Source organism: Cellulophaga sp. HaHaR_3_176, from assembly GCF_019021925.1.
Taxonomy (GTDB): Bacteria; Bacteroidota; Bacteroidia; order Flavobacteriales; family Flavobacteriaceae; genus Cellulophaga.
Map to the genome: position 1 here is coordinate 607,672 of NZ_CP058990.1, position 461,373 is coordinate 1,069,044.

Annotated in this window: 366 protein-coding genes, 5 tRNA genes, 1 other RNA gene, 2 pseudogenes and 1 riboswitch (2 of these 375 cut by a window edge); of the genes and pseudogenes, 167 read left to right on the top strand and 207 right to left on the bottom strand. The window is 31.1% G+C overall.

Features of this window, described 5'->3' with window-relative positions; translation table 11 throughout:
- The 3 genes from H0I23_RS02700 to H0I23_RS02710 form a co-directional block, all read right to left on the bottom strand.
- Nucleotides 1–266: the 5' portion of a hypothetical protein gene (locus H0I23_RS02700; protein ID WP_216784935.1), read on the bottom strand. The gene continues 79 nt to the left of window position 1, outside the view; 266 of the gene's 345 nt are visible here — the first part of the coding sequence; its start codon is at nucleotides 264–266; its stop codon lies beyond the left edge, outside the window.
- Between the two features lie 155 nt (nucleotides 267–421).
- Nucleotides 422–2,311, bottom strand: a complete 1,890-nt coding sequence (locus tag H0I23_RS02705) for an ABC-F family ATP-binding cassette domain-containing protein (RefSeq protein ID WP_216784936.1) — start codon at nucleotides 2,309–2,311, stop codon at nucleotides 422–424.
- Nucleotides 2,312–2,347: 36 nt separating this feature from the next.
- Nucleotides 2,348–3,493 (bottom strand): DUF4105 domain-containing protein, encoded by a 1,146-nt coding sequence (locus H0I23_RS02710; protein WP_254073639.1) that lies wholly within the window; start codon nucleotides 3,491–3,493, stop codon nucleotides 2,348–2,350.
- 125 nt (nucleotides 3,494–3,618) lie between these two features.
- Between H0I23_RS02710 and H0I23_RS02715 the strand changes: the two genes are divergently transcribed.
- The 5 genes from H0I23_RS02715 (at nucleotide 3,619) to H0I23_RS02735 (ending at nucleotide 9,008) form a co-directional block, all read left to right on the top strand.
- Nucleotides 3,619–4,380: a phosphatidylcholine/phosphatidylserine synthase gene (locus H0I23_RS02715; RefSeq protein ID WP_216784938.1), complete on the top strand. Its 762-nt coding sequence runs from the start codon at nucleotides 3,619–3,621 to the stop codon at nucleotides 4,378–4,380.
- A 144-nt stretch (nucleotides 4,381–4,524) separates the two neighbouring features.
- Complete coding sequence (locus tag H0I23_RS02720) at nucleotides 4,525–6,813, top strand: hypothetical protein (protein ID WP_216784939.1); 2,289 nt, start codon at nucleotides 4,525–4,527, stop codon at nucleotides 6,811–6,813.
- A 131-nt stretch (nucleotides 6,814–6,944) separates the two neighbouring features.
- Complete coding sequence (locus H0I23_RS02725; protein ID WP_216784940.1) at nucleotides 6,945–7,289, top strand: YciI family protein; 345 nt, start codon at nucleotides 6,945–6,947, stop codon at nucleotides 7,287–7,289.
- Nucleotides 7,290–7,308: 19 nt separating this feature from the next.
- On the top strand, nucleotides 7,309–7,767 hold the full coding sequence (locus H0I23_RS02730) for a DUF1569 domain-containing protein (RefSeq protein WP_216784941.1): 459 nt from the start codon (nucleotides 7,309–7,311) through the stop codon (nucleotides 7,765–7,767).
- Between the two features lie 8 nt (nucleotides 7,768–7,775).
- Nucleotides 7,776–9,008 carry an RNA polymerase sigma factor gene (locus tag H0I23_RS02735; protein WP_216784942.1) on the top strand — a complete coding sequence of 411 codons (1,233 nt, stop codon included), beginning with the start codon at nucleotides 7,776–7,778 and terminating at the stop codon, nucleotides 9,006–9,008.
- 1 nt (nucleotide 9,009) lies between these two features.
- On the opposite strand, the gene lptB is transcribed toward H0I23_RS02735, so the two are convergent.
- The 4 genes from lptB to H0I23_RS02755 all read right to left on the bottom strand — a co-directional run bounded on the left by lptB (nucleotide 9,010) and on the right by H0I23_RS02755 (nucleotide 12,039).
- Nucleotides 9,010–9,750 carry an LPS export ABC transporter ATP-binding protein gene (lptB, locus tag H0I23_RS02740; RefSeq protein ID WP_216784943.1) on the bottom strand — a complete coding sequence of 247 codons (741 nt, stop codon included), beginning with the start codon at nucleotides 9,748–9,750 and terminating at the stop codon, nucleotides 9,010–9,012.
- A 147-nt stretch (nucleotides 9,751–9,897) separates the two neighbouring features.
- Complete coding sequence (locus H0I23_RS02745; RefSeq protein ID WP_216784944.1) at nucleotides 9,898–10,248, bottom strand: carboxymuconolactone decarboxylase family protein; 351 nt, start codon at nucleotides 10,246–10,248, stop codon at nucleotides 9,898–9,900.
- Nucleotides 10,241–11,071 (bottom strand): twin-arginine translocase subunit TatC, encoded by an 831-nt coding sequence (gene tatC, locus H0I23_RS02750; protein ID WP_254073640.1) that lies wholly within the window; start codon nucleotides 11,069–11,071, stop codon nucleotides 10,241–10,243. The genes H0I23_RS02745 and tatC overlap by 8 nt, the downstream gene beginning before the upstream one ends.
- A 2-nt stretch (nucleotides 11,072–11,073) precedes the next feature.
- Nucleotides 11,074–12,039: an SIS domain-containing protein gene (locus H0I23_RS02755; RefSeq protein WP_216784945.1), complete on the bottom strand. Its 966-nt coding sequence runs from the start codon at nucleotides 12,037–12,039 to the stop codon at nucleotides 11,074–11,076.
- 203 nt (nucleotides 12,040–12,242) lie between these two features.
- Here H0I23_RS02755 and recQ point away from each other — a divergent pair, with 203 nt between their 5' ends.
- The 7 genes from recQ (at nucleotide 12,243) to thiH (ending at nucleotide 20,264) form a co-directional block, all read left to right on the top strand.
- The gene (recQ, locus tag H0I23_RS02760) at nucleotides 12,243–14,444 is read left to right on the top strand and encodes a DNA helicase RecQ (protein ID WP_216784946.1); all 2,202 of its coding nucleotides are present in this window, start codon (nucleotides 12,243–12,245) and stop codon (nucleotides 14,442–14,444) included.
- Between the two features lie 155 nt (nucleotides 14,445–14,599).
- Nucleotides 14,600–14,694, top strand: a riboswitch (TPP riboswitch).
- 115 nt (nucleotides 14,695–14,809) lie between these two features.
- Nucleotides 14,810–15,013 (top strand): sulfur carrier protein ThiS, encoded by a 204-nt coding sequence (gene thiS / locus H0I23_RS02765; protein ID WP_216784947.1) that lies wholly within the window; start codon nucleotides 14,810–14,812, stop codon nucleotides 15,011–15,013.
- Between the two features lie 59 nt (nucleotides 15,014–15,072).
- Nucleotides 15,073–16,932, top strand: a complete 1,860-nt coding sequence (thiC, locus tag H0I23_RS02770) for a phosphomethylpyrimidine synthase ThiC (RefSeq protein WP_216784948.1) — start codon at nucleotides 15,073–15,075, stop codon at nucleotides 16,930–16,932.
- Between the two features lie 152 nt (nucleotides 16,933–17,084).
- Nucleotides 17,085–17,675 (top strand): thiamine phosphate synthase, encoded by a 591-nt coding sequence (locus H0I23_RS02775; RefSeq protein WP_216784949.1) that lies wholly within the window; start codon nucleotides 17,085–17,087, stop codon nucleotides 17,673–17,675.
- Between the two features lie 37 nt (nucleotides 17,676–17,712).
- Nucleotides 17,713–18,366: a thiamine phosphate synthase gene (gene thiE / locus H0I23_RS02780; RefSeq protein WP_216784950.1), complete on the top strand. Its 654-nt coding sequence runs from the start codon at nucleotides 17,713–17,715 to the stop codon at nucleotides 18,364–18,366.
- Between the two features lie 2 nt (nucleotides 18,367–18,368).
- The gene (locus H0I23_RS02785) at nucleotides 18,369–19,145 is read left to right on the top strand and encodes a thiazole synthase (protein WP_305853794.1); all 777 of its coding nucleotides are present in this window, start codon (nucleotides 18,369–18,371) and stop codon (nucleotides 19,143–19,145) included.
- A 9-nt stretch (nucleotides 19,146–19,154) separates the two neighbouring features.
- Nucleotides 19,155–20,264 carry a 2-iminoacetate synthase ThiH gene (gene thiH / locus H0I23_RS02790; RefSeq protein WP_216784951.1) on the top strand — a complete coding sequence of 370 codons (1,110 nt, stop codon included), beginning with the start codon at nucleotides 19,155–19,157 and terminating at the stop codon, nucleotides 20,262–20,264.
- Between the two features lie 2 nt (nucleotides 20,265–20,266).
- Here thiH and H0I23_RS02795 read toward each other — a convergent pair whose 3' ends face one another.
- The 10 genes from H0I23_RS02795 to H0I23_RS02840 form a co-directional block, all read right to left on the bottom strand.
- Entirely contained in the window at nucleotides 20,267–21,322 is a 1,056-nt protein-coding gene (locus H0I23_RS02795) for an LD-carboxypeptidase (protein ID WP_216784952.1), read from the bottom strand.
- A 48-nt stretch (nucleotides 21,323–21,370) separates the two neighbouring features.
- Nucleotides 21,371–22,213, bottom strand: coding sequence for an aldo/keto reductase (locus H0I23_RS02800; protein ID WP_216784953.1), 843 nt, complete (start codon nucleotides 22,211–22,213; stop codon nucleotides 21,371–21,373).
- A gap of 150 nt (nucleotides 22,214–22,363) precedes the next feature.
- Nucleotides 22,364–23,833 (bottom strand): potassium/proton antiporter, encoded by a 1,470-nt coding sequence (locus tag H0I23_RS02805; protein ID WP_216784954.1) that lies wholly within the window; start codon nucleotides 23,831–23,833, stop codon nucleotides 22,364–22,366.
- Nucleotides 23,834–24,046: 213 nt separating this feature from the next.
- On the bottom strand, nucleotides 24,047–24,871 hold the full coding sequence (locus H0I23_RS02810; RefSeq protein ID WP_216784955.1) for a cupin domain-containing protein: 825 nt from the start codon (nucleotides 24,869–24,871) through the stop codon (nucleotides 24,047–24,049).
- Between the two features lie 37 nt (nucleotides 24,872–24,908).
- A complete protein-coding gene (locus H0I23_RS02815) occupies nucleotides 24,909–25,979 on the bottom strand; it encodes a polysaccharide lyase family 7 protein (RefSeq protein ID WP_216784956.1) in 1,071 nt (356 codons plus the stop codon).
- Between the two features lie 74 nt (nucleotides 25,980–26,053).
- Nucleotides 26,054–28,384: a chondroitinase-B domain-containing protein gene (locus H0I23_RS02820; protein ID WP_216784957.1), complete on the bottom strand. Its 2,331-nt coding sequence runs from the start codon at nucleotides 28,382–28,384 to the stop codon at nucleotides 26,054–26,056.
- Between the two features lie 346 nt (nucleotides 28,385–28,730).
- Nucleotides 28,731–29,168 carry a hypothetical protein gene (locus tag H0I23_RS02825; protein ID WP_216784958.1) on the bottom strand — a complete coding sequence of 146 codons (438 nt, stop codon included), beginning with the start codon at nucleotides 29,166–29,168 and terminating at the stop codon, nucleotides 28,731–28,733.
- A 210-nt stretch (nucleotides 29,169–29,378) separates the two neighbouring features.
- Nucleotides 29,379–30,308 carry a hypothetical protein gene (locus tag H0I23_RS02830; RefSeq protein WP_216784959.1) on the bottom strand — a complete coding sequence of 310 codons (930 nt, stop codon included), beginning with the start codon at nucleotides 30,306–30,308 and terminating at the stop codon, nucleotides 29,379–29,381.
- Nucleotides 30,309–30,369: 61 nt separating this feature from the next.
- Nucleotides 30,370–31,068, bottom strand: a complete 699-nt coding sequence (locus H0I23_RS02835) for a hypothetical protein (protein ID WP_216784960.1) — start codon at nucleotides 31,066–31,068, stop codon at nucleotides 30,370–30,372.
- A 244-nt stretch (nucleotides 31,069–31,312) separates the two neighbouring features.
- A complete protein-coding gene (locus tag H0I23_RS02840) occupies nucleotides 31,313–31,849 on the bottom strand; it encodes a DUF4377 domain-containing protein (RefSeq protein WP_216784961.1) in 537 nt (178 codons plus the stop codon).
- A 446-nt stretch (nucleotides 31,850–32,295) separates the two neighbouring features.
- On the opposite strand from H0I23_RS02840, the gene H0I23_RS02845 reads away from it, so the two are divergent.
- Nucleotides 32,296–32,526, top strand: a complete 231-nt coding sequence (locus tag H0I23_RS02845; protein WP_216784962.1) for an immunity 17 family protein — start codon at nucleotides 32,296–32,298, stop codon at nucleotides 32,524–32,526.
- Between the two features lie 195 nt (nucleotides 32,527–32,721).
- Here H0I23_RS02845 and H0I23_RS02850 read toward each other — a convergent pair whose 3' ends face one another.
- The 11 genes from H0I23_RS02850 to H0I23_RS02900 all read right to left on the bottom strand — a co-directional run bounded on the left by H0I23_RS02850 (nucleotide 32,722) and on the right by H0I23_RS02900 (nucleotide 40,136).
- Nucleotides 32,722–33,171 (bottom strand): hypothetical protein, encoded by a 450-nt coding sequence (locus tag H0I23_RS02850; RefSeq protein ID WP_216784963.1) that lies wholly within the window; start codon nucleotides 33,169–33,171, stop codon nucleotides 32,722–32,724.
- Between the two features lie 70 nt (nucleotides 33,172–33,241).
- Nucleotides 33,242–34,255, bottom strand: coding sequence for a hypothetical protein (locus tag H0I23_RS02855; RefSeq protein ID WP_216784964.1), 1,014 nt, complete (start codon nucleotides 34,253–34,255; stop codon nucleotides 33,242–33,244).
- A gap of 145 nt (nucleotides 34,256–34,400) precedes the next feature.
- On the bottom strand, nucleotides 34,401–34,853 hold the full coding sequence (locus H0I23_RS02860; protein WP_216784965.1) for a GNAT family N-acetyltransferase: 453 nt from the start codon (nucleotides 34,851–34,853) through the stop codon (nucleotides 34,401–34,403).
- A gap of 173 nt (nucleotides 34,854–35,026) precedes the next feature.
- A complete protein-coding gene (locus tag H0I23_RS02865) occupies nucleotides 35,027–35,407 on the bottom strand; it encodes a hypothetical protein (protein ID WP_216784966.1) in 381 nt (126 codons plus the stop codon).
- 65 nt (nucleotides 35,408–35,472) lie between these two features.
- Entirely contained in the window at nucleotides 35,473–36,036 is a 564-nt protein-coding gene (locus H0I23_RS02870; RefSeq protein ID WP_216784967.1) for a Crp/Fnr family transcriptional regulator, read from the bottom strand.
- A 298-nt stretch (nucleotides 36,037–36,334) separates the two neighbouring features.
- Nucleotides 36,335–37,030, bottom strand: coding sequence for a DUF1963 domain-containing protein (locus H0I23_RS02875; RefSeq protein WP_216784968.1), 696 nt, complete (start codon nucleotides 37,028–37,030; stop codon nucleotides 36,335–36,337).
- A 44-nt stretch (nucleotides 37,031–37,074) separates the two neighbouring features.
- Nucleotides 37,075–37,359: a hypothetical protein gene (locus H0I23_RS02880; protein ID WP_216784969.1), complete on the bottom strand. Its 285-nt coding sequence runs from the start codon at nucleotides 37,357–37,359 to the stop codon at nucleotides 37,075–37,077.
- A 33-nt stretch (nucleotides 37,360–37,392) separates the two neighbouring features.
- Nucleotides 37,393–38,250, bottom strand: a complete 858-nt coding sequence (locus tag H0I23_RS02885; RefSeq protein ID WP_216783348.1) for an IS3 family transposase — start codon at nucleotides 38,248–38,250, stop codon at nucleotides 37,393–37,395.
- A complete protein-coding gene (locus H0I23_RS02890) occupies nucleotides 38,250–38,645 on the bottom strand; it encodes a transposase (RefSeq protein ID WP_254073593.1) in 396 nt (131 codons plus the stop codon). Before H0I23_RS02890 ends, H0I23_RS02885 begins: the two co-directional genes overlap by 1 nt.
- Nucleotides 38,646–38,872: 227 nt before the next feature.
- Nucleotides 38,873–39,283 (bottom strand): immunity 70 family protein, encoded by a 411-nt coding sequence (locus H0I23_RS02895; protein WP_216784970.1) that lies wholly within the window; start codon nucleotides 39,281–39,283, stop codon nucleotides 38,873–38,875.
- Between the two features lie 202 nt (nucleotides 39,284–39,485).
- Complete coding sequence (locus H0I23_RS02900) at nucleotides 39,486–40,136, bottom strand: DUF4304 domain-containing protein (RefSeq protein ID WP_216784971.1); 651 nt, start codon at nucleotides 40,134–40,136, stop codon at nucleotides 39,486–39,488.
- 414 nt (nucleotides 40,137–40,550) lie between these two features.
- On the opposite strand from H0I23_RS02900, the pseudogene H0I23_RS02905 reads away from it, so the two are divergent.
- Nucleotides 40,551–41,518: pseudogene (locus H0I23_RS02905) on the top strand (IS110 family transposase).
- Nucleotides 41,519–41,645: 127 nt separating this feature from the next.
- Here H0I23_RS02905 and H0I23_RS02910 read toward each other — a convergent pair.
- The 8 genes from H0I23_RS02910 to H0I23_RS02945 all read right to left on the bottom strand — a co-directional run bounded on the left by H0I23_RS02910 (nucleotide 41,646) and on the right by H0I23_RS02945 (nucleotide 50,885).
- On the bottom strand, nucleotides 41,646–42,197 hold the full coding sequence (locus tag H0I23_RS02910; RefSeq protein ID WP_216784972.1) for a toxin-antitoxin system YwqK family antitoxin: 552 nt from the start codon (nucleotides 42,195–42,197) through the stop codon (nucleotides 41,646–41,648).
- Nucleotides 42,198–42,370: 173 nt separating this feature from the next.
- Nucleotides 42,371–42,850 carry a hypothetical protein gene (locus H0I23_RS02915; RefSeq protein ID WP_216784973.1) on the bottom strand — a complete coding sequence of 160 codons (480 nt, stop codon included), beginning with the start codon at nucleotides 42,848–42,850 and terminating at the stop codon, nucleotides 42,371–42,373.
- A gap of 81 nt (nucleotides 42,851–42,931) precedes the next feature.
- Nucleotides 42,932–44,839: an acetate--CoA ligase gene (gene acs, locus H0I23_RS02920; protein ID WP_216784974.1), complete on the bottom strand. Its 1,908-nt coding sequence runs from the start codon at nucleotides 44,837–44,839 to the stop codon at nucleotides 42,932–42,934.
- A gap of 20 nt (nucleotides 44,840–44,859) precedes the next feature.
- Nucleotides 44,860–46,569 carry a sodium:solute symporter family protein gene (locus H0I23_RS02925; RefSeq protein WP_216784975.1) on the bottom strand — a complete coding sequence of 570 codons (1,710 nt, stop codon included), beginning with the start codon at nucleotides 46,567–46,569 and terminating at the stop codon, nucleotides 44,860–44,862.
- A gap of 24 nt (nucleotides 46,570–46,593) precedes the next feature.
- Nucleotides 46,594–46,854 carry a DUF4212 domain-containing protein gene (locus H0I23_RS02930; protein ID WP_216784976.1) on the bottom strand — a complete coding sequence of 87 codons (261 nt, stop codon included), beginning with the start codon at nucleotides 46,852–46,854 and terminating at the stop codon, nucleotides 46,594–46,596.
- A gap of 73 nt (nucleotides 46,855–46,927) precedes the next feature.
- Entirely contained in the window at nucleotides 46,928–48,004 is a 1,077-nt protein-coding gene (locus H0I23_RS02935; protein ID WP_216784977.1) for an anhydro-N-acetylmuramic acid kinase, read from the bottom strand.
- Nucleotides 48,005–48,025: 21 nt separating this feature from the next.
- Nucleotides 48,026–49,618, bottom strand: coding sequence for a glycoside hydrolase family 3 protein (locus tag H0I23_RS02940; RefSeq protein WP_216784978.1), 1,593 nt, complete (start codon nucleotides 49,616–49,618; stop codon nucleotides 48,026–48,028).
- The gene (locus H0I23_RS02945; RefSeq protein WP_216784979.1) at nucleotides 49,611–50,885 is read right to left on the bottom strand and encodes an MFS transporter; all 1,275 of its coding nucleotides are present in this window, start codon (nucleotides 50,883–50,885) and stop codon (nucleotides 49,611–49,613) included. The genes H0I23_RS02940 and H0I23_RS02945 overlap by 8 nt, the downstream gene beginning before the upstream one ends.
- Nucleotides 50,886–51,012: 127 nt before the next feature.
- Here H0I23_RS02945 and murQ point away from each other — a divergent pair, with 127 nt between their 5' ends.
- Complete coding sequence (gene murQ, locus H0I23_RS02950; protein WP_216784980.1) at nucleotides 51,013–51,837, top strand: N-acetylmuramic acid 6-phosphate etherase; 825 nt, start codon at nucleotides 51,013–51,015, stop codon at nucleotides 51,835–51,837.
- 35 nt (nucleotides 51,838–51,872) lie between these two features.
- Here the strand turns inward: murQ and H0I23_RS02955 are convergent, their stop codons facing one another.
- Nucleotides 51,873–52,991, bottom strand: coding sequence for a PQQ-dependent sugar dehydrogenase (locus H0I23_RS02955; RefSeq protein WP_216784981.1), 1,119 nt, complete (start codon nucleotides 52,989–52,991; stop codon nucleotides 51,873–51,875).
- A 135-nt stretch (nucleotides 52,992–53,126) separates the two neighbouring features.
- Between H0I23_RS02955 and H0I23_RS02960 the strand changes: the two genes are divergently transcribed.
- Both H0I23_RS02960 and H0I23_RS02965 read left to right on the top strand, forming a co-directional pair.
- A complete protein-coding gene (locus H0I23_RS02960; protein WP_216784982.1) occupies nucleotides 53,127–61,718 on the top strand; it encodes a T9SS type B sorting domain-containing protein in 8,592 nt (2,863 codons plus the stop codon).
- A 147-nt stretch (nucleotides 61,719–61,865) separates the two neighbouring features.
- A tRNA-Pro gene (locus tag H0I23_RS02965) sits at nucleotides 61,866–61,943 on the top strand.
- Between the two features lie 162 nt (nucleotides 61,944–62,105).
- Here H0I23_RS02965 and H0I23_RS02970 read toward each other — a convergent pair.
- A complete protein-coding gene (locus H0I23_RS02970; RefSeq protein ID WP_216784983.1) occupies nucleotides 62,106–62,708 on the bottom strand; it encodes an RNA polymerase sigma factor in 603 nt (200 codons plus the stop codon).
- Between the two features lie 148 nt (nucleotides 62,709–62,856).
- On the opposite strand from H0I23_RS02970, the gene H0I23_RS02975 reads away from it, so the two are divergent.
- The 15 genes from H0I23_RS02975 (at nucleotide 62,857) to H0I23_RS03045 (ending at nucleotide 106,267) form a co-directional block, all read left to right on the top strand.
- Entirely contained in the window at nucleotides 62,857–64,020 is a 1,164-nt protein-coding gene (locus H0I23_RS02975) for a FecR family protein (RefSeq protein WP_216784984.1), read from the top strand.
- A gap of 170 nt (nucleotides 64,021–64,190) precedes the next feature.
- Nucleotides 64,191–67,535 carry a TonB-dependent receptor gene (locus tag H0I23_RS02980; RefSeq protein WP_254073641.1) on the top strand — a complete coding sequence of 1,115 codons (3,345 nt, stop codon included), beginning with the start codon at nucleotides 64,191–64,193 and terminating at the stop codon, nucleotides 67,533–67,535.
- 17 nt (nucleotides 67,536–67,552) lie between these two features.
- Entirely contained in the window at nucleotides 67,553–69,310 is a 1,758-nt protein-coding gene (locus H0I23_RS02985; protein ID WP_216784985.1) for a RagB/SusD family nutrient uptake outer membrane protein, read from the top strand.
- A gap of 213 nt (nucleotides 69,311–69,523) precedes the next feature.
- On the top strand, nucleotides 69,524–71,152 hold the full coding sequence (pafA, locus tag H0I23_RS02990) for an alkaline phosphatase PafA (protein WP_216784986.1): 1,629 nt from the start codon (nucleotides 69,524–69,526) through the stop codon (nucleotides 71,150–71,152).
- A 392-nt stretch (nucleotides 71,153–71,544) separates the two neighbouring features.
- A complete protein-coding gene (locus H0I23_RS02995; protein WP_216784987.1) occupies nucleotides 71,545–74,319 on the top strand; it encodes a triple tyrosine motif-containing protein in 2,775 nt (924 codons plus the stop codon).
- 295 nt (nucleotides 74,320–74,614) lie between these two features.
- A complete protein-coding gene (locus H0I23_RS03000) occupies nucleotides 74,615–77,692 on the top strand; it encodes a TonB-dependent receptor (RefSeq protein ID WP_216784988.1) in 3,078 nt (1,025 codons plus the stop codon).
- 19 nt (nucleotides 77,693–77,711) lie between these two features.
- Nucleotides 77,712–79,346 carry a RagB/SusD family nutrient uptake outer membrane protein gene (locus H0I23_RS03005; RefSeq protein ID WP_216784989.1) on the top strand — a complete coding sequence of 545 codons (1,635 nt, stop codon included), beginning with the start codon at nucleotides 77,712–77,714 and terminating at the stop codon, nucleotides 79,344–79,346.
- 119 nt (nucleotides 79,347–79,465) lie between these two features.
- The gene (locus tag H0I23_RS03010; RefSeq protein WP_216784990.1) at nucleotides 79,466–81,046 is read left to right on the top strand and encodes a family 16 glycosylhydrolase; all 1,581 of its coding nucleotides are present in this window, start codon (nucleotides 79,466–79,468) and stop codon (nucleotides 81,044–81,046) included.
- 83 nt (nucleotides 81,047–81,129) lie between these two features.
- Nucleotides 81,130–81,891 (top strand): endonuclease/exonuclease/phosphatase family protein, encoded by a 762-nt coding sequence (locus H0I23_RS03015; protein WP_254073642.1) that lies wholly within the window; start codon nucleotides 81,130–81,132, stop codon nucleotides 81,889–81,891.
- 80 nt (nucleotides 81,892–81,971) lie between these two features.
- Nucleotides 81,972–84,281: a beta-glucosidase BglX gene (gene bglX, locus H0I23_RS03020; RefSeq protein WP_216784992.1), complete on the top strand. Its 2,310-nt coding sequence runs from the start codon at nucleotides 81,972–81,974 to the stop codon at nucleotides 84,279–84,281.
- Between the two features lie 236 nt (nucleotides 84,282–84,517).
- Complete coding sequence (locus tag H0I23_RS03025; RefSeq protein ID WP_216784993.1) at nucleotides 84,518–85,234, top strand: hypothetical protein; 717 nt, start codon at nucleotides 84,518–84,520, stop codon at nucleotides 85,232–85,234.
- Nucleotides 85,235–85,283: 49 nt separating this feature from the next.
- Nucleotides 85,284–104,075 (top strand): Ig-like domain-containing protein, encoded by an 18,792-nt coding sequence (locus tag H0I23_RS03030; RefSeq protein ID WP_216784994.1) that lies wholly within the window; start codon nucleotides 85,284–85,286, stop codon nucleotides 104,073–104,075.
- A 236-nt stretch (nucleotides 104,076–104,311) separates the two neighbouring features.
- Nucleotides 104,312–104,473, top strand: a complete 162-nt coding sequence (locus H0I23_RS03035) for a lmo0937 family membrane protein (protein WP_216784995.1) — start codon at nucleotides 104,312–104,314, stop codon at nucleotides 104,471–104,473.
- A 32-nt stretch (nucleotides 104,474–104,505) separates the two neighbouring features.
- Nucleotides 104,506–105,384 (top strand): DUF808 domain-containing protein, encoded by an 879-nt coding sequence (locus tag H0I23_RS03040; RefSeq protein WP_216784996.1) that lies wholly within the window; start codon nucleotides 104,506–104,508, stop codon nucleotides 105,382–105,384.
- A gap of 295 nt (nucleotides 105,385–105,679) precedes the next feature.
- Nucleotides 105,680–106,267 (top strand): porin family protein, encoded by a 588-nt coding sequence (locus H0I23_RS03045; protein ID WP_216784997.1) that lies wholly within the window; start codon nucleotides 105,680–105,682, stop codon nucleotides 106,265–106,267.
- Nucleotides 106,268–106,342: 75 nt separating this feature from the next.
- Here the strand turns inward: H0I23_RS03045 and H0I23_RS03050 are convergent, their stop codons facing one another.
- Nucleotides 106,343–107,329 carry a helix-turn-helix transcriptional regulator gene (locus H0I23_RS03050; RefSeq protein ID WP_216784998.1) on the bottom strand — a complete coding sequence of 329 codons (987 nt, stop codon included), beginning with the start codon at nucleotides 107,327–107,329 and terminating at the stop codon, nucleotides 106,343–106,345.
- Nucleotides 107,330–107,407: 78 nt separating this feature from the next.
- Here H0I23_RS03050 and H0I23_RS03055 point away from each other — a divergent pair, with 78 nt between their 5' ends.
- The 8 genes from H0I23_RS03055 (at nucleotide 107,408) to upp (ending at nucleotide 127,913) form a co-directional block, all read left to right on the top strand.
- Nucleotides 107,408–109,804: a TonB-dependent receptor gene (locus H0I23_RS03055; protein WP_216784999.1), complete on the top strand. Its 2,397-nt coding sequence runs from the start codon at nucleotides 107,408–107,410 to the stop codon at nucleotides 109,802–109,804.
- A gap of 11 nt (nucleotides 109,805–109,815) precedes the next feature.
- Nucleotides 109,816–110,532 carry a DUF4198 domain-containing protein gene (locus H0I23_RS03060; protein ID WP_216785000.1) on the top strand — a complete coding sequence of 239 codons (717 nt, stop codon included), beginning with the start codon at nucleotides 109,816–109,818 and terminating at the stop codon, nucleotides 110,530–110,532.
- A 422-nt stretch (nucleotides 110,533–110,954) separates the two neighbouring features.
- Nucleotides 110,955–111,254 (top strand): hypothetical protein, encoded by a 300-nt coding sequence (locus H0I23_RS03065; RefSeq protein ID WP_216785001.1) that lies wholly within the window; start codon nucleotides 110,955–110,957, stop codon nucleotides 111,252–111,254.
- 3 nt (nucleotides 111,255–111,257) lie between these two features.
- Nucleotides 111,258–112,814 (top strand): PepSY domain-containing protein, encoded by a 1,557-nt coding sequence (locus H0I23_RS03070; protein WP_216785002.1) that lies wholly within the window; start codon nucleotides 111,258–111,260, stop codon nucleotides 112,812–112,814.
- A 256-nt stretch (nucleotides 112,815–113,070) separates the two neighbouring features.
- A complete protein-coding gene (locus H0I23_RS03075) occupies nucleotides 113,071–124,242 on the top strand; it encodes an Ig-like domain-containing protein (RefSeq protein WP_216785003.1) in 11,172 nt (3,723 codons plus the stop codon).
- Nucleotides 124,243–124,255: 13 nt separating this feature from the next.
- Nucleotides 124,256–125,203 (top strand): type IX secretion system membrane protein PorP/SprF, encoded by a 948-nt coding sequence (locus tag H0I23_RS03080; RefSeq protein ID WP_216785004.1) that lies wholly within the window; start codon nucleotides 124,256–124,258, stop codon nucleotides 125,201–125,203.
- Nucleotides 125,204–125,206: 3 nt separating this feature from the next.
- Nucleotides 125,207–127,186: an OmpA family protein gene (locus H0I23_RS03085; protein ID WP_216785005.1), complete on the top strand. Its 1,980-nt coding sequence runs from the start codon at nucleotides 125,207–125,209 to the stop codon at nucleotides 127,184–127,186.
- 73 nt (nucleotides 127,187–127,259) lie between these two features.
- On the top strand, nucleotides 127,260–127,913 hold the full coding sequence (gene upp / locus H0I23_RS03090) for a uracil phosphoribosyltransferase (RefSeq protein WP_216785006.1): 654 nt from the start codon (nucleotides 127,260–127,262) through the stop codon (nucleotides 127,911–127,913).
- A gap of 30 nt (nucleotides 127,914–127,943) precedes the next feature.
- On the opposite strand, the gene H0I23_RS03095 is transcribed toward upp, so the two are convergent.
- The 8 genes from H0I23_RS03095 to sbcD form a co-directional block, all read right to left on the bottom strand.
- Nucleotides 127,944–128,594 carry a hypothetical protein gene (locus H0I23_RS03095; protein WP_216785007.1) on the bottom strand — a complete coding sequence of 217 codons (651 nt, stop codon included), beginning with the start codon at nucleotides 128,592–128,594 and terminating at the stop codon, nucleotides 127,944–127,946.
- 240 nt (nucleotides 128,595–128,834) lie between these two features.
- Nucleotides 128,835–129,095 carry a hypothetical protein gene (locus tag H0I23_RS03100; protein WP_216785008.1) on the bottom strand — a complete coding sequence of 87 codons (261 nt, stop codon included), beginning with the start codon at nucleotides 129,093–129,095 and terminating at the stop codon, nucleotides 128,835–128,837.
- Between the two features lie 93 nt (nucleotides 129,096–129,188).
- Nucleotides 129,189–130,274: a DUF6688 family protein gene (locus tag H0I23_RS03105; RefSeq protein ID WP_216785009.1), complete on the bottom strand. Its 1,086-nt coding sequence runs from the start codon at nucleotides 130,272–130,274 to the stop codon at nucleotides 129,189–129,191.
- 16 nt (nucleotides 130,275–130,290) lie between these two features.
- The gene (locus H0I23_RS03110; RefSeq protein WP_216785010.1) at nucleotides 130,291–131,535 is read right to left on the bottom strand and encodes a hypothetical protein; all 1,245 of its coding nucleotides are present in this window, start codon (nucleotides 131,533–131,535) and stop codon (nucleotides 130,291–130,293) included.
- Nucleotides 131,536–131,553: 18 nt separating this feature from the next.
- A complete protein-coding gene (locus H0I23_RS03115; RefSeq protein WP_216785011.1) occupies nucleotides 131,554–132,141 on the bottom strand; it encodes a M23 family metallopeptidase in 588 nt (195 codons plus the stop codon).
- A gap of 41 nt (nucleotides 132,142–132,182) precedes the next feature.
- Nucleotides 132,183–133,058 (bottom strand): YegJ family protein, encoded by an 876-nt coding sequence (locus H0I23_RS03120; RefSeq protein WP_216785012.1) that lies wholly within the window; start codon nucleotides 133,056–133,058, stop codon nucleotides 132,183–132,185.
- Nucleotides 133,059–133,104: 46 nt separating this feature from the next.
- Nucleotides 133,105–136,758 carry an AAA family ATPase gene (locus H0I23_RS03125; RefSeq protein ID WP_216785013.1) on the bottom strand — a complete coding sequence of 1,218 codons (3,654 nt, stop codon included), beginning with the start codon at nucleotides 136,756–136,758 and terminating at the stop codon, nucleotides 133,105–133,107.
- A gap of 12 nt (nucleotides 136,759–136,770) precedes the next feature.
- Nucleotides 136,771–137,973 carry an exonuclease subunit SbcD gene (sbcD, locus tag H0I23_RS03130; protein ID WP_216785014.1) on the bottom strand — a complete coding sequence of 401 codons (1,203 nt, stop codon included), beginning with the start codon at nucleotides 137,971–137,973 and terminating at the stop codon, nucleotides 136,771–136,773.
- Nucleotides 137,974–138,248: 275 nt separating this feature from the next.
- Between sbcD and H0I23_RS03135 the strand changes: the two genes are divergently transcribed.
- The gene (locus H0I23_RS03135; protein WP_216785015.1) at nucleotides 138,249–138,467 is read left to right on the top strand and encodes a hypothetical protein; all 219 of its coding nucleotides are present in this window, start codon (nucleotides 138,249–138,251) and stop codon (nucleotides 138,465–138,467) included.
- Here H0I23_RS03135 and H0I23_RS03140 read toward each other — a convergent pair whose 3' ends face one another.
- Nucleotides 138,468–139,268 carry a toxin-antitoxin system YwqK family antitoxin gene (locus H0I23_RS03140; protein ID WP_216785016.1) on the bottom strand — a complete coding sequence of 267 codons (801 nt, stop codon included), beginning with the start codon at nucleotides 139,266–139,268 and terminating at the stop codon, nucleotides 138,468–138,470.
- A 271-nt stretch (nucleotides 139,269–139,539) separates the two neighbouring features.
- Here H0I23_RS03140 and H0I23_RS03145 point away from each other — a divergent pair, with 271 nt between their 5' ends.
- Nucleotides 139,540–139,758: a hypothetical protein gene (locus H0I23_RS03145; protein ID WP_216785015.1), complete on the top strand. Its 219-nt coding sequence runs from the start codon at nucleotides 139,540–139,542 to the stop codon at nucleotides 139,756–139,758.
- A gap of 11 nt (nucleotides 139,759–139,769) precedes the next feature.
- Here the strand turns inward: H0I23_RS03145 and H0I23_RS03150 are convergent, their stop codons facing one another.
- Both H0I23_RS03150 and H0I23_RS03155 read right to left on the bottom strand, forming a co-directional pair.
- Entirely contained in the window at nucleotides 139,770–141,023 is a 1,254-nt protein-coding gene (locus H0I23_RS03150; protein ID WP_216785017.1) for an NRAMP family divalent metal transporter, read from the bottom strand.
- 27 nt (nucleotides 141,024–141,050) lie between these two features.
- Nucleotides 141,051–143,051 carry a DUF4962 domain-containing protein gene (locus tag H0I23_RS03155; RefSeq protein WP_216785018.1) on the bottom strand — a complete coding sequence of 667 codons (2,001 nt, stop codon included), beginning with the start codon at nucleotides 143,049–143,051 and terminating at the stop codon, nucleotides 141,051–141,053.
- 422 nt (nucleotides 143,052–143,473) lie between these two features.
- Between H0I23_RS03155 and H0I23_RS03160 the strand changes: the two genes are divergently transcribed.
- Nucleotides 143,474–143,692, top strand: coding sequence for a hypothetical protein (locus H0I23_RS03160; RefSeq protein ID WP_216785019.1), 219 nt, complete (start codon nucleotides 143,474–143,476; stop codon nucleotides 143,690–143,692).
- 248 nt (nucleotides 143,693–143,940) lie between these two features.
- Here the strand turns inward: H0I23_RS03160 and H0I23_RS03165 are convergent, their stop codons facing one another.
- The 15 genes from H0I23_RS03165 to H0I23_RS03235 all read right to left on the bottom strand — a co-directional run bounded on the left by H0I23_RS03165 (nucleotide 143,941) and on the right by H0I23_RS03235 (nucleotide 157,982).
- Nucleotides 143,941–144,732 (bottom strand): aspartate dehydrogenase domain-containing protein, encoded by a 792-nt coding sequence (locus H0I23_RS03165; RefSeq protein WP_216785020.1) that lies wholly within the window; start codon nucleotides 144,730–144,732, stop codon nucleotides 143,941–143,943.
- A gap of 149 nt (nucleotides 144,733–144,881) precedes the next feature.
- Nucleotides 144,882–145,307, bottom strand: a complete 426-nt coding sequence (locus tag H0I23_RS03170; protein WP_216785021.1) for a hypothetical protein — start codon at nucleotides 145,305–145,307, stop codon at nucleotides 144,882–144,884.
- A 3-nt stretch (nucleotides 145,308–145,310) separates the two neighbouring features.
- Nucleotides 145,311–145,622 carry a DUF2185 domain-containing protein gene (locus H0I23_RS03175; protein ID WP_216785022.1) on the bottom strand — a complete coding sequence of 104 codons (312 nt, stop codon included), beginning with the start codon at nucleotides 145,620–145,622 and terminating at the stop codon, nucleotides 145,311–145,313.
- 87 nt (nucleotides 145,623–145,709) lie between these two features.
- Nucleotides 145,710–146,168, bottom strand: a complete 459-nt coding sequence (locus tag H0I23_RS03180; RefSeq protein ID WP_216785023.1) for a tol-pal system YbgF family protein — start codon at nucleotides 146,166–146,168, stop codon at nucleotides 145,710–145,712.
- A 79-nt stretch (nucleotides 146,169–146,247) separates the two neighbouring features.
- Nucleotides 146,248–147,579 carry a hypothetical protein gene (locus H0I23_RS03185; RefSeq protein WP_216785024.1) on the bottom strand — a complete coding sequence of 444 codons (1,332 nt, stop codon included), beginning with the start codon at nucleotides 147,577–147,579 and terminating at the stop codon, nucleotides 146,248–146,250.
- Between the two features lie 112 nt (nucleotides 147,580–147,691).
- Entirely contained in the window at nucleotides 147,692–149,536 is a 1,845-nt protein-coding gene (locus H0I23_RS03190; protein WP_216785025.1) for a hypothetical protein, read from the bottom strand.
- 98 nt (nucleotides 149,537–149,634) lie between these two features.
- Nucleotides 149,635–150,333 carry a hypothetical protein gene (locus H0I23_RS03195; protein ID WP_216785026.1) on the bottom strand — a complete coding sequence of 233 codons (699 nt, stop codon included), beginning with the start codon at nucleotides 150,331–150,333 and terminating at the stop codon, nucleotides 149,635–149,637.
- Between the two features lie 47 nt (nucleotides 150,334–150,380).
- The gene (locus H0I23_RS03200; protein ID WP_216785027.1) at nucleotides 150,381–151,013 is read right to left on the bottom strand and encodes a hypothetical protein; all 633 of its coding nucleotides are present in this window, start codon (nucleotides 151,011–151,013) and stop codon (nucleotides 150,381–150,383) included.
- A gap of 211 nt (nucleotides 151,014–151,224) precedes the next feature.
- Nucleotides 151,225–151,458 carry a GTP-binding protein LepA gene (locus tag H0I23_RS03205; RefSeq protein WP_216785028.1) on the bottom strand — a complete coding sequence of 78 codons (234 nt, stop codon included), beginning with the start codon at nucleotides 151,456–151,458 and terminating at the stop codon, nucleotides 151,225–151,227.
- A gap of 293 nt (nucleotides 151,459–151,751) precedes the next feature.
- Complete coding sequence (locus H0I23_RS03210) at nucleotides 151,752–153,083, bottom strand: DUF58 domain-containing protein (RefSeq protein ID WP_216785029.1); 1,332 nt, start codon at nucleotides 153,081–153,083, stop codon at nucleotides 151,752–151,754.
- Between the two features lie 91 nt (nucleotides 153,084–153,174).
- Nucleotides 153,175–154,173 (bottom strand): MoxR family ATPase, encoded by a 999-nt coding sequence (locus tag H0I23_RS03215; RefSeq protein ID WP_216785030.1) that lies wholly within the window; start codon nucleotides 154,171–154,173, stop codon nucleotides 153,175–153,177.
- Nucleotides 154,163–155,377, bottom strand: coding sequence for a DUF4350 domain-containing protein (locus H0I23_RS03220; RefSeq protein ID WP_216785031.1), 1,215 nt, complete (start codon nucleotides 155,375–155,377; stop codon nucleotides 154,163–154,165). Before H0I23_RS03220 ends, H0I23_RS03215 begins: the two co-directional genes overlap by 11 nt.
- Nucleotides 155,370–156,122, bottom strand: coding sequence for a DUF4129 domain-containing protein (locus H0I23_RS03225; RefSeq protein WP_216785032.1), 753 nt, complete (start codon nucleotides 156,120–156,122; stop codon nucleotides 155,370–155,372). Before H0I23_RS03225 ends, H0I23_RS03220 begins: the two co-directional genes overlap by 8 nt.
- A gap of 2 nt (nucleotides 156,123–156,124) precedes the next feature.
- Nucleotides 156,125–157,024: a hypothetical protein gene (locus H0I23_RS03230; RefSeq protein ID WP_216785033.1), complete on the bottom strand. Its 900-nt coding sequence runs from the start codon at nucleotides 157,022–157,024 to the stop codon at nucleotides 156,125–156,127.
- Nucleotides 157,017–157,982 carry a stage II sporulation protein M gene (locus H0I23_RS03235; protein ID WP_216785034.1) on the bottom strand — a complete coding sequence of 322 codons (966 nt, stop codon included), beginning with the start codon at nucleotides 157,980–157,982 and terminating at the stop codon, nucleotides 157,017–157,019. Before H0I23_RS03235 ends, H0I23_RS03230 begins: the two co-directional genes overlap by 8 nt.
- Before the next feature lie 33 nt (nucleotides 157,983–158,015).
- Here H0I23_RS03235 and H0I23_RS03240 point away from each other — a divergent pair, with 33 nt between their 5' ends.
- Complete coding sequence (locus tag H0I23_RS03240; protein WP_216785035.1) at nucleotides 158,016–158,735, top strand: RDD family protein; 720 nt, start codon at nucleotides 158,016–158,018, stop codon at nucleotides 158,733–158,735.
- Nucleotides 158,736–158,739: 4 nt separating this feature from the next.
- A complete protein-coding gene (locus tag H0I23_RS03245) occupies nucleotides 158,740–159,348 on the top strand; it encodes a trimeric intracellular cation channel family protein (RefSeq protein ID WP_216785036.1) in 609 nt (202 codons plus the stop codon).
- On the opposite strand, the gene H0I23_RS03250 is transcribed toward H0I23_RS03245, so the two are convergent.
- Nucleotides 159,341–160,000, bottom strand: coding sequence for a peptidylprolyl isomerase (locus tag H0I23_RS03250; protein WP_254073643.1), 660 nt, complete (start codon nucleotides 159,998–160,000; stop codon nucleotides 159,341–159,343). The two genes, H0I23_RS03245 and H0I23_RS03250, sit on opposite strands and share 8 nt — an antisense overlap.
- A 46-nt stretch (nucleotides 160,001–160,046) precedes the next feature.
- Between H0I23_RS03250 and H0I23_RS03255 the strand changes: the two genes are divergently transcribed.
- Together H0I23_RS03255 and H0I23_RS03260 are read left to right on the top strand one after the other, a co-directional pair.
- On the top strand, nucleotides 160,047–160,688 hold the full coding sequence (locus H0I23_RS03255; protein WP_216785038.1) for a CoA pyrophosphatase: 642 nt from the start codon (nucleotides 160,047–160,049) through the stop codon (nucleotides 160,686–160,688).
- A gap of 47 nt (nucleotides 160,689–160,735) precedes the next feature.
- Nucleotides 160,736–161,545, top strand: coding sequence for a 1-acyl-sn-glycerol-3-phosphate acyltransferase (locus H0I23_RS03260; RefSeq protein WP_216785039.1), 810 nt, complete (start codon nucleotides 160,736–160,738; stop codon nucleotides 161,543–161,545).
- Here the strand turns inward: H0I23_RS03260 and H0I23_RS03265 are convergent.
- Together H0I23_RS03265 and H0I23_RS03270 are read right to left on the bottom strand one after the other, a co-directional pair.
- Nucleotides 161,542–162,204 carry a hypothetical protein gene (locus H0I23_RS03265; protein WP_254073644.1) on the bottom strand — a complete coding sequence of 221 codons (663 nt, stop codon included), beginning with the start codon at nucleotides 162,202–162,204 and terminating at the stop codon, nucleotides 161,542–161,544. The two genes, H0I23_RS03260 and H0I23_RS03265, sit on opposite strands and share 4 nt — an antisense overlap.
- Nucleotides 162,205–162,211: 7 nt before the next feature.
- Nucleotides 162,212–162,706, bottom strand: a complete 495-nt coding sequence (locus tag H0I23_RS03270) for an RNA polymerase sigma factor (protein WP_216785040.1) — start codon at nucleotides 162,704–162,706, stop codon at nucleotides 162,212–162,214.
- A gap of 151 nt (nucleotides 162,707–162,857) precedes the next feature.
- Here H0I23_RS03270 and H0I23_RS03275 point away from each other — a divergent pair, with 151 nt between their 5' ends.
- Complete coding sequence (locus H0I23_RS03275; protein WP_216786014.1) at nucleotides 162,858–164,150, top strand: NAD(P)/FAD-dependent oxidoreductase; 1,293 nt, start codon at nucleotides 162,858–162,860, stop codon at nucleotides 164,148–164,150.
- A gap of 60 nt (nucleotides 164,151–164,210) precedes the next feature.
- Nucleotides 164,211–164,753, top strand: coding sequence for a hypothetical protein (locus H0I23_RS03280; RefSeq protein WP_216785041.1), 543 nt, complete (start codon nucleotides 164,211–164,213; stop codon nucleotides 164,751–164,753).
- A gap of 1 nt (nucleotide 164,754) precedes the next feature.
- Here H0I23_RS03280 and xerD read toward each other — a convergent pair whose 3' ends face one another.
- On the bottom strand, nucleotides 164,755–165,651 hold the full coding sequence (gene xerD / locus H0I23_RS03285) for a site-specific tyrosine recombinase XerD (RefSeq protein WP_216785042.1): 897 nt from the start codon (nucleotides 165,649–165,651) through the stop codon (nucleotides 164,755–164,757).
- Between the two features lie 190 nt (nucleotides 165,652–165,841).
- On the opposite strand from xerD, the gene H0I23_RS03290 reads away from it, so the two are divergent.
- The 3 genes from H0I23_RS03290 to aroQ all read left to right on the top strand — a co-directional run bounded on the left by H0I23_RS03290 (nucleotide 165,842) and on the right by aroQ (nucleotide 167,455).
- Nucleotides 165,842–166,336 carry an outer membrane beta-barrel protein gene (locus H0I23_RS03290; RefSeq protein WP_216785043.1) on the top strand — a complete coding sequence of 165 codons (495 nt, stop codon included), beginning with the start codon at nucleotides 165,842–165,844 and terminating at the stop codon, nucleotides 166,334–166,336.
- Nucleotides 166,337–166,490: 154 nt separating this feature from the next.
- Nucleotides 166,491–166,958, top strand: coding sequence for a hypothetical protein (locus H0I23_RS03295; protein ID WP_216785044.1), 468 nt, complete (start codon nucleotides 166,491–166,493; stop codon nucleotides 166,956–166,958).
- An 83-nt stretch (nucleotides 166,959–167,041) separates the two neighbouring features.
- A complete protein-coding gene (gene aroQ / locus H0I23_RS03300; protein WP_216785045.1) occupies nucleotides 167,042–167,455 on the top strand; it encodes a type II 3-dehydroquinate dehydratase in 414 nt (137 codons plus the stop codon).
- A gap of 27 nt (nucleotides 167,456–167,482) precedes the next feature.
- On the opposite strand, the gene H0I23_RS03305 is transcribed toward aroQ, so the two are convergent.
- From H0I23_RS03305 to H0I23_RS03330, 6 genes are all read right to left on the bottom strand, one after another.
- Nucleotides 167,483–168,166 (bottom strand): hypothetical protein, encoded by a 684-nt coding sequence (locus tag H0I23_RS03305; RefSeq protein WP_216785046.1) that lies wholly within the window; start codon nucleotides 168,164–168,166, stop codon nucleotides 167,483–167,485.
- Between the two features lie 98 nt (nucleotides 168,167–168,264).
- Entirely contained in the window at nucleotides 168,265–168,549 is a 285-nt protein-coding gene (locus tag H0I23_RS03310; RefSeq protein ID WP_216785047.1) for a DUF3817 domain-containing protein, read from the bottom strand.
- An 82-nt stretch (nucleotides 168,550–168,631) separates the two neighbouring features.
- Entirely contained in the window at nucleotides 168,632–170,023 is a 1,392-nt protein-coding gene (lpdA, locus tag H0I23_RS03315) for a dihydrolipoyl dehydrogenase (RefSeq protein WP_216785048.1), read from the bottom strand.
- 249 nt (nucleotides 170,024–170,272) lie between these two features.
- On the bottom strand, nucleotides 170,273–170,677 hold the full coding sequence (gene msrB, locus H0I23_RS03320) for a peptide-methionine (R)-S-oxide reductase MsrB (RefSeq protein ID WP_216785049.1): 405 nt from the start codon (nucleotides 170,675–170,677) through the stop codon (nucleotides 170,273–170,275).
- Nucleotides 170,678–170,684: 7 nt separating this feature from the next.
- Nucleotides 170,685–171,185: a peptide-methionine (R)-S-oxide reductase MsrB gene (msrB, locus tag H0I23_RS03325; RefSeq protein ID WP_216785050.1), complete on the bottom strand. Its 501-nt coding sequence runs from the start codon at nucleotides 171,183–171,185 to the stop codon at nucleotides 170,685–170,687.
- A 154-nt stretch (nucleotides 171,186–171,339) separates the two neighbouring features.
- Nucleotides 171,340–171,849, bottom strand: a complete 510-nt coding sequence (locus H0I23_RS03330; protein WP_216785051.1) for a hypothetical protein — start codon at nucleotides 171,847–171,849, stop codon at nucleotides 171,340–171,342.
- 157 nt (nucleotides 171,850–172,006) lie between these two features.
- Here H0I23_RS03330 and glgB point away from each other — a divergent pair, with 157 nt between their 5' ends.
- The 4 genes from glgB to H0I23_RS03350 all read left to right on the top strand — a co-directional run bounded on the left by glgB (nucleotide 172,007) and on the right by H0I23_RS03350 (nucleotide 178,742).
- The gene (glgB, locus tag H0I23_RS03335) at nucleotides 172,007–173,902 is read left to right on the top strand and encodes a 1,4-alpha-glucan branching protein GlgB (RefSeq protein WP_216785052.1); all 1,896 of its coding nucleotides are present in this window, start codon (nucleotides 172,007–172,009) and stop codon (nucleotides 173,900–173,902) included.
- Between the two features lie 103 nt (nucleotides 173,903–174,005).
- On the top strand, nucleotides 174,006–176,405 hold the full coding sequence (locus H0I23_RS03340; RefSeq protein ID WP_216785053.1) for a glycoside hydrolase family 31 protein: 2,400 nt from the start codon (nucleotides 174,006–174,008) through the stop codon (nucleotides 176,403–176,405).
- A 103-nt stretch (nucleotides 176,406–176,508) separates the two neighbouring features.
- Nucleotides 176,509–177,318 carry a M48 family metallopeptidase gene (locus H0I23_RS03345; protein ID WP_216785054.1) on the top strand — a complete coding sequence of 270 codons (810 nt, stop codon included), beginning with the start codon at nucleotides 176,509–176,511 and terminating at the stop codon, nucleotides 177,316–177,318.
- Between the two features lie 86 nt (nucleotides 177,319–177,404).
- On the top strand, nucleotides 177,405–178,742 hold the full coding sequence (locus H0I23_RS03350; protein ID WP_216785055.1) for an MFS transporter: 1,338 nt from the start codon (nucleotides 177,405–177,407) through the stop codon (nucleotides 178,740–178,742).
- Nucleotides 178,743–178,786: 44 nt separating this feature from the next.
- On the opposite strand, the gene H0I23_RS03355 is transcribed toward H0I23_RS03350, so the two are convergent.
- From H0I23_RS03355 to H0I23_RS03370, 4 genes are read right to left on the bottom strand one after another with little or no spacing between them, the layout of a single operon-like run.
- Entirely contained in the window at nucleotides 178,787–179,512 is a 726-nt protein-coding gene (locus H0I23_RS03355) for a head GIN domain-containing protein (protein WP_216785056.1), read from the bottom strand.
- A gap of 25 nt (nucleotides 179,513–179,537) precedes the next feature.
- Complete coding sequence (locus H0I23_RS03360; protein ID WP_216785057.1) at nucleotides 179,538–180,632, bottom strand: hypothetical protein; 1,095 nt, start codon at nucleotides 180,630–180,632, stop codon at nucleotides 179,538–179,540.
- Nucleotides 180,613–181,173, bottom strand: a complete 561-nt coding sequence (locus tag H0I23_RS03365; protein WP_216785058.1) for a hypothetical protein — start codon at nucleotides 181,171–181,173, stop codon at nucleotides 180,613–180,615. The genes H0I23_RS03360 and H0I23_RS03365 overlap by 20 nt, the downstream gene beginning before the upstream one ends.
- A 2-nt stretch (nucleotides 181,174–181,175) precedes the next feature.
- Nucleotides 181,176–181,727 (bottom strand): RNA polymerase sigma factor, encoded by a 552-nt coding sequence (locus tag H0I23_RS03370; RefSeq protein WP_216785059.1) that lies wholly within the window; start codon nucleotides 181,725–181,727, stop codon nucleotides 181,176–181,178.
- A gap of 217 nt (nucleotides 181,728–181,944) precedes the next feature.
- On the opposite strand from H0I23_RS03370, the gene lon reads away from it, so the two are divergent.
- The gene (gene lon / locus H0I23_RS03375; RefSeq protein WP_216785060.1) at nucleotides 181,945–184,395 is read left to right on the top strand and encodes an endopeptidase La; all 2,451 of its coding nucleotides are present in this window, start codon (nucleotides 181,945–181,947) and stop codon (nucleotides 184,393–184,395) included.
- Nucleotides 184,396–184,511: 116 nt separating this feature from the next.
- Nucleotides 184,512–185,213 carry a (d)CMP kinase gene (gene cmk, locus H0I23_RS03380; RefSeq protein WP_216785061.1) on the top strand — a complete coding sequence of 234 codons (702 nt, stop codon included), beginning with the start codon at nucleotides 184,512–184,514 and terminating at the stop codon, nucleotides 185,211–185,213.
- Between the two features lie 33 nt (nucleotides 185,214–185,246).
- Here the strand turns inward: cmk and H0I23_RS03385 are convergent, their stop codons facing one another.
- Entirely contained in the window at nucleotides 185,247–185,627 is a 381-nt protein-coding gene (locus H0I23_RS03385; protein WP_216785062.1) for a LysM peptidoglycan-binding domain-containing protein, read from the bottom strand.
- 281 nt (nucleotides 185,628–185,908) lie between these two features.
- Here H0I23_RS03385 and rpsA point away from each other — a divergent pair, with 281 nt between their 5' ends.
- The 10 genes from rpsA to H0I23_RS03435 all read left to right on the top strand — a co-directional run bounded on the left by rpsA (nucleotide 185,909) and on the right by H0I23_RS03435 (nucleotide 195,401).
- Nucleotides 185,909–187,729, top strand: coding sequence for a 30S ribosomal protein S1 (gene rpsA / locus H0I23_RS03390; protein WP_216785063.1), 1,821 nt, complete (start codon nucleotides 185,909–185,911; stop codon nucleotides 187,727–187,729).
- Between the two features lie 218 nt (nucleotides 187,730–187,947).
- Entirely contained in the window at nucleotides 187,948–188,493 is a 546-nt protein-coding gene (gene pyrR / locus H0I23_RS03395) for a bifunctional pyr operon transcriptional regulator/uracil phosphoribosyltransferase PyrR (RefSeq protein WP_216785064.1), read from the top strand.
- A gap of 26 nt (nucleotides 188,494–188,519) precedes the next feature.
- Complete coding sequence (locus H0I23_RS03400) at nucleotides 188,520–189,446, top strand: aspartate carbamoyltransferase catalytic subunit (RefSeq protein ID WP_216785065.1); 927 nt, start codon at nucleotides 188,520–188,522, stop codon at nucleotides 189,444–189,446.
- 7 nt (nucleotides 189,447–189,453) lie between these two features.
- Complete coding sequence (locus H0I23_RS03405) at nucleotides 189,454–189,786, top strand: ribonuclease Z (RefSeq protein ID WP_216785066.1); 333 nt, start codon at nucleotides 189,454–189,456, stop codon at nucleotides 189,784–189,786.
- Complete coding sequence (locus H0I23_RS03410) at nucleotides 189,783–190,250, top strand: DUF3291 domain-containing protein (RefSeq protein WP_216785067.1); 468 nt, start codon at nucleotides 189,783–189,785, stop codon at nucleotides 190,248–190,250. The genes H0I23_RS03405 and H0I23_RS03410 overlap by 4 nt, the downstream gene beginning before the upstream one ends.
- 10 nt (nucleotides 190,251–190,260) lie before the next feature.
- Nucleotides 190,261–191,166: a ribonuclease Z gene (locus H0I23_RS03415; RefSeq protein WP_216785068.1), complete on the top strand. Its 906-nt coding sequence runs from the start codon at nucleotides 190,261–190,263 to the stop codon at nucleotides 191,164–191,166.
- Between the two features lie 97 nt (nucleotides 191,167–191,263).
- Nucleotides 191,264–191,908, top strand: a complete 645-nt coding sequence (pdxH, locus tag H0I23_RS03420; protein WP_216785069.1) for a pyridoxamine 5'-phosphate oxidase — start codon at nucleotides 191,264–191,266, stop codon at nucleotides 191,906–191,908.
- A 31-nt stretch (nucleotides 191,909–191,939) separates the two neighbouring features.
- Complete coding sequence (locus H0I23_RS03425) at nucleotides 191,940–192,425, top strand: histidine phosphatase family protein (protein WP_216785070.1); 486 nt, start codon at nucleotides 191,940–191,942, stop codon at nucleotides 192,423–192,425.
- Nucleotides 192,425–194,497 carry a polyphosphate kinase 1 gene (ppk1, locus tag H0I23_RS03430; protein WP_216785071.1) on the top strand — a complete coding sequence of 691 codons (2,073 nt, stop codon included), beginning with the start codon at nucleotides 192,425–192,427 and terminating at the stop codon, nucleotides 194,495–194,497. Before H0I23_RS03425 ends, ppk1 begins: the two co-directional genes overlap by 1 nt.
- A 10-nt stretch (nucleotides 194,498–194,507) precedes the next feature.
- Nucleotides 194,508–195,401 carry a Ppx/GppA phosphatase family protein gene (locus H0I23_RS03435; RefSeq protein ID WP_216785072.1) on the top strand — a complete coding sequence of 298 codons (894 nt, stop codon included), beginning with the start codon at nucleotides 194,508–194,510 and terminating at the stop codon, nucleotides 195,399–195,401.
- Between the two features lies 1 nt (nucleotide 195,402).
- On the opposite strand, the gene H0I23_RS03440 is transcribed toward H0I23_RS03435, so the two are convergent.
- Both H0I23_RS03440 and H0I23_RS03445 read right to left on the bottom strand, forming a co-directional pair.
- Nucleotides 195,403–195,984 (bottom strand): tRNA-(ms[2]io[6]A)-hydroxylase, encoded by a 582-nt coding sequence (locus H0I23_RS03440; protein ID WP_216785073.1) that lies wholly within the window; start codon nucleotides 195,982–195,984, stop codon nucleotides 195,403–195,405.
- Nucleotides 195,985–196,027: 43 nt separating this feature from the next.
- Nucleotides 196,028–197,853: pseudogene (locus H0I23_RS03445) on the bottom strand (DNA polymerase III subunit gamma/tau).
- Nucleotides 197,854–197,985: 132 nt separating this feature from the next.
- Between H0I23_RS03445 and rnpB the strand changes: the two are divergent.
- Nucleotides 197,986–198,300: RNase P RNA component class A (rnpB, locus tag H0I23_RS03450), an RNA gene on the top strand.
- Between the two features lie 9 nt (nucleotides 198,301–198,309).
- Here the strand turns inward: rnpB and H0I23_RS03455 are convergent.
- The 4 genes from H0I23_RS03455 to H0I23_RS03470 all read right to left on the bottom strand — a co-directional run bounded on the left by H0I23_RS03455 (nucleotide 198,310) and on the right by H0I23_RS03470 (nucleotide 200,985).
- A complete protein-coding gene (locus H0I23_RS03455) occupies nucleotides 198,310–198,906 on the bottom strand; it encodes a hypothetical protein (RefSeq protein WP_216785074.1) in 597 nt (198 codons plus the stop codon).
- A gap of 84 nt (nucleotides 198,907–198,990) precedes the next feature.
- A complete protein-coding gene (locus H0I23_RS03460; protein ID WP_216785075.1) occupies nucleotides 198,991–199,527 on the bottom strand; it encodes an RsmD family RNA methyltransferase in 537 nt (178 codons plus the stop codon).
- Complete coding sequence (locus tag H0I23_RS03465; RefSeq protein WP_254073645.1) at nucleotides 199,527–200,315, bottom strand: DUF3822 family protein; 789 nt, start codon at nucleotides 200,313–200,315, stop codon at nucleotides 199,527–199,529. The genes H0I23_RS03460 and H0I23_RS03465 overlap by 1 nt, the downstream gene beginning before the upstream one ends.
- A 19-nt stretch (nucleotides 200,316–200,334) precedes the next feature.
- Nucleotides 200,335–200,985: a hypothetical protein gene (locus tag H0I23_RS03470; RefSeq protein ID WP_216785077.1), complete on the bottom strand. Its 651-nt coding sequence runs from the start codon at nucleotides 200,983–200,985 to the stop codon at nucleotides 200,335–200,337.
- 102 nt (nucleotides 200,986–201,087) lie between these two features.
- Here H0I23_RS03470 and H0I23_RS03475 point away from each other — a divergent pair, with 102 nt between their 5' ends.
- From H0I23_RS03475 to H0I23_RS03505, 7 genes are all read left to right on the top strand, one after another.
- Nucleotides 201,088–202,527, top strand: coding sequence for an ATP-dependent RecD-like DNA helicase (locus tag H0I23_RS03475; RefSeq protein WP_216785078.1), 1,440 nt, complete (start codon nucleotides 201,088–201,090; stop codon nucleotides 202,525–202,527).
- A 27-nt stretch (nucleotides 202,528–202,554) separates the two neighbouring features.
- A complete protein-coding gene (locus H0I23_RS03480; protein ID WP_216785079.1) occupies nucleotides 202,555–203,127 on the top strand; it encodes a DUF4126 domain-containing protein in 573 nt (190 codons plus the stop codon).
- Between the two features lie 17 nt (nucleotides 203,128–203,144).
- Entirely contained in the window at nucleotides 203,145–203,873 is a 729-nt protein-coding gene (gene kdsB, locus H0I23_RS03485) for a 3-deoxy-manno-octulosonate cytidylyltransferase (RefSeq protein WP_254073646.1), read from the top strand.
- Entirely contained in the window at nucleotides 203,864–204,565 is a 702-nt protein-coding gene (locus H0I23_RS03490; protein ID WP_216785080.1) for an HAD family hydrolase, read from the top strand. Before kdsB ends, H0I23_RS03490 begins: the two co-directional genes overlap by 10 nt.
- A 3-nt stretch (nucleotides 204,566–204,568) precedes the next feature.
- On the top strand, nucleotides 204,569–205,189 hold the full coding sequence (locus H0I23_RS03495; protein WP_216785081.1) for a CatA-like O-acetyltransferase: 621 nt from the start codon (nucleotides 204,569–204,571) through the stop codon (nucleotides 205,187–205,189).
- Between the two features lie 68 nt (nucleotides 205,190–205,257).
- Nucleotides 205,258–205,770, top strand: coding sequence for a 1-acyl-sn-glycerol-3-phosphate acyltransferase (locus H0I23_RS03500; protein ID WP_254073647.1), 513 nt, complete (start codon nucleotides 205,258–205,260; stop codon nucleotides 205,768–205,770).
- Between the two features lie 92 nt (nucleotides 205,771–205,862).
- Nucleotides 205,863–206,885 (top strand): hypothetical protein, encoded by a 1,023-nt coding sequence (locus tag H0I23_RS03505; protein ID WP_216785083.1) that lies wholly within the window; start codon nucleotides 205,863–205,865, stop codon nucleotides 206,883–206,885.
- Nucleotides 206,886–206,948: 63 nt separating this feature from the next.
- On the opposite strand, the gene H0I23_RS03510 is transcribed toward H0I23_RS03505, so the two are convergent.
- The 5 genes from H0I23_RS03510 to gcvT form a co-directional block, all read right to left on the bottom strand.
- Nucleotides 206,949–207,659: a YebC/PmpR family DNA-binding transcriptional regulator gene (locus H0I23_RS03510; RefSeq protein WP_216785084.1), complete on the bottom strand. Its 711-nt coding sequence runs from the start codon at nucleotides 207,657–207,659 to the stop codon at nucleotides 206,949–206,951.
- A 77-nt stretch (nucleotides 207,660–207,736) separates the two neighbouring features.
- The gene (locus H0I23_RS03515; RefSeq protein WP_216786016.1) at nucleotides 207,737–208,024 is read right to left on the bottom strand and encodes a 4a-hydroxytetrahydrobiopterin dehydratase; all 288 of its coding nucleotides are present in this window, start codon (nucleotides 208,022–208,024) and stop codon (nucleotides 207,737–207,739) included.
- Nucleotides 208,025–208,082: 58 nt separating this feature from the next.
- On the bottom strand, nucleotides 208,083–208,904 hold the full coding sequence (locus H0I23_RS03520; protein ID WP_216785085.1) for a sugar nucleotide-binding protein: 822 nt from the start codon (nucleotides 208,902–208,904) through the stop codon (nucleotides 208,083–208,085).
- Between the two features lie 3 nt (nucleotides 208,905–208,907).
- On the bottom strand, nucleotides 208,908–209,822 hold the full coding sequence (locus H0I23_RS03525) for a glutaminase (protein WP_216785086.1): 915 nt from the start codon (nucleotides 209,820–209,822) through the stop codon (nucleotides 208,908–208,910).
- Nucleotides 209,822–210,907, bottom strand: coding sequence for a glycine cleavage system aminomethyltransferase GcvT (gene gcvT, locus H0I23_RS03530; protein WP_216785087.1), 1,086 nt, complete (start codon nucleotides 210,905–210,907; stop codon nucleotides 209,822–209,824). The genes H0I23_RS03525 and gcvT overlap by 1 nt, the downstream gene beginning before the upstream one ends.
- A 243-nt stretch (nucleotides 210,908–211,150) precedes the next feature.
- On the opposite strand from gcvT, the gene H0I23_RS16835 reads away from it, so the two are divergent.
- Together H0I23_RS16835 and H0I23_RS03540 are read left to right on the top strand one after the other, a co-directional pair.
- Nucleotides 211,151–212,899, top strand: a complete 1,749-nt coding sequence (locus H0I23_RS16835; protein ID WP_216785088.1) for a polysaccharide lyase family 7 protein — start codon at nucleotides 211,151–211,153, stop codon at nucleotides 212,897–212,899.
- Between the two features lie 248 nt (nucleotides 212,900–213,147).
- The gene (locus H0I23_RS03540) at nucleotides 213,148–214,050 is read left to right on the top strand and encodes a polysaccharide lyase family 7 protein (protein ID WP_305853843.1); all 903 of its coding nucleotides are present in this window, start codon (nucleotides 213,148–213,150) and stop codon (nucleotides 214,048–214,050) included.
- Between the two features lie 73 nt (nucleotides 214,051–214,123).
- Here H0I23_RS03540 and thrC read toward each other — a convergent pair whose 3' ends face one another.
- From thrC to thrA, 3 genes are read right to left on the bottom strand one after another with little or no spacing between them, the layout of a single operon-like run.
- On the bottom strand, nucleotides 214,124–215,419 hold the full coding sequence (thrC, locus tag H0I23_RS03545) for a threonine synthase (protein ID WP_216785090.1): 1,296 nt from the start codon (nucleotides 215,417–215,419) through the stop codon (nucleotides 214,124–214,126).
- 13 nt (nucleotides 215,420–215,432) lie between these two features.
- Entirely contained in the window at nucleotides 215,433–216,359 is a 927-nt protein-coding gene (locus tag H0I23_RS03550) for a homoserine kinase (RefSeq protein WP_216785091.1), read from the bottom strand.
- A gap of 10 nt (nucleotides 216,360–216,369) precedes the next feature.
- Nucleotides 216,370–218,814: a bifunctional aspartate kinase/homoserine dehydrogenase I gene (thrA, locus tag H0I23_RS03555; protein ID WP_216785092.1), complete on the bottom strand. Its 2,445-nt coding sequence runs from the start codon at nucleotides 218,812–218,814 to the stop codon at nucleotides 216,370–216,372.
- Between the two features lie 281 nt (nucleotides 218,815–219,095).
- Between thrA and H0I23_RS03560 the strand changes: the two genes are divergently transcribed.
- Nucleotides 219,096–220,640, top strand: a complete 1,545-nt coding sequence (locus tag H0I23_RS03560) for an NAD(P)H-hydrate dehydratase (protein WP_216785093.1) — start codon at nucleotides 219,096–219,098, stop codon at nucleotides 220,638–220,640.
- A gap of 47 nt (nucleotides 220,641–220,687) precedes the next feature.
- Here the strand turns inward: H0I23_RS03560 and H0I23_RS03565 are convergent, their stop codons facing one another.
- Nucleotides 220,688–221,089 (bottom strand): STAS/SEC14 domain-containing protein, encoded by a 402-nt coding sequence (locus tag H0I23_RS03565; protein WP_216785094.1) that lies wholly within the window; start codon nucleotides 221,087–221,089, stop codon nucleotides 220,688–220,690.
- Between the two features lie 272 nt (nucleotides 221,090–221,361).
- Nucleotides 221,362–223,911 (bottom strand): ATP-dependent Clp protease ATP-binding subunit, encoded by a 2,550-nt coding sequence (locus H0I23_RS03570; RefSeq protein WP_216786017.1) that lies wholly within the window; start codon nucleotides 223,909–223,911, stop codon nucleotides 221,362–221,364.
- Nucleotides 223,912–224,166: 255 nt separating this feature from the next.
- On the opposite strand from H0I23_RS03570, the gene gyrA reads away from it, so the two are divergent.
- Complete coding sequence (gyrA, locus tag H0I23_RS03575; RefSeq protein WP_216785095.1) at nucleotides 224,167–226,698, top strand: DNA gyrase subunit A; 2,532 nt, start codon at nucleotides 224,167–224,169, stop codon at nucleotides 226,696–226,698.
- 24 nt (nucleotides 226,699–226,722) lie between these two features.
- A complete protein-coding gene (locus tag H0I23_RS03580; RefSeq protein ID WP_216785096.1) occupies nucleotides 226,723–227,985 on the top strand; it encodes a tetratricopeptide repeat protein in 1,263 nt (420 codons plus the stop codon).
- Between the two features lie 50 nt (nucleotides 227,986–228,035).
- On the opposite strand, the gene H0I23_RS03585 is transcribed toward H0I23_RS03580, so the two are convergent.
- Together H0I23_RS03585 and H0I23_RS03590 are read right to left on the bottom strand one after the other, a co-directional pair.
- Nucleotides 228,036–228,785 carry a C40 family peptidase gene (locus H0I23_RS03585; RefSeq protein ID WP_216785097.1) on the bottom strand — a complete coding sequence of 250 codons (750 nt, stop codon included), beginning with the start codon at nucleotides 228,783–228,785 and terminating at the stop codon, nucleotides 228,036–228,038.
- A 33-nt stretch (nucleotides 228,786–228,818) separates the two neighbouring features.
- Nucleotides 228,819–229,994, bottom strand: coding sequence for an acetyl-CoA C-acyltransferase (locus H0I23_RS03590; RefSeq protein WP_216785098.1), 1,176 nt, complete (start codon nucleotides 229,992–229,994; stop codon nucleotides 228,819–228,821).
- A gap of 207 nt (nucleotides 229,995–230,201) precedes the next feature.
- Between H0I23_RS03590 and H0I23_RS03595 the strand changes: the two genes are divergently transcribed.
- From H0I23_RS03595 to H0I23_RS03620, 6 genes are all read left to right on the top strand, one after another.
- Nucleotides 230,202–232,253, top strand: coding sequence for an HD family phosphohydrolase (locus tag H0I23_RS03595; RefSeq protein ID WP_216785099.1), 2,052 nt, complete (start codon nucleotides 230,202–230,204; stop codon nucleotides 232,251–232,253).
- A 100-nt stretch (nucleotides 232,254–232,353) separates the two neighbouring features.
- Nucleotides 232,354–232,441: transfer RNA gene (locus H0I23_RS03600), tRNA-Ser, on the top strand.
- Between the two features lie 31 nt (nucleotides 232,442–232,472).
- A tRNA-Pro gene (locus H0I23_RS03605) sits at nucleotides 232,473–232,547 on the top strand.
- A gap of 393 nt (nucleotides 232,548–232,940) precedes the next feature.
- Entirely contained in the window at nucleotides 232,941–234,830 is a 1,890-nt protein-coding gene (locus tag H0I23_RS03610) for a hypothetical protein (protein WP_216785100.1), read from the top strand.
- A gap of 188 nt (nucleotides 234,831–235,018) precedes the next feature.
- Nucleotides 235,019–236,128, top strand: coding sequence for a formylglycine-generating enzyme family protein (locus H0I23_RS03615; protein ID WP_216785101.1), 1,110 nt, complete (start codon nucleotides 235,019–235,021; stop codon nucleotides 236,126–236,128).
- Nucleotides 236,129–236,273: 145 nt separating this feature from the next.
- Nucleotides 236,274–237,251, top strand: coding sequence for a bile acid:sodium symporter family protein (locus H0I23_RS03620; RefSeq protein WP_216785102.1), 978 nt, complete (start codon nucleotides 236,274–236,276; stop codon nucleotides 237,249–237,251).
- A gap of 80 nt (nucleotides 237,252–237,331) precedes the next feature.
- Here the strand turns inward: H0I23_RS03620 and H0I23_RS03625 are convergent, their stop codons facing one another.
- Entirely contained in the window at nucleotides 237,332–238,468 is a 1,137-nt protein-coding gene (locus tag H0I23_RS03625; protein ID WP_216785103.1) for a response regulator, read from the bottom strand.
- 279 nt (nucleotides 238,469–238,747) lie between these two features.
- Here H0I23_RS03625 and H0I23_RS03630 point away from each other — a divergent pair, with 279 nt between their 5' ends.
- Genes H0I23_RS03630 through H0I23_RS03640 form a run of 3 tightly spaced genes read left to right on the top strand, consistent with a single transcriptional unit; the run spans nucleotide 238,748 to nucleotide 244,614 of the window.
- Nucleotides 238,748–241,837: a hypothetical protein gene (locus tag H0I23_RS03630; RefSeq protein ID WP_216785104.1), complete on the top strand. Its 3,090-nt coding sequence runs from the start codon at nucleotides 238,748–238,750 to the stop codon at nucleotides 241,835–241,837.
- Between the two features lies 1 nt (nucleotide 241,838).
- Nucleotides 241,839–243,071 carry a hypothetical protein gene (locus tag H0I23_RS03635; protein WP_216785105.1) on the top strand — a complete coding sequence of 411 codons (1,233 nt, stop codon included), beginning with the start codon at nucleotides 241,839–241,841 and terminating at the stop codon, nucleotides 243,069–243,071.
- A complete protein-coding gene (locus H0I23_RS03640; protein WP_216785106.1) occupies nucleotides 243,061–244,614 on the top strand; it encodes a glycoside hydrolase family 2 TIM barrel-domain containing protein in 1,554 nt (517 codons plus the stop codon). The genes H0I23_RS03635 and H0I23_RS03640 overlap by 11 nt, the downstream gene beginning before the upstream one ends.
- A gap of 224 nt (nucleotides 244,615–244,838) precedes the next feature.
- Here the strand turns inward: H0I23_RS03640 and H0I23_RS03645 are convergent, their stop codons facing one another.
- Together H0I23_RS03645 and H0I23_RS03650 are read right to left on the bottom strand one after the other, a co-directional pair.
- Complete coding sequence (locus tag H0I23_RS03645) at nucleotides 244,839–246,050, bottom strand: glycosyltransferase (protein WP_216785107.1); 1,212 nt, start codon at nucleotides 246,048–246,050, stop codon at nucleotides 244,839–244,841.
- A 125-nt stretch (nucleotides 246,051–246,175) separates the two neighbouring features.
- Nucleotides 246,176–247,414, bottom strand: a complete 1,239-nt coding sequence (locus tag H0I23_RS03650; RefSeq protein WP_216785108.1) for a sugar isomerase — start codon at nucleotides 247,412–247,414, stop codon at nucleotides 246,176–246,178.
- 327 nt (nucleotides 247,415–247,741) lie between these two features.
- Here H0I23_RS03650 and H0I23_RS03655 point away from each other — a divergent pair, with 327 nt between their 5' ends.
- The gene (locus H0I23_RS03655; protein ID WP_216785109.1) at nucleotides 247,742–249,799 is read left to right on the top strand and encodes a tetratricopeptide repeat protein; all 2,058 of its coding nucleotides are present in this window, start codon (nucleotides 247,742–247,744) and stop codon (nucleotides 249,797–249,799) included.
- 2 nt (nucleotides 249,800–249,801) lie between these two features.
- On the opposite strand, the gene H0I23_RS03660 is transcribed toward H0I23_RS03655, so the two are convergent.
- From H0I23_RS03660 to H0I23_RS03690, 7 genes are all read right to left on the bottom strand, one after another.
- Nucleotides 249,802–250,515, bottom strand: a complete 714-nt coding sequence (locus H0I23_RS03660; RefSeq protein ID WP_216785110.1) for a LytTR family DNA-binding domain-containing protein — start codon at nucleotides 250,513–250,515, stop codon at nucleotides 249,802–249,804.
- Between the two features lie 4 nt (nucleotides 250,516–250,519).
- Nucleotides 250,520–250,840 (bottom strand): Hpt domain-containing protein, encoded by a 321-nt coding sequence (locus H0I23_RS03665; protein WP_216785111.1) that lies wholly within the window; start codon nucleotides 250,838–250,840, stop codon nucleotides 250,520–250,522.
- The gene (locus tag H0I23_RS03670) at nucleotides 250,837–251,904 is read right to left on the bottom strand and encodes an ATP-binding protein (protein ID WP_216785112.1); all 1,068 of its coding nucleotides are present in this window, start codon (nucleotides 251,902–251,904) and stop codon (nucleotides 250,837–250,839) included. The genes H0I23_RS03665 and H0I23_RS03670 overlap by 4 nt, the downstream gene beginning before the upstream one ends.
- Nucleotides 251,904–253,037, bottom strand: coding sequence for an FIST signal transduction protein (locus tag H0I23_RS03675; RefSeq protein ID WP_216785113.1), 1,134 nt, complete (start codon nucleotides 253,035–253,037; stop codon nucleotides 251,904–251,906). Before H0I23_RS03675 ends, H0I23_RS03670 begins: the two co-directional genes overlap by 1 nt.
- Nucleotides 253,038–253,041: 4 nt before the next feature.
- Nucleotides 253,042–255,396: a PAS domain S-box protein gene (locus tag H0I23_RS03680; RefSeq protein ID WP_216785114.1), complete on the bottom strand. Its 2,355-nt coding sequence runs from the start codon at nucleotides 255,394–255,396 to the stop codon at nucleotides 253,042–253,044.
- Nucleotides 255,389–255,931: a heme NO-binding domain-containing protein gene (locus tag H0I23_RS03685; protein WP_216785115.1), complete on the bottom strand. Its 543-nt coding sequence runs from the start codon at nucleotides 255,929–255,931 to the stop codon at nucleotides 255,389–255,391. The genes H0I23_RS03680 and H0I23_RS03685 overlap by 8 nt, the downstream gene beginning before the upstream one ends.
- A gap of 79 nt (nucleotides 255,932–256,010) precedes the next feature.
- Entirely contained in the window at nucleotides 256,011–256,412 is a 402-nt protein-coding gene (locus H0I23_RS03690) for a response regulator (RefSeq protein WP_216785116.1), read from the bottom strand.
- Between the two features lie 190 nt (nucleotides 256,413–256,602).
- Between H0I23_RS03690 and H0I23_RS03695 the strand changes: the two genes are divergently transcribed.
- The 7 genes from H0I23_RS03695 to H0I23_RS03725 all read left to right on the top strand — a co-directional run bounded on the left by H0I23_RS03695 (nucleotide 256,603) and on the right by H0I23_RS03725 (nucleotide 267,015).
- A complete protein-coding gene (locus tag H0I23_RS03695) occupies nucleotides 256,603–258,054 on the top strand; it encodes a sodium:solute symporter (protein WP_371736658.1) in 1,452 nt (483 codons plus the stop codon).
- Nucleotides 258,055–258,276: 222 nt separating this feature from the next.
- A tRNA-Arg gene (locus H0I23_RS03700) sits at nucleotides 258,277–258,350 on the top strand.
- A 249-nt stretch (nucleotides 258,351–258,599) separates the two neighbouring features.
- Entirely contained in the window at nucleotides 258,600–258,917 is a 318-nt protein-coding gene (locus H0I23_RS03705) for a DUF6660 family protein (protein WP_216785117.1), read from the top strand.
- 118 nt (nucleotides 258,918–259,035) lie between these two features.
- Nucleotides 259,036–263,397, top strand: coding sequence for a CusA/CzcA family heavy metal efflux RND transporter (locus tag H0I23_RS03710; RefSeq protein WP_216785118.1), 4,362 nt, complete (start codon nucleotides 259,036–259,038; stop codon nucleotides 263,395–263,397).
- Nucleotides 263,387–264,586 (top strand): efflux RND transporter periplasmic adaptor subunit, encoded by a 1,200-nt coding sequence (locus H0I23_RS03715; RefSeq protein WP_216785119.1) that lies wholly within the window; start codon nucleotides 263,387–263,389, stop codon nucleotides 264,584–264,586. Before H0I23_RS03710 ends, H0I23_RS03715 begins: the two co-directional genes overlap by 11 nt.
- A gap of 5 nt (nucleotides 264,587–264,591) precedes the next feature.
- Entirely contained in the window at nucleotides 264,592–265,005 is a 414-nt protein-coding gene (locus H0I23_RS03720; protein WP_216785120.1) for a Fur family transcriptional regulator, read from the top strand.
- A 60-nt stretch (nucleotides 265,006–265,065) separates the two neighbouring features.
- Nucleotides 265,066–267,015, top strand: a complete 1,950-nt coding sequence (locus H0I23_RS03725) for a heavy metal translocating P-type ATPase (protein ID WP_216785121.1) — start codon at nucleotides 265,066–265,068, stop codon at nucleotides 267,013–267,015.
- A gap of 65 nt (nucleotides 267,016–267,080) precedes the next feature.
- On the opposite strand, the gene msrA is transcribed toward H0I23_RS03725, so the two are convergent.
- Both msrA and msrB (H0I23_RS03735) read right to left on the bottom strand, forming a co-directional pair.
- Entirely contained in the window at nucleotides 267,081–267,614 is a 534-nt protein-coding gene (gene msrA, locus H0I23_RS03730) for a peptide-methionine (S)-S-oxide reductase MsrA (protein WP_216785122.1), read from the bottom strand.
- A 4-nt stretch (nucleotides 267,615–267,618) separates the two neighbouring features.
- Complete coding sequence (gene msrB, locus H0I23_RS03735) at nucleotides 267,619–268,062, bottom strand: peptide-methionine (R)-S-oxide reductase MsrB (protein WP_216785123.1); 444 nt, start codon at nucleotides 268,060–268,062, stop codon at nucleotides 267,619–267,621.
- Between the two features lie 327 nt (nucleotides 268,063–268,389).
- On the opposite strand from msrB (H0I23_RS03735), the gene H0I23_RS03740 reads away from it, so the two are divergent.
- From H0I23_RS03740 to H0I23_RS03760, 5 genes are all read left to right on the top strand, one after another.
- Entirely contained in the window at nucleotides 268,390–269,058 is a 669-nt protein-coding gene (locus H0I23_RS03740) for a bifunctional 4-hydroxy-2-oxoglutarate aldolase/2-dehydro-3-deoxy-phosphogluconate aldolase (RefSeq protein WP_216785124.1), read from the top strand.
- A 110-nt stretch (nucleotides 269,059–269,168) separates the two neighbouring features.
- Nucleotides 269,169–269,882 carry an alpha/beta fold hydrolase gene (locus H0I23_RS03745; RefSeq protein WP_216785125.1) on the top strand — a complete coding sequence of 238 codons (714 nt, stop codon included), beginning with the start codon at nucleotides 269,169–269,171 and terminating at the stop codon, nucleotides 269,880–269,882.
- 38 nt (nucleotides 269,883–269,920) lie between these two features.
- Complete coding sequence (locus H0I23_RS03750; RefSeq protein WP_216785126.1) at nucleotides 269,921–271,639, top strand: GMC family oxidoreductase; 1,719 nt, start codon at nucleotides 269,921–269,923, stop codon at nucleotides 271,637–271,639.
- Between the two features lie 4 nt (nucleotides 271,640–271,643).
- Nucleotides 271,644–272,360: a gluconate 2-dehydrogenase subunit 3 family protein gene (locus tag H0I23_RS03755; protein WP_216785127.1), complete on the top strand. Its 717-nt coding sequence runs from the start codon at nucleotides 271,644–271,646 to the stop codon at nucleotides 272,358–272,360.
- A gap of 184 nt (nucleotides 272,361–272,544) precedes the next feature.
- On the top strand, nucleotides 272,545–273,276 hold the full coding sequence (locus H0I23_RS03760) for a M15 family metallopeptidase (protein WP_216785128.1): 732 nt from the start codon (nucleotides 272,545–272,547) through the stop codon (nucleotides 273,274–273,276).
- Here the strand turns inward: H0I23_RS03760 and H0I23_RS03765 are convergent, their stop codons facing one another.
- The 3 genes from H0I23_RS03765 to H0I23_RS03775 are packed head-to-tail and all read right to left on the bottom strand — an operon-like array spanning nucleotide 273,277 to nucleotide 276,210.
- A complete protein-coding gene (locus H0I23_RS03765; RefSeq protein WP_254073648.1) occupies nucleotides 273,277–274,455 on the bottom strand; it encodes a class I SAM-dependent methyltransferase in 1,179 nt (392 codons plus the stop codon).
- 7 nt (nucleotides 274,456–274,462) lie between these two features.
- Nucleotides 274,463–275,563 (bottom strand): AI-2E family transporter, encoded by a 1,101-nt coding sequence (locus H0I23_RS03770; protein WP_216785129.1) that lies wholly within the window; start codon nucleotides 275,561–275,563, stop codon nucleotides 274,463–274,465.
- A 5-nt stretch (nucleotides 275,564–275,568) separates the two neighbouring features.
- Nucleotides 275,569–276,210 (bottom strand): DUF4159 domain-containing protein, encoded by a 642-nt coding sequence (locus tag H0I23_RS03775; protein WP_216785130.1) that lies wholly within the window; start codon nucleotides 276,208–276,210, stop codon nucleotides 275,569–275,571.
- Between the two features lie 40 nt (nucleotides 276,211–276,250).
- Here H0I23_RS03775 and H0I23_RS03780 point away from each other — a divergent pair, with 40 nt between their 5' ends.
- On the top strand, nucleotides 276,251–277,030 hold the full coding sequence (locus H0I23_RS03780) for a thioredoxin family protein (protein ID WP_216785131.1): 780 nt from the start codon (nucleotides 276,251–276,253) through the stop codon (nucleotides 277,028–277,030).
- Nucleotides 277,031–277,041: 11 nt separating this feature from the next.
- Here H0I23_RS03780 and H0I23_RS03785 read toward each other — a convergent pair whose 3' ends face one another.
- The 3 genes from H0I23_RS03785 to tsaD are packed head-to-tail and all read right to left on the bottom strand — an operon-like array spanning nucleotide 277,042 to nucleotide 279,137.
- Complete coding sequence (locus H0I23_RS03785) at nucleotides 277,042–277,758, bottom strand: 16S rRNA (uracil(1498)-N(3))-methyltransferase (protein ID WP_216785132.1); 717 nt, start codon at nucleotides 277,756–277,758, stop codon at nucleotides 277,042–277,044.
- A gap of 1 nt (nucleotide 277,759) precedes the next feature.
- Complete coding sequence (locus H0I23_RS03790) at nucleotides 277,760–278,101, bottom strand: TfoX/Sxy family protein (RefSeq protein ID WP_216785133.1); 342 nt, start codon at nucleotides 278,099–278,101, stop codon at nucleotides 277,760–277,762.
- Between the two features lie 7 nt (nucleotides 278,102–278,108).
- Nucleotides 278,109–279,137 (bottom strand): tRNA (adenosine(37)-N6)-threonylcarbamoyltransferase complex transferase subunit TsaD, encoded by a 1,029-nt coding sequence (gene tsaD / locus H0I23_RS03795; RefSeq protein WP_216786020.1) that lies wholly within the window; start codon nucleotides 279,135–279,137, stop codon nucleotides 278,109–278,111.
- Between the two features lie 70 nt (nucleotides 279,138–279,207).
- On the opposite strand from tsaD, the gene H0I23_RS03800 reads away from it, so the two are divergent.
- From H0I23_RS03800 to H0I23_RS03815, 4 genes are all read left to right on the top strand, one after another.
- Entirely contained in the window at nucleotides 279,208–283,656 is a 4,449-nt protein-coding gene (locus tag H0I23_RS03800) for a translocation/assembly module TamB (protein ID WP_254073649.1), read from the top strand.
- Nucleotides 283,657–283,809: 153 nt separating this feature from the next.
- Nucleotides 283,810–284,796: a 6-phosphofructokinase gene (gene pfkA / locus H0I23_RS03805; RefSeq protein WP_216785134.1), complete on the top strand. Its 987-nt coding sequence runs from the start codon at nucleotides 283,810–283,812 to the stop codon at nucleotides 284,794–284,796.
- Nucleotides 284,797–284,822: 26 nt separating this feature from the next.
- Nucleotides 284,823–285,824 (top strand): type I glyceraldehyde-3-phosphate dehydrogenase, encoded by a 1,002-nt coding sequence (gene gap, locus H0I23_RS03810; protein WP_216785135.1) that lies wholly within the window; start codon nucleotides 284,823–284,825, stop codon nucleotides 285,822–285,824.
- A gap of 75 nt (nucleotides 285,825–285,899) precedes the next feature.
- The gene (locus H0I23_RS03815; RefSeq protein WP_216785136.1) at nucleotides 285,900–286,763 is read left to right on the top strand and encodes an N-acetylglucosamine kinase; all 864 of its coding nucleotides are present in this window, start codon (nucleotides 285,900–285,902) and stop codon (nucleotides 286,761–286,763) included.
- Here H0I23_RS03815 and H0I23_RS03820 read toward each other — a convergent pair.
- Nucleotides 286,756–287,136 (bottom strand): RidA family protein, encoded by a 381-nt coding sequence (locus H0I23_RS03820; RefSeq protein ID WP_216785137.1) that lies wholly within the window; start codon nucleotides 287,134–287,136, stop codon nucleotides 286,756–286,758. The two genes, H0I23_RS03815 and H0I23_RS03820, sit on opposite strands and share 8 nt — an antisense overlap.
- A gap of 22 nt (nucleotides 287,137–287,158) precedes the next feature.
- The gene (locus tag H0I23_RS03825) at nucleotides 287,159–289,921 is read right to left on the bottom strand and encodes a putative LPS assembly protein LptD (protein ID WP_216785138.1); all 2,763 of its coding nucleotides are present in this window, start codon (nucleotides 289,919–289,921) and stop codon (nucleotides 287,159–287,161) included.
- Nucleotides 289,922–290,060: 139 nt separating this feature from the next.
- Here H0I23_RS03825 and H0I23_RS03830 point away from each other — a divergent pair, with 139 nt between their 5' ends.
- The 9 genes from H0I23_RS03830 to H0I23_RS03870 all read left to right on the top strand — a co-directional run bounded on the left by H0I23_RS03830 (nucleotide 290,061) and on the right by H0I23_RS03870 (nucleotide 301,782).
- A complete protein-coding gene (locus H0I23_RS03830) occupies nucleotides 290,061–291,275 on the top strand; it encodes an N-acetylmuramoyl-L-alanine amidase (protein ID WP_216785139.1) in 1,215 nt (404 codons plus the stop codon).
- 56 nt (nucleotides 291,276–291,331) lie between these two features.
- Entirely contained in the window at nucleotides 291,332–292,297 is a 966-nt protein-coding gene (locus H0I23_RS03835; protein ID WP_216785140.1) for an MlaD family protein, read from the top strand.
- 6 nt (nucleotides 292,298–292,303) lie between these two features.
- Nucleotides 292,304–293,614, top strand: a complete 1,311-nt coding sequence (locus tag H0I23_RS03840) for a (Fe-S)-binding protein (RefSeq protein WP_216785141.1) — start codon at nucleotides 292,304–292,306, stop codon at nucleotides 293,612–293,614.
- A gap of 12 nt (nucleotides 293,615–293,626) precedes the next feature.
- Nucleotides 293,627–294,418 carry a (Fe-S)-binding protein gene (locus tag H0I23_RS03845; protein ID WP_216785142.1) on the top strand — a complete coding sequence of 264 codons (792 nt, stop codon included), beginning with the start codon at nucleotides 293,627–293,629 and terminating at the stop codon, nucleotides 294,416–294,418.
- A gap of 41 nt (nucleotides 294,419–294,459) precedes the next feature.
- Nucleotides 294,460–294,942, top strand: a complete 483-nt coding sequence (locus tag H0I23_RS03850; RefSeq protein ID WP_216785143.1) for an ABC transporter ATPase — start codon at nucleotides 294,460–294,462, stop codon at nucleotides 294,940–294,942.
- Nucleotides 294,943–295,048: 106 nt separating this feature from the next.
- Entirely contained in the window at nucleotides 295,049–297,961 is a 2,913-nt protein-coding gene (locus H0I23_RS03855) for a glycoside hydrolase family 3 N-terminal domain-containing protein (RefSeq protein WP_216785144.1), read from the top strand.
- A 67-nt stretch (nucleotides 297,962–298,028) separates the two neighbouring features.
- A complete protein-coding gene (bshA, locus tag H0I23_RS03860; RefSeq protein ID WP_216785145.1) occupies nucleotides 298,029–299,171 on the top strand; it encodes an N-acetyl-alpha-D-glucosaminyl L-malate synthase BshA in 1,143 nt (380 codons plus the stop codon).
- Nucleotides 299,172–299,364: 193 nt separating this feature from the next.
- Entirely contained in the window at nucleotides 299,365–300,813 is a 1,449-nt protein-coding gene (locus tag H0I23_RS03865) for an MBOAT family protein (protein WP_216785146.1), read from the top strand.
- Between the two features lie 3 nt (nucleotides 300,814–300,816).
- Nucleotides 300,817–301,782, top strand: a complete 966-nt coding sequence (locus H0I23_RS03870) for a hypothetical protein (RefSeq protein WP_216785147.1) — start codon at nucleotides 300,817–300,819, stop codon at nucleotides 301,780–301,782.
- Between the two features lie 43 nt (nucleotides 301,783–301,825).
- On the opposite strand, the gene H0I23_RS03875 is transcribed toward H0I23_RS03870, so the two are convergent.
- The 18 genes from H0I23_RS03875 to H0I23_RS03960 all read right to left on the bottom strand — a co-directional run bounded on the left by H0I23_RS03875 (nucleotide 301,826) and on the right by H0I23_RS03960 (nucleotide 323,058).
- A complete protein-coding gene (locus H0I23_RS03875) occupies nucleotides 301,826–302,485 on the bottom strand; it encodes an HAD family hydrolase (protein WP_216785148.1) in 660 nt (219 codons plus the stop codon).
- Nucleotides 302,469–303,437 (bottom strand): ATP-grasp domain-containing protein, encoded by a 969-nt coding sequence (locus H0I23_RS03880; protein WP_216785149.1) that lies wholly within the window; start codon nucleotides 303,435–303,437, stop codon nucleotides 302,469–302,471. The genes H0I23_RS03875 and H0I23_RS03880 overlap by 17 nt, the downstream gene beginning before the upstream one ends.
- A 73-nt stretch (nucleotides 303,438–303,510) precedes the next feature.
- A complete protein-coding gene (locus H0I23_RS03885; protein ID WP_216785150.1) occupies nucleotides 303,511–305,361 on the bottom strand; it encodes a NeuD/PglB/VioB family sugar acetyltransferase in 1,851 nt (616 codons plus the stop codon).
- A 36-nt stretch (nucleotides 305,362–305,397) separates the two neighbouring features.
- Nucleotides 305,398–306,018 (bottom strand): sugar transferase, encoded by a 621-nt coding sequence (locus tag H0I23_RS03890; RefSeq protein WP_216785151.1) that lies wholly within the window; start codon nucleotides 306,016–306,018, stop codon nucleotides 305,398–305,400.
- 54 nt (nucleotides 306,019–306,072) lie between these two features.
- Nucleotides 306,073–307,269 carry a glycosyltransferase family 4 protein gene (locus tag H0I23_RS03895; protein WP_216785152.1) on the bottom strand — a complete coding sequence of 399 codons (1,197 nt, stop codon included), beginning with the start codon at nucleotides 307,267–307,269 and terminating at the stop codon, nucleotides 306,073–306,075.
- Between the two features lie 6 nt (nucleotides 307,270–307,275).
- Nucleotides 307,276–307,821 carry a CatB-related O-acetyltransferase gene (locus tag H0I23_RS03900; protein WP_216785153.1) on the bottom strand — a complete coding sequence of 182 codons (546 nt, stop codon included), beginning with the start codon at nucleotides 307,819–307,821 and terminating at the stop codon, nucleotides 307,276–307,278.
- Complete coding sequence (locus H0I23_RS03905) at nucleotides 307,818–308,969, bottom strand: glycosyltransferase family 4 protein (RefSeq protein WP_216785154.1); 1,152 nt, start codon at nucleotides 308,967–308,969, stop codon at nucleotides 307,818–307,820. Before H0I23_RS03905 ends, H0I23_RS03900 begins: the two co-directional genes overlap by 4 nt.
- Complete coding sequence (locus H0I23_RS03910) at nucleotides 308,956–309,831, bottom strand: glycosyltransferase family 2 protein (protein WP_216785155.1); 876 nt, start codon at nucleotides 309,829–309,831, stop codon at nucleotides 308,956–308,958. The genes H0I23_RS03905 and H0I23_RS03910 overlap by 14 nt, the downstream gene beginning before the upstream one ends.
- Nucleotides 309,832–309,858: 27 nt before the next feature.
- Nucleotides 309,859–311,040, bottom strand: a complete 1,182-nt coding sequence (locus H0I23_RS03915) for an O-antigen ligase (RefSeq protein ID WP_216785156.1) — start codon at nucleotides 311,038–311,040, stop codon at nucleotides 309,859–309,861.
- 15 nt (nucleotides 311,041–311,055) lie between these two features.
- Entirely contained in the window at nucleotides 311,056–311,640 is a 585-nt protein-coding gene (locus H0I23_RS03920; RefSeq protein ID WP_216785157.1) for a DapH/DapD/GlmU-related protein, read from the bottom strand.
- Nucleotides 311,633–312,907, bottom strand: coding sequence for a glycosyltransferase family 4 protein (locus H0I23_RS03925; RefSeq protein WP_216785158.1), 1,275 nt, complete (start codon nucleotides 312,905–312,907; stop codon nucleotides 311,633–311,635). The genes H0I23_RS03920 and H0I23_RS03925 overlap by 8 nt, the downstream gene beginning before the upstream one ends.
- Nucleotides 312,904–314,016 (bottom strand): glycosyltransferase, encoded by a 1,113-nt coding sequence (locus tag H0I23_RS03930; RefSeq protein ID WP_216785159.1) that lies wholly within the window; start codon nucleotides 314,014–314,016, stop codon nucleotides 312,904–312,906. Before H0I23_RS03930 ends, H0I23_RS03925 begins: the two co-directional genes overlap by 4 nt.
- Nucleotides 314,017–314,024: 8 nt before the next feature.
- Nucleotides 314,025–315,467: a lipopolysaccharide biosynthesis protein gene (locus tag H0I23_RS03935; RefSeq protein ID WP_216785160.1), complete on the bottom strand. Its 1,443-nt coding sequence runs from the start codon at nucleotides 315,465–315,467 to the stop codon at nucleotides 314,025–314,027.
- 17 nt (nucleotides 315,468–315,484) lie between these two features.
- Complete coding sequence (locus H0I23_RS03940; RefSeq protein WP_216785161.1) at nucleotides 315,485–316,570, bottom strand: GDP-L-fucose synthase; 1,086 nt, start codon at nucleotides 316,568–316,570, stop codon at nucleotides 315,485–315,487.
- Nucleotides 316,571–316,579: 9 nt separating this feature from the next.
- Nucleotides 316,580–317,692, bottom strand: a complete 1,113-nt coding sequence (gmd, locus tag H0I23_RS03945) for a GDP-mannose 4,6-dehydratase (protein WP_216785162.1) — start codon at nucleotides 317,690–317,692, stop codon at nucleotides 316,580–316,582.
- Between the two features lie 257 nt (nucleotides 317,693–317,949).
- Nucleotides 317,950–319,752, bottom strand: a complete 1,803-nt coding sequence (locus H0I23_RS03950; RefSeq protein WP_216785163.1) for an Ig-like domain-containing protein — start codon at nucleotides 319,750–319,752, stop codon at nucleotides 317,950–317,952.
- A gap of 423 nt (nucleotides 319,753–320,175) precedes the next feature.
- Nucleotides 320,176–321,456 carry a nucleotide sugar dehydrogenase gene (locus H0I23_RS03955; RefSeq protein WP_216785164.1) on the bottom strand — a complete coding sequence of 427 codons (1,281 nt, stop codon included), beginning with the start codon at nucleotides 321,454–321,456 and terminating at the stop codon, nucleotides 320,176–320,178.
- 204 nt (nucleotides 321,457–321,660) lie between these two features.
- Complete coding sequence (locus tag H0I23_RS03960) at nucleotides 321,661–323,058, bottom strand: nucleotide sugar dehydrogenase (RefSeq protein ID WP_216785165.1); 1,398 nt, start codon at nucleotides 323,056–323,058, stop codon at nucleotides 321,661–321,663.
- A gap of 287 nt (nucleotides 323,059–323,345) precedes the next feature.
- Here H0I23_RS03960 and H0I23_RS03965 point away from each other — a divergent pair, with 287 nt between their 5' ends.
- Genes H0I23_RS03965 through H0I23_RS03980 form a run of 4 tightly spaced genes read left to right on the top strand, consistent with a single transcriptional unit; the run spans nucleotide 323,346 to nucleotide 329,623 of the window.
- A complete protein-coding gene (locus H0I23_RS03965) occupies nucleotides 323,346–324,431 on the top strand; it encodes a DegT/DnrJ/EryC1/StrS aminotransferase family protein (protein ID WP_216786022.1) in 1,086 nt (361 codons plus the stop codon).
- Nucleotides 324,428–326,377: a nucleoside-diphosphate sugar epimerase/dehydratase gene (locus H0I23_RS03970; protein ID WP_216785166.1), complete on the top strand. Its 1,950-nt coding sequence runs from the start codon at nucleotides 324,428–324,430 to the stop codon at nucleotides 326,375–326,377. The genes H0I23_RS03965 and H0I23_RS03970 overlap by 4 nt, the downstream gene beginning before the upstream one ends.
- Before the next feature lie 49 nt (nucleotides 326,378–326,426).
- Nucleotides 326,427–327,221 carry a polysaccharide biosynthesis/export family protein gene (locus H0I23_RS03975; RefSeq protein ID WP_216786023.1) on the top strand — a complete coding sequence of 265 codons (795 nt, stop codon included), beginning with the start codon at nucleotides 326,427–326,429 and terminating at the stop codon, nucleotides 327,219–327,221.
- Between the two features lie 44 nt (nucleotides 327,222–327,265).
- Nucleotides 327,266–329,623 carry a tyrosine-protein kinase gene (locus H0I23_RS03980; RefSeq protein WP_216785167.1) on the top strand — a complete coding sequence of 786 codons (2,358 nt, stop codon included), beginning with the start codon at nucleotides 327,266–327,268 and terminating at the stop codon, nucleotides 329,621–329,623.
- A gap of 6 nt (nucleotides 329,624–329,629) precedes the next feature.
- Here H0I23_RS03980 and H0I23_RS03985 read toward each other — a convergent pair whose 3' ends face one another.
- A complete protein-coding gene (locus H0I23_RS03985) occupies nucleotides 329,630–330,367 on the bottom strand; it encodes a tyrosine-protein phosphatase (protein WP_216785168.1) in 738 nt (245 codons plus the stop codon).
- Between the two features lie 158 nt (nucleotides 330,368–330,525).
- Between H0I23_RS03985 and H0I23_RS03990 the strand changes: the two genes are divergently transcribed.
- The 9 genes from H0I23_RS03990 (at nucleotide 330,526) to H0I23_RS16840 (ending at nucleotide 341,886) form a co-directional block, all read left to right on the top strand.
- Nucleotides 330,526–330,963, top strand: a complete 438-nt coding sequence (locus H0I23_RS03990; protein ID WP_371736666.1) for a COG2426 family protein — start codon at nucleotides 330,526–330,528, stop codon at nucleotides 330,961–330,963.
- Nucleotides 330,964–331,162: 199 nt separating this feature from the next.
- Nucleotides 331,163–331,375, top strand: coding sequence for a hypothetical protein (locus tag H0I23_RS03995; RefSeq protein WP_216785170.1), 213 nt, complete (start codon nucleotides 331,163–331,165; stop codon nucleotides 331,373–331,375).
- A gap of 159 nt (nucleotides 331,376–331,534) precedes the next feature.
- Nucleotides 331,535–332,329, top strand: coding sequence for an MbnP family protein (locus H0I23_RS04000; RefSeq protein ID WP_216785171.1), 795 nt, complete (start codon nucleotides 331,535–331,537; stop codon nucleotides 332,327–332,329).
- 83 nt (nucleotides 332,330–332,412) lie between these two features.
- Nucleotides 332,413–333,453: a cytochrome-c peroxidase gene (locus H0I23_RS04005; protein WP_216785172.1), complete on the top strand. Its 1,041-nt coding sequence runs from the start codon at nucleotides 332,413–332,415 to the stop codon at nucleotides 333,451–333,453.
- Nucleotides 333,428–334,438: a transporter gene (locus tag H0I23_RS04010; protein ID WP_216785173.1), complete on the top strand. Its 1,011-nt coding sequence runs from the start codon at nucleotides 333,428–333,430 to the stop codon at nucleotides 334,436–334,438. The genes H0I23_RS04005 and H0I23_RS04010 overlap by 26 nt, the downstream gene beginning before the upstream one ends.
- 339 nt (nucleotides 334,439–334,777) lie before the next feature.
- Complete coding sequence (locus tag H0I23_RS04015) at nucleotides 334,778–335,260, top strand: CAP domain-containing protein (protein ID WP_216785174.1); 483 nt, start codon at nucleotides 334,778–334,780, stop codon at nucleotides 335,258–335,260.
- 467 nt (nucleotides 335,261–335,727) lie between these two features.
- The gene (locus tag H0I23_RS04020; RefSeq protein ID WP_216785175.1) at nucleotides 335,728–338,982 is read left to right on the top strand and encodes a gliding motility-associated C-terminal domain-containing protein; all 3,255 of its coding nucleotides are present in this window, start codon (nucleotides 335,728–335,730) and stop codon (nucleotides 338,980–338,982) included.
- A 56-nt stretch (nucleotides 338,983–339,038) separates the two neighbouring features.
- A complete protein-coding gene (locus tag H0I23_RS04025; RefSeq protein ID WP_216785176.1) occupies nucleotides 339,039–339,959 on the top strand; it encodes a type IX secretion system membrane protein PorP/SprF in 921 nt (306 codons plus the stop codon).
- Nucleotides 339,960–339,969: 10 nt separating this feature from the next.
- Nucleotides 339,970–341,886, top strand: a complete 1,917-nt coding sequence (locus H0I23_RS16840) for an OmpA family protein (RefSeq protein WP_216785177.1) — start codon at nucleotides 339,970–339,972, stop codon at nucleotides 341,884–341,886.
- Nucleotides 341,887–341,976: 90 nt separating this feature from the next.
- Here H0I23_RS16840 and H0I23_RS04035 read toward each other — a convergent pair whose 3' ends face one another.
- The 6 genes from H0I23_RS04035 to H0I23_RS04060 all read right to left on the bottom strand — a co-directional run bounded on the left by H0I23_RS04035 (nucleotide 341,977) and on the right by H0I23_RS04060 (nucleotide 347,161).
- A complete protein-coding gene (locus tag H0I23_RS04035) occupies nucleotides 341,977–342,693 on the bottom strand; it encodes a DUF6882 domain-containing protein (RefSeq protein ID WP_216785178.1) in 717 nt (238 codons plus the stop codon).
- Between the two features lie 6 nt (nucleotides 342,694–342,699).
- Entirely contained in the window at nucleotides 342,700–343,467 is a 768-nt protein-coding gene (locus H0I23_RS04040; RefSeq protein ID WP_216785179.1) for a DUF2314 domain-containing protein, read from the bottom strand.
- Nucleotides 343,468–343,581: 114 nt separating this feature from the next.
- On the bottom strand, nucleotides 343,582–344,043 hold the full coding sequence (locus H0I23_RS04045) for a DUF3806 domain-containing protein (protein ID WP_216785180.1): 462 nt from the start codon (nucleotides 344,041–344,043) through the stop codon (nucleotides 343,582–343,584).
- A 13-nt stretch (nucleotides 344,044–344,056) separates the two neighbouring features.
- Nucleotides 344,057–344,467: a hypothetical protein gene (locus tag H0I23_RS04050; RefSeq protein ID WP_216785181.1), complete on the bottom strand. Its 411-nt coding sequence runs from the start codon at nucleotides 344,465–344,467 to the stop codon at nucleotides 344,057–344,059.
- 115 nt (nucleotides 344,468–344,582) lie between these two features.
- Entirely contained in the window at nucleotides 344,583–345,317 is a 735-nt protein-coding gene (locus H0I23_RS04055; protein ID WP_216785182.1) for a LytTR family DNA-binding domain-containing protein, read from the bottom strand.
- Complete coding sequence (locus H0I23_RS04060) at nucleotides 345,314–347,161, bottom strand: histidine kinase (RefSeq protein ID WP_216785183.1); 1,848 nt, start codon at nucleotides 347,159–347,161, stop codon at nucleotides 345,314–345,316. The genes H0I23_RS04055 and H0I23_RS04060 overlap by 4 nt, the downstream gene beginning before the upstream one ends.
- A gap of 163 nt (nucleotides 347,162–347,324) precedes the next feature.
- Here H0I23_RS04060 and H0I23_RS04065 point away from each other — a divergent pair, with 163 nt between their 5' ends.
- On the top strand, nucleotides 347,325–347,780 hold the full coding sequence (locus H0I23_RS04065) for a hypothetical protein (protein ID WP_216785184.1): 456 nt from the start codon (nucleotides 347,325–347,327) through the stop codon (nucleotides 347,778–347,780).
- A gap of 53 nt (nucleotides 347,781–347,833) precedes the next feature.
- Nucleotides 347,834–348,637, top strand: a complete 804-nt coding sequence (locus H0I23_RS04070) for a hypothetical protein (protein ID WP_216785185.1) — start codon at nucleotides 347,834–347,836, stop codon at nucleotides 348,635–348,637.
- A 76-nt stretch (nucleotides 348,638–348,713) separates the two neighbouring features.
- Here H0I23_RS04070 and H0I23_RS04075 read toward each other — a convergent pair whose 3' ends face one another.
- The 10 genes from H0I23_RS04075 to H0I23_RS04120 all read right to left on the bottom strand — a co-directional run bounded on the left by H0I23_RS04075 (nucleotide 348,714) and on the right by H0I23_RS04120 (nucleotide 363,852).
- Complete coding sequence (locus H0I23_RS04075) at nucleotides 348,714–353,015, bottom strand: T9SS type B sorting domain-containing protein (RefSeq protein WP_216785186.1); 4,302 nt, start codon at nucleotides 353,013–353,015, stop codon at nucleotides 348,714–348,716.
- A gap of 605 nt (nucleotides 353,016–353,620) precedes the next feature.
- Complete coding sequence (locus tag H0I23_RS04080) at nucleotides 353,621–354,256, bottom strand: DUF1444 family protein (RefSeq protein ID WP_216785187.1); 636 nt, start codon at nucleotides 354,254–354,256, stop codon at nucleotides 353,621–353,623.
- Between the two features lie 121 nt (nucleotides 354,257–354,377).
- Nucleotides 354,378–354,992, bottom strand: a complete 615-nt coding sequence (locus H0I23_RS04085; protein WP_216785188.1) for a DUF1444 family protein — start codon at nucleotides 354,990–354,992, stop codon at nucleotides 354,378–354,380.
- Nucleotides 354,993–355,167: 175 nt separating this feature from the next.
- On the bottom strand, nucleotides 355,168–355,869 hold the full coding sequence (locus H0I23_RS04090; protein ID WP_216785189.1) for a hypothetical protein: 702 nt from the start codon (nucleotides 355,867–355,869) through the stop codon (nucleotides 355,168–355,170).
- A gap of 90 nt (nucleotides 355,870–355,959) precedes the next feature.
- Complete coding sequence (locus H0I23_RS04095) at nucleotides 355,960–356,580, bottom strand: hypothetical protein (protein ID WP_216785190.1); 621 nt, start codon at nucleotides 356,578–356,580, stop codon at nucleotides 355,960–355,962.
- 144 nt (nucleotides 356,581–356,724) lie between these two features.
- Nucleotides 356,725–357,210 carry a phosphoribosylaminoimidazolesuccinocarboxamide synthase gene (locus H0I23_RS04100; RefSeq protein ID WP_216785191.1) on the bottom strand — a complete coding sequence of 162 codons (486 nt, stop codon included), beginning with the start codon at nucleotides 357,208–357,210 and terminating at the stop codon, nucleotides 356,725–356,727.
- A 24-nt stretch (nucleotides 357,211–357,234) separates the two neighbouring features.
- On the bottom strand, nucleotides 357,235–357,558 hold the full coding sequence (locus H0I23_RS04105; protein WP_216785192.1) for a hypothetical protein: 324 nt from the start codon (nucleotides 357,556–357,558) through the stop codon (nucleotides 357,235–357,237).
- A 17-nt stretch (nucleotides 357,559–357,575) separates the two neighbouring features.
- A complete protein-coding gene (locus tag H0I23_RS04110; RefSeq protein WP_216785193.1) occupies nucleotides 357,576–357,992 on the bottom strand; it encodes a hypothetical protein in 417 nt (138 codons plus the stop codon).
- 85 nt (nucleotides 357,993–358,077) lie between these two features.
- A complete protein-coding gene (locus H0I23_RS04115) occupies nucleotides 358,078–363,069 on the bottom strand; it encodes a DUF4132 domain-containing protein (RefSeq protein ID WP_216785194.1) in 4,992 nt (1,663 codons plus the stop codon).
- Nucleotides 363,070–363,096: 27 nt separating this feature from the next.
- A complete protein-coding gene (locus tag H0I23_RS04120) occupies nucleotides 363,097–363,852 on the bottom strand; it encodes a hypothetical protein (protein WP_216785195.1) in 756 nt (251 codons plus the stop codon).
- 178 nt (nucleotides 363,853–364,030) lie between these two features.
- On the opposite strand from H0I23_RS04120, the gene H0I23_RS04125 reads away from it, so the two are divergent.
- The 4 genes from H0I23_RS04125 (at nucleotide 364,031) to H0I23_RS04140 (ending at nucleotide 372,026) form a co-directional block, all read left to right on the top strand.
- Nucleotides 364,031–366,544: a hypothetical protein gene (locus H0I23_RS04125; protein ID WP_216785196.1), complete on the top strand. Its 2,514-nt coding sequence runs from the start codon at nucleotides 364,031–364,033 to the stop codon at nucleotides 366,542–366,544.
- A 78-nt stretch (nucleotides 366,545–366,622) separates the two neighbouring features.
- On the top strand, nucleotides 366,623–369,157 hold the full coding sequence (locus tag H0I23_RS04130; RefSeq protein WP_216785197.1) for a leucine-rich repeat domain-containing protein: 2,535 nt from the start codon (nucleotides 366,623–366,625) through the stop codon (nucleotides 369,155–369,157).
- A gap of 276 nt (nucleotides 369,158–369,433) precedes the next feature.
- Complete coding sequence (locus H0I23_RS04135) at nucleotides 369,434–370,852, top strand: carbon starvation protein A (protein ID WP_216785198.1); 1,419 nt, start codon at nucleotides 369,434–369,436, stop codon at nucleotides 370,850–370,852.
- Between the two features lie 178 nt (nucleotides 370,853–371,030).
- Nucleotides 371,031–372,026 carry a hypothetical protein gene (locus H0I23_RS04140; RefSeq protein ID WP_216785199.1) on the top strand — a complete coding sequence of 332 codons (996 nt, stop codon included), beginning with the start codon at nucleotides 371,031–371,033 and terminating at the stop codon, nucleotides 372,024–372,026.
- Nucleotides 372,027–372,094: 68 nt separating this feature from the next.
- On the opposite strand, the gene H0I23_RS04145 is transcribed toward H0I23_RS04140, so the two are convergent.
- From H0I23_RS04145 to H0I23_RS04235, 19 genes are all read right to left on the bottom strand, one after another.
- A complete protein-coding gene (locus H0I23_RS04145) occupies nucleotides 372,095–372,871 on the bottom strand; it encodes a hypothetical protein (protein WP_216785200.1) in 777 nt (258 codons plus the stop codon).
- 216 nt (nucleotides 372,872–373,087) lie between these two features.
- On the bottom strand, nucleotides 373,088–374,203 hold the full coding sequence (locus H0I23_RS04150; protein WP_216785201.1) for a serine hydrolase: 1,116 nt from the start codon (nucleotides 374,201–374,203) through the stop codon (nucleotides 373,088–373,090).
- 235 nt (nucleotides 374,204–374,438) lie between these two features.
- Nucleotides 374,439–374,714: a YcxB family protein gene (locus H0I23_RS04155; protein WP_216785202.1), complete on the bottom strand. Its 276-nt coding sequence runs from the start codon at nucleotides 374,712–374,714 to the stop codon at nucleotides 374,439–374,441.
- Nucleotides 374,715–375,102: 388 nt separating this feature from the next.
- Nucleotides 375,103–377,085 (bottom strand): DEAD/DEAH box helicase, encoded by a 1,983-nt coding sequence (locus tag H0I23_RS04160; RefSeq protein ID WP_254073650.1) that lies wholly within the window; start codon nucleotides 377,083–377,085, stop codon nucleotides 375,103–375,105.
- A gap of 134 nt (nucleotides 377,086–377,219) precedes the next feature.
- Nucleotides 377,220–378,140, bottom strand: coding sequence for a DUF1837 domain-containing protein (locus tag H0I23_RS04165; protein ID WP_216785204.1), 921 nt, complete (start codon nucleotides 378,138–378,140; stop codon nucleotides 377,220–377,222).
- 375 nt (nucleotides 378,141–378,515) lie between these two features.
- Nucleotides 378,516–378,740, bottom strand: coding sequence for a hypothetical protein (locus tag H0I23_RS04170; protein WP_216785205.1), 225 nt, complete (start codon nucleotides 378,738–378,740; stop codon nucleotides 378,516–378,518).
- Nucleotides 378,741–379,198: 458 nt separating this feature from the next.
- Entirely contained in the window at nucleotides 379,199–380,362 is a 1,164-nt protein-coding gene (locus H0I23_RS04175; RefSeq protein ID WP_216785206.1) for a DUF3095 family protein, read from the bottom strand.
- A gap of 366 nt (nucleotides 380,363–380,728) precedes the next feature.
- Nucleotides 380,729–381,547, bottom strand: a complete 819-nt coding sequence (locus H0I23_RS04180; RefSeq protein WP_216785207.1) for a hypothetical protein — start codon at nucleotides 381,545–381,547, stop codon at nucleotides 380,729–380,731.
- A gap of 223 nt (nucleotides 381,548–381,770) precedes the next feature.
- Nucleotides 381,771–382,742: a hypothetical protein gene (locus tag H0I23_RS04185; RefSeq protein WP_216785208.1), complete on the bottom strand. Its 972-nt coding sequence runs from the start codon at nucleotides 382,740–382,742 to the stop codon at nucleotides 381,771–381,773.
- A gap of 509 nt (nucleotides 382,743–383,251) precedes the next feature.
- Nucleotides 383,252–383,803, bottom strand: a complete 552-nt coding sequence (locus H0I23_RS04190; protein WP_216785209.1) for a hypothetical protein — start codon at nucleotides 383,801–383,803, stop codon at nucleotides 383,252–383,254.
- Nucleotides 383,804–383,834: 31 nt separating this feature from the next.
- Entirely contained in the window at nucleotides 383,835–384,476 is a 642-nt protein-coding gene (locus H0I23_RS04195; protein WP_216785210.1) for a DUF4375 domain-containing protein, read from the bottom strand.
- A gap of 109 nt (nucleotides 384,477–384,585) precedes the next feature.
- Nucleotides 384,586–385,551 (bottom strand): hypothetical protein, encoded by a 966-nt coding sequence (locus tag H0I23_RS04200; protein ID WP_216785211.1) that lies wholly within the window; start codon nucleotides 385,549–385,551, stop codon nucleotides 384,586–384,588.
- Between the two features lie 189 nt (nucleotides 385,552–385,740).
- Entirely contained in the window at nucleotides 385,741–386,370 is a 630-nt protein-coding gene (locus H0I23_RS04205) for a hypothetical protein (RefSeq protein ID WP_216785212.1), read from the bottom strand.
- 295 nt (nucleotides 386,371–386,665) lie between these two features.
- Nucleotides 386,666–387,844, bottom strand: coding sequence for an aspartyl protease family protein (locus H0I23_RS04210; RefSeq protein WP_216785213.1), 1,179 nt, complete (start codon nucleotides 387,842–387,844; stop codon nucleotides 386,666–386,668).
- Between the two features lie 228 nt (nucleotides 387,845–388,072).
- Nucleotides 388,073–388,597 (bottom strand): RusA family crossover junction endodeoxyribonuclease, encoded by a 525-nt coding sequence (locus tag H0I23_RS04215; protein ID WP_216785214.1) that lies wholly within the window; start codon nucleotides 388,595–388,597, stop codon nucleotides 388,073–388,075.
- Nucleotides 388,598–388,620: 23 nt separating this feature from the next.
- The gene (locus H0I23_RS04220) at nucleotides 388,621–389,430 is read right to left on the bottom strand and encodes a GIY-YIG nuclease family protein (RefSeq protein ID WP_216785215.1); all 810 of its coding nucleotides are present in this window, start codon (nucleotides 389,428–389,430) and stop codon (nucleotides 388,621–388,623) included.
- A 259-nt stretch (nucleotides 389,431–389,689) separates the two neighbouring features.
- A complete protein-coding gene (locus tag H0I23_RS04225; RefSeq protein ID WP_216785216.1) occupies nucleotides 389,690–390,610 on the bottom strand; it encodes a hypothetical protein in 921 nt (306 codons plus the stop codon).
- Nucleotides 390,611–390,809: 199 nt separating this feature from the next.
- Nucleotides 390,810–392,714: a DUF262 domain-containing protein gene (locus tag H0I23_RS04230; protein ID WP_216785217.1), complete on the bottom strand. Its 1,905-nt coding sequence runs from the start codon at nucleotides 392,712–392,714 to the stop codon at nucleotides 390,810–390,812.
- Nucleotides 392,715–392,907: 193 nt separating this feature from the next.
- Nucleotides 392,908–393,939: an ATP-binding protein gene (locus H0I23_RS04235; RefSeq protein WP_216785218.1), complete on the bottom strand. Its 1,032-nt coding sequence runs from the start codon at nucleotides 393,937–393,939 to the stop codon at nucleotides 392,908–392,910.
- A 339-nt stretch (nucleotides 393,940–394,278) separates the two neighbouring features.
- On the opposite strand from H0I23_RS04235, the gene H0I23_RS04240 reads away from it, so the two are divergent.
- Nucleotides 394,279–396,579, top strand: a complete 2,301-nt coding sequence (locus tag H0I23_RS04240; protein WP_216786024.1) for a DNA topoisomerase 3 — start codon at nucleotides 394,279–394,281, stop codon at nucleotides 396,577–396,579.
- Nucleotides 396,580–396,969: 390 nt separating this feature from the next.
- On the opposite strand, the gene mnmE is transcribed toward H0I23_RS04240, so the two are convergent.
- The gene (mnmE, locus tag H0I23_RS04245; RefSeq protein ID WP_216785219.1) at nucleotides 396,970–398,382 is read right to left on the bottom strand and encodes a tRNA uridine-5-carboxymethylaminomethyl(34) synthesis GTPase MnmE; all 1,413 of its coding nucleotides are present in this window, start codon (nucleotides 398,380–398,382) and stop codon (nucleotides 396,970–396,972) included.
- 129 nt (nucleotides 398,383–398,511) lie between these two features.
- Here mnmE and H0I23_RS04250 point away from each other — a divergent pair, with 129 nt between their 5' ends.
- Complete coding sequence (locus H0I23_RS04250) at nucleotides 398,512–398,931, top strand: hypothetical protein (RefSeq protein ID WP_216785220.1); 420 nt, start codon at nucleotides 398,512–398,514, stop codon at nucleotides 398,929–398,931.
- 70 nt (nucleotides 398,932–399,001) lie between these two features.
- On the top strand, nucleotides 399,002–399,340 hold the full coding sequence (locus tag H0I23_RS04255) for a DUF4870 domain-containing protein (RefSeq protein WP_216785221.1): 339 nt from the start codon (nucleotides 399,002–399,004) through the stop codon (nucleotides 399,338–399,340).
- A gap of 78 nt (nucleotides 399,341–399,418) precedes the next feature.
- On the opposite strand, the gene dnaN is transcribed toward H0I23_RS04255, so the two are convergent.
- Both dnaN and H0I23_RS04265 read right to left on the bottom strand, forming a co-directional pair.
- On the bottom strand, nucleotides 399,419–400,537 hold the full coding sequence (gene dnaN / locus H0I23_RS04260; RefSeq protein ID WP_216785222.1) for a DNA polymerase III subunit beta: 1,119 nt from the start codon (nucleotides 400,535–400,537) through the stop codon (nucleotides 399,419–399,421).
- Nucleotides 400,538–400,841: 304 nt separating this feature from the next.
- Nucleotides 400,842–401,672 carry an S-adenosyl-l-methionine hydroxide adenosyltransferase family protein gene (locus H0I23_RS04265; protein ID WP_216785223.1) on the bottom strand — a complete coding sequence of 277 codons (831 nt, stop codon included), beginning with the start codon at nucleotides 401,670–401,672 and terminating at the stop codon, nucleotides 400,842–400,844.
- Between the two features lie 127 nt (nucleotides 401,673–401,799).
- Between H0I23_RS04265 and H0I23_RS04270 the strand changes: the two genes are divergently transcribed.
- Nucleotides 401,800–402,753, top strand: coding sequence for a PhoH family protein (locus H0I23_RS04270; RefSeq protein ID WP_216785224.1), 954 nt, complete (start codon nucleotides 401,800–401,802; stop codon nucleotides 402,751–402,753).
- Nucleotides 402,754–402,769: 16 nt separating this feature from the next.
- Nucleotides 402,770–403,720 carry a phosphoribosylaminoimidazolesuccinocarboxamide synthase gene (locus H0I23_RS04275; RefSeq protein ID WP_216785225.1) on the top strand — a complete coding sequence of 317 codons (951 nt, stop codon included), beginning with the start codon at nucleotides 402,770–402,772 and terminating at the stop codon, nucleotides 403,718–403,720.
- Between the two features lie 15 nt (nucleotides 403,721–403,735).
- On the opposite strand, the gene H0I23_RS04280 is transcribed toward H0I23_RS04275, so the two are convergent.
- From H0I23_RS04280 to H0I23_RS04305, 6 genes are all read right to left on the bottom strand, one after another.
- Nucleotides 403,736–403,894 carry a hypothetical protein gene (locus H0I23_RS04280; protein ID WP_216785226.1) on the bottom strand — a complete coding sequence of 53 codons (159 nt, stop codon included), beginning with the start codon at nucleotides 403,892–403,894 and terminating at the stop codon, nucleotides 403,736–403,738.
- Between the two features lie 169 nt (nucleotides 403,895–404,063).
- Complete coding sequence (locus H0I23_RS04285) at nucleotides 404,064–404,723, bottom strand: PolC-type DNA polymerase III (protein WP_216785227.1); 660 nt, start codon at nucleotides 404,721–404,723, stop codon at nucleotides 404,064–404,066.
- Nucleotides 404,723–406,642 (bottom strand): DUF294 nucleotidyltransferase-like domain-containing protein, encoded by a 1,920-nt coding sequence (locus H0I23_RS04290; protein WP_216785228.1) that lies wholly within the window; start codon nucleotides 406,640–406,642, stop codon nucleotides 404,723–404,725. The genes H0I23_RS04285 and H0I23_RS04290 overlap by 1 nt, the downstream gene beginning before the upstream one ends.
- Nucleotides 406,643–406,804: 162 nt before the next feature.
- Nucleotides 406,805–407,473 (bottom strand): DNA-binding response regulator, encoded by a 669-nt coding sequence (locus H0I23_RS04295; protein WP_216785229.1) that lies wholly within the window; start codon nucleotides 407,471–407,473, stop codon nucleotides 406,805–406,807.
- Nucleotides 407,474–407,482: 9 nt separating this feature from the next.
- Complete coding sequence (locus H0I23_RS04300; protein WP_216785230.1) at nucleotides 407,483–409,351, bottom strand: ATP-binding protein; 1,869 nt, start codon at nucleotides 409,349–409,351, stop codon at nucleotides 407,483–407,485.
- 69 nt (nucleotides 409,352–409,420) lie between these two features.
- The gene (locus H0I23_RS04305) at nucleotides 409,421–409,576 is read right to left on the bottom strand and encodes a hypothetical protein (RefSeq protein ID WP_216785231.1); all 156 of its coding nucleotides are present in this window, start codon (nucleotides 409,574–409,576) and stop codon (nucleotides 409,421–409,423) included.
- Between the two features lie 354 nt (nucleotides 409,577–409,930).
- Between H0I23_RS04305 and H0I23_RS04310 the strand changes: the two genes are divergently transcribed.
- Nucleotides 409,931–410,674 carry a hypothetical protein gene (locus H0I23_RS04310; RefSeq protein WP_216785232.1) on the top strand — a complete coding sequence of 248 codons (744 nt, stop codon included), beginning with the start codon at nucleotides 409,931–409,933 and terminating at the stop codon, nucleotides 410,672–410,674.
- A gap of 27 nt (nucleotides 410,675–410,701) precedes the next feature.
- Here the strand turns inward: H0I23_RS04310 and H0I23_RS04315 are convergent, their stop codons facing one another.
- From H0I23_RS04315 to H0I23_RS04325, 3 genes are all read right to left on the bottom strand, one after another.
- Nucleotides 410,702–411,097 (bottom strand): DUF3761 domain-containing protein, encoded by a 396-nt coding sequence (locus tag H0I23_RS04315; RefSeq protein WP_216785233.1) that lies wholly within the window; start codon nucleotides 411,095–411,097, stop codon nucleotides 410,702–410,704.
- Nucleotides 411,098–411,172: 75 nt separating this feature from the next.
- Nucleotides 411,173–411,898, bottom strand: a complete 726-nt coding sequence (locus H0I23_RS04320; RefSeq protein ID WP_216785234.1) for a hypothetical protein — start codon at nucleotides 411,896–411,898, stop codon at nucleotides 411,173–411,175.
- Nucleotides 411,899–411,990: 92 nt separating this feature from the next.
- Entirely contained in the window at nucleotides 411,991–412,494 is a 504-nt protein-coding gene (locus H0I23_RS04325; RefSeq protein WP_216785235.1) for a PD-(D/E)XK nuclease family protein, read from the bottom strand.
- A gap of 314 nt (nucleotides 412,495–412,808) precedes the next feature.
- Between H0I23_RS04325 and H0I23_RS04330 the strand changes: the two genes are divergently transcribed.
- From H0I23_RS04330 to H0I23_RS04400, 15 genes are all read left to right on the top strand, one after another.
- Nucleotides 412,809–413,522: a FadR/GntR family transcriptional regulator gene (locus H0I23_RS04330; RefSeq protein WP_216785236.1), complete on the top strand. Its 714-nt coding sequence runs from the start codon at nucleotides 412,809–412,811 to the stop codon at nucleotides 413,520–413,522.
- A gap of 310 nt (nucleotides 413,523–413,832) precedes the next feature.
- Entirely contained in the window at nucleotides 413,833–415,050 is a 1,218-nt protein-coding gene (gene manD / locus H0I23_RS04335; RefSeq protein ID WP_216785237.1) for a D-mannonate dehydratase ManD, read from the top strand.
- A 117-nt stretch (nucleotides 415,051–415,167) separates the two neighbouring features.
- Complete coding sequence (locus tag H0I23_RS04340; protein WP_216785238.1) at nucleotides 415,168–415,881, top strand: FadR/GntR family transcriptional regulator; 714 nt, start codon at nucleotides 415,168–415,170, stop codon at nucleotides 415,879–415,881.
- 67 nt (nucleotides 415,882–415,948) lie between these two features.
- Nucleotides 415,949–417,091, top strand: coding sequence for a Gfo/Idh/MocA family protein (locus H0I23_RS04345; RefSeq protein ID WP_216785239.1), 1,143 nt, complete (start codon nucleotides 415,949–415,951; stop codon nucleotides 417,089–417,091).
- Nucleotides 417,092–417,102: 11 nt separating this feature from the next.
- Nucleotides 417,103–418,842, top strand: coding sequence for a hypothetical protein (locus tag H0I23_RS04350; RefSeq protein WP_216785240.1), 1,740 nt, complete (start codon nucleotides 417,103–417,105; stop codon nucleotides 418,840–418,842).
- Nucleotides 418,843–418,859: 17 nt separating this feature from the next.
- A complete protein-coding gene (locus tag H0I23_RS04355; RefSeq protein WP_216785241.1) occupies nucleotides 418,860–419,687 on the top strand; it encodes a hypothetical protein in 828 nt (275 codons plus the stop codon).
- Nucleotides 419,688–420,254: 567 nt separating this feature from the next.
- A complete protein-coding gene (locus H0I23_RS04360) occupies nucleotides 420,255–420,884 on the top strand; it encodes an MCP four helix bundle domain-containing protein (RefSeq protein ID WP_216785242.1) in 630 nt (209 codons plus the stop codon).
- An 89-nt stretch (nucleotides 420,885–420,973) separates the two neighbouring features.
- Nucleotides 420,974–422,284 carry a Na+/H+ antiporter NhaA gene (gene nhaA, locus H0I23_RS04365; RefSeq protein WP_216785243.1) on the top strand — a complete coding sequence of 437 codons (1,311 nt, stop codon included), beginning with the start codon at nucleotides 420,974–420,976 and terminating at the stop codon, nucleotides 422,282–422,284.
- 69 nt (nucleotides 422,285–422,353) lie between these two features.
- On the top strand, nucleotides 422,354–423,445 hold the full coding sequence (locus H0I23_RS04370) for a sensor histidine kinase (RefSeq protein ID WP_216785244.1): 1,092 nt from the start codon (nucleotides 422,354–422,356) through the stop codon (nucleotides 423,443–423,445).
- An 8-nt stretch (nucleotides 423,446–423,453) separates the two neighbouring features.
- Complete coding sequence (locus H0I23_RS04375; protein ID WP_216785245.1) at nucleotides 423,454–424,782, top strand: sigma-54 dependent transcriptional regulator; 1,329 nt, start codon at nucleotides 423,454–423,456, stop codon at nucleotides 424,780–424,782.
- A gap of 400 nt (nucleotides 424,783–425,182) precedes the next feature.
- Entirely contained in the window at nucleotides 425,183–426,487 is a 1,305-nt protein-coding gene (locus H0I23_RS04380; RefSeq protein ID WP_216785246.1) for a Glu/Leu/Phe/Val dehydrogenase, read from the top strand.
- Between the two features lie 18 nt (nucleotides 426,488–426,505).
- Nucleotides 426,506–426,925 (top strand): GreA/GreB family elongation factor, encoded by a 420-nt coding sequence (locus tag H0I23_RS04385; protein ID WP_216785247.1) that lies wholly within the window; start codon nucleotides 426,506–426,508, stop codon nucleotides 426,923–426,925.
- Between the two features lie 11 nt (nucleotides 426,926–426,936).
- Nucleotides 426,937–427,356, top strand: coding sequence for a hypothetical protein (locus tag H0I23_RS04390; protein ID WP_216785248.1), 420 nt, complete (start codon nucleotides 426,937–426,939; stop codon nucleotides 427,354–427,356).
- 19 nt (nucleotides 427,357–427,375) lie between these two features.
- Nucleotides 427,376–427,765 (top strand): hypothetical protein, encoded by a 390-nt coding sequence (locus H0I23_RS04395; RefSeq protein WP_254073651.1) that lies wholly within the window; start codon nucleotides 427,376–427,378, stop codon nucleotides 427,763–427,765.
- Between the two features lie 183 nt (nucleotides 427,766–427,948).
- Nucleotides 427,949–428,779 carry a universal stress protein gene (locus H0I23_RS04400; protein WP_216785249.1) on the top strand — a complete coding sequence of 277 codons (831 nt, stop codon included), beginning with the start codon at nucleotides 427,949–427,951 and terminating at the stop codon, nucleotides 428,777–428,779.
- A gap of 370 nt (nucleotides 428,780–429,149) precedes the next feature.
- Here H0I23_RS04400 and H0I23_RS04405 read toward each other — a convergent pair.
- Nucleotides 429,150–429,223: transfer RNA gene (locus tag H0I23_RS04405), tRNA-Met, on the bottom strand.
- 133 nt (nucleotides 429,224–429,356) lie between these two features.
- Between H0I23_RS04405 and H0I23_RS04410 the strand changes: the two genes are divergently transcribed.
- Both H0I23_RS04410 and H0I23_RS04415 read left to right on the top strand, forming a co-directional pair.
- Nucleotides 429,357–429,740 carry an START-like domain-containing protein gene (locus H0I23_RS04410; RefSeq protein ID WP_216785250.1) on the top strand — a complete coding sequence of 128 codons (384 nt, stop codon included), beginning with the start codon at nucleotides 429,357–429,359 and terminating at the stop codon, nucleotides 429,738–429,740.
- A 56-nt stretch (nucleotides 429,741–429,796) separates the two neighbouring features.
- On the top strand, nucleotides 429,797–430,642 hold the full coding sequence (locus tag H0I23_RS04415) for an aminotransferase class IV (protein WP_216785251.1): 846 nt from the start codon (nucleotides 429,797–429,799) through the stop codon (nucleotides 430,640–430,642).
- Here the strand turns inward: H0I23_RS04415 and H0I23_RS04420 are convergent.
- From H0I23_RS04420 to H0I23_RS04440, 5 genes are all read right to left on the bottom strand, one after another.
- Entirely contained in the window at nucleotides 430,639–431,199 is a 561-nt protein-coding gene (locus H0I23_RS04420) for a YqgE/AlgH family protein (RefSeq protein ID WP_216785252.1), read from the bottom strand. The genes H0I23_RS04415 and H0I23_RS04420 overlap by 4 nt on opposite strands.
- A 112-nt stretch (nucleotides 431,200–431,311) precedes the next feature.
- On the bottom strand, nucleotides 431,312–431,584 hold the full coding sequence (locus H0I23_RS04425; RefSeq protein ID WP_216785253.1) for an HU family DNA-binding protein: 273 nt from the start codon (nucleotides 431,582–431,584) through the stop codon (nucleotides 431,312–431,314).
- A 173-nt stretch (nucleotides 431,585–431,757) separates the two neighbouring features.
- Nucleotides 431,758–432,705 carry a methionyl-tRNA formyltransferase gene (gene fmt, locus H0I23_RS04430; protein ID WP_216785254.1) on the bottom strand — a complete coding sequence of 316 codons (948 nt, stop codon included), beginning with the start codon at nucleotides 432,703–432,705 and terminating at the stop codon, nucleotides 431,758–431,760.
- A 2-nt stretch (nucleotides 432,706–432,707) separates the two neighbouring features.
- Nucleotides 432,708–434,603, bottom strand: coding sequence for an ATP-dependent DNA helicase RecQ (locus H0I23_RS04435; RefSeq protein WP_216785255.1), 1,896 nt, complete (start codon nucleotides 434,601–434,603; stop codon nucleotides 432,708–432,710).
- The gene (locus tag H0I23_RS04440; protein ID WP_216785256.1) at nucleotides 434,603–435,145 is read right to left on the bottom strand and encodes an AAA family ATPase; all 543 of its coding nucleotides are present in this window, start codon (nucleotides 435,143–435,145) and stop codon (nucleotides 434,603–434,605) included. The genes H0I23_RS04435 and H0I23_RS04440 overlap by 1 nt, the downstream gene beginning before the upstream one ends.
- Before the next feature lie 88 nt (nucleotides 435,146–435,233).
- On the opposite strand from H0I23_RS04440, the gene H0I23_RS04445 reads away from it, so the two are divergent.
- From H0I23_RS04445 to murA, 3 genes are all read left to right on the top strand, one after another.
- Nucleotides 435,234–435,521: a DUF493 family protein gene (locus H0I23_RS04445; protein WP_216785257.1), complete on the top strand. Its 288-nt coding sequence runs from the start codon at nucleotides 435,234–435,236 to the stop codon at nucleotides 435,519–435,521.
- A 149-nt stretch (nucleotides 435,522–435,670) separates the two neighbouring features.
- On the top strand, nucleotides 435,671–436,351 hold the full coding sequence (locus tag H0I23_RS04450; RefSeq protein ID WP_216785258.1) for a DUF4290 domain-containing protein: 681 nt from the start codon (nucleotides 435,671–435,673) through the stop codon (nucleotides 436,349–436,351).
- Between the two features lie 16 nt (nucleotides 436,352–436,367).
- The gene (gene murA, locus H0I23_RS04455) at nucleotides 436,368–437,675 is read left to right on the top strand and encodes a UDP-N-acetylglucosamine 1-carboxyvinyltransferase (RefSeq protein WP_216785259.1); all 1,308 of its coding nucleotides are present in this window, start codon (nucleotides 436,368–436,370) and stop codon (nucleotides 437,673–437,675) included.
- An 81-nt stretch (nucleotides 437,676–437,756) separates the two neighbouring features.
- On the opposite strand, the gene H0I23_RS04460 is transcribed toward murA, so the two are convergent.
- Entirely contained in the window at nucleotides 437,757–438,356 is a 600-nt protein-coding gene (locus H0I23_RS04460) for an HPP family protein (protein ID WP_216785260.1), read from the bottom strand.
- 144 nt (nucleotides 438,357–438,500) lie between these two features.
- Here H0I23_RS04460 and H0I23_RS04465 point away from each other — a divergent pair, with 144 nt between their 5' ends.
- Nucleotides 438,501–439,463 carry a lipid A deacylase LpxR family protein gene (locus H0I23_RS04465; RefSeq protein WP_216785261.1) on the top strand — a complete coding sequence of 321 codons (963 nt, stop codon included), beginning with the start codon at nucleotides 438,501–438,503 and terminating at the stop codon, nucleotides 439,461–439,463.
- A gap of 19 nt (nucleotides 439,464–439,482) precedes the next feature.
- On the opposite strand, the gene H0I23_RS04470 is transcribed toward H0I23_RS04465, so the two are convergent.
- The 7 genes from H0I23_RS04470 to H0I23_RS04500 form a co-directional block, all read right to left on the bottom strand.
- Nucleotides 439,483–440,049, bottom strand: coding sequence for a PAS domain-containing protein (locus tag H0I23_RS04470; protein WP_216785262.1), 567 nt, complete (start codon nucleotides 440,047–440,049; stop codon nucleotides 439,483–439,485).
- 62 nt (nucleotides 440,050–440,111) lie between these two features.
- On the bottom strand, nucleotides 440,112–440,558 hold the full coding sequence (locus H0I23_RS04475) for a VOC family protein (RefSeq protein WP_216785263.1): 447 nt from the start codon (nucleotides 440,556–440,558) through the stop codon (nucleotides 440,112–440,114).
- 67 nt (nucleotides 440,559–440,625) lie between these two features.
- Nucleotides 440,626–441,033: a GNAT family N-acetyltransferase gene (locus H0I23_RS04480; RefSeq protein WP_216785264.1), complete on the bottom strand. Its 408-nt coding sequence runs from the start codon at nucleotides 441,031–441,033 to the stop codon at nucleotides 440,626–440,628.
- A 2-nt stretch (nucleotides 441,034–441,035) separates the two neighbouring features.
- Nucleotides 441,036–441,695, bottom strand: a complete 660-nt coding sequence (locus tag H0I23_RS04485; RefSeq protein ID WP_216785265.1) for a hydrolase — start codon at nucleotides 441,693–441,695, stop codon at nucleotides 441,036–441,038.
- An 84-nt stretch (nucleotides 441,696–441,779) separates the two neighbouring features.
- Nucleotides 441,780–443,087, bottom strand: a complete 1,308-nt coding sequence (locus tag H0I23_RS04490; protein ID WP_216785266.1) for a deoxyribodipyrimidine photo-lyase — start codon at nucleotides 443,085–443,087, stop codon at nucleotides 441,780–441,782.
- Nucleotides 443,088–443,099: 12 nt separating this feature from the next.
- Nucleotides 443,100–443,792 carry an SDR family NAD(P)-dependent oxidoreductase gene (locus tag H0I23_RS04495; protein WP_216785267.1) on the bottom strand — a complete coding sequence of 231 codons (693 nt, stop codon included), beginning with the start codon at nucleotides 443,790–443,792 and terminating at the stop codon, nucleotides 443,100–443,102.
- 1 nt (nucleotide 443,793) lies between these two features.
- Complete coding sequence (locus H0I23_RS04500; protein ID WP_216785268.1) at nucleotides 443,794–444,291, bottom strand: SRPBCC family protein; 498 nt, start codon at nucleotides 444,289–444,291, stop codon at nucleotides 443,794–443,796.
- Nucleotides 444,292–444,515: 224 nt separating this feature from the next.
- On the opposite strand from H0I23_RS04500, the gene H0I23_RS04505 reads away from it, so the two are divergent.
- Nucleotides 444,516–445,361: a DUF2911 domain-containing protein gene (locus tag H0I23_RS04505; protein ID WP_216785269.1), complete on the top strand. Its 846-nt coding sequence runs from the start codon at nucleotides 444,516–444,518 to the stop codon at nucleotides 445,359–445,361.
- Between the two features lie 75 nt (nucleotides 445,362–445,436).
- Here H0I23_RS04505 and H0I23_RS04510 read toward each other — a convergent pair whose 3' ends face one another.
- From H0I23_RS04510 to H0I23_RS04540, 7 genes are all read right to left on the bottom strand, one after another.
- Complete coding sequence (locus H0I23_RS04510) at nucleotides 445,437–447,179, bottom strand: sodium:solute symporter (RefSeq protein ID WP_216785270.1); 1,743 nt, start codon at nucleotides 447,177–447,179, stop codon at nucleotides 445,437–445,439.
- A 107-nt stretch (nucleotides 447,180–447,286) separates the two neighbouring features.
- Nucleotides 447,287–449,818 carry a PIG-L family deacetylase gene (locus H0I23_RS04515; RefSeq protein ID WP_216785271.1) on the bottom strand — a complete coding sequence of 844 codons (2,532 nt, stop codon included), beginning with the start codon at nucleotides 449,816–449,818 and terminating at the stop codon, nucleotides 447,287–447,289.
- 95 nt (nucleotides 449,819–449,913) lie between these two features.
- On the bottom strand, nucleotides 449,914–450,483 hold the full coding sequence (locus tag H0I23_RS04520; protein ID WP_216785272.1) for a mechanosensitive ion channel domain-containing protein: 570 nt from the start codon (nucleotides 450,481–450,483) through the stop codon (nucleotides 449,914–449,916).
- Nucleotides 450,484–450,486: 3 nt separating this feature from the next.
- Complete coding sequence (locus H0I23_RS04525) at nucleotides 450,487–451,437, bottom strand: septum formation inhibitor Maf (RefSeq protein WP_216785273.1); 951 nt, start codon at nucleotides 451,435–451,437, stop codon at nucleotides 450,487–450,489.
- A gap of 37 nt (nucleotides 451,438–451,474) precedes the next feature.
- Complete coding sequence (locus H0I23_RS04530; RefSeq protein ID WP_216785274.1) at nucleotides 451,475–452,062, bottom strand: Maf family nucleotide pyrophosphatase; 588 nt, start codon at nucleotides 452,060–452,062, stop codon at nucleotides 451,475–451,477.
- A 3-nt stretch (nucleotides 452,063–452,065) separates the two neighbouring features.
- Nucleotides 452,066–452,593 carry an HAD family hydrolase gene (locus H0I23_RS04535; RefSeq protein ID WP_216785275.1) on the bottom strand — a complete coding sequence of 176 codons (528 nt, stop codon included), beginning with the start codon at nucleotides 452,591–452,593 and terminating at the stop codon, nucleotides 452,066–452,068.
- On the bottom strand, nucleotides 452,577–453,413 hold the full coding sequence (locus H0I23_RS04540) for a Rossmann-like and DUF2520 domain-containing protein (RefSeq protein WP_371736659.1): 837 nt from the start codon (nucleotides 453,411–453,413) through the stop codon (nucleotides 452,577–452,579). The genes H0I23_RS04535 and H0I23_RS04540 overlap by 17 nt, the downstream gene beginning before the upstream one ends.
- A gap of 127 nt (nucleotides 453,414–453,540) precedes the next feature.
- Between H0I23_RS04540 and ccsA the strand changes: the two genes are divergently transcribed.
- The 3 genes from ccsA to bshB1 are packed head-to-tail and all read left to right on the top strand — an operon-like array spanning nucleotide 453,541 to nucleotide 458,707.
- A complete protein-coding gene (gene ccsA, locus H0I23_RS04545; protein WP_216785276.1) occupies nucleotides 453,541–456,729 on the top strand; it encodes a cytochrome c biogenesis protein CcsA in 3,189 nt (1,062 codons plus the stop codon).
- A 60-nt stretch (nucleotides 456,730–456,789) separates the two neighbouring features.
- Complete coding sequence (locus tag H0I23_RS04550) at nucleotides 456,790–457,941, top strand: PLP-dependent aspartate aminotransferase family protein (RefSeq protein ID WP_216785277.1); 1,152 nt, start codon at nucleotides 456,790–456,792, stop codon at nucleotides 457,939–457,941.
- Nucleotides 457,942–457,987: 46 nt separating this feature from the next.
- A complete protein-coding gene (gene bshB1, locus H0I23_RS04555; protein ID WP_216785278.1) occupies nucleotides 457,988–458,707 on the top strand; it encodes a bacillithiol biosynthesis deacetylase BshB1 in 720 nt (239 codons plus the stop codon).
- On the opposite strand, the gene H0I23_RS04560 is transcribed toward bshB1, so the two are convergent.
- Entirely contained in the window at nucleotides 458,704–459,534 is an 831-nt protein-coding gene (locus H0I23_RS04560) for a sensor histidine kinase KdpD (protein ID WP_216785279.1), read from the bottom strand. The two genes, bshB1 and H0I23_RS04560, sit on opposite strands and share 4 nt — an antisense overlap.
- 204 nt (nucleotides 459,535–459,738) lie before the next feature.
- A protein-coding gene (locus H0I23_RS04565) for a tetratricopeptide repeat-containing sensor histidine kinase (protein ID WP_216785280.1) crosses the window boundary here: on the bottom strand, nucleotides 459,739–461,373 show its 3' portion. The gene runs 462 nt beyond the window's last position; 1,635 of the gene's 2,097 nt are visible here — the last part of the coding sequence; its start codon lies off the right edge, out of view; it ends in the stop codon at nucleotides 459,739–459,741.

Sequence of the window (461,373 nt, forward strand, 5' to 3'; positions counted from 1 at the left end):
ACTGTGAATTTTTCATTTTTAATTAATGTATTCCAAAGTTCTCTGTCTTCAATAATACAATCTATAAAAATAATACTTTCGTTATGTATAGCTTTGTTTTTTAGTAATACACTGTAAATATCAACATTTTTTAAAGTATTGATATAAATGAAGTCAGCAGAAGAGTTGTCAAACTCAATAGTATCAAATTGTTCATTTATAGTTTTTGATAACGTAGCGTTTTCATTTACTAAATGTATTTTTTGAATGTTGAAATAGTCCAACATTTTTAATAACACATTTACTGTTTTTGAAACGTTGAACTTTGTTTTGCTATATAAACATTTAGTCACAAAAGCATAAACAAAAGGGGAGTGTACCCCATGCTCGTTTGTGGCTTTTGATAAAAATTTTAAATGACTAAAAAAGCGATACATTTTTACTACTCCAATAATGCTGATAATTCAAACCAACGTTCTGTTTTAGTTTCGATAGCATCATCTATTTTCTTTAATTCAATAGATAATTTGTCAATTTCATCACCAGAAAGCGAACCATCTGCAAATTTCAATTGTGTTTCTTCCTTTTTAATTTCGAGCTTTTTTAAATCTTTCTCGATATTGGTATATTCTTTCTGATCTTGAAAAGATAACTTTTTCTTTTCTTCTTTTTTCCAAGAACCTTTATCGTTTGTTGATGCTACTGTATCGGCTTGATTATTATCTTTTTTAGCAGCTCTGTTTTCTATAACAACACTATCTTCATAGCTTCTAAAATCTGAATAGTTACCTGGGAAATCTTCAACAACAGTATCACCTCTAAATACAAATAAGTGATCTACAATTTTATCCATAAAGTATCTATCATGTGATACCACTAATAAACAACCTGGGAAATCTGTTAAGAAGCTTTCTAAAACATTTAATGTTACAATATCTAAATCGTTAGTAGGCTCATCAAGTATTAAAAAGTTAGGGTTCTGAATAAGTATGGTACATAAGTACAGTCTTTTTCGTTCACCACCACTTAGTTTACTTACAAAATCATATTGTTTTTTACGGTCAAATAAAAAGCGTTCCAATAATTGTTGTGCAGATATTTGACGCCCTTTCATTAAGGGTATGTAATCACCAAATTCTCTAATTACATCAATAACTTTCTGGCCTTCTTTTATATCGATACCTTTTTGTGTGTAGTACCCGAATTTAATAGTTTCACCAACAATTACTTTACCACTGTCTGGCTCTTCTTTGCCACTTAAGATATTTAAAAATGTAGATTTTCCAGCGCCATTTTTTCCAATAATACCAATACGCTCACCACGTAAAAAGTTATATTCGAACTTATCTAAAATAGGTTTGCCAGGATATGATTTTGATATTTTATGTAGCTCAAGAATTTTACTTCCCATACGCTGCATATTAATCTCTAATTCTACTTCATTTTCGTTTCTACGCTTACCTGCCTTTTCTTTGATTTCGTAAAAATCATCAATTCTAGATTTAGATTTTGTAGTACGCGCTTTTGGCTGCTTACGCATCCAATCTAATTCTTTTTTAAATAGAAGTTTTGATTTGTGTTGCTCAGTAGCTTCTTGCTCTATTCGGTTTTCTTTTTTCTCTAAATAATACGAGTAATTACCTTTGTATGGGTATATTACACCTTCATCTAATTCAATAATTTCATTGCAAACACGTTCTAGAAAGTAACGGTCGTGAGTAACCATAAAAAGAGTCATGTTTTCTTTAGCAAAGTATTGCTCTAACCACTCAATCATTTCTAAATCTAAATGGTTGGTAGGCTCATCAAGGACTAATAAATCAGGCTTGTTGATCAATGCATTTGCTAATGCTAAGCGCTTTTTTTGTCCACCAGAAAGTATACTTACTTTTAAGCTAACATCATCTAAATTTAATTTAGAAAGTATTTGCTTGTATTGTGTTTCAAAATCCCATGCTTGAAAACGCTCCATACCTTCAAAAGCAGCTTGATAAGCATCTGCTTCTTCTGGGTTTTCTAATGCAACTTCGTAAGCTCTAATTACCTTTAAAACTTCATTATCAGAAGCGAAAATCGTTTCTTCAATTGTTAAATCAGGATTTAGATTTGGTTCTTGATCTAAAAAAGATACTCTAATATCTTTTCTATAGTTTACTTGGCCAGAATCTGGCGTGTCTAAACCTGAAAGTATATTTAAGATAGATGTTTTACCACTACCATTTTTAGCAATTAATGCTATTTTCTGATCTTTGTTGATTCCGAATGATATATCAGAAAATAATACGTGCTCACCGTATGATTTAGCAATATTTTCTACTGAGAGAAGGTTCATGTAATATTTATATTAGAATTGACAAAGTTAGTGAACTCAAGCAGACCTTTGCATATAAAATAAAAATGAATATCTAATAATAAGAGCTAATAGTATAGGAATGATTAAGATATTGAATACCTGTACTTTAAAAACCCATAAAACGATAGCGATTAAAAGAAGAACTCCCAGACCAATTAAATAAAAATATAGCCAATTTGGTAGTTTTTCTTTTTTTAAGAGAGTAAATGCAACTATTAGATTTAGAGGGAAAGTCCAAAGAAAATTATAATTGCCACCTGTTGCTTTATGATCTGTTCCAAACCAAAGAAAAAGTATTAATAAACCTGCTATACCTGTGATGAAGAATAAAAGAAAATCTAAACTTCTATTTCTGCTTTGCTTGTTATAATCTCTGTAAGTAATAAGAGCTACAATAAGTAATATCGTTAAAACCCAGAAAAGTGGCGATAATAAAAAAATAGAAGAATCTTCTCTTGGTTTTTCATTTAACAATAAAACGTCTTTAGTTACAACTGGGGTGTTATTTATTGTTGTGTAAGGCAATTGTTTAAAAACATAAATTGGTAAAAACATTTGCTCATAAAATGTCGCTTCTCTATCTATAACAGAGCCTAATGCTAAATCTATACCAAAGGTAGCCCATGAGTTTGTGTTTAAATTTTGATGCAACAATTCTCTAAATGTGTATTGGTTTTCAATTTGAGAATAATCGAAATTCAATTCATCTCCAAGTACAGTTTTTAAAGCATCTGGAATACGAGTTGAACAATTATCAAATAAAAAATCGTATTTGTAGTATCTATTTTCAGGAAGATAGTTTTTTTCTAAAAACTTAAAAAAATCGTTTTTTTGCTTTTGTGTAAAATTGAAAACTTGTTCTTTAACCCATCTATTTTCAATTTCATAACCATACATGAAATTCGAATATGAATTTCGAGAAAGTTCATACAAAAGTTTGCCTTGTGTGAATTTTACATAAAAGTTAGGTGTGTTAAAATCAAAGTGACCATAATTATAAATTACATCTATACCTAAGCCAGAATCTTTAATTCGGATAGCACTATGCCCAAATTTAGAATGTAACTCATCAGCTGTGCCAACGGTAAGAAGACTTATTGTAGCATTTTCCGATAATTCTGGTTGAGAAAAACCTAACGTAGTACACAATAGTACAAACAAGAAAATAATTTTTTTAGATTGCATAGTCGATCAAAAAGGCTTTCTGTTAACAAATATGCGAAGAATTTTTTGTACTAAATTATTTCAAAGAAAATTATCCTATTTTTACCAAAAGCTTAACAATCATGAAAAAACTCATACCTAATTTTATTACACTTTTAAATTTATTTTGCGGATGTATTGCTGCTGTTTTTGCAGTACATGGTGTATTTGAAATGGTAGCCTTATTTGTTTTTTTAGGTATTGTTTTTGATTATTTCGATGGCTTTGCAGCACGACTTTTAAATGTCAAAAGTGAATTAGGTTTACAGCTAGATTCTTTAGCAGATATGGTAACAAGTGGTGTGGTGCCAGGTTTGGTTATGTATAAGTTGCTAGACATGTCTTTTTCGGGCAGTTGGGGCGTTTCTTTATTTGGAGAAGCATCAGACAATTTTCTTTTAAGTGGTTTACATATATCTTCTTTTGTGCCTCTTCTAGGTTTTGTAGTAACACTTGCATCAGGGTATCGTTTGGCAAAGTTTAATATTGATGAAAACCAAACAGATTCTTTTATAGGTTTGCCAACACCAGCAAATACACTTTTAATTATATCATTCCCATTAATCTTAATGTATCATAATAATGATATACTAAATGCAATTATATTAAACCATTGGTTTTTAATCGGTTTATCTTTTTTAAGTGCTTTTCTACTAAATTGTAGTTTGCCTCTTTTTGCTCTGAAATTTAAAAATTGGGGCTTTAAAGACAATTCTATTCGCTACATATTTTTAATCCTTTGTATTATTTTATTAGCAACATTAAAATATATAGCAGTACCAACAATTATTATTTTATATATTTTAATTTCTGTTGCGAGTAAATTAGGAGACAAGAAATCGTAATTTTTAAATAACATAATTTTTGCAAATATGAATGAGTTTAATACAGTTAAGCCTTCTAAGTTAATTTTGTTAATTGTAATTTTTGGGAGTTTTTTTAATTCCTATTCACAAGAAATAATAGACAAAACTAAAACTCAGGAAACTTTGCAAAAGTATTTTGAATTACCAAGGGAGTCAATTTTTCTGCATGTAAACAAGAGTACTTTTATTGTAGGAGAATCAGTTTGGTTCAAAGGTTATATATATAATAGAAAACAGAATAAGCCCTTTATTGAAACATCGAATGTGTATGTAGGTATATATGATGAAAAAGGTGTACAAGTTAAAAAAAGTCTATACTTAGCTAAAAATGGATATTTGAAAGGGGCGATACCTATTGATTCAACTTATACATCTGGTAAATACTATGTAAAGGCACAGACAAATTGGATGAAAAACTTTAAAGAAGAGGATTCATTTGTTCAAAAAATAGAAATTATAAATAAGCCTCTAGCTTCAGTTTCAGAAAAAGTAGAAAAAGAATATGATATTCAATTTTTACCAGAGGGAGGTAATTTTGTGTCTGATATTGAAAATAATGTAGGAATTAAAGCAATAGATAGTAATGGCTATGGCGTTCAAATAGAGAATGTAGTTGTTTATGATGAATATGAAAATGAAGTGACAAAATTTTCAACATCTCACCTTGGGCATGCCACAATATCATTAATTCCGAGGTTTGGTGCTAAATATCATGCTAAAATACAGTCAAGTAATGGTGATGAAAGTATTTTTAACTTACCAATAGCAAAAGAAAAGGGAATAAATATTATTTTAAAAAATAATAGTAGACAAAAACAAATACTGGTATCATTAACAGCTAATGAAAAGATAATTGATGATATTTTTCAAGAAAAATTTTATGTATTGATTCATAAAAATGGGTACTCTAAAAAAATTGATATTACATTTAGTAAAGAGAAAACTAATCGTTCTTTCGTGTTAGATGGTGCCGATTTACCAATAGGAGTGAATACAGTTACTTTTTTTAATTCTAATGATCAACCTGTTTTAGAGCGTCTTTTTTTTAATGCGAGTGGGCTTTTGTTGGAAGATGTAAAAGTTGAGAAAGTGAATATTATAAGTGATTCTATTGAAGTGATATTAAAGAATAATTTAATTAAAAAAAATACGAACATAAGTGTTTCTGTTTTGCCAACAGGGACTATTTCGCATAACTTTAATGATAATATTTTTAGCACATTTTATTTAAAACCTTATTTGAGTGGTTTTATCGAAAAACCATCATATTATTTCGAGAAAATGGATTCTAAGAAAGAATATGAATTAGATATGTTGTTACTTATTCAGGGTTGGAGTAGATATAGTTGGAAAAATATTTTTAGTGAACAATTAAAGCCGAAATACTTATTTGAGAGGGGGGTTACTTTAAATGGAGTATTAAATAGAGAAGATCAAACTAGCCCTAAAATTTTTATTTTTCCTACATTAAATCATACTTCAATGACAATTGATGTTGTTGATAATAAATTTTCAGTAGCTAATTATTTTTTAAACAATAATGAAAAAATGTATGTGGTTCAATCCGATGATAAAGGAAAACAGTTGAAACCTAATATTTATCTTTCTTTAGAAAATAATAATGTAGAAGATAGGTTATTTAATTTTTATCCTGATAATACTGTTAAAAGCAAATTAATAGTTAATAACAATCAATTATCAAATCTAAAAATAGAAAAAAATACTATTGAATTAAATGAGGTTGTAATAACAGAAAATATTACAGAAAAAAAGATTAGGAAGAATTCAAATGTATTACCATACATTAAAAGGTTCATAAAATTAGTAGATGAAGATTTAATTTTTAGTTTTCCTGATGTTGTAGATTTAATTAGGTCAAAAGGGTATGATGTACGAGGAGGGTTAAATTTTGGTAGTACCGAAACTTTAATCATAAAATCATATAGAGATGCATCCTTATTATTAATTTTAGATGGTGTTAGGCAACCAAGTTTGAATATACTTGATGGTTTAAAAACATCCGATTTAGAAAGTTATTATTTCGATAAATTAAATCGTTATAATGGGGTTACTGATGGCTTTCAAGAAGTTTTATATTTATTTACTCGATCTGGTGGAGATTTTTTGTCTTCTATTGAAAATAACAAAAGAAAAGCAGGAATTGAGTTTATTGTGGATAAAGGATTTGAACAAAATAAAGTTTTTTATTTACCTAAATACAAAACGTTTAATGATGAAGCTTTTAATAATTTAGGGGTAATACATTGGGAACCTGAAATTTTCTTTGATCAAAATGGAATTGCTAAATTTTATATGTTGAACACTTTATTGAAAGACGTTACCTTTTATATTGAAGGAATGTCTGATGATGGTACATTGTTATCTAATTATGAAAGTATAATTGTGGAGTAAATCGGTTTTATTTTAAATTTAAAGCCTGTGGTGTACAGGTTAGGAAAGAATAGGTTGTAATAAAAAATATTACGTGTCCAATTAAGTAGTTTTCATTCGTCATAAGAGTATAATATATAAAACATAGTAGTATGAAAGAATTTATGATGATTTTCAGAAATGAAAGAAAACAAGATGAAACACCTTCTCCTAAACAAATGCAAGCAATGGTTGCAGAGTGGCAAGATTGGATTGGGACAATTGCAGCTCAAGGAAGATTTGTAGCTACCAATGCTTTAGGTTTTGAAGGCCAAACAGTTTCCGCTAAAGGAATTGTAAGTGATGGTCCATATGTAGAATTGAAAGAAATTATAGGAGGTTATATAATTGTAAAAGCAAATAACCTTCAAGATGCTGTTAAATTAAGTGAAGGTTGCCCGACATTGCGTATGGGAGGTAAGGTAGAAGTTAGAGATGTAATGGTTTTTGATGTATAATTTTTTAAATTGATAAGCTATGGCGTTACCAAATATTTTTACTTCTAAAATTTCAAACCAAGTAATTTCACGAATTAATACTTTGACTCCAACAACTCAGCCTGTTTGGGGTAAAATGAATGTTGCTCAAATGTTAGCTCATTCAAGTGTTATGTATGAAATGGTTTATGATAATAAACATCCGAAACCTAATTTTGTAATGAGGTTTGTTTTAAAAACTTTTATTAAAAATGTTGTTGTTTCTGAAAAGCCATATAAACGCAACTCTCAAACAGCGCCTGCTTTTATTATAAATGATACACGTGTATTTGAAGATGAAAAGCAACGTTTAATAGATTTTGTTTCTAAAACTAAAGAATTAGGAGAATCTGATTTTAAAGGTAAAGAATCACATTCTTTTGGAATTTTAAGTATAACTGAGTGGAATAATATGTTCTATAAACATTTAGATCATCATTTAACACAATTTGGAGTTTAAAGTATGTAATGAAAGAACATGAACTTATTCCTAAATTATTTAAAACAGAGTACAGTAAAATTATTGCTGTACTCTGTAAATCGTTTGGGATAATTCATATTGAAGTTGCTGAAGATATCGTAAATGATACTTTTCTTTTAGCTTCAGAAACTTGGGGTTTAAAAGGGATACCGGATAACCCTAGCGCTTGGCTTTACAGTGTTGCAAAAAATCGAACAATAGATTTTTTAAGAAGGAATAAAAATTTCATTCAAAATATTGCAACAGAAATAAGAGCAACAAATGAGGTTGTCGAAGAATTTGATATTGATTTATCAGATGAGAATATAAAAGATAGCGAACTTCAGATGATTTTTGCCGTATGTAACCCTGTAATTTCCTCAGAAGCCCAAATTGGTTTGGCCTTGCGGGTACTTTGTGGTTTTGGAATTGACGAAATAGCAGAGGCTTTTTTGACAACTAAAGAAACTATTAATAAGCGATTATTTAGGGCAAAGAATACATTGAGATCTAAAAATATTTCAATTGCGATTCCTAAGGAAAGTGAGCTTGATGATAGGTTAGAAAGTGTTCTTTTGACTATCTATTTATTATTTAATGAAGGGTATTATTCTTCAACTAAAAATCAAATTCTACGAAAAGATTTATGTTTTGAAGCCATGAGGCTATGTTATGTTCTCTCCCAAAATAAACAAACAAATTTACCTATTGTAAATGCTTTGATGGCATTAATGTGCTTTCATTCTTCAAGGTTTGATTCTCGAATAAATGAGAGTGGAGGATATGTATTGTATGAAAATCAAAAAAGAGAGACTTGGGACGCCGACCTAATTGAAAAAGGGAATTATTACTTGAGGTTATCGGCAAAAGGAAAATACCTATCTAAGTTTCATATTGAAGCAGGTATCGCATCTTTACATGCTGTAAAAAGTGAATCGGAAAATAAGTGGTTACAAATATTACAGCTTTATAATCGTTTATTGCAAATAGAGTATTCACCAATAGTAGCTTTAAATAGAACGTACGCTTTAGCAAAGGTTAAAGGCGAGAAAACAGCAATAAAAGAAGCTTTAAAAATTAATTTAAAGGACCATCCTTTATACTATTCTTTGTTAGCAGAGCTATACAAGGGTATTGATAAGGAGAAAGAAGTAGAAAGCTTGAACAAAGCTTTAGAGTTAGTTAAGACAGATGTTGAGGCAAAAAACCTTAAGGCTAGACTTAAAAAAGCTCTTTCTTAAATTAAAAATCTAATTTTTTCTTACGTAGTTCAAAGTTTTGACCTAGATATACTTTACGTACCATTTCATCAGCTGCTAAATCTTCAGGTATACCAGATTTTAAAATTTTACCTTGAAACATTAAGTATGATCGCTCTGTAATTGCTAAAGTTTCTTGTACGTTATGATCCGTAATTAAAATACCAATATTTTTATCTTTTAATTGTGCTACAATACGTTGTATGTCTTCAACAGCAACAGGGTCAACACCTGCAAAAGGCTCATCCAGTAAAATAAATTTAGGGTCTGTAGCTAATGCACGAGCTATTTCTGTACGTCTACGTTCTCCACCAGATAATAAATCACCACGACTTTTACGAATATGGCCTAAGCTAAATTCTTCAATTAAAGATTCCATTTTCATTTCCTGTTCTTTCTTACTTAATTTAGTAAGTTGTAAAACACTCATGATATTTTTTTCAATACTTAATTTACGAAACACAGAAGCTTCTTGAGCTAAATACCCAATACCGTTTTGGGCTCTTTTGTACATCGGGAAGTTTGTAATATTCATATCGTCTAAATAAATATTACCTCCATTAGGCTTTATAAGACCGACAATCATATAAAATGAAGTAGTTTTACCAGCACCATTTGGCCCTAAAAGTCCAACAATTTCTCCTTGGTTAACTTCTAAAGAGATTCCTTCAACTACTCGTCGCCCTCCGTAGGACTTCATTATATTATCTGCTCGTAACTTCATGTGCTGAAACTGTTTTTCTTAACTATTTATGTTTGTAAATAAACTAAAATAGCATGATGAATACACCTTAAGTTCATTTTAAGATATATTTATTTCTCTATCAAAACTAACTTAAAATGTTTTCTCACTCAAGTTATTAATCAATTTTTAACCTTCTTGCTGTTCTAGCTCTTCCCAATACTCATATGCTCTACGTAAATGAGGTACTACAATTGTACCACCAACTAACGTTGCAATACTTAATGTTTCCATCACCTCTTCTTTGGTAACTCCTTCTTTGTGAGAACTCTCTAAATGGTATTTTACGCAATCATCGCAACGTAAAACGGTAGAGGCTACTAAGCCTAATAACTCTTTAGTCTTAACATCTAAAGCTCCTGCAGTAAATGCGTTTGTATCTAGATTAAATATTCTTTTAATTATTTTATTGTTGTCTGATAATAACTTATCATTCATCTTAGAACGATATGCGTTGAATTCTTCTATTTGATTAGGCATTTTTTCTTCTTTTTTCTTTTTTAGCTTCTTTTCTTAAAACAGAGCCAGATATGTAAATACTTATTTGGTATAAAAACAATACAGGTATAGCTACTACAACTTGGCTAGCAACATCTGGCGGAGTTATTACTGCTGATAAAATTAATACAACAACAAGTGATATTTTTCTATATTTTTTAAGAATTTCAGGCGTTACTAGTCCAATTTTAGTTAAAAAATAGATGATGATTGGTAACTCAAAAATAATTCCACATGCAATTACAGATGCTCTTAAAGTAGATATGTATGAGCTTAAATCGAACTCATTTTTTACAACATCACTTACCGAATAAGTACCTAAAAAGTTGATAGAAAACGGAGCTACTACATAGTATCCAAATAACACTCCTAAAAAGAATAAAAAAGATGCTATTACAATAAAACCTTTAGAACTTTTACGTTCTTTTTCATATAAACCAGGACTAATAAATTTCCATGCTTCATATAAAACATAAGGGAAAGATAAAATAAAACCAGCCCAAATAGAGGTCCAAATATCAGCAGAAAACTGCCCAGCCATAGTTCTACTTTGTATCGTAAAAGGTAGTTCTTCTGCACAAAAATCAGAAGTCATTCCAAAATAAGTAGCAATCCTACAGAAAAATTCATAGGTAGGGAAATTCATTCGGCTAGGAGCAAAAATTATAGAATCAAATATAAAACCACTCATGGCAAATGCCACACAACCAATTATTAAAACCGCTAACGTAGCGCGTATTAGATGCCAACGTAACTCTTCTAGATGATCTAAAAAAGACATCTCATTTTTTACTTCATTCTCCATTACTATATAATTCCTTCGTTGATTAGGTTGTGTAAATGTACAACACCCAAATAAGTGCCGTCTTTTATGGCTAATAGTTGTGATATACCTTTAGACTGCATTAGGTCGAGAGCTTTTACAGCTAGCATATCGTTATCTATAGTTTTTGGGTTACTCGTCATAATATCCTTTGCGGTAAGCCCTTTAATATTATCATGTTTATTCAGCATTCTTCGTATATCACCATCAGTAACAATACCCACCACTTTATTATTTTCAATAACAGCAGTAACGCCTAACATTTTTTCTGAAATTTCTACAATTACAGTTTTAACATCGGCATCTATTGCTACTTGAGGTTTGAGATTGTTTTCTGCAATATCTGAAACACGAAGATATAATCGTTTGCCTAATGAACCGCCTGGGTGGTATTTGGCAAAATCTTTACTACTAAAACCACGCAATTCTAATAAGCATATTGCAAGAGCATCACCTAAAACCAATTGAGCTGTAGTACTTGTTGTTGGAGCAAGGTTATTAGGGCAAGCTTCCTTTTCAACAAAACTATTCAAAATAAAATCAGATTGTTTTGCTAGAGTAGATTCTAAATTACCCGTCATACCAACAAGAATATTACCTCCTTTTTTGATTAAAGGAACTAACATTTTAATTTCTGGAGTATTACCACTTCTTGAAATACAAATTACAGTATCGTTTTCTTGAATTGTTCCCAGATCGCCGTGTATAGCATCTGCAGCATGCATAAATATAGAAGGAGTACCTGTAGAATTTAAAGTAGCTACAATTTTAGAAGCTATTAGAGCACTTTTACCAATACCCGTAATAACTACTCTGCCTTTAGAATTAAGGATGTGATTCACAGTATCAGAAAACTTATAATCTAGTAAAGTAGATAAGTTTTGAATAGCATTAGCTTCATTCTCAATGGTTCTTCTTGCTATATCGAGTATTGCTGTGTTTTCTTTCAATTTAAATAATTCAATTATCTGGTTGTATTCCTAAAAGAATGTCTTATATTTAAATACAAAATTACATAATCTATATGTTATAGTATATTTTAAACACTTTAAAGTGGAATTTTGTTTTTGTTCGAAAATTATAGGTTCTAAATAGTATTGTGCTTTAATATTGTCAATACTAAAAATGTAGAAAACTAATAGTAAACTAAATTATGAGTTTGAGTGATATTGATTTGCATTCCTCACTAAAAAAATATTTTGGATTTTCTAAGTTCAAAGGTCTTCAAGAGAAGGTAATAACAAGTATTCTTAAAGGAAAAAATTGTTTTGTAATTATGCCCACTGGTGGTGGTAAGTCGCTATGCTATCAACTTCCTGCTTTAATGCAAGAAGGTACAGCTATAGTAGTTTCGCCATTAATAGCATTAATGAAAAATCAAGTAGATGCTATTAGAGGTGTATCTTCAGAAAATGGTATTGCTCATGTTTTAAATTCGTCTTTAACTAAGACGGAGATAAAGCAAGTGAAAAGCGATATTACAAATGGAATAACGAAACTGTTATATGTAGCTCCTGAATCGTTAACAAAAGATGAGTATGTTGAATTTTTACAATCTGTAAAAATATCATTTGTTGCTGTTGATGAGGCGCATTGTATATCAGAATGGGGACACGATTTTAGACCAGAGTACCGAAATTTAAAAAATATTATTAGTCGATTAGATGATAATATTCCAATAATAGGTTTAACAGCAACAGCAACTCCAAAAGTACAGGAAGATATTATTAAAAATTTAGGTATTACTGATGCAGATCTTTTTAAGGCATCATTTAATAGACCTAATTTATTTTATGAAATACGCCCTAAAACCCAGAATATTGAAGCTGATATTATTCGTTTTGTAAAACAAAACTCAGGTAAGTCAGGTATTATATATTGTTTGAGTAGAAAAAAAGTAGAAGAATTTGCTCAAATATTACAAGTAAACGGAGTTAGTGCTGTACCGTATCATGCAGGTTTTGATACTAAAACACGATCTAAATATCAAGATATGTTTTTGATGGAAGAGGTTGATGTTGTAGTAGCAACAATTGCATTTGGTATGGGTATTGACAAACCTGATGTTCGCTTTGTTATTCATCATGATATTCCTAAAAGTATTGAAAGTTATTATCAAGAAACTGGTAGGGCAGGTAGAGATGGTGGAGAAGGACATTGTTTAGCATTTTATTCTTATAAAGACATAGAGAAGTTAGAAAAGTTTATGTCTGGTAAACCTGTTGCTGAGCAAGAAATTGGTAATGCATTGTTACAAGAAATGGTAGCCTATGCAGAAACTTCGATGTCTCGTAGAAAATTTATCCTTCATTATTTTGGAGAGTATTTTGATGAGGTGAATGGAGATGGAGCCCTTATGGATGATAATACAAAAAATCCAAAAGACAAAGAAGAAGCAAAAGATGATTTGGTAAAAGTTATTAAGGTGGTGAAAGGCACTATGGAGAAGTTTAAATCCAAAGAAATAGTCAAAGTACTTACCGGAAAAACGAATGCAATTATAGCATCACATAAAACAGACGAAAAACCTTTTTTTGGTATAGGTAAAGATAAAGGTGTTGAACATTGGATGGCTTTAGTGCGCCAAGGCTTAGTAGCTGGTTACATGAAAAAAGAAATAGAACAATACGGCATTCTTCATGTAACAGAAAAAGGAGCAGCTTATTTAGAGAATCCTGTTTCTTTTATGATGACTAAAGATCACGTATACAATCAAGCTACTGACGATGCTATTGTAAGCGCAGCTAAAACTAGTGGAGGAGTAGCAGATGAAAAATTGCTGAAAATCTTAAAGGATTTAAGGAAAAAAGAAGGTCAAAAACTGGGAGTACCACCATTTGTTATTTTTCAAGATCCATCTTTACAAGATATGGCTCTTAAATACCCGATTAGCATTGAAGAGTTAGTAAATATTCATGGTGTAGGAGAGGGGAAAGCTAAAAAATATGGAAAACCATTTATTAGTTTTATCAAACAATATGTTGAAGATAATGATATTATCAGACCAGATGATCTAGTTGTTAAAAGTACTGGTGCAAATTCAGCTTTAAAGTTATATGTGATTCAAAATGTAGATCGTAAGCTTCCATTAGATGATATTGCTTCAGCAAAAGGGTTAGCCATTCCTGATTTAATAAAGGAAATGGAACAGATTGTGTATAGCGGAACGAAATTAAATATAAGCTATTGGATCGATGAAATTTTAGACGAAGATCAGCAAGAAGAATTGCATGATTACTTTTTAGAAGCAGATTCAGATGGAATAGAAGATGCTATTACAGAGTTTGATGGTGATTATGAAGATGAAGAATTACGCCTTTTTAGAATTAAATTTATTAGTGAAGTTGCCAATTAAAAACTTCTTTTAGTAAAAAAATAGACTATAACACTCCTAAATTTTAGGGGTGTTATTTTTTTATAGGCATGTTACTAAATTGTTAATTCTTAGAAATTATCATTTAAATATCCTCATTCCGGTTTTAGTATCATAGTTTTTTTATAGTTTTACAGAGTAAACTTTAGGGGTGTTCCTTTTACGGAACTGAGAAATACCCTTTGAACCTGATGCGGTTAGTACCGCCGAAGGGAAAAGTTGAAAAATACCTTGAAATGGGTATTTGCAACCTTTTCATATGTGTGTGCTTTGTTCTTAAAGCACCTCATTTTTCAAAGAATATTCTCTGCTTTTAAAATTTACAGCATATTTAAAATATACTGTACATGATTTCTATTTTAGTTAACGAAAAACCAATACGTATTCAAAAAAATACAAACGTATTGCAACTTCTCGAAAAATTGCGAACTCCTCAAAACGGAATTGCAGTCGCTTTAAACAATACTATTATCACCAAAGATTTCTGGAAATATGAAATCTTGGATGATAATGATTCACTTCTGATTATTCAAGCCACTCAAGGCGGTTAATTGCACTTTAGAAACTCCAAGCACAGTATTTATTTCTTAAAGATCAAATCTCACAATATATGAAAAGCAAAGACACCGCACCAAAAAACGAAAAGCTTAGCACGCAACCTTTTCCTAATTCTAAAAAAATTTATGTAGCAGGAAAACTACATCCACAATTAAAAGTGGCCATGCGAGAAATTGCGTTGAGTGATACTAAAGATTCCTTGACTGGCAAACTTACGCCAAACGAGCCAGTTACGGTCTATGACACTTCAGGACCTTATACAGACCCTACAAAAGAAATAAATGTTCACAAAGGAATAGATAGAATCCGTGAGCAGTGGGTTTTAGATCGTGGAGATGTAGAACAATTAGAAGAGTTTAGCTCAGAATATTGTAATGAACGTCTAAACAATAAGAATTTAGATCATATGCGTTTTTCACTTCTAAAAAAGCCAATGCGTGCTAAAGAGGGCAAAAATGTAACGCAGCTGCATTATGCTAAAAAGGGAATAATCACTCCAGAAATGGAATACATTGCCATTCGTGAGAATCAGCGTATGGAGGAAATGACCGAAATTGCCAAACAGCACAAAGGAGAACATTTTGGCGCGGCAATCCCCGATAAAATTACGGCAGAATTTGTACGAGAAGAAGTGGCTAGAGGTAGAGCTGTAATTCCTAGTAATATAAATCACCCAGAAGCAGAACCCATGATTTTGGGTCGTAACTTTTTGGTGAAGATAAATGCCAATATTGGAAACTCTGCCGTAACCTCTTCCATAGAAGAAGAAGTAGAAAAAGCGGTTTGGGCATGCCGTTGGGGGGCAGATAATATTATGGATTTGTCTACAGGGCAAAACATCCATGAAACTAGAGAGTGGATTATTCGAAACTCTCCAGTACCTGTAGGGACTGTGCCTATTTACCAAGCTTTAGAAAAAGTGAATGGCGTCGCAGAAGACCTTACTTGGGAAATTTTTAGAGATACACTTATTGAGCAAGCAGAACAGGGAGTAGATTACTTTACAATTCATGCAGGTGTTTTATTGCGTTATGTACCTATGACCGCTAAACGAGTTACAGGTATTGTTTCTCGTGGAGGTTCTATTATGGCCAAATGGTGTTTAGCACATCATAAAGAGAGTTTCTTGTACACACATTTCGAAGATATTTGTGAGATTTTAAAACAATACGACGTAGCGTTTTCTTTAGGAGATGGTTTACGTCCTGGATCTGTTGCAGATGCTAATGATGAGGCACAATTTGCAGAGTTAGAAACATTGGGGGAACTAACAAAAATAGCCCGTAAGCATGAAGTGCAATGTTTTATAGAGGGCCCTGGTCACGTACCAATGCATATGATCAAAGAAAATATGGAGAAGCAAATAGAACTTTGTGATGAAGCTCCTTTTTATACGTTAGGACCTTTAACTACAGATATTGCGCCAGGTTATGACCATATTACCTCCGGTATTGGAGCCGCTATGATTGGTTGGTTTGGTTGTGCTATGCTATGTTATGTAACACCAAAAGAACACTTAGGATTGCCTAATAAACAAGATGTGAGAACAGGAGTAATTACGTACAAGCTTGCAGCCCATGCGGCCGATTTAGCAAAGGGGCACCCAGGGGCGCAACATAGAGATAATGCACTCTCAAAAGCGCGATTTGAATTTAGATGGGAAGATCAGTTTAATCTAGGACTAGATCCGGAATTAGCTCGAGAGTATCATGATGAAACCTTGCCTGCCGATGGGGCAAAAGTGGCACATTTTTGTTCTATGTGCGGACCTAAATTTTGTTCTATGAAAATATCACAAGAAGTAAGAGATTTTGCCGCGGAGCATGATATTGTTGATAATGAAGTCATTCAAAAAGGAATGGAGGAGAAGTCTAAAGAATTTAAAGATAAAGGGTCAGAAGTATATTTGTAGTATACACAGGAGGTTCCTACGCCTTGGAAAAAGGCGTAGTCGGGCTTTCCGTTATATCTTTTGCCTATTCGTATAAGTTTATGTCGTTTTACGCCATAAATTTACACCAACAGCAAAAGGATGCCACTGCAATCCCTAACCCAAAAAAAAGTATGATAGTTCTTATAGCGCCAGAGGAAGATATTGCCAATGAAATTGAAATTTTACACCAACTTTTTGAAGCCGGTTTAGTCTATTTTCATTTAAGAAAGCCTTCTAAAAATTATCAAGAGCATTGTGATTATTTAGATTTGATAGATGAGAAGTATCATAACCGTATCGTTGTGCATTATTTTCATGAATTAGTGAATGTATATAATTTAAAAGGTATTCATTTTCAGGAGCAAAAAAGAATAGATCATATAGATAATCCAGGGCAATATTTTAAACCGCTCAATATGTATGGTAAAACCATCAGTTCTTCATTTCATGATCCAGACGTTTTAAAGGCTTGTGGGTTTGAATTTGATTATCATTTATTAAGTCCCGTTTTTTCTTCAATTTCTAAAAAAGGATATGAAGGTAAAGGTTTTAAGGTAACCCATATTCAAAAACGGATTATTGGTATGGGCGGAGTTACAGAGAACAATATTGAAGAAATTCATCAATTAGGGTATCAAGGTATAGGAGTTTTAGGCGGAGTCTGGAATAATAGTGCTCCTGTAACAGCGTTTAAAGCCATGCAAAACTATTACAACAAATAACAAAACTACAGACTAATATATTTTAAATAGAATATCAATGCAATTACCAAATTTACACTACATATCACAAGGAGAAACACCTCAAGAGCATTTAAATAATATCAAAAGTGCCTGTACGGCAGGTGCAGCATTGGTGCAGCTACGATTAAAAAATTTGAGTCCTAAAAAGGTTTTGAAATTTGCTACAGAAGCCCGAGAAATTACAGATCATTATCAAACTAGATTGATAATAAATGATCACTATAGAATAGCCAAGGAGGTAAAAGCAGATGGTGTTCATTTAGGAAGAACAGATACTTGCCCGACTATTGCTAAAAAGTATTTAGAAAGCTGGCAAATTATTGGCGGTACCGCAAATACAGTCAGTGATTGTAATATACTTATTACTAAAAAAGTAGATTATATAGGTTTAGGGCCTTATCATTTTACGAAAACGAAAGAGAGTTTAAGTCCTATTTTGGGTATTGATGGTTATGCGGATATAATGAAGTATATACAAACAGATATTCCTGTTATTGCAGTAGGTGGTATTGTAATAAATGATGTTTCTGAAATTCTAGAAACAGGAATTTACGGGGTAGCAGTAGCCTCAGAAATTACTAAAAATTTTAATAGCATTAATCTTTTTAAGAAAGCGTTAGAAAAAACAAGCATTGAAGAACAGGTGTGGAGACCCAACCTAAATCAATAAATATGGTAGATATATTGAACATAGCAGATAAAACATTTAAATCACGTTTATTTACGGGGACGGGTAAGTTTTCTAGTGCTCAAGTAATGGAAGAGGCCATTCTTGCTTCAGAGAGCGAGTTGGTTACCGTAGCTTTGAAACGGGTAGATTTAGAAGATGAAGCAGACGATATCTTAAGCCATTTAAAGAGTAGTAGGATTGATTTATTACCTAATACTTCAGGGGTTCGTACTGCAAAAGAGGCTGTTTTTGCAGCACAATTATCAAGAGAGGCTCTTGATACCAATTGGATAAAATTAGAAATTCATCCAGACCCTCGGTATTTATTACCAGACCCAATAGAAACCTTAAAAGCAGCTGAAGAATTAGTGAAACTAGGATTTGTAGTTATGCCATATATACATGCAGACCCCGTTTTATGCAAGCGTTTAGAAGATGTAGGAGTGCAATGTGTGATGCCATTAGGCGCTCCTATTGGTAGTAATAAAGGCATAAAAACAGAAGATTTTTTAAAAATCATTATAGAACAAAGTAATGTGCCTGTAATTGTAGATGCAGGTATTGGTGCCCCATCTCATGCCGCTTATGCTATGGAGCTCGGGGCAGATGCTGTTTTGGTAAATACAGCAATAGCCGTTTCTCAGAACCCAATAGCCATGGGGCAAGCCTTTAAAATGGCCGTAGAAGCAGGGAGAATGGCTTATCTGGCTAAACTAGCACCTGTTAAAGAACAAGCGGAAGCCAGTAGCCCTTTAACTTCTTTTTTAAACGAAATTTAAAAGTACACTATGTCATTTAAAACCACATTTGAGCAGTATGATTGGAATACCTTAGAAAAAGAAATCTATGCCGTAACCACTGCTGAGGTTGCTCAAATACTTCAAAAAGAAAAAATAGAATTAGAAGATTTTAAAGCCTTAATTTCTCCAGCCGCAAAACCTTTTTTGGAGCAAATGGCACAGCGCAGCAATCAGCTTACTAAAAAAAGATTTGGGAATACTATGCAAATGTATATTCCCATGTACCTGTCTAATGAATGTCAGAATATTTGCACCTATTGTGGCTTTAGTATGACTAACAAAATTCCTAGGAAAACCTTAACCGATGCTGAGATTTTAAAAGAAGTAACTAAGATAAAAAGTTTAGGGTACGATCATATTTTATTAGTTACTGGTGAGGCTAATAAAACGGTAGGAGTGTCGTATATAAAGCATGCTATCGAACTAATAAAAAACAATTTCTCCAATATAAGCATGGAGGTACAACCACTAGACCAAGAGGAATACGAAACCTTAGTTGCCGCAGGCTTATATGCTGTTTTGGTGTATCAAGAGACGTATCACGAAGCTACCTATAAAGTGCATCACCCTAAAGGGAAAAAATCAAATTTTCATTACCGTTTAGATACTCCAGATAGATTGGGAAAAGCGGGAATCCACAAAATAGGTATTGGTGCTTTATTTGGCTTAGAAGATTGGCGCGTAGATAGTTTTTATACGGCTTTGCATTTACGGTATTTGCAAAAGACCTATTGGAAAACAAAGTATTCTATTTCTTTTCCAAGATTACGCCCTTTTGAAGGTGATGTTGCTCCTAAAGTAGAAATGACAGATTCAGATTTGGTACAATTAATTTGTGCGTATCGCTTGCTAGATGAAGATGTGGAGTTATCTATGTCTACCCGAGAAAGTGAAAAATTCAGGGATCACATTATTCATTTAGGTATTACCTCTATCAGTGCCGAATCAAAAACCAATCCTGGAGGGTATAGCGTAGAACCGCAATCCTTAGAGCAGTTTGAAATTTCTGACGAGCGTTCTACAGCCGAAATAAAAGCGATGATTCAATCTCAAGGATATGAGGTTGTATTCAAAGATTGGGATAAAGCCTATTCTTAAACTTATATAACGGCTTTTTCCTGTAGTTTTAGCGTCATTTTATCCGCATCAAAAGTGGCATTGATTCCAATAGGAAGTGTCATGTTGTTTTTTACATGACCAAAACTCATACCGTAGGCTGTAGGAATGTTTAAAGGTTTGAGTCGGTCTAAAATCACATCTCTAAGGGTAAAGCTTCCTGAAGCCGCCGGTTTATCACAGCCATTACAAACACCCACCATAATACCTGCAGCATGTTTGAAAGTACCACCTTCTATTAATTGGGTAAGCATCCGATCTATGCGGTAAGGAGCTTCTTCTACATCTTCTATAAAAACAATGGCATCGGTAAAATCTATTTCATGTGGAGTACCAATTAAAGCATTGATGAGGGTTAAACTTCCGCCCAACAATTTACCCGTAGCTTTCCCAGGAGTAACCGTGTACCTATCAAATTCTGGATTGTTTAATAGCGTTTCATCTTCAAGAATAACATTTTTTATTAGCAGCTGATGTTCAGGATGAATGATAACATTTTCCAGTTGTTGTATAGAATATTTATCATCTAGAGTGCTCCCAACCGGACCATGAAAAGTTATAAGTCCTGTCTCGGAATATATGCCATTGGCTAAGGCCGTAATATCACTAAATCCAACAAGTACTTTTGGGTTATTTTTAATTAGCTCATAATCTAGAAGATGCATGATTCTTGTACAACCATATCCGCCTCGAGCGCATAAGATACCGTCTACATTAGGGTTGGCAAACATTTCATTAACATCAGCAGCGCGTTCTGTATCGGTATTGCTAAAATAACCGTAGTTCCAGAGTAGGCGCTCCGTATGATATGGAATGAACCCCATTTTAACCAAAGTGTCTTTTGCCTTCTCTAATACTTCAGGTTTTACCGCATAACCTGGGGCAATTAAACCTATAGTATCACCTTTTTTAAGACGCTTAGGTTTGATAGTTTCTATAGTTTTTTCATTCTGTTTTACGTTGGCGAAAATAGAAAAGGGTAGGAGTGATGCTGCTGAAACACCTATAATATTGGTAAAAAAGTTTCTGCGAGATCTCATTTTAGTTAATTAAGGTTGGTAAGGTTATGTTTTAAAAATAGTAATTAATTACTCTCTATCGGGCCATAAATTAGGATGCTCTCCGCTATAGCCTAATTTAGGAATATTATTAATCTGCTGAATTTCTTCATGCGTTAAATCAAAATCAAAAATATCAATATTTTCTTTGATTCGTTCTTTTGTGGTAGATTTTGGAATTACAATAACATCATGTTGTGTTACCCAACGTAAACAAATCTTAGCAACAGTAGTATTATGGTTCAAAGCAATAGATTTTAGTGTGCTATTGTTTAGAATTTCACCTCTGCCAAGGGGTGACCAAGATTGCACTGTGATATTTTTAGCTTTACAAAACGCAGTAACCTCAGGTTGCCAATATCCAGGATGAAATTCTATCTGATTAATGGCAGGTAAAACTCGTGCTGTTTTAAAAAGCGCTTTTAAATGTTCTGGCCAAAAATTACTAACTCCAATAGATTTTATCTTCCCTTCAGTCTGTAAATCTTCCATGGCGCGCCATGCTTCCGCATTTGCATGCTGCCAATTATCATAATTCTTAGCATTTGCAGGCCAATGAATCAAGTATAGGTCTATATATTCTAATTGTAGTTTTTTTAGAGAGGTTTCAAATTCAGATTTAGCCTCTTCATAGGAAAGATTTTCTCTCCATAATTTTGTAGTAACTTTTATTTCTTCTCTAGGAACACCACTTAGTTTGATGCCTTTACCCACAGCTTCTTCATTATTATATTTAGAGGCAGTATCTAATAAACGATACCCGTTTTTCAGTGCAAATTTTACAGCGTCAATACCTTCTTGTTCTGTTGCCTTATACGTTCCAAAACCTACAATAGGTATTTTATTTCCGTCATTTAAAACAATCTCTTTCATGTAGTCTATCTATTTTATAATATACTATGCTACCAATTTTTGATACACTAAATATATTGATAAACTAAATAATGAAAGTAATACTTAGGGGTATTTAACTTTTTATTGACAGCTATAGTTTCGAAATAGAATAGTTTATTATTTTACCTATTATGCTTTACGAATTTTTAGAGTTTCATAAACTTCATCAAAAATATTAGGTCTATCAGCAAGAACAATAAGGGTGTCTTGTGGTTCAATTTTGGTTAATCCGTTAGGTATTATATAGCTTGCATCTCTTTTAATCATTGCAATTATTGCATTTTTAGGAAAACCAAGTTCTACAATTTTTTTATCTACAGCAAAACAACCTGAAGTAATCAATATCTCTTTCATTTCAGCTTTTGGGTTTTCTGCCATAAGCATATCAGTTGCACTTAGTTTTTTTGCTTTTTCTGGTAATCCTACTTTAAGCCATTTGGCAACTATAGAAAGAGTAGTACCTTGAATTAATATAGATGTTACAGAAATGAAAAATACAATATTGAAAATCATATTTGCTTTTTCGATTCCAGCTAAAAGAGGGTAAGTAGAAAATACAATTGGTACTGCACCTCGCAAACCAACCCAAGAAATATAAAATCGCCTTCTCATTTTCATCTTAAAAAATATCAGACTAAGAAATACGCCAACAGGTCTTGCTACAATTATTAAAAATATAGATATCAATAAACCAATACCCATGTATGGAATAATTTCAGAAGGAAAAACAAGTAAACCAAGGGTGAGGAAAAGAACGATTTGCATTAACCATGCTAAACCATCAAACATTTTTAAAATGGTTTTTTTATGAATTAAATCTTGATTTCCTAAATAAACGGCACAAATATAAATAGCAAGAAACCCATTACCGCCTACAAAATCAGTTGCAGAGAAAGTAATAAACATTAAAGCGATAACTAAAACAGGGTATAAGCCTTCAAAATCAAGTTTAATTTTATTGATGATATATTTACTAAGAAACCCAAATGAGATACCTAATAAACCACCTAATATCATTTGCTGTAAAAATAGGGGTATTATTGATAAGAAGCTTTTATCTTGATTGATAACTAATGTTAAAAAGGCAAGTGTAAGTACATAGGCCATAGGGTCGTTACTACCACTTTCTAGCTCTAGAGTTGGTCTTAAATTGTTTTTTAAAGCCAAGCTCTTTGAACGTAGAATAGAGAATACTGCAGCAGCATCTGTTGATGATACTATCGAGCCTAATAAAAGACTTTCATAAATCGTGAAATCAGTTATAAACCAAACAAATACACCTAATGAAACGGCAGTAAATAAAACACCTAAAGTAGATAGTGCTATACCTTGCCAAAGAATAGGTTTTACAGCTTTCCAATTGGTATCAAGTCCACCAGAAAACAAAATAAAATTAAGAGACACAATACCTATGAATTGAGCAAGTTTTGGATCATCAAATCTAATGCCTCCTATGCCATCAGAACCTGCAAGCATACCAATAGCTAAGAATAGTAATAGAGTAGGTACTCCAAACTTATAAGATGTTTTACCTGCAAAAATACTTACAAGAAGTAATAAAGAGCCTACTAATAATATATTTTCAATCGTTAAATTCATTCTTTTCCTCTCTTACTTTATATGGTAAAGGTACTAATTTTCGTAAAGGAAATTTACAAAGCTTTATAGCTCATTTGCTAATTAATTTAAGAGTATTTTATTTGTAATTATCAAACGAAATCATTTATTTATTTTATTTAAAAGAAAAAAAATACGTTGTGCTTTCCATTAAAGAAAAACACAACGTATATAATAATTAATAAGTGAAAAAGGTTAGTTATCGTCGCTTACATTATGAGTTTTTAACCACTCTTCACCTTTTTTATCTAAAAAGAAATCCATCCAAACGTAGTAAAGAACTTCATCTTTATCTACAGTAACAGAATGACTTGAACCTAAAGGAATATGAAGCATAGAATGTTGAGGGAAATTTACTTTAGCATCATCAGCAAAAACAACACAGTTGTTTTCAGATAAGCCTAAAAATAATTGCTCTAACATTGGGTGTTTATGTGCACCAACTTCATCAGGGCCTTTTGTTTGAACTGTACCCATTGCTATTCTAGGGATGATTTTATTAGGAAGTATTGTACGACTAACTGTATTTGGACTTTTTATAGGTTCTGTATATGGTACACAATCTGTAAATTTCGCATAATATACATTTTGAGTACTCTCAGCAGGAAACTCCTTAAGATCTAATAAATCTTGAGCAGTTAATTTACTCGTTATTTTTACGTAATGTAGTGTGTCTTTTTCTGCCGTTTTAATTGTAATATCTTTAATATTCGGTAAAAATATAGTTTCAGGAACAATATCATAAATGCTATCTTGAACAATAACGCTACCATTACCTTTTACAAATAGGTATATTGTTTTGTAGCCATCTTTATTGTAATCTAATATTGGATTTTTACTTGTCAGTGCTATATGTTCAACATCTATATCTTTAATTTCATTTACCAGAATAGATTTAGAATATTGTTGAGTATTATCTGATAATTGTGTTTCTAAATTTTCAATCGGAATTTCTTGACTATATAATGTCGTGAATAATGATAATACTAGTAACGTAATAGTTGTGATTCTTTTCTTCATTTTATATAATATTTATTTTGAGTTTATTTTAAATTTATTATTCATTTGGTTGCGTGCCAGAACCTACAGTAGCTTCTTTAAACCAAACTTCAGTATAACATCCGTTTGCATATTGTTTTGCTATATCTCCGTCGTAAGTTTCAGAACCAGTACTCCATACAATATTGTCTTCAGGTTTTTTGCCATTTGTTTGGTTGTATGCACCTTGCTTAAAATATTGTATTTCACCTGCATAAGCATTTTCACGCTCTACACCATCACGCCCTATTGATGCGTATAATGACCAAATTTGTTCAGGAACATCTGATTTTTTGGAGAAATCTGATTTCAATAAGTTTTTTGTGAACTTCACAGTTTCATGTCCTTCACTTTCAAAAGTAAGATACATAATGCCTTTATAAACATTTATTTCATAACTAAACTCTTCATCAAGTTCTATACCATTTTCTGGCTCTTCAGGGTAGGTTGTAGGACTAGAACCAACAACAGACATATCATTACCCCAAATTGCGGTTGAATAATCCCATCTTTTTGAGTTATCACCTTCTGTATTAATCTCATAATTCCAAAAAACAGATCCTTTAGTGTGACCTGGGAATTTTTTATAAAATATTTTTATAGGTTCATTTTCATGACCTTCATCACTATGTATTTGGCCTACGACTACAGAGTACGAAGCGGCAACTCTAGCATCACCTGAGGTAGAAACATGCATTACTTTTAGTTTGCCAGTCAATTTACCTCCTGTTTCAGGTATCCAGTGTTTTTTTTGGCCTAATTCCGTTCTTGTATTACTAGATGTTCGAGATGTAACACCAGAATTTGGTGTTTTATAGACTACCCAATCCGTTTTACCATCATTTTCAACATAAAAGAAATCTTTCTTTTTATAATTTACTAATTCATCAGAATATGTACCATCCCCTAAAAGAATTTTCCATTCATCCATAAACGGAATAATATCACTTGGGTATTTTTCTTTTTTTATGTCTGTCTTTGTTTCTTCGGCAGCAGTTTTTTTAGGAGTATCAAAACAACTACTAAAAGATAATACTACGGCTAGCATTAAAAAATATTGTAATACTAATTTGGTGTTTATTTTTGTCATTATAATAGTTTTGTTTAGGTCTGTATTAGTTTAATATGATTAATTTTTGATTGTAATAAAACCAAAGTTAAATTTTATTTATTAGCTATTATTCCTAAATCAGAACGATCTATGCCTTTACCTTTTAAAGCTGATTTATCTGATAATTGGTAAGTGCCTTTTATAAATTCAGGATTAATTTCCCACGCATTTTCTAGATTATATTTTTGATCACCTGTGATAATAATTTTATCTGATTTATAAAAATTATTATTTAAAATATTAACGATAGGTTCACCAACAACTAAATGCATTTCCATTGCTTTAGAGTTATTAAAAATATTATTTTCAATATCATTTACTTGCACACCATATAATGATACAGCTCTTTCATACTTATTCTTTTTCCCGTAACCAACATTATCAAAAACATTATGATCTAATTCTAAAAATGGACCGAAAGTACTTTCATCTTTACCACCTCTATACAAACGTAATGCTGCGCCTTGTATATCTGAGATTGTGTTATTTTTCATTAATAAATACTCTACATTATAAGCACCAATATCATCCGTTTCTTTATCTAAAGCAGCTATATGACCTGTAATATTTTTAAATTTTGAATTCTGAATGCTAATTGTATCAGCAAAAGTTCCTTTTGAGACTCTAAGTACATCAAAAGAATGATTTACAATTAAATCTTTAAACTCACAGTTATCTATAAATAATTTATAGTTTTCTGTCATTGAGTTTTTAGCGGTACTTATTACTGAATTACCAGCATAATCTGGAGATTTTGCTCCATCAAATATTATGTTTTCTAAAGACAAACTTCCTCCGTTTTGTATTTCAAAAGCCATCATTCTTTCAAACAATATTGTAGCTTTATTTTTACCTGAGGTTTTAAAGGTTAATGGGTGTTTTATTTCAACTGCTTTGGTTAATAAATAAGAGCCACCTTCTTCTAAAACAATAACATCTCCAGCTTCTGATTTTTTTACGATTTCAAATAGAGTGTTAATTCCAGCTTTTACATTAATTGTTTTACCAGAGTTTAATGCTATATTTTGTTCCTTTTTAGAATACCAAGTAGTACCTGTAGTCTCTTTAGTTGCAATATTATCGCTAATTACAATCTCATTTTTTATTTTATCAGATTTAGGAATCAAGAAACCTTTTTTATTTTCTACTAATGTAATTTCAGCATTTTCAAAACCACTTGAAATTGTAGTTTCTAAATTGTTTCCTAGAATATTATCTTTAAATGTTACGCCACTGATATCATCATAAATAGTAAACAAATCTTTTTTATGTTGATGATAAAATAAGTTTCCTGAAATTTCAGAACTTGCAGGGGCTTGGCTTCTTTCATTATCTGCTCCTGCACATAGCTGAATGTTATCACAATCTATAAATGTATTATTATTTACTTTAGATTCTATAACGGGTACATATCTATTTGGTGGTGAGTTTGGTACGCCATTCATCATTACAAATGCACCTCTAAAACGGTAACCAGTTAAACCAATATGGTAATTATTGATAACAGTTTGCTTTTCATTAATAACTCTTACACCACCAGTGCTTGGTTTTCCGTTTCCTATAAAAACATTACCATCAACTAAGGTTTCATTACCGTGACGCATAGTTAGAGTACCGGTACACTCAAAAAAAGTATTATACTTAAAAATGTTTTGACAAGATTTGTTAGAGATAATTTCATGTTCTCCGTTACATCTATCAAAATAATTAGATTCTACTAATGTATTAGAATTTTCTAATGCATTATGGCTTGTTCCAATTCGTAATGTTTCTCCACCATTATTTCCGAATGTAGGGCGAGGGCCAAAATAATTATGGTCTATTTTATGGTTGTTTTCTATACTTTCTTTAGTATCTAAACCAACGATCATAGTAACACCTAAATTCTTTTTTCCTGTTATATGGTTATGGTCAATTCTGTTGTTTTTACCATAAATAGTAACCCAGTAATCTTGAACATGACGTTCAGGATTATTGAAATTATCAATAACACATTCTGTTAAGCGAGAGTTGGTTGCCATTTCATCTCTATTCTTGCGAAATGAAATAACCGAATTCGTTGGCGTATATCCGTTTTTGAAAACAAGACCTTCTACAATTAAAAAATCACCTGCAAGTTGTAAATTAGACTGACCTTCTAGAGTAACTTTGCCTTTTTCTTCTACAGTAAGTTTTATAGGTTTTTCTTTAGTTCCTTTTCCTTCGAAAACTAGTTCTGAATCTTTCCAAATACCATTAGCTAAAGTAATTGTTGAGCCAGGTTTTGCGTTTGCAACAGCATCATTAAATTCATCAATATTAGTAACAACATTTGATTTGACTTCTTTTCTACAAGAAACTATTAAAGTACAAAAGCTTATAAAAAAGATAGATAGATTTTTCATTCAAATAAAGGCTTAATTGGTTAACCAAGTTGGTTTACCAAAGTTACGTTCATTTGTTGAGTATTGCAAATAGTTAAAATTATCTATTGAAAAATAACTTTAACACAATTTTTCTTATAATTTTTTATCAAATTAACTATAAAGTGATTTGTAGTTGTTCTTGTTATTAGTGATAAAACGTATTTTGAAGAATTACTTTTTTAAGTTTAGAGACGCATTTTCTGAAATAAATCAATAGTATTGATTCTTATAATGTTTCAGATATAAAATTATTTTATTTTTAAAAAAAACAGCATCAGATTTAATAGAATATTTCAGATAAATCTGATGCGTAAATGTATAGTTCTTAATTCGAATCTAATTCAATACTTTGAGTTGCAAATCCTCGTCCGCTATCATTGTCCGCATCAACCTTTACAACACCGTTTCCTGAGTAGTCAGAATTAAATTTAATAGTAGCTACAGATTTGGCAATTTGACCGTCTACAGAGTTTTCAATACTTAAAACTTCTAAACTTCCAGATTCTATCGTCCACACAAAAGTTGAATTAGAAGCAGTGTCGCCTCTCGAATAAAATGTAGATGCAAATGTTAAAATTTCATCAGGAAGTGCAAAATCAGCGCCATCTACACAAATAGCAACTGCAGTTTCTGGTTTAATTGTTAGGTCACAATTAGTTACACTATTTTCATTTGTAGCTTCAATTTCAGGTGAATCATCATTAGAGCAAGAGAAATTTAATAAAACGAGCAGTAGAGCTGAGTAGATAAATTTATTTTTCATAACGGTTTAAGTTTGGTGGTTTCTGCGTATTAATACATCATTAAAGTTAGGCTTAAATAGAAATATTTAGCTAATCATATAACGATTTTTAATATTTACCAGTATAACGTAAATTTTATGATTTTATTGCTGTTAATACAATGTGTTTTAGATTAATATTTTTTTTATTATTACACATGACTTTATTTAGGTTGAATCTGTAGAATTTTTTTATTTCATTTTTAATTCACTCGTTAATTTTTCAAACTCTTCAAGTGTTGATTCAAAATCATTTTTCATAACAGCATTAATTTGAACTACATGTGAGCCTTTAACAATACTTATCATTTTAATTTGCGTTTCTTCATCGTTTAATGAACCGGTTATAAGTTCTTCATAACAGTCAGATCCGTTTAATTTTTTTCTATTAGAAACTTTTCTGTTATAAACAATTAGCCCGTTATTTTTTAAAGAATTTAAATTATTTTCATGAATTAATTCAGGGTTCATATTAGGTCTGTCGGTTGGTATTTGAGAAACTAGATATGCCGATTCTCCAACATAATCATCTTTTTTAATACCACCTTTAGTGTAAAGAAACATATTAGAAATTGTTTTAGAATATTTAAAAGAGCTTTTAGAATCATCTAATTCAAAAAATGCAATTTCAAAAGGGTCAACAACTCGTTCCTTATCGTATTCTATTGTTAATAATGCATTTTCTATTTTTTTAATATTCTCTTCTTCAAAATTTGGAATAAATGCCATTACCATTGCGGAAAACTCACCATCACCAAATACTAATTGTAAACTTTTTTGATTCGGGGTCCCTTGCAATAATGCTAGTTTAGCATCGTAATTATTTATTTTTAACTCTTTAAATTTCAGTACGTTTATTCCTTTGCTTTCGAAGTTTTTTTTAGTGAAATTTTTAGCATTAGAACCGTAATCTCCTCCATAAAGATCAACGAACTGAATAACAGTTTGCTCGCTTTCTAAGCCAATAAAATCTTGTGAAGGTTTAAAATTATCGGGGTTTTCTAAATAAATTCGAGTACCTAGTATACGTGTTTTGTTATTGTTTTGTTTTTCACTTGGGGTAACTTGCGCACAAGCATTTAGCGATAGTATAAATGCAATAATCAAAAATTTAATTTTCATGATATAGCTTAAGGTAATAACAAGTATAGAGTGTTCTGTTTAAAATAATCTTTAATAGTAATTAATTAAACCAAATAGAAATGTTATCAAATTTAGCGGTTTTAGGAATTTTAGATTGATCAATTCCTTTTCCATCCCACCAATCATCTTTAAGTTCAGTCTTTTTTATGCTAAATGTGGCATTAAGGTGTTCAACATTTAAAAAGATATGTTCTTTTACTGGTGAAATGTCTTCGGTTGAATAAAAGTTACCAAAGTCATCAAAAGTTGAATTCAAACCAATTTTTTCAGTTGTCATGAACCGATTGTCTAAAATTGAAATATAGTTTATTTTTGAGTTTGTATTTCCACTTTCTTCAGCTTGTAAAATCAATATCTTTTTTCCGTATGAATCATAAATTTCATAAGCATCAAATGAGTCATCTGCAAATTCTCCGTAACTTACTATTTTCTTAATTTGTTCTTTTGGTAGTGTATTATAGAGATCAGAAATAGTCATTCCTTTAGAAAAAATTCCCACTCTGTTTTGTGAAATATGAAAATCATTAAAAATATAACCATTTATTTTTTTAATTGATTCTATTTTTACAAGCTCTTGAATTTTTTGTTCCTTTTTAGTTAGCTCTAATTCTCTATCTATAAATTCATTTTCTTTTTCGTATAATTCAGCTTCTTTTTTAAGTAATTTATTTTCTTTTTTTTGAGTAGAATTACAACTTATTAAAAGTGAAATTAATATAGCTCCTAAAATTTTTTTCATATAATTTTTATTACCGTTATTGGTTTCTGCTTATTTATTCTTAAATATTATAGATAGATATTTTTTTTATTTAAATAACTCAATAACTTTCAAATCCATATTTTGGTCTTCAATTTTGTAGAAAGCATAACTCTTAAAAATCATACAAAAAGCTTAAATATACACAAACCTTTCAATTAAATAATACTGACCATGTTTTTAAATTAGAACTTAGCTATGGTAATTTTTTATAGATAATATCTTATTATTTAAGGTTAATTAATTGTATTTCTTCACGTTGCAATCTTTTAAAAGTTCCGATTATAAAATCTTGATTTTCTAGTTTTATATCGAGTTCATTACACAGAGTATTACAATCAATTTTAATTTGATCTAGAATTTTATAGCTTGGTGTTGAGGTAATGAAGCTTTCACCGTTTATTTTTAAATCAATATCAAATGTAGTTTCACTGTTCACTTCTTTTGTCGACTTTATTTCTTGTAACGTACATTTTAATGAACTAACATCAACATGTGGGTTGTCAATTAGTTCAACTACTACTCTAATATCATAAATAAAGCCTGGCTGGTAATTAAATCCCTCAATTGAATCATAAAATTTATTCCAATTACCAGAACCAATATTGTTATTTTCTTGTACTAATAAAGTCAGAAATAACCCTTCTCCGATACCCGTACTTTGGTAATGATTAATTCGCATATCAATAGTTTGATTTGCATCATCGCTTGAACAAGAGAATAATATTCCAGCAATTATTAAAAGTAATACTTTAGTTTTCATATTTTACTTAGTTTTTAATATCTAGATGTGTAGGTTGTGTAAATGGTTGCGTTAAAGTGTAATACAATTGTTTTTATATAATTAGCTAATTACCTAGTTTAATAAATAAATTCAGAATAGAAAGCCTATCAAGTATTGAAAATAGAAAGCGCCTATTGTTTAATTAAATTTATATGAATAGATGTAAAGATATTCAACGATGGCAGAAATAAGAATTTGTTTTTAGTTCAATTACTTATAGCCGCTATTTTTTTTTATTATATAAAGTATTAGTAATGAATATACCTTGTTTTAGGTTTTGTGTATACTAAATGATATGCAGCTTTAGAAACATAATTTAATCAGTTACTAAAAAAGTAAAATTTTTTGAATTAATATGTAGAAAATAAACATCAATATGAAAGAAAATTATTTCATATTTATTTACTTTTAACAAAAAAATAAATATGAGTAATGATTGGATTTTCGGGCTTGTTTTTATAGCATCAGGACTTTTTTCATTGATAGCAAGTATCAAAGATTGGAATTTCTTTTTTGGAAGTATAAAAGCTAGATTGTTAGTAAGTATAGTTGGGAGAAATGGGGCTAGAATTCTTTTCGGAGTTTTAGGATTTGTAATTATAATTGTTGGAATATTATCAATTTTAGGGAAAGTAGATTTAGCTTCTGATTTTTAAAAATCTTCGATGTATATTTTTTGCTAAAACTTATAATTACATAACTATTTAATTATTGATTTTATACATCCATTTAATAATGAGTATAAAATTACAGATAGTAGTAAAGGTCTAGTTTTAATAAATAAGCGATAAAAACTTAGAGGCTTTAAAAGCATTCAGGAAAAGTACTTGATGGTTATATTTTGTAAGTAGTTAAAATTTATTCTTGGTTTTCATTTTTTTTAATTTATCGTTTTTAGTGTATTTCCAAAACCATTCTGAATAAATGATATTATCATTGGGAATCATCAATTTTCCATCTTTTCCAAAATGACCTTGATAAATTTTATTATTGTTTTTATCGTATTTAAACCTATAAATTGACACACCTATATTGTCAACTGCTGGGTTTCTTTGTGAATCTAAATGTTTTTGTTCTATAATATTCCCATTCTTATCATATTTATACTTAAAAACGGCAAAACCTAAGTCATTATTAATAAGTTCTCCGTTATGGTTTACTGTCCAGCTTTCCATTAACTTTTCATCTGAATTATAATATTGAACAGTAGATCCGAAAACTTTTTTCTTCCAGTTTGAATCTTGAGCATTTGTTATTTGTAAGAATACAAATGTTGTTATAATTATAAGTATTTGTTTCATAGTATCTTTTAAAATCAACTGTTGCTGTTTTTCAATTTTCACCTCTCAACTAAATTTTAGTGTAACAACATTATTTATATTCTAAATACGATGTTTCTTCACTCCAGCCATTGAAAAAATAAATTAGTCTTCCGTTAGAATTATATTTATACGTACTTATTATTTTTCCATTTTTTAAAACATTAACCAAATTTCCTTTTTCGTCATATTTATAGTTAAGGCTTTTGTTAGGGTGAATGTATGAGTATTCCATTTTAGAATCTTTAGTGTATTTATATTCTAATAAAATACGCTTATTATCTTCAGAACCTTTTCTCACCTCCTGAATGCTTAGGATTAAATTTTCGGAATTATAATCAAACAAAAAACTAGATTGAAGACGTTCCTTTTTATTATAGACACTAAAGTTTTTAATTACTTTCAACCTATCTTTATTGTCGTACTCATATCTTGATATATTTTTTAAAATAGAATCTTCATATTCGGTATCAAAATCTTCTTTTTTAATAAGTTTATTTTCAGAATAATGATATTTGTAAATGTTATATGTTTTTCCTGAAGAATAATTTCTTCTAAAAAAAGATTTCATATTTCCATTTATATCATATTCTCTTATCGTATCTCCTTTTATAGTGGTTAATTGTCCGAAATTATTGTATTGATATAAATTCTCTTCTCCAAATCGATAATCTTTACTACCAGTATCATCAGGGCATTTTTCTATATATCCTATATTCAATCCCCAATCATTATAATACATCTGCTTACTACATAGTACGACACCTGCATTTTCTTTTATGTGACTATATAAAAACACAGGAAAAGTATGAGTATCTCCTCTTTTTTGATCTGAAGTGCCAAAAAAGATAATATTTTGAGCTTCAATCGGAAAGCCATAAGAAATAGATTTTTTTACTTTCAAATCAATTAATCGAGTTAGATTTCCTAAATTATTATAAAAGAAAACAGAATCTTTATTTTTTTGAACAGCAATATTTCCGTTACCATAATAACTTATAATTTCTTTATTTTGTGCAGTTGCACTTATGCTATAGGTTAAAAAAAGTAATAGTATAATTTTCATTTTTTATTTGTTGCTAACGATGTTGTATATAAAAGCTACAAGTTTAGGCATGCGAGTTTTTCCACAAGAAAACTAGATGTGGTAAATACATAATAACCTTTGGTTAAACCCTAAATTGAGGGTTCATTTTTATACATTGCTGTCGTTAGGTTTTTCTATTATATACATCTGGGTTATGTTTTTCCATATAAAATTCAGGATAGGATAATTCCGTAAAACCAAATTTCTTATAAAGCCATTCGGCTGTGTTAGTTAATAAAATCCATCGTCTTAATCCTTGAAGATCTGGATGGTTCATTATTTCATTTATCAACCATTTACTTAATCCTTTTCCTCTATATTCTTTCAAAACAAATACATCCCCTAAATATGCAATAGTTGAATAGTCTGAAATTATTCTAGCATAACCTATTTGTTTGTTTTTGTAATAAAGCCCAAAATTTAAAGAATTATCTATAGATTTTTTCAGCGTGTTTATTGGAATTCTGTTACTCCAGTCAGTTTCATTTGCAAGAAATTTATGAATACATAAAATATCTAATTTATCTTTGTCAGTTGAAATCGTATATTCATTTTTATGGGTTTCTCTTATTTCCAATTTAGTTTTTTTAATTAATGACAACGTCCAGTATTGATGAAATTAGGACAGGTGATAAGCATTGTCGTTTCAGTTTAATACTGAATATAAATATAAATAGTTTGGTTTTATCTTAATATACGTCGTATTTTATTTAACTAGCTTTGGTAATAAACACAAATGTCATATATTTTTTATACCTCGTTGGTCATAAATTTTTTCAATCCAATCATTTGATTTATTGCCATACATAAAACAATTAAAGCTATAGTCCCAAGTATTAAATTTCCTATTAACGTAATTTTAAATGGTGTAAATATTATTAAAATTAAGCTTCCTATTACCCAAGTATAGTCTTGAATAATAATCCAAATTACAGCTAATTTTCTTTGTTTCTTTATTTCATACCAGATAGTAAATGCAAAGTAAATTAGGATTAATCCAAGAATCCAAAAAACGGTATTATTGCTAGTACCAAATAGTTTTGCGATTTGTTGGTTTAATAAAATCATTATTGTGCCTGATGTACTAGAGAATAAAGCATTGATTTTTAAAGCTTTTTGTAGCTTATTCATTTGTCTGAAATTTTATTTAAGCAAATTTCTGTAAACAAGCTTTAATTTCTCTTGACAAATGATAGTTAATTCATTTTTCGTAACCTACTTAATGATTCTGGTGTAATTCCTAACATAGAAGCTATAAATTGTAGCGGAACATTTTTAAAAAGTTCAGGTTCTTCGTCTAATAAACTAAGAAACCTTTGTTTAGCTGTAGTATGTAGTTGAGAGAACATACTTTTTTCTAATAAAGCAAAAGAATTTGCTAGTAATATGTTATCAAATTCTAACCATTTAGGTTCTGCTTTGCTAAGTTTAAAATGATTTTCTCGATTGATGATGTAAAGTTTACAGTCAGTAATTGCCTGTATATTCCAACTGTTGTATGTTTCGAAAATAAAACTTGAAAGTGAAGTTATAAATTTACTATTGCTACCAATCCATAAGGTTATTTCTTTTCCATCTACAATGTCATACATTCTCATATAACCAGATTCAATAAATGCCATTTGCCGACAGATTTTTCCTGATTTGAGAAAGAATTCACCTTTAGTTATTTCTAATGGTTCAAAAACTGAAAGAATATTATCCATTGATTTTTCTTCAATGACTATTTGATTAAGAATACAGTTTTTTAATTTTTCCATTTTATTTAATGTCACGTTCTAAAATATGGCTACAAATTAATACTTGTTTTAAACGGTATTTAAGCACACATAATTAGGTGTTTTATACTTTAAAGATAAATGTATTTTTTTACAGTTTTATAATTTAATAGCGTTTGGTTTTCGCCACGCATATAACAGAATATTTTTTGTTTACCTTTTTTAATATTAAAGTCAAATAAAAAGATTAGGGGGGAACCTTACTAGAAATGATTAGATTTTATTTTAAGCACAAAACCCTTATCAATTATAGCCATTGTTGCCCGTAGGTTTTATTTTTTTAGTAAAAATCATAATATAAACTCCATTCATTTGTTTGGTCATTTTTAGCAAACATCAAACTTCCATTGTCAATTATATTTAGATTTATTTTTTCGTCAGACGTAATTTGAAATACAAATTCAAATCCGTCTCCAAAATCAATTCCAGATTGACAAAATGAAGGAAATCCACCAATTTTATGTTCATATTGATGAAAATCCGCAATATCATAGTAGCTTTCAATTTCCCCACTATTTTCAAGTTTAAGTATCTCGTCTTCCATTTCAGATGATAAACCACCACCATCCCAAATTGGGCAATCTTGTTTTTTTTCTGCTTTTAAAGGAAATTGTTTTATAAAGGATTTTGGATTTGATAAATCTTTAATCGTAATATCTTCCAAATTTTCATACTCTCTTATTATCCAATTTTCTCCCATTTTCTCAAAACATTCTGGATATTCATTTGAGATAAAAACTGTCAATAATTTTGTGTTCGATAACTTAGGATGAATAAAAGGTAAATTCGGAATATAAATTTGAGCTAATGGAAGCATTAATTCTCCATTTTTATCTGTCGGAATAGTTTCATCAGCTTTATATGCAGAAACCTTTCCGATCCAACTTTCTTGAATTGTATTTTCAGGTCTAAACCCACCAACGGTAAAAAGGGTAATGTCTTTAGAGATTTTTTCTTTTACTTCTTTAATTGTCAATTTTTTTCTTTTTTTAAATTACAGCTAACATTGTTAGCATTTCATTATTTTATTTTTAATGTCAATTTCTTAGTTATATCCATATAAATTTCTCTATCAGCAATTGAGAAAAGTAGCATTTCGGTATAGTAAAGCATTTTTTTAGCGTTTTGATCATCCCAAAGTTTTGCGCTAATTTCTTTTATCAACTTATTTAATTCTAAGTAAGCTTCATTTTCAGGAATATATTGGGATTTGTCTTTTTGACTAACGTATTTTTTTTTGTCCATTTCACTAATATCATTAGGTGAGTAATGGTCTATGTTTTTTAAACGAATTAGTACTGTCACGTCCTAAAATACGGCTACAGATTAATATTAGTTTTAAGCGGCATATTGATGCACGTAATTAGGTGTTTTATAATCTAAAGATAAATGCAATCTTTTAGAGTTGTATAATTTGATTGCATTTTTTGCTGCTTTTTTAGCATGTATCACGCTGGTAAAGGTTTGGTCAAGATAGAATTCATCTTTTAGAATACCGTTTACCCTTTCTGCTAGGGCGTTTTCATAGCAATGGTTTTCTTCAGTCATACTGATTTTAATTTTCTTTCTTTTTAGTATTTGGGTATAGACGTTACTGCAATATTGAATACCTCTGTCCGAGTGATGAATAAGTTGGTCAATGTTTTTAGCATTGTAAATAGCCTTATTTAAAGCTCTGACACACCCTTTTAGTTCTAGGCTATCACTTAGGTCATATCCAACGATTTTACGTGAGTACATGTCCGTGATCAATGCTAGGTAACAGAATCCTTTAATGGTTCTGATGTAGGTTATATCGGAAGCCCAGACTTGATTAGGTCTATTGATTTTCAAGTCTTTTATAATATTGCCATACTTGTAAAACCGGTGATATGAATTTGTGGTTCTAGAAGAATATTTTTTTCTTCTAACGAGTAATCGATTTTCTCTTAGGATACGGAACAGCTGGTCTCTACCGACTTTAAGGTCGTACTTTTGAAACTCATTTTTTAATGATCTCATGAGTTTTCTGGTACCTTCTCGAGGTAGTGTTCTTCTACTTTCCCGAACAAGTTGGATTACATCTTGTTCTATCTGTTTTTTGATAACAAAACGTTTTTGGAATTTGTAATAGGCATCTCTTTTCAGATCAAAGGCATTACAGATAGTACAAATTGAATAGAGCCTTTCATTACGGTTTATCGGTGCTACTTTCATTAGGGCTTTATGTTTAAGTTTTTTTTTAATTCTTCAACATCTCTATAGCCTAGGTTCTCGGCCGCTACCTCGAGATAGCTATCGGTCACCAGTTTGTCCAGGTCCTTTTTAATGAGAAGGTCCTTAAGTTGATTGAGCTCTTTTTGAAGGGCTTTGATACGGGAAAGTTCATCGTCTGTTTGCACGGTTACACGGGTATTCATTAAATCTTTACGATCATACTTTTTGATCCATACGTTTATAGTACTGGATTGAATACCGTAAGTTAATGCAATTTGTCTTTTGGAATGGTTTCCTTTGGTAAGTTCTGCCAAGACTTTGAGCTTAAAGCTTTCACTATAGCGTTTTACATATCCATCATTTTTATACATATACTTGAAGTGTTTTGTATACATATTTCAGGACGGGTCAAATTTGTGGGCAACGTTTAGGCTATGGTTAGTACGGGATTTAAAAGTAATTAATTTCCGAATAAGCACTTAGCCAAATCTTTTTATTTTGTTTTTTTCTTTTTTGTCTAAAATGCAAAGTCCATAAGATTTTGCGACCTACCAAAAACACACAGACTTTGGCAGATAAACCTCAAGTCCGGATTAATTATAGGCTTTGTTGTAAGGAGTTTTTATTCAATCTTTATACCGCTTTTTTCGGATTTACCTTTCTCAATTGCCCGAAATATTACGTCGAATAAAACTTTTCCATCTGAAGTAACATGATAATTTGATAGGTCGGTTATATCCGAACTAATATTATCTCCCCATGGGGGTTTTTTATTCAAATCATTTTTGTCCCAAACAACTTTTGATGGTTTAAATTTTTTTAATCGTTTTTGGATATCCTTGAGTTCTCGTTCCGCTTTTTCTAGATTTTCGTATTTCAGATTTCCATTATAAAATTCATTTAATACTATTGGATATTTTTTTCCAAAAAAACCTTTTGTAAGACGATATTCAATTGTATCAAAAAATGAAATCAAAAAATCGCTTGTCCCAATTTCATAGATGTAATGACTTGTACTTAAATGAAGACCCATATTTTCTCAAATTGCTTACAACGGTTAGTGTATGGAACGTAGCGTCTAAAAAGACACTAACTTTTCGGATAAACACAGAGCCGAATTTTTATATTTTGTTTTTTACTTTTCCATTTTAAAAGCCAAATCAACGATTTGGCGGACTTAAGTAAAAGTATGAATTTTCGGTTTAGTAGAATCTCCGCATTAACTATAGGTGGTGTTACCAACTTTTTTCTATTTTTTCTTTTAACTCAGGAGTTAGTTTTTCATATTCAGCGATTAAAGAAATCATTTTATCAACTCTTTTCCGAGCAGTATTCGGATCGTTATATTTTCCTTTTATTGATTTAAGAAACTTAGTTAAGCGAATCATATAATCTTCCAAATTTGATATTTGATTATTTATACATAAGTATTTAATTAAGTCAAAACTACCTTGTAAGCTATCTTGTGAAGTCATAAATTCGATACAACTTTTTTCAGTTTCGTGATTATAAAAAAAAGGAATTAAGTCAGATTCAATTACTTTTTTTAAATTTTCAGCAATTGGTTCTATTTCCGTAATATTTGTAATATTAAATTCATCACTTTCGAATTCGTCAGTTATTCTATTAATACTAAATCTATAATCAGCATACATTTCTGATTTTAAATCTCGATTTTCTGGTTTCAAACCATTGATTAAGATTCCACATCTGAAATAGAAGCGGAGTTGCTCGTGAGAATTTCCTTGACTTAATTGAAGTGTAGCTACCTGTTGTGTTTCGTTAAGTTTTTTGATAAAGTGATTTCCAGATTTTTTAAATCCAGCTTCCTTCAGTGCTGGGTGAATTCCACTTTTCACAATTTCTTTAAACTTATCTTTTATCATTTTTATCTAATTGTTGGTAACGTTTATGTATATGAAACGTAGCGTATAAATAGACGCTAAACTTTCGGATTGTACACGAGCCAAATTTTTTAATTTACTATTTATCTTATTTTCTAAAAATTTAAATTAAAAAATTTGGCGGACTTCGCAGATATGCCTGTACTTCCGATTAAGCACCAAAACCGCAATTATTTTTATACATCTTAAGTTTGTAATTCATTAAATTAGAAAGATAAACAGAAAGAACAAAAGAGAGGAATAAGATTATTTTATACGTAGAGACTACAGATCTCGTCAACATTGAAAATCCCCTCTCTTTTCTACACAGATTTTGTACAGTTCTATGAGGCTTTGACCTCGATTTTAAGTTGTTGAAACTCGCGTAGTTTGTCCTTTCAAAAAAAACATTTTCTTATGAATAAAGATATTAAATATTTTGGGATAGACATTAGTCATTTAGTATTTGATGTTACAGATTCCGATGGTAAATACTATCAGTTTAAAAATACTGTAACTGGTTTTAATAAGTTTGTAAAACTCTTAAGTAAAGAGAGCCATTGTGTAATGGAAGCTACAGGATACTATCATTATCAATTGGCTTATCATTTACTTGAATCAGGAGTAAAAGTATCGGTAGAAAATCCTTTATCAGTAAAGCGTTTTATACAGATGAAGTTATCTAAGATAAAGACCGATAAAAGTGATTCAAAACTGATTTGTTCTTATGCAGAACAGGTAGATTTAAAGTTATGGCAAGGAAATTCTAAACATCAAATAGAATGCCTGCAAATGACAAGGCTACTATCAAGGCTGACAAAACAGAGCACGATGCTTAAAAATAAATTACACGGAGAATCTGTATTGGGTAATCCAAGTAAAGCTGTTGTTAGTTCTATAAGACGTATTTTAAAACAAGTACAGCAAGAAATAAAGACAATAGAAGACAAATTATTAGATTTAGTAAAGCAAGTGCATCAGGATATTTTAACACGTTTAAAAAGTATACCCGGAATAGGAGATAAGACAGCGATTATGTTAATTGTTATAACCGATGTTTTTCAAAGTTTGAACACGTAGCACAGTTATGCAGTTACGTTGGAATTACGCCTACTATAAGGGAGTCTGGCAGTAGTGTTAAAGGTAGATCACGGATAAGTAAAGTCGGTAATAGAAAACTGCGCAATCTATTATTTTTATGTTCGTTTAATGCCTGTAAGCATAATAAAGCCTGCCGAGAACTTTATGAGCGCATAGTAAATAAAGGTAAAAGCAAGAAAGTTGCATTAATTGCTGTAGCAAATAAGCTGCTTAAACAATGCTTTGCTATTGCAAAATCAGGAAGACCGTATGATGAAACTTACGTTTCTGTATTGCCAAGATAAATAGAGAATACATAGCATAAAAAAACTCAAAGAATCAAGTTATTGAATCTTTGAGCCTAAACTATTAGTGTCTCAAATTATTGAAGAATTTGTTTGTTTTTTACCTCAGTTCTTTGTTGGCAAATCGTTATTTTATATACTCTCCATTTTCATAACGAATTGTTTCCAATAGATTTCCATCAATATCGTATAATTTCATTGTTCCATTTCCATTATTAAAAGTTCCTTTATCCAATTCTTTACCTTGACCATCATAACAAGAAATAATTCTTGTTAATTTTCCATCGTTCCATTCTCTTTCAGTATATAATTCTCCATTTGTATGATACCAAGTCCATTTTCCAATTCTTTTTCCGTGAATCAGAGTTCCAACTCCAGCTTGGTTTCCGTTATCGTGATAAAATTTCCATTCTCCATTTTGTTCATTGTTCAGAAACTCTCCGATTTGTTCTAATTCTCCATTATTATGAAACCATTTCCATAGTCCAGTCCTTTTTCCGTTATTATATTTTCCTCCACCTTGAAAATTTCCATTTTTGAAGTAGTATTTCCATTTACCGTTTTTTTGTCCATTAGAAATTTTCCCAGTCTTTTCAATCATTCCATTTTCGTAATATTCTTTACTTGTACTACAAGAACTAAAAATCACTATCAGAATTAGGAAAAAAATTTGTTTCATAAAATGCACTTTCTTTAATGTTTGCCAACGTGATTGTGTATGGTTAGTTGCGTGTTTCAGCAACTAATTTAGTAAACAAAAACGAACGCGAGAAAATTCCGAAGGAATTTTCCAAATAGGCAACGACCAAAGCAATTAATTATACATGGTGTTGTACGCTGGCTTTAATTCCGCTATAAATGGTTAAATTCAAATTTTAATATTTGTTCTTTCAAGTGAATTTCACCTTCGATAGGCTCATTCCCATCTTCCATATCCAAGAATTCAAATCCATAATCAGTCCGAAACCAACTTCCTCGATATTTAGTTTTTAATAATGAATCGCCTACCACTTTGAAAAATTCCATATTCTCATTTCCTGCAATTCGATATCTACCTCTTTCGCTTCTGAACCTTTTTAATTGGTCAAAGTATGGTTCCGATTCGATTTGATTTATAATTCGGTCAAGTTTTGCTTTATTCAGTTTGATATTAATATTCAGAGTATAGTCGCTTTCAAATCCATTGTGCGATATGTCTTCATCTTTAATAACTTCATAGTTTTCGCCAAGGTCAATATTCAATTCATTTTCTAGTAAGATTATCCGCTTTTCTTGATTTGAGCAGGAAGCTAATAAAAATGTGAGAAGTAAGAATTTAAAAATGTATTTCATTGGTTTTTCAGCTTGCGTACAACGTACGGATAACCGTATAATTACGGTTATTTCTGTTTTATATGTATGTGAAATATTATTTTAAACAACATTTTCTATAATTTCTTGTACAACTTCTGGGTTTAATAAAGTGCTGGTATCACCAAGGTTAGAAATATCATTACTCGCAATTTTACGTAAAATACGACGCATAATTTTTCCACTTCGTGTTTTTGGTAAGCCAGAAACAAACTGAATCTTATCTAGTTTAGCAATTGGCCCAATATGCTCTGTAATCTGCTGATTTATTTCTTTTCTTAAATTATCTCGATCTCTAGTTTCGCCAGTTTCTTTTAAAATAACATAACCATACAATGCATTTCCTTTTACATCATGTGGGAAGCCTACAATTGCAGATTCTGCTACTGCTGGGTGCTCGTTAATAGAATCTTCTATTGGTGCAGTTCCTAAATTATGACCAGATACAATTATAACATCATCTACACGCCCTGTAATACGGTAATATCCTACAGCGTCGCGCAAAGCACCATCACCTGTAAAATAATTATTTTTGTATGCCGTAAAATAGGTATCTCTGTAGCGTTCGTGATTTCCCCATATAGTACGTGCCATTGATGGCCAAGGAAATTTTATACACAAACGCCCATCTACTTGGTTTCCTTTTATTTCATTACCCTCTTCATCCATTAAGGCTGGTTGTATGCCTATAAATGGTAATGTAGCATAGGTTGGGGTAGTGGGGGTTACATATGGTATTGGCGTTATCATAATTCCACCAGTTTCTGTTTGCCACCATGTATCTACAATCGGACTTTTCTTTTTACCTACATTGTTATTATACCAATGCCAAGCTTCTTCATTTATTGGTTCACCTACCGAGCCTAGTACTTTTAAGCTTGATAAGTCATGCTTTTCTATATATTCTAAATTTTCTTTGGCTAAAGCTCTTATAGCCGTTGGTGCGGTATAAAATTGATTTACCTTATGTTTTTCAATCACTTCCCAAAAACGACCAAAATCAGGGTACGATGGTACCCCTTCAAACATTACTGTTGTAGCTCCGTTTGCTAATGGGCCATAAACGATATAAGAGTGACCAGTAATCCACCCAATATCTGCAGTACACCAATACACATCGTTTTCTCGATATTGAAAGACATTTTTAAAAGTATATGCTGTATATACCATATAACCACCTGTAGTATGTACCATACCTTTGGGTTTACCTGTTGACCCTGAGGTGTATAAAATAAAAAGAGGATCTTCTGCATCCATTATTTCTGCCACACAATCTCCATAAGCATCGTCTAAAAGTGGTTGCAACCATTTATCACGGTCAGCTTTCATGGGTATGTCTGTATTAATACGTTTAGCGACCAAAACATTAGTTACACCAGGACATTCTTCTAAAGCTTTATCTACAATACCTTTTAAATCAATTGTTTTAGCGCCCCTGTACGAACCATCAGAAGTGATTACCATTTTACAATCAGAATCGTTGATTCTTGCAGATAATGCATTTGATGAAAAACCAGCAAAAACTACGGAATGTATAGCACCTATTCTAGCACAAGCTAAAACAGATACAGCCAATTCAGGTATCATAGGTAAATAAATACACACGCGATCACCTTTTTTTACACCATGATCTTTTAAAACATTTGCCATACGGCAAACTCTCTCATGTAGTTGATAATATGTAATATGCTCAGCCTCTTCATTAGGGTCGTTAGGTTCAAATAAAATTGCTGTTTTATCGCCTCGTGTAGGTAGGTGCCTGTCAATACAGTTTTCTGTAATATTCAATTTAGCGCCTTCAAACCATTTTACTTCTGGTTTACTAAAATCCCAACTTAAAACGGTATCCCATTTTTTACGCCAAACAAAATGCTCTTCGGCTATTTCTTCCCAAAAAGCTTCTGGGTTTCTTACTGATTTTCTATAAACTTGAAAATATTCTTCTAAATGTTTGATATGGTAATTACTCATCTAAAACTTTTTTAAATTTTTTAATGTCCCGTTGCTTCTCCCGCGCCACTAGGTATTCTTATATCTTCTACAATGTCTTGAACCTCTTGCGGTGGTTTTGGTGTAAATTTCATTACAACTATAGCTACTATAAAGTTAGCAATCATAGCAATACTACCAAATCCTTCTGGTGAGATTCCTCCGTTTCCGAAATTAAACCAGTATTCTGCAGGCGTACCTCCGCCAAACCACCCGAATTTGAATTTTGTCATATAGAAAAGCATAAATAAAGTGCCTACAATCATACCTGAAATAGCACCTTCTTTATTCATTTTTTTATAAAAAATACCCAGTACAATGGCTGGGAAAAATGAAGCTGCTGCTAAACCAAATGCTAAAGCAACTACTGCGGCAACAAACCCTGGTGGGTTTATACCAAAATAGCCAGCAATAACAACAGCCACAGTTGCCGATATACGAGCAGCCCATAATTCGCCTTTGTCCGAAATGTCTGGTTTTATAATTTTTTTAATCAAATCATGAGATACAGAGGCAGAGATAACTAAAAGTAACCCAGCAGCTGTAGAAAGCGCAGCCGCTAATCCACCAGCAGCAACTAATGCTATTACCCAAGCAGGTAAATCTGCAATTTCTGGGTTTGCCAATACCATAATGTCATTATCAATAGTCAATTCATTCTTAGCTTTATCGGCTACGTATTGAATTTTTCCATCATTATTTTTATCATCAAAAGCCAATAAACCAGTGTCTTCCCAATTTTTAAACCATTGTGGCATGCTTGAATAGGCCTTGTTGCTTACAGTATTAATCAAGTTTGTTTTTGCAAATACAGATACAGCAGGGGCTGTAGTATATAAAATAGCGATTAATAATAATGCTATTCCTGCCGATTTACGAGCATCTTTTACTTTTTTAACAGTGAAAAAACGAACAATTACATGCGGTAAGCCTGCTGTACCGACCATTAATGCTAGTGTAATTGCAAATATATCGATGGTAGATTTTGAACCGTCGGTATATTTATTGAAGCCAAGTTCGGTAGATAGACCGTCTAGTTTATCTAAAAGAAACATTCCTGAACCGTCATTTACTGTAGATCCCATGCCTAATTGCGGAATAGGGTTTCCTGTCATTTGTATCGATATGAAAATCGCAGGTACCATAAAGGCGAAAATTAGTACGCAATATTGTGCTACTTGAGTATAAGTGATACCTTTCATTCCGCCTAAAACAGCGTAAAATAAAACAATCACCATTCCGATGATGACTCCTGTATTAATATCTACTTGTAAAAACCTTGAAAATACAACACCCACGCCACGCATTTGCCCTGCTACGTATGTAAAAGAAACAATTAATGCACAAATTACAGCAACGATACGAGCAGTTTTTGAGTAATACCGATCCCCAATAAAATCAGGAACAGTGAATTTTCCGAATTTACGTAGATAAGGAGCTAGTAGTAATGCTAATAATACATAACCACCAGTCCATCCCATAAGGTAAACAGAACCATCATAGCCAGCAAAAGAGATTATACCTGCCATAGATATAAATGAAGCAGCAGACATCCAATCGGCAGCAGTAGCCATTCCGTTTGCTAATGGAGAAACACCGCCACCAGCTACATAAAATTCTTTTGTAGAACCAGCTCTAGACCAAATTGCGATTCCGATATAAATAGCAAAAGTGATGCCCACTAATACATAGGTCCAAGTTTGAACACTCATAAGTATATGTTTTTAGTTGGTAGTTTATTCGTTGTATCCATATTTTTTATCAAGCTTATTCATTAATCTAATATAGATGTAAATAAGAATAACAAAAACGTAAATAGAACCTTGTTGGGCAAACCAAAAACCAAGTTTAAAACCACCAATTTGTATTTGGTCGAGTGCATCTTTAAATAAAATTCCAGCTCCGAATGAAACAGCGAACCAGATGGCTAGAAGAATAAATAAATATCGGACATTTTCCTTCCAATAAGCAGTTGCTTTTTTTTGTTTTTCGGACATTATAAAGGTTCTTTTAAGTTGAGTTATAATGTTCTAATATAATAATTTGTAGCGAGATAGGCTATCTTAAATTTCAATTAGGAATATAAATTACACCACTAATTGAATCTTTTTGTGCTCCTGTAACAGAAGATAATACGTTTGTTTGTTTATTAATTCGTAAAACACCCATTAGAGCAAATATTAAAGCTTCTTTAAATTCGATTATAGTTTTATTAGGAACAATAACTTTAACATAGTTGCCAAGCTTAAGTTGTAGTGTTTCAATTAAAAAATCATTTAAAGCACCACCACCTGTTATTAATAATGAGCTTTCTGGTTTTGTTGTGTTCTGCAAAATATCTTCCGCAATTTTTTCACAAACGTGCAGTACTGATGTATGTAGTAGATTTTCAATAGAGTCGTCAGTAGCATCAATTATAGGAACAACTTCTTTTAAAAACCATTCGTAACCAATCGATTTAGGAAAAGGAAGATTATAATACTCTAACGAATTTAGAGCCTTTAACATAGTCGTGTTAATAGTCCCTTTTCTAGCCATTTTACCACCATTATCATAAGCAAAGCCTGCTTTTCGGGTACTATAATTAAGGCCCATATTTGCTAAACCAATATCATAAGCAATTCTTTTGTTTTGATATTCGAATGATATATTGCTGATACCCCCGAGGTTTAAACAAAAATCGTAATCACTAAAAAATAATCGATCTCCAATAGGTACTAAAGGGGCGCCTTGGCCGCCTAAAGCAACATCGTTAGTTCTAAAATCGCAGATAACCTCTACACCAGTTTCATTTGTAATATGCTGCCCAGAACCTATTTGATAGGTAAAGCCTTTTTTAGGTTGATGATGTGTAGTGTGCCCATGACTAGCAATATAATCGACCTCTAATTTTTCCTCATCAATAAAAAATTTAACTTGTTTACCTAACCAAGTACCATAACTATTGTGGAATTGTAATAAATCGGCAGCAGAAAGAAAAATAGCATCTTTAAGTTTAATTTCCATTTTAGGAGAATAACTAACACTTTTAGTTTTCTTAATTTCAAATTCCCATTTATTATTAGCTTCCCAAATGTGGCAATAAGCAAGGTCTAAACCATCTAAAGATGTGCCAGACATTAAGCCTATAATTTTAAATACTTTCATGCTATCAAGCTATATGTTTGTTTAAATAAATTTAATAGTTATCGGAACTTTACCAATCGCTTTATTTTTTCCTAAAAAGTGTTTTGCTGCATTTTCTTGAAATTCTTCGAAATTTTGATATGCAATAATAACAGCCTTGACTTTATCTGTTTTTATGTGATTTAATACATACGGGTTACCGAAGAGGTATAGAGTTACATTTTTGGTTTGTAAAATCTCATTTATAAAATCTATTTCTTCTTTACGTATATCAAATAAATTACCGGGCTTCACTTTCGGAGGAAATATAGCCAGGAGTATATTGTTTTTTTCTTTTATCTGATGCTGGATTTCTGCTATAGAATTTTCGTTAGAGGATATTTTTTTGAATGATACCTGCTCAGTTATATTTTTAAAAAAAGTAGAATTTATTTTTTTTCGGGTGATTTCAATTCCAATAAAATTTTGTTTATCAAAATTAGTAATATCGCCTTTTAAAAGTGTTAAGCTTGCTGTTGCAATTGCTTGGTTTAATTCTTTTGCTTCACTAAGCTTAGCCGCTTTAAAGTCTAATTTAAAAGCCTTTTCTTTTAAGTGCCAAATACGTTTAAAACTTTCTTCTATTTGAACTAAAGTTGCATTTTTTTTAATAGTTTCAATACCTTCTGGTATATGTTCTGCAAAGCATAAAATGTCATTACCAGCATCAAAAGCCAGCCACTCTAAGACACCTTTTATAGGGTAGTTTTTTGATACTGCGTGCATGTTTAAAGCATCAGAAATAACAACACCTTTAAAATTCATTTCATCACGTAATAAATTTTTTAACATTTTTTTAGAAAGACTTGAAGGTATAGCATCACCATCTGCTAAAGCAGGAATGGATAAATGCCCAGCCATAATACTATCTACTCCTTCATTAATTAATTGTTGAAAAGGGAATAATTCATTTTTTAAAAGCTCCTCTTTAGATTTAGTAATTAAAGGAAGCCCTAAATGAGAATCAACTTCGGTATCGCCATGGCCAGGAAAATGCTTTAGGCAAGTTAAAACACCTTTACTTTCCGATCCTTTAATAAAAGCCAATGCATTTTCAGTAACCTTATTTTTATCTTCTCCGTAAGATCGGTACCCGATTACTGGGTTATTTGGATTATTATTGATATCGACAACAGGAGCTAGGTTCCAGTGTATACCAGCCGCACTGCAATCATTTGCTATTTTTTGGCCTACTTTATAGGATAATTCAGTATTATTTTGAATAGCACCTAAAGTAATTGCATATGGGTATTGCGGCGTGTTTTCTATGCGCATTGCCAAACCCCATTCCGCATCAATACTAATTAATAGCGGGTATTTTGCAGCAGATTGATACCGTTTAATTAATTTTTTTAATGTCGTAAAACTATTATCATTATAAACAATTTTTTTCTGGCCTTCAAAATTAGTAGCAGCACTTGCTCGACTATGAAAAAAACATAAGCCACCAATGTGTTGCTCTTTAATTAGTTTTTCTATGTGAAGAATTTCTTCTTCAGAATCATTTATAAAAGCAGCAGGCATAAATAATTGCCCTATTTTTTCGTGTAATGAAAGGGTATTTTCTGCTTGTGAATATGAAATAATACTATTCATTAGTAACGGAGTCTTTTTTCCCAAAATCAGCAGGATATTGAATATATTTTAAAAGAAATAGAGCAGGTAAAGCTGCAATAACTACCCAAACAAAAAAGCCGCCATAACCTAGCCAGTTTTGAATATAACCACTAATCATGCCTGGTAGCATCATACCTAAAGCCATAAAACCTGTTGCTATTGCATAATGAGAGGTTTTTGATTTTCCGCTCGCTATATAAATTAGATACATTAAAAAAGCAGCAAACCCAAACCCATAACCAAATTTTTCTAATACAACAGTTGCTGTTACTGCAATAATGCTAGTGGTTTTTGTTAGTGCTAAAATAGCATAAAGTATGTTCGGAACGTTTAAAGATAATACCATTGGTAACATCCATTTTTTTAGCCCATCTCGCGAAATTAAAATGCCTCCTAAAATACCGCCAATGGTTAAAGCCACTACACCAATTGTACCAAATAAAAGGCCAAGTTCTTTTGTTGTATAAGCTAAGCCACCTTTATCATGTGTATCTAATAAAAAAGGAGATACCATTTTTACTAATTGTGATTCGCCCAATCTATAAGTTAATATAAATGCTAGTGCGATTCCGATTTGTGGTTTTTTAAAGAAAGAAGAGAAAACTTCAGAAAAGCTACTCGGTTTTTCAAGGTTTTTTTTGTCTGATGATTCGTATTTAGGAGCAACAAAATAATTAGAGATTGTTAATGCCAACATTAAAAAAGCCGTTGCAGTCATTGTTATGCTCCAAGCCTTAGTATTATCGCCATATTTCTCTTCTAAAAAACCAGCACTAAAAACGATTAATCCTTCACCTGTAACCATTGCTAACCTGTAAAACGTACTACGCATACCCACAAAAAAAGATTGTTTTTTTTCTGTAAGACCAAGCATGTAATACCCATCAGAAGCAATATCATTTGTTGCAGAAGCAAAAGCTGCCATCCAAAAACAGGCTAGGGTAGTGGTGAAAAACATATTTGTAGGTATGGTAAGTCCTACGCCAAATAGTGCAATAGCAATGGCCAATTGCATAGCTAAAAACCAATTGCGTTTAGTACTTTTTAAATCAACTAAAGGGCTCCAAATAGGCTTTAAAACCCATGGTAAGTAAAGTAGGCTGGTATACAAACCAATATCTTCATTACTGACACCCAGATTTTTATACATTATTACCGAAACGGTAACGACAAGTACATAAGGTAAGCCTTGTGTGAAATATAAAACAGGTACCCAAGCCCAGGCACCTTTATCTTTTTTAATCATTAACTTTTTGTTTGAATTTTAAATATAAAACTATTAAATCTTAATAATTAATTAAACCTTTAAAGATAGGATAGTTTTGAGTTCTATTTATATTTTTAAAAAACGATATTTGTGTTTTATACACATTATGAGTTACAAGAAAATTACAGAAACACCTTCAAATTATGACAATTTGGAGCAGATGGATACCGCTTTATTACTTCAAAATATAAATAACGAAGACCAGAAAATAGCTGATGCTGTAGCATTAGTAATTCCTGAAATTACAAAGTTAGTAGATGCTTTAGCAGAGCGTTTTGATAAAGGAGGTCGCTTATTTTATATAGGAGCAGGAACAAGTGGTAGATTAGGAATTTTAGATGCTTCAGAAATCCCTCCAACTTTTGGTATGCCACACGAACGCGTTGTAGGTATTATTGCAGGTGGTGATACTGCGATTAGAAAAGCAGTAGAAAATGCAGAAGACCATAAAGAACAAGCTTGGTTAGATTTAAAAAAGCATGATATTAACGAAAATGATGTTTTGGTAGGTATAGCAGCTTCAGGTACAACGCCTTATGTTATAGGTGGTATTCATAAAGCAAAAGAACACGGAATTTTAACGGCAGGAATCACAAATAACCCAGGTTCTCCCGTAGCTGAAATTTCGGACATAGCAATTGCTGTTAATGTTGGACCTGAATTTTTAACAGGTAGTACTAGAATGAAAAGCGGTACATCGCAAAAATTAGTGTTAAATATGATTACTACTGCGCTGATGATTAAAATTGGTAGAGTTAAAGGTAATAAGATGGTAAATATGCAATTAAGTAACGATAAATTAGTAGATCGTGGTACGCGTTATATTGTAGAGGCTCTTGCTATTTCTTATGATGACGCAGCTGTTTTATTAAAAAAATATGGTTCAGTGCAAGAAGCAGTAAATGCTTATGAAATAAAAAAAGCTAAATAGACATTTATTTAGCTTTTTTATTTGATTTTAGGTTTTTAGTTGACTACAAGTTTGTAAATGCCTTTGCCTTCTACAGCAACATAAATATACCCATCAGGGCCTTCTTTAACATCTCTAATTCGCCCAATTTCAGGTAGTAATTTAATGCGGTCAATAACTTTAGTGCCGTCTATAATTAAATGTTCTAAGTATTGAAACTTTAAAGAGCCAACAAGTAAATCGCCTTTCATATCGCCATATTTATCTGAAGTTATAAAAGCCATGCCACTTGGTGCAATTGAAGGAACCCAATAATGAATAGGTTGTTCCATTCCTTCCATTTCTGTTTTATCAGTAATAGACGTGCCGCTATAGTTGATACCGAAAGTAACTAATGGCCATCCGTAATTGGCTCCTTTTTTAACAATGTTAATTTCATCACCACCTTGAGGGCCATGCTCGTGATCCCAAATTTCACCTGTTTTAGGGTGTTTTATTAAACCTTGTGGATTTCTATGTCCGTAACTATAAATAGCAGTTTTAGCACCTTTTTTATTTACAAAAGGGTTATCACTAGGTATTGATCCGTCATCATTTAAACGGTAAATTTTTCCGCCATCACGAGTAATATCTTGAGGGTTTTCATCTCTATTGCCACGCTCACCAATTGAGAAATATAAATAACCGTCATTATCAAAGGCAATTCTAGATCCAAAATGCTGTCCTTGAGTTGTATTTGGGGTAGCCTTATAGAGTAATTCTTTATTTGTAAGAGCATTATTTTTAAATTTAGCCCTCATAATAGCGGTATGTCCACCTTTTTCTTCACCTTCTTCAGAGGCATAAGTAAAATAAAGCCAACCATTATTTTTATAATCAGGATGTAGGGCAATATCTAATAAGCCTCCTTGACCTCTAAGATATACACTAGGAGGGTTAGAAATTTCGACTTTTTTGCCATTTTTAAAATGGATGATTTTACCAGCTTTTTCAGTAATAAGCATGCTACCGTCAGGTAAGAACGCTATACCCCATGGAATCTGTAGTTCATCGACGAATAACTCAGCTGAAATTTTAGATTTAGTATCTGTTTTTACTTTGTTTTCTGCTTTTTGAGCACAAGAGTAGTTAAGTGATACAACGATTAAATATAAACTTAAAATACTTTTTTTCATAACTGGGCGTTAAAATGTTATATACACAACCAACATAATTTGTTTAAATATAAAGAGATTTTATAAGTTAAAATAATTACGCAAAGGAATATTGTTGACCCCAAGTCTTAAGTATTCTTTTTAACCTACGACCCTATGCAACCCAAAAAATCAAGACATTCTTGGTACTTAATAGTACCAGTTGTTTTCTTTTTGATTATTACGTCAGTAATAGCAAAAAACAAAATTTACGATTTTATTGGTGAAACCTCTTTTGAATTCACATCTTCTAAAGAGACCACTACTAACCAATTACGTAAAGAAAACACCTCTTCATCAAAAAACATTTCATCCTCTTTAGCAAGCACTGCCGCAGCGCCATTGTTTTTTACAACAATAATAACGAATGCAGATCAGGTAATCCCTTGTAGTATTGATGGAGCTGAATTATCAAGGTTTAACCTTTGTGGTGATTTTGATGATACCGTAATTACATTAGACCAATCGTATAGCTCATATTCTTGGGAACGTTTAACAGCTGGATCGTGTCCGAGTTTTGATGTAGATGCAGAGTGTCCAACATATACTTGTGGTAGCCAGTGGGTAGAAGTTGGTACAGGATCAACATTTACACTTGATGCTAGTGGTATACCAAGTGGTGTAGGTGCAGAGTATAGAGTAAGTGTTAATGGAGGGAGTCCTCATCATATAAAAGTAAAGAAAAGTACAATAAGCCAAACGTCTGTAAAGCGTGATTATATATGTGGTGTACCAGGTCGTATACAAATTACGAACTTATCAAGTGCTTATGAGTATGCTATAAATGACGGAACAGGTTTTGGAGCATGGCAAGGTGCTATTTTTGATGGTTTGTTACCAGGAACTTATATTGTAAAAGCAAGACTTAAAAATACATCGAATACATGTGAATATCCTTATGCACCGATTGAAATTGAGTCTAAAGAAATAGATATTGACGTTACAGTTGTAGATGCACAATGTTTTGGTGAAAATGGTAGTATATCTGTTCAAGTAAACGATGTACCTGGGCCTTATAAATATACACTTTTAGATAGTAGCGGAATTCCTCAAGAGTTTACTTCTTTTATAGCTAGTGATACGTATAGTTTTGCAGCTGTTGGTTTTGGTACTTACAGTGTACAAGTAGAAACACAACAATGTAAAGCAGATTCTGCAAATGGAATTCAAGCACCAAGACAAGATGTTGATGTTGCCGGCGATGCTATTGTAATAGGAGAAGGCTTATTCTCATTATCAGCTTCAACAGAGGTAAACAGTAGTTTTGGATGTGCTGATATTACTAGTGTTGATATTATAGTTAAAACATCGGGCGGAGCTGCACCTTATTCTTATATGGTAAATGGTAGCCCTACAGCTAGTGCTTCTTATACCAATCAAATTATACATACCGTTACATCTCCAGGAGATTACAACTATGTAATTACAGATGCTAATGGATGTACGATAACTGCAAGTGCAAATGTTCAAGAGTTGAGTCCACCATCAGTAACAGCTTCTGGAGTAGATGGAACCTGTACTAATGGAGGAGCAAAAATTAATTTTAATGTCACAAATGCGAGAGGTTATAATTTATCATATAGAACAACCTCTACTGATGCTTTTGTAAGTACAACACAAATTTCTGTTGTAGACGGAACTTATAACGATCTAGAAGTTAGATATGAACAAGGAGGTTTTTCTTGTACAATGATTTTACCACCAGTTACAGTTATTAGCGATGCTACAATTACAGGTACGGTAACTAAATTAGGCGATCAAACTTGCGATGGCGTAGGCGGATCAGATGGAGGAAGTATAGAATTTGGAACTGCGAGTGGTGGTTCGGGTAGTGGATTTGAATATAGTGTTGATGGTACCACATTTGGTAGTGCACAATTATTTACAGATTTACCACCGGGTACTTATTCACCAATAATTAGAGATAATAGTGGTTGTAGATTAGAGCTTACTGCTATTGTAATAGAACCAGTAAACCCACCAACAGATTTAAACTTTACACAGTCAAATATAAATTGTGCATTAGGAACAACAGATGTGCAACTAAGTGCAGTTAGTGCATCTAGTATTGCTAATTACCAAATAATAAGTCCCGTTGCGGCAAATAATGGAGCAAACGATACTTTTACAGGTTTAAGCACATCAACTTCATATACGTTTCAAATTACAGATGCTAATGGATGTATATATACAGAAAGCTTTACACCAATTGTAATAAGTTCTATAAGAGCTAGAACAAAAGCAGGAGGAGATACTAGAGTTTGTAATGGAGTATCAGACGGTAGTGGTACATTTATTATTGATGGGTATAATACTGATTTTACTTATCAAATAAATTCAGAGCCAATTAGCGCTCCGCAAAGTACAAGCGAGGTAGATTTAACCTCAAGAGGTGTTGGTATTTATACAATTACAGTTACAGATGTAGAAACTGGTTGTACAGATACAGCATCAATAGAAATAGAAGAGTCAGCACCTTTAGATTTAGCACCAATAGTAACAGACATGTCTTGTGCTAATAATAATAGAGGTAGAGTAGTAGCAAATACAACAGGTGGTTGGGGTAGTTATCGTTATACTTTAGAAGATCCTAATGGCGTTGTTGTTGGACCGCAAACAAACAGAACTTTTAGTAACCTTGCAGTACCATCAACACCAGCAACACCATATGTGTTAACAGTAACAGATGCTGAGGGTTGTACAACTAGTTTTAATTTTGAATTAACACCATTAACATCACCTACAATAGCTATAGCATCTTCTAATTTATGTTATGAGCCAGTAGCGGGAGCATCAGTTACGGTATCAGCAACAGGAGGAACTCCAGGTTCAGGTTACAGTTACAGAATTAATAATGGAACATATCAAACAAGTCCAACTTTCGATAATTTATCGCCAGGTACACATACTGTTCAGGTTATAGATGAAAATAACTGTTCAGATGATATATCAGTTACTGTAAACAGACAATTACGTGTAAGTACAACAGTAGAAACAGAAATACCATGTGGTCCGACACCAGGGGAAATACGTGTTAATATTTCTAATGGATATTTATCGAATGCAACACCTAAAAATTATCAAGTAAGTATAGATGGTGGAATAACTTTTGGAGCTATACAGACATTTACGTCAAACTCATTTTTATATCCAGTTACGGCTGGTGGCGATTATGTTTTTAGAGTAACAGATAACTTAAGTTGTGAAGCTTTCTCAGAAAATTTAGAAGTTAAAGAAGCTGATAATATAGCAGCAACAGCAGATCCTATTCCTGCAAGTTGTGGTGAAACCTCAAACGGAGGAGTACGTATTTTACCAGACGCAACTAGCGGAGTGCCGCCTTTTGAAATAGATTTTGGTAACACAGGTACGTACACACCTCAAACAGTATATACGGGCTTAAATGCCGGGCAAACATATGCATATACAGTACGTGATGCTAGAGGTTGTTTAACATTAGGATTAGATGTAACAATACCAACTAGCCCTAATGCACCACCAAACGCAAGTATAAGTGCAACGAATGCAACTTGTAGTTTAACAGGTACAAATACAGGAACAATTGTAGTAAATAGCGTGGCAGATGGTACACCAGATTTTACATATATAGTTATTGATGCATTTGGGGTAGAGGTAGTTAGGGTAGGCCCAACGCCTAATACGTCTGAAGTTATTTCACATCCAGATTTAATACCAGGTAGTTATACCGTTAGAACAGTAGATGCTTTAGGTTGTAGTGATATAGATAATGTATCTATTTCTCAAGGTGATGTATCTGTAGTGCCTGATCCGGTTACTCCAATATGTAATGTTGCAGGTTTTTCTAATACCATAACAATTTTGGGAGGAGAACCAGCACCACCAGGATCAGATCCTGAATTTTTAATACGATTAATTGATGATCCTTCAGCTCCTGTTAGTCCGAATTCACCACCAAGAAGACATACTTTTAATGGTTTAGAGTTAGGAGTAACATATACTGTTGAGATAACGGACGTTACAACAGGTTGTATTTATTTTGAAGAAATACCTCCACAAGATGGCCCAACAGATTTAGATATAACGGCTACATCGCCAACGGTTTTTTGTGATGATTTTGGTAATGGTAGAACAGAGTATGAAGTAGTAGATTTTACAGGTCCTAATTTAGTTATCGATTTAATAGACCCAGCAACAGGTAATGTATTACAAACACATTCACCAACAGGTTTAACAGGTGGTTCAGGTTCATTATATGCCAATATTTTTGATGTTGTACCTGGTAATTATACAATAAGAGTTACTGATGCAGATACATGTACTGATGCAACGTCAATAGATGTAGTGTTGAATGTTCCTAACTTAGATATTATATCAAACATACCAGCAAATTGTAATGCTTTAGGACAGTTAACTGTAAGAGGTAGTGGCGGAGCAGGAGGACCATATACATATGCGTTTATTCCTTCAGGAAGCACACCAGATAAAGACGGGACCTTAACACCGGAAACTACAGATGATTTTACGTCTGATAATACAGCAGTGTTACCAGGTAGTTTATCAGGTATGGTTTACGATATTTGGGTAATGGATTCTAGAGGTTGTACATTTAATGTATCTGATGATGTTATTTTATTACAGCCAAGCTTACCAGCACCAACAGTTGTTGTTGATAACCAATGTGCTGCTTCAGCAGCATCATTCGATATTACAGTTTCAATGCCATCATGGGTAGATACGCCTAGTTATACATTAAACGGAGAACAGAATTTTACAGGAATATTTACCGTAAGTACACCAGGTATTTATACTATTAATGTAGTAGATGCAAACGGTTGTACAGGCACAGGTACCGCTGATGTTTACGAATTTTTATCAGGTACAGGTGAATTTACATCTTTACCTATTTGTAATAACCCTGATGGAACAATTACAATAACAACAAATGGCGGTAGTGGCGATTTTACTTTTGAGTTACAAGATGATTTAGGAAATACAATTGTAGCAACGCCAACAAATACAACAGGTATTTTTACAGGTCAAGCACCAGGAGATTACCAAGTACTTGTTACAGATAATATTGTAAACGATGGTACAGGTTTCTGTACGTTTACTGTTCCTGTTAATTTAGATTTTGCAACACAACCAATTATTGAATCGGAATTTAAAGAAGATATTAGCTGTAATGGAGCAGATGATGGAAGTATTACAATTACATTACAAGCAGGGACAGATATAGATAGCCCTGTTAGTTTTGAATTGACCAATACAGGCACGTCAGCAACAGTTACAAATGCAACAGGTGTATTTAATGGTTTAGAACAAGGCTCTTATGTTGTTGAAGCTACTTCAGCACGAGGTTGTTCTGTATCATCTAACGTTTTAACAATAGATGAGCCTGCAGTTTTTGAAATTTCAGCTAGTAATACAGATTTTACTTGTGAAATAGGGTCTAATAGATTCAGTTCATCAACTATAACAGTAAATATAGACCAAGTAGGTACTGTAGGTACTGGTTACCGATACAGTATAACAGGCTATGAGAACTACCAATCGTCAAATACGTTTGAAATTATTGATGATGGATCTACTCAAGTAATTACGGTATATGCAATAGATGGTAATGGTTGTAGAGATGAGGTTACATTAGCTCCAATTGCGCCACCATCAGAAGTTGAAAGTACATTGACATTACTTTCTGCGTTAAACTGTGAAGATCCAGAAAGGGTAAGAATAAATATTATTGGCACAAATAATTTTACAATACAAACAACTTCGGCAACACCTATTGCAGACGTAACAAACTCAGGATCAGATCAATTTGTAACGATAGATTTGCCAAATTCTGGAGAGTATTTATTTGTAGTACGTGATAATATAACAGGCTGCTTATATCCTATGCCAAGACACGACGTTGTTAACCCTATTCCTCCTATAGCGGCAATTAGAGAAGCACAACCTGTACAGTGTTTTGGAGATTCAAATGGAGCTCTTTTTATAACTGTTGCAGATTATGTGGGTGAATATGAGTATGAAGTTTATAGAAGTGACGATTTAACACAATCAAATTTAATAGAGTCAGGAACGTTCAATACAGTCGATTATCCTGATAGTGTTACTGGAGATGATGCCCGTATTACAGGTCTACCAGGTGGTAATTTTTATGTGAGAGTAAAAGCTCTAGATAACCCTAAATGTATTGCAGATAGTGATGTTGCTAATATTAGAACTCCTAACGGTCAATTATTAGTACCATCGGAATCAATAGATAATGTTACATGCGATAATAATGCAGGTAGAATTATAGCTAGAGGTCAAGGTGGATGGGATTCATCTGCTTATGATTATAGATTATTATTAGAAGATGCAGCAGGAACAATAACAATTGGTTCTACTACGTATACAGAGCTAGTTTCTTACGGAGTTAATAATGAGTTCGACAGTTTATCGAGTGGTAACTACCGAGTAGAAATAAGAGATGTGCAATTATGCGAAAACTTTTTTGAAATTACTTTAGATCCTGTAGATCCTATTATAGTAGGTATTAGAGAGCCACAAGGTTTAGTTTGCCCAGATGGTAACGATGCCGTTTTAGAAGCTTATGACACCACTAGTGGAGACAGTACAACAGCTACAGCAGGTGCAAGTGGAGGTGTTGCAGGGGCAGGATATAAATATCAATTATTATACTTAAATAGTGATGATAATACAGATGTAAGTTCGAGAAGTGGTTTACAAGATACACCAACTTTTGACGGTTTAGCGTCAGGTTTTATTAGTGCAGGGTGGTATGCAATCGAAGTTTCTTCGGCATATGAATGTGTAGGGATAAGTATACCTTATTACGTGAATCCACCAGCACCTATCGATCCTAAATTAGTACAAGTAAGAGCACCAGGTTGTGGTGGAGAAGGTCAGATGAGGTTAAGTATTGAAAATCCTGAAGCAGGTTTTACATACGAATACAGATCAAGTGCAACTCCTAATCCAGCTACAGACCCATTCATACCAATGGGAGGAATATCAATTTTAATAGATGGTGTTCAAGGTTTTTATCAGTATGATGTTAGAAAAACAGGAAGTGCAGGAGCTTGTAAGAGTTTAGCATCAGAAGGAATTACTTTGGTAGATGCTCAGGATATTGATTTAATAGCCAGCCTGCCAGATGATATTTCATGTGCAACTGAAAATGATGGTAGAATAGAATCTTTTTCTTCAGGTGGAGTAGGTGGAGAAATGTTCACGCTTTATTTAGGAGATCCAGCACCAGCATCATCAACTTTCACAGCATTTAACCCAGATCCTTCAGCTACAATGGTTAGAGGACCACAAACAGATGGTACTTTTGAAGGCTTAGATGAAGGGACATATTATATTACAGTAACAAGTGGTACTACATGTTATGCTATCGAAGGGCCTTTGGTAATAGAAAGACCAGCACCTATTGTTTACGATATAAGCACTACAAATATATTATGTAATGGTGATGATAATGGATCAATAAGAGTTGAAATTTTGAGTGGAGGAGAAGGTCTTGTACAATTTGCAATCAATCCAAATTTTAATGATTTCTTTAGTGATGCAGAAAACCCAAATGTTTATGTTTTTGAAAACTTATCTCCAGGTAACGATTATGAAATTTTAATTCAAGATGAGCAAGGTTGTGGTCAATTTATTTCAGTAGGGTCAATTACAGAGCCAGAAACGTTATCAATTTCTAATGTGTCAATACAACCAGAAATTTGTTTAAATGCTTTAGATGGAGAGGTTGCCTTAACAATTATTGGTGGCACACCTTTTGTAGATAATTTTACTTTAGCAACATATTACGAAGTAAAGGTAGAAGGTGTTGGTTTTGTTACAGCAGACCCTAGTGACCCGACTCAAGGTTATACTAGAAATGATGATTTAGTATTCTCGAACCTTCAGGGTGGCGAATCATATACTTTTTATATAAGAGATGTAAATGGTTGTACCGTTGAGAGAAATATAAATATAGGAGTTGGTGTAAACTTAGAAGCTGAAGCGATACCAGAATATGGTTGTGAAGGTATATTCCCAAACAGTACAGTAACGGTAGAATTTACAGATACTTCAGTGATACCTGAATTGTTATTTAGTTTAGATGTTGACGATATGTCAATGGCTACAACGCAAAGAACGTATGGAGATTTAATAGCGGGCGATCATACAATATATATATACCATAGTAATGGATGTATGAACCAAGTTAGCTTTACAATTGATGAATATTTACCGTTGACATTATCGGTTTCAAAAACAGGGCCAGATGAAATAACAGCAGTTGCAACAGGTGGTTTTGGTAATTACATGTACTCTTTCCAAGGCTTATCTGCAGTGAGTGAGAATACATTTAACTTAAATGTAGATGCTAATGTTGAGGTTCAGGTAATTGATGAAAAAGGATGTGTAGCAAGAGTAACTACTCCTTTTAATTTTGATTCAATGGTAGAAATTCCAAACTTTTTCACTCCGAACGGAGATAATAATGGAGATGAGTGGTCTCCTAAAAACAGCGAGCTATTTCCTTTTATTGATGTGAAAATTTATGATCGATATGGTAGAATTGTAGCACAATTAGATCAAGTCCAAAAATGGGATGGCACCTATGAAGGTCATGATTTGCCTACTGGTGATTATTGGTATGTGGTCAATGCAAATGATAGTGATAAACAACAATATGTAGGGCATTTTACACTCTACAGATAACAATTAAATTTTGATTGGTTTGGTTTCAAAAGGCGGCAAAAAAAAATTGTCGTCTTTTTGATTTTATTTAGTTCAAAATAAAAAGTAATGTTGTATATTTGCAGTCCGAAAAATATTGGTGTTTATTTTTTTAGTAAATATCGTTTTCGGGGTGTAGCGTAGCCCGGTTATCGCGCCGCGTTTGGGACGCGGAGGTCGCAGGTTCGAATCCTGCCACCCCGACCAAAATAAACTAAACCTGTTAATCATTTGATTAACAGGTTTTTTTATTTTATATCAATCTTAAATATTTCTCTGTACTAAATAAGTAATCATTGGGTATCTTAATCAATAAATGATTATTTACAAATAAGCTATTTCTGTAGCTGATAATTTAGAATTTAAAGTTTAGCGTAATTCAACATCATTTTCATCAGAATGCATACCAAATACTAAAAATAAAATAGTATTATATTTATGTTTTAGACTAATACGTAGTACGTTAAAAGCTTTTGTAATTTGTGCTTCTACCGTTTTTGGAGATATGTTTAAATATTCTGCAATTTCAATATTAGACAGGCCTTCTTTTTTACTCAATGAAAATATTTCACGACACTTTGGGGGTAGTTTTTCTATTTCTTTAGTAACTACATGTATCATTTTTTCAATCATCTTATCATCTGAATTTTCAACTACTTCTGCTAACGACTGGTAATATTTCATTTGAAGCATCATAACCGATTTATCTTTCTTATAGCTATTAATAAATTCGTTATAAATTGACTTGTATAGAAAACTTTGTATAGAGAATTCAGCATTTAATTTTTTTCGATGCTGCCAAGTTTTTAAAAATACATTCTGAACAATATCTTCAGCTAAGGTATGATCATTAATTAGGCTCATTGCATACCCATACAATCTTCTGTGATATTTATCTAATAGAAACATATAGGCCTTTTCATCTCCTTTTCCTAGGCTCTTAATCAAGTCTGAATTGTTTGTGAAGTCCATTTTTTATTTTATAAAACCTTACAATACTATGAATATCACAATTAATATGCAAGTATTATGTGAATTTGAAAAAAAATAACACATAAAAGTAAGGGTATTGTTATTTGGTCTTGTATTAATAATATGAAACGTCAAAGAAACATGATAGATGATTAAAGATGAAATTAATATTTGTCTACTAAAATATCTAAACAACTCAGCTACAGGGGCTGATTTAGATATTTTGAATAACTGGATTCAAAAACCATCTAACGAGATACTTTTTAAAGAATATATTGAAACCCATTTTGCAATAACTATGAGTATGAATAAAGCAGATTCTTCAGAAATAAGGAGAAAACTTCTGAAAGAAATTCGAAAAGAAAAAAATCTTTTTTATCGTATTAAACCAAAATCAATATTAAAGTATGCGGCTGTAGGTTTTTTCTTTTTAGGTATGGGTTACATTTTTCAAATAATTATAGGTGAATCTGAGCTTGAAAATATCCCCCTTCCAACGGAAGAGGCTATTACATTAGAGTTAGAAAACGGAAATATTAAAATTATATCTGAAGATGGTTCAACTAAAATAGTTGATGTTGATGGACAAGTTGTAGGCAAGCAAAAAGGGCAACAATTAGTTTATTCTAATGATGTAGGTGTATCTAAAGAATCTTATAATACCCTTACAGTACCTTATGGAAAAAGATTTGATTTGAATCTTTCCGACGGTACAAAAGTTCATCTCAATGCAGGAAGCTCTCTTCGTTACCCCGTAAAATTTTTACCTGGAAAAATTAGGCAAGTTTTTTTAAAAGGAGAGGCCTATTTTGACGTTGCCGAAAATAAAAAAAATCCATTTATTGTAAATGCATACGAACTTAATGTACAAGTTGTAGGTACAGAATTTAATGTTGTTGCATACCCAGAAAATGTGAATACCGATGTAATTCTTATTGAAGGGTCGGTAGGTTTATATGAAAGTAATGAACAGTTTGATATAGAAAAAAACACCATGTTAAAGCCTGGTTTTAAAGCTAGTTTTGATAAAGAGCATAAAACGATTAATACAGGTAAAGTAAATACTACGCTTTATACCTCTTGGATAGATGGCACTATATTTTTTAGAAATGAACCTTTTGATAATATTATAAAAAGTTTAGAACGCCAGTATAATACTACCATAATTAATAATAATAAGACACTAGGTAATGAAACATTTAACGCTAGTATTGAAGTTGAGAGAGAAAGCTTAGAAGAGGTATTGAACTACTTTAATAAGGTTTATGCCATAGAATACCAAGTTGTGAATAACAAAGTGATTATAAACTAACTCAAAACCAAAAATATATGATATAAAACTATTAATGATGAGCATTGAAAAGTAGGAGTATTTAATCCATTTTAATTAGGATAAAAAAAATCGGAAAATGCGCTAACATTCCCCGATTATAAAACGTGATTAAACTCTAAATAATTTAACCAACAAAACACGCTAAATATATGAAAAAAGCACTAAACCCTTTTGCTCAAAGTATTGGGGTACCAAAAATTGATCTTAAAATGAAATTATCCTTGTTTTTTTTAGTGATAACAATGTTTTCTTTGCAAGCTAATACAGCTTATTCTCAAAAAACAAAGATTTCATTAAGTATGAATAATGTTACCATGTCACAGGTAATTGATGAAATAGAAGTAAAGACAGAGTTTAAATTTATCTTTAATACTAAAGCTTTAGATTTAAAAAGGTTGGTTTCTATAAATGTCGAACATCTTACTGTAGATAAAATATTAGAAAAGTTATTCAACCAAACCAAAACGACTTTTGAAATAGATAATAAGAAAATTCTTCTTCGACAAATAAAGGCGAATAAAGTAGTTTCTGTAGATGCATCTGAAGTAGTTACTTCTCAAGATTTTCAAGTTAATGGGGTAGTTACAGATGAAACAGGGGCTCCATTACCAGGAGCTAGTATTGTAGAGAAAGGTACTACTAATGGTACACAAACTGATTTTGATGGTAAATTTTCTTTAAATGTAGTAGATCAAAATGCTATACTTTTAGTTTCTTATATAGGTTTCATAAGAAAAGAAGTTCCGTCAAATAGCGGAGGGCTCTTATCTATAATCTTAAAAGAAGATTCTGCTAAGCTAGAAGAAGTAATTGTAGTTGGTTATGGAACACAGAAAAAATCAGACATTACGGGTTCAATTGCTTCGGTAAAAAGTGAAGACTTTAATCAAGGGGTAGTGACAAACCCAGGCCAACTTTTACAAGGTAAATTAGCTGGGGTAAATGTAGCTGCTGTAAGTGGTGAACCTGGCGCGGCTCAAAACATTATTGTACGTGGTGTAGGTAGCCTTCGATCGGGTACAACGCCTCTTTTTGTTATTGATGGTTTTCCTATTGACAATAGTACAACAGGCTTAGATTCAAACCCTTTGAATTTTATAAACCCTCAAGATATAGCATCTATGGATGTTCTAAAAGATGCTTCTGCTACGGCAATTTATGGAGCTCGTGCGGCTAACGGTGTTATTGTGATTACTACCAAAAAAGGTGAAACTGGCAAAACTAAGATGAATTTGTCGGTTTCGACAGCTATAGCTAATCTTTCAAATAAAATAGACGTGTTTAGCGCTTCTGAATTTAGACAACAAGTGTCTGCAGTTGGTGGTACTTTAGATGATCAAGGAGGAAATACTGATTGGCAAGATGCATTGACAAGAACGGCAGTATCAAAAAATATAAACTTTTCTATGAGTGGTGGTGCTAGTGATAAGTTTTCTTATTTCGTATCTACTGGTTTTGATAATCAAGAAGGTATTTTAGAAAACAGTTCATTAAAGCGATATTCAGGTAGAGTAAACTTAAACCAGAAAGCTTTAGACGGACGTTTTAATGTAGATTTTAATTTAACGGCTTCAAGAGTATTGAATGAAAGGTCTGATGATGGGTCTGCAGAGAACACTGTTAATGAGCAGAGTACGATTATAGATATGTTGCAGCTGAACCCAACGATTCCTGTATTTACTGATGGGGAGCCAACTTTTTTAGACGAACGCTTAAATCCAGTTCTTCGTAATGAAATTTACTCAGATTTAGCGAACCAAAACCGAATTTTGGCTAATATTTCGCCATCTTTTGAAATCATAAAAGGGTTAAGATATAAAGCTAGTTTAGGTGTTGATTATTCATTAACAACACGCGATCAACAACAGTTACCTTATGCTTTGTTAGAAGGTAGTGAAGATGGTTTTTTAAATACTTTTACCACTTCTAATAGTACTTTTTTAATTGAGAATACAATAACTTATTCATTTGATAAAGGAAAGCATAATGTAGTGGGCTTGGCAGGTCATTCATATCAAGAAACTAATGTAGAGCGAAAGGAATTACAATTAGAAGGCTTTGCTTTAAATGGTATTGAACCTCGTTTTCAAGATCAAATTAGCACCGAATTATTACCCACTTCATTAAATTCTGAAGCTTTTACAAATGAACTACAATCTTTTTTTGGTAGGGTACAATATGCATATGATAGCAAATATTTGTTAACTGCAACTATGCGTGCCGATGGTTCTTCTAAATTCGGAAAAAATAATAAATATGGATACTTTCCGTCAATAGGATTAGGTTGGAATATACATAAAGAGAATTTTATGGCTGACAATACATTGTTTACTAATCTTAAATTGAGAGCTAGTTGGGGGCAAACAGGTAATCAAGATGGCATTGACAGTAAAGTTAGCTTAGCTAGTTTTGTAGATTCCAAAAGTGATAATGACACCTACCCGTTAGATTCAAATGCTTCGACATTGGATGGTTATCCTTTCGGGACAGTAGCTGTTAGAACAGACAATCCAGACCTAAAATGGGAAGTAGCTACGCAAGCTACTGTTGGTCTTGACTTTGGATTAATAAATAACCGATTGACAGGTTCATTCGATTACTTTAATAAAGTAACAAGCGATGTGGTTTTGTTCGCTTTTAAAATCGACCCTATTCAACCAACAGATAAATTTTGGACGAATATTGAAGATATGGAAATTCATAACTCAGGTATTGAATTTGCATTGGACTACAATAGTGATTTTACTAAAGATTTTTCATACAATATTGGAGGTAATATTGCATATACGAATAATAAGGTGGTTAATTCGCCATATTCTATCTTAACTACAGGATCTGCATTAGGAGCAGGTCAAACAGGAGCAACTATTAATGGATATCTGAATAATGAGCCAGTAGGTACTTTCTATATTAAAGAATTTATTGGTATAGGTGATGACGGAAAAAATCAATTTAGAGATGTTGTTGCTGATGGTCAGGATTTAGATAATGACCGAATCGCGGCTGGTAGTGCTTTGCCAGACATAATTTATGCTTTCTTTTTAAATTTTAAATACAAGCAACTTTCTTTAGGCTTAAATTTTAACGGAGTTTCTGGAAATAAAATTTACAACCACACTGCAATGACATTATTCGGTAGAGGTCAACTAAGTAGAAGTTTAAATACAACTGATTTCGCAACAGAATTTTCTAATGAAGATCTTAGTAATTCAAATGAAGTATCTACTCGTTATTTAGAAGATGGTAGTTATTTACGATTGAATAATGCCACTTTGGCGTATACCTTAAATCCTAAAGGTGTCTTTGGTGATGTTGTTAATGGCATTAGATTTTCACTTACAGGACAAAATTTATTTGTAATTAGTGACTATTCAGGTTTTGATCCTGAAGTAAATACAGGAAGTACAGTAGATGGTATTCAAACATTCGGAATAGACCGTTTTACTTACCCTACGCCTAGAACATTTCTATTAGGATTAAATGTATCATTTTAATAAAAAATAATTTACAGATGAAAAATAAAATTTATATAACGGTACTAACAATCGTTTCTCTGCTGAATTGGAGTTGTACCGATTTAGAGGAAGAAAGACTTGATGAATCGGAATTTGGTGGACAAGCTGAAAAAATAAGTGGAGCGATAGCACCAGCTTACGGACAAATATCATCGACATTTTTTATAACGAACTATTATGGTTTACAGTTAATTTCTGCAGACGAAGCCATTTTACCATTCCGTGGTGGAGTAGATTGGTTTGATGGAGGTAAATATATGTCAGCACATACTCATAACATGACGCCAACGAATGATATGGTGACCACTTCTTGGAATGCACTTACAAAGAATATTTCTAGAACATTAGCTGCAATTGAAGTATTAGCTCCTTTGTCAGAAGAAGGAAGTATTGAAGCAACAGGAGCATTGCATGAAATGATAGCTTTACGAGCATATTTGAATATGCTGCTTTTAGATAGCTGGGGTATTGTACTTAAAAAAGACTCTTCAACTGAGCTTTCAGTAGTACTTAGAGGACAAGAGGCTATTGATTATATTGAAAGTGAATTTTTAGCGGTTGTAGACGTTATAAATACCGATAGAGGTTCTGGTAGAATGACCCAGAGTGCTGTTTGGGGTTTTTTAGCAAGATTACATTTAAATGCTCCAGTTTATCGTGATCCTTACGGAACGCCAAACTTTACTGCAGAAGATATGAATAAGGCTATAGAGTATTCTGACAACGTAATTAATTCAGGCTTGTATAGCTTATCTCCTGAGTATTTTGAATTATTCAACGATGAAAACAGAGGTAATGCCGAGTTAATTTTTGCTTTAGATCAACGTGGAGTATTAGAAGAAGAACATAGTCGTTGGGCCTATTGGTCTATTTCAAAATCTATGTTTCCTAGACCTGAACACCCAAGTGCAGATGGTACAGATGGACCTGCAATAACTACTAGCTTTTACCAAACATGGGTAGATGCCTATGAAGGAGTAGACCCTGCCGAAGCTGATTCTCGATTCTATCAAAGAAATACCTTGGTCCCTGACGCTCAACTAGCAGATTTAGCAGGCCGAACGCCGCTTCTTGAAACAGAAACAGAAAATAGTTTTTACTGTATTGCCCCTGAAGATTTTGAAATGGATAGAGGTATTTTAAGAGGCATGCAATGGGGTGCTAGAAAAGGGGATGACGGTACATTTATTACTTGTGAAGATGGTACTGTTAAGATATATCCAATACCGTTAACAAAAGGAAACGGACCAGCTAGAGATATAGGATATGTAAACCATGTTTTAGATATTGACTTTTCTATACCAGGTTCATTACATGACACAGGGTATAGATCTGCAAAATATCAGTTTAGCCGTACCTCACCTGATGGTAATGATTTTAGTAGTGTAGATCTTGTATTGATGCGTTTGGCAGAAATATATTTAATACGAGCAGAAGCCAAATTAAGAAATGGAGATAATGGCAGTGCATTAGCAGATGTAAATTTAGTAAGAACATCTAGAACTGCGAGACCAGATCAAACTCCAGCTGCATTGGCTGCGGTAGATTTAGATATTTTATTTAGAGAAAGAGGTTTTGAATTGTATTGGGAAGGTTTTAGAAGAACTGATCAAATACGATTTGGAAAATATGAAGATTCTTGGTCAGAGAAAACGGATTCAGATCCAAACAATCGTTTATTCCCGATTCCTCAAAGTGCTGTTGATGGCGCTTCGGGTATAGATGGTTTCTTAGTTCAAAATCAGGGATACTAATTTTATTAGTAGACCTTATTGTAACATTACTTATATAATGTTTAATACGAGTGAGTTTGAGTTAATTTTGATTAAAGGGTGGCTGTTTAATGGTCACCCTTTTTTATAGCTCTAAACAAAAAAGTATATGAGTATTGCCAAATGGAGCGTATTATATTTTCATTTTGGATAAAACAACCATAAAAAAAATACAATCTTTATAAAATAAATAAAATGAAATATCTGATTTTTATATTTATAGCCTTTAATACAATGAAATGTATAGGGCAGGATACAGAGAAACCAAAACTTGTGATCGGCATAGTTATAGATCAAATGCGTGCAGAATATCTATACCGCTTTCAAGATAATTATACAGAAGATGGTTTTAAACTATTGTTAAAAAAAGGTTTTAATGTAAAAAATACACATTACAATTATATGCCTACTATCACAGGTCCTGGGCATGCTTCTATTTATTCAGGAACAACACCAGAAAACCATGGGATTGTTAGTAATAATTGGTATAGCCGTGAGTTGAAAAAAACAATGTATTGTGCAGAAGACACGACAGTACTAATGGTCGATTCTGATAAAAAAGCATTATTAAATATTCCTATAGGTAATAGATCTCCAAAAAACTTACAAACAACAACAATTACAGATGAGTTAAAGTTATTTAGTAACGGTAGGTCTAAAGTCATCGGGGTATCTTTAAAAGATAGAGGTGCTATTTTTCCTGCAGGTCATATGGCAGATGCAGCATATTGGTATAATGGTAATAATGGCAACTTTGTGTCTAGTACATATTATTTAAAAACCCTACCTGAATGGCTTATAGCGTTTAATAATTCTCATAAAGCAGACTCCTTACTAAACCTTACTTGGGATACCTTTTTAATAGACGATAAATACATACATAGTGGGGTGGATGATGCAAATTTTGAAAAGATTTATAAAGGCAGAGAAACTTCTACATTTCCTTACAATTTAAAAAAACTTCGAAAAAGTAATGGTAATTATAGTTTACTTTCAGAAGTGCCTTACGGAAATACATTAGTAACTCAGTTAGCAATAGAAGTTATTAAAAAAGAAAGTTTAGGTCAAGGAAAAGAAATAGATTTTTTAACGGTAAGTTACTCTTCTACAGATTATATAGGGCACCATTACGGAATTAGATCAAAAGAAGTTGAAGATGCATATGTTAGAATGGATAGAGAAATAGGAAAACTTCTAAAAAACCTAAATAAAGAAGTAGGCAAAGGTAATTACACTTTATTTTTAACTGCGGATCATGGGGCTAGTGATAACCCAAATTTTTTAGAAACAGTTAAATTACCTGGAAAGTATTATTCTCCAGAAAAAATAAAAAATTCAATCAATGCCGAATTGTCTAAAGAATTCGGAGCATCAGATTATATTTCTTTTATAGATAATGCACAGATATATTTTAATGAAACTAGTACTTCAAAAGAATTGGTAATTAAAAGAGCCGCTTCTTTTTTAAGAACTATAAAAGGTGTTAAAAGTATTTACACGCCTAATTTACTTCATAGTAATTCTTATGAAAATAGCATAGGTCCTTTAGTTAAGACTAGTGTTCATTTAGAAAATTCTGGAGATATTTTATATGAATTTCATTCGGGTTGGATGGAAGAAAGACCTTATGGTACAACACACGGAAGTACTTATACAAGCGATACACATGTGCCTTTGTTATTGTATGGGTATGGTGTTCCAGAAGGAGAGTCTGTAAAAAAACATGTAATCACTCAGATTGCGCCAACACTTTCAATGTTATTAAATATTCCATTACCAAATACAAGTAATAGAAACGCTATTGAAGAAATATTTGAAGATTAGAGCACTCATGAACGATACACATCACTATATATTTTCGGTAAATTCAACTGAATGAAAATAATCGATATTGCTACTGGTATTTTCAAATAAGTAGAAAACTATAGAGCAATCAACCCTAATAAAATTAAAAAACCTGTTAATCATTCGATTAGCAGGTTTTTTAATTTTAAAACAACTTCTAATCTGAGTTGAAACAATTTAATTAATCATTTTCAGCTTTTTAGTTACTGATTATAGTTTGCGAATTAGCGACTTGTAAAGTAGCTAATTTAAACTCTCCCTCATATTCCTATTATAAAACTTAGCTTAATTATAAATACAGTAACCAAAATCATTTTAAAACTTCTTAAATTGTGAGAATCTTAATAAATTGAATTTAGTATAGATTTTTTATGAAAAGTAATTTTCACCTAGTCTTAGGTTTCCTTTTATTATTTGCAACTACTAATTCAGTAGCTCAAGAGTTGCCTCCAATACAAAAATTTACGCCAACAGATTATGATGGGGAAAATCAAAATTGGATGATTTCTCAAGCGCCAAATAAATTTATTTATGTAGGTAATAATGAAGGTCTGCTTGAGTATAATGGTGCTGATTGGAAAATGTACCCATCACCCAATAATACAATAATAAGGGCCGTTAATGTTATCGAAGACCAAGTGTATACAGGCTGCTACATGGAATTTGGTTTTTGGAAAAGAGATGAGTTTGGAAGCTTAAAATATCAATCATTGGTTCAGAAGTTTGATGAACAGATGATTGAGGATGAACATATTTGGAATATTATTACGTATGATGATTGGATTCTATTTCAATCTTTTAATAGAATTTATTTTTATAACCCTGTTAGTGGAGCTAAATCAATTATAAATTCTAAAAATGGTATATCAAGAGTTTTTAATATTCAAAATATTATTTATTATCATGTTAATAATGAGGGTATTTATAAAATTGAATCAGGCAAACCTAAATTAATTATAGACAATTCTACTTTTGTAAATGACAAAGTAGTTAATATGTTTCATATTAAAGGAGGACTACTTATTCAAACTAGAAGTTTGGGTTTATTTACTTTAATTGATCATAAATTATCTGAGTGGAATATTCCTGCAAATGAAGTTTTAAAAAAAATGAATGTATTTAATAGCATTCAGCTTAATGATGAAACTTTTGTTATTGGCACCATAAAAAACGGAATAATTTGTTTGTCAAAAGAAGGTAATATAGAATTAAAGATAGATAGAAGTAATGGCCTTAGTAACAACACAGCGTTATCTCTTTTCGAAGATATTGATGAAAATATTTGGGTTGGTTTAGATCATGGTATTGATTGTATAAATATTAAATCGCCAATACGTTTATTTAATGATGATGAAGGAAAAATAGGGACGGTATATACATCAATAGTTTTTAATGACATATTGTATTTAGGAACAAATCAAGGACTTTTTTATAAAAAAATAAATACACAAGATTCATTTAAGTTTATAAAAGGAACCGCAGGTCAAGTTTGGAGCTTATTCTCATTTAATGATGAATTATTTTGCGGACACCACACGGGTACATATACTATTGATAAAAACAAAGTTGCTTTAATATCGAATACACCAGGTACATGGAGTTTTAAAAAAGTTGAGGAAGAAAGCAATATGCTTTTACAAGGTAATTATAACGGGTTATATGTTTTACAGAAAGATAAAGGTGTATGGGGATTAAAAAATAAAATAAAGGGTTTTGATAATTCAGCTAGATACTTTGAGCTATTAAACAAAAATGAAATTTGGATAAGTCATGCTTATAAAGGGGTTTTTAAACTTTTATTAGATGATTCTTTTTCAAAAGTTAAAAGTATATCAATCGATTCGACTGTAAATATTGATAGAAACTCAAGTTTAGCTAAATATAAAAATAGATTGTTATATGCTTATAATAATGGAATTTTCAGCTATGATACTCTCAAAAATAGTTTCATAAAAGATACCTTATTAAGTCCTATAGTCACACAATCAGAATATATATCGGGTAAATTGGTAGTTGATGATACTCAAAAATTATGGGCGTTTTCAAGCGATAATATTAGTTATGTTGATGTAAATCATTTGACAAATGACCATGAAATTAATAAAATTTCAATTCCTTATTCACTTCGAAAAGGGCAAATTGGATATGAAAATATTTCCCATTTAAATAATGATAATTACCTTGTAGGTATAACAGATGGTTACCTTACGGTTGATATTTCAAGAATAAGTAGAAATAAAAATTACCAATTATTTTTAAACTCAGTAACGTTAAATACGGTAAGCTCAAACACGATATCTGTTGATGTCAAAAAAACAGGTGATTTTGAGTATGTGAACAATTCAGTAGTTTTTAATTATAGTGTACCTGTTTTTAATAAATATAGTAAGGTTAAATACCAGTATAAACTTAATGGTAGATACGATCAATGGAGTGATTGGAGTGATAAATCAGAACTAATATTTGAAAATTTACCTTTTGGAGAATATAGTTTAAATGTTCGAGCAAAAATTGGAAACCAATTATCAAGAAATATAATACATTATGATTTTAAAATAAATAGGCCTTGGTTTTTATCGAACACAGCGTTACTGGCTTATTTAATTTTTCTATTTAGTTTTTCATTTATGATGCACAGAATTTATAAAAAATATTATAAAAAACTTCATAAAAATAAACAGCTTGAAAGTGAACAGTTAATTTCGAATATTAAAAATGAAAAGCTAAATCAAGAAATAGAAAGTAAAAACAGAGAGCTTGCAATTTCTACTATGAGTATTATTAAAAAGAACGAAGTATTAAATAGTATAAAAAAAGAGTTAAAAAAGAGTAGACAAGCAGATTCTAAGGCTGCATTAAAACTAATAGATAACAATTTAAATGACACCGAAGATTGGTCTTTTTTTGAGCAAGCTTTTAATAATGCGGATAAAGATTTTTTAGATAAAATAAAATTTTCTCACCCAGATTTAACTCCTAATGATTTACGTTTTTGTGCTTATTTAAGGTTGAATTTATCATCAAAAGAGATGGCACCTTTGCTAAATATTTCAATAAAAAGTGTAGAAACAAAAAGGTATAGATTAAGGAAAAAACTAGGTTTAGAACATGACAATGGACTTGTTAACTATATCTTAAAGTTCTAAAACCACTACATGTCTTTTTTTTACCACGACATTGCCACTACAAAGGGTAAATAAGTCCTTATTTTCAGGTTTTTTTATCAAAATATTTTTCGATATCAAATCGCCGTCTTTGCTAGGTTTATAACTTACAATCTATTCCGTAATACCACTAAAAAATGCGATGTTCGTTTTTTATCGGGCATAAATTTATCAAATTCTTAATGTTAGACGCTAAGTTTACAAATACTTAATGTTAAAGTAAACCTAAAAATAAAGCGACACCATACTTTTGAAACTCAATTAAACTACTATTTATATGAAACTAAAACTATTTAATCAAAAAATTAAAATACTATTTCCTATGTTATTTTTGTTGACATCTGTTGTTGCAATAGCTCAATCACAAAAAGTAATTACAGGAACAGTATTATCAGCAGAAGATAATATGCCCTTACCAGGAGCATCGGTAGTTGTAAAAGGAACAACTAATGGAACATCAACAGATTTTGATGGTAACTTCACTATCTCAGTTAAAGAAAACGCAACAAATTTATTGGTATCTTATATAGGTTTTAAATCTAAAGAAATTGCAATAACAGGTAATACAATAACAATTATATTAACAGGTGATGCAGGTGCATTAGATGAAATTGTAGTTGTAGGTTATGGTACACAAAAGAAAAGTGACATTGTAAATGCAGTAGCAACTACTGATTTAGAAAAAGCTACAATTACACCTACTTCAGATGTTACTGAAATGCTTAGAGGTAGAGTTGCAGGTTTGCAAGTTGAAGTTGGAGGAGGTACTCTTAGACCAGGTGGAACTTCTGAAATTATATTTAGAGGTCGCAGCTCTATTGAAGGTAATACAAGTGCTATTTATGTAGTAGACGGAATTATTAGGCAAGGTGGTATTGAGGATATTAATGCTGATGATATTAAATCTATAGAAGTTTTGAAAGATGCCTCAGCACAAGCAATTTATGGTTCTAGGGGTGTAAACGGTGTAATTTTAGTGACGACTAAAAGAGGTACAAGTGGTAAGGTTAACGTATCGTACCATGGTTATGTAACTTCAAAAAATATAGAACGTAATTTTGATGTTTACAATGGTCAAGAATTTGCACAATTACGAAGAGAAGCAATTCGCTCTAATAGCGCAACTGACGAATACCCAAATGAAATAGATGCTTTTTCAGAGATAGAAATAGATAACATAGCAAACAATCGTTTTGTGAACTGGGAAGATGAACTATTGCGTTCAGGTGTTGTATATAGCCAATCGTTAAGTATTTCGGGAGGTACCGAAATGACTAAAGTTTATGGTAGTTTAAACTATTTTAAAGAAGATGGTATTATTCCAAAATCTAGTTACGATAGAAAAAATTTAAGATTAAATGTCGATCAAAAAATTAACGATAAATTTTCTGTAACATTTGATCTGAATTTATTGAACGACAATATTCAAAGGCCAGCAAGTATAAATGTAATTACAACATCTCCTTTAGGTAGTGCCTATGATGAAAACGGAAATATAACTCAATTTCCTAGTGGAGAAGAATTAACGGCTGTTAATCCGCTTTGGAACTTACGAGAGCAAGAAAATGATGAAAAAGGGAATGATTTTGTAATCAATATTACACCTTCATATCAAATATCAAAAGATTTACAATACCAATTAAAGGCTAACCTTACTAGAAAAAATTCAGAAAGAGGTCAATACCAATCTTCGTTAAGTTCTGCAGGAGATACAGACAGGGGTATTGCACGAATAGATAATCAATTAAGAGAATCATTTTTAATTGAAAACATCTTAACATTTGATAAAGAATTCAATGAAAATAACATTTTCAATTTAACATTGGTTCAAGCAAATGATGAAAATGAATTTACAAGAACCTTTACAGAAGGTAGGGGTTTTATAAATGAAACAAATGGTTATAATGGTATCACTGATGCTATCGGAAATGTAATTGTACAGCGTGACCAAACAACGTTGAGAACTTCTTCTTTTATGGCAAGAGCACGTTACAATCTTTTAGATAGGTATTTATTTTCTGCAACTTATAGAGCAGATGGCGCTTCTGTAAACGCAGAGGGCAATAAATGGATTCAGAACCCAGCAGCCTCTTTCGCTTGGAAAATACATAACGAAAGTTTTTTACGAGATGTTAACGCAATTCAAGAATTAAAGTTTAGAGCTAGTTATGGTTCTTTAGCTAATGCATTAAGTAGTCCTTATACATCATTATTCACCGCAGAAGGGCAGCAATATATTTTTGATGGTGAGACAGCATCAGGGTATTCTCCATCAACAGTTTTACCAAATGTAAATTTAAAATATGAGAGAATTACAACGTTAAACCTTGGTCTTGATTTTTCTATATTTAAAAATTTCTTAACAGGTAGTGTAGAATATTACGATTCAAGAACAAATGATCTTTTATTAAGAAGGGGAGTACCATCAATTACGGGGTATAGTTACACTTATTTTAATGCAGGAGAATTACAAAACACAGGGGTTGAATTGAGTTTGACGGCAAACCTTATCAATACTGAAGATTTAAGATGGTCAGTATCTACAAATTGGTCTAATAATAAAAATAATTTAGTTGAATTGTATCAAGACGGAGAAGGGAATCCGATACTTGAAGATGATGCTTATAATTATTATGTAGGGCAACCTAATGGAGTTATCAGGCAATATGCTTTTGATGGCATATGGCAAGTAGGTGATGATTTTGCTAATGCACCACAAGCAAACCCAGAATCAACTATTTCACAAACAGACCTTAGACCTGGTGATATAAAAATAAAAGATGTTAATGGTATAGATGAAGAAGGTAATGTAACAGGTATTCCTGACGGAAAAATAACAATAGAAGATCGTGTATTTACAGATCCTAATCCAGATTGGTTTGGTTCACTTTCATCAACCTTATCCTATAAAGGTTTTGATTTATTAGTAGATTTTTATGCTGTTGAAGGTGCTACTAAAGTAAATCCTTTTTTATCAGATTTTAATAACGGAGGTACGTTGTCAGGTAAATTAAATGGTGTTAAAGTACCGTATTATACTCCTGAAAATCCGTCAAACACATTTCCAAGAGCAAGTTTTGATGCGGCACCTCAATACATTAATTCTTTAGCGATTAAAGATGCTTCATATATAAGACTTAGAACTTTAAGTTTGGGATACACATTACAAGGTTCTTCAATTCCAAAACTTAATTTTAACCAAGTAAAGTTTTACATTACTGCAACAAATGTATTTACAAAAACAGATTATTTAGGCTATAGCCCAGAAGTAAATATTAGAAGTACTTTTTCTAGTGCCGATACAGGTTATCCAGATGCTAGAAGTTTAACATTTGGCGTAAAAGTTAATTTATAATTCTATTAAAAAACAACGTATGAAAACATCATTTTTTTATAAGAGAACAAAACATACCCTATTATTGGGTGTAGCCATATTATTTACATTAATTTCTTGTGAAGATTATCTTTCTGAACAGCCAACTACATTGATTGATTCTGACTATGTATATTCTACCGAAGAAGGTTTGAAATCAGGAATTGTAAGTTTATATAAATTCAATAGAGATCGTTACGATAGCTCAACAGAAGATTATATGGGAGGCGTTTTATTGCCTTCTAGAAGCGATTTAGCTTTTTCAAGAAGTGGCTATACAGGCTTAGTTGGTAGGTATGAAAGAGCCGTTTCTCAAATAGATTATGGAACTGAATTAGCATCATCTTTATTTTGGAAACACTACTATAATCTTACAAGTAAAGCTACGGATATAATTAATGCAGCAGAAACTTTAGAGAGTATTGATGAAGATATAAGAAATCAAATAATAGCTGAAGCAAAATTCTTCAGAGCAAATTCTTATTTTTTCCTTTATAGAATGTATAACAATATTTATGTTACTACAGAATCTGTAACTGTTGATAATGCTTTTAATCTTATAGAAAATAAATCGTCTAAAGAAGAAATTTTTGCATTACTAAATAGCGATTTAAGTTTTGCTATTGAACATTTAGATTGGAATGTGAATTTCGGACGTGTATCTAAAGGTACAGCGAAACATATAAAAGCTAAAGTAGCCATGTGGGAAGGTAACTGGGAAGAAGCAAAAGCACAAGCAGTATCAGTTATTGAGGATCCTGAAAGCCCACATAGTTTAGTTGCGTCTACTGCCGATGTTTTTAAAGGAGATAAAAATCATTCAGAACAATTGTTTACAATACAATCAGAAGATGATTTGTTAGGTGGCGGTGGCGCTACAATGATGAATGCAAATTATGTAACTCAATATTTTCAAATTTCAGGTATTAATGCTGATATAGCACAAGGTGGAAGAGGTTTTTCTAGAGTGATTCCAAATCTTTATTTATTGAATTTATTAGCAGAAGACCCTAATGATACTAGAGATGATGATACCTATTTTAGATTAAATTATTTTTATAACGATGTAAATAATTTACCAGAAGGTAAAAAAGTAGGAGATATCATTGATATTTATGAGCCAATTACAGATTTAGACAACCCAAGTGCTACATATACGACATATTACCAAAGGCTACATCCTTCTTGTATAAAGTATGCAGAAGATGATGATGACACAAATTCATATACTCAAAGAAGTAATGTTTTGATATATAGATTAGCAGAAACTTATTTAATAGCAGCAGAAGCGATGCTAAGATCGTCAGGAGATCCATTACCTTATATCAATGCAGTTAGAACTAGAGCAAATGCAACACCGCTAGTAAATGTAACATTACAAGATATATTGGACGAAAATGCTCGTGAACTAGCTTTTGAAGGTGAACGTTGGTTTACTTTAAAAAGATTTGGAGCCGAAGTATTAAACTTTCAAATGAGAAGTTATGCAGGTGACGGTGCATATTACCCAAGTTATTTTGATGGTAGTAAGGATCCAAGAGTAAACTGGGAAGATCATTATATCAATTTTGCAATTTTTCAAGAAGATTTAGATTTGTTGAGTCCAAATTACCCTCAAAACGATGGATATAATTAATAAATTTTTGAGTTTTTTAAATAGTTAGAATTTATGATTTAGGGGCATTTTTGCCCCTAAATTTAATGACCTTTAAAAAATAATTTTGCAATTTTTTAATTAATCTTACATATAAAATCATGCGTTATTTATTGATAAGTACATTGCTTGTAGCATTAATTTCTTGTAAAACATGGTCTCAAAAAAGCAATCACACTTTTGCAAATAACCCTGTAGTTGCACATCGTGGAGCTTGGAAAGCTAAAAACCTTCCTCAAAACTCTATCGCAGCATTAAAACAAGCTATTGCTTTAAATTGTGTTGGGTCAGAATTTGATGTTCGGATGACATCTGATAATGTGCTAATTGTTACTCATGATGCAGATTATAATGATTTGGTAGTTGAAGAATCTACCTATGCAGAACTATCTCAATACAAGCTTTTTAATGGAGAAATTTTACCTACTTTAAAAGATTATTTAGAGGCAGGTATGCAAAACAACTCTAATACAGGTTTAGTGTGCGAGATAAAACCTTCAAAAATTAAAGGTAGAAATAGCCTTATTGCAGAAAGTGTTGTTAAACTGGTTAAAAAAATAAAAGCCGAAGCATATATACTTACTTATATAAGTTTTAGTTACGAAACACTTATCAAAATTAAAGAGTTAGATGCAAATGCAAAAACGCAATATTTAGATGGTTCTAAAAGCCCAGAACAACTAAAAAAAGCAAATATTTCGGGGTTAGATTATTTGGTTTATAAACTTAAAAAAAAACCAGAATGGATAAAAAGTGCTAAAAAAAACTCCTTACTATTAAACGCTTGGGTTGGTAATACTGTAGAAGATATTGATTGGTTACTTGCCAATGAATTTGATTTTATTACTACTGATGAGCCAGAACTGGTATTTAAAAAAATACCAGAAAGCTCAATTACAGATAATTATGAGTTAGTATGGAGTGATGAATTTAATTATAAAGGAAAACTTGATAGTATTAAATGGGCTTATGATTATGGCTTTATTAGTAATAAAGAAAAGCAGTATTTTACCGATAGTTTAAAAAATGTAAGGGTAGTAAATGGACATTTAATTATTGAAGCTCATAAAGAAAAAATAGCTAACAAGGATTTTAATAATGATGTTTTAAAAAGTAAAAGTTGGTTAAACTATATAACAGAAATTGATACTGCACAATACACATCCGCTAGAATAAAAACAGCAGGTTTAGCATCATGGAAATATGGACGAATAGACGTAAAAGCTAAATTACCAAAAGGTAGAGGTCTATGGCCTGCTATTTGGATGTTAGGAGAAAATAGAAAAGAAGTTGGTTGGCCTGAGAGTGGTGAAATAGATATTATGGAGCACGTTGGTTTCAGTCCAGATTCTATATTTGGTACCATACATACCAAAGCATATAACCACATTAAACGAACTGAAAAAGGTAAAAAGGCTTATATTGAAAAACCTTACGATAATTTTCATGTGTTCTCAATAGAATGGACTCCTGAAAAGATGGATTTTTTACTAGATGGTGTTGTTTACAATCACATAAAAAATGAACATAAAACAACTGATGAGTGGCCTTTTGATCAAAAATTTCATTTAATATTAAATGTTTCTGTAGGTGGCATGTTGGGGGGGCAAAAGGGAATTGATAATACCGTTTTTCCTCAACAAATGATGGTTGATTATGTTAGAGTTTTTCAGAAAAAATAAATAAAATGATAAAATATTATACACTACTAGTTTTTCTTTTCTTAATGAGCTTTACAAGTTGTAAAAGCCAAGATTTTAGCGCCATGACGTACAATATCCGTTTAGATGTTGCGTCCGATGGAGAAAATGCTTGGACCAATAGAAAAGATTTTTTGAGCTCTCAAGTATTATTTTTTAGTCCAGATATTTTAGGAGTACAAGAAGCCAAGCCTAATCAGATGTCAGATTTAAAAACAGCATTAAAAGAATATAAGTTTATTGGTACAGGAAGAGATGGTGAAGATGAGGGAGAATATTCTGCTATTTTTTATAATGCTAAAAAATTTAAAATTGAAAATGAAAATACTTTTTGGCTTTCTGATACTCCAGAAAAAGTATCAAAAGGTTGGGATGCTGCATATCCTAGAGTTTGTACCTATGGCTTATTTACAGATCTAAAATCTTCAAAAAAAATATGGATTTTTAATACACATTTAGACCATGTAGGAGAACAAGCACGATTGAATGGCATACAGCTTGTTCAGCAAAAAATAGCTGAGGTTAACAACAAAAACTATCCAGTAATTTTAATGGGCGATTTTAATGTAGAACCTAATAGTTTATTGATTAAAAACTTATCAGAATCTATGTTAAATACCGAGACAGTATCTAACATAACATTTGGTCCAGACGGTACTTTCAACGGGTTTAAATTTAATGAAGCTGTAACAAGAAAGATAGATTACATTTTTATGTCTAAATCGCAACCTCTTCAAATAAATAAACAGGCTGTTTTGAGCGATTCAGATACGCTTAAATACCCATCAGATCATTTTCCTGTTTATATCGATTTTACAATAAAGTAAGCTTTTTTCACACATACTAAAAGAGTACTCAGAACTAAATTGGTGCTAAAAATATCAATTGAACTATTAAATTTGATTACATGAAAAAGCAAACATTATTAATTTTTGTAATAGTATTACTTGTTGGTATATCTTATAGTTTCAATCGTAGAATAAAGAATAGAATAGTTAATTCAGATGATAAGATAGAAGAAAAAGTAGATTCAGTTTTAGCATTAATGCATATAAACGAAAAAATCGGGCAATTAGTGCAATATAGTGGTAAGTGGAATGCAACAGGTCCATCATCATCAAACGGAGATCAACATAAGTTAAACAAACTTAAAAGGGGAGAAGTAGGTTCAATGTTAAACATTTCTTCAGTAGCATCTATTCGAGAAACTCAGAAAATTGTTATGGAGCATTCACGACTTAAAATTCCATTAATTTTTGGTTATGATGTTATACATGGGTATAAAACAATTTTTCCCATCCCTTTAGGTGAGAGTGCTAGTTTTGATTTAGATATTATAAAACAAACAGCAGCTATTGCTGCAAAAGAGACTGCCGCATCAGGTATACAGTGGACGTTTGCCCCTATGATTGATGTGTCTAGAGATGCACGTTGGGGTAGAATAATGGAAGGTGCGGGAGAAGATACCTACTTGAATACAGTTATAGGAGTAGCAAGAATACAAGGTTTTCAGGGCGATGATTTATCACTACCACATACTATTGCCGCTTGTGCTAAGCATTTTGCAGGTTATGGTTTTGGAGAGGCCGGAAAAGATTATAATACAGTGAACATTGGTGAGTATGAGTTACATAATACTATTTTACCACCTTTTAAGGCAGCTGCGGATGCTGGGGTAGCAACTTTTATGAACTCTTTTAATGAATTAAATGGAATACCTTCTACAGGGCATAAAGTGTTACAAAGAGATATTTTAAAACGAGATTGGGCCTGGGATGGATTTGTAGTTTCAGATTGGGGCTCTATCGGAGAAATGATAGCACATGGTTACGCTACAGATAAAAAACACGCAGCTGAAATAGCTTTAAATGCAGGTAGCGATATGGATATGGAATCATACGCATATGAAGCTCATTTAGAAACATTGTTAACAGAAAATAAAATAACGATTGAGCAGTTAGATGATGCTGTAAAACGTGTGTTGAGATTAAAATTTAAATTAGGCCTTTTTGATGACCCATATAAATATTGCGATGCATCTAGAGAAAAAAGTGAAGTCTATTCAAAAGAGAATTTAGAAATTGCTCGAGAATCTGCAAAAAAATCAATCGTTTTATTAAAAAATGAAACCAATTTATTACCACTATCTAAAAGCATAAAAAGTATAGCGGTTATAGGTCCATTAGCGAATGATAAAGATACTCCACTAGGTAATTGGAGAGCTAAGGGAAAATACAGTTCAGCAGTATCTCTTTTAGAAGGTGTTAAAAATGCTGTAGGAAAAAAAACTAAGATTTATTATGAAAAGGGTGCTGACCTTACTGTGCCAACATTAGAGCCAGGTGAAAATCAGTTCTTACACCCACTTAAATTTAATACAACAGATACCTCAGGTATTGCAGCTGCAGTTGAAGCAGCTAAAAAAGCAGATGTAGTATTGTTAGCTATTGGTGAAAATGCTTTTCAGACGGGAGAAGGTCGTAGCCAAACTAATATAGGTCTCCTTGGTGTACAGCAACAGTTACTAGAAGAAGTTTATAAAGTAAATAAAAATGTAGTTATTGTTTTAATGAATGGTAGACCTATGGATATTTCATGGGCAGCTAAAACAATACCTTCAATATTAGAGTGTTGGTTTTTAGGTTCAGAATCTGGTAATGCTATTGCTGATGTTTTGTTTGGAGACTATAATCCTTCTGGTAAATTGCCTGTTTCTTTTCCTTATCATGTAGGTCAAGAGCCTCTTTATTATAATCAAAAAAATACAGGACGACCTTACAGCAGTAAACATGTTACGTACTCTGGTTATACAGATGCTCCCAAAACAGCTTTATATCCTTTTGGGTATGGGTTAAGTTATACAAGTTTTGAGTATAAAAATTTAAAGCTAGATAAAAATACGATTTCAAAAAATGGACAAATAAAACTGTCTGTGGAGGTTTCAAATATGGGTGTTTTAGATGGTGAAGAAGTAGTGCAATTGTACCTTAGAGATATAGTAGGAAGTTTAACTCGACCTATAAAAGAGTTAAAAGCTTTTGAGAAAATACTTATAAAAGCAGGCGATACAAAAACTGTAAATTTTACTATTAATGCCGATATGCTTCAATTTTATACAAGTAACAAAGTATGGGAAGTAGAGGAAGGTGATTTTGATATTTGGGTAGGAGGAGATTCTAGCGCTAGTTTAAAAGCATCATTTAAAATTATAGAATAAAAACTATAAAATTCTTACATTTTTTTTCAAGAAAAACCATGTCAATCTCTTAAGATTCGCATGGTTTTTTGGTTTGATAAATTTATTTAAATATTCATTATCAGTTATTTAAATAAAAAAAATAATCGTTAACGTGTATTCTTACATCATTTTTGTAAGATTTCACAACAATAAGTAGGTGTGTTCCGAATTTCACACCTACATTTATGCCTTAAGATAATTTAAAGCCAAAATTTATGAAATCTTTCGTAACTCAAAATTTATTTACTCTATTAAAATGTATGTTGTTAAGTGGGGTCTTATTAATAAGTATTCAATCTTCAAACGCTCAGTCTGTTGGTATAAATACATTAAGCCCAGATGAATCTGCAGCTTTAGATATACAGTCGACAACAGGTGGCTTATTAATACCAAGAATGACAACAGCACAAATTACCGCTCTTACAAATCCAGCAGACGGGTTACTGATTTTTGATACGGATAAACAAAATACGGTAATGTTCGTTCAAGGTGCTGTTTACGATTTATATAATCGTGTAGCTACTACAGCATTTACAATATTATCAGGTATAACACCTTCAGGTTGGGCAAGTGTAAGTGATATTGCTCCGGCAGAACTTTTAGGTTTAACGATTCATAGGTTTCAACTGGACTTAACTAATGTGCGAGAAATGAGACTTATTGCGAACATCACGGGTTTAACATTAGGCTTAGGTTCTGGTTTAGATATGCTTTTACAATATTCAACAAATAATGGAACTACGTGGAGTTCTCTAAACAGTGCAAGTTTCGGACCTGGACTATCTATATCTGTAAATGGTTTAGCTAAAACACCATGGACTACAATTGATGCAGGTGCTCAAACCGATGTTATGTTAAGAATAGTTGGGCAAGCACAAGGTGGTGTTGTTACGCAAGTAGGCGTTGGTTTAGTAATGGTAGAAATGAGGTAGCAACTTCAGATACTTATTAAAATTATCATGACCAACTAAAAACAACCTTATGAAAAAATTCTCTTTATTATTTATAACTCTTATATGTGTAGTCGGAAATATAATTGCCCAAGATGGCTTTAATATTAAAGGTGCATTGGTTTCTGTTACCAATAATGGAACTATTAGAGTCGATAATGGAAACTTGAGTGTGGACGATGAAGGAGAAATACTAAATACATCTTTAATTAGTGTAGATGGCGATTGGTTAAATAATAACACAACTGGTCAAGTTTTTACAGTAGCCTCTGAAGGTGCGGTAACACTTACAAAAACTACGGGTACTACGAATATTGGAGGAACAACACCAACATTATTTTATAATTTAACTTTAGATGTTGACCAAGCTACATTAGAAGTTAATACAATTGTGGGTGGAGCTATCTCAGGAACCAATCTAGGGCTTCTCGACCTTAAAAACGTTGAACTTGATCTTAACTCTAATAGTCTACAAATCACCAATTCTGTAATTGGTGCTCTTATAGCTAATGAAGGGTACATTATAAGTGAAGATGTGCTTAATCAAAGTAAAATTTTATGGCAAACCTCACCTACAGGAGGTAAATATACGGTACCTTTTGGTACAGTATCAGGAGCTAAAATTCCATTAAGTATAGAAAGAGCATCTGGCGATTTAGGGCAAATTACGGTTTCAACTTACCCAACGGGTCTTAGTATGGCACCTTACCCAACCCAACCAGAAAATGTTACAAACATGTTAGACGAGTCTAGCAATAGCTTGGTAAATAGTACAGTTAATAGGTTTTGGCAATTAGATAAAACAGGAACAGGTACTGCAAACCTAACATTTTCATATGCAGATAATGATGTAATAGCAAATGGAGAGAATAACCTTTCGGCTTATAGATATAATTCATCATCAAATGTTTGGGATAAAAAAGGAGCAAGTAGCACCAGTCTTACGAATAATTCAGTAACAATTTTAGGTGTTAATGAGTTTTCTCCTTGGACATTGTCTGCAACTCCAGAGAACATTGATGGTGATGGTGTATCTAATGCTGACGATATAGATGATGATAATGATGGAATACCAGATGCTATAGAAAACCTATCATGTGCCGTTTTTTCGGAAGATTTCGGCACGGGCTCATATCCTGGTGGTGAATTACCCGCTGGCTATACTACCTATAATTATAGGGGAGATATAGCTGCATATGCAAATTTCCCTAATGCACTAGAAGATGGAGATTATGCTATTGCAAATTTTGCAAATCAACCAGAAGGTAGTTGGCAAGCAAATTTAGGCGATCACACTACAGGTTCTGGTTACATGATGGTTGTTAATGCGAGTTTTACTCCAGGAGATTTTTATAACAGAACGGTAACACTTTTACCAGATGCTACATATAAATTTACCGCTTGGCTAGTAAATGCGAATAGCGAGGGTAATGAAACTTTTTGTAATGGAGAATCAGGTGGTTATATTCTACCAAATGTAAAATATGAAATTAGAGATTTAGATAATGGGAGTGCGGTAATTGCATCTTTTGATACAGGAGATATTCCAAGAACTGGTGAATGGCAAAATTACAATTTCGAATTTAATACAGGTACTGCTACTAATATAGAAGTAGTTTTAATAAATAATAATACAGGTGGTTGTGGTAATGATTTAGCTTTAGATGATATTTCATTAGTACCTATTTCATTATCTGGTGGTGCTGTTGCGTGTGATTTTGATGGTGACGGTATACCGAATTCTCAAGATTTAGATTCTGATAACGATGGTATTTATGATATTATTGAAGCAGGCGGTACAGATACCGATAATAACGGAGTTGCAGATAATTTAGACGATTTAGATAATGATGGTTTAGCAGATATTTATGATGGTAATTGTGGGGCAGCATCTGCTGGACCATTAAATGCTGTTGGAGCAAATGTTGTATCAGGTACTTTTACTAACCCTAGTAATGCAATTGGTGTAACTGGAACATCAGACACAGATGCTGCCATTTCTGGACAAAACACTTCTGAAATAGTATTAGACTTAGGAGTTATAGTACCATCAGGATCTTCGTTTACCTTATATATGGCACATGCCACTAATGGTACTCAAAGTGGACAAATACATCAATCAAATGCTAGTGGCAATGTAGTAGGTTCGCAAATAGCAAGTTATTCTGTTAATGGAAATACAATAACAGCTTATACGTATACAACTAATGCAGATACTCAATACATAAAGGTAACAACCTTTTGGGAAAGCGTTCAGATTTTTGGTATTGAAGTTGGTGCTTCTTCTACAATAGACTGTTCAGGTACCGCATTAAATCCACCAGAAACCACATCAGGAACAAAAGATTTTTTAAATACAGATTCTGATGGCGATTTATGTACAGATGCTAAAGAAGCGGGTTTTACAGATGCAGATAATGATGGAGAAGTAGATGGTACGGGGTATACTACATGGGGTGCAGTAGAAGGTAGTGATGGGTATACAGGTACGACCGCTGAGGTTACAGATAGTAATAATTCTGTTGCTTGTGGAGGTCCAGCTGGTCCTGATTATGATGGTGATGGAATTTTAGATGATGTAGATTTAGATATTGATAATGATGGAATTTTAAATGCAGATGAAGCTAATAATTGCACAGGTGCACAGATAGAATGGACACACAACGGTGATTCAGGAAATTCTGACAGCGCTACATTTAATCTTGGTGATGAAGTATATTTTACAAACCACCCAGATATTATTTTTGGATCAGGAATTGACGAAACAACAGATAATAATAATTTTACGTATTTATTAAGAAACGCAGGTGAAGCTAATTTTGCAAATGCAAAGAGTGGTAACGATTATGCGCAGTTATCTTTTACGCCAACAGAAGATTTAAACTTTAACATACTTCAATTAGGTTTCTTTACAAACGGATCAGGAGATCCCGCTGTAACAGCAGGACTTTTTAAAATGGCAATAGAATATAGTAATGATGCTTCATTTTCTAGCCCCGTAGTATTATTTCAAGATATTCAAATTCCAGAGATGATAGCTGGTAATTATATATCTTTACCTCAAAGTGTATCTAACTTCACCTTACAAGAAGCAACACCTTATTATTTTAGATTTTATTTCTATGATGAACAAAACACAGATGCTTTTGATCGTGTTCGTTTTGATGATGTTCAATTTATAACTTCGGTTAAAGCTTCATGTGATACGGATGGTGATGGTCTTCCTGACTACCTAGATTTAGACTCTGATAATGATGGAATTTATGATGCGGTAGAAGCAGGCCATAATGCTGCACATACCGATGGAGAAGTTACAGGTGCAGTTGGAGCAGATGGTGTTCCAGATGCTGTACAAGGTGGTGGAAATGAAGATTCCGGCACGGTTAACTATACAATTGCAGATTCTGAGTCTACACCAGATACTATTCCAGATTATTTAGATTTAGATAGTGATGGCGACGGATTACCCGATAATGTTGAAGCACAAACTACTGCAGGTTATACACCTCAAAATGTAGATGATGCTGCTACATACGAAACAAATAAAGGGGTGAACTCGGCTTATTTAGGCGGAATCAATCCAGAAAATACAGATGGTACAGATACCCCAGATTATTTAGATTTAGATAGTGATAATGAAGGTAATGATGATACCACAGAAGCTGGACTTACATTAGCAGGTGCAGATACAGATGAAGATGGTTTAGATGATAATACAGATGCAACAACAGATTATTCTGATCCTAACGGTACTATTGATGACCCAACAACCTTACCTAATACTCAAAATACGGCTAATGCAGAAGTAGATTATAGAGATGATGGAGCAATTGACTCATGTGGCACGGTTGATACTGATAATGATGGCGTGTTTGATGATTGTGATCTAGATGATGATAATGATGGTATTTTAGATACAGATGAATGTCCTGTTATAGTTCAACCGATTATAGACGTACAAGATACCGCAGTAAGTTGGATAGACTTTCAGTTTAATAGCGTAATAGGAAGTACATATTGGTCAGGAAGAAGCAGTGGTGATAATGAATGGGGTCTAATAGGTACCTTTGATTTAGGATCTTTAAACGCAAATCTAGCAGGTATAACGGTAACAATGACTTCTATCTCAAATGAACCTGATGATGCCAGGCAGTATTTAGGCGGACCTTCAGGAAGTTTTTTAGGTGGGCATAGTGGTCTATTATTACAATTTTCAGAACCAGTTGATTTTAGACGAGAAGCAGTTGGAGGAGTCGCTTTTAGTACTGGTGAAATTGAAAGATATCAATCAGATAGCCAAATGCATTATGTATATGGTGATACGCCAGCTAGTGTAACGGTTACAACAGATGACGGTTCTGGAATTGCAAGTATTCAATCAAACGGTAGCGGTGGATCGAGTGCGATTGTTGCAGAAAGTTATGGTACTACTGCTTATTATATAGATTGGGATGATAATATTAATCCTAGTACACAGCAATTTAGAATGGAGATTGGCGAGTTTCCAAGAAAAATAATTACTGATACCGATGGTGATGGCATAGCAGATTGTTTAGATACTGATAGTGATAATGATGGTTGCCCTGATGCTTTAGAAGGAGACGGAACGTATACATATGCAGATTTAGATTCAGATTTAAGATTAACAGCTACCGTAGATGGTGATGGTATTCCAAACGGAACTTCGCAAGGTGCCGGTACTTCATTAGATAATACGCAACAGGCTGATGAATGTAGTGAATGTAATCCTTCACACCCTTCTTATACTGATAGTGATGGTGATTTAGTTGGAGACTTCTGCGATGAAGATGATGATAATGATGGGATTTTAGATACAGATGAAATGCAAGTTCAAGCTTGTGGTTTCTATCCTAGTTTATCTTTTAGTGGAGCTACGTTAGAATCTGGTACGGCTTTAAGTTCTGGTGCTGTATATAGGTTCTCTAATGTTACTACAAATGTAGACGCATTGGTTACTATTGTTACTTCAACACCCAATCCTGGTATAACTTCTATTGATGATGATGGTTCTAATATCGCTAATTTTCAACCTATTTTAGGAGCGGATAACTCTTCAGTTGAATTCGATTTTCAATTTGTTACTACTACCACATCTACGGTTGTAGAAATTCCTCAATTTTATATGACAGCTATTGATGTTGACGGAGATAGTGGAGCAGCTAGAGAATTTATTGAATTAGATATTACAAGTTCTTCTGTATACACTACAGAAACTCCTAGCGATCTTGCTAGTTATCCTACAGCCATAGGAACGTTGTTTAGAGGTCCATTGCAAACAGCTGATGGAATAGATGCTACTGCAACAAATGTAATGTTTACCGCTAGATATTCTCAAACGGGTGAATTTAAAATGAGAATTGGCGCAGACCCAACTTCAAATGTAAATCGCCTTTTTTCAATGAATTTTGACCCGTGTACTTATAATATTTACACAAGCCCATCTAATTCAGATTTATTACTTCAGGTTTTAGATACAGATAATGATGGCACTCCTGATCATTTAGATAATGATAGTGATGGTGACGGTTGTCCAGATGCTTTAGAGGGAGACGGAACGTATACCTATGCAGATTTAGATTCTGAATTACGATTAACAGCTGCCGTAGATGGTGATGGTATTCCTGCAGGTACATCGCAAGGTGTAGGTACATCAACAGATGATACATTGCAAGCAGATGAATGTAGTCCATGTGATCCTTCACATCCATCTTACGTAGATAGTGATGGAGATACCATTGGCGATTTTTGCGATTTAGATAATGACAATGATGGTATTTTAGATGAAGATGAATGTCCGTCTGTTACCGGCTCTGTTGATTCAGGTAATAATACAACTAACTTAACAGGTTTTTATAAGGCAAATGGTAATAATATATTAGGGTTTACTATAAATCCTGAGTATGCCTCACAAGTGCTTTCATCAACTTCAGGTATACAAATACGATGGGATCAAGGAACAACAGATGCCATTACAACAATAGACCTTATTTTAGATGCACCAACTTCAGGAACATTACAATCTGTTATTTTAGGTAATGGAGCAGAAGGTGTAACGGCAGGAACTCAAAATGCTAATAAAGAAATTACACTTACATGGAGTGGAGGTGGTTCAGGAATTTTAAATGACCCTTTAGATGAAGTTACAGGTAGAGATACTGGAGATGTTATCTTTTCAGGTGATATTATTGAAATTAATAATGGTACTGCTTATTCTCTGAGAGATACAGAGTGGAGTGTTGAGGTTGATATGACCAGTGTAACAACTTTCCCAACAACAGTTGCGTTTTATGCAGATTCAAGTATAAATGGTGGTACAAATTATAATAGAGAAGGTTTTGCATTTACACCTGTTATTAATTGTCCAGATACAGATGAAGATGGAATTCCAAATTCATTAGATAATGATAGTGATGGCGATGGTTGTCCAGATGCTTTAGAAGGCGATGGTAGCTATACATATGCAGATTTAGATTCAAATTTAAGATTAATCGCTGCTGTAGATGGTGATGGTATTCCTGCAGGTACATCGCAAGGTATAGGTACATCAGAAGATGATACACTGCAAGCAGATGAATGTAGTCCATGTGATCCTTCACATCCTTCTTATGTGGATAGTGATGGAGATACCATTGGCGATTTTTGTGATTTAGATGATGATAATGATGGTATTGCAGATACAGTCGAAGATGTTTGTGCTGCTTATACAGTTGTTAGACCTAGTGATTTAGGGTATACAGGTAATGAAGTTATCGCAAGTGCAGTACATGATGTAAGTAGCTTATTTGGTTTAAGTACAGGTTCGGTAATACTTACTCTTACAGATGCCTATGTAAACGCTACAGGTTCTTCTTGGAATACCTCAGGGTCTAACCCAGCTTCATCCATAGCTATTTCAGGAACAATACCATCAAGAATAAGAATTGACCATGGTTCAGGACTTACTTCAGTTGGAAGTAAAGAAGGTATTCGCTCTAATGGAGATAAATTTAATTTTACGGGAACTTTAAATACCGGATTTACTTCATACAATCAAGGCAATGAATATTATGTAGAAAGAGATGCTACTTCAGCAAGTAATAATGCAGGTACAGAAATATGGGAATCGGAAGGGTATGCCTCTTTTGTAGAATATTTTACTTCAGATACAGCAAGCGTTGTAATTTTTAGAATGTGCCCAGCTACGGATACCGACTTAGATGGTATTGCAGATCATTTAGATACAGATTCTGACAACGATAGTTGTACAGATGCTTTAGAAGCAGGTCATTTAGATGCTAACAATGACGGAGAAGTAGATGGTTCAGGCTACGATGCAAATGGTCAAGTAACTGGTGCCACAACAGCATATACAGGTACTACAACTGGCGTAACAACTGCTGCAGAAACTACGATAGATACGGCACCTACAGATCAAGAAGAACGTGTAGGTGATGATGCCACATTTACAGTAGCAGCAACCGCTTTAGAAGCTTCAGCTTACCCAGCAGGTGTACCAACGTATGATGTTAATGCAGACTCTGGGTTACAATACCAATGGCAAGTGAGCACAAATTCTGGGTCTACTTTTACAGACATTCCAGGTGCTACTAATGCTAGTTTAGTAGTTTCAAATGTTACCTTAATAATGGATGGTAATATTTATAAGGTATTGGTCAATCATGATAACAATGCGTGTCCAGAAGAATCTCAAGCTGTTCTTACTGTAATCAACAATATAGATGCAATAAATGACGATGCCGCACTTACGGCTGTAGAAGGTTTTACAGGAGTAACAGATGTTATAAATGTACTTGATAATGATGAATTAAACGGAGCAGTTTTAAACCCTGCAAGTGTTACAATTACTCCAGTTACCAACGGACCTTTAACCGTTAATGGTGATGGATCTGTAGATGTTGCGAGTAATACGGGTACAGGGTCTTATACTGTAAATTATCAAATTTGTGATGCTGCAAACTCAGCAAATTGTGACATTGCTATAGTAACAGTAAATGTTGGAGTTAATAGTTTACCTACAGCTCAAGATGATGAGGTTTCAATTGCTCAAGACACAAGTAATAATAGCATTGATGTTTTAGCAAATAATGGTAATGGTCCTGATTCCTTTGGTGGTGATGGTCCAAATGCAGGGTCAATTACACTTCCTAGTACAACAACAACTAACGGAGGTACTGTTTCTGTAGATGATAATGGAACTCCTCTTGATCCAACCGATGATACAGTATTGTATACTCCAGCAGCAAGTTATAGTGGAGCTGATTCGTTTACTTATACGATTACCGATGCAAATACCGATACATCTACAGCCACTGTAAATGTAACCGTAGTACCAACTCCAGTAATTACAATAGATGTAGTCGCTGTAGATGATATTATCAATGCTACCGAAGATGATAGTCCAGTAACGATAAGTGGTACAACTACCGATGTAGAAGATGGACAGGTTGCAACAGTAATCTTAAACGGAGTGACTTATTCTCCAATCGTAACAGGAAATGTTTGGACCTTTGATATTACAGCAACAGAAGCGCAAGCTTTAGATGCTACAGAAACGATAACGGCAGATGTAAATAATGCTTCTGGAAATGCAGCAGTACAAGCAACTCGAGATATCGAGCATGATGTAACAACTCCAGTGATTACAATAGATGTAGTTGCGGTGGATGATATCATTAATGCTACCGAAGATGATAGTCCAGTAACTATTTCTGGAACAACTACTAATGTAGAAGATGGACAGGTTGCAACAGTAATCTTAAACGGAACAACCTATTCTCCTATCGTAACAGGAAATGTTTGGACTTTCGATATTACAGCAGCAGAAGCGCAAGCTTTAGATGCAACAGAAACAATAACGGCAGATGTAAATAATGCATCAGGAAATGCAGCAGTACAAGCGACGAGAGATATCGAGCATGATGTAACGACACCAGTAATTACAATAGACGTAGTTGCTGTAGATGATATTATCAATGCTACCGAAGATGATAGTCCAGTAACTATTTCTGGAACAACTACTAATGTAGAAGATGGACAGGTTGCAACAGTAATCTTAAACGGAGTGACTTATTCTCCTATCGTAACAGGAAATGTTTGGACCTTCGATATTACAGCAACAGAAGCGCAAGCTTTAGATGCAACAGAAACAATAACTGCAGATGTAAATAATGCATCAGGAAATGCAGCAGTACAAGCGACGAGAGATATCGAGCATGATGTAACGACACCAGTAATTACAATAGATGTAGTAGCTGTAGATGATATTATCAATGCTACCGAAGATGATAGTCCAGTAACGATAAGTGGTACAACTACCGATGTAGAAGATGGACAGATTGCAACAGTAATCCTGAACGGAATTACTTATTCTCCTATCGTAACAGGAAATGTTTGGACATTCGATATTACTGCTCTTGAAGCGCAAGCTTTAGGTGCAACAGAAACAATAACTGCAGATGTAAATAATGCCTCAGGTAATCCAGCAGTACAAGCGACGAGAGATATCGAGCATGATGTAACGACACCAGTAATTACAATAGATGTAGTTGCTGTAGATGATATCATTAATGCTACCGAAGATGATAGTCCAGTAACTATTTCTGGAACAACTACTAATGTAGAAGATGGACAGGTTGCAACAGTAATCTTAAACGGAGTGACTTATTCTCCAATCGTAACAGGAAATGTTTGGACCTTTGATATTACAGCAACAGAAGCGCAAGCTTTAGATGCTACAGAAACGATAACGGCAGATGTAAATAATGCTTCTGGAAATGCAGCAGTACAAGCAACTCGAGATATCGAGCATGATGTAACAACTCCAGTGATTACAATAGATGTAGTTGCGGTGGATGATATCATTAATGCTACCGAAGATGATAGTCCAGTAACTATTTCTGGAACAACTACTAATGTAGAAGATGGACAGGTTGCAACAGTAATCTTAAACGGAGTGACTTATTCTCCAATCGTAACAGGAAATGTTTGGACCTTTGATATTACAGCAACAGAAGCGCAAGCTTTAGATGCTACAGAAACGATAACGGCAGATGTAAATAATGCTTCTGGAAATGCAGCAGTACAAGCAACTCGAGATATCGAGCATGATGTAACAACTCCAGTGATTACAATAGATGTAGTTGCGGTGGATGATATCATTAATGCTACCGAAGATGATAGTCCAGTAACTATTTCTGGAACAACTACTAATGTAGAAGATGGACAGGTTGCAACAGTAATCTTAAACGGAGTGACTTATTCTCCAATCGTAACAGGAAATGTTTGGACTTTCGATATTACAGCAGCAGAAGCGCAAGCTTTAGATGCAACAGAAACAATAACGGCAGATGTAAATAATGCATCAGGAAATGCAGCAGTACAAGCGACTCGTGATATCGAGCATGATGTAACAACTCCAGTAATTACAATAGATGTAGTTGCGGTGGATGATATCATTAATGCTACCGAAGATGATAGTCCAGTAACTATTTCTGGTACGACTACCAATGTAGAAGATGGACAGGTTGCAACAGTAATCTTAAACGGAGTGACTTATTCTCCTATCGTAACAGGAAATGTTTGGACTTTCGATATTACAGCAGCAGAAGCGCAAGCTCTAGATGCTACAGAAACAATTACGGCAGATGTAAATAATGCTTCTGGAAATGCAGCAGTACAAGCAACTCGAGATATCGAGCATGATGTAACGACACCAGTAATTACAATAGATGTAGTTGCTGTAGATGATATTATCAATGCTACCGAAGATGATAGTCCAGTAACTATAAGTGGAACAACTACCGATGTAGAAGATGGACAGGTTGCAACAGTAATCCTGAACGGAATTACTTATTCTCCTATCGTAACAGGAAACGCGTGGACATTCGATATTACTGCTCTTGAAGCGCAAGCTTTAGGTGCAACAGAAACCATTACGGCAGATGTATCTAATGTTGCGAATAACCCTGCAACTCAGGCGAATCGTGATATCGAGCATGATGTAACAACTCCGGTGATTACAATAGACGTAGTAGCTGTAGATGATATTATCAATGCTACCGAAGATGATAGTCCAGTAACTATAAGTGGTACGACTACCGATGTAGAAGATGGACAGATTGCAACAGTAATCTTAAACGGAGTGACTTATTCTCCTATCGTAACAGGAAATGTTTGGACCTTTGATATTACAGCAGCAGAAGCGCAAGCTTTAGATGCTACAGAAACGATAACGGCAGATGTAAATAATGCATCAGGAAATGCAGCAGTACAAGCGACGAGAGATATCGAGCATGATATAACGACACCAGTAATTACAATAGATGTAGTAGCTGTAGATGATATTATCAATGCAACAGAAGATGATAGTCCAGTAACGATAAGTGGTACAACTACCGATGTAGAAGATGGACAGATTGCAACAGTAATCTTAAACGGAGTGACGTATTCTCCTATCGTAACAGGAAATGTTTGGACCTTTGATATTACAGCTCTTGAAGCGCAAGCTTTAGATGCTACAGAAACCATTACGGCAGATGTAAATAATGCATCAGGAAATGCAGCAGTACAAGCGACGAGAGATATCGAGCATGATGTAACAACTCCAGTAATTACAATAGATGTAGTTGCGGTGGATGATATCATTAATGCTACCGAAGATGATAGTCCAGTAACTATTTCTGGTACGACTACCAATGTAGAAGATGGACAGGTTGCAACAGTAATCTTAAACGGAGTGACTTATTCTCCTATCGTAACAGGAAATGTTTGGACTTTCGATATTACAGCAGCAGAAGCGCAAGCTCTAGATGCTACAGAAACAATTACGGCAGATGTAAATAATGCTTCTGGAAATGCAGCAGTACAAGCAACTCGAGATATCGAGCATGATGTAACGACACCAGTAATTACAATAGATGTAGTTGCTGTAGATGATATTATCAATGCTACCGAAGATGATAGTCCAGTAACTATAAGTGGAACAACTACCGATGTAGAAGATGGACAGGTTGCAACAGTAATCCTGAACGGAATTACTTATTCTCCTATCGTAACAGGAAACGCGTGGACATTCGATATTACTGCTCTTGAAGCGCAAGCTTTAGGTGCAACAGAAACCATTACGGCAGATGTATCTAATGTTGCGAATAACCCTGCAACTCAGGCGAATCGTGATATCGAGCATGATGTAACAACTCCGGTGATTACAATAGACGTAGTAGCTGTAGATGATATTATCAATGCTACCGAAGATGATAGTCCAGTAACTATTTCTGGAACAACAACAGATGTAGAAGATGGACAGGTTGCAACAGTAATCCTGAACGGAGTGACTTATTCTCCAATCGTAACAGGAAATGTTTGGACCTTCGATATTACAGCAGCAGAAGCGCAAGCTTTAGATGCTACAGAAACTATAACTGCAGATGTAAATAATGCTTCTGGAAATGCAGCAGTACAAGCGACGAGAGATATCGAGCATGATATAACCACTCCAGTAATTACAATAGATGTAGTTGCTGTAGATGATATTATCAATGCTACCGAAGATGATAGTCCAGTAACTATTTCTGGAACAACTATTAATGTAGAAGATGGACAGGTTGCAACAGTAATCTTAAACGGAGTGACTTATTCTCCTATCGTAACAGGAAATGTTTGGACCTTTGATATTACAGCAGCAGAAGCGCAAGCTTTAGATGCTACAGAAACCATTACGGCTGATGTAAGTAATGCATCAGGAAATGCAGCAGTACAAGCAACGAGAGATATCGAGCATGATGTAACGACACCAGTAATTACAATAGATGTAGTAGCTGTAGATGATATTATCAATGCAACAGAAGATGATAGTCCAGTAACTATTTCTGGAACAACAACAGATGTAGAAGATGGACAGGTTGCAACAGTAATCCTGAACGGAGTGACTTATTCTCCAATCGTAACAGGAAATGTTTGGACCTTCGATATTACAGCAGCAGAAGCGCAAGCTTTAGATGCTACAGAAACTATAACTGCAGATGTAAATAATGCTTCTGGAAATGCAGCAGTACAAGCGACGAGAGATATCGAGCATGATGTAACGACACCAGTAATTACAATAGATGTAGTTGCTGTAGATGATATTATCAATGCTACCGAAGATGATAGTCCAGTAACTATTTCTGGAACAACTATTAATGTAGAAGATGGACAGGTTGCAACAGTAATCTTAAACGGAGTGACTTATTCTCCTATCGTAACAGGAAATGTTTGGACCTTTGATATTACAGCAGCAGAAGCGCAAGCTTTAGATGCTACAGAAACGATAACGGCAGATGTAAATAATGCATCAGGAAATGCAGCAGTACAAACAACTCGTGATATCGAGCATGATGTAACGACACCAGTAATTACAATAGATGTAGTAGCTGTAGATGATATTATCAATGCTACAGAAGATGATAGTCCAGTAACTATAAGTGGTACAACAACGGATGTAGAAGATGGACAGGTTGCAACAGTAATCTTAAATGGAGTGACTTATTCTCCTATCGTAACAGGAAATGTTTGGACTTTCGATATTACAGCAGCAGAAGCGCAAGCTTTAGATGCTACAGAAACCATTACGGCTGATGTAAGTAATGCATCAGGAAATGCAGCAGTACAAGCAACGAGAGATATCGAGCATGATGTAACGACACCAGTAATTACAATAGATGTAGTAGCTGTAGATGATATTATCAATGCTACCGAAGATGATAGTCCAGTAACTATTTCTGGAACAACAACAGATGTAGAAGATGGACAGATTGCAACAGTAATCTTAAATGGAGTGACTTATTCTCCAATCGTAACAGGAAATGTTTGGACCTTTGATATTACAGCAGCAGAAGCGCAAGCTTTAGATGCTACAGAAACGATAACTGCAGATGTAAGTAATGCATCAGGAAATGCAGCAGTACAAGCAACGAGAGATATCGAGCATGATGTAACCACTCCAGTAATTACAATAGACGTAGTAGCTGTAGATGATATTATCAATGCTACCGAAGATGATAGTCCAGTAACTATTTCTGGAACAACTACTAATGTAGAAGATGGACAGATTGCAACAGTAATCTTAAACGGAGTGACTTATTCTCCTATCGTAACAGGAAATGTTTGGACCTTTGATATTACAGCAGCAGAAGCGCAAGCTTTAGATGCTACAGAAACGATAACGGCAGATGTAAGTAATGCATCAGGAAATGCAGCAGTACAAGCAACGAGAGATATCGAGCATGATGTAACCACTCCAGTAATTACAATAGATGTAGTAGCTGTAGATGATATTATCAATGCTACCGAAGATGATAGTCCAGTAACGATAAGTGGTACGACTACTAATGTAGAAGATGGACAGGTTGCAACAGTAATCTTAAACGGAGTGACTTATTCTCCTATCGTAACAGGAAATGTTTGGACCTTTGATATTACAGCAGCAGAAGCGCAAGCTTTAGATGCTACAGAAACGATAACGGCAGATGTATCTAATGTTGCGAATAACCCTGCAACTCAGGCGAATCGTGATATCGAGCATGATATAACGACACCAGTAATTACAATAGATGTAGTAGCTGTAGATGATATTATCAATGCAACAGAAGATGATAGTCCAGTAACTATTTCTGGAACAACAACAGATGTAGAAGATGGACAGGTTGCAACAGTAATCCTGAACGGAATTACGTATTCTCCTATCGTAACAGGAAATGTTTGGACCTTCGATATTACAGCAGCAGAAGCGCAAGCTTTAGATGCTACAGAAACGATAACGGCAGATGTAAGTAATGCATCAGGAAATGCAGCAGTACAAGCAACGAAAGATATCGAGCATGATGGAGTAATTCCTGTACCAGTATTGGATATAGATAACATCACCGCCGATAACGTCTTAAACGCAGCAGAAGCAGGAGCAAATGTAGCGGTAACAGGAACAGTAACCGGTGATTTCAATACAGGAGATACAGTAACCTTAACAGTGGACGGTACGGATTATACCGGAAACGTAGACGTACTTGGAGCCTATAGTATCGATATACCAGGTAGTAAATTAGCTGCTGATCCGGATACAACTGTTGATGGTAGTGTAACAACTACAGATGGAGCTGGTAATCAAGGAACAGTAACTGATACACAAGTGTATACTGTAGATACCTTGTCCCCTGCAATATCAATAAATGTAATCGCTGTAGATGATATTATTAATGCTACAGAGGATAATAACCCTGTAACTATAAATGGTACTACTTCGAATGTTGAGGATGGTCAAATCGCAACAGTAATCTTAAACGGAGTGACCTATTCTCCAGTAGTAACAGGAAACGCGTGGACATTCGATATTACTGCTCTTGAAGCGCAAGCTTTAGGTGCAACAGAAACCATTACGGCAGATGTATCTAATGTTGCGAATAACCCTGCAACTCAGGCGAATCGTGATATCGAGCATGATGTAACAACTCCGGTGATTACAATAGACGTAGTAGCTGTGGATGATATTATCAATGCTACCGAAGATGATAGTCCAGTAACTATTTCTGGAACAACTACCGATGTAGAAGATGGTCAGGTTGCAACAGTAATCCTGAACGGAATTACTTATTCTCCTATCGTAACAGGAAATGTTTGGACCTTTGATATTACAGCGCTTGAAGCGCAAGCTTTAGATGCAACAGAAACAATAACTGCAGATGTAAATAATGCATCAGGAAATGCAGCAGTACAAGCAACGAGAGATATCGAGCATGATGTAACCACTCCAGTAATTACAATAGACGTAGTAGCTGTGGATGATATTATCAATGCAACCGAAGATGATAATCCAGTAACTATAAGTGGTACGACTACCGATGTAGAAGATGGACAGATTGCAACAGTAATCTTAAACGGAGTGACGTATTCTCCTATCGTAACAGGAAATGTTTGGACCTTCGATATTACAGCAACAGAAGCGCAAGCTTTAGATGCAACAGAAACTATCACAGCAGATGTAAATAATGCATCAGGAAATGCAGCAGTACAAGCGACGAGAGATATCGAGCATGATGTAACCACTCCAGTAATTACAATAGATGTAGTCGCTGTAGATGATATTATCAATGCTACCGAAGATGATAGTCCAGTAACTATTTCTGGAACAACTACCGATGTAGAAGATGGTCAGGTTGCAACAGTAATCTTAAACGGAGTGACTTATTCTCCAATCGTAACAGGAAATGTTTGGACCTTTGATATTACAGCAGCAGAAGCGCAAGCTTTAGATGCTACAGAAACGATAACGGCAGATGTAAATAATGCATCAGGAAATGCAGCAGTACAAACAACTCGTGATATCGAGCATGATGTAACGACACCAGTAATTACAATAGATGTAGTAGCTGTAGATGATATTATCAATGCTACAGAAGATGATAGTCCAGTAACTATAAGTGGTACAACAACGGATGTAGAAGATGGACAGGTTGCAACAGTAATCTTAAATGGAGTGACTTATTCTCCTATCGTAACAGGAAATGTTTGGACTTTCGATATTACAGCAGCAGAAGCGCAAGCTTTAGATGCTACAGAAACCATTACGGCTGATGTAAGTAATGCATCAGGAAATGCAGCAGTACAAGCGACGAGAGATATCGAGCATGATGTAACCACTCCAGTAATTACAATAGATGTAGTCGCTGTAGATGATATTATCAATGCTACCGAAGATGATAGTCCAGTAACGATAAGTGGTACAACAACGGATGTAGAAGATGGACAGATTGCAACAGTAATCTTAAACGGAGTGACTTATTCTCCTATCGTAACAGGAAATGTTTGGACTTTCGATATTACAGCAGCAGAAGCGCAAGCTTTAGATGCAACAGAAACCATTACGGCAGATGTAAATAATGCATCAGGAAATGCAGCAGTACAAGCGACGAGAGATATCGAGCATGATGTAACAACACCAGTAATTACAATAGATGTAGTAGCTGTAGATGATATCATCAATGCAACAGAAGATGATAGTCCAGTAACGATAAGTGGAACAACTACCGATGTAGAAGATGGACAGGTTGCAACAGTAATCCTGAACGGAGTGACTTATTCTCCTATCGTAACAGGAAATGTTTGGACCTTCGATATTACAGCAGCAGAAGCGCAAGCTTTAGATGCTACAGAAACTATTACGGCAGATGTAAATAATGCAGCAGGTAATCCAGCGGTACAAGCAACTCGTGATATCGAGCATGATGTAGATGCTAGTATTAATATAACTACACCAATTGAAGGTGATGGTATTGTAAATGCAACAGAGGATGGTGATGTAACTATCTCAGGGACGACTGCTAACGTAGAAGACAATCAAGTTGTAACCGTAACATTTAACGATGGTGTAAATACACCAATTACAACAACGGCAATTGTAACAGGGAATACATGGACGGCTACTGATGCAGATATTTCAGGGTTAGATAATGGTAACATTGTAATAACTGTAGATGTAACTGATGTAGCACAAAATCCAGCAACAGATTCTGAAACTGTAATTTTAGATAATAATAATATTGCGGCACCAACAGTAGTAATTACAGAAGACCTTAATAATGATGGTTTATTATCTGATAGTGAATTAGTAGGAAATATCGGAGTACAAGTTATCTTACCAACAGATACTGTAGCAGGTGATACTGTTAGCGTTACTGATGGAAATGGAAATACAGAAGATGTTACTCTTACCCCTACAGATATTACTAATGGAAGTATCGATGTAGAGTTTGTTAGTCCAGGAGATGGAGGAACAATTGTCGTTACCGCTACTATTACCGACTTAGCAGGTAATGTAGGACCAGATAGTATTACAGATACAGCTGTAATCGATCTCACCACTCCTATAATTGATAGTGATGGAGATGGACTTAGTGATGAAGAAGAAGTTGGTTTGGGTACAGATCCAAACAATCCTGATTCTGATGGAGATCTTATAAACGATGGTCAAGAGGTAAATACGGATAGTACAGACCCAATTGATGATTGTAGTTCGAACGGAGGAACCGCTTTACCAAACAGTGATTGTGATGCAGATGGATTAACGACAACAGAAGAATCTACGGCAGGAACAGACCCTAATAATCCTGATTCAGATAATGATGGTTTAGAAGATGGAGAAGAAGTAATTTTAGGAGCAGATCCAAACAATCCTGATTCTGATGGAGATCTTATAAATGATGGTCAAGAAGTAACGGATGCGACCAATCCTTTAGATGATTGTGATTCTATAGGAGGAACGGCTTTAGCAAACAGCGATTGTGATGTTGATGGCTTAACAACTTCTCAAGAAGATGAAATAGGTACGGATCCAAACAATCCTGATTCTGATGGAGACCTCGTAAACGATGGTCAAGAAGTTATTGATGGAACAGATCCTCTGGATCCTTGTGATTCAATCGGAGGAACACCTCTTTTTCCAAACAGTTGTAATCCTGAAATTGTTGATAGTGGAATTTCTGTTAGTAATGAAATTCTGACGCCTGATAATGATGGAGTAAATGATATCTTTAGAATTGAAAATATAGAATCATTCCCTGATAATACAGTGCAAATTTATAACAGATGGGGTGTTGTTGTTTATGAAATGGTTGGTTATGATAATGGAGGAAATTCTTTTAGAGGAATTTCAAATGGAAGAGTAACTATTCAATCAGATTCTGAGTTACCTGTAGGGGTTTATTTCTTTATTATTAATTATACTAAGGATACCACTAATTTGAGTAAGAGCGGATACCTATATATAAATAGATAATTAAAACTATTTAAAAATTTTAATTAAAAACAGATGATTTTGTTAGATGAATATTATTCATTTAGTGAAATCATTTGTGTTTAGATATTAATTATTGCTTCATGAAAAAGCATATTGTAAGTAACAAATTTGCGAAAATTAATTATTTATTATTAGAGTTAAAGATTGATTCTTTAAAGGCTTTATGATTGTTAAGTGATAATATCTTTACTTCAATCTAATTAAACTTAAAGAAAATGAAAAAAATAATTTGGGGATTTGTAGTGGTATTAATACTAATTTGGATAGTTGCTTTTTTAGTATTTAAGATACTGAGTGGTTTAGTTCATATAATATTAATTGCAGCAATTGTTTTAGCTATTTATAATTTATTTAGGAGTGTGAAAGAAAAGGTTTAATTTTAACATCTTTAAAATAGAATAAATAATATATGGCATCAGGTTTTTTTGCATTATTAGATGATATAGCCGCACTTATGGACGATGTAGCTGTAATGAGTAAAGTTGCAGCTAAGAAAACGGCAGGTATTTTAGGAGATGACTTAGCAGTAAATGCAGAAAAAGCTTCTGGTTTTATCTCTGATAGAGAGTTACCTGTGTTATGGGCTATTACAAAAGGTTCATTCTTAAACAAACTCATAATTTTACCTTTTGCATTTTTATTAAGCGCTTTTATACCTATTGCAGTTACAATTATACTTGTACTCGGAGGACTTTATTTAGCTTACGAAGGTGCTGAAAAAGTATATGAATTTTTAGCAGGCCATAAACATGAAAAAGAAAATCTATTAGATGAAAATATTACAATAGAAGAACTTCAATCTTTAGAAAAAGGCCGTATAAAATCAGCAATTGTAACTGATTTTATTCTATCTGTAGAAATTGTAATCATAGCATTAGGTACCGTTACTGATGAAATTATTTCTACTCAAATTATGGTAGTTACTATAATAGCTATCATTGCAACAGTAGGGGTCTATGGTATTGTAGCTTTAATTGTAAGAATGGATGAATTTGGTTTAAAGCTTATTAATTTAAACGAAAGAGATAATAGTTTTTCAGATAAAGTAGGGAGAGTTTTAGTTAGTGCTTTACCATGGATAATTAAAATTTTAGCGGTTGTAGGTACATTAGCTCTACTTTCTGTAGCAGGTGGTGTATTTGCACATAACGTTCATTTTTTACACGACATTTTAGAACAAGTACCATTACCGAGTATGCTTAAAGAGTTTCTTTTAGGTTTGGTAATTGGTGCAGTTGTAGTACTTATTGTAAACTTGTTTAAAATGATATTTAAAAAGAAAAAGTAAATTTTCATGTAGATAGTAAAATAATTTAAGCATTGTAAAAGAGCTTTATTATTTAGAGTATTTAACTCTAGATAATAAAGCTCTTTTTTTATTGTCATTTAATATCAAAAAACCATTTTTAGTTTATTTCTATATTATTTAGTTGAGAAGGGAAATTTTTAACGTTTATAATTTTCTAATAATGAATGCCTTATAAAGTATATTTTTTTTAAGTCAAAAATCTGTTCTTTAGGTTCAAAAGTGTCATTTTACACCTTTTAATTTAGCAGAATATTAATTTAAAATAAATATAAAAATGAAAAAACAAGTTGCATTAATCGCGTTTTTATTTGCAGGATATTTTGTTTCGGCACAAGCATGGTCAGAAAAAGTTCAATTAGGAGTGAAAGGTGGTGTGAACTTTTCGAGCGTAACAGGAGATGGCTTTGAAAGCCCTGATTCACGTACGAGTTTTTATGCTGGTTTATTATTAGAAGCTCCACTTTCGGAAAATTTATCAATACAACCTGAAGTTTTTTACTCAGGTCAAGGTTTTGATCTTTCTGATGATCCAAATCAAGGTAATAGTGAATTTCAAGTAGGATATATTCAAGTTCCTATTCTTTTAAAAGCATATTTATTTGATGGTTTTAATATTCAAGCCGGACCTCAATTTGGTTTTAAAGTAAATGAAGAAATAGATTTTGACCCGAGTAATAATGGTGGTGATATCGATTCTGATGTTGTAAGAGATTTTGATTTAGGACTTACAGCTGGTTTGGAGTATAAATTTGCAGAAAAATTCTTCGTACAAGGAAGGTATACGTACGGTTTTTCTCAACTTATTGAAGATACAGACGTTCATAATTCTGTAATATCAGCAGGTGTTGGTTACATGTTTTAAAAAAGACATAACCCATATTTCTTAAATTTTAAGAAAGTAATAAAAGCTCTATATTTTATATAGGGCTTTTTATTTTTATACTTCATTTCTATACTTTTTTGGAGTACTATTAAATTTTCGTTTAAAAGCGGCTGTAAAATGAGTTGCATTTTTATAACCAACTTCTTCTGCTATTTGGTATACTAGTTTATTTGTATTTTCTAGCATTAACTTTGCCGTTTTCATTTTTTCATTATAACTATATTCATTAATTGAATGTCCGAAAATTCTAATAAACTCTTTATTTAAAGAATAACCAGGTAACCCAATTTCGTCACCTAAATCATTCACTTTATAATTTACATGAATATTAGATTTGATCAGTTGTTTTGTAGCATACAGTTTTTTCAAAGTTTTATCTTGAGTAATTGGGATTAATGAATTTTCCCTTTTTTTATAATGCTCCATTTGAATAGCTATAAGTTCAAATGTTTTCGCTTTTAAATACAATTTATTTGATATGCTAGAAATATCTTTTTGTTCTAAGTTTAACAAAATTTGAAATATTTCATCAGTAATAGGAAGTATTAACTTTCGATCTGTTATTTTTTTTAAATCAAAATCGTTTAAAAACCCTTGTTGAATCAAAAAAGATTCTTCTAAATTTATTTTTATTTCTTTAAAAACTTTCTGACTTAGTATTTTAATACTGCCTTTAAAGTTTTTAATATTAGCCATGTACGACTCCTTATTTTCATAATAAAGCACCTTGTCATCTTCTAATTGTATTATTTTTTCACCAGTTAAAAGAAAACTTATTTGTAAAATCTCTTTATTAATAGGTAAAGTATAAACCACATCTGCATCTAATTTATATTTACTAATTGTAATGTCTATTTCATCTGTTTTAAAATTTAAAATAGATCCTGTACCATATTTTGGTAATAGGTGATATTGGCTTACAGCAATATTATCTGGTGTTTGATAATTTGTTTTAATTGCAATTTTATCTGCAAGACTATAAATATCACCATCTATTTCAATTTTTTCACAATTATTAAAATCACGTCTTTTTTTTATCATTTCTAGTCATTTAATACAATGTGAAACTTTCTATTTTTGCAACAAACTTATTTAGACTAATTAAAAATAACTAATAAAATGACAAAAAAATTACTTAACCTATTTTTTATTTTTGGGGCGGTATTCTTTTCTTATGCTCAAACAGGTGGTGTAAAAGGATTGGTAACTGATAATAATGGAAATCCATTATTTGGAGTAAATATTATAGTTCAAAATGCATCACAGGGTGTACAAACTAATTTTGATGGTGATTTTCTTATAAACAATATAGGAGCAAAGCAACAAACCTTAAAAATTTCTTTTTTAGGGTATAAAACAAAAGAGTTGCAAGTAAACATTAATGAAAATGAAATAGCAGACATAGGTACACTAGTACTTTTAGAAGGTACAGAAATATTACAAGAAGTAGTAATATCAGCAGAAAGAACAAATAAATTTGCTAGAAAACAGACTGCTTATGTGTCTAAACTACCATTAAAAGATATTGAGAACACCCAAGTTTATAGCACCATTACTACAGAGTTATTAGAATCTCAGGTAGTTACTAATTTTCAAGATGCTCTTAAAAATGCTGTAGGTATAGAACAATTATGGACATCTACAGGGCGTGGTGGTGATGGAGCAGGTTTTTATTCTTTAAGAGGTTTTAGTACACAGCCTCAGTTAGTAAACGGAGTTCCAGGTTTAACTAATGGTACTATTAATGCCGCTAATATTGAGCGAATTGAAGTGGTAAAAGGCCCTTCGGCAACTTTGTTTGGTAGCACAGTAACATCATACGGAGGTTTAATAAATGTAGTAACAAAAAAGCCTTATAAAGGTTCTGGCGGTCAGTTATCATTTACCTCAGGTACCTATGGATTAAATATTATTACGGGCGATTTTAATACACCTTTAGATAAAGAAGATAATATTTATTTTAGATTAAATACATCATACCATACAGAAGATAGTTTTCAAGATACAGGTTTTAGTAAATCATTTTTTGTAGCTCCATCTTTATCTTATCAAGTAAATAATAAGTTGTCTTTTTCTTTTTATAGTGAAATTTCTACATCAGAACGAACGAACCCAACCATGCTTTTTTTAAGTAGAGGTGGACCAATACAATATGCAGATTTAGATGAGTTAGGGTATAATAACAAATTGAGTTTTACGAGTAATGCACTGACATTAAAAAATCCAACAGCAAATTATAGAGTTGAAATGGATTATAAGCTTTCTGATACTTGGAATTCGCAAACGATACTATCAAAAAGTAATACATCTACAGATGGCTATTATACCTATTTATATGACCTTACAGGTGAAGGTGTTTTTTCAAGATTTTTAAATAAGCAAAATGCATCTTCACAAACTACAGATTTTCAACAAAATTTTATTGGGGATTTTAAAATAGGCAATCTTAGAAATAGAATGGTTGCAGGAGTCGATTATTACAATTTAACTGGTGTAGATAATAGTAGTAGTTATGTGTATTATGGATCTATTACTCCTGATGGTAATACAATAGAAGAAGGTTTTCCTTTAACTACAGCAGGTGTTGATGGGGCGTTGGCAACAGCAAATAACAACAATCAAAAAACAAAAAGTCATGTGTACAGTACGTATGTATCTGATGTAATTAATTTTACACCAGCATTATCTGCTATGGCAAGTGTTCGATTAGATTTTTTCGATCAAGAAGGTGATGTAACTGATACTGAAGACGATTTTGATCAATTTGCAGTTTCTCCAAAATTTGGGTTAATGTACCAACCTATATTAGAAAAACTATCTGTTTTTGGAAATTACCAAAATGGCTTTAGTAATATTTCACCAACCTTAGTTGGTGACCCTAGTGAAGGAGCTCAAACCTTAAAAACTTTCCGACCAGAGCAAGCCAACCAATTAGAGTTTGGGTTAAAAACAAATATATTAAATAATAGATTTAATGCTACAGTTAGTTATTATGCTATTCAGGTATCTGATAAAGTAATGACAGACCCAAACAACGCTTTTAATAAAATACAAGATGGAGAAATAGAAAGTAAAGGTTTTGAAATTGAACTTAATGCAAACCCTATTTCTGGTTTAAATATAAAAGCAGGATATAGTAATAATAAAAGTGAAATTACAGAATCTGATAATCCTGATTCAATAGGGCAACGCCCAGTAGAAGCTGGTCCAGAATCAATTTATAATTTTTGGGCAAATTATAATTTTCAAAACGGAGCTTTAGAAGGTTTTGGTTTTGGAGCTGGTTTTAACGGAACAAGCGAAAGAGATGTTTTAAATATAGGGTATGCACCATCTGGTAATTTTGTTTTGCCAGGCTATACAATTTTCAATGCATCCCTATTTTATGCTTCAGAAAACTATAGAATTGGTCTTAAATTAAACAATGCTTTTAATAAAGAATATTACAATGGCTGGTCAACGATAACACCACAGCAACCAAGAGCTCTGTTAGCCAATTTCACTTATAAATTTTAAAACACTGCAGAATGAAAAAGTCAATTTTAACCTTAGTATTTCTACTTTTTACTACAGCATCATCTTTTGCTCATTATTTATGGATAGAAACCAATCCGGAAGGAAAAATAGGAGAACAGCAAGAAGTTAAGGTGTTTTATGGAGAGTATACGTATGGTATTACCGAAAAAATAAATGGTGAAAACTTTCCTAAAGTAAAAGATTTTAAAATTTTGATAGTTGATGAAAAAGGTAATAAACTACCATTAATTGTAACAGCTAAAGAAGATTATTATTTGGGTTATTTTACTCCAAAAACTAATGGTGTTTATACTGTGGTTTTAAATAACGATAAAATTGATGTTATTGATTATACTAAGTATGATTTTGGCATATTTAAAACGCATTATAATGCAGTAGCAAAAGTACAAGTAGGCGAAAAAAATACAGAAACGGCAGTTGCTAACGATACGGGTATAACCGTAAAAGATGTTTCTACAATTAAAGGAGAGAAAAAACTTCAAGTTTTTTATAAAAATGAACCTCTGGCAAAAAATGAATTTAAGGTTTATGTATCTGATTTGTGGACAAAAACTTTAGAAACTGATGAAAACGGGTATGTAAGTTTTAAGCTACCGTGGGAAACCAAATATATAATAGAAACTACTTTTGAAGAAAGAGAGCCTGGTACTTATAAAGGAGAAGCTTATGAGTTTATTTGGCATTGTACCACTTACTGTATTCAATAAAGCTAAGTTGAGTTAGTTTATTATTTTCTCTTACAACTCTGAGTTTTTTTAGCTCAGAGTTGTTTTAATTACAAAAAACAATGGTTTCATTAGCAATTTTAATACTATTTACGGCTTTTTACATCTTATTTAATACTTCAAAAAGAGCAATCAAATTTGAAGGGTTTGGTTTTGAGAATTATATAACTAAGTACCCCAAGCAAGCAAAAGCCTTAGGTGTTTTTTGTATGATTTTAAGTTTTGTAATTCACTTATTATATTTTGGTGTAGTGAGTGGAGCTCTGTTTTTTTTAATTAATTTAATGACAGCAGCAAGTGTAATTGTATTGTTGGTGCCATTAAAACTAATAAATTATAAAAACGTTTTAATTTTATTTTTTTTTTCCTCTTTACTAGAATTTTTTATTCTCTAAATAGAAGTTATGCCTGCTAATAAAAAATATTTATCGTCTCCAAAACAACAATTTTTAAAAGTAACAGCTGCATTTTTGGGAGGCTATTTAGTAGCTATTACTTTTCATTTGGCATTGGCATATTTATTTAATCCAATAAATGTGATTATCAGCTCTAGTTTTACAGTTTTTATTGTTTGGGTAGCCTTAATGGTAATCGCTTTTATAGCTAAAAGTGGTTGGAGAATTTGGGGTATTTATTTAATACTCTCTTTTATTTTTTCAATAATAATATACATAGGTAAAATGTACAATCCAATATATTCTTAAGAAATGAAAAACAGAACCTATAATATACTTTTTCATACCCATACTGTCAGTGGAATAGTAATTAGTGTTGTACTTTATATCATATTTTTTGCAGGTTCTTTTTCTTTTTTTAGAGATGAAATAGTAAACTGGGAACGTAATGATATTGTAAATAGTAGTGAAGAAATAAATAGTAATTTAAATATTATATTAGATTCTTTAGAGCATACACATGCTTTACAAGGTAGAGATGTAGAGATAAAAAAATACTTTAATGAGCAAAAGTTAAGTGTTTCTATTTCTGCTTCAAAAGATACTTTGGCACCTGAAGAGGCTAAAATAAAAAGGTTCTTTTATTTAGATACAAAAACATTTAAGCAAGAGTCATATATAGACTCTTATTCTTTAGGCGAATTCTTGTACAGGTTACATTTTTTAGCACAGGTTAAATATCCGATAGGCTACTATGTATCGGGTTTTGTAGCCTTATTTTTTTTATTTGCTATAGTAACAGGTGTTTTGGTACATTGGAAAAAAATTATTTCAAATTTTTATGTTTTTAGGCCATTAGAGAAATTAAAAACAATGTGGACTGATGCCCATACTACATTAGGTGTGTTGGGTTTGCCTTTCCAATTCGTGTATGCCGTTACAGGTGCGTTTTTTATGATTAAGTTACTTTTAGTAGCGCCAAGTATTGCAGTTTTATATGACGGGGATCAGCGTACTTTTTATGATGATTTAGAATACAGTCACCCAAATTTTGAAAGTGATAATTTAGTATTAAGTAAACCTGTGAATATAAATTCATACGTAGATGCTACAAAACGATTATGGGATGATTTTCTAGTAAACGAAATACATATTTTTAATTATAATGATGAAAATATGCATGTTTCAGTTTCAGGTCATTTAGATTATAAACAGCAATTTAATGGAGTAGGAGGAGTAATTTTTAAAGCTAAAACAAATGAAATTGTTTTACAGAAAAACCCAGTTACAGAAACGAGTTATTTAGATATCGTTAAAAATGTTCTGTTCCGTATACATTATGGCGATTATGGAGGTTATGCGTTAAAAACGATAAGTTTTTTACTAGGCTTAATAACTTGCTTTGTTATCATGTCAGGAGTTATGATTTGGTTAGTCGCAAGAGATAAAAAAAGTATTCCAGAAAAAAAGCGTCGTTTTAACGAAAGAGTCGTACGAATATATTTAGCAATATGTTTAAGTATGTACCCAATTACCGCGCTATCATTTATAGCTGTAAAAATAACTCAACCAGTAACTCAAGCTTTTATTTATAATTTCTATTTTATAGGTTGGTTGTTATTTATAATTTGGTTTTTAATTAAAAGAGATAATTCGTTTACAAATAAAACAACTATGTTTTTAGGAAGTGTTTTTGGGTTATTTGTACCTGTTGTAAATGGGGTAATGACAGGAAATTGGATATGGGAATCTTTTACCAAAGGGTATGATCAAATTTTTATAATTGATCTTTTTTGGATACTACTTTCTATTGTCGGTTTTTCTGTTTTTTTAAAGCTAAATAAAAAGAGCAAAATAGATAAAAATTAAACACTTATTTAAGTTAAAAAAAAAGACACTTCATCGATAACTAACTGTTTTTATTAGTTATAAGAATGTATTTTATCGATGTTTTTAAATTGTTAAAAGACAAACTTGTCTTGTTTCATGCTATTTTTATGAAGGTTCACAACATTAGTTTCAACCTTCTTTTAGTTTAGATTTTCTTTATCAAAAAATTAGAAGATATTTTCTAACTACTTTTCGTAGTATAGTTAATATGCTCAGTTGAATATTATTTAACTAAATGATAAGATTATCAAACAACAAACAAAAAACCATAGTTGTTAGAAATATTGTATTTCTAATTGCTATGTTTTTTTCATTATATACTGCAAACGCTCAAAAAACAGGAACATGGTCCAATGTTGCTGGTGTTTGGCAAACAACTAGTTCTGATGGTCTAGTTCGTGTAGAAGCTTCTTTAGCTGGTTCAGATATCTCAATCACAGGTGCTGAAGTTATGGACTGCTCGTCTGAAACTTTTAGTGACCCTTCAATATTTGGTAATCCCTCATTAGGTGTTAATGTTGATGGCGATGTTGGAACGATAGTTTTTAGTTTTTTTGATGCTATAACAAATCAACCTATAGAAATAGAAAACCCAATACTACACGCTGATAAAGTGGGTACCTTTGCTACTTTAGGTAGTGCAACAGGTGTTTTTAATTTAAGTCCTGTTTCTGGTACGTGGACGGAGTTAAACGTTAATGCTTCCGATAGTTTTGAAGCCACAGCAACTAGCTTTCGATCTAATACAGGGTTTTTATTAAGTGGTTTAGCAGGTTGTTCAGGCGGAGGTAGTGTTCAGTTAAATGCATTAACAAACTCATTTTCAATAAATACAGAAATAACTGGTGGTTTTTTAGGATCAGGTAGCGATACTGTAGAATTTGCATTATCAAATTTGGTAATAAATCCTTGTACTTACGGAGCTATTTTAGGCACTATAACACCAAATGATAGTGATGGAGATGGTTTAAATAATAGTTGTGACGATGATGATGATAATGATGGAATATTAGATGTTGACGAAGGAAAATGTACGCCTGTAAAATCTAATAATTGGTTAGTTTCAGGTACTACAGCATCGTTTGATTATGGAAATGGAGTAATAGCTAAAGTAACAACCACAAATACTACAAATTTTACAAATGGAACATTTACAGCAGGTAATTTTTGGTCAGAAAACTTAAGTGCTAATACAGCATTAGAGTCCTCTTATCTTGATGGTAGTACGATTACAATATCTTTTGTTGATGCATTAGACAATCCTGTTATTGTAGATAGGCCATCAATTCATTTAGATAGAATAGGAGGTAGTGATACAGACGGTAATCAGACAACAAAAGATGTAACCTTATTAAATGGCGTAACATGGTCTAGATTAGCTGGTACTTACGATTTTGTAACAACAGCAACTACAGCCAGAGATGGAGGAGTAGGCCTACCAACCTCAGCATCGTACTCAGCAGAAAGTACGCAAAATGATAGTGATGGTACTGCAGCAGGTTCCTTACAAATCAATCAAAGAATATCAACCTTTACTTTACAGTTCAATCAAGTTGTAGCAGGATTAGTTAATGACGAAATAGAAATTATAATTTTTGCTTGTAAAGATAGAGACTTTGATAATGATACTGTTGCTGACTTTATAGATTTAGATAGTGATAACGATGGTATTTATGATGCTGTTGAAGCTGGGCATAACAACGCTCATACAAACGGAAGATTAACTGGTGCTGTTGGTACCGATGGTATTGTAAATTCAATACAATCTACAGGAGGAGAAAATAGTGGAGCAGTAAATTATATTTTAGCAGATTCAGAGGCTTCACCTGATGGTATACCTGATTTTATAAGTTTAGATGCTGATGGCGATTTGTGTAATGATGTTCTTGAAGCAGGGTATACCGATGTAAATTCAGATGGTCTTTTGGGAGATACGCCAACTAGTGTAAACTCAGATGGATTGGTAATAGGTTCAACAGTAACCGATGGGTATACAACACCTGAAAATAAAGATAGTGGTTTAGGAAATACAAAATTAGATTTTCAACAACCAGGGCAAACACCAACTATAACAAACCCAACAGATCAACCACAAGATGTACTTACAAATGGCACGAATCCAGAAATATTTACAGTTACTGCTACAGGTAATTTATTAGCATATCAGTGGCAAGTAGATGATCAGTCAGGTGTTGGTTTTGTTGATATTGATGTTACAAATACAACAGATATTTATACCGATAGTAATACAGCTACACTTACATTAACAGGTGTTACCATAAATGAAGATGGGTATCAATATAGAGTATTCATAACAGATGAAACTTTCGCATGTGGTGAATTAACATCAGATAATGCAACCTTAACTTTTGATGATGTGCCACCGAGTGCACCCGTAGTTACTATCGTTGAAGATGTTAATAATGATGGATTTATAAACAACACAGAACTTATTGTACCTATAAATGTAACTATCAGTTTACCAATAGATGCTGTTGAAAATGATGTGTTAACTATAAATGGAATATCACAAACGCTATCTGCTGCAGATATTACAGCAGGTGTAATAAATACAACATTTCCGAACCCAGGAGAAGGAAATACATTAACAATTACAGCATTTTTATCTGATAGTTTAGGGAACGATGGCTTAACGCATCAAGACTCAGTTATCATTGATACATTAGCACCTATTCCTACCTTAAGTATAAACGATGTTACTATCGATAATACCGTAAATATAGTTGAAGCAGCGGGCGATATTATAATTACAGGAACCGTTGGTGGTGAATTTACAACAGGAGATATAGTTACTTTAATAATCAATAGTGTTTCAATAACAGGAGCAATTGATAACGCAGGTATTTTTAATATCACTGTTTCGGGGGCAGATTTAGTTGATGACGTTGATACAACTATAGATGCAAATGTTACAGCATCTGACTCAGTAGGGAATTCAACGACCGTAACAGCGACAAAATTGTACAATGTTGCTATTATAGCACCAGTACCAACCTTTACTATTGATAATGTAACCACGGATAATATTATAAATTCAGCTGAAGCAGCAGGCAATATTACAATTACAGGAACTGTTGGAGGTGATTTTACTAGTGGAGATACGGTAATTTTACTTATTAATGGAGTTTCAACTCAAGGTACAATCGATAATCTTGGCACATTTAATATTACGGTATTAGGTTCTGATTTAACAGATGATATTGATACTACTATTGATGGTAGTTTTACAACGACAGATACTGCTGGCAATTCAACGACAATTACAGCTACAAAATTATATAATGTAGATATTACGGCTCCAGCACCAACCTTAACTATAAATGATGTAACTGCCGATAATACAGTAAATTCAGCTGAAGCAGCAGGTAATGTTATTATTACAGGTACAATTGCTGACGACTTTACGAATGGTGATGTTGTTACCTTATTAATTAATGGTATTTCATCTCAAGGTACGGTTGATAATGCAGGTGAATTTAGTATTACTGTTTCAGGTTTTAATTTGTCAGCAGATATTGATACGACTATTGATGCAAATTTTACAACAACAGACACAGCAGGTAATTCAACTACAATTACATCAACAAAATTGTATAATGTAGATATCACGGCTCCAATACCAACTTTAACTATAAATGATGTAACTGCCGATAATACAGTAAATTCGACTGAAGCAGCAGGTAATGTATTAATTACAGGAACTGTTGGAGGTGACTTTACTAGTGGAGATACCGTTACTTTACTTATTAATGGAGTTTCAACTCAAGGTACAATTGATGCTTCAGGTTTATTTAGTATTTCGGTTGCGGGTTCTGATTTAGCGAATGATGCAGATACAACGATAGACGGAAGTGTTACAACTACTGATACGGCAGGTAATTCGACAACAATTGATGCAACAAAATTGTATAATATAGATGTAGTTTCACCAGTACCAACCTTAACTATTGATGATGTTACTGCGGATAATACGGTAAATTCTACAGAAGCAGCAGGTATTATAGTAATTACAGGTACAGTCGGAGGTGACTTTAGTAATGGAGATACCGTTACTTTACTTATTAACGGAGTTTCAACTCAAGGCATTATTGATGCTGGAGGTTTATTTAGTATTACAGTTTCTGGTTCTGATTTGGCAATCGATGTAGATACCACTATTGATGGTAGTTTTACAACAGTAGATACAGCAGGCAATTCAACGACCGTTACAACAACAAAACTTTATAATGTAGATATTACAAGACCAGTTTCAACCTTAACGATAAACGATGTTACTGCCGATAATACGATAAATTTAAACGAAGCAGCAGGTACTATAGTTATTACAGGTAAAGTTGATGGTGATTTTAGTAGTGGTGACACCGTTACGTTACTTATAAACAGCGTTGCAACCCAAGGTACCATTAATGCTTTGGGAGAATTTAATATTACGGTATTAGGTTCTGATTTAGCTGATGATGTTGATACAACTATAAACGCAAGTTTTACAACAGCAGATACAGCAGGTAATTCAACGACTGTAACGGCAACAAAATCATATAATCTAGCACTTGTAGCTCCAGCACCAACCTTAACAATTAATGATGTAACAGCAGATAATATAGTAAATTCGACTGAGTCAGCAGGTAATATACTAATTACAGGAACTGTTGGTGGTGACTTTAATAGTGGCGATACGGTTACACTGCTTGTAAACGGAGTTTCAACACAAGGCACAATTGATAGTTTTGGAATATTTAGTATTACGGTATCAGGTTCTGATTTATCAATCGATACAGATACCACGATTGATGGTAGTTTTACAACAGTAGATACAGCAGGCAATTCAACAACCGTAACAGCAACAAAATTATACAATGTAGATATTACGGCACCAATACCAACCTTAACTATAAATGATGTTACTGCCGATAATACCGTAAATTCAGCTGAAGCAGCAGGTAATATACTAATTACAGGAACCGTTGGTGGTGATTTTAGTAGTGGAGATACCGTTACTTTACTTATAAACGGAGTTTCAACTCAAGGCATTATTGATGCTGGAGGTTTATTTAGTGTTACAGTTTCTGGTTCTGATTTAGCGACCGACCCTGACACTACAATTGATGGTAGTTTTACAACAACAGATACCGCAGGCAATCCAACAACAATTACAGCAACAAAATTGTACAATGTAGATATTACAGGTCCATTACCAACGTTAACAATTGATAATGTAACTACAGATAATATTATAAACTCAACTGAAGCGGCTGGTACTATTATTATCACAGGAACTGTTGGAGGTGATTTTAATAATGGCGATACAGTTACGTTACTTATTAATGGAATATCAACTCAAGTTACCATTAATAATTTGGGTGTATTTACTATAACGGTATCAGGTTCTGATTTGGTAAGCGATACCGATACAACAATAGATGGAAGTGTTACAACAACAGATACCGAAGGTAACTCAACAACAATTGCTGCAACAAAATTATATAATGTAGATGTTACTGCTCCAATACCAACCTTAACTATTGATAATGTTACTGCAGATAATACAGTAAATATAGTTGAAGCAGCAGGTAATATAATAATTACAGGAACCGTTGGTGGTGATTTTAGTAGTGGTGATACGGTTACATTGCTTATTAATGGAGTATCAACACAAGGCATAATCGATGGTTTAGGAATATTTAGTATTACAGTTTCTGGTTCTGATTTAGTAACTGACCCTGATACTACAATTGATGGTAGTTTTACAACGACTGATATAGCAGGAAACACTACAACAATTGCTGCAACAAAATTATACAATGTAGATATTACAGCTCCAATACCAACCTTAACTATAAATGATGTAACTGCAGATAATATAGTAAATACAAGTGAAGCGGCTGGTACTATTATTATCACAGGAACTGTTGGAGGTGATTTTACAACAAGCGATATAGTTACATTGCTTATTAATGGAATATCAACACAAGGCATAATTGATGGCTCTGGAGTATTTAGTATCACAATTTCGGGTTCTAATTTAGCGAATGATGCAGATACAACAATAGACGGAAGTGTTACAACTACTGATACCGCAGGCAATTCGACAACAATTGCTGCAACAAAACTTTATAATTTAGATCTAATAAATCCTAATGTACCTATAATTACATCAATTAGTGATGATACTGGTCGCAGCTCTGTAGATGCGATTACTTCAGATAACACGTTGTTTTTTAATGGAACATCTGAACCAAATAGTTCAGTGCAAATATTTTTAGACGGTATAAGTTTAGGAACTGTAACAACAAATAGTTCTGGCAATTTTTCTTTCGACCATACTGGTGTTACATTATCAAATAATGAATTTACTCTAACAGCTATAGCAACTGATGTTGCAGGAAATATAGGTAGCTCTTCTGCTGATTTTCCTTTTACGGTAGATACTGGTATACCTTTTTCACCTGTTATAATTGCAATTACAAATGATACAGGAGCTAGTGCTTTTGATAGAATAACATCAGATAATACACTTTTAATTAATGGAGCTTCAGGAGAAAACGATATTGTTGAATTATTTTTAGATGGTACACTTATAGGTACTGTAACAGCTAATAATAGTGGTCAATGGATTGTTGACTATACGGGGACGACTTTAGCTGATGGAAATTATATATTAACTACTCGAGCTACAGATATTGCAGGTAATATTAGCGGTATATCCTCTAATTTTTCTATTACAATAGATACAACGAATCCATCACCACCGGTATTTACAGCAATTACTGACGATACTGGTATCAATGGAGATCAAATTACATCAGACAATTCATTACTATTTAGTGGTACCTCAGAAGCAAATAGCGTAGTAGAAGTATATTTAGATGGTACAAGTTTAGGCTCAGTAACTACAAATAGTTCAGGAGTTTTTAGCTTAGATTATACAGGAACAATTTTAGTTGATGGCGATTATAATTTAACAGGTGTAGCTACAGATCTAGCAGGTAATATAAGTACAACATCTACTAATTTTCCATTTACAATTGATACTGTAGATCCGATTGTACCAGTAATAACAGCAATTACAACAGATACTGGTAGAAGTAGTACTGATGGTATAACCTCAGATACAACTCTTGTGATTTCAGGTACGGCAGAAGCGAATAGTACTGTAGAAATATTTTTAGGAGGATTAAGTATCGGAACAGTACCATCGAACAATTTTGGTAGTTGGAGTTTAGATTATACGGGGAATCCTTTTGCTGACGGCAACTATATTTTAATAGCTAGAACTACAGATACGGCAGGAAATGAAAGTCCTATTTCTTCTGATTATCCAATTGAGATTGATACAGTGGACCCAAGTGCACCAGTAATTACAGCAATAAGTACAGATACTGGTTTTGATACTACAGACGGAATAACATCAGATAATACATTAGTTATTAGTGGTACATCTGAAGCAAATAGTTTAGTTGAAATATTTATAGACGGAACAAGTTTAGGTATCGTGACAGCAAATGCATCTGGCAATTTTACCTTAGATTATACAGGAACTACGTTAGCAGATGGTGATTATATATTAACTGCAATAAGTAGTGATACGGCAGGAAATGAAAGTCCTGTTTCTATTGATTATCCAATAACAATTGATAATATAAGTCCAGTTTCAACACTAGTTATTGATGATGTTACAGCCGATAATATTGTCAATGCAACTGAAGCAGCAGGAAATATAATTATTACAGGTACTGTTGGTGGCGATTTTACTATTGGTGATACCGTAACATTATTAATAAACGGAGTTTCAACAACAGGAGTAGTAGATGCTGTCGGTTTATTTAGTATTACGGTATCAGGTTCTGATTTAGTATTAGATGCAGATACTACTATAGAAGGAAGCATTTTAGTTTCTGATGCTGCAGGAAATATAAGTACAACCACAGCAACAAAATTATACAATGTTGATACAGTTTTACCAGTACCAACATTAATTATTGATGATGTTACTGCTGATAATATAGTCAATGCAACTGAAGCATCGGGGAACGTAACAATAACAGGTACTGTTGGTGGTGATTTTACTGCAGGTGATATTGTTACATTACTAATAGATGGAGTTTCTGCAACAGGAGTAATAGATGCCGTAGGAGTATTTAGTATTATCGTTCCTGGAGCCAATTTAGCCTCTGATGCAGATACTACTATTGATGGAAGTATCACAACAACCGATGTTGCTGGAAACTCTAATACAGTAGCTGCAATAAAATTATATAATGTAGATATTACGGCTCCAGCACCAACCTTAACGATAAATGATGTTACAGCCGATAATATTGTCAATGCAACCGAAGCAGCAGGAAATATAACTATTACGGGTACAGTTGGTGGCGATTTTACTACTGGTGATATAGTTACACTAGTAATAAACGGAGTTTCAACAACCGGAACAATAGATGTAGCAGGAATATATAGTATTGTAGTTTCTGGTTCTGATTTAGCCTTAGATGCAGATACTACTATTGATGGAAGTATAACAACAACAGACACTGCTGGTAATTCAAATACAACTACAGCAATAAAATTATATAATGTAGATGTTACAGCACCAATACCGACTTTAATTATTGACGATGTTACCGCAGATAATATGGTAAATATTAATGAAGCTGCAGGTACTATTAATATCACAGGTACTGTTAGTGGTGATTTTTCTAGTGGAGATACGGTTACTTTAGTAATCAATGGAAATTCAACAACAGGAATTGTTAATACAGTAGGGGTCTTTAGTATTATAGTTTCCGGTACTGATTTAGTATTAGATGCCGATACTACTATTGATGGGAGTATAGCAACAACAGATACTGCTGGTAATTCAAATACGGCAACAGCAACAAAACCATATAATGTAGATACAGTAGCACCAACTTCAACATTAGTTATTGATGATGTTACTGCGGATAATATTGTAAATGCTACAGAAGCAGCAAGTACTATAACTATTACAGGTACCGTTGCTGGCGATTTTACTGCAGGCGATACGGTTACGTTAGTAGTTAATGGAGTTTCAATAATAGGAACAATCGATGGAGCAGGAGTATTTAATATCTCAGTTTCTGGTAAAGATTTAGCATTAGATACCGATACAACTATAGAGGCTTTTGTAATAACAGCAGATGCAGCCGGAAATACAACTACAACCACAGCAACAAAATTATATACTATAGATACGGTTTTACCAGTTCCAGTCTTAATTATTGATGATGTTACTGCTGATAATATAGTAAATGCAACTGAAGCTTCTGGTAATATTACAATTACAGGTACCGTTAGTGGCGATTTTACTACTGGTGATATAGTTACACTAGTAATAAACGGAGTTTCAACAACCGGAACAATAGATGTAGCAGGAATATATAGTATTGTAGTTTCTGGTACTGATTTAGCCTTAGATGCAGATACTACTATTGATGGAAGTATTACTACAGTAGATGTTTCTGGTAATTCAAATACAGGTACAGCAACTAAGTTATATAATGCAGATACAATTTTACCAGTACCAGTATTAACTATTGATGATGTTACAGCTGATAATATTGTAAATGTTACAGAAGCAGCAGGTTCAATTACCATTACAGGTGCAGTTAGTGGCGATTTTAATTCAGGTGATATCGTTACGTTAGTAATAAACGGAGTTTCAATAACAGGAACAATAGATGCAGCAGGAATATTTAGTATTGTAGTTTATGGTTCTGATCTCGCATCAGATGTTGATAGTACTATAGATGTTAGTATTACAACGACAGATACTGCTGGCAATTCAAATACAATAACGGATACAAAAATTTATACTGTAGATACGGTTTTACCAGTACCAGTCTTAATTATAAATGATATAACAATTGATAATACAATTAATGCAACTGAAGCATCTGGGAATGTAACAATTACAGGTACAGTTAATGGTGATTTTAATTCAGGAGATACTGTTACATTAGTAGTTAACGGAGTAGCTATAACAGGAACAGTAGATGCATCAGGGATATTTAGTATTATAGTTTCTGGTAACGATCTAGTTTTAGATACTGATACAACCGTTGAGGGCAGTATAACAACTACTGATGTAGCAGGTAATAGCAACACAATCACAGCAACAAAAATTTATAATGTTGAGGTTTCTCCTGTAGCAACTCCAGTTATTTCTTTTATAAGTACAGATACTAATATACCAGCTGATGGTATTACATCAGATAATACATTGACAATTACAGGTGTTTCAGAGGCTGATAGAAATATAGAAATATTTGCAGACGGAGTATCAATAGGTACGACAACAGCAACTTTAACAGGCGATTGGGTATTCGATTATTCAAGTACTGTTTTAGCTGATGGAACATATAATTTAACGGCAATTGCAACTGATATTTTTGGTAATGTAAGTTTACCATCTTCTGTTTTTACTGTAATTATAGATACTTCAGCACCAATTATTAATGATCAATTAACGGACGATCTTACACCTGTTATTACAGGTGAAGGAGAACCTAACGAAACATTAATAGTAACTATTGATGTTGATAATGACGGAATTCCTGAAGCGGAATATACAGTTGTTGTTGCTACAGATGGGACATGGAGTTTAGATACAGAAACAGCGACACCAACTAGTGGCTCTTTACCAGTTTTAACTTATGATTCAATTTTGAACGTAACAGTAAGTGATCTTGCAGGTAATACCAATTCAAATACGATCACTTTAGAAGATGATTTCGATAACGATGGTTTAACAAATGCTGAAGAAGAAGCTTTAGGTACCGATCCTAACAATCCAGATACTGATGGAGATATGATATCTGACGGACAAGAAGTTATTGAAAATACAAATCCTTTAGATGATTGTGATTCTGATGGAGGTACGCCTTTAGAAACTTCTGATTGTGATGAAGATGGATTGACGAATAAAGAAGAGGAAGATAGAGGTACAGACCCTGAGGTTCCTGATACAGATAGAGATGGAATTTTAGATGGTCAAGAAGTTATAGATGGTACAGATCCTTTAGATGCTTGTGACTCTAATGGAGGAACACCACCAGTAGATGTTGCTTGTGATATTCGAATAGATAACGATTTAATTACACCAGATAGCAACCAAGCTTTATTCAATATTATAAATATTGAAGCTTTTCCAGAAAATACAGTTGAGGTTTATAATAGATGGGGAGCTAAAGTATTTGGTACATCATCATACAACAATAGTACTAATGCTTTTATTGGTTTAGCAAATGGTAAAGCTGTTTTAAAAGTAAAAGAACAATTACCAGCAGGCACCTACTTTTATGTAATTAAATATTTGAAAAGGGGAGAAGCAAAGCAAAAAACAGGGTATTTATATATAAATAGATAATTGAACGAAAAACATGAAGTTTCGTAAAAACATAAAAATTTTAGCAATAATCATGCTTGTAATACTTCCTTTTTTTGGGGAAGCTTTAGCTCAGCAAGATGCTCAATATACGCAGTATATGTATAATACATTAGCTGTAAACCCCGCTTATGCAGGGTCTAGAGGAGCATTAAGTATTGCAGCTTTACATCGATCGCAATGGGTGGGTATTGATGGGGCGCCAACAACACAAACTTTTAATATTCATAGTCCTGTTTCTAGTAAAGTAGGGGTAGGTATATCTATTGTTAATGATGAAATCGGAAACGGAACCAATCAAGATACTTATTTTGATGCTACTTTTTCATATACAGTTTTAACTTCTGAAAAAGATAAATTATCATTAGGCTTAAAGGCTGGTGGTCACTTTTTAAATATCGATTTTAATAAACTAAGAAATTATAATCCACTAGCAAACACTGTAAATTCAGGAATTGATAAAAAGTTTTCTCCAAATTTTGGAGCAGGTGTGTATTTTCATAATGAAAGGTTTTATGTAGGTCTTTCAGTGCCTAATATTTTAAAAACCACACATTTTGATGATTCATCTTCAACAGCAACGGCAACTGATAGAATGAATTTTTATCTGATATCAGGTTATGTTTTTGATTTGAGTTATAATCTTAAATTAAAACCTGCATTTTTAGTAAAAGCAGTTGATGGGGCTCCTATACAAGCAGATCTTTCGGCAACGATGTTGTATAACGAAAAGTTTTCTTTAGGAGCGGCATACCGTTGGGATGCAGCAATAAGTGCCTTAGTAGGTTTTCAAATTACAGATCGTCTAATGCTTGGTTTAGCATACGATAAAGATACTACGGCCTTAGGCGACATAAGTTTTAACGATGGCTCTTTTGAGGTTTTTATTCGTTACGAGTTTAAATCTCGACATAGAAATGCATTAACACCAAGATTCTTTTAGCACATGAAAAAAATAAGCTACATACTTGTTATTTGTTTTTTGAGCACGCTGAATTTTGTAAATGCTCAAAAATCGAAACTGAAAGACGCCAATGATAATTTCAATAACCATGCATACGCATTAGCAATTGAAAGTTATGAAGAATTGGTTGCAAAAGGGAACGAAACTGAAGAGGTTTATAAAAATTTAGGAGATGCCAATTATAATAATGGGACTTATATAGAAGCTGCTAAATGGTATAAAAAATTACTAGATTTAAAATCAGATGCTACAGGATACGAGTACTTATTTAGGTATGCACAGTCTTTAAAATCTATTGGAGATTATAAAAGTTCTGATACCTACATGCGTAAATTTCAAAAAGCAAAAAAGGAAGATTTAAGAGCTTTAAAGTTTTCGGAAAATGAAAATTATTTAGAAATCATAAGGGCTAAAAATTTAAAATTTGAAATTAAAAAATTGAATATCAATTCAGTTAATTCAGATTTTGCGCCTTCGATGTATGAAAAAAGCTTAGTTTTTGCTAGTGCACGAGATAGTGGTACGTTTATCAATTCGGTTCATGAATGGAATAACAAACCATTTTTAAATTTGTATAAAGTAGATATACAAGAAGATTCTTTAGGACAAGAAAATGGTTTTGGTGATGCAGAAAAATTCTCGAAAGAATTAAACTCAAGAACACATGAATCGTCAACAATCTTCACAAAAGATGGTAAAACAGTCTATTTTACGCGAAATAATACCAAAAATGGCAATTTTAAAGAAGATGAAACGGGATTAAGTCGTCTTAAAATATATAAGGCCACATTAGTTGATGATGTTTGGGCGAATGAAGAAGAACTTCCTTTTAATAGCGATGATTACTCTACAGCACACCCAAGTTTAAATGCAGATGAAACAAAATTATACTTTGCTTCAGATATGCAACCAAGTAAAGGGGCTTCAGATATTTTTGTGGTTGATATAAGTGAAGATGGAACTTTTGGGACTCCTGAAAATTTAGGAGAAGCAATAAATACAGAAGCAAGAGAAACATTTCCGTTTATGGCTACAGATGGTATATTGTACTTTGCATCTGATGGACACCCTGGTTTGGGAGGTTTAGATATGTATAGTGTCGCTATTGATGCTGCTGGTGAAGTTGAAAATTTAGGAGAACCTATAAATAGTAAATTCGACGATTTTTCTATGGTATTGAATGATGAAAAGCAAACGGGCTTTTTTGCTTCAAATAGAGAAGGAGGTATGGGTGATGATGATATTTACGGCTTTACATTCGAAAAACTAGCACCTGAAGAACCTGAAATTACAGCTTCTCAAATTAAAGGTACTGTAATCGATAAAATTTTAGGTACGAGTATTCCGCTTGCTAAAGTTACTATTTACGATTATGCGAATAATAAGCTAACAGAGACTATGGCAGATGCAGATGGTAAATTTGCAACTGAAATTGCATTCCCATTTAAAAAATATCGATTTGTAGCTGAGGTTGAAAACTATAATGATGCTACGGTATATTTAATAACACCAGGCGGAGAAGTAGATAGTACGATTGATGATCTTAATTTTATCATCAGTATGGAAAGGGGAGACGAGTCAGCAGTAATTGGAGCTGATTTAGTACAAATCTTAAAAATGAAGCCTATTTATTTTAACTTAAACAGTTCGTATTTAAGTAAACAATCATATCCTGAGTTAGATAAAGTTGTGGCTTATATGAAAACTAACACATCAGCAACTGTTGAGGTAGGTTCACATTCAGATAGTAGAGAGAGTGATCGTTACAACTTATGGTTGTCGGATAGAAGAGCAAAATCTACTGTAAAATACATTGTTTCAATGGGTATTTCTGAAAACAGAATAACAGGTAAAGGTTATGGTGAAACGCAATTGGTTAACAAATGTGGTAACAATGTAAAATGTTCAGATGACGAACATTCACTAAACCGTAGATCTGAATTTATCATGCGTAAAAATTAAACGAATAGTAGGTTTTAAACTAGGGTTTTATACTCGTTATAAAAAGTGTATTTTTAGAAAAAAAATATTAAGAATGACGGTACATAATTTCGAAACAGAAAACTCTATTCTAAATCAATTCATTACAGAGTTAAGAGCTGTAGAAATACAAAATGATAGTCTTCGTTTTAGAAGAAATATAGAGCGTGTTGGTGAAATTTTGGCGTATGAGCTTAGTAAAAAATTAGATTACTCTTCAAATACAGTAACAACCCCTTTAGGTACAAAAGTGATACCATCAGTAACTGATGCTATTGTTGTATGTTCTATTTTACGAGCAGGATTGCCTTTTCATCAAGGCTTATTAAACTATTTTGATACAGCGGAAAACGGATTCATATCTGCTTTTAGAAAGCATAATGGTGATGAAGATGATTTTGAGGTTATTGTTGATTATTTTGCAGCTCCATCATTAGAAAATAAAATTTTAATACTAGCCGATCCTATGTTAGCAACTGGTAAAACGTTGGAAAATGTTTTAGAAGGATTAAAAGGACATGGTACACCAAAACAAATACATATCGTATCTGTAATAGGTTCGCAAGAAGGAGTAGATTTTGTGCAAAATGTATTTCCTGAAGACACACATTTATGGATAGCAGCTATAGATCCTGAATTAAATGCGAAAGGGTATATAATACCTGGTTTGGGTGATGCGGGTGATTTAGCCTACGGTTCTAAACTATAGGCCAATCAACTCCATTATATGCATTTAAAATTATGAAACACGCTGAATATCTTCATCAGTAACTTTTCTGAATGAATATTTGTAGCCTTCAAAAATAGCGATACCATAAAATAGAATATCCATAGGGCTAAAAGCTTCTGCCATTATAGAAAAAGTTTCTCCATAATTAAACATTAATAAGGTTTCAAAATAGCCTAAACCTTCATAATTGGCAATCATGCCAAGTACAGTAAAGAAATTACCTAATACACAACTTAATAAGGCAATTAGGCCTCCAGCATAACCAAATTTCGGGTCAACACCTTTACCTAATATACCCATTGAAAAACCTACAGCAAAACCAATAGCTACAGCAAGCCAGCCAATTTGGTACCCAGTTGAAATACTAACTGCTGCCCAAATTATAGCACAAATAAAACCGACTATAGCACCTGAAATTATTGCTGCTGGAAAATTTTGTTCTTTTCTTAAATTTTCAACAACAGCTTCTGGTAAAGCAGGAATTATCTCTTCTTGATCTTCAGGTACTCGTTCTTTAACTGTTTCATCGTGTGTGTATGAAATACAAGTTGGGTCAAAATCAGCAACTCGATCAGTGAGAGTACACAACATACCTTGTTGCATATCTAACTTTCGATTGGTACATTTTTTGCAAAAAACTAAATGTTCTTCTCTTGTCATTGTGGTGGTTTTATGGTGTTATTTAAATGTTTTAAAAATTTGAAAATAACTATTAATTTCTGTAAAATAACTTATTTTCTATATGTTTTTGTTTTTTTCGTTGACAGGCAGTACTTATACTAGCTAATTATTTCAATATAAATTTCTTTTAATTTAAGTGATTCTGTGATTTCCTCGAAAGTACTTTTCTGCTTTTCCGTATTTTTCTTTTTAGGCCAAATGTGAAACCCTCCTTTCATTTTAGAACCAAATTCCATTTTCATCAATATCACCAAAATAGGATATGGAATGACTTGAGTATGTTTTCACTAGTTGAATCTTAAAGTTTTCAAGGCTGTAGTTTCCACTCCATTTAAAAGGCGCTACATCATCTATACCTGACCCGTTTACTTTTCCGTTTTTGAAAAGTAATTCAATAGCCATTTTATGTTGTTTGGGCGAGTTTTGAAAGCAATAAAAGCCTTCCCATTTTCCACTAGGCAATAGTTCATGTGACTCCATAATAGCGTAAGATTATAGGTTTTATAAAGTATAAACTATTTTATCTGTTTTATATTTTTTTTAATAAGAATATAATTAATGAAAATACCTTGATTATGAGTTTATTTCACGATCAATCGCTTTTCGATCTACAGGAGTAAGGTACTGTTTAGCAATTCTATTTTCTGGATTTTTATCAAACGTGTATAGTGTGATAAGGAAAAACCATTCTAGAGGTTTCATTAGAACATATACGATATCAGAAACAATTTTTAAATTAAAAACCTCATAGTAACGATGTATAAAATTACCAACCTTGTTATAGTTTCTTCTGATGAAATTATGTGTTTTTGGTAGTTTATCTTGTATCAGTTCTTCAAAAGCATTTGAAATTAAAAGCTGTCGGTTACACATTATTTTCTTTCCACCACGTTCTCCTAAACGCTCTGGATTTACTATGTTTTTATGCCCATTTGCGGCCACAGAGCATAAAAAATGTCCACCACATTGTACATTCTCACACATATAATCTAACTGAGAGAAACCATGCTTGTATGTGTCTGTAAAAGCTCTAATAACAGAATCTGGTTTTTGACCAAACAACATTAAAAAACCTGATACAACAATCATAATCGGTAAACATAATACAAGTAAAATAGGAATTTTAACGAAAAGCTTTGAGTTCAATAATTGCCACGAAAATTGCTCTATTTGAGATAAAGAATCATAATCAAAAGTCAGACTATAGGATGTTATTTTTTGCTGATTTTTAATTAATTCTAGTATAAATAATAGTATAATTGGAATATTAAAAATGAATAAAATTTCATTTACCTGAATGGCTATAAAAATATTTAGTATAATTCCGCCTAGCAATATTGAGTTTATCAGTGTTTCAACAATGGGACTAACTAAGGTTTTTTTAAATGTTGAAATGAAGTAGGCAAGTATATTTATACCGATTAAAGTATATATTGTTAGTTTATGTTCTGGCGAAAAAGTAGCACTATCACTACAGCAATCATTTGTACCAAAATCAGCTGCAATCAAATAAAATAGTGGTAAACCCAGAACTAACACGATATCTAAAATGATATTGATTCCACGGTTGTAAAGTCTTTTTTTACGAAATAGAAAAGCAATAAAATCTATAAATACTAATAGTATTGGTATTGCAAGAAATAAAATTATAATAGGCATTTGCATGGTTTAGTAATTATAGACTATGTTTTGAGCACTTTTTTCGCTTACGCAGCTTTTCAATACCTGTTAGTATTCCGTTTGCAATAAACGTATTGTTTTTACTTAGGTTTACAATGGTATATGTTTTTTGCTCTGCTTCAATTTCTGTAATTTTCACAACTTCATGTATGGCATCTACCGTTTTTATTTTACTTCCTATTTGTAATTGGGCAACGTCTGAAATTTCGTAATCAATTTCTGTTTTTATTGGGTTATTTGATGCCCACTGCGTATTACTAGATAAAAAAGGGTGATCCCTAGTGCATGTAATATGCGTACCGTTTGATAGGTCAATTTTAATAAGGTTGTTATGAATAGGGCTTGCCAGTTCTTTAACAATAGAAATTTCTGTTTCTTGGGTTTCTTGATTGTAAGATAAAATAGCATCACCAAGTTGTACCTTTTCAATAGCTTTTAGGCTATTATCACCCATTGTTATTTGCGTTCCCTTAACTAAACAATGTACATCTAAACCATCAAAATATATTTCGGTAATAACAGTATCGTCATATAAATCACCTTTATAAACTGATAGAATTTCAAAGTTAATCGTCCAATTATCTTTTTCAGTAAGCTGATCAAGGTTGGCTCTATCAGCATTACCAAGTGGCTTTTTTAATGTAATTACATGTTCAGCATAAACATCTTCAAATTCAATAATAGTATAAGGCTCATTATTTACATACATTTTCAAAGTCTTTACACGCGAATTTTCTTTCCAATGTTTTTTTGATTTAATATACCCGTTAGCTATTAATACAGATGTAATTCTGGGGTGATTAGCAGGGAAATTAAAAGCTATTGTTTCTCCAATTCCATAACCACTTTTACCTTCGACCCATGCTGTTTGGTAATCTAAATCTTTTAAATTTTCAGCAGCATAATTGGTAACCTTATTAGCCGAAAGTACAGACGATGTTTTTATAGTATACCCGCCAGCACCACAATACCAGCTACAACCTCCACCTTCAATTTCCCACATACTGCTAAATGTTTCGCCATATTTTTCAAAAAGCTTCATTTCTTTAGCCGTAAAATCGTTCATTTTTCTTTTACCACTATCAATATCGGCATACAGTTGGTTTCTAATTTTCCAATCGTTTTGTATTTCAATACCAAAATCGTATTTTTTACCCAGAGTAGGGTGTATGGTTTGTATATCTTGCGAAAATGAATTTGCAGTGTAAATGAATACGATAAGTGCAAGTAAAAATTTCATATGCATTTAATTATTTTTTTACTTCCTATTATTTTTTATGTATTCAGTTGGGTTCAAGTAGCCTTCTGTATTAGATGAATAACCACCACCAACAGGCATACCAATAGTACTTCTAAGTTCTAAATGTAAATGGGCTAAGTATTGACCATCGTTATTACCTATAGTTCCGATTTGTTGCCCTTTAGTAACATAATCTTTTTCTTTTACATAGATGGTGTCACAATGCGCATAAAGTGATTCTACGAGGTCGTTTTCATTATTATGATGCACAACTCTGATAATATTTCCCCAACCACCTTGTATATTTTCAGCAAAAGAAACATACCCATTTGCAATAGCAAAAATAGGATCTCCTAAATCAGAATCTCCACCAGTTACTGCATTCCAATCTTCTCCTAAATGTTCATTTTCTGTAAATTTTTGTGCGTTGTAATATCCTTTCGAATCAGGCTTGCCAACAGGAAAATCGTATCCATTAGTACATAAAAAAGTATCTTTTTTTATAACTTTTACTTCAGCTTTGCTTAAAATTTTAGGTTCTGTTTTTTGCTTACAACTTAAAACAGTAAGTATAATTAATAAAGTGAAAATGTTATTTTTCATCATTAGGTTTTATCTACAGAGATATTAAAAGTAAAAGATACTCATTAATCAACAAGACCCAAAACCTTCCATTGGTTATCAATTTTAAAAGTATTCATTTTTTGTGAAGATTTTCCACCATCAGGGTATAGGCAAATTTCTGTAATAATGTACTGATCATCAGAAACTTTATCTCTCAAAAAAGCTCTTTTAAGGCCAGCGAATTTTGGCATACCATGCTCTTGCATGTTTTTAATGTATGATAGTTTTAAAACTTCAGCCGTTTTTGTAATAATAGACTCATCTAATTCTATTTTATTCATTTTCTGAAGTATAAATTCAGCTTCTTTATAAAAATCTTTACAGTCCATTGCGGCCTCTAAGTCATCATTATCATAAGCCTCTTCTAAAGCAAGTATAGCACCTTCAGGAGTTTCAAGGTTTGGCCTAAAATAGTCTTCACCTTCATCAACCAACATACCGCCTAAATTTTTATCAAAATCAACTAAACCACTACCTTCTAAACCGTCTCTAATTGCTCTAATGGTATAACCGCCAATAAGCTTCCCATTTTCAATAATCATCCAATCTGATACATGCTCTTTGGTAATGCCTATTTTTTCATCAATAGAAACATTTTTAACATCAATAGGTTCGTTACCTACAATACCAAATATATTACCATCTTCATCAAAACTAGATTCTCGCAACCAAATATGTTCTGTTTTACCATTATCTTCTATTCTAGCTTTTATAGAAAAATACTCTTGGCCATCTTTAGGGTTTGTTAAGCACGTTTCAAAATAATGAAGTGTTAGTCTAGCTTTTTCCATAGCCCAATTAAGTCTTTCATTTTCATTCGGCATATTGTAAACATCAGGATTTCCTTCTCTTTTAACGATATTTTTTTTCTTGCCGAACAACTTATCAAATAGTCCCATATTTTGTTTTTATAATTTTATTTTAAATTAAAGCCTTGTTTTTTAGTTATGATATTTCAACAACACTTACGCCATTATTTTTTTTAATAATTTGAATTTGAGTAGAAATTCGTTCTTTTAAATTTTCTACGTGAGATATAATACCAATCATTTTACCTTGAGATTGTAAAGTTTCTAAAGTTGAAATAACAGTTTCTAAGGTGTTCTTATCTAAAGTACCAAAGCCTTCATCAATAAATAAAGAATCAATTTTTACATTTTTACTCGCTAAATCAGACAATCCTAAAGCTAAAGCTAAACTGATAATAAATTTTTCACCACCGCTTGAGGTATCTACTAGCCGTACTTGATCAGTTTGGTAATGGTCAATTAAATTAAAATTAAGTTCTTCTTTTGGTTTATACTCTTTTTCAATTTTAAGTGAGTAACGCTTGTTTAATTGGTATAAATGCACATTAGCAAGGTCTAATAATTGTTTTAAAGTTAAACGTTGTACGTATGTATTAAAGGCATCTTTTGAGTTTCCTATAATTTTAAAAAGTTCTCTCCAAATACTGCAAGTTGCTTCTTGTGCCTCAATTTTTGTATAAATTTCTTTATTCCGATCTCTAATTTCTTGATCTTTTTTAAAGGTTTGTATGATTTCACCTTTTTCCGATAACAATGTTTTATTTTTTAAATTTAAATTTTCTAAGGTTAATTTTCCAACCGACTCCGTAACTTCAAAGGTTTTAGATTTTAGTAAATCCTCTTTAGTTTTTTCGTTCGATTCTCGGTAAGCTTTTAAACGGAGTTGTTTTTCTTTTATTGCTTCTTTATTTTTTGTGAATCTAACCACATCTTCATCTGGCAATATTGCTTTTTGAACAGCTTCTCTTTTATCAAATTCACTTTTATATAATTGATTTTCAAAGGTTGTGTTTAACTTTTTATACTTGTCTTTTAAAACAAATAGTTCCTTTTTATTTTCAATTTTTAAAGCTTCTTTTTTGTTTTGTAAATCTAAAAACTCCTGGCGTTTAAGTTTACTTAGTTCCGATTTCTTAGCTAAAGCTATTCGCTCGGTTTGCAAAAGCTCTCGCTTACGCTCTACAGAAATAGCAATAGGTAAAATAGCTTCGCGTTCTGTTTTTAATTGTTCTATTATAGGCGTGCTTGCCTTTATAGTTTGTGTGTAATCTTTTTTTGCAGCAAGCTGTGTTTCTAGTTTTTCTCTATTGTTTTCTAACTTAGTATTTACAACTGTTACTCCCGATTTTAATAAGTTTAAATTCTTTTCTGTTGTATTAAAATTGGTAATTAAACCTTTGAGTTTTTCAATAAACTCATTACTGTCTTGTATTGATGGTAATTGATAATTAAACTCAGATAGTTTTGTTTTTAACGCTGTTTCTAAATTGTTATAGGTTTCCTGTAAAATAATAATAAGCTTTTGTTTTTCAGTAATGTCTTTACTGCTATTTTTATTCTTTTCAACAAGCGTAGCTTCCAATGTTTTAATTTTATTAAGCACCTCACTTTGTGCTTTAAAAGTATCAGTTAATGTATTTTTAACCTCTTGTAATTGTTGCGCTACTTTTAATTTTTCATCTAACAATAAAATATTCTGTGTTACTTTTTTAACCTCAATTTCAATCTGAGCTGTATTTGATAATTCGCAATCAATATTTAATTGTTTAGCCGCTTCTTTTAACGCCTTTATTTCATCATTAATTAAACCATTGCGTTGCTTCAAACCTTCAATAGTTGTAAGCAGTGCGACTTCTTTTTTATCTAATTCATTTTGTGATACAATTAAATTTTGAAGTTTTTCTTTTCGTTTTTGAAGTTCTAATTCCGATTTAGAAACACTAATAGAAACTAAATTTTTGGTAAACGGATGCTCTAGTGAACCGCACAAACCACAAGGTGTTCCATCAGTTAAATTTTGACGATCAGCTTCATATTTAGAAATACTTTTCTCTAAGTTTAAAATTCTATCGGCATCTGCAACTGCTTTTTCTTGAGCTTCAATTTGTTGCTTTATCGCTTCAATTTGCTTGTTACCAAGTTGTAATGATGTTGAAAGTGTTTTTTGCTTCGCTAATAAATCAGTTTGTTCCTTTTCAATTTTAAATATTTGTTCAGAAAGCGTTTTAAATTGTTTCCAATTAGTTTCTGTAACCGATAATCTACCTTTAGCAGCTAATACATCCGTTAAATTATTTTTAGATAATTTTAAAGTAACCTCGTCAAGTTCTTTTTCTGTTTGTTCAATTTCAACAGTTTTGGCTTTCAGTAATTTATTTCCTTCTTTTAAACGAGCTTCTGTTTTTTCGACTTCTTCTGTTTTTAACGAAACAAAATCTAGAACTTCTTTTAAACGTTCTTTTTTAGCTTTTAAAGCAGCTAATTCACTCGCCCAATTAGAGATTTGTAAATCAACATCTTTCAAAAATTTATGTTCAGAAATAAAATCTTCATCTATTTTTATCTTAGCCTCAGTATTTTTTAAATCTTTATTGAATTGTATCTGTTCTTGATGCGAAACTTGAATTTGTTTGTCTAAATTATGTAGCTCTAAGGTTATTTTTTGTTTATTTTCAATTTCATTTTTAAGGTTGCCATCTAGGTTATTAATAACATCAAACTTTGGTAGCCAAGCTGTAAACTCTTTGTCTGCGGCATTTAACAACTCCGTTTCTTTCTGAGTTTGTATACTTAATTTTTCAATCTCTGGTTTTAAGGTTTTAAGTTCTTCTTCTAATAACTGTAGCTGTTTAGATTTATCAGCAGACTCTTGTTCTGTTCTGTTTAAATTCTGAAGAAGTTCTTTAAAAGGTGCTGCTTTTTCATTTAAATCTAATCGTTCTAGTTCTTCTTTATGTTTTTCAATGAACAGGTTTATATCTTTAGATTCTAGTTCTAATTTTTCCGACTCATCATTTATTTTCTGAAATTTACCATACCATTCTACAATAGTTTGAGTGGTTTTAATCTCTTTTTCAATCTTTAAAATCTCGGCATCAAGTATTTTATCTTTCTCCGTTAATTCAATTTTAGCTTCTTCAGTTAAAATATCATCAGAATTAATTTTAGATTGAATTTCTTTAAGTGTATTTTCTTCTTTAGCTTTTCGCTCTAAAATACCTTGACCAATTTTTTTATAAATCTCTTCGCCAGTAATTTGCTCTAACAATTTACCTTTATCAGGACCTTTAGCAATTAAAAACGAAGCAAATTCTCCTTGCGCCAGCATAACAGATCTTAAAAACTGATTATAATCTAATTGCGTAACATCAATTATTTTGGTAATCAATTCTCTTTTTTGATTTGCTAAAGTAACATCAGTAGTTAAGTTTTTTAAACTAACCTCTTCTTTAGCATTTTTATATTCTTTACCATTTTTATCAGCTATGCGAATACCCCAAAAAGCTTCGTAAATTACATTGTTATTCTCAAAAGTTACTCTACTAAAAGCATCAGGAGCACCATGGCTAATTACATTAAGTAATGTTCCCTTTGTATTATTAAAACGAGGTACACTATGGTATAAAGCAATTGTTATTGCATCTAAAATTGTTGTTTTTCCTGCACCAGTAGAACCTGTAATGGCATATAAACCAACATCTTTAAATTGATTACTTTCAAAATCGATAACAATAGGTGTATCCGATTTTAATGAATTTATGTTCTGTAATTCTATTTTCAAAATTTTCATAACAGACTGCCTTTATTGATTTTTAACTGATTGTAAAACTTCATTAAAAGCATCCCAAACTTCAGGTCTTTGTTTTAAGTCAAAACCCATTTCTTCACACTTTAATTTAAAAACTTCTGTTGGTAATAATTCTTTAATCGATTTAGTATTTTCTAACAACTCTTCAATCCCTTTAATTTTACGTTTTCTTTTTAAAGAGGTTTTCAATATTTCAAAAGAATAGTTTGCAGCTTCTTTTGTTAAATTGTCGGTGTTAACGGTATGGTCTTCATCTAATACAATTTCTACCCAAGGCGTTAATCCGTATGTGTTAGAAATAAGTTCAGGAAATTTGGTTATGCATTCTGTTAGAGTTCCTGAAATTTTATAAAACTCTCTAAAATTGGGTATTATAGCATCTTCAATTTTAGTGATTTTAGCATCTTTTACCGTTAAAATCAATACTTTTTTATCGTAATTAAGTTCGCTAAAACTTAAGATATTTGGCGATCCTGAGTAGCGTACTTTATCATTACCTCCAATTATTTGTGGTCTGTGTAAATGTCCTAAAGCAATATAATCAAAATAAGCAGGGAAATCTGCCGCACCAATATGGCCTAAAGTACCTACATAAATATTTTGCTCACTATCAGAAATTGAACCTCCTGTGGCAAATAAATGTCCCATAGCAATAACAGGTGCATTACTCGTATTTATCAATTGGCATTGCTCAGCAATAGCTTGGTAATGGTTAATTAATGCATTTTTATATTTATCGGTTAATTCATCAAATGATTCGCCGGCAACAGCGCGTCTAATATCTCCATCTCGTAAAAAAGGCACAGCACCAATAATGACCTTCTCGTTATTTACTTCAATTTCAAAAACTTCATCTTCAATGTGCTCTGTAGCTTTACCAACAACTTTTATAGCCAATGCATCTAATAGATATTTTGGCGCATTTAAAGTACCAGGAGAATCGTGATTACCACCAGTTATAACAACCGACTTACAAGTAGTAGCTTTTAACTTCACTAAAAAGCTATAGTACATTTCTAAACTTTGGTTTGATGGCGTTCCGGTATCGAACACATCACCAGAAACTAATAATACATCAATTTTTTGGTCAATGATATATTGCTCAATCCAGCTTAAAAACAAGGTTTGTTCTTCTAATTGCGATTGCTCGTGCAGTCTATGTCCTAAATGCCAATCGGCAGTATGAAGTATTTTCATTTCTTATTGTTGCTACTATTTTAATGTAATAAAATAAAAATAATCAATTTAGCTTTAACCCAGTTACTTGGTTTATTATTAAAATAAGAACATATCAACACCGACCAAATGCACATAGTTTCGCCAAGCGGAAAATAAGGATAATGCGCTTAATCGGGAGAGTTTTACCACTTGACAGATGTTTTTCAAGAGAACGAAAAAGAGTGTCGTTTACCGAATGAGAACCACCCAAAACAACAAGTGCTGCGTTATATAAGTGTAACAAAACGCAAGACATGAAAACTTTATTAATCACTATCTTTTTTATCTTTATCGGAGTAACTGCTCAAGCACAAGACGCAGCAAAAGAAGTGAAAGTTGAAACTGCACCAAAAACTATTGTTATAGAAACTAGTTACGAAACTTCAACTGCTCGTTTGTACAAGTTTAAAAATTCAAGAATTAAAAAAGAATTGAACTTTACTACGAAAGCAAACAAATCAAAATTATCTTAATTATAACTTTTTTAATTTTCCGTTAGTATCATAATTTTTAATTATACCAATTCTATTTCCTTTATCATCAAATTTTATTTCACTTTTTAGTGTGCCATCTTCATAAAAAGTTTTCCAAATTCCTTTTTTCTTAAAATAATCAATACCTGCATAAGAACCGACTTGCATTAAGTTTCCGTTTTTATAATATGCTTTATAAATACCTATTTTATTACCTTCATCATCATATTCTTGTGAATTAAATAATTGACCATTACTGTAATAGAAAACAAATTCTCCAGATAAATCACCATTATTATTATAAGTAGCTTTTATGCGTAATTGCCCATCATTATAATATTCTATATTGTCTTTTATGACACCATTTAAAGTATAGTTAGTTAAAGATTTGGTTTGTCCGTTTTCCCAATAACTTATCCATTTGTTTATAGTTACACCATTATCATAAGTGCCAATGTTTTCTAATTGCCCATTAGCATAATAATCTTTATAAGTACCATTAAATTGATAGTCTGTTATACCAGAGTAATTGCCTTTAGTTTGTAATGTTCCGTTTTTATAATATAAAGAAAATTCACCTTGTGTTTTACCTTCTTTATTAAAATTTAGTTTAGCATCTAACGTACCATCTTTTCGGTAATAAATCCAATTTCCTATGGCAATACCATCATTAGTTTTAAAGCCAATTGCTTTTTTCTGTCCATTGTCATAATATTCGACATACTCTTTTTGTTGAGCTAGAATGGTGTAGTTAATTAGAAATAAAGAAAATATAAGCGCTTTTCTCAATAATAAAAACATCTGTTTTATTTTAAATGTATTTATGTGTTAAAATAATGAATCTATTAATATAATGAAGATATAATTCAATTTTTCTAGCGTAGGTGTTAATTGCTAACCGACAAACTACACGCTCAATCGCTAAGCTGTAAATGGCTTAAATGCGCTTAATCGGGAGAGTTTTACCGCTTAACAGATATTTTTCAAGAGAACGAAAAAGAGTGTTGTTTACCGAATGAGAACCACCCAAACAACAAGTGCTGCGTTATATAAGTGTAACAAAACGCAAGACATGAAAACTTTATTAATCACTATCTTTTTTATCTTTATCGGAGTAACTGCTCAAGCACAAGACGCAGCAAAAGAAGTAAAAGTTGAAACTGCACCAAAAACTATTGTTATAGAAACTAGTTACGAAACTTCAACAGCACGTTTATACAAGTTTAAAAATTCAAGAATTAAAAAAGAATTGAATTTTACTACGAAAGCAAACAAATCAAAATTATCTTAATACTGGTACTTTTAAAAAATCATTATCCAACCGTAATAAATAGCAAGCAGCGATAAAAAAGTAATTCCGATATAGGTTAAAATTTGCAAGCCTTTTTTAGGTTTAGCATCCTCAGGAAAATCACTACTAGTTACATTTTTTAAATTCATATAACCAACTATGGGAGCCAAAATAAATGATATAGCAGTAGCTATAGCTAAAATTAAACCCATATTAGCACCCAAAGTATACATCACAATTATACTCATAAGGGCTATAAGTATAATACCTATCGCATAATATTTTTTACCAGTAAATTTTTTGTGTTCACCAACAAGCAATCCTATAATATCAACACTAACTCTTGAAATTGCATCGTGTTGTGTTAAACAAGTACTATACATGGTTGCAAAAGCCGATACAGCAATAAAACCATAAGCCCATTTACCTATGTGTGTGGTGAAAAGATTTATGACTTGATCAGCAAAAGTTACCGCATTTCCACTTAATTCTGTTCCTGAGCCAAAAAGCGTCATACAACCAATTGCTAAAAACAAAATAGCAAGTATACTTGTTAGTATATATCCTATATTGAACTCTTGTAAAGCTTCTTTTAAAGGCGGTTTATTGTTGTCTATTCTATATTTTTCAGCACTCCATAAACTCAGCCAACTACTTGCTTCAACAGCTGTAGGCATCCAACCAATTAGTGTAATAAGAAATAAAACACCCAACTCATTAAAATAATCAGGCGTTTTAAAATTAGGTACAGCAGTTATTTGCCCTGCATCAACTACCAGTGCTGTAGTTGCAAGTAAAGCAATGAATAAAATAGGAATTAAAAATTTTAATGTAGTTTCTAAAAGCTTGTATTTACCTATTATTAATAGAATACTGTTGAAAACAAATAAACCAAGAGCCACTGTAGTTATAGAAACACCTTGAATACCAAAAAGATTAATAAAAAGACCTGCGGTAATAGAGCAAAGGGCAGCAGGACTGGCAATACTCGTCGCTAATGTTATAAAGGCGTAAAGCCATAAATAACCACGTCCTTTATTATTATACCCTTCAATAATACTTTTTCCTGTCACATTCGTATATCGAATACCAAATTCAAAAAATGGGTATTTTAAAACATTTGCTAATAGGATAGGAATTATCATTAACCAACCGTAAGTAGCACCAGCTTTTGTTGAAAGTACCAAATGTGAGGTGCCAATAGCCATACTTGCAAATAGAAGTCCTGGTCCAATATTTTTTGCAAGTGTTTTTATTTTTAACATAGTGGTTGGTGCTATTAAATTTGGTGTTTATTGTTCTTTTTGAATAGATAATTTAGTTATGAATGTTGCACTTGAAACTTTTTCAGTAGTAGAAATAGCCAATTTTTTTCCTCTTTCTTGTAAACCACCTTTATCAACACTACCAGGGTCACCAGGAGCAATAAGTATGTTTTCTTGAATTTCGGTAGTGTATTTTTTAGGTGCTACTATTGTAGCCATCAAGCTCGTATTATTAGGTTCAAACTCAAAAGTGTTTTCTGATATTTTTTTTATGACATTATCAGCGTGCAAGAATGATGTAACTGTTTTTGGTGTATTTGTTTCAACAGCATCCGTTATTATAAAACTTCCTGAAGCTTCAAATTCAAATTTTCTGATGAATTTTTTTACACCAACTTCAGGCTCGTAAGCAGCAGTTGCATCTGCTATTATAGAAACCTTTTTAGCATTCATTTTTACATCTGTAATTTTTATGTTATTGATTCTTTCATAAGGAATTCCGTAAAACACATCGTGTCCTTCACCTTCGTTATTCTGACCCTTACCATCAAAAACAAGTGTATTGTGACTTTGAGTTACCGTTAGCCCTTCATAACCAGAATCGCCGGTTAAGTATTTCCCATCTGCCCAAATAATAAAACTAGCAGCATCAGGGTGTGCATGCCCGCTTGATAAACGCCACTCAGGATAAGAAACTTGCTTTTTTAAAACAGAATGACCTTCTGAAGGGCCACATTTAAAAGAAAATGCAGTTGCATCATCTTCCCAACTAGAACGCCAAAAAACGACATCATGATCTTTAAAATAATGCCATTTTTCTTGCTTTTCAATTGGTGTAGCTTCTATAGTAGGGTTGTACCATATAAACGTCCACATTTCTTCAGCATTTACTTGTCCTTTTTTCTTTAACCAATTAGCAACTCCTTGTGCTTCAGGAATATTAAATTTGCTAGCAAGTTTGTAAAGAACATTATAGCTAGTTTTAAAATGTCCGTCAATACGTTCACGGTCATAATCTTCACTTATTTTAGCTCTTGTTTGGTTTCCTGTGTAGGTGTCACCATAATCAAAATGAGAATCAGCACCAGGTAATGTAGCGTGCGAAATGTATTTGTGCATTAGTTTGAAACCAGATGCTTTTACATACAAATCTTCACCAGTAGCATGTAAATGGGCATCTAAATAATGCATAAGCCATGGTGTTGAAAAAATCCAATACTCAATACCTTCGTAATAAAAACCATCATCAGAATAGGTATCTAAAACACCTTCATAAATTGCTCTCGGTAATGCAGCCCACTTTTCAGCATCAGGGGTTTCACCAGCAAGCGCATAAGCTGTAACCGCCAAACCAGCCATAGGAATAAAAGTGTGGTTTTGACTATAGGCATATGTTTTACCTGATTTTGGCTCGTAAAAATCAAACAACAAGTTGGCTTGTCTAATTAATTTGGCTTTATATTTTTCACGTTCTTCTTCAGTTAAATCATGGTAAAGTAAATCGTAACCCCAACCTAAACCATAAAGTAAATGCCCAGCAGCTAAATCAACATCTGGTTTGTTATACTCATAACCCCAAACTTTATAAGAAACTGCAGTATTCATGTATTTTTTAGCAGCTTCTAAATATTTTTTATCTCCAGTAATTTTATAAGCAAGAGCAGCTTCTGCAATACCTAAACCTACAGGGTTTTGTACTCTTCGGGCTTGTGCTGGGGCAGGAGTAGGCTCAATACTCATTGCTCTAACACTTGATAGCGCTATTTCCCATAATTCTTTTTGAGATTTTGTTTTATCTTTTAATTCATCAATTTCAGACTGCGTTAAAAAAACTCTAGGATGTACACCTTCTAGTTCTTTCTTTAAAGACGAATTTTTTGTGTTCATGAGATTTACAAGCGGACTTTCTCCTTTTAAATTTTCATTGATGGCATTTTCAGCTTCTAGCTCTTGAGTGTCTTGCGAGTATGTAGTGCTTGATGTAGCTATAAGTAGGAATAAAGTAAAAAAAGTGGTTTTAAAATACATGAAATTTATTTTTTGTGTTAAAAATTTAATACATTCTGTTTTTTGAGTATTTCAAACCTAAGAAAATGTGTTATACAATCCTAAATTTTAAAAAACAAAATTGCTATCAAATTGTGATAAAATTTAATATGATTTATTTAGGTGTAATTAGTTTGTAGCAAGTCTGTTATAACTTGTTTTTTTAATAGCGCTAGTCGCTTTATTGTAGTGTAGAGGAGTGGTTTAAAAAGAGAACTATTTTAAGTTATCGATTAAATGCACATAGTTTCGATACGCAGTAAATCGTTTAAATGCGCTTTATCGGTGTAGTTTTACCGCTTGACAGATGTTTTTCAAGAGAACGAAAAAGAGTGTCGTTTACCGAATGAGAACCACCCAAAACAACAAGTGCTGCGTTATATAAGTGTAACAAAACGCAAGACATGAAAACTTTATTAATCACTATCTTTTTTATCTTTATCGGAGTAACTACTCAAGCACAAGACGCAGCAAAAGAAGTGAAAGTTGAAACTGCACCAAAAACTATTGTTATAGAAACTAGTTACGAAACTTCAACAGCACGTTTATACAAGTTTAAAAATTCAAGAATTAAAAAAGAATTGAATTTTACTACGAAAGCAAACAAAGCTAAATTATCTTAATTAAAACAACGAGTACATTATTTTATAATCTGAAAACTTCTTTAACTATTTAGCCTTTCCATTCTCAATAAAAGTATACGTTAAAACCTCTGTTTATAGTTCTATTTAGTCATTCACTTTTAAAGCAAAAATAAAATTTGTAATATCATTCTAGAGACTGAACGTACAATAGAGAGTTTAGCTGTTGTATAGGGTAGAGAAAAAAAGAAAGCATGGGAAATTTACTTCCCATACCTTACAAAATAGCTTTAGTTAATTTTAATACTAGAATTCATATTTCTAAGTATACTAACCACACTTTTAACCGCTAAGAAACTTGTTTTCGGATTATCAGGACTTGGTTTATTCTCGGTACGAGTATAAATTTTTCCAAAATCACCTTCACAAGTTATCTCATGCATATTGCTAGTAGCATTAGGGTCAGCAACTATTTGTATCGTTAAATTCTCACATTTAGATGCAAAATAAATACTTGCACCCACATTTATATTTTTCGGAAATAAACTTACAGCTTCACTTACTTCACCTTCCCAAATAGTTTGAGTCGTATTAATTGCAGATAAGTCAATTTCTGAAGTGTCAAAAAACGGTGCTCCTTCTAAGCTTTTAGGGTGTTTGGTCGTTTTTAATTTAATAGAAGTAATTTCATCATTTACAGCCTTTATAGCATCAAGTCCTGCAATAGCACCTACAGGTAAGATTACTTCACATTTTTTCAATGTGTTTAAAATTGCTTTATTTTGGTAAAGGCCGCCTGTACTAATTACAATTAATTTAAGACCAGTACGGTCTATTTCATCAAATTTTAATAGCTGCGTAACAACATCTTTATTTGCACATTCAATAATAATATCAACATCGTTAATTATATCAGAAGTAATCTCTTTTCTGATTTTTGTAGGTTGATTTTTAAAATCAAAATCCTCTTCATTAATATCCCTTCTCGCTATTACATAGCTTAATTCAAAACTAGGCTCATTAATAACCCAATTTGCAAGATATTTACCAATATTTCCAAAACCTATTATAGCTATTTTCACAAGTTGAATTTTATTATTTGACTAAAATATTATAGTCAAATTTAGAACAAAATATTTAATTGAAACTGTGAGTAATTAAAGGGTTGAAAATGAGATAATAGCATTCTATAAGTCTAAAACAAGACTGTTTTTCTCAATAAAAATGCTTGTTATTTATATGTTATCTGTTTCCAAGTATTTAAAGCCCATTCTAAATCTTTTTCATCATCAAAATAAAAAAAGGTTTGTAGCACCTCATTATCTGCAATACAAAAGCCACAAATTAAATTATACGTTATATCTTTTTGCTGGTCATATTCTTTTATATGATAACCAACTTTTATTCGGTTACCTTGGTCAAGCTCATATTTTTTTATAATCTCATTATCTGAATTTCTTTCTTTTATTTCAGCCTTTTTATCTTCTAAAATTTCGTCTTTGGTTTTGTCAGGATAGTTCCAGACGTTCATGCGTAATGTTTTATCATTGGTTGTGTACATAAGCGCATCATCTTCCTTTTTTCTGTCGAATAAATTATTAATAGTTAATCTCCAGTTGTCTGTTAACTGATGTTCAATTATAAAATCATCTTCCAAGGGCTAATCAAAAACTTCTTCCCATTCAGTATTTGGTTTTCTTTCCCAAACACTACCAACTCCTTTGTATAGTAGTAAAGAAGAAAATGAATCGTCTATTTTTAAAATAGTTTTGGGATCGTAAATACCAAAGTTATCAGCATTATTAGAATATTCATCGCTTTCAAAACCTGAAAACAAACGCCACCCACTGTCATTTTCATTTGTTGGTTTTTCTCTGAATATAAATAAAGGCTTATACTTTTCGTCGGCAATCATTTTAGAACACATCACAGCACCAATATTTGGGAAGTTTTCTACACTAAACTCTCTCATAGTAGTCAATATCTTAAAATTTTTTCCAATTAATTATATGGGTAATTGGCTGCCAATCAACAGCTTTAAATTCAGGTTTTACATTTCTTAAAACTTCCACCAAGGTTTTTTCTTTGGCTTTTCTAGTTTAATTTTAGTTTTCAAAAATTCAAAATATTTTGTGTCATCGTCAGCAAATAATTCTTCACCTTCTAAGGCATACGCTCTAGTAAGCTCATTAGCGGCTCTATCTAAATTACCTAACTCAAACTGACATTGGCCAAGTCTTAAATGTAAAAACGGATTGCCTATAGCATTAGGGCAGTGCATGGCATTACTAAGGTTTTGCATACCAGCTTCAAAATCGGCACTTAAAAAATTAGCATCACCAATAGCTGCTAATAGCCAAGTAGTAGCTTCCCATTCAGTTTTTGGTTTGGGTATAGTATCATAAGCATCCCAATAAAAGGAAAGGGCTTCGCTAAACTTACCATCTTCAGCTAAAGCATCACCTTGCTCTGATAGTTTTTGAATTTTTAAAAGTAGTTCGTCGTCAAGTTCTTCCATTTGCTTTTTTTTAAGGTTATTTGGTTTTACCTCAGTTCTTTGTTGGCAGTATTTATAATATAATTATTTGCTTTATTATTTAAATTTCTTGTAGTTTCATTTTATAATATATTTTTTCAATTTTCAGAAACATAGTGGTGTCATCTATCCAAAAATAATTTTCAATATAGTCCAGCGCTAAGATACTTGACATACTAAGCATATACTCTGGTTCATCGTTTATAATGTTTTTTTCTAAAAAATGAACATTAGATTGTCCACTATAATATCCATTAAACCGAAACGTGTTTTGTGGAGATGGCGTGTAGTAGTCTGGGTTCCCTATTCGGTTAATATCATCTTCTCCATTTTTTAATTTTATTAAATAATCTGAAGAATGACCGCATTCTAGTAACAAATAATGGTACTGTGGGTAATATGCAATAATTCCACATTCATCAAGATAAGAACTAATTTTTTTACCATTATCTGTTAGTATTTTTTTTATATTGTAATAACCATTTTCATGGGTTTCTCCAATCAATTGATTTTTTAAAATTGTTTCAATTTTTTTAATGTCTGTTATTTTTTCGGCATAAGGCTTGCTTTTTTTATGGTGTTCTGCTGTATTAAAATCTTCTTTTGAAATTTCATCAATAATCACTTTATAATCGTTAGTAATTATTTCAATGTGTCTTTTTGCAAAAGCACCAAAAACATATCCTAATTGTTGTAATGAATCTTTTGTTGCAATTTTTAACCAGTAATTTTTTAGATATTTCCCGTTATCAAATACTGATGTAGAATCTATATTCCCATCGATGGACAAGTAATCAAAAACTTTTAAATTAGCTGCTTTTGCTATTAAAGCACTTTGAGTTGTTGGTTTATTACGTATTTTAATTCCTGACGGTGTTTTTATAATCACCTGATTTTTTATTTGTTTAAAACCCTTATTTGTAATTGAGTATTTCTTTATAACATACTCTGGTTTGTTATATATGTTATGAGTATTGATGGTTATAATATTATAGTCAATCCATGAGTTTACACCATAAAAACCTTCAGCATTATCATAAGCTGTTTCATCAATTCTATCTATGATATGCAACGATTTGTCTAGAAGTATAGCAAAATGAATATCTTCAGTATCCCAATATTCTGAGAAGAAAAGTACAATTAAGTTATTTATTTCATACTTACCTGTAATATAATATTCGCTATGTTTTAAGGGTTTTAGTTTTAATCTTTTTAAAACATTAGTTTCTTTTTGTATAGAAACCCCTTGTTTTTTTTCTGCACTATCATAATAACTAAAAGGAGAATAATAGCCTGTAGAAAATGGTGTTTCGTTTATAAGTTGTTCTAAAGTTTTTTGCCCTAAAACAGATTGAAATTGAAACACTAGTAGTAATAAAATGGTTTTTTGCATCAATATTTTTTTGTGTCAGGTTTTATTTTCCGAAAGTTCTTAAATTACTGCCAACGGCTCGGCTATGGCAAGTAGGGCAGGTTAGGCCTTTTGCTTCGGTTTATTATAATTTTTATTTATTTAATGCTTTCACAATTCTCTCTTCATTAATTATAATATCCCTAAATAAAACATGAGGAAATTCAGTATATCTTGATGTTTTAAACCCTTCTAAAATATTGGATAGTGTAGAAGCAGTAATTAACGATAAATTCATATCGATATCCATTTCACAATCTGTAACAAAATCGTCACTAAATTCAGGAGCAATAAGTAATATTTTAACTATTCTTAAATCATTTTTTAGCGCTAAATTTTGATAGGATTTTAATTGTCTAGATACTGTGCTAAATTTATTATATCCTTTTTCTTTAACAGTTTTACATTCTACGATTATTATTTCATTATTACCTAGGTTTAAAAGAATATCCATCATATCCTTTTGAGTATTAAGTTGTTTTTTGAAATCTTCATCTACGTTAAAACCTAATGATTTAAAAATGGTTTTTGTTAGTTCTTCAAACTTTAAGCCTAATTCACTTTCCTTTACTAAGATTCCATTTTCTTTCAATAAATTTAAGTTTCGATATCCAACATTGACATAATTTTCTAGATACAAATTCTCAACATCTTTGTAATGCTCAAGTATGTTCAATATATCATCACCTCGTTGTTTTATACCATTGTCTTTAATAAATTTTGTCAAATCAGGTTGAGTTATTAAATCTAAAATGTCCCTTGGTTTAATATTATAATCAAGTAAAAAATCAGCATTTAAAACATATTCATCTTGCAACTCAAATTGATTCTTTAAGTCTTTGTTTAATTTAGGTAATGATTGATTTAATTCGGATAACATTTTATCAAAACCATCTATAGAAATACCTACTTTTTCATCTTTTTCAACATTTTCAAAATGTTCTATTAAACTACTTATTTTCTCTTCGAGGGTACTACCTCTAAGATTTGTTATATTAAGACCTTTCTCGCAAAGCTCATTTAATGTCTTCTTTTTTTCAGTAAGTGTAATTCCAGGTTTATATATTTCATTCGATAGTAAATCATTAAAAGAAATACCTTCATTAATAATTTCTTCTATTTTTTCTGAAAGAGGTAATTTTCTGTCAATACTATGCTCTTTAGATATTTGATTAATAATCGGCTCTCTTAATAATTTTAGAGTTCGTCTGTAAAATTTCTCACCTACATCTTTTTTACGAACTTTTCTTAAAAGTCTTACCATTTCATCAGCTATATAAATTGTATTTTCTTTTTTAGAAAAGAACACAACGCCAAGGGTTTTTAAATTATTAATAACATCTTGTATGTCAGCTTTATTAATTGGTAGAATACTGTAATTAATTAGCTTAACATCTTCTTGAGATAAGCCAAGTTGCTTAGCAAGAGTTAATATAATAGTTAGCTCATCATCAGTTATTTTAGCTTCTCTATTATTATCAATATCATTTTTATAAGCAGTTGTTAAACACCCTTTATAAATACGAAAATCTCTTTTTCTTGACTCACTTAATTCAGATTTATCGTTTTCTAATTCAGTATTAAGTAATTTTGTTTTACTTTTTAGATGCTTAATTTCAGTTTCATATAATCTTGAAAACCAGTCTTGTTTTATAATACAGTTGCCGTCTCTAATAATAATATCAATTAATATGTCTAGCTGCGAGTTGGCTTCTTGAAACTCACACTTAATATATTCTGTGAATTCAGATGAAACTAAATTAAAAATATTAGATACATTTTGACTATCCACAGACTTTAAACCTTTATCTGAAACTCTCAGTATTTTTTCAATTTCTTTACCATTTTTAGGATTTTTAGAAATAATAGTATCAATTATTTTTATAAAAGAATTTTTCTCTAACGACCCTAATTTATCTAATATCTTTTCTAATTTCATTTATTTGTTTTTTCTTATTCAAAGCTAAATCCCAAAGATTTAGCGACTTTATAAATATACACAGACCTTTCAGTTTAGCCCTAAAGTCCGCATTACGTTTAGGCATTGTTGTATGCAGTATTTATTATACTCAAGTTATTGTCATTAAGCTTGTATTTACCTATTTTATTCTCAATGAATACTGTATTTCCAAAAATAGGTTTTCCAATAATTCCAGCCACGTTTTCGCAAAATTCGCGATAACCATTTAAAATTGAATATTTACTTTCAAAGTTTAAATATTCCTTTAAGTCATTGTCCGTAATAAAATCTTTTTGCAAATTAATAACATCAATGCAAATGATTAATTTGTAGTTATCCATTGTAATTAAATCCCTGTATGTTTTTTCTTTGTTTGTGATTTTTGAGATTTGCGGAATAAAATTATTGATTGAAGTAACATATGAGTCGTGCTGATTTCCTAAATATTCATCTTTTTTAAATAGATTAATTCTATTATTTAGTTCTTTCTCAATAGGGTTTATTTTTTTCACTTCAAATATGATATTTTGATTTTCAGACTTAACCAACCAGTCTGGGGTTTTTCCATTTATCTTAGGTTCATAAGTGACTTCTGAAAACAATTGATTTAGGGCATAGCCAAATTCCATTTCAGAAAAGAGGGATAGAATATTAATTTCGTTCTTTTCTTTAGTTAGCTTTCTTGAAAATAATCCATTATACTTTAAATCTAAAAACTCAAGATTTCTTCTGTAATCGGATTTATTATTGAGAATTTTTTTAGCTATTTCGTTCATCGTATTGCATACAACGTACGGCTATCCGTACTTATTATTTATTTTATCTACACCACCATGGCGAGCATGGGGTCATTTTCTTTTATGCGCAGGCTACATTTGTGTTCTATTTTTGTTGCATTGAGTATGCCTGAAATATATAGGGTGTGTGGTACATATTGCGAAGGTTTGTTTTTTCGGCTTCGCATGCTACCGGTTCGTAACTCTAATTGCAAACTTCCGTTTGTGCTTTTGGTATGTACATGTATGTTGCCTGTAAACTGATCCCAATTGTAACTGGAGTATTCGCCATTTTTATATTTCAACAAGCGTTTTTCGGTACCTACATAATAGCTTCCTTTTTTTAATAAGCTAGCAATGCCTGATCCTATAAATGCTAAACCTAACAATACAAATAAGCCATTAACAATAGCTGGGAAAATTAGAGGCTCATAATTATCAAAACTTGCTGTAACGGGCTGACCGTTAGAGGTAAAGTTTATTTCGTTACCAAAAAATAAGGGACCAAAAAAAGCGGCTATAAAAATGCTGGTAAAAGCAAACCATATAAAACCAAACATAAGCAGAAAGTAAAATGGTTTTGCAGGCTGATCTCTTTTCGATTTTATGAAAAAATCAACGTCTTCGCCTGCAATTATATTTTTTAACGCTAAAGGAGCCGAATGAATGGACTGTTGCATGAAACTTTACTATTTATTGTAACCTGTATATGTAAATAAGGGGTAGTATTTATTTTTCAAGTTTAAAAATAGCAGAAAAAGAATAAGTGGTAATGTGGTTTTCCACATAAAATGTAAGAATTTTGAACAATTCTATGAAAGGTTTAAAATACACGTTAAAAAACATGTTTTAACGTGTTTAAGTATTTTTTAAAATAGTTAAGATTAAGAATTATCCTCTAAAAACATCTGTTTTTTCAATTGTAACAATAATATCATCTAATTGGGTCTGATAATCTTCAGTTGCCATTAGGTTAAAATAATGTAATGAACGCTCGCGCTTAATTTTTTGGGTAAGCATTTCGGTGTCAATATCTCCGCTTTCTTGTTGCCAAGTAAAGCAAGATTGTTCAGTAGTTTTCGTGGTTTGATTTTTTGCTTTATAGAGCGCAATGTAAGTCATCATACGATAGTAGGTTTTTTATTTTTATAGTTTGGTTGGTTAGTATACTAAGCCGCCAAGGTAGTTGTTTCAATGTTATTTTAAAATTAAATTTGAGAAAAGATATACACAAATGTAGTATTTGTATTACGTTTAAATAACGCTAATTTATGGCTGTTGCTGTTTTTTTGGTGCGTTTTATGTGTTGTAAAATATTGATATATAGTTATTTAATATATTTTTAAAATATTGTGTATCTAGTGTAGTTTTTTTATTCAGGCCAGGTATTTGTACTAGGGTATAGGAATTATATAGTATTAAATAATGCCTCGTGCTTTAATTTCTAAATATTTATTGATGGTATTTACGGTTAACTGTTCAGGCTTGGTAAGTATGGTTTGTATGCCATATTGTTGCAGCTCTTTCTGCATTAATCGCTTATCTAACGAAAATTTTTCGGCAATTGTTTTATGGTAAATACCTTGTACATCTTCAGCATCAGTTGCTATTAAATTTTCGAGTTCAGTGTTTTCAAAAAATATAACTACCAATACGTGTTTTTTTGAAATGGCAGTTAAAAAAGGCAATTGCCTACGTAGTGCCGTAATATGTTCAAAATTAGTGTAGAGTAATAATAAACTGCGTTGATTTATTTTACGCTTTATATGTGCGTAGAGTAAGCCAAAATCAGAATCGGTATACGCTGTGGTAATGTTGTATAGCTTTTCGAGTATGGTATTTAAATAGGTTAGTTTTTGTACGGCAGGTAAAAAGGTTTCTATTTTTTTTGAGAAAGAAACCAAACCTGTTTTATCGTTCTTTTTTAAGGCAACATTTGAGAATGCTAAAGATGAGTTTATAGCATAATCTAATAATTTAAGCCCTTTAAAAGGCATTTTCATTACACGCCCTGTGTCAATAATAGAATATATAGGTTGCGATTTTTCATCTTGATATTGGTTTACCATTAATTGGTTTCGCTTGGCAGTAGATTTCCAATTTACGGTTCTAATATCATCACCAGGTATGTAGTCTTTTATTTGTTCAAACTCTTGTGTATGCCCAATTCTTCTAATTTTTTTAAGTCCGAATTCGGTTAAGTTATTATTCATAGCCATAAAATCGTACTGCTGCATTTGAATAATACTCGGGTACACAGGCGCCATTTGGTTGTTTTGAAAAACATACCTGCGCTGTACTAATTGGAGAAGGGTAGCGGTGAAAATATTTATATTTCCGAATGTATATTCTCCACGTTCTACAGGCCTAACACTATATTCATAACTGCGTTTTTCGCCTTTTAAAAGTTTTGTTTTGTATTCAAAATCGCGCTTTTGAAACTGCTCGGGCAATTCGTCAATAATAGAAATATTGGTTTTGAAAGCGTAGTTGTTTTTAAAGTTGATTATAATTGGATTATGATCGCTATTTGATAATTTTTTTGGAGTAATCCTATTCGCCTCAATACCATTTGTAGTTGTATATAGTAGAAATAGGTCTAGAAAAAATAAGGTGATTAATATAAAGGTAGAAATCCATGCAATTGGGTAAATTTCCTTTATCCAATACGATAGTAAGAATAGGGCAGCCAAAAACGCTAGATACCTAAAGAAGGTATTGTGTATAAAAAATGATTTAAAAAATTTCATTTGCGTTGTTTTTTGCTTGTTTTTGAATGAAAATCATTCGATTTAGATTAAAACATCAATACAATTGATGTTTTTGCCCTAAAAATATATTTTACCTTGGTACTTCAACAGAGTCAACAATCATGTTAATAACACTATCGGTACTCATACCTTCCATTTCGCGCTCAGGAGTTAAAATAATACGGTGATTAAGCACTGGTACCATTGCTCTTTTAACATCAGTAGGCATTACAAAATCGCGACCCTCAATAGCTGCAAATGCTTTTGCAGAATTTAAGGCAGCAATACTAGCTCTTGGCGATCCGCCTAAATATAAATGTGGGTGGTTACGTGTTCTAGAAATTAATTCAGCCACATAGCGGATAATTTTTTCTTCAACTATAACGTCTTGTATTTTTCTTTTAAACTCTTTTAATTGTTCAGGCGTAAGTATTGGGTTAATTAAGGTTTGTGGTTTAGAACCTTTACGTTGGTGATGGGTTTGTATAATTTTCACCTCTTCTTCTAACGTAGGATACCCAACTTTGATTTTGAATAAAAAACGATCTAATTGAGCTTCAGGCAATGCATATGTACCTTCTTGCTCAATAGGGTTTTGTGTTGCTAAAACCATAAAAGGAGCATCCATTAAATAGGTAGTACCATCCATAGTAACCTGCATTTCTTCCATAGTTTCAAACATGGCAGCTTGTGTTTTTGCAGGGGCACGGTTAATTTCATCAATCAATATAATATTAGAAAAAACAGGTCCTTTTTTAAACTCAAATTCTGACGATTTTACGTTAAAAATAGAAGTTCCTAAAATATCACTAGGCATTAAATCTGGCGTAAATTGAATTCGGCTAAACTCCGTTTTTAAAGTTTTAGCAAATAACTTAGCGGTAACCGTTTTAGCAATACCAGGCACACCTTCAATTAGCACATGACCATCTACTAATAGCGCAACAAGTAATAAGTCGATAAATTTTTCTTGCCCTATAATAACCTTAGCAAGCTCTGCTTTAATTTCTAGTACGGCATTTTTTAAATCTTCTAACGGAATTCTATTATCAAAATTCAGGTCGTTATTTGGTGTCTCGTTATTTTCCATGTGCTTTCGATTTAAATTGTTCTATTGAAGTGTTTAGTTTTTGCAACTCTTCATTAGTAAGTGTATGTCTTTTTTTTATTATTTGAAGATAACTGAAAAGTGATTCTACCTCGCTTAGAGTATGATTGCTACGTGATGCAAGGTTGGTGTAGAAATCGGTATTCCATTCTTCTGTTTTTAAATAAAAAGAAGATCTTATGTATTCTAAAAAGTATGTTATTTTATGTTCGGCAATCGGTTTTGTTTCTCCTTTTTCATAATACATATCGGCAATAGTACGTGTAAAAGCTAAAGTCTGATTTTCTAACGGTTTTAGCACTGCAATTGCTCGTTGCTTGCGTTTACCTTCAAAAATGACGTAAAATAGTGCGCCGATAATTACAATATAGTATGCCCATTTAAACTCTTTATTACTTAAAAATAGGTATAATGGAGAGGTGTAATACGTTTTTCCGCTTTTATAGTAAGCATCAATATACAAAGGGTTATCATTATTAATGTATGATAATAAGCCTGCGGTATAATCTTTATTTTGATCTTTTAAAATAAAGTAATTGGTAAAAGCTTTTGGGAATGTAGTTAGTATAATTGTACCGTCGCCAAATTTTTGCTGTATGGTACTAATATTTGTATTTGTTGATTTTTTTCCTTCAGATGTGTTGGTAACTTCACCCAAAATAACAGTTTGTAACGTGTCTATTTTACTAAAGTATAAGCTGTTATAATCTTTTTTATACGAATAGCTTTTTTTAGAGTTTAACTTCTTGTTTACGAGTTTGTAGTTGAATTGATGTTGCAAACCTTCATCGCCATACAACGAAGCTGTTTTTAGGTGTAAGGTATCTAACAAGCGATCTTCGAAACTTGTTGAGGCTATAAAAAGTGTATTGCCTTTTGCGGCCCAACTTAAAGCATCATCAAGTTCTGTTTTTCCGAATGCAACATTTTCATTTATAAATAGATACGTGCTACCCACATCATCATTAGTCGGTAAAAACTCGAACGGAGGTTTTTCAACTAGGGTAGTAGATGTAAACTTAAGCTCTAAAATATCCATCAAAACTTTAGTTCCGAAAGGTATTTTGTGGTGCGTAACATACGAAGGAAACCAGTTGATTTCTTTTTTTTTATTGTATTCTAAAAATAACAATAAGGCCAATGCAATTGCTCCGATTATAAAATATATAGTACCCTTTTTACGCATTTTTTCTAAGAGTGTTTTTAAGTGAATCGAAAGCTATTGCTACTTTTTTGTATTTAATTTCATCAATAGTAAAGTCGCCATACCATATATAATCATACGATCGTGTAATTTCAGCAAACGGAGTTTTTAACGCTGGTTTTTCAATTTCGTATAAATAATCGCTATTTGTTTTATGAGGTTCCCAATCAATAAATTCTTTTTCACCTAAAAGCTTTAAAATTAATAGGTAATAATACCGAACTGCTAATCTGTAATTTTGACTATCTAAAGCCTCTTGAATTAACAGGTCGATATTTTTATTTTTAATGATGTTTTCTTCTTCAGTTAAATTAACGGTATTCCAATTTTTTTCTGCTTTTTTCTGGTTTCGAATATTGATTTTTAATACCCACCAGACAATTAAAAACAAAAGAATGCCTAATAATATATATGGAATAAATTTCAAGAAATATGAAATATAATGTGGTGCAGCATCTACACCTACAATCCACTCAAAAAAGCGACTGATTTGCTTTATAATCCATTGCCAAATTTCATCTAAGAAATTAGAACCTTCATCAACGGTTTTACTCTTTTCTTCATAATTATATTTAGAGTCGTTTCGATAGGTACTAAGATCATCTTCATGAATTTCAAAACGTTCTATCTCTGCTTTATCATATTGTATAGCAAGTGAGTCTTGCTGCCCATAAATAGAGCACAAGCAAACCGATAAAAAAGATAAAACAAGAAGAAATTTGTGCATTATTAGTCTTCTAAATTACCTCCTAAGTTTTGAATACGCTCTAAAGTACCTTCATTATTTTTTACTTCGTTTAAGTTAAAATAAATAAGCGCTATAGCAGTAACTGAAATAACATTAAGTAAGTACTGAGCAAGTGTAGCAATTAAGTTTAATGTAATATAAATAGGGTCTATAAAACTAGCAACGTTAGCTTCAGCATCTAACTCATATGCATCAAAACCAATATTAGCCATTTGATAAATTGCAACGGGTATTTGAAAAGCATAACTCGCAATAGTTACAATAATTGTTATTACAAAAATGGTAGCAAAAGTCATCCACCAATTATCTTTTACCAAATCAAAACTATACCCGAAAGAATCGGTAACGCCTCTACCAGTAAAAACCATGATAGCAAAACTTATTGATAACGGTACGTATAGAAAAATACCAGGAATACAACAAACCATCATACCAATACCGACTGATAGGCCAACAAGAATACCTAACCCAATAAAACTCCAAAACTTTTTATACACGTTGCGTCTTATTTCTTCAAAATTAGCAACACCATTATTTTCGGCATACGATTTTAGATAAAACAGTGTCGTTGCTTGCGACATTACATATGCAGCTAATGCAGAAAAAACAAATACGATTAAAAATACAAAAAGAAGAATAGGGTTATAACTGTCGAAAGATAAATCTTGAGAACCATAGGCCGTGGCATTAATCACGGATTCGAATGTTGAAAAATAAAAACCCATACACACTAATGCAGTGATTAGATAAGGGCCAACAATTTTTAAAAATGTAGTTAAAAAAGGCTTAAACTGTGATCTTAAAAAAGCAAAAGTATCAGTTAAAATATCACCTAATTCGCGTTTTTTTTTAAGTTCAATATATTCTGGTTGATTAATCATTTAAAATGGTTTTTTTATGAATTTTAATTGGATATATAACGTAATAAAATAAAATTAGTGCTAATGAGCTCGCAATTATTAAAATGGCTAGCCAGTCAGGCATTTCGGTATGTCTAGTAACAAAACCTTCTAAAAAGCCTGCAATTATAAAAAATGGAATGGTACTAATTAAAATTTTAGCGCCATTTTTAGTACTTCTTTTAAAGGCTTCTAAGCGGGAGTAGGTACCGGGAAAAAATAAGCCGTTGGCAAGTACTAAACCAGAACAACCTGCGATAATGATAACTGATATTTCAATTGTACCATGTATCCAAATGGTTCGCATAGATTCCCATCCGAGTCCTTTTTCAATAAAAAAGTACTGAAAACTACCAAGCATTAATCCGTTTTGTAACAATATGTAAATTGTACCTATACCTAATAAAATACCGTATAAAAAAGCTACAATAGAAACTTTAATATTATTAATGGTAATGCCTAAAAACATATTAAACTCACCTTGTTCTTTATACACCTTCATCGGGTCATTTTCTTCAATATTATCAAGAGTCATATTTATATACTGATCTCCTAAAATTGAACGAACAAAATCGCCATCATTAGCAGCAGAAAAAGCACCAATAATTGTAAAAAGGGCAAATACTAAAAAAGCAATTAAAAGCTCTCTGTGGTAATTGTAAAAAAGCGTTGGAAATTCTATTTTCCAAAACTGTACAATACGGTTTTTAGATTCTCGTTTTGTCTTATATATTTGTAAGTGTGCTTTAGAAGCTAATGCATTTAAAAATTTTTGGGTATTACTGTTCGGATAGAATGTTTTCGCATAACTTAAATGGTCTGTAATTTCGATATACAGATCAGAAAGTTCATCAGGATTTATTTCTGTTGTATTATTTAGAACACTTTCGAAAGTACTCCATTTTTCTTTATTTTGCTTTACGAAAGCAGCTTCACGCATAAACCTCAGGGTTTTACTCAAAGAAACTAAAATATGGAACAATTTCAAATAGAAACCGCTCAAAATATTAGTATCAATCAAAATTCGGCTCATTTAGGTGATCGGCTGCTTGCTTATTTGTTAGATCTATTAATTATTATTTTTTATGTAATTGCTATTTTGATACTATTGTCTCTACTAGATTTGGAGATTGCAGGTCGGGATAGTTGGACAATTCAATTGCTTTTAGGCTTGCCTATTTTTTTATATTATTTACTTTTTGAAATGTTTAATAATGGTAAAACTCCAGGTAAAAGTGCTTTAAAAATTAGAGTTGTAAAATTAGATGGTTCTAAACCGAGCTTTTCTAGCTTTTTTATACGTTGGGTAATGCGCATGGTAGACATATCATTTAGTATGGGAGGTGTTGCTGTACTTACAATTTTATGGCGTGGTAATGGGCAGCGTTTAGGTGATGTTGCAGCAGGTACAACTGTTGTTAGTGAAAAGCAAAAAATAAGTTTACGCGATACTTTGGTGCGAGATATACCAGAAGGTTACACCCCTAAATTTCCACAAGTAACCGTTTTTAAAGATAACGAAATGCAAACCATAAAAAACCTTTTTGAGTCGGCTAAACGTAGTGGAGATCATAACGTAATTGTATCTTTGAACATTCGTATAAAAGAAGTAACAGGTATAGTTTCGGATATGAAACCCATAGAATTTGTTGATGTAGTAATCAATGATTTTAATTACTATACACAGCAGTAGTTTTATGTTTTATTTTACAATTGATATTTTAGGTACAGTAGCTTTCGCCATTTCAGGCGTAATGGTTGCTATGGATAAAAGATTAGATATTTTTGGTGTATTTATAATTGCCTTCGTAACCTCAGTTGGTGGAGGTAGTTTGCGAGATGTACTTATTGGAAATACACCTGTTTTTTGGTTGCAAGAAATGGTGTACCCAACAACAATTTTAGGTGCGGTAGTGTTTTCAGTAGTGTTTAGAGATAAATTAAAATATGTGCGAAAGTCACTTTTTTTGTTTGATACTATTGGTGTAGGCTTATATACAATGGTGGGTGTTCAAAAAGGATTAGCGATAGGGCTATCACCTGTAATGTGTGTAGGTTTAGGTACTATTACAGCTAGTTTTGGAGGTGTTATTCGTGATATTTTGTGTAATGAAATTCCGGTAATATTTAGAAAAGAAGTATATGCAACCGCTTGTATTTTAGGCGGTATTGGTTATTTTTTATTAGAAAAATTGCCCGTAAATGAAGCTTACCCTTATGTTGGTGGTATCTGTATTGTTATCGGTATTCGCTTATTAGCTGTTCGGTTTAAAATTGCCTTGCCAAATATTTATAAAGCTATTTAACAACTTCTGCTTTTAAAATGTATATGTTTTGCATTGGCCAATCACCATCATCAATAGGTTGACTATTAATTAAATCAACAACATCCATACCTTCTATAACTTTACCAAAAGGTGTAAAATTAGAATCTAAATGATAAGAGCCTGGTTTTGTAACCACAATAAAAAACTCAAACGGAGAAGCTAATTTATGAGGGTTATCTCTATCACTACTAGGCATAGAAATTGTGCCACGGTGGTGTCTGTGCCCTTTACGAGTATCGGGCGGTAATAAGTACCTGCCTAAATCTTGTCTTTTTTGTCCCGTTATTCTATCATCAGAATTACCACCTTGAATGATAAAATCTTTTACAACACGATGAAACTGAGTATTATCAAAATACTTTTTTTTAGTTAAATAGATGAAATTGGCTTTGTGATATGGTACATTATCATACAATTGTAAGGTAAAGCTACCTAAAGTAGTTGTTATTTTTACTTTATCATCAGTGTTGGTTTTAGCATATTCAAAGAAAAATGGAATTGCATTTTCTTCATCTAAAACAAACGGTTCTTCTTTTACAGCTACAGAATCTGTTTTAACACTATCCTTCTCTGTTTTAACAACAGTTGTATCTTGTTTTTTATTGGTTGCTGTATCTTTGCAAGAGAGCATTACAATTATTGCAAAAAAAATAAAAAAAGAGGTTTTAAAACGAATCATGAATTTTGACGATTTTACTAAACGAATTTCAAAAATAAAAAATCTACCGCTTCCAGGGGTCGAATCTCAATATAAAATGGCTCCTTTAGAAAGGGTTGAGGATTTGAAAGATATCAATAAAAGATATTTAAACCCTAGAAAAGCTGCAGTTATGACACTTTTTTATCCGAATGCGTCAAATTCTACAACTTTATTATTGATTTTGCGAAAAACCTACAAAGGTGTACATTCTAACCAAATTGGTTTTCCGGGTGGGAAAGTAGAAAAAGAAGATGTTGATTTATTAGAGACAGCATTGCGTGAAACTTATGAAGAAGTAGGGGTACAGCCTTCAGCTATTGAGGTGTTAAAAAGTTTAACCTCTATTTATATTCCACCAAGTAATTTTGAGGTACAACCATACATTGGTTTGTATAAAAAACCGATTCCATTTATCATTCAAGAAGATGAAGTAGCGGCTTTAGTAGAGGTTCCTTTGGTCGATTTTCTTAACGATGACCTTATTTTTAACAAAAAAATGAAAACCTCTTATGCTGATAAAATTGATGTACCAGCCTTTATATTAAATGGTTACACAGTTTGGGGAGCAACAGCAATGATGCTTAGTGAGGTAAAAGACCTAGTGAAACAAGTACTTTAATCTGTTTATTTTGTAATTTAGCAAGTACAAAACAAATTACAAACACCTTGACATTGTTAAAGAAAAACCCCTTCGGACATATATTGTTTATAAAAAAATGGCTGATTCGTCTTTTAGCCATTATAAGCCATAGAAGATATAAAGGTTTTAATACCTTAGAAATTGAAGGAGCAGAAATTATAAGAAACCTGCCAGACAGAAACGTTTTGTTTGTGAGTAACCACCAAACTTATTTTGCAGATGTGGTTGCAATGTTTCATGTTTTTAATGCAAGTTTAAAAGGTAGAGATAACAATATTAAAAATATTGGTTACATCTGGAATCCTAAATTAAATATGTATTATGTTGCTGCAGCAGAAACAATGAAAGCCAGTCTTTTAACTAAAATAATGGCATATGCAGGTTCTGTTAGTGTGCAACGTACATGGCGTGCAGAAGGTAAAGATGTAAACCGACAGGTGAAAATGAGCGATATTTCTAATATAGGTAAAGCTCTAGATGATGGTTGGGTAGTAACTTTTCCGCAAGGCACAACAACACCTTGGAAACCATTACGAAAAGGAACAGCACATATTATTAAAAAATATAAGCCGATTGTAGTACCTGTTGTTATTGATGGGTTTAGAAGATCGTTTGATAAAAAAGGATTACGTATTAAAAAGAAAGGCATCTTACAATCTATGGTTATAAAAGAACCTTTAGATATAGATTATGAAGATGAGTCTTTCGATTCTATTGTTGAAAAACTAGAATATGCAATCGAGCAACACCCTTCGTTTTTAAAAGTTCTTTCAGCTAAACAACTTGCAGCTATTGAAGAAGAAAATGAAGCACGTAGGTGGAGTGCTGACACTTAGATTTCTAATTTTTTTAACTCTCTGTAATTTCTATTTAATCTTTTAAGTAAAATTCCATAAAGAAGAAAATAGACAAAGCCTATAGCTACCGTAAGAATTACACCTACACCAACAACCATAAACATAGATATGAATTTGATGTTGTGTAATTTTTCAGGAGAAATATTATCTATATTTTTCCCGGAAACTTCGAGTGTGTGTACAAAATCTGGACTCAGATAAATACCTGTTACAATTACAATAAAGAGTACAACAATAAGTGCTAATGAAAATACGATGTAATGCTTAACAGTTTTACGTGTTCTAATAATATTGGCCATTAAATTCTTGGCATTATCTAAAACAGAAATTTCTTTATACCTTTTGTAGAATTGGTATATAAAGTAAAATATAACAGAATACTGTATCACGGTAAGTATTAGCATAGGTGTTTTTAAACCTAACGAGTTGTATAAACTACGACCTTCAGACCATGCAGAAGGAAAAAGGTATAACACATGCGGTAATACAAATTCTATAACACTTATTATAAAAATCCACTTTACTATAGAAGATGATTTTTTCCATAGCATACCATGTATGTCATTGTATGACAATTTAGGATGTGCCAGCTCCTTTTTTTGCCAATCTTTCTTCAATAATTCTAATTCATCCATCATAATAAGCTTATGGATTTAAAATTGTTTTTAATTTGTTTTTTATCCGATTCATTTTAACCCTAGCATTTACTTCAGAAATACCCAGTGTTTCAGAAATTTCGGTATAGTTTTTATCTTCTAAGTATAAGAAAACAAGTGCTTTGTCAATATCATTTAACTGCTTAACAGCTTTATACATTAATTTAAGCTGCTGTTCTTCTGTTTCATCATATTCGTCGGCTTTTATTTTAAAAATTACCGACTCATAATCTAAAGTAGATATACTTTTTTTTGATTTTCGATACAACGTAATAGCTGTATTCAAAGCCACACGATACATCCAAGTGCTAAACTTAGCATCGCCTCTAAACTTTGGGTACGCTTTCCATAATTGTATGGTAATCTCTTGAAATAAATCATTATGAGCATCTTTGTTATTTGTATACAGCGTACAGACTTTATGAACAATATTTTGATTGTTCTCAAGCTCAGTTACAAAAGCATGCTCTAATTCTTTACTCACTTGTGGTTGGTTGTTATCTATTAGTACTATAAAAGTTATTTATGTTACAGATAAAATAAAAATAATTAAGTTTTTTATATAAAACTAAAAATCGCACTTTGTTTTGGGTAGCATACGATACTAATGCTTAATTTTGATTTTAATGAGTGCAATGAATATTCCTAAAAGTAGTTTTCCTCGAATTATAATTATCGGAGGTGGTTTTGCTGGTATTTCTCTAGCTAAAGAATTAAGCAAAAAAGAAGTACAGGTATTGTTATTAGATAAAAATAACTACCATACTTTTCAACCTTTATTATACCAAGTATCTACAGGTGGTTTAGAACCAGATTCAATTGCATACCCAATACGAAAAGTACTTAAAGATTACCCTAACTTTTTCTTTCGCTTAGCAAATGTTGAAAAAATAAATGCAGATAAAAAAGAACTCGTAACTAATATAGGTGCTATTAATTACAATTATCTAGTGCTTGCTACCGGCTCTGAAACCAATTTTTTTGGAAATACAGAAATAGAGAAGAATGGAATGGTTATGAAGACAATTCCACAATCTTTAAATTTAAGAAGTCTTATTTTAGAGAATTTTGAGCAAGCACTTTTAACTGACGATTTGCACAAGCGTGATGCGTTGATGAATTTTTTAATTGTAGGTGGTGGTCCAACGGGAGTAGAGCTTGCCGGTGCTTTGGCTGAAATTAAAAAAGGAATTTTACCAAAAGATTATCCTGATTTAGATACGCGGAGAGCACAAATAAATTTGATACAATCAGGTGATCGTATTTTAAAAGAAATGAGTGAAAAGGCTTCTGAAAAAGCAGAGGATTTTTTAGAAGAATTAGGTGTTCAGGTTTGGAAAAATACACGAGTAACATCTTACGATGGTAAATTAGCAACCACAAAAACAGAATTAACTTTTGAAGCGGCTACATTAGTCTGGGCTGCAGGAGTAAAAGGAGCAACTATTAAAGGGTTAGATGCTGAAGAGTTTTTAATACGTGGTAATAGGTTAAAAGTAAACCAATACAATCAACTAATAGGTAATGAATATATTTTTGCAGTAGGAGATGTTGCAGGTATGGAGACAGAAGAGTTTCCATGTGGACACCCGATGATGGCGCAACCAGCAATACAGCAAGGCAAAAATTTAGGTAAAAATTTAATCAATTTATTAGAAAAGAAACCCCTAAAGCCATTTGTTTATAAAGATAAAGGCAGTATGGCTACAGTAGGTCGTAATAAGGCTGTTGTAGATTTAAAGAACTACAATTTTCAAGGTATTTTTGCTTGGTTTGTTTGGATGTTTGTACACCTTTTCTTTTTAATAGGTTTTAGAAACCGAATGGTGGTTTTTGTAAATTGGGTATATAATTATATTCGTTTTGACCGTGAAGCGCGTTTAATTATAAGACCTTATAAAAGAGATTACTCGAGATTTAAAGATTAATACTACTTGTTTGTTTTAGATACACTATGTTAATGTTAGAATAATATTCTATATAATTACATGATTATCAGTAGCTTTAGTCATTTTTCTGATGTTTTGTTATCTAAAACTGCTACAATGGTAAAATTGTTACTCCCGCTTTCCTTTCTCTTAACTACCGTGGGGTTATATGCCCAAGAAAAACCTATTTCTAATAATCTAGAAAGTCTATCAGTTTCTTCAATAGGGTATGCTAATTATTATAATGATGAACAGCACTCTAGTTTTATTGTAGATTGGAATATTAATGATAAAAATGCATTAATGTTAAAAGGGTATTATGATACGTATACCACGGGAGATGTTTTTAAATCTCAAATTATATTCCGTAAACCTATTTTAAAAAAACTTTATGTTTCCTCAGGAGTAGAAATGAATGTGGAGCGTACAGTTATAGGGGGAATAAATAACACCAAAAACTTTAAAACGCTTAATGGTATCGGTTATGAAGTACAAGATAATTTATTGATAGAATTAATGAGTGAAACGGTAATAGGTAAGCAAAACTTCAACAATAATTATAGTGGAAGTCTTATTCGTTTAGGAACAAAATTAAAGTTTTAAATTACTTTCTTGGATGAAATTTATGAAGTACCTCGGCAAGGTGAGTTCTATCTACATGCATATATACCTCAGTAGTAGTTATACTTTCATGACCAAGCATTTGTTGTATAGCTCTAAGATCGGCACCATTTTGCAGTAAATGTGTAGCAAATGAATGCCTAAAGGTATGCGGACTAATAACTTTTTCAAGTTCAATTTTTTCAGCAAGTTGCTTTATAATCGTAAAAATCATAGCGCGAGTAAGCTGCCTACCTCGTCTGTTTAAAAAAAGTATATCTTCAAATCCTTTTTTTATGTTTAAATGAACTCGAACTTCGTTTTTGTAAAAATTAATGTATTTTTTGTTGATGTCACTAATAGGTACAAAACGTTGCTTATCTCCTTTACCTGTTACTTTAATAAAATCTTCGTCAAAAAAAAGATCAGATATTTGTAGTCCAATAAGTTCAGAAACTCTTAAACCACAGCCATATAAAGTTTCAAGCATAGCTCTATTACGTTCCCCTTCAGGTTTAGATAAATCTATAGCATCAATTAAACTATTAATTTCATCTTCGGATAAGGTATCGGGTAATTTTCTACCAATTTTAGGCGACTCAATAAGGTCTAAAGGGTTATCATTACGGTAGTCTTCAAAAATTAAATAATTAAAAAAACTCTTTAAACCCGATATAATTCGAGCTTGCGTCCTTGGGTTAACCTCTTTAGCAATGGTATATATAAACTGCTGAACAGTTCCTTTATCTATAAGTATAGGTGTAGTTGAAATTTTATTAATATCAAGAAACAAACATAATTTTTCGATATCTAAAGTGTAGTTCGCAATAGAGTTCTCAGATAAACCTCGTTCTATTTTAAGGTAATATTGATAATCTGTTATTGCTTGATTCCATTTCATTATTCAAATATACTTTATTAGGTGCGTTTATGTCTTAAAATGTAACCCCACAACATTTTGTAGGAAATGTAAGAAATACTTATAATGTTAAAGTTTACAACATATTATGTTAATTTTACATCTTTTGAGTGTTGAGTTTACGAAATAACAATAAATTCGGCCTCAATAAACACAAAAACAAATTACAATTATGAAAAAATTATTTTTAGTAGCCGCTTTCGCATTAATCGGATTTAGTGTTCAAGCTCAAGAAGGTTTTAAATTAGGAGTTACAGTTCAATTACCAGTTGGTGATGCTAGTGATTTTTCTTCTTTCGGATTAGGTTTAGATGCAGCTTATATGTTTGAAGTTTCTGATCAATTCGATTTAGGTATTGCTACAGGATTCAATAATATTTTTGGTAAAACTTTTGAAGAACAAGGTTTCGAATTTGAAGTTGAAGATGCTCAATACATTCCTTTAGCAGCTGCAGCACGTTTTAAAGCTACAGAAGATTTTTCTGTTGGTGCTGATTTAGGTTATGCTATCGGAATTAATGAAGGTAACGATGGTGGGTTTTACTATAAGCCAACTGTTGGGTATATGGTTAGTGAGGCAACTCAACTTAATCTATCTTATGTAGGAATTAGTGCAGATGGAGGAACTTTTTCTACAATTAACTTAGGAGTTCTTTTTTCTTTATAAGAAAAATAAATAGTATTTATATGAAAGCGGAGACATTATATGTCTCCGCTTTTTTGTTTTATAACAAAAATATGGTTTGAAAGTGCGCTTAAAATTTTGTAGTTATTTATAAAAAAAATAGATTTGACCCATAAATAACGTAAACACTATAAAAATGAAAAAATTAGTAACATTTGCAATTGCCCTTTTCGCAATAGGTATTGCAGAAATGAATGCACAATCAGATTATTCTTTTGCAGCAGGTTTGGGCTTTGATTTTGGTCAAGGAGCAACATTTGTAGGCCCTAGCGCGAAGTACTTTTTCACAGAAGAGCACGCTGGTCAAGCAGAATTAATGTTTGAATCAGGAATAACGGTTGTAACAGCTTTATATGAGTACCATGGCCCAATATCAGGAGCAGAAGGTTTGCAGTGGTTTGCAGGTGGAGGACCATCTATTTGGTTTGTTAATGGAGGAATAGGAACACAATTAGCACTTAGACCAACAGCTGGTTTAGATTATAAGATTAATGGAGTGCCATTAGCTTTTTCTTTTGATTGGAGACCATCAATCGGAATAAGTGAATACTTAGGTACTGAAGTAGGTGCTTTTGGACTTGGAATTAGATATGTTATTGAATAACATATTTTAAATAAATAAATTTAAAAAAGCAGAAGACTCGTCTTCTGCTTTTTTTATGATTTGTAATTTAATAATTTAGCAGAATGAAAATATTAGTAATCAACGGACCAAATTTAAATTTATTAGGTAAGCGTGAACCTGAAATTTACGGCTCTCAAACTTTTGAGACTTATTTTACAACACTACAATTTAAATTTAAAGAGGTAGAATTAGAATATTTTCAGTCTAATATTGAAGGTGAACTTATTGGTAAAATACAAGATGTTGGTTTTTCGTATGATGGTATTGTTTTAAATGCAGCAGCATACACACATACATCTGTTGGTATTGGTGATGCTGTAAAAGCAATTACCACACCTGTAATTGAAGTACATATTTCTAATACACACCAAAGAGAAGAGTTTAGGCACGTTTCTTATATATCGCCAGTAGCCAAAGGTGTAATTTTAGGTTTTGGTTTGCAGAGTTACGATTTAGCGATACAAAGCTTTTTATAAGTTATTCGGTTTATGTATTTGAAATTATTAATTTTTAATACCTGTTATATAACCTGAAAATTTTTGATTTGCGTAATCATGGCCAAATAAGCCTCTAGCTTTAAATTGTTGTAATGATGCTTTTATAGTTTCTTTGTTGAAATTATCATCTTGTAGATCAAAGTTAGCATCGGCAATTAAATCTAACTTTTCGTGTCGCTGCACCCATATCGAGTCTCCATCTATCTTACGTACTAAAAACCACGTATTACCGCTATTGGTAACATTGTTGTTTTCAATAATGGTATATAAAACTTTAATTTTATCTCCGGTATTAATTAAAGAAATGGCTTCTGTTTCGTCAGCATATTTTAAATCTTCATACATACTATAACCAGCAGCACTAGCGATTATTAAAAAAGGAATGGCTATAAAACTATAAAATGCTTTGGTTAGCTTTAATTTTCTGGGTTTTAATTTAAGTTTACTTTTTTCTATTTTAAAATAGGTTTTTATTTCATCCGTCCATAAAACCGAAGATATTTCTGTATGGGTATGATCACAGAATAAGCTGCCAGTTACTTTTTTAGTTGTAGTGGTATAAAAGTGAGTTTCTACTCTTTTTTGATGTAAAAAGAGCTCTAAGCAGTCAGATTTGCCACAACCAGGGCAATTGCTAGTGATTTTCTTTTTACCGATAGTTTCATAACAATCGGCTGTTTGATAATACATTATAGCTTCATTTAATTAGTTGAAGCAAAGTTGCTACTTTATAAACACAAAAAAATCCCTGATAACAGGGATTTTTGAATACGATTTTAAGTATTTTTTTATACGGTCAATGGCTTCAAATATTTTTTATCAATATAAAAAGTGCCAAAGGGTAGCAGTGAAGCTATAAATAAAATGATGAACATTTTTAAACCCCATTTTTTTTCCACACAAAAAAGAAGTGCCAAAATAACATAAGCTATAAATAGAAAACCATGGGCGTAGCCAATATAAATGTTAGGCTCTGGAATTTTAGCAAGGTATTTTAATGGCATTCCTAAACCAAATAATAAAAGATAAGAAACACCTTCTAAAATTGCTGTAAGTCTGAATATTTTAAGCATAATTTATTTTTAATATTTTGATATAAAAAATGCCGTGTTTTTAAGCACAGCATTTTATAATAATATATATTAGCTTGCTTTTTTATAAATGAATAACTTCATCATAAGCAGCAGCAACAGCTTCCATTACAGCCTCACTCATAGTTGGGTGTGGGTGAATAGCTTTTAATATTTCATGGCCTGTAGTCTCTAATTTACGAGCTACAACAGCTTCAGCAATCATATCAGTAACACCAGCACCAATCATATGGCAACCTAACCACTCACCATATTTTGCATCAAAAATTACTTTTACAAATCCATCAGGAGTTCCAGCAGCTTTTGCTTTTCCACTTGCAGAGAATGGGAACTTACCAACTTTAATATCTAAACCTTTTTCTTTAGCTTGTTTTTCAGTTAAACCAACAGATGCAATTTCAGGAGAAGCATATGTACAACCAGGTATATTACCATAGTCTAACGGCTCTACATGTAAGTTTGCTAATTTTTCAACACATAAAATACCTTCAGCAGAAGCAACGTGTGCTAAAGCAGGGCCAGGAGTAATATCTCCGATAGCATAATAACCAGGTATATTTGTTTGGTAAAAATCGTTTACTAAAACTTTATCACGGTCTGTAATAATACCAACATCTTCTAAACCAATGTTTTCGATATTTGTTTTAATACCTACAGCAGAAAGTACCATATCAGCTTCTAAAACCTCTTCGCCTTTAGCAGTTTTAACAGTTACTTTTACACCTTCACCAGAAGTGTCTACATTAGTAACTTCAGAAGAAGTCATTATTTTAACACCCGCTTTTTTGAAGCTACGCTCTAATTGTTTAGAGATATCTTCATCTTCAACAGGCACTATATTTGGTAAATATTCAACAACAGTAACATCACTACCCATTGCATTGTAGAAGTAAGCAAACTCGATACCAATTGCACCACTACCTACTACAATCATTTTTTTAGGCTGACTTTTTAAAGTCATTGCTTCTCTGTAGCCAATTATTTTTTTACCATCTTGTGGTAAACTAGGTAATTCTCTACTACGAGCACCAGTAGCAACAATAATATTTTTTGCGCTATATTCTGTTTCTTTACCATCAGCATCAGTAACTAAAACTTTTTTACCAGCTTTAAGTTTTCCGAAACCATTGATAACTTCAATTTTATTTTTTTTCATCAAAAACTGAACACCTTTGCTCATGCCTTCAGCAACGCTTCGGCTTCTTTTTACAACGGCATCAAAATCTTTATCTACATTATCAACCTTAAGACCGTAATCTTCTGCATGTTGTAAGTAGTTGAAAACTTGAGCTGATTTTAGTAATGCTTTAGTAGGTATACATCCCCAATTTAAACAAACTCCACCAAGTGATTCTTTTTCTATAATAGCGGTTTTAAATCCTAATTGAGAAGCTCTAATAGCAGTTACATATCCACCAGGACCACTCCCTAAAACAATAATATCAAAATTGCTCATGTATTTATTTTTATGATGTGTTAATTTGAAGTTGCAAAGTTACAAAACCTAAAGCAAAAAAGATATGCAGTTTTGTAAATTAGTATAACGTTTTCGTTAGAAATTTTTAGGATCTTTAATTTTAATGATTTGTATGATATGGTAATAGTAGATTTCTATTTATTAGAAAGCTAAAATTTAGTAATCTAGAAATTTTTGAAAAATGTGTATAAAACAAGAAAGACTTTTAGTAAAAAAGTCTTTCTTGTTTTATTTTGTAGGATCGAAGCCTATACTAGCAGAGTTTATACAATACCTCTGGCCTGTAGTTTCTTGCGGACCGTCATCAAAAACATGACCTAAATGTCCGCCACAATTAGCACAAACAGTTTCTACACGTACCATACCATGTGTTGTATCTTTTATATATTCTATAGCTCCTTCTTTAGCTTTATCAAAAGAAGGCCAACCACAACCACTTTCAAATTTATGCTCACTTTCAAAAAGCAAAGCATTACAGGCTTTACAATGGTAATCTCCATTTTCGAAATGTAAATTATAAGCGCCTGTATGTGGGTGTTCGGTTCCTTTTTTTCTTAGAACTTGATATTCTTTATCTGAGAGTAACGATTTCCATTCCTCTTCTGTTTTTTCTATTTCGTATTTTTTAGACATGGATTTATTACTTAGTGGGTACAAAAACTAAAGCAGCACCATTTACACAATGTCTTTTTCCTGTGGTTTCATTTGGTCCATCATTAAATACGTGCCCTAAGTGACCGCCGCATGTTGCACAATGCTCTTCGGTACGTTCATAACCAATTTTAAAATCGGTATCAAAAGCAACATTGCCTTCTATTTCACGATCAAAACTTGGCCAACCTGTACCAGAATCGAATTTATTTTCACTTTTAAATAATTCTGTATTACATCCAGCGCATTTAAAAACACCTTCTTCTTTTATTTGTAATAAAGGGCTAGAAAAAGCTCTTTCTGTACCTTCTTGACGTAAAACGAAATATTGAACTTCATCCAATTGTTTTTGCCATTCTTCTTTAGTTTTAACAACTTTAAAACTTTCTTCTTCCTCTTGAATTTCGCTCATTGAAAGCTCTTTCTCTTGAGAAACTCCCTTACAACCAGTAATGACGATTGCAATACCTAATATTAAATTCTTCAACATAGCTTTAGTTTTTACAATTTTCTTTTCAATCAAATTTACGTACGATTTTTTCAAAAGGACGTTAAAGTTATTATAATACTGAATATCATAAAAAAAGAAGCCCTACTGGCTTTACCAATAGGGCTTCTTGATTTTATTATTTTATTGGATTTTTCTACTTTAAAGTATTAAAATCTATAGTTTGGATATCGTTAGATTGTAAGCCTAACTCAGTCATTACTGCACTAAAATTAGATGTGTCAACAGTACCGATTAGATCAGAAGGTAATACCACAATTCTAAAAACTTGATTTAACATGAAATCATCAGAAATAGCATTCAAATTGTCACTTTCTACAATAATTTCTACATCAGCTAATGTATAGTTAAACCTGTATTGTAAATAACTAGTACCCTCTAAAAAAATAGTAGTAGGTAAAGGTTCCCAAATATCAAGGTTGTTATCAACACCATCTAAGCGATATACTAATACAGCATCACCATTAACTATGTCTTGATTAAATTGAACAGCAATAGTATTATCTATCTCATTAAAATCTACGTTGTCAATTTCATAAGTGTCACCAACTAGTGCATCACCATCAAAACCAGCAGGGCCTTGTGGACCTTCGCATGATATTGCAAAAACAGCTAAAAATATTCCAAGTACAGTAAGTTTTTTCATAATTCTATAATTTTTTGAGTTTTTTATTTTAAATATGAATCAAAAAGCGTTCCAGTTTTATGTAACAAGTATTTCAATTCTTATTTGTAAAACTAACGAATTAAACAATTAACTATTATCTAAACTTGATTATATTGCAGTATAATAATATAATCATATGTCAAACGTACAAGTCCATACTCTTTTTACAGAATTTGATATTAATCTTTTTAAAGCGGGAAAACATTTCAAGCTTTACGAGAAATTAGGGTCACATTTAGTTGAAGTAGATGGGGTTAGAGGGACGTACTTTGCAGTATGGGCACCTTCAGCTAATTCGGTAAGTGTTATTGGTGATTTTAATTTTTGGAATATTGGAGAGCATGAGTTAAATGTTAGATGGGATGGTAGCGGAATTTGGGAAGGCTTTATTCCTGGTATAGAAAAGGGAGCTCTTTATAAATATAATATTAGTTCTAATAACTACGGTGTAAGAACAGAAAAAGCAGATCCATTTGCTCGCTTTTGTGAGGCGCCACCTAAAACGGGTTCTGTTGTTTGGGATGGTGATTACACTTGGGAAGATACTGATTGGATGGGTTACCGAAAAGATAAAAATGGCTTAGATAAACCTTACGCTGTTTATGAAGTACACTTGGGCTCATGGAAAAGAAAGAATGATAATGAATTTTTATCTTATACAGATTTAGCAGAAGATTTAGTGAAGTATGTTAAGGAGATGAATTTTACTCATGTAGAGTTTATGCCTATTATGGAATACCCTTACGACCCATCATGGGGATATCAATTAACTGGTTATTTTGCTCCAACATCACGTTTTGGTAACCCAGAAGAATTTAAACTTTTAGTAGATAAATTACACCAAAATGATATCGGTGTAATTTTAGATTGGGTTCCATCTCATTTCCCTGAAGATGCACATGGATTAGGCTTTTTTGATGGATCTCATTTATACGAACACCCTGATAGAAGTAAAGGATATCACCCAGATTGGAAAAGTTTGATTTTTAATTATGGACGAAATGAAGTTCGTGCATTTTTAATAAGTAACGCCATGTTTTGGATGGATAAATTTCATATTGATGCGTTACGTGTAGATGCTGTAGCTTCAATGATATATTTAGATTACTCAAGAGAAGAAGGAGAGTGGGAGCCTAATATTTATGGAAATAATGAAAATTTAGAAGCTATTTCTTTTCTAAAAGAGATGAACGAGCAATTATATGCAAGTTTTGATGGTATACAGACGATAGCTGAAGAATCTACTGCTTTTTCAGGAGTTTCTAAACCTGTGAATTTAGGAGGCCTTGGCTTTGGTATGAAATGGATGATGGGTTGGATGCATGATACTTTAGAGTATTTTAAAAAAGAACCTATATATAGAACGCACCATCAGAATGATATTACGTTTAGTTTAACCTATGCTTTTTCTGAAAACTTTATGCTTCCTTTTTCACATGACGAAGTGGTGTATGGTAAAAAATCTTTACTTTACAGAATGCCAGGTGATGAATGGCAACAGTTTGCAAATTTAAGATTGTTGTTTGGTTACATGTACACACACCCAGGTGCAAAACTTGTTTTTATGGGTGGAGAATTTGGGCAATCATCAGAATGGAATTTTCAAAAAAGTTTGGACTGGCATTTAACACAATATGATTTTCATTCAGGAGTACAACAGTTAGTAAAAGATTTAAATACAGTTTATAAAACCTACCCAGCTTTATACGAAAAGCAATTTAGCACAGAAGGTTTTGAGTGGATAGATTATGGAGATGGAGCAAACTCTGTTTTAGCCTACATTCGTAAGGGGCACGATAAAAAAAATGATTTAATTATTGTTTGTAATTTTACACCTATAACACGAGAAAGTTATAGAATAGGAATTCCGAAATCATCAACTATAAAAGAAATTTTAAATAGTGATGCTAAAGTTTACGGAGGCTCTGGAGCAGCGAATAAAAAAATTAAGGTAACAAACCAAGCATCGCATAATTATAAGAATTCAATAGAAATAACACTTCCTCCTTTAGGAATTGTCATTTTACAATAGAAAAAAAACACGATCATTCAATAGTTTAAAATTGCTTGCCTTGATATATAAATATATCAAGCTAAAGTGTTTTTTTTGTTGTAATTAATTTAAGTATAAGGCTATGATCACCAATACAGAACTTGAATACAAGGGTAATCTATATCCTAATAAAATAGTAGATTTTAAACAGGATACTGATAAACTATACTTTACAACAGCAAACGGTGTAATTTTACAAGTTACAGTACTTCGTAACAGTGCTGTAAGGTTTAGATATGCCACAGATTATAATTTTGAACCAGATTTTTCTTATGCCATAAATAAAAATGGTTTAAGAGGGTATAATCAGTTAGATGTAGAAGAAACGGATACTGAATATTTGATAAAAACTATTAGAATGACTGTTCTAGTAGATAAACAAACATTAAGAGTACAGATATCTGATCCTGAAGGGAATATTATAAATGAAGATGAGCTTGGTTTTCATTGGGAAGAAAACTATGAGCATGGAGGTAATATTGTAAAAATGAGTAAAATCACCAGAACAGGTGAAAGTTTTTACGGTTTAGGTGATAAAGCCACACATTCAAATTTAAAAGGTAAAAGAGTTGAAAATTGGGTTACAGATCAATATGCATATGGTAAAGATCAAGACCCGTTATACAAAGCAATCCCATTTTATATAGGTTTAACTGATAATAAGGCATACGGAGTATTTTTTGATAATACTTTTAAAACTCATTTCGATTTTTCGCATGAAAAAAGGCATGTAACTAGTTTTTGGGCAGATGGAGGAGAAATGAATTACTACTTTATTTTTGGTCCAGAAATGGAGAAAGTAGTGCGTTTGTATACCGATTTAACAGGTACGCCAGAGTTACCGCCATTATGGGCACTAGGCTACCAACAATCTAAATGGAGCTATTATCCTGAAAGTAGAGTAAAAGAAGTTGCGAAGCAATTTAGAGATTTAAAAATACCTTGTGATGGTCTGTATTTAGATATAGATTATATGGATGGTTTTCGTTGTTTTACTTGGGATAAAAAATTATTTCCTGATCCTAAAAGAATGATTGCTGAATTAGCAGAAGATGGTTTCAAAACCGTGGTAATGATTGATCCAGGTATTAAAATAGATCGCGATTATTGGATTTATCAAGAAGCTATGGAGAATGATTACTTCTGTAAGCGTGGTGATGGACCTTATATGCATGGTAAAGTTTGGCCAGGAGAATGTAATTTTCCTGATTTTACAAATCCAAAAGTTCGTGAATGGTGGGGTGAATTGTATAAAGAGTTTATGGCTGATTTGGGTGTGCATGCTGTTTGGAACGATATGAATGAGCCAGCAGTTATGGAGGTGCCGTCTAAAACAGCCCCATTAGATACAAGACACGATTATGATGGTAATTTAACAACACATCGTAAAGCACATAACGTTTATGGTATGCAAATGGTTCGGGCAACATACAATGGGGTTAAAAAACATGTATATCCTAAAAGGCCTTTCGTAATAACAAGAGCAGCTTATGCAGGTACACAAAGATATGCTTGTACTTGGACGGGTGATAATGTAGCTACTTGGGAGCATTTATGGATAGCCAACGTGCAAATGCAGCGCATGTGTATGAGTGGGTATTCTTTTGTGGGATCTGATATTGGAGGTTTTGCAGAACAACCCGATGGAGAATTATTTGCTAGATGGATACAGTTAGGTATTTTCCATCCTTTTTGTAGAGTGCATTCTAGTGGGGATCATGGGGATCAAGAACCTTGGTCATTTGGTGATGAAGTAACAGATATTGTTCGTAAGTATGTAGAACTTAGGTATCAACTTCTTCCTTATTTATATACAATGTTTTACATGTATTCTAAAGAAGGATTGCCAATGTTAAGATCTTTAGTTTTATTTGATCAAGAAGATCATCAAACACACTTTAGAACGGATGAGTTTATTTTTGGAACTCAAATTTTAGTTTGCCCTATTCAAGAACCTAATGCGAAAGGAAGAAGAATGTATATACCAAGAGGAAATTGGTATAATTACTGGACAAAAGAATTTATAGTAGGAGGTTTAGAAAAATGGGTAGTAGCAGACATAGATATGATTCCTATGTTTGTAAAAGAAGGAGCTATGATTCCGAATTACCCAGTACAACAATATGTTGGAGAGCTTGAAATAGAAGAATTAGTGCTAGATGTATATTTTAAAGATGGGATAGAAAATTCTACAGTATATGAAGACGCTCAAGATGGCTATGATTATAAAAAAGGAAGATACAGCTTGCGTAACTTTAAGTTAAACGGTAAAGAAAATGAATTGCTTATTCAGCAGTTTAAAGATGGCACTTTTATTACATCATATAAAACGTTTGTGTTAAAATTACATGGCCTACCATTTACAATTAAATCAGTTGTAGTTGATAGTCAGAAAGTATCATTAGATGAAATAAATTTATCAGCAAATAACACTATAGAAATAAGTAAAGATTTTACAACATTACAATTACTAGATATTTAATTTTTTGTAATTTTGTTAACTAAACATTAACTATTTTAAAACACAAGTAAAAGAGTTAAGTATTTTATTTACAGTGTTTTATGATAAATAGAATTTATATATTATGAAAAAAATTATTTTAATTATTGCTATATTTTTAGGAGTTTCAGCATGTAAGACAAATCCTTTTACAGGAAAAAAAATGTTGAACATGTATCCGAATAGCCAAATTTTCCCTTCTGCTTTTGCGCAATATGATCAATTTTTAACAGATAATAATACTGTAGAAAACACATCAGAGGCTAGAATGATTACAAAAGTAGGTCAGCGGATAGCTTCTGCTGCAGAAAGATGGTTAACGGCTAACGGTTACCCTGGTTATTTGAAAGACTATAAATGGGAATATAACTTGGTAAATGATGAAACGGTTAACGCATGGTGTATGCCAGGTGGTAAAATTGTTTTTTATACAGGTATTTTACCAATTTGCGATGGTGAAACAGGTGTAGCTGTTGTAATGGGGCATGAAGTTGCTCATGCATTAGCAGATCATGGGGCACAACGTATGAGTGCAGGTACATTTCAACAAATAGGAGCTGTCGCTGGTAATGTATTGATAAAAGATCAGCAAACGCTTAATACGTTTAACCAAGCTTACGGAATAGGTTCTGAAGTTGGTATTATGTTACCTTTTAGTCGTGGGCATGAAACTGAAGCGGATAGAATAGGTCTTCAAATTATGGCAATTGCAGGGTATAACCCAGATGAAGCTGCTGATTTATGGAGAAGAATGAAAGCGAATAGTGGAGGAGAATCACAACCAGAATTTATGAGTACACACCCTTCTAATGATACTCGTATCAATAATTTAACAGAATGGGCACCTGCAGCAAAACAAGAAGCGGCAAAATTTGGAGTGACTTCTTTTGAGTAATCAAAATGAAATATATTATATTCGAAGCTGTTCTATTATAGAGCAGCTTTTTTTTTACAAGATAATGACCAACAACCAAACTATATATGGCTAAAGAGCAAGCATTAAAAGGCAGTAAAAAATTACTAAACGCTTGGGCATTTTACGACTGGGCAAATTCTGTTTATACGCTAACAATAGCGTCCTCTATATTCCCGATATTTTACTCTGCTTTATTTTCATCACCAGATCAACTTGTTGTTGCATTTGGTTTTCAAATGAAACCAACAGTTTTAATTTCTATCGTTACAGCATTTACTTTTTTAACGGTAGCAATTTTTTCTCCAATTTTATCAGGAATAGCTGATTATGTAGGAAACAAAAAAACATTTATGAAGTTTTTTTGCTATTTGGGTAGTATTGGCTGTATTGGATTGTATTGGTTTAGTTTAGATCATATTCATTTAAGTATGTTGTTCTATTTTATGGGGTTGATAGGGTATTGGGGAAGTCTGGTTTTCTATAATTCATATCTGCCAGATATTGCTTTTGAAGATCAGCAAGATAGTATTAGTGCTAAAGGGTTTTCTTTAGGGTATATAGGTAGTGTTTTTTTGCTGCTTTTAAATTTAGCAATGGTAATGAAACCAGAATGGTTTGGTTTTAATATAGGAGATACAGAAGAGTCTTTAAATGTGGCGAAATTTGAAGCCATGAAAATATCTTTTATCACAGTAGGTGTGTGGTGGATGGTTTTTAGTCAATATAGCTTTTATGTATTGCCTAAAGGCGTTTCTACAGGACATAAAGTAACAAAAGATGTTGTTTTTAATGGATTGAGAGAATTAAAGCAGGTTTGGCAAAAATTAAAACTTGATTTGCGATTGAAAAGATATTTAAGTGCATTTTTTGTATTTAGTATGGCAGTACAAACCATTATGTTAATGGCTGTTTATTTTGGAGAAAAAGAAATTAGTTGGGCAACAGAATCTGAAAAAACAACAGGACTTATAATTAGTATTTTGGTTATACAATTAGTAGCTGTTTTAGGAGCTTTTTTAACCTCTAAGGCATCTGCTAAATTCGGTAATATAAAGACTTTAATCATTATTAATTCTATTTGGCTTTGCTTGTGCTTTTATGCCTTTTTTATGGTAACACCAATGCAGTTTTATATTGCTGCAGGTTTAGTAGGTATGGTAATGGGTGGTGTACAATCTTTAGGAAGGTCTACCTATTCTAAATTTTTACCAGAAACTGAAGATTCAACATCATACTTTAGTTTTTATGATGTTGCAGAAAAAATAGGGATAGTTATTGGTATGGTTATTTTTGCAGTGGTAGATCAGGTAAGTAGCATGCGTTATGCAATACTTTTTTTATTCATATTTTTCTTAATAGGTATTATTTTACTATTAAGAGTCCCAAAAGAAAAGACCTCTTAAAACAAGAGGTCTTTAATGTAACTATTCGATTTTTGATTTCTGCGTTAGTTTTTTGTGATACTCCCAGAGCCTGATAATTTTGTATTTATTTTACTTGGTTTACCCTTGTAATAAATATCGCCAGAACCAGAAACCCTTGCTTTTATGGCTTTATTTGCGGTAACTTTAATACTAGCAGAGCCAGAAACTGTAGCTTCAACATAATCAGCATCTAAATCAAAAGCTTCAATATCTCCTGATCCCGAAATTGTAGCTTCAAATTTTTTTGTTGATCCACTTAAGTTAATATCTCCCGAGCCAGACATTGATGCTTTTGTAGATTGTGTTTCAAGTGTTAATGTGATATCTCCAGATCCAGACATGTTTGTGGTAAAACTTGAGGTTTTAATTGTTGTTTTACTTACAATATCTCCAGAGCCAGATAAAGAAATACCATCAATACTTTCAATAGGGATAGTTATTTTAACTGCATTTTTCCATTTTGAAGGTTGCAAGTTTACTCCTTTTTCAATTTTGATTACTAATTTACCTTTCTCTACTTCTAAAATAATATAGTCTAATAAATTTTCTTCACCAGTTATTGTAATATCACCTTCATTACCTTCAATTAAATCAACATCAAAAAAACCAGAAATTGCTATGTTATCATAATCAGGAGTCATTCTTTCTATGGTTTTAATAGTTCCATTTCCTTTTATTTTTTCACCTCGTTGTGCTGTACATGACCATGTGATTAGAGCAAGTAATGTTGCTATTGCGAAATTTTTCATGATTGTTTATTTTTAGATTGATTGTTTATTTTTTCGTAAAATTTATACCACCATATTCACTTGTAATGGTCATAGTATTTGAGCTGTTAGAGTTACCATAATAACCCTTATAATAATTTTCGCTAGATTTTTCTCGAGTTATATTTATTTCAAAATCATCTTTACCGCTCACTCCTGAATACTCTGTGGTTATTTCAAAATTAAAATGATAGTTCGTGTTGTAGCCAATTTTAATTCCTGTATAGTCTGTTCTAATATTTACATTACCAGCTTTTTCGGTCAATTCATCAATTTGAATACTTCCATAATCAGAAGTGATAGCTACATTACCAGATACAGAACCCATTTTGGTGTTTAAATAATCTCCGTTTCCTTCAATATTCTGTACTTTAAGTGCTTCGATTTTTCCATAGCTATTATTGTATTTCAGATTTTTCATGTCTAAAATAGTTCCGTTTGTATAATCAGAATTAATAATTAAATCTCCTGCTTTTTCAATTGTGAAGCCAGAATAGTCAGCTTTTATTTTTCCACTATTTATATATCCAATAGTAGATTTTGAAGTATAATCAAAAGATAATTCATTGTTTCTGCCATGTAATTCCCCAATCTCTAGTCGTCCATAATCACATTTAATTTTAGCATGACCATCGATTCGGTCTAAAATTATGTTTCCATAATCATTATTTAGGTGAACATTATTTTTGATTGGGACTTTAATAATATAGTTCACTTGCATGTTTACATTGTTGTTATTGTTTCCCCAACTCCAGCTCCAACTATCTTTATTTTCATCAAAAACAGTTCTAGCAGATACGATGCTGTTATTTGCTTCAAATTCAACATTAATATCGTCTAGTTTTCTTTCTACCTTTTCAAGGTTGTTGCCATTAACTTTAATATGTACCTCTATAACAACTTTGTTTTCAGCCCAAGAAGTAATATTTAAATTACCGTAGCTGTTCGATATTTTTAGTAGCGCATCAGCATTAACATTGTATTCTTTTTTAATTGTTTTTTCTTTGGTGTGTTTTCCTCTTAAAATACCATCGTTGGCATTTAGCCCTAGTGGTAAACTAAGTAGGGTAATTACTATTATTTTATATAATTGAATTTTCATCAGTTGATTTTTTTATTAATTTAATTTCTTCTATCTGGCTTAAAACATCTTCCAGTAAATCTATTCTAGTTTGAAAATTGGTAATCATAGCACTTAAAATTAACTTACTATTTCCACCTTTTATCAAATCATTTTCTATGCCTTTATAATTTGTTTCTAGTTTAGATAGCTGTGCCATTGTATCGGCAATTATCTTTTTAGTTTCTGGCGAACTTTCATTCTGCAATTTTGCAACTTCTTGTTCTATTAAGTTTGCAAAATAAAATTCTGTATTTGATATTTCTGGTGATATTTGAACAATCTGATTATTTAGATTTGAATTGGTATTGAAATAAATAAAACCTAAGCTGCATAGCAATAAAACACTTGCTGCAATTGACAAGTATCTAAATTTATGATCCTTCTTTTTCGGAAGTTGAATCGTTTTATTATTCGAATTTAATTTTTCTAAAAATCGTTGTTGATGCCCTTGAGTAGGTTTTTCTGTGTCAAAAGACCCTTGGAGCTGATCAAACAAATTATCTATATTATCTTTTTTCATAATTAATCAGCAATTAATTTTTTACGCAAACTCTCTTTTGCTCGTGAAATTGTAGTTCTGCAATTTGCATTACTTATATTCATAATTGTACTTATTTCTTCATAGTCATAGCCTTCAATTAAATGTAAGGTCAAAGAAATTCTGTAACTGTCTTTTAATCTTTTCATGGTTTCCATCACTTTTTGAGCCTTTTGTTCGGTAAACACATAATCAGAAGCAATCCCGTCATTATCTTCGACCTTATAGATTACATCGTCCAGAGCAACTTCATTTTTTTTCTGTTGCTTTCTGTACTGATAAATACTATTGTTTATTACAATGCGCTTTAACCAGGATCCAAATGTTACTTCGCCTATAAAACTCTCTAGTTTGGTAAATGCACTCAAAAACGATTCTTGCATAACATCTTCGGCAATGGCACTGTCTTTTACAATTCTAATAGCTGTGTTGTACATAGCTTTATAATAGCGATTGTAAACTTCGAGTTGGGCGCTTTGTTTTCCTTTTAAACACAAAAGCAATAAAGCATCAATATGTTCTTTTTTGTGGCTCAAAAAATGGTTGTTTTGTAGTAATGATGATTTATTTTGGGTAATGTTACACTTTTTTTAAAAAACTTTTTGTTTGTTGGCATAAGAATTGCTTTTTATTAAGTAGAAAAGAAAATTGTATGTGTTAAAAGACCGTATGTGTGGTCTTTAGTGCGTATTATATCAATTATTTACTAATTAGATTTCTTCACTACGGTGACAGAATGACCGAAATAAAACTATGGGAAATTCTAAATTTTCAAATTTTGACAATATGTCGTTGCAAGGTATTGATGAAGATTCTGAGCTGATTCCGTTATTAACAGCAGAAGATGAAGAGGAAATGAACAATGAATCTTTGCCAGAAACATTACCAATATTACCTTTAAGAAATACAGTGTTGTTTCCAGGAGTTGTTATTCCTATTACAGCAGGTAGAGATTCTTCTATCGCATTAATTAAAGAAGCCAATAATGGGTCAAAGGTTATTGGTGTGGTTTCTCAAAAAGATGGTGATACGGAAGAACCAGGAATTGATGATATCAATACATTAGGTACTGTAGCTCGAATTTTAAGAGTATTGCAAATGCCAGATGGTAATACAACTGTTATCATACAGGGTAAAAAACGTTTTGAAGTAGCAGAAGTACTTACTGAAAAGCCGTATATGACGGCTACTATTCGTGAGGCGAAAGAAGATAGGCCAGATGCATTAAACCCAGAGTTTAACGCTATTATTGAGTCTGTTAAGGAGCTTGCTTTAAAAATTATTAAAGACAACCCTAATATACCTAGTGATGCATCATTTGCTATAAAAAATATTCAGAGTAACTCTTTCTTAATCAATTTTGTGTCATCAAACTTAAGTGTTGATGTAAAAACAAAACAAGAGTTGTTAGAAATTCCGAGTTTGCAAGAACGTGCATTAGCGATGTTAAAGTATATGAATGTTGAACTTCAGAAGTTAGAGCTGAAGAATGATATTCAATCAAAAGTACGTACAGATTTAGATCAACAACAACGTGAGTACTTTCTTCATCAGCAAATGAAAACTATTCAAGAAGAGTTGGGTGGTGTTTCATATGATGAAGAACTTGATGAAATGCGCACTAAAGCAAAAAAGAAAAAATGGGGAAAGAAAGTTAATGACCATTTCGTTAAAGAGCTTTCTAAAATGCAGCGTATGAACCCGCAAGTAGCGGAGTACAGTATTCAACGTAACTATTTAGAGTTGTTTATAGATTTGCCTTGGAATGAGTTTTCTAAAGATAAATTTGATTTAGCTCGTGCTCAGAAAATACTAGATAGAGATCATTACGGATTAGAAGATGTAAAACGTAGAATTATAGAATATTTAGCCGTTTTAAAACTTCGTAATGATATGAAATCGCCAATTTTATGTTTTTATGGCCCTCCAGGGGTTGGTAAAACATCATTAGGTAAGTCTATAGCAGAAGCTTTAGGTAGAGAATATGTACGTATGTCATTAGGTGGTTTGCGCGATGAAGCGGAAATTAGAGGGCATAGAAAAACATATATAGGTGCAATGCCGGGTAGGATTATTCAAAGCCTTAAAAAAGCAGGTAAGTCTAATCCAGTATTCATTCTTGATGAAATAGATAAGCTCTCTAATAGTAGTCAAGGAGATCCTTCTTCAGCTATGTTAGAAGTTTTAGACCCTGAGCAAAATAGTGAGTTTCATGATAATTTCTTAGAAATGGGTTACGACCTATCTAAAGTTATGTTTGTGGCAACAGCTAATAATATAGGTAACATTCAACCGGCTTTAAGAGACCGTATGGAAATGATACCTGTAAGTGGTTATACTATTGAAGAAAAGGTAGAAATAGCAAAAAGACATCTATTACCAAAACAATTAAAAGAACACGGATTATCAAATAAACACTTGAAAGTAGCAAAACCTCAGTTAGAAAAAATAGTTGAAGGATATACTAGAGAATCTGGAGTACGTGGTTTAGAAAAACAAGTTGCTAAGGTGGTACGTAACACAGCTAAAAATATAGCTATGGAATTGGAGCACAATGAAAAATTGACCTCTGAGGATGTTGTAACTATTTTAGGTCCAGCTCGTATGGAGCGTGATAAATATGAAAATAACGATGTTGCTGGTGTTGTTACAGGTTTAGCTTGGACAACTGTTGGAGGAGATATTCTTTTTATAGAATCTATTTTATCTAAAGGAAAAGGAACCCTTTCTATTACAGGTAACTTAGGTAAGGTGATGAAAGAGTCTGCTACAATTGCTATGGAGTACATAAAATCTAATGCAGAGCTTTTTGGAATAAATCCTGAAATTTTTGAGAAGTACAATGTGCATATTCACGTGCCAGAAGGTGCTACACCTAAAGATGGACCAAGTGCAGGTATTACTATGTTAACTTCTTTAGTTTCTTTGTACACGCAAAAGAAAGTTAAAAAGAACATAGCAATGACAGGTGAAATTACTTTAAGAGGTAAAGTGTTGCCTGTAGGTGGTATCAAAGAAAAAATACTAGCAGCTAAACGTGCTCGTATTAAAGAGTTAATACTTTGTGAGGAAAACCGTAGAGATATTTTAGAAATAAAGGAAGACTATTTAAAAGGACTTACCTTTCATTATGTTTCAGATATGCATGAGGTAGTTGATTTGGCTATTACCAACCAAAGTGTGAAAAATGCTAAAAAGCTGTAATAAGCTATTTTAAAATAATAATTGAAAGGGAAGTTATTGTTCTAATAGCTTCCCTTTTTTGTTAAAAAACTAAAAAGGCTAACCATATAAAAGATCTTTATTTATATTTTTATAATATGCAAAAAATAACAGTCGCAATAGATGGGTTTTCATCTACAGGTAAAAGTACTATAGCTAAACAATTGGCGAAAGCTCTAGGTTATATATATGTAGATACAGGTGCAATGTACAGAGCAGTTACGCTTTTTGCTATGCGAAATAATTTAATGGGCGCAGGTGTAAATAACCAATCGACCTTAATAAAATTATTGCCTAAAATAAATTTAAAATTTGTTTATAATGACGAACTAGGCTTTGCAGAAATGTATCTTAATAATGAAAATGTAGAAAAACAAATCAGAACATTAGAAGTCTCTAAAAATGTGAGTCCCGTTGCTGCAATAGAAGAGGTGAGGTTCAAACTTGTAGAGATGCAAAAGAAGATGGGAAAAGAAAAAGGCATTGTAATGGACGGTAGAGATATCGGTACTGTTGTTTTTCCTGATGCAGAATTAAAATTATTTATGACAGCTTCTGCAGAAAAAAGAGCATCAAGGCGTTATAAAGAATTATTAGATAGGGGAGATGATGTTAGTTATGAAGAGGTTTTGAAGAATGTTCAAGATAGAGACTACTTAGATTCTCACAGGGAGTTTTCGCCATTAAAACTAGCTCCAGATGCTATAGAATTTGATAATAGCGATATGGGACTTAAGGAGCAGTTTGAAAGAATATTTAATTACGCAGAAAGAGTAATTAATAAAAAAGACGCTCAATAGAGCGTCTTTTTGTTTTGTAAATCCTTTTTGTTATTACAAATTAGGAATTACTAACTCTTGATCTGGCTGAATAACATCAGGATTTTTTAAGATGTTAGTATTTGCTTCAAATATTTTAGTGTACTTCATAGCATCACCATAATATTGTTTAGCAATTTTACTTAAAGATTCTCCACTTTTAACAGTGTGTCTGTGATATACAGATTCGTCAGTAACAGAAATGTTAGCTTTTACATCAGATGCATTTTCGCCACCTAATTCTTTAATTTTATCCCAAATAAGGTTTTTCTCGTAAGGTGTATTCGCTTCACCTTTTATGTTTAAAACGCCACCTTCTTCAGATACGTCACCATTTTTAATTCCTAATTCTTCTCCAAGGTTTAAAACACCTTGATATTTAGCTTTTACGCTCATGTTTATTTATTTTAATAGTTATTTTAATAACTTAAATATACAAAAATTAGTATAAAAATTGATCAGTAAAGTTGATTAAAAATTTCTCTTTTTATTATTCTGTTTTATGTTAGATAATTAGCTTGTGTATTTTTGAAAAAATGCTTAATTTTGCACACCTTTTTTAAACTAGTACAATTAAGAGGAAAAAGGGAAGTTTAAACAAAAACAATGTATAACACTTTTGTAATATAAGTTTTAACTCTTATACGTATTGCAAAATACAAATTATTAATCAGCAAATGGCTGAAGACAAAAAACAAGCTGAGGCAGCAGAAGCTGTTGAAGCAAAAGTACAGGCACCTGTACAAGATCCTCAAGAATTTTTAGAAAACTTTAACTGGACAAAGTACGAGCAAGGTATTGAGCAAGTTGATGATGAAAAACTTAAAGAGTTTGAAACATTAGTAGCTGAAAACTTTGTAGATACAATGGATGAAGAAGTAGTTCAAGGTACTGTTGTTTATTTAACAGATCGTGAAGCTATTATCGACATTAACGCAAAATCAGAAGGTGTTATTTCACTGAATGAATTCCGTTACAATCCAGATTTAAAAGTTGGTGATAAAGTTGAGGTTCTTATTGACATTCGTGAAGATAAAAGTGGTCAATTAGTATTATCTCATAGAAAAGCCAGAACTATTATGGCTTGGGATAGAGTTAATGCTGCTCACGATAAAGAAGAAATCGTTAATGGTTTTGTTAAGTGTAGAACTAAAGGTGGTATGATTGTAGATGTTTTCGGAATCGAAGCATTCTTACCAGGTTCTCAAATTGACGTTAAGCCAATTAGAGATTACGATCAGTACGTAGGTAAAACTATGGAATTCAAAGTAGTGAAAATCAACCACGAGTTTAAAAACGTTGTTGTTTCTCATAAAGCACTTATTGAAGCTGATATCGAAGAACAGAAAAAAGAAATCATTGGTCAACTAGAAAAAGGACAAGTATTAGAAGGTGTTGTTAAAAACATTACTTCTTATGGTGTGTTTATTGATTTAGGTGGTGTTGATGGTTTAGTACACATTACCGACCTTTCTTGGTCTAGAATTAACCACCCGAACGAGGTTGTTGAGTTAGATCAGAAATTAAATGTTGTAATCCTTGATTTTGATGATAACAAATCAAGAATCCAATTAGGTCTTAAGCAATTAGAGAAGCATCCTTGGGAAGCTTTATCTGACGAAATTAAGATTGGTGACAAAGTTAAAGGTAAAGTAGTTGTTATTGCTGATTACGGTGCATTTATCGAAGTTGCTGAAGGTGTTGAAGGATTAATTCACGTTTCTGAAATGTCATGGTCAACTCACTTACGTTCTGCTCAAGATTTCGTAAAAGTTGGTGATGAGGTTGAAGCTGTAGTATTAACTATGGATCGTGACGATCGTAAGATGTCATTAGGTGTTAAACAAATGACTCCAGACCCATGGACTGATATTACAACTAAATACCCTGTAGGTTCTAAGCACAATGGTGTTGTTAGAAACTTTACAAACTTTGGTGTATTCGTTGAATTAGAAGAAGGTATTGATGGATTAATTTACATCTCTGATTTATCTTGGACTAAGAAGATTAAGCATCCATCTGAATTTGTTACTGTTGGTGATAAATTAGATGTTGAGGTGTTAGAGTTAGATGTTCAAGGACGTAAATTATCTTTAGGTCATAAACAAACAACTGATAATCCTTGGGATAAGTACGAAACTGAGTTTGCTTTAGATACAGTACATACAGCAACTATTGCTGATATTGTTGATAAAGGTGCAACTATCGATTTCAATGATGACATTCAGGCATTTATACCTACACGTCATTTAGAGAAAGAAGATGGTTCTAAACTAGGTAAAGGTGATTCTGCAGAATTTAAAATCATTGAATTCAATAAAGAATTCAAGAGAGTTGTTGCAAGTCATACTGCTATATTCAGAGAAGAAGAAAAGCGTAATGTGAAAGCTGCGGTTAAAAAGGCTGCTGCACAAGCGGACGAAGCAAAACCTACTTTAGGTGATGCTAACGAAGCATTACAAGCGTTAAAAGATAAAATGGAAGGTAAGACTAAATAGTCTTTTTCATAATAATCTTAATCTGCTTAGTGTAGATTTTAAAAGCCCGAACATTTGTTCGGGCTTTTTTTATTTTAATAAATTAGCCATAATTTAAAGTTTATTTTTTAAAGCGTAATTTGTTAAAAAATCTAAATAATATAAATATTAAATGAAATCTATTTTAGTGTCAAATTTTAAAAGATAATTTGATACTTTTGTAAATAGAATTGTATCGCATGAGTCAAAAAGTATTGCTTTCTTCAAAAGAGATAAACATTATCTTGCATCGTTTGGCTTGTCAGCTTTTAGAAAACCATTTAGATTTTAAAAATACTGTCCTTGTTGGTATTCAGCCACGAGGCACCTATTTAGCACAACGACTTAACGATCTTTTAAAGAATGATTACGGTGTTGAAAAGATAGACCTTGGTTTTTTAGATATCACCTTTTATAGGGATGATTTTCGTAGAGGAGATAAAACTCTAGAAGCAAATAAAACAAATATCAATTTTTTAATAGAAGATAAAAATGTTGTTTTAATTGACGATGTTTTATTTACTGGTCGTAGTATTAGATCAGCTTTAACCGCAATACAATCTTTTGGGAGACCAAAAGAGATAGAATTACTTACATTGATAGATAGAAGGTTTAGTAGACATTTACCAATACAACCTAATTATAGAGGCAGACAAGTGGATGCTATAAATAATGAAAAGGTGAAAGTAATGTGGAAAGAGAATGATGGGGAAGATATGGTTTACCTGTTAAATACAACGCCTTAAATAACTAAAAAAAGGAATACAAGAATATGAGCGAATTAAGTGTAAAACACTTGTTAGGAATTAAATATCTTAAAGAGCAAGATATTCAGCTCATTTTTGAAACTGCCGATCATTTTAAAGAAGTAATAAATAGATCTATAAAGAAAGTACCATCTTTAAGAGATATTACGATAGCGAATGTTTTCTTTGAAAATAGTACAAGAACAAAACTCTCTTTTGAACTTGCAGAGAAAAGATTATCCGCTGATGTTATTAATTTTTCAGCAGGTCAATCATCAGTAAAAAAAGGAGAAACATTAATTGATACAGTAAATAATATTCTTTCTATGAAAGTGGATATGGTGGTTATGCGCCACCCTAATCCAGGAGCAGGAATATTTTTATCGAAACACGTAAACGCTTCTATCGTAAATGCAGGTGATGGTGCCCATGAGCACCCAACACAAGCCTTATTGGATTCGTACTCTATACGTGAAAAATTAGGAGATGTAGCAGGTAAAAATGTCGTAATTGTGGGTGATATTCTACATTCACGAGTAGCGCTATCAAATATATTTGCATTAAAACTACAAGGTGCTAATGTGAAAGTTTGTGGACCTAAAACATTAATTCCTAAGCATATTGAATCTTTAGGGGTAACGGTAGAATCTGATCTTAGAAAAGCTTTAAATTGGTGTGATGCTGCAAATATGCTTCGCATTCAGAATGAAAGATTAGATATTAGTTACTTTCCGACAACACGAGAATATACCCAGCAGTTCGGAGTAAATAAAAAACTACTAGATAGTTTAGATAAAGAAATCGTTATTATGCACCCAGGTCCTATTAATAGAGGTGTCGAAATTACTAGCGATGTAGCAGATTCTAAACAATCAATTATACTTAATCAAGTAGAAAATGGCGTAGCTATTCGTATGGCTGTTATTTATTTATTAGCTTCAAAAATAAAATAGAATACTTATGATTTTTGATTCAGACGGAACAACAACTATTGTTTTACAAGAAAAAGCAACGTTAAAAACTTTTATAGAAAATTTGGTTAATGGGTATGATAAAATTAAAAACGATCATATTATCTTAAATCTTTTTTCTTTCTCTAAATTATCAGAGAGCGATATTTTAGAGTTTTTAGAAATATCAAGCAAACATCGAGCCGCTAAAAAATCATTTGTTTTAGTTACAGCTGCCATTTCTTTTGAAGATGTTCCTGAGCAAATTTGTGTTGTGCCAACCATTCAAGAAGCTAAGGATATTATTGAAATGGAAGAAATAGAAAGAGATTTGGGTTTATGAGTTATTTAGCTCAAATAAATATAGCTAAAATGGTTGATGCAATTGATAGCCCTGTAATGGCTGATTTTGTAAATAATTTAGATAGAATTAATCAACTAGCAGAAAATAGCGATGGGTTTATTTGGCGATTAATTGAGGCTGATAATAATGCAACTGAATTGAATGTTTTTGATGATAATTTTATTATTGTAAACATGTCGGTTTGGGAAACCATGGACGCACTTTTTAAATTTACGTACTCATCAAACCACGTTGAGATTTTTAAAAGAAAAAAAGAGTGGTTTCATAAAATGAAAGAAATGCACATGGCATTTTGGTATGTACAAGAAAGTGTGATGCCGAGTTCTGAGGAGGCAAAAGAAAGATTAAATTACCTTCGGAAATATGGAGAGTCTCCTTATGCTTTTACCTTTAAAAGTAAATTTACAGCAGTAGATGCTGAAAATTATACATTGAATATCTAGATACGTTTAAATGAAATTAACCATATTAGGTTGTTATGCTGCTACGCCGCGAACGCTTACAAACCCGACATCGCAAGTTTTAGAAATTAAAAATCATATGTTTTTAATTGATTGTGGGGAAGGTACACAAGTGCAGTTGCGTAAACATAAGATTCGTTTTTCTAGAATAAATCATATTTTTATTTCACACTTACATGGAGATCATTTTTTTGGATTACCTGGTTTAGTTTCTACTTTTAGGTTGTTAGGTAGAGATGCTGAAATGCATATTTATGGGCCTAAAGGAATAGAAGAAGCGATTAATTTACTTTTAAAATTAGGAAACTCATATACTAATTATAAGCTTGTTTTTCATGAGCTTACTTCGAAATCATCAGAGTTGGTTTTTGAAGATAAATCAGTAACTGTAGAAACAATTCCATTAAAACATAGGGTGTATACAAACGGATTTCTTTTTAAAGAAAAACTAGCGACACGAACATTAAATGTAGCCGTAGCAAATGAGTATGGTATTGATAAATGTTATTTTCAAAATATAAAAAATGGAAAGGATATTGTTTTAGATGATGGCCGGACAATTTTAAATGAAGAGTTAACATTTGATCCGCCAAAGCCTAAAAGTTATGCTTTTTGTAGTGATACGGCGTATAAGCCAGATATTATACCTTTAATATCAGGTGTTGATGTGTTGTATCATGAAAGTACTTTTTTAGAAACTCAGGCTGAATTAGCACCTAAAACAAAACATTCTACAGCAAAAGAAGCTGCTTTAATCGCTAAACAGGCTGGTGTTGGTCAATTAATTTTAGGCCATTATTCAACACGTTATAAATCTATAGATTTATTTAAAGAAGAGGCAGAAACTGTTTTTGAGAATGTTTTATTAGCAGATGATGGTAAAACATTTACAATCTGATAAATTTTTAATATTTATTGTATAATTAATATTAAGAATATAGTTGTTTTCTTATCTTTTCCTGAACTTTGTTTATACTGTTTTATAATAAATGAAAATGCAAAAAGATTTAGGTAATTATAGAAAAAGTTATACCAAAAGCGAACTTTTAGAAACTAGTATTTCTGATAACCCAATGGAGCTTTTTCAAAAATGGTTTCATGAGACGGAAGCATCGGATGGCATTGATGAGCCTAACGCTATGACAGTTTCAACTATTGGGGTAGATGGTTACCCAAAGAGTAGAGTGGTATTATTAAAAAAATTCACCTTTGAAGGTTTTATTTTTTACACGAATTATAATAGTGATAAAGGAAAGGCTATTGAAGCAAATCCTAATGTTTGTATTTCTTTTTTTTGGCCTAATATGGAACGTCAAATAATTATAAAAGGAAAGGCTGAAAAAATTACAGAGAATTTATCAGACGGTTATTTTGAGTCTAGACCAGAAGGCAGCAAATTAGGAGCTATTGTGTCAGACCAAAGTAGTGTTATAGCTTCAAGAGAGGTTTTAGAAGAAAAGCTTAAGAATTTAGAAGAAGAATATCAAAATAAAGAAATAGAAAGACCAAAACATTGGGGAGGTTATATTATTAAACCAGTTTCGATGGAGTTTTGGCAAGGCAGACCAAACCGTCTGCATGATAGAATTAGATATATTCTTGAGGGTATAGATTGGCGAAAAAATAGATTGGCTCCATAAAATAGTAAGAATATCAAACACAAACTGAGAATTGAAAACATTAATATTAATGAGGCATGGAAAATCCTCTTGGGATTATTCTGTTTCTGATAAGGATAGGCCCTTAAAAGAGCGAGGTATCGCTGATGCTCAATTGGTAGCGTCAGAACTAAAATTATTGGATCTTAAAATTGATGCTTCTTTTTCTAGTCCTGCTAATAGAGCCTTGCATACGGCAATGATTACGCTTAGAACTTTAGATTTTCCTTTTTCTAAGTTTCAAGTAACGAACGATTTATATGATTTTTCAGGAGAATCTGTGGTGGATTTTGTGCATAATATTAATAATGATATAGATACAGTACTTATTTTTGGACATAACCACGCTTTTACAGAAATTGCAACTTCTTGGGGTAATTACTATATAGGCAATGTGCCAACTTCTGGTTTAGTGCAAATAAATTTTGAAATTGATCAATGGAGTGCTGCTTCAAGAGGTAGAATTGAGAAAACTATTTTCCCAAAACAATTAAAATAATGATAAAGAGTAAAAATCAATATATAAATAGAGAAATAAGCTGGCTACACTTTAATAAACGTGTATTACAGGAGAGTGCTGATAAAAAAGTACCATTGATAGAAAGGCTCCGTTTTTTAGGTATTTTTTCTAATAATTTAGATGAGTTCTTTAAAGTGCGTTATGCAACTGTAAAAAGAATTGTTGAAGCAGGAAAAACTGGAAAGAGTGTATTGGGTGGTGAAATTGCTAAAGATCTGTTAGAAGAAATAACAACGATTGTTATAAAGCAGCAGACTGAAAGTTTAAAAATACTGGGGCAAATTGAAGAAGAGCTTGAGTCTAAAGATATTTATATAATTAATGAGACAGAAATTACAGAAGGTCAATCTAGTTTTATAAAAAGCTATTTTGCTAATGAAGTAAGCCCTGTTTTAATGACCATTATTTTAAATGATTTAAGGGAGTTTCCTGTTTTAAAAGATACGGCAGCTTATTTAGCAATTAAAATGGTTCTGAAAAATAATACAGATACGAATAAAAAAGAAAATAAATATGCTCTAATTGAGATTCCAAAGGGGATTGATCGTTTTGTAGAGTTACCAAAGGAGGGCGATAAAAGTTATATCATTATTCTTGATGATTTAATCAGGTATAGCCTAAGAAGTATATTTAATATGTTTGAGTATGAGTCTATTTCTGCTCATATGATAAAAATAACTCGTGATGCTGAATTAGATATTGATAACGATTTGAGTAAGAGTTTTATTGAAAAAATATCGAGTAGTGTAGAGCATAGAAAAATTAGCGATCCTGTTCGTTTTGTCTATGATAAAAGTATTGCAAAAGATACATTAAGTTTCTTGAAAGAGAAAATGAATATTGAAGATACCGATAGTGTTATACCAGGTGGTAGATATCACAATCGAAGAGATTATATGAGCTTTCCGAGTTTGGGAAGACAAGATTTATTGTACGATAAAATTAAACCGTTACCAGTAAAAGGCTTAACCTTAGATGGTAGTTTGTTTGAGAGTATTGCAGAAAAAGACTTCTTGCAATACACACCATATCATACCTTTTCATACATCATTAAATTTTTAAGAGAAGCAGCTTTAGATCCGAAAGTAAAAAATATAAAAATTACAGTTTATCGTTTAGCAAATAATTCTCAAGTAGCAGCATCATTAATAAATGCTGTTAAAAATGGAAAACAAGTAACAGTACAAATAGAGTTACAGGCACGTTTTGATGAGCAAGCAAACATTGAATATGCCGAACAATTACAAGCAGAAGGTGTTAAATTAATTTTTGGTGTACCAGGATTAAAAGTTCACAGTAAAATTTGCTTAATAGAAAGAGAAGAAGAACTAGGTATTAAAAGATATGGTTTTGTAAGTACAGGTAATTTTAACGAATCTACGGCGCGTATTTATACAGATTATACCTTATTTACTGCTAATGATAGTATTTTAAAAGAATTAAACAAAGTGTTTGACTTTTTTGAAACAACATATAAGATTCATAAATACAAACATCTAATTGTTTCACCTCATTATACAAAAAGTGCTTTTCAAAAATTAATTGATATTGAAATAGAAAATGCGAAAGCAGGTAAAGAGGCTTATATAAAAATTAAGATGAATAGCTTTACATCTTATAAAATGGTCGATAAATTATATGAAGCTAGTAATGCAGGTGTTAAAATAAAACTGATTATACGAGGTATCTGTTGTTTGATACCAGGTGTTCCAGGTATGAGTGAAAATATTGAAGCAATAAGTGTTGTGGATAAGTTTTTAGAACATCCAAGAGAATTTATTTTTTCGAATGCAGGAAATCCTAAAGTTTATATTTCTTCAGCAGATTGGATGACACGTAATTTAGATTATAGAGTAGAAGTAGGGTGCCCGATATACGATGAAGATATCAAAAAGCAATTGATGGAAACTTTTGAAATATCTTGGAGTGATAATTTAAAATCAAGAGTGTTTTCTATAAAACAAGATAATGCTTATAAGAAAATAAAAGGTCCAGAAGTTCGATCGCAGTTCGCACTTTACGATTATTATAAAGAGAGGTTGGAATCTTAAAAATTACATTTTGAAAATTAAAAAACTTGCAGCAATAGATATTGGTTCAAACGCTATAAGGCTGTTAACACACAACATAATTGAAGAGAAGAACAAACCGACGCTATTTAAAAAAAGCTCATTAGTTCGTGTTCCAATACGTTTAGGAGAAGATTCTTTTACCGTTGGGGAAATATCTGAGCACAATGCAGATAGAATTGTGAATGCAATGAAAGCGTTTAAGCTTTTAATGGATGTTGCTGGGGTAGAAAACTATATGGCTTGCGCTACATCGGCAATGCGAGAAGCTAATAATGGTTTAGAGATTATTCAGAGAGTTAAAGACGAAGCACATATTCAAATAGAACTGATAGACGGAAAAAGAGAAGCTGCAATTATAGCATCAACTGATTTAAAACAATTGATGCAAAAAGATAAATCTTATTTATATATAGATGTTGGTGGTGGTAGTACTGAGTTTACAGTTTTTACAGAAGGTAAAATAAAAGTTTCTAAATCTTTTAAATTAGGTACAGTTCGTTTGCTTAATAATATGGTAGGTGAAAGTACGTGGTTAAAATTAGAAACTTGGATTAAAGAAAATGTAAAAAGTGTACACGATATATCTATAATAGGTTCTGGTGGTAATATAAATAAACTTCACAAAATTTCAGGAAGAAAAGAAGGAGAAGCTTTGTCATCAATATGGTTAAAGGCACAATATAGTTTTTTAGAAAGCTTAACTTATGAAGAGCGTATATCTGAATTAGGGTTAAATCCTGATAGGGCAGATGTTATTATACCTGCAACAAGAATTTTTCTTTATGCCGCAAAATGGAGTGGAGCAAAAAAGATTCATGTTCCAAAAATAGGATTGTCAGATGGTATTATAAAAACATTGTATTATGCGGATAAACAGAAATAGTTTATCCGTGAATACTCTGGTTTTTACTTAGATCTTTCATGATTTCAGCCTCAAAAACCAATAAGTCTTCCCATTTTTGATTTACATCATTACGGTCACCATACTGTCTGGCGAATTTTAAAAACATACTATAATGGCCAGCTTCACTTACCATAAGTTTATGGTAAAATTCGGCAAGTTCTTTATCTTCTAATTCTTCTGATAAAAGCCTGAATCGTTCACAGCTTCTAGCTTCAATTAAACCAGCATAAAGAAGCCGATGAACTAGTTGTGTTGTTCTACTGCCTCCTTTCGGAAAAAACTTTAAAAGCGCATTTACATATTCATCTTTTCGATCTCTTCCTAAAGTTTGTCCTCTTTCAAGTATGCGATCGTGAACCATTTTAAAATGCCCCATTTCTTCTCTAACAAGTGCTATCATTTCTTGCACTAGTTCGGTGTATTCTGGGAATGATACAATTAATGAAATAGCAGTTGCTGCTGCTTTCTGCTCACAATAAGCGTGATCAGTAAGAATTTCATCAATATTTTTTTCTACAATATTAACCCATCTGGGGTCTGTTGGTAACTTTAATCCTAACATTTGAATACTAATTTTTTAGTTTTCTCTTCTGGTGTATTTTGTATTATAAATCTAAATCAAATTCTTGCCTTAAAAAGTCAATAACGGGATTTTTTTCTCTTAGCTTTTCGTATTTTTCTTCGGGAGTAAAAGCAAATTTTGTAGATGTAGTTTCGTTTACAGTTATTTTTAAAGATATAAAATGATTATCTAACTTCAACCTTAAGTATTCCATTAAATCAAATTGCTCTCTTTCAATTTCTTTTTTCATGGTACCATTGGGTAGTTCTATCCAAATAGTATTAGCGTCCCTTAGCTTAGGTTTGTCAGAATGTAAATTAGAAGCTAATATTTTGCGACCTTCTTTGTCTATAATTTCAACAAAATCGGCCCAATGCTTTTGCATATCCTCTTCTGTAAAAGGAGATCTAGGTAGCGTTCTTTCGTCAATAGTATCATCTTTTCTATTAAGGTGATGTTCTTTCTTAGCTTTTAAACTTGATAGAGATAAACCTGAAACCCTTTTTGTTTTTATTTCAATTCGAGAGGTTTCTTTTTTTGAAATCGGTTCAGTAGCTTTTTCATTAACAACATGTTTATTGCTGTTGTTTTCAGTGTTTAAATCGTAATCTACTGATTTGTTTATTACTTCTGGCGCAATATTATTGTTATGGTCTAGCGTTTCTTCAATAGCGCTAGGTATCTCTGCAGCGCTTAATAGTGTATTATCTTTTTTAGGAGCAATTGGTTTTCCATTTAAAAATGCATCACTTTTAAAATAAGAAGCAGGAATGATATAATCTATTGACTCAGATTTTTTTTTTCTCCATCAAAATCGATAGAGGATAATTTCATTAAGGCAAGTTCGACCAATAGCCTTTGATTTCGGCTTGTTTTATATTTTAAATCACAATCATTAGCAATATCAATACCCTTCATAAGAAAAGAGCTAGATGCTTTTTTAGATTGCTCAAAATATAGTTTTTTTGCCTCATCCCCGACTTCTAGTAGATTAATAGTTGCTTGATGGTGGCATACCATTAAATCTCTGAAATGAGAAGCTAAACCGCTTATAAAGTGGTGTCCATCAAAACCTTTAGATAAAGTTTCATTGAAAAGCATAAGTAATGAAGGTATATTATGCTCTAGAATTAAATCAGTAGCGGCAAAATACGTATCATAATCTAAAACGTTTAAGTTTTCAGTAACAGCTTTTCTAGTTAAATTTTTACCAGAAAAACTTACGACTCTATCAAAAATGGATAAAGCGTCACGCATTGCTCCATCTGCTTTTTGTGCGATAATATGTAGCGCATCATCATCTGCCTCAATCTCTTGATTTTCTGCAATATATTTTAAATATTCAGCAGCATCTTTAACGGTAATACGTTTGAAATCAAAAATTTGACAACGTGATAATATGGTTGGTATAATTTTATGTTTTTCGGTAGTTGCTAAAATAAAAATAGCATGCTTAGGTGGTTCTTCTAATGTTTTTAAGAAAGCATTAAAAGCGGCTGTTGAGAGCATGTGCACCTCATCAATAATATAAACTTTGTACTTGCCTACTTGTGGTGGTATTCTAACTTGATCTGTTAAGTTTCTTATGTCATCAACAGAGTTGTTAGAAGCAGCATCTAATTCAAAAATATTAAATGCATAATCTTCATTCTCATTAGGCGTTTCGGCAGCATTTTCATTAATTTTTTTTGCCAAAATACGAGCACACGTCGTTTTACCAACGCCTCTAGGTCCACAAAATAATAATGCTTGTGCTAAATGGTTGTTCTCAATAGCATTTAATAACGTATTTGTTATTGCCTGCTGACCAACAACATCTTTAAACGTTTGAGGTCTGTATTTACGTGCTGATACTACAAAAGGTTCCAATGCTTTTTGCTTTTTTAAAGATATATGTGATTATATCTAATGCCTTATTACAAATATAAAAATAGCAAGTTATAATAAAGCTAAATTAAGGAATATAAGATGTTTATTTATCAACAATTAAATTACCTTTGTCACGCAGGTCACCTTATCGCGGTTTGTTTAGGCAGAACGAGGAAAGTCCGGACACCATAGTGCAGTATAGCGGGTAACGCCCGTCACCTTAAACTTGTTTAAGGTAGGACAAGTGCAGCAGAAAGAATGTACAGGTTAAGCTGTAGTGAAACCAGGTAAACTCTATACGGTGAAACGTCATGTAAACCAGCGTTAAGAGCGGCACGCTCGTGTTGGAGGGTAGGCGGTTAGAGCTTTTAGGTAACTAAAAGCCGAGATAAATGATAAGGATGGTTTTCGAACCTTACAGAATCCGGCTTATGACCTGCATTTTTTATAAGTTTATTATCCTCTTCTTCTTTCTAAAAGAATCATCATCATTAAACCTAAAACAATTCGTTGCTCATCATCAACATCAATATCTGTTAATTTTGATACTTCGAATTTTCTACCAAAAAAAGAAGCTTCTTTTTTTAATCGAGCTATTTTTTCATCTTTTAAATTAGTAACTATATAAGAAGGGTTAAATAAGTAACCTGTAAACATGCTCAAAACAGGAATTTGGCCCAGCATACTATCTAATACTTTTACCCATGCATTTTCTTCACGAATATGGTATTGTAATTTTTGGTGTTGATCTATGAGCTCATAATGAGCTTTCCATATAGATGTCCAGCCTTTACGAGCAATTTTACCTAATTCTACACCTTCAGTATCTGTGAAACTATAAGCGGCAGAAAAATCGATCCATTTATCAGCTTTAATTTTAAAATTTACTTTTGCTTTACTTTCGTTTTCAAAGATTGAAATATCTTCCTTTAACTTAAAAAGTTTCTGCTTTACATACGCAACAGTTTTACCTGTAGAATCTTTAGCTGTAAAGTCATTAGCTAATGTAGATATTTGAAAAACGAATTTAATTGGAAAACTTAAATTATTCATTTTGTGGTTTTGGTTGAAGTTATTAAACGGTAAAGATTATTATGTGGTATAAAATACATCAAAAAAATATTTGAATAGTGTTTTTTAGGCTTCAAAAAAGCTAAATACACTTCCTCCGTATTTTTTTTCTTTAGAGAAATTAGGTAGTGATGATAAATCAGTATGTTTAGAGTGTTCTACAATTAACACACCTTCTTCTAATAGTAATTCTCTAGAAAAAACAAATTCAGGTATTTTACTGAAATCTTCAAAAGGTAAATCGTAAGGTGGGTCAGCAAAAATTATATCTGATTTTATGCTAACTTTTTCTAAATAAGAAAAAACATCACTTTTTAATGCCGTAATGTCAAGTTCTAATTCTTTTGAAGTATCGATAATAAACTTTACACAGCCTTGATGTGCATCAACACAAGTGATGGATTTGCAACCTCTTGATCCAAATTCATATGCAATGTTACCTGTACCTGAAAAAAGGTCTAAAATTTTAAGATCTTCAAAATAATAGTCGTTATTTAAAATATTAAATAACGCTTCTTTAGCCATATCTGTAGTTGGTCTTACAGGTAGTTTTTTTGGAGCGGTAATTCTTCTTCCTCTATTTTTTCCTGAAATAATTCTCATTATAAGGCGCTTAGTGTAGTGAAATCGATCGACGCATCTGCGCTATCGATATGGTGTTTTAAATTTGAAGGAATATAGACAGCCACATTTCTAATATAAGTATGGCATATGCTAAAAAGTTCATCACCTTCTTCTATGGCTCCGAATAATTTTACTTTAACTGTTTCTGGATTTAACGTTAATTGTTCAATTACAAAAAGAATGTAGTAGATAAAATCTTCTTTCGAGTAAAAATCAAAACTATTAAAGAGTACTAGTTTTTTATTTTTAATAATAACGATGTCAATTTGATTGCTAAGAACATTTACATAGCAAATAGGTTCTTTTTCGTTATTAGTGGTATTTAATAGACTTTGAATAAGTACTGTTCCGTTGTGCTTATATTCAAACTCTCCAAAAAGTTCAAAAATATAATTGTTTATATTAACGAAGGGTACATAAACATTTACCATGTCGTATGCCGAAATATCGTCATAAACCACATGGTCATTTGCTAATATTTTAGCATTGAATTTTAAATAATTGACTAACTCTTTTTCGTCGAATAAAGCTTTCGGTACAATACTAAATAAAGAATTTCTGTGAATTACAGTAACGTCTGAGAATTTATTTTTATTGATATCATGTTTTTCAAAAAGCTCTTTTAGCTTTTTAAGAATTTGATAAGGATTTAATTCTTCAGGGAAATATATAGTTTCTTGCTTTAGAATCTTATTTCCTATAGAATCTAAAACACAAAAAGAAAGTCCATTCAAACTAATCTGAATGGACAATTTCTTATAACTCATATCGGAGTTATTTATATTTTTAATTTCTTGCTTTTTTGTCATATATCGGTGGCCAGTTACCATTGGTACTTACCTCTTCCATTGAACCAACTCTAATGTCTGGACCATTAACTTCTTCTACATTTACTTGAGTCTTTTCTCTAGCAATTAAATCTTTTGGTTGATCGTAAAGAACAACATCTTTAGGAACTTTAGCTTCAAAAACAGAGGCTTTAAATCCACTTTTATCAATAGTACCAGCAGTCATAGTAAACTTTTCTCCGCTTGCTGCAGTTGGTACATTCATCATTGTTTTATAACGATTGTCTTTTTTGAATAAAGAATCTTTAACAGAAACTAATCCTAAGGTATCTATTATCTTTTTTTCAGTTAACATATCGATACCAAAATCTTTATTAAACTCTAAGTAAGATGTATCTCTTTGTTGTGTTAATGTGAAATTTCCGTTTTCAACAAAATTTATAAGAGTTTTAAAGTCTTTAGCATATCTTTTGTTAGATGCCTTATAAGCTTCTTGAGAATTCCTAATGTCTTTCAAGCTGTTAATTACTTTTTGGAAACGTTCTTCCTTAACATTTGCAAACTCAAGAGGAGCGTTTACTGATTGATAAATCAAATACCCAAACCCAAGACATGCAATCCAAAGTACAATTTGTAAAACGATTTTCATTTTTTTTTATGTTATTTAATTATGAGATTATGACAAATCTACAATTTTTTTTTAATCACAAAAGTATTTGTGCTTAAAAATCATCATTATCTTTGAGCTTATATGAAACCTATTAGTTCTGCATCATTTTTTATTACATTAAAAGAAAAATTCCCACATGACCCTACTATTAAGCAGAGTCAAGCATTAGAACAGCTTGCAGAATTTATTTTATCAAAAGATAAAGATCAAATTTTTTTATTAAATGGTTTTGCTGGAACAGGAAAAACAACCATTATTGGTACAATTGTAGCCAATTTATGGCATACAACTATGAAAACTGTTTTGATGGCGCCAACAGGTAGGGCTGCCAAAGTAATGTCTAACTATTCAAAAACTCAATCATTCACAATACATAGAAAAATATATTTTCCTAAGAAGCAGAGTGGAGGAGGTATACAATTTGTTTTATCACCTAATAAGCATAGAAATACAATTTTTATTGTTGATGAAGCTTCTATGATACCTGATACTCCTGCAGATTCTAAGTTATTTGAAAATGGATCTTTATTAGATGATTTAATACAGTATGTGTATTCTGGTCATGGTTGTAAATTAATTTTAATTGGTGACACAGCACAGTTGCCACCTGTACATTTAGATTTGAGTCCGGCTTTAGATGCTAATAAATTGTCTTTAAATTATAACAAAGAGGTTACTAATTTAGAGTTGAACGAAGTAGTAAGGCAAGCAGAAGATTCAGGTATTTTATACAATGCAACAAATTTAAGAGAGCAATTGCAGAGCGAGTTTTATGATGATTTTAAATTTGATGTAAATCCTTTTAAAGATATTGTTAGGCTAATAGAAGGCAATGAGATTTTAGAAGCGATTGAAGATTCTTACAGTGTAAACGGGAAAGAAGAAACAGCATTTATTGTTAGATCAAATAAAAGAGCTAATTTATATAATGAGAATATTAGAAAACGAATTCTTTATCTAGAGCACGAAATTGCAGTAGGTGATTATATGATGGTAGTTAAGAATAATTATTTTTGGCTTAAACCTAGTTCAGAGTCTGGTTTTATTGCAAATGGTGATATTATTGAAGTTTTAGAAATTTATTCAATTAAAGAAATTTATAGTTTCAAATTTGCTGAAGTAAGAGTTAAAATGGTCGATTACCCTAATCAAGAACCTTTTGAAACGGTTTTACTTTTAGATACTATTTCGGCAGAAGCACCTTCATTACCTTATGAGGATAGTAATAGATTGTATCAAGAGGTTATGAAAGATTATGAAGATGAAACATCAAAATATAAAAAGTTTTTGGCTGTAAAAAACAATAAATTTTTTAACGCTTTACAAGTAAAATTCTCTTATGCTATTACATGTCATAAATCACAAGGTGGGCAATGGGATACTGTTTTCGTAGAACAACCTTATATGCCAAACGGTTTAGATAAAGAAAATATGAGGTGGTTGTATACTGCTATTACTAGAGCAAAAAGTAAGCTTTATTTAATAGGATTTAAAAACGATTTTTTTGTTGATTCAGAATAGGTTATTTTAGTTTTTTAAATCATACTAATGACAACAGAAACCATATTAAGTATTTTTTTAGGAATCGGACTTTCAGCATCAGTAGGCTTTCGTGTTTTTTTACCTTTATTCGCACTTAGTTTAGCATCTTACTTTAATTTGTGGGAGTTGAACGGCAGTTGGCAATGGATTGGAAGTTTAGCTGCAGTAGTAGCTTTAGGAGTAGCCACTTTAGTAGAAATCTTTGCTTATTTTATACCTTGGGTAGATAATGTTTTAGATAGTTTTGCCGTACCATTGGCAGCAATTGCTGGTACAGCAGTAATGGTATCTACAGTTGCAAATTTAGACCCAGTTGTAACTTGGTCATTAGCAATTATAGCAGGAGGGGGTACAGCAACTGCAATTAAAGGAGCTTCGGCTACAAGTAGGTTAGCATCAACAGCAACAACAGGTGGGTTGGCAAACCCGATAGTATCTACAGTAGAAACTGGTACAGCGATAGTTGTTACAACGGCATCAATATTTGCTCCAATGATAGCAATTGTTTTAGTTATCATTATTTTATCTATTATTTTCTGGATTTACAGAAAATTGAGACCTAGAAAAAACAAAATTTAACTCCATATTTATATTTAATGAAAAGAATTGCCATGATACCCGCACGTTATGCGGCATCTCGTTTTCCAGCTAAATTGATGCAAGATTTAGGTGGTCAGCCAGTTATTATAAGAACTTACCAGGCTACAGTGCAAACTCAATTGTTTGATGATGTTTATGTAGTAACAGATAGCGACATTATTTTTGATGTAGTTGTAGCTGCTGGTGGTAAAGCAATTATGAGTAAAAAAGAACATGAATGTGGTAGTGATCGTATTGCAGAGGCTATAGAAGATATGGATGTTGATATTATTGTAAATGTTCAAGGTGATGAACCTTTTATAGATAAAGAAAGTCTAGCGAATGTTTTAAGTGTTTTTGATAACGACCCTAAAGAAGAAATAGACCTAGCATCTTTAATGTTTAAAATTACTGACATAGAGGAAATTAGCAACCCTAATGCTGTAAAGGTAATTGTAGATACAAACAATGTAGCGCTATATTTTTCTAGGTCACCAATCCCATATCCAAGAGATAAAGATGTGGATACTATTTATTATAGACATAAAGGTATTTATGCTTTTAGAAAACGTGCATTATTAGATTTTCAAAGGTTACCAATGTTGCAATTAGAGGCAACAGAAAAAATTGAAGCAATCCGGTATTTAGAATACGGAAAGAAATTAAAAATGGTAGAAACAGATGTTTCAGGAATAGGAATAGATACACCTGAAGACTTAGAAAAAGCAAAAAAAGTATGGAAATAGATTCTCAAAAAATAAAAGTAATTGGTTTTGATGCTGATGATACACTTTGGATAAATGAAACTTATTTTAGAGATGCTGAAGAAGAATTTGCAACATTATTAGAGGGGTATGAGACTAAAAATAAGATAGATCAAGAACTTTTTAAAATGGAAATAAAAAACTTAAGCCTTTATGGGTATGGTGTTAAAGGTTTCGTTTTATCGATGGTAGAATGCGCATTAGATTTATCAAATAATGAAATTTCTTCAGAAAAAATTACTGCTATTTTAAACATTGGTAAAGAAATGATATCTAGACCTGTAGAGCTTTTAGACGATGTAGAAATGGTGTTAAAAGAATTGTCAAAAAAGTACAGACTTATTGTTTTAACAAAAGGAGATTTATTAGATCAGGAACGAAAAATTGAACAATCTAATTTGGCTGAATATTTCCATCATGTTGAAGTTTTAAGTGATAAAAAAGAAAGTAATTATAAAAATTTATTAGAACATTTAGAAATTGATGTGAATGAATTTTTAATGATAGGAAACTCTCTGAAATCAGACGTTTTACCACTGGTTAATATAGGGGCTAAAGCAATACATATTCCTTTTCATACTACATGGGAACATGAAATGGTTGATGATAATGATGCAAAAGGAAAAGAATATAAAACGATTAATGGTTTAAAAGACCTTTTAAATTTTTTATAGAAAATGGATTTTTTAGATATCGACTCTTGGAATAGGAAAGAACATTTTCACTTTTTTAATACTTTTATAGATCCTTACTTTTCCGTAGCATCAAAAGTTGATGTTACAAAAACAAAGAAATTTTCAAAAGAAAATAAAGTTTCTTTTTTTGCTGTTTACCTACATGCTTGTGTAAAAGCGATAAATACTGTTGAGAATTTTAGATACAGAATAATTGAAGATAAAGTGGCTGTTTATGAAACAATTCATGCCTCAGCAACAATTATTAGACCAGATCATACCTTTGGTTTTTCTTTTATAAAGTATACAGACGATATTTTTGAGTTTGTAAAAAATGTAGAAAAGGAGAAAGATAGGATTATGAAATCTAATAGTCTTTTTCCTTCTGAAAATTCAATAGACTGTATTTACTGTTCTGCAATGCCATGGACGAATTTTACAGGTCATAAAGAGCCTTTAAGTGGTGTAAAAGAATCTGTACCTAAATTAGCATTTAGCAAAACTGTTGATACAAACGGAGTATTGGAAATGACAGTGGCAATAAGTGTAAATCATGCATTAATGGACGGTTATCATGTTTCTCTTTTTATTGAAGAGTTTCAAAAAAACTTGTATTCATATTAAATAAAATTTACAAATAAACTAAATTACAGATGCTCAACTCAATAGCTAAATTTATTTATTTTAAAATCATGGGTTGGAAATTAATAGGAGATTTTCCGAAAGTTGATAAATGTGTACTTGTCGTTATACCACACACGAGCTATGCTGATTTTTTTTTAGGAATTTTAATTAGAAGAGTTTGGGAAGAGGAAATAAATTTTATTGCAAAAGATAGCTTATTTAAAGGTCCTTTAGGTTGGTATTTGCGTTGGGTTGGTGGGGCACCAATTGTAAGAAACAAGAATAGTGATACTGTAGCTGCTATAACCAATATATTTAATACAAAGAAAAAATTTAGATTAGCATTATCTCCAGAAGGAACACGGAAAAAAGTAACAAAATTGAAAACAGGTTTTTATTATATAGCAAAATCAGCAAATGTACCTGTAGTTATGGTTACGTTTGATTTTGGTCATAAGCAAATAAAAATCTCAGATCCTAAATTTACAACTGATAATAAAGAAGCTGATTTTGAGATGTATAAGTCATTTTTTAAAGGAGCAATTGGTAAATCTCCAAAAAACAGTTACAACTTCAATTAGCTGAAATAAAAATTTATTTATTTTTTTCATTTTTTTTAAAACCCTCTTATTGTTTTTTCCGTAGGTAAGAAAAACAATAAAATAATTTAAAAATGAAAAGTACAATATTAAAATTCAGTTTCGCTTTAGCTTTTGGTTCATTAAGTCTAGTATCTTGTGATAATGACGATGATGATAACGGTGTGCAAATTATTGAAAGCACACAGCTTTATGCTTCTAATAATAGTGATGGTAATGTAACCATTTATGATATGGTTAGTGGTGATGTTAAAACACTTACAACAGCATCAACAGCTGCAGAAGGTATTTATTATGATGCAGACTCTGATGAAATTATTCAGGCATCGAGATCATCAAATCAATTAAATGTTTACGGAGGTATTTCAACTTATTTAGCTAGTGCAGTAGTTACTGCTTCTATTTCTAGTTCTTCTGATGTTCAGAGTCCTAGAGATATTGCTGTTAAAGATGATTTTGTTGTAGTATCTGATAATACTGATGTAGATGGAAATGTTGATACACCAGATGGTCGTCTTTTTGTTTATACAAAAAGTAATGGTTCTTTAACGTTAAGAAACATAATTACTACAGATTTCGCACTATGGGGTATTGAATTTGTTGGTGATGATTTATTTGCAGTTGTAGATAAAACCAATGAGTTAGCAGTTTTTACAAGCTTTACAACAACAAATACTACAGATGCTACAGTTAGTGCATCAAAAAGAATTGCGATAGAAGGTATTGTTAGAACACATGGTTTAGCTTACGATAATGGAACGATGATTTTAACTGATATTGGTGATGCAGCTTCTGATAGTGATGGTGGATTTCATATTATTTCAGATTTTGATTCAAAATTTAATTCAGTAAATAACGGTGAGGTTATGGCAGTTGCTAATAATCAAGTAAGAGTTTCTGGAAGTAATACAGCTTTGGGGAATCCTATATCGGCTGAATATGATGCAGATTCTGAAACAGTATTTATTGCTGAAGCAGCAAATGGTGGCGGTAGAGTATTAGGATTTTCAAATGCTGATGCAGGTGGTAATATTACACCATCTATAAATAATACTTTGTCAGCAGCATCATCATTATACTTCTACACAAATAAATAATATTTTTTTTGTTGATAGTTAGTTTTTAAAAAGCCTGTTGTATTAATTTACAACAGGCTTTTTTTATTCTTGCATAGAATGGTAAACATTCTGAACGTCATCATCTTCTTCTAATTTTTCTAGAAGTTTTTCAACGTCAGTAGCTTGCTCTTCATTAATTTCTTTAGTTACTTGCGGTATACGTTCAAAACCAGAAGATAAAATTTCTAATTCTCTCGATTCTAATTCTTTCTGAATAGCTCCAAAACTTTCAAAAGGTGCATATATTAAAATACCGTCTTCATCAGCAAAAACTTCTTCAGCACCAAAATCTATCATTTCTAGTTCTAACTCTTCAGGGTCAATACCTTCAGCAGGTATTCTAAAGTTACACGTATGGTCGAACATAAATTCAACAGAGCCAGAAGTACCTAAGCTGCCATTACATTTGTTAAAATAACTACGCACGTTAGCTACTGTTCTAGTGTTGTTATCGGTTGCAGTTTCAACTAAAATTGCAATTCCGTGAGGGGCGTATCCTTCAAAAAGTACTTCTTTAAAATCGCCTAAACTTTTATCACTAGCTCTTTTAATAGCACGTTCTACATTATCCTTAGGCATGTTAATAGCCTTGGCATTTTGGATAACGGCTCTTAACCTCGAGTTTGAATCTGGATCAGGACCACCATCTTTTACAGCCATTACAATATCTTTTCCAATACGCGTAAACGCTTTAGACATTGCGGACCATCTTTTCATTTTACGTGCCTTTCTAAATTCAAAAGCTCTTCCCATTTCTAAATATTATTATAAAATTAGTGTTACAAATTTAATATATTTTAATACTTGAACAAGCGCGAAATAAAGTTCGTTTATTCAGTATCTATAATTTCTTCAATAGCTTTAGCTAGTTTAAAATCTTTTTCCGTAACTCCTTCTGCATCATGCGTGTTTAATCTGATTTGCAAAGAGTTATAAGTATTAGACCAATCTGGGTGATGCCCTTGCGCTTCACATTCAAAAGCAATACGTGTCATTACTGAAAAAGCTTCTTTAAAATTTTTAAACTCAAAAGATGTTTCAATGGCTCCATCTACAAATTCCCAACCATCAAATTGTTCTAATCTTTTTTCTATTTCAACTATGTTTAACTTTTCCATTTCAATTTTCATACAATATTTTTTTACTAAAAAGACAAGATAGGCAATTAAATAAATTTTAACCTATTACGTGGTCTTCAATAATTTCTTCGTAGGTGGTTTGGTAGTTTTTAGGAAGCTTATTTTCTTTAGGCAATACCGCTAAATAACGCTCTTCATTAGTAGTGTAAACTCTTTTAAACAGAGGCGTAAAAGTGCCCACTCTTTTTAAAACCTCCTCTACAAACTCATCATGATGTACTAAATCACTACTACCTAAATGGTATATTCCACTTTTGTTTTTACTGATTAAATAATGAATTTGCTGTGTTAATTTGCTGTCATGGGTAACATTCATTACTAAATTAGGAAATATTTCTACAGGTTCGTTATTAGAAATGCCTACTTTCATTGCCTTTACTCGAGGTGATCCATTACCAAAAACCATAGGAACTCTTAAAATAGCCATTTTATCTTTTGGAATTCTAAGTAACATGTTCTCTATTTTTATTTTAAGCCTACCATAAATACTATTAGATAATGTTTTATCATATTCATAAGATGGATATTTGCTATATGCATCAAATACATTTGCAGAAGATATAAAGTATATTTTACATTTTCTTTTTAAAACATATTCTACAATATGTTGGTGTGCTATAATTTGAGCGGGAAAACTACCTCGCAAAGCAGATACCACAAAATCAGGTTCCACTTTTTCAAGAATATCATAAATATCATCTTCTTCTAAATTGTACTTAAAAAATTGCTTGTTTTTTTCAAAAGACCGCCTAGCAGCATTGTAGGTGCCATAAGTGTTAAAGTAGTTACATAACTCTTTATAAATAGCATTACCTATAAAACCACTGGCTCCAAGTATTAGAATTTTTTTTTTGTCCAAATATTAAAAAATTGATTGCCCAGTTGCTGTAGTTAATTTTTCTAAAGCTTCCATGCCAAGTTTTGAGTTTCCTTTTTTGTTAAGCCCGGGAGACCATGTTGCAACACATAATGTATTTGGTAAAAGAGCAACAATGCCACCACCAACACCACTTTTGCCAGGTAAGCCTACTTCAAAAGCAAATTCACCTGCTTCATCATAAAAACCACAAGTTAGCATAAGGGCGTTTAAACGTTTAACTTGGCCTGTATTTAAATATGTTTTATTCTGTAAACATTTGCCTCTGTTCATAAAAATGTAAAATACACTTGTAAGTTGTTTACAATTCATTTGTAATGAACACTGATGAAAATAAAAATCAAGAACATCTTCGACGTTATTTTTTAAATTTCCATAAGCCTTTAAAAGATTGGCAGCGGCATAGTTATTAAAACCTGTTTCTTTTTCAGAAGCTGCTACTTTTAAATCAAAATTTATAGAGTCATCACCAGAAATTTTTCTAACATATGCCAAAAAATCTTCTTTTGGGTTTTTAAGATTAGAAATTAAAATATCAGCAACAACAATAGCTCCTGCATTTATTAATGGATTTCTAGGGATACCGTTTTCTAACTCTAAAAGAGATAAATGATTGAATGGATCACCAGATGGCTCTACGTCAACACGTTGCCAAATAGTATCGCCTATTAAGCCTAAAGCCAAACTTAAACTTAAAACTTTAGAGATACTTTGTATTGAAAATAACTCAAGAGAATCACCAACGGTATACTCATTTTTTTGAGCATCAATTAAATGTATTCCAAATTTTTTATCACTAATTTTAGAAAGCTCAGGTATGTATTTAGCAACAGAACCTTTATCCTTAGTCTCCTTAGCTTCATTATTTATTTGATTTAAAATTTCTTGATATGCGATCATTATTTTTTATAAAATGGAAGCTTTACTACAGTAGCAGGTATTGCTTTTTTTCTAATTTGTATGTAGATTTTACTGCCTAGTGTCGAAAAATCTTTAGGAACATAACCTAAGCCAATTCCTTTACCCATTGATGGTGACATGGTACCAGAAGTTACAATACCAATTACATTTCCATCAGCATTTACAATTTCATAATCGTGCCTTGGAATACCTCGTTCATCTAATTCGAAAGCTATGAGCTTTCTTTTAATACCTTCTTCTTTTTGTTTTGCTAAGTTTTCACTGTTTACAAAATCTTTACTAAATTTAGTAACCCAACCTAAGCCAGCTTCAAGTGGGGAAGTAGTATCGTTAATATCGTTTCCGTATAAACAGTAGCCCATTTCTAATCTCAATGTGTCTCTTGCAGCTAAACCTATAGGTTTAATTCCAAAAGCATCACCTGCTTCAAAAATTTTATTCCATACTTGTTCAACTTCATCATTTTTACAATAAATTTCGAAACCCCCAGAACCTGTATATCCTGTAGCTGAGATAATAACGTTATCGATACCTGCAAAATCAGCAACTTCAAAAGTATAAAAGCTAATTGCAGCTAAATCTACTGAAGTTAATGATTGCATAGCTTCAACAGCTTTTGGTCCCTGAATGGCCAATAAAGAATAGCCCTCAGAAATATTTTTCATATCAGCTTTAAATTCTTCATTGTATTTAGATATATGTGCCCAATCTTTATCAATATTAGAAGCATTAACAACTAATAAAAATTGCTCTTCTTTTATTTGATATATGATTAAATCATCAACAATACCACCGGTTTCATTTGGCAAACAACTATATTGAGCTTTACCTATAGATAATTTAGAAGCATCGTTAGAGCTTACTTTTTGTATTAAGCTTAAAGCATTAGGTCCGCTAATTAAAAACTCTCCCATATGCGATACATCAAAAACACCAACACTGTTTCTAACAGTCTCGTGTTCTAAATTAACGCCTTCATAAGAAACAGGCATATTGTAACCAGCAAAAGGAACCAATTTAGCACCTAATTTTTCATGTATTTCCGTTAAAGCGGTATTTTTCATTCTAATAGTATTTAATGATTCAAAATTATTGAAAATAAGTTAGAATATTTCTATTCGTGTGATCTAATATTTTTTCATAATAAGAACTTTATTTTATTGTTTGTTTTGTGAATTTCTCAAAAAAATAAGTTGAAAGTGGTTATTTCATCGATTAAATGCTAAAATATTAGGAATTTGAATTAATCGAAGTTATAATTGGTAATCCAATTTGGATAACCAATTTTAACACTAATTTTTTGTATTATGAAAAACACACACACAAACACCATTAATTCTAAAGCTTTTTTAAAGCTTTTAACAGTACCAATTTTAGCGCTAGTTTGCAATTGTGCTCCAAATGATCTTTCGCAAGAAGATGATTTACTGCAAGCAACTAAGGTTACAATCTCTGCTACTAATGCACAAACCATTCAGGCAGAGAATTATGATAATATGAATGGAATAAAAACAGAAAGCACTTCTGATAGTGGAGGTGGTAGTAATGTAGGATGGATTGGAACAGGAGATTATTTAGAGTACAACCTTACGGTGCCAGCTTCTGGAAGCTATAAGTTCGAATTTAGAGTAGCTTCAAAAACGAATGCATCTAAATTTGATTTTTATCAAGGTAATACAAAATTATCTAATGTAAACAAACCAGCAACAGGCGGATATCAAAGTTGGATAACTACCTCAAAAACAGTAAATTTAACAGCAGGTACTAGCGTTTTAAAAATATTAGCTACAGGTGGTGGTTGGAATATTAACTGGATTAAAATTACACCTGTTGATGTAAACGATAATGGATCAACAGATAGTGAAAACTTGGCTTTAGGTAAAACAGCAGAGCAATCTTCAAATTATTCTTCTTCATTAGGTCTTGCAGGTTTGGCTATTGATGGTAATACCTCTGGAGCTTGGAGTCAAAAAAGTGTAACGCACACGCAAAGCTCATCTTCACCTTGGTGGCAAGTTCGTTTAGGAGCAAATTACACTATAGGCGATATAGTTATTTGGGATAGAACAGATAGTTGTTGTACTGAAAGATTAAAAAACTTTGACGTTTTTGTTTATAATGAAGCGGGTACTCAAGTTTATAAAACTACAGTAACAAATTCTCCAAACCCATCTATGACTATAAGTACAGGTGGTGTAACAGGTTCAAGAGTACGTATTAAATTAAAAAATACTAATGCTTTATCACTTGCCGAAGTTCAGGTTTTTAGTGGAGATAGCAATGGAGGTGGTGGTACCACAAATCCACCGACAGGTACTGCTTCAAAACCATCTGATTTAATGGATAACTGTAATCAATGGAAAATTACATACCCAGATGGTGAAGAAGATAAAACACTTTGTGGAGAATCAAGCAACGAGTATTTCTTTGTAAATAGTGCTAAAAATGGAATAGTATTTAAAGCGCCAATCCGAAGTAATAATGGTACAACTCCGAATTCAGATTATGTAAGGTCAGAATTAAGAGAAAGAACTGAAGACGGTGGATCTGATATTTATTGGACAACAGACGGAACTCATGTTGTATATGTAAAACAAGCTATTACTCATTTACCTATAAACAAAAGTCATTTAGTAGCGACTCAAATTCATGGAGATAAGTCTGCCGGAATTGATGATGCTATGGTATTAAGATTAGAAGATTCTAAATTATTTTTAAGTTTTAATGGTAATAAATTAAGAAGTGATGTTACTATAAAATCTAACTATAGTTTAGGTACTGTACATGAGGTTATTTTTGAAGTGAAAAATGGTAAGCATTATTGTTATTATAGTGAGAGTGGAGATTTAAAAAGTAAGTACTTAAGTGGTAACGCATCTTCTTATTTAGTAAAAGATGGAAGCAATAGTGTACTTATGGATATAGATTATGACCAATCATATTTTAAAATAGGGAACTACACGCAAAGTAATGCAGAAGAAGAAGGTAGTGCTACAGGAAATTCTAATAATTATGGAGAAGTTGTTGTTTATGACTTTTTCGTTGATCATAATTAAGACAAGTATTAAATTGAGTTAATTAGTCAGAGAAAGGGTGTTTATAGAAATATAAACATCCTTTTTTATTTAAAAAATCAATTTATTAACATTAAAATGCTCTATATTTTAAGATTTTGTTGATATATGTGATTAATTTTTACGTAATTTGTAATTGGTTAACCAATTTATGAATTGAAATACTTAAAAAATTTTAATATTAAGGCTTTATGATGTTGATTAAGAATAATGTAATTAGATGTTTTTTTATGAGCTTGTTTTTATTTGCTAATTTAAATTGCTCAGACAATGGAGATATGGCAGAAGATGTAATGCAAGAATCAGAAGAGGTTGCAACTCCTGAAGAAGTTGTTGAGCCTGAAGAAGAGATGCAGTCTGAAGATGATACCAATTCTGATGATGTAACTGGATCATTATTAGTACCATCAGATTTGATGGGTAATTGTAATCAGTGGAAAATTACATACCCTGATGGGGAAGAAGATAAAACACTATGTGAAGAACCTAATAATGAATACTTTTTTGTAAATGATGATGAAAGCGGTATTGTTTTTAAAGCTCCAATTCGAAGTAATAATGGTACAACACCTAATTCAAGTTATATAAGATCAGAACTTAGGGAAAGAACAGAAGATGGAGGTAGTGATATGTATTGGACAACAAACGGTAAACATGTCATTTACGTAAAACAGGCAATTACGCATTTACCAATTAATAAAAATCATTTAGTAGCAACACAAATTCATGGAGATAAAGAAGCTGGTATCGATGATGCCATGGTTTTAAGGCTAGAAGGTTCTGATTTGTTTTTAAGTTTTAATGGAAATAAACTTAGGAGTAATGTAGCTATAAGCTCTAATTATTCTTTAGGAACAATACATGAAGTTATTTTTGAAGTGATTGATGATAAGCATTATTGTTATTATAGTGAAGATGGTAATTTGAAAAGTAGTTATGAAGATGGAAATGCATCATCTTATTTAGTAGAAGATAACGGTAACCCTGTTTTAATGGATTTATATTATGATGAGTCTTATTTTAAAATAGGTAACTATACTCAAAGTAACGCAGAAGAAGAAGGTAGTGATACAGGACTTGAAGCTAATTATGGAGAAGTTGTTGTTTATGATTTTTATGTTAATCATGAATAAGTAAAATTAAAATTAAAATTAAAAAGGGTATTCAGAAAACTGGATACCCTTTTTAATTTTGTGCAACATAATCTTATAGATTACTTTGAACTAAAAATTGTTTTAGTTCATCATAGGTTGCAATATGTATAGATTTTTTCTTCTTCTTCATTTGCTTGATAATGGTATCAGGCAATTCAATGTTTTCATTAATAGTATCTTCAACAATATCTAAAAATTTAACAGGGTGAGCTGTTTCTAAGAAAATGCCATAGTTGTTAGGGTTTGTTTCTTGATATTTTTTAAGACCTAAGTAACCAACAGCTCCATGTGGGTCAGCTACATAGTTATAGTCGTTATAAAGCTCAATCATTGCTTTTTTAGTTTCATCATCATTAAATGAATATGACGATAAACTTTCAGATAACTTGGTAAAATCATCATTAAAAATATGACGAATACGAACAAAATTACTTGGGTCTCCAACATCCATAGCATTCGATATTGTTGCTGTAGATGGTTTAGGATCGTAACTTTTTGTTTCCATAAAACGAGGTACAACATCATTTACATTTGTAGAAGCAATAAAATGCTTTACAGGCATACCTAATTTTTGAGCAATCATACCAGCACATATGTTTCCAAAATTACCACTAGGGATAGAGAAAACAATATCATCAACCTTTACTTGTTTGTATGCGAATAAGTAATAGAACAATTGTGGTAACCACCTAGCTACATTAATTGAATTTGCAGAGGTTAATTGCATTTTGTTAGTTATTTCTGAATCTAAAAATGCAGTTTTTACCATAGTTTGGCAATCATCAAACGTACCATCTACCTCTAATGCTGTAATATTTTGACCAAGTGTAGTTAGCTGTTTTTCTTGAATATCACTCACTTTACCACTTGGGTATAAGATAACAACTTTAACACCTTTAACACCTAAAAAACCATTAGCAACAGCGCCACCAGTATCACCAGATGTAGCAACCAAAACGGTAATTTCATCATCACTCTCTTTTGAAAAATAACCTAAACAGCGTGCCATGAATCTAGCACCAACATCTTTAAAAGCTAGGGTAGGGCCATGAAAGAGCTCTAACGTAGCAATAGTATCAGATATATCAATTACAGGAAAATCAAAGTCAAGTACTTCTGCTAAAATTTCTTTTAATTCTTTCTCAGGAATTTCATCACCAACAAATTGATGAATGGCTTGATATGCAATTTCTTCATTTGAAAGATTTTCTATTGTATCAAAGAAGTCTTTAGGTAAAGGAGTAATTGATTCTGGAAAATATAACCCTCTATCTGGAGCTATACCTTTAATTACCGCATTTTTAAAATTGGTAATCGGAGCTTTTTTATTAAGACTATAAAAGTTCATAACGTTATTTTTACTAAATAATTTTTATTCCTTTTGCATTTATTTTTGAGACGTGAATGTCGTAGTCAATTCCAATTTTATCATACACATCAGTCATTGCTTTAGCAACATTATTGGCTATAGCCTCGCCCTTGCTTAGTGCATATATAGATGGGCCAGAGCCAGAGATACCACAACCTAGAGCTCCTGTTTCTAAAGCTTTTTCTTTTACTTTATCAAAACCAGGAATCAATATTGATCGAATAGGTTCTACAATATGGTCTTCTAAAGATCTACCAATTAGCTCATAATCTTCAGTAAATAAACCGGCAATTAATCCTCCGACATTTCCCCATTGTTTTATACCATCTTCTAAAGAAATAGTTGTTTTTAAAATTCGTCTAGAATCAGATGTTTTAACTTCTATTTGAGGATGAATTACTGTAGCATATAATTCAGGCGGAGTATTTATTTTTACAACATCTAAGGGGGTATAACTTCTAACAAGTGTAAAACCTCCGAAAATTGCAGGAGCCACATTATCGGCGTGGGCAACACCACTAGCTAAGCGTTCACCTTCCATTGCAAATTTAACCAATTGTAAAGGTGTAAATGGCTTTCCAATTAATTCGTTCATTGCCCAAACAGCACCGGTAGAACTTGCTGCACTGCTACCAATACCGCTACCAGCTTTTATTTTTTTATAAATTTCAATTTCAAAACCACCGTCATAATCACTTTCTGCAAGCAATGCTAAACCGGCCACGCCAGCTACATTTTGCAATGTTTCCATTGGTAAATTTTGACCAGTAAGTTTTGTTATTTTTATACCCTTTTCAACAGTTTTTTTAACAACCATTTCGTCGCCAACAGCATCTAATGCGAGTCCTAAAACATCAAAGCCACAAGAAACATTTGCTATAGTTGCCGGGCAGAAAACTCTAATTTCATTTGATTGCATAGTCCTAAAATTAAAAGTTTCCTATTCTAATAATATCAGCAAAAATACCTGAAGCAGTAACTTCAGCACCAGCACCAGCTCCTTTTATAATTAAAGGTTGATTAGGGTATCTTTCAGTAAAGAAAAGAACTATATTATCACTTCCTTCTAAATTGTAAAAATCATGGCCTTTAGGTATTTCTTGTAAACCTACGCTTGCTTTTCCATCTTCAAATTTGGCAACATATTTTAGCTTACTATCTTTTTCAGCAGCTTTCTTGTACATATCTTGAAAACTTTCTTCATGCTTAACTAAAGAAGCGAAAAAATCATCATTATTTGTAGTCTCCAGACTTTCTTTTGGTAAAAAAGGAGTGTTCTCGATTTCATTTATATCAATTTTATTACCACTTTCTCTGGCAAGAATTAATATTTTTCTCATTACATCAATACCACTTAAGTCAATTTTTGGGTCTGGTTCAGTGTACCCTTGTTCTTGTGCTTGTTTTACGACATCATGAAAAGTGGTAGTATCATTAAAATTATTGAAAACAAAGTTTAAACTACCAGATAAAACAGCTTGAATATTCAATATTTTATCTCCTGATGCAATTAAGTTTTTAAGTGTATCAATAATTGGTAAGCCTGCACCAACATTTGTTTCGAACAAGAAAGGTGCATTGTATTTGCGAGCTAAATCTTTTAAATTTTTGTAGTTATCAAATTCAGAAGAACAAGCAATTTTATTACAAGTAACAACAGAGATACTATTTTTTAAATAAGATGCATAAGTTTCTGAAACATCAGCACTTGCGGTGTTATCTACAAAAATACTATTTCTACAATTTAAGTTTTGTACGTTCTCAAAAAATTTAGTTTTGTCAGCTTTTTCTCCATCTTTTAATAAAGATTCCCAGTTTTTTAAAGAAATACCATCTTCATCAAAAAACATAGTTCGTGAATTTGAAATACCAACAACACGAATATTAAGCTTCAAATTTTCTTTTAAATATTTCTTTTGTTGTTTAATCTGGTCTAAAAATTTATTTCCAACATTACCAACACCCATTACAAATAGGTTTAGTTGTTTGGTATTATCTTCAAAAAATTCTTCATGTAATGTGTTTAAAGCTTTTTTTACATCTTCTTTATTAATTACAGCAGATATATTACGCTCAGAAGCCCCTTGAGCAATTGCTCTAATATTTACATTGTTTTTACCTAATGTGCTGAACATTTTACCGCTTAACCCTTGGTGTTTTTTCATGTTATCACCAACCAAAGCGATAATTGCAAGGTTTCTTTCAGCTTGGGTAGATTTAATCTTACCTAAACTTATTTCGTATTCGAAAGCTTCATTTACAATTTCGATGGCTTTGTTAGCGTCATTATCAGAAATACCTACGCAGATAGAATGCTCAGATGATGCTTGAGTTATTAATACTACGCTAATGTTTGCTTGAGAAAGTACTTCAAAAAAACGTTTTGAAATACCAGGTATACCCACCATTCCAGGTCCTTCTAATGAAACAAGTGCAATGTTTTCTACATGGCTAATACCGCGTACTGTTTTACCTAGTTCGTTTTTTGTTTTAGTAATTAAAGTACCTTCATCTTCATCGTCAAAAGTGTTTTTAATTACTATAGAAATACCTTTGGCTAGTACAGGTTGTATTGTTGGCGGGTATAAAACTTTAGCGCCAAAATGCGAAAGCTCCATTGCTTCTTCATAAGAAATATGAGGAATTGCAATTGCCTGTTTTACAATACGTGGGTTTGCAGTATACATACCACTAACATCTGTCCATATTTCTAAAAGTTCAGCATCAATCGCACTAGCAATTATTGCAGCAGTATAATCTGAGCCACCTCTGCCTAAAGTTGTAGAATTTCCAGCAAGTGATGATGAGATAAAACCAGCTAAAACAACAACACTTTCTTTAGTCTCAGAGAAATATGATTTGCAATTAGCATTTGTTATTTCAAAATTAACTGCAGCTTTTCCAAAAGTATCATTTGTTTTTATAAGCTCTCTACTGTCTTTATGAGCTGCTTTCATTTGTTGTGAAACAAAGTACTCGCTTATTATAAAAGAGGAAAGTAGCTCGCCAAAACTTACTATTTTATCTGATAATCTAGGAGTAATTTCACCAATTAAAAAAGCACCTTCTAATAATGTCTCTAAAGTATTGAGCTCACTTTTAACTTTGCTTAAAATTTTACTCTGAGCAACAACTGGTATTAATTCTTTAATGGTGCTTATATGTCTGTCTTCAATTTGTTTGAAAACAATTTTGTATTCGGTATTTTGAGTAGCAGCTAAGCTAGCTGTTTTTAATAAAAGATCGGTAACCCCACCTAATGCAGATACAACAACGATAGTTTTATCTGATTTAGATTTTGATACTATGTTTTTTACTAAAGATATATTTTCTGCGTTGGCAACTGAAGTGCCTCCAAATTTTAGAACTTTCATTACTTAAAGAAATAGATTGTTTTTATTAAAATAGAAATGCATTATATGCATATACTGAAACGGACGAATATATAGTAGTTTACCCCAAAGGGGTAATTGTACCAAATGTGATTGTTGTAGTACCACAATTAGTAAAAAAAGAAGAAAAAGTTTTTGTATTGTCCATTTTGATTCTTTATATCTTTTAAAGATATAGCCAAATGTAGTATTTTTGGTTTCTTTATCAAATGATTTCAGAAATTTTTACGAAATCATCAGTATATCTTAAATAATTTTATTAAATGAAGATTTTTAGTGCAAAACAAATCTACGAAGCTGATAAGTTTACTATAAAAAATCAGCAAATAAAAAGTGACGAACTTATGGAACGAGCTGCAGTCCAAATTTTTAATTGGATGCATTTACGTTTGCAAGGGGCGCCTGTGAAAATTCAAATTTTTTGCGGAATAGGTAACAATGGGGGAGATGGATTAGCGGTTGCTAGGCATTTAGTAGAACATGGTTATGCTATTGAGGTTTATGTTGTTAATTATAATGATAAGCGATCTGAAGATTTTTTATTAAATCTAGATCGTTTAAAAGATAGAAAAGTATGGCCTAATTTTATAAATTGCGTTGACGATTTTCCTGTTATTTCTAAAGAAGATATTGTTATTGATGCTATTTTTGGAATTGGATTAAACCGTAAGCCAGATAAATGGGTTGTAGATTTGATGCAACATATTAATGCGTCTAATTCATTTATACTTTCAGTAGATCTTCCATCGGGATTGTTCCCTGATAAAGTTATGGCTACAGAAGAAAGTATTATTAAATCAAATTTTGTTTTAAGTTTTCAAGCTCCTAAATTAATTTTCTTTTTACCAGAAACTGGTATTTATATCAATCAATGGGAAATACTAGATATAGGACTAGACCCCGAATATCTTCAGAAAACAGAAACTGCATACGAATTAATAAGTAAAAACGAAGTTTTACCTTTATATATACCCAGAGAAAAATTTGCTCATAAAGGTATTTATGGCCATTCTTTAATTATTGGAGGTAGTTATGGTAAAATGGGGTCTGTACAGTTAAGTTCTAAATCGTGCTTATTTTCGGGTAGTGGATTGGTAACAGCCTTAGTGCCTGAATGTGGGTATATACCTTTACAGACTGCTCTGCCAGAAGTTATGGTATTAACTAGTAATAATAAAAAGGTGGTTTCTAATATTGATTTTGAAATAAAACCAACTGTAATTGGCATAGGTATTGGTCTAGGTACTTCTGATGAAGTATGTAAATCATTTTCTGAATTTTTGAAAGCAAATAAAACACCGCTAGTTATTGATGCTGATGGTATAAATATACTATCATTAAATAAGGAGTTATTAAATGAATTACCAGCGCAGACTATTTTAACACCGCATCCTAAAGAGTTACAGCGATTAATAGGGGATTGGAAAAACGATTTTGATAAGCTTGAAAAAGTAAAATCTTTTACTTCTACTTATGACTGTATTGTTGTTATTAAAGGCGCAAATACGATTACTATTTATAAAGATAAAGGATATGTAAATACGACTGGTAATCCTGGAATGGCAACTGCGGGTAGTGGAGATGTTTTAACGGGGATAATTACAGGATTGATAGCGCAGCAATATGAGCCTTTAAGTGCAGCTATTTTTGGTGTATACATGCATGGTAGAGCAGGTGATATCGCAGTAGAGCAATATGGTTATCAATCTTTGACAGCTTCAGCTATAATTGATAATATAGGTGATGCTTATATTGATTTGTTTAAGGTGCCAGAGCAGCCACCTCAAGAGGAGGAAGCTCCTGAATAATATTAAAAAAGCCTATTCTCTTATAAGAATAGGCTTTTTTAATATTATTATTTTGCTTTAACTCTTTTTTTTACCCAAGCTAATGCATTTTCATATTGAATGAAAAATTTCATAGGATTTTTGTAAAAAAGTTTTTCTATTTTGAAATTATGCATATCTATTTCCTTTACGGAAACAATAGCAAAAGCTTTAAGGTTTTCAATCTCTCTTAAATAGCCGTATACAGTAGGGTCTATTGCATAAGAGTTTTTTCGTAAACTAATATATCCGAATTTTTTTATTCTAAAATGAATTTCAGAAATTCCTATTATTTGAAATGCATTTTCTAATGTCAAAGTCGCTCCTTCATCGAAGATGGCAACCATGTAATCATCGTAAACTTGAATAACTCCAGTTTCAAGGTGGTATTCCTGAACGACTGTTTTATTCTTAGATTGTTCGATCTTCATTCTCAATATTTTATATAACGTGTCTCGAGGACGAAAATAGAATTAAGTATAAATATGTTAAAAAATACTAGACAAAAAGCTAAAATATCGTTTAAGTAGCTAAAGGGTAGGTGTGTTGATGATTTTTTTAGAGTAAATGACTACATAAACACAAGGTTATTTAGTTTTCTGTAGTTAAAAAAAGCAATTATAAAGGGTTTAAAGTGAACTTTTTTGACATAAAAAAAGCGGAAAAATAATTTTCCGCTTTTTAAAGTATTTAAATTGTTTGATTATGCTTCAGATTCTTTTTTTGCCTTCTCAATTTTTATAGTAAGTTCTTCTTTCTTTTCATCAAAATCCATGAAAATAGTATCACCTTCTTCTAACTTAGAATTCACGATTTCTTCAGCTAAGGCATCTTCAATATATTTTTGAATAGCCCTTTTTAAAGGTCTTGCTCCATATTGTTTATCAAAACCCTTTTCAGCTATATAATCTTTAGCCTTGTCAGAAAGGATTAATTGATATCCAATATCTTTAATACGAGCTAATAGCTTGCGTAATTCAATATCTATAATTTTGTGAATATCTTCTTTTTCTAAAGAATTAAAGACAACAACATCATCAATTCTATTTAAAAATTCAGGAGCAAAAGCTTTCTTTAAAGCATTTTCGATAACACTTTTTTGATGACTATCAGTTTGTGATTTCATTGCTGAAGTTCCAAAACCAACACCTTGTCCAAAATCTTTTAATTGGCGTGCACCAATATTAGATGTCATTATTATAATAGTATTTCTAAAGTCAATCTTACGTCCTAAACTGTCAGTTAAAAAACCATCGTCTAAAACTTGCAACATCATATTAAATACATCAGGATGTGCTTTCTCAACTTCATCTAATAATACAACAGCGTAAGGTTTACGACGGACCTTTTCAGTTAACTGGCCACCTTCTTCGTAACCTACATATCCCGGAGGTGCTCCCACTAAACGTGAAATAGCAAATTTCTCCATGTACTCACTCATGTCAATACGAATAAGTGCATCTTCAGAATCAAACAATTCTTTAGCTAATATTTTAGCTAATTGTGTTTTACCAACACCTGTTTGACCTAAAAATATGAAAGAACCAATAGGTTTATTAGGGTCTTTTAATCCAGCTCTGTTACGTTGAATAGCTTTTGCTACCTTAAAAACAGCTTCATCTTGGCCTATAACATTACCTTTTATTAAATTAGGTAATTCTGCTAATTTTGTAATTTCTGTTTGAGCAATTCTATTTACAGGAATACCACTCATCATAGAAACAACATCAGCAACATTGTCTTCAGTTACAATCTCTCTATGTAACTTGCTTTCTTCTTCCCATTTTTCTTGAGCAGAAGCAAGATCTTTTTCTATTTTTTTCTCGTCATCTCTAAGCTTTGCGGCTTCTTCATAACGTTGTTTTTTAACAACAGAATTTTTAAGCTCACGAACTTCATCTAGTTGTTTTTCTAACTCAAGAATCTGCTTAGGAACATCCATATTAACGATATGCACTCTTGATCCTGCTTCATCTAAAGCATCAATAGCTTTATCTGGTAAAAAACGATCAGTCATATATCTGTTCGTTAATTTTACACAAGCAATTAAAGACTCATCTGTATATATTACATTGTGATGGTCTTCGTATTTACCTTTAATATTTTTAAGGATTTCAATGGTTTCATCTACACTAGTAGGTTCAACAATTACTTTTTGAAAACGACGCTCTAAAGCACCATCTTTTTCAATATATTGTCTGTATTCATCTAGGGTAGTAGCGCCAATACATTGAATTTCACCTCTAGCTAAAGCAGGTTTAAACATGTTTGATGCATCTAAACTACCTGTTGCGCCACCGGCACCTACAATAGTGTGAATTTCATCAATAAAAAGAATAATATCATCATTCTTTTCAAGTTCGTTCATTACTGCTTTCATTCGCTCTTCAAACTGGCCACGATACTTTGTACCAGCGACTAAAGAAGCTAAATCAAGTGTAACTACTCTTTTATTATATAAAATTCTAGAAACCTTTTTTGTTATAATTCTTAAAGCTAAACCTTCAGCGATGGCACTTTTACCTACGCCTGGTTCCCCTATAAGTAAAGGGTTGTTCTTTTTTCTTCTACTAAGAATTTGAGAAACACGTTCAATTTCTTTTTCTCTACCAACAACAGGATCTAATTTATTCTCTTCTGCCATTTGTGTCAAATCGCGTCCGAAGTTGTCTAAAACAGGTGTTTTAGATTTTTTATTTCCTTTCTGATTAGAGCTGCTTCCAAAATTAGCGTCTTTACCTTCTGTAGGTTCATCTGCATCATTAGGAAAAGATTCTGAAGTAGGAGAATCTATATAATCATCATCACTAGTAATCATAGATTTAAATTGTTCTTTAACCCCATCATAATCTACTTTAAGTTTATGCAGTAGTTTTGTGGTAGGGTCATTTTCATTTCTTAAAATACATAATAATAAATGTGCTGTATTTATAGAAGAACTTTGAAAAAGTTTTGCTTCTAAAAATGTTGTTTTAAGAGCACGTTCTGCTTGTCTTGTTAAATGTAAGTTCTTTTTATCCTTTTGCATTGGGCTAGCACTTGGGTTAGCCGGACTTAAAATTTCGACCTTTCTTCTAAGGTGATTTAAGTCTACATCTAAAGCGTCAAGAATACTAATTGCTTTGCCGCTTCCATCGCGTAAAAGTCCAAGCATTAAATGTTCAGTCCCAATAAAATCGTGACCAAGCCTTAAAGCCTCTTCTTTGCTGTAAGCAATTACATCTTTTACTCTAGGTGAAAAATTATCATCCATATACTTTCCTTTCAACATTAAAAATACTAAATCTATCTCACAATAGAACAAATACCATACCTATATTCGATAAATATTATCTAATTGACGGAAAAAAGCATACATAAACAATAAAAAACTATTTAATTTATTAAAAATCGATTGTAGTGGTATGTTAATAAATTTTTGAATAAACTACCTAAGATTTGTTTTGAACGCTTCTATTTTCTGTATATTGGCATGTTTTTTAACCTAGTAAATAATTAAGATTTTAAAATGGCAGAAGGAGAAAAATTAATTCCTATCAACATTGATGATGAAATGAAGTCAGCTTACATTGATTATTCAATGTCGGTCATTGTGTCACGTGCTTTACCAGATGTTAGGGATGGCTTAAAACCAGTACATAGAAGAGTTTTATTCGGAATGTATGAGTTAGGTGTTAGATCTACAAGTGCTCATAAGAAATCTGCTCGTATCGTGGGTGAGGTTTTAGGTAAGTACCACCCTCACGGTGATACATCAGTTTATGATTCTATGGTGCGTATGGCGCAGGAGTGGAGTTTACGTTATATGCTTGTTGATGGGCAGGGTAACTTCGGTTCTATAGATGGCGATAGCCCAGCAGCAATGCGTTATACGGAAGCACGTATGCGTAAAATTGCTGACGACATGTTAGCTGATATTGATAAAGATACTGTAGATCACCAATTGAACTTTGATGATTCTTTAAAAGAACCTAAAGTATTACCAACAAGAATTCCTAACCTTTTGGTGAATGGAGCTTCTGGTATTGCAGTAGGTATGGCTACAAATATGCCCCCTCACAATTTATCTGAAGTTGTAGATGGTACTATAGCTTATATAGAAAATAACGATATTGAAATTGATGAACTTATAACGCATATTAAAGCTCCAGATTTTCCAACAGGTGGAATTATCTATGGTTATGATGGTGTAAAAGAGGCTTTTCATACAGGAAGAGGTCGTGTAGTAATGCGTGCAAAAGCAACTTTTGAAGAGGTTCAGGGGCGTGAATGTATCATTGTTACCGAAATTCCTTACCAAGTGAATAAGGCAGACATGATTAAAAAGACTGCCGATCTTGTCAATGAAAAAAGGATAGAAGGAATTTCTACAATTAGAGATGAGTCTGATAGAAACGGTATGCGTATCGTTTATATTATTAAAAGAGATGCTATCCCTAATATCGTGTTAAACACTCTTTACAAGTACACAGCTTTACAGTCGTCATTTAGTGTTAATAACATTGCACTTGTAAATGGTAGACCTCAAATGTTGAATGTTAAAGAGATGATTCACTATTTTGTGGAACACAGACATGAGGTTGTGGTTCGTAGAACAGAGTTTGAGCTTAAAAAAGCTGAAGATAGAGCACATATTCTAGAAGGACTTATTATTGCTTCTGATAATATTGACGAAGTAATAGCTATTATTAGAGCCTCTAATAATGCAGACCAAGCAAGAGAAAACTTGATGGAGCGCTTTAAGTTATCAGAAATTCAAGCGAAGGCAATTGTAGAAATGCGACTGCGTCAATTGACAGGTCTGGAACAAGATAAGTTGCGTACTGAATATGACGAGATTTTATTAACTATAGAAGATTTGAAAGATATTCTAGCCCGTAAAGAGCGTAGAATGGATATAATCAAAGAAGAGTTAGCTGAAGTAAAAGCAAAATATGGTGATGAACGTCGTTCTGAAATAAATTTTGCTGGTGGTGATTTAAGTATGGAAGATATGATTCCTGATGAGCAAGTGGTTATTACTATTTCTCACGCAGGTTATATTAAAAGAACACCACTTACTGAATATAAGACACAAAATAGAGGTGGAGTTGGTCAAAAAGCTTCTTCAACAAGAAATGAAGATTTCTTAGAGCATTTATTTGTAGGTACAAATCACCAGTATATGTTATTCTTTACTCAAAAAGGAAAATGTTTCTGGATGCGTGTTTATGAAATACCAGAAGGAAGTAAATCATCAAAAGGTAGAGCAATTCAGAATTTAATAAATATTGAGAGTGATGATAAAGTAAAAGCATTTATCTGTACTCAAGATTTAAAAGATGAAGAATATGTAAATAGCCATTATGTTATTATGGCAACTAAAAAAGGTATTGTTAAGAAAACATCTTTAGAGCAATATTCTAGACCACGTCAAAATGGTATCAATGCTATTGGTATTAGAGAAGATGATGAACTTTTAGAAGCAAAATTAACTACAGGTACAAGTGAAATTTTCTTAGGGTTAAAATCTGGTAAGGCAATTAGATTCGAAGAAAGTAAAACTAGACCGATGGGAAGAAATGCATCTGGTGTTCGTGGTATTACATTGCAAAGTGATGATGATGAGGTGATTGGTATGGTTTCTGTTCATAATTTTGAAGAAGAAATACTTGTTGTTTCGGAAAATGGATATGGTAAAAGATCTAGTATAGATGATTATCGCGTAACTAATAGAGGAGGAAAAGGTGTGAAAACTATTTCTATCACAGATAAAACAGGTGGCTTAGTAGCAATCAAAAACGTATCTGATTCTGATGATTTAATGATTATTAATAAATCAGGTATTGCAATACGTATGAGTGTTGAAGATCTAAGAGTTATGGGTAGAGCTACTCAAGGTGTTAGGTTGATTAACATAAAAGGTAAAGATTCTATAGCAGCTGTAGCAAAAGTAATGAAAGATGAAGATGCTATAGAAGAAATAGATGAAGCTAATGCAGATGTTGATTCTGAAGATGGCACGGCTCTTGATAATAATGAAAACGAAACAGAAGAATAAACACTAAAATTAAAATTGACAAAAATGAAAACTAAGATTTTTTTACTAGCAGCCATGTCTTGTACAATGGTAGGATTCGCTCAGAAGAATGAGATAAAGGCTGCGGAAAAAGCGCTTAAATCAGGAAGCGCAGCAGAAGCTAAAACAGCTATTGATGGTGCAGAAGCATTAATTGGTAGTGCTGATGAAAAAATGAAAGCACAATATTATTTCCTTAAAGGTGAAACATATGCAATGTTAGCTAAAAAAGGAGATGCAAGTGCTTTTAATGTTGCTATTGAAGCTTACAATGAAACTATAGCAACTGAAGAAACTTCAGGTAAAGTAAAATATACAGGAGAATCTAAACAAAAATTATCAGCAATGACAGCAGATTTAGTAAACTCTGCGGTAGATGATAACAACAATAAAAGGTATAAAGAAGCTGCTGAAAAGTTATATATGGGTTATAAATTAAGCCCAAAAGATACAGTTTACCTTTATTATGCAGCAAGTAGTGCTGTTAACGGAGGTGAATATGAGCAATCTTTAAAGTACTATAATGAATTGAAAGATTTAGGGTATGATGGGGCAGAGGTTAAATACACTGCTGTAAATATAGCGACAGGTGAAGCTGAAGAAATGGATAAGTCACAAAGGGATTTGATGGTTAAATCTAAAACTTACAAAGATCCTAAAGAAGTTCAAACTCCTTCAAAAAGATCTGAGATTATTAAAAACATTGCTTTAATCTACACTCAATTAGGAGAAGATGATAAGGCATTAGGAGCTTATAAAGATGCTCGTGCTACAGACCCTGAAGATGTTAACTTAATTTTAAACGAAGCAAACCTTTATTTTAAATTAGGAGATAAAGAAAAGTTTAAATCTTTAATGGCAGAGGCTACTGCTTTACAGCCAGATAACGCTGATTTATTTTACAACATTGGTGTTGTAAGTATGGAGCAAGGTAATATTGAAGAAGCTAGAAAAGCTTATTTACGTGCTTTAGAAATTAACCCTGGTTATGTAAACGCTCAATTGAACCTTTCAACTACATATGTGAATGAAGGAAACGGTTTAATTGATGCAATGAACTCTTTAGGTAATTCAAGATCAGACATTGCTAAATACGATGAGTTAAAGCAAAAAAAGGATAGTTTGTTTACTCAAGGAGCAACTGTATTAGAAGATGCATTAAAATTAAACCCAGACAATAAAAGTATTTTAGAGCAATTAAAAAATATTTATGGTGCTTTAGGTGACAATGAAAACTTCATGAGGTTAAAGAAGTTGATTGGAGAATAATAAATTTTTAACGCATAAAAAAAGCCTTTACAATTTGTAAAGGCTTTTTTTTATATTATTTTTTTAATAACTCTAAGTTTGTGTGAATATGATTTTGTGTCAGAGTTAAAAATACCGGTATGGTCTATCCTGTCAATTCGTACCATGCCACTAGAGTGTATAACATAATTGTTTTGCATAATTATACCAACATGATCAATAACGCCTTCATTGTTGTCAAAAAAGGCTAAGTCACCAGGTTCACTTTCTTCGATAAAACTTAAAGGTTCGCCTTGTGTAGCTTGCTCGGCAGCTGTTCTTAATATATGATAGCCATTAATTTTGTATACCATTTGAGTAAAACCAGAACTGTCAATGCCAAAAGGAGTTTTTCCACCTCTTAAATATGGTGCTTTTAAGTATAAGGAAGCTATATTTATTAATTCATTTTTATTAGAAATGGTATTTATTGAATTGCCTTCGAAAGTATGTTCTAGTAAATTTGCATGCGCTATAGTCGAACCTAAAACTAAAGGAATTAGTATATTATCAGCAGTAATTACAGGGGCAATTAAATCAGTAGAATATTTAACTTCAGTAGTATTTATTAATATATAATCTTCTTCTGAAATTATCTGAAATTGCTGATTGCTAATCCACCCTTCACAATTGTCATGTGTGATTCTGATTTTACTAAAAAACTTTCGCGTATCAATAACCTTAAAATGATCACCATACAAAAGTTGGGTAACCATTTCACTTGTTTCATCTGCAATTAATCTAACAGGAATAACACTAAGAGGACAAATGCCGTATTGCATACGTATGCTTTACAGTTTAGAGTTTAAATAATATTAATTTTTTTCTATTACAATTGCTGATGCTCCACCGCCACCATTACATATAGCTGCAGCACCAAGTTTGCCCTTTTTTTGATCCAATACATTAATGAGGGTAACAAGTATTCTTGCACCAGAACAACCAAGTGGGTGACCTAAAGAAACTGCACCTCCATTTACATTTACATTAGAATCATTTAAACCTAATATTTTCATGTTAGCAAGTCCTACAACAGAGAAAGCTTCATTAAATTCGAAATAATCAATATTGTCTAGCGTTAAATTAGCTTTGTCTAAAGCCTTTGGAAGTGCTTTGGCTGGTGCTGTAGTAAACCATTCAGGTTCATGAGCAGCATCAGCATAACTAACAATAGTAGCTAATGGTTTTAAGTTCAATTCTTTAGCTTTTTCTTCACTCATTAAAACTAAAGCAGCAGCTCCATCATTAATGGTAGATGCATTTGCAGCAGTCACTGTACCATCTTTAGAAAAGGCAGGTCTTAATGCAGGTATTTTTTCTATTTTAACATTCTTAAATTCCTCATCTTCAGAAACCAAGATAGGCTCTCCTCTTCGTTGAGGTACTTCTACAGGAACTATTTCATTAGAAAAAGAACCACTAGCCCAAGCTTCTGATGATCTTGTGTACGATTGTATTGCGTAATTATCTTGGTCTTCTCTTGAAAACTCATATTTAGTAGCGCATGCATCGGCACATACTCCCATCGCATTATTGTCGTAAGCATCAACCAAACCATCTCTTTGCATACCATCTATAAGTGAAGTAGGTCCAAATTTTTGACCATTTCTCAAATGAACATAATGTGGAATTAGAGACATATTCTCCATACCACCAGCTACAACAATAGAAGCGTCGCCTAATGCAATAGCTTGTGCAGCTTGCATAACCGCTTTCATGCCTGAAGCGCAAACTTTATTAATTGTTGTTGATGGTACTGTATTTGGTAACCCAGCTAGTATAGCAGCTTGCCTAGCGGGAGCTTGACCTGTGCCAGCTTGTACAACATTACCCATGATAACTTCATCAACCAAATTAACATCTAAGTTTATTTTATTAAGAGCACCTTTTATAGCGATTGCACCTAATTTAGGAGCAGGAACACTCGAAAGACTCCCCATAAAACTACCTATCGGCGTTCTAACTGCAGAAACGATAACTACTTTTTTCATAAACATGATTTAATTTAGTATTGCGAAATTAATAAATTTAAGTGCAACGAGGTGAAAAGCTTATAAATAATCTTTTTACAATAGCTACTTTTTTTAATAAGGTGAATTATTATTGTTAAGATTAATTTATTGCAATATGCTGTATTACTATATTTAAAACTCTATCATAAACTAATATTTTCTATTTTTGATACTATATAAAAGCACATGAGCGCATTTTTAGATAATTTATATAAAAATCAATCTACAGTATATAAATATTTCATTTATATAATATCTATTGTATTAATTGTTTTCTTTTTCCCGAAAGGGGGGAAGTTTAAATACGAATTCCAAAAAGGGAAGCCTTGGCAATACGATAATTATTATGCTCCCTTTGATTTTTCAATAAAAAAAACAGATCAAGAAATTGAAAAAGAAAAACAAGTAGTTAAGGAAAATCAGATACTTTACTTTAATTACGATACTAAAATTACTCAAGCAGTATATGAAGATTTAAGAACTGAAGTTAATCAAGTTTTTAAAAATGTAGAGTCAGATAACCCTAAGTCTTTAGATTACCTTTATAATGCAGGAAAAGATATCTTAGATGAATTATATGCCAAAGGTGTTGTTTTAGATGAGTCAACTAAGCTGTCAAAAAATATTATTAATCTTATTAAAAACAATGAAGAAGAAAAAATAAGCTCAAATCAACTTTATAGTAAGCAAGAAGTAAAAGATGTTGTATCGAGTGTTATAAAAAAGAAAAAATTAGATAGTTATAGTAGGCAATTTCAACAATTATTTGGAGATATAGTAGAGCCTAATGTTTTTTATGATTCAGGCTTATCTACAAAAGTATTAGACGATGAGCTTTCTAAGCTGTCATATACTCGTGGTACTATAGATCAGGGAAAACTTATTATCGCTAAAGGAGAAATTGTAGAAGCGGATAATTATAAAGTTTTAAACTCTATTAAAAGTGAGTATGAATCTGAGTTGTGGGCTTCAAATAATTATTACTACATACTTTGTGGGTACGCAGTTTTGGTGGCTTTAGTATTAATGATGTTATTCCTTTTTCTAAAAAAATACAGAAGAGATATTTTTGATAATAATACTAAAGTTACATTTATATTTTTCAATATAATTTTTATGGTGTTTATTACCACCATGGTGGTAAAGTATGATGATGGTTATGTTTTTGTAGTTCCGTTATGTATACTACCCCTTATTTTAAAAACATTTTTTGACGCAAGGTTAGGCTTGTTTGTACATGTACTTGCTGTGCTTATATTAGGCTTTGTTGTACCTAACAGCTTTGAATATATATTTCTTCAAATAATAACCGGTATCATTACTATTTTAACGGTTTCTGAATTATATAAGCGTGTAAATTTATTTATATCTGTAGGTCAAATTACATTAATATATATAGTAGGTTATTTTGCTTTCCATATTATACATGAAGGCGATTTGGATGATGTTGAGTGGTTTTTATTCGGTTTGTTTTTATTAAATGGAATGATAACATTATTCGTTCAACCATTAATTTATATTTACGAAAAATTATTCGGTTTAGTATCAGATGTATCCTTGTTAGAATTGTCTGACACAAATTCTAAGCTATTAAAAGAGCTCTCTAACAAAGCTCCAGGTACATTTCATCATTCTTTACAAGTAGCAAATTTAGCAGAAGCAGCCGCTAATGAAATAGGTGCTAATGCAATGTTGGTTAGGGTAGGAGCTTTGTATCATGATATTGGAAAAATGAATAACCCAACCTATTTTACTGAAAATCAAATTACAAACGTAAACCCACATGATGAACTAGAGCCGATTGATAGTGCTCGAATAATTATAAATCATGTAATTGACGGAATTGAGATAGCAAGAAAAAATAACTTACCAGATAGAATAATCGATTTTATAAGAGTACACCATGGTACTTCGTTAGTTTATTATTTTTATAAAAAACAGCAAGAAATAAGTGAAAATGTAGATGAACAAGATTTTAGATATCCTGGGCCAATTCCTTTTTCAAAAGAAACAGCAATTTTAATGATTGCAGATTCTATTGAAGCAGCTTCAAAGAGTCTTAAAAACCCAACTTTTTTAATTATTGATGAGTTCGTTAATAAAATTATAGCGGGCCAAATGAAAGGCAATCAGTTCTTAAATGCAAACATAACTTTTAAAGAAATTGAATCAATTAAGAAGATTTTGAAACAAAAACTGATTAATATTTATCACCTAAGAGTCGAGTATCCAGAGTAGTATCAATAAAGTGAAAAAAAACTCAAAAAATAGTTGCGTTATAGCTTGTTAAAAATTACATTTGCAACCGCAATTTTATTCAAATAGAATTGCAGTTATTGGAGAGGTGCCTGAGTGGCCGAAAGGAACGGTTTGCTAAATCGTCGTACATCAAAAGTGTACCCAGGGTTCGAATCCCTGTCTCTCCGCAAAGCTTTTTATAAAAGCTAGATAACCACTCGGGGTGTAGCGTAGCCCGGTTATCGCGCCGCGTTTGGGACGCGGAGGTCGCAGGTTCGAATCCTGCCACCCCGACTACATTTTAAAAGCCTGCTAATGTAAATTAGCAGGCTTTTTGTTTTTAATCGTTTTATAAAAAACGTATAGAAAGTATATTCACTTTTTTCTCATAATTAACACTCAGTATTATATTGTATTGAACATGTAATTCGTATATGATAATTCTTTTAAGGAGCTATTTATTATAAGGAGAACAGCAAGTAGTCAGCAAGTTTATGTAATGATAAACTGCATAATTTTGCAATTATTTTTTTGTAGGAAACAACAATATTTTACCGATTTACAGTGAAAAATATTCTGCTTACAACATTAAAAATTTACTTTTCATAAAAACTTTCTAGTTTAGATTAGTTTTAAAAAGGCTACTAGGGCTTTTATTAAAACACGAATTTTAAAATATAATTTAAATTGAGGTATACAGCAGCTATAATAGTATTTTTAATTTTCCCGGTTACCTTTTTTACTTTTTTTTTTGATCCAGTTACTCCTAATAACTTAAATTTTTATAATTACAAAAATTCGAACACATCGAGTCAAATCAATTATTATAAACCTATCGAAGATAGCGATGGTGATGGTATTACTGATGATATTGATGAAGATGATGATAATGACGGTATACCTGATCTTTATGAAGATGGATGTGAGATAAATACAGCATTTGGTACTCCTCCATCAAGTTTAATATCTACTAATTATATTACTTCTATTTATACTAATTATAGCGGCTTTTGGTCTTCATCTGTTGGCTCAATTAACCCGACAGCTTATGATAATGTATCAGAACTTTTGGCTTTTGAAGTAGGTACTGAAACATATGCTACAGGTGTTGGATCAAGTAATATGATTGATACTAATAGTAATGGCCGCTATGACGCTATGGATACAGATGGAAATGGTGTTGGAAATATTACCGTTGAAGAGACTTTATGGACAGCACTTAGACCAGTAACAAAAATTAAATCAGGAGTGCGTTTAGAAGGTAGAGCTATAGATGGGAGTAATGCGAATGCATTGGGGCCACAACTTACATCAGGTGGTATACCGTTTAACCCATACCTATACCAAGGGGAAAGAGGTTTAGATATGGGATATGCAATTGCCAATATAGATAATGTATGGTATTTTCGTTTAGGAGGTTCAAATACACCTGCATATGGCGATGGAGAAATGGATATTTTATTAACTCAAGGGGCATTGTTAGGCAGTGGAGCAAATTACAATAGATTACACTTACTTGATGAGGATGGTAATTACCTGGGTAATGGAGTTGAAGTAAATTGGAATAACGCACCAATAGTAGGTACTTCAAATGTAGATCAGTATAATGCAAATGATAGTAGAAGTGGTGTTAATTCTAAAAAAAATATTCGTCTTGCAGCTGTTGAATTATCAGAATTTGGATTGACTCCTGAAGAAAGAGAGAGAGCTATAATATTTCGTCTTGAAATTTCGGCTAATGCAGATCCTATATTTTTTGTTGTTAATGATGAGAGTTTTATTACTAATTGCACTCCACAAGATACTGATGGTGATGGAATACAAAATAGCTTAGATTTAGATAGTGATAATGATGGTATTTATGATGCTATAGAAGCTGGTCATGGACAAGCACTTGTAGATGGTAAATTAACAGGCTCGGTAGGTACCGATGGTATACCAGATATTGTACAAGCTGTATCTCAATACGATAATGGAACTATAAATTATGAAATTAAAGATTCTGATAATGACAACATACTTGATTATTTATCACCTGATAGTGATTCAGATGGATGTAATGATGTTATTGAAGCAGGATTTTTAGATGCAGATAATGATGATTATCTAGGGACATCACCAGTTATGATTGATTCTTGGGGAGTAGTTACCGGTCAAGGAGGTTACGCAAACCCTAGGGATGGTGATGGTAACATGACACCAGATTATCAAGAAGCAAGTTCTTCTCCTAATATATCACAAGCTCCTGAGGATACTATTATTTTTGATGGTACTTCTGGTACTATTTCTGTAATAGCATCAAGTACTACTAAATATCAATGGCAAATAAGTACAGATGATGGAGCAACTTTTTCTAATATAATAGATTATGCTAGCTATACTGGTATAGAAACTGATACTTTAACGATAAATAATGTAAACAAATCTTTTGAAGGATTCTTATTTAGAGTATTGTTATCAAATGAGAGTTATGCATGCTCTACACTTGTAACGTCTGAAGCTGTACTTTTAAACATAAGAGTAAAATCAGTAATCACTAACAGAAAAATAACATATAGAATTTACAAGCATATTTAATTTTTTAAAGTTTTCAAATTTTGTAATGCTGTTATTTGTTCATTTTCCAATAGTAGATTTTTCAAATCAACTTTTTTTAGGTTTTAATATAAAATGGTCCATATTTAACAATAAAAGCATGGTTTCTAAGTAATAAAAGTTATAGTTTTAGCTATTGATGTAGAACAATACTAAAATTTTTTATTTGAATGAGAGTACTCAAATTATCAACTATTTATCCATATGTTTTTTTAGCTTTATTTTTTATAAATTGTAAAAATTCAAATAAAGAAAAATCAATTGATACACCTAAAAAAGAATCAATACAGGAAATTTTAATAGATAAACCAAATAATATAAAAATCCCAGCAGGAATGGTTTGGGTAAAAGGAAAAACTTTTATACAAGGGGCAAAAGAAGGTGATGAATATGCCATGCATAGAGAAAAGCCTAGCCATCAAGTTAGTGTTGATGGTTTTTTTATGGATATAACCGAGGTAACCAATAAGCAATTTAAAGCATTTGTTGAAGCGGAAAAATATATAACAGTAGCTGAACGAGAAATTGATTGGGAAGAAATAAAAACACAGTTACCTGCGGGTACGCCAAAACCTCATGATTCTATTTTACAACCAGGCAGTTTAGTTTTTAATAAAAAAATAAACAAAATAGCATCGATGGAGAATTATACCCAATGGTGGACTTGGAAAATAGGTGCTAATTGGAGACATCCTGAAGGGCCAAATAGTACAATTGAAGGTAAAGAAGATTACCCTGTTGTTCATATATCTTATGAAGATGCTATAGCATATTGTAAATGGTCAAATAGAAGGTTGCCTACAGAGTCAGAGTGGGAATCAGCAGCTCAAGGTACTTTAAATAATAATATTTATACTTGGGGTAATACGCCTGAGCTTTTAAATGATAATGCAAATACTTGGCAAGGTGTTTTTCCTATTAAAAATGAATCAGTAGATGGATTTGCATTAATAGCTCCTGTAAAATCATATCCATCAAATTCTATTGGTATATATGATATGTTAGGTAATGTATGGGAGATAACAGGTGACTGGTTTAATGTGGATTATTATAAAAATTTAGATGTAACTAAGGTTTTAAAAAACCCTAAGGGAGCTGATAAAGCATATAGCCCTAGTAACCCTTACGAACAAGAATATATTATAAAAGGAGGTTCTTTTTTATGTCATGCATCCTATTGCGCTAGTTTTAGAATTTCTGCAAAAATGGGCATGAGTCCAGATTCGGGTTCGGATCATACAGGATTTAGAACAATAGCTACTATAAAAATGCTAGAGTAAGTATAAAATAAAACTATTTAAGACTTTAAAAAACTAAAAAGGAGATGAATTTAATTAATTTTAATAGTCAAAATTTAGTAAATATTTTATCCTTTTTGTTTAGCAATATTGTTACTTCGCGTTTTATCTATAGTTGAAAAACATCATGAAAATAAAGATTGATAAATTCGTTTTATCTATTATATTAGTAATAATAATAGCTTATTTTTTTCCTCAATGGGGTGGGCCACAAAGCAAGATACCTATAGATACTATTAGTACGGTAGGAATTTCTTTAATATTCTTTTTTTATGGAATAAAATTAGGGCCAGAGAAATTAAAGGCAGGTATTAAAAACTGGAAGTTACACCTACTAGTACAAAGTACTACTTTTTTTATTTTCCCTCTACTCGTATTGTTATTTAGACCATTTTTGCAAAACGAAGCGCAAGAAACAATTTGGTTAGGTTTTTTCTTTTTAGCTGCGTTACCATCTACAGTATCATCGTCAGTAGTTATGGTATCAATGGCAAAAGGTAATATACCAGGGGCTATTTTTAATGCCAGTATTTCGGGTATTATTGGTATTGCTATTACACCACTTTGGATGGGGTTTTTTATTAATGATGCACATACCGATTTTGATTTTACAGAAATCTATATTAAGCTAATAGCTCAAATAGTTTTGCCTGTAGTGGTAGGGCTTATACTGCAACAGTATTTGAATACTTTTGCTCAAAAGTATAGTAGTAAACTTACACTTTTTGATAAATCAATTATCTTACTGATAATTTATAAAAGTTTTTCAGAATCTTTTATTAAAAATATTTTTGGTTCAGTTTCAATCTTAGATTTATTTTTATTGTTTATTGGAGCATTATTTTTATTCTCTATAGTATTTATCTTAACAGGGGTAATTGCTAAAAAAATAAGTTTAAATAAAGAAGATCAAATTACAGCTCAATTTTGTGGCACAAAAAAATCTTTAGTACATGGTACCGTATTTTCTAAAATTATATTCGGGAATATGGGAGCTATTGGTATTATATTGTTACCATTAATGTTATTTCATGCTACCCAAATTTTAATCATAACAGTAATAGCAAGTAGTTTAGCTAAAAGGAAAATTGATGAAAATTTATAATAAATAAAGCCTTATCATAATAATGATAAGGCTTTTTAACAACTACAATTTTAAAATGTATGGAACTACAATTTAATTTTTTAATTATAATGCACAGCAATTTTTGCTAATTGCCCAACAATTTTTACAGAATCTTTCATTGACAGTTTTGAACCATCAGCATGAATCCATCTTTTTAAAGGTTGTTCACAAATAATTTGTAATACTTTTTCTCTACCGTAATGCTTACGCATTCTCATAAAAATTTCAACATCAAATAACCAACGTGTAATAAATTTTTTATCGAAAACTAATTCGGCGATTTCTTTATCCATTATTTTAGCTCCACATTGTGTATCATTAAAGGGCATTTTTAATATAGATCTAATAATGAGGTTTATAGTTTTGCTTATAAGAGCTCGAGCAGATTCTTTAGTAATATTAGCACCCATTCTACTCATTCTAGAACCACTTACAATTTTAAAGTCTGATTTTTCTATGGTTCTAACTAAATCATCAAAATCTCTAAAATCAGTAGATAAATCGGCATCTAAGTAGCCTATGTAATCTAATTGAGGGTCTTTAGCTATATGTAAAACACCTTGCCTAACAGCTTCAGCTTTTCCTCCGTTTTTTTCACAATTAAAAATACTAATTTTCGTTTCATTTCCTTTTCTAAGTTCTTCTAAAACTTCTAGAGTTTTATCAGTACTACCGTCATTAACAAAACATAAATGATAGCCTAAGTTATTATGTACAAAATCTTTAAATTCTTTACCAGAGAGTCGATCTTGTTCATTATAACAAGGTATTACAACACCAACGCAGTATTCTTGTAGCATTTGGCCATCTGAATTACTTTTTTCAGTATTAATAGCTGGTTTACCTATAATTCTTTTTACTCTAGCAGCTACCTCGTTAAGGCTTACCGGCTTTTTCATATAATCATCTATACCTAAATCAAAACCATTTACAATAATTTTTTCATCGGTATTACCTGACATTACCATTATAGGAGTAGTAGATTTTTGTTCAATTCTAATATGCTTTACAACATCTAAACCAGACATGCCCGGCATGTTAATGTCTACAATAACTAAATCAGGTTTAAAATCTTTAAAAATTTCTATACCTATATTACCTGAATCAGCAGTTTTTACATCATATCCTAATTCTATTAGTCTTTTTTCTAATGATAGTAGAATTAATTGTTGATCATCAATGGCTAAGATTTTCATGGGATAGCTTGGTTTTTTTTATTTTTTCTTAATAAATTTATAACTGAAGTTTTATAATTTCATTTTATATTAGTTTAATTATAAATAAGTGTAGGTCTTAATACCTTATTTGTAGTTAATTAAATCATTTATTCTCCTTATTTTAGATGTAATTTCCTACAAATTAAAAAGTAAATAACTATTTTATAACGCTTATTTTTGTTTCTTGTTGTATAACCTTATTAAATTTTATATTTTATATCTTTGGTATTGTTGTATTTTCTTACTTGAAATTTCTAAATGAAGAAAAAAACCAATACACTTTTAATATTAGCTTTAATTGTAGGACTTGCTTTTCACGGTTCTGCAATTTTCTTCACATTAGAATCTACGTATGATGCCTTAATACATTTGTTTTTCGCAGATCATTATGCAAACTCATGGTTTGACCCTTGGGAATATAGGTGGTATACAGGTTTTACAGTTCAATCTTACCCGCCATTAGTACATCAAGTTATAGGTATACTCTCTTATATTGGTGGGTTAAAATTTGGAATGTATACGGTAGCATTGTTGGCTATTGTGCTATTTATAACCGGTGTTTATCGATATACCTTATTAATGACAGGCAGTAGGAGAATTGCAGGTTATGGTGCCGTCTTAGCTGTATTTTCCTCCACATTTGTAGAAACGCTTCATATTTTTGGACAATTACCAAGTATTACAGCACTTTCAATTCTTTTGCACTCCATGACAGAAATATACTTATGGATCAAGACAGGAAAGATTAGGTATTTTTTGACGAGTGTGACTATGCTTGCAGTTACGGTAACTTCACACCATGTAACACCTATTTTTGGAATGGTATTTTTTATAGCTCCTTTGATAGGTATGGCTGTAATGGATGCTTCTCGTGAGCGTGTAAATTCCTATAAAGAACTCACCTTTAAAATATTTTGGAATACCACATTAAAACACTTTTGGCGGATTGTCAAGTTTGGTGGTACCAGTCTTTTTTTAATCGTTTTCTGTATTTTTCCATATTGGTATAATTCTAAAAGAAATCCAATAACGCAAGTAGCAATTCCGCATGGCTCGCGTGATAATTTTTTAGAAATTACATCATCAGGTTTAGTTTTTTTTATAATTCCATGGGGTATTTTTCTTTTTGTATTGCCTTACTTTTTTTATAGATACTTTAGTAAGAGGTATATTTTCTTCGGGTTATCTTTTGCTTTATTAACTATATTAGGTACAGGTGGTACAACACCAATACCTTTAATGATGTTGGGAGAAACTGCTTTTAATATTCTTACATTAGATAGGTTTACTTTATGGGCAACTATAATGGCCTTACCAATTTTTGCAGAGTTTGCCTATAGAATGGTAGAGGGCGATTTAAAAGTGCTCGTACAAGAAAAATTTGGAGAGGTTTACCATCGAGTTTTAGGAGGTTTGGTGGCAGGTGGAATGTTATTTATGGTACTCTTTACAATGACATTAGGATACTTTAGGCCGTCGCAACCTGCTAAAATAAATATACTACCTATCGTAAATTTTTTAGGAGCAGATTCACACGATTCGTGGCGGTATTTACCTTTGGGGTTTGGTGATCAAATGGCTTGGCTATCTGCACAAACAACGGCTATGACAGTAGATGGTAATTACCATTCTGCTAGACGTTTACCAGAATTAACCACTAGAGCTATTGAACGCATTGAAAATTCTAAATTCAGAGGAGTAGAAGGTATTGGTTCTTTACAGCAATTTTTAACTGTACCAGAGAAATATAATTTAAAGTATATATTTTCTAATGATAAATTCTATGACCCTATATTATACTATTGTGGTTGGCAGCGTTTGCAGCAATTAGAAAATGGAATTATGGTGTGGGAAAAATTAAATGTACCGCCTATACCACAGATTATTCCAAAGGAAGACGTGCCTACCATTATGAAAATAATGTGGGGGATAATACCATTAACGACAGTGCTGTTAGCATTTATTATAAATATACAGCTTATTTGGGTACGCCTTTTAAAATCTAAAAAAATTGAACCTCCATCTTTTATGAAGTTGGAATTGCCTTATAAAAATTTTTCATATAAACTTTTAATATTCTCGCATTTTTGGGCTTTCATTGTCTTAGTATGCTTAGGGTACGGTATTTATTTGTTTTACATGAAAAATGTAGCTCAAATCTCTGCAAATAATGTGGTAGAGGCATACTATGATGCTTTAGATTTTAAAGAATTTAATAGAGCGCATTCTTATTTGGACCCTGATAGTAATATTGATATTGCTCAATACATGTTAGAGGTTTCCGTAACCGATGGTATTTTAAGTTCGTATGCTAAAATGGATTCTTTGTATATAGAAATTTATGATGAAACTAAAACTAGTGCAAAGGCGAAAGTTAATACAACATGGATTACACCATTAGAAAATTTGTATAGTAGTAGTTTTCATCATCTGGTAAAAAGAAAAAGTAAATGGTATTTAAAACCCACTAAATCGGATAATGATATTCCTCCAGATCAGCTATTTACTGCAAATGGTACAACATTTTATAATCATGGTAGAAGAAAAATCACAACACAACAAACTTATCATGAAGATGTTTTAAAGCAACCTGTTTTGGAAATATTAAGTGCTAAATTGGTCAAGAATAGGGGGCAGTTTAGTATTATTGGTGAAATACAGAATGTAGATAATGTGCCTGCCGATGTAGTTATAAAAGCAACTCTTTATAATGATTTAAATAAAGAATTAGCAAACTATAATGCAAAATATCATATGAAGCATAAGTTAATGCCTAAAGAAACTACAGCTTTTAAAATAAATTTCGAAGGAATAGCTTGGTCATCTACAAAAGATACTTTACCACCTACTTTTGATCCAGATCAATTTACACCAATGAATTTTGAAGATCAACCTACAAAATTTAATATACAATCAGCCGGTAATGTAGCAAATACAGATTTATATAAAGGTGTAGCTTTACAAGGTTTAGAATATACAGAACAGGGTTTTAATGGCGTGCTTTTTAACTCTGGCGTTCAAGAAGTAACTATACCTCAATTAATTATATCATATTATGATAAAAAGCATGAGTTAGTGTGGGTTGACCACTCATTTATACCAGAAGGTGTACGTATTCAACGAAAGCAATTTTTTAATTATAAACCACAAAAATTAGATAGTTTAAAGGTTATTAAAAGTGATTTAACCAACTGTTTTGTAAATGGTTTACCTAATGCTGCGATAGCTGATAAAATTTTTCCGGATAGAAATTTTTCTCATGGACCTAGTCAAACTCAGCCATTTTCAGGTATTGGCTTTGAGTATATTAAATTTGAAATTAATAGTTATATCGGAAACCCTAAATAGTATGCATAAATTGGTATACATAGTAATCTGTTTTATTTTTTTAGCGTGCTCTTCAAAGAAAGAAGAGCCTCTGAATATTATAGTCATAAAAGCTGAATTATTGCTTAAAAACAAAAAATATAATGCAGGCGATTCCATCATTATTCCTTTTAAGATAAATAATCAATCAGCAGAGGTTAAGTTGCATATTAAAAATGCTTTTGGAACTCTTTTATTAAATCCAGAAATTAAAAATGAAAAAATTATTTTTTCATTACCGACCAATTTTTCAAGAAAATCAGGTTTTTGCCACTGGAAGTTACTAGAAAAAGGTCAAACAATTTTAAAAGGTAAAATTGAGATTAGTCCTAATGTAGAGAAAGGAACAAACATGGAAACTTATTTTGGTCCAAGAAGTATAACTGCTGGTTATAAAGATTATTCAATGCTAGTTATATCTCCGACAGACATTTTCGATAATACCGTAATTAAAGGCACTGAAGTTATTATAAAATCACAATTTCAAAAATTAATAAATGAATATAAAGTTGAAACTACTGATTTGATGGCTTGGTATAATGTTCGATCGACTACAAAAGCAGGTAGAATATTAGTAACATCTGAATGTAACGAAAGAACATCAAAAGAACTTACTACAATAGTTTTTCCATCAAACTCAACAAATTTTAAAATTAAAGCTTTTCAAGACCATGATTACGCTGATGGTAATCAAATCTTAAAATTAAAATCTGATATTATAAAAGATGAGTTTGGTAACATTGTTAGTGATGGAACGTTAGTGACTTTTATAATTGAGAACGATAAAAAGTTTCGTTTATATACCGTTGGTACAACAATATCAGGAGTAGTAGAGGCACGAACTCTACACCCTTCAGAAGCGGCAAATTGGAATGTACAAGCTTTTATTACAGGTGCGTCAGAAAGTAACGTTATAGATGTTGATTTTAGAACAGCAATAACCGATTTCCAAATTTATTTTTCTAAGCATAACAGAAACATAGATATAGGACCAATAGAAAGTTTCATGAAACAGCTTGTACCCGACGGTATTCTGGTGCAACTAGATATTTATACAGAAAACGGAGAATTTATTGAAACAAAAAAAACTACAACTAAAGAGGGGGTTAGTTCAATTTTTCTTAGTCCAGAATATTTAGATGATGGTACTTATAGGCTAGTAATTAAAGCAGCAGGTATTACGAAAGAATTTACAAAACAAATAAATGGCACTTAAATTAAATAAAACACTCTATAGAACTGTAATTATTACAACTTTCGTTGCTATGAATGCACTTATTATTTCAGGTATAGGTTCAGCTTGGGTATTTTTAAATACCGGTGCCGACAGAACATCTATGCTGCATTTAGAAGTACCTATGGATGAAGTTTATAGGCCTGAAATTCATTGGTCTAATTTAGAAAACCCAGGTAGACCTATAGAAGAACAGACATTAGGAGAAATCACTAATGATTATTTAAATGCATGGCATGTACGCAATATTGCCTTTAAGAAAAATGATTATTACGGAATAGAAGATTTTTATACAGATAGTGCTCGGGTACGTTTATATGATAATATAGATCTTAACATTAAAAACAATAACTGGTATAAACGTACAACTTTAAAACATAATGGAGATATAGATTTTTATAGTACGGATGGTACTATGGTAGTATTTAAAGATCATAATGTAGAAGAATATCAAGAAATATATACAGGAGAAAGTTTATTACATAAAGAAAAAGATACTACAAGCTACCACGTAATGATGCTTTTAGAAGATGGTTTTTGGAGAATACGACACTTAAATGAAATTGAAAATTATATTGATACAGTAAAAATAGCAGATAGAAATATAAACTTAACATTAGAAAAAATAAAAAACCTAAAGGGAATAAATTATTATCCTAAGGATTCCCCCTGGGACACTTTTGGTAAAAAATTTAATGATTCAGTAATCGATAAAGATTTTAAGATTATAAAAAAAATGGGCTTAAATAGTATTCGAATTTTTGTTCAATATGAAGATTTCGGTAAGAGTTTGGTAAAAGATGAAAAAGTACAATTACTCAAAATAGTATTAGACCTAGCTGAAAAAAATGAATTAGAAGTTCTAATAACATTATTTGATTTTTATGGTGATTACGATGTTTCAAATTGGACACTAACGAATAGGCATGCAGAAGTTATAGTAAAAACTTTTAGAAACCACCCTGCATTATTAGGTTGGGATTTAAAAAATGAACCTGATTTAGATTTTGAATCGAGAGGTCGTGAACGTGTATTAGGTTGGCTTAAACAAATGATGGAGAATATAAAGAGATGGGACAGAAATCATCCGGTAACTATAGGATGGTCTTCACCAGAAACAGCTGTAGAATTAGCTAATCAAGTCGATTTTATATCTTATCATTATTATAGAGAAGCTAGTAAATTTAAAGACGCATATACTGTTTTAGAAAATAGAGTGCCAGACAATAAGCCTAAACTCTTACAAGAGTATGGAGTTTCATCTTATAAAGGACTTTGGAATTTGTATATGGGAGCTAATGAGCAAGAACAGTTCGAGTATTATAAAGAAATGCAAGAAGTACTTTATCAAGAAAAAATACCTTTTATGTTTTGGACTTTGTATGACTTTGAAAAAGTACCAAAAGCAGTTGCAGGCAATTTACCTTGGAAGTCAAAAAAGCAACATTTTTTTGGCTGTTTAGATTCACTAGGAAATCAAAAACCATCATTTAAAATTTTATCAAATATAAAGGGCAGTAACTAAAATTAGTACTACCCTTTATTCACACAACCACTAACCAATCTTTAATATCGTTTACTAATTTTTTTAAATAAAGGGGATTAATAGGATGTATTATCCCCCTTATTACACACAACCACTAACCAATCTTGAATATTGTCACTTAATTTTTTTTAATAAAGGGGGGTAAACACCAAGTATTATTCCCCCCTTACTACACATAACCACTAACCAAAATTTTAATATTTTTAAGCATTTTCTTCTTGTAAAACTATGCTTGTCGATTTTTTTTCTATAATTGTATTGAAATGACTTAAGTACATTTCAGTAATTTTTGACATTGGTAAAGAACAAGCGGCAGTATAATTGATATGTCCTAAACTGCGTCTATATGCGTCATCTGTAATAATATTTTGAACGGCGTTAGCTAAAGAATCTGCATTTTCAGCATCAAAAAACTCTCCCTTATAACCTTCTTCTTTAATAAGAATACTTAAGTCACCCAAATCTGGCAGTGCAACAGCATTACCGTAACTACCTGCTTGATGTAATACGCCAGAACTTCCTGTTGTTGATGTATAAGGGAATACTACTACAGCACTATCCTTAAAAATCTTTTCTACATCTTCTTCAGCAACATAACCTGTAAAGCGTATTTGGTCAACATAACTATATTTTTTTTTAACATTATCTAAATACCCTGGAGTGTTAGGACTATCAGTGCCAGCAATTACAATTTTAATATTTTCTTTAGTTCTATTACGTATTATTTCAACTGCTTCTATTAATATTTCAACTTTTTTATATGTTCCAAATTTTCCGAAAGCCATTACCTGCTTAGGTCCTTTAGGTAAATCATATGTAGGCGTTGGAGGTGTTTCAAAAGCTCCGTGTGGTATTAATACAATATTATTTGCATTATATTTAGCTTCTAAAATTGCAACATATTTACTTATAGTTACTGCTACAAAATCGGAGGCAAGAACAAAACGAGTTAACGTAGTACCTATAAAATTATATATTTTTTTTAATATTTTATTTTCAGTAAAACCTGCATTTTCTAAATCTACTTGTTCTAATATATTATGTAATAATGATATGGTTGGAATACCTTTTAATTTGCAAATAGCAGGTAATAATAAACCTAATGCTGCAGGTATTTTCTTGTCTCCAAACTTTAGAAATTGAAGGTTAAATAATACTGCATCTGGTTTTGTTTCAGATAATACTTTGTTTACACTAAAAATATTTTTATAACTATTAAAACTCCAACACTCTTTAACTGTTATTTTACAACCGTTTTTTTCAAAAGATAAATCTTTTTCACCTTCAGTTTTATCACATACTAAAATAAGTTCAGTCACTTGCTTTTGCATTCTAAAATGTTTAACTAAATAGTAGCCATACTCTGTTAAAGTTACTTTACTTGGTGGGTATGCTGTTACAATTGCTAGTTTCATAGGTTAAGTTTTGTATCGACGTATTTTGTAACAAATATCTGATGTATTTAAAAACGTTGATTTATTTTTTGGTCTGACAGATGTTTACTGTAGTTAAATATTTAGTTTGTATAGTTGAATGAACATTATAATTTTGATTTTTTTATTAAAAAATAAAATAGTTGAACAAATAATAATATAGACATGGCAATAATTTGCATGACAACTACAGTTTCTAAATTATCATGAAAAAAAACTATTAATCCAATTTGAGACATTCCCAATAATCCTGATAGAATTACAGGAATGTAATGGTCTAGTGATAAAAAATAATAGGCAAAAATATTAGCGATAGCAAATAATGAGGTAGCTAAAGCATACTTCCATAATAACCCTGCAATAGATATATATGCATCTCCGAACATTAACGATATAATTAACTCAGGAAAAAAATAACATACCGTTACAATAAATGCAGATAATAGGCCTATATATGAAATATATTTAAATAGAATCGGAGCTGTAGGTTCGCCATCTTTATTTTTTTGAACAACTGTTGGTAATAATAACATTACAAACATCCAAGCAACAAAATAAACTACACGACCTATTAGGGCTAATGAGGCATAAAGTCCTGCATCTAAAGGATTAAAATAATGTTTAACCAATAATATATCGCTATTATTTATAATAATTTGTGTTAGTTCATAGCAAGCAGTGATTATAAAAAAAGTTTTTACTTTACTGAAATTTTCAGGTATTAATTTTGAATTTCTTTTAAATGAGATTTCTTTCATTTTAGAAGGTATCAAACCGAAAATAAATGATAGAGCAATACCTATAGCAACTAGAGTAGAAGAAACATATGGTAGTAGATACAATAAGATTAATGTTAATAGTAATCGAGACCACATTTCAGTTTGATACGTAATAGATAGGTTAGTGTAATTTTGTTTGCCTTGATAACTACCTCTATTAACACTCATGAAAAAATATAATGGCACTCCAAATCCAAATATGATAAACATCCAATGGTTTTGAGTATGAAATATGCTTTGTAAAGATTTAGAAAAAATAATAATAAGCGAACCAAAAATAACTCCTGTAATAGTGGCCCATTTGTAAGTGCTATTTTTAAATATTTGCCACTGATCTCCTTCAAAAAGTACAGCAAATTTAGCGGTAGCCAATTGAAAAGTCATTCCTACAAAAGATAATACTAATAATAAAGTAATTAATAATGCAGCTTCAGCGAAAGCTTCAGGCCCCAATATTCTACCTAATAATAGGTTGTAAATATAATTACCTCCATTCACAAGTAGTACACTACCCATAAAAATGTGCTCTGGAGCAATTTTTTTTAAAATTAGTTTATTGGCAATCATATTTTTTTGTTGACTTTATTTACATTCTAATAAAGATCAATTCATTTATCGATTAGTTATCTATATAACGCAAATACCTTACATTATTGTAAGAATATTCTTATTTATTTATATAAATAATATAATTTATGATCAAATATCTATAGTATGCCAGCCTTAAATTTGTCAGATATGTTTAGTACCAGCTTGTTGTCGATGAACAACATTTAGTTGTATTCGAGAATGAGATTAAAAAAATATATTTAAAATAATAAACATTTAAGTAACGTGCTTAATAAAACACAAAATATAACGTTATTATTTTTGTAGTAAAATACCTACTGATTTATGAGAAAAAAAATAACAACTTTATTTTTATTGATAACAGTATTAGTAAATGCACAAGAGGATATAACAAAAGGGTTTAAACTTTTAGAAAAAGGAGATTTTCAAAAAGCAGAAATATTTTTTGAAAATTATCTAAAAATGGATTCAAATAATAAAACAGCAAAACTTTGTTATGGAAGGGCAGTAGGCCTTAGTGGTGAACCAAGTAAAGCAAATAAGATATTTTCAAATTTATTAAAGGAATATCCTGGTGATTTTGAAATACAGATTAACTATAATGAATCTTTTCTTTGGGATAAAAAGTTTAAAGAAGCTAAACCATTATATAAGAGTTTGGTAGAAGAAAATCCTACCAATTTTGGTGCTGTTTTAGGATACGCTAATACATTATCAAATTTACAAGAGTACCCACAAGCTTTACAAGTTGTAAATAATGCTATAAGTATTCAACCAAAAAATTCTAGTGCTAAAGTTTCTAGAAAATTTATTAAACTAGGTTATGCTAATAGTTATGTAAATAAGCAAGAATATGATAAAGCTATTTCCTTATTAACTGAAATTTTTGAAGATTTTGAAGAAGATAAAGACGTACTATTAAATTTAGCTAACATTTATTTAATTACAAAAAATATACCCATTGCTAAGAGTATTTATAAAAGGTATGCAACCACTTCAAAAGATTCTGTTACCTCATTAAACGGTATTTCTTTAGCAGAACATTTAGATGAAAATGATAGAGAAGCATTGGAAGTAGCAGAAAATGCTATGCTTAAAATTAAAACTATTAATGACTCTGAACTTGAAGAGAAAACTTATGAAAGATATATTCAAGCATTAATTTGGAATAATAAATATGGCAATGCAAAGAGCGAAATTTTAATTGCAGAAAATAAGTACCCAAATAGGAATTGGATAAATGCACTGAAGGCGACAAAAGGTATGTATACCGGAGATTTTAAAACAAGTTTATTAAACTATAACCAAATTCTAGATAGAGACACAACTTCTTTTGATGGAAATTTAGGAAAAGCAAATGCACTATTTGCTTCAGATAAGATTATTCCTGCTTATGAAGCAGCATTTAAAACCTTAGAAATTTACGATCAACAAAAAGATGCTTTAAGTTTTATTGATAAACTAAATATAAAATTTACACCTACTGTTGAAGAGCATTTAGCATATACTTTTGATAATGGTAATAACGTTGCTTTTTCATCTAAAACAAGTATTGATGTACCAATAACAACAAAACTAGTAACATCATTATCTTATCAATATCGAAAAACAGAAAATACAGTTACACTTAATAAAGCAACAGCACATGTACTATTAGCTGCAGTGGCTTATAAAATAATACCTAAAACAAATTTAAAAGCAATATTTGGTATTAATAATTCAACCTCAACAACAATAAGCTATACCCAACCTGTTTTTGATATTAAACTACAAACTCAACCATTTAAATTGCAAAATTTAGATTTAGGCTATCAACGCGAAGTGCAAAGTTTTAATGCGGATTTAATAGAAAGAGAAATTGTAATGAACCATTTTGGACTCAATTACAACCTAGGTACTAATTTTAAACTTGGCTGGTACACCCAGTTAATACACACGCAGCAAACAGATGATAATGTGCGTAATTTATTATTTACATCTCTATATTATAATATATTTAAAAAGCCTGCATTTAAAATTGGTATAAATTACCAGTACATAACATTTAAAGACCAGCTACCAACTATATATTTTAGTCCTTCAAAATATCAAGCTTTTGAATTTTTTAGTGATTTAAGAGGTAACTTTACTGAAAAAACAAGTTACATGTTAAGTGCTGCAACGGGTTTGCAAAAAGTAGAAGAAGATCTAAAAACAGTAATTTTTAGAGCAGAGGCAGGTGTAAATCATCAGTTTTCAAAAAGATGGAGTGGGAATTTATATGGTAAGTATAGTAATATTGCTTCAGCTACAGCAGCCGGTTTTGAGTTTACAGAGATAGGTTTAAAAATAAAATGGCTCTTCTTAAAAGAACCATTATATTATAAAAATTTAAAGAAATAAATTTAAAGTAAATTTAGCCTTCTCATTAATTCAGGCCTATTAGACCTACTAATAGGAATTACATTTTTTTCAATTAAAACACTGTTATCTTCAATATCGATAATTTTTGTAAAGTTAATAATGAATGATCTGTGAATTTGTAAAAAAATATCTTCAGGTAATTTTTCTTTTATTTTTTTTAATGTGTTGTGTACGTGGTATGTTTTATTGATTGTTTTAATATCAATATAATCTCCTTTAGCTTCAATTAATAAAATTTCGTGAAACTTTAATTTAATTAATCGACGATCTATATTAATATATAAATCTTCCTCTGAATTTGAAGATGTAATTGCAGATTTAGAAGAATCAGCTGCGATTTTTTTAAATGTATTTTCAACTTTAATGATAGACTTATCAAAACGTTCCTGCCTAATCGGTTTGACCAAATAATCTACTATAGCTTCATATTCGTATGCTTCAATTGCAAACTCTGTATTTGATGTTGTCAAAACAATTTTAGGAGGGTTTTTTAGCGTTTGTATAAAATCAATTCCAGAAAACCCAGGCATGTGAATGTCTAAGAAAACAACATCAACAGTTTGCTGGTTTAAAAACTTTATTGCATCAATAGCATTTGAAAATGATTCTACAACATCTATGTTTCCATGTTTAGAACAAAGCTGCTCAACTATAACTCTAGCTGTTGCTTCGTCATCAACTATAATACAATTCATATGGTTATATGTTTTTTATAAACGATTCTATTTTTTCTAAAGTAATTAAAAATTCATCTTTTTTTGATGAATTGTGCTTTTTTAATTCTTCCTCATATATAACCGCAAATTTATAATCATTAGTTAGGCCAAGAATATTTAACTTATGTTTTAATTTATGAACACATTCGGCTGAATCTTTAAAGCTGTTATTTTCTATAAAATTTAAATATTCTTGTTTTTCAATAGGAATTTCTTCCTTTAAAACTGCAATAAATTTTTGTTTAAATTCGGCATCATCACCAGCTAGTTCGTTTATGTAGTTTAAATTAGGCTCTTGTATCATGGTTGTTTTTTTAAAGTGAAATAGAATGTAGTTCCTTTATTTTCTTCAGATTTTAACCAAATATTTCCTTGATAAATATTAACTACTTTTTTAACTAAGGCTAATCCTATTCCAGTTGCTCTAGAATTATTTTCTAATTTTTTAAACATATCAAAAATGCTTTTTTGATGTCTTTCAGCAATACCTTTACCATTATCATTTACCGAAAATTCCCAAAAATCTCCTTTATCAAAGCTTTCAATTACTATACGACCTTTATCAATATGTTCTGTAGCTGTAATTGCATTTGTAATTAAATTAGTAAATAGTTGTTCTATTTTATATTTCTCAGAAATTATTATAGGCAATTTACCATTTACTTCAATAGAAATAGTTTCTGGGTAATAGACTATTTTTTTGATGTCTTCTATTAAAACATTTAAATCTAATTCTATGACTTTTTCGTCAAGAGAATCTAAAACAGCATGCTTTAGTATACCGTCAATTAAGGCGTCCATTTTTTCGATATTTTCAGAAATTAGCTCACAATTTTTTACACTTGTTTCAGATAAATTTTTATTTTCGTCTTCAATTATCCAGTTTAAAAGGGCATTTACATTTCTTATAGGTGATTTTAAATCATGCGATACCATATGAGCATAATCATTTAAAGCAGCATTTTGCCTTTCTAAATCTTTTAACATCTTATTTTTTTCAGATGTCATTCGAACAATATCGTTTGCTTGATTTTCTATTTTAGATACTAATTCTAATGGATCTAGATTAGATTTTATTTCAAATTTTTTATTTTGATCTCCTTCTGAACTAGTGTTATTTAATAGTTCGATAGCTTTTTCAAGAGTATTTAAAGTTTTTTTCTGATTTTCTGTTTCAGCAGTTAAATATTTATTGGCTTCAAAAAGTTCTTCGGAACTTATATTCATTGCCCTTTGAACCATTATTACTTTTTCATCGTAATTTGAGTACGATTTTTCTATGGCATCTAAAAAAACAGCTAAGTCTTGAGAATCTTTAAAGTCCTCAGGAAGATATTTTCGAATTTGTCTTTTTAGTAATGAGTGCATTATTCGCTAATAAGTGTTAATGTCATTGTTTGATTATGCAATTTACAATCATTTTGACCAGCAAAAGGAGATAATTCACCATATGAATAAAAACCTGCTGTTACAGATTGCTTGCCTATAACCTCTATAACTTCCTCTATTTCATCTTCTGTTCTTTGGTCCATAACTAATTTTCTTCCAACACAACTTACAAGTAATGATAGTTCAGGTTTTTTAGTTCTATTTTTCATAGCATAAAAAGCAGCTTTCGAAGCTCCTTCAGCAATATCATCGACAGACGACATCATGAGCTGTACTGTTGATCCTTCTGGTACATCACCAGCTAAAATCATAGTATTATTGTTTTCATCAATATTTAAAATCGTACGAACAAGAGTTTCATTACTTCCTTTCAATCTTAAATTTAAGGGGTATAATAACGCCGCTTGAGGTAATTCATTAGCCTTGTCACCCAAGTATTTTTTATATAAATCTAGTGCAGGCTTATCATCTAATTCATACAAAATATTATCTTTTGATTTTGTAATTGTGCGCTCAGGTCCAAAAGTTGTCCAACCGCCATAATTAGCACATGTAATTTCTAATGCTTCACCATAAAAGCCGATAGCAACAACTTCTCCTTCTTTAGGTAAAGAATTATAAGAAGCGAGCGTTTTTTCAAAACGGGCATCATCTCCACATAGGCCACCTGAAATTAAAATATTTTTACTTAAGTTTTTTTCTAATCCGTCAATTAATGTACTGCCATTAACAGTACTTCCTTCTGAAACTATAAACAAGTGTTTTAATGAATTTTTCGGAAATTCACTGCTGAGGTCTTCTCCTAATTTTTGAAAATTACCATCATAGTTTTTTACATTTTTAGAATGAATTATAAATGAGCTTTTTTCAAATTCAATAGCAGTTACAGAAACTGTTTCATCATACACGTTATTACCTAAAATTTCACCAGCGGTAGATCCTAAAATAATATCTCCATCTGGAAATATTTTATTTATGTCTTTGTAAATATTGGGTTCTTCAAGTAAATATCTATTTCCGAAAACAAAAACCAATGGTTTGTTTAATATTTGCTTTTCAGATATATATAACCATTTTCTATCTTTATCTCTATATAATTGAATAGTTTTCATAGTTTTATTTTTCTATTGTAAAGTAAAAAGTAGTTCCGATACCAATTTCACTTTCTAGCCAAACATTACCGTTATATAGGTCTATAATTTTTTTAACAATTGATAATCCAATCCCAGTAGATCTTTCTTTATTACCTACAGATTCAAAAATTTTAAATATTTTTTCATGGTATTCTTTTGGTATACCAACTCCATTATCTTTAACGCTAAATTGCCAGTGTGTATTTACATCTTTACAAGCAATTTCCACAAGACCTTCTTTTCGTTCTATATGAACTACTGCATTGCTTAAAAAATTCTGTATTAGTTGATGAATTTTAGTGCGATCAGCATTAATGATAGGTAATTTATTAACGACTACAACTTTAACATGTTCTGGTATATAAATAATATCTGTTATTTCTTTAATAACTTCATTAACATCAACATTATCGTTTTCTATATTATCGCTATTTATTGTAGAATATTTTAAAATGCCATCAATCAAATTATCCATGGCTTCAACTTTTTCTTGCATCAAAGACAAGTTATTTTTACCATTATCATCTAATACATTTATATAGTCTTCATATAACCAGGTGCATAAGGCACTAATACTTCGTAAAGGAGATTTTAAATCATGTGATACTATATGGGCGTATTCTTGTAAGCCTAAATTACTTTTTTCTAATTCTGTTACTAATTTTTCTTTTTGAATTTCAAGTCTTTTTTGATTTGTAATATCCAAATTTATACCTAAAGAACCTATAATTTTACCAGTATGGTCATATCTAGGGGCTCCACTGATCAGCCAATGTTTTTTACTGCCATCTTTATGGCAAATTTCAATTTCGTATGAGTCAGACTTCCCATCGAGTCGGCTACTCATTTTTTCTTTAATTTTTTCTTTTTCCTTACTATATATTACATCAATAGCATTATTATTTAGTAACTCATATTCTGAGTAACCACTCATTTTAGAAAAACTATTGTTTACCATCTGCACTTTAAAATTTTCATCAATTTCAATAAGTCCCAAGTTCATGTTAGCTATAATACTTCTATATTTTTCTTTTTCAGCTTCTATATTTTTTTTATAATTTTTAGAAAGAGTTATATCTGTATAAGCCCATAAATGGCCGTTATAATTCCCATCGCTAAAAATAGGTATATAATCTCGTTCTAAAATTCGACCATCTTGCATCAATAGTTCGTCAGCTAAAACAAGTTTTTTATTTTTTAAAATTGTTTCTATTTTAAGTAGTTCAACATCAGGGTTTTTAAATAAATTTTTGGTATTATTCATTGCTTTTGAACAGTCTATACCTTTTAATCTTTCAGGAGATATTTTAATATCAAAAATGTTACAAAACATTTTATTGGTAAGCTCTATTTTTCTGTTTTCATTCTCAACTAAAATACCTGTATGTAAATTGGCTATTAATGATGAAAGTCTATTTTCAGAAGCCTTAACTTGTTCTTTCGCTTCTATTTCTTTCGTGATATCTTCAATTACTATTACTTGATAATCTAGCGTTCCACTTTGATTTTTTACAGCACTTACGGAAGTTTTTCCTAAAATGGATGAACCATCTTTTTTTAAGTATTTTTTTATTGTAGAATACGTTTCTATTTCACCACTATGTAATTTTTTACATAGTATGTCGGCTAGCTCTTTGTTTTCAGCTGTAGCAATAGAATTTATAGTTTGTTTTTTTATCTCTAAGTCAGTATAGCCTAAAAGCAATAAGAATGCGCCATTTGCTTTTATAATTTTTTGATCATCTACTAATAAAATACTTAAAGGAGAATTTTCTACAATAATATCTAATTGCTTTCTTTGAGTACCTAACAATTCTTTTATTTCTGTTTCTTGGCTAATATCACGTATAATTCCTTGAGCTCCAATAGGCTTTCTATTATTATCATAAATCAAGCAACTATTTATTTCAACAAATTTTTCTTCTTTATTTTTAATTACAATTTTGGCTCTATAATTTTTTAACGTACCTACTTCAATAAGTGTTTTAAATGACTGTATGGTGTATTCTAAATAATCTTGGTGAACTAATTCTGTTAAGTTTTGATTCTCTTTCAAATTATCAAATCCTAAAAATTCTTTAGCAGAGTTGTTCATTTTCATAACATTACCAAACAAATCTATAACAACATAAGGGTCTATTATGTTAGTGAAAACACCATCTAATTCAGATGATTTTTCGCTAAGCATATTCTCTAATCTTGAATTTACTTCTTTTAAATGCTTGGCTGTGTCGTAAAGCTCTTTAGATTTTTTTTCTAAAATACCTTCGGCTTGTTTTCTAGCTTTTATTTGGCGATTGAGTGCTTTTTTAAGTAAAATAACTTCTTTGTTATCCATTTTGGACAATATCAAATTTGACTTCTGTTCCGTCTTCTTTTAACAACTCATAGGTTATCGTAGAAGTACCATTAAAGTGTTCGAAAGTTTTTTCAATTAAACCTTCGGCTAATCGATATAATCCTCTAGATGAAGAATATATCATGCTTATAGAATTATCTGTTTTATCTAAAATTTTAAAGCTAGGTAGTTCAGCATCAGGGTATAATTTTTTGACATGAACATGTATATGATCTTCTATAGCATATAAGAGAGCTATAGGGGTAGTGTAATTTTGTATAACTTCAGGATGAGATCCTCCTAGACCGTCAAATAAATATAAACCAAATGCATATATTAAATCGCCTGCTGGTATTTTTACTTTATCACTTAAACTAGTAATAAGGCTAACCATTTCATTGAAATTATAGGTCCCTACTGAAGTATATATCCCTTCAGAAGGCAAGTCTGAATTTTCAATAATAGAATCTACAATTTCGAGACCAAATTTAGATTCTACCATCTCCAAAAATTCTGTAAAAACAACTCCTTTCATATATTGATAGATTAATCAATAATAAATGTAGGAAAATATGTGCTATTTTTTTAAAAAATGTTGTGAAATAGCTTTTTTTCTAAGCTTTTACAAGTTCATTTGTTTCCCAGTATTCAAAAACAGTTTTTAATTTATACTCGTAATCTTCATATTTTAAGGGTTTTATAACATAACCTGCTATGCCGACTTTATAACATTCAAGTAAATCAGCTCTGTTTTCAGATGTTGTGAGTATGATTGTAGGTAGATATTTAAAATTACTATCAGCTTTAAGTATTTTAAGAAATTCTATACCATTCATACGAGGCATGTTCAAATCAAGTAAAATAATATCAGGTAGTTTAGAACTAGATTTTAGAATATCTAATGCTTGTTCTCCATTTTTAGCTTCAATAATATTATGTTTTAATTGAAGTTTAGAAACAGTTCTCTGAAGTTTCATTGTTTCAATTGTGTCGTCTTCAATAAATAATACATTCATGACTTTCTATTTTTATACGGCAAATATTGTTTTTTATTAAATAGTAAATAAATCAAATTGGATAGAATACATTTAAGTATAGACGAATGGTATTTTAAAATAGATGAATTTTTTCAAAGGTATCTTTATATATTAATTCTTTTAGTTTTAAAAAAGTACTACTTTAAACCTTTAATTAAAATTAGATCATTTGAAATCAATTTATGTATTTAGTATAATAGCTTTTTATTTTATTATTTTAATGGTGATATCGTACTTAACTTCTAGAAACAGAAGTGACGAATCATACTTTACAGGAGATAGAAAATCACCTTGGTTTTTAGTAGCCTTTGGTATGGTAGGGGCGGGGCTTTCGGGTGTTACTTTCGTTTCTGTACCAGGTATGGTAGGTAATAACAATTTCTATTTTTTTCAATTTATTTTGGGTAATGTGGTAGGTTATATATTTATCACATTTGTGTTAATACCTCTTTATTTTAAACTAAAATTAGTTTCTATTTATGGGTATTTAAAAGACCGTTTTGGGGTTAAATCATATAAAACAGGTTCCCTTTTCTTTTTAGTATCACAATCATTCGGTGCAGCATTACGATTGCTCTTGGCATCTAAAATTTTGCAACTTGCTTTATTTGATGATTTAGGTATTCCATTTTATATTACAGTAATTCTAATTTTAATTTTGGTTTGGTTGTACACTAATAAATCAGGAATAAAAACAATAGTTTGGACAGATACTTTACAAACGACTTTTTTAATTTTAGGAGCCGCAATATCTATTTATTCTATAACAACATCATTAGACATTACATTAGCAGAATCGGTTAAAGAAGTTAGTCAGCACGCTTATTTTGATATATTTAATTGGGATGGAGAATCAGGCAATAATTTTTACAAGCAATTTATTGCAGGTGTATTAGTAGCTATAGCTATGATTGGGTTAGACCAAAACATGATGCAAAAAACATTGACTTGTAAAAACCAATGGGATGCTCAAAAAAACACACTTACCTATAGTTTAATTTTGGCTCTTACTCAATTTTTGTTTTTAGGCTTGGGAGTTTTGTTATACATATATGCTGAGAAAAATGGAATAAAATTAGAAGTTAATGATGCTGGTAAATTATTGAAAACAGATACTTTATTTCCTGATTTAGCGCTAAATCATTTAGGAACTCTTGCAGGTGTTTTCTTTTTATTAGGTATTATAGCGGCCTCTTTTTCAAGTGTCGATTCTTCATTAACCGCTTTGACAACATCTTTTACATATGATTTTTTGGATATTTCGAAAAAACCTGAATTGGAACGTAAAAAGTTAAAAAACAGAGTTTTATTTGGTTTTTCAGTCTTAGTTTTTATAATTATCATGGCTTTTTCAAATAGTAAGGGCGATGTAATTTCGTTAGTATTTAAGATTGCTGGTTACACATATGGTCCTCTTTTGGGCTTGTACATGTTAGGCATGTTTACTAAAATTAATGTAAAAGATAAGTTAGTTCCATTTGTATGTTTATCAGCTCCAATAATAACATATTTATTAAGTGCATATTTATTGAAATTTTATAAATTCGACTTTGGTTTTGTTAATATAGCAGTGAATGCATCCATTACTATTTTAGGCTTATTGTTAATTAGAAAAAAATAAACTTGACAAAAACATTTAATTACTTATCTTTTTGTGTAGATTTTTAAGTTAAATAATAAAAAATAAGCGATATTTTGTTACTCTTAACTATCTAATTTATAAACGCTTATATTTTTTTTTGAAAGAATAGTTAATTTACTTTAATAAAAGTGCAAAATATTTGTTGAAAACAGTATATTTGCACCCGCAAACTGAAAGAAATGATAATTTTCGTTTGTGAATGGTGGCATAGCTCAGCTGGATAGAGCACCTGCCTTCTAAGCAGGCGGTCGAAGGTTCGAATCCTTCTGCCATCACCTAACAAAAGCCCCTTTTTAAGGGGCTTTTTTAGTTATATATCATTCCTTTTACTTTCTTAAAATTTTAAAGTCTAACCAATAAATTTAAAAACCAATAGGTGTTGATTTATAATTAAAGCAATATAAAATTAGAATTAACTAAAAGTAACTTTAACTAAAAAAGGAAAAAGTAGAAATGTAAAGTACAAGACAACTAAAAAAACATTTTGCAATCTAATTGCATTAAATACTTTTTATATTTGCAGTGTGAAAATCTTTACAGTCATATTTTCAATATATATACTTAGTCTAAACATAATTCCATGTTCAGACTCAACTACTATTGATTATGATTCAGAAATTGCACAAGTTCAAAAATCTATATCAGAACAAGACCATAATTCAACAATTGGAGATACGTGTTCTCCTTTTTGTAATTGTCAATGTTGTCATTCAAATACAATAGATTTTGGTTTAATAAACTTCGAACCTTTTCAACCTAAATTTTTAGAAAACAAATTTTCTCATTTTAGTGGTTTAGGTAAAGATGTTTTTCTTTCATTGCTTCAGCCTCCACGGGCTTAATTCAGTTTTTTATAGGATAATTATATCCGATTTTGACCATTTTTATTATGGTTGATTTTCTCTTTTGAGCATTTTAAAATTTGCCTCAAGAATGTTTAACTGAATTAATATTTATAAGATGATTAATAAAATCATTGATTTTTCAATCAATAATAAATTTATAATAGGCTTATTTACACTAGCACTTATTGGTGTTGGTTTGTGGAGTGTAAGTCAAGTACCTATTGATGCGGTGCCAGATATTACCAATAACCAAGTACAAATAATTACGCAGTCTCCAAACTTAGGTACTGAAGATATAGAGCAGTTTGTTACATACCCTATCGAGGTTGCAATGAGCAACTTACCAAATGTATCAGAAATTCGTTCAGTTTCTCGATTCGGACTTTCAGTAGTTACAATTGTTTTTGATGATGAAGTGGGTACTTATTTACCTCGCCAATTAGTAGCTGAAAAATTACCAGAAATACAAAAACAAATACCAGATGGGTTTGGAGAACCTTCAATGGGGCCAATTTCAACAGGTTTAGGTGAAGTTTATCAGTATACTTTAGAAGTTGATGAAGCTTTTAAAGGGGAGTATTCACTTACTGAATTAAGAACAATGCAAGATTGGATTGTTCGCAGGCAAATGGCAATGGTGTCGGGAGTTGTAGAAGTTAATGCATTTGGAGGGAATAAAAAACAGTACGAAGTTACTGTGGATCCGAACGAATTAAGAGCTATCGGAATTTCAATATCAGAAGTATTTACGGCACTTTCAAATAATAATGAGAATGTAGGCGGCGCTTATATAGAGCGAAACCACAAAGCAAATTTTATTAGAGGAGAAGGGCTTGCAAGAACAGTATCGGATATAGAAAATATAGTAATTAAAAATGCGGGAGGCGTTCCTATAAAAATTAAAGATGTAGGAGAGGTGAAAATAGGTAGTTCAGTTCGCTACGGTGCTTTAACTAAAGATGGTAAAGGAGAAGCTGTCGGGGGTATGATTTTAATGCTGAAAGGAGCAAATTCAAATAAAGTAATTGAAGCTGTAAAAGAAAGAATAGCAGAAATTCAAAAATCGCTACCTGAAGGAGTGCAGATAAAACCTTTTTTAGATAGAAGCGAGTTAATTGAAAAAACAACAGGAACAATTACTTTAAACTTATTAGAGGGGGGATTGATTGTAGTTTTTGTTTTAATGCTTCTTTTGGGCAACTGGCGTGGAGGTTTAATTGTAGCATCTACAATACCATTGTCTTTATTATTTGCATTTATATTGATGAACATATTTGGTGTCTGGGCAAATTTAATGAGCTTAGGTGCTATTGATTTCGGAATTATTGTTGATGGCGCTGTAATTATAGTAGAAAGTACGGTTTTTTTAATGTACAGTTATGCTAAAAAGAATGAGGGGCAAAACACATCTATGGATGCAATATCAGGTCTTGCTTCTAAAAAAATGATGAATGCAGCTTTTTTTGGTCAGTTAATTATTCTAATAGTTTTTCTTCCCATTTTAGCTTTAGAAGGTGTCGAAGGTAAAATGTTCCAACCAATGGCGCTTACATTTATTTTTGCAATGATTGGGGCAATGATTTTGTGTTTAACTTACGTACCAATGATTTCGGCTTTGTTTTTAAAAGCACCTAAACCAAATGAAGTACATAAGCATAGTTATGGTGATAAGTTTGTATTTTGGGTAGAAGAGAAGTACAAACCACTTTTAATAAAGTCTCTTACTAAAGGTAAAACAATTATAGTTTCTGCAGTTGTCCTTTTTTTAATAGCCTTATTTGCTTTTACAAAAATGGGAGGTGAATTTATTCCTCAACTAGATGAGGGAACTATTGCTTTTCATGATATTTTAAAACCAGGTAGCTCACTTACAGAAAGTATTAATATAACTACTAAAATTGAGCGAATTGTAAAATCTAAATTTCCTGAGGTTGAGAGTATAATCAGTCGTATAGGTGTAGCAGATGTACCTACAGATCCTATGCCTATGGATATTGCAGATGTATTTGTAATATTAAAACCTGAAAAAGAATGGGTTTCTGCAAGTTCTAAATCTGAATTAGTTGAAAAAATAAAAGAAGCAATTAGTGTTGTTCCTGGTGTTGGATTTGAGTTTACACAGCCTATCGAAATGCGATTTAATGAGTTACTTACGGGAGTTCGTGAAGATGTAGCTATAAAGTTATTCGGAGAAGATTTAGATGTTTTGGCACGTAAATCGGAAGAAATGGGGCAAATAATAGCTACAGTACCTGGTGTGGCCGATATAAAAGTTGAAGCAACAGCTGGTTTGCCTCAAATTACAATTCATTATAACAGAAATAAGCTTGCACAGTATGGCTTACATATAAATACTTTAAATAATACTGTACAAGCTGCATTTGCAGGTGGGCACTCGGGAGTAATTTTTGAGGGAGAAAAACGCTTTGATTTGGTTGTTCGATTAAAAGAAGAAAACAGAAAGAGTATAAGTGATATTCAAAACCTGTTTATTAATCTGCCAAGTGGTTTTCAAATTCCATTACGAGAAGTAGCAGATATTAGTTACGAACCTGGACCAATGCAAATTAGTAGAGATAATACCAACCGTAGATCGTATGTAGGTATTAATATTAGAGATAGAGATGTAAAATCTGTTGTAGAGGAGATAAAGCAAAAACTAGATGCTCAATTCGAATTGCCTTCAGGCTATTTTATTCGCTATGGTGGTGCTTTTGAGAATTTAGAACGTGCTACTAATCGTTTAAAAATGGTTGTACCTATTGCATTACTTTTAATTTTCACCCTAATATATTTTGCATTAAAATCATTCAAGCAAACGATAATGATTTATTTAGCAATACCAATGGCAACTATAGGTGGTGTGTTTGCTCTTTGGTTGCGTGATATGCCTTTTAGTATTTCAGCAGGTATTGGTTTTATTGTGCTTTTTGGAGTAGCAGTACTTAACGGTTTGGTGATGATTAGTGGTTTAAATGAGTTGAAGGAAGAAGGTGTAATCAATTTAAGAGACAGAATTGTAGAAGGAACCAAAAGAAGAATTAGGCCTATTTTATTAACGGCATTTACAGATGTGTTAGGATTTTTACCCATGGCAATATCATCATCGGCAGGGGCAGAGGTACAAAGGCCTTTAGCGACAGTTGTTATAGGTGGTTTGATTACATCAACATTATTAACATTGTTTATTTTACCTATTTTTTATCAATGGATAGAAAATAAATCAATAACAACAAACTTTGCAGGAAATAAGAGTAAAGTAGTTTTTTTGTTAATAGCACTATTGGTTATAATACCTTTTGCGAATGCGCAAGAAATTCCTAAAGATTCTATTTTGCCAATTTCTTTAGTAGATGCAATAAAGATTTCAAAAGAGAATTATCCGATATTAAAATCTCAAAAATTAGAAGTCGAAAAGCAAAATGCATTAAAAGGATCAGCATATGATTTTGGAAAAACTCAAATTTTCACAGGAGGAGAAGAAATAAACGAATCTCAAGGAGTTTATACAACAATTGGTTTTGGACAGCAAAGCATAAATATTTTTGGAGTATCTGCAAAAAATAAATTACAAAAACAGCGTGTAAAATTAGCAGAAACAGCTTATTTACTTTCAGAACTAGAAGTTGAACAAGAAGTTAAAAAAGCGTGGTCAGATGTTTTTAAAGCAAAACAAAAATTACTCCTTTTTGAAGAAATGGATTCAATTTACGGTAAGTTTTCAAGAGCAATAGCTTTAAATTTAGAAGTAGAATCTATTTCTAAACTAGAATATGCGTCTGCAAAAAATCAAGCATTACAAATTCTGAATAAAAAACAACAAGCACAAAGCGATTATGATATTACACTGCAACGTTTTAATTTATGGTTGGTTTCAGATGCTTTTTATACGGTAGCTAGTAATTTAGATGAAAGTATATTTTTTATAAATATGACAGATGTAGAACTAGAAAAGCATCCAAGTTTTATTCTAACCAATAGCCAATTAAATGAGGCTCAGGCAAATTATAAAATGGCTAAATCAGATATGTTGCCAAAACTAAATTTGCAAGGAGGGTTACAAAGGTTAAATGGACAAAATGGTTTTTATAGCTATCAGGCAGGTTTATCTATTCCTTTGTTTTCGGGATTAGAGCGTAGTAAAGTCAAAGCATTAAAAATAGAAAAGCAAATTATAGAAACAGATGTTTTATTCAAGCAAGATCAGATAAAAGCAGCATATAAACAAATATTTATGGAGTATAAGAAATGGCAAACTTCATGGGTTTTTTATACAAACAATGTGCTACCGTTGGCAAAAGAACAGCGTAAAGGTGCTTTGTTTGCTTATACTGAAGGAGCACTTGACTATACAGCATTTAGCCAAATAATGCGAGATGCTATCCAAATTGAAATAGATGCATTAACGGCATTAGATAATTATTTACAGGCTTTATTTGAGTTGCAATATTTTAAAAATGAAAAAAATGAAAAATAAATTGACATATAAGATTGCTATTATTCTTTTAGTAACATTGCTTGTTTTTAGCTGCAAAGAAAATGCCCATAGTAATAATGAGAGTAATAGTTCTGAAAAAGAACATGTAGAAAAAAAATCGCACCAAAAAGTTGTTGAAGCGATGTTAAGTGCACGGCAATTTGAAGTTATGCAAATGAAAATAGATACTATTAGCGAAAGGACTATTGAGAATTATATTGAGGCAAATGGAGAGTTAGATGTTCCGCCTCAAAATGAAGCTGTTATAACTTCAATGGTTGGTGCTAATATAGTTTCAATAGAAGTTATTGAAGGCGATAAAGTATCAAAAAACCAGGTTGTAGCATATTTAGCACATCCAAATATTATTCAAAAGCAAACCGATTATTTGAGCGCATTTAGTCGCAGTCAATTTTTGAAAAAAGATTTTGAAAGGCAAAAAAAATTATATGAGGCAGGTGTAGGGTCTGGTTTAAATTTTCAAAAATCAGAATCAGAATATTTAGCATCAAAAGGTATGGAAAGAGGGTTGGAGGCACAGTTGAAACAGTTTAATATTAATGCAGCGAGTGTTAGAAATGGAGTAATTTATCAAAAGGTAGCTTTAAAGTCTCCGATTGAAGGTTTCGTACAGCGAGTAGGTATAAAAACAGGGCAGTATGTAGAGCCACAAACTAATCTTTTTGAAGTGGTAAACACGCATCATGTACATGCCGATTTAATGGTTTTTGAAAAAGATGTAGATAAAGTAAAAAAAGGACAGGTAGTGAGTTTTATAATACAATCTTCACCAAATAAAAAGTTTGCTGCTGAGATTTATTCGGTAAGTAAAACTTTTAAGAAAAATCCTAAAGCGGTACATGTACATGCTGAAATTGAAAATAAAGAAGGTAATTTAATACCAGGTATGTATATTCAAGGTAAAATTGCAACTTCAGAGATTAAAACTTTAGCATTGCCAGAAAGTGCAATAGGAGAAGATGATGGTAAATTTTATGCTTTTAAAGCAGAAATGGAGGGTGAAGATTGGAGTTTTAAACCTATAGAAGTTAAAATAGGAGTCAAAGACAATAATTGGGTTAGTGTAGTATTTTTAACAGCTATGCCACCTAATATAAAATATGCTTTTAATAATGGATATTACCTAATGGCAGAAGCCAAAAAGGGAGATGCAGAACACAGTCATTAAATAGTATGGATAAAATAGAAAAGTTTTTAGAAGAAAAAAATGTTAGACCTACAGCGATGCGTATTCTTATCTATAAATACATGGCAAATACAGCCAATGCTGTAGCGCTAACAGATGTAGAAAATGTTTTTGAAAAATCAGAAAGAACAACGTTGTATCGTACCTTAAAAACGTTTGAAGAAAAGGGTGTGGTTCATCAAATTGACGATGGTACAGGTGTAAGTAAATACGCTTTATGTGAAGAAGGGTGTACTTGTGATATTGAACAAGACTTACATTTACATTTTCATTGTAATAAATGCAATGAAACAGTGTGTTTAACCAATCATAAAATTCCACAGATAAATTTACCAGAAGGTTTTTTAGCAGAAGACATAAACCTTGTTGTAAAAGGTGTTTGCGATAAATGTAGTATGTAATTGCACTACAATTGCATATATTATTAAAGACCTTTGTTGTAGCTTATAAAGTCTATAGTTATGAATAAAGATAATACCCACAAAAATGAAGCTAGTTGTTGTAGTACAGAGGATAATCATGATGGTCATTCTCATGGTACTGGCATAATAAGTTTTAAAACCTATATTCCATCAACAGTAAGTTTCATTATGTTAATGATAGGTATCGCTGTTGATTACTTTAATGTTCTTCCTTTTTTAAAAGGATGGATAAGAATTATTTGGTATGTAATTGCATATATTCCTGTTGGTTTACCTGTCTTAAAACAAGGGTGGAAGAGTATAAAAAGAGGTGATGTTTTTACTGAATTTTTATTGATGTCTATTGCAACAGTTGGTGCCTTTGTAATCGGAGAGTATCCAGAAGGTGTCGCAGTAATGCTTTTTTATGCGGTAGGTGAATTATTTCAAGCAGCAGCAGTTAGTCGAGCAAAAGGAAATATAAAAGCGTTATTAGATGTTAGACCTAATGAGGCATTAGTTTTTAGAAATAATGAATATATAACAGTCGACCCTGAAATAGTAAAAATAGGAGAGAAGATAAAAGTACGTGTTGGAGAAAAAATTCCATTAGACGGTAATCTGTTATCAGACAAGGCTGTTTTAAATACAGCTGCAATAACAGGCGAAAGTAAACCAGATTCTATTTTAAAAAATGAAAAGGTTTTTGCTGGAAGCATAAATTTAGAAGGAGTTATAGAAATAGAAGCAACAAAAGAATTTAAAAATAGTTCTATTGCTCGTATTTTAGAATTAGTCCAAAATGCTACTGCTCGTAAGTCAAAAACGGAATTATTTATAAGAAAATTTGCAAGAATTTATACACCTATAGTAGTCTTTTTAGCTATTGGTTTAACCTTATTACCTTTCTTCTTTATAGATGATTATGTTTTTAATGATTGGTTATACCGAGCTCTCATATTTTTAGTAGTCTCGTGCCCTTGTGCATTAGTTATATCTATTCCATTGGGGTATTTCGGTGGTTTAGGAGCGGCTTCAAGAAACGGAATATTGTTTAAAGGTGCTTCTGTTTTAGATGCGATTACAAAAGTAAATGTTGTTGTAATGGATAAAACAGGAACAGTTACAAAAGGAGTTTTTAAAATAAAAGAAATTAAAACTTCGGGTATAATCGAAAAAGAAATGATGTCTTATCTAATAGCAATAGAAGAACAATCTACACATCCTATTGCAAAAGCTATTTTAGAATATAAGTTAGCAGAACATACATTTAAATCTTCAGAAATTACAGAAATTGCAGGCAAAGGATTAAAAGGTATTGTTAATGAAAAAGAGGTGTTAGTTGGTAATAAATCTTTGTTAGCATTATATAACATACCAGTACCATCAGAAACAAATGCGATTGTAGAATCTGTTATAATGATAGCTGTTGCTGGTAAGTTTGCTGGTTATGTAGTAATTGCAGATGAATTAAAAACTGACGCTCACGCAGCTGTTCGAAAAATCAATAATGTAGGTATCGATAAAGTAATTATGCTTTCTGGAGATAAGGATTCGATAACTCAAAAAGTTGCTAAAGAATTAAATTTAAGCTGGGCAAAAGGGGCAATGCTACCAGAAGATAAATTAAATGAGGTTGAAATTTTAAAAAAGCAACCAAATATAAAAGTAGCTTTTATAGGTGATGGTATAAATGATGCTCCTGTATTAGCTAGTAGTGATGTTGGTATTGCTATGGGTGGGTTAGGTAGCGATGTAGCTATTGAAACTGCAGATATAATTATCCAAACCGATCAACCTTCAAAAATTGCAACGGCAATAAAAATAGGTAAGTCTACTCGAGCTATTGTTTGGCAGAATATAGCACTTGCTTTTGGTGTAAAATTAATAGTATTGGCATTGGGGGCAGGAGGTTTAGCATCTATGTGGGAAGCGGTCTTTGCAGATGTAGGAGTAGCGTTATTGGCAATATTAAACGCCATTAGGTTACAAAAAATGAAATGGGAATAGATTTATATAGTAAAAAAGCGATGATGTATTAAATCATCGCTTTTTTATTAAACAGTAATATAAGATTACGCCTTTAACTTATTCCCATATAAACTACGCAATTTGTTAATTTTTGGGGTAATAACAGCAGAACAATAACCATTTGTAGTATTATTTTCATAATAATCTTGATGGTATTCTTCTGCTTCATAAAATATACCTAAAGGGCTTAATTCTGTTACAATTGGGCTTTCAAAAAAGGCATCCAATTCTTTTAGTACAACTTTTGCTATATTTTGTTGTTCTTCATTATGGTAATAAATAACAGATCTATATTGTGTTCCAGCATCAGCTCCTTGTCTGTTTAATGTAGTAGGGTCATGGGTGGTCATAAAAATAACAAGTAAGTCTTGATATGATACAATATCACTATCATAAGTTACTTGAACAACTTCCGCATGTCCAGTTAAACCAGAGCAAATTTCTCTATACGTGGGTCTTCCAGGAGCTTTACCGCCTGTATAGCCAGAAATAACTTTATCAACTCCTTTAATTTCATTTAATACAGCTTCAACGCACCAAAAGCATCCCGCACCAACAGTCATCGTTTCAATTTTCATAATTTCATTTTTTTAATTTCAAAGCTTCAGAGTTTATACAATACCTTAACCCACTTGGCTCAGGCCCATCAGGGAAAACATGACCTAAATGCGCATCACATGTATTGCAAAGTACTTCAACTCGTATCATACCAAAAGAAATATCTTTTATGTATTTAATTGCATTTTCTTTTATAGGTTGTGTAAAACTAGGCCAACCTGAACCTGATTCAAATTTGATAGTAGCATCGAATAATGATGAATGGCAACAAGCACAATTATATTCACCTAGCTCATAAATACTACATAATGCTCCAGTATGTGCTCTTTCAGTACCTTTTTGCCGTGTTATTCTAAACTGTTTATCAGATAAAATTTCGCGCCATTCATTTTCTGATTTTAAAATTTTAGAATCAGGTTCTAAATTTCCTTTAACGGTAAAATTAATTATATTTTTCCATGTTAGCATTTTAAAAATCCTTTCTTCTTTTAAGTTTATGATTTACAAATTTATATTATAATAGTCGTTTTAATTGATCGTATCTTACGGCGGAATGTAGTAAATAGGGGGCTTATCTATAATAATTTTTGAATATTAAAACCTGATTTTTAAAACTATACCCTGTAAAAATGTGAGATTTTATATTTTCAGGTAATTATACTAAAATGAAAGTTTGATAAATGAATAGAAGTCTTAATTTTGGCATCAATTTTATTGTAATTATCTTTGAATTGTTAATGATTACAATCTATTGTATTATTACAGTCACACTTAAAAATAAAACCAAAATAAAAAATGGCACAGTACTCAAGAATTGAAGTAGCAAATGTGATGAAGGAAAACGGAATGGTTCCTTTATTTTATCATCCAGATGTTGAATTAGGAAAAAAAATATTAAAAGCGGTTTACGATGGTGGCTCTCGCTTAATGGAATTTACTGCTCGTGGAGATTTCGCTTTTGAAGTTTTTTCTGAATTAAATAAATATGCTATTAAAGAACTTCCAGGTATGATCTTAGGTGTAGGTTCTATAACAGATGCAGGAGCAGCTTCTATGTTCATGCAAATGGGAGCTAATTTTATTGTAACACCTTCTTTAAGAGAAGATATTGCAATAGTTTGTAACAGAAGAAAAGTATTATGGTCACCAGGTTGTGGTTCTTTAACTGAAATAAATGCAGCTGAAGAATTAGGTTGTGAAGTTGTAAAACTTTTCCCTGGAGATTTATATGGACCTGGTTTTGTAAAAGGAATTAAAGGCCCTCAGCCTTGGACTAGCATTATGCCTACTGGTGGGGTTAGTACTGATGAGGCTAACCTAAAAGGTTGGTTTGATGCAGGTGTAACTTGTGTTGGTATGGGATCTAAGCTTATTAGTAAAGAAATTTTAGCTAATAAAGATTATGCAGGGTTAGAAAAAACAGTAAGAGAAACTTTAGCTTTAATTAAAAAATTAAGAGCGTAGTTTTTTAAATAAACAATTCTAATTATTAAACCCTGTTCAATTTTTTTGAACAGGGTTTTTTTATGTGCTTGCGTATCTTTTTTTGTAACTTCTGCCTTTCAAAATTCTACATGATCAAAACGATAAAAGTCATTACGCTATTACTTATTACTTTCCAAATTCAATCTTGTGCTGGTCAATCTACTGTGGTAGAAGGATATTTAGAGACTGTGGTTACTAAGCCGATTGATTATTATTTATATTATCCAGAAGACTACGAAGTAAATAAAAATAAAAAATACGGAATTCTCTTATTCTTGCATGGCTCAGGGAGTATACCAGGTAAAGGGCAAGAAAAAATGGCTCCACCAGATGCTTTAGTCGATGGTACGGAATACCCATTCCTTATACTGGTACCACAATTACAAGAGCCTACTAAAATGTGGAACACAGCAGCCGTAATGCAATTATTAGATACAGTGATAGCACAACATCGAATAGATGATAAAAAAATATATGTTTCAGGGCTGAGCCGAGGAGGAGCAGCAGCTTGGAATTTAGCAATAGAATATCCTGATAAATTTGCCGCATTAGCTGTAGTTTGTGGAATGGCACCAACACCTTATGCACATTGGATAGATAAAAGCTTACCTATAAAAGTTTTTCATGGAAAAAAAGATGCTATTATACCTTATACTGAATCAGAGGAAATGGTTAATAGGCTTAAATCTTTAGGTTATAACGTTTCTTTGACTAGTTATGAAAATTACGGACATGCTATTTGGGATGTAGTTTATAAAGAACCAAAGTTGTACGAATGGTTTAATAAGCAAAAAAAGATGTAACTTAACTCCGCTAAATTAGCAACCAAAAGTATTATTTTATGCAGATTATAGAAAATTCAACCATTTACGATGTGATAATCGTAGGTTCAGGGGCTGGGGGAGGAATGGCGACTAAAATACTTGCAGAGGCAGGTTTGAAAGTAGCTGTAGTAGAAGCAGGGCCTTATTTTGATCCTGCAGCTCCAGAACAACAAACACAACTAAAATGGCCTTATGAGTCGCCTCGAAGAGGTGCAAACACAGTTAGGCCTTTTGGAGATTTTGATAGTGCTTATGGCGGATGGGATATTGATGGAGAACCTTATACGAATGAAGAAGGCTCTAATTTTAGATGGTTTCGATCAAGAATGTTAGGTGGAAGAACTAATCATTGGGGAAGAATTTCATTACGCTTTGGACCTAATGATTTTAAGCGAAAAAGTATTGATGGATTAGGTGATAACTGGCCAATAGGGTATGAAGATGTAAAGCCTTATTATGATAAAGTAGATAAGTTGATAGGTGTATTTGGCTCAAATGAAGGGTTGCCTAATGATCCTGATGGATTTTTTCTTCCCCCTCCAAAACCAAGGTTACATGAATTGTTTTATATAAAAGGAGCTCGAAAGTCTAATATTCCTGTGTTTCCATCACGAATGTCTATGTTGACTAAAAGAATAAATGATGAACGAGGTATTTGCTTTTATTGTGGGCAATGCTCTCGTGCGTGTTCGGTGTCTGCCGATTTTTCATCGGGGACTTGTTTAATTTTTCCTGCTCAAAAAAATGGAGGAAGAGTAGATCTTTTTGTTAATGCAATGGTGCGGGAAATAACAACTAACGATGAAGGGAAGGCAACTGGAGTTTCATATATTAATAAAGAAGATAGAAAAGAGTATAAATTAAAAGGAAAGATAGTGGTTCTTGCTGCGTCAGCATGTAGTTCTGCGCGTATTCTTTTGAATTCAAAAAGTAAACAACATCCTAACGGTTTAGGGAATGGTAATGATATTGTTGGTAGATATTTGCATGATTCAACAGGGGGAAGTAGATCTGCTTTTATACCTGATTTAATGAATCGTAAAATGTATAATGAAGATGGTGTTGGAGGAATGCATGTTTATACACCTTGGTGGTTAGATAATAAAAATCTCGATTTTGCTAGAGGATACCATATTGAAGTTTGGGGAGGAATGGGGATGCCTAGTTATGGTTTTGGATTCAATCACAATGATTTCAATAAATATTTCGGAATTAAAGTTGGTGGATATGGTAATCCATTAAGAGATGAAGTTAAAAAATACTATGGCTCTACAGTTGGTTTTGGTGGTCGTGGAGAATCTATTCCTCAGAAAGATAATAAGTGTGAAATAGACCCTACTAAAGTGGATGAATTTGGAATTCCGGTACTAAAGTTTAAGTATCAATGGACGGATCATGAAATAAAACAAGTGGGACATATGCATAATAGTTTTGAAGAAATTATTCATAATATGGGAGGTACAGTTTTAGGTGATAAGCCTACATTAGCTGAGAAAAACGGTATTTATGCACCAGGAGAAATTATACATGAAGTAGGTACTACTAGAATGGGGAACGACCCGAAAACGTCTGTGGTGAATCAACATCAGCAATTACACGAGGTAGATAACGTATTTATTGTAGATGCAGGACCTTTTGTTTCTCAAGCAGATAAAAACCCAACGTGGACAATTTTAGCTTTATCATGGAGAACTTCAGATTATATTGTAGAACAGCTTAAAATGCAAAACATCTAAAAAAATGGATAGAAGAAAAAGTATAAAATCGATTATTTTAGGTGGAGTAGCAGGTGGTTTAGCACTTAATGGCTGTAAGCCTGAAAATGTAGAGCCAACAGGTGAAAATATTGCTTTGGCTGCAGAAAAACATTTTGGTAGAACCCCAGAGGAAAAAGAATTGATAGCAAAACTTAATGCAGATCAGTTTTTAAATTCACATGAAATGTCAACACTTAATGTTTTGGTAGCTATAATTCTTCCTGCTAATGAAAGTTATGGTAGTGCTCTAGATGCAGAAGTGCCTGATTTTATTGAGTTTATGACTAAGGATTATCCTAAATTTCAAATGCCTATTCGAGGTGGCTTAATGTGGTTAGATCATAAGAGTAATACAGACTTTGGAGTCGAGTTTATTGCAAGTACAGCTGAACAACAAAAAGTGATATTAGACACTATTGCCTACCCAAATATTGAAATTCCTGAAAATGAAAGGCCCCTAGAGGTTCAATTTTTCTCATTAATTCGCAATTTAACATTAACCGGTTATTATACCTCAAAAATGGGAATTGAAGATTTGGGATATGTGGGTAATTCACCTAATGTTTGGGATGGTGTACCTGATGATGTTTTAAAACAGCATGGAGTAGCTTATGAAGAAGAATGGCTTGCAAAATGTGTAGATCAGAGCAAACGAAATACGAAAGCAGAGTGGGATGAAAAAGGGAATTTACTGACTTAATAGTATTTCATTAAGACTAAATTATTTTTCTCTATTTAAATAGAAACTATGCTTTAATGCTTTTGTAAATAAATAGAAGGAACATTTGAGGATTCATAAGTTAAATAGATTTAGACTTTAAAATAAAAGATTTTTAAAATCTTTCTAGTAATTTGCACTCAATTTTTTGAATCAATTTTTAAATATGCAAGTGGTAAAAGTTATATGCTTTATAGGGGGGTTATTGTTCTTTGTTTCGTGTAAAAATGAACCTAAAAAAGTGTTGCAAAGTACCGATGAGATAACGGTAAAAGTAAAAGATACAATAAAGAGTTTAGATGTAATTAAGCCAAATAAGCCAGTTTTAAAGAGTTTAACAAGTCTAGCTGATACAACTTTTATCCGCTTAGCTGATTTTAGTGATGATTTTGCTTACGATTTACGATATGCTACAACCAACAATTTTTTAAAAGCACAAGTGTACGATTGTGCGGAGTGCTATACGCGAGTAAAAACAGCAAAAGGATTATTAAAAGCTAATGCTGAATTTATGGAGAAAGGGTATAAAATCAAATTTTTTGATTGCTACAGGCCTAATTCTGTTCAATATAAAATGTGGAAGATTGTACCAAATCCACAATATGTAGCAAACCCTGTAAAAGGCTCAATCCATAATAAGGGAGGCGCTGTAGATATAACACTAGTAACACTTGAAGGAGAAGAATTAGATATGGGGACTGATTTTGATTTTTTTGGGAAAAAAGCATACCATGATAATCTTGATTTACCTCAAGAAATTTTAGAGAATAGAAAAGTGTTGAAAGAAGTAATGGAGTCTTATGGCTTTTGGTCTATAAGAACTGAGTGGTGGCATTATAACTTATCAGCGGGTAGTAATGCTAAGATTGCTAATTTTAAGTGGGATTGTAAAGATTAATTAAGCTTTACGGCAGTTAATTACAACCAGCTTATCCTCTAAATTAGTGGTGAAAAACAGGTATATATCTCCGCCATCTTTAATCTTATATTTTTTACGAATAATAGCTACAGAATCAGGAAAGTTTCTGGTAGTAATATTTGCTTTTTGTATCCGTAATTTTTGAAGCTCTTTTTTGTTGTAAGAAGTTACGGTTTCTATTTTAAAACACCTTCCCGGAAATTCAATTAAAACATCAGAGGTGTATAAATGACTATGATTGTGTAGTTTTTTTAAGTTAAAATGGCTTCCAAGGCTTTTAAATGCTCCAGATTTTAAAATAGCACTATTAGGCTCGTAAATATAAGAAAGAGGCTCAGAGAACTCTGAAACAGCTTCTCTTTCATCGTTGAGGTTAAAATTATAAGCTTCATTGGTTGTTTTTGTCAAGTTTATGGTCTTGATTGAAATGTTGCCTTGATAATTTTTTTCTAAAATCCACAGTAATTCTTTAACGTCATTCTGTAATGCAACTACATGAATTTCTTTTACAAATTGAAATTCATTTACACCTATTGAGAAATCTAAAAGGGGTGAGGTCTTGATCAAGATATTAGAAGACCTTGAAAAAAGTAAGTCTAAATTATTAGGAACGTTTGGTAAACAATCAGACATGAAAAACACCTTTTCTTTGGCGTCATTTCGTCTAGAAGGATCAATAAAAATCCAATCGAAATTTAAGTCATTTTGTTGTAGAAATTCTAGCCCATTTTGAGCAATTATTTTTATGTTTTTTTTACCTAAAACTTCAAAATTATAAGCTGCTATTTCTGATACTTTTTGATCAATTTCTGTATGGTAAATTTGAGTGAAATTTTGACTAAAAAAATAGCAGTCAATACCTAATCCTCCAGTAAGATCAATTAGTGAGTTTCCGCCTATTAAATTAGCCTTATATTGTGCTGTAGGTTCTGATGAGGTTTGCTCAATATTTAACTTGTTAGGGTAATATATAAATGGTGTATTAAACCAAGTAGGGAGTTTGTCTTTACATTTTTTTTTAGCTTCTAGTTGTTCTACTAGCTCTTTTTGAGAAACTCCTTCGAAAAGTTGTTTTTTTAACAATACTGACATCATGTCAGTATTCCATTTTTTTTCTATAAATTCTTGAACACCAGTTTTTAATATATATTTATTCAAAGTAAAACTATATATTTTTAGTTAGTGATTTTACTAGTTTGTTTTCAGATAAAAACTCCTTTAAAATAACTTTTATCGCAGTGTAACCAGGTACGGCAACAATCATTCCTACGATTCCGAAAAGTAAACCCGCAATAATAATAATTAAGAAAATCTCTAACGGATGAGACTTTACGCTGTTAGAAAAAATTAAAGGTTGAGAGAAAAAATTATCTACCAATTGACCTATCGCTAAACCTATAAAAACATACCCTGTTTTAGCTAAAATAATACTGCTGAAATCGGCCCCTAAATTAGTGGTCATTGTTAGTACAATCATAAGCACTCCGCCAATGATTGGACCGATGTATGGAATGACATTAAAAAGGGCGCATAAAAAAGCGATTACAATGGCATTTTCTATGCCCACAATAAAGAGCGTAATTGTGTAAATTACAAACAAAATAAAGAGTTGTAAAAGTAGTCCGACAAAGTATCTAGAAAGTAGGTTGTTAATCTTTTCAATCGAGTTAGACATTCTACTTTCTTTTCCGTTTGGAACGAACATAATAATTCCGTTTTGAAATAACATGCTGTCTTTTAAAAAGAAAAATGAAATGAATAAAACAGAAAATAAACCAATGCTTGCCGTACTCAAAACTCCTAAAAATGAATTTAAAAAATTAGGAATAAAACCAACATCTAATCCTTTCAAAATATTTTTTTCTAATTCAGATTCTTTAAGCAATTCATTGACCATATTTGGAGAAGAACTAAAGTATTGAGTAACCTCTAAATAAAGCGTATTTAAGTTATCTTGTAATTTGTTAATATCAAGTAAAGAAAGGTTTTTACCTTGTTCAGTTAAAAGAGGAATAAATAAAGCTATTATGCCTGCAAATATACCTACCATAAGCAGCATTGTTATAATTACAGAAACTGTATTGGGTAATTTTAGTTTCTTTCTTAAAAAACGAACAATAGGTCTTCCTATTAATGCAATTACTGCAGCAATGCACAGGTAAGCTAAAACTGACTGAATTTTGTACAAGAAGAATAATGTTAGCGCAATTGCTGCGATAACGCCAAGGGCTCTTAAAATGCCGTTAGCAATGGTTTTAGAGGTCATTTAGTTTAGTTTTTAAAAACATATTGTATAATGTTTGCACCCATTTGCAGTGCTTTATTACGAATATCTTGTGAATCGTTATGAACTTCAGGGTCTTCCCAGCCATCACCTAAATCACTTTCATACGTAAAAAGTAGTACGAGTCTGTTTTTATGGTATATACCAAATGCTTGTGGTCTTTTGCCATCGTGTTCGTGAATTTTTGGTAAGCCCTCAGGAAAATTATAGGTTTGATTGAAAATAGGATTATCTGCTGCAAGCTCTGTTAGCTCTTTGTTTGGAAACATTTTTGTAAGTTCTTTTTTTAAATACGGCTCCATTCCATAATTATCATCAATATGTAAAAAGCCACCGCTCAATAAATATGTTTTTAAATTTTCAGTATCTTCTTCAGAAAAAAAAACATTACCGTGTCCTGTCATGTGTAAAAAAGGATATTGAAAAATTTCTGGACTATTTATTTCAACAGTTTCAACTTTAGGATTAAGTTTTGTGTCTATTTCTGCGTTGCAAAATTTAATTAAGTTTGGTAGTGCAGTGGGGTTTGAATACCAATCTCCGCCACCATTGTATTTTAAAATGGCAATATCTTGAGCATTTGTTGTTAAAATACTGGTAAAAATCAATAAAGCAGTAAGTACTTTCATGTAAAATCGACTTTCTCTATAGTTTCAAATTTAAAATATTATGAAGAATAAAGGGATAATTTTTGCATTACTTTTAATAAGCTTACTAATCATGTCATTTAAATTTGATTCTTATTCAAGTAAAAAAGGAGCTCGTACATTAAATTCAGAAGAAAATAAAGGAGTGGTGGTGTTAGAATTGTACACCTCGCAAGGTTGCTCTAGCTGTCCATCAGCAGATGCTTTATTAGAGAAGGTTAAAAAACAATATAGCAAAGAAGTTATTCCGTTATCATATCATGTCGATTATTGGAACTATATAGGGTGGAAAGACCCATTTAGTAAAGCAGTATACACTGAAAAGCAAACAGCTTACAACTACAAATTTAAAAATAGAAGCAATTACACGCCACAAGTTGTAGTGAATGGAGCAACACATTTTGTTGGTTCTAATTCATCAGAGATGTATTCGAATATAAATACATTTAAAAGTAAAAAAATAGATAATGATGTGACATTTTCAAATGTAAAGGTAAGTTCTGGCTTTGTTAAGTTTAATTATGAAATTAAGGGAGATTTATCATTAAAAAAAATGCGAGTAGTTTTGGTTTTAGATAAAAGAAGTACAGAAGTAAAACGTGGAGAAAATAGAAACAGAACTTTAATAAATAGTAATATTGTAGTTGCTGAAAAGTATATAAAACCAAATGCAAAGGGTGGTGAAACTATTCAGATACCTAGCATTGTAAATGCAAATGAAAAAATTTCAATATTGTTGATTGTTGAAAATGATAATTTTGATATTACTGGAGCTACAAAAGCAAGTTTGGTAAAGGAATAGTTGTTTTTTTTTTAGTTTATAAATTTCATTGTAGCACAAGCAAAAATAGCTGCAGTTTCAGTTCTTAATCTGTTTTCTCCTAAAGAAACAGGTTCGTAACCTGTTTTTAGCGCAGTCTTTATTTCTGAATTGCTAAAATCACCTTCAGGACCAATAAGTATTATAGCATTTTTAGTAGGTGTTAAACGTTCTTTTAAATCAACTTTTTTTGTTTCTTCGCAGTGAGCTATATAAAATTGATCTTTTTTATTTGTAATTGGTGAATTTTTTTCAATAAAAGCCTTTGCAGTAATAGGGTCGTTTAAAACAGGTAAATGAAATTGTAATGATTGTTTCATTGCTGATTGCAATACTTTTTGCATTCGTTCTAACTTTATAACTTTTCGCTCAGAATGATCGCAAATAATTGGTGTGATTTCAGAAACACCAATTTCTGTGGCTTTTTCTAAAAACCACTCAAAACGATCGTTCATTTTAGTTGGAGCTACTGCTAAATGCAGGCAAGGTTCGCTTTTTTGATAATATGTGCTTTTTATAATTGTTGCAGCACATTTTCTAATATCTGTAGCCATAATTGTAGCTTCAAAAAGAAAACCTTTTCCATTTGTGATATGTAGCGTGTCTCCTTCTTTTTTACGAAGTACTTTTACAATATGTCTGCTTTCATCAGCAGGAAATGTAAACTGTGGAGTATCCTCATTAATATCAGGACTAAAAAAAAGCTGCATATTATTTTAATTTGTTTTGGGCGTGTGCTACGCCTAATTCTACCCAATGTTGTAATTCTTCTTCTGTTTTAAAACCATTAAGGTTTACGTAAATAAACTCTTTTATTGGTTTTTTTGTAAAGTCCATAGGTCTTACGTGAGAGTTTTTCATAATGACTTCCATCTGGTCGCCTAAAACCCGAACCATTAAATCATTTTTCATGATTCCAATAGTCATTTTACCTTTATATAAAAATACAAGTCCGCCAAACATTTTCTTCTGTGTAATTTCATTTGAAATCTCTTTTGGAAAATAATAAAAGGAAGATTCAATTCTTTTTGCTAAACGGTCATTGTAAGCCATTATTTTTTTATGTATTAATTACATAGCGTGCTTTTGCAGTAACGCTCTGGTCTGTAAATTTTTCTTCTTTATATTTTAGATATCCAACAATGCCAATCATTGCTGCATTATCTGTACAATATTCAAATTTAGGAATGTAAGTTGTCCATCCTAAATCTTTCTCTGCATTTTCAAGAGCTTTTCTTATGCCTGAATTAGCAGAAACACCACCGCCAATTGCTATTCTTTTAACACCTGTTTTTTTAACCGCTTTTTTAAGCTTGGTCATTAAAATATCAACAATAGTATATTGAATAGAAGCACAGATATCATCTCTGTTTTCTTCTATAAAATTCGGATTTTCTTTAGTTTGTTTTTGGATAAAATAAAGAATGCTAGTTTTTAACCCGCTAAAACTAAAATTCAGGTCGTCAACTTTGGGCCTAGGAAAGGGAAAAGCTTTTGGGTTTCCGCTTTGAGCATATTTATCGATTAAAGGGCCGCCAGGGTAAGGTAAACCTAGTATTTTAGCACTTTTGTCAAAAGCTTCACCAACAGCATCATCGAGTGTTTGTCCTAAAATATCCATTTTAAAATAATCTTTAACGAGAACAATTTGTGTGTGTCCACCACTAATGGTCATTGCTAGAAAAGGAAATGTTGGAGTTTTGTTATTTTCTTCTTCAATAAAATGAGCTAAAATATGCGCTTGCATGTGGTTAACCTCTATTAATGGTATGTTTAAACCCATTGCTAATGACTTGGCAAAAGAGGTTCCAACTAATAATGAACCCATAAGTCCAGGTCCGCGTGTAAAAGCTATGGCGGATAACTCTTTTTTATCGATATTTGCTTTGGCTAATGCTTGGTGAACTACGGGAACTATATTTTGCTGATGTGCTCTGGATGCCAGTTCAGGAACAACTCCACCATATTCTTCATGTATTTTTTGTGTTGCCACAACGTTACTGAGTCTTGTTTTGTTGCATAAAACGGCCGCAGATGTGTCATCACAAGAAGACTCGATAGCTAAAATATAAATACTGTTATTTTCCATCATAGATTGGAATAAAATTTGAAGTACAAAGGTAAAACATAAAATCACTATCAAAAAGCTACTTAAAATATTGGTCAGAACAATTTTGGTAATTATCATTGCCTGTGTTGTTGCGACTTTAGTTTTTTCAATTCCATTTGTGCAAACAAATATCGCTTCTTATGCAACCAACTCTATAAATAAAGAGTTTGGTACCAATATATTTTTAGATAAAGTAAAGATATCACTAATAACATGGGATACTGATTTGAAAGGTGTTTATGTTAGAGATTACCAAAAGGATACACTTTTTTACATAAATAAGCTAAATACTTCTATTCTTAATATTGGTAATTTAATTAAGGGAGATTTAGAATTTGGTGCGATAAAAATCGAAGAGCTTAATTTTAAGCTAAAAACTTACAAAGGAGAAACAACAACAAATTTAAATGTTTTTGTAGATAAGCTAGATGATGGTAAGCCAAGAGAACCGGGTACACCACCTTTTATTTTAACAGCATCAGGTGTAACTATTGAAAATAGTGAGTTTAAATTAATTGATTATAATTTAGAGAATAGCGAGTCATTAAATTTTACTAATTTAAATATTAATGCTGGCGATTTTAAAATTTTAGGCCCTGATGTGACTGCAGATATAGATAGGTTGTCTTTTGAAAGTAAAAGAGGTATTTCTGTAGAGCATATGTCAACTCTTTTTAAGTATACAAAAGAGAGAATGAATTTTGACTCACTAGTTATAGAAACAAAACAATCGAATATTAAAGGAGATTTAATGATGGACTATGGTCCTGGTGATTTTCTTAATTTTTTGAATAAAGTTAAATTCACAGCAGATTTTGTAGATTCTAAAGTAGCTTTTGATGAAATTAATAAATTATATGATCAATTCGGAGCAGGGAAAATCGCGTACTTTTCTTCAAATGTAACAGGTGTTTTAAATGATTTGACGGCAACCAATTTATTTTTAACATCAGAAAATACAGGTATAAGAGGTAATTTCAACTTTAAAAATCTTTTTAAAAGTAAACAACCTTTTGTGATGGAGGCAGATATTAGAAATATATCTACTAGTTATTATCAGTTAAGAAGCTTGATGCCGAATTTACTAGGTAAAACATTACCATCTTCTTTTGAGAAATTAGGAGAGTTTACAATAAGGGGGCAAGCAACAGTTACAGAAAACTCTATAAACTCAAAAGTTAATATAAATACAGCTATTGGTAGTAGTTATTCAGATTTAGAGCTTACGGATATTAAAAAAATAGACAATGCATCTTATAAGGGGTTTTTCTCTTTAATAGATTTTGATTTAGGTTTTTTTGTTGGAAATGCAGATTTAGGTAAAACCTCTTTAGATTTTAATGTTGAGGGAAAAGGTTTTATAAAAGAAACTTTAAATACTGAAGTAATAGGAGAGGTTTATGCGATAGATTTTAATAATTATAATTATAAAAATTTAAAAGTTTCTGGAGTCTTAAAAGATCAGCTATTTGATGGGCTTTTAGTGTCTAACGACCCCAACATACAGTTTACGTTTAAAGGATTGGCAGATTTTGCAGAAGAGCAAAACAATTTTAATTTTATAGCTTCAGTTGGGTATGCTGATTTTAATAAATTAAACTTTATAAAAGATAGCGTTTCTGTTTTTAAAGGAAATGTGAATATGGATATTACAGGTAATACCTTAGATGATATTATTGGTGATATTAAATTTTCGAAAACAAGTTATCAAAACAAAAATGACACCTTTTATTTTGATGATTTTAAAATATCATCTTCATTTGAAAATGATAGTGTAAGGTTGGTTGATATCAATTCTCCAGATATCATTACAGGTTATATGAAAGGGAGGTTTAAGGTAGCTGAGTTGGGTAGGTTAGCAGCTAACTCTATTGGTAGTATTTATACTAATTACAAGCCATACGAAATTTCATCAGGTCAAAACTTAGCTTTTAATTTTAAAATTTATAATAAAATAGTAGAGGTGTTTTTACCAGAAGTAGAGTTTGGTGCTAATACATTTATTAAAGGAAAAATTATTGCAGATCAAGGCGATTTTAAATTGATTTTTAAATCACCAAGTATACAGGCATATGGTAACGTTTTAGATAGTTTAGATATTAAGATAGATAATAAAAACCCCTTGTTTAATACGTATGTTTCTGTTGCAGATTTATCTACTAGTTATTATGATGTAAAAGATTTTAACTTAATTAATACAACTCTAAAAGATACTTTGTTTTTTAGAACAGAATTTAAAGGAGGAAAAAAATTTACCGATAAATTTAATTTAAACTTTTACCACACGTTTAATGAAAATAGAAAGTCTGTAATAGGATTGAAAAAATCTGATGTTAGTTTTAAAGGAAACTCATGGTTGTTAAATAAAAATGGAGATAAAAATAATAAAGTTATTTTTAATAAAACATTAGATAGTGTAAACATTCAAGAAATTGTGATGAACAATGATTTGAATGAGCAAATTAGATTAAATGGACAAATAGCAGATTCAACATATAAAGATTTGGAATTGGAGTTTAAAGCAGTTTCATTAAGTAAAATCACTCCAACTATTGATAGTTTAAAGTTAGATGGTCGTATAGATGGAACGTTGCATATTAGACAAAAAGATAAAGTTTATAGACCGACATCTAATTTAGAAATAAAAGATTTTTCTGTCAATACTATTCGTTTAGGTGATATGATTGTTAATGCTTTTGGTAATAAAGACTTGACTAAAATAGCATTAAGTACACGACTTACAGATAATGGTGTAGATAAGTTAGATGTTAATGGTAGTTTAGATATTAGTGGTAACTCTACCCAGGCAGATTTACTTGCTACATTTAACTCGTTTAGTTTAGAGCCCTTTAGACCATTAGGTGAGCCGGTTTTATCAAATATCAGAGGTTTTGTTTCAGGTAATGCAAGAGTGCAAGGGCGAATAGATAACCCTTCAATATCAGGCGTTTTAAACTTATCAAACGCAGGTATCGGCATACCGTATTTAAATGTGGATTATGATTTTGGCTTTAATTCTCAAGTCGTTTTATCAGACCAAACATTTGACTTTCAGAATATACAATTAACAGATGTATCTCAAAAAACGAAAGCAACTTTAAATGGTACGATCAATCATAGTTTTTTTAGAGATTGGAATTTAGATTTAAACCTAAATACAAATAAAGATCGATTACTAATTTTAAATACAGGTTTTGAAGAAGATGTTTTATATTACGGGACAGGTTATTTAAATGGTTCAGGTAGAATTTACGGGCCAACAAAAGCATTAAGTATTGATGTAGAGGGGAAAACAGCAAGAGGTACCTCTCTGAAAATTCCGTTAAGTGATGTTGCGACAATAGGTGACTATTCATTTATAAATTTCATCAATAAAAATGAAACAAAAGAAGATGAAAAGGCAAGAGAGTTAGAAAAATATGAAGGTTTAGAGCTATTTTTTGATTTAGATATTACACCAGATGCAGAAGTGGAAATTATAGTAGACCCAAAAACAAAGAGTAGCTTAAAAGGTACAGGTAGAGGTTTGATTTTAATGGAGATTAATACAAATGATAAATTTATAATGGAAGGTACCTTTGTAGTGGTTACAGGTGAGTACAATTATAAGTTTGGAGGTTTTATTGATAAAACTTTTTCGGTGGTGCCAGGTGGTACTATAAACTGGGAAGGAGATCCTTTAGATGCACAATTAAATATGCAGGCGGTTTATGCTTTAAACGCAAACCCAGCTCCTTTATTAGATAATGCTGGGTATACAAAAAGAATACAAACACAAGTAATTATAAATTTAAAAGAATCATTAGAACAGCCAGATATAAGCTTCGATATTGCTTTTCCGGGGGTGAGCTCATTAACTAAATCAGAATTAGAGTATCGTTTGCAAGATCCTACGGTTTTAGATAATAACGCCTTTTCGTTATTAGCTCAAGGAACATTTTTAAGTGAAACTAATGGAGGTATTAATCAACAGGCATTAACGGGTAATTTGATTCAGTCTGCATCAGGTATTTTAAATTCGGTGATTGATAATAATGATGATAATGTAGATATAGGGTTCTCTTATGAACAGGGCAGTACAGGCACTTCAACATATCAAACAGAAAATAAAGCAGTTTTTAACTTCGCTACAAGTATTAGTGATAAATGGTTGTTTAGTGGTAGTTTAGGGATACCTGTAGGAGGAGGAGATGGTATAAGTCAATCTGCTGTAGGTGGAGATTTTGAATTACAATATTTATTTAATGAAGATGGTAATTTAAGAGCTAAAATATTTAATCGTGAAAACGAAATTCAGCAATTTGTGGGTGATGTTCAAGGCTACACTCAAGGTGTTGGTTTATCTTATCAGGTAGATTTTAATTCTTTTAGACAACTTAAAAGAAAGCTATTTGCAAGAAAACCAAAAGAATCTAAAATAATGTCTGATTCTCTTCAAACAGAAATGGCAAAAGATAGTTTGATGAGAATTATTTATAAGGATAGAAAAAATCCTTAATTCTATAATTTTTTGTTATAAATATGTTTTCATATTTAAATTTATCAACACTCTTTGTTACGAAAACGTTATAGCTTGACTCTGTTGTAAATAAAGGGATTAGACAGTTATTTTAATTCAAAAAGATTGCTATTTTTGTATTTTAAGAAATTGATGAGTAGAGAGATAAAAAAAATAGGTGTTTTTACATCTGGAGGAGATTCCCCAGGAATGAATGCTGCAATTAGATCAGTAGTTCGTACCTGTGCCTATATGAAAATTGATTGTATGGGTATTTACAGAGGGTATCAAGGTATGATTGAAGGTGATTTTAAACCGATGGATGCTCGTAGTGTTAATAATATTATTAACAAAGGGGGTACTATACTTAAATCTGCTCGATCAATGGAATTCCAAACTAAAGAGGGGAGAAAAAAAGCATACGACCAACTTCAGGCCGCAGGCATTGATTCTTTAGTTGTAATAGGTGGTGATGGTAGTTTTACTGGAGCTCTTATTTTTAACAAAGAATATAAAGTTCCAATTATAGGAATACCTGGTACTATTGATAATGATATTTTTGGCACAACCTATACTTTAGGTTTTGATACTGCTTTAAATACGGTTGTTGATGTTATAGATAAAATTAGAGATACAGCGAGTTCGCATAACAGACTATTTTTTGTTGAGGTTATGGGAAGAGATGTTGGGCATATAGCATTAAATGCAGGTGTCGGAGCAGGAGCTGAAGAAATACTTATTCCTGAAGAAAATTTAGGATTAGAACGCTTGCTTGAATCTTTAAAACGAAGTAAACAATCAGGAAAATCATCAAGTATTGTTGTGGTTGCTGAGGGTGATAAAACAGGTAAAAATGTTTTTGAACTTAAAGAATATGTAGAAGAGCATTTGCCAATTTATGATTGTCGAGTGTCTGTTTTAGGGCATATGCAAAGAGGAGGTTCGCCTTCTTGTTTTGATAGGGTTTTAGCTAGTAGAATGGGAGTTAGGGCTGTTGAAGCTTTAATGGAAGGAAAAACTAGCTTAATGGTAGGTATACAAGATAATAAAATAACGCTTACCCCAATTAGTAAGGCTATTAAAGGTCATACTAAAATTGATAAGGAACTTATGAGAGTTTCTGATATAATGACTGTATAATTTTAATTAATAAATAATAATAGAAAATGTCAAATTTAAAAATAGGAATCAACGGATTCGGTAGAATAGGAAGACTAGTTTTTAGAACAAGTGTATTAAGAGGTGATGTAGATGTAGTTGCTATCAACGATTTGTTAGATGTTGAGCATTTAGCATATTTACTTAAATACGATTCTGTTCATGGTAAATTTGACGGAACTGTAGATGTAAAAGATGGTCATTTAGTTGTGAACGGAAAAACTGTTCGTATTACAGCTGAAAGAGATCCTAAAAATTGTAAGTGGGATGCAGTAGGTGCAGAAATTGTTGCTGAGTGTACTGGTATCTTTACTACTTTAGAAACTGCTCAATACCATATTGATGGTGGTGCTAAAAAAGTAGTTATTTCAGCTCCTTCAAAAGATGCTCCAATGTTTGTAATGGGTGTTAACCATAAAGATGTTAAAGCTACAGATACTATAGTTTCTAATGCATCTTGTACAACAAATTGTTTAGCTCCTTTAGTAAAAGTTTTAAATGATAACTTTGGTATTGAAGAAGCATTAATGACAACAGTTCATGCAACAACTGCTACTCAAATGACAGTTGATGGTCCTTCTAGAAAAGACTGGAGAGGTGGTAGATCTGCAATGTTAAATATTATTCCTGCTTCAACAGGTGCAGCAGTAGCCGTGACTAAAGTAATTCCTGCATTAAAAGGAAAACTTACAGGTATGGCATTTAGAGTGCCAACTGCTGATGTTTCAGTTGTAGATTTAACTGTTCGTTTAGAAAAAGAAACTTCTTACGAAGAAATTAAAAAAGTTTTTAAAGCTGCTTCTGAAGGAGATTTAAAAGGTGTTTTAGGATATACTGAAGAAAGTGTAGTTTCTCAAGATTTCATTGGAGATTCAAGAACAAGTATTTTTGATGCTGGTGCTGGAATTGAATTAAATTCAAAATTCTTCAAGTTAATATCTTGGTATGATAACGAAGCTGGTTTCTCTAACAAAATGTTAGATTTGACACAGCACGTTTCTAAATTATAATTTTTTAATTTAAGAAATCCTGAAAGTAATCACTTATGTTTGCTTTCAGGATTTTTTTTTATCACCTGAATATATATGATATTAATTGTAGATAGTGGCGCAACAAAGTCTGATTGGATTGCTTTAGATGAGAATTACCAAAGGTTATTTCTTACGCAAACTTTAGGGCTTAGTCCTGAGGTTTTAACAAGACCTGTTATTGAAGACAGACTTGCTAATAATTTTGAGCTTTCAAAAAACAGCGAAAAAGTTACGCATTTGTTCTTTTATGGTGCTGGTTGTGGTACAGAAAGAATGCAGAATTCTCTAAAAGAAATTTTTAGTAGTTTTTTTCCGAATGCTATTTCAGAGGTTAGAGAAGATACGTATGCAGCTGTTTATGCAACAACTAATATTGGAGATCAGGGTATTGTTTGTATTTTAGGAACAGGATCTAATTGTAGCTATTATGATGGTGAAGTTCTTCATCAAAAAGTAGTTTCTCTAGGATATATTCCTATGGATGATGGTAGTGGTAATTTCTTTGGGCGAAAATTAATTCGTGATTACTATTTCAATAAAATGCCAAAAGATTTAGCTGAAAAATTTACTTCAGAGTATAATTTAGAGGCTGATGTTATAAAAGAGAATTTATATAAACAACCCAACCCAAATACATACTTAGCAACCTTTGCTAGGTTTATTGTTGAAAACAAAGAGCATCCTTATTGTAAAGGAGTTATAGCTAAAGGTTTTCAGCAATTTATAAATAACTACGTTATGCAATTTGAGTTGGCTACAAAAGTGCCAATTTCGTTTGTAGGTAGTATTGCGTATTACTTAAGAGAAGAATTGAAAAGTACTCTAGAGCGCAATGATTTAGTTGTTGGTCAAATCAGGCAAAAACCAATTGATGGTTTAGTTGAGTTTCACCAAAGTAATCATAAAAAAACTATTTAACAGCAATCATACTAATTTCTACATTTACGAATTTAGGTAGATTAGCAACTTCAACGGTTTCTCTTGCAGGAGCTGTATTAGCATCAAAATACATAGCATAAACTTCATTTATTTGAGCGAATTGATGCATGTCACTAACAAATATTGATGCTTTAACAACATTTTCAAAAGTCATTCCTGCTTCAGTAAGAATGGCTTTTAAATTTTCCATAGACTGCTTTGTTTCTTTTTTTATATCACCTTCTATTAAATCACCAGTTTCTGGGTTTATTGGAATTTGACCTGATATATAAAGAGTGTTACCAGTTAAGACTGCTTGGTTATATGGACCGATAGGAGCAGGAGCTTTTGTTGTATTTATAATTTTTTTCATAATAATAAATTAAAAGGTATTGTTATTGTCTACTTAGACTTCTTGTACTTTGTTTGTCCCATTTAAGGTCGCTTAGTATGGAGCTAGAAATTCCTATAAAGAAATCCCATCGTTCGTAGAGACCAAATGGTGTCCAGTTTAAACGTACGTTAAAACTTCCTAACTCTCTTTGGAAACGTAATTGGGTAATAGAGAAACCTTTATTTACAAAATCGTAACCAGAAGATGCTCCGACTTTCAGCTTGGGTGTTAATTCAATATTTCCTGAAAACATTAAACTGTGGGTGTTAATGATATTTTCTCTATTAGGGTTGGAATAACTCACAGTGTAGGCCAATCTTAAATCCCAAGGTATTTTATTAGAATATAGGCCGGTTTCTCTTTCTTCCTCGTCTTCTTTATCATTTGGTCTCTTTTGATTCATAAAATCACTATCGCCAAAAAGATCATCAGTTCTACCGCCACTAGATGCGTTATAATCGTATTTGTTATCGATATCTTCCTCTTTGTTATCTTTATCGTTTTTCTTATCAAAATCTTTACTAGAAAAACTATAGCTAATATTACCTCTTGCATTAGTTAATCGAGCCCAGCTACCACCATTGTCAATGTTAAAAGTGTTTATTCTAGTTCCATTATTATCAATTGCATAAGGATCTAAAGTACCAGCAAAGTTAATAGACATTTTATTTTTTAAAATACTAGTACCACCACTAAAACTTATAGGACTTAATTTTAGAGAATCTGCATTAAAGTTATATCCTGTAGAGAAGTTTAAGTTTCTTAGAATTTGTATTTTCTTGGCTTCAGTTTCGGTAGAATCTTTAGATCTTACTTTTGCTTCAAGCGTATTTGCTAAAGAAAAACTCAATGAGTTAGATTTACTCAAACTTGGAGATCCATTTAAGGTACCTTCAAATCGAGTATATCTTTGGAGTTCTTCGTTTATAATTACTTGTTCACCGTTGCTATTTAATAGATCTTCATAAAACTGATCAAATGAAGGTGTGTACCCGTAGCTTATAGAGGGTCTAACGACATGTCGTATAGCCTGAATTTTTTTATCTTCTCCTAAATTAAGAGTACCATATATGGTAGTACCTATACTTGTAGTGAAATTATATTTGTTAAAACGATCAAAGCCTTTTATGGTATCGGTAATTATCTCTGTTTTTGTAGTTTCGTCATAAGCTCTTCTGTAGGTATCTAGTGTCCATAAATCTTCATAAGTACCACCTACAGTAACACTAAGGTATTTAGCGACTTTAAAGTTGGTGCTTAATGGTATTCTGTGTCTGGCTCCAACTTTAGCATTATCAAACATTCTGCTAGACAAAAAATCGTCGTCATTTGTTGTAAGTGAGTTAGAGGCAGTTACATCATACTGAAAATTTATGTTTTGAATAAGTCCTTTCTTTATTCCATCTCTTTTTGCAAAAGGGTAAATACGCTCCATGCTAGCTTGAAAGGTAGGTAGTGTCATGGTGATATTGTCAGTATCGGTATCAGTTAAAGTGCTACTTGTTAATTGACTATGAGAAGCTGTTAAACTCATATTTACTGAAGGATACTCAGGAAATGTTTTTGAATAGGATATGGAAGATGATAAGGTATTGTTTTGAGTGTTTGATATATCTTGTATTCTAAGCGAATTTATATAGTATTGGCTACTTCCTAGGTTTACAGAAGCTGAGAAACTTGAATTTGGATTCGATTTTTGATCTTGTGAGTGGTTCCATTGTATGTTGTAATTTGTACTTCTACTATAATCATCAAAACCTTTTTGACTGTTTATAATATTTTGAAATTGTACATTAAAACCACCTCTAAATTTATATCTTTTAGCGTAAACAGATCTAGAGCTCAACCCATAACTACCATTAGTATATAAATCTCCAGTTACTTCTAAATCAGCATATTCTCCAATTGGTAAATAATAACCTCCATTTTGTAAAAAATACCCACGGTCAGCTATGTTACCAAAAGTCGGAAAAATAAGTCCTCCAGTTCTACCCGTTGACATCGGAAAATAAGCAAAAGGTAAAAATAAAGGAGTGGGTACATCTGCAATATACATATTACTAAACCCAGCTATTACCTTTTTTTTAGGTACAAACTTAGCTTTGTTAACGAGTATGTAATAATCAGGGTTAACTGTATCCTTTGAAGTAGTTAACCTTCCTTTATTTAAAAAATAAACAGAATCATTTTCTTTTTTAGTGATTTCGGCATAAACATTCATGGCATCACTACCGAGTTCTCCTAAACCAGCTTCTTGTTCTGTTCTAGAATTCCAAATTAATGCTTTTTTCGTATCGAAGTTAAATCGGATAGAGTCGGGTATAACTACACTTCCTCCTTGTTTAAAATAGGGTAATTGAGTGTAGTTGCCTAAAGAATCTTTAATTCTACCAGCGTAAACTTCATTTTTAATATAATCCATTATTATAATACCTGCTTTTAGCTCGGTATCTTGATAATAGATTTCAGCTTCATTGTATAAATAAATTTTTTGATCTTTCTGACTCAATTTAACATAGTCTTTAGCTCGGTATTTTATTTTATCTAATAAAAGAGTAGGCTTTTTGTTAAGTGAATCAATTTGTGTAGAATCTACAGTTGTGCTGTCTTTTATTAGTATGTTTGTATAGTCTGTAGGTGCTATAATTGAGTCTTGAATTGACTTTATAGGTAGTATAACTACTTTGTCTTCTTGACTAAACAAGCAAGAAAAGCTGCTAAATAGCAGAACTAATAAAAGTAAATGATGTTTGTTTGATTGCAAGGCTATAAGTCCTATTTTTGTAATAGTTTGTCTTGTCTTAATGACTGTTTAGAATCAATGCCAAACTTACATATATTTTTTGTTCTGTAGTATGTACATTACAATTAATTTAACCTTATAATGATTAATATTATATTTTATGAATAAAAATTGTTTTTATCTGCTGTTCTTTTTTGTGTTAATATTTGCTTCCACATCATTTGCTAGCGGTAAAACTGAGTTCTCGCAAGAAAACCCATTTGTAGTTGTTTTAGATGCAGGTCATGGAGGTCATGACCCAGGAAATTTAGGAAATGGTTATTTAGAAAAAAACATAGCTTTAAATATTGTATTACAAGTTGGTGCTATTTTAGAAAAGAACCCTAATATTAAAGTCATATATACCCGTAATGATGATACTTTTGTTGATTTATATGTAAGGGGAGAAATTGCAAATAAGGCAAATGCAAATTTATTTGTTTCAGTTCATTGTGATTCTCATACATCTGAAGCGCATGGGGCAGGTACATTTGTATTGGGTTTACATGCTAATAAACAAAATTTCGAAATTGCTAAAAAGGAAAACTCTGCTATTTATTTAGAAGATAATTATGAGACTCGTTATGCTGAATACAATATTAATTCTCCAGAATCTGTTATAGGATTAACAATTATGCAAGAAGAGTTTTTAGATCAAAGTATACTTTTGGCTAAAACTATGCAAGATAATTTTACAGGTCAACTAAAAAGAAAAGATAGACAGGTAAAACAAGCAGGATTTATTGTTTTGCACCAGACATTTATGCCAAGTGTTTTGGTAGAAACAGGTTTTTTGACTTACAAACCAGAGGGACAGTATTTAAATTCTGTAAAGGGACAAAAGGAAATGGGTACAGCTATAGCTACTGCTATATTAGATTATAAAAAGAATTTAACAAGTAATACCTCTAATAGCACGCCAATAACAAAACCTAAAGAAACAGTTGTTGTAAAAGAAGTAAAGCCAGTTGTTAAAGAGGTTGTAAAGGCACCTGAAGAAGTTATTGTAAAAGAAAAAACTCCTGTTGTAGTAAAAGAAGATAAGCCTATAATAAAGGAAGTTATAAAACCTAATGTGTTGTTTAAAATTCAAATCTTAGCTACTAGTCAAAATTGGTCAGTTACTTCTAATAATTTTAAAGGCTTAAAAAATATATCAAAAGAGAGTTATAAAACTTTTTTTAGATATTTATATAGTGAAACAGAATCGTTTAATAGTGCTAAGAAATTGAAAGAAGATGCTAATGCAAAAGGTTATAAAGATGCGTATATTGTAGCTTATAAAAATGGTGAGCGTATCACTATTAAAGAAGCTTTAAAATACGAGTCTAATTAATAGTCTATCTTCTAAAAATTATTTCTAATTTTGTTAAGAATCCTAAATTTATTCATTTGAAGATTTCAAGAGAAGTTAAAACAGGTATTATAGTTGTAGGTGGAATTCTATTATTTTTAATGGGGTTCAGTTATTTGAAATCATCATCTATTTTTGATAATAGTAAAACCTTTTATGCTATATACGATAACGTAGGTGGTTTACAAAGTGGAACGCCAGTTTCTATCAACGGTTTTACTGTTGGCAAAGTAAATGATATAAAGTTTAAAGATGGTTCAGGTAAATTATTGGTTACTTTTTCGGTAAGTAATGATTTTGAATTTTCTAAAAACAGTAGAGCAGAGCTTTACGATACTGGTATTATAGGAGGAAAAGGGATTCAGATAATTCCTATTTTTGATGAAGCACCTAAAGCCAAGTCAGGAGATATATTAGCTTCAAGCACTAAACCAGGTTTAACAGATCTTGTTCAACAAAATTTAGCACCATTACAAAGTAAAATAGAAGGTGCAGTTACCAATGCTGATTCACTTTTAATTAATTTTAATCAAATTTTAGACACAAAAACAAAGAAAGAGTTGAGAGAGAGTATAGGTGGTCTTAATGCTTTAATTAAAAACTTTCAAGTAACCTCTAATTCTTTAAATGGATTATTAGCAGATAATAAAAAACAGCTAGATAATTCTATAAAAAACATTAATAATATCACTGATAATTTTTCTAAAATTTCAGATTCTATTTCACAAGTAGGTTTGACAAAAACAATGAAAAACCTAGAGTCTACTTTAGGTAATTTAGATGCGATGTTAGCTAAAATAGAAAAAGGAGATGGAACTCTTGGAAAATTAATGACAGATGAAGAACTTTATAATAACCTTACCGCATCTACAAGAGAGCTAGATTTATTGCTTCAGGATTTTCGTTTAAATCCAAAAAGGTATGTTAATGTATCTGTTTTTGGTAAAAAGCAAATAGACTACGAATTACCAGAAGAAGATCCTGCTCAGAATATAGAAAACTAAAATTTTATGCAATACATCCCTCAAGTACTGTTTAGTATCTTACTGATTTTAGGAATTGGTTTGTTTGCTAACAACGTTAAAAAATTATCTCGTAATATTAAACTGGGTAAAGATGTTGATGTAAGTGATAATAGGCCACAACGATGGAAAAATATGGCAAAAATAGCTTTAGGTCAAACCAAAATGGTGGTTAGACCAATTGCTGGTTTTTTACATATAATAGTTTACGTTGGTTTTATTATAATAAACATAGAAGTTTTAGAAATTGTTGTAGATGGTATTTTTGGAACTCATAGAATTGGTTTAAGTGTATTAAATAAATCAATTTACGGGTTTTTAATAGGCTCATTTGAGGTGTTAGCAGTTTTGGTATTAATCTCGGTAATACTTTTTTGGATCCGTAGAAATATTATAAAAATAAAACGTTTTCTAAGTGCTGAAATGACAGGGTGGCCAAAGAATGATGGTAATATTATTCTTTATTTTGAAGTTGTTTTAATGTGTTTATTTTTAATAATGAATGCAACCGATACGAGTTTTCAAAACTTAGCATCAGGTAATGTAGTGAGCCAATTTATAGCACCTTTGTTTAGTGGAATGGCAGAAACAACACTACATATTGTAGAACGTACAGCATGGTGGATTCATATTATTGGAATATTAGCTTTCTTAAATTACTTATATTTTTCGAAGCATTTACATATTCTTTTAGCTTTCCCGAATACTTTTTATGGAAAATTAAGACCAAAAGGACAGTTTTTAAATAACGAAGCAGTAACAAAAGAAGTGAAATTAATGATGGATCCTTCTGCAGATCCATTTGCAGCACCTGCTGAAGATGCCCCAGTTCCTGAAAAATTTGGAGCATCAGATGTGATGGATTTAAATTGGGTACAATTATTAAATGCCTATACCTGTACTGAATGTGGTAGATGTACTAGTGAGTGTCCTGCAAACCAGACTGGTAAAAAATTATCTCCTAGAAAAATTATGATGGATACCAGAGATCGCCTGGTTGAAGTAGGAAAAAATATTGATACCAACAAAGGAACCTTTGTACCTGATGGTAAACAATTATTAGGTGATTATATTTCGAATGAAGAATTATGGGCATGTACATCGTGTAATGCATGTGTACAGGCTTGCCCTGTAAGTATAGACCCTCTATCAATCATTATGGATATGAGGCAATATTTAGTAATGGAGCAATCTGCTGCACCATCTGATTTAAATAATATGATGGGGAATATTGAAAACAACGGAGCTCCATGGCCATTTAACCAACAAGATAGATTAAACTGGTCAAACGAATCATAATATAACTTAGGTATGAGTAATGAATTAAAAGTGCCAACAATGGCATCTCTTTTTGCTGAAGGAAAACAACCAGAAGTTTTATTTTGGGTAGGTTGTGCAGGAAGTTTTGATGATAGAGCAAAAAAAATAACAAAAGCTTTTGTGAAAATTTTAAACAAAGCAAATGTTAGTTTTGCAGTGTTAGGTACCGAAGAAAGTTGTACTGGTGACCCTGCAAAAAGATCAGGTAATGAGTTTCTTTTTCAAATGCAAGCGGTAACCAATATAGAGGTATTAAATGCATATGAGGTTAAAAAAGTAGTAACTGCTTGTCCACATTGTTTTAATACTTTAAAAAACGAATACCCAGGTTTGGGAGGTACGTATGATGTTGTACACCATACTCAGTTTTTAAAACAACTACTCGATGAAGGTAGAATTACAATGGAAGGTGGTAAATTTAAAGGAAAGCGTATTACTTTTCATGACCCTTGTTATTTAGGTAGAGCTAATGATATTTATGAAGCTCCGCGTGATTTAATTAAGAAGCTAGATGCAGAGTTAGTAGAAATGAAAAACTGCAAAACAAAAGGACTTTGTTGTGGAGCAGGAGGTGCGCAAATGTTTAAAGAGCCTGAACCAGGTAATAAAGACGTTAATATTGAGCGTACAGAACAGGCTTTAGATGTTAAACCAGATATTATTGCTGCGGGTTGTCCGTTTTGTAATACGATGATGACTGATGGAGTGAAAAATAAAGAAAAAGAAGCAAGCATTGCTGTTATGGATATAGCAGAACTTATTGCTAGTGCTGAAGATTTATAAATAAATTTTACGCATTATTTATTCAATTTTAAATTAAAATCATGTTAGTAGAATTTGAAAAATTACCAGAATCTTCGAGAGTTTGGATTTACCAAGCAAGCAGAAGTTTTTCTGAAGCAGAACTAATAGAATTACGTAGTGAGCTAGATTCTTTTTTACAAGAATGGACAGCTCATGGAAATGATTTAAATGCAGGTTACGAAATACCATACAATAGATTTATTGTTATAGCATTAGACCAATCTGTAGCAGGAGCAACGGGGTGTTCTATCGATTCTTCAGTACGTTTTATTCAAGCCTTAGAGGCAAAATATAATATAGATTTATTAGATAAAATGAATGTTTCTTATAAGCAAGGAGAATTTGTTGCTTATAAAACCTTAATAGATTTTAGAAAAATGGCAAAAAATAAGTCTGTTTCTAAAAATACTATTGTTTTTAATAACCTTGTAATTAATAAGGGAGAATATCAAAACAATTGGGAGGTACCTGCATCTGAAAGTTGGCATGCTAGCTTTATGTAATATTCTTTTAAATTCGTTTCCTCAAACCTATAATTTTAATATAAAACATCGATTAAATGCAATAAAAGGCATTATTTTTGGTTGCCTATATTAGATGTATTTCCCTATGTATAAAAATTCTTTTTTCTTTTTCTTTTTTCTTAGCTTAACCTTCGCTGTAGCACAAATAAACCCTTTAGTTGTAAAAGATAGTCTGGCTCAAAAAAGTTGGGTAAATGCTCAATACCAAACAATGTCTTTAGAAGAAAAGATAGGTCAACTTTTTATGGTTAGTGTAGCTTCAAATCAAAACAAAGCGGCTACTGATAAAATAGAGCAGTTGGTTAAAGAACATCATATCGGAGGTGTTATTTTTTCTAATGGAGGGCCTGTTAAACAAGCAAAACTTACAAACAGTTTTCAATCAGCATCAAAAACACCTTTATTTATTGCAATGGATGCCGAGTGGGGTTTATCTATGCGATTAGATTCTACTTATGCATTTCCTTGGAATATGACATTAGGAGCAATAAAAGATAGTTCTATAGTTGAAGAAGTAGGAAAGCAAATAGGTAAACACGCTAAGAGATTAGGAGTGCATATAAATTTTGCTCCAGATATAGATATTAATACAAATCCACAAAATCCTATTATTGGTAACCGTTCTTTCGGAGAAGATAGAGAAAACGTAACTCGGAATGCTATAGCTTTTATGAATGGTATGGAAAGTGAAGGGGTTTTGTCTAGTGGAAAACATTTTCCTGGTCATGGTGATACTTCGAGCGATTCTCATAAAACATTACCACAAATTACTTTCGAGAGACCTCGATTAGATAGTATAGAAATGTATCCTTTTAAAAAACTTATAAATGCAGGTATAAGTTCAATAATGGTAGCACACCTTAACGTGCCTAGTTTAGAGATAGAAGAAGATCTACCATCATCATTATCAGAACAGATAATATCAGGAGTGTTAAAAGAAGAAATGGGCTTTAAAGGCTTAGTTTTTACTGATGCTCTAAATATGAATGGTGTTGGAGTGGCTAAAAAACCGGGCGATGTTGAATATGCTGCTTTTGTTGCTGGAAATGATATTTTGTTGATGCCTAAAGATGTACAAAGTGCCAAAGAAAGGTTGCTTAGGGCTTATGAAAAAAATAAAATTACAGAAGAGCGTTTAGAAACTTCAGTAAAGAAAATTTTAATGGCAAAATATAAAGCAGGTCTTTATAACTACAAGCCTATTAAAATTTCTAACCTTTATGAAGATTTAAATAGTATAGAGAATGATTTAATTTATGAAAAGGCTATCGAAAATGCAATAACTGTAGCCAAAAATGATTTTTCATTATTACCGATTAAAAAGCTAGATAATAAAAAAATTGGATACGTTCATTTAGGTGATGACAGTGCTGAAGATTTTTTTAACACGTTAAATAAATATACAACGGTTACTAAAATACCTGTTAGTCAAGTTATTTCAAACTCAAGTAGCATATCAGCTTATAATTTAATTATAGTAGGTCACCATAAAAGTAATGAAAGCCCTTGGAAAGGTTATAAATATAGTAGTTCAGAAAGAGAGGTAATAAAAAAAATAGCAAGTTTAAGAACATCAAACCTAATTTTGACAGAATTTGTTAAGCCATATTCTTTATTAGATATAAAAAGTTTAGATGGTATTGATGCGATTGTTGTAGCATATCAGAATAGTAAACTAGCACAAGAAAAAGCAGCTCAGGTAATTTTTGGAGCTATTTCGGCTAAAGGTAAATTACCTGTTACTTCTAACACAGAACTACCTGTTAATACGAGTATAAAATTAGATTCTTTACTGAGATTAGGGTATAGTTTTCCTGAAAGAGTAGGTTTTGATTCTAATAAATTAGCAATAGTAGATGAGTTGGTTCAAGCAGGTCTAGATTCTTTAATGTTTCCTGGGGCACAAGTGTTGGTAGCTAGAAAAGGAAAAATAATTTATAATAAAGCATTTGGTAAGCCAACTTACGAATCTGATGAAGAACTTACAACAGATCATATTTATGATTTGGCTTCGTTAACTAAAATATTATCTACGCTTCCTCTTTTAATGAAAATGGAAGAAGAAAATAAGTTGTCTCTAAATCAAACTTTTAAAGATTTAGTACCTGCTTATGCAGATTCAGAGCTTAAAAATGTTACAGTATTAAAAGCACTTTCTCATTACGGAAGATTGCCAGCTTGGATTGCTTTTTATGTAAGTACATTAGATAAAAACAGAAAACCCTCATCTGAATTTTACAGAAGCGTTCCATCTGATGGTTTTTCAATAAAAGTTACTGATAAGTTATATTTAACAGATGCATATAAAGATTCTATTTATAATAGAATAGGAAGACAAGATTTAAAACCAAACCGCTATAGATATAGTGATGTAGGTTATTATGTGTTTCATAAATATATAGAAGATACTTTTGGAGACACGCAAGATAAGCTTGCTGATACGTATTTTTATTCACGATTAGGAGCAAAAAACACAACATACAATCCTCTTGATAAATTTCAGAAAGAAAGAATAGTACCTAGTGAGGTTGATAACTATTATCGTTTTGAAACTGTACAAGGTTACGTGCACGATATGGGGGCAGCTATGCAAGGTGGAGTAGGAGGTCATGCAGGTTTATTTAGTAATGCAAATGATGTTGCTAAAATTATGCAAATGTACCTACAAGGAGGAACTTATGGAGGTGATCGCTTTTTAAATTCTAGAACTATTAAAAAATTTAATACGTGTTATTTTTGTAATGAAAATGTGCGTAGAGGAGTAGGATTTGATAAACCAGACCCCAAAACAGGCTCGCCAACTTGCGGATGTGTTTCTCAAAAAAGTTTTGGACATAGTGGTTTTACAGGTACATATACTTGGGCTGACCCAGATAAAGAATTAGTGTATGTGTTTTTGTCAAATAGAACATATCCTACCGCTAGAAACACGCTTTTAGTTAAATCTAGTTTAAGAACTAGAATACAACAAGCTATTTATGATGCAATAGAAAATTAAATAGTAATTTTGAGTGTAATTAGTTTGAATTGTTTTCGACTTAGAAAAAAACCTAAAAAATAAAATCTTGAAAATTGCTATAGTTTGTTATCCAACTTTTGGAGGAAGCGGCGTTGTTGCTACAGAATTAGGTATTGCACTAGCTAATAGTGGGCACGAAGTTCACTTTGTAACCTACAAACAACCAGTACGTTTAGAGTTATTAAATAACAATATATTTTTTCACGAGGTTAATGTTCCTGAATATGCATTATTTCAGTATCAGCCTTATGAACTTGCTTTGTCAAGTAAATTAGTAGATACTGTAAAACTTCATAAAATAGATGTTTTACATGTTCATTATGCTATACCACATGCTTATGCAGGGTATATGGCAAAAAAAATGCTCCAAGAAGAAGGGATATTTATTCCGATGATTACTACATTACACGGTACAGACATTACATTGGTAGGTAAACACCCGTTTTATAAACCAGCAGTTACTTTTAGTATTAATAAATCAGATATCGTTACTTCAGTTTCTGATAACCTAAAAGAAGCAACATTAAATTTATTTAATATAGAAAACGAAATAGAGGTTATTCCGAATTTTATAGATACTTCTAAATACAGAAATACGTTTACAGATTGTCAGCGATCATTAATGGCAAATGAAGACGAAAAAATTATTACTCATATTAGTAACTTCAGAAAAGTAAAACGCATACCTGATGTTGTTAAAATATTTAATGAAATACAAAAGAAATTACCTGCCAAGTTAATTATGGTTGGCGAAGGCCCAGAAAAAGAAAAAGCAGAAGCACTTTGTGAAGAATTAGGGATAGCAGATAGAGTTGTTTTTTTAGGTAATAGTAATCAAATAGATAAAATTCTTTGTTTTTCAGATTTATTCTTATTGCCTTCAGAGTCAGAGAGCTTTGGTTTGGCAGCATTAGAAGCTATGATTAATAGAGTACCTGTTATATCTAGTAATACAGGCGGAATACCAGAGGTAAATATAGAAGGTGTTACAGGCTATTTAAGCGATGTTGGTAATGTTGATGAAATGGCTAAAAATGCTATAAAAATTCTTGAAGATGATGCTGTTTTAGAAGTATTCAAAAAGAATGCAGTAGAAAACGCTAATAGGTTTGATATAAAAAGAATTTTACCATTGTACGAGGCAGTTTATGAAAAAGCACTTCAGTTTAGATTTAAAAATATGCATTAATTTTTAATGATTAGATACTAAATAAAACTTAAAATAGTTTTCATTTTGCAAGGTGAATAATATCGATTATTATTGCATTTTATAGTATATAATTAAAATGTAATCTATAATAAGATAATTTTATCTCTATTTAAATTTAACACGTAAAATATTCTTCTAATTCTTTATTTCAAGTACAAAATTGTAATCCCATATGTTATTTAATTCAATAGATTTTGCAATTTTTTTACCAATAGTATTTATTATTTATTGGTTTATATGTAATAAAAATTTAAAGCTTCAAAATTTATTTATAGTACTAGCAAGTTACTTGTTTTATGGCTGGTGGGATTGGAGGTTTTTAAGCTTAATCATATTCAGTACTCTTTTAGATTTTTCCATAGGTAATTTATTACATAAAGAAGAAAGAGTTTCAAAGAGAAAAATTCTTCTTTGGATAAGTATAACAATCAATTTAGGTTTTTTAGGCTTTTTTAAATACTATAACTTTTTTGTAGATAGTTTTGTTAATGCATTTACATTATTTGGGCAAAATATAGAGGCAGGTTCTTTAAGTATTATATTACCTGTAGGTATTAGTTTTTACACTTTTCAAACTTTAAGCTATACAATTGATGTTTACAAAAAGCAGTTAGAACCCACTAATGATATTATAGCATTTTCAGCTTTTGTTTGTTTCTTTCCTCAGTTAGTAGCAGGGCCAATAGAAAGAGCGACAAATTTATTACCTCAAATTTTAAATAAGCGTAAATTTTTAAGCGAACAAGCAACAGACGGTTTAAAACTAATTCTATGGGGTTTCTTTAAAAAATTAGCAATAGCAGATAGTTTAGCTCCTATCGTTAATGATATTTTTGATAATTCAGCGAGTCATTCTAGCACAACATTAGCAATCGGAGCTGTATTTTTTGCTTTTCAAATATATGGTGATTTTAGTGGATATTCAGATATAGCTATCGGAACCTCAAAATTATTTGGGATAGAATTAATGAGTAATTTTAAATTCCCTTATTTCTCTAGAAATATTGGTGAATTTTGGCGTAAATGGCATATTTCATTATCTACATGGTTTAGAGATTATTTATACATTCCTTTAGGAGGATCAAAAGGTACTAAATACAAGAGTATTAGAAATGTGTTTATAATATTTGTTGTTAGTGGATTTTGGCACGGTGCAAATTGGACATTTGTAGTTTGGGGCTTTTTTCATGCCTTACTTTTTTTACCATCTTTTATTGCAAATACAAACCGAAAATTTGTTGGAGAAGTCAATTTACTCAGTTCTTCTAAAAGCTTTGTTCTAAATACACTTCGTTTCATTCAAACATTTATTTTGGTAACCATTGGTTGGGTTTTTTTTAGAAGTGATAGTATTACTCAAGCGTTTGAATATATAAAACGATTATTATTTAATTTTAGTAGTGAAATATATAATCACCCTAGTGGTTATCGTATGATAGATTACTATGTGCTAGTATTGTTTTTTATTGTTTATGAATACATAATTAGAAATAACGAACGCAATCCATTTTATTTTAAAAATAAGATTGTGAGGTTTTTAATATATGTTTTACTAGTGTTTTTAATAGTATTATTTTATGATGATGGAGTAGATAGGTCTTTCATATATTTTCAATTTTAAGATATGTTCAAAATTTTCAAAAAGATTTTTCTTTATTCGATATTAGTTCTAATATCATTAGAGCTACTTGTAAGAGTATTTCATTTACATGATGAGCAACCAGTTCGTTATGAAGGAGAAAAAGGCATAGAGAAATGGGTACCTAACCAAACAGAGTATTCGGTTACAGGAAACCGTAAACAAAATGTTGGAAAATATCGTATTAATAATTTTGGTTTTAATTCTGTACATGATGATTATAACCCTACAGACGATGATTTTGAAATAGCTATTGTTGGCGATTCATTTATTGAAGGTTTTCATGAAGATTATACAAATTCATTAGGACAACAAATTGAAAAAGGAATAGAAACTGGTAAAGTTCTAGAATTTGGTTATGCGGGCTATGATTTAGCAGATGAACTTTTTTTACTTACGACATACAATGAAATTTTTGAGAAGATAGATCATACATATATCTATTTAAGATATACAGATGATTTAGAAAGAGATCATCATGTTCTTTCGTCTAGGTTAAGTTTAGATAGCCCTTTGAGTAGATTTGCAAAAAAAATTAAACTATTAGTATATCTTAAAGAAATAGGAGCTTTAGATCCAGTTTTAAAAATACCAGAAAGAATTAAAAATTTTACTTCTAATACTATTGAAAAAGTAGAGTCAGAACAGGAGCTAATGGAACGTACTCGTCAAGAGGATGCTTTTAGACTGCAGAATTTTAAAAAATTATTAGATTTATATCCTGTAAATAAAGATAAATATACTTTTTTATTCGATTCAAGCTTGTGTAGTAAAGAGTTCTTAGTTTACTTAAAAGATAATAATTACAGAACATTAGATATTAATACTGTATTTAAAAATTCAGAAAAGCCAACAACATTAATTTACGACCAACACTGGAGTGAACATGGGCGAAAATTAATGGCAAATTTATTAATTGATGATATAAAAAGTATGAAGTATTCTAAATAAAATCAAATACGTATTAAGGTGCTTATTAGGTTAATATTTTAGTTTATAAAATATTAATCTCTTTTAAATTGTATACAAAGTTTTTAGCAGCATGTTTATCATTTAAAAAATACTCCATTTTATTTATATGAATATTTTTCCCATTATCAGCTAAGCAAATACTATTCCAGCCTAATAAATTAGGTGCAATAAAATCTTTTTTAAGATTATCTGCAATATATATATTAGAACTTGTTTTTAAAGATTTTTCAACGGCTTGAAAGTTTTTTAAACTTGGCTTTTCAGAGCCTATTTCTTCAGAAATTATGATAATATCTAAATCATCTTCTATCCCTAATTGTCTTATTTTATTTCTTTGAGTTTTACTTCTTCCATCAGTTATTAAAGCAATTTTACCACCTTTGTTTTTTATGCTTTCAAAAAGGTTTATAATGCCATCAAAAAGTACAATATTTGGGATATGATTTCTGTAAATACTTATTAATTCTCTAATTTCTATAGCATACAATTCCGATAAAAATTGAAAAACATTCTTTTCATTTCTATACAAAGAAATCATTTGGGCGTATAATTTTTTTGAATTCTTTAGATCTACTTTTTCTGCAATTTCTTTATAAGAAGATTTTAAATAATCTAATTCATTGTATAAAGTATCATCTAAATCAAAAACAACAGCGGTATCCTTGTTAATTTTTAAATCCATGAACTAAAATTTCATTATCATACCTTAGCATCAATAAATTATCTTCCCAACAATCAAACATCTCATCAATATTTTTATCGAACAAATACTCTTCAATTATCCATTTTGAATAATTTGCTCCTGATAAATATGATAAAGGATATCCACCACCAAATCTCGGGTTTATTTCAATACCTACAATTCGCCCTGTTGTTTTATGTTTGAAAAATTGAGCAGTAAGGCATCCTTTAGCTCCTTCAATAAAGCTCAATCGTTCTTTTATGTACGGTACTAAACTATTATTTTCGGTTTTACCTTTATTTACTTCACCATCTCTAATTTCAATCCTTTTTCTAGGTACCGCACACTTTAATTGGCTGTTCTTATCATAATATAAATCACATGTAAACTCTTCATGTTCGCTGTGATCTAAATATTCTAAAAACATTAATTTATCATTTTCGAAATGATATTTTATAAAATCACTTTCTTTTAAAATAGTATAAGTATCAACACTTCGACTACCATCTACTGGTTTTATGAAAATAGGTAATTTATAATCTGTTTTAGAATATTGTTTAGCTATTTCTATATTATGTTCATTAAAAAAATTATGAATATGATTTTTATCTCTACATTTAGAAATAAAATTTTCAGAAGATATAACTGTTTTTATACCATACTCAAGTAGTAGTTTTTCATTTTTAGCTAATAGCATCAACTCAGTGTCAATAGTAGGAACAATAAGTTTTATATTATTTTTAGTACAGATTGTGATCAGTTCTTTGAAATAGTCTTCAGAATCAATTCTAGGCACTTCAAATGCAAGATCAGCTTCATAACAAGCCGCAGACAATTTAGGTTGTAAATCTACGGCTATAACCTTCCCATTCGGATATAACTTTATAAGTTCTTGTTTAAAAGACTTTACAAGCGAAACTCTTTTTCCTGCAGATGTTATAAGTATGTTCATTATTTTGGTTTAAAAATATTTGGTAGTGGTTGAACGTTAAATTACATTAAATTGTTATGGTTTTAGTATAAAATCACTTTCTATATAAGGGGAAATATTCATTTACAATATCAGCTTCGTCAATAATATAAGTATGTTTTCTAGCCAATGTAACAAGTTTTTCATATGCCCTTTCGTTTAAAACTTTTCTTCCGGTATAATAAATAACATCATTATTGTTTGGAAAAAAACTTTTCTTATACTTATATAAGCTATCATTATTAGCTCTTCCTCCTCCTAATATGTATTTTTTAAAGCCATTTTCTCGACCCCAATTCATGGCTTCCATCTTTAAAAAATCATTTGGTCTTAGCTCAAAATAACTAGCCGTAGTACCTCCTAAAAATGAATACATGGTTTCTTTATTTAACAGTATTAATTCAGTAGATATAGGTGTATTATCTTTATAAATTAAAATTAATGCAGTGTTTTTTGGATTTGATAAAATTAAATTCTTAAAATATGAAAGAGAGAAAAAATAATTATTTTCAGCTTGATTTCTTTTCATCGTGTTTATATAAATTTCATGAAAAACTTCTATAACACTTTCATCTATTTCCTTATGAAAAATTTTGGCTTCTAAATTATTACTTATTGCTTTTCTATAATTGTTACGAACCTTAGAAGCAAAGTCATCCCATTGTTCATTTTTATCTTCTAAAATTTCTCCTTTTACATTATTAAGTGTAGGTATTATTTTACCAGAGTAGTTGTTATAATTACCTTCTAAGTTAAATCGAATAAATTCAGAGATTACTTTATTGTTTTTATACCAATTATCTACATAACTCCAAAAGATTTCTAAATCGTTTGGAGAAGTTTTTTCATTATATAAAGGACCACTATAACCATAAAATGAGCTAACATCTTTGTACGTAGTATCTTTTTCTTTGATTATAATTTTTCTTAAAGAAAAGGGCATTAAAAACAAAGTTTCATTATTCTTTTCTAAAGTAAAATATTTAAGTTTTTCTTGTTCTGTATTTTTTATACTAAATAATTCGGGCTTATAAAAAGCATCAAAGCCATCAAAATTAGTTAGTTGTTTTTTATATGTAGCAATATCTTCTTCAGTGATTAAATCATGACAATTTAATTTGTATTCAGAATAATCAATAGATTTTTGTTTTTCAAAAACTTCTGATTCATTATTACTATCAGAAATAACACTTTTCTCTTCTTTGACTATCGCTATTTTTGAACTATGTTTGTATAGGTATTTCTCACCTTTAACAAGGTCTCTAATTTTTTTAGCAGGTACACCATAAACTAATTTTAAATCTCCAATATCCTTATTTACTAAAGATCCAGCCCCAACAGTGGAATAATCACCAATTTTTATTTCTTGAATTATATTAGCACCTAAAGATATTGCAGTACATTTTCCTATAGTAACATTTCCTCCCAATGTTGCATTTGGAGCCAAACTAGAGTAATTACCCATTAAACCATCATGGTCTAACGATGAGTTTGTATTTAAGATACAAAAATCGCCAACTTTTGAATCACTATTTATAATTACTCCAGGCATTATGGCAACGCCAACGCCAATAGTAATATTTTTACCTAAACAAGCATTAGGGTGTATTGCATTTATATATTCAAAATTAGGTACTTTAGTTTTTAATTTGTCGTGTATTTTTTTTCTAGTCCAGTTATCTCCAATAGCTATTATTCCAGATGTAAAATTATATTTTTTAGATAATTCTAAAATATCATTTTCAGTACCTAATATATTATAGTCAAAAACATTTTCTTTTGTAGATTTAAAAGAATCAATTAAACCAACGATAATATAGTTAGAATTTCTCTCAATGATATCAATAATTACTTTAGCATGACCAGATGCGCCAATAATAACTATGTTTTTTTTTTCTTCTATCATAATAAAAAACTCTGATTTTCAGATATTTATATAATATTATTTTTGTAATTGCTTTTTTCTATAAGCATCAAAATATTCACTCACTTCGTTTGATGCTACGGCAACATCACTTCCTTTAATTACTTTATTTATTGTTTTAAAAATAATTTTCAAATCATTTTTAAAAGATAATCCTTTAACATATTCTATATCAAAAGCAAATTTCTCTTCCCATTGTAAATAATTTCGTCCAGAAATTTGTGCAAGTCCTGTAATTCCAGGTCTAACAGTGTGTCTTAAGCTTTCTTCTTTGGTGTAATAGGGTAAGTATTGTACAAGTAATGGTCTAGGGCCGATTAAGCTCATATCACCTTTTAAAACATTTATTAATTGAGGTATTTCATCTAAAGAAGTTTTTCTTAAAATAGATCCAAATTGAGTAAGCCTTTTATCATCAGGAAGTAATACTCCATTTTTATCTTTTTTATCAGTCATTGTTTTAAACTTAAGTACTGAAAATACTTTCTCGTTTTTTCCAGGTCTCTTCTGAGTAAAAAAAGGGGATCCATTTAAAAAGATACTTATAATTGTAATTATAACAAATACAGGACTCAAGATCAATAAAAAACTAAGTGCTATTAAAAAATCCAAAAAACGTTTAAAAAAAAGTTTGTACATGATATGGTGATTGAATATAATGGTGTGCTATATATGATTTTTTTATTTTACTTATTATAATTTTGCACCAATATCGTCAACCAGATTGGCAAATTGATCGCATAATATAGACTTGTCAAATTTATTTTCAGCTAATAATCTAGCGTTTTTACCCATTTTAGCACAAAGTTCAGGATTATTTTTAAATTCAATAATTTTGTCAGCTAATTGTTTCGGTATTTTAACATCAACATATGCGCCACAATTATGGTCTTCAACCATATCTTTGGTCCACCCAGCTGAATTAACAATAATTGGTTTACCTGCAGATAATGTATCAAATAATTTATTAGGCGAATTCGTAGCTAGAATTGGTAAATCAGAAAACGTTACTAATGAAACATCCGAAAGGTTAACAATTTCAGATAATTTTTTCATTGGTACTTTACCATAAAAATGCATAAAATCTAAGCCTTCATCTTCACATCTTTTCTTTATTAATGGTTCCATAGCCCCTGCACCCATAAATATAAATTCGATATCAGTTCTATCTTTTAAAAGTACAGCTGCATCAATAATATAGTCCATTGCATTTGCGAGCCCCATAGCTCCAAAATAAACCACTTTAAAAGTGTCTTCTTTTAAATTGATTTCTTTTAATAAAGACATATTTCTCTCTCTTGGCCAAAATTCATCTTTTTTAGACATATTTGGTATTGTGGTAACTTTTTCTATTGGAGTACCTGCGGCTAAAACACCATCTTGCATGCCAGGGGAAAGCGCTACAACGTGTTTTGAATTTTGATAAACTATTTTTTCGAACCAATATAAAAACTTAATAGCCAGTTTATTTTTTACACCACCCATTTGTACGGGAACTTCAGGCCATAAATCTCTAACTTCAAAAATATAAGGTAGTTTTTTAAATTTTTTACCCAACAAGGCAGGAAAGCCAATAGTTAATGGGGTAGAGGTAGCAATAGTTAAATCAAAATTATTATTTTTTAATACATAAATAGACGATAAAACCATAAATTTTAAAAAAGCAATTATCCTTTTTAAAATTCCCATTTTATTACTGTATGGTATTTTATAATAAATAACCTTTATGCCGTCTATAATGGCTTCTTTTGGTTTGTCATCATCTTTTGTAGTAGTTATCATGGTCACTTCATGACCGTGCTTTATAAGCTCTCTACTTATCCAATAACTACGAGTACCACCTGGTTCAGATGGGGTAATGAAGTATTGATGTATATATAATATTTTCATTATCTTTTATTTAGAATCAAATTTTGTTAAAATTTCTTTAGCTTTTTTATAATCGTAGTTCCAGTATTCAGTTTTTTTTAACCTCTCAAATGTAGTGTCATCTAATCTTTTTTTATAAAATTTGGCAGGACTTCCAAAATAAATAGAATTTTCAGGTATATCTTGATTAACAAATGACATGGCTCCGATAACAGCACCGTCACCAATTGTAACTCCTTGTTTAATAATACATCCAGCAGCTATCCAAACATCGTTTCCAATTATAGTTTTTTTATCAAAAATACATTGATCACTAAGTCTAGGTGATGTGCTTAGCCACCAGTATGAATGTTGCATTCCTCCAATTTGAACACCTGGTGCAATTGAACAATAGTTACCCAATTCGGTATTAATTAATACGGTATTATTGGCAATATAATTGCCTCTTCCTATTTTAGTTTTAGATATTAAAGTATTACTACTTATTCGAGTAGTATTGTGAATATTATTTTTTTTTATAAAATCAAGAGGTAACCTTAATAAATGTTTAATAAAAAAATATATATTTTTCATATTGATTGGTATAGGTTTAAATATTTCTGAGCAATGTGTTTCCAATTAAACTCAATAAAATCTATTTTATGTAATTCGTATGTGCTGTAGTTAGAAAATAATTTCTTCAAATTATTTTTAATACTTAAGACATCATTTCCATTACAGGATTCTCCAATATTTATATCAAATACTCCATCTATTCCATCCGCTTTTGAGTATAATAATGGTAATCCCTGAGATAGTGCTTCTATATATACTAAACCAAAAGTTTCTCCTATTGATGGCATAGCAAAAATATCATTGTTGCTATAGTTTTTAAGGAGTTCTTCTTTATTATTAATCGAGCCTAAGCATTTTACTGTATCAGGATTGTTATTTGAAATTTCTTTTAATTTTTCTTCATCAGCACCTCCAGAACCGATTATGTTCAATTTAAAATTTATTCCTTCATTTTTTAATTCTAATATAGCAGTAGCTAAATTAATTATTTTTTTCCGAGGAATTAATCTTCCTACATATAATATATTTTGGGGTTTATTATTATATTTTTTAAGCTGTGTTTTATTTAACCAAAAATCATCAATGCCATTATAAATTACAATACATTTTTTCTCTATTTCATCTTTTTTATTACTTAAAAAGGGATGGTTTAAAAACTTATTTTTTAATGAGTCACTAATGAAAATTAATTTACTTGCATTATTTATTATTTGTAAACCTAAAGAATATAAATCTTTTCTATACTTTAAAAAAACAGTTAAATCAGTTGCTCTAACTGCTACAATATATGGGATGCTTTTTTTTTGATGTAGCTTATAAGCTAAAGCTCCATCACTAAAAAGTGTAGTTGCATGTATCAAATTAACATCAGATAAATTTTCATTTTCTAATAAATTTTTTTCTAAAAACTTAATCTTACTATTAAAAAATACCTTGTGGTACACCTTAAGAGTTTTTGAATAAACAACTTTACTATTATGAACTTTAAATTCAAATATATTATTTCCAATAGGTGTGGTATTACGTGTTGGGTTATATATTATTTGCTCAACATTTAGTTGGTCTAAGTTTTTATAAAGATTACTATGAACCTTTGTTAAAGAAAAATCATTACAGATATGGAGACATTTCATTTTTTCATTTTTAATTAGTTTAACGTCTAACATTTCTAAATAATTTTAAATAAGTTTTTGGGAAGTATAATTTAAAGTAACCAAAGAAAACGTAGAACGGTAATCTTAAAGGGAAAAACTTTTTCATGTACTTGACATTAGATTTAAATGCCATTTTTGTGGGACTGTACAAAAGTTCTTTACGCTCTTTAATTGTTTTAGAAGTATAATTAACATAAAAATCTATATGGTCATATTCACAATGTCCACAATATTCAGGAGCTATGATAACTGGTAATTTTTTCTGACTAGCCATTAACGTATAATCATAATCTGCAATACCATGATCATATCCTGTAGATAGGATTCCGATTTTATCAACAACTTGTTTTGAAACGAGCATTATGTTAGCATTAGCTAAATCACAATATTGAAAATCACCATTGGGTGCTAATCTTTTTTGAGTATATAAAAATTTATTTAGTAGAACAGATCCACTATAGGTTAACTTTTTTTTATGCTTATCTTCAGTTGCTCCTATATAAATGCCTTCTTGATTGAATTTTTTTAAAGAATGTACATGGCACGATAAAAGCTGTTCAATACTATTTTCATAAAGTTCGGTATCGTCATTTAATAACAAATAACCATCATAATTATTCTTTAAAGCTTCTTTCCATGAATTGATCATTCCATTAGCCCAAAATAACTGACCAGAACCTTTTAAAATTTGTACTTCAGAAAAAGAACTTCTTATAGCTTCACTGGTACCATCAGTAGAACCATCATCAGTTAAATAAACTTCAAACTCAATTTGATTTTCGAGTTTTTGTATTGCTTTATATAAAGATTTTAAAGATTTTAAAGTTTTCTCTTTTCTGTTAAAACAAGTATATAAAATTGAAATTTTTTTCATAAAATCATTTTGATTTGAAATAGTGTGTTAGTTATACTTGATACTATTTTTTATTATGCCTTGCATAAAACAAAATACTAAAAAGAAAGATAGAGCACCTTGCATTATAGGTTCAACGAAAAACATCAAATTAATAATTATTGTATTTACGGTAATTAAATTAGTAAAATAGATGTTTGGTTTTAATTTTCTCACAGTTTTTAAAGTATCTGAAATTGTTCTTATGGAGAAGGCTAAAATTAAAACAAAAGGTAATAATCCATTTTGTTGCGCTACATCTAGCCACAAATTATGACTAAAACCAAATTCTCTAAAATCCCAACCTAAGGGTTTTGTAAATAAATTAGTTAAAGATTTTGTCCATCTTTCTGTTCTGCCACCTGCACTTCCAGCATTACTATCAGTTTCTTGTAATCTTTTTCCTAAAGTTGAGAGATAATCGGCATTTAAGTCTATTGGAACAAATAAATAAAATAGAATAGATATTATGACTATTACAGAAATTAACTTAAAATTAGTTTTTCTTTTTTGTTTTGGAATTATGAATGCTAATGTGATAACTAAACTTATAAAACATAATACAATTTGAGTTCTACTACCTAATCTAAATACACATAACATGCTTATAATAAATAAAAAAGCTAATATTAATTTAAGAATAATATTTTTTATTTTCCCTGTAATAAACAGAGTAGGTATTGCCATATTAAAAGTCAAATAAGCACCCATTAAAGTTGCTGTAATTGGACGTCCGTTCCAAAAATTAGGAATGTAACGATCAAATTGAGCAAAACCACCTTGAAAAATATTTAAGAGAACAGAAACAATGGCTGTAAAGGAGTATAATAATCCAACCGCTATCAAAATATAATAAACCTTTTGTAATGAGTTTATTTTTTGAGAAACATATTTTCCAAATAAATAAAATGTAGGTGGAAATAATAAATAAAATAAAATAGTTTGTATGTACTCTTCAGGGTCAAAAAATGAAAAAGAAGCGTAGGTAGAAGAAAAAATAAGTAATATAATAAAAATAAAATCTATATTTTGTATTAAATATTTTTTATCAAAAAAAACTAATACAAATAGAGTGTAACCTGCCAAGTAACCTAATTCAAATGGGTTGATAAGGTATAAAATAAAAAATATGCTTGGTAGCAAACCAACTTTATGAAAAATAGATCTTAATTCTAAAAATAAATTGAACATTTTATTTTTTTTAGATTAAATTTTTTTAATGAATTTAGCAGGATTTCCAGCCCATATTTCATCATCAGGTATAGATTTTGTAACCACTGAACCTGCTCCAATAATTGATTTGTTTCCAATTGTAACTCCCTTCAAAATTATTGAATGAGCTCCAATAAAAGCAAAATCTTTTATAATAATTGGTTTTGTTATTGGAATATCAGTTTTAGTATTCATTCTCAAATCAGCATTTAAAGAATGAAAATCTGTATCATAAATCTTAACACTTCCACCAATTTTCACATAACTACCTATCGTTATTTTTTCATGACAAATTATTGTAGAATTTGAAATTCCGGTATTGTCACCTATTTCTATAATCGCATTTTGTTTTGTATTAAAAACCATACGTACATCACCACCAATTGGGTTTGCTGAAGAACTAGAGTTGAATATGGTATTGTTACCTAAAATAATTTTTCCTTGCCCTCTTATAAAAAGCTTTCCATTGATCTTAGGGTAAGATTTATATTGTACTTTTTTATAAATTAAAAGAGCATAATTATATAAAACAGTATAAATGTTTAAAATAAAATAAATATTTTTTTTTAATTTATTCATTTGAATGGATTATAGAATCATATATATTGGTTAATTGCTTGAGGTTTGTAGATCTTGAGTGCCTTTTTAGTGCAGCTTTATTTCCATTTAAACCTATTTCTTTTGCGAATTCGGGTGTATTTAAGATACGCTTGATACCAATTGCAAGCATTTCTACTTCTTCAAATCTATATAGTAAGCCAGTTTTCTCATTTTCTAGCATGTTTGACACGCCTCCAACATAACTAGCGATAACAGGAACACCTAAAAGTTGGGCTTCACCTAAAGAATTAGGACTGTTTTCAATACTTGAAGGACAAATAAACAAAGATGAATTTAAATATTCGTTTACCATTTGCTTTTCGTTAAGTGAGCCAGTAAACGTTACTTGATCTTGTAAGTCATACTTTGCTAAAAGCTTTTTAATGTACTTACCATATCCTGTGATACTAAGTTTTTCTTTAAACGTATCAGATTTAACAATATTACCTCCAGCTATACGCAGTTGCAATTTTGGAAAATCTTTTTTTAATAAATAAACAGCTTTTAAAACGTTATGTAAACCTTTTAATGGAGTAGCTGCTTGTGATAAAAAAATTACTGGATTATTTTTTTCATTATTGGGAGACCAAAGTTGTGATTCATAAAAGATATCTCTCAAAGATTCATTACAAAAATAATAATTAACTTCAGGATTTAGAATTTTAGTATGATCATGATCCCAGTCAGTTCTTCCAATAACATTTTTAGTTTTTAAAAGATATTTTTTTTCAATAGCACTCCCTCTTTTGTAAAACTCATTTTCTTGCTGTCTTAATGTTTTTCTTTTTAAAACATCACGGAAAGTCAAACTTCGAATTAAATCAATAGGCTTTAAACCAGCTAAAAAATATCGGGCATAAACACTAATAAGTCCCTGTATAGAAATAACATAATTTAATTCAGGACAAGCATTCATTAATGAAAGTCCATGCGCATATTCTGTTCCATGTATATGAACTACATCAGGTTGAATTTTTTCAATAATTGATTTCCATTTTTTTTCTAATGTTATATCATAACTACTTATTGACGTTTTTCCTTTTAATAGTAAATAAGTAATATTTGAGATTTCAACTTCTTTATCTTCAGTAGCGTTTCTAGATGTAGCAACAAATAAATCAATTTCAGAATTTTTAGAAAGATCTCTTGCTAAACCATACATCCAGCCACCAACAACAGGAGGTCTTTGCCCGATTGAAACAGCCAAGTCTGGAAAAACAGTATTTGTAACCCAAAGTATTTTCATTTTATATTATTTTTTAATATTTTAATTTGATTGATTGGGTTATAAAATTCATCAATTACTTGATATGATAATTTTCTAACAAGCTCTCTTTTTTCTAAATTTAAATTAATCCATTTTTTAATTGTTGTCGTTAAATTTTCTAAATTATCATTTTCAAAAAATTCGCCAGTTATTTCGTTCTCTATTGCTTCAAACTCTGGCATTTGATTAAAATAATCATCATTAGAAATTACGGGACACCCAAATGTCAAACAATGTAATGCTGTTAATCCAACAGGTCCAGGAGAAACACATACATCAGAATTAAATAAAAGAGACCCTATTTCATTTTGATCATAAGAAGGACCGAAAAACCAGACAAAAGATTTTAATCGTTTTTCATTGACAAGTTGAGCTATATTATTATTATCTTTTAAATCATCTCCTACAAAAACTAAATTGCAATAAATTTCATCTTTTATTAATTTGTCTAAACTTTGTATTAATAAATTTAATTTTTTAGATTTTTGTATTCTTCCTATATAAATTAGAACAGGATAGTCATTATTAAAGTGATTTTTAAAATTATCATTATAAGATAAGTTTTCTCTTATTTTTATATGTGCTTTATAATCTAAAGAATTATAAATTAAAATTAAATTTTCAGGTTTAAAACCTTCATCAATCATTACTTTTTTTGAACTTTTACCGTATAGAAATACCTTGTTAAAAAGAGAGAAAAAATTCTTTTCTAATATTCTTTTTTTTGTGTTACTATTTCCTTTCATTCCATGAGCCCAAGCATAAGTTTTTTTTCTAGTAAACTTTAATAAGATTAATAAAACCCAAGATGATAAACAATATGGAGATCCAGTTATAATATAATGTTTATATGGCTTAAAAGCCAAATGAATTACTCCAATTTGCCACATAAATCCACTATTAAAAATAAATTTATTTTTTAATAGTTTTTTGAAATTTTTTAATTTTTTGTATTCTAAAGTTTTTATTGAAGTCTGAATTTTATCTCCAATATAAAAATCACAGTTAAGCTCTTTATCCATTAAATCATAAATAGGTAGCCTGTAGTGTGGAGCTAAATTAAAAATACAACATATTTCATTTTTCATTTTAATGTCTATTTAGCATTTTTATTTAGATTTTTCACTTTAGATATTAAAGTATTTATCTCTTTTACCTTTAATAAATAGGCTGAGCCATAAAAAGTAGAGATAATAATAAAAGGAGAAATAATTAGCTTTAATAACGTATTTTCAATATAATAGACTGCTGAAAATAAAAGAATACTCATTAATATACCCGAAAATATAATAGGTAAAAGATCTTTTAATTGATTTATAGCTCCGTATTTCATTATTTTACCTGGTGAATATGAATTTATAAAAAAGTGAATACTTGTGGAAACTAATTCAGCAAGAGCTATGTAATAAATACCAAAAGGGACAGCAATTAATAGAAGTGCTATTCTCACAATTATCTTAATATATTCTTGTTTGAGTGATAAATCTGTTCTACCTATTATATGCAAAAGATTTACGTTTATTCCTGAAATAGTAGATATCAATCTAGAAAGGCAAAAGATTTGCATGATAGGTATACACATAGCCCATTTATCAGTTAATAAAAAACGAATTAAAGGGTCTGCGATAACGATTAAGCCAAAAAAAATAGGAACAGTAACTAATGCTGTCATCTTTATAATTGTTTTGAAATAAGACCTTAAAAGGTTTAAATCTTTTTGAATAGCACTTAAACTAGGTAGTAAAACATTGTTTAAGCTAGATGTTAAAATATTGAAAGGAAAATCAGCAAATTGTACACCTCTTGAATAGAAACCTAAATCTTTTACTCCAATGTATTTACCAATTAAAATTGAATTTATTTGATTAAATGTTTTATTAAGTAAAGATGATATTAACAATTTTGAGCCATAAGAAAAGAGTTCTTTAAATGACTGTTTTGAAAAAACTAATAAAGGTTTCCATTTAACAGCAACCCACATACTTACGCAAGTAATTATTGATCTAGCTAATGTTTGATATACTAGAGACCAAACCCCATAACCATTATAGGCTAAATAAATAGCTAGACTACCAGATAAAACAGTTGCTATGAAATTAACTTTTGCAAGTAATTTGAAGTTGAGTTCAATTGTTACTAATGTTGTAGATACTGTATATAATGCATTTATGATTAAAGATATAGCTGCAACTCTTAAAAGTGAAACTAGTGTTGGTGTTTCGTAGAATTCTCCAATCCAAGGAGAAATAAAGTAAATTAACACAAAACACAAAACACTAACAAAAATATTGAAAAAATAAACTGTTGAAATATCAATTTGAGTTCGATCAACCTTATTTATTAAAGCTTTTGTAAATCCACTCTCTATAAAAACTTGAGAAATAGATATAAAAATCATCAAAATTGCAAATACTCCATATTCTTCAGGTAGAAGGATTCGTGCGAGAATAATTCCTAAAAAAAATTGAATGGCTTGAATTGCAATTCTTTCAATTGCACTCCAAGCCAATCCATTTAACATTTTGTTACCTAAGCTCATTTATAAATCGCTTATTACTATACCTGATTATTATACCAGCTATAAATTTTAGAAATTCCATCTTTTAAATTTACTTGATGTTTCCAACCTAAGTTATTAAGCTTTGATACATCAGTTAATTTTTTCATGGTACCATCAGGTTTTGAACTGTTATATATAAAACCACCTTTAAAATTAATTTCTTCTTTAATTAAATTAGCTAATTCAGATATAGCAATATCAGAACCAGTCCCTATATTAATATGTGTATTTCTTATTTCTTCTGTGTTAGAAAAAGTATCTTTAAAATCTCTGTTTTCCATTATAAAAACACAAGCATCAGCCATATCTTCAGACCAGAGAAATTCTCTCATCGGTTGACCACTTCCCCAAATTTCAACAGTTACTTCTTCATCATTTTTAATTATGCCATATTTTTCAAGCACATTTAAAATTTCAATTTGACTGCTACTACCATTAACTCCTTCAATAGGTAAATATGTCAAATCCTTTTTAATACTATCCCAATTTTCATTTTCTAAAGCTTTTGCCAAATGTATTTTCCTTATCAAAGCAGGTAAAACATGAGATTTTTCTAAATCAAAATTATCATTAGGACCATATAAATTAGTTGGCATTACAGATATAAAATTTGTGTTATATTGTAAATTATAACTCTCACACATTTTTATACCAGCAATTTTTGATATTGCATAAGGTTCATTAGTATACTCTAGCGTATCTGTTAACAGATATGCTTCTTTCATTGGCTGAGGACTATTTTTAGGATAAATACATGTACTGCCTAAAAACAATAATTTCTCTACATTATTTAAATAAGACTGATGTATTACATTATTTTGAATCATAAGATTCTCATAAATAAAATCAGCTCTATATGTATTATTTGCGACAATACCACCAACTTTTGCAGCAGCTAGAATTACAAAATCAGGTTTTTCTTTTTGAAAAAATAATTTAACAGCAGATGCATCGGTTAGGTCTAACTCTTTATGGGTTCTATAAATAATATTAGAGAACCCTTTTGAAGTTAAGTTTTTAACAATCGCACTACCAACTAAGCCTCTATGTCCTGCAACATAGATTTTTGAATTTTTTTTCATATATAAAATCTATTCGAAATAATTTAAAATTCGATAACCACCATCTTTTAAATACTGGTCTTTATGCATTAATTTTAAATCACTTTGAACCATATCTTTAACTAAATCTTTCAAGTCATAGTCTAATTTCCATCCTAATTTAGTTTGAGCTTTTGTAGGGTCTCCAATCAATAACTCAACTTCGGTAGGTCTAAAATATTTAGGATCGATAGATAATACTTCTTTCCCAATCTCTAATTGATAATCAGGGTTGCTGCAGCTTTTCACAAAAGCTTTTTCATCAACACCAGTTCCTTTAAATTCTAGTTCAATACCTGCTTCAGCAAAACTCATACGAACAAATTCTCTAACTTTAGTAGTTTTTCCTGTCGCAATTACCCAATCTTCTGCTTTATCAGCTTGTAAGATCATCCACATCATACGAACATAATCTTTTGCATGTCCCCAGTCTCTTTCAGCATCTAAATTCCCCAAGTAAAATTTATCTTGAAGACCTAATGCGATTTTAGCTGTAGCTCTAGTTATTTTTCGAGTAACAAAAGTTTCTCCTCGTATTGGAGATTCGTGATTAAATAAAATACCATTACACGCATACATACCATATGCCTCTCTGTAGTTCACTGTAATCCAATATGCATACATTTTTGCAACAGCATAGGGGCTTCTTGGGTAAAAAGGAGTAGTTTCTGATTGAGGAACTTCTTGAACTTTACCATATAATTCAGAAGTAGAGGCTTGATAAATTCTAGTTTTTTCAGATAAGCCTAATAATCTAACAGCGTCTAATATTCTTAAGGTACCAATACCATCTGCATTTGCAGTATATTCTGGTACTTCAAAAGAAACGTGAACATGACTCATAGCGGCCAGGTTGTATATCTCATCTGGTTGAATTTCTTGTATCAATCTTATTAGATTGGTACTATCAGTCATATCACCATAATGTAAAATGAAGTTTCTGTTTTCAATGTGCGGATCTTGGTATAAATGATCAATTCTATCAGTGTTGAATAGAGAAGATCTACGTTTTAGACCATGAACTTCATATCCTTTTTTTAATAAAAATTCACTTAAATATGCGCCATCTTGACCAGTGACTCCTGTTATTAGAGCTTTTTTCATTTCAGTTTATGTATTATGTTGTATGTTATTTTTTTGCAAAAGTTCTATTTTATAAAACGAATTCCAAACTTATTCTACTAAAATGTGATTAAACACGATTTAAAGCAATTCTCTTTTTTGAAAGTGCAAATATAAATTAAAATACTAGGAGGAGATATAACTCATTAAATAATTAAATAGTATTTAATCTATTATTAAAAAGCAAGAGCTTAATTCATTTGAATTAAGCTCTTGCTTTTTAAGTTGTTCGAGTGAAATTAATATTCTTCAGGATAGAATGGTTTTCCATCATCTAAAATTTTTCTATTATTAGCAATAACACCCATGGCTTGTGATTCTCTAAATGGAATAGCTTTTATAGTGTAATATTTTTCTATACGCTCTTGTAAAGTTTCATTAAATCTGCCCAATGTTATATAATTATGAAAACCAGCATCGATAAGGCTAGATCCTCCAGAGCCATCTATGTAAGTTGTGAATTTCAAGCCGGAATTGCTTGTCCAAATTACTTTGTCAAATGTTGTTACTAAAGCATTAATATCATTAAAGCCCCAATACATATCATTTTCATAAGCACCTACAAAATACCCGATGATATCTGAACCATGAGAAGTATCTTGAATTTCATTTTCTGTCCAATCAGTATACCAAGAAATAGCTCCTGAAACATTTGTGTTGCTATATATTCTTGATTGTATACTTTGATTAGAATATAACTCTATACCTGCGTAAGTAATATTGTCGAAAACTTCTTTATATAGAGGTTTGCCTGTAATCAAATAAAGTTCCATTGATATTCGGGCCCAATGTGAAGCCATATGGGCTTTTATTCTATACACCTCAGTGTGATTCCAAGTATTGTAATACCATTTTTCAAATATATTTGTTTCTACGAAGTTTAATAATTCATCATACTGATATTGGTAATTATCTGTAGCACGTAAATTTGGAGATTTGTCCATTATACGTAATAAAGTAGCAACATATTTATATAAGAAAGATTCCCATAGTGAAACCCCGTTATTTACACTGTTTTCTCCGTAGGATGCATCTGCTGGCCAACCTAAATAATTACCACCCATTACTGGAGATGCATCTTGTATAGTATTATCAATTAATTCTAAAATGGTGTCTAAATAATCGTTGTCTCCTGTTGCTTGCCAAATTTCCATTAATCCGTGGATACGATAAGATAAAAAATAATATTCTTGAAATAAATTTTTACTTTTTGAATGACTATATGCTTCTGGAGCCTCTAAAACCCAAGCGATGTCAAATTGATTTTTGTAGTATAACACTTCAGGGCTTAATACTTGTGCTGCATTTTTATCATCGCTTATTGTAATTCTTATTTCAGCTGTTTCAGTAGTTATAGTTTCATTAGGTTGTACTACACTTGCCTCATAAAAAAAAGTATCGACCCCTGTTTCTCCATTATTAGGTGTGTATGTTAACAGGTTTTCAGCGCTTATTGTAGCGGTTCCTTTTGTTGGTAAACTAATTGATGAAATGTATACATCGGTATTTTCGTCAAATGTGTCATTTGTTAAAGGACTTAAATAAACTTTAGTTTCGTAAGGTGTGGTGGCTGTATTGTCTGTAATGTCAGTAACAGCATTAATGGTAACATTCATAGTATTTATCTGTTCTATGTTGTTACCGATACTATCTTGAGTATTAACAGTATAAGAAAAAGAATCTACCCCATGAAAATCTTTTGTAGGTGAGTAAACTATTTCATTATTATTATTAATAGCAGTTTTTCCGTAATTGGGTTGTGTAATGCTTTTAAGTGCTATTGTTTTTGCATTAGAGTTTGCTTTAGCGTCTTTTGATATGTCTAATGCAATTTCACCATCTTCTGAAATAACGATAGTTCCATTTTGATAATCAACAACAGCTTCTATTGGAGGCTCTTCTTCAGTAATTTCGGTACTTATTCTTTCGTTTTCGGCTGCAATTACATCAGAGAAAAGAACATCATTGTTAGAGCATGAAATTGCAGTTAAAACTAAGGTCAGTAGGAGACCCGAGTTTTTTAGGAATTGGGGTTTAATCATCTTTAGGTTAATGTTTTTAATTATATAGTTGAATGTGTTTTTGGGAACACAATAATATTTAAAAAAATTGATTCAATCGATAAAAAGAATATAAAATTCGATGAAATACATCTTTTTGTCTCTAGTTTATACGCGTGAAAATCATTTTTAGTCTTTTGGTTTTGATTTTTTCGTTTAAATACTTGTTTTTTTAACTTTTGAGTTAAAAAATAAGTGCATTTGGGTTAATTTTTTTAAAGCTATTTATGTATTCTAATAACGTGCTATATGGTAGTTTGAGTATTTGGAAATCGTTGAAAGGGAAATAATATCGTTATTTGTTTTGGTTGAAAATTTAATCTGAAGTGCGAGAATTTTAAATATTAAAAAAGGGCTTGAAATTAAATTTCAAGCCCTTTTTTGTAGTTGATGTATTAAGTTTAATTACAGCCTTGCATCTACATGAGATTTTAAAGTTCCTTTTACATCATATACGACACCATTTTCATTTAAAAGACTTTTGAGATCTAAGTCATTATATTCTTTATGAGATACAGTTAAAACAATAGCGTCAAATTTCTCATTTGGTAGTTGTTTTGTTGTTTCGAGTTTGTATTCATGTTCCATCTCATCAGGAGAGGCCCATGGATCATATATTGTAGTTTTTACACCATAACCTTTTAATCCAAAGATTACATCTACAGCTTTTGTATTTCGTACATCAGGACAATTTTCTTTAAAAGTGACTCCTAAAATTAAAACATTTGAATTTTTAATTTTAATATCATTTTTAAGCATAAGCTTAATAACTTCTGAAGAGACATAACCTCCCATGCTGTCATTCATTCTTCTTCCAGCTAATATTAACCCAGGATGATAACCATATTCTTGAGCTTTTTGAGCTAGATAATAAGGGTCCACACCAATACAGTGTCCACCGACTAGGCCTGGTTTGAAAGGAAGAAAGTTCCATTTTGTACTAGCGGCATCTAAAACTGACTGTGTATCAATATCCATTAAGTTAAAGATTTTAGCTAATTCGTTTACAAATGCGATATTAATATCTCTCTGTGAATTTTCAATAACTTTAGCAGCTTCTGCTACTTTTATAGTAGGGGCAAGATGTGTTCCTGCAGTAATTACAGATTTATATAAGTTGTCTACTAATTGTCCGATTTCCGGAGTAGAACCAGAAGTTATTTTTAAAATTTTATCTATAGTATGCTCTTTGTCTCCTGGATTAATTCGCTCAGGAGAATAACCTGCATAAAAATCAGTGTTGAATAGTAATCCACTGTTTTTTTCTAAAACAGGAATACATTCATCTTCTGTTACTCCAGGATATACAGTTGATTCGTAAATAACAATGTCGTCTTTTTTTAGAACCTTAGCAACAGTTTCGCTGGCTTTAATAAGTGGCGTTAAATCTGGTCTATGGTTTTTATCAACAGGAGTAGGGACAGTTACTATATAATAATTGCAATCTTCAAGCTCTTCATTTTTAGTAGAAAAATAAAGTCCATTTGCATCTGAATTTTCATTTTTTAAAACAGATTTTAATAATTCAGCGTCAAGTTCTAAAGTGCTATCTATTCCGTTATTTAATTCACCAATTCTTTTAGTATTTATGTCAAAACCAACAACAGCGTATTTAGTAGCAAACAATCTTGCTAATGGTAAGCCAACATAGCCTAGACCAATAATACCAATTTTTATTTTTCCCATATTTGTTTTCTATCTAGAACTTACGTTTTATTATTTTTTTTGATATTGTTTCTTTGCAAGAAAACTGTGGTATTTAATTATAAATAAAAACAGCTATAATTGCTTTAATATAGTTACGTATATAAAAGCAATTATAGCTGTTTTAAAAACAAAAATTATAATAATTTTAAGAAAATAAGCTTCTTGAAATTATGGTATGTAGTTTTAAGATTGTCCTATTCTGTAGTATTTAAATCCTATTTTTTCTAATTTTTCTTTGTCTAATAAACGTCTACCGTCAAAAACAAAAGCAGGTTTAAGCATTTTGTCATAAATTGCTTGCCAGTCGTATGTTTTAAACTCGTCCCATTCAGTAAGTATAGCAATTGCATGTGCATTTTCTATACCATCCATCGGATCTTTTACAACAGTTAAAAGATTTTTGTTTTCTTCAGGAGTTCGAGTGTTTAAGTAATCAAGATCTCTATAAACAATTTTATCAGTTACTTGAGGATCGTAAACTGTAATTTCTGCTTTTTCTTCTAAAAGAGCGTCTGCAACATAGATAGCTGCCGATTCGCGAGTATCATTAGTGTCTTTTTTAAATGCCCAACCTAAGAATGTGATTTTTTTACCAGATACTGTATTGTATAATGTAGTTACAATGTTATCTGCAAATCTTTTCTTTTGGTAATCATTCATTATAATTACTTGTTCCCAGTAATCAGCAACTTCTGGTAAGCCGATACTTTTTGAGATATATACTAAGTTAAGAATATCTTTTTGAAAACAAGAACCTCCGAAACCAACTGATGAACTTAAGAATTTAGACCCAATTCGAGAGTCGAAACCAATAGCTCTTGAAACTTCTTCAACATTTGCATCAGTTTTTTCACATAAAGCAGATATAGAATTTATAGAAGATACACGTTGTGCTAAAAATGCATTAGCAACTAGCTTAGATAACTCAGAAGACCAAACATTTGTTTGTAATATTCTTTCTTTAGGTAGCCAGTTTTCGTAAATACCACTTAAAAGGTCTTTAGCTTTTTTACCAGAAGTAGTTTCATCACCGCCAATTAAAACTCTGTCGGCATTTAGTAAATCTTCAACAGCAGTACCTTCTGCTAAAAACTCAGGATTAGATAGTATTTCAAAATTAACACCGTTACCTGTATTCTCTAATATATTTTTTAAAGCTTCGGCAGTTCTAACAGGTAAAGTTGATTTCTCAACAACTATTTTATCATTTTTAGCAACTTTAGCGATGTTTCTAGCACAAAGTTCAATAAATTTTAAATCTGCAGCTTGGCCTTTTCCTTTTCCATAAGTTTTTGTAGGTGTGTTTACAGAGATGAAAATAATTTCAGCGTCATTAATAGCTTTATCTACTTCTGTAGAAAAAAATAAGTTTTTATCTCTAGTAGCGCCTACAATTTCTTTTAATCCTGGCTCATAGATAGGTAAATTATCTAAGTCAGTATCATTCCATTGTGCTATTCTTTCTTTGTTGATGTCAACTACAGTAACTTTAATGTGAGGACACATTTTTGCAATAACAGACATTGTAGGTCCGCCAACATAGCCTGCGCCAATGCAACAGATATTTGTGATTTTATTCATGGTAATGCTTTAATTAACTTAAGTTGCAAATATTGCAAAATAATTTTAATCTTTAGATACAATACTAGTTTAAACGTCGTTTTTTTAGGATAAATAGTTTTGAAGCATATTTTTTGTTTAAATGTTTTTCTACATTTTGTTTTTAATCGATATTTTTAAAGGTTAAACGAAATATAATATAAGAATTGTTGGAAATGGAAAACATTGATTATTTTTGATTTTTAATACAACACTAATTATATTTATTTGTGAGTAACGAATCTAAAATTTGGCTTTCTTCTCCGCATATGGGGAATACTGAAGAGAAATATGTTAAACAAGCTTTTGACACCAACTGGGTGGCACCTTTAGGACCTAATGTAGATAGTTTTGAAGTGGCTATAAAAGATTATGTTGGTAGTGGAGTACATGCGGCAGCATTAAGTTCAGGTACGGCTGCTATTCATTTAGCTCTTGAGATTTTAGGAGTTTCGGCAGGAGATGAAGTACTATGTCAGAGTTTTACATTTTCAGCATCAGCTAACCCTATTATGTATTTAGGGGCAACACCAATATTTGTTGATAGTGAGAGTGAAACTTGGAATATTTCTCCTGAATTATTAGAGAAAGCAATCAAAGAAAGAATAAAATTAGGTAAAAAACCTAAGGCAATTGTGGCTGTACATTTATATGGTATGCCTTATAATGTAAAAGAGATTGCAAGAATATCGAACGAGTATGATATACCTGTAGTTGAAGATAGTGCTGAAGCTTTAGGGAGTTCTGTTGATGGGGTTAAGTGTAGTAGTTTTGGAGCTATTGGTATTTTGTCTTTTAATGGTAATAAAATCATTACAACTTCAGGCGGGGGAGCTTTAGTATCTAAAAAGAAAGAATATAAAGATCAATCAGTATTTTTAGCAACACAAGCTAGAGATAATGCACCACATTATCAACACTCACATGTAGGTTATAATTACAGGATGAGTAATATTTTAGCTGGTATAGGTAGAGGTCAGATGGAAGTTCTGGATGATAGGGTAAATGCTAGAAGAGCTAATTTTGAATTATATGATGATAATTTAAAAGGGATTGATGGTATTGAACTTTTATACGAACCAGAAGGATACTTCTCTAACCGTTGGTTGTCATGTATTTTAACGCCTTCATTTGAGGTAAGAGAAAAAATAAGAGAATTTTTACTAGAACATAACATCGAATCTAGACCGTTATGGAAACCAATGCATATGCAGCCAATTTTTGAAGGATATCCATCATATACAAATGGTACTTCAGAAGATTTTTTTGAAAGAGGTTTGTGTCTGCCAAGTGGTTCAAATTTAGACTCTAAGGATGTGCTTAGAGTTATTGAATTAATTAAAACAGTATTATGATAAAAAGTTATATTTCAAATTCAGTAGCTAGATATGCATCGAAGTGGTTAGTGCTTGCTATAGATATAGTTATAGTATCTATGTCTTTCATATTATCTTACTTTATATTATTTAACCTTACTCTAAATTTTGATATTAGTAAACTTTTTGTTCAATTACCTTTGGTAGCTTTACTTTCTTTAGTTTCTTTTTTAATTATTGGGTCTTACAAAGGTGTAGTTAGACATACAGGTGTACGAGATGTATATAATATTTTTAATGCAATATGTCTGTTCAGTATCATGACAATTCTATTGGTTGTAGCGAATAGAAAATTAGGTATGATGGACGACTTTACTGTTCCTTTAACGATAATAATCATTCATAGTTTATTAAGTTTTATAGGCTTAACGGCATCTAGATATTTGTTTAAAGCATTATATAATAACATAGTTTTTGGATTTGATTATAAATCGGTTAAAAATGTTTTAATTTATGGAGCTGGAGAATCGGGTATTTTAACTAAAAACGCTTTAAGTAGTAACTCAAAAAGTAAATCTAAAGTTGTTGGATATATTGATAAAGATGCTCAAAAAGTAGGGAAACATATAAATGGAGTTAAAGTTTTTAACCCAGAAGCTTTGACAGAAAGCTTTATTTTAAAGAACAATGTTTCAGAAGTAATTTTTTCAATACAAAATATAGATCATAAAAAACTACGTGTTTTAGTAGAAAGCCTAGTAGATTACCCTGTATTAGTGAAAATTGTTCCACCTGTCGAGGATTGGATTAATGGGGAGTTAAAACTTTCGCAAATTAAACAAGTTCAAATTGAAGATCTTTTAGATAGAGCAACTATAAATATAGAAAATTCTAAAATAAGCGGAGAATTAGAAGATAAAGTAGTTCTTGTAACTGGTGGCGCAGGATCTATAGGTAGTGAAATTGTTAGACAGATATGTACATATAAATACAAATCTTTAATTGTTATAGATCAAGCAGAATCTGCTTTATATGATTTACAACAAGAATTGAAACAAAATGGGTTTCATAATTTTATTCCTATAGTTGCAGATATCCGTGATAAAAACAGAATGAATAATATATTTCAAGAATATCTTCCTAATATAGTTTTTCATGCTGCAGCTTATAAACATGTTCCTTTAATGGAGTATAACTCTTATGAAGCAATAAAAATAAACGTAGCCGGAACAAAGGTTGCTTGTGATTTATCAGTAGCCTACAATGTAGATAAATTTGTTTTTGTATCAACAGATAAAGCTGTTAATCCTACAAATGTTATGGGTGCAACTAAGCGTATTGCAGAAATGTATATCAGTTGCATGCAACAACAAAATAAAACTAAATTTATTACCACAAGATTTGGTAATGTATTGGGGTCTAATGGTTCTGTAATACCTTTATTTAAGAAACAAATAGAAAAAGGAGGCCCTTTGACGGTTACTCATAAAGATGTAACTCGTTTTTTTATGACAATACCGGAAGCTTCTCAATTAGTATTAGAGGCAGGTGCAATGGGTACTGGAGGTGAAATTTTCATATTTGATATGGGAGAATCTGTAAAGATTTTTGATCTAGCTAAAAACATGATTAAATTATCAGGTTTAAATTATCCAGAAGATATTGATATAAAAGTAACCGGTTTAAGACCAGGAGAAAAATTATATGAAGAGTTATTAGCTAACGGAGAAAACACATTGCCTACCTATCATAAGAAAATAATGATTAGTAAAGTACGAAATTTAGATTTTACTAAAGTTCGCTCTAATATAGACCAGTTATGTGTTTCTAACATGTTTTTTGATATAGATACAGTTAAATTAATGAAAGAAATAGTACCTGAATATATTTCAAAAAATTCAGAACTATCTGCACTAGATAAAAATTCAACATCTAAAGAAGAAAACTCAGTAGATGATAATAAAAATAAAATTTTACAACTATAAATTAATAAATATATTTTTACCTTAAATTATTATAAACACTATGTCAAAAATGAATCGCCCTTTTATATTATTATCTTTAATAGCATTATCTACATTATTATTTGTATCCTGTGGGTCTAAAAAAAATGTAGTTTATTTTCAAGATGCAGGTAATTTTGAAACTATAGTAGAAGAATCTCATTTTGTTCCAAAATTTAAGGTTGATGATGAAGTTAGTATTTTTGTTTCAACATTAAACCCTGAAGCGAGTGCTCCTTTCAATTTATATAGAGGAGGTAGCAATTTATCTAGTTTAGGTGGTTCAGTTTCAAGTTCACAAAGAGAACAAGTAAATTACTTAATTGATCAAGACGGTACTATTGATTTTCCTGTAATAGGAAAATTAAAAATAGTAGGTCTTTCTTCTGATGAGTTGAGAAATTTATTAATTGAAAAATTATCAGATTACTTAAAAGATCCAATTATTAATATTCGATTGAATAATTTTACAGTTTCTATATTAGGTGAAGTGTCAAGACCAGGCACATATCAAGTTAATGGAGAGCAAATTACTCTGCTAGAGGCTATTGGTTTGGCTGGAGATCTTACGATTAAAGGTAAAAGAGATAATATTTTAGTTATCAGAAATTTTGATGGTACTTTTGTGCACAATAGAATAGATTTGACATCGAAAGAAGCTATGAAGTCTCCTGTTTATTATTTAACACAAAATGATGTAGTTTATATAGAACCTAATAAATCAGCTATTACATCTTCTTCATTAGATAATAGAGCTACAATAGCTATATCTATAGCTTCTGTTTTGATTACCTCTTCAGTGCTGATTTTAACGCGTAATAATTAATATTATTTTTATAAATCAAAAACAATATTCCTAGAGAAATAACTATGGAAAATACAGATTTAAAAGATATAATTAGACCCTATTTGAAAAAATGGTTTTGGTTTATACTCTTTCCAATTATAACAATTGCTGTTGCTTTTATGTATATAAGATATACTGTACCTAAATATTCTGCAGAAGCTCAAATACAAATATTAGAAGAAGAAAGCTCAGGATCTACTTTAGATGTTTTTCAGGATTTAGATTTATTTTCAGGAAGTAAAAATAAAATTGAAGATGAAATTCAAATTATAAAATCTAGATCTAACATTACAGAATTAGTTTTAGCTTTAGATTTAAACACGAAGATGTATGTTGATGGTACTTTAAAGGATTCTGAAATATATAAAAATCAACCTATTAAATTAAGTTTTATAGGTAATGATACATTGTTGTATAAATCTAAGTTAGAATTTTTTATTGAATTAATTGGAGATACTAAATTTAATTATTATGAAGGAGAAGGTTTACCTAAAAAAACATATGATTTTGGTAAAAATTTAAATTCATCAATAGGTGATCTAGTATTAACACCAAATGATGAAACTTTTTCAAAGTATAAGGGAAGAACATTAAGAGTCGTAATAAATCCTCTAGAAGATGTTGTAATGGGATATTTAACAAACATATTGGTATATCCCACAAATGAAACTTCTAATATTATTAATATATCATTAACAGACCCTATTCCGGATAAGGCTAAAGATGTTTTAAATTTATTAATAGATATATATAATAAGAACGCAATTGCTGATAAAAAAGAAATTGCAGATAAAACTTCGCAGTTTATAAATGATAGGATTACTGATATTTATGATAATTTAGCATCTGTAGATCAAAATGCTCAAGATTTTAAAACCGATAAAGGATTAACCGATATTGCTTCTGAAGCAAATATTAATTTAAATGTTGGTGCAGCAAATAATCAAGAGCTTCAAAATACAACGACTCAATTGCAAATAGCCTCTTCAATGAAAGATATCATTGAAAACCAGTCGGGTTATGAAATATTACCTTCAAATATTGGCTTGTCAGATCCATCAATTGTTAGTACAACAGCTAAGTATAATGAGTTGGTTTCAGAGCGAAAAAGAATGTTGAAGAGTTCTAATGAGAAAAACCCAATTATTGTAAACTTGGATCAAGAATTAGCAGGATTAAAGAGCTCAATGAAATCGAGTCTTACTGGTATGACTAATAATTTAGGTTTACAGGTTAATAGTTTGAGTAATCAGAGATCTCAAATTTATTCTAAAATATACTCAGCGCCTAAAAACGAAAGAGCTTTAAGGGATATTACAAGAAAGCAACAAACAACAGAGTCTTTATATTTATACTTATTACAGAAAAGAGAAGAGTCTCAAATTACTTTTGCTTCATCAACACCAAAGTCAAAAATTGTAAATCAAGCTTATAGCACAAGTAGATTTCCAGTTTCTCCGAAAAAAACTCTAATATATTTAGCATCACTTATATTAGGTTTATTGATTCCTTTTTCAGCTATTTACGCAAGTGGTCTTATTGATAATAAAATTCATAATAAAACAGGATTAGAGAAAGTATTGAATGATACTCCTGTTTTAGCTGAATTACCTAAGTTATCTAAAAAAGATTCTAAAATTGTTTTAAAAGACGATAGATCTGTATTGGCAGAATCTTTACGAATATTGAGGACTAATTTAGATTATTTAATGAAATCTAAAAAAGGGCCAGGTAAGAAGAATGTAATTTATGTTACGTCTAGTGTTTCTGGAGAAGGTAAAACATTTTTGTCATCAAACCTTTCAATGATTTTGGCAAATACGAATAAAAAAGTGCTTTTAATTGGTGCAGATATTCGTAACCCTAAACTATATTCATTTTTTGATAAGTCTGATAAAAATGTAGATAAGTTAAAAAGTAAAAACCAAACAGGAGACTTAGGTTTAACAGAGTATCTATATAATGATGAACTTACATCAAAAGATATTACAAACTCTTTATTAGTACATACGAATACTATTGATGTAATTTATTCGGGTAAAATTCCACCTAATCCAGCAGAGCTTTTAATGAGTGGTAGGCTTAAAGATTTACTAGAAGAATCTAGTGAGAATTATGATTATGTAATTGTTGATACAGCTCCTTTAATGGTCGTTTCTGATACTTTAATTATAAGCGAATACTCAGATCATATTATTTATGTGACTAGAGCAGGAATGACTGAATTAGATGTCGTAAACTTTCCATTGAAACTTCAAGAAGAAGGGAAATTAAATAACCTTTGTTTTGTAGTTAATGATGTAAAAGAAAATAACCTTGGCTATGGAGGTAAATATGGCTATGGTTACGGAAAGACATTGAGAAAATGGTGGAAATTCTAAAGAATTTTAATTAAAGCTATAAATTGTTTTTTCTATAATAGGAAGTAGTTGATTTATAGCTTTATTAGATAATTTGATAGATTTTAACTGATTCATTTGATTCATATTATGAATATCTGATCCGATAAAATCTATCATATTTTTATCTAGCAATTTTTGCCCCATTGCAAAAACATCTTTTCCATAATAATTACTTAAAGAAAGTAAGTTTAGCTGAAACAATATACCGTTTTGTTTATATGTGCTATACTTATTAGTTTTATGTAAATAGGTATATCTTTCAGGGTGTGCCAAAATTGGAAAATATCTTTTAGATCCTATTTTTTGAATAGCACTATTAAAATTAATAGAAGGTTGTAAATATGACATTTCTACTAAAATGTAGTTTTTGTTTAAAGGCATTATAAGGCCTTTCTCTAAAATATCTTCAAAATTTGAATCTATCATATGTTCAGCTGCTGCAGAAATCTGTATTTGATTTAAATTTTGTTTTTTTAATTCATTTTGAACTAAAGTTAATGAGCTGTTTATAGTATCGGGTGTGTTAGGGTAATAGGTATCCATAATGTGAGGAGTAGCAATAAACTTTTCAATACCTATTTCAGAAAACTCTTTAATGAGCTGAATAGAATCGTTTACAGTTTTAGCTCCATCATCAATGCCAGGTAATATATGATTATGGATATCAATAAAACCGTTTAAGTAGTCTATTAAAAATTTTTTCTTAATAAAAATTTGGAACATTGTTTTAATTTAATATAGGTTGTATTCTGAATATTTTCAACTAAGATTAGGGGTTAAAATTTTAGTTTTTTTTATGATTATAATAGTTCGCAATGTACTAAGTAACATTAATTTTGCAAAAAAAATAATATAAAGTGATTCTTGAATTTTTAAAAGCCATGTTGTTAAGTATTTCCCCCTTTGGAGAAGCAAAGGTAGGTATTCCTTACGGTATGTTTAGGGGTTTGAATATATATATGGTTTTTTTACTTTGTTTTATTTCAAACGTATTAGTCTTTCCATTGATGCTTTTCTTTTTAGATAAAGTAAATGGTTATTTTTTGAAATGGCATTTTTATAAAAAATCTGCCATTTATGTAGCTCGAAAAGCAAAAACAGGTTCTGAAACCAAAATCAAAAAATATGGTTTTTGGGGGTTAATGTTTTTTGTAATGATACCTTTGCCTGGAACGGGTGTTTATGCAGGTAGTATTGCTACGTACCTTTTTAAAATAGATAAAAAACAAGCTTTTTTGGCTAATGTAATTGGTATCTTCTTTTCTTCTTTAATTATATGGATAGCAACTTATTTATCAATGAAAGGTCTGTCTAAATAATTCAAATTTATTTTTTTTAAATTTTATTCTAAACTATATTTGTAAGGTGAAAAACACTGTACTCATAATAGCTTTTATAATATGCTTTAAGCCTGCATTTCCTTTTTTGGAATATGTTTGTAATTATGATTACATTGCTAATGTTCTTTGTATCAATAAAGATAAAGTAGAGCTGAATTGTAACGGTAAGTGTTATTTGATGACTAAGTTAGCAGAAGAGTCAAAAGAAGCTAGCAATTCAGAAAAAAGAATTCCTTTAGAATATACTTTTTCTATCTTATTTTTAAATAAAATTCAAGATTTTAAACCCACTTTTTTTATCAATATTTCTAAGTTAGAGAATACAATTTTTAAAGTGGCTAATTATAAGTGTAATTATTTCTTCGAACTTATTAAGCCACCCATTTTATAATTATTCATTTAAGTTTAATATTAGAAATTTATTTATTGTAGTTGTTAACTATATATAGATATTTCTATGGCTATGCTATTAAAGTATTTAATAGTCTTCTAAAAATGTTTAATGCCCATTTATACTAATAAATAGGCCAACTTATTTTAAAAATATAAAATGAAAAATTATAAATTAACTTTAGCAGCAATTTGCTCTTTAGTAGTAATCTCTTGCGATAAAAATGATGATAATACTTCAGACCTAAGCGGTACAGGTGAGGTGTCTATAACGTATGATAATGGCTTTAATGGCAACGATTTAGTTTTAGAAACAAAAAATGCTGCTAATGTAAACGGAGAGTCACTTACCGTTACACGATTAAATTATATTGTATCAAATTTTAGTTTGATAGATGTTGAAGGAAATGAATATGTGTTTCCGAAAGATGAAAGCTATTTTATAATTAGCCAAGAAATAGACCAGGATGATGTTGTATTGCCAGAAATACCTGCAGGTGAATACACTACACTTAAATTTGGTTTAGGTATTGACGAAGAAAAATACCAACAAGGTGCTGATGGCCAAGGTGATTTTATTACCGAAGCAGAAAATAATAATATGATGTGGACTTGGGCAGCTGGTTACAAGTACTTAAATTTTGAAGGTACTTTCACAACTGAAACAGAATCAGAAGAAGTACCTTATAAAATACATTTAGGGAGAATGGGAGACGATTTAAGCAACTATCAAGAAGTTTCTTTACAATTACCTACTAATGTACAAGTAAGTGATGAAATGGATTCTAATATTCATTTAAAAATTGATGCTTCTAAAATTTTAACAGCAATAACAAATATCAAATTATCAGAAGGAGAAACAATTATGTTCGATCCTATTAAATCTCCACAAATAGGTGAGAATGCATCTCAAATGTTTGTGGTAGATCATATACATAATGGAAATGGCCATTAGTCTTTGAAATTTTAGTTTTTAAAATTTAATTACCACCAGTACATAGATAATCTATGACTGGTGGTTTTAAACACTATGTATATATGGTAAGATTAATAAGTGTATTGAGTATCATATTTTTATTTTCATGTTCACCAGATAATGAAGAATATGTAAAGGTAGATAAGCCTTTAAATTTTCAAATTCCTGCTAATTTTCCTGCAACAGTTTATGATTTAGAAGCAAACCCACCTACTGAAATTGGTTTTGAATTAGGAAAGAAACTTTTTTATGATGGTAAGCTTTCTTCAAACGGTGTTATTTCTTGTGGTTTCTGTCACGAACAAAAAACAGCATTTACACATCATGGTCATCAATTTAGTCACGGAATAGAAGGGAGGGAAGGAACAAGAAATACACCTTCTATCCAAAATGCGGCATTTATGAAAGCATTTACTTGGGATGGCGCAACGAATCATTTAGATCTTTTTCCGATAATACCTATAACAAATGAGGTTGAAATGGGAGAGACGATGACAAATGTGTTGGAGAAAATAAAAGAAGATAAAGAGTATCAACAATTATTTACATCAGCTTTTGAAGATGGAGAAGTTAATTTCGAAAATTTTTTTAAGGCACTTTCTCAATTTATGGTAATGATGGTTTCATCTAACTCTAAATATGATAAGTATGTTAGAAATGAAATTAATGGTGAGTTTTCAGAGGAAGAAAAGCAAGGGTTACTGGTTTTTCAAGAAAAATGTGCAAGTTGCCATTCTACCGATTTATTTACTGATGATAGTTTTAGGAATAACGGCTTACCACCAAATCTGAAATTAGACGATTTTGGAAGAGCTTTGGTAACAGGTGCAGAATCTGATAAATATAAATTTAAAGTTCCTAGTTTAAGGAATGTTGCCTTGACAGAGCCTTATATGCACGATGGTAGATTTGGAAGTTTAGAAGCTGTTTTAGACTTTTATTCTGACGGAATCTCAGATTTACCAACACTTGATAAAGAATTGAAAAAAGAAAATAGTTTAGGCTTGGCTTTATCAACTACAGATAAAAATGTTTTAATAGCCTTTTTGAATACATTAACAGATGAAGAATATATAAATGATGAAAGATTTTCTGAATATTAAAAGCATATTAATAGTACTTATTATAACAAGTATTAAAGTAGTAACACCTTTGTTAGCTAATAATAAAGAGCTAACCGAAAATTATACCTGTATAAATAAAGATCATAATCATGAAGAGTTCTTATTTTTCTGTGATACCTGTGGCTGTGGTAGTAGTGGTGGCAGCATGGGATATGGTACGGGTTTAAATACAAATTTTATAGGTGTTAGATATATAAATCAGCAATACCGTTCTAGAGATGGTATTTTTAACGACTCTCCTTGGATAGAAGAAAACTTTAATACTATTCAAGCATGGGGCAATTTTCCTATTACAGAAAGAATTCTTTTAAATGTTATAGTGCCTTATCAATTTCATAATCGGACAATGCCAGATAATACAGATCAGCATATAAGTGGAATAGGAGATATGAGTGTTCTGGTTTTTTATAATTTAATAAAAGCAACGCCTGATAGTATAGTATCTATAAAGCCAGAACATTTTTTGCAGATAGGAGGTGGGGTAAAATTACCTACTGGTACTTACGAAAAAGCTAACAATGAAGGTAGTGTAAACCCAAGTTTTCAATTAGGTAACGGGAGTTTGGATTATGTAATAGGGCTTAATTATGGTTTTTCATATAGGAATTGGGGTATAAGTACTATGCTTAACTATACTATAAAGACAGAAAACCCAAAAGAATATCAATTTGGTAATCAGGTTAATTATGGTATAAATGCATTTAAGACATATTTTGTGTCAGATAATTTATCGTTAACTCCCATTTTAGGTTTAGCAGGAGAGAGGTATGGTACAAATAAAGAGTTTGGTTTTGATGTTTTAAATACAAAAGGAGATATTTTTTTAGGAAAGGTTAGTATGGAGGCTTCTTACAAAAGATATTCGTTAGGTCTTGTAGGAATGTTACCTATTTCACAGAATTTAAATAATGATAAAGTAGAATTGAATAATAGAACCTCTATTTATTTGAACGTTAATTTTTAAAATCTTCGTTCTTTCAAAAAAAAAGTCACAAGAATTAATTTATTAATTCTTGTGACTTTTTTTGTTTTTTTCCGTTTAACGACACTTTGGTATCAGTCAACGGTTCTAATTATTTTCTAATAAACGACCAACAACTCTTAACAGACGTTGAGTGGTATTTACCTCGTTAAAAGGTCGTTTAGTGTCGGTGAAAACCATGAAAATAGTGTTTTATATACCTGATTAGCAATAAGTTACACTTTAGCGAATAAAACGTTCCATACGTATAATATATTCTTACGAATACTGATATGCGATGTTTCTTTGCATAGGAATTAACCTACAGAAATATTCAAAACTATGTTACGTATTAAATTTTTAACAATCGCAATCCTTACTTCATTAATCACATTAACATCTTGTTCAACAACAACACAAGACGAAGAAGTTGCGATTTATGAAACAGTATCTGTATCTACAATAGAAGAAGAAGTTTTAGATCTTGTAAATGAGTATAGAGCATCTCAAGGTTTAAATGTAGTTGAATTTGGTAACGTAGCTTATAGCTTTGCAGAGTCTCATAATGAATATATGATAGAACAAGGAGTTATTAGTCACGATAATTTTAATGTTAGATCATCTAATTTAACAGTAGAAGCTAAAGCAAATTTTGTTTCTGAAAATGTAGGTAAAGATTTTGTAACAGCACAAGGGGTAGTTAATGCTTGGATAAATAGTCCTACTCATAAAAGAGTAATGGAAGGTGATTTTAACTACACGGCAATAAGTGTTAAAGAAGATTCTAATGGTGTTCTTTACTTTACACAATTATTTTATAAATAAAAAATAATTTTTTTCTGTAGGATATTATTTTTAAATTTTTTCTTAAACTTCTCACTTCTCACTTCTCACTTCTCACTTCTCACTTCTCACTTCTCACTTCTCACTTCTCACTTCTCACTTCTCACTTCTCACTTCTCACTTCTCACTTCTCACTTCTCACTTCTCACTTCTCACTTCTCACTTCTCACTTCTCACTTCTCACTTCTCACTTCTCACTTCTCACTTCTCACTTCTCACTTCTCACTTCTCACTTCTCACTTCTCACTTCTCACTTCTCACTTCTCACTTCTCACTTCTCACTTCTCACTCTTTTTTCATTGCTCAATGGGTTTAAATCAGTAAAATATCTTGTTTAAGCTAGTATAATGTGCATTTCATCGAAAAAATAGTTTTTTTTATAAATTTATTAGTAAGAAATTTTATGTTTGTAGTCCAAATCTTACTTAAATCATAAATAATCTACTAATATGGATACATTTCTACTTTCAGGTAAAAAGATTTCATTAGGTCTTTTAATTACCTTTTTATTATCAACATTAACTACTTTTTCACAAACCAGAAACTATGCAGAAATTGTTTCTAGCGAGAGTAATGTAGATAATTCGGCTAATAGTATTGATGAAAATTTAAATACAAGTGCATTAGTAAAAGCTAGTTCAGGAGCATTATTGGGACTGGGCGCTTATTCTGGACATCTAGAGCTTCAATATCCAAATTCCGTTCCAGCAAATACAACCAGCTTTGTTAAAATTAATTCAGAAGATGAAATTCTACCATTTTTATTAGGCGGTAATTTAGGAAATTTACTTGCAGATGTAGGCGGTGTTGTTCTTTTAGGAAATCAACAGTTTTTAGTTGAAGCTAAAGATGGTACAACTACCGTTTTACAAGGAAATTCAGGTAACCCTAATGATTTCTCAACAGACTCTATGCGCGCAGTTGTTGATCAGAATGGAGATTATTTTTTAGCTCTTACACCAAATACAGCTTATGATAATATTCGTCTAACCAATAGTTTAGGTTCTTTAGTAGGTCTTGGTAATACTAAGGGTTTAGAAGTTTTTGGTAGTTATTATGGTGATGGAATTATTGATTGTGGTACACCTTCTTTTACATCTTTTGATGGTAATGGAATTACACTCGATTTATTAAACCTTGGTGGTGCTGGAGTAACGAATCCAGAAAATGCGATTGATAATGATATAAATACAGCATCAGAGCTAAGTTTAGGTTTAATAGCTGTTGCAGGAGATGTAGAGCAAACCTTTTATTTTGATTCGCTTTCAAATGCAACAGATCAAGTATATATAGTAATGGCTATAGACCCTTCTTTACTACAATTGGGTTTAGCAGATAACATAAGTGTAGAGGGTAGTAATGGTACTGATCAACAATTTACAGAAAGCTTATCATCTTTATTAGATTTAGATGTTTTAGGCCTTTTACAAAGTGGAGATGCAACAATACTTAACTTAAACCCAGGCGAAAGTGTAGATAAGGTTACCGTAAATATGTCATCTTTATTAAATGTTGCTTTAGTACAAAACTTGAAAATATTTGATGTTTTTATAGCTCCAGGTGTTCCTGTAATTGATGCTTCGGCTAGTGATTTATCTGTTTGTATTAACTCGTCTGCTAATTTAGTAGCCAATGCTCAAGATAATACTTCAGAGTTACGTTGGTATGACGCAGAATCTGGTGGTAATTTATTAGCAACAGTAAATTCTGGCGATACATTTACAACTCCTGTTTTAAATTCAAATCAAACGTATTATGTTTCAGCGGCTACAATAGGTTGTATAAATGAGTCTCCTAGAGTAGAAGTTCCAGTAAATGTTGTTGCAATACCAACAGCTGATGATATTATGGTTACAGGTAATGAGTTTCCTTTATGCTCATCAAGCGATGTAGTATTGCACCCTTTTAGTGCAATTGATGGAGAGTTTTTGTGGTATTTTGATGCAAATAAAGTCAATCAAATTACTGACGGAATGGTTGTTTCTGGTGTAACATATTCTATAAGTAGTACAGATGGAACTTTGACTGTTACAGGTCTAGATCAATCAAATAGTCCATACACTTATTATGTAGGAATTAAAGAGAGTAGTGCTGGTTGTGAAAATGTACCAGGTGATTTAAAAGAAGTAGAAGTTACAGTTGTAGACTCTAATACAAGTGTAGCTGTTGATTTAAGTGTAGATTCAAGTATGTTATCATTAAACGATTTATTTGAATTTTTTAATGGTGATAATTCAGCAAATGTAACTGGCTCAGTATCTGGTGATGCAAATGCAGGAGATATTATTAATGTTTTAGTTAATAATGTAATTTATACAGGAGCATTAGATGCAAACTTAAATTTTGATATAGCTTTAGATGGTATAGATTTAGCAGCAGATTCAGATAATGTTTTAGATGTGTTTATTGAAGGTGGTGTTTGTACCGATTCAGGTGATGTGTCTATAAGTTTACCAGATTTGGTTATAGATGATGTTTTACAAGTATTCTGCGCATCTGATAACCCAACATTAGCTGATATTGTTCTTGACTCTAACATATCATTATTTAATCTTTTAGATTCAGATGTCGCAGTAAGTTTAGATACTCCTTTAGTAGACGGTGATGTATTTTTTGCAGGTATTTTAAATATACCAACATCTATATTAGATAGGGTCCAGATTACTATAGAATTTACGACTGTTCCTCCGCCAACGACAACATCTATTATTCAAAATTTTTGTATAACAGATTTAGCTACAGTAGCTGATATTCAAGTAAATGAATCAGAAGTTGTTTTTTACGATGCAGAAACAGGAGGTACTATGTTAACTCCATCGGTTGTATTAACAGATGGTATTTATTATGTAGCTACTATTGAAAATGGATGTGAAAGTACAGAAAGGTTAGCTGTAACAGTAGGTATAATTAATGTTCCCGCACCAACAACAACATCTACTAATCAAGATTTTTGTGAGAGTAATTTATCTACAGTGGCTGATATTCAGGTAAATGAAACAGAAATTATTTTTTATGATGCTCAAACAGGAGGTAATGCGATAGACCCTTCTAATATATTAGTTGACGGTACATATTATGCTGCCAATATCCAGAACGGTTGTGAGAGTACAGAAAGGTTAGCTATTACGGTTACGATTTTAGAAGGTGTAACGGCTACCATAACAGGTGAGAAATTAGAAGCGTGTATTTCTCGCCCGTATACATATACAACCGAAGATAATCATCAAAATTATAGTTGGACAATAACTGGGGGTACAATTTCAGAAGGAGGTACAACTACCGATAATTTTGTTTCAGTGTTATGGACTGATTTAGAAGACACATCAATTAGGGTTACTTATGAAAATACTGTTGGTTGTGGTTCTATTGTAAGTGAAGATGTAACAACAAGAACATGTGGCGAGGTTTTAGGAGAAGAGTTTGGGTTACTCGTTTATAATGAATTTACACCTAATAATGATGGTTATAATGACTATTTTGAAATAAAAGGTATTTTAGATTATTCGTCAAGCATTCAGGTTTATAACCGAAACGGGAATCTTGTTTTCGAAACTACAAATTATCAAAATAATTGGGATGGAATAGCTAGTGTATCTGGTATTCTAAACCCTGGTGAAGAATTACCTTCAGGTACATATTATTATGTGATAAATCTTCCAGAAATACAAAGAAATCTGATGGGTTGGCTACAATTAGTTAGATAACAATTAAATCATTTTAAACAAACCTCAATTACAAGTCTTACCAAAACTTAAACCTTATGAAGTTATTTCAATTAAATATAAAATTGTTATTACTAATTCTAGTAATACCAGTATATGCAGTTTTTGCCCAGCAACCACCACAGTATACGCAGTACATGTACAATACTATGGTTTTAAACTCAGGTTACACCGGTACGAGTTCTAAAATAGAAGCTCTTTTATTACACCGTTCTCAATGGATAGGAATAGATGGAGCTCCAGAAAACCAATCTTTTTCAATACATGGAAAATTAAAAGATAAAATAGGAATAGGTTTAAGTGCAACCAATGATAATTTAGGAGCGTCAAATACTATTGAAGTTAACGGAAATTTTGCTTACGAAATAAGAACAGGATATTATACAAAACTTTCGTTAGGTGTTAATGCAGGTGTGAATATCTTAAATGTAGACTATTCAAAAGGTATCTATGCTGATGGTATGGATCCTTTGTTTCAAGAAAATTTAAGTTCAACACGTCCGGTTCTTGGTGTAGGTGCATTCTTTTATAGCACTAAATGGTATGCTGGTTTGTCTACCCAAAACTTGTTAAACTCAGAAATATATAATGATGATGAGATGGTATCAAACAGAAAAAGTCAATATTATATAATGGGAGGTTATGTTTTTGATCTTTCAGAAACTTTAAAGTTTAAGCCAGCCGTTTTGGCAAAGCATGTTGCAGGGGCACCTTTAACGGTTGATATTTCTGGTAACTTCTTAATCAACGAAAAATTAAGTTTAGGTCTTGCATATAGATATGACGATGCCGTAAGTGCGTTAGCTGGTATAAACTTATCAAGCAAATTCTTTGTAGGCTATGCGTACGATTATTCGCTTACTGATTTAAATAACTATAACGACGGATCTCACGAAATTATACTTAGGTATAATGTATTTGATAACAATAAGAGAGCATTATCTCCAAGATTCTTTTAAAAAAAATAGTATGAAAAACATTATTCTAATATTTATTCTTTTTTCTTCTACTATTATATTATCTCAAAGTAAAGAAGAAAGAGCAGACGACAATTTTAAAGAGTTTAAATTTGATGCCGCTATAAAATTATATGAAGATTTAGCTGCAGATAAAAAAAAACCATCATTACATATAATACAGAACTTAGCAGATAGTTATTTTAATATAAACGATTACCACAATGCTAAAAAATGGTATAGTAGGTTATATACAATACAAGGCAAAAATATAGAAGAGGGTAACTTAATAAAATTAGTGCAATGCCTTAAAGTAGATTTAGAAACAGAAGAGGCTGATAAGTTACTGAAAGAGTTTTATACAAAGCCTGAAAAGCTAAAAATGATATTAGCTCAAAAAGCATATTTAGATAGTATTTCTAAAGAAAAACCGAAATATAAAATTGAAAATTTAACTTTTAATAGCAAAAAGTCAGATTTTGCTCCGTATTTATATACTAATGGATTAGTTTTTACTTCGGCAAGAGATACAGCTAAATCAAACAAAATTTACCCTTGGAATAAGCAACCTTATTTAGATTTGTATATCACAAACCCGAATCAAAAAGATTATGTTCCAGAAAAATTCCTTGAAAATTTAGAGTCAGATTTTCATGATGCAACAATTGCACTTTCTTGGGATACTAAAACAGTTTATTTTACGCGTAATTTTATTAAAAAAAACAAACTCACAGCAAATTCTGACGGTCTTTCTAATATGCAAATATTAAAAGGTACCATAGTCGATAATGAATTAACAAACATAACGTCATTAAGTTTTAATAGTGAAGATTATTCTTGCGGACATCCTGCTATAACTGCAGATGGTAATTATATGTATTTTACTTCTAATATGCCTGGTGGTTATGGGGCAACTGATATTTATCGTGTAGAGTTAAATTCATCTGGAGATGTAGGTAAAGAACCTGTTAATCTAGGCCCGACTATAAATACTAGAGGTCGTGAAATGTTCCCTCATGTGGTAGATGATGTTTTGTATTTTTCCTCAGATGGTCATTATGGCTTAGGTGGACTAGATGTGTTTGCTTCGGCAATTTTACAAGAATCAGAATTTTCATTACCGTTAAATAGAGGAGAACCAATTAATAGTAATATGGATGATTTCTCATATATAAGAGAAGTTGCTTCTAATAACGGTTATATAGCCTCGAACAGAGCAGGTGGTGTAGGTGATGATGATATTTACTATTATGAAGGTATTAAGCCAACAGACTGTTTAGAGTATTCTGGTAATGTTTTTGATAAAAAAACGGGTGTTCAGTTGCGTGATGCTACGGTAGAAATATACGATTCTGAAGAAGGTTTAATTTTAGTTACAAAAACAGATATGGAAGGGTATTATAATTTTATCCTACCTTGTAATAAAACAAACAAGCTTGTTTTTTCTAAGAATGATTATTCCAAACAATCAGTTACAGTTACTACTGATGAAAACCCTAAAGAACCATCAGCTAATAATAAAGTGTATTTAACACCTTTAGAAAGTTTGATTGTAAAAGATAATGGTGTAGAAAAAATTAAAGTAGAACCTATCTATTTTGATTATGATAAATACAATATTACAACTAGGGCAGAATTAGAATTAGAAAAAGTATTATTTGTTTTAACAGAATTCCCAGATATTAAAATAAAAATAGAATCACATACAGATTCTCGAGGGAAAGATAGTTACAATTTAAAATTATCTGATAATAGAGCAAAATCTACTAGAGACTACTTAATATCAAAAGGCATTTCAGAATATAGAATTGAAAGTGCTAATGGGTATGGAGAAAGTCAATTAAGAAATGAATGTAGTAATGGTGTTAGATGTTCAGAGCAAAAGCATTTGGTAAATAGGAGATCCGATTTTATCATCGTTTCAAAATAAATAAAAAACAATTTTAAAGTAAAAAAGCATCACTATTGTGATGCTTTTTTTATGCCAATTATCTAGAATAAAAGAAAGAAAATAATTTCTTTAAATTTTTCCATTTAATGATATTAACCTGTTTGAAGCATCAAATTCTGCACTTAAAATTTTCTTGTTTTTAAGGCCTTCTATCTTATGTTCTGTATGGTGTATTTTAAAATCACGATCTATTAAATAATTTAGAAAAGCATTTTCATGGTGTACAGTTATTCCTCCGATTAGTTGAGGAAAACAGGTTAATACTTTTTCAATCTTATCCATCTCAATTTCAGGTATTCTGTCATCATCTATGGTAATCACAAGAGTTCCTTGACCGTAATTAGCGCAGTAATAACTTTTAGATGAAAATTGGCCACATGCTAACATTCCTATTTTGTGTTCAAAACCTTCATCAACATTAAAATGGCCTTCAATGAGTTCTTTAATATCTTTTTGTTCTCCTAGTGCTTTAAGCTGTTTAGATTGTATTAATAAGTTTTCAGGAATACCACTTTGCGTATTTGCCCAGCCCCACATCCAAGAACTGTTATTAAAAGATAAAGAACCAATTACTTGAATAGGTAGTTCTAAGTCTCCAAATAAGATACTTCCTTTTCCTAAATCTAATTGCCATGCATTAGAACCAATAAAGTCACCAAAAATTAATTGTTTTTCAAAAGATAAACCTGCATGTGCTTCAAAAAGAGATTCTAAGCTATTCCATTCAGTTTTATTGATGGTCTTAAAATTAGTGAGTTCTGGAGTTCTATCTTTATCTTCTGACATCGTTTTTTATTTTAAAATTTCAATAATAGGTTGCCAATTCATTTCTTTAGCATAGGTTAATGCCGTTTTGTTGCTTTTAGATTTTAGTTCCTTATCGGCTCCTAAATCTAATAAAATTTTAACTATTTCAGCATTTCCAGCAATAGCTTCTTTATGTAATAAGCTAAGTCCGTTCTCATCTTGAATTGTTATTTCATCAGGATTTTTATTGATATAAGCACGAACATTGCTTCCCATAATTTTACACATAGGATGCTCTATTAAATTACCAGGATTTTCTTTTTGTTGATGAACAAGAAGAACGTCATTAAAATCCCCAAAATTTAACCCCCATGCTTGATCATGACGTTCTCTTTCTTCTTCACCCATTGTTGCACGCATGGTGTGAATAGTAAAACCACCATACGTTTTTTCTTCAATAGAAATCATCCAGTCACTTATTTCATTAACTTTTCTGCTTACTATATCTCCTTTTTCTATATTGGTCAGTTGGTGTGGTTCATTTACCAATTCACCAGTTATATGTTCACCATCAAAATTTAGATTATTAACCCACATGTGTTCTACTTTAGGAGTTTCGTCCTCTGTAAATTGCTGTGTAAAGGCTAATTTAATCATAGCAAAATCATGAGCAGGTATGATTCTTCTAGACTCCCAATACAATTCTCTCCAGAAATACTTAAAACTCTCTTGAGCTCTCACGTTTGCTGCATTCATTTTTTCATTCTGTTCTTTATAAATAACAGACGGCTTATTTTCTTCGTTTTGATCCATTTGTTTTAACTATAAGGTTAATTGCTGGCTTTAAGATTTTACAAGACATGTAAAGCCTTGTAAAATGTAATACAAGGCTCTATTTTAAATTTAGATAAAAATATAGTAACTCTTTTATTTTTTAGAGATAGCATATTTCATAGTTGCCATAATAGGTTCAAAAAATACGGTTTCTTGAGAACCAATTCTTTTTTGTACAATACTATACGGAAAGGTTGTGTATTCTGGGTTTTCATGGCGTATACAAATCTCTTCACCATATTCATCCGCAATATGTTTCCATTGGGTGTCAAATGCAGTATTTAATACTTCGCCATAAGCACTACCTAAAGCAAATTCAATCATTTTTGCATTTGGTTTTTCTAAACTTACAGAATTAAAATTTTCAATATCATTGTCTGCAATATATGCTGTTGTATCTGCCAACCAAAGACCAAAAACTTCAGTCAATAATTTAGCCGTAAATGTGCCGTCAAAATCTGACACATATTTTTTACAAATTGAATATCCTAAATCTAAATGACGCTCCAAGACATCAAATTCTAAAGTTGTTAAATTTCTAAGAGTAGATTGCATACAAGTAAGTATCTTAAAGGTTATTTTCTAATAACTCTACAAGTACTTTTGTTCTTCTGTCTACATCAGGTGCATTACTAACCGGGCAGTGGTTTACTTCTAAAACACCATCTTTTAAAGTATAAGCATGTGTTGGGTTATGGTGATTATCTCTATTAACAATCACTATTTTTTTAACCCCTTCTTGTAAGGCTTCTTTACCTAAATCGTCTGCAGTAATGGCTGTAAAAGCGTCAATAAATGGCTCAAAATATATTTTTGAGTACGTATCCATATATAAATGTGTGAAACGATCTTCAAATAAAGTATCCCATTCTATTTCTAAAGGCACATCAAAACCAGCAGCTTTAACTATTTGCTCTTTTAATGCAGGAAGTTTTTCGTCTTGAAATTGTTTTGTAATTTTTTTTTCTTTAAGTCCCATGTATATTTTAATTTAAATAATTTATCGTTCGGATATAAAATTATATTAAATGAGACTACTTATAAAAACGGTTTTAAAAGCGTTGATTTTTGTTTTAAAAGCGTTATGATTTTAGTTACAATTTAGACAAAAACTGCTTTATAATGCTTTTTTTTCTTGAGGATACGGGAACTTTTTCGCCGTCTTTTAAAATTATAGAATTAAGCGCCAGAGTATCAATATAATTACTGTTGATGAGGTGTGATTGGTGCACGCGGATAAATGCAGTATCGTTTAACATGCTTTCATAATATTTTAAGTTTCGAGCACTCATGATTTTTTTATCAGCTGTATAAAATGTGGTATAACTTCCATCAGATTGGCATCTGATAATATCATCAATAACTAAAACGTGTTGTTCTTGTGTAGTTTTAATCAGCAAGGTTTTTTTAGTCTCACGCATATCATTATTTACCGTTTTGGTAAGTAAAGATTTATATGCTTCATCTTTCTGAAAGGAAGTTTTAAAACGATCTACAGCCTTCGTTAATTCATCAGAATCTATAGGTTTTAATAGGTAATCTATAGCTTCTGCACGAATTGCTTTTATAGCAAAATCTGTATATGCCGTAGTAAATATTATTTTAAAAGATACCTTATCTAAGGCATCTAAAATAGAAAATGCATTACCACCAATAAGTTCTATATCTAAGAATACAAGATCTACACTATTGTTTTTTAAAAATAAGATAGCATCGTTAACCGTACCTATTTTTGCTACAATATCCACTTCTTTTTGCGTATACTGTAATAATTTGGATAAGGTATTTAATGCATTATATTCATCTTCTATTAGTACTGTTTTTATCATGTATAATAAATTTTAAAAGACACTTTCGTTCCAATAGCATGGCCATCTAAATCGTATAAATCTTCTATTTTAAACGTCTTTTCTTCAGTTTTCTTACGCAGTTTTAATCGCTCTATAAAAATAGCTGTAGCATGTAATTCGGTTGGGTTTTCTAGTTTTTTAGCTTGTAATGATCTGCCAATACCATTATCTGTAATTATGAAGCAAAGTGCATTGCCTTCTTTTAAAATTTGTAATTTTAAAGTACCTCCAGATTTTCTATCTTTCAAACCATATTCGATAGCATTTTCTAAAAAAGGTTGTAAAAGCATAGGAGGAACCTTTAGGTTTTTAAGCGCAGCATCATCTTCAAGAATTAAATGGTATGAGAATGAATGATTAAAACGTAATTGTTGAGTTTCAATATAATTCTCAAGCATACTTATTTCTTGCTCTAATGAAATCTCTTCTTTTCGAACGTAATCAAAATTTTGACGTATTAATTTAGAGAATTTAGAAATATAATTTGATGCTTTTAAAGGATCTCTATCTAAGGTTATATTTTGTATTGCGGCTAGGGTATTGAATATAAAATGAGGGTTCATTTGTGCTCTTAAAACACGTTGTTCTAGTGCTGATGCCTTGTTTGCAGCTTTTAGTTTAGAAGCATAAAAGTAGGTCGCTATTAATATAAGTAGTAGTAGTAAAACAACGATTAAAACCCCATAAAGCCAATTATTCTTTTTATTAAGTTGCTTTTGATATGCTAAATCTACTTCTTTCTTTTTTGCCTTATATTTTATCGTTGCAAAATGTAATAACCTTTCTTTTTCTTTTATTTGATGTTCTATTTGTAATTGATCTCGTACTATTTGGTACTTAAGAGCCTTTGCAGAATCTTCAGATTTTATAGCTAATGTGATTAATTTATCTAGTATTTGTATTTGCTCAGGTATGTTTTTGTCCTTTTTATAAATACGTAATGCTTCTTTATAACTTTCTTGAGAATTTAGGATGTCATTCTGTAAAAAATAAACATAACCTAAGCCTTTATGAGGGGCTGCATTAACAGCGCTAATGTTTTTATTTACTTGAATTGCACCTTTTAAAAATTGAATAGCAAGCTCATATTTTTCGGCTTCTATATAGGTGTATCCTATATTATTTAAAATCTTTACAATCATCTGAGGCGACTTAATATTTTGCCCTAATTTTAAAGATTCTTGATAAGTCGCTAAAGCTTTATTGAATTGCTTTTGCTTTAAATGTAATGCCGCGATATTATTATTTAAAGAGATAATGGATACTGTATCTTTTTGATCAGAAAAAATGTGATTTGCCTCTAGTATAAATTGCATTGCTTTAGGGTAATCTTCTAAAGCATAATGGAGTTGAAATAATTGATTATTTGCTTTTGCAAGTAACCTTTTGTCATTTAATTTTTCTGAATTATGTAAAGCTTCTAAAGCATATTCCTGTGCTTTTTCTATATTTTCTAGTCTGAGGTTTGCAGCACTCAACGTAATTAGACATCTAGTGTTATTAAAAACATCTTGTTGTTCTATAAATAAAGCTGAAGCATTTTTATGTTCAGCGATAGCTTCTGAGTATAGGTTATTTATATAATACAATTCTCCTTTTTTGAAGTAGAGTAGGGCCTCTTGTTCTGGTGTGATTTTAGAGAATTTTAGCTGTATACTATCTAATAAACCTATAGCTTTTAGCCCGTCTTGTTGGGTAAGACTGTCTATGACATTTAAGGCCACTGTAAATTCTTTTGTTACTTTTTCTGATTGAGAACAACTGAAAAATACCAGAACTATTAATGGGTAAAAAATAAGTTTAAATAAAAAAGAATAGTTCATGCGTATGCTATGCGTTTCAAGAAAAACGAAACTACTGTATTCCTTTTAAAGGAGAAATTATTTTAACATCTAAAATAGCAAATACAAAACAATTAGTAACACTTATAAAAGACAATTAAAATTATAGAAAATCAATACTACATTAGTTTTTCAAAAAAAAAAAATGGATTATACAAAGACAGTAGATGGTATATGTAAAGGTGGTGGATTTGAAATAACGCACAAAATAGAAGTAACCAAAAAAATTACACCTAAAATTAGCATTGATGATGCCCATTTTTTAATATATGACTGGCCAGACGATAAGGAAGGTGCCAATACAACTATTGCTATAAATTTGACCTATTTTTTTATTTTAGAAGATAAAAAGTATGAAATAGGTACTAAAAATACATTTTATGATTATGATGTTATAGCTTATAAAAACACTCTAAAAAACTGGTATACTAACGATGTTTACCCTTTAATTGTAAAAAGAGCTTTAGAAATTTGCAAAGAAAAATTAGAAGAGGAATTAGGGATTTCTTTAACTAACATTGCTCCTTTTGATACACAAGCAACTAAAGCAAAAAGACTCGCTAATAAAGCTTTAAAAGGCTGTTTAATAGATACTATTTAAACAACGAACACCACTAATTTATAAATTAAGTAAAATTTAAATTGTCGGATAACATGGAAAACGATGTATTAAAAAAGCAAGAGACTTTATATGGTAATTTAAACTTTGCTGTAGCGATTAAAAAAGATAACGTTGGAATTATAAAGCATTTTATAGCGAGTGAAAAAGAAGCATACGAAAACAATTTTCAAGGACAATTTTATCCATCGTATCATAATGAAATTAATAGAGTAATGAGTACTAAAATGCTTAAAATTTCTGATGAAGATATCTTTTTAGCATTCTATTACAGACTTAAATTAGGAATTATAGATAAACCTATAGAAAAACATTTTTCTTTGTTTTTAAAAGCTGTTGAGCATAATATAACTGACAATGATTTAGAAAATACCTATTTAGATGCTGCACAGTTATATTTGCTTTTTGGTATAAAAAATAACGAAAACTCTGATGCTGTTAACGATGTCATTTATGAAGATTATATAGAACTATTAAAGTTTTTAAACCTTTGTAGCACATATAATACATACCCCAACTTGCGAAAAAAAAGTATTCGTTTTTTACCTTTTCTAGAAAATGAAATTCTAATGAGACGTATTACAGAGGGCTTTTCTTTTTATTATGGTAGTACGTTTATAGCAGCGGGTTCTCTAGTTTTACTTTTGTTGGACACAAAAAAAGACTCTAAGAATGTTTTACTAGACTTACATAAAAATGACTTAACAAATACCAATGTTTGGCTTTTAGGCAGCTTTTATGAAGATTTTCAGAAAACAGAAATTAATAAATCGTTATTGAAAGATCTGTATAACAAGTATCCTAAAGAATGGATAGACGAATACCAGAAAACAAATTGAGATTAAAGGGACACACTACTTTTCTTAATCTCAATTATATAAACTTGAACCTGTTACTTATACTACTATTCTTAAATTATCTTTTTAATGAAAAATGACCAGATGATGTAATAGCTCCATCTGGTGTTTTAAATCTGAACCAATAATCTGTAGCAGGAACCATAATACCATTGTAACTTCCATCCCAACTACCATTTTCAGCATTAAATTGTGCTAAAAGTTTACCATATCGATCATAAATAGAAATAGTACCTTCTATGGTAAAGAGCTCTTGATCTACTTTCCATAAATCATTAATACCATCATTATTAGGAGTAAAAAACTTAGGGAATTTGGCTTTTGTAGCATCTTCAGAATCGTTACAAGCTAGTAAATCGATAAAAACAGTAAAGCTAGATTCATCAGAACAAGATCCTGATTGATTATAAATGTAAATGGTTTGCGTTTCAGTTATAATATCACCATCATTTAACATTGATCCTTGCCCATTACTTTCTGTAAAATAAGTACCGTTTGTAAGTGTTGCTAAAGTGAAAGATTCACATTCTGTAACATCACCTAGTTGGTCTACTATAGCAGGTTGATCAATAGTAACGGTGAAACTAGTTTCATCTGCACAACTTCCTGTTCCTGCATAAATATAAATTGTTTGAGTTGTTGTAATTAAATCTCCTACTTGTAATTGTGTTCCACCTGCATTTGTTGCTGTATAATAATTATTACCAGGGCTCAAAGCTGTTAATGTATAGCTGTCACAAGCGATAACGTTAGCTACAGTGTCAGCAATTATAGTAGTACTTATAGAAACAGTAAAGCTAGATTCATCAGAACAAGATCCTGATTGATTATAAATGTAAATGGTTTGCGTTTCAGTTATAATATCACCATCATTTAACATTGTTCCTTGCCCATTACTTTCTGTAAAATAAGTACCGTTTGTAAGTGTTGCTAAAGTGAAAGATTCACATTCTGTAGCATCACCTAATTGGTCTACTATAACAGGTGGATCAATAGTAACGATGAAACTAGTTTCATCTGCACAACTTCCTGTTCCTGCATAAATATAAATTGTTTGAGTTGTTGTAATTAAATCTCCTACTTGTAATTGTGTTCCACCTGCATTTGTTGCTGTATAATAATTATTACCAGGGCTCAAAGCTGTTAATTTATAGCTGTCACAAGCTACAATGTCAGTAATAATATCTGCTGTTTCAGGTAGTATTGTAATAAGGCTAAAAACACTTTCATTGTAACAACCTCCCATATCTGATACTCTCGCCGTAATTTCTTGACTATTAGCAGTTGTATTAGTATAACTATTAGTAAGCGTTAAAGGGTTTCCAGAAGTATCAAAATAAGAAATTGTAAGACCAGCTTGTGAACCAAAAGCTTGTGACTCAATATCAGCAAGATTTAAAGAAAAAGTAGTAAATCCATCAGCATCTAAATCGCAGGCTAAAATATCATTTACAGTATTTGCTGTTGGGCCACTAGCACTTACGGTTAGTGTAATAGGGTTACGCTCTAAAGTAAGGTCGGTAACAATGGTGCTTGTAATTAAACAAGTATATACTCCAGCATCAGAAACAGCTACGGGGTATAATACTAAATCTGCATTATTTGAACCGGTAATAGCAGTACCGTCTTTAAACCATTGGTATACGTTTGCAGAACCACTAACCACTGTAGATAGTGTTATAGAAGAACCTACACAACTGCTCAGGTCTTCAATAGTATTTACTTTAGCTTGTGGATTATCAGTAAAAATTGAAATATTTGAAATGTATGTATCGAACTCATTTTCAAAATCGCCAAACTCAAAAGCATTATTATTAAATTTAAATTGACTAAAATTTGTATTTGATGTAAAATCAGGAATAGTATTATTTAATAAATTATTATCTAAAGTAAGAACCTCTAGTATACTTGAATTAGCTAATTCTTGAGGGATCTGACCTGAAAGTTGATTTTCTTCTAAAAATAAAAATCGAAGATCAGGCAGACTAGCGACACTTGCCGGAATTTGACCATCAATTAAAGCTCTGCGAATACTAAGAAAATATAGATTGGAAAGATTACCTAATTCATTAGGAATAGTACCAGTAATATTTTGAAAACCTAATGAAAGATATTCTAAGTTGGACAGGTTACCCAATGTATTTGGGATTGTTCCTGATAATAAATTGTTTCTTAAGCGTAATATTTTAAGATTTGAAAGATCTGAATATTCAGGATAGATAAAGCCCGTAAAATTATTGCTTTCTAAATTAAGTAGCTCTAAAGATAACATTTGCGTAATTTCAAAAGGAACATCACCTGTAAGCTCATTATTTGACAAGTCTATATAAACTAAATTATTTAAAGTAGTTACCGAAAATGGTATATCTCCCGTAAAATCATTACCGAATAACAATAATGATTGTAATTCTGTTAAATCTCCAATGTTTAAAGGAAGAGGACCTGTGAAATTATGATTTGATAAATTTAAATAAACTAACTTATCTAGTGTTAATAAAAAATCGGGGAAAGAGCCATTTAAATTACCATCATATAAATCTAAGTAAGTTAACTCCGTTAAATCTGCCATTTCAATAGGTAAAGTACCTGATAAGTTATTACTTCCTGTAGAAATATTAGTATCATTTAAATCGATGCCTACAACACAACCATTACTGTTTATAGTTACACCGTACCAAGTACTTAGTGGAGCAGTAGTATTCCAATTTGTGTTATTCACCCAATTAGGGCCATCTGTAGCATTATAAAGTGCAACTAATGCAGCTCTATTCGAAACTTCGCAACTAATAGTAACATTTAAATTAATTTCATTACGCTCAAGAATTAGATCAGTTACTATATCACTAGAAATTTCTGCATGATATGTACCCGCATCTGTTGTTTGTAAATTACTTAGTACTAAATTTGGACTATCAGGCGCTGTAGTTATTTCAATACCATCTTTAAACCATTTGTAATGATTTTGAGCTCCGCTTACAGTTGTTGATAATGTTACAGTATTTCCTATTTCTCCAGTTATATTTTCAATGTCATTTACTTTTGCTTGGGGGGTATCAATAAAACTAGTTAGATTAATTTTGTATAAATTAAATTGATTTTCAAAATCACCAAATTGAAAATTATTATCTCTAATTATAAAAGTATTCAAGCTCGTGTTGCCTGTGAAATTAGGTAAGGTACCTTCAAAATTATTATTTTGAATAGAAAAATTTTTGATATTATTCCATTGAGTATAAACATCTGGAATTGTACCTGTGAATTGATTATTATTAATATAGAATATTTCTAAGTCTTGCCATAAAGAAAAATTGGGAGGTAAAGTTCCGGAAAGTAAATTATCGTTAACAGCAAAAACTTCAATATTTGAAAAAACGGAATAGCTATCAGGAATAGTTCCTTCTATTTTGTTATTTAATACAGAAAACTCATTAATATTAACCCAACTACTAAATGTAGGGGAAAGCGTACCAGAAATATCATTATGGGAAATCTTAAATTCTTGTAAATCTACTAAGTTAGCTAATGATTCTGGTATTGATCCAGACAATGCATTACCCCATAAATCAATTTTTTTCAATTTTGTTAAATTACCAAAAGAATCTGGAATTGAGCCAGTAAGACCACCATCCAAGATATTACTATATGAACTTAGGTCAATTTTTTCTAAATTAATTAATTGGCCATATTCAGTTGGAATTTCTCCTGAAATGTAAGTACTCGCAATTGAAAGCTCAATTAAATTAGCCAAGTTGCTTAACGAGGTAGGAAGTGTACCTGTGAGTGATTGACCTCCTAAAATTAGGTAGCGAAGCGATAATATGTTACCGAGGCTTACGGGAACAGTGCCTGTTAACTCGTTTTCACTTAAATTTAAATAAGTAAGATTTGTTAAATTTCCGTATTCAGGACGAATAAATCCTGTGAAGGTGTTGTAATATAAGTTTAAGTACGTTAATTGAGTCATGGTGGTCACTTCAAGAGGAATATCTCCAGTAAGGTTGTTTCCCCATAGATTTAATGAAGTTAATGTTGGTATTGTTGTTAAAGAAATAGGGAGACTTCCGATGAGGTTAGCTCCTGAAATATCTAATGATACAAGATTTTGAAGATTAGCCAACTCATCAGGAATAATGCCTGTTAAATTATTACCTCCTCCAAACAAATTTGAAGTATTCATATCAATACCACGCACACTGCCCCCAGCAATACTAAGACCTTTCCAAGCATTAGTTACAGGTCCTGAAAAATCCCAATCGTTTGATATATTGGCATCAGTTTGACTTGTCCAATTATCACCACCTGTAGCAGTATAAAAAGCTTGTAGTGCAGCTTTTTCTGCAGGTGTCACTTGTGCAAGCATAATGTGAGCAAATAACAGGAACAATATTGTAGTAAAAAATCTCATTGAATAATGAATTTATTTATTGTAATATATAACGAATATAATATATACGTATTGCTAAAGTACAATTTTGATAATTCTATTTTTTATGCCATTGATAAGAGTAATGTATTTTTTTATACTTATTAATATAACGTAAACCTTATTTTATTAAGGCTAACAAAGTTTACATTGTACATGAAAACTAACAATAAAACTCTACTAAAAAGGTCATTCGTATAAAGGCTATAACACTGTCTTGAGCTAAATGTAAAGGAGTATCTAAACAGGTAACCTCATCACCACTTCAACACCATCTTCGGAGGGTATTAAAGTAGAATTTAAGTCCTACTTTGAGTCAAACCCAATTACTTGGTTTTAAAATAGGATATATTTTTTATCACTATTTTTAGTTTGCTGAATGATTTTTTCTATTTCTTCTTAAGATTTTTTTTATGTAAAGTGTACCGCTCATAATTTTTTAAGTTTTACTATACACTACAAAATTAGAGAAGCATCTCAGTTTTTTATTAAGGTATTCAGCTATTTGAAGATGTAATAGTTTACTTTCTAAGCGATATGTTTTATTGGTAATCAGACAAGTTATGTAAGGCAATATGTCCCGTAATTCGGCCTGCTTTCATGGTGAAGAGAATATTTGCTATTGGCGCATTTCCATAGCTATCGTCTTCCCAAGCATCTTTGTGTAAGCTTAAAAAAGCTTCAAGTAGTTCTTCGTCAGCGTTTCTCGAAATTACCATCATACAAGAGCGCCTTGGTACAGAAACAAATAATTCGTCGGCTTCTAGCATGGTGTGTGCTTTTAACATATGTGCTTCATTGAGTATACGTTCACTAGAAAAATTGTTTCCACTAGAGGTTAAAACCTTATTTTGCAGTACTTCAGAATAGGTGAATTCTGTTTCATAATTTCCTAAATTTCTAAAAGCTTCATTTGTAATTTGCTTACTGTCCATGGTTTCCAAATGTTGTTGCGTTAAAAACACAAAATTATCTGGTGTATCTATACCGTAAGCAATAACAACCTTTGGTCCGGCTTCTGTATTTATTAAATTAGAACTTAATGCCCCAGCTTTAAGCCCAGCCCAATTTCCTGGTTTTAAAATAGGATAGATTTTTTGATCACTATTTTTAGTCTGCTCAATAATTTTCTCTATTTCTTCTGGAGATTTTTCTTTACCGTGAAGTGTACCACTCATAACCTTAAGTTTTAATATTTACTACAAAATTAGAGAAGCCTATAATTTTATTTATCACTGGATTCAGCTATTTTGAGATTTAATAAATTAGCCATAAGGTTTAAGTCTTTATTTAATTAAATTATAATGGAATATGACCAACAATGTTACCATCTTTTACAATAAAAAATGAATTTGTAATAGGTGCATTACCAAAACTATCATCCTCCCAAGTATGGTTGTGTAAAAAAGCAAACTTATTAATCGTGTCTTCATCTGCTTGTCTTGAAATAATAGTCATACAAGTTCTTCTTGGAATAGATACTAATAATTCTTCAGCGTCTAACATAGCATGTGCTTTTAGCATATGGGTTTTAGAAAGAATGGTTTCACTAGAAAAGTCGTTCCCGTTAGCACCAACGGCTTTGTTATCTAGAGCACCAACAAATGTTAGTCCTGGATCACATTTTTCTAAATTGGTGAAGGCTTCTTGCGTAATTTGTTTAGCATCCATAGTTTCTAAATGCTGTTTAGTTAAAAACACAAAGTTATCTGGTGTATCCATACCGTATCCTATAACGACTTCTGCGCCATCTTCAGAAGGAATTAAAGTAGAACTCAAAGCCCCTGCTTTTAATCCAACCCAGTCTCCGGGTTTTAAAATAGGATAGATTTTTTTATCGCTATTCTCTGTTTGTTCTACTATTTTAGCTATTTCTTCAGGTGTTTTTTCGGGACCGTGAATGGTATTACTCATAATCTTATTTTTTTATTATTATTACAAAACTAAAACAACCATCCTTTTTTTTTATCACTGTTTTCAGCCATTATTAAATATAATGGTTTGTCTGATTCATTAAAAAAAAGGTATTCTTATAAATAAGAATACCTTGGTTATTTTTGATAATTAGCCTGTTTTAGACTGAAGTTCTTTACGGACAGTCTAGTGATGATATTAAAAATAGACCGTCTTGATTTTCAATAATTGCGATACTGCGTGTAATGCCTATGCCTTTAAAAATGTATTGGTTATCTCTTTTTTCTATAAACTCAGGCATTAAAATAAAATTTCCTTTTGAAGTGATATCAATATTAGGATCATGAACAGGCAATTGATGATAGACTTCATGTAATGTCATATGTTTATATAGGTAAGTATTCTCAAAACAATCATTAAAATCAGTGTAGGTATGAATTAGATGGTCATAGGTTGTTATCTCTTCTTCAATTTCAAATGGCTTGTCGTTAAATGTTTCAATTCTCTTATCTGTAGTTTTACGTGTCATTTGTCCTTTAAAATCAGGAATAACGACACCATTGTAAATAGGCTCTAATTGAGGTCTAAATGTTGTCAAGTCTGAACTGTGAATAAATCCAGAACAGACTTGATTTTTTACTTTAATAAAATTTCCATAAAGTTGAAAGCCTTCACCAATGTGTATGGATTGTTTTGTTTCAATAATGTGCTCTGCAACAATTTTTTCTCCAACTGAAATGCGTTTTATCAGTTTTGAATTTAATGAAGGTTTTTCATAGAGTGGAGCTCCAAAAACATTGATGACAAAGAACGAATTCTTGTCACTTATTTCTTTTAAAGAATTACCCGTTGTCGTTTTAAGACCTGCGCTGTTCATTGTTTCAATGTTTTGAATTGAACACCTTTTTTGTAAATTGTTTCCTTAGAAATAGAAAACGTTACTAAATCTATAACATAGCGTTTAGATTTATAGATATACGATTCCTTCACTATTACCACTTTTTATGTATAAAAGTATATTAGCGATATGCGCATTGTGGTTAGTTTTATCGTTCCAATTATGTCTATGTACGTATAAAAACATATCTAACAGCTCTTTGTCCGAATCTTTAGGAATAATAAGGATATTACCACGTCTAGGTATAGATACAAATAATTCTTCTGACTCTAAAAAATCATGAGCCATACGCATTTGTGTATAACTAAGAGCTCTTTCATTAGAAAATCGAGTTCCATTTGAACTCAATACTTTATTATCAAATTCTTTTTCAAACTTAAATTCTTGTTCAAGCTCGTCTAAGTTGTCGCTAGCTTCTTGATATAAGTTTCTATTTCCAAAAAAATCTTTATGTTTCTTTGATAGATATACCAAACCATTTGGCGTTTCTACGGCATAAGATTTAACAACTAAAGGAATTTTATCATCATCATTATCTTCAAGAACTTCTACATTATAGAGTGCTCCATTTTTAACACCTGGCCAACTTGCTGGTTGTAGTACAGGATAAAGTTTATATTCTCCATCTACAGCTTTTTGCACGTCTTGGTCTATTTCTGCTAAATATTGTTTTTTTTCTTGTTCTGTCATGAGTATAGTGTTGTAATTAATTTAATACAAATGTATAAGAGTATATGACCAAGTTTATCACGGTATTCAGCCATTTAAAGATTTAGTGGTTTACATAGTTTTATGTCCATAAAAAAAAGGTTTACAAAAATGTAAAACCCTCTTTTATTCATTTAATAATTTCTCTTCTTTCAATATTTTTTTTGCTTTTTCGGTTTCTTTTGTGCCATTTTTCATTGAACCTGGTAACATTATTATACGTTTCTTAATTTTTCCTTTTTCGTCTTTAAAAAGGACTTCAAATCTAGAACGCGTTATTCCGAATATTGCTTTTTTAAATTTGATACTCTTAATATCTTTTCGTTCAATTACTGGTGTTGCAGAATTATTAATGCTTTTAAAGATTCCATACATAAGAAATAAACTAATTATTGAATAAAATATTGATATCGGAACTTGACCTGTTTGAAAGCTATCAAATGCTGAATAAAGTAAGAAAGCGGAAATTCCTCCATAAATTATTAAAACTCGAGTGATGCTTTTTCCAACAGCCACTTTTGCTACATTTCCAATAATTCCATCTCTTGTGAGTATAATTTTATCTGGTAAAATATGACAAAATCCTGTTTTAGTTTTAAATTGTTTTTCCATTAACTTTCTATTCGTTTCTAAATCCTACTCTTCAATTTTTAGTTCTGTAAGATGAATTGTTTTGTCATCTGTAAATTGATAACTTCCTTTACCGGAAACTTTTTTTGTAAAAAGCCTAATATCATCACCCGAAGAAACACCTACATTAACATCAAATAAAAATTCTGCTTTTTTAAAAGTGAAGGAATTAGTTATAATATCTACAGAAATATTAGTCGGTTGCAATGCAACAGTCCAATAACTAGAAGCCTCGTTACCAAAGTTTGTATTCGCTAATAAATTTCCCCAGGTTTTATTATGGTTAGAAATTTGTACAGCTAATTGGTTTTGTATGTTTTCTATATTCATAATTGATAAATAAAAAACTACCAATAAGACCCCACTAAAAACGTCATTCTTATAAAAGCAATTACACTTTCTTCCGTTAAGACTAAGGGAGTTTCCAAGGTGGTAACTTCATTACCATCTACAAAAACCACAAACAATCCGTCTTTAAAAGCGACTAATACATTGTCTATAGCTTCTTGTTCTACTGCCAGATTTTTATTGGTCAAATCACCAAAATCGACTTTACCACTTTGGGCTTGTTCTTGTATTTCGGTTGGACTTAAAAATCCAATAATGTTTACTTCGGTTCGCTTTTTATTAAAGGCTTCTACTTGGTTTTTCACACAACCTACCAATAACTCGTTTAAGTTTTTTGGTATAGCATCTAGGGTTAGTGGTATTTGCTTTACCTTTTTTTTGCCTAATCGTTTAAGTTGTAATGTTATTTGTGGCATATACGCTTGTTGTTTTTTGGTGCGTTAGGGATTGTCGTGAAAAGCCCGCCCCACCTAAGTGGGGAACGCCTTTATAATTTTAAAATTAGCTATTTATTTGTGCTAAAATAGTTGGATCTTGTATTTTATTATCTTCGGATAAGAGTTTCATTTTTGAAATAATCTCAGCCGATTTTGGATCGTCATCTACAAAGGGTAAAAACATGCGACCTCTATGCTGGCTATGCACCGGAATTATAGATAATTGCAATCCGTTTTTACTCACTTGGCCGCTTCCTAAATGTATGCTATACTCACCCAATGTACCTGTTACCAGTATATGACGCTCTTTAACCGTAATATTTTTAAGTTTAAACAGCTGTGCAGATTCGGTTGCTAAAACAGCACGCATTTGTAGTGTACTGTGGCTAGCTTCTGGGTCTACGCCACCTACGTGAGCAACACTTACCACAAGATCTATGTCTCTCATGATTTCACTAAAAACAACCGAAGGCACTTCTTTTAAAGGAATTGGCTTGTAATTTTCTAAGGAGTAAAAAACAATATGCTCTAAAGTTGGTGCTTCTATATCTGCTGGTGAAAACCAGTCTGCCATAGCATACATGGTTGCCATAAACCCTAGTTTGTGATATACTTTTTGCAAGCCGTCTTCATGGCTCACTGTCCAACCACGACCGCGCAATAAAGCGACCGTTTTTTGTGGCTGAATTTGATGTCCTTGGTAACGCTCTGACTTTGCACCAAGCTCCAACTCATCTTTAGTCACCAAATACAGCTCTCTAAAAACTTGCTTAAAGGGTTGTACTAAACGTTCTGCAAAGAGGTGTTTCTGGTACATATCCCATTGTACAGCTTTGTATAAGTGAGATGGATGTGCAATGACCAAAACATCGTCTTCTTGTAAATTATGTTTTTTACCTTCTGTATCTTTTAATGCGCCGTCTGCATAAAAACCAGAAAATTCTTTTTCTGGAGAAAATAACACCAATTTGTTTAGCATAACCTTTACAATAGGGTGCTGCATTATTTTATGAATCTCGGCTGTAGTAAACTTATCTTCGTTTACCATAGCATTTTCTAGCGACAAACGGGTTCTGCTATATTGTTTTGATAAATAAGACTTGTCTTCTTTTAAAGCCAATACTTGCTTGTCTTTTTTATACTTAGCAGGAATAGACTTTTGTTTTTTATCGCCTTTGGTTACAATAATATCTGTTTTACCTTCATCTGTTATGACCAACTCTATAACAGCATCATCAAAGATGAGCACTGCATTTTCCATTATAGCTATGGTAGCTTTACTTTCCATAGCCCAACTAAAACGTACGCGGTCTTGAAAACCTGCATTTCTAGACAAGTTATCTAAGGCAATTTCTACCGCATTTTTCTCACTTTCTTGTCGCTGTGCTCCAAACTGTTTGCTCTCTTTTAAAAATTGCTGTAATAGGTTATAGCGTTTTAATAAATCTTTTTCTGGGATGGTTTTACTCAACGGAATTAACCCCAATGCACGCACATAATCTTTATCTCTTTTATCTGTAATTTTCTTTAAGGTTTCAGTAATTTTTACCTCACCTAGCATTACACTAGAATATAATTTTACCTGTCTATGCCCATTACCATCGGTAATATATTTTGCAGCATCGTGTAGAATTTTCCAATTGGCTTTGCCTATACTTTTGTACACTTTATTAAACCAATCTATATCTATGGCACCAATGGAGAAGTCTGATTTTGGAATGTTAGAATATCTAGAAATAATCGTTTCTTTTTCGCTACTCATATAATCAGATGCGTGCGCTTGAAACCACCAAACGGCATCTTCTAATTTTTCTAAGCCAAGATATTCACCTACAAAACCTGCCCATTGCGTAGCGTAACAAGCTAGTTCTACTAAACGCTTTTTAGGAATGTTAGCTTCGTCTGCAAGCGCAGCAAAATCTGCATAGCTTTCCGTTTCTTTAAGTACACTCTTTTTTAGAATAGCACTAAACTTAGATTTTTTAGTATCGCCATAATAACTATAGCCACGCTCAAAAGTATCTTTGCCCATACGCTGTAATATTTTAAACACATACGCCACACCTTCTACTTTACTAAGGCTAGAAATATATTCTGATGCCTCTGTAGCTAAATCTCCACGTTCTAATTCTACCGAAAGTATATTTGTTTTTAAATCATTAAAAACACCTTTTGGAACTAAATTTCCATCTAAATTACCATTACGTATTCTGTAATTTTGAGCACCATCTAAAATAGACATTAATTCAGCAGAGTTTAGTGCCTGAAAAAGTAAATCGTCTTCAGTAATTAAATTCTTTTGAAAAAGAATTAAAGAGATACCAGTGAAGGGTAGTACAAGACCTCTATCGGTGTTTCTTTTTTCTGTTGCGGCAGTTATAGCGGTTATAGGTTTTGGATACCCAATATATTGAGCTACTAAAAACATTTTTATATCCCAAAACTTTTTCAGCTGCACATCATCTGCAAACTGTTTTAACTCTTCTTCATCTATTACGCAAACTAATCCATCGATAGCATTAATCCAGTGATAGTTGCTGTATCTATAGTTTTTATCATAAGAAAATGTACTTGTTTTAAGGTTTTCAGGAAAGTTAGCTATGACATCTTCCCATAAATTTAATTTAAAACTAAATACAGCAGCCCTATCAGCATACACATTAAATAAACGTTTTAAAATTTTTGTATACTTAGAATTTGTACTGTAATAGCTGCGTTTTGTAACCTCTAATTTTATTTGAGTTAAGTCAGGTACGTATTGTTTCGTATACTCTTCTAAAGTTTCATAATTACCATAGGGTGCATTAACTCTATTGATGTAACGAATGGCTGAATACATCTCAAAGTCGTTAAGATTACTCTCTTCATACCATTTTATCCAAACATCTGCTAAAGGAATATTTTGTAAATGTACTTCTGGAGCAACATCTTCTTTAATTCTCTTAATCTCTTGAATACCTTTAGAAATTAAAGTTGTACTCGTTTCTTCATCATAGGCTTCAAATTGATATTCATAATTTCTATGTTCATGTACAAGCGCTATTAAATTATTGATAGCAGTTACAATTTTAGATTCATCTATAAAACTTCTAAATTTAAAATTAGCAGTGGTAATCCCCAGTTTATTGAAAAAACTTTTTTTATAATCAAAGTTAATTTTTGGTGTATATAAAGGGGAGAGATTGTTATAATCTACAGCTCCGAAACCATTACTATACGAGTATCCAATTTTTGTTTTAGAGAATTTGCTTAAAAAAACACTTTCGTTTTTTGTATGCTTTGGTCGTTCTTTGAACAAATCAATCTGTTCTTTAACAAACACTGGGTATTGTTCTTTCTCTTCTACAAGGGTTAGCATTTCAAGCGCTGCCAAACGCTGATCAACATTTTTGGCAGTAATCAAATGTTGTGTGCTTTCTTTAAAAGTATTTTCGGGTTGTTTAATCAATAACTTGATTAAACCAGAACGTAGGCTTTTATTTTTTCTACCTAAAAGATCTTCTACAATAACTAAATCTTCTTGGTATAAGGGCATATGATGAAATACTTGTATACCGGTAGACATTACGGATTCATTCCTATCTCTAATAGCTTGTTGTGCTAAATTTCTTTGCCAAGCATCTTTAGATAATTCTAATTGCTTAGGTGTTGTGTTGTGGTAATTGTACCCAAATGAATAGGTAAAATGATTAGGAAACACTTTTCTAATAAAACTTTCACGTACTTCAGAAGGTAAGTTACTTAAGTTATTAGCTAGTAAAGACAAATGATTTTCTGTGGCATTGTTTATTATAAAATTAAAGAAGAAATTAGGTTGTACCGTAAAGCTATTCCAAGAGAATACTTTGCCGTCATAAACCTTGCCTTCTTTTGGTAAACTTTCTGCCACCTTTTGTATGCGAATGAAAAGTTCTTCATCAATGTCTAATGAAGGTAAGCTAACAGTTAACCAATAATCTAAGGCAGGGTTGTTTCCTAGCTCTTTTTTATAATAGTCTACAATAGATTGATTGGTGCGTTGCGTCTGACTCACAAAATAAAGACCTAATAATTTTTTCTCTAACTTATCTGTCGTATAGACTAATTCTAATGCTTTTTGATTTGCTACATCTACATCTACTAAAGCTATAGCCCATAGGCCAACATAGATTTCTATATTGTCGTCACTTTTTAATAGGGTATCAATGTCTTTCAGGTTTAAAATATACTGCTGACTCAGTTCTAGTATTCTTTTTATGGTTGTTTTTTTAGGTGCATCCCAACCAAAACCAAACCATGTATCTACCGCTCTTACCACACTACTAAAGCGTGTTAAGTCGTGCTCTAAAATAACACCGATGATATGTTTTAAAGCACCGTGACTCGTTTCGTCTAAAGACTCTAAGATGGTTTGTCTTAAACCTTCTTGGCGCTGTGCTGCCAGTAGTAATTTAGAAACTAATTCCCAATTCTCCTCTTTTTGGGTTAGTAATAATCCTTTTATAATATCTTTACTTACCCCACCAATTTCATCTTCAGCTTGTATAATGTCTTTTACAACATCGATAACTAATTCTGTTTTGTATTGAAGTACGGTACCAAAAAAGTAACTGTTTTTATGATCGTAATACGTGCTGTATTGAAACTGCTCAACTAGAGATAAGGCTCCGAAACCTTTGCGACTAAACGCTGAAAAATTTCTAAAATAATTTAGCTTGTTGTAAAGGTGCTGGGTGTTCACTTTGGCTCTAAAAGATCTTCTGTTATATCCAGTTTGATAGGGTAGGTAATCAAACAAACTCCACATGGCAGCTAAATACGGTGCTTGTATCTTTCCATATAATAATATGCCTAAACGCATACCTTCATCTGTTAACCAGGGGTTTACGGTAGTGGCATCGTCAAAAACATCTGAAAAAATAGCTATTGTTTCGTGTTGCTGCCTCGGTTTTAGCAAATCTGCGATAATCAATCCTAATATTTCATAGGGACGAGTAAATTTTTTAAAATCTGTATCTTTTAATGCTGCCTTTTGGTGCTTTTTTATGTACTCTTGTGCTTTTTCAAATGGAATCATAATTATGCTATTCTTTTGATGTGTTTTTTATTTTATTAGTCCGTTTTTGTAGGCTCCTAATTTAAAATCTATTTGACTTTTAAAAACCTCTTTAAGATTTTCTTTTGGCTGTAGTGTAAGTCCTAGTTGAAAATGTTTATTGTGATCATATCCTATATATTCTTGAGCAACAAAGCGCACCTGTGCCTCATTAGTAGCGCTATTATAATCTAGCACAGCAAAGCTTTGTGTTGAAAACTGCATTGAAGTAGTATCGCTTAAAAAATATAAAAATGTTTTAAAGGTTTTAATTTTTGAAATAGGAATGTTATTTAATTGCCCTAGTTCTTTAATCCAAGAATCATTTTTTAATGCTTTTAAAAGAGATTTTTCGGTAAAAAGCTCTTGTAAAGTAACTTTTTGCATGGTATTTATGTTAACTGTTGCAATACCTAAGGTGTTACCCATAAGGCCACAAGCTTCTTGGGTAGCAACACCATATTCATAACTATAGTAAGGCCCAACTAAAGAAAGCGGATTGTAATGGGACGAAAAGAAGACTTTACATTCTGTAGGTTCAGTTATATTGTTTTTAAAAAAGTTGAGGCTATCTTTTTTAGTATTATAGATAACAGTATCATTATGAGTAGCTTTTGTTGCTGTTATTTTAAAATTGTTCCGCTCAAAAAGAAGGGAGTCTTGTGGTGTGTTTTTTAACTGCGCACGAAGAGGAGCGATACCAAAGAACAGGAGGATTAGTAGGTAGCAATATCTTTTAATTCTTAACGTGTGTAGTGTTTGCATATGTTATAAACAGAAACCTTTTTATCTTATTTTATATCCTACTAAATTCTTTTGCAAATTAGAATGAATACCTCGCTTCTACATCCCTGAATTAAGGGATATTTTAGCTCTACTGAATACCGTTAGAAAGCCTGTTGATTTATAACTTAGGTTTGTAAAACTGAAATAAAACAACCTTATGATACTTGCTAAGCACGAACTTGGTTTCAATTTTTATGAAGATGAAACATCTTTTGAAAAAATTAAAGCTTGTAAAAATTACCCAGAAGATTTTTATTACGAGATTTTTGTACTTGCTAAATCTACTAAAAACAAGCAGATTAGAACTGAATGTACCAATATCATAAAAAAACAGGCGCCAGAAGCTTTACAACTCGCTTTTAAGAGTCGAAAAAAAATAACGACAATACATGATTCTCAATCTTTTAACAAGAAGCTGATTGCTATATTAGAGTACGGAGTACTCTCAGAAGACTTAGACCTTTTTAAACTTTACACACTTGTTTGTAAGCGTTTAACGCTTTCGCTTGAATATAGAAGTAAAGAAGTTATTGAACTTTTCATAGAAACACCACGTCTTTTAAGTCAGTTTAATGGTATTAAAGAATTAACAATTAGCACCTCTAGACAGAAAGAAGGTTTTAGTAACGTTGTAAACAACATAACGCAACTTACTTCATTAGAGAAACTTGAGCTTGACATTGATTATAAATACATACCAGAAGAACTAGAACGATTAGTTAACTTAAAAGAGTTTATACTAGCAGCACCTAATTTGGTATGGGTTCCCGTAGGAATAACAAAACTAAAAACACTTAAAAAGTTGGAGTTTAGAGGGAGTTTTTCTTTTGGTAATGACGATCCTAACCCTAACATAGTTAACTTTACTTGGCTTACAGAATTGACAAGTTTAAAGCATTTAAGAATAGGTTCCTTTACGGTACAAGACCTCTCTGATGTAGAGCTTCCGGCAAGTTTAAAAGAATTAGAGCTTTTTAGGTTAGAAAATATAACCGCTTTACCAGAAACACTTGGTCACTTACCAAAACTAAAAACATTGAGGCTAAGTGGTATGGAATCGTTAGAACACTTTCCTGCATCTGTTAGTGAATTTAAAACCTTAGAGGTTTTAGAAGTTATTCATTTATCTAAATTAAAGAAAGTTCCTGCATCCTTTATTTTTGGACCAAATATTAAACGTTTACTAGGTTTGTATACAGAGTTTATGCCTTATGGTGAAACCCCTGTAACTAAGCTAAAAAGAATCGTTTTTACCCATCCAGAGCTTCTTAGTTTTGTATTAGGTAATGCCTTGTCTTTTACTAATTTAAAAGAGATAGAAATTACTTGTGATGCACCACAAAGAAGAAGTGCACATACGCTTTCTGCATTTAAAAAACTTAAAAACCTTAAGTATAAGTTAGCACATCATTTAGAATGGGTTTTAGAGGATATTCACGAATGTAAAAAGCTAGAAGACGTTCTTATTTATGGAATATACGATGCGAGTAATGCTAAAATAACAAACGCTGATGTTGCTAATTTTCCTCAGTCATTTTCTAGAATAGAGCATTTGCAAACCTTAAAAGTGCACAGTGCAAAAGCACTTGTTTTAAATACAGATTATTTACCTATAAAGACAGATAGTCTTACCATTACAGATATAAAAGTAATTGAGCCCGGTGTTGAAGATTTTGAGGTAAATCATATAAAAGTAGTAGGTACACCTATTACCGCATTACAAAAGTTTTATTCAGTAATACGTGCTAAAAAAATTGAGTTAGACGATGTAAACAGTGTTAAAAATGAGACTTTAGATTTTGATACTTTTAAAGCCCCTGAAAGCTTTAAAGATTTTATATTTAATAGTAATGTAAAAGGTTTAGATAAGGCATTAAAAGCACTTTGTAATTTACAATCACTAACCATTGATTTTAATAAAGATAATGCCAAACAAAACAACGGTTTAACCGCTTGTACACACCATAATTTAAAAAACTTAACCATTAAAAATTTTAATGGTAACACTAATGTTATTAAATTATTATTAGAGCATACGCCTCATCTAGAGTTTTTAGAAATTTACGATTGTGTAGGACTTGCCGATTTACCTAAGGTTACTTTAAACAAACTAAAAACACTGAAATTATTTTATAGCGATGATATACAGTCTATAGAAAACTTAACAGTGCCCAACATAGAGCTTTTTAAAGTTTTATCGTGTGACAATTTTGGTTACGATGCTATGGTTACGGCATCACATTGGAAAACGCTTAAATTTCTTTGGTTACAAAGCATTAGTAGAGATCTTGAAACCTACCCAGAGACCATTGCAGACTTAAATTTAGACACCTTTTTTATTGATGGATTTTTAACTAAAAGACAAATCCCGAAATGGATAGGAAGAATGAAATCCTTACGAGTTTTAGGCATAGAAAGCTTTAAGTATTCCCCATTACCGGAAGAATTAGCTGAATTAACCCAATTAAAAATAATGAGCATTAGAAGGTGTGATTTTACAGAACAAGTGTCTGATAAATTTAAGAATCTGAATTTAGAGGAATTAATTTATAGGTTTTCAAAATTTAATGGAAACAATATGAAGTGGTCTAAATTTTACGCATTAGCTAAAAATAAAATCTTAAAAGAGGATTTTGATAACAGAGATGAAAAATATAATCTGTACTGTTAAAGAAATTAAAGCACAACGTACTGTATCTAAAAAAACTGTTTCCAAAAGAAATTTATACTTTAAAAATTAACGATTACTATGACAAAACCAGCAGAAGTCCCTGAATTCACCTATTATAAAATGGATGAATATTATGAAGATATTAAAAAGTGTAAAAACTTTCCAGAAGATTTTTACTATGAAATTTTTACGATTGCAAAAGCAACCTCAGATAAAAAAAATAGAGCAGAGTGTGCTAACATTATAAAAAAACAAGCCCCAGAAGCTTTGCAACTAGCCTTTAAAAGCCGAAAAAAAATAACACAAAAAGGAAGAAACGCAGCTAGAATGATTTCCTTTTTAGAATACGGGTTGCTATCTAAAGACTTAGACCTTCTTAAATTATATGATCTAATGACGAGAAAGAATAGAAAACTGGGATTTTTTAGGTTTTCGGTAGATTTTTTAGATCGCTTGTTAGAACATCCTCATATATTAAGACGATTTAATGGCGTAAAAAGTTTAGAAATCCATTTAAAAGGACAAGGCAATAAATATGATAGTATTCTTAATGAGATATCAAAATTAACGTCGTTAGAAGAAATAGATCTCGAGGGAGAGTTTGAGCAACTACCAGAGGATTTTGGTAATTTATCAAAATTAAAAGAATTAAAGCTTGTTGCGCCTTGTTTAAAAAGGTTTCCAAGTACAATGTCTCAGTTAACATCCTTAAAAAAAATACGTATAGAAGGTGATTATTGGATTGGAAAAATTATTCCTAATATGAATCTAACCGATTTTAATTGGCTTACAAAACTTACTAAATTAAAAGTGTTCAAACTACGTTATGTAGGCGTGCAAGACCTATCTCAAGTCGTGTTTCCTGCATCCTTAAAACGTATAGAATTGTTTTACTTAAATGAATTAACAACATTACCTAAAGATGTTAGTCATTTAAAGCAACTAAAAAAGTTTCAGATTTTATCTAAAAGCATAGATAACTTACCAAGTGGTTTTGAAGATTTACCAAAATTAGAGCTTTTTGAACTTAACGCCCCTAAGATAGATTCCTTATCAGCTACCTTATTTTTTGGCGATGCGTCTAGATGTTTTGGAGATACACCTAGACCTGAATTAATAACAAAAATTACATATAGCGAAACTAATATTTCACCAATGACGGAAATTAGTCTGCGAGAATCTATAGAAATAGATTCACCCAAACTACTTAATTTCGTGTTAGATAACGCGTCGTTTTTCCCTAATTTAAAGACGATAACTATAGATTGTGAAGCACCAGAAACCCCACATAAAACATCATTAGCTGCATTTAAAAATTTAACAACGCTTCATTACAAACTAGAACATAAACTAGATTGGCTTTTTGAAGGGATTGAGCAATGTACAAAACTTAAAAATATTGAATTATACAGATTTCAAGAGTGGCATACTAAAGATATAAAATTAGCTGTTAGAATTTTCCCTTCAGTATTTTCAAAAATTGAACAGTTAGATAACCTGACGATTAAAAATGCGAGTGCTTTAGTTGCAGACACTGACCATTTACCTAAGCATATTACCAATTTAACTATTTCTGAAATTAAAGGCATAAAAGCAGGAACAGAACCTTTTGAGGTGTTTAATGTGGAAGTTAAAGCCACACCAATTCTTAATTTAGAGGAATTTTATGCAGTAATTAGTGCGGCTAAATTTAATCTTGGACATAGAAATAATGATGTAAATAATGTTTTAAATTTTGAAACTTTTAGACATCCTGAAAAAATTGAATCGTTTGATTTTACCAGTGATGTGAGTCAGTTAGATAGCTTACTTAAAAACTTCATAAATTTAAAAGAGCTTACCATTACGTTTAAAAAAGCCAATCCCGAACATAACAATGTATTAACGGCCTATAAACACAACAATTTAAAAGTGTTAAGAATTGATGATTATAACGGAACTACCGAAGCCTTAGAGCGTTTATTAGCCCAGATACCAAATCTTGAATTTTTAGGGATATTTGAAGCCAAAGGCTTTGATGCTTTTCCTGCTGTAAATTTGCCTCAGCTTAAAAAATTAAGAATGCAAAGTGTAGCTTTTAAAACCATAGACAACCTAAACGTTGAAACTATTGAAGCGGTAAAACTGATACATTGTGATCATATTAACGATGAAAGTATTGAAGCAATATCGAATTGGAGTTCTTTAAAACACCTTTGGTTAGAAGGCTTAAATGAAAATGGAGGCACATATCCAGAATCAATTTCTGAGTTGAATTTAGAAACACTTTTTATTAGCGCACATAACAGAGAAGAAAAAATACCAACTTGGATTGCGAATCTAAAAAATCTACGTGTTTTAGGAATAAACAATTTTAAGCAAGTTGTTTTACCGGTAGAACTAGCCACATTAACACAGCTTGAAGTATTAAGTATTAGTGGTTGTGATTTTTCTGAAAAAGTATCCGAAGACTTTAGAAATATGAATTTAAAGAAGTTGGTATACTGGACCTCTAAATTTAATGGTAGTAATATGAAATCTGAACTCTACGAGCCTTTAGAAAATAAATTGGTATCTCAAAGAGATTTTGATGATGTAGATAGTGAAGCGCCTTTTAGGGTGGAATTAAAATAACAGCATTATCATTCCTATTTTTATTACTCGTAATTGTTTTAAAAAAAAATAACAATTACGACATCTATCCATAGCACTTAAATAATCTAGTATTGTAATAGTACAGTACTAGATTTTGTGTTTTTTAATAGCTATCTAATTTCCAGCAGAAACTTTTGTAAATTTGCGCGCCTAATTTAGGGTACACCCTATTTTATACGGTGTAAAATTTTTGATGAATACTATTAAAAATAGAACACTTATAGGTGTCTTTTTTATAGTTCAACAATACAAAATATGATCACATTTATAATTGCTTTTATTCTATTAATAATAGGGTACTTTACATACGGTAAATTCGTAGACAAAACTTTTAATTCTGACGCTAACAAAACTACACCTGCACATACCTTACAAGATGGGGTAGATTTTGTGCCTATGAATAGTAATAAAAACTCTTTTATTCAAATTTTGAATATTGCGGGAGTTGGTCCCATTTTTGGGCCAATACTAGGTGCATTATACGGTCCATCTGCTTTTTTATGGATTGTTTTCGGGTCTATATTTGCCGGAGGAGTACATGATTACCTAACAGGAATGATTTCTATACGCTTTGGAGGAGCACATTTGCCAGCCATGGCATCACGGTTTTTGGGTAAATCATTTAGCCACGTTGTTAATTTATTCACCTTATTACTTTTAGTATTGGTAGGTACCGTTTTTGTTACCGCACCAGCTGAAATGATTAATGCATTAATAGGCAGCGATACTGACTATCTAAAAATAATTATTCTAGGTATTTTTATCTATTATATTATTGCTACAGTATTGCCTATAGATAAAATAATAGGAAAAATATATCCTATTTTAGGCATGTTATTAATTCTTAGTGCTATCGGAATTTGTATCGGAATGTTTATTTACGGAGACCCATTGCCAGAACTAACGCTAGAAAATTTACATCCTAAAAAAATACCATATTACCCAGTAATTTTTCTAACTATATCTTGTGGTGCCTTATCTGGTTTTCATGCCACACAGTCGCCTATTATTTCGCGTACTATAGATAATGAAAAAGATGGTAGAAAGGTTTTTTATGGTATGATGATTTTAGAAGCTTTTATTGCCATGATTTGGGCAGCTGCTTCTATGAGTTTATTAAATCCAGAAGAGTTAAGTGCACTATTGGAAGAGGGGGGACCTGCAGCTGTAGTAAATAAAATTGCCATTATATTATTAGGTACTGTTGGTGGTACTGTTGCTATTATTGGAGTTATTGTGTTACCTATTACTTCAGGTGACACTTCTTTTAGAGCAGCACGTATGATTATTGCAGATTACTTAAAAATTGATCAAAAAGTATTGCGTAATAGGTTTGCTGTGGCAATTCCTTTATTTGCTATTTCTTTTATACTTACCAATATGGATTTTCAACTGCTATGGCGTTATTTTTCATGGTCTAACCAAGTTACAGCCGCTATTGCCTTATGGATAGGTACGGTATATTTATATCAAAACAAAAAACAATATATCATTGCGTTAGTACCAGCATTTTTTATTACTTCGGTAATATTTTCATACATATTTTATGACCCAACTATTGGTTTTAATTTAAGTCCTACCACATCTAACTGGGCCGGTTTATTAATTACATGCCTGTTAACGGCTTTCTTTTTTAGAGTAATGAAAAAAAGAAAAACACAAGAAGTTCAATAAAATTACAGTTTTTATAGTTTATTAAAGTCACCCATTTGGGTGACTTTTTTTATTCAAATTATACTCGTTTTAATAGTTTTCAAGGCAATAAATAATGAGTATACTTTGTTTTTAGAATAGAAAGTCCTCACGGATTACAGTGATAGAAATTAGAAAATGATATAGTACATTTGATAGTATGGATATAGGATTTAAAGAGATATTAATAAGCATTGTTATTTTAATTGTAATAGTCTTTTACGGCTTGAAAGCAAAATATATGGTATCAGAAAAGGTAGCCACTCAAAACTTAGAAACCTTTTTAGCTGCTAATTATGGAGAACTTTTAGAGTATAGTGACTTAAAACGATTTTTTAATTCAGGTAATATGAACCCGAATTGTTTTTCGGTAAGGGTATATCAAAAAAAAGAACCTAGAGTAGAGCTTTTCATCACTTTTGATGCTAAAACCATAGCAACACAAACCGATATAGCTTCTGATTATCCAGATGGATTATCTTTTCATGAACGGTATTTACAACGAATTGCTGTAGTTGAAATACATGATGTTATTTCTGCAAAAATGAAACCTCTTGGGGTTGATTTAGTTTGGGATTATAATGAAGTGTTTTTTAATCTTGAAGCAAAATATTCAGAGGCTGAGGTGCTTGAGAAATCGGATTACTTTCTAAGCCTGTTTAAAGTTGAAGATTCTGAGCTTTTAGGTTATTATCATGAACTTTCTTTAATCTTAAATATTACATCAAAAAATAATATTAGCTTAGTACGAGAGTTAGTGCAAGAAGATGGTATTTGGAGTTTTAAAACGATAAAATTATACACTAAAGCTGCTGATTTTGAACGTATAAGAAATGACATAAAGAAAGAGTTAACTACGTATTTAGATGCGAACTACCCAACACAAAAACTGTATGATTATTACGATACGTATGTGGCACCGAATGATTTTTCTAAGCTGCTTTATATTGAGTTTACAGAAGCTGAAAAAACCAAGCAAGAAAAGGAAAAACAGCAAAAAGGAGTTTGGGTTTCTCCAGTTACAGGCTATACTGTTATGTACTGGAATTTAGAAAAAGGAAACATAAAGCAAATTGGTTTTGTAGCGACAGATAATACCATCATTATGGAAGATGTTTTAGAAAAAGAAATAGCTGTTTTTTTAGAGCGGGCATAGGCGTTCTGAGTTAGTGTAATTGTTAATCGATGTCATGTATCAATAACTTTCTTTGTTGTAACCAGTTTTTATTCGTTTTTGAAAATCCATTCCATATTTAAAAATTCATAAATAAGGCTTGATGAATTTTCAATAGAATTTTTTATATCGTTTTTATCTCTTTTTTTTACTGATTTTCCGAATTTCTCTATAAGTTGACTATTCAATAAGTCTCGCTGATTTAAAGTCAATACCGAGCATTGTTCATCTTTGTTATTAAGACTCTCTTTAACTAGCGTCAAACGAATTTCAAGCGAAATTTCTTTAATTGAACTTAAATTAATTTTGTTTTGCTTGATCAATAATTTATTCCTTTCTATTACTTCATTTACGGGATGTTTTTTTAAAATTATAAAATTCAAAAACTCATAATTCAATGCAGTTAAGTCATTTATTAAAAAGGATAAATCAATTGCTGATTTTCTTATTTTTCTGTTCTCACTTTGGGTATATTTATATATACTGTCATTAGCTATAGAGAGATGATTTAATGCTTCATTATATGCATCGATGTTCGCTATTAATATTTTAGTATTAGTATTATTTTCAAGTTTTGAATAAAATTTATTTGTCGCTTCATTAAGTTTTGAAAAGATTTCTATACAATCGTTAACAAATTTAAATTCTTCATTTTCAGATTCAACCTTTATTTTCATATATGACAATTCTCTCATTTGGTCAATTTTTTTAGCAGACACTAACTCTCTAGGAAGAAGCTTCTCAGAAGCTATTATAGCTATGTTAGTTTTACTATTTCCAAAAATAATTGCGGTTATAAAAAACGATAATATTATAAGTATTCTCATAGTTTTTTTGAAATGGTGTAGAACGTCTCGTATATGAAAAGTAGCGCTGAAAAAGGCGATAACTTTTCGGTTAAGTACGAGCCGAATTTTTTAATTTTCTTATTACCTTTATTTATCAATAAGCCAAATTTAAAAATTTGGCGACCTTGCAAAAATGCTCGAACCTTTGTGTTGGCAACGACTCGCACTATGTTTTATATAAGTTGTTAGCCACAGTTATTTCTTCAGTTTCTGTATTTCGGGAACAATATATTCGTCCAATAATTTTGTTGTTTGGTTATGCGATTCCATTCCTCCATTAAAATATGTGCTTGTTAAAACAACTACTAAATCTAAATCAGGGAAAACAGCTATTTTGTTACCACCTGTTCCTGACATAAAGTACGCCTTTTCTTTATTCTCTTTTCCAAATTCGGAAAGCCACCATAAATATCCATATTCATAATCAAACATACCAACTTCTGAATGTGCTGTTGTCGATTGTTTTATAAAGTCAGTCGATATAATTTGTTCGTTATTCCATTTGCCACTGTTCAAGTATAATTGCCCGAGTTTGAGGAAATCCCTACTTTTTAGTCCTAAACCTCCACCTGTCATTGGTAAACCTGTCGGTGTTATTTGCCAATGGTAATCTGTGATGCCTAATTTTGAGAAAAGAGCTTTGTCTGCATAATTTTCCAATGAGCCTGAAACGCTATTAATTATATCGCCCAAAACAACAACTCCTGCTGTACAATAACTAAAACTTCTGCCGTATTTTGTGTCTTTTGGTTTAGTTTTCCATTCGGGAAATCCTTTTATCGGCAAGTCCCAATAAAATTTAACCCAATCTTCGATTATATACATTTTTTCTTCTTGACCGCGAGAATTTTGGTCCCAATCATCGCATTCCAAAATCGAAGACATCGTTAACAAATCCTCAATGGTAATTTCGTCTTTTCGGCTGTCGGAATTTTGTAAATCTTTGACTTTTGAATATTTGGATGCTTTTTCATTGACCGATTTTAACGAGCCATCTTTAATTAAACTACCAATAAGAGTTCCTGTTATAGTTTTTGTTGCGGAACGAGTATTATGTTTCGTGTCAGAATTGTTGTCGTTGTAATAATTTTCAAAAATAACTTTTCCGTTATGGGCAATTACAACGCTGGAAATCTCTTTAAAGTGGCCTTTGGTTATAAGGCTGTCCATTTTTTGGATTTTCGTGTTATTTTTTAGTTGATTTTCCGTTTTCCAACCGTCGTTGTTTTCGATTGGCGTAAATGGATTATTTTGTGCGTTTAGATTGAAGCTGATAAACGCAATTAATCCAAGAAGATTGATTTTTTTCATTTGTTGATTAGATTTTTGATTGATGATTTTATCTATCTGACGCCAATGTTCAATTTATGTTACGTTTTTTTTTATAATTGTGGCTAACATTTATGTATAAGAATAGTTGCGTGTTTGTAACGTCTGATTTTCCGAAGGAAAATCCATAAGATTTAGCGACTTCATAAATATACACAGACCTTTCGTTTTCACCCTAAAGTCCGCATTACGTTTAGGCATTGTTGGCAACAGTTATTTATTTCCATTCCCATGATAAATTTTCGAACAAGGGGATTTTCAATTCTTCCCATTTCGTCTTAATTAATTCCCAGTTATCGATTCCTTTTTTTGAAATAATAAATGAAGTGCCATTTGTAAGTTTAATAAAAAAATTATTTTGAGTTTCATTAATTTTTTCAATTTCAGATATTTTAGTTTTCCTTTCTCCGTCATTCTCTTTGGTAATTATATGTTCAGAAGTAAACTCCATAGTTTCTTTTTCTCCGACCCTGTCAGCGTAACTGTTTTTCACAATCTTTGTGTAGTGTTTTCTAAGTTTCGTTTTGTAAATTTTGGTATAGAAAACTAAAGTTAAGATTGCTGAAATTACCAATAATACTGCAAATATCGTTTGGTTGTGATTATACAAATCAAAAGCAAAATATAGTAAAAGTCCAACCAGAAATACTTTGGATATATTTAGGGTTTTCATCGTGTTCTTGTTTTCGTCTATTGAAAATAAATGATATTCGATGAAGTTTTCTTCTCTTAATATATACTCAATTTTCATTCTTGCTTATAATTGTTGCCAACGGTCTAGTATAAGAATAGTAGCGGATTATTACTCACTAGCTTTTCGGTTTATACCTGTCCTTTGTTTTATTATTTATCTTTCGTTTAAGCACCAAAACCGCTATTTTTTATATACGTTGTTGGGCGTTCGTTATTTTTATTCCGTCAAAGAAATAGTTCAATATATATTTATCAAATTCATCTAAATTATTCGTTTTTTCAAAAGTCATTTCTTTTCCAATTTCATTAAGGCTTTCAACTACGCTATGAATTGTCAATTCGTCATCATAGAAATTAATAATTTCCGATTCGTGTAGTTTTTTTGAAATCATTCGAGGTAAACCATATTCCTCTAATTGAAATACCACTTTTGGAAGAAATGCGTGAGAACACCACTTTATAAATTTAGAAATATCATATTGTTTATCCTTTAAAATTCTTTTTTGCAAAGTGTTTAAATCATTTAATAGAGCAGAAAACTTATATGTTACGTTTCTTTCTAAAAGGAAGAATTTATCGATGCCAACGTCATAATCTTCAAGTTCTTTTAGTAATTCGGGAATGGATTTACTCCAATTATATGCCATAATCTTAATAAACTCGACAAAAGTTTTATAAGCCGTATCCCAATTCCCTGGTTGTAATTTTATAACCTTGTATAATAATCTATCCCAATTTTCAGGTTTGAACTCATTCAAATAATATAAACCATTCCACTCTTCTGGATTTGTAGATAGGTCAATAGCGATTGTTTTAATTAATTCGGAATTACTTGATTGAAATGCAGATTCTGCTTTAAGCTCGTCATATGCTTGGACGCCTATAAGTTCGCCCATTTCATCATTATAGATTTTTAATTTTGCAACTTGTTCTTTAGTTAGTAATCCTTCATATTTCGTATCGTTTAAATCTCCCAATATTTCATCTGGGAATGGAATATCTAATTGAGTTTGACCTTCAATTGGTGGTTCTTCCAAAATGTATATTTTACCAATAAAGTGTTTAAACATTCTACCGCCTCTTCCAATAATATTTTTGTAAGTGAAGTCATCTAGTTTTGCACTTCCTTTTCTATTTCGCCATATTATTACATTTTCTGCTGACGTATTCACTCCTTCTATAATTGAAGAAGTTGAAATCAAATTACGAATACCTGTTTCTTCTTCAAATAATTTTACTTGAATTTGACTTAACGAACGGTGTAATCTACCATTATGGACACCAATTTCACGACTAATTAACTTTGTTAAACTCCAATTGACATCATAGTTTTTAGAAAGCCAATCTGCAAACATATCAAGCAGTTCATTTTTTACAGGTTCGTATGTGTCAAGAAAAAGATAAGTTAAGCTATCTATGTTTGAATATGTACCTGCATAAATCAAAGATTTCCCTCTATTTTTAGATAATATTTCTAATAGTTTTTCGCTCTTTTCTTCGTTGTTTTTTATTTGATTATATAATTTGTGTTTTTCTAAAAAAACTGTATTAAAATCAAGCCTGATAAATTCCATATCTTCTGTAAATGGATTGCTATCTATAGACGTGATATTTGGTGCGAGATAATATTTTTGATTAGATTTAGAACCAAGTTTTATCATTGCTCTAATTAAGCTAGGCGACCTTTCTTTATCAAACTTACTACTAGCTTTATAGAATTCATCAACAATCATTATATCAAATGATTCTACAATATTGATGTAATTCATTGCTCTTTCTTGCGGAAATATAAAAATATTTTTATCTGATAATTTAACATCAGAGGTAGTTATGATTTTATATTCGTGTGCAAATTTTTTATATAGTCTTCTTCTAGTTTCATCTGTTAGGGCTAATGTTGGTACAATAATTAATACGTTGTTCGGTTTTTTGATTTTGATGTAAGCGTCAATTACAAAACTCTTCCCAAAACTTGTAGGTGCACTTACAGCAATATTTCTACCCTCTAAAAGACTTTTAAGCAATAATGATTGTTCTCTATGAAGCGTTAGTGGTTTTTCCTCTCCAACGTCCACTTTAAAAGCATTGTAGATAAATCGTTCTTCCCAATTGGAGGTTTCGGGTTCTAAATAGGGGAAAAGTCCTGTTTCTCTTATTAAATGGTTAACCAATGGATTATAGGCTAATTCATTAGTGTTATGGTAGTCTAATAACTTAATGAGTTCTTGTCGAGCTTCATTTTCTTGTTTACCAACTAGAAGTTCATTAATTATATGGCATTTATCAAAAACTTGTTCTTGCATATCTAATCTCTATAAACTTTTGCTATTTGAATAAATTTATCTACGATTTTATCTTTGTCAGCAATAGGAAACAGGATAATATGAAAATTAATTTTCTCGTATAAATGTACATCTGTACATTTTTGAATTTGCTTTTTAAAATATTGTGTCGCTCTGTCTTTGTGATAATCTACAATCCCTTGTTTATATTCTACTGTTAAAGCTGTTCCTGTTTTTGTTTGTTCGCATTCATATAAAAGTAAAATAGGAATATTTAAAATTGGCTTTATTTTATCAATTGATACACCTTGAGAAAGACTTGCTTTTATTTTGGTTTTTAATTCATCTGAAATTTCGTCAAAATCGTTGATGTCACTTAAATTGGTAATAATGCTATTCTCTTTTTTGATTTTTTCTAAACTAATAGAATCTTTCACAGAAGTGATAATTGTGTCTAAACGGGCATTTTCGATACTGTTGTAAAATTTAGATTCTCCAAACCATAGTGAAAAAGAGTCTTCTGATTCTATAACAATGTGGACACTGTCAGAACCTTTGGCTTCATCTTTTGTGTTTTGTTTGTAAAATATTTTAGGTACAATTGGAAGAGCAGAATAGTGGTCTTTCATTATTCCATAAAGAACAATTTCTGCAATTTCACTACCTCTACCAATTGCATCTACAGATTCAATTAATCGTAATTTCTTTGCTGATTCAGAAAGAATTGTACCTGCACCATCATTCAACAAAGCTTGTCTTTCGCTATGACTCAAAGCAGTTTCTTTAATGTTATCCCAAACATAGTTTTGAAACTTTTCATATCTCCATTCTCCATTCTCAAAATCATTGATTATTCCAAGAACTGATTTGTTGTCAGTCGGACTTAAAGAGTTGTCTAATTTAACGTCATCAAATATGTTATTTACGATAATTTCAAATTTCATTCTCGGTTTTTTTTTAATGACGCCTAACGGTTTAGCTAAGCGTAGTGCGGAGGCAAGGAAACTTTTCGTTTCCGTCTGAGCACGAAGCTAAAGCTTATTGTTTAGTTTTGTTTTTTCTTGTCCAAAGCTAAATCCATAAGATTTAGCGACTTAGTAAATATACACAGACCTTTCGATTTAGTCCAAAACTCCGCATTACGTTTAGGTTTTGTTAGCAAATGTACTTTTCCGTCTGAGTTGTAAATCCATTCGTAACAGTTGCGTTTGAGAGAAGTCCATCTGCATAAACTTGCTAAATTCCATCTCCGTAATGTTTGCGACTTAGATTTTTCCCGTCAAGTTTCAATTCCATTCGAATTACAAAACGTAATTTTTTTATTTTAAATTCGTTTTTTCGCTTTCCTTTTGTTTCTTTTTTTTAGACTCCTTTTTCATTAATCCAAATGCCCAAACAGCGAGTCCGAGATATAATACAATTCTTGCCCAGCTGTAAACTGAATTTAATTCTTCTATCACGTAGAATTTTTCGGATAACCAAAATAATCCACCAATAGCCATAAGTGCGAAACCGATTATTTCCAATTTATTATTCTTCTCCATTTGTATTGGTTTTTAAGTTGTAGTTATCAAATTTTGACTACTTGTAAAAATGTTCTTTCAGTATATTTGCTAACGTACGGCTAACCGTACAAGTACTGTTATATTTAATTATTTTAAATAACCGTAATTATACGGTTTCTTAATTTATCTTCTATTATTTACAGTTAATGCTCTAAAATAGATAAAAATGTATGGGTAAATTACTACGTTGCTAATATAGAAAATAATACTATTTAAAACTTTGTGGAAAACCACAGTAGTAAAAAATGTTTTAAAATTTATACCCAGCGTCGTATTGCAAAGTTTCTGTTTTTTAAGAAAAAAGGAGGAGTTACTACGTGTACTTATGAAATTTTAAGCCTAGCAATCTACAATGATGGCGGTATTAAGTAACGTAGAAATTAGGTTTGTTTTTAGTGTAGTTGTTTGTTGTATTTGTTTGAATTATTGGTACGCTCTTAAAGGCTTAATTTTTTATGTAGTACTTTTTGTTTTAATATTTTAGCAGCTCTAGTATACCCACTACTGCCACCATCAACAAAATGGATGTGTTTTGAATTTCTATTTTGAACATAACAAGACATGATACTTTTTTTGCTAACATAAATGCCATAAATAATTAGCTCATTTTTTTCTAAATCATCTAAATATTTAGTAAACAATTGCCTTTGTTTTGGACTGCCAGATATAACCATATTAATACGCCCATCCATTACTAAAATATCAGATAATTGCTTTAACTCATTTAAATATTTTTGACCTTCATTATTAGGTAAGTACATATATTTACCAATCATTCCACTAAACCAAACCTTTAAAAAATTTATAATACTAAATTTTTTATGACCAGCTTTCAGCTCTGTTTTAATCCTTTTATAATTAAATTTCAATTCTAATTTATCAATAGAAATAGGGCTTCTGCTCTGTAAGGGCCCATATATTTCATCTGTTTTTTCTAAAATGTTTTGAAAGATAGAAGCTTGTTCCGACTCATGCATGGCGTTTATTAATAAAGAAACTACTTCGTTTGAGTTCTCAGGAGGTGAAATTTTATTCCATCTGCATTCCATACCTTTTAAATCTAAATGAGCTTTTTGTTTATTTTCAACTTCAAAATTTATATCTCTAGATTTTATTATTTTTTCTGCATAATGTAACCCATTACCTAATATTACAGGAATTGTATGTAGCTCATTAATGCTTGCTTTGGCAATTTTTAATTCTTGGTTGTTATTATACGCTTTAGAAACAGCTATATTTCCAACTCTTAATACAATATCAAATTCTTTTTGAATGTTTTGTTGATGTATAACCAAAGCCTCCATAACTTCTTGAAGTAAAATAGATGGAATTAATAGCGTAGCTCCATCTCCACCAAAGAAAAAAGGAATATCTATAGTATGTTTTTTAGCGATATTTAGTGCAGCGACAATACTACCTGTTGCTATTAGATTTACTAATTCAGATAACCCTTTCTCTACAGATACCGTTGAACCTTTTATATCGGTTACTATAATATACCAATTATCAGGAATTCGTTTAAAGTTGTCCGTTTTTGAAAGTAATTCCGTTATGGGTTCTTTATGATTTTTAAGCTTGGTATAAAATAAAGAGTTGTCCATAAAATTCTGATTTGAGGTCAATTTATGTAGGTAGGTTCTTTTAGCTATAAGAGTTCTTGTATGAAAATTTTATTAAGAAGCCTTCATTTTTATTTTTGCTAAGCGTATGTTTTCATTATTATTTATTACAGTTAATCTTCAAATATACACCTGAAAAATATTTGTAAGTTACATAAATATTTGTGAGGTAAACTACGTAGCTACCATACCACATAATACTCTTTAAAACTTGCAGAGAACTGCAGAAGTAAAAAAATATTGAAAAAAATAAAAGTATCGCCGTACTACAGAGGTTCTGTTTTTAAAAGAAAAGTCTTTAAGAATAACTGATTTTTTTTTAGCTTAGCTCTTTGTTGGCAGCAGTTTTTATTTATCGTAAAACTCTTTTATGATCATATTTTTGTCTTCTGTTAATTTTTTCAATTCACTTAAAATATAATATCTGTGCATAAACCCACAGAGTACAACAATTTTTTTGCCTTGTTGCTGTTCAGAAATCTGAATTATATTTTTGGCCATTGTTTGATTTCTTAAATCCCAAAAATCACCAGCCAACTGATATCCATCTCGATAACTTATTTTTTCACCATTTGGTTTCGTGTGAAAACGTGTTGCAAATTCATTTCTTTTATTCGTTATTTTTGATAGCATTGTATACTGATAATATTGTCTTTCTGCGCAAATGCTGTCCGTTGATGGGGTATTGAAATTTTCAGGAGATTTAGATGCTAATATGATTAATGGCTCTATGAGCGCTTTATATTTATTATGAATTTCAGCTTCTGTATCGGATAATAAATCAACGTTATTTAAGCTATCTATTAGTTTTGTTGTTAACCCATCTGTTGGTCGTGAGCCAATATTTATCCTATATTCATTTCTTCCTTCAAATTCATAAGGTCTCAATTTAGTCGTTGGGTATTTTTCAATATATTTTTCAGATGCCATACGTTCATTACTATTTGAAACACTTTTGTGTTTAAAATCTGAAGTAAAAAAAGAAGAGTCTAGTTCTTCTAATATAAAATCTGGTTGTATATTTTCTAATATATTAAAGAGAATTTCTGGGTTGAAATTAGGTTCTGGTTTATGAAGTGTTCCAATAACAATTATTTCAGTTGTTTTTTCTGTCTTACAAGGTAAAATTGTTGCTAAAACTAGTAATAGTAGTATTATTTTGTTCATTTTTAAATTATAACCTACGCTGTAGCCAAGTGTATCGTGGAGCATACGAAAGTTTCTTACCTCCGTCTACGCACATAGCAAAAGCTTGTTGTTTGTATTTTCTTCTAAAACTAAACCCATAAGCTTTAGCGACTTTATAAAAATAAGTAAACCTTTTGATTAAGTACAAACTGCCTATGTTTTATATATGTTCTTTTTTAACAAAGGTTTTTTAATAAGAGGATTATTTTTTATAAGACTTTTCTAAATTCAATTTTAAGGCACCATCGAGCAATTCATAATGGTTTTTAATAAGTACGATACCTTCTTCATAAATAAATTCATTGTAATATTCATACACCTGATCAAATTGAAAAAGGTGACCAGTGTAGGGTTCACCTTCTTTAAAATTAATTTCAACAGTTTTACCATTCAATGGGTTTTTAGATCTTTCTAAAACCACGACATCATTTACAAAGGTTTGTTCTGCTAGCAGTGTATCTTTATAAAAAACTTGTTGAATACCTTCTCTTTTACTGTCTTTATAATGGGTATGTACAGCTATTGAAGAATTATTCTCAATTTTTAATCCTTCTATAATTTCAGTACTAGAACTTGGGTAAATGCCTATACCTATTTGTTTATCTCCTTTAGTACTCCTCCAGTATACGGTATCTTTTTCTATACCAAATACGCGTGTTTTAAGGTTGTGGAAATCATTTCTTGCTTTAAATTCTACTTGTTTAATTAATTTTCCATGCGCATAATACTGCTTAAAATAGGCATCAGAATATCTACTAGAATAGATGCCATCATAAATTTCTCCGTTTCTATACGTGGTCGTATAATCTATTTTACCATTGTTTAGATAGGTTATAGACGGTCCGTGTAATATGCCCTTTTTATAGGTTGCGGAATTCGTTATTTTTCCCTCAGCAGTATACCAAACTATCTTATCTTCTAGGGTTTCATTTTCTAGCTCAGAAATGTGCCCTTCCATTTGTAGCTTCCCATTGATGTAAAAATCTTTTATATGAAAAAGAGAGTCGTTTTTTTTAGTTAGAAGCCTATAAAATTCCGCTTTTTCTTTCGTTGTCGTGTTCCAGTCTTTATCAAAGTAAATTTTAGATTGCGCATACGTAAGTTGAGAAATAAAAAGATAGGATATAATAATGAGTAAGCCTTTTAAGTACTTTTTAAAGCTATTTTCTTTCATGTTTTACTAAAATTTATAGGCGATTGCTATGCTTTTTGGATTAGAATAAGAAGGTTAAATTATTAAAGTAAAACTTTATTTATCACTATATATTAATAGCATCATCTTATAAAATTATTAGACGTTTATTTTCTTAGTCTTGTTTACAATATATGTTCAAAATTATGCATTATAATTTACAGTAAAATAAATTTAAATTAAGGCGAGAGTGCCATTTAACTATTATAAAACATAATACTTTTTAAAACATTGTGAAAAACTTGAGAATATTGAAAAATAAAATTAGTGCTGTATTGTAAAGTATTTATATCTTGTAGAAAAGGAAATTACTAATGAAAGATGGAGCACCATAAATAAAACTTATGTATCTGTACTACCTAAATAAATAGAGGGTAAATCGAAAAAAAAAAGCTCAAAGAATCACAATTTTGAATTTATGAGCCTAAAATAATTGTGTCTCAAATTAAGTAAGAATTAGCTAGTTTTTATCTCAGTTCTTTATTACTTTATTACTTTTTGTTTTCTAATAATTCCTTAAGCGGTTTTTTTAATTTTTTATAGTTTTCAGGCATTTTTAAAAATGGTTCTATAGTAAAACTAAATTTACTATCTCCATTAAAAACCCAGTAGTTTCCTTCTAATTTACCGTCACTGGTTTTTATGTTATGTTGTGAAATATTATTGACAGAAAATTGATTTTTATTTTCATTGAACCAAACTCCTAAGTTTCTTAAGTCCCTTTCTTTCAAGTAACTGAGTGTTAAATGTGGTTGAATTGAATCTTTTATAGGTGTGAAACTCAAATTTTTAACAGGAAAACTATCCAATTCTTTTGCCCAAGAAGTTTTTCGTTCTTTCCAATATCGTAATTTATCCCATTGCTCTAATATAATTGTCGTGTCTTTTTCAGGTTGAATTACTGTAAATAAATTTTCTTGAATAATTTTAATTTGATGAATTTTAGGATCTATTGTAACTATAGTTTTCTCTGCTGTAATTCGTCCGTCCTCAATCCCAAAAAAGGATGTTAAGACAAAGAATATTATTTTTATTTGTTCCATATTTTAATTTGTGTCTTAGCCATAGTGTTTTTTATTGAGTTGTAAATTCGTTCGTATTATCTCTAATATATTTTATTCTTAAATCTCCAAATTTCGCTAAGTCAAGATTATTTATAAATTTTGTATCTAAATCGTTTAATGGATTGTCTTTGTATGAATCATTAAAACTTTGAAGCTTTCCATCGTTAAATTCTTCACGTTTAGCTTTATTTGTAAAATGAATTTTATTTGCAAGAGCAACTATTTCAGATAATGTTTCTCCGCCAATTATTTTAAATCCGATTTCAGCCATTTCCGAAAATTTTCCATTTGCATTAGAATAGTACTGATTGAAGCCTCCGTTATATACTTCTGCTTCCAACCAAAAAGTCGAGAAAACTGCTTGTTGTCCTTTGGTTAATTTTGATACTTTACCTAAAGTATATTGTTCTCCTATTTTAAAGTTAGTGTCAATATTGTCTAAAATTGTTTGTTCTAATTTATCGTCAGGTATTGTCTTTAAAATTTCAGGTGTTAGCTTTTTGTAAATAGTTCTATTGTTGAATTCATCAAAGCTTTTTTCGATAAGTAAATCCATTTCGGTTTTTTCCTGAATAGGCTCAGTTTTTTCTTTACAACCAAGAAAACTTAAGATAGAAGTCAGAATCATTATCGGTATTATCTTTTTACTCATCGGTTTTCAATAGTATGGCTAACGTCTGCGTATAAGAAACGTAGGGCAGTTAAAGCACTTTCGTTTTAACAGTTAAATCAAAATTACTTATACACTGTGTAGGCGGTAGTTATTCTTTGTTTATTTTTTCAATTACAATCGTATCTAATTTAATTTCAATTCCCTTTGCAATTTCAAATTCTTTAATTTTAACGTTAAAAATATCTCCCTCTCTTAAGATTATCGTGTTTGGTGCAAAAACTTTATGAAAAGTAGTTACTAGACTACCTCCATTCTCATATAATTCTGTTCTTTCACAACTTATTCCGTAATGAGTTTTTAGAGAAGCTCTTTTAGGTATGATTTCAATTGGGATTTCAAGACCTTCTCCTACTGCTATTTTTAATTTACTCTTTTTCTTTGCTTCAAAAACGCCATATATTGATGACAAACCAGGAGTTCCAATATGAGCAACATGATATGATGTTGACCAGGAATGCTTGAAATGGACGACTTCAACCTCTTTGACATTGTTGATATGATCTATAGGTATTCTATTTTCGTTTGATAATATATCATTCCCTTCTTTATGCCAGCCTCTTAAATCTTCAAATTTTGTGAATGTAATTTCTTGTTTTTTTAAATTTTTGCAGAGAATAAAAGGGATTAAAATCGTATCTTTTATGTTATTAAATGCTATCGGTGAATTGGTATTGTAATAGAAGTCTTTGTATTTATAGAGTTGTTGTCTTGGTTCATTATATACTGGTAAAACGTATTTACTTTTATAATTTATTTCCTTGATATCAAACACTTTAGTAGTGTATTTTTCAGTAATAGTCGGATTGTTATTTGCATTCTCTATATCAGAAAAAGTATGAGTAATAGTATAAAGTCCTTCTCGTTTAGGTATAATTTCAAAAATTAAATAATCGATACCTAAAGAATCTGTTTTTTTATTTGAACTAATGATATTAAAATTTTCTTCAATTAACTCTGGGAAATCAAAATTTATGTCGTTTACTTGAATAGTTCTCACTTGTCCTTGAGCAAATACAGACAGGATTAAATAATATGTAAGAGTTAAATACTTCATTTTAATTATAGCCAACGGTTTTGTAAATGGTTTTTAGCTTAGTTTACCACGAAAGTTAGCAAATAAAAACGGAATAGAAAATGCGCGAGGATTTACAATTTTGAATCTATGAGCCTAGAATAATAGTGTCTCAAATTAAGGAAGAATTTGTTTGTTTTTTACCTCAGTCCTTTGTTGCCAATAGTTTTTTTATTTGTAATACCTATGTTTATATCCTAGCATAGCAATGGCGTTACCAACTTTTTCTAAATTTTCTGTAAAATGAATTACTAAAACATATTCATCTCCGCCTGTTTCTAATAAACTTATCTGTAAATTATGTTTTTTAATAGTTTCATTATATACTTTAAAAGCGTCCCAATCATTATTAATTAAATAATTAGCTTCAAAAAGTTTATAATTTGGTAGTTCTATTTCTTTTTCGAGTAATGATTTTACTATAGAATCTATCCAATAATGTAACTCACTTACCGATTCTTTCCAATCTAGATGTATGAATAAATCAATTTTATTTTCCATTGCATATTCATTCAATTCATACCATGGTAGTTCAATGAATTTATTTGTATCAATAAAAGATAATAATTTGTTTTGTGTTTTTCGAGATGAGCAGAGTTTTACGATATCTTTAAGCCCTTCTTTTTCATTCTTGCTTACATCTAATTCTTCTTCGATATATTGAGGGATAAAAGGTTTTACTTCTTTTAAAGTGTTATCTTTTTTCTGTCTTTTTTCAAACCATTTTTTTCCAGTGATAACATCTTTTATAAGAAGCCACCAAAAGAAAGGAATAAACCACCAAATGTAAACTTTGAACATAAAATTTAAAAAAACATAAATACCAAGAACTAAAAAGACAAATAGGGTTATAAAATATAATTTGGTTTTGTTCATAGTTTGTTGGGTACATTACTGGCAACGTTAAGTATAAGAAACGTAGGGCAGGAGATAAGCACTTTCGTTTCGGTTTATTGCCTAGCAAAATATAAATATTTTGCTTTTATTTTTTCTCTTAGATGCCAAATTTTATATTTATCGGACTTTGATAGTATTCACAGACCTTTTGGTTAAGCACAAATGCCCTATGTTTTTTATAATTTGTTGGCAATAGTTTTTAATCAATCAAAGTTTCCTTTTCTAGTTGCAAAGATTGTACATCTCCATTTCTTGAATAATTAATATTGATTAAGTCCATTTCCTTAATTGGATTGTTTAAAAAAAAATCACAAGCATCTTTCGATATTAATTCTCGAAAATTAAAATCATTTACTGTTACTATTTCATCGCCTAACTGAAGTCCTTTTTTTTCAGCATTAGAATTTTTATAGATGATTGCTATAATTGCTTTTTGACCATTCACACTAGTTTGAAAACCAAAATTTTCCAATATTGTACTGATGGATTCTTTTTGCGTTATCATATATATCTTATTCTCATCATAACTTATGATAATCTTAAAATTTTTAAGGAATTGGTTGCCAACTGTTGGAGAATTTTCATTAAAAGTGACAATCTTATTTTGAAGATGTAAGCCGCCAATTTCAATGGAGTTTACCTTTGAATCTACATAGTTTTTATTTTCACCTTTGCCATAAATTGCAGCAGACGCCTTACCATAATATTCAACACTTTTATTGTCATCAAGAACACTTGAATAAAAATTCAATGGTAATTTAATTCCACCATTAGAACCAGTATCAAACTTTACACCTTTTCTTTTCTTCTTATTTACTGTAACATCTATGCTAGGCGAATAGTATCCCTTTTTTTTATTTGTTTTGAACTTGATAATAGCAGCGTTTTCGGGAATTTTAAAATTATCAATATTATCAGTTAAGCGAATTACTTTATTTTCATAATCTATTTCCCAAATGGCATTTTTGATTAAATTATTTCCAATTACGCCATCCAGATTCAAACAACCAATTTCAAAACCAGTACTTAAATCAGTTGAAAGGGCTTCAATTTGTTTAAAACCAATCTCTCCAATACTAATTTCATTAACTATTACGTGACTTTCTTGTTTTGTGTTACCATTAATATCCATTCCCATTATAGAGCGAATGCTTTTCAAGTTAAGGTCATTAGATATGCTTTCTGAGAGTACAGTTGGCATTCCAGTGTCAAATAGAAAGTTATATTCTTTATTATTAATTGTAGCTTTAATTATTGGAACCCCATAATCAAAATTGAATGGAATCTCTTTGATATATTGATTTTCAATAAGCTCTTTTTTTGTAATAAAACTAGATGATACAAAAATTAATACTAGATAAGTACATAATTTTTTCATAGGTTTTTTTGTTTCTTTTAAATTATTTCCAACGTTCAGTATAAGAAACGTAGGGCAGGTGGTAAGCACTTTCGTTTCGGTTTATTACTTAGCTAAATATAAAAATTTTGCTTTTATCTTTTCTATTATAAATGTCAAATTTTATATTTAGCGGGCTTTGTTAATATTCACAGACCTTTCGGCAAGAACAAACGCCCTATGTTTTTTATACCTTGTTCTACGCAGTTTTTATTCCCATTCTTTTTCTCCGAATAGTTTGATGTCATTACTAAACCCTTTGTTTTCTTCATTCAATTCTGTAACTCCAATAAATAAAGCGTCAATTTTCATATCGTGAATGTGCTTATTTACAATTAAACTTGAAACTTGAGAATCATCTTCAAATGCAACTCCTGTTAATCCATCTAAAACTGTTTTTGATAAATTGTCAATATCAACTTCTTTAAAACGTTTCTCTTTAACCGAAAAGGATAAAACAACTTCGACTAATGCAGGCATTTTAATTATTCCTTTCTCTTTAAAAGCTTCTCTTGAATATTCTGAAACTAAATCTTTCATTTCTTGGATAGAATTTTTGTCGTCTTTCCGTTCATAAAGATTTTTTATTTCTGTTTCATTTCCATCATCGTCCAGTTCAAATGCTTGCAAAGGTTTGAATTTATCTTGCTTAGTCGGTACTGGCTTACCACCATAAAAGCCAAAAAGAATTTCTATTTTAGGATTTTTATAGAATGTTACAAATTTTTCTGACATCTCTTAATCAATTCAATTTTAGATTAATTTTTATTTAACCCGTGAAACCTTGTTCCGAATTTCTTTTTATACAAACTTTCGATATTTGTCACTTCTTTACTTGTCAAATTACTCGGAAGCGTTTGTAAAATAGTGAACTGAAAATTTCGTTGATATTCGTTATCTGTTAAATACAAGTCAATCAGAAGTTGATTTCCTCCGTGTTTTGTTTTAGCATAATCATTCCACCTTTGCCAAATCCCGAATTTTCCGCAAGCAGAGCCTATATATTGATTTCCCGTTGATTTGTCAAGAATCATATAAATTCCGTTTACAGATGACAAATGATTTTTCCAATCACGATTTGCGTCTGGATTTTCAAATAATCGTTTCAGTTCGTTATAATCTAAAATAAAGTTGGTCAATCCTGGGAATTCTCCAAGATAGCCTTTTGGCAAAATTTCCAAAACTTCTTTTGTGTAATTCCTATAATCTTGATGCCAAGCTCTTGTCGCATTTCCCCAATCAATTATCACTCTGTCAATTAATTCAGGACAAACATTTATTTCTTCGAGGTCGTAATAAAATTTTCCGTTTTCACGCTGTTCAACATTACCAACTTTAAAAAAGCCAAATAATAATGATTTTGTACTTTCTTGTCCAATAAAAGAAACGAGATATTCGGTTTTTCCGAAGACGTTTGTTCCTTGTTCTTTCTGATATTCAATTAGTTGTTTTCTGTCTTTAATTACATCTCGATATTCTATTCGGCTATCTTGATGTCTAACTAATTTTACTTTTCTATTATCGAAAATGTCAGTTCGTAATGATATTAATTCTTGGATATTTAGCATTTATTTTTTCAAATTCGATGTTCTTTCTTTTATGCTCAGGTGTTTTTTCAAATTGCGTAGAACGTTAAATATATGGCATTTTGGGTAGTAAATAAGCGATTACTTTCGGTTTAGCCACAAGCCAAATCTTTTTATTTTGTTTTAATTTTTCTCATTTAATACCAAATCAAAAGATTTGGCGACTTTGCAAATAGAGAAGAACCTTTCGGTTAAACATTAATCGCCCAATTTGCTATATATAGTGTTGTATGCTGTTATTTTATGTTTTCTGAATGAAATAACAAGCGGTTTTTGATGTAGGTTCAAAAAAGACAAATAAATCTCCGTCACCCCAGAAGTTTAACTTTTTAAAGTAACTCTTCATAAATTTATCTTTAATTGAAACATTTGTATTATCAACCATTATTCCGCTAGTACTTTTAATCTGACAAACAAATTTCATTATTTTATTGGTTTTCGGACATCTTGGATACATGGGGTTTTGAATCCAATTTGGTATTCCACTATGAGCGATTCCATATCCGTAATCAAATGCTCCTTCATATCGGCACTTATACTCTTTGTAATGTATTTGAAATTCATAATCTAGAAAATCATAACTTGTCTCACAACTATTTAATTCATCAATGTTTATAACTTGAGGTGATAGTGGATTGGAATAATCTAGAAACAACTGTTTAAAGTTTAAAAAAATAGGGCAGGTAAGGTGTAATTTAATATTTAACCAACTTAATTTTTCGTCTTCGTTATTGATATATCCCAAATACTGAAAATTTCCAATGTTTTTAGTCTTCTGTAATTTAAAATTATCTGGCTTGATTCCACCTATCTGATGTAAACCTTTCTTATATTTAATTAGGTCAATAATTATGTTTTTTGGATTGTCTTTATACTTTACTTTATCTATTAGACTTTCTATATCTTTTGACCTATTATTTCTCCATTCATCATTTATTTTTTTATTAGAATATTGATTGATATCGGCTAATAAGTCTTTGTCGTCATATGACAAAACTATATAATCAGACAATCTCGGTACATTATTCTCTTCTATTCCTTGAGTGTTCAAAAACCCATCGATATCAGAAATAGGTAAGTCAAATCCGCCAAAATATTCGTGTTTTACTATCTCTCTCTTTTTCCTAAATAATTTAAACATTACAGTTTTTTTTAATGGCATACAACGGTTTTGTATATGGCTCGTAGCGTGTTAATTAGCGATTTCTTTTCGGTTAAGCACGAGCCGAATTTTTTAATTTTCTTATTATCTTCTTTTATCAATAAGCCAAATTAAAAAATTTGGTGGACTTGCAAATATGTCTTAACTTTGATTAGGCAACTAATTAGCTATGAGCTATATACGTTGTTATATGCCGTTTTTAATACGTCCATATTTTCGATATTGATTGATATAATGATTTACTTCTTTCCGCAATCTGTTCTTCATTCCATTCAGGTTTGTCTTGTAAATATTGATTGATTATTAACGTTGATTGACTTCCAATTTCTCTTTTCTTAACCGAAAATGAAGAATTACTTACTGCTGGATTTAACGATGAAGTTAATATTGTCAGATTTCCAATCGAATGCAACATTTTATTTCTTCCCTCAATTCGGTGAAATTTACCTTCTTTGTCGTCCTCTGTTCTAACTGCGTATGGCGAAAGTTCAAAATCTTCCGCTGAAATTAGTTGTCCGTCTAATGGCCAATGTTCAAACCAAGTTTGAGGTAGAATATGCTCAATGTGTAAACCTGTATTTAAAAAATTGACCTGTTCTTGTTTGCTACCTCTTTTAGACTGCTCAACTTCTAAAAGAATATTTGATATAGTTTTTGTTTTGTTTTTTTCTTCTCGATACAATGGTCTTTCTATTAATTTTTCTAATAGCATATTGTCTGAAGGCCATAAATTACCGTCCGAAGTTTTTGATTGTAAATGTGTTTTGAACGATTCAGCATCTTTATGTTCATTTAGGAATTTGAGGTATTCCAAAAAGACGTTGTTATAGTTCTTGGTTGTTAAACCACATAAAAATCTTCTTGTTAAATATGAATCGAGAATTGTATAAATAGCATCTTTATTAACTTGAGTAATCTCTGAATCTCCTTCAACGTAGAGTAGAAGAGGAAACAATGTTGAAATGTCCATATCTCTTAAACGCTCTGCCAATTTTTCAAAACGAGAATTGCCTTTTGGATTTGTAAGTTTTTTAAAGATTTGACTATATCTATTTAGTTCCTTTAATTCTCCCTCAATATCTTTAAAATTTGCTTTGTTTAGCGTAAATAACTTGTAATAATAAAATACCTGGTCATATCGAATTTCTGTTTGCAATTTTAAAGTCAAATAGTCAATAACGTAGAATTGTAAACGAGTTTCTGAATATCTACCACGACTTGTTCTATCGTGCCATCTATATTCTGCATTTGGGTCGTCAAATTCGTCCCAATATTCATCATATATTTCATCGAGATTTTCTTCATTGCTATTTGCTCGCATAAAAATATAATTTCTGATAAGGTCTGTTTCACTTAAAGAAGCTCCACGACCATTCATAGTCTCAAAAATCATTTGTGGGTCGTCATTTTGCGTGAGTCCAATTTCTACAAATTGGAAATCTCTTTTTATGACTAAAAGCAAGTTTGTTATTAACTCTGTAATTTCAATATCAGATTGTTCGATATACTCGTTTAGTTTGTCATAGAAGAAAATATAAGCTCCTAAAATATTATGTCTGCTTTTTGCAACATTTCGATAACTTTTAGGTCCAATTCCGTGTTCGCTCAAAACTGGCGTAATATGTAATTCTTCAACTTTTTCGTAAGTATTCCCAACGATTGATTTGAAAATTTCTTTATTGAACTTTGTCGGTTCGAGTTTAAATTTTTGGTTTTCGTAATCTTTATCTCCGAAAGATTTATCGTTGAAAAGATATTTGTTTAATTCCTTGATTAAACTTTCATCTTCCAAATGTTTGCGACAAACTTCTCTAAAAGATGCAATGAATAGTTGAAATGTCGTTAATCGTTGTTGTCCATCAATTACGTTATAAGTTGATAATGTACTTGTAGTTGTATTTTCGTGAAAAAGTACAATTGAACCTGTATAATGTGGATGAATTTTTTGTTTGTTCTGTCGTTCGTTGAACTTATTTATAAAATCCTCCCATAAAGGCATCCATTGGTCTTGTTCGTTCCAAACGTAATGTCTTTGGAAAACTGGAATTTTAAATCGGATTTGTTTATTTAGTAATTCTTCTAATAGCGGTTTTCCTAAATTCATTCGTTTTTTACTGTTTTTTGATTGATGTACTGTTGTTGGTCTTAAATGGCATATAACGTGTTTGTGTAAGGATAGTTGCGTGTGCAAGCAACTAACTTAATAAAAATGGAACGAACCATTGGAAATTCCGCAGGAATTTCCAAGTAGGCAAGTCACAAGCAATTATTTTTACACGGTGTTGTAGCACGTTTTTCTATCTTTTTAGTAATGATTCTAATAAATTTTCTCTAGTCGTTCCTAGTGCTTTTTGCTTTTCAGAAGCTAAAACATTTTCTTCCAGATTACTTATTAGTCCAACAGGATTTTTAGCAGAAATAGAACCACCAAAATTCAGTTTATATTCTGAAAATTTTAATGGTGATTTTTTTCCTCCAAAAAATAGAACTATATCCATTTCATAGTTATGTTCGTCTCCCAATGTTTCCATATTGAAAATTAATCTTTGAGAATTCATTTCTGGTCCTCCAAAATGCAGTATATCAATATGATTTCTGTTGGTATATTGATGTCCTTCCATTGAATAAAATCTTTCTGTTCGGGCATTTAAACTACCAGCAAAAACTGCTTGACCACAAATTACTCGGTAGCTAATATCTTGTTCATTTTGAAGTTCGGAAAAGTTGATTATTAAAATTGATATATCTAAAAACATATTTCCGTTACCAGCATTTCCATATCTGTCAAGATTAATAAATCCCTCAATATTCGGATAGTTTACTTTTTTAAATAGTGCATCAATTAAATAGTGTGGAGCAGGTTTGGTTTGTCCATCTAGCCTTGCATAATATGTGTTTTTGAATTGATGTGGACTGTAATTGCTTTGTTGAATCTCAAAAATGTATAAATATGAACCGTCATTTTCAATTATTTGCACATTTATGTTTACAGGTAAAGGAGTTATTGAATCAGATATTTTACTAATCAGAGTATCTTTTTCTTTAAATTCCTTAACAGGAGCTAAATCTCCAACAAATACGATTTTGCCATCTTCTTTTTTTCCTAATGGAGCTCCCCAAATTAAAATTCCTCCGTTTGAATTAAGAAACCCACAAATTCCTCGTATTACTCCATCAAGATTTTGATTGAAATTCCCATAATCAGGATGAAAAGCTTTGAATTCAATCTTATCAGATTCTTCTTTAGATTCTATGAAGAAATTAGAAATATCTGCGTATTCTAGTTCTTCTAAATCCTTTCCGAAATATTTTTCTGCGTAGTTTGTCATAATGTGCTACAACGTACGGCTAACCGTACATGTACTGTTATATTTTATTATTTTAAATAACCGTAATTATACGGTTTCTTAATTTAGCTACTATTATTTACCGCAAATGTTATAAACGATATAAAATGAGTGGGTAAACTATTGCGTTGCTAATATAGAAAATAATACTATTTAAAACCGTGTGGAAAACCACAGTGGTAAAAAATGTTTTAAAATATAGAGGCGTTACGGTAAAGGGGAGAAACAGTAACAATTTTAAACATAGGGTAAGGTTAACTTTATTTACGTGTGCTATTAGCATTTTATGATCAAGGTATTTTAACTATTTTTGCGGCTGTCATGAAAGTATGTATTGCCGAAAAACCCAGTGTTGCCCGTGAAATTGCTACCGTAGTAGGAGCAAACAAAAAATGCGATGGCTATTATGAAGGCAACGGCTATGCGGTAACTTATACTTTTGGCCATTTGTGCACCTTATTTGAACCAAATGATTACAAGCCGCATTGGAAAAGTTGGGACCTGAATAACCTGCCCATGCTTCCGGAGAAGTTTAAAACCAAAGTTGTAGCCAATTCGGGCATCCAAAAACAATTCAAGATTGTAAAAAAATTATTTGATACCGCTAGCTTGGTCATCAACTGTGGAGATGCCGGGCAGGAGGGAGAGCTGATACAACGTTGGGTGATAGACCAAGCCGGGTATAAAGGAGAAGTGCAGCGTTTATGGATTTCTTCTTTAACCACCGAGGCTATAAAAGAAGGGTTTGAAAAACTACAACCTTCTGCCCAATATGATAACTTATATTATGCAGGATTTTCTAGAGCTATAGGAGATTGGCTTTTAGGCATGAATGCCACCCGATTATACACATTAAAACATGGTGGTTACAAACAAATGCTATCCGTTGGTCGTGTGCAAACACCCACACTAGCTATGTTGGTTAACCGGTTTAAAGAAATAGAAAATTTTAAGCCACAACCGTATTGGGAATTACAAACGTTGTATCGGGAAACGTTATTTAGTTATGAAGAAGGGCGTTTTCTTAAAGTGGAAGATGGGGAAAAGCTTGCAAATATTGTAAAAGAGCACGATTTTGAAATTGTTTCTACTACAAAAAAAGCAGGTAATGAATATGCACCCAAGCTATTTGATTTAACAGGCTTGCAGGTATATTGCAACACGAAGTTCGGTTTTAGTGCCGATGAAACTTTAAAGATTGTTCAGAAACTATACGAGCAAAAAGTAGTAACCTATCCAAGAGTAGATACCACATTTTTGCCCAATGATGTATTCCCTAAAATACCAGGAATTCTTAAAAAACTAACGAAGTATGCTGCTCTAACGCAACCGCTTGATGGCAAGAAATTAAAGAAAACTAAAAAGGTTTTTGATGATAGTAAGGTTACAGATCACCATGCTATTATACCAACAGGCCAACAAATAAACTTACAATACGCCCAGCAACAGGTTTATGATATTATTGTACGCCGGTTTATAGCCGTTTTTTATCCAGATTGTAAAGTCTCTAATACGACGGTACTTGGGAAGGCAGAAAAAGTAATGTTTAAAGCGACTGGAAAAGAAATTTTAGAAAAAGGATGGCGCGTTGTTTTTGAAAACCCGGAGGCAAAAAACACTACGGAGAAAGGCCTATTACCTACTTTTGTAAAGGGAGAAAAAGGCCCGCATGAACCTTCTTTTTTGGAGAAAGAAACCAAGCCACCAAATCAATTTACGGAAGCTACCTTATTGCGTGCTATGGAAACGGCAGGGAAGCAGGTAGATGATGATGAACTTCGGGAGTTGATGAAAGAAAATGGTATCGGCCGCCCTTCTACCCGTGCCAATATTATTGAAACCTTATTTAGAAGAAAATATATAAAACGAAATAAAAAACAGGTACTCCCAACCGTTACCGGTATTCAGTTAATAGATACCATCCAAAACGAAATGCTAAAATCTGCCGAGCTCACAGGTAAATGGGAGAAGCAGTTAAAAGATATAGAAAAAGGGACTTTTAGTGCAGGTAGTTTTATCAAGCAGATGAAGCGAATGGTAGATCATTTGGTTTACGAAGTGCGAAGTGAAACTAAAAAGGCGAATATTTCGGCAGTGAATAATAAACCGGCAACAGCCGCTAAGAAAAAGGCGGTAAAGAAACCGGAAGGGTTAACCTCCGAGGCTTGTCCTAAATGTAAAAAAGGAACGATCCGTAAAGGAAAATCAGCTTATGGTTGTTCGGAGTTTAATAAGACCTGCGATTTTGTAATGCCCTTTAAATTTGAAGGTAAAACTATTTCAGAAAAACAGTTTATTAGGCTATTTCAAAAAGGATCAACAGTAAATTTAAAAGGCTTTAAAATTAATGATGCTTCTGTTGAGGGCTTGCTTAGGTTTGATGAGAATTATAAGCTCAAATTAGAACGTAAAAAGGGTAAAGTAGCAGTAAAAAGTACTCCTGAAGATAATACCTGCCCGAAATGCAACAAAGGCAACATTTTAAAAGGGAAGACCGCTTATGGTTGCAGTGAATATAAAGCAGGTTGCGATTTCAGATTTAGTTTTGATGACATCAGAAAAAAAGCTAAAGGGCAGCCACTAACCAAAGATTTGGTCTTTAAAATATTTAGAGAAAACTAATTGCTTAAGTTTTATAGAGTAGTTTATTCCTTGACGTTAGATATTTAAAAAGGCTCTTGATTTCTCAGGAGCCTTTTTTTAGTAGGGAAACTTAACTTCGCCTATATATGAGATATTTTTAGTAGCCTTTAATTTAACCAGCCGCCACCAAATGAGCGGTACTATTTAATTACTGCTTGAAGCTCTTGATATTTATCATTCACGGCATCTAATTGCACAGCCAATAAGCTATTTTGTGTAGAACAAACTCTTTGTATAGTTTCTCTGTTAAAACAATTATAATATATAGTAAAACCTCTAACATATCGAGGTATAGCTAAGGTGTGAATTAATACATAAGAAACATATAGGTATTAATTAAAAAAAAAAGAGTTATTCGTTTTCTGGTGGTTACTTTCCAATACAGAAGTTGGCAAAAATATTACCTAGAAGGTCATCACTTGATATCTCACCGGTTATTTCACCAAAATGGTATAATGCTTGACGAATATCAATAGCTAATAAATCTCCAGAAAAACCAGAATCCATTCCGTATTGTACCTTTTGAATCTCTTCTAAAGCTTTTAAAAGTGAATTGTAATGTCTAGAGTTAGTCACAATCGTTTCGTTGTTTCTCAGCGCTCCTGTATTTATTAAACCTAACAATTCTTTTTTTAAATCTTCAACACCTTCACCTGTTTTCGCAGAAAGGAAAATTGTTTTTAACTTTTCGGATAAGGATACCAATTCACTTTGGATAAGACTAGAGGTGTCTTTTGAAATTTTATCAGACTTATTAATTAATAAAAGAATTGATTTTAAAGGAAACTGATTTTTTATTTTTTCTATTTCAATCTTTAAATTGATAAGTGCATTATTCTCATTTAAAAGAGAACCATCAACCAAATACAAAACAACTTGTGCTTGTTTAATTTTTTCAAAGGTTTTTTTGATTCCGATACCTTCAACAACATCTTGTGTTTCACGAATACCAGCGGTATCAATAAAACGAAACCCGATACCTTCTATAGCTATTTCATCTTCAATAGTATCACGAGTTGTACCCGCAATGTCTGAAACTATTGCACGATCTTCATTTAATAATGAGTTTAATAAGGTAGATTTTCCCACATTTGGTTCGCCAACAATAGCTACAGGAATTCCGTTTTTGATAACATTACCAACCGCAAAAGAATCAATCAATCGTTTTAAAACTAAGGTAATTCTATTGATAAGATCTTGGAATTGATCTCTATTGGCAAACTCTACGTCTTCTTCTGAAAAATCAAGTTCCAATTCTATTAAAGAAGCAAAATTCATTAATTCTGCTCGTAATTCTTTTATTTCATTACTGAAACCACCACGCATTTGTTGTATTGCAATTTGATGACTAGCAGCATTATCAGAAGCAATAACATCAGCTACAGCTTCAGCCTGACTCAAATCAATCTTACCATTTAAAAAAGCGCGTAAAGTAAATTCTCCTGCATCAGCAGTTTTACAGCCGTTTCTTAAAAATAATTGTATTATTTCTTGTTGTATATATGTAGATCCATGGCACGATATTTCAACAACATTTTCGCCAGTATAAGAGTTTGGACCTTTAAAAATAGAAATTAAAACTTCGTCTAAAGTTCTGTTACCATCAACGATATGACCTAATAATATAGTATGGCTCTTTTGTTCTTCAAGTTTTTTACCTCTTTTAGATACAAAATGTTTGCTAGCAATGGTAATAGCATTTTCCCCTGAAATTCGTATTACAGCAATTGCTCCAGCTCCTGAAGGTGTTGCTAATGCTACAATAGATTCATTTGAAATCATAGAAATAATTTAATTGCAAAAGTATAAAAAACAGCAGAAGTAATGGGATAAACTTTGAACTCTATATTTATTAAATATTTATTTTTTCAATTGTACTATTTTATATATTCGCACACTTAAAATTTAATTATGAGAAAAAATATATTCGTTGTTTTTGCATTTTTAACAGTATTAGTTACTTATAGTCAAGAGACTAATGTGGTTAAGGATACTACTATTGTTTTGTCAAATGTTGTTAATGATGAAGAAGCTTTAAAAAGAATTGAAGCAGCTGAAAAAGCAAGAAAAAAAGAAGAAAAGGCAGAGAAGAAAGCAGAAAAAGAAGAAGCTAAAGTCAATAAGCTAAAAGATGCAATTGCTTCAAAGAAAAAGGATATCAAGAAAAGTGAAAGAAAAATATCTTCTTATCAAGAAAAATTAGAAGTAGGAAAAAGAAAAGGCAAATTGTCTCCTGAAGATGAATTAAAAATTGGAAGTAAAATATCTAAAGAAAAATTATCAATTTTAAAAGATACAGATAAGCTTAAAAAATTAGAAAGAAAATTATAATTATATGTTGTTGTAACATTTTTGTTTGATTATCGTCCTATAAGTACATCAATCAATAAAAACGAAAATCATGCAAAAAGAAAACAGACAATTATTAGTTATTACTCATTTGAGTCAATTATTAGATATTATTACAGGCTTTGGAGGTTTTATAGTGCCATTAATTATATGGCTTACCCAAAAAGATTCTGTTATAGATATGGACGAAAACGGGAAGGCAATAATGAACTTTAGAATCAGTATGTTCTTGTATTTAGTTATTAGCATTCCTTTAGTTCTTTTATTCGGGTTAGGTTTGTTAGGCTTTTTAGCGATAGCTATTTTAACATTTATTTTTCCGATAGTAAATGCTGTTAGGGTTAGTAATGGTGAAAAACCTTATTACCCAATGAGTATCAAATTTTTATAAGACATTGTTACTTTTATAAAAGCAAAAAGCCCAACTAAATTAATTAGTTGGGCTTTTCTTATAAAGTTTGTTGGTAATTTAACTATTAAGCATAACTGGCATTACAAGCATAGTTACTAATTCTCCTTCATCTAAACCATCAACAGGTGTTAATATACCTGCTCTGTTTGGTAAACTCATTTCTAAAGAAACGTCATCAGAAGTTAAGTTTGCCAACATTTCAACTAAAAATCTTGAGTTAAAACCTATTTGCATATCATCACCTTGGTAAGAACATGTTAAACGTTCTTCTGCTTTATTACTGTAATCGATATCTTCTGCAGAAATATTAAGTTCTGCACCAGCTATTTTTAAGCGTATTTGGTGTGTTGTTTTATTTGAGAAAATTGAAACTCTACGTACAGAACTCAATAATTGATTTCTAGAAATAGAAAGTACATTCGGATTTTCTTTCGGTATAACGGCTTCGTAGTTAGGGTATTTACCATCAATTAAACGACAGATAAGTTCTGTGTTCTCGAAGCTAAATTTAGCATTACTCTCATTATATTCAATAGTAACATCAGATTCGCTACCTCCTAAAATTCCTTTTAAAAGATTTAAAGGCTTTTTAGGCATGATAAACTCAGCTACTTGAGTAGCTGTAATATCTGTTCTTTGGTATTTTACCAATTTATGAGCATCAGTAGCAACGAAAGTTAAATTTTCTGGTGAAAATTGAAAAAAGATACCACTCATTACAGGTCTTAAATCATCATTACCAGCAGCAAAAATTGTTTTGTTAATTGCTGTTGCTAAAATATCTCCAATAATAGTAGTAGAACTAGGGTTCGAAAGCTCAATTGCTTTAGGAAACTCAGCACCATCAGCATATGCTAAAGCATATTTACCATGGTTAGAGCTTATTTCTACGGTATTGTTATCCTCAACAACAAAAGTTAATGGTTGTTCAGGAAACGTTTTAAGAATATCTAATAATAATTTTGCAGGAACAGCAATTAAACCTTCATTATCAGAATCTACATTTAAAACAGAACTCATAGTCGTTTCTAAATCTGATGCAGAAACTGTTAATTGATTTTGTTTTAAATCAAACAGAAAATTATCTAGAATAGGTAATGTGTTACTGTTGTTAATCACGCCACCTAAAACCTGTAATTGTTTAAGTAAATACGTACTAGATACTATAAATTTCATTTTATATGTGTTTTATTTTCTCTTAAATCTTGTATTCTATTAAAGTATTGTAATTTAAAAAAGCATCAAATTACAGTCTTCACTGAAAAAACAAAGATATTTTAAATGTTGTTTTTAATGAAACAAACTTATTAACACTTATTGTCTTTAAAAACCACTAAAAATAGCACTGTAAATTGAGCTAAAAAATTGCGTAAACCTACTGTTAATCAGTAAAAAAGATTTTAATTTCATGTTATGAAAAACAGATTTTTTTTTAACTTTTAGAATACGATGTTTATAAGTACTCTAAATTTAAGGTTTTTTAAATAAAATCGATAGTAATTGTATCTCTGTAATCTAACCCTAATAGGGTAGAGGCACCACCAACTGTATTTAAATCACTCTTGTAAATTGCCAATTCAATATATTCTGACGAATTAAATAATGCTAATAAGTCACCAGGACCTTTTCGGTTATTCTTTTCTAAATTAAAATTAATAATATCACTGTATTTGTTATGTATTTTATCAATTTTCTTATTTCGGGCATTTAAAACAAAGCTTCTTCCTTTTCTGTAGGCTTCAAAAATATGTTTTTGAATATTGGTAATTACATTTCCGAAATTATCTATGTAAATAACGCTTCCAACAATTCCATCTCCATTATCTATTATTCTAGGTGCAAATTCACGAATATCTTTAAGACCGTCAAAAGTTTTACCAACAACCTCTAAAGTTCCACCTCGTGCAATATGGCAAGCAACTTTTACAAATACATCTAATACAGGAAAAGATCCATAATCAGGGTTTGGAATATTAATTTCTACAACTTTTTCTGGGGTAACTTCAGAAGTTATTAAAGATATAACACCATTGTTTGCTGAAATAAAATAGTGCCCATCTACAAGCACTGCAATATGCTGGTTTTCGGGTGTAGGCTCAGAGTCTACACCTACAATATGTATAGTGCCTTCAGGGAAGCTTTTATAGGAGTTTTTTAATATATATGCACATTCTGGAATATTAAAAGGATTTATATCATTAGAAATATCAACAATTTTAGCGTCGGCTAATTCTTTATAAATAGTTCCCTTTATAGCACCAACAAAATGGTCTTTATATCCAAAATCAGTAGTTAATGTAATAATTGCCATATAGGACTGTTGATATGTTTTTTACTTTATCAAACTGATTTTTACTTAAGTTTGTTAAACAAAATTACACAAAATTTAAGGCAACTAAAATTAATATTTATAAGACATTAATTAAAATCTATATTCTTTGAAAGAACTTATAATCGAACTTACGGAAATTAGTCCACGAGATTTTTTTGGACAGCAAAATGAAAATATAGATTTACTGAAGAAATATTTTCCAAAGTTAAAAATTGTAGCAAGAGGAAGCAAGATTAAAGCCTATGGTGATGATGAACTTTTAGAAGAGTTTAACCTACGTTTTAAAATGCTAACAGCGCATTATTTGAAATATAATAAGCTAGATGAAAATAGTATAGAGCGTTTACTGATGAGTAGCAGTAAAGACGATATATCATCTTCAGAAAGTAGTGGCGATGTTCTGATACATGGTGTTGGTGGACGCTTAATAAAAGCACAAACAGTAAACCAACGTAAATTGGTTGATGCTATGCGTAATAACGATATGGTGTTTGCAATTGGCCCAGCAGGAACGGGAAAAACATATACGGGCGTAGCATTGGCAGTAAAGGCTCTGAAAGAAAAAAGAGTAAAGAAAATTATATTAACTCGACCAGCAGTAGAGGCAGGGGAGAATTTAGGTTTCTTACCAGGCGATTTAAAAGAAAAATTAGATCCTTATATGCAACCTTTGTATGATGCATTGAGAGATATGATTTCTCCAGAAAAATTGTCACTTTATATTGAAAATGGAACAATACAAATTGCTCCATTAGCATTTATGAGAGGTAGAACGTTAGATAATGCATTTGTAATTTTAGATGAAGGTCAAAATACAACTCATGCACAAATGAAAATGTTTTTAACAAGAATGGGGAAACATGCTCAGTTTTTAATAACAGGTGATCCTGGTCAGATAGATTTACCAAGAAGGACCATTTCAGGATTAAAAGAAGCATTATTAGTACTACAGAATGTAGAGGGAATATCTATTATTTATTTAGATGATAAAGATGTAATCCGTCATAAATTAGTTAAAAAGGTAATTGAAGCTTACAAAGGAATAGAACATCAGAATTAAATTTAAGAAGCACATAATGAGTAATACGATTATTGATACAAACTTTAGTTTTCCAAAACAAGTAAATTTATATAAAGGAAAAGTAAGAGAAGTTTATAGTCTTGAAAATGATTTAATGGTAATGGTTGCTACAGATAGGCTTTCGGCTTTTGATGTTGTTATGCCTAAAGGAATACCTTATAAAGGACAAATCTTAAACCAAATTGCTACAAAAATGATGGCAGAAACGGAAGATATTGTTCCTAATTGGTTACTTGCGACTCCTGATCCTAATGTTGCAATTGGCCATGCTTGCGAGCCTTTTAAAGTAGAGATGGTTATACGTGGTTATATGTCTGGCCACGCTGCTCGTGAATATAAATTAGGTAAAAGAGTTTTATGTGGTGTTGCAATGCCAGAAGGTATGCATGAAAACGATAAATTTCCAAACCCGATCATAACTCCAGCTACGAAAGCAGAAATGGGAGACCATGATGAGGATATTTCTAGAGAGGATATTTTAAAAAAAGGTATTGTATCTGAAGAAGATTATATTGTATTAGAAAACTACACGAAAGCTCTATTTGAAAGAGGTACAGATATAGCTGCTAAAAGAGGTTTGATTTTAGTAGATACAAAATATGAGTTTGGAAAAACGAAAGATGGTAAGATTGTATTAATTGATGAAATACATACACCAGACTCTTCTCGCTATTTTTATGCAGATGGTTATCAAGAGCGTCAAAATAAAGAAGAAGCGCAAAAACAGTTATCAAAAGAGTTTGTACGTCAGTGGTTAATTTCTAATAACTTTCAAGGCTTAGAAGGCCAAGTTGTACCAGAAATGACAGACGAATATATTATTTCTGTATCAGAAAGATATATTGAGTTGTATGAAAATATTACAGGAGAAAAATTTGTGAAAGCGGATATTACAAATATTCAATCGAGGATTGAAACAAACGTATTATCTTACTTAACAAGATAGTACGTTAGTCTAATTTTAATGATTTAGATTTATGATATAACCAGTGCTAGTTGCATTTGTAGCACTAGCTACGTTTTTAGTATCGTTTTCTTCTACATTACTACTGTATAAAATAGCAGATAAAATAAAACCGATTAAAAGTAATATACTCTTTAGTTTTTGTTTAGTTGTCATGATTAATAGATTTTGGTTGAAATAAATATAGTAAAATAATTTAGTTAACCTGCATCTTATCGTGTTATTTTAACATTTTAACGGATAAAGTGTTAAAAAATTACAGAATAATATAGAAGCCATGTTGATTTTTACTTTTCGGCAATGTTTTATTCTTAAAATTATGATATTATCTCAGTAAATACTTTAAGGTAACCTCTTTCTTATCCTTAAGTTTAGAAACAATTTTCAAGAAAAGTATAGCAGTTATATAGGCATCACCCATTGCGGTATGCCTATCTTTTTTTGAAATATTAAATTTATCAGCGAGATCATCAAGCGAATAATTTTCCTTTTTAGTTAGCAGATTGGTTTTAATTAAGGTTTTTTTATAAAGATCAGATGTATCTAAATTTATATTTTTTAATCTAGGCAAGCCATGTCTAAGCAGAGCTGTATTAATCATCGTTAAATCAAAAAAAGTATGATGAGCTATAATAACAGCGTTTTCTATATAACTTAAAAATTGTTTTAAAGCTTCTAGTTCGGATAAACGGGGTATTACTTCATTTTTTAAAATACCATGTATTTTAGCAGATTCTTTGCCATAAACTTCTTGCTCAATATAAACTTCAAAACCATCTTTTAAGGAAATACTATTATTTATAAGCTTTACAGCTCCTATGCAAAGCATACGATCTGTAGCGTAATTAAAGCCTGTAGTTTCAGTATCTAAAACAATAAATGTAATATCATTTATATTTTTTGGTAACTCTTTAGTAAAAGTAGCTTCGTAAGCTTTCCAATACTCAGGGTTATCAATTGATTTCTTTTTAAAAAATTCTAACATTACATTGATTTTAGTTGAAACCGAATAGTAACTAATTCTTGTATTTCTTTAATAGTTTTAAAAGTACGTTTAAGCTTAATTTTTTCTTCTTTGGATAATGTATTTAAATTTATAAATCTTCCAGAGTCATTATTAAGTAAGCCTTGCCTTGTTCTAAATTTTAATAAAGCTTTTGAGGCATAAGAACAAGCTAAATATATTTCTTTATTATTAGGCTCTAGTTCTGCTAATTTTTCAAAACGCTCTGCAGTATTGTGTATTGATTTTATATAATGCGATAATAATAATACTCGTGCAGCAGCTATTAAAGGTCTTAAAGCTCTGTTTTTAACATCAAAAGAGTCTTTATGAGCACCATCCTGTTCTACTAAAAATTTTCTAAAAAAACCTGTGGGTGATGGGTTTTGAAGAGCACCTTTTGCAAGGTGAATAAAAAAGATAGGGTATTTTTTTACTGTATAAAAAATGTGTTCAGATAATGCGTTTACTAAAGCGTTTTCTCCATAAATAAGGTTGTAATCGAAAAATATTGAAGAAAGTAATACTTCATCATTACCAGGGTTTATGATCCAATGCGATGTTGTTTTTTTCCATTCACTAAAACTTAAGCACCATTTTGGGTTAGAAGCCATCATTTCTGCTGGGCAATATTCATAACCAATATCATTTAAGCCTTTAGTAACTTTTTTTGAAAATGATAAAAAGTAATCGTTTGTTTTAGAAAGTAATTCGTCTGGTACGTCTTCAAAAATAAGAGCATTATCTTGGTCTGTATGTAACATTTGCTCACTACGCCCTTGGCTGCCTAAACTTAACCAAGCAAACTTTACTGGTGGTGATGTTTTCATTTTATCTAACGATAAATGAATTACTTGTTTTAAACAGGCATCATTAAGTTCTGAAATTATTTTAGAAATAAGCGTCATCGGAATATTTTCTTTTAAATATCCTTTCAATAATTCAATAATACTATTTCTAATAGGTCGTAAATGTTTTACTTTTTTAGCTCTTTTAATAGCTTTAATCAACACGGCAGGGTTGTTGCCTAAAGCAACCATTACATCGTGTTTAGATAGTATACCTATGGTTTTAGTATTTACAGTTCCATCTTCTGTTAAACATAAATGACTGATGTTACTTTTCATCATAGCCATTTGAGCTTGGGTAATGGTTAATGTTTTAGGATATGTAATTACTGGGGTAGTCATAACATCGCTTGCAGCAGCGGTAATAAGGAACTGCCCTGTAACTATTTTATTACGTAAATCCTTATCAGTAATAATGCCTACAGGTAAATGATTTTCAACAACTAAAATCGCCCCAATTTTCTTTTTAGTCATTATTTCAGCAGCAGCTTTTACTGTTGTTTCAGGTGTACAACTAATAATTTTTTTTGAAAATTTAACGGGTTGTAAATCACTCAATTCAATATCTGTAGCGTCTTTTTCAGATTCAATAGTGTTTTCTGTAAATAACTTACCTCTGTGATTTTTTGAATAAGGGTTTCTTGTGTTGGAAGCAAAGCTTTCGATTAAGAAATTACCAACAACTTCATTAGCTAATGCTAATGGTTTAAAAATTGAAATAGGAATTGCATACAAAATACTCTCTTCGTGTGCTTTAGCTTCTAATTCATAATTTTCATTAGCTAATAAAGGTCTTAATCCAAAAATATCTCCTTCATCACAAATATCAACAATAGAGTTTGTTGCTTTTCTTTCTAATGACACTGCTCCTTTATGTACTACATAAAAATACTCGTGGCCAGCTTCTTTCTCAGAAAAAATAACACTGTCTTTTTCTTTGTATAATATGGATACTTGTTCTGAAATTACTTGTATGTCAGAAATTTCTAACCCATTAAAAGGAGGGAAGTTTTTAAGAAAATCAGCTACTCTTTGTGATATTGTATTTTTCATTTATGAAAACAGTTGTACTGTAAAATTAACGTAAGTAAAGTTAAAACAGAAACAATAGTTACTCTGAAAAATTCAATTTAATTTACCAATTATAGAATAGGGGAGTTTGAGTTTGAAAATAGATAAGTAGAACTTACAAATAGTTAACTTGCGATATTTAGCCTAAATTAAGCCTAGGCTTGATACAATATATACTAAATGAGTGGTATTAGCTGCATTAAAATAATCTTTTAATTTACTGATATTAGTCTCAATAGATCGAACACTATTTGGTGTTATTCCTTTTTCTTTTAAATAAGAGCTTATCTCGTTTTGTTTATATCCTTTAGCTAAAAGTAATAAAAGTTGCTCTTCATACGAATCTAAAGCTAAGATATTTTGTTGTTGTAAAACAGCCGTTGCAATTGGGCAAGTGTATGTTTTATTTTCTAATAAAGCTTCAATGCTATTTTTAAGTTCTTTTAAACCATTCAAGCCTTTACAAACGTAGGCATCAATATTTTGATCTGAAAATAAAGATTTTATAGTATGATGATCATCTTCAACAGAAAACACAATAACTTTTATTGTTGGATAAATTTCTTTTATAGCTTTAATGAGATCTTGTCCGTTTTGTAATTTTTTTGAATTTCTTGGATTTACAAAAGATAAATCTGTTATTAAAAGATCAAATGGCTCATCAACTATAATTGCTTTTTTTAATTTTAAAAAAGCATCGTCACAATATTGCGAGTGTCCAATATTAGTGTAACCCATTTGATGTAATGTGGTAGTTACACCTAAATTATTACTGTCGATATCTTCTGAAACAAAAATTTTATTAAAATTCATATACGCTATTTAAATGGTAAATAGTATAATGGCTGTGAAGCCTTTATTTGGTTTTGAATCGAAATTAATACTTCCTTTGATAGATTTTATGCGGTTTTCCACATTCTTAAGTCCATTTCCAAAATAATTGTCTTTTACATTAAAACCAATACCATTATCTACGTATTTAATAGACACTTGTTTTTCGTTTTTTGAGCATGTTATAGCTACTAATGAGGCATTACTGTGTTTCTTCATGTTTACTAATAATTCTTGTAGTATTCTATAAATTTCAATTTTTGTTTTAGGTGTTATGTCGTTCCAAAAATCAGAAGCTAATTCTTTAGTAATTAACTTTGTTTTGTTTGAGCCATAAGAATTTAAGAGCGTTTGGAATTGCTTACCGAATTCATCTCCGGTATGTATTGCTGTAAATTCTTTCGAAAAATCTCTTATTCTTTGGTAAATACTATTTAGGCTATCTAAAACTAAAGCGTTTTTTGAAGTATTTATATCTTGATCTCCTTTCTGAACTTGAGTCATTAAATAAAAGATATCGTTACCTAACTCATCATGTAATTTTTTTGATAATCTTAATTCTGTTTTATACGCAGCCTCTAGTTGTTCTTTGTTTTTTTGATGATTTTTATAATAAATAATAAAACCTATTAAAATCAAAAGAAATAAAGTAACTGAAAAAGCTATACTATTTTGCTTTTTTTTAGTTGCAACTGTAGCTAATAATTTAAGATTGTTTTTTTCTAAAGTATCATTATCATATTTGGTTGCAGCATATATTGATCGTACTGTTTGCTTTGTTTTTTCAAGTTTGTTTTGCACTTTTGAATATAAAATTGCTTCTTCAGAAACATCTTGGTTTAATGATTTTTTTAGAGGTAATACTAAATCTAAAGATTCTAATACAGCAACAGGGTTATTTTGTGTATAAGAATATTGATATGCCATTTGAGCATATTTTAAAGCTTCATGTTTATCGATTTTAAAATAATATTCAGCTAAATGAATAGTACTAGATATTAAACCAGATACAGTGTTTAATTTTTTTCGTTTTTCAAATGATTTTATTAATAGAGATTCACTTTCAGGGTTGTTTTTATTTTCTAACCATTTATAGTACCCTATGTTACATAAAGCACGCGAGTTTTGAAATTGATTACCCTTATTAGTGTTTTTTATAATAGTATTTAAAATACGGAAACTACTTTCAAATTTATTAGTTTCTGCCAATATGTTGGCTCTAGTAATATTAATAGTATGATTAATTTCTAAGCCTAAATTAGAAGAATCTTTTTTCGATAAATTAATAGATTTATCATTCCATCGAAGTGCTTCTTTATAGTCTCCTAATTCTTTGTGACAAACTGATATAGTTTGATATAACCCAATTATTGATTTTATTTTGGTAGAATTTTCTATATACTTTATACCTTCAATAGCTGTAATCATTCCTCCATTATAATCACCTAAGCTTTTCTGAATATTAGCCATATCTAATAAACGATCTCCGACAGCAATACTGTCATTCAATTTTAAGTTTATAGTAAATGATTTGTTAAAATAATAGTAGGCAGAATCTAATTGATTTATTTTTTTAAAATAAAAACCTTGCCTCCAAATAGCATTATTAATAGATGAACTATCAGCGACAATTTGAGCTTTTTTATATAGTTTTTTTGAATATAAAATAGCGTTATCATAATCTTTATTTTTAGCAAAAGCACCAATTTTATTTTTAAGTATTGTTATTGAATCATTTGATTTTTCACTTAAAATATAAATAGATAAGCTTTGTTGTTTAAAAAAATCATTTGCAAAAACAGTATTAAAACCAATGTATATAAATATAAAAAAGAGGGATAAACTAAACTTAAATTTCATCCCTCCAAAGTACAAAAACAGTTTACATTTTAACACTTCTTTTTATCAAATTCTATTTATAACACTGAATTATTCATCAGGATCATTTTCAATATCTCCATCATCACCTTCAGTTGCTGCTGAATTTTTATATACAGTATCAGTTTCTGATAAAGAATCATATTCGCAAGAAACTATAGTGAGGTTGACAAGTATTAAAACGATTAAAAAAGTTATTTTTTTCATATTATTTATTTTGAAAATTGGACATAATAATGGCTGTTCGGGTTATTCCGAATTTTATTTAAACCACTTTTTTTTAAGGGGTAGGAGTTGTTCCTACATTTTGCTGGGAAGTGAAAAACCGCTGTAGAAACTTTTAGTTACTTCCCAATAAACTATTGGTTTACTACAGTTGTTTTTTAATTGTTATTGATTGCTTATCATGAGTAACAAATCAATGACAATGCGAAGTAAGGACTTAGGTTTCGTAATGAATGGACGGAATGTGGAAAGTTGGTGGAAAATATTTTCCAGTCTTTTTTTTCCATATAATTTCCAGAAATGTAGTAGTTTTAGGGGGTAACCAGACCAACCAAAATGTCCAAAAAATTAATAGCAATTGTATTTAAAAAAGTAGAAGCAGATATAGGCTCTTCGGTTCCAACCAGAATGGCACAACATCTCTCAGTTGAGCTTTTAGAAGAGTATAATTATCAAATAAGCGAAAGAACCTTAAGGAATTATTATAATAACTTTTTAAAGAATGATAATTCATTAAATGAAGCTCTGAAACCAGAATTAATTAAATATCTATGCAAATATTTAGGGTATAATAATTACGCAGGCTTTGTTAGTGCTCATCCATCTGAACATGAAGAAGTAAAAGTATTTGAAGATCTAATAACTAAAGAAAAGAATCTAAAATTAAGCTCTCTCAAAAAAAATACTTTCTTTGGATTGTTTGAAAAAGGGGGTAATAGAATTGTCACATATATATCTGTAATTATAATTAGTGCTTTAACGTATTTTGGTTTCGTAAAAGAAGAACAGAATTGTATGGTTTGGCAAGAAGATCATTATGTGAAATCTACCTGTACAGGAGTACTTCTGGAGAAACCTTATCAAGAATTAATATTTAAAAAATTTAAAAAAATAAAGGATTTAAATGCAGTAAAAAATAGGAGAGAACAACATAAAGAACTTTGGTATGTAAAAACAAATGGCGTGGTAGAATTCTTTACATATCATGGAAATCACCCTATTAATAATAAAGGTTTAAAAGAAGTTACAGATTATATGTTTAAAACATATGTTTTAGATGAGTTGGAGAATGTAAAATAAACTTATAGTTTCCGGATAGTTTAAAGATCACTCATAAAGCCAGTAAGCAACCCCACCATGATGAGAACAAGCACCTCTACCTGTTGCTTTAGAGGAAGTGCCGTCATTACAAATAGCACCAATTCGTGTATTTGTTACAGCTTCTTTTTTATATAGATTATTTTTAGTGGATTGGGGGATTTCTAATTCGGTTTTTAAACTTCTAATAGAGGTGTTTAATTGATACTCTGGTTTTAGTTCGGGACTATTATAATTTTTAGAAGAATAAATATTTGAAGGAGATGCATTATTTTGCGGAATATATTTTTTTTGTTGATTGTATAATAGCAAACCCAAAATAGCTAGTATAATACTAATTTTCGGGTATTTTCTAACGATACCAATTACAATACCTAAAAACATAAGCTTAAAAATCCACTCCATTAATAAAGAATAAAACTTAAATTACGCGTTAATATTAACACGTAATTTAAGTTATGATTTATAATTAAGATTCGATTATTCATCAAAAAAGAAATCGTGTATTTCTATAATACTACCCCTTCCTATCTGGACTAGGTTTTGAGTGTCTTTAAGAAAGATGCCTAATGATTTCTCATTGTAAATGAATTTCATTTCAGCAGAGTATTCTGTTACAACATACATATCTCCTGAAAGTTGATAAAATGGAATTGTGGTTTTACTTTTTTCTTTCACTCCTTTATTCACAATTTTTCCACGTTGTAAATGATCTTTAATTAAAACATCGTTTCTTTCGCCTGAAGCAACTTTAACGTAAGAAGTCATCATTTTAAGCCACTCAGATGAATCGATTAAATACCATTTTACTTTATCGAAATCGATACCATATTCATTGATCCAACCATAGCTAGTGAAACCTATTAGAATTTGTTTTCTTCCATCTAATTCTGGTTTATCAGAAGGTGTAAACTCTTGAATTTTAAATGTTATTACAGAGGTTGTAGATAAATCTTTGAGTTTTTTACCATCAAAATCTAAAGTTTTAAGTGAAAAATTTTCTAACTCAGCATTATTTGTTAAAATATATTCAGTAGCCATCAATTCGGCTCTTTCTTTCATTTGCTCTACTGCAGCAACTCCTGCACCAATGGCCAGTAGTGCTCCAGCAGCACCAGCTACAACAGTACCCGCATCTTGTGCGTGTGAAGTTTTAGGAATTAATAAAATAGTGGTCAATAAAAGTAATAAGATAATTTTTTTCATTTTTGGTTTTTTAAATTATTTCAGTTTTCTAAAGCAAACTTAAAATCTTAAAATAAAATTACCTTGTGGTTTTCCGCAGTCTATATTTTCTATCAACGAGCAAGTACCCAATTGAACCAGAATTCATCAAATAATTGATTACCTGTTTTATTAGTATCAAAAGAGCTAGCTAGTTGTATTAAACTGTATAAATTAAAATCAGAAAGCATTAAAAGTGATTCATCTTGCTTTTCTAAATTATGGTTAGGCCTCAATATTACGTATTCAATTATACGGTTAGGTTGATTCTTATAATGTTTATTAACTAGTTTTTGGTATTTTTTCAAAAGATTTCTATCTATTTTAGATTGCATTTTGTTTCTTATAATTAATGCATACTCTTGTTTATTCACTTTTAACTCTACCCATAAGTCTATATTTTTATTTTGCTTCAAAAGTCTAATATTTGAAAATGTCAATCTATCAGTATTTTCGAAAAGCAATAATTTAGCTACTATTCTTTGCGCATAATTATATACTTTTTTGTTTCTATTTTGATGTTTTTCATCAGCACATCGAATAGTCCATGAAATGAAAAAAACTATTATTTTTTTCATTTTTAAAGAATCAGTGTCGTCAATAAAAAAAATAGGGGGATTCATTTAATAAATTTACTAGTGTATTTATTTTATACATTATTAAAACAAAAGCAAATAAGAGTAAAATTTATAAATTGATTCTGCGGTTTTCCACAGTGAGAGTAATATTGTTGTTTGTTTTTGAAAATAGATATTGCATTTAACTCTTTTCTGTTCTTAAATACTAAAAGTTGATACTTTAGAGGTGAAGTGTTTTTTAAGCGTTTATATGGTTAAGTGATTCTTCTAAAGTAGTTTTTCGTAATTTAGCCTTGCTTTTATAATTCATTAACATGAAATTGAACCCAGTTAGAATTAAGGACAACGCTAAGATTCATCATTTGATAATTTCTAAAATTAGAGATTTTATTGATTTGAGAAAACTGGTTGAAGGTGATAAATTGCCATCTGAACGAGAGTTAAGTGTCACGCTAAATGTTAGTCGTAGAAATGTAAGGGAGGCTATTGATAAGCTTGAATTTTATGGGATTGTTAAATCAATACCACAAACAGGAATATTTATAAATACAGGTAGAGTAGCACTTATAGGTATGATTGATGGGTTACTTACTTTAGGTGAACAAGATTTTCTTTCTTTAGTAGAGTCTAGGCTAATGCTTGAAAATAAAGCCGTTTTTTTAGCAGCAACAAGAAGAACTGTTGATGATTTACAAGAAATTGAAATAGCATTAGATAGGTATAAATCAAAAATATTGAGCAAAGAAAGTGCTTTAGAAGAAGATCTTTTATTTCACTTGGCAATTGCAAAGGCTAGTAAAAACACAACTATCTATGAAATGATGCTGCAAATTATACCTAAAATAATTGCAGTTTTTGTAAAAACTAGAGTTTGTGATGAAGAAGGTTTCAACTACGAGATAGACAAGCATGAATCTATTTTTCAAGCAATTAAAAATAGAAAGCCTGAAGAGGCTGTTAAATTAATGGAGTTTCATTTTGAATTACTTATTGAGTTCTGTGACGATTTTAAAGAGCGAGTAGTCTAATTATAGCTTCATAAATAATTATCTTTTTCATTTTGATGTTTTTTTAGGACTTGTTTTTATACCGTATTGTATTCAAGATTATTTTTTATAACTATATTTTTTCCTCACAGACTAATTCTTTAATTATCAAACAGATATTAAATTCTATTCCAATTCTTTGGATAAGAAAATAATAAATGTATTTTTGGTACACCAAACTGGTGCGCCAGTTTGTTTAATTAAAAGTAACTTCTTATATAATCATTTCAGATAAGGTTTTTATTCGTTCTTATAAATTATAATAATGAAACCTTAAAACAAATTAGTAAGCATGAAAATAACAGATATAAAAGTTTTTGTATGTTGCCCTGGTCGTAATTTTGTTACAGTTAAAATTTTTACAGACGAGGGTGTCTACGGGGTAGGAGATGCAACGTTAAATGGTAGGGAATTATCTGTTGTTACATATTTAGAAGAGCATGTAATACCTTGTTTAATTGGTAAAGATCCACATCAAATAGAAGATATTTGGCAATATCTATATAAAGGTGCATATTGGCAAAATGGAGCGGTTAGTATGGCTGCAATAGGTTCTATTGATGTTGCACTTTGGGATATAAAAGGTAAAGTTGCTGGGTTACCAGTTTATCAATTGTTAGGTGGTAAAAGCAGAAAATCGGTAACTGTTTATGCGCATGTAAACGGAGAAACTATTGACGATGTTTTAACTAATTTACAAATAGCTATTAATGACGGATATAAAGTTGTTAGGCTGCAATGTACTATTCCTGATTTAAAAGGCACATATGGGACTTTAGGCGATAAAAAAAACTATTTTGAATTACAAGGTAGTAGGCCATTACCTCCAGAGCATAGCTGGTCTACTAAAAAATATTTAAATTTTATTCCTGAATTATTTAAAAGAGCAAGAGAGAGATTTGGTTATGAGATAGAGCTTTGTCATGATGTTCATAGTCGATTAACACCTATTGAAGCGGTTCAATTAGCAAAAATGTTAGAACCGTATAGATTAAAATTTATTGAAGATGCCGTAACTTATGAAAATACTGATGGTTATAGAATTATAAGAAACCAAACTTCAACACCTTTGGCTCTTGGTGAAAAATTTAATACGATATGGGATGCTAAACCTTTGATTGAAAATCAATATATCGATTTTGTAAGAACAGCAGTAACACACGGAGGTGGATTAACACCTTTAAAAAAATTAGCCGATTTTGCTTCTCTTTATCATGTTAGAATGGCACCTCACGGAGCTCCCGATCTATCTCCTATTTGCTTTATGGCACATATGCATTTAGACTTATGGGCACCAAATTTTGGAGTTCAAGAATTTATAGGTTTTGGTACACCTGAATTGAATGAAATATTCAGCTTTAATGCAAAACTGAAAGAAGGCGAAATTTTTATAGATGATACACCAGGAATAGGAGTGGTTTTTAATGAAGAAGCATGTAAAAAATATCCTTATAAAAGATCTTATCTTCCTGTTAGTAGGTTAGAAGATGGTACATTGTGGAGTTGGTAAACTTCACATATTAATTGCACTAGATATTAAAAAAACAGAAGTCTTTTATTTAGTTATTATGACTTCTACATAATTTTTATTACCTGTTTCACTAAGTAAATTTAAATTTATTTATCTATGAATATAGATTCTCTTTTTAATAATGAAAGTCAAAAAAATAATAACCGAATAAATAAATTAATTTCTCAGATAAGTGATTTAATTAATAAAAAGCATTATCAACCGGGAGATAAATTACCGCCAGAAAGAACGTTATCTGAAAAATTCGGTGTAAGCCGAAGAAGTATTCGTGCTGCTATTTTAAAATTAGAATCCTACGGTATATTAAAATCAATGCCGCAAAGTGGAACATTTGTTTCTAATATAGGTCGTATTGCAATGAACAGTATGGTTAAGGATATTGTAAGCCTTGAAATGCCCAATTTTAAATCGCTTGTTGAAACTAGAATTTTATTAGAGTTAGAATCCGTAAAACTTGCAGCCTTAAGACATACAGAACAGGGTTTGGAAAAAATTAAAGATGCTTTAGATGCTCATGAAAGTAAATTATTGTCGGGTAAAGATGCTATTCAGGAAGATTTACTATTCCATTTAGCAATTGCACAAGTAAGTGGTAATGCAACAATAAATAAAATAATGATTGCTATCGCACCTCAAATAATTATAGAGTTTAAAAAGTATCATGTTGATTATGATGATTTAGATGAATTAAGGATTAATGAGCATATACAGATTTACGAAGCTATAAAAGATCGAAATCCTGAATTGGCAAAAAAAAGAATGAAAATACATTTTAAAATGCTGTATGAGTATTGTGATACTAGTAGTTAATAAATATCACTTGTATTTAGCTTAATTAAGCTGTGTTTCTGTCAATATAAAATTAAAAAAATATAAAATGAAGAGTAAATTAAAAGTTCTTATATCTGGTACTGGTTTTGCTGGTCAGGGCCATGCAGATGCCTTTAGAGCATATGGTGCTGAGGTTGTAGGTATAGTTGGTAGAACAGAAAGTGTTGTAAAAGAAGTGGCTAGTAAAATGAATATTCCTTACGCTAGTACAGATTGGAAACAAGCTTTAAAAGACTGTCAACCAGATATTGTTTCAATAGCAACCCCGGGTGGTGCTCATTATGAAACTATAATACAAGCAATTGAATTTGGTTGTCATATTTTTAGTGATAAACCACTAACTCACAGCGGAGAGTCTGCAGTTGAGTTATATGAACTAGCCAAGAGGAAAAATATTAAAACAGCATTTGCTTCAAGCTTTCGCTACATGCCATGTATTTTACATGCTAAAGAGCTAGTTGCAAGTGGTGCAATTGGCGAGCCTGTAGAAGTAGAATGTATCTCTCACTTCAATTTAGAAAGAGATATTCCGTTTGGTTGGTCACATCGAAAAGAAGATGGTGGTGGTCGTTTGAATAATAATTTTACTCATATGATGTCGATTGTAACATCTGTAATCGGAGAAAAAATTTTAGCAATAATAGGAGAGGTACGTGATGATATGGGTAAAGCTCCTATTGTAGATGGAGTTCATAACTTCAAAACAAGAAGAGATTTTATTCCGAAAGATATTAATGATCCATCTCTTAAATGGGGAGAAAGCAACGTGGAGTGGTCATACACTGTTATGGCAAAATTGGAAAGTAAAATTGCATCAAAACCAGTATCTGTATTATTTAAACATGGAGGTTTAAACCCTAGGTTTCATGAAGAAGATCATATTGTGTTTTATGGTACAAAGGGTGCAATTTATATCAAAGGGCATTATGGTAGCGGTCCTTTATATTTATGGGATCAGAATAAAACATGGAAAGAATTAGATATGCCTGAAAATATTACAGCTAACCAACCAGAGGTAGAAGGTGATACGCAAAGAAATTGGCATTATTTAGTTAGAGAGTTTATAAAAGATATTAATGGAGAGAAAGTAGCACCATACCAAACTTTTAAAGAAGGTAGCTTATATCAACAGTTAATTGATCTAATTAGAAAAAATAATAATTGGACAGATGTTAACTATCTGCAATAAAAAGATATACTATGTTTTACGATTATCTTGTTATTGGAATTTATTTTATATTAATACTTGCAATTGGCGTTGTTTTTTCGCGAATGGCAAGCAACTCAACGAGTGATTATTTTCGAGGAGGAGGTAGAATGTTATGGTGGATGGTTGGCTCCAGTGCTTTTATGGCGCAATTTTCTGCAGTAACTTTTACTGGCGCTGCAGGTAAAGCATTTACTGATGGTTTTGCTATAAGCGCAGTATATATAGGTAATACCTTTGCTTATTTTTGTGGTTGGGCATTCTTTGCACACCGATATAGGCAGATGAGAGTCGATACACCGACCGAGGGTATAAAAAGAAGATTTGGATCGCAAAACGAACTGTTTTTTTCATGTGCATTAATCGTTTTTTCTTTTTTAAATGCAGGGGTTTGGCTAAATGCTTTGGGAGTTTTTACTAGTGCTGTTTTTGAAACAGATTTAAGTATAACTATTGTTGTTATTGGTTTAACAGTGCTTTTTGTATCAGTTTTATCAGGTGCTTGGGGAGTTGTTGCATCAGATTTTGTGCAAACATTAGTAGTAGCTGTTGTTTCTGTAGCTTGTGCAGTGGTAGCGTTAGTTAAGGTTGGTGGGCCAGTTAATTTAGTAAATAACTTTCCAGGAGGCTTTCTTGTTGGGCCAAATATGAACTATCCTCTAATATTATTTGGTACGTTTATTTTCTTTCTGCCAAAGCAAATTATAACCATGATGAATCTTCACGATTCATTTAGGTGGTTAACAGCAAAAGATTCACTAAACGCTCGTAAAGCGGCTTTATTAGCTATGACATTGATGGGAGTAGGTACCATTGTTTGGTTTATTCCACCATGGGCAGCTGCTAGTTTAATGCCAGATGCTGTTGCAGGGTATTCAGAATTAGGAAACAAAGCGGCAGATGCTATTTATTTAGAATTTGCACGTAATGCTATGCCTGTAGGTACTGTAGGTTTAATGATGGCGGGGCTTTTTGCAGCAACTATGTCTTCAATGGATTCTGCACTGAACAAAAATGCAGGAATTTTTGTTAGAAGTATTTATCAACCTTTTCTTAAAAAAAGAAATAGAGAATCTAATGATAAAAAATTATTAGGAATAAGTAGGCTTGTTAGTACAATATCAGGCTTAGGTGTTATTGCAGCAGCATGGTATTTTGCATCATTAAAAGAGCTTAGCTTATTTGAACTTATGATGTCTGTATCTACTATGATTCAGGTACCAATGATGATACCTTTATTATTCGGAATTTTTGTAAAGAAAACACCAAAATGGGCACCTTGGGCTACTATTGCATTAGGTCTGTTTGTTTCTTGGTTTATTATAAATGTTTTTACTGCAGATGTTTTTGCATCATTATTTGGAATAGAATCACTTACCGAACGTGAAATTATTGATATGAATATAATTTTAACGGTTGCCGGTCATATTTTTATAACTGGTGGTTTTTTCTGTGCAACTTCACTTTTTTATAATGAAGCTAAAGATGAAAATAAAGAAGAAAAAGACCGCTTTTTTGAAGATTTAGAAAAACCATTTATAGCAGATAATCAACAAGATAATGTTGATCGTCAACAGCGACAAAAATTAGGCTCGATGGTTTATGTAATGAGTACAGGTATTTTACTTATGAGTTTAATTCCCAATCCTATATGGGGTAGATTAACTTTTGTAATTTGTTCATTAGTTATATTTAGTATTGGATTTTTATTAAAACGGAGTGCTAAAAAATAATATATAAATCATTTAATATGTATATAAAGGACGTATTGTTTTTATTTTCATTTCTGTTTTTATTACACTCATGTAAAGGGCAAAATACAGAGTTATTAGAGCTTACAGATGGAGTAGATACATCAGCAGGTGGTGTATCTGTATATATAATAAATACACCTTCTGCTATCTATCATTTAGAAAAAAAAGGTGGAGGTTTGTCGAGCATGATTGATAAGGATGGAGTAGATTGGATTGGTTTTAATAATGTAAAAGGATCTGGCTGGAAAGGTGAATATCGAGGATTTCCAAATGCAATTCATCATCAAGATGGAGATTACTTTCATGCAATGAATGCAGGAACAGATTCATCAATTTCAGAAGTGAAGATTGAAACAGATGAGCATGTTCGTATTGTTTTTACTTCCGACAATAAACAATGGCAAGGACAATGGGATTTTTATTTAGATCGGTGTGACTTTACAATGAGTAAAGTTAGCTCAGGTTATAATTACTGGATACAGTACGAAGGTGTTCCTGGAGGAGAAATGGATAGTACTGATTTTTGGTATGCTTCTGTTGATACTAAAAAGCATGAAATAAATGAAGCTTTTGTGGGTGATTTACCTTCACCAGAATGGATGGCTTTCGGAGATGAAAAATCATCTCGTATGATTTATATGTTGCATCATCAAGATGATGAACTACCAGATAATTATGTTAGTAGACCTTACATGACAGTATTTGGTTTTGGAAGAGAAAATAAAGAAAAATTTTTAAATACGATACAAACTTTTTCTATTGGTTTTGTAGAATCTAAAGAGTATTCTGTTGTTAATGAAACCATTAATAAGTTAGTTAAATAACTAAAAACTTCCCTTAAAAATTAAAGATTTTATCTACTCAGATATTATTCTAAATTGATTGAATACAAAACAAACCACATAGAGGTAGCTAAGCCTTAATTTTTTAACTGATTGTAGTTAAAGTTCCTGAAAAAGGGTTTTAAATTGTATATAATGAGTCTGCGGGTTGTTTAAGCTCTGTATTTTTTAATCAATTATAGTATAATCACAAATAGCTACTAAGGTTTATTCATAAAAAAACATACGTAATTGTTGTAAAAATCATTTTTTTTATTAAACTGTAGAAATACAGAAAAGTGTTATTAAAGTCACTTTTCGAATTACTCAAAGCTCAAAAAAAGGCTAGATTCTAAAATATATTATTTATATATAGTAGTTTAAAATCGGGTAATTACTACCCGATCGGGAGTTAATTACTCGTGATACTTTTTCTCCCTAAATCTTTAAATAACTGATATATAGTTGTTTGTGAATTAATAATTCAGTTAATTATATCTAGGTATAAATATTGAACTTAAAGAGTAAACTTATAAAATTAACATCATTTAGATATTTTAAATTCTTCGTATGCCTAAGAATATGACCACATCAAACAGAATAAATATTGTTTTAGCATTAGTTGCTGTTTTTCTATTAATATTAGGTACAAACCGTATTGATAAACGCCATTTTGAAACTGCTCAAAATGCAGTTAAATCTGTGTATAAAAATCGTGTGTTAGCGCAAAATTATATATACAAAATGAATAATCTTATTCATAAAAAGCAGAGACATTTAATGGAAGGCGCTGATGTGATGAATGCAAGTGTAAATAAAGAAATTGAAACACTAATAACATTGTTTTCTGATACAAAACTTACGGCAGATGAATTGAGTACTTTCGAAAATTTCACAACTGATTTTGAGAATTTAAAGAAAAAAGAAACTAGATATTTTGAAAATAAGAATACCCAAACTGAAAATCAAAGTAATGATAGACCTAGTTTTAAAACTCCGTTTGATGAAAATATTGAAGAATTACAAACAGATTTAAATAACCTTGCACTTATTCAAGTTTCAGAAACTAAACATGTATTAGGTTTTGCTCAAAAATCATTGAATTCCAATAAATTAATATCTAATTTAGAAGTTTATTTTTTACTAATTATTGGAATTATTATTATGTTTTTCACCTTCTATAGATTTAAAAAATCATAGTCTAAAATTAATATATAATTCAAAACAAAAAAAGGAAGCAATATCTACTAAATTGTAAACTTCTAAATATTTAAAATCAATTATTATTTATGGCAAAAAGATTATTAACACCATTTCAAAAATTTGTAAAAATAGAAGGATTTAGCGGTATTCTACTTTTAATGAGTACCATTATAGCTTTAGTTTGGGCAAATTCGGGTTTTGGAGACAGTTATGCTGCATTATGGAATTATAAAATAGGTATAGCGTCTGAAGGGTTTGAGCTTAAAAAACCATTATTATTATGGATTAATGATGGTTTAATGGCTATTTTCTTTTTTCTAATAGGTTTAGAAATTAAGCGAGAGGTACTTATAGGAGAATTAAATTCCATAAAAAAATTAGCTTTCCCGTTATTTGGTGCTTTAGGAGGAGTAATAGTTCCTGTAGCATTATTTATGCTGTTAAATCAAAACGCTGAAACCTTTAAAGGTTGGGGAATTCCTATGGCTACAGATATTGCTTTTTCATTAGCAGTCTTAAATGCTTTAGGTAAAAGAGTGCCTTTAAGTTTAAAAATATTTTTGATAGCTTTTGCTATTGTAGATGATATTGAGGCTGTTTTAGTGATTGCTATATTTTATAGTGGTGCAATAAAAACTACATTACTATTTATAGGACTAGGGCTTTTAGCAATATTATACCTATTATCTTACAAGGGTTACTATTCTAAATTTATCACTTTTTTTACAGGTATTATTATATGGTTATTATTTTTGAAATCAGGTGTGCACCCAACGGTTGCAGGAATTTTATTAGCACTTTCAGTGCCGATAAGACAGAAAATTGATACGTCTACATTTATCTTTCAATTAGAAAATATTTACAAAAACATTAAAGATGCAAGTATTTTAAAGAAACCTATTTTATCTAAAGAACAAATACAAGCCATGGATGATTTAGAAGATTGGAGTGGTAAGTTTCAATCACCGTTACAGCATTTAGAGCATAATTTGCATGGTTGGGTAGCCTATTTTATTATTCCAATTTTTGCTTTGGCGAATGCAGGTGTTATAATAGATAGTTCGGTAGGTATAGAGATTCCTTTGATAATAAATATTATACTCTGTTTAGTTTTAGGTAAAGGATTAGGTATTCCTGCAGTTATATTTTTAGCCAAAAAACTTAATTTAATTCAAATACCAGCAGATGTAAGTACAAGACATATTTTAGGTGTTTCTTTTATTGCCGGTATTGGATTTACAATGGCTATTTTTATTGCAAGTTTAGCATTTGTATCTACACCTGAATATATAAGCTCGGCTAAAATAGGAATCCTTTTAGGTTCTTTAATCTCTGCTATAATCGGATATCTAATTTTGAGATTTGGTTCTAATAAAACAGAATCTTTAAAGGATTAAAGGTAAACATGTTTATTTAATTATAGAAAATCAATCAAATTCTCAAGCCTATAAAGGAATTATAAGTTAATGACGACTACAGAGCAAGCATTAAAAGAACGAATTAAAGAGTTAACTTGTTTATACGAGGTATCATCTATTATAGGTAATGCTAATGTAGAATTAATAAATGATACGTTAAAAGCCATAGTTTTAAGCTTAAAAAAAGCATTTCAATATCCTGATAAAACAGATGTTATTATTGATTGGGAAGATATTTCAATTTTTACTAACGAATTTATTAAAGATGATTTAACGATACATTCTGATATTAATATTTTTAATCATACTAAAGGAGAATTAATAGTTCATTTAAATACTACAGATTCAAATGAGATTAATTTTTTAAAAGAAGAACAACTGTTATTAGATAACGTAGCATTAAAAGTTGGAAATTTTTTAGAACGTATTGAAATTCAAAAAAATGAAACTTCATTAAAACGACAGATGGAGCATACTGATCGTTTAAGTATTTTAGGTGAAATAACAGCAGGTATTGCTCACGAACTAAATACACCTTTAGCGAATATTTTAGGTTTCGCAGAATTACTTAAAAGTGATTTAGCAGTTGATGAAAAAGCTGTTAAAGATTTAGATAAGATTATTGATAATGCAATTTTTTCTAGAGAGGTTGTTAAAAAATTAATGTTTTTCGCTTGCGAAATGCCTCAGAAAATGAAACATATTAACCTTGTCCCTCATTTAAAAAATGCAGTTAAATTACTTGATGCTACTTTTAAAAAAGAACAAGTAAAACATAGTGTTAAAATTAAAGAAGAAGAACTTTGGCTAAGGGCAGATCCAATTCAAATCACCCAGATCATATTTAACTTATTAATTAATGCAATCTATTTTTCACCTAAAGAGGGAACTATAATTATTGAAGCATTCAAAAAGAAAAAAAATATTATTATTAAAATTTCAGATGAAGGTAAAGGGTTTACAGCAGATGAGCTGAAAAAGGTATTTCAACCTTTTTTTACAACCAAGCCAATAGGGGATGGTTCTGGATTGGGGTTGAGTGTCGTTCATGGTATAGTAGCATCACATAAAGGCACAATAACAGCAGAAAATAACATTAAAAATGGTGCTACCTTTACAATAACACTTCCAAAAGACTAATTATAGTTATGCAATTACGTAAAGAAAACATACTTGTTGTTGATGATGATGTAAATATTCTTGAACTTTTACAACGTCATCTGCAATCATGGAATTATCATGTTTTTAAGGCTATTTCGGTAAAAGAAGCGGTTACTATTTTACGTGATACAAAAATTGATTTATTGATTACCGATTTAAAAATGCCTGAGGTAGATGGTTTTGAACTTATAAAGTTCGTGTCAGAACATTATCCTAAACTTCCAAAATTGGTTGTTACGGGTTATCCATCAGTTCAAGGTTCTTTAGCTGCAATTAAATCAGGAGTAGTCGATTATTTAACCAAACCTTTTACAAAAGATGAGTTAAAATCTGCATTAGATAAATCTTTAATTACCTCTGAAGAAAAACTACAAAGAATAGACACACCTTCAATAGCACAAAATAAAGCTTATGGAGAAATTATTGGAAATTCTGAGAAAATAAACGAAGTAATACAATTAATAGAACGAGTAAAAGATAATAAAGCTACCGTATTTATTAAAGGAGAAAGCGGTACAGGTAAAGAGCTAGTTGCCCGCGCTATTCATTATCAAGGCAAATTTTCTAGAGCCCCATTTATTGCAGTTAATTGTGGTGGTATTCCAGAAAATCTTTTAGAAGCAGAATTGTTTGGATATTTGAAAGGAGCTTTTACTGGTGCAGAAACGAATAGAGAAGGTTTTTTTCAGGCCGCTAATGGTGGTACCATTTTTTTGGATGAAATAGGAAACGCATCACTAACTGTACAATCACGCTTACTAAGAGTTCTACAAGAAAAAGAAGTGGTTCGAGTGGGTTCAACTAAAGCAGAAAAGGTAGATGTTCGGATAATAGCCGCTACAAATAGTGATTTGCGAGAGATGATACAGAAACAAACTTTTAGAGAAGATTTGTTTTATAGATTGACTGTTGTAGAAATAAACGTAGCTCCATTAAGGGAAAGAAAAGATGATATTACATTGTTAGTAGATAAATTTATTTTTAAATATGGAGTAGAATATAAAGACCGATTTTTAAAAATTACACCTGAAGCTTTAGGTGTTTTAAGTCGTTATAATTGGCCAGGGAATATTAGAGAACTTGAAAATATAATTCAGCGTGCTGTAATTATGTGTGATAAAGTTATAGATGTAGAGCATTTTCCAGATCATCTAAAACATGAAATAACGTTTTCTACAGACGAACTAGTACCTCTTAGAGTTGTTGAAAAACAATATATAGAAAAAGTATTGCGTGCTACAGGAAATAATAAAACAAAAGCAGCAGAAATTCTTCAAATAGACAGAAAAACCATTCGACAAAAAATTTCAGAATAGATATTTATCACTGATTCATTTATACCCGTATGGGTAATTTTATACAGTACCTGTCTTTAATTAAAACTTACTTCATAGCGCTTTAAACCCTTTAATATAAAGGGTTTTCGTGTTTTTTAATCTGAACCTTATTTGCTTTGGCATAAGCATTGCCTTTATGTATAGGTATAACATTTATTAGTTTAATTATGAATCACTTTAATATTTGTCCGAGTTGCACATATCGTAACAACTGTGTATTAACAATACAAAAAGGTAAGGTTTGGTCGTGTAGTGAATTTGATGAAGAGTTATCAAATAAAAATATAACACCGCTATCAAAAAAATATCAAAAAAAACATTTAGAATTAGTTTAAAATTTAATTCTAACAATTAAGCTACAATTTAAAAAATACTAGAAATGATAACATTGGCACCAGAATTAAAAAAAGGCACTAAAAAGGCTCCAGTAAGAGGTATGATGGATAATGTGATGGATCAATTTAATAGTGCTTCAGATCAGATTAATTTACATCCAAACATTAGAAAAATATTAAGTATTACGAATAATGAAATTGTTGTCAATTTTCCTGTGAAAATGGATAACGGAGAAGTTGAAATATTTAAAGGGTATAGAGTTCAGCATAACAATGCTTTGGGCCCTTATAAAGGCGGTTTACGATACCACCCAACAGTAGATATTGATGCAGCTAGAGCTTTAGCAATGTGGATGACCTGGAAAACATCATTAGCGGGTTTACCCTATGGTGGAGGTAAAGGAGGTATAAAATTAGATCCTTCAAAATATTCACAATCAGAATTAGAACGAATCACAAGACGATTTACGTTTGCTCTAGCAGATAATATTGGACCGGAACATGATATACCTGCACCAGATGTTAATACAAATAGCCAAACTATGGCTTGGATTGCAGATACTTATATGAGTACGCGTCCGCCAGCAGAACGTACAGCAAATCAACATGTAGTTACAGGTAAACCAGACGGAAGTGGAGGGTTAGAAGGCCGTGACAGAGCTACAGGTTATGGAGTGTATTTGTCTATTAAGTTTTGGGCAGAGAAAAATAATGAGAATTTAGTTGGTAAAAAGTTTATTGTTCAAGGTTTTGGTAATGTTGGCTATTGGGCAGCTCATTTTTTAGAAAAAGATGGCGTTAAATTAGTTGCAGTTCAAGATGCTTACGGAAGTATTCAAAATCAAAAAGGAATAAATGTTGATGATTTATTTAAGTATAGCAAAATTAACGATGGGAGTATTGTCGATTTTCCAAAAGCAAAGCCTGTAGGTGAAAATAAATTTTTCACTCTAGATTGTGATATATGCATACCTGCAGCATTGGGCAATCAAATTACCAAACAAAATGCACCTCGAATAAAAGCAAGACTTATTGCTGAAGGTGCAAATGGGCCAACAAATGTTGAGGGAGAGAAAATACTATTAGATAGAGGAATAACCATTATACCAGATATTTTATGTAATTCGGGTGGTGTGGTTGGTAGTTATTTTGAATGGCTGCAAAACCGAAATGGAGAGATCTGGCAGCAGGAAGAAGTAATGGCGAAATTGGATAGAAAGATGAGAGAATCTTTTGATAAAGTTTATAATTATTCTAAAAATGAAGGTGTTGATATGCGTACAGCAGCATTCTGTATTGCTATAGAGCGTATTGAAAAAGCATATATACAAAGAGGAATTTTTCCTTAAAATTTAAAAATAAAAGATATGAAATACGGAAGTTTAATATTAGAAAAGAAAGAGTATGTATATCTAAAACGCATACTTAATATATCTGGATATGTTGGTGATCTCCAAACTCAAAAGTGTTTAACATCATTATCAGAAGAGTTAAAAACAGCTCACATTGTAGATGAAGAAGAAATGCCTTATGATGTGATAAGGTTTAATAGTAAGGTTACGGTAGTTTTTGAAAATGGTATTGAAAAAATAGTGCAAGTTGTTATCCCAACAGATAAGGATTTGAGCCAAAATAAAATTTCTATTCTCACGCCATTAGGTTCTGCTTTGATAGGGTACTCAAAAGATGATGCTATTTTATGGGATTTTCCTAAAGGTAAACAGCAACTTAAAATAGTTGAAATAACACAAGCAAAAAACTTTAGTGAGTTTGATTTAGTAATTTAAAATTTAAAAATATGAAAACTTTAAATACAACAATATATAATCACGATACAGATGTAGATATAACACACAAAATTAATACGATGGAGTTAGATAATTGGATTAATCATTTAAAATATATAAAAAAAGAATTGGTCAATCTAATAGGGATAACGAGTAAAGATTTAAAAAATAAATTTAATGATGACACTGTTGTAGAGCGCTTTCAAAAAAAAGAAGGTGAAAATGAAACGTTATTAAATGCGCTTCAGAAATATGCAACCTCAAGGTCTAATATTATAGAATGTGAAGATATGGATTGTGATATGATTTACATTACAGAGCATGAAAGTTACAGAAGAAGTTATTTATATCATTTAGATAAATATAGAAGGCTTAAAGATGAGTTTTTTAACAAAGTACAGGGCAAGTTTACTCTTTTAGATGCTAATTAATTTTTATACTCAATAACGTTTGACTTCAATTTCAATATATAAAATAGATATGCATAGAAGGCTTTGCATAGAAAAAGACTTAAACGAAGCAAGCACTTGGATAAGTACGTTAGAATCTTTTAATAATGAACTAGATCATCTGTCGGTAATTGAAAAGCAGCTTATAAAAAATGCTTCACTTTCACATTCAATTTTAGCTATTCGAAGAAAAAATATTTTAAATATGGCAAGCTTATGTAAATATGAGCAAGAACTTAAAACAGAATATGAATATGGAAAAGTCGAGTATAATGCTGTTAGGTCAAAATATCATGAAAAAAAACGACAGAATTATTTAGAATTGGTGAAAGAACAAATAGTTTTTAAGAATCAAATTTATTCTTTTCTAAAGAAGTTTAAGCGTCAATAATTAAAACTGATAAATTATTCTTAGGCACACAAAATCATGATTAATCAATAGTAAATAAATTGATTTTAAGTTAGTTAATGTTATCATAGATTTTGTGCATTTATAACCGCAAAGGTGATTGACTTTGCGGTTAGCCTGAGAAAAATATTTAATGAAAAGAACCACATTTAAAATAACTAAAAGATGAAAAAAATTTTAATTCCAACAGACTTGTCACTTAATAGTTATCAGACGATAGATTATGTGACTGAACTTTTTGCAAACGAGCAGTGCGAATTTTATTTTTTGAATGCATATAATTATGGTCTTTCAGGTTTAAATGCAATTGAGATGCTTCAGGCAGATGAAGAGTGGTTCGATAAACCTAAAAAAGAATCGATTGAACAGTTATGGAAATTGGTAGAGCGATATACACTCAAATCTAAAAATACTAAACACGCATTTAATGCAATTTCTAATTGTATGAATCTGACAGATAGTATAAAAAAGAATGTTGAAGAACTAAGTACAGACTTAATTATTTTAACTGGTAGAGCTAAGGAGAATGTAGGAAATACTACAGAAAGTATATTAGAAAAAGTTAGAAATTGCCCTATTCTAATTGTTCCTCCACATGCTAGTTCTAGTGATGGTATAAACCTTACCATTGCTTCAGACTTTAAACAAAAGATTAATATTAATGAAATTGATAGGTTTTGTAGAACCTTAACTAATACTAACTTTAGGGTTGGTGTATTAGTGCTTGAAAAGCAAAATTCTTTATCAAAAGAAGCATGTAATAATTTAGAAGGCTTAATTAACTATTTAGCTAAATTCTCAATTGAACCAATAGGTTTAGAATATATAAAATCATCATACCGTCTTAAAGATTATGCTGCATCTAATATTAAGGGTATTCTGTGTATTATAGATAAAAAGCCAGACTTATTTAGAAAAATTGGTCTTTATAAGTCTAATGTCATTTCAATTTTAAAAAAAATAAATACAAATACAGTATTAACAATACATCAATAAGTGATTTTTTAATCTTTTTTTATGCTTTTAGGCTTATTTATCATCTTAAAGTAAAATACTTTCTTATAGATTATAAGAATATAAAATATAATTAAGGAAGATTATTGGCTATTTTTTTAGCTACAGAATTAACAGAATTATTGGTTTATCTATGGAGTGAAAAATAAAAAAAGGGAAAGTGTATTATATTAAGTATATAGGTGCTTTGCCTGTATTTTTGTAATTACGTATGTTTGGTTCGGTATTTTTATTAATTTAACAAAATAGCAGTTAAATTAGTGTTGATTATTTAATAGATAGTAAATGTCAAAAATATATTAAACAAAAAAAAGTCAAGAATTAACTTCTTGACTTTTACTGATTTTATTAGTAGCGAGAACGAGAGTTGAACTCGTGACCTCCGGGTTATGAATCCGACGCTCTAACCAACTGAGCTACCTCGCCATGTTTTTTTAACGGCTGCAAATATATACTTTAATTTCCTGCTTATCAAAATAAGATTGAAAAAAATATTATCATCTTTTAATTTTTTAATAATATATAAATATTTATATTGCCCATTGAAAATATATTTAGAATGAGTGAAAAAGTAAAATTCGAAATTGAGTTTGTGATACAGTCATCACCTCAATTACTATATAGCTATTTGTCAACACCATCAGGACTTTCTGAATGGTTTGCAGATAACGTAAATTCAAGAGGAGAGAAGTTTTTTTTTATTTGGGACGGGTCTGAAGAAGAAGCAAAACTCTTAAAAAGAAAAAGTGATGAATTTGTAAAATTCACTTGGGTTGACGAAGAAGATGATAGCTTTTTTGAAATGCGTATAATAGTTGACGAAATAACATCAGATGTATCTTTATTTATTTCAGATTTTGCTGAAGAAGATGAAATTGATGAAGCTAAAATGTTGTGGACTAATCAAGTAGGTAGTTTAAAGCAAGTTTTAGGCTCTGCTTAAAGGTTATTTGTCATATTAACAATATCTTTGACCTTGAATTTATTCAAGGTTTTTTTATGCTTAATTTTAACGGGAAACAACATTCTGAAGATAGTTTTTTTTTAAACCAAGAAAATAGAGGGCTTCGCTATGGAGACTCATTGTTTGAGACAATACGAGTTGTAAACAATAAAATTTATTTTTGGGAAGATCATTATTTACGCTTAATGGCTTCTATGCGAATTTTGAGAATGCAAATTCCTATGAGCTTTACAATGGAATATTTAGAAGATCAAATATTACAAACGATAGCTTCAAATACTTTAGATAACGCACCTGTTAGAATACGATTGACCATTTTTAGAAATAATGGAGGCTTATATCTCCCTAAAACAAACGATGTTTCTTTCGTAATTGAAGCAAAAAAGCTAGATCATACGTTTTTTATTATAAATGATTCAGATTACGAAGTAGAGCTTTTTAAAGATTTTTATGTAAATCAAGATATGCTTTCTACATTAAAGACTAATAATAGAATATTAAACGTTGTAGGCAGCGTTTTTGCGAAAGAAAACAATTATGCAAACTGTTTGTTACTTAACAACCAGAAAATGGTTGTAGAGGCTTTAAATGGTAATATTTTCATGGTTTCTGGTACAACTATTAAAACACCTCCAAAAAAAGATGGTTGTATTAATGGCATATTAAGAAAAAAACTAATTGAAATATTAAATAAACTAGAAGGCTACACACTCGAAGAAACTTCTATTTCTCCTTTTGAATTACAGAAAGCAGATGAATTATTTATTACAAATGCAATTGTAGGCATACAGCCTATTACAAAATACCGAAAGAAAATGTATGCGAATACGGTTGCTAAAGATCTTTTAGGAAAATTAAATGCAGCAGCTAGGTTAGGCTAATTTAAACTAGGATTTTCAGGGGTGTTAGAAAAAAGAAGGTAATCTCCGCCTAATTCTACCATTTTTTCTTTCCAAAAAGCATCAGGTTTTTTCTGAATAATATCACTTTCGTATTCGTTAGGTACAATTACCCACGATTTTGAAGTAAGTTCTTTGTCTAATTGTAGAGATTCCCACCCAGTGTATCCTAAAAAAAAACGTATATCATCTTCAGATATAAGGTCCGAATTAATAAGTTGTACAATTTTTTCAAAATCGCCACCCCAATAAATACCATCAGATATTTCGATGCTATTGTCTATTAGGTTTGGGACTTTGTGAATAAAGTATAGGTTGTCTTGTTCTACAGGTCCGCCGTTAAATACTTGAAAGCTAGCAGATATCTCAGAAACTAAATCGTTAATGGTGTATTCAAGAGGTTTGTTTAAAATAAAACCTACAGATCCATCACAGTTATGTTCAGCCAGTAAAACAACAGAGCGGCTAAAAGAAACATCACCAGTTAATGCTGGTTCAGCTATAAGTAACTTTCCTTTTTCAGGTTGAATTTTTATCATCTAATCAATGGTTATATTACCTAAAGTAAGATAAAAATTATATTTATGAAAACCTTTGATAAAAAAAAGCACTTCGTAAAGAAGTGCTTCAATTATATTTCTAAGTTATTTCTTAGTTTACTGCTTTTGCTAATTCAGCACCAGCTTTAAACTTAACAACGTTCTTAGCTGCTATTTTAATAGTTTTTCCTGTTTGAGGATTTCTACCATCTCTAGCTTCTCTTCTAGATACAGACCAAGATCCAAAACCTACTAAAGAAACTCTACCGCCGTCTTTAAGAGAACCTTCAACATTTCCTAAAAAAGATTCTAAAGCTTTCTTTGCAGCTGCCTTTGTGATACCAGCGTCTGCCGCCATTGCATCGATTAATTCTGTTTTGTTCATAATTTTAATAAATTAATTGTTGTTAAAATTTCTATACCTTAACAAAATTATAAGGATTTGTCACTAACGCAAGTAAAACAAGGGGAAATCGGCGTTTTTGTTAATAACTATAGGTGTTTGTTGATAAAGTAGGGTTTTTTTTACATTTCATCGAGCGTACTGATAGCAAGGCTTTAGCCGACTTGAGCGTTTTTTTCTAATTTCAAACCATTTAATACATCTTGGGTTTTCATTTTTCGCTTTCCTGGTAATTGAATTTCTAAGAGTTGAATGTAACCTCCAGCAACTACAACCTTTATTGTTTTTTTATCAAAAATGATTGTTTTAGTTTTTAGACTATGATTTTCTTTCTCCATAGCTACATCATATATTTTTAGAAACAATTCTTCTTTATTATTATATAATGTTGTCCAAGATGCAGGGTAGGGGCTTAGGCCTCTAATATGATTGTATATATCATCAATTGGTTTCGTCCAATCTATTTCACAAGTATCTTTATGAATTTTATAGGCTACCTTTTCAATATGTGATTGTGGCTGTGGTTGAGTTATAACTTTTCCTTCTTCAATAGTCTTTACCGTTTTTAAAACTAAATCAGCACCAGATAGCATTAATTTATCATGTAATGTTCCTGCTGTTTCATCAGGAGTAATGTCTGTTTTTGATTGCAATATAATTTCTCCTGTATCAATTTTATCATCAATAAAAAAAGTAGTAACGCCTGTTTTAGTTTCACCATTAATAATTGCCCAGTTAATAGGTGCAGCACCTCTATAGTCAGGTAAAAGTGATGCATGTAAATTAAAAGTGCCAAATTCAGGAATATCCCAAACCACTTTTGGTAACATTCTAAAGGCTACAATTATTTGTAAATTGGCATTAAGATTTTTAAGCTCTTCTAAAAATTCTTCGTTTTTTAAATTGGTAGGTTGTAAAACTTTTAAGTCGTTTTCTACTGCATATTTTTTTACAGCAGACTCTTGTAGCTTTCTACCACGCCCAGCAGGTTTATCAGGAGCTGTTATAACACCTGCAATATCATAAGAGTTTTGCACAAGTGTATTTAAAATACCAACTGCAAAATCAGGAGTACCCATAAATACTATTCGTAGCTTATTCATATTTATATTATTTTATATTCGTTTTTTGAACTAATTTCTATTTCTCCGTTTTCTAATAAAGATTGTAATGCGCCGAAAATAACTTCTTCCTTATATAATATAGTACGAATTAGTTGTCTAGAGCTTTGTGGTTCTTTTTTCAATTCATTAATTACAGTCTCTTTGGCTAACTCAATTATTTCATTTGATATAGGCGGTGCTTTTAAACAAACATCACACTTACCACATTTTTTTCTTTTTTCTCCAAAATAACTCAATAACTGCTCGCTTCTGCAAATTGTATCGTTTTTAATATATGCTAGTATAGCCTCTATATTATTAGTTTTTTGAGTAATTAATTGTTCTACTTTTTTTGCAAATAAGTTAATAGTACTATCATCTTCTCTAGGGACTAAAAACTCAATTTCAATATCATTGTGCTGTGCGGTATAGGTTATAATCTTATCTTTTTCTAATTGTTCAAGTGTTTTTGCTATTACAATTTCTGGAACGTTTATTTTTTTAGAAAGTGACCATGTATTTATTTTTGTATTATAATCGAATATACCGCCATACGACCTTAAAATAGTCTGTATGATTAGAGTGCTTTTTGTGTAGGTTTCAATGTAATCGAAAACCTGATTTTTGGTAGCTATAAATTGTATGCTTGTTTTTTTAGAAAAATTTTCAGATAAAGCAATTACAGAGTTTTGATCTAAAACTCTTAACCCGTTATATGTTAAAAATTTATTGAGTTTATAGGTGTCACAAAAAGCATTGAAATTTAATTGATAAGGCTCTTCACTAATCTCTCCGAATGATATTTGAAAGTAATTATTTAATTTTTTGTATAATAACTTAAGAAAAGATACATCTGGTAAACCGCCAAAAAATTGTTCTTTAGTTCTAACTTCATCCGTTTTGTTTATTAATAAAATAGCTTCAGAATCATCTCCATTTCTTCCTGCCCTTCCTGCTTCTTGAAAATAGTTCTCAACACTATCAGGTATTTGAAAGTGAACTACAGTACCAACATCTGGTTTATCTATACCCATACCAAAAGCATTAGTAGCAACCATAACTTGTACTTTATCTTGTAGCCAAAGCTCTAGGCGATCGTCTTTTTCTTTTTTAGTTAATCCTCCATGGTAAAAAGTTGCTTTTATTTTATGGTGATTTAAAAAATTAGAAAGTTGCATGGTATTTTTTCGAGTGCTTACATATACAATTGCACTTTTTTTATTTTGGAATAAAATTTCTTTTAGTTGATATTCTTTATCATCATCATACTTAACTGAAAAAGCAATATTTTCTCTAGAAAAAGATGTTTTCTGTATTAAGGGATCTTTTAACTGTAAATTTTTAATAATATCATCTGCAACATTAGGTGTAGCAGTAGCTGTTAAAGCAATCATTGGTGCATTCGGAGCCAAATCTCGCAATATAGAACAAGCTAGATAAGCAGGCCTAAAGTCGTTTCCCCATTGTGATATACAGTGTGCTTCATCAATAGCTATTAAACTGACATTCATTTGTTGAATGCGGTCTTTAATTATTTCTTGCTGTAATCGTTCAGGAGATAGGTATAAAAATTTATAATTACCATATAAACAATTGTCAAGCAAATCTACAAGCTCATTATTACCTATTCCACCAGCTAGAGCAATGGCTTTTATACCTTTACTTTTTAGATTATCTACCTGATTTTTAATTAGAGCAACAAGCGGAGATACGACAATGCAAATACCCTCTTTTGCTAAAGCAGGTATTTGAAAGCATAAAGATTTTCCTCCTCCTGTAGGTAGTAATGCAAGTACATCTTTTTGATCTAAAATAGAAGTGATAATTTGCTCTTGAGATTCTTTAAACTCTGAAAAGCCCCAATACTGCTTTAGAATATCTTTTGGGTTTTTTTGCACTAGTTTAAATTTAGTTTTTCTAGTATAAAAATAACACGTTCTTCAATACTTAATTTAGGAACATCAATTATATTGTATCCGAAATTTTCGTAAGTCTGTTTTATATGTTTATGGATTTTTACAGCTTCATCATAATTCTCATATCGCTCATTATCAGATGTATGTATTTCTTTCCAAGGCGGTAATAAAAATATAGCATCATAAGTATATTGTTTACTAGTGGTAGTAAATTCTTCAGGATATTCAGTGCCAAAACAATCTAAATAAGCAATCACATCATGTATACCACGGTCTAAAAAAACTAAAGAATCAATATGGTTTTCAGCATCTTTAAATTGTGATATTCTTCCTTCAAGTATCCGTTTGCTAAACAAAACAGGATCAGTTAAAAAAAGCTGTTCTATACCCTCTTCTCTGGCCTGTAAAGTTACTTGTCTTGATATTTCGTGAAAACATTTAAAACCTTTTTCTTCAATATAATTGATTACAGAAGTTTTTCCTGTACTTGGTCCACCTGCGATTACTATTTTTTTTGTACTCAAAAGCTGTCTTTTTTCAATTAACAAAAGTAATGAAAGCATATTGACAAAAAAATTGGCATTGAAACTTTATATTTGTAAAAAGATTAAGATGGAATCAGAAAAAGAAGTAGAATTTTATAAGACATTAAAAGAAAGACTAAATGAAACGTCTTCATGGCCATCAATATATCCTTATAAGTTTATAGTACCTACAGCTGGTTCGGCTATAAAGGAAATTGAATCAATATTTGATGATACAAAGGCTGTTGTTTCAAAAAAACTATCTAAGAATGGTAAGTATACTAGTGTTTCTATAAATTTAGAAATGGATGGGCCTGATGCTATTATTGAAAAATATAAGGCTGTAGGTGAAGTAAAAGATGTAATATCGCTATAAAACGTCAGGTTTTCCTATATTAAGGTTTAATTGCAATCTAATTCAATTTATAAATCATATAACCTTAGTATATATACAAGATTTTTGTTATTTTGCATGCTTTAAGAGTATACTTTCCTCTTTATAATTATTAAGAAAAACTTTTCAATTTGAGTTTAGCAAACAACGAGGTATTCAATTTAGAATACAATACAGAGCGTCCTCAGCTTATTATTCCTGAGTATGGACGTCATTTTCAAAAAATGGTAGATTACGCAATGTCAATTGAAGATGATGTAGAGCGTAATAAAATAGCACAATCTATTATTAGCGTAATGGGTAATTTGCAGCCACACTTTAGAGATGTTCCTGATTTTCAACATAAATTATGGGATCAACTTTTTATCATGTCTGATTTTAAATTAAAAGTAGACTCTCCGTACCCAATTACTACAAAAGAAATGCTTAGAGAAAGACCAGAATCTCTCGCATACCCTCAAAACTACCCAAAATATCGTTTTTATGGTAATAACATAAAATTGATGATTGATGTAGCTATTTCTTGGGAAAAAGGAGATAAGCGTGATGGTTTGGAATATGCCATCGCAAATCACATGAAAAAATGTTATTTAAATTGGAATAAAGATACGGTTGAAGATAAGATTATCTTTAAACATCTACTTGAGTTAAGCGATGGTCAAATAGATTTGTCTGAAGATGAAACACTTACAGATAGTGGTCAGTTTTTGAAAAATAGACCAGCAAAACAAAATTCAAATCGTTCTAATAATCTGGCAAAAAAGAATAATAGAAATACTAACAATAATAATCGCAATAAAAAGCGATTCTAAAATATATCAGCATTAAATGGGGACATTTAAAATTGAAGGTGGTCACCAACTAAGTGGCGAAATTACTCCTCAAGGAGCAAAAAATGAAGCATTACAAATTTTATGCGCAGTACTTTTAACAGCAGAGCCTGTTACTATTAGCAATATTCCTGATATTGTTGATGTAAATAAGCTTATCGCTTTATTAGAAGATTTAGGCGTTAAAATTCAGAAAAAAGGTAAAGGAACATACAGTTTTGTTGCAGATGATGTAAACCTTGACTACTTGCAATCAGATCAGTTTAAAGAAGACGGTAGAGGTCTTAGGGGTTCTATTATGCTTGTTGGTCCTTTATTAGCACGTTTCGGAAAAGGATACATTCCTAAACCAGGAGGCGATAAAATTGGCAGAAGAAGATTAGACACACACTTTGAGGGCTTTATAAACCTTGGTGCTAAATTCAGATATAATAAAGAAGAACATTTTTATGGTGTAGAAGCTAAAAAGCTAAAAGGTACTTATATGCTTTTAGATGAAGCCTCGGTAACTGGAACTGCCAACATAGTAATGGCAGCTGTTCTTGCAGAAGGAAAAACTACAATTTATAATGCCGCTTGTGAGCCTTATCTTCAACAGCTTTGTAAAATGTTAAATAGAATGGGGGCTAAAATTACAGGTCTCGGTTCTAATTTATTAGAAATTGAAGGGGTAGATACACTTGGTGGTACTGAGCATCGTATGTTGCCAGATATGATTGAGATAGGTAGTTGGATTGGTCTTGCTGCGATGACAAAAAGTGAGCTTACAATTAAAAATGTAAGTTGGAATGATCTAGGTCAAATACCTTCTGTATTTAGAAAATTAGGTATTACGATAGAACGTAAGGATGATGATATTTATATTCCTGCACACATTAATGGTTATGAAATTCAAAACTATATAGATGGTTCTATTTTAACAATATCAGATGCTCCTTGGCCTGGTTTAACACCAGATTTATTGAGTATTATTTTAGTAGTGGCTACACAGGCTAAAGGAGAGGTTTTAATACATCAAAAAATGTTTGAAAGCCGCTTGTTTTTCGTAGATAAATTATTAGATATGGGAGCAAAGGTTATTCTTTGTGATCCACATAGAGCAACAGTTATTGGTCACGACTTTAAATCTACATTAAAAGCAACCACTATGGTTTCTCCAGATATTAGAGCGGGAGTTTCTTTATTAATAGCAGCACTTTCTGCGAAAGGAACATCTACAATTCATAATATTGAACAAATTGATAGAGGGTATGAAAATATAGATGAACGTTTACGTGCTATTGGTGCTAAAATAACACGTTTATAATTACGTTATATTTGTAATGTTAAAAGCCCGTAAAGTGAAAACTTTACGGGCTTTTTGTTTCTTATACTGTCTTTAGTAAAATTATAAACCTTTGCTTTTAAACACCCTTGTTAATCGGGTATTGGTTGGGTATTTTCTTTTAGAGGTTAAGTTGTTAAAAATTAAGGCAACAATAAATAAAATTAAAGTACCTGTTAGTACAGGGGAAATAATATAAAAATAACCTAAAGCTTTAATTTTTTCTGTACCAATAACAGCAATAAGCGCAGTGGCACCACCCGGTGGATGTAATGTTTTTGTTATTTGCATAGCTACAATAGAAACAGAAACAGCAAGAGGAGCCGTAATCCAAACAATGTCAGGCATTAATTTGAAAATAGTTACTCCAATAAAAGCTGAAATAACTTGACCTCCAATAACATTTCTGGGTTGTGCTAGCGGACTTTGTATTGCACCGTAAATTAAAACACTTGAAGCACCAAAAGAGCCAATTAATAAAATATTTTCTAATTGTGGTAAATATGATGATTGTAAAAATGCGATTAATGCAATACCTGTAAAAGCACCGATAAATGACCAAAATTGTTCTTTAAAATCAATAAGGGTTTCTTTATAAATTACATACCTTGATATTCGGACATTTCTTTTTATTTTATTGCTTATTTTGTTTTTAACTTTCATTAGAACAGCCTTTAATTGTGCTTATTTTAAATCGTTGCAAACTTAACAATTACATTTTTCTTATTATAAATATTGCATATGTTTTTGCTTTTCATGCAGAAGTGTTTTTAAAACCAAAGAATGTTTATTCTCGTAAGTGTCTGTATGAAAATAAAGATATATAAGTTGATTTTTTTACTTGTGTTGCCTAATATTTTAATCTCTCAAAAAATAGATAATTTAACATCTTTTAGAGAAATAAAGAGTGATAGTTATTTTAGGTTTAGTTATGAGAATGATTTTTTTTCAGCTACTGATCGAGATTATACACAAGGGTATAGTTTAGAATTTGTGAATTCTAAACTAGAAAAAAACCCTATAAACCATTTATTTTTCAATCTTGACAAATCTAATTACAAGTATGGTATTTCGATTGAGCATATAGGATTTACACCTAATAATTATGTGAGTTCGGAAATCCAATTTGGAGATAGGCCTTTTTCATCTGCAATTATGCTTAAAAGTTTTAATATAGCAATAGACAGTATTAGAAAAAGAAGAATAGCACAAACATTTAGTTTAGGTTTAATAGGTCCAGGGGCTTTCGGTAAAGAAATGCAAGTTGAAATACACAAAGTAACAGGAAACAAAATACCAGGTGGTTGGGATAATCAAATTAAAAATGATTTAGTTATAAATTATAAGGTAGATTATGAAAAGCAATTAATAAGGTATACTGACTTATTTGCTTTACAAGCGAACTCAAGCATGCAATTAGGAACTTTGTTTTCAAATGCATCTGTAGGTTTTAACACTCAAATAGGTATCATAAACTCTCCATTTACTTTAAATAAACCAGAGAAAGCTTTTCGATTATATGCATATGCTCAGCCAATTGTTAAAGTTGTTGGTTACGATGCGACTTTACAAGGTGGTGTATTCAATAAAGAGAGTGTTTATAATATTAGCTCAGGTAGTATTGAGCGATTTACAGCCCAATTTAATTACGGTATAGTTATAAAAACAAAGACGCTGTATTTTGAATATTCAAAATCTTTTATTACTAAAGAATTTAATTCGGGTAATTCAGCTAAATGGGGAGGGTTTAAAATAGGTTTTACACTTTAATATTGGAATATTTAGGGTGTTATCCCACTTCTCTTTCTAATGCTAAAAAGTGTGTAGTCTCAGAGTTGTAAAGAGGTATAATTTTTATTTCACAACTGTAAGGAGTTTTATCTTTTTTGTAGTTGATAATTACATCTGTAAAAGAAATATTTTGGACTATTTTTTCTCGAATCCTTTTTTTTGTTTCTGCAGATGTGTTAGCACCTTGTAAAAAGGCAGGTGTTTTATTTATAGCATGTTTTTTAGTATAACCTGTCATATCAGAAAATCCATTATTTACCCAAACAATTTGTTTTTCTAGATTTGTAATAACAAGGGCATCAAAAGTCTGATCTTTAAAAATACTTTCGATATCATTTTGCCAATTTAATTTTTTAGCAAGCGCAGAAAATTCTTTAATGTCATTTTCTTTTTTCAAACGTTCGGCCTCATTGTAAAAATTTTGACTGTAAATATCCCAACATAAAAGAGGCATTACTTTAGCATTAGATTCAGGTATATTTAATTCAATATCCTTTTTTTGCTCTTTACTTAAAGATGATAAGTAAAGGTCTAAACACATCATATCTGCTAAATTATTTTTCATAAATCTTATTTTATAGCCTAACTTATTTGTTTATATAACAAAGTTACTAGTTTTAAAATGCTTTAAAGATCCTTAGCATCATTTATTTCAATCCAATAGCCTTCTGGGTCAGTTAAGTATATTTGTCGCACACCATCAGCTCTTAGTGTTATTCCACCTTTTTCTCCAGGCCAATCTTCATAAGATATATTCTTATTATTTAAATTTTCAATAAAGGAATCTAGTTGATTTGTTGAAAGGCAAATATGACTAGATTTATGTTTTTTCATAACAACAGCATCTTTGTAAATTAAATGTAGCTGAGTATTACCTTGAATAGAAAACCATCTAAAATTAGGATCTTTTGTGGGGTGTTCAATTTCTTGTAAACCAATAATATTTTTGTAAAATTCTCCAGTAGCTTTTAAATCATTTACAATCAGAGTAGCATGATCAATTGTAAAATTATATGATTGCCCTTTTGCAATGAAAAACGTTATAAAAGCGAGTATAAAGAGTGTTTTTTTCATAATTATATTTTAACACAAGTTACTTAAAAAAGTACCGAATATTGTGTTTGTGTTTAAAGCGTATATATTATAAATCCATTTCAAGTATAATAAAATCGAAGCCATCCTTTGAATATGTTTTAGTAGTTTCTAATAAACCAAATTTTTTATAAAAAGCAATTTTAAGAATGCGGGCATTACACCATATTTTTTTTGTTTTTTCTTTTTTTGAATATTCTATTATGTGTTTTATTAATGAAGAAGCATGCCCTTTTCCTTGCTCAGAAACAGCTGTTGCAAGTTTCCTAAACTGAGCATTATTGTTTTCAAAAAATAAAGAAACAACAGAAACGATTACATCATTTTTTACAACAGCAAAATGCTCACCTTTATTATCTTTTGGTAATTTAATAGCTTCTAAAGGTAAATTAGGATACATTACGGTATGCCTTAAATGATATGTTTCTTCTGTGGTTATTTTTTTAATTTCTATCATTATTATTCATCTCGATACTTTTTCATAATTTCTTTAAATAAATCGCCTGTAGAAGGTGGTGTAAATGATATAGCATTAGCACCTGCTTCAATAGCTTCTAGTATAGAAGCGTCAGATTTTCCACCTGTTGCTAATATGGCAACATTAGGGTCTATATCTTTTATTTTTTTTATGATATCAGCTGTTTTTGCAGCACCAGAAACGTTAAATATATCGACACCTGCCGCTATTCTACCTTTTATATCATCGTGTTCAGATACGATAGTTATGGTAATAGGAATGTCTATTTTCTCTTTTAATTCAGATATTAACTTATTTGGTGTTGGTTTATTTAAAACTACACCCATTGCACCTTGAAACTCAGCATGTATTGCCAATTCTATTGATCTTGCTCCGGTTGTTAAACCACCACCTACACCGCAAAAAATGGGCTTATCAGCAGCAAGAATTAATGCATTTGATATTACAGGTTGTGGTGTAAATGGGTAAACAGCTATAATAGCATTTGCATTTGTATTTCTGATTATAGCAACGTCAGTACTAAATACAAAAGATTTTAATAGTTGTCCGAAAACCCTAATACCTGAGCATTCATTAATGATTTCAGGAACGGTTACAATATTATTTCTAAGACGACTGCCGAATGAGGGTATATTATCCATTTTTAAAATAAAAAATACCTTTTAGATAAAGTATTTATAAAATAAAGATATGTTTTTTAGCGTTCAGTAAATCAATTTTTATAATTATTCTAAAGCTTTTTTATAAGTAGATAAACAGCGCTCTCTGGCTAGTTTATGATCTACCATTTTTTCAGGATAGGTGAGTTCTTGTAGGTCAGGAACCCATTTATTGATGTACTCTTTTTGTTTATCAAACTTATCAACTTGAGTCATCGGATTAAAGATTCTGAAATACGGAGCAGCATCAACGCCCGAACCAGCAGCCCATTGCCAGTTACCAACATTAGCGCTAAGATCAAAATCAAGTAATTTTTCAGCAAAATAAGCTTCACCCCAACGCCAATCAATTAATAAGTGTTTACATAAAAAACTAGCTACAAGCATGCGTACCCGATTGTGCATATAACCAGTCGTGTTTAGTTCTCTCATACCTGCATCAACAAGTGCATAACCCGTCTGCCCGTTTTTCCATTTTTCAAATTCATCTTCATTATTGCGCCATGTAATTCTATCATATTTTGGCCTAAATGCTTCATGTGTGGTATGTGGAAAATGATACATAATTTGCATGAAGAATTCTCGCCATATCAATTCACTCCAAAAAACTTCATTCTTTTCGTTTATAGCCTTTTTCATCATTTTACGAATTGATACCACTCCGAAACGTAAATAAGGGCCTAATCGCGATGTACCGTCTAAAGCAGGATAGTTTCTGGTGTCTTCATAATTTTCAATTAAATCAGGAGTTACTGTGTATTCAGGTACTGTAATTGAAGATTTTTTAAAACCTATGTCAGATAACGATAGGTTGGGTAACCGAGAATGTTCTATTGTATTATCTAAATATTGTGAGGTGTAGTGTATTTTTAAATCTGTTGATGGTTTAAAAATAGATTTCCATTTATTTTTAAAAGGAGTGTAAACAACGTATGGGTCTCCATCATCTTTCAAAACATCATTTTTTTCAAAAATCACCTGATCTTTAAAGGTGTTGAATTTTATATTCTTTTTTTCTAATAGTTTTTTTATGTCTTCATCCCTTTTTTTTGCATAAGGTTCATAATCTGTATTCGTATAAACTTCTTGAATACTATAAGACTCTGAAAGCTCGTTAAATACTTTTTCGGGAGTACTGTAATAAATACCGATAGAACTATTCACTTTTGTTTGAAGTTCTTCTCTCATGTTCTGAAGTGTTTCAAAAATAAAAGAAACTCTAGCATCATCTTGCGGTAATTTTTCTAATATTTCTTTATCAAAAATGAAAATAGGTAAAACGGGAAACTCTCCTTTTAATGAAGCTAAAAAACCTACATTGTCATCTAATCGAAGGTCACGTCGAAACCAAAAAATAGAAACTTTTTTATTCATATAAATAATGTACTAATTAATGTTTAAAGATGATAAACCACCGTCGACTCCTAAAATTTGTCCAGTCATCCAACTACTTTTATCACTTAATAAAAATAAAGAAACATCAGCAATATCTTCAGGTTTACCAACTCTTTTTAGAGGATGCCTTTGAGACATTATTTCAACTTTCTTATCCGTATTTAAGAGTCTTTTAGCTAAAGGTGTATCAATTAAAGAAGGGGCAACTACATTAATTCTAATTTTAGGAGCATACTCTGCAGCCATAGATTTTGCAAAGCCCTCAATAGCTCCTTTTGCAGCGGCAACGCTTGAATGAAAAGGCATTCCTGTACCTACAGCAACTGTGCTAAAAAACACCATACTTGAATTAACACTCATTTTACTAATTATATTTTTAACAATTTTAACTAAGCTAAAAAAGTTCAACTCCATGTCTTCATAAAAAGTATCTAAACTCATCATTTTAAAGGGTTTTAAATTGATGCTACCAGGGCAGTATACAAAACCATGCAATTCATCAGGCAATACAGAAGTATCTAATTCATCATTCAAAACATCAAAAGGAATATGAGTAACATTCAAATTCTGAATTTCTTCTTTAGTTCTAGATGCTATGTATACATTATGTTCTTTTTGTAATTCACTAGCTATTGAAAAACCGATTCCGTGTGAACCACCTATTAATAATATATTTTTTTTCATGTTATATTTTTTTTAATTCTAGCTCATTTTGTATACCAGGTACTTTTCCGAAAAGTTTGATTAACTTTTCTTCTCTATATTTAAAAATAGTTTTTAATTGTTTTTTGATAAACAATGAGTTAGCTAATTGGCCTAAAATACCAAAAGGAACTTTGTAATCAATTATATCTTCCATTTCAACACCGTTGGGAGTGGTTTTTAAAAAATGTTTATGATGCCATAATTGATAAGGACCAAACCTTTGCTCATCTACAAAATAGAAACCTTCATTAACATTTGTAATTTCAGTAACCCATCGTGTTTTATAGCCAGGAAAAGGTGAAACTGTATATTGTATTATTTGTCCAGAAAACATTTTTCTGTCAGCACCAGATAATACTTCAAAACCCATAGATGAAGGAGTAATTATTTTTAAATTACTAGGGTTTGATAGAAAATCCCATGCCTCTTGTTGTGTTATTGGTAATGTTTGTTTAGATTTTAACTGAAACAACTTCATATTAGAAATTTATTTTTGGAAAAAGAATAAACAAAAATACATATTTTGTTTAACATAAATATATAAAGTATAAACAAAAAGGATTTAATTAGCCTAGATGTTAAAGTGAATTGCTGATTCTTATACATAAAATAGACAGAATAGTTAGTTTTTTTTAAGGTTTCGTTAACAAATGAAGGTTGCCTTTATTGGTAGCTTTGTTAAAAATAAATGACTTATATATTATGAAAAAAACAGCTATTTTATTATTGTTAGCTTTTACGAGTTTAGCTGCAAAAGCTCAAATTACCACACCACAACCTAGCCCTTTATCGACAGTTAAACAAGTTGTTGGTTTGACTGATGTTACTTTAGAGTACTCTAGACCGGCAATGAAAGGAAGGATTATTTTTGGAGATTTAGTGCCTTTTGAAAAATTATGGAGAACAGGTGCTAATAATAATTCAATTGTTACTTTTAGTACAGATGTAAGTGTAGCAGGTAAAGCACTTAAAGCAGGCACTTACGCAATATTTACAATACCAGGAGAAACTATTTGGGAAGTTAATTTTTATACTGACACAAATAACTGGGGAACTCCTAAAAGTTGGGATGCAAGTAAAGTTGCTGCAACTATTAAAATAAATGCATCAAGCATTTCTGAGAAAGTAGAATCATTTACAATTGAAATTAGTGACTTGACAAACAATGGAGCAAACCTTTCTATTTTATGGGATAAGACGAAAGTTGTAATACCTTTTACCGTACCTACGGATACAACTGTTATAGCATCTATCGATAAAACTATGGCTGGGCCTGGATCTAATGATTATTATGCATCAGCAGTTTATTATTTAAATTCTGATAGAGATATTAATAAAGCAAAAGAATGGATTGATAAGGCTATTTCAATGGCTGAAACTCCTGCTTTTTGGCAGTTAAGACAACAATCTTTGATTTACGCTAAGGCTGGTGATAAAAAAGGAGCTATCGCAGTAGCTAAAAAATCTTTAGCAGCTTCAGAAGCAGCTGGTAATGCAGATTATGTTAAAATGAATAAAGATTCATTAGCAGAGTGGGGAGCTAAATAATTTAGCTTTCATACTACATAAAAAGCCTCATAAAGTAAAACACTTTATGAGGCTTTTTTATTCACCGTATTATTTTTATTTATCTCCTAAATTTTTAGTTTTCAAAATATTATCAAACAATTGAAAGAAGCAGGATATAAAAATAGCTAATAGGCAACCAATTAAATTTAATAATAAATAACTCATTTTTTCATGTCCAGATGGGTATATAAATATGAAAGAATAATAGATTACAATAACTAGAATCTGAGTTAAAATAGCGCCTAAAAACACAGCATTACTTTTTACAAATTTAAAGAAGAATGCTAATAAAAATATACCTAATACATTACCATAAAAAATTGATCCAATTATATTTACAAGTTGTATTAAATTATCGACAAGTGTAGCGGCACAAGCTATTAGTATAGCAATTACACCCCAAACCATTGTAAACCATTTAGAAATAGATACGTAATACTCTTGTGATTTTTTAGATTCTGGATCGGTATGTCTTTTATAAAGGTCTAATGATGTAATGGTTCCTAATGCATTTAATTCAGAAGCTGTTGATGACATTGCAGCAGAAAGTATTACAGCTAAAAGTAAGCCAATAAGTCCTTTAGGTAAGTAGTTTAATATAAAGTGGATAAAAACATAATCTTTATCATTAGTTTCTGCACCAGAATCGGCTTGCTTAATTACAGCCCTTGCAGCTTCTCTATTTTGTTTATCTTTTTCATTAATATGAATAATGTTTTGTTTGGCTTCAATAGTGGCGTCATATTCTTTAATATCTAAAGCCATCGAAAACTTATCTTGTGCAATCTTTTTTTCTATTGCTAACTCTTCATGAGCTTCTTGCAGTAATCTATAATCATCTGCATATTTTGATTCTAAAACGGTAGCTGTTGCGGCAGGGTTAAAGTTTAAAGGAGAAGGATTGTACTGATAAAATACAAATACTAAAACACCAACTAAAAGAATAAAAAACTGCATAGGTATTTTAAAAATACCATTGAAAATTAACCCTAGTTGACTTTCTCTAACTGATTTACCAGATAAATATCTTTGAACTTGACTTTGATCTGTACCAAAGTAAGCCAAGAAAAGAAAAAAGCCCCCTGTAATACCATTCCAAAATGTATATCTCGTAGAGGTGTTAAAACTAAAATCTAATACATCTAGTTTACCACTGGCTCCAGCAACTTTTAATGCTTTACTAAAATTCATATCTGCTGGTAAATAACCTAGTATAAAGAAAAAGGCTATAAACATACCCAGCATAATAATAAACATCTGTTGCTTTTGTGTAACATTTACAGCTTTAGTACCTCCTGAAACGGTATATATTGTTACGATTGTACCAATAATTACGTTTAGTGTTTTCAAATCCCAACCTAAAACAGCAGATAAAATTATAGAAGGAGCAAATATGGTAATACCAGCAGCTAAACCTCTTTGAATTAAGAATAAGAGCGCAGCAAGAGTTCGTGTTTTAACATCAAACCGAGCCTCTAAGAATTCGTAAGCAGTATATACTTTTAATTTATGATATAGTGGTACAAATACAATACATATAACAACCATGGCTAATGGTAGGCCAAAATAGAATTGAACAAACCCCATTCCGTCATGAAATGCTTGACCAGGAGTAGATAAAAATGTAATAGCACTGGCTTGAGTTGCCATTACAGAAAGCCCAACTGTTGTCCAATTGGCTTCTTTACCGCCTAATACATAATCATTAACATTTTTACTTCCTTTAGTTTTCCAAACACCATAACCTACAATAAATGCAAGTGTACCAACCAATATAATCCAATCAATTAACTCCATGCTATCTGTTCTCTGTCATTATGAAATAAAAAATAATAACATAAATAATATTTAATAATAAAACGATGGAGTATTCCTTCTTCCAAACAAATTTTTCGTTCATTTTATTATTGTTTTAATTCTTTTTTGGTAACAACCGTTTCTTTTCCTAAAGATAACATATTAGCAAAAAGCTTGTATGCACCTGTTACACCAGCTGGTAATTCTCTAAAAAAGCTAAGACCTGTATATATATAGTTTCCTTTTCCATATTTAGCCACTAATAAACTTCCTTTTTTACCAGTTTCACCTTCATCATTCATTTCTAATATGGGAGTAAACTCATTCGACCATTCACTCGGAAAGTACAAGCCACGTTCTTGAACCCAACCTTCAAAATCTTTCGATGTAATTTTATTAGGAAAATTTAGAAGAGAATGGTTTTTATTTAAAATTTTCACTTCAGCATTTTCATCTGTTACTCGATCTTTTGAAAGTGTAAGGTCATAAGGAGCAATATTTTTAAATTGTTTATTCCATCTTCCTGAGGTATTATATTGCACAATTAACGTGCCACCATTTTCTACATATTCTAATATGTTTTTTTGCTTAAATTTTAGTTCAGACACAACATTATAAGCTCTAATGCCCATAACTATTGCATCATATTTTTTTAAGAGTGAGGTAGTAATTACACTAGGGTCTATTTGTTCAACATAATACCCCATTTGCTCTAAGCTTACAGGTACTTTATCTCCTGCACCAGCAATATAACCAATGTTATTGCCCGCTTTTTCTATATTTAAGCGTACAACCTTAGTTTCTGAAGGCATTAAAACAGTTTGTTGCGGAATATGGTCGTAAGCAATTGTAATTAACTCTTTTGTAATTTCTTTACCATCTATTTTTACGATAGGAGTTATTAAACTTTCATTTTCAGAGGTAGGAGGGGTAAGAGTGAAATACAAGGTTTGTTCATCTCCTTTATTTATAATATTGAATGCTTTGGTATCACTATCTACAGACCAACCTGTCGTATGAGATAAAACAACTTCTCCTTTAGCATTATCTTTATGGGCTTTAACAACTATGGGTACTTGTTTAGACTTACCATCAGCAAAAATCAAAACTTTATCTTTTATTTGAGCTGTAGCTTCTGGAATAATTTCAAAAGGCTGATATAACTCACCTTTATCTGGTTTTGAAAATCTGTAAACTACAGGTTTTAGGATATGAATTTCTTTACCATTAAACTCTAATTTAAATAAAGCATTTATAGCTCTTGGTGTTTCTGGATTTCCAATTAATTGTTGATCACTTACAACATATGTACCCAACGTACTTTTATCGTTAAGCCAGTAAGGATTCGTGTATTTGGTATTTTCGGCAACCTTATAATTAATTTTGAAATTAGATTTAATGTTATTTTTTAAATCGATAATAGAATCTTTACTAATAACATCAGTTAGAGTAATACTTTTTAAAACAATTTTGTTTTTACTTCTGTTGATAGCTTCAATTTCAACTTCTATTTCTCCTCCAGGGTTTGTAGAAGAAGTGTTAGCTGTAGCTTCTAAGTATAAACCAGAAATAGATTCTATAATAGCAACTAACTCTTTCGTTTTATCCGTTTTCCAATCTTTATCTGTGCTTTTTTGTAATAGCTCATACGCTTTTAAAAGCTCAGGTAAGTGCTCAGATGGGTTTTTGAAATTATAGTTTTTTTCAACGGCATATAGTATATCTCCGATTGCTTTTCCTCCATTAATTCTGGTCCAAGTAGTATTTATTCCATCAAAAATATTATCCTTATTTTTAGGTAAATCTCCTTTTAAAAGTTCAATGTATTCTTTTTCAGAACCACGAGAAGTTAATCTTCCGAACCCTTGACATAAATGTTGACTTCTAGCTATATCAGCAATTTCATTATTAGAAAGACCTAAATTTGGATAAAAAACTCCTGTATCTACACTTAATAGATTTGTTTTATCTGCTTTATCAAAATTTTCTTGATTACCATAAAACCACCAAGAAGTATTAAAGAAAAGTCGTTTCGGTTGCCATGTCGTTGTTTGTGTTAATTGATCAGAATATGCATTTGTGTTATTAGCTAAATCAAAAGCTTCAAAACTTAACATAGCAGAAGAGGTATGATGCCCGTGAGTAGTACCAGGAGATCGATGATCAAAGCGATTGATGATAACATCTGGTTTAAAGTTTCTAATAACCCAAACAACATCACTTAACACTAAATCTTTATCCCAAATTTTTAAAGTTTCGTTTGGGTGTTTAGAGAAACCAAAGTCTTTTGCTCTTGAAAAAAACTGTTGACCACCATCAACACGCCTAGCAGCAAGAAGTTCTTGTGTTCGTAAAACACCTAAAAGTTCTGATAACTCTGTGCCTATTAAATTTTGACCTCCATCACCACGTGTTAAAGATAGATAAGCTGTTTTGGCTTTCACATTATTAGATAAGTATGAAATTAGCCTTGTGTTTTCATCGTCGGGGTGAGCAGCTATATATAATGCTTTTCCTAAAAAATTTAATTTTTGAATTGATAAGTAAATATCAGAAGAACTGTTTTTTTTGGGGGCTTGTGCAAAACAAAATACGTTTATAACTAAGGTGATAAATAATAACCTTATGTTTAGACTCATAATTTTTATAAATTAGTTGGTGATCAAAAATAGAAAGATATAAAAAGAAGCTCGTTAAAATTAGAACTTCTTTAACATTTTTTATTAATAGGAACTTAATCTTCGTTTTCAGCAAAAACCTGTCCTAAATTCTCACTATAAGTGTTTACTAATGATACGCCTTTTTGTAAGATTAAGCTATTTGGGTAGGTTAAAATTTCTCCATTATTTCTTCTTAGATGTAGATGAAAAGCACGTATATCTTCAATTATAAAAACCTCTTCACCATTTTTATCAGTGCTTTGTATTTCTTTATCGTATACTCTAATAGTATTACCAATTTTAAAAGGATATGAAAAGAAAATAATAACACCAGCGGTGATATTACTAAGTATAGACCACTGTGCAAATAACGCAACACCAATTACAGCAAATACAGAGGCTAAAAGAGCTCCTATTTCTTTAAAGTTAACACTCCAAATTAAAGTAAAAACACCAATACTTATTATAGTAAGAGCAATGGAAATATATTTAACAATTAAATTTGTTCTTACTTTATTGAAATCTCCAAGTTTACCTACTTTTCGAACTGCTTTAGTAAAAATAAATTTTAGTACTAAAACAACAAAAATTGTAATTAACGAACTAAGTAATTCTTCTTTGTAGTGTAAAAAAAAAGCATCCATAAATTATAACCCTAAACTATCGCGCAAAAATAAGTCACTATTCTTATTTTGTTGCCAATATGGTGTTAGAATTAACTTATTTTTAATAGCAGTTGTCGTCATAGATTTGGTGCTAGAACCATGACCACTAAGGTATGTTTCTCTCCAGCCTTCAATAATGTGTGGAAAAGCAGTAGAAAAATCAATTTCTAATGTTCTTTCTAACTCTGGATAATCTAAAATGTATGTTTGTATTAAGTCACTTTTAGCTTCTAATTTAGCAGTAGCAGTGTATTCTTTTAATTCTTTGTGAGTTTGTCTGAGAAACTCTAAAGAAGGAATAATTTCAATAGTACCTGAAGGTAAATTATTAGGATTTATTCTAATTTTATTCCAAATTTCATTTTCTAAATATGTTTTATTTAATTCAAATTTTTGATCTGCTTCGCTTTCAAAATAGGAGTGTGATTCTATCTCAAATTTTTCTCTATTATTTAATTGAGCATAAATATGCCCACACCATTCTTGAGCTGAAAAAGATAGCTTTGTTGCATGGCTATCATCATGTACGGGGTAAAAAGTACTCGTCATTATCGAATAGGGATAAATGCCTGTAATATAGTTTTTAACAGTATTTAGTTTAAGTACGGGAATATTATCTGCATTATTACCATCTGCTTTTACTTGTTTATTTGCTAGAAAAGGCTCTGTTACATATATTAAAACAGAGCTTCCAGGTCTAATTTCACCATATCTCACTTGTTTTAATGTATAAGATGTAATTTCGGCATTACCTGAATACCAATATTTTTTAAATTCTTTAGGTAGTTCTTTCTTTTCAACGTCAATTGGTAAAGTTGTGTTTTCTACAAGAATTTTTTCTTTTTGTTTTTCATTGTTTTTACATGACTGGGTAGTTATGATAAAACCAATAAAAAAAACAAGTACAAACTTAAATTTCAATCCCTTCTTCATTTTTGTTTTTCTTTTTTCTAAAAATAAAGCAATAAACTTAATTAACCATAGTCATTAACATTTTATGAACTAAATGGGTAGGTAAACCAACCACATTAGCATGAGATCCTTTAATTTCTTCAATAGCAATTAATCCAATCCATTCTTGAATACCATAACCACCAGCTTTATCAAACGGTTTGTAGGTTTCGATATAGTAATTGATTTCTGAATCAGTTAATTTTTTAAATTTAACATGAGTAGTGCTATTAAGCACTTTTTGAGAAGAAAAAGAGGTGAAACATACAGATGTAATAACCTCGTGCCAATCATCAGAAAGCGTTTTAAGCATTTTAAATGCTTCTGCGTTATCTGCGGGTTTGGCTAAAGAAGTTTCATTGTGCCAAACTACTGTATCAGATGTTATAACAACATCGTTTTTATCAATATTACCTTTGAAATTAGCAGCTTTTAAAATAGCTAAGTAGTCAGATATTTCACTAGCTTTTAAATGTTCAGGATAAACTTCATCAACAGGTCTGACATCTATTTTAACATCAACATCTAGGTCTTCAAAAAATTGTTTTCTTCTAGGCGATCCTGAAGCTAAAATAATATTGATTTTTTTTAATTTTTCTGTCCACATAAGTTATGCATTATCAGCCTCAAAATTTTTATACCAGTCACCGCGTACTTTTAGCACTTGTTCAATAACATCCCTAACGCAACCTTTTCCTCCTTTTTTATGCGAAATATATTGACTAACAGCTTTAACCTCTGGTACGGCATCTTGCGGACATGTAGGTAAGCCTATTAATTTCATTGGTGGAATATCAGGTAAATCATCACCCATATATAGTACATTCTCAGGTTTTAGATTGTACTTTTTCAAATATTCCTTTATAGGTTCAGTTTTGAGATGAGCACCCAAATAAATATCAGTAACACCAAGGTTTATCATACGTTCTCTAACACCTTCATTTGTTCCACCAGAAATAATACATACATTGTAACCTTTATTTAAAGCTGTTTTAAGTGCAAAACCATCTTTAATATTCATTTTTCTTAACATTTCTCCAGTACTGGTAATCATAATACTACCATCTGTAAATACTCCATCAACATCAAAAACAAATGTGGTAATATTACTTAAAAACTCTTTATAACTTTTTTCCATACTTTTTTTGAATTGATTCGCTTAGTAGTTTGTATATTTTTTGTTGATTTCTAGATTTTAATTGTCCTAAATGTCTTTGCATAGTTTCAATATCGTCTCGTTTTGCGGGTCCCGTTTGTGCATCAAGAGGGGAGAGCCCTTCAATTTTTAAAGCTGTTTCTTTAATTAATGGTTTTAAAATATCAAAAGGAACGTTATTAATATCACAAATATCGTTACCAATTGCGTACATGTAATTTGTAAAGTTATTTACAAAAACAGCTGCTAAATGCAAGTGTTTACGTTGTTCAGATGTTATATTATAAACAGTGTCTGAAATAACTTCAGCAATGCTTGATAAGGTTTTTAAATTCGCACTTTTTTCTGCTTCTATACAAATAGGGATGTTTTTAAAATTTACTTTTTTCCCTTTTGTAAAAGTTTGCAGTGGGTAAAATACTCCAATGTTATTACTTAATAAAGCAGTCATAGCTACACTGCCAGAAGTGTGAACGACTAAACCTTTTAGAGGCTTTAGTTTTTTAGATACTTCAGGTATCGCATCATCACTAACAGCAACAATATAAATATCAGCTTCTTTTATTTGGTTAGTTAGTAAACGAGTATCAACTTTATCAGAAAAATAAGAAAGTGATTCTTGACTTCTTCCAACTACTTGTATAACATGTGTAGCATCATATAAAGAAAAAGTATCGAATAAATGTGTTGCGATATTCCCCGTGCCGATAAGTACAATTGAAACCATACTCAAAAGTACAAATTTTAAAAAACAGGATTCATTTATTTCTAAATAATCTAGTGATAAATTAATAGATTTCAAAGTAACAGAGATTTGAAAATATAAGAAATAATTAACATTCTTAAAATTCCTTTTTACTGTTAATGGTTTCGTAATAGCAACAAAAGGGCTTATTTTTGCGTACCGAAATTCAAATGGTTAATTATCCATGATAGCACTTCTTAAAAAGTTTTTCTTTTCTACACGATTAATGTCTGTTTTGTTTATTGTTTTTGCAGTTTCTATGGGAATAGGAACTTTTATAGAAAGCTTATACAGTACCGATACAGCTCGAATTTATATTTATAATACTACATGGTTCGAAGCAATAATGGTATTTTTTGTTATCAATTTTATTGGTAATATGTTTAGGTACAAATTGTTAAGACTAGAGAAGTGGGCAGTTCTGTTTTTACACCTTTCATGGATTTTAATAATCATAGGAGCTTTTGTTACTCGATATATAAGTTTTGAGGGTATGATGCCTATTAGAGAAGGAGCTACTGAAAATGTTTTTTATTCAGATATAACATATTTAAACGTAAATGTAGACGGAGATAGAGGAGGAGAACGAGCAAGAAAACCCCTAGAAGAAGCTATTATTGTTACTTCAGAAGGGATGAAATCTAGCTTACCTTGGAAAATGGATTTTAACGGTCAGCCTTTTAAAATATCATTTGTTGAATTTATTGAAGGAGCCGAAAAAGGGTTGATACCTGATGAAAATGGAAACGAATATCTGAAAATAGTAGAAGCAGGTGATGGTGAACGACATGATCATTATATAGAAAAAGGCAAAGTTTCTAGCATACATAATGTATTATTTGCATTAAATAAACCTACGGAAGGGGCTATAAATATTATAGTAACGGATAGTACGTATCAAATAAAATCACCATTTGAAGGTGATTTTATGAGAATGGCAGATCAATTTAAAGGAGTAGTAATTAAAGATAGTTTGCAGACTTTATTACTACGTTCGCTATATAATACAGCAGGTATGCAATTTGTTATTCCTGATCCTATCATAAAAGGGTCTTATGGTGTTGTTAAAGTTGATGAAGATAAGGTTGATGAAAAAACTAGAGACGCTTTAGTTTTAGAAATAGAATCAAACGGAGAAAAAGTACAGCAAAAAATATTGGGTGGTAAAGGATCTGCGGAGTATACTGATAAAATTACGTTGGCAGGTTTAGACTTTACTTTACGTTATGGCTCTAAAGTACATGAGTTACCATTCGGAATAAAATTAAACGATTTTGTTGCTGAAAAATATCCTGGAACAGAGCGTGGCTTTTCTTCATTTATGAGTAAAGTGACTATCGAAGATGAAAGGCCATTTGATTATGATATTTATATGAATCATGTGTTAGATCATAAAGGGTATCGATTTTTTCAAGCCAATTTCGATCCAGATGAAAAAGGTACGGGCCTATCTGTAAATCATGATTTTTATGGTACTTGGATAACCTATATCGGTTACTTTTTATTATACATTGGCTTAATGGGAATTATGTTTTTCGGTAAAACAAGATTTAAAGATTTAACGGCTTCTTTGGATAAATTGAATGAAAAGAAAAAGAAAATGATAACTTCTTTAGCTTTAATAATTAGTTTAAGTTTTGGTTTAAATGCACAAGACGGTCATAGTAATAATGATAGTCACGAACATAATGCTGGTCCAACTACGAGTCAAGTAGATTCTATTTTAGCATCTACAGTAGTAATAAAAGAACATGCTGTAAACTTCGGAAAACTTATTATACAAGATGAAGGTGGGCGAATGAAGCCAATTAACACTTATTCGTCAGAATTATTAAGAAAGCTAAGTTTTAAATCAAAATACGAAGATTTAAATTCAGATCAGGTATTGTTGTCAATGATGCTAAACCCTGCTGTATGGTATAATACTGAGTTTATAGCGTTAGATAAAAAAGGTCAGAATGATAGTATTCGAAAAATAATAGGTGTTGAGAGTGGTCAGAAATATGTAAAAGCTACTGACTTTTTTAATGAAAAAGGGGTGTCAAAATTTGATCCATTTTTGCAAGATGCATTTTCTACAACAAACCCAAATAAATTTCAGAAAGATATAAAAGATACTTATTTAAGATTGGGTCTTTTAAATAGAGCATTAGGTGGTGAAATAATCAAGATTTTCCCATTATTAGATGATGAAAATAATAAATGGATTTCAGCTGTAGAGTATCGCTCAGAAAAATATCAAGTGAATGATTCTTTGTATTCCAACTTTATAACAAACGCAGTTCCTTTTTATTTAATGACTTTAAGAAAGGCTGTTAAAACAGGAGATTATACACAAGCAGATAAATTATTAGATGCTTTTAAGCAAAATCAGAAAAACCACGGATCAGAAGTTTTACCATCTGACAATAAAATTGATGCTGAAGTATTTTATAATAAAATAGATATTTTTAATAGACTTTATAAAATGTATGCTTTAGTAGGTTTACTAATGTTTTTTCTACTGATTTTTCAAATATTTAAAGATAGAAAAGGACTTCGCATAAGCGTAAAAACATTTAAAGTTCTAGTTTGGGTGTTATTTGTACTGCACACTTTAGGCTTAATTTTACGATGGTATATATCAGGCCATGCACCTTGGAGTGATGCTTATGAGAGTATATTGTATGTTGCTTGGGCAACAATGGGTATAGGTTTAGCATTTAGTAGTCGAAGTAATTTAACTATTGCAGCAACTGCTTTTGTAACCTCTATGCTTTTATGGATAGCTCATGGTAACTGGGTAGATCCGGCAGTAGCAAATTTGCAACCAGTATTAGATAGCTATTGGTTAATGATACACGTATCTGTAATTGTAGGTAGTTACGGGCCATTAACTGTGGGAATGATTTTGGGTCTTGTTTCATTAATTTTAATGTTACTAACCAACGAAAAAAATAAAGAGAAAATGGAGCTTAATATAAAAGAGCTTACCATTGTTAATGAACTAGCACTAACAGCAGGTTTAGTAATGTTAACCATCGGAAACTTTTTAGGAGGCCAATGGGCAAACGAAAGTTGGGGCCGTTATTGGGGATGGGATCCAAAAGAAACTTGGGCTTTAATTTCTATTATGGTGTATGCATTTGTTATTCACATGCGTTTGGTACCAGGCTTACGAGGTAAATGGATATTTAACTTTTTAAGTGTAGCGGCATTTGCAAGTATTATGATGACTTATTTTGGAGTTAACTTTTACCTTGCTGGGTTACATAGTTATGCAAGCGGAGCTCAAGTAATTACACCTTCATTTGTGTATTATTCAGTTTTTGGAGTTATTGTTTTAGGAGCTTTAAGCTTTTGGAAATATAAAGTGTACTATTCAAAAAAGTAGCTTGTTATACGTTTCATTTTTCTTATTTTTAGTTTATAAGAGAAATTAAATTTGATTTAGATGGAGAATAAAAAACAAGGACTCAATACAATTTGTACTCATTACGGAGAATTGAAAGACACCGAATTTAAAGGTGCTGTATCACCACTTTATATGAGTACATCTTACGCGTTTGATGATGTAGAGGTAAAGAGATATCCTCGTTATTTTAACACTCCAAATCAGGTAGCTCTTTCAAAAAAAATAGCAGCGTTAGAACACACTGAAGCAGCACTGATTTTTGGTAGTGGCATGGCTGCAATAAGTAATTCATTAATGGCCTTTTTAAAAGCTGGAGACCATATTGTTTTACAAAAAACATTATATGGTGGTACTTATAATTTAGTATCTGAAGAATTTGAAAAATTTGGTATAGAATTTTCCTTTACAGATGGACTGAATTCAGAAGATTTTGAAGCTAAAATTAAAGAAAACACTAAAGTTATTTATGTAGAAACACCTTCAAACCCGTTATTAACGATAACAGACTTGAAAGCTATTACAGCACTAGCAAAAAAGTACAATCTAGTTACTATGATAGATAATACGTTTGCTAGTCCAGTAAATCAAAACCCGATAGATTTTGGAATAGATATAGTTATACATAGTGCAACAAAATATATGGGAGGTCATTCCGATATATTAGCAGGAGCAGTCGCTTCCACTGAAAAAAATATAGAACGAATCTTTCAATTAGGAAAAAATTTTGGTGGTAATTTAAGTGATTATACTGTTTGGTTATTAGAGCGTAGTATTAAAACTATGGGAATTCGTGTAAAAGCACAGAACGAAAATGCACAGAAAATGGCAGAATATTTGTATGAAAATACAGATGTAGAAGCTGTTTACTACCCCGGTTTGCCTAGTCACCCAGATCATGAATTAGCAAAATTACAAATGAAAGGTTTTGGAGGAATGCTTTCTTTTGAGTTGAATTCAAAAATGGATTCATATAAATTTCAACAAGATTTACAATTGGTAAAATCATCTATGAGTCTTGCTGGAGTAGAAAGCACAATTCTATCACCAACTAAAACTTCTCACGGACTTTTAAGTCCTGAAGAAAGAGAAAATCAAGGAATAAAAGATGGTCTTATTCGTTTTTCTTTAGGGATTGAAGAAATAGAAGATTTAATAGCGGATATAGCACAAGCGATTGCAAAACAAAAGTAAGTTTACATAACAAGTTTCGACTAAACTGTACCTTTAAATTATAATTATGAAATTAGATATACTTGCTTTTGGAGCACACCCAGATGATGTTGAATTAGGAGCAGGAGCTACCGTAGCAAAAGAAATAGCTAACGGAAAAAAAGTAGGTATTATAGATTTAACTAGGGGAGAACTAGGTACAAGAGGTAGCGCAGAAATTAGAGATAATGAAGCGGCTTTAGCGGCAAAAATTTTGGGAGTATCAATAAGAGAAAACTTGAAGTTTGCAGATGGTTTTTTTACTAATGATAAAGAACACCAATTAACGGTAATTAAAATGATTAGAAAATATCAACCTTCAATAGTTTTGTGTAATGCTATTGATGACCGCCACATCGATCATGGTAAAGGTAGTAAGTTGGTAAGTGATGCTTGTTTTTTAAGCGGGTTAATTAAAATTGAAACAAAAGACGAAAATAATGAAGCGCAAAAGCCTTGGCGGCCAAAGCATGTTTATCATTATATTCAATGGAAAAATATCGAACCAGATTTTGTATTAGATGTTACGGGTTTTGTAGAAAAAAAGAAAAATGCTATAATGGCATATTCATCGCAGTTTTTTGACCCAAAAAGTAATGAGCCAGAAACACCTATAAGTAGTAAGAATTTTACAGACAGTGTAGATTATAGAGCAAGAGATTTGGGTAGATTAATAGGTGTAGAGCATGCAGAAGGTTTTACAGTAGAGCGTTTTGTAGCTGTAGATAAATTAGATGATCTGATTTAATTTTTTGGAATAGTAAAATAAAAAGTACTTCCTTCGCCTAAAATCGTTTCAGCACTCAACGTGCCTTTATTGTGTTCAATCATTTGCTTACATAATTTTAAACCAATACCTGTTCCTTTTTCATTTGCAGTACCGTAAGTGGTAATATATTTTTTATCTGAAGAGAATATTTTATTTTTAATATCATCAGTCATACCAACACCATTATCAGTTATAGTTACTTTATAAAAATCATTATCTTCAATAATATTGATGGTGATTTTCCCTTTTGAATTTGTAAATTTTATAGCATTGTGTAATAGGTTTCTAATAATTATTTTAAACTGATTTTTATCACAATTTATTACGATACTATCAGGAGCTAAATTTTCAACAGAGATATTTTTTTTAGTAATGTTTTCTTTTAAAGAAGTAATGGTTTCTTGTATTTCTTCTCTTAAGTTAAAATTTACAGGAACATGTATAAAACCTTTCATTTGAGATTTACTCCATGATAATAGATTACTTAGGCTAAATGACATAGCATCAACATCATTATATAGTTTTGGTGTAAATCTTAAAAAATCATTAGAATCTATATCTCCATTTTTTAGAAGTAACAATAAGCTTTTGAGTCCATTTATTGGAGATTTTAAATCATGACTTATAATTGAAAAGATTTTATCTTGTGTTTTTTTATCATTTTCAGCTTTTTCTTCAATTCTTTTAAGAGCTATCTTTTTTTCTTGAAGCAGTGCTTTAAGGCCTGTAATTGTTTTGTTTTTTTTATAGATAATGATTGTTGCTACAATCAATAATAATAATAAAGCAAAGGCATTTAAAGCCATATAGTATTACTTAAGTAATGTTTAGTTTGATGTTAAAATATGCTCTTTTTAACTAGATTCATAATTATTTTCAATTTGTATTACTTCTATTACATGTTTTTATTATTTGTACTACTTGAGTATGCGATTTTTGAGAAATTCTTAAAAGAAATAGTAGTTTTAAGTTTTTTTTTAATCGCTAATTACATGGAATAATCATTTGTTTTATTTATTAATTGGAAGTCTGAAATAAAACGAACTACCTTTATTTATTTTGCTCTCAACCCAAATTTTACCGTTATTATTCTCAACCATTTCTTTACATAAAGGAAGGCCTAAACCGGTACCTTTTTCATTAGCGGTACCATAGGTGGTAACCAAAATATTATCAAATGAAAATAATCTATTTTTAACTTCCTCAGACATTCCTACACCATTATCTGTTATAACTATTTCGATGTAATTTTTTTCTTCTTTACTGCTTATAGTTATAATTCCTTTGTCGTTGGTAAACTTAATAGCATTACTCAATAAATTTCTAATTAATAAATCTATCTGATTTTTATCGGCCCAAACAATACTCTTTTCCGAAACATAATTTTTAATGTGAATGGATTTATTATAAGTTAATTCACGTAAGAAATTTTCATTATTATTTATTAATTCAAATAAATTTATATGACTTGGATTAGTTACTGAACCTGACATTTGACTTCTACCCCATGATAAGAGGTTGTTTAAGGTAAAAGAAATAGCATCAACATCGTTCTTTAATTTAGGAGTAAAATCAAAAAACTCAGCAACTGTAATTTCATTATTTTTAACTAAACCTAATACACTACCTAAAGCATTTATTGGGCCTCTTAAATCATGACCAATTATTGAAAACAACTTGTCTTTTGTAGCGTTAATGAGATTTAATTCGTTTTCTCTTTTTTCAAGAGCAGTTGTTTTAATTTGTAATTGTTTGTTAAAAGTTTTACGAGTTTTTGATTGTTTTGTTAACAAAAATATTAAAAGCCCCAGCGTAGATAATACAATTATGGCTATAATTAAAAATAGATTTTGTTTGGCTTCTTTTTTTTGATTTTCGAGAATCAGATATTCTTCTTTTTTTTCAAATTCTTTTTTAGCTTTTAAAACCTCTAAACTATTTAGGTTGTCTATTCTTGTAATAGAATCAGATAAAACTTTGTAATTTTCATGATACCTTAAGGCTTTATCAGTCAAACCATTTCCTTTATTAATTTTATATAATAACTCATAGGTTATTATTTCATCATTTAATAAATTTAATCTAGTTGTTATCTCCAAGGCTTCAAAAGCTTTTTTCTCAGCTTCAATATAGTTTTCAAGATGTAAATAAGATTCAGACATGTCATTTAACAAAACAGCCTTGTATCTATCATCATTAATAGTTTTATGTATATCTAAACTTTTAGTATACCAGAATAGAGATATTGTATAATTTTTTTGTTTATAAAAAACTAGCCCCTTTATTTGATATGCAAAAGCTAACCATTCTAAAATTTCATTTTTTTCAAAAACAGCAATACATGAGTTTATGTATTTATTAGCATTTTGTATATCGTTACTTTTTAAATATGCCTCAGCCATATTAATGTCTGTCATACTTGAAAAAACTTCATCATTAAGTAACGTATTAAATTTTTCAACTTCTTTGTGAAATTGTAAAGACAATACATAATCTTTTTGTCTAAAATATAATAGCGCAACATTTTCGTTAATTATGGAGAGTAGCTTTATATTTTTTACACTTTCTGCTAATTCTATTCCTTTTAAGTAATTTTTTAAAGCACTAGAATAATCTCCTACAGCAGCTTTTTGTAGGCCTATTAA

Bases quoted from the DNA above. Each gene is read 5' to 3' on its own strand.
- H0I23_RS02705 (WP_216784936.1), bottom strand. From the start codon at position 2,311: ATGAACCTTCTCTCAGTAGAAAATATTGCTAAATCATACGGTGAGCAC.
- H0I23_RS02715 (WP_216784938.1), top strand. From the start codon at position 3,619: ATGAAAAAACTCATACCTAATTTTATTACACTTTTAAATTTATTTTGC.
- H0I23_RS02725 (WP_216784940.1), top strand. From the start codon at position 6,945: ATGAAAGAATTTATGATGATTTTCAGAAATGAAAGAAAACAAGATGAA.
- H0I23_RS02730 (WP_216784941.1), top strand. From the start codon at position 7,309: ATGGCGTTACCAAATATTTTTACTTCTAAAATTTCAAACCAAGTAATT.
- H0I23_RS02735 (WP_216784942.1), top strand. From the start codon at position 7,776: ATGAAAGAACATGAACTTATTCCTAAATTATTTAAAACAGAGTACAGT.
- lptB (WP_216784943.1), bottom strand. From the start codon at position 9,750: ATGAAGTTACGAGCAGATAATATAATGAAGTCCTACGGAGGGCGACGA.
- H0I23_RS02745 (WP_216784944.1), bottom strand. From the start codon at position 10,248: ATGCCTAATCAAATAGAAGAATTCAACGCATATCGTTCTAAGATGAAT.
- tatC (WP_254073640.1), bottom strand. From the start codon at position 11,071: ATGGAGAATGAAGTAAAAAATGAGATGTCTTTTTTAGATCATCTAGAA.
- recQ (WP_216784946.1), top strand. From the start codon at position 12,243: ATGAGTTTGAGTGATATTGATTTGCATTCCTCACTAAAAAAATATTTT.
- thiS (WP_216784947.1), top strand. From the start codon at position 14,810: ATGATTTCTATTTTAGTTAACGAAAAACCAATACGTATTCAAAAAAAT.
- thiC (WP_216784948.1), top strand. From the start codon at position 15,073: ATGAAAAGCAAAGACACCGCACCAAAAAACGAAAAGCTTAGCACGCAA.
- H0I23_RS02775 (WP_216784949.1), top strand. From the start codon at position 17,085: ATGATAGTTCTTATAGCGCCAGAGGAAGATATTGCCAATGAAATTGAA.
- thiE (WP_216784950.1), top strand. From the start codon at position 17,713: ATGCAATTACCAAATTTACACTACATATCACAAGGAGAAACACCTCAA.
- H0I23_RS02785 (WP_305853794.1), top strand. From the start codon at position 18,369: ATGGTAGATATATTGAACATAGCAGATAAAACATTTAAATCACGTTTA.
- thiH (WP_216784951.1), top strand. From the start codon at position 19,155: ATGTCATTTAAAACCACATTTGAGCAGTATGATTGGAATACCTTAGAA.
- H0I23_RS02795 (WP_216784952.1), bottom strand. From the start codon at position 21,322: ATGAGATCTCGCAGAAACTTTTTTACCAATATTATAGGTGTTTCAGCA.
- H0I23_RS02800 (WP_216784953.1), bottom strand. From the start codon at position 22,213: ATGAAAGAGATTGTTTTAAATGACGGAAATAAAATACCTATTGTAGGT.
- H0I23_RS02805 (WP_216784954.1), bottom strand. From the start codon at position 23,833: ATGAATTTAACGATTGAAAATATATTATTAGTAGGCTCTTTATTACTT.
- H0I23_RS02810 (WP_216784955.1), bottom strand. From the start codon at position 24,871: ATGAAGAAAAGAATCACAACTATTACGTTACTAGTATTATCATTATTC.
- H0I23_RS02815 (WP_216784956.1), bottom strand. From the start codon at position 25,979: ATGACAAAAATAAACACCAAATTAGTATTACAATATTTTTTAATGCTA.
- H0I23_RS02820 (WP_216784957.1), bottom strand. From the start codon at position 28,384: ATGAAAAATCTATCTATCTTTTTTATAAGCTTTTGTACTTTAATAGTT.
- H0I23_RS02825 (WP_216784958.1), bottom strand. From the start codon at position 29,168: ATGAAAAATAAATTTATCTACTCAGCTCTACTGCTCGTTTTATTAAAT.
- H0I23_RS02830 (WP_216784959.1), bottom strand. From the start codon at position 30,308: ATGAAAATTAAATTTTTGATTATTGCATTTATACTATCGCTAAATGCT.
- H0I23_RS02835 (WP_216784960.1), bottom strand. From the start codon at position 31,068: ATGAAAAAAATTTTAGGAGCTATATTAATTTCACTTTTAATAAGTTGT.
- H0I23_RS02840 (WP_216784961.1), bottom strand. From the start codon at position 31,849: ATGAAAACTAAAGTATTACTTTTAATAATTGCTGGAATATTATTCTCT.
- H0I23_RS02845 (WP_216784962.1), top strand. From the start codon at position 32,296: ATGAGTAATGATTGGATTTTCGGGCTTGTTTTTATAGCATCAGGACTT.
- H0I23_RS02850 (WP_216784963.1), bottom strand. From the start codon at position 33,171: ATGAAACAAATACTTATAATTATAACAACATTTGTATTCTTACAAATA.
- H0I23_RS02855 (WP_216784964.1), bottom strand. From the start codon at position 34,255: ATGAAAATTATACTATTACTTTTTTTAACCTATAGCATAAGTGCAACT.
- H0I23_RS02865 (WP_216784966.1), bottom strand. From the start codon at position 35,407: ATGAATAAGCTACAAAAAGCTTTAAAAATCAATGCTTTATTCTCTAGT.
- H0I23_RS02870 (WP_216784967.1), bottom strand. From the start codon at position 36,036: ATGGAAAAATTAAAAAACTGTATTCTTAATCAAATAGTCATTGAAGAA.
- H0I23_RS02885 (WP_216783348.1), bottom strand. From the start codon at position 38,250: ATGAAAGTAGCACCGATAAACCGTAATGAAAGGCTCTATTCAATTTGT.
- H0I23_RS02890 (WP_254073593.1), bottom strand. From the start codon at position 38,645: ATGTATACAAAACACTTCAAGTATATGTATAAAAATGATGGATATGTA.
- H0I23_RS02895 (WP_216784970.1), bottom strand. From the start codon at position 39,283: ATGGGTCTTCATTTAAGTACAAGTCATTACATCTATGAAATTGGGACA.
- H0I23_RS02900 (WP_216784971.1), bottom strand. From the start codon at position 40,136: ATGATAAAAGATAAGTTTAAAGAAATTGTGAAAAGTGGAATTCACCCA.
- H0I23_RS02910 (WP_216784972.1), bottom strand. From the start codon at position 42,197: ATGAAACAAATTTTTTTCCTAATTCTGATAGTGATTTTTAGTTCTTGT.
- H0I23_RS02915 (WP_216784973.1), bottom strand. From the start codon at position 42,850: ATGAAATACATTTTTAAATTCTTACTTCTCACATTTTTATTAGCTTCC.
- acs (WP_216784974.1), bottom strand. From the start codon at position 44,839: ATGAGTAATTACCATATCAAACATTTAGAAGAATATTTTCAAGTTTAT.
- H0I23_RS02925 (WP_216784975.1), bottom strand. From the start codon at position 46,569: ATGAGTGTTCAAACTTGGACCTATGTATTAGTGGGCATCACTTTTGCT.
- H0I23_RS02930 (WP_216784976.1), bottom strand. From the start codon at position 46,854: ATGTCCGAAAAACAAAAAAAAGCAACTGCTTATTGGAAGGAAAATGTC.
- H0I23_RS02935 (WP_216784977.1), bottom strand. From the start codon at position 48,004: ATGAAAGTATTTAAAATTATAGGCTTAATGTCTGGCACATCTTTAGAT.
- H0I23_RS02940 (WP_216784978.1), bottom strand. From the start codon at position 49,618: ATGAATAGTATTATTTCATATTCACAAGCAGAAAATACCCTTTCATTA.
- H0I23_RS02945 (WP_216784979.1), bottom strand. From the start codon at position 50,885: ATGATTAAAAAAGATAAAGGTGCCTGGGCTTGGGTACCTGTTTTATAT.
- murQ (WP_216784980.1), top strand. From the start codon at position 51,013: ATGAGTTACAAGAAAATTACAGAAACACCTTCAAATTATGACAATTTG.
- H0I23_RS02955 (WP_216784981.1), bottom strand. From the start codon at position 52,991: ATGAAAAAAAGTATTTTAAGTTTATATTTAATCGTTGTATCACTTAAC.
- H0I23_RS02960 (WP_216784982.1), top strand. From the start codon at position 53,127: ATGCAACCCAAAAAATCAAGACATTCTTGGTACTTAATAGTACCAGTT.
- H0I23_RS02970 (WP_216784983.1), bottom strand. From the start codon at position 62,708: ATGGACTTCACAAACAATTCAGACTTGATTAAGAGCCTAGGAAAAGGA.
- H0I23_RS02975 (WP_216784984.1), top strand. From the start codon at position 62,857: ATGATTAAAGATGAAATTAATATTTGTCTACTAAAATATCTAAACAAC.
- H0I23_RS02980 (WP_254073641.1), top strand. From the start codon at position 64,191: ATGAAAAAAGCACTAAACCCTTTTGCTCAAAGTATTGGGGTACCAAAA.
- H0I23_RS02985 (WP_216784985.1), top strand. From the start codon at position 67,553: ATGAAAAATAAAATTTATATAACGGTACTAACAATCGTTTCTCTGCTG.
- pafA (WP_216784986.1), top strand. From the start codon at position 69,524: ATGAAATATCTGATTTTTATATTTATAGCCTTTAATACAATGAAATGT.
- H0I23_RS02995 (WP_216784987.1), top strand. From the start codon at position 71,545: ATGAAAAGTAATTTTCACCTAGTCTTAGGTTTCCTTTTATTATTTGCA.
- H0I23_RS03000 (WP_216784988.1), top strand. From the start codon at position 74,615: ATGAAACTAAAACTATTTAATCAAAAAATTAAAATACTATTTCCTATG.
- H0I23_RS03005 (WP_216784989.1), top strand. From the start codon at position 77,712: ATGAAAACATCATTTTTTTATAAGAGAACAAAACATACCCTATTATTG.
- H0I23_RS03010 (WP_216784990.1), top strand. From the start codon at position 79,466: ATGCGTTATTTATTGATAAGTACATTGCTTGTAGCATTAATTTCTTGT.
- H0I23_RS03015 (WP_254073642.1), top strand. From the start codon at position 81,130: ATGACGTACAATATCCGTTTAGATGTTGCGTCCGATGGAGAAAATGCT.
- bglX (WP_216784992.1), top strand. From the start codon at position 81,972: ATGAAAAAGCAAACATTATTAATTTTTGTAATAGTATTACTTGTTGGT.
- H0I23_RS03025 (WP_216784993.1), top strand. From the start codon at position 84,518: ATGAAATCTTTCGTAACTCAAAATTTATTTACTCTATTAAAATGTATG.
- H0I23_RS03030 (WP_216784994.1), top strand. From the start codon at position 85,284: ATGAAAAAATTCTCTTTATTATTTATAACTCTTATATGTGTAGTCGGA.
- H0I23_RS03035 (WP_216784995.1), top strand. From the start codon at position 104,312: ATGAAAAAAATAATTTGGGGATTTGTAGTGGTATTAATACTAATTTGG.
- H0I23_RS03040 (WP_216784996.1), top strand. From the start codon at position 104,506: ATGGCATCAGGTTTTTTTGCATTATTAGATGATATAGCCGCACTTATG.
- H0I23_RS03045 (WP_216784997.1), top strand. From the start codon at position 105,680: ATGAAAAAACAAGTTGCATTAATCGCGTTTTTATTTGCAGGATATTTT.
- H0I23_RS03050 (WP_216784998.1), bottom strand. From the start codon at position 107,329: ATGATAAAAAAAAGACGTGATTTTAATAATTGTGAAAAAATTGAAATA.
- H0I23_RS03055 (WP_216784999.1), top strand. From the start codon at position 107,408: ATGACAAAAAAATTACTTAACCTATTTTTTATTTTTGGGGCGGTATTC.
- H0I23_RS03060 (WP_216785000.1), top strand. From the start codon at position 109,816: ATGAAAAAGTCAATTTTAACCTTAGTATTTCTACTTTTTACTACAGCA.
- H0I23_RS03065 (WP_216785001.1), top strand. From the start codon at position 110,955: ATGCCTGCTAATAAAAAATATTTATCGTCTCCAAAACAACAATTTTTA.
- H0I23_RS03070 (WP_216785002.1), top strand. From the start codon at position 111,258: ATGAAAAACAGAACCTATAATATACTTTTTCATACCCATACTGTCAGT.
- H0I23_RS03075 (WP_216785003.1), top strand. From the start codon at position 113,071: ATGATAAGATTATCAAACAACAAACAAAAAACCATAGTTGTTAGAAAT.
- H0I23_RS03080 (WP_216785004.1), top strand. From the start codon at position 124,256: ATGAAGTTTCGTAAAAACATAAAAATTTTAGCAATAATCATGCTTGTA.
- H0I23_RS03085 (WP_216785005.1), top strand. From the start codon at position 125,207: ATGAAAAAAATAAGCTACATACTTGTTATTTGTTTTTTGAGCACGCTG.
- upp (WP_216785006.1), top strand. From the start codon at position 127,260: ATGACGGTACATAATTTCGAAACAGAAAACTCTATTCTAAATCAATTC.
- H0I23_RS03095 (WP_216785007.1), bottom strand. From the start codon at position 128,594: ATGACAAGAGAAGAACATTTAGTTTTTTGCAAAAAATGTACCAATCGA.
- H0I23_RS03100 (WP_216785008.1), bottom strand. From the start codon at position 129,095: ATGGAGTCACATGAACTATTGCCTAGTGGAAAATGGGAAGGCTTTTAT.
- H0I23_RS03105 (WP_216785009.1), bottom strand. From the start codon at position 130,274: ATGCCTATTATAATTTTATTTCTTGCAATACCAATACTATTAGTATTT.
- H0I23_RS03110 (WP_216785010.1), bottom strand. From the start codon at position 131,535: ATGAAATTTTTACTTGCACTTATCGTATTCATTTACACTGCAAATTCA.
- H0I23_RS03115 (WP_216785011.1), bottom strand. From the start codon at position 132,141: ATGATGAAAAATAACATTTTCACTTTATTAATTATACTTACTGTTTTA.
- H0I23_RS03120 (WP_216785012.1), bottom strand. From the start codon at position 133,058: ATGGGACTATTTGATAAGTTGTTCGGCAAGAAAAAAAATATCGTTAAA.
- H0I23_RS03125 (WP_216785013.1), bottom strand. From the start codon at position 136,758: ATGAAAATTTTGAAAATAGAATTACAGAACATAAATTCATTAAAATCG.
- sbcD (WP_216785014.1), bottom strand. From the start codon at position 137,973: ATGAAAATACTTCATACTGCCGATTGGCATTTAGGACATAGACTGCAC.
- H0I23_RS03135 (WP_216785015.1), top strand. From the start codon at position 138,249: ATGAAAACTTTATTAATCACTATCTTTTTTATCTTTATCGGAGTAACT.
- H0I23_RS03140 (WP_216785016.1), bottom strand. From the start codon at position 139,268: ATGTTTTTATTATTGAGAAAAGCGCTTATATTTTCTTTATTTCTAATT.
- H0I23_RS03145 (WP_216785015.1), top strand. From the start codon at position 139,540: ATGAAAACTTTATTAATCACTATCTTTTTTATCTTTATCGGAGTAACT.
- H0I23_RS03150 (WP_216785017.1), bottom strand. From the start codon at position 141,023: ATGTTAAAAATAAAAACACTTGCAAAAAATATTGGACCAGGACTTCTA.
- H0I23_RS03155 (WP_216785018.1), bottom strand. From the start codon at position 143,051: ATGTATTTTAAAACCACTTTTTTTACTTTATTCCTACTTATAGCTACA.
- H0I23_RS03160 (WP_216785019.1), top strand. From the start codon at position 143,474: ATGAAAACTTTATTAATCACTATCTTTTTTATCTTTATCGGAGTAACT.
- H0I23_RS03175 (WP_216785022.1), bottom strand. From the start codon at position 145,622: ATGAGAGAGTTTAGTGTAGAAAACTTCCCAAATATTGGTGCTGTGATG.
- H0I23_RS03180 (WP_216785023.1), bottom strand. From the start codon at position 146,168: ATGGAAGAACTTGACGACGAACTACTTTTAAAAATTCAAAAACTATCA.
- H0I23_RS03185 (WP_216785024.1), bottom strand. From the start codon at position 147,579: ATGCAAAAAACCATTTTATTACTACTAGTGTTTCAATTTCAATCTGTT.
- H0I23_RS03190 (WP_216785025.1), bottom strand. From the start codon at position 149,536: ATGAAATTAGAAAAGATATTAGATAAATTAGGGTCGTTAGAGAAAAAT.
- H0I23_RS03195 (WP_216785026.1), bottom strand. From the start codon at position 150,333: ATGAACGAAATAGCTAAAAAAATTCTCAATAATAAATCCGATTACAGA.
- H0I23_RS03200 (WP_216785027.1), bottom strand. From the start codon at position 151,013: ATGCAACAGTCCATTCATTCGGCTCCTTTAGCGTTAAAAAATATAATT.
- H0I23_RS03205 (WP_216785028.1), bottom strand. From the start codon at position 151,458: ATGATGACTTACATTGCGCTCTATAAAGCAAAAAATCAAACCACGAAA.
- H0I23_RS03210 (WP_216785029.1), bottom strand. From the start codon at position 153,083: ATGAAATTTTTTAAATCATTTTTTATACACAATACCTTCTTTAGGTAT.
- H0I23_RS03215 (WP_216785030.1), bottom strand. From the start codon at position 154,173: ATGGAAAATAACGAGACACCAAATAACGACCTGAATTTTGATAATAGA.
- H0I23_RS03220 (WP_216785031.1), bottom strand. From the start codon at position 155,377: ATGCGTAAAAAGGGTACTATATATTTTATAATCGGAGCAATTGCATTG.
- H0I23_RS03225 (WP_216785032.1), bottom strand. From the start codon at position 156,122: ATGCACAAATTTCTTCTTGTTTTATCTTTTTTATCGGTTTGCTTGTGC.
- H0I23_RS03230 (WP_216785033.1), bottom strand. From the start codon at position 157,024: ATGATTAATCAACCAGAATATATTGAACTTAAAAAAAAACGCGAATTA.
- H0I23_RS03235 (WP_216785034.1), bottom strand. From the start codon at position 157,982: ATGCGTGAAGCTGCTTTCGTAAAGCAAAATAAAGAAAAATGGAGTACT.
- H0I23_RS03240 (WP_216785035.1), top strand. From the start codon at position 158,016: ATGGAACAATTTCAAATAGAAACCGCTCAAAATATTAGTATCAATCAA.
- H0I23_RS03245 (WP_216785036.1), top strand. From the start codon at position 158,740: ATGTTTTATTTTACAATTGATATTTTAGGTACAGTAGCTTTCGCCATT.
- H0I23_RS03250 (WP_254073643.1), bottom strand. From the start codon at position 160,000: ATGCTCTCTTGCAAAGATACAGCAACCAATAAAAAACAAGATACAACT.
- H0I23_RS03255 (WP_216785038.1), top strand. From the start codon at position 160,047: ATGAATTTTGACGATTTTACTAAACGAATTTCAAAAATAAAAAATCTA.
- H0I23_RS03265 (WP_254073644.1), bottom strand. From the start codon at position 162,204: ATGATGGATGAATTAGAATTATTGAAGAAAGATTGGCAAAAAAAGGAG.
- H0I23_RS03275 (WP_216786014.1), top strand. From the start codon at position 162,858: ATGAATATTCCTAAAAGTAGTTTTCCTCGAATTATAATTATCGGAGGT.
- H0I23_RS03280 (WP_216785041.1), top strand. From the start codon at position 164,211: ATGATTATCAGTAGCTTTAGTCATTTTTCTGATGTTTTGTTATCTAAA.
- xerD (WP_216785042.1), bottom strand. From the start codon at position 165,651: ATGAAATGGAATCAAGCAATAACAGATTATCAATATTACCTTAAAATA.
- H0I23_RS03290 (WP_216785043.1), top strand. From the start codon at position 165,842: ATGAAAAAATTATTTTTAGTAGCCGCTTTCGCATTAATCGGATTTAGT.
- H0I23_RS03295 (WP_216785044.1), top strand. From the start codon at position 166,491: ATGAAAAAATTAGTAACATTTGCAATTGCCCTTTTCGCAATAGGTATT.
- aroQ (WP_216785045.1), top strand. From the start codon at position 167,042: ATGAAAATATTAGTAATCAACGGACCAAATTTAAATTTATTAGGTAAG.
- H0I23_RS03305 (WP_216785046.1), bottom strand. From the start codon at position 168,166: ATGTATTATCAAACAGCCGATTGTTATGAAACTATCGGTAAAAAGAAA.
- H0I23_RS03310 (WP_216785047.1), bottom strand. From the start codon at position 168,549: ATGCTTAAAATATTCAGACTTACAGCAATTTTAGAAGGTGTTTCTTAT.
- lpdA (WP_216785048.1), bottom strand. From the start codon at position 170,023: ATGAGCAATTTTGATATTATTGTTTTAGGGAGTGGTCCTGGTGGATAT.
- msrB (WP_216785049.1), bottom strand. From the start codon at position 170,677: ATGTCTAAAAAATACGAAATAGAAAAAACAGAAGAGGAATGGAAATCG.
- msrB (WP_216785050.1), bottom strand. From the start codon at position 171,185: ATGTTGAAGAATTTAATATTAGGTATTGCAATCGTCATTACTGGTTGT.
- H0I23_RS03330 (WP_216785051.1), bottom strand. From the start codon at position 171,849: ATGAAAAAACTTACTGTACTTGGAATATTTTTAGCTGTTTTTGCAATA.
- glgB (WP_216785052.1), top strand. From the start codon at position 172,007: ATGTCAAACGTACAAGTCCATACTCTTTTTACAGAATTTGATATTAAT.
- H0I23_RS03340 (WP_216785053.1), top strand. From the start codon at position 174,006: ATGATCACCAATACAGAACTTGAATACAAGGGTAATCTATATCCTAAT.
- H0I23_RS03345 (WP_216785054.1), top strand. From the start codon at position 176,509: ATGAAAAAAATTATTTTAATTATTGCTATATTTTTAGGAGTTTCAGCA.
- H0I23_RS03350 (WP_216785055.1), top strand. From the start codon at position 177,405: ATGGCTAAAGAGCAAGCATTAAAAGGCAGTAAAAAATTACTAAACGCT.
- H0I23_RS03355 (WP_216785056.1), bottom strand. From the start codon at position 179,512: ATGAAAAATTTCGCAATAGCAACATTACTTGCTCTAATCACATGGTCA.
- H0I23_RS03360 (WP_216785057.1), bottom strand. From the start codon at position 180,632: ATGAAAATTCAATTATATAAAATAATAGTAATTACCCTACTTAGTTTA.
- H0I23_RS03365 (WP_216785058.1), bottom strand. From the start codon at position 181,173: ATGAAAAAAGATAATATAGATAATTTGTTTGATCAGCTCCAAGGGTCT.
- lon (WP_216785060.1), top strand. From the start codon at position 181,945: ATGGGAAATTCTAAATTTTCAAATTTTGACAATATGTCGTTGCAAGGT.
- cmk (WP_216785061.1), top strand. From the start codon at position 184,512: ATGCAAAAAATAACAGTCGCAATAGATGGGTTTTCATCTACAGGTAAA.
- H0I23_RS03385 (WP_216785062.1), bottom strand. From the start codon at position 185,627: ATGAGCGTAAAAGCTAAATATCAAGGTGTTTTAAACCTTGGAGAAGAA.
- rpsA (WP_216785063.1), top strand. From the start codon at position 185,909: ATGGCTGAAGACAAAAAACAAGCTGAGGCAGCAGAAGCTGTTGAAGCA.
- pyrR (WP_216785064.1), top strand. From the start codon at position 187,948: ATGAGTCAAAAAGTATTGCTTTCTTCAAAAGAGATAAACATTATCTTG.
- H0I23_RS03400 (WP_216785065.1), top strand. From the start codon at position 188,520: ATGAGCGAATTAAGTGTAAAACACTTGTTAGGAATTAAATATCTTAAA.
- H0I23_RS03405 (WP_216785066.1), top strand. From the start codon at position 189,454: ATGATTTTTGATTCAGACGGAACAACAACTATTGTTTTACAAGAAAAA.
- H0I23_RS03410 (WP_216785067.1), top strand. From the start codon at position 189,783: ATGAGTTATTTAGCTCAAATAAATATAGCTAAAATGGTTGATGCAATT.
- H0I23_RS03415 (WP_216785068.1), top strand. From the start codon at position 190,261: ATGAAATTAACCATATTAGGTTGTTATGCTGCTACGCCGCGAACGCTT.
- pdxH (WP_216785069.1), top strand. From the start codon at position 191,264: ATGCAAAAAGATTTAGGTAATTATAGAAAAAGTTATACCAAAAGCGAA.
- ppk1 (WP_216785071.1), top strand. From the start codon at position 192,425: ATGATAAAGAGTAAAAATCAATATATAAATAGAGAAATAAGCTGGCTA.
- H0I23_RS03440 (WP_216785073.1), bottom strand. From the start codon at position 195,984: ATGTTAGGATTAAAGTTACCAACAGACCCCAGATGGGTTAATATTGTA.
- H0I23_RS03455 (WP_216785074.1), bottom strand. From the start codon at position 198,906: ATGAATAATTTAAGTTTTCCAATTAAATTCGTTTTTCAAATATCTACA.
- H0I23_RS03460 (WP_216785075.1), bottom strand. From the start codon at position 199,527: ATGAGAATTATTTCAGGAAAAAATAGAGGAAGAAGAATTACCGCTCCA.
- H0I23_RS03465 (WP_254073645.1), bottom strand. From the start codon at position 200,315: ATGAGTTATAAGAAATTGTCCATTCAGATTAGTTTGAATGGACTTTCT.
- H0I23_RS03470 (WP_216785077.1), bottom strand. From the start codon at position 200,985: ATGAAAATCGTTTTACAAATTGTACTTTGGATTGCATGTCTTGGGTTT.
- H0I23_RS03475 (WP_216785078.1), top strand. From the start codon at position 201,088: ATGAAACCTATTAGTTCTGCATCATTTTTTATTACATTAAAAGAAAAA.
- H0I23_RS03480 (WP_216785079.1), top strand. From the start codon at position 202,555: ATGACAACAGAAACCATATTAAGTATTTTTTTAGGAATCGGACTTTCA.
- kdsB (WP_254073646.1), top strand. From the start codon at position 203,145: ATGAAAAGAATTGCCATGATACCCGCACGTTATGCGGCATCTCGTTTT.
- H0I23_RS03490 (WP_216785080.1), top strand. From the start codon at position 203,864: ATGGAAATAGATTCTCAAAAAATAAAAGTAATTGGTTTTGATGCTGAT.
- H0I23_RS03495 (WP_216785081.1), top strand. From the start codon at position 204,569: ATGGATTTTTTAGATATCGACTCTTGGAATAGGAAAGAACATTTTCAC.
- H0I23_RS03500 (WP_254073647.1), top strand. From the start codon at position 205,258: ATGGGTTGGAAATTAATAGGAGATTTTCCGAAAGTTGATAAATGTGTA.
- H0I23_RS03505 (WP_216785083.1), top strand. From the start codon at position 205,863: ATGAAAAGTACAATATTAAAATTCAGTTTCGCTTTAGCTTTTGGTTCA.
- H0I23_RS03510 (WP_216785084.1), bottom strand. From the start codon at position 207,659: ATGGGAAGAGCTTTTGAATTTAGAAAGGCACGTAAAATGAAAAGATGG.
- H0I23_RS03515 (WP_216786016.1), bottom strand. From the start codon at position 208,024: ATGGAAAAGTTAAACATAGTTGAAATAGAAAAAAGATTAGAACAATTT.
- H0I23_RS03525 (WP_216785086.1), bottom strand. From the start codon at position 209,822: ATGATCGCATATCAAGAAATTTTAAATCAAATAAATAATGAAGCTAAG.
- gcvT (WP_216785087.1), bottom strand. From the start codon at position 210,907: ATGAAAAATACCGCTTTAACGGAAATACATGAAAAATTAGGTGCTAAA.
- H0I23_RS16835 (WP_216785088.1), top strand. From the start codon at position 211,151: ATGAAAAACACACACACAAACACCATTAATTCTAAAGCTTTTTTAAAG.
- H0I23_RS03540 (WP_305853843.1), top strand. From the start codon at position 213,148: ATGAGCTTGTTTTTATTTGCTAATTTAAATTGCTCAGACAATGGAGAT.
- thrC (WP_216785090.1), bottom strand. From the start codon at position 215,419: ATGAACTTTTATAGTCTTAATAAAAAAGCTCCGATTACCAATTTTAAA.
- H0I23_RS03550 (WP_216785091.1), bottom strand. From the start codon at position 216,359: ATGCAATCAAATGAAATTAGAGTTTTCTGCCCGGCAACTATAGCAAAT.
- thrA (WP_216785092.1), bottom strand. From the start codon at position 218,814: ATGAAAGTTCTAAAATTTGGAGGCACTTCAGTTGCCAACGCAGAAAAT.
- H0I23_RS03560 (WP_216785093.1), top strand. From the start codon at position 219,096: ATGAAGATTTTTAGTGCAAAACAAATCTACGAAGCTGATAAGTTTACT.
- H0I23_RS03565 (WP_216785094.1), bottom strand. From the start codon at position 221,089: ATGAAGATCGAACAATCTAAGAATAAAACAGTCGTTCAGGAATACCAC.
- H0I23_RS03570 (WP_216786017.1), bottom strand. From the start codon at position 223,911: ATGGATGATAATTTTTCACCTAGAGTAAAAGATGTAATTGCTTACAGC.
- gyrA (WP_216785095.1), top strand. From the start codon at position 224,167: ATGGCAGAAGGAGAAAAATTAATTCCTATCAACATTGATGATGAAATG.
- H0I23_RS03580 (WP_216785096.1), top strand. From the start codon at position 226,723: ATGAAAACTAAGATTTTTTTACTAGCAGCCATGTCTTGTACAATGGTA.
- H0I23_RS03585 (WP_216785097.1), bottom strand. From the start codon at position 228,785: ATGCAATACGGCATTTGTCCTCTTAGTGTTATTCCTGTTAGATTAATT.
- H0I23_RS03590 (WP_216785098.1), bottom strand. From the start codon at position 229,994: ATGAAAAAAGTAGTTATCGTTTCTGCAGTTAGAACGCCGATAGGTAGT.
- H0I23_RS03595 (WP_216785099.1), top strand. From the start codon at position 230,202: ATGAGCGCATTTTTAGATAATTTATATAAAAATCAATCTACAGTATAT.
- H0I23_RS03615 (WP_216785101.1), top strand. From the start codon at position 235,019: ATGAGAGTACTCAAATTATCAACTATTTATCCATATGTTTTTTTAGCT.
- H0I23_RS03620 (WP_216785102.1), top strand. From the start codon at position 236,274: ATGAAAATAAAGATTGATAAATTCGTTTTATCTATTATATTAGTAATA.
- H0I23_RS03625 (WP_216785103.1), bottom strand. From the start codon at position 238,468: ATGAAAATCTTAGCCATTGATGATCAACAATTAATTCTACTATCATTA.
- H0I23_RS03630 (WP_216785104.1), top strand. From the start codon at position 238,748: ATGAAGAAAAAAACCAATACACTTTTAATATTAGCTTTAATTGTAGGA.
- H0I23_RS03635 (WP_216785105.1), top strand. From the start codon at position 241,839: ATGCATAAATTGGTATACATAGTAATCTGTTTTATTTTTTTAGCGTGC.
- H0I23_RS03640 (WP_216785106.1), top strand. From the start codon at position 243,061: ATGGCACTTAAATTAAATAAAACACTCTATAGAACTGTAATTATTACA.
- H0I23_RS03645 (WP_216785107.1), bottom strand. From the start codon at position 246,050: ATGAAACTAGCAATTGTAACAGCATACCCACCAAGTAAAGTAACTTTA.
- H0I23_RS03650 (WP_216785108.1), bottom strand. From the start codon at position 247,414: ATGATTGCCAATAAACTAATTTTAAAAAAAATTGCTCCAGAGCACATT.
- H0I23_RS03655 (WP_216785109.1), top strand. From the start codon at position 247,742: ATGAGAAAAAAAATAACAACTTTATTTTTATTGATAACAGTATTAGTA.
- H0I23_RS03660 (WP_216785110.1), bottom strand. From the start codon at position 250,515: ATGAATTGTATTATAGTTGATGACGAAGCAACAGCTAGAGTTATAGTT.
- H0I23_RS03665 (WP_216785111.1), bottom strand. From the start codon at position 250,840: ATGATACAAGAGCCTAATTTAAACTACATAAACGAACTAGCTGGTGAT.
- H0I23_RS03670 (WP_216785112.1), bottom strand. From the start codon at position 251,904: ATGCACTCATTACTAAAAAGACAAATTCGAAAATATCTTCCTGAGGAC.
- H0I23_RS03675 (WP_216785113.1), bottom strand. From the start codon at position 253,037: ATGAAAACTATTCAATTATATAGAGATAAAGATAGAAAATGGTTATAT.
- H0I23_RS03680 (WP_216785114.1), bottom strand. From the start codon at position 255,396: ATGGATAACAAAGAAGTTATTTTACTTAAAAAAGCACTCAATCGCCAA.
- H0I23_RS03685 (WP_216785115.1), bottom strand. From the start codon at position 255,931: ATGAAAGGAGTTGTTTTTACAGAATTTTTGGAGATGGTAGAATCTAAA.
- H0I23_RS03690 (WP_216785116.1), bottom strand. From the start codon at position 256,412: ATGAATGTATTATTTATTGAAGACGACACAATTGAAACAATGAAACTT.
- H0I23_RS03710 (WP_216785118.1), top strand. From the start codon at position 259,036: ATGATTAATAAAATCATTGATTTTTCAATCAATAATAAATTTATAATA.
- H0I23_RS03715 (WP_216785119.1), top strand. From the start codon at position 263,387: ATGAAAAATAAATTGACATATAAGATTGCTATTATTCTTTTAGTAACA.
- H0I23_RS03720 (WP_216785120.1), top strand. From the start codon at position 264,592: ATGGATAAAATAGAAAAGTTTTTAGAAGAAAAAAATGTTAGACCTACA.
- H0I23_RS03725 (WP_216785121.1), top strand. From the start codon at position 265,066: ATGAATAAAGATAATACCCACAAAAATGAAGCTAGTTGTTGTAGTACA.
- msrA (WP_216785122.1), bottom strand. From the start codon at position 267,614: ATGAAAATTGAAACGATGACTGTTGGTGCGGGATGCTTTTGGTGCGTT.
- msrB (WP_216785123.1), bottom strand. From the start codon at position 268,062: ATGCTAACATGGAAAAATATAATTAATTTTACCGTTAAAGGAAATTTA.
- H0I23_RS03740 (WP_216785124.1), top strand. From the start codon at position 268,390: ATGGCACAGTACTCAAGAATTGAAGTAGCAAATGTGATGAAGGAAAAC.
- H0I23_RS03745 (WP_216785125.1), top strand. From the start codon at position 269,169: ATGATCAAAACGATAAAAGTCATTACGCTATTACTTATTACTTTCCAA.
- H0I23_RS03750 (WP_216785126.1), top strand. From the start codon at position 269,921: ATGCAGATTATAGAAAATTCAACCATTTACGATGTGATAATCGTAGGT.
- H0I23_RS03755 (WP_216785127.1), top strand. From the start codon at position 271,644: ATGGATAGAAGAAAAAGTATAAAATCGATTATTTTAGGTGGAGTAGCA.
- H0I23_RS03760 (WP_216785128.1), top strand. From the start codon at position 272,545: ATGCAAGTGGTAAAAGTTATATGCTTTATAGGGGGGTTATTGTTCTTT.
- H0I23_RS03770 (WP_216785129.1), bottom strand. From the start codon at position 275,563: ATGACCTCTAAAACCATTGCTAACGGCATTTTAAGAGCCCTTGGCGTT.
- H0I23_RS03775 (WP_216785130.1), bottom strand. From the start codon at position 276,210: ATGAAAGTACTTACTGCTTTATTGATTTTTACCAGTATTTTAACAACA.
- H0I23_RS03780 (WP_216785131.1), top strand. From the start codon at position 276,251: ATGAAGAATAAAGGGATAATTTTTGCATTACTTTTAATAAGCTTACTA.
- H0I23_RS03785 (WP_216785132.1), bottom strand. From the start codon at position 277,758: ATGCAGCTTTTTTTTAGTCCTGATATTAATGAGGATACTCCACAGTTT.
- H0I23_RS03790 (WP_216785133.1), bottom strand. From the start codon at position 278,101: ATGGCTTACAATGACCGTTTAGCAAAAAGAATTGAATCTTCCTTTTAT.
- tsaD (WP_216786020.1), bottom strand. From the start codon at position 279,137: ATGGAAAATAACAGTATTTATATTTTAGCTATCGAGTCTTCTTGTGAT.
- pfkA (WP_216785134.1), top strand. From the start codon at position 283,810: ATGAGTAGAGAGATAAAAAAAATAGGTGTTTTTACATCTGGAGGAGAT.
- gap (WP_216785135.1), top strand. From the start codon at position 284,823: ATGTCAAATTTAAAAATAGGAATCAACGGATTCGGTAGAATAGGAAGA.
- H0I23_RS03815 (WP_216785136.1), top strand. From the start codon at position 285,900: ATGATATTAATTGTAGATAGTGGCGCAACAAAGTCTGATTGGATTGCT.
- H0I23_RS03820 (WP_216785137.1), bottom strand. From the start codon at position 287,136: ATGAAAAAAATTATAAATACAACAAAAGCTCCTGCTCCTATCGGTCCA.
- H0I23_RS03830 (WP_216785139.1), top strand. From the start codon at position 290,061: ATGAATAAAAATTGTTTTTATCTGCTGTTCTTTTTTGTGTTAATATTT.
- H0I23_RS03840 (WP_216785141.1), top strand. From the start codon at position 292,304: ATGCAATACATCCCTCAAGTACTGTTTAGTATCTTACTGATTTTAGGA.
- H0I23_RS03845 (WP_216785142.1), top strand. From the start codon at position 293,627: ATGAGTAATGAATTAAAAGTGCCAACAATGGCATCTCTTTTTGCTGAA.
- H0I23_RS03850 (WP_216785143.1), top strand. From the start codon at position 294,460: ATGTTAGTAGAATTTGAAAAATTACCAGAATCTTCGAGAGTTTGGATT.
- H0I23_RS03855 (WP_216785144.1), top strand. From the start codon at position 295,049: ATGTATAAAAATTCTTTTTTCTTTTTCTTTTTTCTTAGCTTAACCTTC.
- H0I23_RS03865 (WP_216785146.1), top strand. From the start codon at position 299,365: ATGTTATTTAATTCAATAGATTTTGCAATTTTTTTACCAATAGTATTT.
- H0I23_RS03870 (WP_216785147.1), top strand. From the start codon at position 300,817: ATGTTCAAAATTTTCAAAAAGATTTTTCTTTATTCGATATTAGTTCTA.
- H0I23_RS03875 (WP_216785148.1), bottom strand. From the start codon at position 302,485: ATGGATTTAAAAATTAACAAGGATACCGCTGTTGTTTTTGATTTAGAT.
- H0I23_RS03880 (WP_216785149.1), bottom strand. From the start codon at position 303,437: ATGAACATACTTATAACATCTGCAGGAAAAAGAGTTTCGCTTGTAAAG.
- H0I23_RS03885 (WP_216785150.1), bottom strand. From the start codon at position 305,361: ATGATAGAAGAAAAAAAAAACATAGTTATTATTGGCGCATCTGGTCAT.
- H0I23_RS03890 (WP_216785151.1), bottom strand. From the start codon at position 306,018: ATGTACAAACTTTTTTTTAAACGTTTTTTGGATTTTTTAATAGCACTT.
- H0I23_RS03895 (WP_216785152.1), bottom strand. From the start codon at position 307,269: ATGAAAATATTATATATACATCAATACTTCATTACCCCATCTGAACCA.
- H0I23_RS03900 (WP_216785153.1), bottom strand. From the start codon at position 307,821: ATGAAAAATATATATTTTTTTATTAAACATTTATTAAGGTTACCTCTT.
- H0I23_RS03905 (WP_216785154.1), bottom strand. From the start codon at position 308,969: ATGTTAGACGTTAAACTAATTAAAAATGAAAAAATGAAATGTCTCCAT.
- H0I23_RS03910 (WP_216785155.1), bottom strand. From the start codon at position 309,831: ATGAAAAAAATTTCAATTTTATATACTTGTTTTAACAGAAAAGAGAAA.
- H0I23_RS03915 (WP_216785156.1), bottom strand. From the start codon at position 311,040: ATGTTCAATTTATTTTTAGAATTAAGATCTATTTTTCATAAAGTTGGT.
- H0I23_RS03920 (WP_216785157.1), bottom strand. From the start codon at position 311,640: ATGAATAAATTAAAAAAAAATATTTATTTTATTTTAAACATTTATACT.
- H0I23_RS03925 (WP_216785158.1), bottom strand. From the start codon at position 312,907: ATGAAAATACTTTGGGTTACAAATACTGTTTTTCCAGACTTGGCTGTT.
- H0I23_RS03930 (WP_216785159.1), bottom strand. From the start codon at position 314,016: ATGAAAAATGAAATATGTTGTATTTTTAATTTAGCTCCACACTACAGG.
- H0I23_RS03935 (WP_216785160.1), bottom strand. From the start codon at position 315,467: ATGAGCTTAGGTAACAAAATGTTAAATGGATTGGCTTGGAGTGCAATT.
- H0I23_RS03940 (WP_216785161.1), bottom strand. From the start codon at position 316,570: ATGAAAAAAAATTCAAAAATCTATGTTGCAGGACATAGAGGCTTAGTT.
- gmd (WP_216785162.1), bottom strand. From the start codon at position 317,692: ATGAAAAAAGCTCTAATAACAGGAGTCACTGGTCAAGATGGCGCATAT.
- H0I23_RS03950 (WP_216785163.1), bottom strand. From the start codon at position 319,752: ATGATTAAACCCCAATTCCTAAAAAACTCGGGTCTCCTACTGACCTTA.
- H0I23_RS03955 (WP_216785164.1), bottom strand. From the start codon at position 321,456: ATGGGAAAAATAAAAATTGGTATTATTGGTCTAGGCTATGTTGGCTTA.
- H0I23_RS03960 (WP_216785165.1), bottom strand. From the start codon at position 323,058: ATGAATAAAATCACAAATATCTGTTGCATTGGCGCAGGCTATGTTGGC.
- H0I23_RS03965 (WP_216786022.1), top strand. From the start codon at position 323,346: ATGGGGAATACTGAAGAGAAATATGTTAAACAAGCTTTTGACACCAAC.
- H0I23_RS03970 (WP_216785166.1), top strand. From the start codon at position 324,428: ATGATAAAAAGTTATATTTCAAATTCAGTAGCTAGATATGCATCGAAG.
- H0I23_RS03975 (WP_216786023.1), top strand. From the start codon at position 326,427: ATGAATCGCCCTTTTATATTATTATCTTTAATAGCATTATCTACATTA.
- H0I23_RS03980 (WP_216785167.1), top strand. From the start codon at position 327,266: ATGGAAAATACAGATTTAAAAGATATAATTAGACCCTATTTGAAAAAA.
- H0I23_RS03985 (WP_216785168.1), bottom strand. From the start codon at position 330,367: ATGTTCCAAATTTTTATTAAGAAAAAATTTTTAATAGACTACTTAAAC.
- H0I23_RS03990 (WP_371736666.1), top strand. From the start codon at position 330,526: ATGTTGTTAAGTATTTCCCCCTTTGGAGAAGCAAAGGTAGGTATTCCT.
- H0I23_RS03995 (WP_216785170.1), top strand. From the start codon at position 331,163: ATGACTAAGTTAGCAGAAGAGTCAAAAGAAGCTAGCAATTCAGAAAAA.
- H0I23_RS04000 (WP_216785171.1), top strand. From the start codon at position 331,535: ATGAAAAATTATAAATTAACTTTAGCAGCAATTTGCTCTTTAGTAGTA.
- H0I23_RS04005 (WP_216785172.1), top strand. From the start codon at position 332,413: ATGGTAAGATTAATAAGTGTATTGAGTATCATATTTTTATTTTCATGT.
- H0I23_RS04010 (WP_216785173.1), top strand. From the start codon at position 333,428: ATGATGAAAGATTTTCTGAATATTAAAAGCATATTAATAGTACTTATT.
- H0I23_RS04015 (WP_216785174.1), top strand. From the start codon at position 334,778: ATGTTACGTATTAAATTTTTAACAATCGCAATCCTTACTTCATTAATC.
- H0I23_RS04020 (WP_216785175.1), top strand. From the start codon at position 335,728: ATGGATACATTTCTACTTTCAGGTAAAAAGATTTCATTAGGTCTTTTA.
- H0I23_RS04025 (WP_216785176.1), top strand. From the start codon at position 339,039: ATGAAGTTATTTCAATTAAATATAAAATTGTTATTACTAATTCTAGTA.
- H0I23_RS16840 (WP_216785177.1), top strand. From the start codon at position 339,970: ATGAAAAACATTATTCTAATATTTATTCTTTTTTCTTCTACTATTATA.
- H0I23_RS04035 (WP_216785178.1), bottom strand. From the start codon at position 342,693: ATGTCAGAAGATAAAGATAGAACTCCAGAACTCACTAATTTTAAGACC.
- H0I23_RS04040 (WP_216785179.1), bottom strand. From the start codon at position 343,467: ATGGATCAAAACGAAGAAAATAAGCCGTCTGTTATTTATAAAGAACAG.
- H0I23_RS04045 (WP_216785180.1), bottom strand. From the start codon at position 344,043: ATGCAATCTACTCTTAGAAATTTAACAACTTTAGAATTTGATGTCTTG.
- H0I23_RS04050 (WP_216785181.1), bottom strand. From the start codon at position 344,467: ATGGGACTTAAAGAAAAAAAAATTACAAAACAATTTCAAGACGAAAAA.
- H0I23_RS04055 (WP_216785182.1), bottom strand. From the start codon at position 345,317: ATGATAAAAACAGTACTAATAGAAGATGAATATAATGCATTAAATACC.
- H0I23_RS04060 (WP_216785183.1), bottom strand. From the start codon at position 347,161: ATGAACTATTCTTTTTTATTTAAACTTATTTTTTACCCATTAATAGTT.
- H0I23_RS04065 (WP_216785184.1), top strand. From the start codon at position 347,325: ATGGATTATACAAAGACAGTAGATGGTATATGTAAAGGTGGTGGATTT.
- H0I23_RS04070 (WP_216785185.1), top strand. From the start codon at position 347,834: ATGGAAAACGATGTATTAAAAAAGCAAGAGACTTTATATGGTAATTTA.
- H0I23_RS04075 (WP_216785186.1), bottom strand. From the start codon at position 353,015: ATGCTTGCACAAGTGACACCTGCAGAAAAAGCTGCACTACAAGCTTTT.
- H0I23_RS04080 (WP_216785187.1), bottom strand. From the start codon at position 354,256: ATGAGTGGTACACTTCACGGTAAAGAAAAATCTCCAGAAGAAATAGAG.
- H0I23_RS04085 (WP_216785188.1), bottom strand. From the start codon at position 354,992: ATGAGTAATACCATTCACGGTCCCGAAAAAACACCTGAAGAAATAGCT.
- H0I23_RS04090 (WP_216785189.1), bottom strand. From the start codon at position 355,869: ATGAACAGCGCAGGTCTTAAAACGACAACGGGTAATTCTTTAAAAGAA.
- H0I23_RS04095 (WP_216785190.1), bottom strand. From the start codon at position 356,580: ATGACAGAACAAGAAAAAAAACAATATTTAGCAGAAATAGACCAAGAC.
- H0I23_RS04100 (WP_216785191.1), bottom strand. From the start codon at position 357,210: ATGGAAAAACAATTTAAAACTAAAACAGGATTTTGTCATATTTTACCA.
- H0I23_RS04105 (WP_216785192.1), bottom strand. From the start codon at position 357,558: ATGAATATAGAAAACATACAAAACCAATTAGCTGTACAAATTTCTAAC.
- H0I23_RS04110 (WP_216785193.1), bottom strand. From the start codon at position 357,992: ATGCCACAAATAACATTACAACTTAAACGATTAGGCAAAAAAAAGGTA.
- H0I23_RS04115 (WP_216785194.1), bottom strand. From the start codon at position 363,069: ATGATTCCATTTGAAAAAGCACAAGAGTACATAAAAAAGCACCAAAAG.
- H0I23_RS04120 (WP_216785195.1), bottom strand. From the start codon at position 363,852: ATGCAAACACTACACACGTTAAGAATTAAAAGATATTGCTACCTACTA.
- H0I23_RS04125 (WP_216785196.1), top strand. From the start codon at position 364,031: ATGATACTTGCTAAGCACGAACTTGGTTTCAATTTTTATGAAGATGAA.
- H0I23_RS04130 (WP_216785197.1), top strand. From the start codon at position 366,623: ATGACAAAACCAGCAGAAGTCCCTGAATTCACCTATTATAAAATGGAT.
- H0I23_RS04135 (WP_216785198.1), top strand. From the start codon at position 369,434: ATGATCACATTTATAATTGCTTTTATTCTATTAATAATAGGGTACTTT.
- H0I23_RS04140 (WP_216785199.1), top strand. From the start codon at position 371,031: ATGGATATAGGATTTAAAGAGATATTAATAAGCATTGTTATTTTAATT.
- H0I23_RS04145 (WP_216785200.1), bottom strand. From the start codon at position 372,871: ATGAGAATACTTATAATATTATCGTTTTTTATAACCGCAATTATTTTT.
- H0I23_RS04150 (WP_216785201.1), bottom strand. From the start codon at position 374,203: ATGAAAAAAATCAATCTTCTTGGATTAATTGCGTTTATCAGCTTCAAT.
- H0I23_RS04165 (WP_216785204.1), bottom strand. From the start codon at position 378,140: ATGAAATTTGAAATTATCGTAAATAACATATTTGATGACGTTAAATTA.
- H0I23_RS04170 (WP_216785205.1), bottom strand. From the start codon at position 378,740: ATGGAGAAGAATAATAAATTGGAAATAATCGGTTTCGCACTTATGGCT.
- H0I23_RS04175 (WP_216785206.1), bottom strand. From the start codon at position 380,362: ATGGACAACTCTTTATTTTATACCAAGCTTAAAAATCATAAAGAACCC.
- H0I23_RS04180 (WP_216785207.1), bottom strand. From the start codon at position 381,547: ATGAACAAAATAATACTACTATTACTAGTTTTAGCAACAATTTTACCT.
- H0I23_RS04185 (WP_216785208.1), bottom strand. From the start codon at position 382,742: ATGAAAGAAAATAGCTTTAAAAAGTACTTAAAAGGCTTACTCATTATT.
- H0I23_RS04190 (WP_216785209.1), bottom strand. From the start codon at position 383,803: ATGGAACAAATAAAAATAATATTCTTTGTCTTAACATCCTTTTTTGGG.
- H0I23_RS04195 (WP_216785210.1), bottom strand. From the start codon at position 384,476: ATGAGTAAAAAGATAATACCGATAATGATTCTGACTTCTATCTTAAGT.
- H0I23_RS04200 (WP_216785211.1), bottom strand. From the start codon at position 385,551: ATGAAGTATTTAACTCTTACATATTATTTAATCCTGTCTGTATTTGCT.
- H0I23_RS04205 (WP_216785212.1), bottom strand. From the start codon at position 386,370: ATGTTCAAAGTTTACATTTGGTGGTTTATTCCTTTCTTTTGGTGGCTT.
- H0I23_RS04210 (WP_216785213.1), bottom strand. From the start codon at position 387,844: ATGAAAAAATTATGTACTTATCTAGTATTAATTTTTGTATCATCTAGT.
- H0I23_RS04215 (WP_216785214.1), bottom strand. From the start codon at position 388,597: ATGTCAGAAAAATTTGTAACATTCTATAAAAATCCTAAAATAGAAATT.
- H0I23_RS04220 (WP_216785215.1), bottom strand. From the start codon at position 389,430: ATGCTAAATATCCAAGAATTAATATCATTACGAACTGACATTTTCGAT.
- H0I23_RS04225 (WP_216785216.1), bottom strand. From the start codon at position 390,610: ATGCCATTAAAAAAAACTGTAATGTTTAAATTATTTAGGAAAAAGAGA.
- H0I23_RS04230 (WP_216785217.1), bottom strand. From the start codon at position 392,714: ATGAATTTAGGAAAACCGCTATTAGAAGAATTACTAAATAAACAAATC.
- H0I23_RS04235 (WP_216785218.1), bottom strand. From the start codon at position 393,939: ATGACAAACTACGCAGAAAAATATTTCGGAAAGGATTTAGAAGAACTA.
- H0I23_RS04240 (WP_216786024.1), top strand. From the start codon at position 394,279: ATGAAAGTATGTATTGCCGAAAAACCCAGTGTTGCCCGTGAAATTGCT.
- mnmE (WP_216785219.1), bottom strand. From the start codon at position 398,382: ATGATTTCAAATGAATCTATTGTAGCATTAGCAACACCTTCAGGAGCT.
- H0I23_RS04250 (WP_216785220.1), top strand. From the start codon at position 398,512: ATGAGAAAAAATATATTCGTTGTTTTTGCATTTTTAACAGTATTAGTT.
- H0I23_RS04255 (WP_216785221.1), top strand. From the start codon at position 399,002: ATGCAAAAAGAAAACAGACAATTATTAGTTATTACTCATTTGAGTCAA.
- dnaN (WP_216785222.1), bottom strand. From the start codon at position 400,537: ATGAAATTTATAGTATCTAGTACGTATTTACTTAAACAATTACAGGTT.
- H0I23_RS04265 (WP_216785223.1), bottom strand. From the start codon at position 401,672: ATGGCAATTATTACATTAACTACTGATTTTGGATATAAAGACCATTTT.
- H0I23_RS04275 (WP_216785225.1), top strand. From the start codon at position 402,770: ATGAGTAATACGATTATTGATACAAACTTTAGTTTTCCAAAACAAGTA.
- H0I23_RS04280 (WP_216785226.1), bottom strand. From the start codon at position 403,894: ATGACAACTAAACAAAAACTAAAGAGTATATTACTTTTAATCGGTTTT.
- H0I23_RS04285 (WP_216785227.1), bottom strand. From the start codon at position 404,723: ATGTTAGAATTTTTTAAAAAGAAATCAATTGATAACCCTGAGTATTGG.
- H0I23_RS04290 (WP_216785228.1), bottom strand. From the start codon at position 406,642: ATGAAAAATACAATATCACAAAGAGTAGCTGATTTTCTTAAAAACTTC.
- H0I23_RS04295 (WP_216785229.1), bottom strand. From the start codon at position 407,473: ATGAATTTTAATAAAATTTTTGTTTCAGAAGATATCGACAGTAATAAT.
- H0I23_RS04300 (WP_216785230.1), bottom strand. From the start codon at position 409,351: ATGAAATTTAAGTTTAGTTTATCCCTCTTTTTTATATTTATATACATT.
- H0I23_RS04305 (WP_216785231.1), bottom strand. From the start codon at position 409,576: ATGAAAAAAATAACTTTTTTAATCGTTTTAATACTTGTCAACCTCACT.
- H0I23_RS04310 (WP_216785232.1), top strand. From the start codon at position 409,931: ATGTCCAAAAAATTAATAGCAATTGTATTTAAAAAAGTAGAAGCAGAT.
- H0I23_RS04315 (WP_216785233.1), bottom strand. From the start codon at position 411,097: ATGGAGTGGATTTTTAAGCTTATGTTTTTAGGTATTGTAATTGGTATC.
- H0I23_RS04320 (WP_216785234.1), bottom strand. From the start codon at position 411,898: ATGAAAAAAATTATCTTATTACTTTTATTGACCACTATTTTATTAATT.
- H0I23_RS04325 (WP_216785235.1), bottom strand. From the start codon at position 412,494: ATGAAAAAAATAATAGTTTTTTTCATTTCATGGACTATTCGATGTGCT.
- H0I23_RS04330 (WP_216785236.1), top strand. From the start codon at position 412,809: ATGAAATTGAACCCAGTTAGAATTAAGGACAACGCTAAGATTCATCAT.
- manD (WP_216785237.1), top strand. From the start codon at position 413,833: ATGAAAATAACAGATATAAAAGTTTTTGTATGTTGCCCTGGTCGTAAT.
- H0I23_RS04340 (WP_216785238.1), top strand. From the start codon at position 415,168: ATGAATATAGATTCTCTTTTTAATAATGAAAGTCAAAAAAATAATAAC.
- H0I23_RS04345 (WP_216785239.1), top strand. From the start codon at position 415,949: ATGAAGAGTAAATTAAAAGTTCTTATATCTGGTACTGGTTTTGCTGGT.
- H0I23_RS04350 (WP_216785240.1), top strand. From the start codon at position 417,103: ATGTTTTACGATTATCTTGTTATTGGAATTTATTTTATATTAATACTT.
- H0I23_RS04355 (WP_216785241.1), top strand. From the start codon at position 418,860: ATGTATATAAAGGACGTATTGTTTTTATTTTCATTTCTGTTTTTATTA.
- H0I23_RS04360 (WP_216785242.1), top strand. From the start codon at position 420,255: ATGCCTAAGAATATGACCACATCAAACAGAATAAATATTGTTTTAGCA.
- nhaA (WP_216785243.1), top strand. From the start codon at position 420,974: ATGGCAAAAAGATTATTAACACCATTTCAAAAATTTGTAAAAATAGAA.
- H0I23_RS04370 (WP_216785244.1), top strand. From the start codon at position 422,354: ATGACGACTACAGAGCAAGCATTAAAAGAACGAATTAAAGAGTTAACT.
- H0I23_RS04375 (WP_216785245.1), top strand. From the start codon at position 423,454: ATGCAATTACGTAAAGAAAACATACTTGTTGTTGATGATGATGTAAAT.
- H0I23_RS04380 (WP_216785246.1), top strand. From the start codon at position 425,183: ATGATAACATTGGCACCAGAATTAAAAAAAGGCACTAAAAAGGCTCCA.
- H0I23_RS04385 (WP_216785247.1), top strand. From the start codon at position 426,506: ATGAAATACGGAAGTTTAATATTAGAAAAGAAAGAGTATGTATATCTA.
- H0I23_RS04390 (WP_216785248.1), top strand. From the start codon at position 426,937: ATGAAAACTTTAAATACAACAATATATAATCACGATACAGATGTAGAT.
- H0I23_RS04400 (WP_216785249.1), top strand. From the start codon at position 427,949: ATGAAAAAAATTTTAATTCCAACAGACTTGTCACTTAATAGTTATCAG.
- H0I23_RS04410 (WP_216785250.1), top strand. From the start codon at position 429,357: ATGAGTGAAAAAGTAAAATTCGAAATTGAGTTTGTGATACAGTCATCA.
- H0I23_RS04415 (WP_216785251.1), top strand. From the start codon at position 429,797: ATGCTTAATTTTAACGGGAAACAACATTCTGAAGATAGTTTTTTTTTA.
- H0I23_RS04420 (WP_216785252.1), bottom strand. From the start codon at position 431,199: ATGATAAAAATTCAACCTGAAAAAGGAAAGTTACTTATAGCTGAACCA.
- H0I23_RS04425 (WP_216785253.1), bottom strand. From the start codon at position 431,584: ATGAACAAAACAGAATTAATCGATGCAATGGCGGCAGACGCTGGTATC.
- fmt (WP_216785254.1), bottom strand. From the start codon at position 432,705: ATGAATAAGCTACGAATAGTATTTATGGGTACTCCTGATTTTGCAGTT.
- H0I23_RS04445 (WP_216785257.1), top strand. From the start codon at position 435,234: ATGGAATCAGAAAAAGAAGTAGAATTTTATAAGACATTAAAAGAAAGA.
- murA (WP_216785259.1), top strand. From the start codon at position 436,368: ATGGGGACATTTAAAATTGAAGGTGGTCACCAACTAAGTGGCGAAATT.
- H0I23_RS04460 (WP_216785260.1), bottom strand. From the start codon at position 438,356: ATGAAAGTTAAAAACAAAATAAGCAATAAAATAAAAAGAAATGTCCGA.
- H0I23_RS04465 (WP_216785261.1), top strand. From the start codon at position 438,501: ATGAAAATAAAGATATATAAGTTGATTTTTTTACTTGTGTTGCCTAAT.
- H0I23_RS04470 (WP_216785262.1), bottom strand. From the start codon at position 440,049: ATGAAAAATAATTTAGCAGATATGATGTGTTTAGACCTTTACTTATCA.
- H0I23_RS04475 (WP_216785263.1), bottom strand. From the start codon at position 440,558: ATGAAAAAAACACTCTTTATACTCGCTTTTATAACGTTTTTCATTGCA.
- H0I23_RS04480 (WP_216785264.1), bottom strand. From the start codon at position 441,033: ATGATAGAAATTAAAAAAATAACCACAGAAGAAACATATCATTTAAGG.
- H0I23_RS04485 (WP_216785265.1), bottom strand. From the start codon at position 441,695: ATGGATAATATACCCTCATTCGGCAGTCGTCTTAGAAATAATATTGTA.
- H0I23_RS04490 (WP_216785266.1), bottom strand. From the start codon at position 443,087: ATGAATAAAAAAGTTTCTATTTTTTGGTTTCGACGTGACCTTCGATTA.
- H0I23_RS04495 (WP_216785267.1), bottom strand. From the start codon at position 443,792: ATGAAAAAAAATATATTATTAATAGGTGGTTCACACGGAATCGGTTTT.
- H0I23_RS04500 (WP_216785268.1), bottom strand. From the start codon at position 444,291: ATGAAGTTGTTTCAGTTAAAATCTAAACAAACATTACCAATAACACAA.
- H0I23_RS04505 (WP_216785269.1), top strand. From the start codon at position 444,516: ATGAAAAAAACAGCTATTTTATTATTGTTAGCTTTTACGAGTTTAGCT.
- H0I23_RS04510 (WP_216785270.1), bottom strand. From the start codon at position 447,179: ATGGAGTTAATTGATTGGATTATATTGGTTGGTACACTTGCATTTATT.
- H0I23_RS04515 (WP_216785271.1), bottom strand. From the start codon at position 449,818: ATGAGTCTAAACATAAGGTTATTATTTATCACCTTAGTTATAAACGTA.
- H0I23_RS04520 (WP_216785272.1), bottom strand. From the start codon at position 450,483: ATGGATGCTTTTTTTTTACACTACAAAGAAGAATTACTTAGTTCGTTA.
- H0I23_RS04525 (WP_216785273.1), bottom strand. From the start codon at position 451,437: ATGAAGAAGGGATTGAAATTTAAGTTTGTACTTGTTTTTTTTATTGGT.
- H0I23_RS04530 (WP_216785274.1), bottom strand. From the start codon at position 452,062: ATGTGGACAGAAAAATTAAAAAAAATCAATATTATTTTAGCTTCAGGA.
- H0I23_RS04535 (WP_216785275.1), bottom strand. From the start codon at position 452,593: ATGGAAAAAAGTTATAAAGAGTTTTTAAGTAATATTACCACATTTGTT.
- ccsA (WP_216785276.1), top strand. From the start codon at position 453,541: ATGATAGCACTTCTTAAAAAGTTTTTCTTTTCTACACGATTAATGTCT.
- H0I23_RS04550 (WP_216785277.1), top strand. From the start codon at position 456,790: ATGGAGAATAAAAAACAAGGACTCAATACAATTTGTACTCATTACGGA.
- bshB1 (WP_216785278.1), top strand. From the start codon at position 457,988: ATGAAATTAGATATACTTGCTTTTGGAGCACACCCAGATGATGTTGAA.
- H0I23_RS04560 (WP_216785279.1), bottom strand. From the start codon at position 459,534: ATGGCTTTAAATGCCTTTGCTTTATTATTATTATTGATTGTAGCAACA.